This is a genomic window from Flocculibacter collagenilyticus (assembly GCF_016469335.1).
Lineage (GTDB): Bacteria > Pseudomonadota > Gammaproteobacteria > Enterobacterales > Alteromonadaceae > Flocculibacter > Flocculibacter collagenilyticus.
This window is the reverse complement of sequence record NZ_CP059888.1, coordinates 115344-576716: the sequence shown is the minus strand read 5'-3', so window position 1 is coordinate 576716 and position 461373 is coordinate 115344. Positions and strand designations below refer to the sequence as shown.

The 461373-nt window shown below is 41.1% G+C and carries 402 protein-coding genes, 2 tRNA genes, 3 rRNA genes, 1 pseudogene and 1 riboswitch (2 of these 409 running past the window's edge); of the genes and pseudogenes, 165 read left to right on the top strand and 243 right to left on the bottom strand.

What is annotated here, in order from left to right; translation table 11 throughout:
- The 9 genes in view from ftsW to mraZ are tightly spaced (at most 36 nt apart) and all read right to left on the bottom strand, a layout consistent with a single transcriptional unit that may run on beyond the window.
- Positions 1-786: the 5' portion of a cell division protein FtsW gene (ftsW, locus tag HUU81_RS02540; RefSeq protein ID WP_199610712.1), read on the bottom strand. 699 nt of this gene lie to the left of the window's left edge; only the first 786 of its 1485 coding nucleotides appear in the window; its start codon is at positions 784-786; its stop codon lies beyond the left edge, outside the window.
- Positions 783-2201 carry a UDP-N-acetylmuramoyl-L-alanine--D-glutamate ligase gene (gene murD / locus HUU81_RS02535; protein ID WP_199610711.1) on the bottom strand — a complete coding sequence of 473 codons (1419 nt, stop codon included), beginning with the start codon at positions 2199-2201 and terminating at the stop codon, positions 783-785. Before murD ends, ftsW begins: the two co-directional genes overlap by 4 nt.
- Positions 2202-2237: 36 nt before the next feature.
- Complete coding sequence (mraY, locus tag HUU81_RS02530; RefSeq protein ID WP_199610710.1) at positions 2238-3320, bottom strand: phospho-N-acetylmuramoyl-pentapeptide-transferase; 1083 nt, start codon at positions 3318-3320, stop codon at positions 2238-2240.
- Positions 3314-4708: a UDP-N-acetylmuramoyl-tripeptide--D-alanyl-D-alanine ligase gene (gene murF / locus HUU81_RS02525; protein WP_199610709.1), complete on the bottom strand. Its 1395-nt coding sequence runs from the start codon at positions 4706-4708 to the stop codon at positions 3314-3316. Before murF ends, mraY begins: the two co-directional genes overlap by 7 nt.
- Positions 4708-6204 carry a UDP-N-acetylmuramoyl-L-alanyl-D-glutamate--2,6-diaminopimelate ligase gene (murE, locus tag HUU81_RS02520; RefSeq protein ID WP_199610708.1) on the bottom strand — a complete coding sequence of 499 codons (1497 nt, stop codon included), beginning with the start codon at positions 6202-6204 and terminating at the stop codon, positions 4708-4710. Before murE ends, murF begins: the two co-directional genes overlap by 1 nt.
- On the bottom strand, positions 6194-8023 hold the full coding sequence (locus tag HUU81_RS02515) for a penicillin-binding transpeptidase domain-containing protein (protein WP_199610707.1): 1830 nt from the start codon (positions 8021-8023) through the stop codon (positions 6194-6196). Before HUU81_RS02515 ends, murE begins: the two co-directional genes overlap by 11 nt.
- Positions 8023-8343: a cell division protein FtsL gene (gene ftsL / locus HUU81_RS02510; protein ID WP_199610706.1), complete on the bottom strand. Its 321-nt coding sequence runs from the start codon at positions 8341-8343 to the stop codon at positions 8023-8025. The genes HUU81_RS02515 and ftsL overlap by 1 nt, the downstream gene beginning before the upstream one ends.
- Positions 8336-9280, bottom strand: coding sequence for a 16S rRNA (cytosine(1402)-N(4))-methyltransferase RsmH (gene rsmH / locus HUU81_RS02505; protein WP_199610705.1), 945 nt, complete (start codon positions 9278-9280; stop codon positions 8336-8338). Before rsmH ends, ftsL begins: the two co-directional genes overlap by 8 nt.
- Positions 9280-9738, bottom strand: a complete 459-nt coding sequence (gene mraZ / locus HUU81_RS02500; protein ID WP_199610704.1) for a division/cell wall cluster transcriptional repressor MraZ — start codon at positions 9736-9738, stop codon at positions 9280-9282. Before mraZ ends, rsmH begins: the two co-directional genes overlap by 1 nt.
- Before the next feature lie 341 nt (positions 9739-10079).
- On the opposite strand from mraZ, the gene HUU81_RS02495 reads away from it, so the two are divergent.
- On the top strand, positions 10080-10997 hold the full coding sequence (locus HUU81_RS02495; RefSeq protein ID WP_199610703.1) for an SDR family oxidoreductase: 918 nt from the start codon (positions 10080-10082) through the stop codon (positions 10995-10997).
- A gap of 41 nt (positions 10998-11038) precedes the next feature.
- Here the strand turns inward: HUU81_RS02495 and HUU81_RS02490 are convergent, their stop codons facing one another.
- The gene (locus tag HUU81_RS02490) at positions 11039-12421 is read right to left on the bottom strand and encodes a hypothetical protein (protein ID WP_199610702.1); all 1383 of its coding nucleotides are present in this window, start codon (positions 12419-12421) and stop codon (positions 11039-11041) included.
- 195 nt (positions 12422-12616) lie between these two features.
- Here HUU81_RS02490 and HUU81_RS02485 point away from each other — a divergent pair, with 195 nt between their 5' ends.
- Positions 12617-13201: a hypothetical protein gene (locus HUU81_RS02485; RefSeq protein WP_199610701.1), complete on the top strand. Its 585-nt coding sequence runs from the start codon at positions 12617-12619 to the stop codon at positions 13199-13201.
- Positions 13202-13338: 137 nt separating this feature from the next.
- Here the strand turns inward: HUU81_RS02485 and mdh are convergent, their stop codons facing one another.
- Positions 13339-14274 carry a malate dehydrogenase gene (gene mdh / locus HUU81_RS02480; protein WP_199610700.1) on the bottom strand — a complete coding sequence of 312 codons (936 nt, stop codon included), beginning with the start codon at positions 14272-14274 and terminating at the stop codon, positions 13339-13341.
- Positions 14275-14736: 462 nt separating this feature from the next.
- Here mdh and HUU81_RS02475 point away from each other — a divergent pair, with 462 nt between their 5' ends.
- The gene (locus tag HUU81_RS02475; protein WP_199610699.1) at positions 14737-16806 is read left to right on the top strand and encodes a trypsin-like serine protease; all 2070 of its coding nucleotides are present in this window, start codon (positions 14737-14739) and stop codon (positions 16804-16806) included.
- Between the two features lie 257 nt (positions 16807-17063).
- On the top strand, positions 17064-17531 hold the full coding sequence (gene argR, locus HUU81_RS02470; RefSeq protein WP_199610698.1) for a transcriptional regulator ArgR: 468 nt from the start codon (positions 17064-17066) through the stop codon (positions 17529-17531).
- 71 nt (positions 17532-17602) lie between these two features.
- Here argR and HUU81_RS02465 read toward each other — a convergent pair whose 3' ends face one another.
- The 16 genes from HUU81_RS02465 to HUU81_RS02390 all read right to left on the bottom strand — a co-directional run bounded on the left by HUU81_RS02465 (position 17603) and on the right by HUU81_RS02390 (position 35906).
- Positions 17603-18562, bottom strand: coding sequence for a Dyp-type peroxidase (locus HUU81_RS02465; protein WP_199610697.1), 960 nt, complete (start codon positions 18560-18562; stop codon positions 17603-17605).
- Between the two features lie 276 nt (positions 18563-18838).
- On the bottom strand, positions 18839-19873 hold the full coding sequence (locus HUU81_RS02460) for an ABC transporter ATP-binding protein (RefSeq protein WP_199610696.1): 1035 nt from the start codon (positions 19871-19873) through the stop codon (positions 18839-18841).
- A gap of 7 nt (positions 19874-19880) precedes the next feature.
- Entirely contained in the window at positions 19881-21509 is a 1629-nt protein-coding gene (locus HUU81_RS02455; RefSeq protein ID WP_199610695.1) for an ABC transporter permease, read from the bottom strand.
- A 27-nt stretch (positions 21510-21536) separates the two neighbouring features.
- Entirely contained in the window at positions 21537-22544 is a 1008-nt protein-coding gene (locus HUU81_RS02450; RefSeq protein WP_199610694.1) for an extracellular solute-binding protein, read from the bottom strand.
- Between the two features lie 194 nt (positions 22545-22738).
- On the bottom strand, positions 22739-23824 hold the full coding sequence (locus HUU81_RS02445; protein ID WP_199610693.1) for a DUF418 domain-containing protein: 1086 nt from the start codon (positions 23822-23824) through the stop codon (positions 22739-22741).
- Positions 23825-24642: 818 nt separating this feature from the next.
- A complete protein-coding gene (locus HUU81_RS02440) occupies positions 24643-26013 on the bottom strand; it encodes a phosphohexomutase domain-containing protein (protein ID WP_325071796.1) in 1371 nt (456 codons plus the stop codon).
- 49 nt (positions 26014-26062) lie between these two features.
- On the bottom strand, positions 26063-27526 hold the full coding sequence (locus HUU81_RS02435) for a mannose-1-phosphate guanylyltransferase/mannose-6-phosphate isomerase (protein ID WP_199610691.1): 1464 nt from the start codon (positions 27524-27526) through the stop codon (positions 26063-26065).
- 176 nt (positions 27527-27702) lie between these two features.
- Positions 27703-29058, bottom strand: coding sequence for a UDP-glucose dehydrogenase family protein (locus HUU81_RS02430; protein WP_199610690.1), 1356 nt, complete (start codon positions 29056-29058; stop codon positions 27703-27705).
- A 109-nt stretch (positions 29059-29167) separates the two neighbouring features.
- The gene (locus HUU81_RS02425) at positions 29168-29719 is read right to left on the bottom strand and encodes a DUF3833 domain-containing protein (RefSeq protein WP_199610689.1); all 552 of its coding nucleotides are present in this window, start codon (positions 29717-29719) and stop codon (positions 29168-29170) included.
- Between the two features lie 72 nt (positions 29720-29791).
- Complete coding sequence (locus tag HUU81_RS02420; protein WP_199610688.1) at positions 29792-30370, bottom strand: chalcone isomerase family protein; 579 nt, start codon at positions 30368-30370, stop codon at positions 29792-29794.
- Positions 30371-30374: 4 nt separating this feature from the next.
- Entirely contained in the window at positions 30375-31019 is a 645-nt protein-coding gene (locus HUU81_RS02415; RefSeq protein ID WP_199610687.1) for a DUF2878 family protein, read from the bottom strand.
- A 23-nt stretch (positions 31020-31042) separates the two neighbouring features.
- A complete protein-coding gene (locus HUU81_RS02410; RefSeq protein ID WP_199610686.1) occupies positions 31043-32323 on the bottom strand; it encodes an SAM-dependent methyltransferase in 1281 nt (426 codons plus the stop codon).
- Between the two features lie 71 nt (positions 32324-32394).
- Positions 32395-33273, bottom strand: a complete 879-nt coding sequence (locus tag HUU81_RS02405) for a DUF1365 domain-containing protein (RefSeq protein ID WP_199610685.1) — start codon at positions 33271-33273, stop codon at positions 32395-32397.
- A complete protein-coding gene (locus HUU81_RS02400; RefSeq protein ID WP_199610684.1) occupies positions 33270-34529 on the bottom strand; it encodes an NAD(P)/FAD-dependent oxidoreductase in 1260 nt (419 codons plus the stop codon). The genes HUU81_RS02405 and HUU81_RS02400 overlap by 4 nt, the downstream gene beginning before the upstream one ends.
- Positions 34526-35293, bottom strand: coding sequence for an SDR family NAD(P)-dependent oxidoreductase (locus HUU81_RS02395; RefSeq protein ID WP_199610683.1), 768 nt, complete (start codon positions 35291-35293; stop codon positions 34526-34528). The genes HUU81_RS02400 and HUU81_RS02395 overlap by 4 nt, the downstream gene beginning before the upstream one ends.
- A 91-nt stretch (positions 35294-35384) precedes the next feature.
- Complete coding sequence (locus tag HUU81_RS02390) at positions 35385-35906, bottom strand: nuclear transport factor 2 family protein (RefSeq protein ID WP_233520558.1); 522 nt, start codon at positions 35904-35906, stop codon at positions 35385-35387.
- Between the two features lie 352 nt (positions 35907-36258).
- On the opposite strand from HUU81_RS02390, the gene HUU81_RS02385 reads away from it, so the two are divergent.
- The 3 genes from HUU81_RS02385 to HUU81_RS02375 are packed head-to-tail and all read left to right on the top strand — an operon-like array spanning position 36259 to position 38287.
- Complete coding sequence (locus tag HUU81_RS02385) at positions 36259-36876, top strand: LON peptidase substrate-binding domain-containing protein (RefSeq protein WP_199610682.1); 618 nt, start codon at positions 36259-36261, stop codon at positions 36874-36876.
- A gap of 48 nt (positions 36877-36924) precedes the next feature.
- The gene (locus HUU81_RS02380; RefSeq protein ID WP_199610681.1) at positions 36925-37569 is read left to right on the top strand and encodes a sigma-70 family RNA polymerase sigma factor; all 645 of its coding nucleotides are present in this window, start codon (positions 36925-36927) and stop codon (positions 37567-37569) included.
- On the top strand, positions 37562-38287 hold the full coding sequence (locus HUU81_RS02375; RefSeq protein WP_199610680.1) for a ChrR family anti-sigma-E factor: 726 nt from the start codon (positions 37562-37564) through the stop codon (positions 38285-38287). The genes HUU81_RS02380 and HUU81_RS02375 overlap by 8 nt, the downstream gene beginning before the upstream one ends.
- A 190-nt stretch (positions 38288-38477) precedes the next feature.
- Here HUU81_RS02375 and HUU81_RS02370 read toward each other — a convergent pair whose 3' ends face one another.
- The 12 genes from HUU81_RS02370 to hutI form a co-directional block, all read right to left on the bottom strand.
- On the bottom strand, positions 38478-39302 hold the full coding sequence (locus tag HUU81_RS02370) for a hypothetical protein (protein ID WP_199610679.1): 825 nt from the start codon (positions 39300-39302) through the stop codon (positions 38478-38480).
- Positions 39303-39461: 159 nt separating this feature from the next.
- The gene (locus HUU81_RS02365; RefSeq protein WP_199610678.1) at positions 39462-40019 is read right to left on the bottom strand and encodes a hypothetical protein; all 558 of its coding nucleotides are present in this window, start codon (positions 40017-40019) and stop codon (positions 39462-39464) included.
- Positions 39998-40333 carry a hypothetical protein gene (locus HUU81_RS02360; protein ID WP_199610677.1) on the bottom strand — a complete coding sequence of 112 codons (336 nt, stop codon included), beginning with the start codon at positions 40331-40333 and terminating at the stop codon, positions 39998-40000. The genes HUU81_RS02365 and HUU81_RS02360 overlap by 22 nt, the downstream gene beginning before the upstream one ends.
- A gap of 191 nt (positions 40334-40524) precedes the next feature.
- Positions 40525-41970 (bottom strand): deoxyribodipyrimidine photo-lyase, encoded by a 1446-nt coding sequence (gene phrB, locus HUU81_RS02355; protein ID WP_199610676.1) that lies wholly within the window; start codon positions 41968-41970, stop codon positions 40525-40527.
- Positions 41971-42012: 42 nt separating this feature from the next.
- The gene (locus HUU81_RS02350) at positions 42013-43077 is read right to left on the bottom strand and encodes a YbgA family protein (protein WP_199610675.1); all 1065 of its coding nucleotides are present in this window, start codon (positions 43075-43077) and stop codon (positions 42013-42015) included.
- 346 nt (positions 43078-43423) lie between these two features.
- Complete coding sequence (locus HUU81_RS02345; RefSeq protein ID WP_199610674.1) at positions 43424-43585, bottom strand: hypothetical protein; 162 nt, start codon at positions 43583-43585, stop codon at positions 43424-43426.
- 147 nt (positions 43586-43732) lie between these two features.
- Positions 43733-44569 (bottom strand): hypothetical protein, encoded by an 837-nt coding sequence (locus tag HUU81_RS02340; protein WP_199610673.1) that lies wholly within the window; start codon positions 44567-44569, stop codon positions 43733-43735.
- A 400-nt stretch (positions 44570-44969) separates the two neighbouring features.
- Positions 44970-48239 carry a VPS10 domain-containing protein gene (locus tag HUU81_RS02335; RefSeq protein ID WP_199610672.1) on the bottom strand — a complete coding sequence of 1090 codons (3270 nt, stop codon included), beginning with the start codon at positions 48237-48239 and terminating at the stop codon, positions 44970-44972.
- A 160-nt stretch (positions 48240-48399) separates the two neighbouring features.
- A complete protein-coding gene (locus HUU81_RS02330; protein ID WP_199610671.1) occupies positions 48400-50550 on the bottom strand; it encodes a TonB-dependent receptor in 2151 nt (716 codons plus the stop codon).
- 371 nt (positions 50551-50921) lie between these two features.
- A complete protein-coding gene (locus HUU81_RS02325) occupies positions 50922-51680 on the bottom strand; it encodes a substrate-binding periplasmic protein (protein WP_199610670.1) in 759 nt (252 codons plus the stop codon).
- Between the two features lie 287 nt (positions 51681-51967).
- A complete protein-coding gene (locus HUU81_RS02320) occupies positions 51968-53881 on the bottom strand; it encodes a putative bifunctional diguanylate cyclase/phosphodiesterase (RefSeq protein ID WP_199610669.1) in 1914 nt (637 codons plus the stop codon).
- Between the two features lie 447 nt (positions 53882-54328).
- Positions 54329-55555, bottom strand: coding sequence for an imidazolonepropionase (gene hutI, locus HUU81_RS02315; RefSeq protein WP_199610668.1), 1227 nt, complete (start codon positions 55553-55555; stop codon positions 54329-54331).
- 102 nt (positions 55556-55657) lie between these two features.
- Between hutI and hutC the strand changes: the two genes are divergently transcribed.
- The 3 genes from hutC to hutH all read left to right on the top strand — a co-directional run bounded on the left by hutC (position 55658) and on the right by hutH (position 59693).
- Positions 55658-56362: a histidine utilization repressor gene (gene hutC / locus HUU81_RS02310; RefSeq protein WP_199610667.1), complete on the top strand. Its 705-nt coding sequence runs from the start codon at positions 55658-55660 to the stop codon at positions 56360-56362.
- Positions 56363-56468: 106 nt separating this feature from the next.
- The gene (hutU, locus tag HUU81_RS02305) at positions 56469-58160 is read left to right on the top strand and encodes a urocanate hydratase (RefSeq protein ID WP_199610666.1); all 1692 of its coding nucleotides are present in this window, start codon (positions 56469-56471) and stop codon (positions 58158-58160) included.
- A 3-nt stretch (positions 58161-58163) separates the two neighbouring features.
- Positions 58164-59693, top strand: a complete 1530-nt coding sequence (gene hutH, locus HUU81_RS02300; RefSeq protein WP_199610665.1) for a histidine ammonia-lyase — start codon at positions 58164-58166, stop codon at positions 59691-59693.
- A gap of 46 nt (positions 59694-59739) precedes the next feature.
- Here hutH and HUU81_RS02295 read toward each other — a convergent pair whose 3' ends face one another.
- A complete protein-coding gene (locus HUU81_RS02295) occupies positions 59740-60246 on the bottom strand; it encodes a hypothetical protein (protein ID WP_199610664.1) in 507 nt (168 codons plus the stop codon).
- 255 nt (positions 60247-60501) lie between these two features.
- Here HUU81_RS02295 and HUU81_RS02290 point away from each other — a divergent pair, with 255 nt between their 5' ends.
- Positions 60502-62526: a methyl-accepting chemotaxis protein gene (locus HUU81_RS02290; RefSeq protein ID WP_199610663.1), complete on the top strand. Its 2025-nt coding sequence runs from the start codon at positions 60502-60504 to the stop codon at positions 62524-62526.
- 262 nt (positions 62527-62788) lie between these two features.
- On the opposite strand, the gene tuf is transcribed toward HUU81_RS02290, so the two are convergent.
- From tuf to HUU81_RS02225, 13 genes are all read right to left on the bottom strand, one after another.
- A complete protein-coding gene (tuf, locus tag HUU81_RS02285; protein ID WP_199610662.1) occupies positions 62789-63973 on the bottom strand; it encodes an elongation factor Tu in 1185 nt (394 codons plus the stop codon).
- A gap of 60 nt (positions 63974-64033) precedes the next feature.
- Positions 64034-66148 carry an elongation factor G gene (gene fusA, locus HUU81_RS02280; protein WP_199610661.1) on the bottom strand — a complete coding sequence of 705 codons (2115 nt, stop codon included), beginning with the start codon at positions 66146-66148 and terminating at the stop codon, positions 64034-64036.
- Between the two features lie 48 nt (positions 66149-66196).
- Positions 66197-66667 carry a 30S ribosomal protein S7 gene (gene rpsG, locus HUU81_RS02275; RefSeq protein ID WP_199610660.1) on the bottom strand — a complete coding sequence of 157 codons (471 nt, stop codon included), beginning with the start codon at positions 66665-66667 and terminating at the stop codon, positions 66197-66199.
- Between the two features lie 82 nt (positions 66668-66749).
- Positions 66750-67124: a 30S ribosomal protein S12 gene (gene rpsL, locus HUU81_RS02270; protein WP_199610659.1), complete on the bottom strand. Its 375-nt coding sequence runs from the start codon at positions 67122-67124 to the stop codon at positions 66750-66752.
- 182 nt (positions 67125-67306) lie between these two features.
- Entirely contained in the window at positions 67307-71446 is a 4140-nt protein-coding gene (gene rpoC, locus HUU81_RS02265) for a DNA-directed RNA polymerase subunit beta' (protein ID WP_199610658.1), read from the bottom strand.
- Positions 71447-71550: 104 nt separating this feature from the next.
- On the bottom strand, positions 71551-75579 hold the full coding sequence (gene rpoB / locus HUU81_RS02260) for a DNA-directed RNA polymerase subunit beta (protein WP_199610657.1): 4029 nt from the start codon (positions 75577-75579) through the stop codon (positions 71551-71553).
- 196 nt (positions 75580-75775) lie between these two features.
- Positions 75776-76144, bottom strand: a complete 369-nt coding sequence (gene rplL, locus HUU81_RS02255) for a 50S ribosomal protein L7/L12 (RefSeq protein WP_199610656.1) — start codon at positions 76142-76144, stop codon at positions 75776-75778.
- Positions 76145-76228: 84 nt separating this feature from the next.
- Complete coding sequence (rplJ, locus tag HUU81_RS02250; RefSeq protein WP_199610655.1) at positions 76229-76723, bottom strand: 50S ribosomal protein L10; 495 nt, start codon at positions 76721-76723, stop codon at positions 76229-76231.
- Positions 76724-76998: 275 nt separating this feature from the next.
- Entirely contained in the window at positions 76999-77700 is a 702-nt protein-coding gene (gene rplA / locus HUU81_RS02245; protein WP_199610654.1) for a 50S ribosomal protein L1, read from the bottom strand.
- Between the two features lie 3 nt (positions 77701-77703).
- A complete protein-coding gene (gene rplK, locus HUU81_RS02240; RefSeq protein WP_199610653.1) occupies positions 77704-78132 on the bottom strand; it encodes a 50S ribosomal protein L11 in 429 nt (142 codons plus the stop codon).
- A 188-nt stretch (positions 78133-78320) separates the two neighbouring features.
- The gene (gene nusG / locus HUU81_RS02235; RefSeq protein WP_199610652.1) at positions 78321-78863 is read right to left on the bottom strand and encodes a transcription termination/antitermination protein NusG; all 543 of its coding nucleotides are present in this window, start codon (positions 78861-78863) and stop codon (positions 78321-78323) included.
- Between the two features lie 3 nt (positions 78864-78866).
- The gene (gene secE / locus HUU81_RS02230; RefSeq protein ID WP_199610651.1) at positions 78867-79244 is read right to left on the bottom strand and encodes a preprotein translocase subunit SecE; all 378 of its coding nucleotides are present in this window, start codon (positions 79242-79244) and stop codon (positions 78867-78869) included.
- Positions 79245-79342: 98 nt separating this feature from the next.
- A tRNA-Trp gene (locus HUU81_RS02225) sits at positions 79343-79419 on the bottom strand.
- Between the two features lie 205 nt (positions 79420-79624).
- Between HUU81_RS02225 and HUU81_RS02220 the strand changes: the two genes are divergently transcribed.
- Positions 79625-80686 carry a substrate-binding periplasmic protein gene (locus HUU81_RS02220; RefSeq protein ID WP_199610650.1) on the top strand — a complete coding sequence of 354 codons (1062 nt, stop codon included), beginning with the start codon at positions 79625-79627 and terminating at the stop codon, positions 80684-80686.
- Positions 80687-80923: 237 nt separating this feature from the next.
- On the top strand, positions 80924-83281 hold the full coding sequence (locus tag HUU81_RS02215; protein ID WP_199610649.1) for a Tex family protein: 2358 nt from the start codon (positions 80924-80926) through the stop codon (positions 83279-83281).
- 186 nt (positions 83282-83467) lie between these two features.
- On the opposite strand, the gene HUU81_RS02210 is transcribed toward HUU81_RS02215, so the two are convergent.
- From HUU81_RS02210 to bioH, 3 genes are all read right to left on the bottom strand, one after another.
- Positions 83468-84643 carry a putative metalloprotease CJM1_0395 family protein gene (locus HUU81_RS02210; RefSeq protein ID WP_233520557.1) on the bottom strand — a complete coding sequence of 392 codons (1176 nt, stop codon included), beginning with the start codon at positions 84641-84643 and terminating at the stop codon, positions 83468-83470.
- Positions 84644-84655: 12 nt separating this feature from the next.
- Positions 84656-85000: a hypothetical protein gene (locus tag HUU81_RS02205; RefSeq protein ID WP_199610648.1), complete on the bottom strand. Its 345-nt coding sequence runs from the start codon at positions 84998-85000 to the stop codon at positions 84656-84658.
- A 158-nt stretch (positions 85001-85158) separates the two neighbouring features.
- A complete protein-coding gene (bioH, locus tag HUU81_RS02200; protein ID WP_199610647.1) occupies positions 85159-85932 on the bottom strand; it encodes a pimeloyl-ACP methyl ester esterase BioH in 774 nt (257 codons plus the stop codon).
- 124 nt (positions 85933-86056) lie between these two features.
- On the opposite strand from bioH, the gene HUU81_RS02195 reads away from it, so the two are divergent.
- Complete coding sequence (locus tag HUU81_RS02195; RefSeq protein WP_199610646.1) at positions 86057-86803, top strand: ComF family protein; 747 nt, start codon at positions 86057-86059, stop codon at positions 86801-86803.
- A 13-nt stretch (positions 86804-86816) separates the two neighbouring features.
- Here HUU81_RS02195 and HUU81_RS02190 read toward each other — a convergent pair whose 3' ends face one another.
- Complete coding sequence (locus HUU81_RS02190) at positions 86817-89411, bottom strand: M14 family zinc carboxypeptidase (protein WP_199610645.1); 2595 nt, start codon at positions 89409-89411, stop codon at positions 86817-86819.
- Positions 89412-89600: 189 nt separating this feature from the next.
- Here HUU81_RS02190 and nfuA point away from each other — a divergent pair, with 189 nt between their 5' ends.
- Positions 89601-90179 carry a Fe-S biogenesis protein NfuA gene (gene nfuA, locus HUU81_RS02185; protein WP_199610644.1) on the top strand — a complete coding sequence of 193 codons (579 nt, stop codon included), beginning with the start codon at positions 89601-89603 and terminating at the stop codon, positions 90177-90179.
- A 77-nt stretch (positions 90180-90256) separates the two neighbouring features.
- Positions 90257-90514: a hypothetical protein gene (locus HUU81_RS02180; RefSeq protein WP_199610643.1), complete on the top strand. Its 258-nt coding sequence runs from the start codon at positions 90257-90259 to the stop codon at positions 90512-90514.
- 36 nt (positions 90515-90550) lie between these two features.
- Here the strand turns inward: HUU81_RS02180 and dinF are convergent, their stop codons facing one another.
- Positions 90551-91885 carry an MATE family efflux transporter DinF gene (gene dinF, locus HUU81_RS02175; RefSeq protein WP_199610642.1) on the bottom strand — a complete coding sequence of 445 codons (1335 nt, stop codon included), beginning with the start codon at positions 91883-91885 and terminating at the stop codon, positions 90551-90553.
- Between dinF and HUU81_RS02170 the strand changes: the two genes are divergently transcribed.
- Positions 91853-92935, top strand: coding sequence for a polysaccharide deacetylase family protein (locus HUU81_RS02170; protein WP_199610641.1), 1083 nt, complete (start codon positions 91853-91855; stop codon positions 92933-92935). The genes dinF and HUU81_RS02170 overlap by 33 nt on opposite strands.
- 14 nt (positions 92936-92949) lie before the next feature.
- On the opposite strand, the gene HUU81_RS02165 is transcribed toward HUU81_RS02170, so the two are convergent.
- The 13 genes from HUU81_RS02165 to HUU81_RS02105 all read right to left on the bottom strand — a co-directional run bounded on the left by HUU81_RS02165 (position 92950) and on the right by HUU81_RS02105 (position 106523).
- Positions 92950-94011, bottom strand: coding sequence for a protein-glutamate methylesterase/protein-glutamine glutaminase (locus tag HUU81_RS02165; RefSeq protein ID WP_199610640.1), 1062 nt, complete (start codon positions 94009-94011; stop codon positions 92950-92952).
- A 41-nt stretch (positions 94012-94052) separates the two neighbouring features.
- A complete protein-coding gene (gene cheD / locus HUU81_RS02160) occupies positions 94053-94691 on the bottom strand; it encodes a chemoreceptor glutamine deamidase CheD (protein WP_199610639.1) in 639 nt (212 codons plus the stop codon).
- A 37-nt stretch (positions 94692-94728) separates the two neighbouring features.
- Complete coding sequence (locus HUU81_RS02155) at positions 94729-95562, bottom strand: CheR family methyltransferase (RefSeq protein WP_199610638.1); 834 nt, start codon at positions 95560-95562, stop codon at positions 94729-94731.
- A gap of 36 nt (positions 95563-95598) precedes the next feature.
- Positions 95599-97764: a methyl-accepting chemotaxis protein gene (locus HUU81_RS02150; RefSeq protein WP_407644843.1), complete on the bottom strand. Its 2166-nt coding sequence runs from the start codon at positions 97762-97764 to the stop codon at positions 95599-95601.
- A 1062-nt stretch (positions 97765-98826) separates the two neighbouring features.
- A complete protein-coding gene (locus HUU81_RS02145; protein ID WP_199610637.1) occupies positions 98827-99330 on the bottom strand; it encodes a chemotaxis protein CheW in 504 nt (167 codons plus the stop codon).
- A 14-nt stretch (positions 99331-99344) separates the two neighbouring features.
- A complete protein-coding gene (locus tag HUU81_RS02140; RefSeq protein WP_199610636.1) occupies positions 99345-101630 on the bottom strand; it encodes a chemotaxis protein CheA in 2286 nt (761 codons plus the stop codon).
- Positions 101631-101717: 87 nt separating this feature from the next.
- The gene (locus HUU81_RS02135; protein WP_199610635.1) at positions 101718-102080 is read right to left on the bottom strand and encodes a response regulator; all 363 of its coding nucleotides are present in this window, start codon (positions 102078-102080) and stop codon (positions 101718-101720) included.
- Positions 102081-102110: 30 nt separating this feature from the next.
- On the bottom strand, positions 102111-102371 hold the full coding sequence (locus tag HUU81_RS02130; RefSeq protein WP_199610634.1) for an STAS domain-containing protein: 261 nt from the start codon (positions 102369-102371) through the stop codon (positions 102111-102113).
- 343 nt (positions 102372-102714) lie between these two features.
- Positions 102715-103350 carry an SCO family protein gene (locus HUU81_RS02125; RefSeq protein WP_199610633.1) on the bottom strand — a complete coding sequence of 212 codons (636 nt, stop codon included), beginning with the start codon at positions 103348-103350 and terminating at the stop codon, positions 102715-102717.
- Positions 103347-104258 carry a heme o synthase gene (cyoE, locus tag HUU81_RS02120; RefSeq protein ID WP_199610632.1) on the bottom strand — a complete coding sequence of 304 codons (912 nt, stop codon included), beginning with the start codon at positions 104256-104258 and terminating at the stop codon, positions 103347-103349. The genes HUU81_RS02125 and cyoE overlap by 4 nt, the downstream gene beginning before the upstream one ends.
- Before the next feature lie 9 nt (positions 104259-104267).
- Complete coding sequence (locus HUU81_RS02115; protein ID WP_199611935.1) at positions 104268-105248, bottom strand: COX15/CtaA family protein; 981 nt, start codon at positions 105246-105248, stop codon at positions 104268-104270.
- 14 nt (positions 105249-105262) lie between these two features.
- Positions 105263-105805: a hypothetical protein gene (locus HUU81_RS02110; protein WP_199610631.1), complete on the bottom strand. Its 543-nt coding sequence runs from the start codon at positions 105803-105805 to the stop codon at positions 105263-105265.
- Complete coding sequence (locus tag HUU81_RS02105) at positions 105792-106523, bottom strand: SURF1 family protein (protein WP_199610630.1); 732 nt, start codon at positions 106521-106523, stop codon at positions 105792-105794. The genes HUU81_RS02110 and HUU81_RS02105 overlap by 14 nt, the downstream gene beginning before the upstream one ends.
- A gap of 26 nt (positions 106524-106549) precedes the next feature.
- On the opposite strand from HUU81_RS02105, the gene HUU81_RS02100 reads away from it, so the two are divergent.
- Positions 106550-106759, top strand: coding sequence for a DUF2909 family protein (locus tag HUU81_RS02100; protein ID WP_199610629.1), 210 nt, complete (start codon positions 106550-106552; stop codon positions 106757-106759).
- 105 nt (positions 106760-106864) lie between these two features.
- On the opposite strand, the gene HUU81_RS02095 is transcribed toward HUU81_RS02100, so the two are convergent.
- The 7 genes from HUU81_RS02095 to HUU81_RS02065 form a co-directional block, all read right to left on the bottom strand.
- Positions 106865-107743 carry a cytochrome c oxidase subunit 3 gene (locus tag HUU81_RS02095; RefSeq protein ID WP_199610628.1) on the bottom strand — a complete coding sequence of 293 codons (879 nt, stop codon included), beginning with the start codon at positions 107741-107743 and terminating at the stop codon, positions 106865-106867.
- A 2-nt stretch (positions 107744-107745) separates the two neighbouring features.
- Positions 107746-108315 (bottom strand): cytochrome c oxidase assembly protein, encoded by a 570-nt coding sequence (locus HUU81_RS02090; RefSeq protein ID WP_199610627.1) that lies wholly within the window; start codon positions 108313-108315, stop codon positions 107746-107748.
- A 10-nt stretch (positions 108316-108325) separates the two neighbouring features.
- Positions 108326-109915: a cytochrome c oxidase subunit I gene (gene ctaD / locus HUU81_RS02085; protein WP_199610626.1), complete on the bottom strand. Its 1590-nt coding sequence runs from the start codon at positions 109913-109915 to the stop codon at positions 108326-108328.
- 4 nt (positions 109916-109919) lie between these two features.
- The gene (gene coxB / locus HUU81_RS02080) at positions 109920-111029 is read right to left on the bottom strand and encodes a cytochrome c oxidase subunit II (protein ID WP_199611934.1); all 1110 of its coding nucleotides are present in this window, start codon (positions 111027-111029) and stop codon (positions 109920-109922) included.
- A 679-nt stretch (positions 111030-111708) separates the two neighbouring features.
- Positions 111709-112326, bottom strand: a complete 618-nt coding sequence (gene lexA / locus HUU81_RS02075; RefSeq protein ID WP_199610625.1) for a transcriptional repressor LexA — start codon at positions 112324-112326, stop codon at positions 111709-111711.
- A gap of 542 nt (positions 112327-112868) precedes the next feature.
- Positions 112869-113039, bottom strand: coding sequence for a hypothetical protein (locus tag HUU81_RS02070; RefSeq protein ID WP_199610624.1), 171 nt, complete (start codon positions 113037-113039; stop codon positions 112869-112871).
- A 275-nt stretch (positions 113040-113314) separates the two neighbouring features.
- Positions 113315-114664 (bottom strand): hypothetical protein, encoded by a 1350-nt coding sequence (locus HUU81_RS02065; protein ID WP_199610623.1) that lies wholly within the window; start codon positions 114662-114664, stop codon positions 113315-113317.
- A 416-nt stretch (positions 114665-115080) separates the two neighbouring features.
- On the opposite strand from HUU81_RS02065, the gene HUU81_RS02060 reads away from it, so the two are divergent.
- From HUU81_RS02060 to HUU81_RS02045, 4 genes are all read left to right on the top strand, one after another.
- Positions 115081-117714, top strand: coding sequence for a hypothetical protein (locus tag HUU81_RS02060; protein ID WP_199610622.1), 2634 nt, complete (start codon positions 115081-115083; stop codon positions 117712-117714).
- The gene (locus HUU81_RS02055) at positions 117715-118992 is read left to right on the top strand and encodes a hypothetical protein (RefSeq protein WP_199610621.1); all 1278 of its coding nucleotides are present in this window, start codon (positions 117715-117717) and stop codon (positions 118990-118992) included.
- 87 nt (positions 118993-119079) lie between these two features.
- On the top strand, positions 119080-119883 hold the full coding sequence (locus HUU81_RS02050) for a glycoside hydrolase family 25 protein (protein WP_199610620.1): 804 nt from the start codon (positions 119080-119082) through the stop codon (positions 119881-119883).
- A complete protein-coding gene (locus HUU81_RS02045) occupies positions 119868-120833 on the top strand; it encodes a hypothetical protein (RefSeq protein WP_199610619.1) in 966 nt (321 codons plus the stop codon). The genes HUU81_RS02050 and HUU81_RS02045 overlap by 16 nt, the downstream gene beginning before the upstream one ends.
- An 83-nt stretch (positions 120834-120916) precedes the next feature.
- Here the strand turns inward: HUU81_RS02045 and HUU81_RS02040 are convergent, their stop codons facing one another.
- The 3 genes from HUU81_RS02040 to HUU81_RS02030 form a co-directional block, all read right to left on the bottom strand.
- Positions 120917-123595: a zinc-dependent metalloprotease gene (locus HUU81_RS02040; protein WP_199610618.1), complete on the bottom strand. Its 2679-nt coding sequence runs from the start codon at positions 123593-123595 to the stop codon at positions 120917-120919.
- 209 nt (positions 123596-123804) lie between these two features.
- Positions 123805-125127, bottom strand: coding sequence for a glycerophosphodiester phosphodiesterase family protein (locus HUU81_RS02035; RefSeq protein ID WP_199610617.1), 1323 nt, complete (start codon positions 125125-125127; stop codon positions 123805-123807).
- Between the two features lie 257 nt (positions 125128-125384).
- The gene (locus tag HUU81_RS02030; protein ID WP_199610616.1) at positions 125385-125942 is read right to left on the bottom strand and encodes a TFIIB-type zinc ribbon-containing protein; all 558 of its coding nucleotides are present in this window, start codon (positions 125940-125942) and stop codon (positions 125385-125387) included.
- Positions 125943-126148: 206 nt separating this feature from the next.
- Here HUU81_RS02030 and prmA point away from each other — a divergent pair, with 206 nt between their 5' ends.
- From prmA to purD, 10 genes are all read left to right on the top strand, one after another.
- Entirely contained in the window at positions 126149-127039 is an 891-nt protein-coding gene (prmA, locus tag HUU81_RS02025; RefSeq protein WP_199610615.1) for a 50S ribosomal protein L11 methyltransferase, read from the top strand.
- A gap of 403 nt (positions 127040-127442) precedes the next feature.
- Entirely contained in the window at positions 127443-128417 is a 975-nt protein-coding gene (gene dusB, locus HUU81_RS02020; RefSeq protein ID WP_199610614.1) for a tRNA dihydrouridine synthase DusB, read from the top strand.
- Between the two features lie 18 nt (positions 128418-128435).
- Positions 128436-128729, top strand: a complete 294-nt coding sequence (fis, locus tag HUU81_RS02015; protein ID WP_199610613.1) for a DNA-binding transcriptional regulator Fis — start codon at positions 128436-128438, stop codon at positions 128727-128729.
- Between the two features lie 120 nt (positions 128730-128849).
- Positions 128850-130439: a bifunctional phosphoribosylaminoimidazolecarboxamide formyltransferase/IMP cyclohydrolase gene (purH, locus tag HUU81_RS02010; RefSeq protein WP_199610612.1), complete on the top strand. Its 1590-nt coding sequence runs from the start codon at positions 128850-128852 to the stop codon at positions 130437-130439.
- A gap of 459 nt (positions 130440-130898) precedes the next feature.
- Complete coding sequence (locus HUU81_RS02005; RefSeq protein WP_199610611.1) at positions 130899-132140, top strand: adenosine deaminase family protein; 1242 nt, start codon at positions 130899-130901, stop codon at positions 132138-132140.
- A gap of 290 nt (positions 132141-132430) precedes the next feature.
- On the top strand, positions 132431-133831 hold the full coding sequence (gene egtB / locus HUU81_RS02000; protein WP_199611933.1) for an ergothioneine biosynthesis protein EgtB: 1401 nt from the start codon (positions 132431-132433) through the stop codon (positions 133829-133831).
- Positions 133828-134901 (top strand): L-histidine N(alpha)-methyltransferase, encoded by a 1074-nt coding sequence (locus HUU81_RS01995; RefSeq protein WP_199610610.1) that lies wholly within the window; start codon positions 133828-133830, stop codon positions 134899-134901. Before egtB ends, HUU81_RS01995 begins: the two co-directional genes overlap by 4 nt.
- A gap of 119 nt (positions 134902-135020) precedes the next feature.
- Entirely contained in the window at positions 135021-136424 is a 1404-nt protein-coding gene (locus HUU81_RS01990) for a Na+/H+ antiporter NhaC family protein (protein ID WP_199610609.1), read from the top strand.
- Positions 136425-136581: 157 nt separating this feature from the next.
- Positions 136582-137448: a class I SAM-dependent methyltransferase gene (locus HUU81_RS01985; RefSeq protein WP_199610608.1), complete on the top strand. Its 867-nt coding sequence runs from the start codon at positions 136582-136584 to the stop codon at positions 137446-137448.
- Positions 137449-137462: 14 nt separating this feature from the next.
- Positions 137463-138752 carry a phosphoribosylamine--glycine ligase gene (gene purD / locus HUU81_RS01980; RefSeq protein ID WP_199610607.1) on the top strand — a complete coding sequence of 430 codons (1290 nt, stop codon included), beginning with the start codon at positions 137463-137465 and terminating at the stop codon, positions 138750-138752.
- A gap of 123 nt (positions 138753-138875) precedes the next feature.
- Here purD and HUU81_RS01975 read toward each other — a convergent pair whose 3' ends face one another.
- Together HUU81_RS01975 and HUU81_RS01970 are read right to left on the bottom strand one after the other, a co-directional pair.
- Positions 138876-139259 (bottom strand): MAPEG family protein, encoded by a 384-nt coding sequence (locus HUU81_RS01975; RefSeq protein ID WP_199610606.1) that lies wholly within the window; start codon positions 139257-139259, stop codon positions 138876-138878.
- Between the two features lie 121 nt (positions 139260-139380).
- The gene (locus HUU81_RS01970) at positions 139381-140319 is read right to left on the bottom strand and encodes a TolB family protein (RefSeq protein WP_199610605.1); all 939 of its coding nucleotides are present in this window, start codon (positions 140317-140319) and stop codon (positions 139381-139383) included.
- 107 nt (positions 140320-140426) lie between these two features.
- Here HUU81_RS01970 and HUU81_RS01965 point away from each other — a divergent pair, with 107 nt between their 5' ends.
- From HUU81_RS01965 to HUU81_RS01955, 3 genes are all read left to right on the top strand, one after another.
- Positions 140427-140936, top strand: a complete 510-nt coding sequence (locus HUU81_RS01965) for a GNAT family N-acetyltransferase (protein ID WP_199610604.1) — start codon at positions 140427-140429, stop codon at positions 140934-140936.
- Between the two features lie 72 nt (positions 140937-141008).
- The gene (locus tag HUU81_RS01960; RefSeq protein ID WP_199610603.1) at positions 141009-141887 is read left to right on the top strand and encodes a phosphoribulokinase; all 879 of its coding nucleotides are present in this window, start codon (positions 141009-141011) and stop codon (positions 141885-141887) included.
- Positions 141888-141915: 28 nt separating this feature from the next.
- The gene (locus HUU81_RS01955) at positions 141916-142299 is read left to right on the top strand and encodes a DUF4124 domain-containing protein (protein WP_199610602.1); all 384 of its coding nucleotides are present in this window, start codon (positions 141916-141918) and stop codon (positions 142297-142299) included.
- 40 nt (positions 142300-142339) lie between these two features.
- On the opposite strand, the pseudogene HUU81_RS01950 reads toward HUU81_RS01955, so the two are convergent.
- The 4 genes and pseudogenes from HUU81_RS01950 to HUU81_RS01935 all read right to left on the bottom strand — a co-directional run bounded on the left by HUU81_RS01950 (position 142340) and on the right by HUU81_RS01935 (position 144805).
- Positions 142340-142964, bottom strand: a pseudogene (locus HUU81_RS01950) (glutathione S-transferase family protein).
- 30 nt (positions 142965-142994) lie between these two features.
- Positions 142995-143810, bottom strand: coding sequence for an adenosylmethionine decarboxylase (gene speD, locus HUU81_RS01945; protein WP_199610601.1), 816 nt, complete (start codon positions 143808-143810; stop codon positions 142995-142997).
- Positions 143811-143984: 174 nt separating this feature from the next.
- On the bottom strand, positions 143985-144395 hold the full coding sequence (locus tag HUU81_RS01940) for an OsmC family protein (protein ID WP_199610600.1): 411 nt from the start codon (positions 144393-144395) through the stop codon (positions 143985-143987).
- A gap of 59 nt (positions 144396-144454) precedes the next feature.
- Positions 144455-144805, bottom strand: coding sequence for a DUF3802 family protein (locus tag HUU81_RS01935; protein WP_199610599.1), 351 nt, complete (start codon positions 144803-144805; stop codon positions 144455-144457).
- Between the two features lie 287 nt (positions 144806-145092).
- Between HUU81_RS01935 and HUU81_RS01930 the strand changes: the two genes are divergently transcribed.
- Both HUU81_RS01930 and HUU81_RS01925 read left to right on the top strand, forming a co-directional pair.
- Complete coding sequence (locus HUU81_RS01930; protein WP_199610598.1) at positions 145093-146046, top strand: DMT family transporter; 954 nt, start codon at positions 145093-145095, stop codon at positions 146044-146046.
- 15 nt (positions 146047-146061) lie between these two features.
- On the top strand, positions 146062-146670 hold the full coding sequence (locus tag HUU81_RS01925; RefSeq protein ID WP_199610597.1) for a tRNA-uridine aminocarboxypropyltransferase: 609 nt from the start codon (positions 146062-146064) through the stop codon (positions 146668-146670).
- 853 nt (positions 146671-147523) lie between these two features.
- Here HUU81_RS01925 and rrf read toward each other — a convergent pair.
- From rrf to HUU81_RS01905, 4 genes are all read right to left on the bottom strand, one after another.
- A 5S ribosomal RNA gene (gene rrf / locus HUU81_RS01920) occupies positions 147524-147638 on the bottom strand.
- A 156-nt stretch (positions 147639-147794) separates the two neighbouring features.
- Positions 147795-150678: ribosomal RNA gene (locus tag HUU81_RS01915) — 23S ribosomal RNA — on the bottom strand.
- Positions 150679-150975: 297 nt separating this feature from the next.
- Positions 150976-151051, bottom strand: a tRNA-Ala gene (locus HUU81_RS01910).
- Positions 151052-151145: 94 nt separating this feature from the next.
- Positions 151146-152686, bottom strand: a 16S ribosomal RNA gene (locus HUU81_RS01905).
- Together the 16S, 23S and 5S rRNA genes with 1 tRNA gene alongside form the textbook arrangement of a ribosomal RNA operon.
- 609 nt (positions 152687-153295) lie before the next feature.
- Between HUU81_RS01905 and HUU81_RS01900 the strand changes: the two genes are divergently transcribed.
- Positions 153296-153760, top strand: coding sequence for an RNA recognition motif domain-containing protein (locus tag HUU81_RS01900; protein ID WP_199610596.1), 465 nt, complete (start codon positions 153296-153298; stop codon positions 153758-153760).
- Between the two features lie 90 nt (positions 153761-153850).
- Here the strand turns inward: HUU81_RS01900 and murI are convergent, their stop codons facing one another.
- Positions 153851-154672, bottom strand: coding sequence for a glutamate racemase (gene murI, locus HUU81_RS01895; protein WP_199610595.1), 822 nt, complete (start codon positions 154670-154672; stop codon positions 153851-153853).
- 66 nt (positions 154673-154738) lie between these two features.
- Complete coding sequence (locus HUU81_RS01890) at positions 154739-156181, bottom strand: DUF5610 domain-containing protein (RefSeq protein ID WP_199610594.1); 1443 nt, start codon at positions 156179-156181, stop codon at positions 154739-154741.
- A 247-nt stretch (positions 156182-156428) separates the two neighbouring features.
- Between HUU81_RS01890 and trmA the strand changes: the two genes are divergently transcribed.
- Entirely contained in the window at positions 156429-157526 is a 1098-nt protein-coding gene (gene trmA, locus HUU81_RS01885; RefSeq protein WP_199610593.1) for a tRNA (uridine(54)-C5)-methyltransferase TrmA, read from the top strand.
- A gap of 12 nt (positions 157527-157538) precedes the next feature.
- Here trmA and fabR read toward each other — a convergent pair whose 3' ends face one another.
- On the bottom strand, positions 157539-158141 hold the full coding sequence (gene fabR / locus HUU81_RS01880) for an HTH-type transcriptional repressor FabR (protein ID WP_199610592.1): 603 nt from the start codon (positions 158139-158141) through the stop codon (positions 157539-157541).
- A 180-nt stretch (positions 158142-158321) separates the two neighbouring features.
- Here fabR and HUU81_RS01875 point away from each other — a divergent pair, with 180 nt between their 5' ends.
- The 3 genes from HUU81_RS01875 (at position 158322) to HUU81_RS01865 (ending at position 162595) form a co-directional block, all read left to right on the top strand.
- A complete protein-coding gene (locus tag HUU81_RS01875; protein WP_199610591.1) occupies positions 158322-159458 on the top strand; it encodes a fatty acid desaturase in 1137 nt (378 codons plus the stop codon).
- Positions 159459-159578: 120 nt separating this feature from the next.
- Entirely contained in the window at positions 159579-161012 is a 1434-nt protein-coding gene (gene sthA / locus HUU81_RS01870) for a Si-specific NAD(P)(+) transhydrogenase (RefSeq protein ID WP_199610590.1), read from the top strand.
- A gap of 200 nt (positions 161013-161212) precedes the next feature.
- Positions 161213-162595: an energy transducer TonB gene (locus HUU81_RS01865; protein WP_199610589.1), complete on the top strand. Its 1383-nt coding sequence runs from the start codon at positions 161213-161215 to the stop codon at positions 162593-162595.
- 364 nt (positions 162596-162959) lie between these two features.
- Here HUU81_RS01865 and hemE read toward each other — a convergent pair whose 3' ends face one another.
- Positions 162960-164027: a uroporphyrinogen decarboxylase gene (gene hemE, locus HUU81_RS01860; RefSeq protein ID WP_199610588.1), complete on the bottom strand. Its 1068-nt coding sequence runs from the start codon at positions 164025-164027 to the stop codon at positions 162960-162962.
- Between the two features lie 478 nt (positions 164028-164505).
- Here hemE and rsd point away from each other — a divergent pair, with 478 nt between their 5' ends.
- Positions 164506-164973: a sigma D regulator gene (rsd, locus tag HUU81_RS01855; RefSeq protein ID WP_199610587.1), complete on the top strand. Its 468-nt coding sequence runs from the start codon at positions 164506-164508 to the stop codon at positions 164971-164973.
- A gap of 590 nt (positions 164974-165563) precedes the next feature.
- Here rsd and rplQ read toward each other — a convergent pair.
- The 21 genes from rplQ to HUU81_RS01750 all read right to left on the bottom strand — a co-directional run bounded on the left by rplQ (position 165564) and on the right by HUU81_RS01750 (position 180064).
- Positions 165564-165965 carry a 50S ribosomal protein L17 gene (rplQ, locus tag HUU81_RS01850; protein ID WP_199610586.1) on the bottom strand — a complete coding sequence of 134 codons (402 nt, stop codon included), beginning with the start codon at positions 165963-165965 and terminating at the stop codon, positions 165564-165566.
- A 40-nt stretch (positions 165966-166005) separates the two neighbouring features.
- Positions 166006-166995 (bottom strand): DNA-directed RNA polymerase subunit alpha, encoded by a 990-nt coding sequence (locus HUU81_RS01845; protein ID WP_199610585.1) that lies wholly within the window; start codon positions 166993-166995, stop codon positions 166006-166008.
- A gap of 25 nt (positions 166996-167020) precedes the next feature.
- Entirely contained in the window at positions 167021-167641 is a 621-nt protein-coding gene (gene rpsD / locus HUU81_RS01840; protein ID WP_199610584.1) for a 30S ribosomal protein S4, read from the bottom strand.
- Positions 167642-167659: 18 nt separating this feature from the next.
- A complete protein-coding gene (gene rpsK, locus HUU81_RS01835; protein WP_199610583.1) occupies positions 167660-168049 on the bottom strand; it encodes a 30S ribosomal protein S11 in 390 nt (129 codons plus the stop codon).
- A 14-nt stretch (positions 168050-168063) separates the two neighbouring features.
- Positions 168064-168420, bottom strand: a complete 357-nt coding sequence (gene rpsM, locus HUU81_RS01830; RefSeq protein ID WP_199610582.1) for a 30S ribosomal protein S13 — start codon at positions 168418-168420, stop codon at positions 168064-168066.
- 134 nt (positions 168421-168554) lie between these two features.
- The gene (rpmJ, locus tag HUU81_RS01825; RefSeq protein WP_083938388.1) at positions 168555-168668 is read right to left on the bottom strand and encodes a 50S ribosomal protein L36; all 114 of its coding nucleotides are present in this window, start codon (positions 168666-168668) and stop codon (positions 168555-168557) included.
- Between the two features lie 25 nt (positions 168669-168693).
- Positions 168694-170022 (bottom strand): preprotein translocase subunit SecY, encoded by a 1329-nt coding sequence (gene secY, locus HUU81_RS01820; RefSeq protein WP_199610581.1) that lies wholly within the window; start codon positions 170020-170022, stop codon positions 168694-168696.
- Positions 170023-170034: 12 nt separating this feature from the next.
- Positions 170035-170469 (bottom strand): 50S ribosomal protein L15, encoded by a 435-nt coding sequence (gene rplO, locus HUU81_RS01815; protein WP_199610580.1) that lies wholly within the window; start codon positions 170467-170469, stop codon positions 170035-170037.
- A gap of 2 nt (positions 170470-170471) precedes the next feature.
- Positions 170472-170654 (bottom strand): 50S ribosomal protein L30, encoded by a 183-nt coding sequence (gene rpmD / locus HUU81_RS01810; protein ID WP_199610579.1) that lies wholly within the window; start codon positions 170652-170654, stop codon positions 170472-170474.
- Positions 170655-170660: 6 nt separating this feature from the next.
- A complete protein-coding gene (rpsE, locus tag HUU81_RS01805) occupies positions 170661-171161 on the bottom strand; it encodes a 30S ribosomal protein S5 (RefSeq protein ID WP_199610578.1) in 501 nt (166 codons plus the stop codon).
- A gap of 9 nt (positions 171162-171170) precedes the next feature.
- A complete protein-coding gene (rplR, locus tag HUU81_RS01800) occupies positions 171171-171515 on the bottom strand; it encodes a 50S ribosomal protein L18 (protein ID WP_199610577.1) in 345 nt (114 codons plus the stop codon).
- A gap of 9 nt (positions 171516-171524) precedes the next feature.
- Positions 171525-172058, bottom strand: a complete 534-nt coding sequence (gene rplF, locus HUU81_RS01795; protein WP_199610576.1) for a 50S ribosomal protein L6 — start codon at positions 172056-172058, stop codon at positions 171525-171527.
- A 15-nt stretch (positions 172059-172073) separates the two neighbouring features.
- Positions 172074-172466: a 30S ribosomal protein S8 gene (gene rpsH / locus HUU81_RS01790; protein WP_199610575.1), complete on the bottom strand. Its 393-nt coding sequence runs from the start codon at positions 172464-172466 to the stop codon at positions 172074-172076.
- A 25-nt stretch (positions 172467-172491) separates the two neighbouring features.
- The gene (rpsN, locus tag HUU81_RS01785; RefSeq protein ID WP_199610574.1) at positions 172492-172797 is read right to left on the bottom strand and encodes a 30S ribosomal protein S14; all 306 of its coding nucleotides are present in this window, start codon (positions 172795-172797) and stop codon (positions 172492-172494) included.
- An 11-nt stretch (positions 172798-172808) separates the two neighbouring features.
- On the bottom strand, positions 172809-173348 hold the full coding sequence (gene rplE / locus HUU81_RS01780) for a 50S ribosomal protein L5 (protein WP_199610573.1): 540 nt from the start codon (positions 173346-173348) through the stop codon (positions 172809-172811).
- A gap of 16 nt (positions 173349-173364) precedes the next feature.
- Positions 173365-173679, bottom strand: a complete 315-nt coding sequence (rplX, locus tag HUU81_RS01775; RefSeq protein WP_199610572.1) for a 50S ribosomal protein L24 — start codon at positions 173677-173679, stop codon at positions 173365-173367.
- A 12-nt stretch (positions 173680-173691) separates the two neighbouring features.
- Positions 173692-174060 (bottom strand): 50S ribosomal protein L14, encoded by a 369-nt coding sequence (gene rplN, locus HUU81_RS01770; RefSeq protein ID WP_199610571.1) that lies wholly within the window; start codon positions 174058-174060, stop codon positions 173692-173694.
- A gap of 313 nt (positions 174061-174373) precedes the next feature.
- Positions 174374-177535, bottom strand: a complete 3162-nt coding sequence (locus tag HUU81_RS01765) for an efflux RND transporter permease subunit (protein ID WP_199610570.1) — start codon at positions 177533-177535, stop codon at positions 174374-174376.
- Between the two features lie 13 nt (positions 177536-177548).
- A complete protein-coding gene (locus HUU81_RS01760) occupies positions 177549-178700 on the bottom strand; it encodes an efflux RND transporter periplasmic adaptor subunit (protein WP_199610569.1) in 1152 nt (383 codons plus the stop codon).
- Positions 178701-178830: 130 nt separating this feature from the next.
- The gene (erpA, locus tag HUU81_RS01755; RefSeq protein ID WP_199610568.1) at positions 178831-179172 is read right to left on the bottom strand and encodes an iron-sulfur cluster insertion protein ErpA; all 342 of its coding nucleotides are present in this window, start codon (positions 179170-179172) and stop codon (positions 178831-178833) included.
- 166 nt (positions 179173-179338) lie between these two features.
- Positions 179339-180064: a DUF6776 family protein gene (locus tag HUU81_RS01750; protein WP_199610567.1), complete on the bottom strand. Its 726-nt coding sequence runs from the start codon at positions 180062-180064 to the stop codon at positions 179339-179341.
- Between the two features lie 137 nt (positions 180065-180201).
- On the opposite strand from HUU81_RS01750, the gene HUU81_RS01745 reads away from it, so the two are divergent.
- The 4 genes from HUU81_RS01745 (at position 180202) to hemL (ending at position 184781) form a co-directional block, all read left to right on the top strand.
- On the top strand, positions 180202-181890 hold the full coding sequence (locus HUU81_RS01745) for a chloride channel protein (RefSeq protein ID WP_199611932.1): 1689 nt from the start codon (positions 180202-180204) through the stop codon (positions 181888-181890).
- Positions 181887-182327, top strand: coding sequence for a CopD family protein (locus HUU81_RS01740; protein WP_199610566.1), 441 nt, complete (start codon positions 181887-181889; stop codon positions 182325-182327). The genes HUU81_RS01745 and HUU81_RS01740 overlap by 4 nt, the downstream gene beginning before the upstream one ends.
- An 82-nt stretch (positions 182328-182409) precedes the next feature.
- The gene (locus tag HUU81_RS01735) at positions 182410-183414 is read left to right on the top strand and encodes an aspartate carbamoyltransferase (protein WP_199610565.1); all 1005 of its coding nucleotides are present in this window, start codon (positions 182410-182412) and stop codon (positions 183412-183414) included.
- A 71-nt stretch (positions 183415-183485) separates the two neighbouring features.
- Positions 183486-184781 carry a glutamate-1-semialdehyde 2,1-aminomutase gene (gene hemL, locus HUU81_RS01730; RefSeq protein ID WP_199610564.1) on the top strand — a complete coding sequence of 432 codons (1296 nt, stop codon included), beginning with the start codon at positions 183486-183488 and terminating at the stop codon, positions 184779-184781.
- Between the two features lie 51 nt (positions 184782-184832).
- Here the strand turns inward: hemL and mrcB are convergent, their stop codons facing one another.
- The gene (gene mrcB / locus HUU81_RS01725) at positions 184833-187154 is read right to left on the bottom strand and encodes a penicillin-binding protein 1B (protein WP_199610563.1); all 2322 of its coding nucleotides are present in this window, start codon (positions 187152-187154) and stop codon (positions 184833-184835) included.
- Positions 187155-187253: 99 nt separating this feature from the next.
- Positions 187254-189803 carry an ATP-dependent helicase HrpB gene (gene hrpB, locus HUU81_RS01720; protein WP_199610562.1) on the bottom strand — a complete coding sequence of 850 codons (2550 nt, stop codon included), beginning with the start codon at positions 189801-189803 and terminating at the stop codon, positions 187254-187256.
- Positions 189804-190030: 227 nt separating this feature from the next.
- Between hrpB and HUU81_RS01715 the strand changes: the two genes are divergently transcribed.
- Together HUU81_RS01715 and thpR are read left to right on the top strand one after the other, a co-directional pair.
- A complete protein-coding gene (locus HUU81_RS01715) occupies positions 190031-191134 on the top strand; it encodes an energy transducer TonB (protein ID WP_199610561.1) in 1104 nt (367 codons plus the stop codon).
- Positions 191135-191722: an RNA 2',3'-cyclic phosphodiesterase gene (gene thpR, locus HUU81_RS01710; RefSeq protein WP_199610560.1), complete on the top strand. Its 588-nt coding sequence runs from the start codon at positions 191135-191137 to the stop codon at positions 191720-191722.
- A gap of 2 nt (positions 191723-191724) precedes the next feature.
- Here thpR and pepB read toward each other — a convergent pair whose 3' ends face one another.
- Positions 191725-193035, bottom strand: a complete 1311-nt coding sequence (gene pepB, locus HUU81_RS01705; protein ID WP_407644830.1) for an aminopeptidase PepB — start codon at positions 193033-193035, stop codon at positions 191725-191727.
- 211 nt (positions 193036-193246) lie between these two features.
- Between pepB and sfsA the strand changes: the two genes are divergently transcribed.
- From sfsA to panC, 7 genes are all read left to right on the top strand, one after another.
- Positions 193247-193954 (top strand): DNA/RNA nuclease SfsA, encoded by a 708-nt coding sequence (sfsA, locus tag HUU81_RS01700; protein ID WP_199610559.1) that lies wholly within the window; start codon positions 193247-193249, stop codon positions 193952-193954.
- Between the two features lie 211 nt (positions 193955-194165).
- Positions 194166-194606, top strand: a complete 441-nt coding sequence (dksA, locus tag HUU81_RS01695; RefSeq protein WP_199610558.1) for an RNA polymerase-binding protein DksA — start codon at positions 194166-194168, stop codon at positions 194604-194606.
- Between the two features lie 46 nt (positions 194607-194652).
- Complete coding sequence (gluQRS, locus tag HUU81_RS01690) at positions 194653-195588, top strand: tRNA glutamyl-Q(34) synthetase GluQRS (RefSeq protein WP_199610557.1); 936 nt, start codon at positions 194653-194655, stop codon at positions 195586-195588.
- A 313-nt stretch (positions 195589-195901) separates the two neighbouring features.
- Positions 195902-197254, top strand: a complete 1353-nt coding sequence (gene pcnB, locus HUU81_RS01685; protein WP_199611930.1) for a polynucleotide adenylyltransferase PcnB — start codon at positions 195902-195904, stop codon at positions 197252-197254.
- The gene (gene folK, locus HUU81_RS01680; protein WP_199610556.1) at positions 197251-197736 is read left to right on the top strand and encodes a 2-amino-4-hydroxy-6-hydroxymethyldihydropteridine diphosphokinase; all 486 of its coding nucleotides are present in this window, start codon (positions 197251-197253) and stop codon (positions 197734-197736) included. Before pcnB ends, folK begins: the two co-directional genes overlap by 4 nt.
- A 90-nt stretch (positions 197737-197826) precedes the next feature.
- Positions 197827-198621, top strand: a complete 795-nt coding sequence (gene panB, locus HUU81_RS01675) for a 3-methyl-2-oxobutanoate hydroxymethyltransferase (RefSeq protein ID WP_199610555.1) — start codon at positions 197827-197829, stop codon at positions 198619-198621.
- An 18-nt stretch (positions 198622-198639) separates the two neighbouring features.
- Positions 198640-199488: a pantoate--beta-alanine ligase gene (panC, locus tag HUU81_RS01670; protein WP_199610554.1), complete on the top strand. Its 849-nt coding sequence runs from the start codon at positions 198640-198642 to the stop codon at positions 199486-199488.
- Between the two features lie 103 nt (positions 199489-199591).
- Here the strand turns inward: panC and HUU81_RS01665 are convergent, their stop codons facing one another.
- The 6 genes from HUU81_RS01665 to HUU81_RS01640 form a co-directional block, all read right to left on the bottom strand.
- Entirely contained in the window at positions 199592-202309 is a 2718-nt protein-coding gene (locus tag HUU81_RS01665; protein WP_199610553.1) for a TonB-dependent receptor domain-containing protein, read from the bottom strand.
- A 221-nt stretch (positions 202310-202530) separates the two neighbouring features.
- Entirely contained in the window at positions 202531-205275 is a 2745-nt protein-coding gene (locus HUU81_RS01660) for a hypothetical protein (protein WP_233520555.1), read from the bottom strand.
- 319 nt (positions 205276-205594) lie between these two features.
- Positions 205595-217813, bottom strand: coding sequence for a calcium-binding protein (locus HUU81_RS17525; protein WP_199610552.1), 12219 nt, complete (start codon positions 217811-217813; stop codon positions 205595-205597).
- Positions 217814-217831: 18 nt separating this feature from the next.
- Positions 217832-218539 (bottom strand): hypothetical protein, encoded by a 708-nt coding sequence (locus tag HUU81_RS01650; RefSeq protein ID WP_199610551.1) that lies wholly within the window; start codon positions 218537-218539, stop codon positions 217832-217834.
- A 13-nt stretch (positions 218540-218552) separates the two neighbouring features.
- Complete coding sequence (locus tag HUU81_RS01645; protein ID WP_199610550.1) at positions 218553-220016, bottom strand: HlyD family type I secretion periplasmic adaptor subunit; 1464 nt, start codon at positions 220014-220016, stop codon at positions 218553-218555.
- A 1-nt stretch (position 220017) separates the two neighbouring features.
- On the bottom strand, positions 220018-222351 hold the full coding sequence (locus tag HUU81_RS01640) for a type I secretion system permease/ATPase (RefSeq protein WP_199610549.1): 2334 nt from the start codon (positions 222349-222351) through the stop codon (positions 220018-220020).
- Positions 222352-222673: 322 nt separating this feature from the next.
- Here HUU81_RS01640 and HUU81_RS01635 point away from each other — a divergent pair, with 322 nt between their 5' ends.
- Positions 222674-223102, top strand: coding sequence for a DUF1801 domain-containing protein (locus tag HUU81_RS01635; protein ID WP_233520554.1), 429 nt, complete (start codon positions 222674-222676; stop codon positions 223100-223102).
- A 12-nt stretch (positions 223103-223114) separates the two neighbouring features.
- Here the strand turns inward: HUU81_RS01635 and HUU81_RS01630 are convergent, their stop codons facing one another.
- From HUU81_RS01630 to rpe, 4 genes are all read right to left on the bottom strand, one after another.
- Positions 223115-223699 (bottom strand): anthranilate synthase component II, encoded by a 585-nt coding sequence (locus HUU81_RS01630; protein WP_199610548.1) that lies wholly within the window; start codon positions 223697-223699, stop codon positions 223115-223117.
- Entirely contained in the window at positions 223696-224556 is an 861-nt protein-coding gene (locus HUU81_RS01625; RefSeq protein WP_407644842.1) for an ion transporter, read from the bottom strand. Before HUU81_RS01625 ends, HUU81_RS01630 begins: the two co-directional genes overlap by 4 nt.
- A gap of 75 nt (positions 224557-224631) precedes the next feature.
- A complete protein-coding gene (trpS, locus tag HUU81_RS01620) occupies positions 224632-225636 on the bottom strand; it encodes a tryptophan--tRNA ligase (RefSeq protein WP_199610546.1) in 1005 nt (334 codons plus the stop codon).
- Between the two features lie 161 nt (positions 225637-225797).
- Positions 225798-226475 carry a ribulose-phosphate 3-epimerase gene (gene rpe / locus HUU81_RS01615; RefSeq protein WP_199610545.1) on the bottom strand — a complete coding sequence of 226 codons (678 nt, stop codon included), beginning with the start codon at positions 226473-226475 and terminating at the stop codon, positions 225798-225800.
- Between the two features lie 298 nt (positions 226476-226773).
- Here rpe and HUU81_RS01610 point away from each other — a divergent pair, with 298 nt between their 5' ends.
- From HUU81_RS01610 to HUU81_RS01600, 3 genes are all read left to right on the top strand, one after another.
- Positions 226774-227445, top strand: coding sequence for a TorF family putative porin (locus HUU81_RS01610; RefSeq protein ID WP_199610544.1), 672 nt, complete (start codon positions 226774-226776; stop codon positions 227443-227445).
- Positions 227446-227660: 215 nt separating this feature from the next.
- Positions 227661-227987, top strand: a complete 327-nt coding sequence (locus HUU81_RS01605; protein WP_199610543.1) for a hypothetical protein — start codon at positions 227661-227663, stop codon at positions 227985-227987.
- A gap of 13 nt (positions 227988-228000) precedes the next feature.
- Positions 228001-228204, top strand: a complete 204-nt coding sequence (locus HUU81_RS01600) for a DUF2970 domain-containing protein (RefSeq protein ID WP_199610542.1) — start codon at positions 228001-228003, stop codon at positions 228202-228204.
- Positions 228205-228256: 52 nt separating this feature from the next.
- Here HUU81_RS01600 and HUU81_RS01595 read toward each other — a convergent pair whose 3' ends face one another.
- The 9 genes from HUU81_RS01595 to HUU81_RS01555 form a co-directional block, all read right to left on the bottom strand.
- Positions 228257-229069, bottom strand: coding sequence for a Dam family site-specific DNA-(adenine-N6)-methyltransferase (locus tag HUU81_RS01595; RefSeq protein ID WP_199610541.1), 813 nt, complete (start codon positions 229067-229069; stop codon positions 228257-228259).
- Positions 229066-230715: an AAA family ATPase gene (locus HUU81_RS01590; protein WP_199610540.1), complete on the bottom strand. Its 1650-nt coding sequence runs from the start codon at positions 230713-230715 to the stop codon at positions 229066-229068. Before HUU81_RS01590 ends, HUU81_RS01595 begins: the two co-directional genes overlap by 4 nt.
- Before the next feature lie 9 nt (positions 230716-230724).
- The gene (aroB, locus tag HUU81_RS01585; RefSeq protein ID WP_199610539.1) at positions 230725-231792 is read right to left on the bottom strand and encodes a 3-dehydroquinate synthase; all 1068 of its coding nucleotides are present in this window, start codon (positions 231790-231792) and stop codon (positions 230725-230727) included.
- Positions 231793-231813: 21 nt separating this feature from the next.
- The gene (aroK, locus tag HUU81_RS01580; RefSeq protein WP_199610538.1) at positions 231814-232332 is read right to left on the bottom strand and encodes a shikimate kinase AroK; all 519 of its coding nucleotides are present in this window, start codon (positions 232330-232332) and stop codon (positions 231814-231816) included.
- A 145-nt stretch (positions 232333-232477) separates the two neighbouring features.
- The gene (locus HUU81_RS01575; protein ID WP_199610537.1) at positions 232478-234529 is read right to left on the bottom strand and encodes a type IV pilus secretin PilQ; all 2052 of its coding nucleotides are present in this window, start codon (positions 234527-234529) and stop codon (positions 232478-232480) included.
- Positions 234530-234548: 19 nt separating this feature from the next.
- Positions 234549-235085: a pilus assembly protein PilP gene (locus HUU81_RS01570; RefSeq protein WP_199610536.1), complete on the bottom strand. Its 537-nt coding sequence runs from the start codon at positions 235083-235085 to the stop codon at positions 234549-234551.
- The gene (locus HUU81_RS01565) at positions 235082-235681 is read right to left on the bottom strand and encodes a type IV pilus inner membrane component PilO (protein WP_199610535.1); all 600 of its coding nucleotides are present in this window, start codon (positions 235679-235681) and stop codon (positions 235082-235084) included. The genes HUU81_RS01570 and HUU81_RS01565 overlap by 4 nt, the downstream gene beginning before the upstream one ends.
- Positions 235671-236243 (bottom strand): PilN domain-containing protein, encoded by a 573-nt coding sequence (locus HUU81_RS01560; RefSeq protein ID WP_199610534.1) that lies wholly within the window; start codon positions 236241-236243, stop codon positions 235671-235673. Before HUU81_RS01560 ends, HUU81_RS01565 begins: the two co-directional genes overlap by 11 nt.
- Entirely contained in the window at positions 236231-237310 is a 1080-nt protein-coding gene (locus tag HUU81_RS01555) for a pilus assembly protein PilM (protein WP_199610533.1), read from the bottom strand. Before HUU81_RS01555 ends, HUU81_RS01560 begins: the two co-directional genes overlap by 13 nt.
- A gap of 140 nt (positions 237311-237450) precedes the next feature.
- Here HUU81_RS01555 and HUU81_RS01550 point away from each other — a divergent pair, with 140 nt between their 5' ends.
- Positions 237451-240027 (top strand): penicillin-binding protein 1A, encoded by a 2577-nt coding sequence (locus HUU81_RS01550; protein ID WP_199610532.1) that lies wholly within the window; start codon positions 237451-237453, stop codon positions 240025-240027.
- Here the strand turns inward: HUU81_RS01550 and HUU81_RS01545 are convergent.
- Complete coding sequence (locus tag HUU81_RS01545; RefSeq protein ID WP_199610531.1) at positions 240024-240623, bottom strand: hypothetical protein; 600 nt, start codon at positions 240621-240623, stop codon at positions 240024-240026. The two genes, HUU81_RS01550 and HUU81_RS01545, sit on opposite strands and share 4 nt — an antisense overlap.
- Before the next feature lie 2 nt (positions 240624-240625).
- A complete protein-coding gene (locus tag HUU81_RS01540) occupies positions 240626-241711 on the bottom strand; it encodes an AraC family transcriptional regulator (RefSeq protein ID WP_199610530.1) in 1086 nt (361 codons plus the stop codon).
- A 520-nt stretch (positions 241712-242231) separates the two neighbouring features.
- Here HUU81_RS01540 and HUU81_RS01535 point away from each other — a divergent pair.
- Complete coding sequence (locus HUU81_RS01535) at positions 242232-242999, top strand: class II aldolase/adducin family protein (protein ID WP_199610529.1); 768 nt, start codon at positions 242232-242234, stop codon at positions 242997-242999.
- 78 nt (positions 243000-243077) lie between these two features.
- On the top strand, positions 243078-244253 hold the full coding sequence (locus HUU81_RS01530) for a mandelate racemase/muconate lactonizing enzyme family protein (RefSeq protein ID WP_199610528.1): 1176 nt from the start codon (positions 243078-243080) through the stop codon (positions 244251-244253).
- Between the two features lie 124 nt (positions 244254-244377).
- Here the strand turns inward: HUU81_RS01530 and HUU81_RS01525 are convergent, their stop codons facing one another.
- The 7 genes from HUU81_RS01525 to HUU81_RS01495 form a co-directional block, all read right to left on the bottom strand.
- Positions 244378-245049, bottom strand: a complete 672-nt coding sequence (locus HUU81_RS01525; protein ID WP_199610527.1) for a GAD-like domain-containing protein — start codon at positions 245047-245049, stop codon at positions 244378-244380.
- Positions 245050-245065: 16 nt separating this feature from the next.
- On the bottom strand, positions 245066-245743 hold the full coding sequence (locus HUU81_RS01520) for a GAD-like domain-containing protein (RefSeq protein WP_199610526.1): 678 nt from the start codon (positions 245741-245743) through the stop codon (positions 245066-245068).
- On the bottom strand, positions 245743-249630 hold the full coding sequence (locus HUU81_RS01515; protein WP_199610525.1) for a contractile injection system protein, VgrG/Pvc8 family: 3888 nt from the start codon (positions 249628-249630) through the stop codon (positions 245743-245745). Before HUU81_RS01515 ends, HUU81_RS01520 begins: the two co-directional genes overlap by 1 nt.
- A 96-nt stretch (positions 249631-249726) precedes the next feature.
- Positions 249727-250638 carry an MlaD family protein gene (locus HUU81_RS01510; protein WP_199610524.1) on the bottom strand — a complete coding sequence of 304 codons (912 nt, stop codon included), beginning with the start codon at positions 250636-250638 and terminating at the stop codon, positions 249727-249729.
- 2 nt (positions 250639-250640) lie between these two features.
- Entirely contained in the window at positions 250641-251309 is a 669-nt protein-coding gene (locus HUU81_RS01505) for a paraquat-inducible protein A (protein WP_199610523.1), read from the bottom strand.
- Positions 251306-252493: a DUF748 domain-containing protein gene (locus HUU81_RS01500; RefSeq protein ID WP_199610522.1), complete on the bottom strand. Its 1188-nt coding sequence runs from the start codon at positions 252491-252493 to the stop codon at positions 251306-251308. The genes HUU81_RS01505 and HUU81_RS01500 overlap by 4 nt, the downstream gene beginning before the upstream one ends.
- Before the next feature lie 103 nt (positions 252494-252596).
- On the bottom strand, positions 252597-253745 hold the full coding sequence (locus HUU81_RS01495; protein WP_199610521.1) for an endonuclease/exonuclease/phosphatase family protein: 1149 nt from the start codon (positions 253743-253745) through the stop codon (positions 252597-252599).
- Positions 253746-254055: 310 nt separating this feature from the next.
- Here HUU81_RS01495 and HUU81_RS01490 point away from each other — a divergent pair, with 310 nt between their 5' ends.
- From HUU81_RS01490 to HUU81_RS01470, 5 genes are all read left to right on the top strand, one after another.
- Positions 254056-256395 (top strand): M1 family metallopeptidase, encoded by a 2340-nt coding sequence (locus HUU81_RS01490; RefSeq protein ID WP_199610520.1) that lies wholly within the window; start codon positions 254056-254058, stop codon positions 256393-256395.
- Positions 256395-256907, top strand: coding sequence for a DUF6702 family protein (locus HUU81_RS01485; protein WP_199610519.1), 513 nt, complete (start codon positions 256395-256397; stop codon positions 256905-256907). The genes HUU81_RS01490 and HUU81_RS01485 overlap by 1 nt, the downstream gene beginning before the upstream one ends.
- A gap of 169 nt (positions 256908-257076) precedes the next feature.
- Positions 257077-257541, top strand: a complete 465-nt coding sequence (locus HUU81_RS01480; protein ID WP_199610518.1) for a chemotaxis protein CheX — start codon at positions 257077-257079, stop codon at positions 257539-257541.
- 80 nt (positions 257542-257621) lie between these two features.
- Positions 257622-258044, top strand: a complete 423-nt coding sequence (locus tag HUU81_RS01475) for a secondary thiamine-phosphate synthase enzyme YjbQ (protein WP_199610517.1) — start codon at positions 257622-257624, stop codon at positions 258042-258044.
- A gap of 134 nt (positions 258045-258178) precedes the next feature.
- Positions 258179-258571 carry a flagellar basal body-associated protein FliL gene (locus HUU81_RS01470; protein ID WP_199610516.1) on the top strand — a complete coding sequence of 131 codons (393 nt, stop codon included), beginning with the start codon at positions 258179-258181 and terminating at the stop codon, positions 258569-258571.
- 72 nt (positions 258572-258643) lie between these two features.
- Here HUU81_RS01470 and glpG read toward each other — a convergent pair whose 3' ends face one another.
- The 4 genes from glpG to HUU81_RS01450 all read right to left on the bottom strand — a co-directional run bounded on the left by glpG (position 258644) and on the right by HUU81_RS01450 (position 262240).
- On the bottom strand, positions 258644-259528 hold the full coding sequence (gene glpG / locus HUU81_RS01465; RefSeq protein WP_199610515.1) for a rhomboid family intramembrane serine protease GlpG: 885 nt from the start codon (positions 259526-259528) through the stop codon (positions 258644-258646).
- A 34-nt stretch (positions 259529-259562) separates the two neighbouring features.
- Positions 259563-259886, bottom strand: a complete 324-nt coding sequence (glpE, locus tag HUU81_RS01460) for a thiosulfate sulfurtransferase GlpE (RefSeq protein WP_199610514.1) — start codon at positions 259884-259886, stop codon at positions 259563-259565.
- A gap of 94 nt (positions 259887-259980) precedes the next feature.
- Positions 259981-261006: an L-threonine 3-dehydrogenase gene (gene tdh / locus HUU81_RS01455; protein ID WP_199610513.1), complete on the bottom strand. Its 1026-nt coding sequence runs from the start codon at positions 261004-261006 to the stop codon at positions 259981-259983.
- A gap of 37 nt (positions 261007-261043) precedes the next feature.
- Positions 261044-262240, bottom strand: coding sequence for a glycine C-acetyltransferase (locus HUU81_RS01450; RefSeq protein WP_199610512.1), 1197 nt, complete (start codon positions 262238-262240; stop codon positions 261044-261046).
- Between the two features lie 227 nt (positions 262241-262467).
- Between HUU81_RS01450 and gspC the strand changes: the two genes are divergently transcribed.
- The 13 genes from gspC (at position 262468) to HUU81_RS01385 (ending at position 275145) form a co-directional block, all read left to right on the top strand.
- Entirely contained in the window at positions 262468-263439 is a 972-nt protein-coding gene (gspC, locus tag HUU81_RS01445) for a type II secretion system protein GspC (protein WP_199610511.1), read from the top strand.
- Between the two features lie 64 nt (positions 263440-263503).
- A complete protein-coding gene (gene gspD / locus HUU81_RS01440; protein ID WP_199610510.1) occupies positions 263504-265543 on the top strand; it encodes a type II secretion system secretin GspD in 2040 nt (679 codons plus the stop codon).
- Complete coding sequence (gene gspE, locus HUU81_RS01435; RefSeq protein WP_199610509.1) at positions 265544-267076, top strand: type II secretion system ATPase GspE; 1533 nt, start codon at positions 265544-265546, stop codon at positions 267074-267076. It abuts the gene before it with no gap.
- Positions 267077-267081: 5 nt separating this feature from the next.
- Positions 267082-268296, top strand: coding sequence for a type II secretion system inner membrane protein GspF (gspF, locus tag HUU81_RS01430; RefSeq protein ID WP_199610508.1), 1215 nt, complete (start codon positions 267082-267084; stop codon positions 268294-268296).
- A gap of 5 nt (positions 268297-268301) precedes the next feature.
- Positions 268302-268760 (top strand): type II secretion system major pseudopilin GspG, encoded by a 459-nt coding sequence (gene gspG / locus HUU81_RS01425; protein WP_199610507.1) that lies wholly within the window; start codon positions 268302-268304, stop codon positions 268758-268760.
- 105 nt (positions 268761-268865) lie between these two features.
- Entirely contained in the window at positions 268866-269663 is a 798-nt protein-coding gene (gspH, locus tag HUU81_RS01420) for a type II secretion system minor pseudopilin GspH (protein WP_199610506.1), read from the top strand.
- Complete coding sequence (gene gspI, locus HUU81_RS01415; protein ID WP_233520553.1) at positions 269660-270064, top strand: type II secretion system minor pseudopilin GspI; 405 nt, start codon at positions 269660-269662, stop codon at positions 270062-270064. Before gspH ends, gspI begins: the two co-directional genes overlap by 4 nt.
- Positions 270061-270669, top strand: coding sequence for a type II secretion system minor pseudopilin GspJ (gene gspJ, locus HUU81_RS01410; protein ID WP_199610505.1), 609 nt, complete (start codon positions 270061-270063; stop codon positions 270667-270669). The genes gspI and gspJ overlap by 4 nt, the downstream gene beginning before the upstream one ends.
- Positions 270669-271694 carry a type II secretion system minor pseudopilin GspK gene (gene gspK, locus HUU81_RS01405; protein WP_199610504.1) on the top strand — a complete coding sequence of 342 codons (1026 nt, stop codon included), beginning with the start codon at positions 270669-270671 and terminating at the stop codon, positions 271692-271694. Before gspJ ends, gspK begins: the two co-directional genes overlap by 1 nt.
- On the top strand, positions 271691-272956 hold the full coding sequence (gene gspL / locus HUU81_RS01400) for a type II secretion system protein GspL (protein WP_199610503.1): 1266 nt from the start codon (positions 271691-271693) through the stop codon (positions 272954-272956). The genes gspK and gspL overlap by 4 nt, the downstream gene beginning before the upstream one ends.
- Positions 272953-273423: a type II secretion system protein GspM gene (gspM, locus tag HUU81_RS01395; protein WP_199610502.1), complete on the top strand. Its 471-nt coding sequence runs from the start codon at positions 272953-272955 to the stop codon at positions 273421-273423. Before gspL ends, gspM begins: the two co-directional genes overlap by 4 nt.
- The gene (locus HUU81_RS01390; protein WP_199610501.1) at positions 273423-274307 is read left to right on the top strand and encodes a type II secretion system protein N; all 885 of its coding nucleotides are present in this window, start codon (positions 273423-273425) and stop codon (positions 274305-274307) included. The genes gspM and HUU81_RS01390 overlap by 1 nt, the downstream gene beginning before the upstream one ends.
- Before the next feature lie 127 nt (positions 274308-274434).
- The gene (locus HUU81_RS01385) at positions 274435-275145 is read left to right on the top strand and encodes a TetR/AcrR family transcriptional regulator (protein ID WP_199610500.1); all 711 of its coding nucleotides are present in this window, start codon (positions 274435-274437) and stop codon (positions 275143-275145) included.
- Between the two features lie 152 nt (positions 275146-275297).
- Here HUU81_RS01385 and HUU81_RS01380 read toward each other — a convergent pair whose 3' ends face one another.
- On the bottom strand, positions 275298-278339 hold the full coding sequence (locus tag HUU81_RS01380) for an efflux RND transporter permease subunit (RefSeq protein WP_199610499.1): 3042 nt from the start codon (positions 278337-278339) through the stop codon (positions 275298-275300).
- Positions 278340-278354: 15 nt separating this feature from the next.
- The gene (locus HUU81_RS01375; protein ID WP_199610498.1) at positions 278355-279386 is read right to left on the bottom strand and encodes an efflux RND transporter periplasmic adaptor subunit; all 1032 of its coding nucleotides are present in this window, start codon (positions 279384-279386) and stop codon (positions 278355-278357) included.
- A gap of 404 nt (positions 279387-279790) precedes the next feature.
- Here HUU81_RS01375 and HUU81_RS01370 point away from each other — a divergent pair, with 404 nt between their 5' ends.
- A complete protein-coding gene (locus tag HUU81_RS01370) occupies positions 279791-280201 on the top strand; it encodes a c-type cytochrome (protein WP_199610497.1) in 411 nt (136 codons plus the stop codon).
- A 208-nt stretch (positions 280202-280409) separates the two neighbouring features.
- Complete coding sequence (locus HUU81_RS01365; protein ID WP_199610496.1) at positions 280410-283124, top strand: sensor domain-containing phosphodiesterase; 2715 nt, start codon at positions 280410-280412, stop codon at positions 283122-283124.
- On the opposite strand, the gene rep is transcribed toward HUU81_RS01365, so the two are convergent.
- On the bottom strand, positions 283095-285113 hold the full coding sequence (rep, locus tag HUU81_RS01360) for a DNA helicase Rep (protein ID WP_199610495.1): 2019 nt from the start codon (positions 285111-285113) through the stop codon (positions 283095-283097). The genes HUU81_RS01365 and rep overlap by 30 nt on opposite strands.
- Before the next feature lie 170 nt (positions 285114-285283).
- Here rep and ubiK point away from each other — a divergent pair, with 170 nt between their 5' ends.
- The 3 genes from ubiK to HUU81_RS01345 are packed head-to-tail and all read left to right on the top strand — an operon-like array spanning position 285284 to position 286529.
- Positions 285284-285583, top strand: coding sequence for a ubiquinone biosynthesis accessory factor UbiK (gene ubiK, locus HUU81_RS01355; RefSeq protein ID WP_199610494.1), 300 nt, complete (start codon positions 285284-285286; stop codon positions 285581-285583).
- An 18-nt stretch (positions 285584-285601) separates the two neighbouring features.
- Complete coding sequence (locus tag HUU81_RS01350) at positions 285602-286153, top strand: SixA phosphatase family protein (protein ID WP_199610493.1); 552 nt, start codon at positions 285602-285604, stop codon at positions 286151-286153.
- 13 nt (positions 286154-286166) lie between these two features.
- Positions 286167-286529, top strand: coding sequence for an MGMT family protein (locus HUU81_RS01345; RefSeq protein WP_199610492.1), 363 nt, complete (start codon positions 286167-286169; stop codon positions 286527-286529).
- Between the two features lie 8 nt (positions 286530-286537).
- Here HUU81_RS01345 and HUU81_RS01340 read toward each other — a convergent pair whose 3' ends face one another.
- The 5 genes from HUU81_RS01340 to HUU81_RS01320 all read right to left on the bottom strand — a co-directional run bounded on the left by HUU81_RS01340 (position 286538) and on the right by HUU81_RS01320 (position 292754).
- Entirely contained in the window at positions 286538-287356 is an 819-nt protein-coding gene (locus HUU81_RS01340; protein ID WP_199610491.1) for an MBL fold metallo-hydrolase, read from the bottom strand.
- Between the two features lie 156 nt (positions 287357-287512).
- Positions 287513-288502, bottom strand: coding sequence for a GGDEF domain-containing protein (locus HUU81_RS01335; RefSeq protein WP_199610490.1), 990 nt, complete (start codon positions 288500-288502; stop codon positions 287513-287515).
- Positions 288503-288752: 250 nt separating this feature from the next.
- Positions 288753-289718: an FHA domain-containing protein gene (locus tag HUU81_RS01330; RefSeq protein ID WP_199610489.1), complete on the bottom strand. Its 966-nt coding sequence runs from the start codon at positions 289716-289718 to the stop codon at positions 288753-288755.
- Positions 289709-291004, bottom strand: a complete 1296-nt coding sequence (locus HUU81_RS01325; RefSeq protein ID WP_233520552.1) for a S1C family serine protease — start codon at positions 291002-291004, stop codon at positions 289709-289711. Before HUU81_RS01325 ends, HUU81_RS01330 begins: the two co-directional genes overlap by 10 nt.
- A gap of 34 nt (positions 291005-291038) precedes the next feature.
- Entirely contained in the window at positions 291039-292754 is a 1716-nt protein-coding gene (locus HUU81_RS01320) for a M28 family metallopeptidase (RefSeq protein ID WP_199610488.1), read from the bottom strand.
- 287 nt (positions 292755-293041) lie between these two features.
- On the opposite strand from HUU81_RS01320, the gene HUU81_RS01315 reads away from it, so the two are divergent.
- Both HUU81_RS01315 and HUU81_RS01310 read left to right on the top strand, forming a co-directional pair.
- The gene (locus HUU81_RS01315; RefSeq protein WP_199610487.1) at positions 293042-294259 is read left to right on the top strand and encodes a hypothetical protein; all 1218 of its coding nucleotides are present in this window, start codon (positions 293042-293044) and stop codon (positions 294257-294259) included.
- A 2-nt stretch (positions 294260-294261) separates the two neighbouring features.
- Positions 294262-294720 (top strand): hypothetical protein, encoded by a 459-nt coding sequence (locus HUU81_RS01310; RefSeq protein ID WP_199610486.1) that lies wholly within the window; start codon positions 294262-294264, stop codon positions 294718-294720.
- 130 nt (positions 294721-294850) lie between these two features.
- Here the strand turns inward: HUU81_RS01310 and HUU81_RS01305 are convergent, their stop codons facing one another.
- Together HUU81_RS01305 and HUU81_RS01300 are read right to left on the bottom strand one after the other, a co-directional pair.
- Positions 294851-296749 (bottom strand): vWA domain-containing protein, encoded by a 1899-nt coding sequence (locus HUU81_RS01305; RefSeq protein ID WP_199610485.1) that lies wholly within the window; start codon positions 296747-296749, stop codon positions 294851-294853.
- A gap of 82 nt (positions 296750-296831) precedes the next feature.
- Positions 296832-297692, bottom strand: coding sequence for an EamA family transporter (locus HUU81_RS01300; RefSeq protein ID WP_199610484.1), 861 nt, complete (start codon positions 297690-297692; stop codon positions 296832-296834).
- Between the two features lie 114 nt (positions 297693-297806).
- Between HUU81_RS01300 and HUU81_RS01295 the strand changes: the two genes are divergently transcribed.
- Entirely contained in the window at positions 297807-298043 is a 237-nt protein-coding gene (locus tag HUU81_RS01295) for a TIGR02647 family protein (protein ID WP_199610483.1), read from the top strand.
- A 156-nt stretch (positions 298044-298199) separates the two neighbouring features.
- Positions 298200-299192, top strand: coding sequence for a 23S rRNA pseudouridine(2604) synthase RluF (gene rluF, locus HUU81_RS01290; protein WP_199610482.1), 993 nt, complete (start codon positions 298200-298202; stop codon positions 299190-299192).
- A gap of 13 nt (positions 299193-299205) precedes the next feature.
- Here the strand turns inward: rluF and glsB are convergent, their stop codons facing one another.
- On the bottom strand, positions 299206-300120 hold the full coding sequence (glsB, locus tag HUU81_RS01285; protein WP_199610481.1) for a glutaminase B: 915 nt from the start codon (positions 300118-300120) through the stop codon (positions 299206-299208).
- 454 nt (positions 300121-300574) lie between these two features.
- Between glsB and HUU81_RS01280 the strand changes: the two genes are divergently transcribed.
- Positions 300575-301384 carry a putative porin gene (locus tag HUU81_RS01280; RefSeq protein ID WP_199610480.1) on the top strand — a complete coding sequence of 270 codons (810 nt, stop codon included), beginning with the start codon at positions 300575-300577 and terminating at the stop codon, positions 301382-301384.
- Positions 301385-301509: 125 nt separating this feature from the next.
- On the opposite strand, the gene HUU81_RS01275 is transcribed toward HUU81_RS01280, so the two are convergent.
- Positions 301510-302277, bottom strand: coding sequence for a hypothetical protein (locus HUU81_RS01275; protein WP_199610479.1), 768 nt, complete (start codon positions 302275-302277; stop codon positions 301510-301512).
- Positions 302278-302503: 226 nt separating this feature from the next.
- Between HUU81_RS01275 and HUU81_RS01270 the strand changes: the two genes are divergently transcribed.
- Positions 302504-303241: a lysoplasmalogenase gene (locus HUU81_RS01270; RefSeq protein ID WP_199610478.1), complete on the top strand. Its 738-nt coding sequence runs from the start codon at positions 302504-302506 to the stop codon at positions 303239-303241.
- Here the strand turns inward: HUU81_RS01270 and HUU81_RS01265 are convergent.
- From HUU81_RS01265 to HUU81_RS01250, 4 genes are all read right to left on the bottom strand, one after another.
- A complete protein-coding gene (locus tag HUU81_RS01265) occupies positions 303213-305309 on the bottom strand; it encodes a TonB-dependent receptor plug domain-containing protein (protein ID WP_199610476.1) in 2097 nt (698 codons plus the stop codon). The two genes, HUU81_RS01270 and HUU81_RS01265, sit on opposite strands and share 29 nt — an antisense overlap.
- Entirely contained in the window at positions 305299-306351 is a 1053-nt protein-coding gene (locus HUU81_RS01260; protein ID WP_199610474.1) for a M14 family metallopeptidase, read from the bottom strand. Before HUU81_RS01260 ends, HUU81_RS01265 begins: the two co-directional genes overlap by 11 nt.
- Before the next feature lie 82 nt (positions 306352-306433).
- The gene (locus HUU81_RS01255) at positions 306434-307918 is read right to left on the bottom strand and encodes a glutamate--cysteine ligase family protein (protein ID WP_199610472.1); all 1485 of its coding nucleotides are present in this window, start codon (positions 307916-307918) and stop codon (positions 306434-306436) included.
- A gap of 184 nt (positions 307919-308102) precedes the next feature.
- Positions 308103-309440 (bottom strand): hypothetical protein, encoded by a 1338-nt coding sequence (locus HUU81_RS01250; RefSeq protein WP_199610470.1) that lies wholly within the window; start codon positions 309438-309440, stop codon positions 308103-308105.
- A 190-nt stretch (positions 309441-309630) separates the two neighbouring features.
- Here HUU81_RS01250 and dgt point away from each other — a divergent pair, with 190 nt between their 5' ends.
- The 3 genes from dgt to HUU81_RS01235 all read left to right on the top strand — a co-directional run bounded on the left by dgt (position 309631) and on the right by HUU81_RS01235 (position 313623).
- Positions 309631-311058, top strand: a complete 1428-nt coding sequence (gene dgt, locus HUU81_RS01245) for a dGTP triphosphohydrolase (protein WP_199610468.1) — start codon at positions 309631-309633, stop codon at positions 311056-311058.
- Positions 311059-311067: 9 nt separating this feature from the next.
- Positions 311068-311886: a nucleotidyltransferase family protein gene (locus tag HUU81_RS01240; protein ID WP_199610467.1), complete on the top strand. Its 819-nt coding sequence runs from the start codon at positions 311068-311070 to the stop codon at positions 311884-311886.
- A 93-nt stretch (positions 311887-311979) separates the two neighbouring features.
- Positions 311980-313623, top strand: coding sequence for an alkaline phosphatase (locus HUU81_RS01235; RefSeq protein ID WP_199610465.1), 1644 nt, complete (start codon positions 311980-311982; stop codon positions 313621-313623).
- 114 nt (positions 313624-313737) lie between these two features.
- Here HUU81_RS01235 and HUU81_RS01230 read toward each other — a convergent pair whose 3' ends face one another.
- The 3 genes from HUU81_RS01230 to HUU81_RS01220 all read right to left on the bottom strand — a co-directional run bounded on the left by HUU81_RS01230 (position 313738) and on the right by HUU81_RS01220 (position 315494).
- Complete coding sequence (locus tag HUU81_RS01230) at positions 313738-314289, bottom strand: hypothetical protein (RefSeq protein WP_199610464.1); 552 nt, start codon at positions 314287-314289, stop codon at positions 313738-313740.
- Positions 314290-314554: 265 nt separating this feature from the next.
- A complete protein-coding gene (locus HUU81_RS01225; RefSeq protein ID WP_199610463.1) occupies positions 314555-314896 on the bottom strand; it encodes a 5-carboxymethyl-2-hydroxymuconate Delta-isomerase in 342 nt (113 codons plus the stop codon).
- Positions 314897-314975: 79 nt separating this feature from the next.
- Positions 314976-315494 carry a peroxiredoxin gene (locus HUU81_RS01220; protein ID WP_199610462.1) on the bottom strand — a complete coding sequence of 173 codons (519 nt, stop codon included), beginning with the start codon at positions 315492-315494 and terminating at the stop codon, positions 314976-314978.
- Positions 315495-315674: 180 nt separating this feature from the next.
- On the opposite strand from HUU81_RS01220, the gene HUU81_RS01215 reads away from it, so the two are divergent.
- Positions 315675-316562 (top strand): diacylglycerol/lipid kinase family protein, encoded by an 888-nt coding sequence (locus HUU81_RS01215; protein ID WP_199610461.1) that lies wholly within the window; start codon positions 315675-315677, stop codon positions 316560-316562.
- A 33-nt stretch (positions 316563-316595) separates the two neighbouring features.
- Here HUU81_RS01215 and HUU81_RS01210 read toward each other — a convergent pair whose 3' ends face one another.
- The 3 genes from HUU81_RS01210 to HUU81_RS01200 all read right to left on the bottom strand — a co-directional run bounded on the left by HUU81_RS01210 (position 316596) and on the right by HUU81_RS01200 (position 318096).
- Positions 316596-316916 carry a Rieske 2Fe-2S domain-containing protein gene (locus HUU81_RS01210; protein ID WP_199610460.1) on the bottom strand — a complete coding sequence of 107 codons (321 nt, stop codon included), beginning with the start codon at positions 316914-316916 and terminating at the stop codon, positions 316596-316598.
- 132 nt (positions 316917-317048) lie between these two features.
- Positions 317049-317489, bottom strand: a complete 441-nt coding sequence (locus HUU81_RS01205; RefSeq protein WP_199610459.1) for a hypothetical protein — start codon at positions 317487-317489, stop codon at positions 317049-317051.
- Positions 317482-318096: a L,D-transpeptidase family protein gene (locus HUU81_RS01200; RefSeq protein ID WP_199610457.1), complete on the bottom strand. Its 615-nt coding sequence runs from the start codon at positions 318094-318096 to the stop codon at positions 317482-317484. The genes HUU81_RS01205 and HUU81_RS01200 overlap by 8 nt, the downstream gene beginning before the upstream one ends.
- Before the next feature lie 189 nt (positions 318097-318285).
- Between HUU81_RS01200 and leuA the strand changes: the two genes are divergently transcribed.
- The 5 genes from leuA (at position 318286) to HUU81_RS01175 (ending at position 323885) form a co-directional block, all read left to right on the top strand.
- The gene (gene leuA / locus HUU81_RS01195) at positions 318286-319890 is read left to right on the top strand and encodes a 2-isopropylmalate synthase (protein WP_199610455.1); all 1605 of its coding nucleotides are present in this window, start codon (positions 318286-318288) and stop codon (positions 319888-319890) included.
- Between the two features lie 8 nt (positions 319891-319898).
- The gene (leuB, locus tag HUU81_RS01190) at positions 319899-321089 is read left to right on the top strand and encodes a 3-isopropylmalate dehydrogenase (RefSeq protein ID WP_407644841.1); all 1191 of its coding nucleotides are present in this window, start codon (positions 319899-319901) and stop codon (positions 321087-321089) included.
- Positions 321082-322533, top strand: a complete 1452-nt coding sequence (gene leuC / locus HUU81_RS01185) for a 3-isopropylmalate dehydratase large subunit (protein WP_199610449.1) — start codon at positions 321082-321084, stop codon at positions 322531-322533. The genes leuB and leuC overlap by 8 nt, the downstream gene beginning before the upstream one ends.
- The gene (leuD, locus tag HUU81_RS01180; RefSeq protein WP_199610447.1) at positions 322530-323159 is read left to right on the top strand and encodes a 3-isopropylmalate dehydratase small subunit; all 630 of its coding nucleotides are present in this window, start codon (positions 322530-322532) and stop codon (positions 323157-323159) included. The genes leuC and leuD overlap by 4 nt, the downstream gene beginning before the upstream one ends.
- 120 nt (positions 323160-323279) lie before the next feature.
- Positions 323280-323885 (top strand): trimeric intracellular cation channel family protein, encoded by a 606-nt coding sequence (locus tag HUU81_RS01175; protein ID WP_199610445.1) that lies wholly within the window; start codon positions 323280-323282, stop codon positions 323883-323885.
- A gap of 101 nt (positions 323886-323986) precedes the next feature.
- Here HUU81_RS01175 and HUU81_RS01170 read toward each other — a convergent pair whose 3' ends face one another.
- Positions 323987-324580: a hypothetical protein gene (locus tag HUU81_RS01170; RefSeq protein WP_199610444.1), complete on the bottom strand. Its 594-nt coding sequence runs from the start codon at positions 324578-324580 to the stop codon at positions 323987-323989.
- Between the two features lie 263 nt (positions 324581-324843).
- Here HUU81_RS01170 and HUU81_RS01165 point away from each other — a divergent pair, with 263 nt between their 5' ends.
- Positions 324844-325041 (top strand): TRIC cation channel family protein, encoded by a 198-nt coding sequence (locus HUU81_RS01165; RefSeq protein ID WP_199610442.1) that lies wholly within the window; start codon positions 324844-324846, stop codon positions 325039-325041.
- A gap of 67 nt (positions 325042-325108) precedes the next feature.
- Here the strand turns inward: HUU81_RS01165 and HUU81_RS01160 are convergent, their stop codons facing one another.
- Positions 325109-325678: a hypothetical protein gene (locus HUU81_RS01160; protein WP_199610440.1), complete on the bottom strand. Its 570-nt coding sequence runs from the start codon at positions 325676-325678 to the stop codon at positions 325109-325111.
- Positions 325679-325894: 216 nt separating this feature from the next.
- On the opposite strand from HUU81_RS01160, the gene HUU81_RS01155 reads away from it, so the two are divergent.
- The 3 genes from HUU81_RS01155 (at position 325895) to HUU81_RS01145 (ending at position 328279) form a co-directional block, all read left to right on the top strand.
- Positions 325895-327421, top strand: coding sequence for a YifB family Mg chelatase-like AAA ATPase (locus HUU81_RS01155; protein ID WP_199610438.1), 1527 nt, complete (start codon positions 325895-325897; stop codon positions 327419-327421).
- Positions 327422-327442: 21 nt separating this feature from the next.
- Positions 327443-327856, top strand: coding sequence for a PH domain-containing protein (locus HUU81_RS01150; RefSeq protein WP_199610436.1), 414 nt, complete (start codon positions 327443-327445; stop codon positions 327854-327856).
- A gap of 234 nt (positions 327857-328090) precedes the next feature.
- A complete protein-coding gene (locus tag HUU81_RS01145) occupies positions 328091-328279 on the top strand; it encodes a hypothetical protein (protein WP_199610434.1) in 189 nt (62 codons plus the stop codon).
- A 440-nt stretch (positions 328280-328719) separates the two neighbouring features.
- On the opposite strand, the gene HUU81_RS01140 is transcribed toward HUU81_RS01145, so the two are convergent.
- From HUU81_RS01140 to proB, 5 genes are all read right to left on the bottom strand, one after another.
- The gene (locus HUU81_RS01140; RefSeq protein ID WP_199610432.1) at positions 328720-328998 is read right to left on the bottom strand and encodes a hypothetical protein; all 279 of its coding nucleotides are present in this window, start codon (positions 328996-328998) and stop codon (positions 328720-328722) included.
- A 51-nt stretch (positions 328999-329049) separates the two neighbouring features.
- Positions 329050-329286: a hypothetical protein gene (locus HUU81_RS01135; protein ID WP_199610431.1), complete on the bottom strand. Its 237-nt coding sequence runs from the start codon at positions 329284-329286 to the stop codon at positions 329050-329052.
- A 30-nt stretch (positions 329287-329316) separates the two neighbouring features.
- Entirely contained in the window at positions 329317-329859 is a 543-nt protein-coding gene (locus HUU81_RS01130) for a hypothetical protein (protein WP_199610429.1), read from the bottom strand.
- A gap of 43 nt (positions 329860-329902) precedes the next feature.
- Complete coding sequence (locus HUU81_RS01125) at positions 329903-330652, bottom strand: AsmA family protein (RefSeq protein WP_199610427.1); 750 nt, start codon at positions 330650-330652, stop codon at positions 329903-329905.
- 168 nt (positions 330653-330820) lie between these two features.
- Positions 330821-331918 carry a glutamate 5-kinase gene (gene proB / locus HUU81_RS01120; RefSeq protein ID WP_199610426.1) on the bottom strand — a complete coding sequence of 366 codons (1098 nt, stop codon included), beginning with the start codon at positions 331916-331918 and terminating at the stop codon, positions 330821-330823.
- 320 nt (positions 331919-332238) lie between these two features.
- Between proB and HUU81_RS01115 the strand changes: the two genes are divergently transcribed.
- The 5 genes from HUU81_RS01115 (at position 332239) to HUU81_RS01095 (ending at position 338904) form a co-directional block, all read left to right on the top strand.
- Positions 332239-333249 carry a phospholipase C/P1 nuclease family protein gene (locus tag HUU81_RS01115; RefSeq protein ID WP_199610425.1) on the top strand — a complete coding sequence of 337 codons (1011 nt, stop codon included), beginning with the start codon at positions 332239-332241 and terminating at the stop codon, positions 333247-333249.
- Complete coding sequence (locus HUU81_RS01110) at positions 333249-334520, top strand: hypothetical protein (protein ID WP_199610424.1); 1272 nt, start codon at positions 333249-333251, stop codon at positions 334518-334520. Before HUU81_RS01115 ends, HUU81_RS01110 begins: the two co-directional genes overlap by 1 nt.
- A complete protein-coding gene (locus HUU81_RS01105) occupies positions 334496-335119 on the top strand; it encodes a hypothetical protein (protein ID WP_199610423.1) in 624 nt (207 codons plus the stop codon). The genes HUU81_RS01110 and HUU81_RS01105 overlap by 25 nt, the downstream gene beginning before the upstream one ends.
- 144 nt (positions 335120-335263) lie before the next feature.
- On the top strand, positions 335264-337753 hold the full coding sequence (locus HUU81_RS01100) for a winged helix-turn-helix domain-containing protein (protein ID WP_199610422.1): 2490 nt from the start codon (positions 335264-335266) through the stop codon (positions 337751-337753).
- 653 nt (positions 337754-338406) lie between these two features.
- Positions 338407-338904, top strand: coding sequence for a hypothetical protein (locus HUU81_RS01095; RefSeq protein WP_199610420.1), 498 nt, complete (start codon positions 338407-338409; stop codon positions 338902-338904).
- A gap of 55 nt (positions 338905-338959) precedes the next feature.
- On the opposite strand, the gene alr is transcribed toward HUU81_RS01095, so the two are convergent.
- Positions 338960-340051, bottom strand: a complete 1092-nt coding sequence (alr, locus tag HUU81_RS01090; RefSeq protein WP_199610419.1) for an alanine racemase — start codon at positions 340049-340051, stop codon at positions 338960-338962.
- Positions 340052-340099: 48 nt separating this feature from the next.
- Positions 340100-341482: a replicative DNA helicase gene (dnaB, locus tag HUU81_RS01085; RefSeq protein ID WP_199610417.1), complete on the bottom strand. Its 1383-nt coding sequence runs from the start codon at positions 341480-341482 to the stop codon at positions 340100-340102.
- Positions 341483-342056: 574 nt separating this feature from the next.
- Between dnaB and HUU81_RS01080 the strand changes: the two genes are divergently transcribed.
- On the top strand, positions 342057-344963 hold the full coding sequence (locus tag HUU81_RS01080) for a TonB-dependent receptor domain-containing protein (protein ID WP_199610415.1): 2907 nt from the start codon (positions 342057-342059) through the stop codon (positions 344961-344963).
- A gap of 314 nt (positions 344964-345277) precedes the next feature.
- Here the strand turns inward: HUU81_RS01080 and HUU81_RS01075 are convergent, their stop codons facing one another.
- From HUU81_RS01075 to HUU81_RS01065, 3 genes are all read right to left on the bottom strand, one after another.
- Positions 345278-346648 carry an IS4 family transposase gene (locus HUU81_RS01075; protein WP_199610413.1) on the bottom strand — a complete coding sequence of 457 codons (1371 nt, stop codon included), beginning with the start codon at positions 346646-346648 and terminating at the stop codon, positions 345278-345280.
- 142 nt (positions 346649-346790) lie between these two features.
- Positions 346791-347675, bottom strand: a complete 885-nt coding sequence (locus HUU81_RS01070; protein WP_199610025.1) for an IS982 family transposase — start codon at positions 347673-347675, stop codon at positions 346791-346793.
- A 117-nt stretch (positions 347676-347792) separates the two neighbouring features.
- Entirely contained in the window at positions 347793-349571 is a 1779-nt protein-coding gene (locus HUU81_RS01065; protein ID WP_199610412.1) for an acyl-CoA dehydrogenase C-terminal domain-containing protein, read from the bottom strand.
- 456 nt (positions 349572-350027) lie between these two features.
- Between HUU81_RS01065 and HUU81_RS01060 the strand changes: the two genes are divergently transcribed.
- Positions 350028-351026: an alpha/beta fold hydrolase gene (locus tag HUU81_RS01060; protein ID WP_199610411.1), complete on the top strand. Its 999-nt coding sequence runs from the start codon at positions 350028-350030 to the stop codon at positions 351024-351026.
- Here HUU81_RS01060 and HUU81_RS01055 read toward each other — a convergent pair.
- Entirely contained in the window at positions 351006-351893 is an 888-nt protein-coding gene (locus HUU81_RS01055; protein WP_199610410.1) for a cation diffusion facilitator family transporter, read from the bottom strand. The genes HUU81_RS01060 and HUU81_RS01055 overlap by 21 nt on opposite strands.
- A 106-nt stretch (positions 351894-351999) precedes the next feature.
- On the opposite strand from HUU81_RS01055, the gene trmL reads away from it, so the two are divergent.
- From trmL to HUU81_RS01035, 4 genes are all read left to right on the top strand, one after another.
- Positions 352000-352473 (top strand): tRNA (uridine(34)/cytosine(34)/5-carboxymethylaminomethyluridine(34)-2'-O)-methyltransferase TrmL, encoded by a 474-nt coding sequence (trmL, locus tag HUU81_RS01050; RefSeq protein ID WP_199610409.1) that lies wholly within the window; start codon positions 352000-352002, stop codon positions 352471-352473.
- Between the two features lie 391 nt (positions 352474-352864).
- Entirely contained in the window at positions 352865-354325 is a 1461-nt protein-coding gene (locus HUU81_RS01045) for a trans-sulfuration enzyme family protein (RefSeq protein WP_199610407.1), read from the top strand.
- Positions 354322-354867: an OsmC family protein gene (locus HUU81_RS01040; protein ID WP_199610406.1), complete on the top strand. Its 546-nt coding sequence runs from the start codon at positions 354322-354324 to the stop codon at positions 354865-354867. Before HUU81_RS01045 ends, HUU81_RS01040 begins: the two co-directional genes overlap by 4 nt.
- 38 nt (positions 354868-354905) lie before the next feature.
- On the top strand, positions 354906-356036 hold the full coding sequence (locus tag HUU81_RS01035) for a flavin-containing monooxygenase (protein WP_199610405.1): 1131 nt from the start codon (positions 354906-354908) through the stop codon (positions 356034-356036).
- Between the two features lie 7 nt (positions 356037-356043).
- Here HUU81_RS01035 and gpsA read toward each other — a convergent pair whose 3' ends face one another.
- From gpsA to HUU81_RS01005, 6 genes are all read right to left on the bottom strand, one after another.
- Positions 356044-357051: an NAD(P)H-dependent glycerol-3-phosphate dehydrogenase gene (gene gpsA / locus HUU81_RS01030; RefSeq protein WP_199611925.1), complete on the bottom strand. Its 1008-nt coding sequence runs from the start codon at positions 357049-357051 to the stop codon at positions 356044-356046.
- 21 nt (positions 357052-357072) lie between these two features.
- On the bottom strand, positions 357073-357576 hold the full coding sequence (gene secB, locus HUU81_RS01025; protein WP_199610404.1) for a protein-export chaperone SecB: 504 nt from the start codon (positions 357574-357576) through the stop codon (positions 357073-357075).
- 24 nt (positions 357577-357600) lie between these two features.
- Positions 357601-357858, bottom strand: a complete 258-nt coding sequence (gene grxC / locus HUU81_RS01020; RefSeq protein WP_199610403.1) for a glutaredoxin 3 — start codon at positions 357856-357858, stop codon at positions 357601-357603.
- 9 nt (positions 357859-357867) lie between these two features.
- A complete protein-coding gene (locus tag HUU81_RS01015; protein WP_199610402.1) occupies positions 357868-358299 on the bottom strand; it encodes a rhodanese-like domain-containing protein in 432 nt (143 codons plus the stop codon).
- Between the two features lie 225 nt (positions 358300-358524).
- Positions 358525-359076, bottom strand: coding sequence for a D-glycero-beta-D-manno-heptose 1,7-bisphosphate 7-phosphatase (gene gmhB / locus HUU81_RS01010; protein ID WP_199610401.1), 552 nt, complete (start codon positions 359074-359076; stop codon positions 358525-358527).
- A 43-nt stretch (positions 359077-359119) separates the two neighbouring features.
- Entirely contained in the window at positions 359120-360187 is a 1068-nt protein-coding gene (locus HUU81_RS01005) for a glycosyltransferase family 9 protein (RefSeq protein ID WP_199610399.1), read from the bottom strand.
- A gap of 239 nt (positions 360188-360426) precedes the next feature.
- On the opposite strand from HUU81_RS01005, the gene HUU81_RS01000 reads away from it, so the two are divergent.
- Complete coding sequence (locus tag HUU81_RS01000) at positions 360427-361176, top strand: 3-deoxy-D-manno-octulosonic acid kinase (protein ID WP_199610397.1); 750 nt, start codon at positions 360427-360429, stop codon at positions 361174-361176.
- A gap of 82 nt (positions 361177-361258) precedes the next feature.
- Here HUU81_RS01000 and HUU81_RS00995 read toward each other — a convergent pair whose 3' ends face one another.
- From HUU81_RS00995 to HUU81_RS00950, 10 genes are read right to left on the bottom strand one after another with little or no spacing between them, the layout of a single operon-like run.
- Positions 361259-362128, bottom strand: a complete 870-nt coding sequence (locus HUU81_RS00995; protein WP_199610395.1) for a sulfotransferase family protein — start codon at positions 362126-362128, stop codon at positions 361259-361261.
- 55 nt (positions 362129-362183) lie between these two features.
- Positions 362184-363011 (bottom strand): hydrolase 1, exosortase A system-associated, encoded by an 828-nt coding sequence (locus HUU81_RS00990; RefSeq protein ID WP_199610394.1) that lies wholly within the window; start codon positions 363009-363011, stop codon positions 362184-362186.
- On the bottom strand, positions 363012-363815 hold the full coding sequence (locus tag HUU81_RS00985; RefSeq protein ID WP_199610393.1) for an alpha/beta hydrolase family protein: 804 nt from the start codon (positions 363813-363815) through the stop codon (positions 363012-363014). It abuts the gene before it with no gap.
- Positions 363816-363832: 17 nt separating this feature from the next.
- Complete coding sequence (locus HUU81_RS00980; protein ID WP_199610392.1) at positions 363833-364822, bottom strand: right-handed parallel beta-helix repeat-containing protein; 990 nt, start codon at positions 364820-364822, stop codon at positions 363833-363835.
- Between the two features lie 18 nt (positions 364823-364840).
- Positions 364841-365527, bottom strand: a complete 687-nt coding sequence (locus HUU81_RS00975) for a tetratricopeptide repeat protein (RefSeq protein WP_199610391.1) — start codon at positions 365525-365527, stop codon at positions 364841-364843.
- A gap of 47 nt (positions 365528-365574) precedes the next feature.
- A complete protein-coding gene (locus tag HUU81_RS00970; RefSeq protein WP_199610390.1) occupies positions 365575-366654 on the bottom strand; it encodes a GNAT family N-acetyltransferase in 1080 nt (359 codons plus the stop codon).
- Between the two features lie 6 nt (positions 366655-366660).
- The gene (locus HUU81_RS00965; RefSeq protein ID WP_199610389.1) at positions 366661-367809 is read right to left on the bottom strand and encodes a carboxylate--amine ligase; all 1149 of its coding nucleotides are present in this window, start codon (positions 367807-367809) and stop codon (positions 366661-366663) included.
- A 29-nt stretch (positions 367810-367838) separates the two neighbouring features.
- Positions 367839-368792, bottom strand: coding sequence for a polysaccharide deacetylase family protein (locus tag HUU81_RS00960; RefSeq protein ID WP_199610387.1), 954 nt, complete (start codon positions 368790-368792; stop codon positions 367839-367841).
- 2 nt (positions 368793-368794) lie between these two features.
- Positions 368795-370543: an asparagine synthetase B family protein gene (locus HUU81_RS00955; RefSeq protein WP_233520551.1), complete on the bottom strand. Its 1749-nt coding sequence runs from the start codon at positions 370541-370543 to the stop codon at positions 368795-368797.
- 53 nt (positions 370544-370596) lie between these two features.
- Entirely contained in the window at positions 370597-371871 is a 1275-nt protein-coding gene (locus tag HUU81_RS00950) for a glycosyltransferase (RefSeq protein WP_199610386.1), read from the bottom strand.
- Between the two features lie 269 nt (positions 371872-372140).
- Here HUU81_RS00950 and HUU81_RS00945 point away from each other — a divergent pair, with 269 nt between their 5' ends.
- Positions 372141-376205 carry an Ig-like domain-containing protein gene (locus HUU81_RS00945; RefSeq protein WP_199610384.1) on the top strand — a complete coding sequence of 1355 codons (4065 nt, stop codon included), beginning with the start codon at positions 372141-372143 and terminating at the stop codon, positions 376203-376205.
- A gap of 2 nt (positions 376206-376207) precedes the next feature.
- Here HUU81_RS00945 and HUU81_RS00940 read toward each other — a convergent pair whose 3' ends face one another.
- The 7 genes from HUU81_RS00940 to HUU81_RS00910 form a co-directional block, all read right to left on the bottom strand.
- The gene (locus HUU81_RS00940; protein ID WP_199610382.1) at positions 376208-377692 is read right to left on the bottom strand and encodes a 3-deoxy-D-manno-octulosonic acid transferase; all 1485 of its coding nucleotides are present in this window, start codon (positions 377690-377692) and stop codon (positions 376208-376210) included.
- A gap of 30 nt (positions 377693-377722) precedes the next feature.
- Positions 377723-379168 carry a bifunctional D-glycero-beta-D-manno-heptose-7-phosphate kinase/D-glycero-beta-D-manno-heptose 1-phosphate adenylyltransferase HldE gene (hldE, locus tag HUU81_RS00935; protein WP_199610381.1) on the bottom strand — a complete coding sequence of 482 codons (1446 nt, stop codon included), beginning with the start codon at positions 379166-379168 and terminating at the stop codon, positions 377723-377725.
- A gap of 36 nt (positions 379169-379204) precedes the next feature.
- Complete coding sequence (locus tag HUU81_RS00930) at positions 379205-379777, bottom strand: D-sedoheptulose 7-phosphate isomerase (RefSeq protein ID WP_199610380.1); 573 nt, start codon at positions 379775-379777, stop codon at positions 379205-379207.
- 9 nt (positions 379778-379786) lie between these two features.
- Complete coding sequence (locus HUU81_RS00925; protein WP_199610379.1) at positions 379787-380428, bottom strand: TetR/AcrR family transcriptional regulator; 642 nt, start codon at positions 380426-380428, stop codon at positions 379787-379789.
- 83 nt (positions 380429-380511) lie between these two features.
- Positions 380512-381303, bottom strand: coding sequence for a glycosyltransferase family 2 protein (locus HUU81_RS00920; protein ID WP_199610378.1), 792 nt, complete (start codon positions 381301-381303; stop codon positions 380512-380514).
- Positions 381300-382388, bottom strand: coding sequence for a glycosyltransferase family 9 protein (locus HUU81_RS00915; protein ID WP_199610377.1), 1089 nt, complete (start codon positions 382386-382388; stop codon positions 381300-381302). Before HUU81_RS00915 ends, HUU81_RS00920 begins: the two co-directional genes overlap by 4 nt.
- Before the next feature lie 167 nt (positions 382389-382555).
- Entirely contained in the window at positions 382556-383956 is a 1401-nt protein-coding gene (locus tag HUU81_RS00910) for a capsule assembly Wzi family protein (RefSeq protein ID WP_199610375.1), read from the bottom strand.
- Positions 383957-384101: 145 nt separating this feature from the next.
- On the opposite strand from HUU81_RS00910, the gene coaD reads away from it, so the two are divergent.
- Positions 384102-384578: a pantetheine-phosphate adenylyltransferase gene (coaD, locus tag HUU81_RS00905; protein WP_199610374.1), complete on the top strand. Its 477-nt coding sequence runs from the start codon at positions 384102-384104 to the stop codon at positions 384576-384578.
- A 28-nt stretch (positions 384579-384606) separates the two neighbouring features.
- Here the strand turns inward: coaD and HUU81_RS00900 are convergent, their stop codons facing one another.
- From HUU81_RS00900 to HUU81_RS00885, 4 genes are all read right to left on the bottom strand, one after another.
- Complete coding sequence (locus HUU81_RS00900) at positions 384607-385296, bottom strand: DUF2987 domain-containing protein (RefSeq protein WP_199610373.1); 690 nt, start codon at positions 385294-385296, stop codon at positions 384607-384609.
- Positions 385297-385428: 132 nt separating this feature from the next.
- Positions 385429-387615 carry a YgiQ family radical SAM protein gene (locus tag HUU81_RS00895; protein WP_199610372.1) on the bottom strand — a complete coding sequence of 729 codons (2187 nt, stop codon included), beginning with the start codon at positions 387613-387615 and terminating at the stop codon, positions 385429-385431.
- Between the two features lie 221 nt (positions 387616-387836).
- On the bottom strand, positions 387837-388151 hold the full coding sequence (locus HUU81_RS00890) for a hypothetical protein (RefSeq protein ID WP_199610371.1): 315 nt from the start codon (positions 388149-388151) through the stop codon (positions 387837-387839).
- On the bottom strand, positions 388148-388627 hold the full coding sequence (locus HUU81_RS00885; RefSeq protein WP_199610370.1) for a type 2 periplasmic-binding domain-containing protein: 480 nt from the start codon (positions 388625-388627) through the stop codon (positions 388148-388150). The genes HUU81_RS00890 and HUU81_RS00885 overlap by 4 nt, the downstream gene beginning before the upstream one ends.
- A gap of 160 nt (positions 388628-388787) precedes the next feature.
- Between HUU81_RS00885 and HUU81_RS00880 the strand changes: the two genes are divergently transcribed.
- Entirely contained in the window at positions 388788-389378 is a 591-nt protein-coding gene (locus tag HUU81_RS00880) for a carboxymuconolactone decarboxylase family protein (RefSeq protein ID WP_199610369.1), read from the top strand.
- 21 nt (positions 389379-389399) lie between these two features.
- On the opposite strand, the gene cysQ is transcribed toward HUU81_RS00880, so the two are convergent.
- Positions 389400-390224 carry a 3'(2'),5'-bisphosphate nucleotidase CysQ gene (cysQ, locus tag HUU81_RS00875; RefSeq protein ID WP_199610368.1) on the bottom strand — a complete coding sequence of 275 codons (825 nt, stop codon included), beginning with the start codon at positions 390222-390224 and terminating at the stop codon, positions 389400-389402.
- Positions 390225-390249: 25 nt separating this feature from the next.
- Positions 390250-390870 carry an ADP compounds hydrolase NudE gene (gene nudE, locus HUU81_RS00870; RefSeq protein ID WP_199610366.1) on the bottom strand — a complete coding sequence of 207 codons (621 nt, stop codon included), beginning with the start codon at positions 390868-390870 and terminating at the stop codon, positions 390250-390252.
- 66 nt (positions 390871-390936) lie between these two features.
- On the opposite strand from nudE, the gene yrfG reads away from it, so the two are divergent.
- Complete coding sequence (gene yrfG / locus HUU81_RS00865) at positions 390937-391611, top strand: GMP/IMP nucleotidase (protein ID WP_199610364.1); 675 nt, start codon at positions 390937-390939, stop codon at positions 391609-391611.
- Positions 391612-392696: 1085 nt separating this feature from the next.
- On the opposite strand, the gene fkpA is transcribed toward yrfG, so the two are convergent.
- Positions 392697-393449, bottom strand: coding sequence for an FKBP-type peptidyl-prolyl cis-trans isomerase (fkpA, locus tag HUU81_RS00860; RefSeq protein ID WP_199610362.1), 753 nt, complete (start codon positions 393447-393449; stop codon positions 392697-392699).
- 196 nt (positions 393450-393645) lie between these two features.
- On the opposite strand from fkpA, the gene HUU81_RS00855 reads away from it, so the two are divergent.
- From HUU81_RS00855 to HUU81_RS00845, 3 genes are read left to right on the top strand one after another with little or no spacing between them, the layout of a single operon-like run.
- A complete protein-coding gene (locus HUU81_RS00855) occupies positions 393646-394653 on the top strand; it encodes a WD40 repeat domain-containing protein (protein WP_199610360.1) in 1008 nt (335 codons plus the stop codon).
- Between the two features lie 2 nt (positions 394654-394655).
- Entirely contained in the window at positions 394656-394883 is a 228-nt protein-coding gene (locus HUU81_RS00850; protein WP_233520550.1) for a SlyX family protein, read from the top strand.
- Between the two features lie 7 nt (positions 394884-394890).
- Complete coding sequence (locus tag HUU81_RS00845) at positions 394891-395880, top strand: formate/nitrite transporter family protein (protein WP_199610358.1); 990 nt, start codon at positions 394891-394893, stop codon at positions 395878-395880.
- Between the two features lie 73 nt (positions 395881-395953).
- Here the strand turns inward: HUU81_RS00845 and HUU81_RS00840 are convergent, their stop codons facing one another.
- Complete coding sequence (locus HUU81_RS00840; protein WP_199610356.1) at positions 395954-396169, bottom strand: YheV family putative zinc ribbon protein; 216 nt, start codon at positions 396167-396169, stop codon at positions 395954-395956.
- Between the two features lie 182 nt (positions 396170-396351).
- Between HUU81_RS00840 and HUU81_RS00835 the strand changes: the two genes are divergently transcribed.
- The 3 genes from HUU81_RS00835 (at position 396352) to HUU81_RS00825 (ending at position 399088) form a co-directional block, all read left to right on the top strand.
- Complete coding sequence (locus HUU81_RS00835; RefSeq protein ID WP_199610354.1) at positions 396352-398268, top strand: ABC transporter ATP-binding protein; 1917 nt, start codon at positions 396352-396354, stop codon at positions 398266-398268.
- 20 nt (positions 398269-398288) lie between these two features.
- Positions 398289-398816, top strand: a complete 528-nt coding sequence (locus HUU81_RS00830; protein WP_199610352.1) for a TIGR02444 family protein — start codon at positions 398289-398291, stop codon at positions 398814-398816.
- Between the two features lie 122 nt (positions 398817-398938).
- Positions 398939-399088: a DUF3149 domain-containing protein gene (locus HUU81_RS00825; protein ID WP_233520549.1), complete on the top strand. Its 150-nt coding sequence runs from the start codon at positions 398939-398941 to the stop codon at positions 399086-399088.
- 14 nt (positions 399089-399102) lie between these two features.
- On the opposite strand, the gene HUU81_RS00820 is transcribed toward HUU81_RS00825, so the two are convergent.
- Complete coding sequence (locus tag HUU81_RS00820; RefSeq protein ID WP_199610351.1) at positions 399103-399438, bottom strand: AzlD domain-containing protein; 336 nt, start codon at positions 399436-399438, stop codon at positions 399103-399105.
- Positions 399438-400247 (bottom strand): AzlC family ABC transporter permease, encoded by an 810-nt coding sequence (locus tag HUU81_RS00815; protein ID WP_199610350.1) that lies wholly within the window; start codon positions 400245-400247, stop codon positions 399438-399440. Before HUU81_RS00815 ends, HUU81_RS00820 begins: the two co-directional genes overlap by 1 nt.
- A gap of 100 nt (positions 400248-400347) precedes the next feature.
- On the opposite strand from HUU81_RS00815, the gene HUU81_RS00810 reads away from it, so the two are divergent.
- From HUU81_RS00810 to HUU81_RS00785, 6 genes are all read left to right on the top strand, one after another.
- Positions 400348-401247, top strand: a complete 900-nt coding sequence (locus HUU81_RS00810; protein WP_199610349.1) for a LysR family transcriptional regulator — start codon at positions 400348-400350, stop codon at positions 401245-401247.
- Positions 401248-401256: 9 nt separating this feature from the next.
- Entirely contained in the window at positions 401257-401463 is a 207-nt protein-coding gene (locus tag HUU81_RS00805; protein WP_407644829.1) for a hypothetical protein, read from the top strand.
- A 21-nt stretch (positions 401464-401484) separates the two neighbouring features.
- Positions 401485-402468 (top strand): hydrolase, encoded by a 984-nt coding sequence (locus HUU81_RS00800; protein WP_199610348.1) that lies wholly within the window; start codon positions 401485-401487, stop codon positions 402466-402468.
- An 18-nt stretch (positions 402469-402486) separates the two neighbouring features.
- Positions 402487-402741, top strand: coding sequence for a YheU family protein (locus HUU81_RS00795; protein ID WP_199610347.1), 255 nt, complete (start codon positions 402487-402489; stop codon positions 402739-402741).
- A gap of 83 nt (positions 402742-402824) precedes the next feature.
- Positions 402825-403400 (top strand): GNAT family N-acetyltransferase, encoded by a 576-nt coding sequence (locus tag HUU81_RS00790; RefSeq protein ID WP_199610345.1) that lies wholly within the window; start codon positions 402825-402827, stop codon positions 403398-403400.
- A 441-nt stretch (positions 403401-403841) separates the two neighbouring features.
- Complete coding sequence (locus HUU81_RS00785) at positions 403842-405200, top strand: SPFH domain-containing protein (RefSeq protein WP_199610344.1); 1359 nt, start codon at positions 403842-403844, stop codon at positions 405198-405200.
- Positions 405201-405467: 267 nt separating this feature from the next.
- Here the strand turns inward: HUU81_RS00785 and HUU81_RS00780 are convergent, their stop codons facing one another.
- From HUU81_RS00780 to HUU81_RS00770, 3 genes are read right to left on the bottom strand one after another with little or no spacing between them, the layout of a single operon-like run.
- Entirely contained in the window at positions 405468-406808 is a 1341-nt protein-coding gene (locus HUU81_RS00780; protein ID WP_199610342.1) for an HD-GYP domain-containing protein, read from the bottom strand.
- A gap of 58 nt (positions 406809-406866) precedes the next feature.
- Complete coding sequence (locus HUU81_RS00775; RefSeq protein ID WP_199610340.1) at positions 406867-407886, bottom strand: serine/threonine dehydratase; 1020 nt, start codon at positions 407884-407886, stop codon at positions 406867-406869.
- Between the two features lie 52 nt (positions 407887-407938).
- A complete protein-coding gene (locus HUU81_RS00770; RefSeq protein WP_199610339.1) occupies positions 407939-408805 on the bottom strand; it encodes a LysR family transcriptional regulator in 867 nt (288 codons plus the stop codon).
- A 147-nt stretch (positions 408806-408952) separates the two neighbouring features.
- Here HUU81_RS00770 and HUU81_RS00765 point away from each other — a divergent pair, with 147 nt between their 5' ends.
- The 6 genes from HUU81_RS00765 to HUU81_RS00740 all read left to right on the top strand — a co-directional run bounded on the left by HUU81_RS00765 (position 408953) and on the right by HUU81_RS00740 (position 416759).
- On the top strand, positions 408953-410149 hold the full coding sequence (locus tag HUU81_RS00765; RefSeq protein WP_199610338.1) for an acyl-CoA dehydrogenase: 1197 nt from the start codon (positions 408953-408955) through the stop codon (positions 410147-410149).
- A 110-nt stretch (positions 410150-410259) separates the two neighbouring features.
- The gene (locus HUU81_RS00760; protein WP_199610337.1) at positions 410260-412581 is read left to right on the top strand and encodes a dehydrogenase E1 component subunit alpha/beta; all 2322 of its coding nucleotides are present in this window, start codon (positions 410260-410262) and stop codon (positions 412579-412581) included.
- A 12-nt stretch (positions 412582-412593) separates the two neighbouring features.
- Positions 412594-413655 carry an ACP S-malonyltransferase gene (locus HUU81_RS00755; RefSeq protein ID WP_199610336.1) on the top strand — a complete coding sequence of 354 codons (1062 nt, stop codon included), beginning with the start codon at positions 412594-412596 and terminating at the stop codon, positions 413653-413655.
- Positions 413656-413891: 236 nt separating this feature from the next.
- Entirely contained in the window at positions 413892-414239 is a 348-nt protein-coding gene (maoP, locus tag HUU81_RS00750) for a DUF413 domain-containing protein (RefSeq protein WP_199610335.1), read from the top strand.
- Positions 414240-414483: 244 nt separating this feature from the next.
- Positions 414484-415665 (top strand): dipeptidase, encoded by a 1182-nt coding sequence (locus HUU81_RS00745; RefSeq protein ID WP_199611920.1) that lies wholly within the window; start codon positions 414484-414486, stop codon positions 415663-415665.
- Between the two features lie 11 nt (positions 415666-415676).
- On the top strand, positions 415677-416759 hold the full coding sequence (locus HUU81_RS00740) for a cysteine synthase A (protein ID WP_199610333.1): 1083 nt from the start codon (positions 415677-415679) through the stop codon (positions 416757-416759).
- A gap of 39 nt (positions 416760-416798) precedes the next feature.
- Here HUU81_RS00740 and HUU81_RS00735 read toward each other — a convergent pair whose 3' ends face one another.
- Positions 416799-417029: a hypothetical protein gene (locus HUU81_RS00735; RefSeq protein WP_199610332.1), complete on the bottom strand. Its 231-nt coding sequence runs from the start codon at positions 417027-417029 to the stop codon at positions 416799-416801.
- A gap of 188 nt (positions 417030-417217) precedes the next feature.
- Here HUU81_RS00735 and HUU81_RS00730 point away from each other — a divergent pair, with 188 nt between their 5' ends.
- Both HUU81_RS00730 and HUU81_RS00725 read left to right on the top strand, forming a co-directional pair.
- Positions 417218-417856 (top strand): CatA-like O-acetyltransferase, encoded by a 639-nt coding sequence (locus HUU81_RS00730; RefSeq protein ID WP_199610331.1) that lies wholly within the window; start codon positions 417218-417220, stop codon positions 417854-417856.
- Between the two features lie 65 nt (positions 417857-417921).
- Positions 417922-418200 carry a peptidylprolyl isomerase gene (locus HUU81_RS00725; protein WP_199610330.1) on the top strand — a complete coding sequence of 93 codons (279 nt, stop codon included), beginning with the start codon at positions 417922-417924 and terminating at the stop codon, positions 418198-418200.
- 18 nt (positions 418201-418218) lie between these two features.
- Here HUU81_RS00725 and HUU81_RS00720 read toward each other — a convergent pair whose 3' ends face one another.
- Entirely contained in the window at positions 418219-420657 is a 2439-nt protein-coding gene (locus tag HUU81_RS00720; protein WP_199610329.1) for a response regulator, read from the bottom strand.
- Positions 420658-420760: 103 nt separating this feature from the next.
- On the opposite strand from HUU81_RS00720, the gene HUU81_RS00715 reads away from it, so the two are divergent.
- Positions 420761-421642: a hypothetical protein gene (locus tag HUU81_RS00715; RefSeq protein ID WP_199610328.1), complete on the top strand. Its 882-nt coding sequence runs from the start codon at positions 420761-420763 to the stop codon at positions 421640-421642.
- A gap of 51 nt (positions 421643-421693) precedes the next feature.
- On the opposite strand, the gene HUU81_RS00710 is transcribed toward HUU81_RS00715, so the two are convergent.
- The 8 genes from HUU81_RS00710 to dusA all read right to left on the bottom strand — a co-directional run bounded on the left by HUU81_RS00710 (position 421694) and on the right by dusA (position 427793).
- Positions 421694-422458: a TIGR04219 family outer membrane beta-barrel protein gene (locus tag HUU81_RS00710; RefSeq protein WP_199610327.1), complete on the bottom strand. Its 765-nt coding sequence runs from the start codon at positions 422456-422458 to the stop codon at positions 421694-421696.
- A 3-nt stretch (positions 422459-422461) separates the two neighbouring features.
- The gene (locus tag HUU81_RS00705; protein ID WP_199610325.1) at positions 422462-423448 is read right to left on the bottom strand and encodes a DUF2333 family protein; all 987 of its coding nucleotides are present in this window, start codon (positions 423446-423448) and stop codon (positions 422462-422464) included.
- Between the two features lie 9 nt (positions 423449-423457).
- Positions 423458-424021 (bottom strand): copper chaperone PCu(A)C, encoded by a 564-nt coding sequence (locus HUU81_RS00700; RefSeq protein ID WP_199610324.1) that lies wholly within the window; start codon positions 424019-424021, stop codon positions 423458-423460.
- A 126-nt stretch (positions 424022-424147) separates the two neighbouring features.
- Complete coding sequence (locus HUU81_RS00695) at positions 424148-424486, bottom strand: hypothetical protein (protein ID WP_199610323.1); 339 nt, start codon at positions 424484-424486, stop codon at positions 424148-424150.
- Positions 424487-424588: 102 nt separating this feature from the next.
- A complete protein-coding gene (locus HUU81_RS00690; RefSeq protein ID WP_199610322.1) occupies positions 424589-424801 on the bottom strand; it encodes a PspC domain-containing protein in 213 nt (70 codons plus the stop codon).
- 66 nt (positions 424802-424867) lie between these two features.
- Complete coding sequence (gene pspA / locus HUU81_RS00685) at positions 424868-425530, bottom strand: phage shock protein PspA (protein WP_199610321.1); 663 nt, start codon at positions 425528-425530, stop codon at positions 424868-424870.
- A gap of 654 nt (positions 425531-426184) precedes the next feature.
- Complete coding sequence (locus HUU81_RS00680) at positions 426185-426463, bottom strand: hypothetical protein (protein WP_199610320.1); 279 nt, start codon at positions 426461-426463, stop codon at positions 426185-426187.
- 313 nt (positions 426464-426776) lie between these two features.
- On the bottom strand, positions 426777-427793 hold the full coding sequence (gene dusA / locus HUU81_RS00675) for a tRNA dihydrouridine(20/20a) synthase DusA (protein WP_199610319.1): 1017 nt from the start codon (positions 427791-427793) through the stop codon (positions 426777-426779).
- Positions 427794-428148: 355 nt separating this feature from the next.
- Here dusA and HUU81_RS00670 point away from each other — a divergent pair, with 355 nt between their 5' ends.
- The 3 genes from HUU81_RS00670 to plsB all read left to right on the top strand — a co-directional run bounded on the left by HUU81_RS00670 (position 428149) and on the right by plsB (position 432082).
- Entirely contained in the window at positions 428149-428478 is a 330-nt protein-coding gene (locus HUU81_RS00670) for a hypothetical protein (protein WP_199610317.1), read from the top strand.
- Between the two features lie 211 nt (positions 428479-428689).
- Complete coding sequence (locus HUU81_RS00665) at positions 428690-429472, top strand: DNA/RNA non-specific endonuclease (protein ID WP_199610316.1); 783 nt, start codon at positions 428690-428692, stop codon at positions 429470-429472.
- A gap of 183 nt (positions 429473-429655) precedes the next feature.
- Positions 429656-432082, top strand: a complete 2427-nt coding sequence (gene plsB, locus HUU81_RS00660; RefSeq protein WP_199610315.1) for a glycerol-3-phosphate 1-O-acyltransferase PlsB — start codon at positions 429656-429658, stop codon at positions 432080-432082.
- 86 nt (positions 432083-432168) lie between these two features.
- Here the strand turns inward: plsB and tesB are convergent, their stop codons facing one another.
- The gene (gene tesB, locus HUU81_RS00655) at positions 432169-433029 is read right to left on the bottom strand and encodes an acyl-CoA thioesterase II (RefSeq protein ID WP_199610314.1); all 861 of its coding nucleotides are present in this window, start codon (positions 433027-433029) and stop codon (positions 432169-432171) included.
- Between the two features lie 132 nt (positions 433030-433161).
- Here tesB and HUU81_RS00650 point away from each other — a divergent pair, with 132 nt between their 5' ends.
- Positions 433162-433623 carry an EVE domain-containing protein gene (locus tag HUU81_RS00650; RefSeq protein ID WP_199610313.1) on the top strand — a complete coding sequence of 154 codons (462 nt, stop codon included), beginning with the start codon at positions 433162-433164 and terminating at the stop codon, positions 433621-433623.
- 86 nt (positions 433624-433709) lie between these two features.
- Positions 433710-433940, top strand: a complete 231-nt coding sequence (locus tag HUU81_RS00645; RefSeq protein WP_199610307.1) for a hypothetical protein — start codon at positions 433710-433712, stop codon at positions 433938-433940.
- Between the two features lie 42 nt (positions 433941-433982).
- On the opposite strand, the gene HUU81_RS00640 is transcribed toward HUU81_RS00645, so the two are convergent.
- The 3 genes from HUU81_RS00640 to HUU81_RS00630 form a co-directional block, all read right to left on the bottom strand.
- Positions 433983-434369, bottom strand: coding sequence for a hypothetical protein (locus tag HUU81_RS00640; RefSeq protein ID WP_199610306.1), 387 nt, complete (start codon positions 434367-434369; stop codon positions 433983-433985).
- A gap of 14 nt (positions 434370-434383) precedes the next feature.
- Positions 434384-435454, bottom strand: a complete 1071-nt coding sequence (locus HUU81_RS00635) for a potassium channel family protein (protein WP_199610303.1) — start codon at positions 435452-435454, stop codon at positions 434384-434386.
- A gap of 201 nt (positions 435455-435655) precedes the next feature.
- Positions 435656-435739, top strand: a riboswitch (cyclic di-GMP riboswitch).
- A 137-nt stretch (positions 435740-435876) separates the two neighbouring features.
- Positions 435877-437730: a DUF885 domain-containing protein gene (locus HUU81_RS00630; RefSeq protein ID WP_233520548.1), complete on the bottom strand. Its 1854-nt coding sequence runs from the start codon at positions 437728-437730 to the stop codon at positions 435877-435879.
- Between the two features lie 351 nt (positions 437731-438081).
- Between HUU81_RS00630 and HUU81_RS00625 the strand changes: the two genes are divergently transcribed.
- The 6 genes from HUU81_RS00625 (at position 438082) to HUU81_RS00600 (ending at position 444245) form a co-directional block, all read left to right on the top strand.
- On the top strand, positions 438082-439098 hold the full coding sequence (locus tag HUU81_RS00625) for a GGDEF domain-containing protein (RefSeq protein ID WP_199610301.1): 1017 nt from the start codon (positions 438082-438084) through the stop codon (positions 439096-439098).
- Between the two features lie 214 nt (positions 439099-439312).
- Positions 439313-440068, top strand: coding sequence for a bifunctional demethylmenaquinone methyltransferase/2-methoxy-6-polyprenyl-1,4-benzoquinol methylase UbiE (gene ubiE, locus HUU81_RS00620; RefSeq protein ID WP_199610299.1), 756 nt, complete (start codon positions 439313-439315; stop codon positions 440066-440068).
- Positions 440068-440712, top strand: a complete 645-nt coding sequence (locus HUU81_RS00615) for a ubiquinone biosynthesis accessory factor UbiJ (protein ID WP_199610297.1) — start codon at positions 440068-440070, stop codon at positions 440710-440712. Before ubiE ends, HUU81_RS00615 begins: the two co-directional genes overlap by 1 nt.
- An 8-nt stretch (positions 440713-440720) precedes the next feature.
- A complete protein-coding gene (gene ubiB / locus HUU81_RS00610; RefSeq protein WP_199610295.1) occupies positions 440721-442277 on the top strand; it encodes a ubiquinone biosynthesis regulatory protein kinase UbiB in 1557 nt (518 codons plus the stop codon).
- Positions 442278-442293: 16 nt separating this feature from the next.
- Positions 442294-442812, top strand: coding sequence for a GNAT family N-acetyltransferase (locus HUU81_RS00605; protein WP_199610293.1), 519 nt, complete (start codon positions 442294-442296; stop codon positions 442810-442812).
- 119 nt (positions 442813-442931) lie between these two features.
- Entirely contained in the window at positions 442932-444245 is a 1314-nt protein-coding gene (locus tag HUU81_RS00600; RefSeq protein WP_199610292.1) for a tetratricopeptide repeat protein, read from the top strand.
- A 2-nt stretch (positions 444246-444247) separates the two neighbouring features.
- Here the strand turns inward: HUU81_RS00600 and HUU81_RS00595 are convergent, their stop codons facing one another.
- Positions 444248-444850 carry a nucleoside/nucleotide kinase family protein gene (locus HUU81_RS00595; RefSeq protein ID WP_199610291.1) on the bottom strand — a complete coding sequence of 201 codons (603 nt, stop codon included), beginning with the start codon at positions 444848-444850 and terminating at the stop codon, positions 444248-444250.
- A 183-nt stretch (positions 444851-445033) separates the two neighbouring features.
- Here HUU81_RS00595 and HUU81_RS00590 point away from each other — a divergent pair, with 183 nt between their 5' ends.
- Complete coding sequence (locus HUU81_RS00590; RefSeq protein WP_199610290.1) at positions 445034-446029, top strand: M20/M25/M40 family metallo-hydrolase; 996 nt, start codon at positions 445034-445036, stop codon at positions 446027-446029.
- A gap of 26 nt (positions 446030-446055) precedes the next feature.
- Here the strand turns inward: HUU81_RS00590 and HUU81_RS00585 are convergent, their stop codons facing one another.
- Positions 446056-447006, bottom strand: coding sequence for a hypothetical protein (locus tag HUU81_RS00585; protein WP_199610289.1), 951 nt, complete (start codon positions 447004-447006; stop codon positions 446056-446058).
- Between the two features lie 106 nt (positions 447007-447112).
- Between HUU81_RS00585 and tatA the strand changes: the two genes are divergently transcribed.
- The 9 genes from tatA to HUU81_RS00540 all read left to right on the top strand — a co-directional run bounded on the left by tatA (position 447113) and on the right by HUU81_RS00540 (position 455030).
- Entirely contained in the window at positions 447113-447409 is a 297-nt protein-coding gene (gene tatA, locus HUU81_RS00580; protein WP_199610288.1) for a Sec-independent protein translocase subunit TatA, read from the top strand.
- A gap of 3 nt (positions 447410-447412) precedes the next feature.
- Positions 447413-447799 carry a Sec-independent protein translocase protein TatB gene (tatB, locus tag HUU81_RS00575; protein ID WP_199610287.1) on the top strand — a complete coding sequence of 129 codons (387 nt, stop codon included), beginning with the start codon at positions 447413-447415 and terminating at the stop codon, positions 447797-447799.
- Positions 447792-448613: a twin-arginine translocase subunit TatC gene (gene tatC / locus HUU81_RS00570; RefSeq protein ID WP_199610285.1), complete on the top strand. Its 822-nt coding sequence runs from the start codon at positions 447792-447794 to the stop codon at positions 448611-448613. The genes tatB and tatC overlap by 8 nt, the downstream gene beginning before the upstream one ends.
- A 38-nt stretch (positions 448614-448651) precedes the next feature.
- Positions 448652-449194, top strand: coding sequence for a hypothetical protein (locus HUU81_RS00565; protein ID WP_199610284.1), 543 nt, complete (start codon positions 448652-448654; stop codon positions 449192-449194).
- 32 nt (positions 449195-449226) lie between these two features.
- Positions 449227-450102 carry a TatD family hydrolase gene (locus HUU81_RS00560; RefSeq protein ID WP_199610283.1) on the top strand — a complete coding sequence of 292 codons (876 nt, stop codon included), beginning with the start codon at positions 449227-449229 and terminating at the stop codon, positions 450100-450102.
- Positions 450099-451424 (top strand): GGDEF domain-containing protein, encoded by a 1326-nt coding sequence (locus tag HUU81_RS00555; protein WP_199610282.1) that lies wholly within the window; start codon positions 450099-450101, stop codon positions 451422-451424. Before HUU81_RS00560 ends, HUU81_RS00555 begins: the two co-directional genes overlap by 4 nt.
- Before the next feature lie 68 nt (positions 451425-451492).
- Positions 451493-452473, top strand: a complete 981-nt coding sequence (hemB, locus tag HUU81_RS00550) for a porphobilinogen synthase (protein WP_407644840.1) — start codon at positions 451493-451495, stop codon at positions 452471-452473.
- A gap of 239 nt (positions 452474-452712) precedes the next feature.
- Positions 452713-454110 carry an alanine/glycine:cation symporter family protein gene (locus HUU81_RS00545; RefSeq protein ID WP_199610280.1) on the top strand — a complete coding sequence of 466 codons (1398 nt, stop codon included), beginning with the start codon at positions 452713-452715 and terminating at the stop codon, positions 454108-454110.
- 68 nt (positions 454111-454178) lie between these two features.
- Entirely contained in the window at positions 454179-455030 is an 852-nt protein-coding gene (locus HUU81_RS00540; RefSeq protein WP_199610279.1) for a 23S rRNA (adenine(2030)-N(6))-methyltransferase RlmJ, read from the top strand.
- 19 nt (positions 455031-455049) lie between these two features.
- Here HUU81_RS00540 and HUU81_RS00535 read toward each other — a convergent pair whose 3' ends face one another.
- Entirely contained in the window at positions 455050-456444 is a 1395-nt protein-coding gene (locus HUU81_RS00535) for an aminotransferase-like domain-containing protein (RefSeq protein ID WP_199610277.1), read from the bottom strand.
- A gap of 103 nt (positions 456445-456547) precedes the next feature.
- On the opposite strand from HUU81_RS00535, the gene HUU81_RS00530 reads away from it, so the two are divergent.
- The gene (locus tag HUU81_RS00530; protein WP_199610275.1) at positions 456548-457156 is read left to right on the top strand and encodes a LysE family translocator; all 609 of its coding nucleotides are present in this window, start codon (positions 456548-456550) and stop codon (positions 457154-457156) included.
- Between the two features lie 22 nt (positions 457157-457178).
- Here the strand turns inward: HUU81_RS00530 and HUU81_RS00525 are convergent, their stop codons facing one another.
- Positions 457179-458168, bottom strand: a complete 990-nt coding sequence (locus HUU81_RS00525; protein WP_199610274.1) for a GGDEF domain-containing protein — start codon at positions 458166-458168, stop codon at positions 457179-457181.
- Between the two features lie 118 nt (positions 458169-458286).
- Positions 458287-458766 (bottom strand): hypothetical protein, encoded by a 480-nt coding sequence (locus tag HUU81_RS00520; protein ID WP_199610273.1) that lies wholly within the window; start codon positions 458764-458766, stop codon positions 458287-458289.
- Positions 458767-458978: 212 nt separating this feature from the next.
- Here HUU81_RS00520 and HUU81_RS00515 point away from each other — a divergent pair, with 212 nt between their 5' ends.
- Positions 458979-459539 carry a helix-turn-helix domain-containing protein gene (locus HUU81_RS00515; protein WP_199610272.1) on the top strand — a complete coding sequence of 187 codons (561 nt, stop codon included), beginning with the start codon at positions 458979-458981 and terminating at the stop codon, positions 459537-459539.
- A gap of 25 nt (positions 459540-459564) precedes the next feature.
- Here HUU81_RS00515 and HUU81_RS00510 read toward each other — a convergent pair whose 3' ends face one another.
- Positions 459565-460296: an HAD-IA family hydrolase gene (locus HUU81_RS00510; protein WP_199610271.1), complete on the bottom strand. Its 732-nt coding sequence runs from the start codon at positions 460294-460296 to the stop codon at positions 459565-459567.
- Positions 460293-461373, bottom strand: partial view of a M16 family metallopeptidase gene (locus HUU81_RS00505; protein ID WP_199610270.1) — the 3' portion only. 1772 nt of this gene lie beyond the right edge of the window; 1081 of the gene's 2853 nt are visible here — the last part of the coding sequence; its start codon lies off the right edge, out of view; it ends in the stop codon at positions 460293-460295. Before HUU81_RS00505 ends, HUU81_RS00510 begins: the two co-directional genes overlap by 4 nt.

The following is a 461373-nucleotide window of genomic DNA, read 5'->3' as shown; positions in this document are numbered from 1 at the left end:
CTGATAGCCACTACCAAATTGATCTTGCCATGGATCCCAGAATGAGATGACTCGTCTAACACGGTAAGGTTCAATAATAATTAACGTGATGACTGCAATCGTGCCGGTGATCATTAAGCCAAAAAACTGCCATAACTTCGCACCTGCTAAAAAAAGCAAACCAACTGTGGCCACCAACATCACAACTACCGTTCCCAAGTCAGGCTGAAGCAATAACAGTAATGCAAGAATGAAGAAAACAACCAAGGGCTTAATAAACCCTTTTAAATTATCAATAACTTCACCATGCCTTCTAACCATATAGCCTGCCAAGTAGCTAAAATAAAAGAGTTTTGCAGGTTCTGCTGATTGGATATTGATAGGCCCTAAAACAATCCAACGAGTACTACCATTGACATTCTTACCAATGATTAACACGGTGATTAATAACACAAGGCCAACAAGCAATAAGAATGCGTTATATTTTTTCCACCACTCCATTGGGAATTGTAGTGTCACCAGCGCGGCAACTAGGCCTAACACCATAAAGACCATGTGTTTAAACATTATCTGCATGCTATTACCAAATAAACGTTCAGCAACGGGCATTGAGGCTGAAGACACAATGACCAAGCCAATGAGCATTAACGTGAAAGCACTAAATACTAACGATCTGTCATATAGGTTAGTGTCGTTATTATCAGCCGATAACCATTGTGTAAAGGCATGCCATAACGAAGTAGCTGTAACTTTGCTTTGTGTTACGCCATCAGCAGTGGCTGAAGCTGTTTGGCTCACTGTGCTCATATGCTTCCTCCACTTGATGATTTATTGGTAGATAAATCATTAACCAATTGGACGAAATGCTCTCCGCGAGCCTCAAAGTTTTTATACATATCCAAACTGGCGCAGGCGGGAGATAACAGTACAACATCACCTTCACTTGCCAATTGCTGTGCACTAGTTACAGCGTCATTTAATGACTTTACAGGTTCAGCATTTGGTATCACTTGCATTAATAAATCTGCATCCTTTCCATACACAAATACTGTTGATACATATTGCGCTACAATTGCGCTTAGCGGTGATAAATCGGCTGCCTTGCTGTCTCCACCAGCAATTAAAATCACCTTCCCCTTACATAAAGGCGCAACGCCCTCAATAGCAGCTACCGTAGCACCTACATTGGTCGCTTTAGAGTCGTTAATCCAAGCAATACCATCTTGTGTACCAATTAATTCACAGCGGTGTGGTAACCCTTTAAACTGATTAATCAAAGGTTTTAGAGTGGCAAAGTCGATGTTAAATGGCGAGATTAGCGCTAACGCGGCCATAATATTTGAGATGTTATGTAAGCCCGTAATACCAATATCACGCATACTTAGCGTATTAAAATGCTGAGCACCCGTAGGGCTAATTAAGTTTGAGTCACCACCATATAACTTGCTATCAAAACATATTTCTTGGGTAGCATGATTAAAGAAAAACGCTGAACGGTTACTCTTAACGCTAAAATCAATACAAGCTGCGGTTTTTACTTCTGGATATGTGTATTGGTCATCACTATTGTATACACACAGCGCTGCATTGCGATAGATATGATGCTTTGCTTGAATATAATCTTTATAAGAATTGTACCTATCCATGTGATCTTCAGAAATATTAAGTACGGTTGCACTTAGCGGCCTTAGTGACTCCAATGTTTCTAATTGAAAACTCGACAGTTCCAATACAAATACATCATAATTTTCATGGCTATCTTGGAATAAGCCACCTAAGACTGCTAAACCAATATTGCCTGCGACGCATGCTGAGATTCCAGATTGATTCAGCAGCTCCCCCACTAACTGGGTCACTGTCGATTTACCATTCGAGCCAGTAATCGCTATCACTGGTTTACTGTTTATTCGGGCAAATAGCTCAACATCGCCAATCACGTCAATCCCTCGAGCACGCACTTCTGAAAGCGCAGGGTGAGACAGTGCAATACCTGGACTAACAACTATTAAATCAGATTGCTGTAATAAACACGCATCAAACTCTTGGTAGCATACTGTTACGCCAAGTTTCTGTAGCGCTTCCAAATTAGGTTGATGCGCCCTATCGTCATAAACCGTCACATGGCAATCATGAGCCTTTAAATAGCGCGCAGCTGCAAGCCCTGAAATTCCAGCGCCCAGAATAGAAATATGTTGTTGCTGCAAACCTGTTAAATAACTCATGTTCATATGTCGCCTAGGTGTAGGTCGTCTTTCCTCTTATCTAATTTTCAACGTAGCCAAGCCAATCAGTACTAACATGATTGAAATTATCCAAAATCTAACGATTACCCTCGGCTCAGGCCAGCCTTTTAGTTCATAATGATGGTGAATTGGTGCCATCCGGAATATACGTTGGCCACGTAATTTATAAGAACCCACTTGTAATATGACCGACACTGTTTCCATAACAAAAACGCCGCCCATAATAAATAAAACAAATTCTTGCCTTACTAACACAGCAATAATGCCTAACACCGCACCAAGAGCTAACGAGCCCACATCCCCCATAAACACTTGGGCTGGGTAAGTGTTAAACCATAAAAATCCTAGACCCGCGCCCACAATTGCGGTGCACACAATCACAAGTTCATCTGTCATCGGTATATAAGGAATGTGCAAATATGCAGAGAAGTTAACGTTGCCTGTTACATATGCAATAACAGCAAATGCAGCTGCAACTAATATGGTTGGCACAATAGCTAAACCGTCTAAACCGTCGGTTAAATTAACTGCATTACTCGTCCCGACGATAACAAAATAGGTAAGTAACAAGTACATCAGCCCTAACTGTGGTAATACGTTTTTGAAAAACGGCACCACTAAAGCGGTTTCAGCAGCTAGTGTTGAAGTGCTGTATAAGAAAAATGCGACCACAATAGCAACCAATGATTGCCAAAAATATTTCCATTTCGCTATCAGTCCTTTCGGATCTTTACGGATCACTTTTCGGTAATCATCTACGTAACCAATTAAGCCAAACGCAGCGACAACAAACACAGTTACCCACACGTATTTATTAGTAAGATCAGCCCATAACAAGGTGCTACATAAAATAGCACCCAAGATAAGTATTCCACCCATAGTAGGGGTGCCAGACTTTGCAAAATGAGACTCTGGGCCATCATCACGAACGGTTTGACCAATTTGCATTCGTTGTAATTTACGAATTAATTTTGGTCCAAAAAATAGTGAAATAAATAACGCAGTTAATATACTTAAAATAGAGCGCAACGTTAGATACGAAAAAACATTAAAAGCGCTATAGTATTGCGTTAAATATTCAGCTAACCAAACTAACATGAAGTATTCTCCTGATCGGTGTCCTTATTCACATCCATCAGGCCATTAACCACAAGTTCCATACGTGAGCTGCGCGATCCCTTAACAACAACAGTAACAGGTTGCGATTGCGCATTAATTAGTTGGTGTAAATGTTCTAGTAATGTTTGTCGTGAAGAAAAGTGTTTACCGTCGCCATTAAACACTTCACTCGCACTTTGGCTTAATACGCCAAGAGTAAATAAATTGTCGATAGATTTTTCTTTTGCGTATTCGCCAACCTGCTCATGATACATTCTCGCGTCATGCCCAAGTTCCGCCATATCGCCCAGTACAAAAATTTGGTAACTTTTATAGCTTGATAACAGTTCTATTGCCGCTTTTACAGATTCGACATTAGCGTTGTAGGTATCATCAATAACCGTTAACTGTTCATTGACTTCAATTAAATTCACCCGGCCTGTAATACTCTGCATCGCAGCTAAACCCAGCTTTACGTCTTCTAAGCTAGCACCTGCACTGATACTTAATGATGCTGCGGCAACTGCATTTGCGACGTTATGATTGCCAGGAATAGTAAGGTGTAACTCCGTTGTTCCTACTGGCGTATTTAAGGTAAAAGAAGCACAACCTTTTTTATCAACGTTAATATCAGACGCATAGAAATCTGCTTGCAACTCAGCACTGATCGCATAAGTGCGTACCTTCTTGTCACTTAAACGGCGCTGCCAATAATCAGCAAACTCGCTGTCTGCATTGTAAATTGCGATACCACCTTCAGGTAAACCCGTAAAAATTTCCCCTTTTGCGCGTGCTACACCGTGTATATCACCAAACCCTTCTAAATGTGCTTCAGCAACATTGCTAATTAACGCGTAGTCAGGGCTGGCTAATGACGTGGTGTATGCAATTTCACCAAGGTGATTTGCGCCTAACTCAACCACAGCAATATCATGCTCTGGCTGTAAACGTAATAACGTAAGCGGCACGCCAATTTCGTTATTAAAATTGCCTTTAGTTGAAAGTACATTTCCCCTGCGACTCATAATCGCGGTGGTCATTTCTTTGATTGTGGTTTTACCTGCACTTCCTGTGATTGCAATCACTTTTGGGTTAACTTCATCACGAATAGCTTTACCAATATGGCCTAGTGCTAACTTTGTATCGGCCACCACAAGTTGCGGAATATCGATATCTAATTGATGATCAACCACAATTGCCGCCGCTTTTTTTTCTACCGCTAAATCAGCAAAGTTATGCCCATCAAAATTAGGCCCACGTAATGCAATAAAAAGTTCATCTTGTTGTAATGTTCGAGTGTCAGTATTAACGTGCTCGATATCGCGATTTTTTCCGACTAATTTTGCGTCTAGCTTTTTAGCTAACCACGCTAATGTTACTTTTATCATTAGGCTGCTCCCCAGACTAAACTGGCAACAATTGCACGTTCGTTGAACGAAACCGTTTTTTCACCTATCACTTGATAATCCTCATGCCCTTTACCGGCAACTACTATTACATCGTCGTCATCAGCACATTGAAATGCCTGCCATATTGCTTTTTGACGATCGGGTTCTATCATCACATTTCCAGCGCTTTTCATGCCGCTTAAAATGCCATCTATAATTAATTCAGGTTGTTCTGTACGAGGGTTATCATTCGTCACTACAATAAAGTCAGCATGTTGTTGGGCAATACTGCCCATGAGAGGACGTTTACCGCTATCCCGATCTCCACCGCAACCAAATACACACCATATTTTCTTATAACTATGCTCTTTCACCGCTGACAATACTGATAGAAGTGCGTCTGGTGTATGTGCATAATCAACAATTACCGTAGCACCTTGTTCGCCTTTAAATACTTCCATACGCCCAGCTACAGAAGTCAACTCTTGGCAGTTTTCAATAACCGTTGCCATGTCAAACCCCATTGAAACAAGTGTGGCAATTGCAGCAACTAAATTAGATAAGTTGAATAAGCCAAACACTGGGCTTGTTAATTGAAAATCACCCCAAGATGTTTTCAATGTTGTGGCAATACCCGCTTGCGTAAACGATAAATCGGAATAACACACATAATATTCGGCTTCTAATTCCGGCTGCCAACAACCGAATGCAATAAGCTTTGCGTTGGGTTGTTGTTTAAACTCGTTAAACCACATTTGCCCTACCGGATCATCGATATTGACTACCTTGTTCGCCGCATTAAACTCTGTAAATAAACGCTTTTTTGCCGCTTTATATTCAGACATAGTGCTGTGGTAATCTAAATGATCGCGGCTTAGGTTTGTAAATATCACCGTATCAAACTGACACCCTGTTACTCGGTGCTGATACAAGCCATGAGAAGACACTTCCATCGCAACCACCTCACAATGCTGTTGCTGAAGTGCATGCAGTTGCTGTTGTAGCTCGATTGCACCAGGCGTGGTATTTAGCGAAGGCGCTAGATTATTTAACATGCCTTGCCCAAGCGTGCCGATCAGTCCTGCTGATTTTCCCATCGCATCAACGATGCTAGCGATATAAAATGCGGTTGTTGTTTTACCATTTGTGCCGGTAACACCTGCTAACTTCATTTTACTTGTGGGATACTGATAAAATGCAGATGCTAGCTCACCAATGATTTTTTCTAAATTATCGACTTCAATAACAGGGATGTCGCCTTGATAGTCAATATTGCAATTTGACGATGCCAAAATTGCCACAGCACCTTTCTTGACTGCTTGTGAAATAAATTGCGCACCATCTGTAGTCTCTCCAAATAGCGCTATAAAACAATCACCTTGACGAATACTACGTGAGTCAGCAGAAATATTATTAATGGCGATTTCTGGCGCTTCAATAGCAAACCCGTTCAACCAAGAACGCATCGTAACTATAGGAAGATAACTAGTTTCCACGACGACCTCCTGTGCTAGCAACGGTTGTGATCTGTTTATCATCAGGCGCAACATTCAAAATTTGTAATGCGCCTGTCATCACTTTTGAAAACAACGGTGCAGCCACTTCACCACCATAGTAGTAATCGCCGCCGGGCTCATTCACCACTACCGCAACAGCTAAACGAGGATTACTAACAGGCCCAACACCAGCAAACGACAAGTCATATTCGTTACCATACCCGCCAGCGGCAGCCTTCTTCGCAGTGCCCGTTTTACCTGCAATACGATATCCCTCTACTTTTGCTTTCGGGGCAGTACCATCTTCATCTAATACCGACACCATCATATTTAATAAGGCTTGTGCGTTCTCTTCGCTTACCACACGTTCGCAGTACGGTTCATTGGTTAACTTTAAAATAGACAGTGGACAAGAAACACCGTGGTTACCCAATATGCTATACATTCTTGCCAACTGAGCAGTACTCACTGCTATCCCATAGCCAAACGATAAGGTTGCTATTTCAAAATCTGACCAACGAGTACGATCGCCAAACAAGCCACTGCTTTCACCAAGCAGCCCTGTTCCAGTATCTGAACCAAACCCCATATGATAAAAGGCATCAAGCAAGTGCTCTTTGGGTACGCCCAGCGCCAACTTAGCAACCCCCACATTGCTGGATTTTTGTAAAATCGTTTCTAATGAAATTTTGCCGTAGTTTTTAGGTAAGTCTGACACGCGTTGTCCGCCAACTCTCAGCCAGCCTGGGTGCGTATCTACAACCCCATCAATTTCCATTAACCCAAACTCTAAGGCGCTTAACACCGCTAATGGTTTTAATGTTGAGCCGGGCTCAAAAATATCAGTTACAGCGCGGTTTCGGGTTTTATAATAAAAATGGTCGCGTTCTTTTTTGGTATTAACTTTGAATTCGTTTTGGTTGTTTGGGTTAAACGATGGGCTGTTTACCATTGCCAAAATCTCACCGGTGGTTACATCCACCACCACTGCAGATCCGGACGATGCCTTAAACGACGCTACCGCGGACTTTAGTTCGCGGTAGGCAAGTGCTTGAATTCTTTGATCAATACTTAACGCAATGTCTTCAGGAGGAATTGCTTTTTCTTCTTGCAGCACCTCCACTTCCCTGCCTTTGGCATCTTTCCTTATTTTTCGTAATCCGGATTCACCTTGTAGGTGCGCATCGTATAATTTTTCAATGCCTTCTAACCCTTTACCCTCAATATTGGTAAAGCCGACTAAGTGAGAAGAGATTTCACCAGTAGGATAGAAACGTTTTGCTTCTTGCTTTTGATAGACGCCCGTTAAATCAAGCTCATCAACATAGTTGGCAACTGCAGGTGTAACTTGACGACTTAAGTAAATAAATCGTTTGTTTTGATTTGCCACTAATTTGTCGTATAGCGTTTGCCATTTCCAGCCTAATACCTCTGCCAACGCTTGCCAACGCTTACTGTCTTTTAGTTGTTGGAGGAATTCCGTTTTAGTTTGGTGATCTATGGCAGAATCGCCCGTTACTTCATAGTCAAAGATATGCTTAGGATCTATCCAAATCGCATTCATTGGAATAGACACTGCCAATTCTCGCCCAGTGCGATCGGTGATCATGCCTCGCATTACGTCTTTTGATTTAGCACGCAAAGAACGTAAGTCCGCTTTTTTACGCAGTGTTTCTGGTTCAATTACTTGAAGGTAAGCTGCACGAGCAACTAACGCGGTAAATACCACACTGATGACCACCATGACCGTCACAAATCGCCAACCTATTACCATAGGTTGTTTGCTTTGTTTTGTTTTGGTCATCTTAGCGCTAGCCATTAGGGTAACCTTACTACAACTTCTTCATCAGCAGATGGCCAATGCATATTGAGCTTTTTTTCTGCTAAATGCATCACTCTACTATGCTCAGCTAATGCACGCTGCTCTAATAACAGCTTGCGCCACTCTAAATCTAGATTGTCTTTTTCACGTAACAAACTATCTTGCTGAATAATTTGCTGGCGACTTAAATGCGACGTTTGCACAATCGCAATTGCTACCAACACATTTAAAAATAAAAGCCCCAAGGTAAGCTTACGCTTACCTAAATCTCTCAATACTTCAATTGCTAGATGGGGTTGTCTTATTTTTTTAGGCATGTGACAACCTTTCCGCAATTCTGAGAACGGAGCTGCGCGCACGGCTATTTGTCGTTATTTCCGTTTTAGATGGTTTAATGGCTTTCCCTATCGTTTTTAACGACAAATTACGTTGAATTTGCTCTTCTGTTAAAGGCAGACCTTTAGGTATTGGATCGCCTTTGCTGTGTTTACGCATAAACTGTTTAACAATACGATCTTCCAACGAATGGAAACTAATGACGGCAAGTCTTCCACCCGGCTTTAGTACAGCCAGTGCCGCTTCCAGTGCTGTTTTGATTTGATCTAACTCGCTGTTTATATAAATTCTGATCGCTTGAAAACTACGAGTTGCAGGATGTTTTTTGTCTTCTTTAGTGGGTGATGCATCTTTAATTAGCTTTGCTAATTGTGCTGTGGTGGTAATTGGGTTTTCTTCACGAGTATCCACAATGCGGTTAGCAATACGCCACGCATAACGTTCTTCTCCAAACGTTTTCAGCACCCATGAAATATCTTCTACATCAGCATGAGCTATCCACTCGGCAGCTGTTTCACCTGAAGAAGTGTCCATGCGCATATCAAGTGGGCCATCCTTCATAAAGCTAAAACCACGATCGGCTTCATCTAATTGAGGAGAGGAAACACCTAAATCAAGCAAAATTCCATCAACTTTGCCGCAAATGTCATTATCTATCGCTACTTGTTCAAGTGCAGAAAATGCGCTGTGCGTAATTGAGAAGCGCTGGTCATTAGCAAATTGCTTTGCAGCTTCTATCGCGGTAGGGTCACGGTCGATGGCATACAAACGGCCTTCGTCACCTAAATGAGATAAAATTTCACGAGAATGACCTCCGCGACCAAAGGTTCCGTCCATGTATATGCCGTCAGGAGAAATAGCAAGAGCCTCTATCGACTCTTCGAGTAAAACAGAAATATGAGATTGTTGACTGGTCATTAGAAAGTGAAACTTTGAAGGTTGTCAGAAAGTTCGAACTCGCCATTCATCTCGGCATCAATATCTTCTTTTAATTGATCTTGCCAAGTTTGCTCGTCCCAAATTTCGAATTTATTAAGTTGCCCAACCAGCATAATTTGCTTTGATAAGTTCGCATGCTGTCTTAATGTTGCTGGTAATAATAGGCGGCCATTTTTATCCATGTCACATTCAGCTGCATTACCTAATAATACTCGTTGAATGCGTCTTTCATGGGGATTCATACTGGAAAAACGACGTAATTGCGCTTCTACGTCTTCCCATTCGGTTAGGGGGTAAAGTAATAAGCAGCTTTGATGTAAATCTACTGTGCAAATCATACTTCCATCACAGTCAGCCATTAGCAAATCACGGTACTTGGTGGGTACCGCCATTCGGCCTTTACTGTCGATTGAAAGAGAGCTTGCTCCGCGCAGCATATTTTCCTACTTATTGATTTTTATATTGATTATTTATTCATTTACTGTGGGTTGAAATTGAGATATCAGATCCACTATGATCCACTTTTTCCCACTAAGACACAGTTTAGGGACTTAGTCACTATATTGTCAAGCCAAAAGCCGCTATTTTAAAGTGTATATCCCCTTATTTTTTGCGGCTTACAACGAAGTTGCTGAAATTAGTGGTAAAAAGTGGAGAGGATTTTTTAAGATTTTATTAGACGAGTTTTTACACAAAAAACTGATAAATAAAAAACAAATCTATTTTATCCTAAACAGCTTCTACAACTCCTTAGTACTTAAAAGAAGGCAAATATGGTATGAGTGAAAACATTTTGATTGTTGGCTGTGGCGATATCGGTACTGCCTTAGGGAAAGCGTTACACTCAGACGGTTATTGTGTAACTGGGTTAAAAAGATCAACTCAGCATCCAGCTCAGTCCTTTAAGATGTTGTATGGTGATGTTACCAAAGACATAGAGCTGTTTGACTTGCTCACACAGTCTACATTTTTTGATCAAGTCGTCGTAATTCTTACCCCCACTGAACGAAGCGAGAAAGGTTATAAACAGATTTATCTTCAAGGATTAACAAATTTACTGAGCGCACTGCAGCAGAATGCAGCCAGTGTTAAGAAACATACGCCAAAGGTTTTTTTTATTTCTTCAACCAGTGTTTACTCGCAAAATGCTGGCGAGTGGGTTAATGAACAATCTGCGACCAATCCCACCAATTATCGCGGACGGATCTTATTAGAAGCCGAGCAACTTATTACAAATTTTGGCACTAGTAACACGATTAATACCATTGTTCGCTTTTCTGGCATCTATGGGCCAAACAGACATCACTTACTTAAACAAGTTGATGAAAAAAAAGCAATAACAGAGAAAGCCAATCCACATGCTTATACCAATCGCATTCACCGTAATGACTGTGTAGGCGTATTGAGGTTCTTAATCAACTCACACTCGCAACAAGCTTCCTTAGCGCCGTTATATTTAGCTAGTGACGATAACCCAGCCAAAAAGTATGATGTGGTTTCATGGTTAGCCAAACAACTTATGCATTCACATTACCCTGAGTCAACAATTCTCAACGAGCACACTGACCTAAATATGAATAAACGTTGTGATAATCGCTTAATTATTGAGGCTGGTTATCAGCTGCAGTTTCCGTCATATCAAGCTGGCTATATTAGCGAAATAGAGCGTTATTTACGTAATAAGTCAAAAGCGTAAAAATGCTTTACGCTTTTGCTCTTAAGTCGCCTCAATAGCCACTAATGCAACTTAATTTGGTTTTTTAGCTGGTCTGCAATGAAGCGTTCATATTTAACTTCATCTTGTGCAGATTTCGCTGCGTGGTAGGCACTGTTAGACATTTGCTGCTTACCTATTATTGCCCCATCATTTACTGATAATTCGCACCAGCTTTGTTCAGTAGGTATCTGTGTAACACTATTCGTGGCCGTATTTAGCTCACTTTCTAACGAAGTTAAATCAATACTAGGTAGCATGATTTGTGTTACGCGCTTAGCGCGGTCCCACACTTCCGTTTGTGCTAGACGATTCCTTTGCCCCCACTTAACTTGCACGCCTTCGCAACTAAATGTATCGAATTTAGCCACAAACGCCATATCACGCTCGGCATTAAAATGAAGCTTCATCATAACCGCTTCAAATGCCATGGCTACATCTTCTAACGGACTAGAATAACTGTAGGTATCATTTGCTATGTCTAAAGAAAAGTGATCAGCCACTTCATAAGGAGATAAAGCATTTTGTTCTGCCGTAGAGTCTGCACCTTGATATAACACATTAGCTAAGCCATACCAAACATCCGACTGCAGCGGAGATTCGTTCATTAGTATTTGATAAGTGCATTCACCAAGTGCAACACGCTGATCAAAGTTAGCTGAAAACGTTGCCGACTTATTGAGTGAACCATAAGCACTCGATTGCATACAATCATTAGCATGCGCTAACTCATGAAATAACAACCATGTTGTTTGCAGTACTGCATCGTTAAAGGAACGCTCAGTATCTTCTGTTAACGAATAAGATTGCCACGCATATTCATCAGCAATAGTGTATCGCCACAATCTATCAAACTGTAAGTTAGCACCGAATTCTGAGCGGAAATCCGGTGCGACGCTGATCGTTTTTCGTTCGTCGTCGTTTATCCAAAGTGTGGCTGGATCAAGATAAATCGCCCCGGTACTTCCACGGTAGTGAGAGGGCCTTACCTCATTCGAAATTACAATTGCGGTTACTGAGCCTAATAATTTCAGAATATCGCTCGGCATAGCTTGTAAAAACTGCTCAAAACGCTGCCCCATCCAATCATGGGAAACAACCACATGCTCCATTATCGTTGATATAGAAGGATTCGTTTCACGCTGTCCAATTAATGGTAATTGCTCTAACGTGCACTCCGTTTTTGTCACACAAGCAGCTATAGGCGCATTAAACGCCGTACTTTGTTTGTAGACCTTTAATTGGCTTGTTGTTAGCGTGAAATTATCATCTACTGTTGCTGTGTTATTAGTAGAGGAATCACTGCTACCACCGCACGATATTAACCCTATTGATAATACTGCTAGTGCTATGGGGCGTATTTTTTGTTGCACAGAATAATGATTAAACCCACTTAAAAATTTCATTCTGTTTACCATCACTTAACTCCGAAATGTGAAAATTATCTCTCTTAATAGGTTACCACAAGATAAATAACCACTTTTTATACAAATTAATTAATTTTTTAATTGATTTTTATCTATATTGTTCTAATTTAGAAAGTGATTGTTATTAAACAATTACACACTTGGATAAAAACAATAAATTACATGGAGACGTATATGAAAACTTTTACTAAAACGGCACTACTTAGCACATCTCTACTTTTCTTACCAAATGCATTTGCAGGCCTCTTTAGCGGCGATATAGATGGTCGATATATTCCTAAAGCAGGTTATGCAAAAACATTAGAAGTTGGAAGAATGCAATTGGGCGAAGCGCCTAAACAACAAGGAAAATACCAACTAGTCTTTGAGCGTGAAAATTGGAGCTCATTATCTAACAGTGATCAGCAGCGCATTCGCCGCTTTTTGATTATGTATGGTACGTTATCAGGTGAAATGGATTTATCCACCTACACGCTTGACCATATATTGGTTGCATCAGATAGAAATGGCGCTTTTTATACGGAAGATGATTTTTTAACGCCAACTGAAGGTGATCCTGTATGTGCATCAGGAACGCCATTAAAAGGTGTTGAACAAATTAACTTTGTAAGTGGTACTGGTAGTTATGCTCATCTTATAAGCGGCACTGTTTATGTAGATGGCGTAGTTAACAACTGCTATGGACAAGAGGATTTTGGCCAAAATAACTTCCAAATGATTGCAGAGCAAGGGGAACTTGTTTTCGATACTACTAACTAAAAGCCTATATAAAAGTAATTTAGTATTAATTTAATATACCCAAAAATAGGTTCTAAAAACTAAAAAAGCGCATATTACATGCGCTTTTTTCATATATACAGCTTTAATTCATTTGACGGCTTAAGACTGTAGATGCATTAACCGTTGATGAATTCTTCACCTTTAGCGATGTCGCCTTTAAGCGTATCTAGCATGTCGTTAAGCGCCTTTTCTTCAAAGTCACTTAAATCACCGTAAGGTAATACTTCCTCAACACCGTTTGCACCTAAACGCACTGGCTGAGCGAAGAATCGAGCATGTTCACCTTTACCGTCTACGTAAGCATATTCTATCACTGCTTCGCCGTTCATCGCGTTAACCAGTGATAAACAGAAACGTGCTGCTGCTTGACCCATAGAAAGTGTAGCAGAACCGCCACCGGCTTTTGCTTCAACAACTTCCGTGCCTGCATTTTGAATTCTGTGCGTTAACTTCTCAATTTCTTCGTCAGAGAACGTTACACCTTCAACTTGAGACAATAATGGTAAAATTGTTGTACCTGAGTGACCACCAATTACTGGAACTGTGATATCGGCAGGGTTTAAATCTTTTAATTCAGCAACAAATGTTTCAGCGCGAATTACATCTAGTGTTGTTACACCGAATAAACGCTGCGGATCATAAGTACCCGCCTTTTTAAATACTTCAGCTGCAATTGCTACAGTAGTATTAACTGGGTTGGTGATGATACAGGTATGTGCTTTAGGGCAATTTTCAACAATGCCTTCCGCTAATGTTTTAACAACACCTGCATTAACATTAAATAAATCTGCACGATCCATACCTGGTTTACGTGGAACACCTGCAGGGATCATTACAATGTCAGAACCTTTTAAAGCCGTTGCTAAGTCTTCTTTACCGTGACCTGTTACTTTAACATCAGTTGGGATGTGGCTAAGATCAACAGCAACACCTGGTACAACTGGTGCAACATCGTATAGTGCTAACTCTGTGCCAGCCGGAAGTTGAGTTTTTAGTAGTAGAGAGAGTGCTTGGCCAATACCACCTGCAGCACCTAGTACAGCAACTTTCATGTTGTTCCCCTTTTATAATTTATATCATCGAATTTAATGCGCGCTAACCATACTTGAAAATAGCTTAAAACTCAACGAATGACAGTTTTATCAATGCATATTGCTTAGTTGGATGTACCGAAATATGCCTACAGTTTTCATGAGTGAAATTTAATTGATAAAAACTAAACTCAAAAAGAAGCAATGACCATGTAAGTTGCACAAAGTGGGACTAATAAAAATGAATGCTAGTCATGTTTACTTTTAGCTTACTGCAAACATCAAAGTGACAGAGAGTTAACCCCTAAAACCATTAAAGAAACCATATAAAAACAATATATTGACAAGTAACTTATATATTTTAAGATTGAGGCTCAAGGAATAGTATGCCGTTTATTGAAACGTCTTTAATAAAGCCACTTTCACTTCAGCATACTAATTAAGACCAAAAAAAATTAGTCAAGTATTCAGGGAACAGCACAAATGTATAAATACTTACCTACAGCCGTTGCAATAATATTAGCAACTCAATTTGCTTCTAACTTACACGCCAAGCCATTTGCATCAGTTCCCGTTAAACCTAAAATTATAGGCGGAACCGAAGCTGAACAAGACAGTTACCCATGGATGTCAGCGCTTGTTACTACTTACCCTAGCCCGTTCACTTCTCTGATAGTCGCCAACTCAACTATTTCGACAACCCCAATGAGCAACTCTCCTGGTGGCACAGCCACAGGCAATATTGTTGATTGTGGGCTCGCAAAAGAGGTATGTCTAAATGCCGAAGGCAATATTTGTCTAATTGAAAGAGGTGAAATTGACTTCTCAGACAAGGTGCTTAACTGTGAAAATGGAGGTGGTATTGCCGCGGTTGTCTATAACAATGTTGATGGCATACTTTCAGGAACGCTAACTGGTGGCTTTAGCGGTACAATACCTGCTGTTGGTATTACACAAAGCGATGGTTTAAATCTACTTCAACAGATAAATTCATTAGCTACAGTAGAGGTTAGTGAAGACAGCCGATTGGCTCAAAGTAGTAGTTGTGGCGCAAGCCACATTGGCAATGGCTGGATATTAACTGCAGCACATTGTGTTGACTATCCGGGTGCAAACGAAAGGCATGTGAATATAGGTGAGTACAACCTTAATGACGGCGCAGAAAATGCCTCAAATATCGAAAGCATTTATATTTATCCAGACTATACGTTTAAAAGCTCTGATGACATTGCATTAATAAAAGTTAGTAATTATTCTGATGCCCCTTCTATAAAGCTTGCTGACTTTGATACCACTCAGGCCCTTTCATTGAGCAATGCCCCAGCTACCGTTATTGGTTGGGGAGGTCGTACAGGCTATGCACCAGGCGAAGGCCCAACATCAAACTTTCCAGACATACTCCATCATGTTGATGTATCACTTTTCAACGCAGAACAATGCCGTGAGATTACTGCTGAATCGCTGACACGTGATAGCGATGACGGCACTGTATATACCATTGATGACGTATATGTTTCTGACAAAGAGATATGTGCTGGACGTTTAACTGGTGGCCATGACGCATGCCAAGGTGATAGTGGCGGCCCTCTAATTGCACAAACCAATGATGGCGTAAGACAGTTAGGCATCGTTAGCGGTGGTATGGGCTGTGCTTATCAAGGCTACTTAGGTAAGTACACACTCATAGGCGCCTACACCGACTGGATAGAAGCTATCACAAATGGTGTAGCTATATCACAAGCTTATAATTTTAAAGATGTCCCTATTACAACTCAGCATAAAACAACACTCACTGTTGATAATCACTCTGGGGAGTCTGTAAATATTAGCTATGAAATTGAAGGTAGTAATGCATTTTCAGTAAACGGAAATAGCTGCCAACAACTTGGTATTGACGAGTCGTGCGATATTGAAGTGGCATTCTCCTCAACCATGTCAGGGCGCCACGAAGCGAATGTGGTTATCAAATCAAATAACCCCAACATTGCAACTAGCCAAAGTAAAATTAGAGCTGAATCACTCAGCGCGTCAAATAATTTAAAAAGCGATGCAGGAGCCAGCGGACAAGCAATTACTTTTTATTCAGGCGGAGATGAAAAATGGGAAAGTAATCCAGCTGAAACTGGGCTACGCAGTGGAGAGATCAATCACTTCGAATCAAGTATTTTAATGGCGGTAGTGAAAGGTAAAGGAACATTAACATTTGATTGGAGCGTGTCCTCGGAAGAGAACACTGACGATCCTACTTTACCTTTTGACGCTCTTTATCTGGAAGTTAATAATCAGCAAATAGAGTTTATTTCCGGTGAAGTTGATTTCACTGAATATAAAGTTTCTCTAACTGAAGACTCTAATATTATTAAGTGGGTGTATAAGAAAGACCCTAGAACCTCTGAAGGAGAAGACAGAGCTTATTTACGCAACGTTAACTATACTCAAAACCAAACAAATACCACTACTGAATCTCGCACTAGTAGTAGTGGCGGTAGCATGGCTTGGATAACGTTACTATTTTTTTACAGCATACTGATTATTAGAAAAGCAGCAAAATAGTTAGATAATTTTCCCAATTAAATTGAACGGGATTAAATTTTCTCACTGTAGGGTCAGGTTGCATTCAGTTAACCTGACTCTATTAAGCTCAAAACTTTTCATCTCATACCATACTTTTACATTTCTCTCGCCACTCATCACAATTCAAAATTAATGGCATTTACTCCAGTACGGTGTACCTAGTAACATCAAGAGACACTAGTATAAACCGATAGATTGTGTAAAATTGCATGATTAATTCAGTGAGGTAAATATATATGTCAAGTCAAGCGAAACAAGAAGCACTCGTTAAGTCTTTTAAAGCGTTGTTAAAAGAAGAAAAATTTGGCTCACAAGGTGAAATAGTTGACGCACTAAAAGCGCAAGGCTTTGACAATGTAAGCCAATCAAAAGTGTCGCGTATGTTAAGTAAGTATGGTGCGGTACGTACGCGTAATGCAAAACAAGATATGGTGTACTGCTTACCTGCAGAGCTGGGAGTGCCAACGGCAAAAAGTCCGTTACGTCAATTAGTTCTAGATATCATCCACAATGAATCTATGATCATTATTCGCACTAGTCCAGGTGCTGCGCAATTAATCGCGCGTTTATTAGATTCATTAAGTAAAGCCGAAGGCGTATTGGGTACTATCGCAGGTGACGATACCATTTTTATTGCCCCAAGCAATATTTCACAGATTGATGAAACGCTTGAGCGCGTGAGAGATTTATTCGAAAACGTCTAATCTGTAACTCACTCTCTATACTCTAAACCTTCATCAAGTATCGTGCTTACCAATAACGTAAGCACAACCAATTATTCTAAAGATTCATTACCGTAGGTTGCGCTATAGCTTTCTATAAAATTCACGGATGGAGCAAAAAAGGCTGCGCCTGTTTCAGCCTGCGTATATTCCAGTAAATTATCAACTTGATCAGCATTCTTGTTGTGTGCACTTGTACAAACCATGCTGTTTAGCATCAACTCAAAATGCTCGGGCGTATGGCAGCACGAAATAAAAAACAGCCCCTGTACTTTCATATGACCATAAGGCATGCTTTGTCTAAGTATCTCCATTTTTTGCCCATGCTCGTCTAGCATATTCACTCGACTCGTATGCGAGTAGATAGGTTTTGTGGCTGTATTCATTTCTTGGTTATCAATTTTACTGCGACCAATCACTTCCTCTTGAGCAGAGACATCAAGTGATTCCCACTTTGTCAGTTGATGTCGGTAACGCTGAACATGCAGATAAGAGCCATTTTCAAACTCTGGATCTTGTTCTTTGCTCACTAATGCAACTTCACGCTTCCGCCTTCCTTTGGGATTACCTGTACCATTAACAAAGCCTGTTAAATCTCTACCGTCTAAATACCTAAAGCCACGTATTTGTTCAACCAACTCAACTGCATTACTGAGTAATGCACACACTCTTAAGCCTGCAAGGTGGTTAACATCAGCCCGATCCGAGCGAATTTGTATCATTAAGTCGTAAGGTACAGCGGGCATGGTTATATCGCCATGCTCAATAGCAGGAAAAGATCTCAGTAATTTAGGACGAACAGCAGGGTATAACTCATTCCAATAATTAGCACCAATTGCAATAACCGTTGAAACCATAGACTCAGAGAATTGTTCTGATATTTCGTCAAATATTGACGTTAACTTAGCTAAAGACTCTCGAATATATGCTTCACGGCCATCATGGGCATTAAACATCAAAAACAAACCATGTAAGTTTGCTTCAGCGCAAATGCCAAACTGCTCTTGTGCCATTATTGAATTTCCTTGTTGGTATATAGCCGAATATTACTGACTTCTTTCAAACCTAAATAGTTGGTTTAAAATAAGTAGCAAAATCAATACGATCAGTGCTGTTATTTTAGCATCAAAAATGCGGTAACAAAGCACTTCGTTCTTCTACCTGAACCTTTTTTAAATAATTATAATAGCTTAGAGAAAATTTGCCGAAGCTTTACGATAACGTTTAATAGCAAGTAAGCTTGTCCGAACCGCAAAAACGTATTGTCAGCGTGATTTATTGTGCGGATTTTATCTAGTAAAAAAATTTATCACGTGTGGCAATAAAGTAACGTTAACTTTTGCACCAACGGTTAACGGCGTGGAGGCGTGACTTGTAGCCCAAATACGATTGCTAGCATAATCAACTTCGTATTCGTAACCTTGGCTGGTGTAACGCCTAGCTAAAATGGTGGCTTTGCCATTGGTATCAGGTAACGCTTTTACATTATTTGCACGCACAAAAATATCGCCATGCATACCCGGCGATAAATCGGTGCCATTTAAATCTGAAACATCACCTAACATACACGATATGCCAGAGTCATTCACTTGCGCAGGTAAGTATGTACCTTTGCCAAAAAATTCAGCCACAAAACGTGATTTAGGATGTTCAAATAATCGTGCTGGGGTATCAATTTGCTCTACGATACCGTTATTAATCACGGCCATGCGATCGCATAATGCAAACGCTTCTTCTTTGCTATGGGTAACAAATACGGCCGTTACATTGCGAGCTTTAATAATGTGTTTAATTTCGTCTATCAACTCGAAGCGTACTTTTGGGTCAATATTGGAGAATGCTTCATCTAGCAACAACAATTGTGGCGAATAAGCTAATGCTCGAGCAATAGCAACACGCTGTTGTTGGCCACCAGACAATTGATGTGGGTATCGTTTGCCGAAGTCTTCCATTTTTATTAATGAGAGCATTTCATCGACTATTTGCTGTCGCTCTGTGCGCTTCAGCTTGCGTAAACCAAACGCAATATTATCCGCCACGGTTAAATGTGGGAATAGTGCATAATCTTGGAACATCATGCCGATATTACGTTGTTCAGGCGGCAAAAATACAGATTCACTATTTACCATTTTGCCATTTATCGCAATGCTGCCATGGCTGATATTCAATAGACCCGCAATGGCTTTTAGGGTTGTTGTTTTACCGCACCCACTAGCACCTAACAGCCCAACAATTTCATCTTTGGCAATACTTAGGTTCAAGCCATTTAAAATGGCTTTTCCGTTATATTGATAATGTAAATCTGAAATTTCAAGCTGAGACATTCAATACCTACTGCGAGTCAATCGACTGATTAATATAAAACAACGGGATCAATCCCACTACAACAATAGTTAGTGCAGCAAATGCTGCCAACTCTAATTGCTCATCACTTGCAAACTGATAGGTATAAGTAGCTAACGTTTCAAAATCAAATGGTCTTAATAAAAGCGCCGCGGGCAGCTCTTTTAAGCACTCGATAAAAATTAATAAGCTACATGAAAATAGCGTTTTCTTTACTAAAGGAACATGCACTTTGATTAATGCTTTCGTTCCACTACAGCCCATCGTTTTGCCCACCATATCAAGTGACGGACTGATCTTTGAAAAGCTCGTTTCAAGCCCCGTGATAGCAATGGCGGCAAACCTTACTACATAAGCAAAGACAATGGCAAATACTGTGCCGCTAAATAATAGTCCAGGGAGTGGCATCCCTAATTGTTCGGCAAAATTATTTAGCTGGGTATCAAATGCAGTTAAGGGCACCAATACACCAATTGCGAGTACGGTGCCAGGTAATGCGTATCCGGTAGATGAAAAACGCATTGACAGTTTGTTGGTGGTATTACTTTGTTCACGCTTTCTAAAATTAAGCCATAAAGCAACAACTAAACTGATGCCAGAAACCACCAATGCAATAATAAAGCTATTGCTTGCATAAGTAAGCACATCTAAATTCCATGACTCATCAAAATAGTCTACTGCATAATTCAATAAAATAGCCATGGGGATGATGAATGCTGCCGCTAATACCAAACTGCACCAGATAGTCACCAGCCAACCTTTCAAGCCTGATAACTGGTATATGTGCGTCTCACTATTTGGTTGTTGCCCTTGATATATTTCACGTTTACGACGATGGTATTTTTCTAGCGCGAGTAATAAAAAGATCACGCCTAGCATAACAACTGACAATTTAGCCGCCGCCGCTAAACTGTAGTGCCCCAACCAAGTATCATAGACAGCAGTGGTTAATGTACTTACTGAAAAGTAGTGCACAGTGGCAAAGTCAGCGACCGTCTCCATCCCTATTAATGCGATGGCCGCAATAATGGTTCCACGGGCAAGCGGCAATGACACCTTCCAAAAGCTTTGCCATGGCGTACACCCCAGCACTCTACTTGCGTTTATTAAGCTGTTTGATTGTTCTATAAATGTTGCTCTGCACATAATATAAACGTATGGAAATAACACCAACGCGAGCATACACGCAGCACCACCTAAACTTCGAATTTCAAAAAACCAATAATCATCAGGTGATTGCCAACCAAACCAATTACGTAGCGCTATTTGCACAGGCCCTGCATAATCCAGTAAGTCAGTATAAGTGTAAGCAATAATATAGGCGGGCATCGCCAGAGGTAGCATGAGTGCCCATTCAAAGGTACGGCGTAAAGGAAAGTCACATACGCTCATTAACCACGCCAATGGCACACCAATAAAAAAGCTTAATACAGACACTAAGAAAACTAATAGCAATGTATTAACCACATAATCGGCTAAAACCGTACTTGCTAAATGTGAAAAAATTGCATCATCAGGAGAGAAAGCTTGAACGATAAGCGCAAAAAGCGGCAGTGACAACACAAAGGCGATCACTACCGACGAGTTTGGCTTTAAAACTGCTGCGGCTTTATTCATTCCTAGCCGCCAAGGAATTGTGCTCATTTACAGATCAAATTTTATTTTATCTATCATTTTAAGTGCAGTTGTTCGGTGTTGGGCGATATCAGCAATCGACACATTATCTTCTTTAAATGCACCCCACGACTTCACCATCTCTGATAGTGCAACGTTCTTCTTAACTGGATATTCCATATTTACTGACGCATACATTTGCTGTGCGGTATCATCAGATAAGAAGGCCATTAATTTTTCAGCATTGTTTTTATTAGGAGAGTATTTGGTGATCACAGCACCACTTACATTAATGTGTGCACCGCGGTTTTGTTGGTTAGGAAACACGATATTGACCGCGTCTGCCCATGCTTTTTGCTTTTCATCTGTTAGCATTTTACCGTAATAGTAGCTGTTACCTAATGCCACATCGCAAAGCCCTTCTTTAATTGCTTTTACTTGCGCTCTGTCATTACCCTGCGGTTTTCTAGCAAGATTTTGTTTCACACCTTTAAGCCACTTTTCAGTTTCAGCTTCACCATGGTGAGCAATCATTGACGAAATTAAGCCAAGGTTATATGGATGTTTACCAGAACGCGTACAAATCTTACCTTTAAAATCAGCATCAGCTAACGCTTCATAGGTTAAGTTATTTTTTAGCTCATCGCGTTGTTTAGCCACATAAATACTTCTAACGCGCTTGGTTAATGCAGTCCAGTGACCTTCAGGATCGCGATACTGTTGAGGAATATTATTAGTGACAGCTTCACTATTAAAAGGCTGAGTAAGGCCTTCAGATTTAAGTTGCAATAATTTACTAAAGTTAGATGTCAGCACGATATCCGCAGGACTAAAACGTCCTTCGCGCTTAAGGCGTTCAATCAATCCTTTTTTTGCAAATACTACTTTAGTTTCAATTCCAGTTTGTTGTGTAAATTTTTCCAAAATAGGATCAATTAAGAATGGTTGTCGGTAGGAATAAATATTAACCACTTCAGCAGCAGACACTGAAGTAACAAACAGCGAAACGAGTGTAAGGAACATAATGCGAATTTTCATATCTTTATTCCATAATGAGAATGATTCGCATTATTCTATAGCGACTTCTCCTACATATCCAGCTGAAATTACAAATTATGCCCTGATTTTATATTCATCAATCAAATTAATAGCCAAAGCTGTTCAAGTCATACTGATGTTACCTATTGACTGTTACTATAAAAACGTCAACTTGTTATATTAAGCATCAATGATTATGATGCGCCAACAACCTTTCTAAAACACCACTCTAGCGGACCGACTTTAAAATACTTGAGCCACAAGACACTAAAACATACGCTCATAGCACAAAAAACTAATACGCTCAGCAGTGAAAAACCGATTGACTGATTTTCTAATTTTCCAATCACGTTAAGTAATCCCATACCTACGATGACATGCGCTACGTATAATGTGAGTGAAAGCTGTCCTGTTTGATAAAACCATTTATGTAACTTGCTATCAGCAAAATATTCGGAAAAATACAAGCTACCGATAAGCACGATAACCGCAGAACTACTTGCAGAAATAATATATTGAGGTAAAGGTGGAATTATCGATGTTGAGAATAGAAAGGCAACTTCATCTACTGTCATTTCTAACGCAGCACCATCACCTATCGCGCTTCTAACAAAATAAAACATAAGCTCACACATAATTAATGTACATAGCGCTATTTTAAATAGTTTATTTTTTGTTTCTCGACTTGATAAATCTTGCCTACCTAACCACATCCCAAACACTAAAAAAGCAACCCAAGGAAATACGGGATGAAAACCATTAAACAAGATATGTCTTAACATACCATCTATAGTCCATAAATTTTCATAAGTAAGCGTTGACCAGTTCCAATTTTTTTCATAATCAAATAGCACCATTAATATCGGAAATACCAACATACAAAGCACAGAAAATCGTAACAATCCTTTATCATTTAACTTGAAGATGAACGCTGCAATAATGAAATAACACCCATAAAAGTGGAGAATATCTGCTTGCCAAATTGGCGTGTAAATCAATCCTACTACAACCAACAATACGCCCCGCTTAATAATTGATCTGCGAGCACTAGACATAGCTGTAAGATCGCCTGACGCTCTTGCTTTATTGCTCAAAAATGTAATCCCTATGCCAGCAAGTATGACAAATAAAGCGGATGCCCTTCCTTCAAAGATTGCTGAGAACCCCAATAACAACGCATTCCCTTCCATCGCATTCATTGCAATTTTAAAGTTAACAATCACCATGCCAAAAATCGCCAGCGCCCTTGCAACGTCATATCCTTGCACCCTTTGCTTCATGTTATAAACCCCTGAAAAAATTAACGTTAAAACCTTCAAATAATAGTGAAAGGTGTTTTCTAGCACTCTTGCTTCACGTCCATTATTTAAGTGGCATGGCGTTACACTTACTCTATATTTACGTTATCAAGCTCGCTTTTTTACAAGCAATCAACTACACATAAGTAAACATTAATTGCAAAGTAAAGGCGCTCGCTGCGCTAAACGATTTCCCCTTCACAATTAAACCAAAATCTGCGTGAGGTAAATGTCGATTAATTTTGTAAGCAATGTCTCACAGTAAGGTGCGAGATACATGCTATATACCGTATTAGATAACGTCTTATAAAAATAAAAAACCTTAATTTACAATTAATTACACTTTAAATTCAGCATATTTCAATCCCTACCCTCAAAGTATTTACAAGAATGACGGTAGCGTAAATCCCGCCATACTATATATTTATACGTAATCCATCAGGGAGTGATGGTCATACATCAGCAAAGAAGTGGAAACTTTTCTATCAGGACGATAGAAAACATGGACGTAACAGGACACAGTCGGAGACTGCTTCATGATTCAGCGATGAAAAATGAAATGCTAGGAAAGCAACAGGAAGTGAAATGGACGCCCACAGGATGTGGATGCGGATTCGGTAAATGACTTACCGAGGTAATGGATAACAAATGGAACATCGCGGAGCGATAGGACCACCAGGGATAAGGTTTGTCACATGGATGCCACAGGGAATAATTAAGCAGGATGCTATACCCAAATAAAAAAGGGGCACACTTAGGTGTGCCCCTTCTTTCTTTTAACGTCTCATGCTAAAGCAACACTAAGCGCTCGCCGCATCAGCGATCGCTAACACTTCCTTGACTTTCACTTGCATCAACTCAGCATCATTTTGCGTTTCTAAGTTAAGACGAATTAAAGGCTCTGTATTCGATTTTCTTAAATTAAATCGCCACTGCCCCATATCTAAACTGATACCGTCTGTATAGTCTATCGCTAACGCATCTGACTCATACTTGTCTAACACTGCTTTTATCACACTATCAGCGTCTTTTACTGAGCGGTTTATTTCACCCGGTGAAGGAAAAGCGGCCATTCTTTGATTTAGCAATTCAGATAATGGCGTGCTTTTAAGGCAAATCAGCTCAGCTACCAGTAACCAAGGGATCATCCCGCTATCGCAATAAGCAAAATCACGAAAGTAATGATGCGCGCTCATTTCGCCACCATATACTGCATTTTCTTTGCGCATACGCTCTTTAATGAAAGCGTGCCCTGTTTTACTTTGTACCGCTTCGCCACCAGCAGTTGCAACGATATCTACGGTGTTCCACGTTAACCTTGGGTCATGTATGATTTTTTCACCGGGATTTTTTTGTAAGAACGCTTCTGCTAATAACCCAACAATATAATACCCTTCAATAAAACGACCATTTTCATCAAACATAAAACAGCGGTCAAAATCACCATCCCATGCTAAACCTAAGTCTGCATTATGTTTAATAACAGCTTGTTGGGTACATGCTCTATTTTCAGGTAATAAAGGATTTGGAATACCATTAGGAAAAGTAGGATCGGGATCATGATGAACTTTAATAAACTCGACCGGCACCTGTTGCTGTTGAAACTGCTGTTCGATTTTATCAATTACATGGCCTGCCGCACCATTACCCGCATTCACCACTATCTTCATTGGCTTTAGCTGAGTAACATCAATATAGTTGAGCAAGTGTGAGATATATTCATCAAGCACTGTCTTTTTAACGTATGTGCCTCGTTCGTCTACTTGTTTAAACTCACCTTGTTCGGCAATTGCTTGAATAGCAAACAACCCACTGTCACCACTAATAGGCTGAGAGCCCTTTTTGACCAACTTCATGCCATTGTAGTCAATTGGGTTATGACTGGCCGTGACTTCAATTCCACCGTCAACACCTAAAAAGAAAGTCGCAAAATAAACTTCCTCTGTACCCGTCATACCTAGATCAATGACATTTACTCCAGCATCCATTAACCCTTCAGCTAATGCAGTTTTAAGTGCTTCTGATGTGGCACGCATATCACCGCCCAACACCACTTGTTTTGGCTGCATATAATCACCAAAAGCACGTCCTATACGATATGCAATTTGCTCATTAAGTTGCTCGCCTAACTGCCCTCGGATGTCGTACGCTTTAAAGCATGTGATTTCTATTGGAGAAAACTGCTTATTCATTACCTCTATTTCCCTTTTTCTTAGCCGATTACGCTCTGCCGTAACGATCTTCAAATCTAACGATGTCATCTTCACCAAGATAAGAGCCAGACTGTATTTCTATTAATTCAAGCGGTAACTTGCCGGGGTTTTCCAGCGCATGCACCACACCTATTGGAATATAGGTAGACTGGTTTTCGGTAAGTAAAATCTCTTTATCGCCGTTGGTCACTTTTGCCGTGCCTGACACCACAATCCAGTGTTCGGCACGATGATGATGCATTTGCACCGACAGCTTTGCCCCAGGCTTTACAGTAATGCGTTTAACTTGAAAGCGTTCACCGCAGTCCACTGAATCGTATTTACCCCAAGGACGATAAACTTCTCGATGGAACGTAGCTTCAGGGCGAGATTCGCTTTTTAATTCATTCACTATCGTTTTTACTGCTTGTGCTTTGTCTTTATGAGCAACTAACACAGCGTCTTTAGTGTTAATAATGACAAGGTTTTCCACTCCCACCGCAGCGACTAACTTATCACCTGCGTTGATTAAGGTATTGCTAGTTTCTAGCGTTTTTACATCACCTTGAATCGCATTACCATGCTCATCTTGTGGTGACACTTGCCATAACGCACTAAAACCACCAACATCATTCCAGCCAGCATCAAGGGGAACAACAACGACAGCTTGCTCGGCAGTCTGGTTACCTTTATCGCTATCTTGTTGCGAAAGCGGCTCCATGACAGCGTAATCTATTGACTCATCCGGACATGCCGCAAACGCATCGGCGTCAATACGGATAAAGTCCATATCTTGATGGCGAACTTGCATCGCTTTTTCACACGCTTCGTATATATCTGGGCGGTAATGCTTTAATTCTTCTAAATAACGGCGCGCTTTAAACATAAACATGCCGCTATTCCAATAATAATCGCCTGATGCTAAATATTGCTCTGCTACGCTTAATACTGGCTTTTCAACAAACTGACTGACAGAGAAAGCGTTATCAATTGCTTGCCCACGTTTAATATAACCATATCCCGTCTCAGGCGACTGGGGCACAATACCAAATGTCACTAAGCTATCTTGCTGTGCATGAGTTTGTGCTTGCAACACTGCGGCTTGAAATGCCTCAGTGTCTTCAATCACATGATCAGCAGCCAACACCAGTAATAAAGGCTCTTTATTGGGCTGATTATCTTCTGCCGCTTGCATAACTGCGTTAAATGCCGCCAACGCAATAGCTGGCGCAGTATTTCTGCCCACAGGCTCAAGAAAAATACCATTGTGGGGCTTATTAAGTTGACGAACCTGTTCAGCAGCAATAAAGCGGTGCTCTTCGTTACAAATCAACATAGCAGGGTCACACGGAAGACCATCAAGGCGAAGAAGGGTTTCTTGCAGCATAGTGTGCTGACTATTTAAGGCTAAGAATTGTTTCGGATAGTTGCCTCGTGAAAGAGGCCATAGGCGTGTTCCAGAACCGCCAGCCATGACTACAGGTATGATCATTTTTATCGTTATTCCCTTTGTAGATTCAACTTTATTGCTATGCAAACTGCCCAAGCAGTCACTATCATCTATCGCTAATACGTTTTCGATGACAATGCTGCTTAGTTTGTAAAGTAAAACATAGCACTTGGCTGCTATTCAGCATAAATTTAACTGCTAAAAAGCGCCAACCTGCACTAAATATTTAATGACTGACGACCAATTGCATAATAAGTGAAACCTTTACTTTCCATGCGGGCTGGATCATATAAGTTACGGCCGTCAAAAATAATAGGTAGTGAGAGTTCAGTTTTAATTAAGTCAAAATCTGGCGCTCTAAAGCTTTGCCATTCAGTACAAATCACTAACGCATCCGCACCAGTTAATGCAGCTTCTTTCGTACCCATTAATACTAAATCTGAACGATTACCATAAATGCGTTGCGTTTCTTCCATTGCTTCAGGATCGTAGGCTTGCACAGTTGCGCCAGCCTGCCAAAGGGCTTCCATTAATACACGACTTGGTGCTTCTCGCATGTCATCAGTATTTGGCTTAAATGACAATCCCCATAACGCAAACTTCTTGCCAGCTAATGGCTTATCAGAACTTGCGAAGTCGGCTTTAAAATAATGAGCAATATATTCAAAGAGTTTGTTTTTCTGGCGCTCGTTTACGCCTTCAACCGCTTTTAAAATATCGGAGCTGTAACCAATTTGGTCTGCTGTTCTGACCAAGGCCTGTACATCTTTTGGGAAACATGAACCGCCATAGCCACAACCAGGATAAATAAATTGATAGCCGATTCGTGGATCTGAACCAATCCCATGACGAACATGTTCAATATCTGCACCTACACGTTCTGCAATATTTGCCATTTCGTTCATAAAGCTAATTTTGGTTGCTAACATGCAGTTTGCAGCGTACTTGGTTAATTCTGCACTGCGAATATCCATCACGATGATCTTTTCATGATTTCGGTTAAAGGGTGCGTATAATTCACGCATTAACTCTTCTGCTGACTCAGAATCCGTACCAATAATAATACGATCAGGGCGCTGACAGTCACTCACCGCAGCCCCTTCCTTTAAGAATTCAGGGTTAGACACTACCGAAAAGTCAATATCCAATCCTCGTTCCTCAAGCACGCTACGCATTTTTGCCGATACTTTATCTGCCGTTCCTACTGGCACAGTAGATTTGTCGATAACCACTTTTGGAGACGTCATGTGTGTCGCTATCGTTTCAGCTACTTTTAGTACGTATTTAAGATCGGCAGAACCATCTTCATCTGGCGGTGTGCCTACTGCAATAAACTGTAAATCACCAAAATTCACACCTTCTTCTGCAGAAGTGGTAAAAATAAGTCGCCCCGCAGCAAGGTTATTTTCAACTAGCGGTGTTAAGCCCGGCTCATAAATGGGAATGATGCCTTTTTTTAGGTTTTCAATTTTCTCAGCATCTATGTCTACGCAGCAGACTTCATGTCCTGCCTGAGCCAACACAGCGGCTTGCACTAACCCAACATAACCAATTCCATATATTGAAACTTTCATATTTTTCCTTCATCAACACGCGCTAAATTCTAATGCTGTCTATTCTAGCGTTGAACTAAGTGCCAATGCCACCAAAAGTTAAATATGAGTAACGTCACTGTGCAGATAATTAGGGCTGTTTTTCAAAAAATATGATGACGGTTGCCACTGTAATACCAAACTTTTTAATGTCGGCTTTATTCAACAAGCGCCTTTCATCTATTTGCACCATGGTATCGTCAAACATTACGTTATAACTGGTGCCGTCAACCTCAAGCAGCATTTCATATTGCCACTGTAATACTGGGCCAGCTTGTTTACCTAGTGCAGTGCCTTTAATATCATCAGCTTCGCCAGCAAAAGTATGCTCGTCAATTTGTGTTATCCGCCATTGCCTGAACTGCTTTTCATTATCGTCATATACAAAATGTTCATCCAGCACACCTTGTTTAAGAGAAGAGTTTGGCTGATTTTGCCATGTTCCAGTAATATCTACGTTAAAACGGCGTGTTATATTGCCTTGTAAATCAACTACCATGCCCCAAGCTTTAATTTTACCTGCGAAAAATTCGTGAAGTTTAAACTCAGGCGTAAGGGTACGGTATTGACTCACGTCATGACTACAGCTTACTAAAAACAGTATGCTGCACGTTAGCAAAAAGCCTTTTATAATCTGTAACATGATCCCGCCTATTCAATTCCAAATTTATTACACCAAACTTATTACAATCATTTAGCGCTTAACGCTTCTGGATTACTGGCTATGCGTTAATTTTCTTGTAAACTTCGGGTAGCTGCTATTTGAAGAGAGCCAAATAGCTAAAAAGTGTTTGTTTATTTCACTGGCAGGCAACGATGCGTGCCTTTTCCCATTAAAAAACAGTTGTGCAGTCTCATCTTCCCCCCATTGAAAAGTCAGTTCATCACCTTCTTTAACATCAGGAAAGTTCACGTTACTTAACCACTGACTAGACTCATTTCGCCATAGCGACAACTTTTTCCATTCATCTTTGGTGGCTTCATTAAATTCTTCAGCACTAATGTCTCTTAAATATGAGAGTGACAACTTCAGAGGAGGCTGTAAGCCTTGATACTTGCCACTACTTGCATACAGCGTTGCATCGTATACGTCCCAAAACCATACTGAAAGTCTGGCCTGTCCAATTTGCTTCCACGCAACAACATGTTCTTTCGCACTGTCGTTGGCTTGTGATGTATCAGGTGAAGCTAAGGTAACTGAATGAGTGAAAAACGCAGCAACCCACACAACTATGACGATAGATATACGAGAGGCGGATTGACAAAAAGTCATGCTGTTAGCACAAGTAGCCATTAAATTACTCACTATTGCTAGAGTTTAAATGCGTACTATTTACGTTTTTGTGTAGCGCTTGATACGACGCAAATGTGTTAATCAATAGCAAACCTATCAATGGCAAACTGGCCCACCAAATAACGAATAAGCCAACAAACACAGCATCCTTCCATGCCAGCGTTGCCACTCCCCACATTTCAGCTGCACCGTAACTGGCTGCCGCAGCCACCGCAAAAATAACGCTGATTAACCATTTTGGTAGATTAAAGCTCAACAAGAATATAATCATAAATCGGCCAAACGCTAACCATAAGCCAACTAGCCAGAGTGGGATCCAATGTACGCCAAACAATGCAGATGACTGTGCTGAACTTTCAACCGAGCCTAAAATCAGATGATAATTTTCTCGAAACGCAATCCAATTTAATTGAGTAAATATTTGGTCAACAACCATGCCCATTACCGCAATAATTAATGACACAACCGTCAAGCTAAATGACATCGGTCTTATAACAAGCCACGCGACGACAGCGATGAACACTAGTGACCAAATTTGTGTGCCCACAGCCAAAAACCAAATTGCTTGAAATATTAAGCCGTCTATCCACCATTTATTCCATCGTGGATTATCTTGATCATGGCTGTTGGCATTAGGTGTGTTGAACATAAGGACCATCCATTAGCGCGATATTAAGCGCGCTGCTTTTCCGCAGTAAGATGAATCACGCTGATGGTTTTCTCTAAAAACCCGCCTTCGCAATAAGCAAAATAATAGAGCCACAGCCTAAAAAATCGCTCGTCATATCCTTCACTATTAAGTAAAGCCTTTTTCTCAAGTAAGTTAGTTCGCCAATCTGTTAATGTGGTTGCATAATCTACCCCAAAATCAAAAACATTGCGGGTGACCATGTCTGAGTATTCAGTAATGTGCTGCTGAAGAAGAGTAACACTGGGTAAGAAGCCTCCTGGAAAAATATGCTTCTGAATAAAGTCTACATTATTTGCATAGCTTTCGAGTTGTTGATCAGCGATGGTGATAGATTGTAAAGCCAACTTACCGCCCGGCTTTAACAACTTATTACATTGTTCAAAAAAGGTAGGTAGATACTTACGCCCAACCGCTTCTATCATTTCTACTGAAACAATCTTGTCATATTGCCCAGTTAACAGGCGATAGTCTTGTTTTAAAAGGGTGATTTTGTTCTGCAAGTTAGCTTTAGTAATACACGCTTCTGCATATCTGTGTTGCTCGTCAGACAAGGTCGTTGTGGTTACCGTACAGCCATACTCTGTCGCGGCTAATATGGCTAGCCCTCCCCAACCAGTGCCAATTTCTAACACGTGATCACCGGGCGAAATATCCAATTGTTCCAAAATACGGCGCATTTTATTGCGCTGAGCCTGCGCTAACGTATCACTGTCAGACTCATATAAGCCAGAAGAGTAGCACATGGTTTCATCAAGAAAATTCTCGTACAGCACATTACCCAAATCGTAATGAGCGAGGATGTTTTTTTTAGCTTGGCTAATCGAATTATTATTAAACCAGTGTTTGATTTTTTGAAATGGCAACGTCAGCCATGAAAAGCGCCCTTCAATCTTTTCAAGTGCCGTTAGATTTCTGGCAAACAACTGAATGAGATGAGTTAAATCATCGGTTTCCCACCAACCATCTACATACGTTTCACCAAACGCTATACTACCGCCAAATAACACGCGCTTGAAAAAGCCAGCATGTCGCACTTGCAGCGTTGCAATAATAGGGGCTGTACTTTTATCTTCTCTTAGCGCAGGGTTCGCGCTACCGAAAACCCGAGTTTCACCATTGGGTAATGTGACACGCAACTGGTCATGTTCAAGGTAATCTAATAATTTCAGAAATGCACGCTGCCACACATTGTTGGTGGTATCAACAACCGGAGTGTCAACAGAGGCTGACTGATTCACTGAAAATTCACGTTCTAAGGGCATAACTCACCTTGCTACTAAAATTTTTATTCATGTTGTTAAGGTTTCACTTAAGGTTAATTTTGTATGTTTAGTTAACTTGAGCGTGTTGAGCCCTTTTTCGCATGAGCATGAAAAGGAATACCTTTCATAAATAACTTTAACGCCTGCCAATAAATCTTAAGCTTAGTGCTAAACATCCAACCTGCTGTGTTAAATATTACGCGTTTGAGGGTATTTTGGTTCAATGGTTTAGGGGTCAAATGTAGTGCAGCATGGAATATTTTTTGGGTATTTTCTGAATTAGAAATCACGACTTTTATCGCGTGTGGCTGTGTTGAAATTTGCCAACTGTATGCTTGTTGCATCGACATAAACGGGGACACATGAAACATTTTTTCATTTCCATACTCGCTGAACGAGTGCCCAGCGCGTTCCTCTAAAGCAGGTGAACAGTAACGGTTCAATGGGATCACATAACTGTGCTTTTCACCCCAAGGTGTGTTACTTACTTCTGCAACTAATGTATGAAACTCACCTTGTTTACCAATAAAGTAAAAGTTCACTGGGCTAAAATAACAGCCGAAATAGCTTAGCTGTCCTAAAAACCACACTTGGTTTTCAGTATCAAATTTTGCCAGCATGGTTTTATCAATATGTTCTGAATGTTTGCTGTACTCGGCAATGGCAACGCGCCTTACATACTCAGCAAGGCTGCTATCATCCGCATTTTCTGCGCCGAAGTAGTGCTTACGCTTAAACTTGGCAACACCAATACCTTTAGAAAACCACTCTGGCCTTTCTTTTCTGGCTTGTGCTAAATCGTCTAAATTTAACCACACACAAAAATACGGATACCTGAATTTGTGCACCTTAGGCGCGGTGCGAAAATGCACCACGTTTCCCGACCAAAATCCCGTTGCTTGACATAACGCATTAGCATGAGCAGGATTAAAAACGTGCACCTCACTCATAGCGTTACCCCAAATGATTTACATACATCGAGTGCACTTTTTACACCGTCTTCATGAAAACCATTATACCAATAGGCCCCACAAAAATGTGTGTTGTTAATACCACTAATTACATTGCGCTTTGCTTGCGCATCAATCATAGCCTGATTCATCACTGGGTGATCGTAACTAAAACGCCTTAAAATTTTCTTTTCATCAATATACTTGGTGCCATTCAAGGTAACGAAAAAATCTGGCGTAGAGCCATCCTCTGGTAAGCCCTGCAAACGGTTCATGTAATAAGTTACCAATGCGGGATCATCGTGCTGTGCGTTTGTTTTAAGATAAAAGTTCCAACTCGCCCATGCCTTCTTACGCTTAGGCATCATGGTTTTATCCGTATGCAACACCACATCATTCGCTTGGTATTTCATTTTCGATAGCACCGCCACTTCTTGCTCAGTCGGTTCGGCAAGTAAGGCAAGTGCTTGGTCACTGTGGCATGCAAAAACCACATGGTCGAATTTTTCCAATCCGCGGTGCGATTCAATATGCACACATTCTGGCTGTCTTGATACCCGCTCAACAGGAGTATGTAAATGTAACCTTGTTTTGAATGACTCGATAAGTGCGGGAATATAGCTTGAAGAGCCACCTTCAATTACAAACCATTGTGGGCGGTCAGTAATATTTAGTAATCCATGATGATAAAAAAATTGCGTAAAAAATTTTAGTGGAAAATTAAGGGCATCATTTAAGCTACACGACCATATTGCTGCGACCATAGGTAACAAATAGTGACGAGTGAAATAAGGGGAATATTGTTTATATTGAATGAAATCTTGCAAGCTAACTAAGTCGTCATTATAAGACTGGTACAGTGCTTTCGCTTCTTTGTTAAACGACACAATTTCTTTGATTAATAAGTAAAATCGTAAAGAGAGCATGTTTCGACGTTGAGCAAATAAAGTATCTAGATTATGACCATTGTATTCTAAGCCGGTTTGCTGATTGCATACACTGAAGCTCATTTCCGATTGCTGATATCCCTGCTCAATGCGCTGTAATAATTTTTGAAAATTTGGATAAGTTCTATCATTGAACACAATAAAACCGGTATCAATTTGGTAGGTTTTACCAGCAACAACAACCGGCACGGTGTTGGTATGCCCACCAATGTAGCCATTGGCTTCAAACACACTCACTTCATGCTTTTCACTCAAAAGGTGTGCTGCTGTTAACCCTGAAATACCCGAGCCAATTACTGCAATTTTCATTCATTATTCCTATTTAACAATTTGTGACTAATACTTCCCGGTAACCAAGATAAAATTTTAAGGCTGGCGATTAAGCGTTTAGGAAAGCGGATTGTAGACTGACGCTCAGCTAAGCCCTTGGCAATGCGCTCTGCTGCCTCTTCAGCTGAGATGCAAAAAGGCATATCAAAATTATTGTTGTCAGTAAGGGGCGTTTTAACAAAGCCAGGCTCAATCAAACTTACTGCAATGTTTTTTTCTTCCCAGCTTAACCGCAAGGTATTGGCCAAATAACTGAGCGCTGCTTTACTTGCACCATACGCTTCTGCCTTTGCAATCGGCAACAACGTAACACTGGAACCCATAATGGCTAGTTGGCTTCCTGCAGAGAGAAAAGTGGCGAACGCTTCGATACAGTTAGTCATGGTTAACACGTTGGTCGTCATCATCTTCTCAAAAGGAGCTGACTTAAATTGCAGTGGCTCTATATATTCACAGCCGCCCGCATTAAGAATGACTTTGTCTAACTTGGCGTCATTATTACTGCTTCCCCCTAATGACTGCATCACCGATTCCGCCGCTTGGTGACAGGCTGAGAGATCAGTAGCATCGAACGCTAGCGGTATAAAATTGCTGCTGCCATTCTGAGCATGTTCTAAGGCTAACGCATTGAGTTTCTCTTCATTACGGCCGCACCCAAACACTCTGTGCCCATTAGCGATATAATTTGCGGCTAACGCTTCGCCAATACCCGAAGTCGCCCCTGTGATTAATATGTTTTGCATAATGCACTTAACTCAGTCATTAAAATCCAGTCATTAAAATCCGGCCATTAAAAACTAATCATCAAAAAATAGTTCCCTAATGCATTCACATTTACTGGCCTAACTTTTGTTTAATGTAACGAACCACACGGCCAAGTAATGGAATGTGCTCGTACAGCATGGCACCTAAATCAAAATAATCGCGATGATAAATCACCTTATTATCAGCAAATTTAAGGCAACTCGCGCCCTCAACGCAGAGCATCTGGCCTTGATTCAACTTAGTATGAGAAAGCTGCATCGTCCAGCTAATAAACGATTCATTTTCTTGGCTAACTTCTTGATGAACATGGAATTCACACGATAAAACTTCTTCATACATGCCAGCCAGATATGACTTTAAGGCATCAATACCTTTAATTTTGTGAGCCGGATCTTGAAACTGCACCTCACGGTGATAAATCTCATCCGCTGGCGCTAGGTTGGTATGGTCAAGCTGGTTAAAAGCATCTACAAACCGCTGAACATTCTCAGAGAGTTGGCATGAATGTAGTGCACCGGTGGGTGAAGCATAAAGTGTTGCATGACCATTAGGCATCTCTTCAGCTAAATTTGTACCTTTGACTCGTTCCATCTGAATACCTTTACACATCAGCTCCACACGTATGCTTCACTGAGCTAATTTTAATTGAATACCAACCACACTTAGATTCAATGCAATAAGAATGATATCTGAATACCTTTTAATACGAGTTGATTCATTGTTCGGATCATTAAGCTTTTGTTCTTATTGAAAAGAATTTTTAGCGCAAAATGATGAACTAAACATTAAAAACAACCGTATTTTTTAACACTAACATACTCGCTACCGTGCAGATCATTTCTCAATATCCGAATGGCAAACACATTTCGACGAAAGAAAGGCACCTGCCAAGCAAGTTACCGTTTTTGTCATATAATGTAGTAATTAATATGAGTGATAATTAATGTCGACACAAACAATCCCATTGTTTCCTTTGAATGCGCATATTTTTCCTGGCGGAAAACTAAAGCTCAGGATTTTTGAAGCCCGCTATTTAAGGATGGTTCGTGAAAACGCGAGCAACATCCCTGCATTCGCTATGGGAATGATGTCCAGTAAACCCAACCAAGGGCAGTTCTCTGTATTATCAACTGCTACGTTAGTGAAAATCATTGATTTTGAGCAACTATCAGACGGGTTGTTAGGCATTACCATTGAAGGGATAGAGCTAGTGTGTGTTAGCAATATTATTCAAGATGACGATGGCCTACGCCATGCTAATTACCAACCCATAGCAGGATGGAACATCCCATCATCACAGCTCCCTTATATGCTTAGTAGTGTGAATGAAGAGAAAGAAAAAGTTGCACTGCAACAAAGCTTTTCTGTATTACTTAGCGAATATCCCGACTTAGCAATGTTATACGCCAATGATAACAATATGCCGTTAGTTTGGTATGCAGCACGTTGGCTAGAAGTGTTACCCCTTGATGCAGAAGAAAAAGCCGAGCTTATTACTCATCAATCACCCGCCCCAGCAATTAACGTGATTTATTCTTTTTTAAAAAAAATGGATCCATAGCTTCTTTATTTGCGTATTAATAACTATTATTAGCAAATAGTGTTCAATATGAGTGGATTAGACAACTATACAGTGCGACAAAATCCAAAACCTGTGGTGACACCTACTTGTAACAAAGCAAGCGAAATACCTCAGGAGGTTAATCTTGCCATCATCCGAGTTGCTAATCATCGTGATAAAAAAGCACTCGCAGAATTAGCAGACTTTTTTGCTAATCGCATCTTTGCGTTCGCATTAACCAAAGTAGGCGACGAACAATCTGCCAAAGAAATTGTGCAAGACACGCTATTTGCTATCTGGAATAAAGCAGCCACTTACAACCAAGATAAAGGTAACGTTTCCACTTGGGTTTATACCATTGCCAGAAACCTATGCTTCGATCTGGGTCGTAAGCGGCTATCCCGACCTCAACTTGTTAACGCCGATGTCGTTTATCATGTTCATGAAGATGAAAATACAGACGAAATAGGTGATGTTGAGCGCAGTTTGGATCACCAAAAACTAAGTGCACTACTCGCTACCTTACCCTCAGCACAACGTGAGGTAGTTGAGCTAGTCTATTTACGGGAGTATTCACATCAAGCTGCTGCGGAACATCTTAACCTGCCTGTCGGCACTGTTAAGAGCCGACTGCGCTTAGCAATGGAAAAATTACACTCTATGGTCGATAAGAAGGTGTTTGGATATGAGTAGTTGCCACCCATCAACAAATTTAATTTCACAGTTTGCCAACGGCGAATTAGACGATGTGATGAGCATTATGCTTTCAGCTCACATAGATCACTGTGAACAGTGCCATACCCTACTTGATAACACCGAAGCCGAATTAGCTGACGAAGTATTTGCAAACTCAGCGCTTGTTGAGCCTATGTCAGGATCAGCACACTTACTGCCTTCACAAAGTGCTTTAAGCTCGCTTGACGTAATGTCAATGCTTGACGAAGTCGTTGAGCGCCCTGCGCCAAATGTGAAAGATGAACATCTAGATCCGGCAAGTTTAATCATTAACATCCACGGACGTGAAGTTAAAATACCTAAAGTTGTGTCATCATTGTCTGCACGTTCTGGCCCATGGACTCGTGTCACAGACAAATTATGGCGTAGCCCTGTTACCGTTCATGGACAACCTTATCAAATTGATTTTATTTACATGGAAGCTGGCGGCACCATTCCAAAACACACCCATCGCGGCAATGAAGTAACGCTGGTGTTAGATGGTGATTTTGCAGATGAAAATGGCACTTATGGCCCGGGCGCGATGATCACCTGCAACGATAAAGACAACCATACCCCGTATTCAAATACAGGCTGCTTATGTTTAGCCGCAATAGATGCTCCACTTCATTTTGTGTCAGGCTTCGCGCGCTTGCTTAATCCCTTCAGCAACTTGTTTTTTAAAACGGGTGGTTAAAGAACCAGTTGCTCTGCGCAATTGCTGTATACTTAAGGTGATGGGTATGCAGCTTACTGAATTAAAAGAAGTGATGGGACAGTAGCCTACAAGTAGCCATACAACATGTCGGAAGGCGCCCACGGCTTTTCCAACCTACACAACATAAACGTTAAGCGTAGGTCGGTTAAGCGAAGCGCCGCCCGACAAATTAATCCGACGTACGGTCGTCTTCGTGCTTTAATAACTCTGACATGAAATACCTAAAATGAAGCTTTCCCATTACAATAAGCAACCTTTTATTTTCTTTAGCGTATTGCATTACTTTGTTAACGCCTTTTTCATCACGCAATTGGTTTAATTCATTCTTCATACTTAAAAGCGAGCTTAACGGTTGCTCTTGAATTTTTTTGTCGAAATGCCTGAAGTCCGCGAGTTGCAATGTATTACCAAAAAGATATTGCAATAACTCCGATGCTTGCAGAACGCTATTTGGCTTAGAGTCTAATTGATAAGATCGCTGCGAATACTGCCACGCACTCTTTAGTACCTGAGCATCCGAGCCACTTTTTAAGCGAGAACTAGTATTTTTGATTTCTCGCAAATAGAAAAATAGCTCTACCACAGGAGCGGGGTAACGACTAAGTAATAGCTGGATGTCATCCTGTGCAGTCGTATCCCACGTTAGAATTTTTGCATCCTGTTGACTTGCCAAAAAGGCGGTTAATCCCATTTCACCACAGCAACTAATTGCATCACTTTTTGATTGCTTAACTTCCCAAACACCACCTTCAAGAACAACTGCGTCGGGCTTAAAGAAAGCCATTATATCTCCAATGTCTTTCACTTGAGGGTTGTTCAGTTCACCCGCCATATGGTTAGTACCCAGCAAGATAAACTCCGTGCCATTTTGTAACGTTGACTTTAAATACCAAAGCTTTGACGAGGGCTTAAACGAGCCTGCAAAAGAGCCATTAGATAATAGGAAAAAGATAAGCATTAACGCTTTAAAGGTAAGATAGGTAAACGGTTTCACTTCAATTACTACTTTTTATATACATAAATTGTGGTGCAATAGTAAAACCACAATACCTGAGGATCAACGCCAATCTGAATAAAATGGCTATTAAATTAACTTCTGTCTACTCCCTCTTAACTTTCAAGGTGCGCTAAAGCACACCTTGACCTCGATTAACTACAGCTGTTTCACTAAGTCAGATACTGACAACACATCAAAAGGGCGTTGAAGAACTTGGCAGTTTAATAATTTATCCTGCTGTGGCTCAGGTATCTTCTTAAACATTTGCTTCGCTTCGTAAGATTGAGGACTTACAATCGGTAGGGTTTTTGACCATTGGTCAAACATGTTTAAGGTTTCTGCGGAAATCCCTCTCATTTTTGTTTCACGCACTTTGTATTGATTACGCATGTTACGTTCCAAAACTAAAAGCGGTAATACTTCTTGCTGTAAAGATTTTGAACAGTTTATATATTGAACATTTTCCAGATGCAGCAACCCTTCATTTGCAGACTTACTTAAGCCACAAGCTTTGACTTGCTCAAAAGAAATGCTTTTTTTTGCTCTTTCTTCACATTGTGTAATTGCGTCACTGAGCTGTGCTAATTTCTCTGTTAGCTCTGTTACCACCATTACATAATTTGATTCATTATCCCGCTCTTGCGCTACAGGCTCTGTAGAATGACACCCAAATAATAGCGCAATAGATAAAATTAAGATTTTGTTCTGATACATTGTACAAAGCTTCTCCAAAATTTATGTTCTTCACCTGTTGTACGAAGTGCTGCCGCATTAGCTGCGGTATCAATCTGCTTTAGCGTTACTTTATCAATACCTGATAATACTTTTTTAATATTACTCCAGTCTAAAGATCCCTTCGCAGCTAGCGCTCGTTTACCACTTGAGCGACTAAAAAAAGATAACAAATTTGCAAATATAATAGTTCCCTTTCCTATTGTTGCACTTTTAACCATATCCTTTATTTTATTCAGCTGCTGCAATCCATAATCACTCATTTTAATGTCTGTCTCTAACGAACAACCTGACATACTTTTCGTCCTTAATTATTATTTATCGAAGAAATAAAAGTTAACATTCGAAAACAACAATGTAAATAATGTTAAAAACAGCTTGCCAAAAGAATGCTTATGAGAACCATAACATTGCAGTTGATTTCAACTTGAAATATAAGGCAACAAGAACTTCATCTTTTCTTTCGTACAGTAAAGACTAAGCAATATCACTTCGCCTCTTTAAACGCATCAATCGCGGCTTGGCGGGTTGCCTTCAGATCCACAATTGGTTCGGGATAATCGAGCGAGTGTGAGTGACGCTTTTTTAAGTTTTCTTTATGTAAAATACGCTTATCGACTTTGGCTAATTCTGGCACCCAACGCTTAATGTACTCTCCTTCAGGGTCAAACCGTTCTGCTTGGAGCATAGGGTTAAACACCCTAAAATACGGTGCTGCATCGGTGCCGACCGATGCTGACCACTGCCATCCACCATTATTTGATGGAAAGTCGGCATCCACTAATTGCTGCATGAAATACGCTTCGCCTTTGCGCCAATCAGCCAATAGGTTTTTACACAAGAACGAAGCCACTATCATGCGTACGCGGTTATGCATCCACCCTGTTTCATTCATCTGTCGCATACCGGCATCGACTATTGGAATGCCTGTTTTTCCTTCGCACCAGCGCTGAAAGTGGGTGTTGTTGTCTGTCCACTGCACCTTATCAGTCCAAGCTTGAAAGGGGTTATGTTTACATACCGTAGGCTGATGCCACATTACGTAGCGATAAAAATCGCGCCAGATTAATTCGTCACACCAAGTGTTAATGGCTTTCTCGCTGGTGCTTTCATTTCTTATTTGCCGCGCTTTTAGCCAACATTGCTTTACCGACAATACCCCTACCGCTAAATAAGGTGAAAGTTGTGAAGTACCAGCATCACTTGGAATGTCGCGTTGTTGTGGGTAATACTGTAATGCTCCGCCTATAAATTTGTTTAGCGCTTGTTCTGCTGCGACTTCACCCGCTGCTATTTTGCAGTCACTCTGTGAGTTAGCAGCAAGTTGATTTTGATAATGCTTTATCAATTCATCTGACTGCGTTAATAATTTATTTAATTTATTATCGTTTATCTCTGATTGCTGTTTGGGCGTTGGGTCGAGCATTAAGTCATACTCAGCCAACATGCTTATGCATGCTTTTTTAAACGGAGTGAATACTTTGTACGGCTGGCCACTTCCGTTTAATACTTTAGCGGGATGTATTAAAGACTGATCCACCAATCGGTGAACGCTAACTGATGCGCTTTTTTCTAACTGTTCACATAACAGCTTATCTCGTAATCGCTCATTAATCGGGTATTCCACATTAAAACATAGCGATTCAATGGATAATTCATCAACCATTTGAACAATGTCTTCTACCGCACCTTCAAATGTTTTTGAATCTAGAATGATTAATGGAATATTGAGATCTGCTAACTGGGCTTTTAGCACAGTTAAATTATCTAAAATAAATTTAAACCGTCTACTCCCTTCACCATGTTGTTGCATTTGCTTTTCGCAAATACAGTACACTCCAATAACGTGAGAAGACGTATCGCACGCTTTCGTTAAGCCCGGATTATCTGCAATTCGTAAATCGTTACGAAACCAATGTAGTGCTGTGCTCATAATATGTTCAATTTATACGTTGTGATTATTACTGCGTGTGGCTTACATGATGACGCGTGCCATTAATTCATCAGGATAGGGTTTTAAGTAAGACTGATTAGCCAAATAAGGCACGTCGTATTCTTTCAAGTAATGCCGAAGCAACGTAATAGGCGCCATTAACGGTTGAACGCCCGTACGGTATTTATCAATTATTTCTGTTAACTCTGCCTTGTGCTCTGCACTTAAATATTTTTTAAAATATCCCTGCATATGCATGAGTGCATTGGTATGATTTTTTCTTGAAGCTGGCTTACTAAGCGCTTCCATTAGCAATGTAATATATTCACTTGCCACCTGATCCGCAGTGTCTTTCGAGGCACTGCCGAGTAGCGGCCCAAGTTTGCGATAAATTTCTTGGCAATGTGCCAAAATAGTAAATTTATGCTTGGCGTGAAAATCCATTAACTTACTTAATGATACTTGGTTATGAGTACGGGAGGAGGCTGTTGCCGCTATGCTTGAGTCTAACGCTTCGCCTGTCATTACCGACTCATTATCAGCTTGGCTGGATACCAAAGAAGGTTCACTTAACGCAGTGTTATTAATGATGTTGTGTTTCCATTCATGGTAGATCATCACTCTTGTTAAGAAACAATCCCTAATCGGCAAATCATTTAATCTTCCCTCATCTTCAATAGGTAACAAGGGGTCTATCTTGCTCACAATATTGGCAAAAATGCCTTTTCCAGCATCAAGAGGGTTACCGGCCTCAGAATAAATTTTCACCCGAAACGGCCCACATGAAGGCGATCCTTTAGCCAAAATAAACCCTGACACCGCACGAATAATATTGGCGCAACTGTATGCGTATTCTTTCATTGGCTGTGTGTAATCTTTATCAGCGTCTTTCGTTTCAACTAAACAAATTCCTTTGTCTGCTTTTTCTACCAATCGAATTGTTGGCCGAGGGGTGCCCATGCCAATTGCCATTTCAGGGCATACTTTGGTGTAGTTAAACACCTGCGATAAGGTATCAATACAATAGCGTGACTGCTTATGCCCGCCATCAAAGCGTACCTTTTCACCCATTAAACAAGCACTTATTCCTACTGGTATTTTTTCCACGTACACCTCGCAATTCGCATATTGTTAACACCCAGCCATTTTTCTAACTGCTCTAAAAGTATAGATTCTATTTACGCCACCGCAGTAAAAATACCGCAGTAAAAATAAGGTACAGAGCATCAATAAAACGAATGAATATTATGACTACGTTATTATAATAAAAGGCCAACCCAAAGGGCTGTTGCATCAGCTTGCTGTTGCTTTAGTTTGAAGAGATTACGTATTCATTACACGTATAGATCAGTAGAGAATATTTGTGGAAATCAATATTGTTGTAGATAAAAAATCGGCGCAGGCAAACACATAGCCACCTAGTCGCTTTTAATTAACATCAGAAGAAAAGCACTCACCTATCATCAAAGTCTTCCATTAACTCTTCCACACCACCAAATGCGTCATCATCCGTTTGACCAAAAAATAATAAGATGAGTAACAACAATAACGGATTGTCGTGTTTGCTCAACCACTTTAAGCCAATTAAAAATACAGCTAACAGTATAATTTCCACGTTATTTTCCCTTTCAAATACTGCATTTTGCTTTAAAGTAATTGATGGTTTGTGTAGCCATGTGCGCTTATGGCTTAAACAAAGCAACTGCTCAATAACTTGAGTTATTATTTTATTAAAACTTACAGATCCTAATACCGTTAGACATTAAGACCGTGCCGCCAATGCCACTTTTACTGCTGGCCCTAACCTTTCAGTGACCAAACGCTTAAACCCATCTTTATTTGGGTGAATTTCATCATCCCATTCTGGCACTTCAATGCCCCATTGCTGGTGCACCAACAAGGTATTATGCGTATCTACTACATAAAACAGTTTATGGGTAACCGATACATCCAACAGCATTTGCTTAAAGTCTTGTAATAACACTGAAATAATATCGCGTTGCAATTGCTGGCTTGTTATGTGTTTACATAACATCACTGGCAGTACCCAAGGGCCTCTTACCGTGTTAAAAAACACTTCAGCCCCTTTATTTCTTGGGTAAATATATTCGTATGTATGCGCGATTATGGGCAGTTCGGGCCGAATTTTATCGCGAGTTGCCAATAACGTTAAATAGGCTTCCTTAACCGACGCTAGCATCTCTTGCCACAATGCATTATTAATGTAATTACGCGGCTCGTTTCCTTCTGCTTTTACAATAAGCTTATATAAGCTAAACGCATCGTTGGTATTGTCTAAAATATCATTACCACCAGCGCTGAATATCAGTAATGAAAAATCAAACTGCTGGCCTTTTAAAACCGACTGTAAAAAGCGTAACTGGCTACCCGACATCATTTCAGCCGCCAGGTGGCTAACTTCGCCCAGTGACAATATATTACAACGGCCATTCAAATAGCGGTTCAGTTGCACCGTCAAATTGGATACATGTGGCAGAGGATGCCCTATCCATGAGTCACCTTCCATCAAAATTTGCTTACGCTTTGGAAAGCGCTGAACTAAGCGATAAAAACTCTCACGGCTATGTGCAATGGCCATAACTTTACCTCTTTAGTCCATTAATAGTGATAATTAGTGGAATATTAGTTGATATTTCATAAATGTAAAATAAAAGTGATGTAAATCTTTAACTTATTCGATATAACACCGAAAAATTAAGTTAATATAACGAAATACTCATCATTAAAAGTAAAGGATTACCTATGACATTTAACGCGACCTTGTGGGGAGAGCTCACGCTTGTACTAATGATATTCTCAACCTGCATACTATATGCAGGTTGCTACAGAAAGGGGATTATCAGCAAACGGCATCTAGTCATTAATATCGTCGCTTATTTACTGTTGCCGATAGGGGTAATTTATACTTTTTACTTATTGGCAAAAAATAGCCGTCATACCTAAAACACGTTCACAGCAGCATTGTATGTGCCTCGAAGCTACTGTTCAGGCTCTTCAACTAACTTAGGTGGCATCATGCCCGGGATCCAGCCTACTTGACCTTGCTTAAGCCGTGTTCGCAGTTCATTTATGTCAGACACTATTTTTGTTAGCTTCTGTTGCGCTTGGTGGTAACCGTCGCTGGCACGTTGATAGCGTAATTCTTGCAATGGACTTACGGGAGATAAGCTTTCACTGCGACTCCAAATTAAATAACCAATGTAATCAGCTACTGGTGTTGCTGTTGGTTCAGCATATTTTGCAATCACAAAATTACCACTAACTAAAATATCGACCTCGCTGAGCGCCTTTTCTATCTTATCTATTTTGGTTAATAACTCAGGAGTAACTTGAAGCGTTTCGGTTATCGCTTTTCGCATTTCTTTTACCCGCGTATTTAAGGTTTCCAAATAACGTTGCATACCAACAATTGCTTTATTTAGTTGGCCTACCTTCAAATCAAACGCAACGTCTTGTTGCCTATTGTTACTCGAAAAAGTACGACTATCTATATTCGCTACCTCAAAGGTTTGCTGTTGCTCATATTCTGTAAGCTTACCTTGCTCATACTTAGCAACGGTAACTGTATAAGTGCCGGGCGCGACTAACGTACCTAATGTGCGCTGCCCTTCTTTTACTACTGGGTCAAAACTTGGATAGCGTAGATCCCAATTAATTCGGTGGAAACCTTGTTTAGCTTGAGTTGTTAATCGCCTAACTAAATTACCGTCTTTATCTGAAATGCTAAATATTAATGATGCTGGCTGTTCAAGTTCTTCAGCTTTTAACGTTTCCCAACTTGGATATTGCACATCTTTTCGTTGGTTGAGTAATTGGCGCTCTTTAAGTTTGCGCTGCTGCTTTAACGATTTAAAAGATTCATTAACATAGTAGTTAATAAGCGCACCGTATGGTGGGTTCGGTGCAGTGTAAAAGTTAGCACCTTGCATGGCTTTATCGGGTAAGCCGAGTGGGTCGTGCTCCACATATTGCAATACTCGCCTTACTGGAAATAAAGTAATCGGCTGTTTTGTTAACTCATCCGCATTTACTCGCAACGGCGAATAGTCGTCCAAAATAAAGAAACCTCTCCCGAATGAAGCCAACGCTAAATCACTTTCACGTTGCTGAATATCAATATCGCGAATAGCGATAGTAGGTATGCCGTCTCTTAATTGATGCCACTTCATCCCGCCATTTTGACTAAAGAAAATACCAAACTCGGTACCGGCAAATAGTAAGTCTTTATTTTTATGATCTTGCGCAATAGCATGAACGGTGCCTCTACTGGGTAAATTACCACTGATATCCACCCATTTTTTACCTTTGTTATCACTTCGAAATAAGTAGGGTTTAAAGTCGCCACGCTTGTGATTATCAAAACTCGCAAATACGGTACCTTCTTCAAATAAAGAGGGGTCAATGTCACTTACATAACTGTATCTGGGAACTTTGAGTGGCCACTTTGTTTTTTGCCACTGCTTTCCACCATCTTCAGTATATTGAATTAAACCGTCATCTGTGCCCGCATACAGCAACCCTTCTTTAATGGGCGATTCAGCCAGCGCGATAACAGCCCCATAAAAAGACGTCGACTTATTCTTCGCAACCGCATCAATGCTCCACACTTTATCCATAACTTTCATTTTGTTGCGATCTAAATTACGTGATAAATCGTTGCTAATCGCTTGCCAGCTATTACCTTTGTCATCGCTTTTAAATACTTGTTGCGACGCATAATAAAGCCGAGAGGGGTTATGTGGGCTAATAAGTAATGGTGAGCTCCAGTTAAAGCGCTGTGCAATATTCGGATTGGGCGATACCGGCTTAATTTGTACGCGCTCACCCGAGCGTTTGTCGTAACGTGCTAAACCTCCGTACTGATATTGCGAATAAATAATATTGGGATCGGTAGGGTCGATAACGGTTTTAAAACCATCACCAAATTGTGTATAACGCCAATCACTGTTGCGAATACCATGACTGTTGGTAGTGCGATGCGGTGCGCCTAATGAAGCGTTATCTTGGCTGCCACCAAAAATATTATAAAACGGTAGGTCGTTATCAACAGTAACGCCATAAAACTGGGTAAGCGGCATGTTGCTTTTGAATGACCAGTTTGCAGCCCTATCCCACGATTCATACACCCCGCCATCAGTGCCAATTAACAAATGATCTGTATTGTTGGGGTTAATCCATAGTGCGTGGTTATCAACATGTTTGTGTGCTTCCCCCGCTTTTTGAAAGGTTTTACCGCCGTCCTCGGTTACCATTAAATAGGTATCTAGTGAATACACTCTGTCTGGGTTATGTGGATCAGCCACTATTTCTTGATAATATTGCGGACTATTTGAGTTGTAATTGCTTTGACGCTGCCAACTACCTCCTGCATCGGTAGAGCGAAAAAAGCCACTCTGCCCTTCTGCAGCTTCAACGATGGCGTAAAGTGTGTACGGCTTTACAGGGGAAATTGTTAAGCCAATTCTGCCTAAATCAACGTTGGGTAATCCTTTCATAATTGCGCGCCAAGAACGCCCCGCATTCTCCGACTTATATATTGCAGATTCTGGCCCGCCATTGATTAATGTCCACACATGGCGACGGCGCTGATAGGTTGAAGCATAAAGTACATCAGGGTTACCAGGTTCAAAAATCACTTCGTTCACACCCGTATGTGGGCTGATACCAAGTACAATCTCCCACGTTTCACCGCCGTTAGTGGTTTTATATAACCCACGTTCACCACCTTTATTCCACAGTGGCCCTTGTGCAGCTACATACACTGTATTTGGGTTACGCGGGTCAATAATAATTTTGCCGATGTGTTCAGAGTTATGTAATCCCTTGTGATACCACGTTTTGCCGCCATCTAACGACTTATAAACCCCGTCACCATAAGAAACTGAGCGCTGCGCATTGTTCTCGCCCGTCCCCACCCAAATGATATTAGGGTTACTAGGATCCATCGCTAATGCACCAATCGAGTAACTTCCTTTTCGATCAAATACCGTTTCCCATGTAGTACCCGCGTTGGTCGTTTTCCATACGCCTCCCGATGCAGCGGCAACATAATAATGAGCAGGATTGTTAGGATTAACAGCAAAGTCACTAATGCGCCCACCTGTAATTGCAGGGCCAATATTTCGTAAAGGAAGGCTAGTATAAACACTCGCATCTACCGTGTTACTGTGTGAGTAAGGTGCAAGCGGAACCAGTAAACATAAGCATAAAAAAACCAACCCGTATTTCACGTAAGCTGTATCAACCATACCTCTCCTATACCTTAACGCCACAAGTGATACTTAAAAAGTTAAGTCATATATAACAGATGAGTATAGAACATCAGAAAACAACCCTTCACTTAATGGTTGTAAATATTTATGCGTTGCGTTAGGTGGTCGCAGCCCTCACTAGCAACCTACATCTACGCTAAAACTGATACGTTAATTTAGCCCCAATTTGCCGCCCTACTTGATAAGTTGCACTGTCATCAAAGCTACTTAGTTCGTATTGATTAGTTGCATTTTTGAGCCACACTTGAAGCTGCCAGTCAGGCTGCCATTGGTAGACAAACTGAGAGGAAAACGTAATGGCCTCAGGTAATGCCTGCTCTGAACTGGCAATATCCGTTTTTGCACCGCGATATTGCATTGTGACGGTGGCGCTAAAAACATTATCTGCATGATTTAAATGGGTTGGCTGATACGTTATTGCAAGTTGATGTTCGCTAGGATTGATATCCGCTAATGGCTGGTGCCGACGGTTACTCGTGTTGTCACTTGTCGAGTTATTATTCTCATAGCCTTGTAACCAATGTCCGCCTAATTGCCATGACCATTCAGGGTTAACCGTGTGCTGGATCTGATAAGTAATGCCGTAGATTTTACCTGAATCGAGATTCTGATATTGTCGTAGCTCATCGTTTAGAGTTACCCGCTCAATATAGTTATCAATGGTTTGTTGAAATGCGTTAATGTGATACTGAATATCCTCTAGCTGCTGTCCTGCCCCCAACTCAATATTCACACTGCGCTCGGTGTTTAAGGTACTATCGCCCAACGTTACACCGCGTGGCGTAGCGCCATTAAAATACAATTCGGTTACCGATGGAATACGAAAAGCACTCGCAAGTTGTGCTTGAACATAATAGTCGCTGGGCAATGCATAGTATAAATGAGTAAAACCACTGGTATTCCAGCCACTGGTTTTATCATGCTCTGTATCATGTTCCGTATCATGCTCCGTATCATGCTGTGCTAGCGTATTATTACGCTGATGATGATACGCCATTGCGCCACCGATGACCCAACTAAGCTGGTCATACTGACGTGCCACGGTGACTGAAGCATTGCTATTCCAGTGGCTCGCATCAAGTATTGGTTGTTGCCACCGCGGTGTTAACAACGCAGGTATTGGCGGTTCATCACTTTCTTTACTGTCAGCTGTTGCTAACCAAGTAAACTCTGTTTCATCAGCTTTTATATTGGTTCTAGCATCTACACCAACACGCCATTGTCCTTGCCAATCACGCCATTGAAATAAACCATCAAGCGCTATACCAAAGTCGAACGATTGGTTATTCACTACATTTTGTCTTTTATTTACACGGTTAACTTCCGTTTGCTGTCGTTGATCATGAAAATACACCGCCCCGTTTATATCATCCTTGTGGCTACTGGCTGAGGTTAATTGAAACGTCATTTTACCTAACACGTGCTGGCTGGTAGGGTACAACGTATATTTTTCCGAAATTAAGTCGTTATTTGCTTTACCAATATTATTACTATCACTCACTAGTAACCACGCATCGTTTAGCCAAAGCGTACGACCATCGGTTTCATTCCCCAATACAGGTGCATTCCAATGTCCACGTAATAACCCTAAATGTTGCTCATATTGATTAAAAATAAAGCCTGAATGTGCATCTGTTGTATTTTCGGCTGAGCGACTATGTAACGCAAATCCCAAAGCATATGGAGACGGTAACGATTGAGTCGACATTGCGCTTTCGCTGTTTCTTCTAGCGCTATCACTACCTGTACCACTTAACTCTGCTTCATTGATAATGGTTAACTCTCGGCCTTGATCGCGACTACTCAAGCCTACTTGTATACGTTGACTATTTGCATCTGCTGGATCAACCAATTGCACATCGACTGCACCACCTATAGCGCCTGAACCAAAATAGCTAGAAGATGCCCCCATCACCGCATTGATTGAATCAACCATTGCTGGCGCGATAAACGCAGCACTACTACCAGCACGCCGTTCAGTATGGATAGGTATTCCTTCAATTAACGTTTGTACTCGCCAACCCGAGAAGCCACGCATGTTATACATTTGCAAAAGGCCGCCTTGGCCAGACAGGCTAACCCCGGGCACGCTATCTAAAAAATCGGTGATATGAGCAGGTTGAGCTACATCACTCTGCTCAACGGTATTAATGTGTGTGCTATTTCGAAAAACTTGATAAAAATGAGGCTGTCTAGTAGTGACTCTAATGCGTTCAATGTCTTCTTCAGTATGTGTATTCTCTCTAGCCTCCAGTTGAAACACTGAAGAGGTCTCGCCGTATGCCATATTGCAAAAAAAACTCAGTAAGCCCAGCAACAACATAGCTAACAGTGAGTTTGATGAAATAGGCACAGATAAAAAGTGGTGGAAATTAATTTTCATCTAAATAAGAGATGGAAGCAGGAAAAACGAAATTGACACAACATGTTGAAGCATACATTCCTCATTTATAGGTAACACCTTAAAATATATAACTTAAATTGACTTTCAAGCAAACAGAATACAAGAAAACACATAGAAATAAATTGTACCTAGTAAAAAAAGTGACAACTCCCTACATTTCACACCTAACTCCATTCATTAAACCCTAAAAGCTACAGTTGTTTGTTAGGGTGTTCATTTTACAACCACATCAATATTCAGTATGTATAATACTTTCAGGGCGTAGCGTAGCCATAAACCTTTAAAAACTGCGAGTAAACTTTTTCATATTCACCTGATTCCTGAAACTTTTTTAAAGCTGTATTAAATTCGTCACAATATTGTTGATCATTAAAACCCATGTAGGTATATACAGGCGGAAATATCGTATGAATTTGATAGTCAGAAGGGTTGAATTTGTCTTGTGCTATTTGCTTTAACGAGTGCAGGAATAAATACTTATCACCAATACTGACATCCACTAAATCTTGCGACAATAACCTTGCTTGATCGGTCACGTTACCCACTTCTTGATATTTAGGGTTTTTCTCCATAAATGCTTTATATTTATCACCCAGCAAGTTTAACGCACGCTGATAACCCACTACCGTCTTACCACTTAATTCTTCCAAAGACATGATTTTAAATTTTTTGCTAGTGCGGGTTATGACGACATCTTCATAACGAAACACTGGATCAGTGATACAACCTTGCACCTCAGCTTGATTAAAAATATTAGCGGCGCCATCTGCCTCACCTTTATTTAACATGTTAAGTAAACGCTTAGTCGGCATCATATACAGGTACTGAACTTGGCGGTCGGGTATATGTTTATAGACACCATCAATGATACTTTTAAACAAGGCTGGTTCACCTTCTGGCGCAAACATAGGCTGAAAGTCGCCAAGCGCAATAATGACGGTATGTGCGTGCGAAGATAGAGGAACAATCAACAAAAAACTTATAAGTAGCGGCAGTAAAACGTTAGTGCGCAATGTAGTCCCTACCCGACTGCAGCAATGTTTCAAATTAGTCACTAAAGCTTGTAAATACTTTATCCATGAAAGCGTCATTCGAGCACCTAATTTATGGCTCAAATTATACTGAGATAAAATCTTTAATAAGATATGTTGTACAGCAAAACGTATTGTTACCATAACGCAAAAGACCACCCATCAGGCCGTCGCAATCATTAACGCGTGCGCAGCTTTCACATAAAAGACAGTGCCTGCTTTAAGTGTAACGTAAAATTTTACGATTGCATTATTGCCTTAACTAACCGTTATTCCGCGCTAACACCTGAGGAATGTCGCTTATTCCATTGCGTTAACCAACTCACAAACCCAGCCAATTCTATGGGTTGTGAAAAATAAAATCCCTGGCCCAATGTACACCCCATGCTTTTAAGCTTGTTCGCTATCTCTTCCGACTCAATCCCTTCTGCTAAAACGTCTAAAGACAAATTTCTCGCAATATCAATAACGGCTCCTGTTATTGCATTGCTGTGTTCAGCTTTGCTTTGCTCCCCAATAAATGAGCAGTCTATTTTCACCTCATGTAACGGAATATCACTTAAATAAGACAATGACGAATATCCTTTACCAAAATCATCTATGGACAGCCTAACGCCCCTGCCGTGCAAACGGGTTAGCACGTCTTTGGTACTTTGCGGCTTACCAAGTAGCGCACGTTCAGCAATTTCTAATCCTAACTGCGACTGATTAATTCCCGCTAGCTCGCACGCGTCTTCAATCGTTTCTGCTAAATCATCATTCAGTAATTCTTGGCAGCTAATGTTTAACGCTATTCTTGATGTTAAAGACGCTTTTTTTAATTCAGATAGCGTTGCTGTTGCTTGATGAATTAACCATTGTGTAAGCGGAAAAATGACGCCTGTTTGCTCTGCCAACTCTGCAAACTCATCAGCAGGAATCAACCCTTTAGCAGGATGATGCCAACGCACAAATAGCTCTGCACCAACAACCGCTTGATTGATTAAATTAACTTGAGGTTGAATATAAAGCTGTAGTGAGTTCTGCTCTATTGCTTCTCGTAACTCAGCCATGATTGCTAAGCGTTCTTCAGTGTGGCGCAATAATGTGGGATCAAAAATAACGGCTTGCGCTTTATCTTTCCTACCATTTTCTAGTGCGGTATGAGCAAAGCCTAATAATTGCTCGATTGAGTGACCATGTGCAGGGTATTTAGCAATGCCACCCGCAAATTCGAAATCCAAGGTACAGCTTTGCAGCACTAGTGGCTCTTGCAGTGCATGCACTAAGCGGTGATATACCTGCTCAGCTAAATGCTGCTTGTCAGCACTGTCCATCAAAATCGCAAAATCGACGTTCCCTAAACTAGCCACATTTGTATTCATATTAAGGGGGGTGTTTGCGTCGGTTGACGCTGATGCATCTTGACTGTTATTGCTAGCGTAATCCAATGTGACAACTCTGGCTTCATTCGCCAATAGCATTTTTAAACGCTCTGCCAGTTGAGTAAGTAGCAAATTACCGTTGGCATGCCCTAGCGCTAAATTTATTTTCTCAAAGTTCAGTACTTTTATGACCAGTAACGCATAGTCTGCTTGAGGTTGCTGTATGAGTTTGTCACCTACTTGCGTCAACTTTAAGCGGTTAGGCAGACCTGTGGTGGGATCGTGATAAGCATTATAAAGCTCCGCGGTTGTATTTCGTTGAATTGCTTCAATTTCGCGTCGTTCAACTTTGAGCTGGTCAAATATATTAAACAACACAAGTAAACTGAGTAATAAATTAGCGATTGTGATCAGACGGATTTCAACCATCTGCAAATACACCATACCCGCTACGGCAATAAACAACAGCACCAATAAAATACTTACTAACTTGACTGCCGCTTTTCCTTTCTTAAATAAAAAAATAATCGCTAACAATGAAGAGACATACACCACCACCGCCATGCCCAATAGCGCAGCACCTTTTAAAGGAATGGCAATTAACACCACAGAAGCAATGGAAGCAACAGATGCGAATAATGACAACTCACTGCGGTACTTAGATAGTTGTAATATTTGAATCAACGACAAGGTTGCTAGCGCACCCACCAGCAAACCGTTTAAGTGAGGAGAAAAATACAGGGTTTGTGCCATTGCTGACGGTGTGAATAGCGAACCGAATAGCATAATCAGTAGCGTAAATAGGCGATTTGACGACATAGATGAATTTGGGAGACATTGGTAGGACAAAGACTGGCGCCAAAATCCACTCTTGGGCCCACCAGTCAATCGTTTAAGTATTCCAGATCTTTTAAAGATGTTCATAAACAGCGCCAAAAACGGTTAATTGATCCACTTGCATACACATAATTGAGCGACACACTTCCACATTAAAGGTTGCCAACCTGAACATTAAGATTTGTAAGCCTTAGTTATAATCCATGTTTGCGCACAACAAAAATGAGGCATGCAAAGCCCCTCTCCTCCCAAGTATAGTGGGCAACAATAAATTTGCTTAATTTTCCTGTAGTTGAGAATAATGAGCCAAGAAGTAATGCTAAAACGAAGAAGTTACAAGATACAGGTAACTTATATTGATTTGATAAGCATTGAGCTTGTTTAGAAGTAAAACACCTCTAAACAAGTTTCATGTGTAGTATGAATATATTATTGCTTCACCACATTACCTGCAATCACCAGCTGTTGTAATGGATTACAGCCAAATTGATAAGCAAGCTGCGCGGGCTGAGCAATGTCCCATAATGCAAAGTCTGCGCGTTTTCCTACTTCTAACGTACCACGGTCGTCTAAGCCAAGTGCTTTAGCAGCATTTCGGGTAACACCTGCTAACGCTTCACTTGGGGTTAATCTAAATAATGTACATGCCATATTCATCATTAATTGAAGCGAACAAATAGGTGATGAACCCGGGTTGAAATCGGACGCTACAGCAATATCTAACTGATGTTTTCTAAACAAATCAAAGGGCGGTAACTTGGTTTCTCGTAATGTATAAAATGCGCCCGGTAACACAACTGCAACCGTGCCACTTTTCGCCATTTTTTCAATGCTAGCTTCTGAAATATATTCAATATGATCCGCAGATAAACCATTTAGATCGGCAACTAGCCCTGCTCCGCCTAAATCCGATAATTGCTCGGCATGCAGTTTTACCTTTAAACCTAGCTCTTTTGCCTTGGTTAACACTCTCTCAGTTTGTTGGTATGAAAAGCCTATCCCTTCACAGAATACATCTACTGCAACGGCTAAACCACGCTCAGCCACTTGAGGCAACATTTCATTGCAAACCACATCAATATAACCATCTGCATCGTCTTTATATTCGGCAGGTAAAGCATGTGCGCCTAGAAAAGTAGACTGAACATCCACCACATGATGTTGGTTAAGTAACTGTGCAACCTCCAGCATTTTAATTTCATTTGCAGTGTCTAAACCATAGCCTGATTTCACTTCAACAGTTGTCACACCTTCGGCCATCAGTGCATTAACATGTTTATTAGCAGCCACAAAAAGCGCCTCAGCCGAGGCTTCTCTGGTTGCTTTTACAGTGGAAAGAATACCACCGCCTTGTTTAGCAATGTCTTCATAAGATGCACCGCTAAGTCGCATTTCAAATTCGTTAGCACGATTACCACCAAAAATTAAATGAGTATGGCAATCAATCAGCCCGGGCGTAATCCAGTTTCCTTTACCATCGTAAATTGGCGTCGATAAAGCATCAAACTCTGGCAATGCATCCTTAGAACCTAACCATGCAATTGCGCCCTCTTTTATAGCAATAGCGGCATTTTCAATCGTGCCGTAAGCGCATTGAGTATTAGCAACCATCGTCGCGATATTTACATTAAGCCAAACGGCATCCCACTGTTGCATGGCGTCCTCTTTATTATTTTTTAGCGAATGAACTTGTATATACAACCAAATTATGCCACATTTTTAATAGGCATAAACCCCTAATGGTAAAGAATCAATATAATGGCGCAACCAAAATTTATCACGATAAAGCAGTACATCACCAAACAGATTGAATCTGGTGAATGGCCTGAAAATAGCCGAGTACCGTCAGAAAATGCATTATCGTCAATGTTTAACGTGAGTAGAATGACCGCAAGACGCGCTTTGCAAGAGCTCACCGAGCAAAGTATTCTCACGCGCACTCAGGGGTTAGGCACCTTTGTTGCCAATATCAAGTCACAATCTTCGTTGTTAGAGATTAGAAATATTGCTGATGAAATCCGTGAGCGTGGTCACAGCTATAGTTGCCACCAAATTAAGTTAGAAAGTACCAAAGCTGACTCTACTACAGCCATTGCGTTAGGGATTGATGAAAATACAACGGTTTTTCATTCCATTTTAATTCATCAAGAAAATAGCATTCCTATTCAAATGGAAGAACGTTTTATCAATCCAAAATTTGCGCCTGATTATTTAGCCCAAGATTACCAAGTAATAACGCCTCATGAATACCTTTGTGAAGTAGCACCACTAACAGAAGCAAATCATACCGTTGAGGCGATAAATCCAAATTCACAACAACAAGCTTGGCTAGCATTAGATGCTCCAGAGCCATGCTTGCAAGTATCCCGACGAACATGGAGCCGTGCAGGCATCGTAAGTTACGCTCGCTTGATTTCTCCCGGCACCCGCTACCGTTTGGGAACTCATTTAAAAATTCAATAATTTCAAATAATGACCATTTACGAATATACCTAAAACCATTGGCGATGCAGATAACGACTGCTGCATCCTCAAGTGCAACGGGTATAGATGATAAGAGGAAAAAATAATGTCAGATAATCGCTTAGATACTTCCCGCGTAATTCGCGCACCAAGAGGCAGCGAAATTACCGCCAAAAACTGGCTAACCGAAGCCGCAAAACGCATGTTAATGAATAACCTAGATCCTGAAGTTGCAGAACACCCGCACGGTTTAGTGGTATACGGCGGAATAGGTCGCGCAGCAAGAAATTGGGAATGCTTTGACAAAATTATCGAAACCCTTGATCGCCTTGAAAATGACGAATCGCTTCTGGTGCAATCGGGTAAGCCAGTAGGCGTATTCAAAACCCATGAAAACGCGCCCCGTGTATTAATTGCAAACTCAAATTTAGTACCACATTGGGCCAACTGGGAACACTTTAACGAGCTAGATAAAAAAGGCTTAATGATGTATGGCCAAATGACCGCAGGCTCGTGGATTTACATTGGCTCGCAAGGCATTGTACAGGGTACATACGAAACCTTTGTCGCAATGGCGAAACAACACTTTGATGGTAATGCAAAAGGCCGCTGGATTTTAACAGGTGGCCTAGGCGGCATGGGTGGCGCTCAACCACTTGCAGGCTCAATGGCTGGCTACTCAATGATTGCGTGTGAAGTAGACGAGTCACGCATCGACTTCCGCTTACGCACAGGCTACGTAGACAAAAAAGCCACCAGTGTTGATGAAGCACTAGCAATGCTAGAAGACGCGAAGCAAAACGGCCAAGCTGTCACCATTGGTTTATTAGCAAACGCAGCCGACGTCTTTGAAGAATTAGTAAGCCGTAACATTACGCCTGACGTAGTGACCGACCAAACCTCAGCACACGATCCATTAAACGGTTACCTACCACAAGACTGGACAATGGAGCATGCCGCAAAGATGCGTGAGTCAGATCCGCAAGCAGTAGTCGCAGCCGCTAAAGCGTCTATGGCGGTACAGGTAAAAGCAACTTTAACAATGCAAGAACGTGGCGCATTCGCGACTGATTATGGTAATAACATTCGCCAAATGGCGTTTGAAGTTGGCGTAGAAAATGCCTTTGATTACCCGGGATTTGTGCCAGCCTATGTGCGCCCACTATTCTGCGAAGGAATCGGTCCATTCCGCTGGGTGGCGCTGTCGGGCGATCCTGAAGACATTTATAAAACAGATGCAAAAGTAAAAGAGTTAATTCCAGACAATCCACATCTACACAATTGGTTAGATATGGCTAAAGAGCGCATTCAATTCCAAGGTTTACCTGCTCGTATTTGTTGGATTGGCTTAAAAGACCGCGCGCGTATCGCTAAAGCATTTAATGACATGGTGGCAAACGGTGAGTTAAAAGCGCCAATCGTTATAGGACGTGATCACTTAGACTCTGGCTCAGTCGCCAGCCCGAACCGTGAAACTGAAAGCATGCAAGATGGTTCTGACGCCGTGTCAGATTGGCCGCTATTAAATGCACTGTTAAATACCGCAGGTGGTGCTACATGGGTGTCATTACATCATGGTGGCGGTGTTGGCATGGGCTTTAGCCAGCATTCTGGCGTGGTTATCGTAGCAGATGGCACTAAAGAAGCTGAACAGCGCTTAGGTCGCGTACTTTGGAACGATCCGGGCACAGGTGTTATGCGTCATGCTGATGCAGGTTATGACATCGCGACAAACTGTGCAGCTGAGCAAGGTTTAGATTTACCTATGCTTGAAGCCAACAATTCAACGGAGAAGTAAAACATGATGGAATTAACATTAACGCCTGGCACGCTTAATTTAGCGCAACTTAAGCGCATTGCTCGCGAGCCAGTCAAGCTGTCACTTGCCAGTGACGCACATACTAAAATTAACCAATCTGCCAATGTTGTTAGCCAAGTTATTGCCGAAGACCGAGTAGTATACGGCATTAATACAGGTTTTGGCCTGTTAGCCAATACGCGCATAGCCAATGAAGAATTAGAGCTGTTGCAACGTTCAATTGTACTTTCGCATGCTGCAGGTACGGGTGAATTAATGAGCGAAGATACCGTGCGTTTAATGATGGTACTAAAGATTAATTCATTATCTCGCGGTTTCTCTGGTATTCGCTTATCAGTGATTGAAGCCCTAATCAGTTTAGTTAATGCTGAAGTATACCCTTGTGTGCCGAAGAAAGGATCGGTTGGTGCGTCTGGTGATTTAGCCCCACTTGCTCATATGTGCGTGCCGCTACTAGGCGAAGGCGAAATGCTCTACCAAGGTAACAAAGTGACCGCTAGTGAAGGCCTGAAAATCGCAGGTTTATCGCCGTTAACTTTAGCACCAAAAGAAGGCTTAGCATTGTTAAATGGTACGCAAGCATCAACCGCGTTTGCATTAGAAGGCTTATTTAAAGCAGAAGACTTATACGCTTCAGGCGTTGTTGTAGGTTCAATGACACTAGAAGCAGCAATGGGCTCACGCGCCCCGTTCGATGCACGTATTCATGACATTCGTGGTCAACAAGGTCAAATTGATGCCGCTGCTGCGTATCGAAATATTTTAGGCGATACATCTGAAATTGGTAATTCGCACTTAAACTGTGAAAAGGTGCAAGACCCATACTCATTACGCTGCCAACCACAAGTAATGGGCGCATGTTTAACGCAAATTCGCAATAGTGCGGATATTCTACTAGCAGAAGCCAATGGTGTAACTGACAACCCATTAGTGTTTTGTGACAACAACGATATTATTTCAGGCGGCAACTTCCATGCTGAACCCGTCGCCATGGCCGCTGATAATTTAGCGCTGGCAATCAGTGAAATTGGTGCATTATCAGAACGTAGAATGGCATTATTAATCGATGCCACACTAAGTAAACTGCCTCCGTTCTTAGTTGAAAATGGCGGTGTCAATTCGGGCTTTATGATTGCTCAAGTAACTTCAGCAGCATTAGCGTCAGAAAATAAATCGCTTGCTCACCCTGCGTCTGTAGATAGTTTACCTACCTCTGCAAACCAAGAAGATCATGTATCTATGGCAACGTTTGCTGCACGCCGCTTAACCGATATGGCTGAGAATACGGTAGGTATTCTTGCGGTAGAATACTTAGCTGCAGCACAAGGACTAGACTTTAGAACACCACTGAAGGCATCTGAAAAAGTAGAACAAGCAAAAGCAATATTGCGTGAAAAGGTAACCTATTACGACAAAGACCGTCATTTCGCGCCAGATATTACTCATGCTGAAAATATTTTAAGAAGTGCGGTATTGAACGAGTTATTACCAAACAATAGTGTATTAAGTTAATTAAATAACTACTAATCACTCTACAAGACACGTGAGGGCCTGTTTGCTAAGCCCTCTCTTTAATCCTCTCCACAAATTGTTTAAACGCGTTAGCGCTGCCTTGAATATTTAACAAGTGAATTTGCTGTTCTTCCAATAAAAATACATACCCCTGTTTTTCTTTTTTATCATAGCTGCTAAATACTTTTATATTGTTTCCAACGGTGGTGTTGCTAACTTGTTCGGCGTTTATTGCTAACGAAGCTGCGGTTTCTTCAGACAAACTGGATAACCATGGTGGGAAGCTCTTTCTTAACGCTGGATAAAATAAGCTATTAACAAAATCATGCTCTATTTCGGTTAAGTCAACTGCGCTATTGAAGCTTTTAGGGTTGATAACCTCATGGGAAAAAGACCAATCACTAAACTTAAATATAAGCATGTTCCCAGTATGCGCTACCACTTTTGGTTCTGAATATGACAAGCTAAGCTTACTTGAAAGGATTAACTCACTTGCAACACACGAGCTAGTAAGCAAAATGGACACCATCAAACTACCAATTATTTGTTTCACTTCGACTCCTAACGACATTAAGAAACAGCAATATAACACAAGTAAAACACTTTAAACCCCTAAGTAACTTCAAGTTGAAGCTGCAACTCAACGCGAATTAATAACTTCAACGAATTAACCGACAAATACTGCCTTTTTAGTGTTCAATTGGGTATTTTGCGCTAAGATGTAGCAATCTAGTCGTATCTATTTAATGTATTAAAAATCAATGCCGTTAAATGGAGTAAGAAGTAATTTTCGATTGAGCAATCCTATATGAAATTAACCATCGCGAATAAAATCATCGCTGGATTTGGTGTCATTATTCTTTTGTTAATGGTACTTAGCGTCGCCTCTTATGTGTCTTTAAAAAATATTGGTACAGCAACACACGACGTGAATGAAACAGCCATGCCTGTTTTAAATAAAAGTAATTTATTGCAAATTAACCTGCTTAAGCTAGCCAAGTTAAGTGCGTTGTCTTTTACCACTGATGCACTCCCTCAAATAAATCAAATGGAAACGGTATACCGTAATACAGCTTCTGCATTTAATGATGAAAGTACAAAATTTAAAGATATGCTAAGTGGCAATCCAGCCTATCTCAAAAAGCTCGATTCCGCATTAACCGAGTATCAAGAATATAACTCTGCCGTTACTCAAATGTTTATGTCAAAAAAGCGTACAATTGATTTAACTGCTGATCTTAATCAAGTACTTGAGGATGCTATCGCCTCGTTGGATGAAGCTGGCGCTTTATTAATGGAGCTGTCGTATATTGAAACTGATAAGCAACAACAATTAGAAATTGTTGCTGGCACCGCGGCGCGTATTGATGGTCAAATTTTTACCTTTATTAATTCTCTAAAAGAAGTTAATGCTGTCACTACCAATGAGCAATTACAAAAGCTTAAAGAAGGCATTGATTTTTCGTATGGTGATATAAGTAATAATATCGACTACCTAAAGCAAAGTGCTGAGGGACTACCAACAAACGGTTTGTTAAAGTCATTTAATGAGGAAATTGCCAAGCTAAACGAGCAAGTTAATGGTAATGATGGGTTACTGTCATTAAAAGCTGAGCATCTAAACGCTGTTCAAAGTACGAAACTCTTACTAGATCGTTCAGAACAAGCTGTTACCGCTGCTATCGAGGCGCTAGACCAACTGCTTCAAAGTGCACAAGCACAAACCGATAATTTACAGCAAACAGTTAACGGCACCATTGAAAACAGCACCTATATTACTATTGGCTTTGGCATTGGCTTACTCATTATCAGCTTATCAATCGCTGGTTTTACCATCAATGCAATGCTGACCCCATTAGCAGCAATCAACAAAGTACTAAAGCACATTGCTAATGGCGACTTAACTAAGCAGTTACAAGTTAAATCTGAAGATGAATTTGGGCAACTCTCACTGAATGTGAATAGAGTAGTGACAGACTTAAGAGGGTTAATCTCTGGTATTTCGGACAAGTCATCAAGCCTCAGTCAATCATCACAAAATACTACTAATGAACTAATCGAAATAACAGACTCCATTGTAACTCAAACCTCGCGCATAGAGAGTGCGACGCAAATTGCTAACAATATGGATGTGGTAGCAGAACAAGCAAATAGCATGGCAATAACCGCTACCACTAAAATGAAAGATGCCAACCAGCAAAGCGAGCTAATTGGTAATATTTCAAATTCAAACACAGCTCGCATTAATGATTTAGCCAATCAATTAGATACTGCAAACGATGTTATCTCACGCGTACAGGAAGAATCTAACAATATAGGTGGCATCATTAATACCATCACGAGTATTGCTGAGCAAACAAACTTATTAGCGCTAAATGCAGCGATTGAGGCAGCCAGAGCGGGCGAACAAGGTCGTGGATTTGCAGTTGTTGCCGACGAAGTACGCTCACTTGCTGGAAGAACGCAACAATCTACAACCGAAATACAGCAAATGATTGAAACGTTACAAACGGAAACCGATGCGGCTGTAACGGCCATTGAGCAAGGTAAAACTGACGCACAAAGTTGTGTGGAACACACTCATGAGCTCACTAATAATCTAGCCACAATACAACAAGCCATCAGCGAAATGTTTGAAATTGGCCATGAAATAGAGTCATCAGCGACCACGCAAAATGGCTACAGCCATGAAATAAAACAGCTATTACGAGAACTCCTCGTCGAAGCTGAACAAAACGTGAAAAAGACAGATGAGAGCCAGCATCACTGTAAAGAAGTGTCTAAACTCGCTGTACGATTACAAGAATCTATCAGCGCGTTTAAAGTGGCGTAAAATATTATAGAGCTACTCTTCAGCAGGGTAATCAATGTAGTAATGGCATCGTTAAAGACAAACGGTGCTTTCACATATATGCTCATGTTGAATGCTCTGTTCACTTGCTGCTGATAACAAGGTAGCACTGTAAGCACTTCACTAACACAACTAGAACATAGCTAGGCCAAATGTTTACTGCTCTAATAGAGCTAATAGGTGAAAAGCAGGCAATAAAAAAGGCTCCCGAAGGAGCCTTTTGCATTTAGTTATTACTAACTAATTATTCTACGATTGTTGCTACAACACCAGCACCAACAGTACGACCACCTTCACGGATTGCGAAGCGTAAACCTTCGTCCATCGCGATTGGGCAGATTAGCTCTACTGTCATCTTGATGTTGTCGCCTGGCATTACCATTTCTACGCCTTCTGGTAACTCGATGTTACCTGTTACGTCAGTTGTACGGAAGTAGAACTGTGGACGGTAGCCTTTGAAGAATGGCGTATGACGACCACCTTCATCTTTCGAAAGTACGTATACTTCTGAAGTGAATTTAGTGTGTGGTTGAATTGTACCTGGCTTCGCTAGTACTTGACCACGTTCTACGTCTTCACGCTTAGTACCACGTAGTAGTGCACCGATGTTCTCACCCGCACGACCTTCGTCTAGTAACTTACGGAACATTTCTACACCAGTACAAGTAGTTGTTGTAGTTTCTTTAATACCTACGATTTCTACTTCGTCACCTGTGTTGATGATACCGCGCTCTACACGACCTGTTACTACTGTACCACGGCCTTGGATTGAGAATACGTCTTCGATAGGCATGATGAATGGCTTATCGATGTCACGCTCTGGCTCTGGGATATAAGTATCTAAGTGCTCTGCAAGCTCAACAATCTTGTCTTCCCACTCTTTTTCGCCTTCAAGCGCTTTAAGAGCTGAACCTTGAATTACTGGTAAGTCATCACCTGGGAATTCGTATTCTGAAAGTAGTTCACGTACTTCCATTTCTACTAATTCTAGTAACTCTTCGTCATCTACCATGTCACATTTGTTCATGAATACGATGATGTAAGGTACACCAACCTGACGTGAAAGTAGGATGTGCTCACGTGTTTGTGGCATTGGGCCGTCTGTCGCCGCTACTACTAAGATAGCGCCGTCCATTTGTGCAGCACCAGTGATCATGTTTTTAACGTAGTCAGCGTGTCCTGGACAGTCAACGTGCGCGTAGTGACGTGATGGAGTGTCATATTCTACGTGTGACGTTGCGATTGTGATACCACGCTCACGCTCTTCTGGAGCGTTATCGATTGATGCGAAGTCTTTTGCTTCACCACCATATACTTTTGCAAGTACGTTAGTGATTGCTGCAGTTAAAGTAGTTTTACCGTGGTCAACGTGACCGATTGTGCCAACGTTAACGTGCGGTTTCGTACGTTCAAACTTTTCTTTTGCCATTTTTCTAATTTCCTATAGAAAGTAAAAAGGTCCGATCGCTGACCGGACCGAACCAAATAATTAATTAATTGAGCGCGCTGCAATTACAGCGTCTGCTACGTTATTTGCCGCTTCAGCGTACTTCGCAAACTGCATCGAATAAGATGCACGCCCTTGAGTGGCAGAACGTAAATCCGTTGCATAACCGAACATTTCAGATAATGGTACTAATGCCTTCACTGACTTTAATCCGCCAGGCGCTTCGTCCATACCTTCGATTATACCGCGACGACGGTTTAAATCGCCCACAACATCACCCATGTTTGCTTCTGGGGTTAGTACTTCAACATCCATCATTGGCTCTAATAACTTAGGTCCTGCTTCTAATGCACCTTTCTTGAAGGCCATAGAGGCAGCAATTTTAAATGCCATTTCTGAGGAGTCTACGTCGTGGAATGAACCGTCATAAAGTGTTGCTTTAATACCAAGTACAGGATATCCCGCTAACACACCGTTAGTCATTTGCTCTTCCACACCCTTACCAACTGCAGGGATATATTCTTTTGGAACAGCGCCACCAACGATTTCATTAACGAATTGGTAATTTTCTTCACTATCAAGTGGTAATGGCTCTAATCGCAGCCATACATGACCGTATTGGCCTCTACCGCCTGATTGACGTACAAACTTGCCTTCAATTTCAATTGGTTTAGTAATGCACTCTCGATAAGCAACTTGAGGCTTACCTACATTACATTCCACTTTGAATTCACGCTTCATACGGTCAACGATAATATCTAAGTGAAGTTCACCCATACCAGATATAATTGTTTGCCCTGATTCTTGATCAGTTTCAACACGGAAAGAAGGGTCTTCTGCTGCTAATTTACCCAGTGCTATTCCCATCTTTTCTTGATCAGGCTTAGAACGTGGCTCAACAGCTACTGAAATAACTGGCTCTGGAAATTCCATTCGCTCAAGTGTAATAACATGATCAGGATCACATAATGTATCACCTGTCGTTACGTCTTTTAAGCCAATGGCTGCTGCAATATCACCGGCACGAACTTCTTTCAGTTCTTGACGATCATTTGAATGCATTTGAACAATACGACCAAAACGCTCTTTCTTTTGCTTAACAGGGTTATAAACTGAATCACCTGTTTTAACTACGCCCGAGTATACCCGGAAGAAAGTAAGCGTCCCAACGAATGGGTCAGTCGCAATTTTAAATGCAAGAGCAGAAAACGGCGCATTGTCATCAGATGGGCGTTCACCTTCCGATTCATTCTTATCATCAAGGATACCCTTGATAGCAGGAACATCTGTTGGCGCTGGCATAAATTCAACAACAGCATCAAGCACTGCTTGAACACCTTTGTTTTTGAATGCTGAACCACATGTACAAATGATAATTTCATTATCAAGGGTACGCTGACGCAATGCTTGTTTAATTTCTTGTTCTGATAGATCACCTTCTTCAAGGTATTTATCCATCAATTCTTCAGAGGCTTCGGCTGCAGCATCTAACAGGTTTTCACGCCATTGTGCAGCCTCATCAGCCATCTCTTCAGGAATATCTTCATAATTGAAGGTCATCCCTTGATCGGCTTCATTCCAGTTAATCGCCTTCATTTTAATAAGGTCGATTACACCCTTAAAGTCATCTTCAGCACCAATTGCCAACTGAATTGGCACTGGGTTAGCTGAAAGACGATCTTTCATTTGCTCGACAACATTTAAGAAACTGGCACCCGTACGGTCCATTTTATTAACGAAAACCATACGTGGGACATGGTATTTTTCCATTTGGCGCCAAACCGTTTCAGTTTGCGGTTGAACGCCAGATGAAGCACACAGCACCAACACTGCACCATCAAGTACACGTAACGAACGCTCTACTTCAATTGTAAAGTCTACGTGTCCTGGTGTGTCTATGATATTCACACGGTGATCTTGGAACTGCGCATCCATACCACGCCAGAAGCAAGTTGTTGCTGCTGACGTAATAGTAATACCACGCTCTTGCTCTTGTTCCATCCAATCCATCGTCGCAGCACCGTCATGTACTTCACCAATCTTATGTGAAAGACCAGTGTAAAAAAGTACACGTTCAGTTGTTGTTGTTTTTCCTGCGTCTACGTGAGCGCAAATACCAATATTACGGTAGCGCTCAATAGGAGTTGTACGAGCCATTGTTTCCTCTTATATCCGGTATTTTTACCAGCTTGGTCAACCGTTGGACTACCAACGGTAATGAGCGAATGCTTTGTTAGCTTCAGCCATTTTGTGAACGTCTTCACGTTTCTTAACAGCTGAACCTTTATTGTCAGCAGCGTCAGAAATTTCGCTAGCTAGACGTAGTGCCATTGATTTTTCACCACGTTTACGAGCAGCGTCGATCAACCAGCGCATTGCTAGTGTGTTACGACGAACAGGACGTACTTCTACCGGAACTTGGTAAGTAGAACCACCAACACGACGAGATTTAACCTCGACTGATGGACGTACGTTGTCTAATGCTTTTTCAAGAATATCCAGGTGTGCTTCACCTGTTTTCTCAGCTGCTACGTCTAGTGCACCATAAATAATTTTTTCTGCTGCAGACTTCTTACCATCTAACATAATTACGTTGATGAATTTAGCAAGAAGTTCTGAATGGAACTTCGGATCAGGAAGTATTTTTCTTTGACCTACTACGCGTCTTCTAGGCATCTTAATCTCTCCGATTTCTTCAGGTATAACCCAAAACTTGTTAAAACAAAATTAGTTGTTTGGCCTTACTAACGGAGAACCGTTAAGCTTTTGGCCTTTTAGCACCGTACTTAGAACGAGCTTGCTTACGATCGTTTACACCAGCACAGTCTAAAGCGCCACGAACGGTATGGAAACGAACACCAGGTAAGTCTTTAACACGACCACCACGAATAAGAACAACACTGTGCTCTTGTAAGTTGTGACCTTCACCACCGATGTAAGAAGTTACTTCAAAACCATTAGTTAGACGAACACGACATACTTTACGTAGTGCTGAGTTCGGCTTCTTAGGAGTTGTTGTGTAAACACGTGTACATACGCCACGCTTCTGTGGACAAGCTTTAAGCGCAGCAGAGTTACTTTTGTAAACTTTGCTTGAACGCGGCTTGCGCACCAATTGGTTAATAGTTGCCATTATAGCTCCTGTTTTTTCTACTCTATAAACGTGAAAAATTCCGCACCCATATTAATGGGTCGCGGAATTTTAATGACCAAAGTTTAACCTGTCAAGTTTAGTTCGATTTTAAACGATAAAATATTAGAATTTTAATGCTTAATCGAGCATTAAGGCATTGATACCAATGCCTTATTACTTAACTACTCACTATCTGCAGATAAATCTGCATTTAGTGCGTCGGCTAAAGCTTGAGATGCTTCTTCAGCTGACACTGACACTTCTTCAACTGGCATGTCACGTTCCATACGCTTACGCTGACGTTCTTGGTGATACGAGTAACCCGTACCAGCAGGAATTAAGCGACCTACGATAACGTTTTCTTTCAAGCCACGAAGTTCATCTGTCTTACCGTTAACGGCTGCTTCTGTAAGAACACGTGTTGTTTCTTGGAATGAAGCCGCAGAAATAAATGACTCAGTTGCAAGTGATGCTTTAGTAATACCCATTAATTGGCGCTCGAAAGTCGCTGGGAATTTACCTTGTGCTTCAAGTTCACGGTTCGCCACTTTAACGCGAGCGTACTCTACTTGTTCACCTGCTAAGAAATCTGTATCGCCTGCATTCACAATGATACATTTACGTAGCATTTGACGAATGATCGTTTCAGCATGCTTATCATTAATCTTTACACCTTGCAGACGGTAAACGTCTTGCACTTCATTAACGATATAGTTAGCGACTTCATGAACACCACGTAAGCGAAGAATATCATGCGGAGACTCTGGGCCTTCAGCAATCACTTCACCTTTTTGTACTGTTTCACCTTCAAACACATTAAGCTGACGCCATTTCGGGATCATTTCTTCATAGTGATCACCTTCTGGTGGGGTAATAACTAAGCGTTTCTTACCTTTAGTCTCTTTACCAAATGAAACCACACCAGAGATTTCAGCTAAAATAGCTGGATCTTTAGGCTTACGCGCTTCAAATAAGTCAGCTACGCGTGGTAGACCACCCGTAATATCACGTGTTTTCGAGCTTTCTTGTGGAATACGTGCTAACACGTCACCAATGTTAACGCTTTGACCATCGCTAATCTCAATCGTCGCGAACGCTGGTAAACGAATTTCTTGTAAAGTTCCATCGTCAGACTCAAGAATTAACTTAGGCTCTTTCGCATTCAGCTTTGCAAGATCTTTAACAACGATACGTGTTAAACCAGTTAACTCATCCATCTGCATTTCAGTATTCGAATCATCAATATCCGAGAAACTTACTTTCGCATCACGCTCCATAATGATTGGATGTGAATGAGGGTCCCAGTTAGCCACTGTTGTATTAGCTTCAACTACCGCGTTATCTTCAACAGCTAATACCGCACCATATGGTAATTTATAACGCTCTTTCTCACGTCCTTGCTCATCTGTAACTGTAATTTCAGTTGAACGAGAAGTAATAACAATTTTGCCATCAGAGTTGATAACAAATTTAGCATTATGAAGCTTAACGGTACCATTGTTCTTAACTTGAACACTGTTCTCTGCTGATGCTCTTGATGCAGCACCACCAATGTGGAATGTACGCATCGTAAGCTGTGTGCCTGGCTCACCGATTGACTGTGCTGCAATTACACCAATTGCTTCACCTTCGTTGATAATGTGGCCACGTGCTAAGTCACGACCATAACATTTTGCACAAACACCGAAATCTGTATCACAAGTAATTACTGAACGAACGAATACTTCGTCAACTGAGTTTGCTTCAAGAACGTCACACAGGTGCTCATCAAGCATAGTGCCTGACTCTACCAACACCTCTTCAGTACCTGGAATACATACATCACCGATAACAACACGACCAAGTACACGTTCACGCAATGGCTCTACAACATCACCACCTTCAATTAAAGGCTTCATGTTGATACCTTTATCAGTACCACAGTCTTGCTCTGTTACCACTAAGTCTTGTGCAACATCAACAAGACGACGTGTTAAGTAACCTGAGTTCGCTGTTTTAAGTGCAGTATCGGCAAGACCTTTACGCGCACCGTGCGTCGAGATGAAGTACTGTAGTACGTTCAGACCTTCACGGAAGTTTGCGGTAATTGGTGTCTCGATGATTGAACCATCTGGTTTTGCCATCAGACCACGCATACCAGCTAACTGACGAATCTGTGCAGCACTACCACGAGCACCAGAGTCGGCCATCATATAGATTGAGTTGAAAGACTTTTGTTCTTCCATCTCACCATCACGATTTTCAACTTGCTCAGTAGATAAGTTATCCATCATTGCTTTTGAAACTTTTTCATTAGCAGTTGACCAAATATCGATAACTTTGTTGTACTTCTCACCTGCAGTTACAAGACCTGACTGGAATTGTTGTTGAATTTCAGAAACTTCTGCTTCTGCTTCTTCAATCAATGTGTATTTCGCATCCGGAATAACCATGTCGTCGATACCTACAGATGCACCCGCTAACATCGCGTAGTGGAAACCTGTATACATGATTTGGTCAGCAAAAATAACTGAGTCTTTTAAGCCTAACTGACGGTAACACGTGTTCAGTAACTTAGAAATTTGCTTTTTACCTAGCGCTTGGTTGATTAATGAGAAATCAAGCCCTTCAGGTAAAATTAGAGACAGAATTGCACGACCAACCGTAGTTTCTACCAGTTCGCCATTGAAACGTACTTTAACGCGAGCATGTAGCTCTGCATTACCAGTACGGTATGCTTTTTCTGCTTCTTTTTGATCTTTAAAGACTAAGCCTTCACCTTTACCATTTACGCGATCACGCGTCATATAATAAAGACCTAATACAACGTCCTGTGAAGGAACGATAATTGGGTCACCATTAGCAGGTGAAAGAATGTTATTTGTCGACATCATTAGCGCACGAGCTTCAAGTTGAGCTTCTAGCGTTAATGGTACGTGCACAGCCATTTGGTCACCATCGAAGTCAGCATTATATGCCGCACATACTAATGGGTGTAAATGAATTGCTTTACCTTCAATCAACGTTGGTTCAAACGCTTGAATACCAAGTCTGTGAAGTGTAGGTGCACGGTTAAGCATTACTGGGTGTTCACGAATTACTTCGTCTAATACATCCCAAACTTCTGGCGCTTCACGTTCTACCAATTTTTTAGCTGCTTTGATAGTCGTTGCTAAACCACGCCCTTCAAGCTTGCCGTAGATAAATGGCTTGAATAACTCTAATGCCATTTTCTTTGGAAGACCACACTGATGCAATTTAAGTGTAGGACCAACGGTAATAACAGAACGGCCTGAGTAGTCTACACGCTTACCAAGTAAGTTCTGGCGGAAACGACCTTGCTTACCTTTGATCATATCGGCAAGTGACTTAAGAGGACGTTTATTTGAACCGGTAATCGCACGACCACGACGACCATTATCCATCAATGCATCAACCGCTTCTTGTAGCATACGCTTTTCATTGCGAACAATGATATCTGGCGCAGCTAAATCTAATAAACGCTTTAAACGGTTATTACGGTTAATTACACGACGGTATAAGTCATTCAGATCCGAAGTAGCAAAACGACCACCATCTAGTGGTACTAATGGACGAAGATCAGGTGGCAGTACAGGTAATACTGTCATGATCATCCACTCAGGGTTATTCCCTGACTGATGGAATGCTTCCATTAGCTTTAAGCGCTTTGTTAACTTCTTGCGTTTTGTCTCAGAGTTAATTGTTGGTAACTCTTCACGCATTTCTTTAATTTGTTGACCAAGATCGATTTCTTTAAGCAAATCAAGGATAGCTTCTGCACCCATTTTTGCTTCAAACTCATCGCCATGCTCTTCAAGCGCATCTAAGTACTCTTCTTCAGTAAGCAGGCTGCTACGCTCTAGCGTAGTCATACCAGGCTCTGTTACAACAAAGCTCTCAAAATAAAGAATACGCTCAATGTCACGTAACGTCATATCTAGCATTAAACCAATACGCGACGGTAATGACTTTAAAAACCAGATATGTGCAACTGGGCTAGCTAGTTCAATGTGACCCATACGGTCACGACGTACTTTAGTTAATGTAACTTCTACGCCACACTTTTCACAGATAACACCACGATGCTTTAAGCGCTTGTATTTACCACAAAGACATTCATAGTCTTTAACTGGACCAAAGATACGAGCACAGAATAAGCCGTCACGCTCTGGCTTGAAGGTACGATAGTTAATCGTCTCTGGTTTTTTAACTTCACCGAATGACCATGAGCGGATCATATCTGGTGATGCAAGACCGATACGGATCATATCGAATTCTTCGGTCTTGTTTTGCTGTTTAAGAAACTTAAGTAAGTCTTTCACCTTCTATCTCCTGTCGGAGTTAAACATTGGGTGCGGCATAACCGTCTTACCCCTCCATTCTTGCCATTTAGTGGAGCGTAAAACGCTCCACTTGAAGAATCGGCTTATTCTTCATCCAACTCAATGTTGATACCCAGTGAGCGGATTTCTTTTAACAATACGTTAAATGATTCCGGCATTCCTGGTTCCATACGATGGTCACCGTCTACAATGTTCTTATACATCTTAGTACGGCCATTCACATCATCGGATTTAACAGTAAGCATTTCTTGTAATGTATATGCAGCACCATATGCTTCTAGTGCCCATACTTCCATCTCACCAAAACGCTGACCACCGAATTGTGCTTTACCACCTAATGGCTGTTGCGTAACCAAGCTATAAGAACCTGTTGAACGCGCATGCATCTTATCATCAACCAAGTGGTTCAGTTTCAGCATGTACATGTAACCAACAGTAACTTTACGCTCGAATGCATTACCTGTACGACCATCATAAAGTGTTACTTGACCGCTACGTGGAATATCACCTAGTTCAAGTAAATCTTTGATTTCGCTTTCTTTAGCGCCATCAAAAACAGGAGTCGCAATTGGTAAGCCTTTACGCAAGTTTTGAGCTAAGCGAATGATTTCGTCATCACTAAACGTGTCAATCTCAACATCTTGACGCGAGTCACCAAGCGAGTATACCTTCTTCAGGAACTCACGAGTTTCAGCAACTTCACGCTGCTCCTTGAGCATTTGGTCAATCTTGTCACCAATTCCACGCGCAGCCATGCCTAAGTGAACTTCTAGTACCTGACCGATGTTCATACGCGATGGTACGCCCAGTGGGTTCAGTACGATATCGACCGTTTCACCTTTTTCATCGTATGGCATGTCTTCAACTGGCTGGATAGTCGAGATAACACCTTTGTTACCGTGACGACCGGCCATTTTGTCACCAGGTTGAATACGACGCTTAACAGCAAGGTATACTTTAACAATTTTAAGTACGCCTGGTGCTAAGTCATCACCTTGAGTGATCTTACGACGTTTAATTTCAAACTTGTTTTCGTACTCAGCTTTTATGTCTTCAAACTGTGCAGCTAACTGCTCTAAATCCATTTGCTGTTGTTCATCAGCAAGGCTTTGAGTGAACATCTTTTCTTTAGATAAACCATTTACTAAAGACTGTTCCATACCCGAAGCTACTAATAGACTGCGAACACGAGCCAAAATACCATCTTCAAGAATCTTAAACTCTTCGTTTAAGTCTTTCTGAGCCTGACGAATTTGCATGTCTTCAATTTCAAGTGCACGCTTATCTTTCTCTACACCATCACGGGTAAATACTTGAACGTCAATAATGGTACCTGATACTGAGTTCGGTACACGTAAAGAACTATCTTTAACGTCTGATGCTTTTTCACCAAAGATTGCACGCAGTAGCTTTTCTTCAGGCGTTAGCTGAGTTTCACCTTTAGGTGTTACTTTACCAACAAGAATGTCACCGCCTTTAACCTCAGCACCTATATAAACGATACCTGACTCATCTAGTTTACCTAGCGCTGATTCACCTACATTAGGGATATCGCAGGTAACTTCCTCAGGACCTAGCTTAGTGTCACGAGCAATACAGCTTAATTCTTGAATATGAATCGTTGTTAAGCGATCTTCTTTAACAACACGCTCAGAAAGTAGGATTGAATCCTCGAAGTTGTAACCATTCCACGGCATAAATGCAACGCGAAGGTTTTGACCAAGAGCAAGTTCACCTAAATCCGTTGATGGACCATCTGCTAATACATCACCACGTTCAATTGGCTCACCAACCATTACTGTTGGCTTCTGATTGATACATGTATTCTGGTTAGAACGTGTGTATTTGGTTAAGTTATAAATATCGATGCCCGCTTCGCCTGGGATCATTTCATCTTCATGAACATTGATCACAATACGAGACGCATCTGCATAATCAACCACACCACCACGTTTAGCAACAACGGTTACACCTGAGTCTTTAGCAACAACCGCTTCCATACCTGTACCTACTAACGGCTTATCTGCACGTAGTGTTGGTACTGCTTGACGTTGCATGTTCGAGCCCATTAATGCACGGTTTGCATCATCGTGCTCTAGGAATGGGATCATTGATGCAGCAATTGATACGATTTGCTGTGGCGAAACATCCATATACTGTACTTGGTCAGAACTAGTAATAGTAGTTTCATTCTTATAACGACAAGGTACCAATTCTTCTGTTAAACGATTATTTTCGTCTAACTCTGCATTGGCCTGTGCGATTACAAACTTACCTTCTTCAATAGCTGAAAGGTAGTCAACTTCATCAGTTACCACACCTTCAATTACTTTACGGTAAGGTGTTTCCAAGAAACCAAACTCATTTGTTCGTGCATAAGACGACAATGAGTTAATTAGACCGATGTTTGGACCTTCAGGCGTTTCGATTGGACATACACGACCATAGTGAGTTGGATGTACGTCACGTACTTCGAAGCCAGCACGCTCACGTGTTAAACCACCCGGACCAAGCGCTGAAATACGACGCTTATGCGTTACTTCAGATAATGGATTGTTTTGATCCATAAATTGAGATAATTGGCTTGAACCGAAGAATTCTTTAATCGCCGCTGAAATTGGTTTAGCGTTGATTAAATCTTGTGGCATTATATTATCAAGATCGCCTAAACTTAGACGCTCTTTAACAGCACGCTCTACGCGTACTAAGCCAACACGGAATTGGTTTTCTGCCATCTCACCTACGCTACGAATGCGTCGGTTACCTAAGTGGTCAATATCATCAACATCACCCTTACCGTTACGAATATCGATAAGTAGCTTCATTACGTCAACAATATCTTGCTTTTCTAGCGTACCAGAACCTGTTAACTCACCTCTGTTTACTCGGCCGTTAAACTTCATACGACCTACTGTCGATAAGTCATAACGATCATCAGAGAAGAATAAGTTTTCGAATAATGCTTCAGCAGCTTCACGTGTTGGTGGCTCACCTGGGCGCATCATGCGATAAATTTCTACTAATGCTTCTAAGCGGTTCGTTGATGAATCTATACGCAATGTTTCAGACATGTACGGACCATTGTCTAATTCATTGGTGTATAGTGTTTCAACTTTATGGTGACCCGCTTGTGCTAACTCAGCCATTATTTCTAAAGAAAGTAATGAGTTAGCTTCTGCGATAATCTCGCCAGTGCTTTCATTAACATAGTTCTTCGCAAGAACACGGTCAATGATGTACTCATGTGGTACTTCTAACGAATTAATACCAAGCTTTTCAAGTTGCTTAATATGACGTGCAGTAATTCTGCGACCTGCTTCTGCTATAACTTGACCATCATTATCTTTGATATCAAAGTTAGCTGTATCACCACGTAAGCGAGATGGCACTAGTTCCATCATCAACTTTCCGTCTTTTATTTCAAAAGACGTTGTTTCAAAGAACATTGCTAGAATTTCTTCAGTAGTAAATTCTAGTGCACGTAAAATGATAGAAGCTGGTAATTTGCGACGACGGTCAATACGTACGAATACGTTATCTTTTGCATCAAATTCAAAGTCTAACCAAGATCCGCGATATGGAATTACACGCGCGTTGTAAAGTACTTTACCTGACGAGTGTGATTTACCTTTATCGTGATCGAAGAAAACACCTGGCGAACGGTGCAATTGAGAAACAATAACTCGCTCTGTACCATTAATAACAAACGTACCAGTATCTGTCATTAACGGAAGCTCACCCATGTAAACTTCTTGTTCTTTAATATCTTTTACGGTGCCTGGTGCTGATTCTTTATCATAAAGAACCAAACGTAGCTTCACACGAAGTGGAGCCGAATATGTTACGCCACGAATTTGACATTCTTTAACATCAAATACAGGCTCACCGATACGGTAACTCACAAATTGTAATTCTGAATTACCAGAATAACTTTTAATTGGGAATACAGAACGGAATGCTGCTTCAAGACCGTATTCGCCTTCTGGATCTGCCTCAATGAATTTTTTGAATGACTCAAGCTGGATTTGTAGTAAATATGGTACGTCCAGCACTTGAGGGCGCTTTCCAAAGTCCTTACGGATACGTTTCTTTTCAGAATAAGAGTAAGCCATGGGGTTCCTCAGCCGATTTAAGACCCTATCTACCCAAAATATTGGGTAGCGCGTTTGGCATCAATGCCAAAGAAAATTTTATCTATTTTCAATGCGATGTGGAAGAGTGTAGCCTAAAGTTTAAGCAACTTCCTACAGCGCAAAAAGGCCGGTGGTTAAAAAACCACCAGCCTTTGTTAATCTAACAGGTGTTAGATTATTTGATCTCAACAGTAGCACCAGCTTCTTCAAGATCTTTCTTAAGAGCTTCAGCTTCTTCTTTAGAGATACCTTCTTTAAGAGGAGCAGGTGCGCCATCAACAACACCTTTAGCTTCTTTAAGGCCAAGACCTGTAGCGCCACGTACTGCTTTGATAACAGCAACTTTGTTACCGCCAACGCTAGCAAGGATTACGTCAAATTCAGTTTGCTCTTCTGCAGCGTCACCGCCAGCAGCTGGACCAGCAACAACAGCAGCAGCTGCAGTTACGCCGAATTTTTCTTCCATTGCTTCTACAAGTTCAACAACTTCCATTACTGACATTTCAGCAATAGCGTCTAAGATTTGGTCTTTAGTTACAGACATTTCTATCATTCCTAATTATGTGGTATGTGTTAAAACGGTATACATACCAGATTATACTTTTAGCAAATAAAACAGCTATTAAACTTAAGCTGCTTGCTCTTCTTTCTGTTCGCGAACTGCTGCAATCGTACGAACAAGTTTGCCCGCAGATGCTTCTTTCATTGCGCTCATTAAACGTGCAACTGCTTCGTCGTAAGTTGGTAGTGTTGCTAACAACTCTACATCTACAACGTTGCCTTCATATGCTGCTGTCTTAAGCTCAAATTCTGCATTCTTTTTCGCGAAATCTTTAAAGATACGCGCTGCAGCACCTGGGTGCTCAGACGAGAACGCAATAAGCGTAGGACCAACAAATGATTCAGTAAGGCACTCAAAATCAGTACCTTCAACTGCGCGACGTGCTAAAGTGTTGCGAACAACCTTCATCCACACGCCATTTTCACGCGCTTCTTTACGAAGAGCAGTGATTGCGCCAACAGTTACACCACGAGAATCTGCAACTACTGCAGACTGAGCGCCTTTGGCAGCTTCTTGGACTTCAGCAACAATCGCTTTTTTGCCATCAAGATTTAATGCCATTTGCTTAACTCCTGGTTATTATCAGAGCAATGCTCTGGTTTACTTATACTTAAATACATAGTATCTAAGCGACTTTTTCGGTGAAAAGCCAGAAGCGTTTAGGAATTCTTCTGAGGTTATCACCATCTACGCAGGCAAATATTAAGCTTTGAGTAATAAAACACCCAATAACACCTACGGTCTTGGATGGAAGCTTACCCATTAAGAATAAGCTTCAACCCGAATACGTAAAAAAGGGGCAAGATTATAGATTAATTTTCACCCCTTGTAAACGTTTAAGCTTGAGTATTTAATGTACCCTGATCAACTGCAACGCCAGCACCCATTGTTGTAGAGATGCTAACTTTCTTAAGGTAAGTACCTTTAGCAGATGAAGGCTTAGCCTTTTTCAGTGCAGCAATTAATGCTTCAAGGTTTTCTTGAAGTTGCTCTGCACCGAAATCAACCTTACCAATAGTTGTATGGATGATACCGTTTTTATCATTACGGTAGCGAACCTGACCCGCTTTCGCGTTTTTAACAGCTTCTGCAACATTAGGTGTTACAGTACCTGTTTTAGGGTTAGGCATTAGGCCACGTGGACCTAGAATTTGACCAAGTTGGCCAACAACGCGCATTGCATCTGGAGAAGCAACTACTACGTCAAAATCCATCTCGCCAGCTTTCACTTTTTCAGCAAGATCTTCCATACCAACTAGATCAGCACCAGCTTCTTTAGCTGCGTCTGCGTTTGCACCTTGAGTGAACACAGCAACGCGAACGTCACGGCCAGTACCGTGTGGTAGTACAGTTGCACCACGAACGTTTTGGTCTGATTTACGTGCATCAATACCAAGATTGATTGCAGCATCAACACTTTCTACAAATTTAGCAGTCGCTAATTCTTTTAAAAGAGTGATAGCTTCATTGAATTCGTATTCTTTAGTCACATCAACTTTTTCACGAATTGTGCGCATACGCTTAGTAAGTTTAGCCATCAATTAGCCCTCCACATTTAGGCCCATCGCACGAGCAGAGCCGGCGATAGTACGAACAGCAGCGTCTAAGTCAGCAGCTGTTAAATCAGGTTCTTTAGTCTTAACGATCTCTTCAAGTTGAGCACGTGTTACTGTGCCTACTTTCTCAGTGTTAGGACGGCCAGAGCCAGACTTGATACCAGCAGCCTTCTTAAGAAGGTAAGATGCTGGAGGAGTCTTCATTTCGAATGTGAACGAGCGGTCACCGTATACAGAGATAATTACTGGAACTGGTGCGCCTTTTTCGATGCCATCTGTACGTGCGTTAAATGCTTTACAGAATTCCATGATATTTACACCATGTTGACCTAGTGCAGGACCAACTGGTGGACTCGGATTTGCCATACCAGCTGCAACTTGCAGCTTGATTAGCGCTTCGACTTTTTTAGCCATTGCTTTTCCTCAGTTAATGGGTCAATGTCTCGTAATCACCGAACAGAGTACGGCAGATTACTCAAACGACTTCCCGTTGAATGAACATATAAGCATGAAAAAAATACAGCTTATAGCCTTTTAAACACAAAAAGGCCGCACATTGTAAAGCAATGCACGGCCTTGTTCAAGAATTAAACGATTAAATTTTATTTATCTTTTTCGATTTGACCGAACTCTAAATCAACTGGCGTTGAACGGCCAAAGATTAAGACTGATACTTTTACGCGGCTTTTTTCGTAATCAACTTCTTCAACCACGCCATTAAAGTCAGCAAATGGACCGTCAACAACACGTACCACTTCACCCGGCTCAAACAATGTTTTAGGCTTAGGCTTATCAACACTTTCTTGTAAACGATTCAATATTGCATCTGCTTCACGCTGAGAAATAGGTGCTGGACGCTCTGCTGTACCGCCGATGAAGCCAAGTACACGTGGCACACTTTTTACTAAGTGCCAAGATTCGTCATCCATTACCATTTGTACAAGTACATAGCCTGGGAAAAACTTGCGTTCTGAACGACGTTTTTGGCCAGCGCGCATTTCTACAACTTCTTCGGTAGGTACTAAAATCTCACCGAACTTGTCTTCCATTGTATGTAGCTTAATGTACTCTTGTAGCGACGTTGCTACACGGTTTTCATAGCCAGAGAATGCTTGTACAACGTACCAACGTAACTTATCAGACATGAATTAAATCTCCAACGAAGTTAAATAGCCAACAACTTTAAATAATATCGAGTCAAGACCCCATAATAATAGAGCCATTATCGCTGTTGCTATCATAATAATAAAAGTAGTATGCATTGTTTCTTGACGCGTTGGCCAAACCACTTTGCGCACTTCGATTCTAGCTTCTTTAGAAAAAGCAAGGAACTGACGCCCTTTCTCTGTCTGACCAGCAATTAAACCCGCTACAACTATAGCCAACACAACTGCAATGGCTCTCACCAGTACTGACATGTCGTCTAACATGTAGTTACCTACTACAGCACCAGCCAATATAGTAAATACCAAAACCCATTTGATTGAGTTCATTGCGCCAGACTGGCTTTCAACATTCGCGCTCATATTCTATACCTTTTTAAAACACGATTTTTAACATGGTCTTCATGACCCTAATCTATTTTGCAAAATGCTGTATTAACGATTTTGCAAAATAGATTAAATGGCAGGGGTGGCAGGACTCGAACCCGCAACCATCGGTTTTGGAGACCGCTGTTCTACCAATTGGAACTACACCCCTAACGATTTTTATGTACACTTTCTCTGCGAATTTAGAAATTTTTGGGAAGTTATTTCAGCGTAAGCATAAGAAGTGAGTTGCGTATTATACGTTGTCATCAACAGAACACAACCACTATTTAACTTACAATATTTATGTCGCATTTGAATAATAAATAACAGCGTATACACTTAATTACAGCAAGTCTGTGCATGTAATACTAATAATGACTAATCGAATTTTTGTGCCCATTCGTAGTGGGTTGATGGTAATGGCTGTAAAAATGCTTATTTTTCAGCTGAAACGTTTATTATTCCCACTTTGGTTATTATTTGCTATTTTGCTTGCTAACCCCATTCATGCGTATTCAAACAACTTACCCCATACAAGCATTGAACAATATTCAGTTAATACTTCTATTAGCCAATTAGAAATCAGCGTGTTCTCTGATCATGATGCATTTTTATCAAACTCTGGCCCGTATTATCTTGGGTGGGCAATCCTAAACGAAGCGGCTGTTATTGCAAAAATAAAGCTTGTTCCAGCTCATAACTCTTGGACTCGGTCACTCACTCGATTAAAGTCAGGCTCATTGGCAAGCGTATATGGTGCAATTTATACTGAAGAACGTGCTAAGTGGGCAATGTTTTCTTTACCTCTGTCGTCAGACTCTATTCACATTTTCGCTCACAATACTAATGCATCAAATGTGTTGGCAGATATTGACTTAGTTAACAGTGTAGTGGGTGTTGCCAAGGACTCTGTTCAATCTCATTATGCAAAACAGCTAGGTTTTCAGAATATCTATGATACTGCAGACGCATTAACATTGTTCAAAATGCTACGTGCTCAACGCATTGATTACCTTATTTTTTCACATTCTTCAGCAATCATCTATTGTAAAAATGAGCAAAGCCCTGTTGCCAAAGTAGCATTTGCAGATGATAAACAGCCCACAATGAAACCAATCAGCCCGAGCTCACATGGCCATACGAGCTTACTAGTACACACTAAAAGTAGAGTAGATAGAGATCAGTCGTGTTTAAAAAAAGTAGGCCAACCCTTAGTCGTTAATGGCATACATGTGATCAGCCGCCGCGACAACCTTGATACGATTAAGCTCATAAAAAAGCTCGATAACGCAATACAGAAAATGCACGTTAACAAACGCATTAAATCGCTGTACAAGCAATTTGGTTATAGCGAGAATGAATATAAATCTTGGCTGTCTATTTATAATCGAGCGATGAGAAGTAACGACAATAAAAGCGCCCCACTATTGCCTTAACCTTCAATTACATGTGATCTCACTGAGTATTATTTTCATACTAGCCGTCAATAATTCAAATAACGAGCTCGCCATTTACCTGTTTATCTTTGGATAAATTAGGTGGACATCAACTGCATAACATATGAAAATCATGCTCATTATAATCTGCCAAGAATAACGACGGCAGCGTACATACAAAAGATTCGTTTGTATTCGCTACAAACTGATTAACGGATTTAAAAGGTTTTACTTATTATGTTAAATATCGCTAATACCATCGCTACTGAATTAACGGTTAATACTAATCAGGTTTCAGCAGCAATGAAGCTTCTTGATGAAGGTGCAACCGTGCCATTTATCGCTCGTTACAGAAAAGAAGTAACAGGTGGATTAGACGACACTCAACTACGTTCACTTGAATCGCGTCTTACCTATTTACGCGAACTTGAAGATAGACGCCAAGTTATTTTAAAAACAATCAGAGACCAAGACAAACTGTCATCAGAGTTAGAGCAAGATATTTTAAATGCGGAAAGTAAAACACTACTTGAAGACTTATATTTACCCTACAAACCTAAACGCAGAACCAAAGGACAAATTGCGATTGAAGCTGGCTTAGCACCACTTGCGGATGCATTATGGCAAAATAGAGAGCTCAACCCTGAAGCCACGGCACGCGAGTATGTTAGCAATGATAAAGGTATTCACTCTGAAAAAGACGCATTAGAAGGTGCTAAATATATTCTAATGGAGCGCTTCGCTGAAGATGCAAAGCTACTAGAAACTATTCGTCGTTATCTAAAAAAAGAAGCGGTACTAGAAAGCACGGTAATGAAAGGCAAAGAAAAAGAAGGTGCCAAATATCGTGATTATTTCGACTATGCTGAGAAAATTAGTAAAATACCGTCTCATCGCGCGTTAGCACTATTTCGTGGCCGTAATGAATCCGTATTGCAACTCACACTAAATGCAGATCCTAACCAAGAAAAACCCATTCAACACTCCCATTGCGAATCACTGATCACTGACTATTTTGATCTTAGACTTTCTAGTAAGCCGGCAGACAAATGGCTCAATCAAGTAATTCAATGGACTTGGAAAGTAAAAATCGCTATGCACTTAGAAAGTGAGCTACTTAGCGAGTTAAGAGAACGCGCTGAACAAGGTGCCATTAAAGTATTTGCTGAAAACTTAAAAGATTTATTGATGGCAGCACCAGCAGGCCCTAAGGCAACACTAGGTTTAGATCCTGGGCTACGAACAGGAACCAAAGTCGCGATTGTTGATGCAACAGGTAAGCTTGTCGCCACCACAACAATTTATCCACACGCGCCACAAAATCAATGGGATAAATCGGTTCGTACTATTGTTAATTTAGTAAAACAACACAAAGTAGAGCTAATAGCGATTGGTAACGGAACAGCGTCACGGGAAACTGATAAATTCGCTGCTGAAGTCATTAAAGCAAGCGAATTGGATAATATCAGTAAAATCATGGTCAGCGAAGCTGGCGCTTCAGTATATTCAGCATCAGAGCTTGCAGCGCTAGAGTTCCCTGAACTGGATGTATCGTTACGTGGTGCAGTGTCTATTGCCAGACGCCTGCAAGATCCACTGGCTGAGCTGGTAAAAATTGAGCCTAAGGCAATAGGCGTAGGCCAGTACCAACACGATGTAAGCCAAAGTGCACTAGCGAAAAGCCTTGATGCAGTTGTAGAAGACTGTGTAAATAATGTTGGTGTTGACTTAAATATGGCATCCGTACCACTGTTAACTCGGGTATCTGGCTTAAACAAAACATTAGCGCAAAATATTGTTAATTATCGAGATGAGCACGGTAGATTTAATAATCGTAAAGAACTAAAAAAAGTGACCCGCTTAGGGCCAAAAGCGTTTGAGCAGTGTGCTGGTTTCTTACGGATTGCAGGTGGTGATAACCCACTTGATGCATCTAGTGTTCATCCAGAAGCATATCCACTCGTCAACGCTATTTTAACGCGTACCCATAACGAGGTGTCTGCATTAATAGGCAATAGCGATTTACTAAACTCAGTTAATGCCAGCGACTATGTCGACGAGCAGTTCGGCTTGCCTACTATTAACGACATTTTAAGCGAGCTGGACAAGCCGGGCCGAGATCCTAGGCCTGAATTCAAAACAGCAAGTTTTAAAGAAGGTGTCGAAACCGTTTCAGATCTAACACCCGGCATGATCTTAGAAGGCGTGGTGAGCAATGTAACCAATTTCGGTGCATTTGTTGACGTGGGTGTCCACCAAGATGGTTTAGTGCACATCTCATCGTTAACCGATAAGTTTGTATCTGATCCGCGAGATGTCGTAAAAGCTGGCGATATAGTAAAAGTCAAAGTGATGGAAGTGGATGTAGAACGCAAACGCATCAGCTTTACAATGCGACTAGATGAACAACCGCAAGCAGCAAATAACAAAGACAATCAGCGTGGCACCGGTAAAAAGCAGGATGGTAAACCTGCTCACACTCAAGCCAATAAAGGAAAACAGAATAACGCTTCCGCTAAAGGTAAATCAAAGCCTGCAGCTAATGCAGCAATGAGTGATGCTTTTGCCGCTGCATTTGCAAAAACAAAAAACTAGTCCGACATGATAAACGGTGCAGTGTTGACGCAAGCGCAGGCATGGAAAACTGCGCTTGCTCACCTCTGCAGTCGACTCTTTGCAATCGATTTTTTACAATCGACTCTCTGCAATCGAATAAAGTGACCGACTCATAAGTTATTCTGACAATAAGTGAAATAGAATAAACGCGACAAGACCAGTGCGCTAGCCGACGAGTTGGCTGAACTGGTTGTTGTTAGCTGGCGACGTAGCCGCTTGATAAAAGTTTTGAATACGGGCTGCGCGTTCATTAATTTCAGCAGCACGGTCAAATTGTAACGGTGGTGGCGCGGTTGCTTGCTCAGCGATATTTAGCTGAGCCACATACCTTTGCACAATGTCTACAGGGGCTGATAACCCTAACTCTGAATGCTCTTGCAGTTCTAGTCTGTCATCATCGCTCAGCTCAATGGCGTCAGGCAGTTTTTGTAACAAGGTGCCAGCATCAACATCAAACGGAGACTCAATCGCTTGTTGAAAAAAAGCAGTATCTTCGGGCGCAACGCTTAACGTGTTATCAACCTCGTCGGTTTCATTTAATTCAGTCGCTTTTTCTTTTTGCTCACTTAACGCTTCAGCATTCTCTCGAAGCAAGTCTGCGCGGGCAGCATTGAGTTCTTGCGTCGCTTGCGCAGCCACTGAGCGATCTTGAGAAGAAGGCTCAGCTGGCGCTAATGCCGCTGCACGCACCGTTTCCATTTTTTCTATGGTTGCTCTCGCATCATCAGGTACAGGTGCCGTATCAATCGATACTTCTCCACTCACCGCATATTTTGCACCATCAGGACCAGTCTCATATTCATAGGAAGGCGCGCCTGCATAACTACCGCCAATAGCGGCATGCGCCTGCTCATGAGCTTTCACTTCCGCATCTCGTTGCTTAAGTTCTTGAACTTGCTTTAACTCAAGCTCTTGCTCGCGCCTTTCAGCGTCTGATTGAGCGTCTTCGGTACTGCCATTTGCATCTTGATTTTCACCTGACGTATCACCTGACGTGTCACCTGATTGGGAAGAATCTGAACCTGACGCGTCATTTTGAGAAGAGTCTTGGGAAGGCTCTTGCTGAGAAGAATCTTGATCTGGATTTTTTTCTCGCTCATGAATTTCATCTTTATCAGACTTGTCATTACTTGGAAATTCATAAACTGGAGATTGGACTAAGGCAGATTGAGATTTGGCACGGTCAGACTCTGCACCCACGCCCTTTTCAGCGTTACCTGCCGCCATCTCTTCTGTTTTAACAATAAGCTGACGCGCATCGCTATCCCGCTTCGCAGCCTCTGTTGCGGGATTAGCGTTACTCATTGGTATATGAGTTGGATATGGCGTCGCAATATTCATAGAATTAACACTCTATACTCTTACATCAATGATAGTACCCAGTACATCATCTGCGGTTTCAATGGTTTTTGCATTCACTTCTGCATTTCGTTGCTCAACCCGCAATTGCACTAATGAATCTGTAAAATCTGGCGCCGTTGGTGTGGTCGGTTGGTTAACAGCATCGTCTGCAACCTCAAGCGCTTGTTGATCACGTGCATTTCCAACTGATGTATCTTGTAGGTTTTGGATCTCACGCTCTTGTGCAGCTCGTCGATTAATATTTAAAGCTACATCTTTAAGCCCATCAGAGGCGCGTGAGAAACCTTGCACTCCTGAATTGAATGCTGAGTTTATACTGGCAAAGTTATCTGTCATGGCTACCTCCCGAAAGTTACAATAGCACTGTATAATTATTAACCATTCAGAAGTAAAAATAAAGCTTTTAGCGTATTTGTAATAGCGTTAGCCTCAAATAAAGCACGCGCTCTGCTTGATTTCGTAACCAAAACCAAGCTACTTAATTGAAATAATTATTAATTTTCAAACATATCAAAAAAGTGCGATAAAAACGCTTCTTTATGAGAAACAAACGGGGCATGTGAGGCTTTTTCAATAATGGCTAAGTGTGAAAAGCACGATTGCCCAGCTAATGCCTGCACACTTGCATACGGCACCAAACTGTCTAATTTGCCAAAAATCCCTTTTATCGGGATTTCAATAGACTTTAGCTGATCTCTTAAATCTGTATCTTGTAAAATATCCAAGCCTGCATATAACGCCTGTGAAGACGGCGCAGGCATAGTTGATAGCTGTGCTTTTAACTGTTTAATGTCACTACGGGCATTTTCAGCCCCCATTGCTTGAATGGCTAAAAATCGAGCTATCGTTTGTTCAATATTTTTAGCTAATTCGGCAGCAAACTGGGTAAGTACCGAGGGCTTGATACCTCGCCAATTATCTGTTTCAACAAAGCGTGGAGAGCTTGCAATCAAGCCTATGGCCTTATATCGCTTTGGCGCTAAGATTGCCATTTTCAGTGCAACCAAACCACCCAAAGACCACCCACAAACAATGGCATTATCTGGTACTTGTTCTGCAACTACGTTAGCTAGTGACTCTAAATCATACTCTGCTATTGATTGCTGAACCTGATTGCCGAAGCCGGGTAAATCAATTAAAAGTAAGTCGAATTTTTCAGCCAGCTCAGGTTCAATCGAGCTAAACACTTTATGGTTTACTCCCCAGCCATGAATCAAGGCTAGTGTAGGCTTTGCTTTACTTTGTTGCTGATATTGCGATATAACCATTACACTCACGCTTACTCAAATAAGAACAGACATCGGTTTGCACTAATTGCACTAATCGCACTAACAGTGTTAACCACAGGTATTAATTGAAGCCGTGATCATACGTTTCGCAAAAGGAATTGCAATGTTTAGTGATATTAAAAGCGCACTCAGCAACACGCTCTATAAAAAAGCACAACAAACTTTAAGCACATCATTTTCAAGCCGATGCTTTGTGTGTCAAATGCCATTGGATGAATGGAGCCATGTAAAAGGGCTTTGCCAATGTTGTTATAAAGACTTACCCAGCTACCATGAACGCACAGGCTGCTTATTAAATTACTACGATATAAGAGCAGGTTTGAATCGCCCAAATTGGCAACATCAGCTTGCGCTTGCGGAATATAAATGGCCTTTTAATCAACTGATATCTCAATTTAAATATCAAAACCATTACGCTAGTGGCACGTTACTGACCACTTTATTGAAAGAAAAGATCCAGCTTGAGTTACAGCAACAGCCCCACTTAAAACCAGATGTATTAATTCCTGTACCACTACACCCTATCAAATACCTCTGGCGAGGATTTAATCAAGCGCAGCTGATTAGTGAACAACTAAGTGCTTCATTAACAATAACGCAGGATGTCACTAGCCTAAAGCGAACACGTTTGCGCTTAGCACAAGCAGGTAAAACACGTATCGCCCGCCTTAAAAAGGACATAAATACATTTAAATTTACCCCGAAATGCGCCAACGCAAATTACCAGCATGTTGCGGTGATTGATGATGTAATCACAACAGGGGCTACCGCACAGCAAATCACCCGAGTGTTGCATCAAGCAGGCGTAAAAACCGTATCGATATGGACACTTGCAATTACGCCAGCCTAATACGCTAAATTACCTACTCTGCTTTGGTTGAATAAACCTTAGAGAAAAAGAGTGCGTTGCTAAAAATACGGCTCGTGCCGTACCAAAAGCCTCTGAAGTTAACATTATCAGTACTTGCAATCACTCTGCCTTTACCGTGGTTATGCGCAATCAAAGTTACACCTTTAGCAATTTGCTCTACATTTCTGGCAGCAGAGAATCCAGCAAGTAAAGGCTTCTCAGTATACTTAGCTACTGTCGTAAACGGTGCTTTAGCAGGCATTAGTAGCATGGTGCTATTTTTAAATACGGGTAATTCAGCATGGCTGTAACCAAATGCAAGCGGATGCGTCAAGTCTAATTCAGTTTTGTAAATGGCCCCTGCAATGCGTTGCTGCCCTTGCAGCGCTTCTCTTTCACCATAGGTTAGGTTAGCGGTTTCAAATCGGTCAGCCATCTCTTTCTTAGATAAATAGCTTGTTTTTAATAGCTTATTGTCAACTAACCACGCTGCACCTGATTTTTGGCCAAAAATGGTGCCGCCCTGCTTCACCCATGCCGTAATGTTTTCAATTGCCGACTTGGATAGCTGATCATAGTTTCCTTGTGCCATCACAATATGAGAGTAACGTGATAAATCAAGCTTTGCGATACGGTTTGCTTCAACAATAGTTGGAGCAATGGCTAAATATCTATCCATGTAGTACCACATTTCGCCAACTTCATATTGGCTTACACCTTTCCCGCCAATAATCAGTACCTTAGGCAGCGCTACTGGGTACATTGAGCGGCTACCCAAATCTGCACCTATTGGCGTTAAACCAGATTTTATCGGCAATAATGTTAATGCTGTTTGTTGTTCAATTTTGGTTAACTTTGCTCGCCAATCTGGCTGGGTTTGTACGCCTTTAGCAAATAAAATCGTGCCTCTGGCAAAACTGTGTTGCCCTTGTTGTGTAATCGCATTAAATGGCTCGCTCGATACTTTTGCAATGATGCCAGCCTGTAATGCCAAGCTTAAAAACTTTGGTGCAAGGTAGTCATCCCAAGGTAATCCATACGCATAGTAGTCAGATTGTTCATTCAACGTGGCACTTACGTTAGCTAATTTTGGCGTTTCAACTTGCCAAGCTTGCTCGCGTGTTTTTAAACCCCAGCTGCGTTTTACTGGTTTAAATTCAATGTTGTAAGCATACGGCAGTGTCCACGCCGACACGTCATAAAATGTATTATCCTGAAATTGTTTTTGTGTGCTAAAAATCGCTTTAATTAAGCGGTATTGGGGCTGTGCTAGTGGCACAAAATAACTATAGTCTTTGCCATAGTTTTGGTTATCTAAGGTCAGATCTTTTGTTAATTGGTAGGCTTCAATTTGATGGCGCTTCAGAGTTGTTAATAAGGCATTTAAGCGAAAACTGTCATGCTTTTCAGAAAGCAAATAACCGTTTAATGGGTCGTCAGAAGCTTGTTTGTCAACATTTGAGTAAAAATCTGCTTGATAATCCAGCAGTGGCTTTTTATTAATTAACGCGCCTTGAAAGGTTGAAAGTGACGCCGTTACTTGATTTTTAATTGCCTGCTCAAACGTAACCACGCCATTGATAGATTCTTGTATTTTCCCTCGACTACTGCCTTGCTCAAATAAAATACCTAATGAACCATTAATATCTGGATAAGTAGAGCCTTTTCCATAATAAAAGTCATCAAAACTTTCTTGAGTAAAATAAAGCTGACCTTGTTGATCAAAAGCTTGAGCATGAAATGCAGCTAATGATTTAGTTAATTCGGTATTTTTCACTGGCGTTAACGGGTGAGTACGTGTGGCGATGCCCGGCTGGAAAAAATAGGTGCTATCAGTTCCCATTTCATGAAAATCGGTTAACACATTGGGTTTCCATAAATGAAATTGCTCAATTCGAGCAATTGATTCAGGGTGCTGTAGTAATAGCCAGTCACGATTAAGGTCAAACCAAAAATGATTTGTTCGCCCCGTTGGCCAGTCTTGAATATGTTCACGGTGTGCCGGATCAGCACTCGCTACTGAACCTCGGTGCATGTTACTCCACATTGCGAAGCGGTCTAACCCATCGGGGTTTAAACTTGGATCCAATAACACCACGCTGTTGTTGAGTAATCGATTAACGTGCTCGCCTTGCGCCGCCGCTAAATAGTAAGCCACCGCTAATGCCGCATTGCTACCGCTCGACTCGTCACCATGAACGCTATAGCCCATCCATAACACCATAACATCTGATGCTTGCGCAGGTTGCCCCGTTGCGAGTTTTTCGATGTGTTGCTGCCTAATTGCTTCCAATTTTGGTTGCATATCAGCAGCAGAAAATTGCATTAACACCAAATCACGCAATTCATGTGTTTGACCAATTTTCTTAATGCTTACTCGGGAACTGGTATCGGCCAACGTTTGCATATAGCGTAATACTTGATCATGTCGTAAATAATGATCCCCTAGCTCAAACCCCAATACTTGTTCTGGCGTAGGAATTTTAGGATCATACTTTACTTTATCGGGTAAATAATCTTGTACAGGAGCAGCCATAACACTATTAGATAACGTTGTTAACCAACTACTTATTACCAATGCCAACACAAAGAAAACATAACCGCGCATAAAAAGCCTACTGATTTATTTGGAATTTAATTTTAGAACTGTTTAAGAGGGTGAGTTTTTCACTAACAACTGACCCTAGCTAATTATGACCTAGCTGATGAACTTTTTAAACACGATACTGGCACTTGCCTAAAACAAGGAGTATCATTAACAAATTCCCGAGTAATTTAGTCAGATATTATTTACGTTATGATTAATATTTCCGAAACTGCCCAAGCGCATTTTAAAAACCTTCTTTCTCAACAAGAAGAAGGTACCAACATTCGTGTTTTTGTTGTTAACCCTGGTACTCCGCAAGCTGAGTGTGGCGTATCTTACTGCCCTGCCGATGCTGTTGAAGAAACAGATCTAACGTTTAATTACAATGGATTTGATGCTGTTGTCGATGAAGAAAGCAGCCCGTTTCTAGCAGACGCTGAGATAGATTTCCAAACTGACCAAATGGGCTCTCAGCTCACGTTAAAAGCTCCTAACGCTAAAATGCGTAAAGTGGATGACAACGCGCCATTAATGGAGCGCGTGCAGTATGTGATTGAGTCTGAAATAAATCCGCAACTTGCTAACCATGGTGGTAATGTAAGAGTAACCGAAATTACTGACGATAAGATTGCTATTTTACAATTTGGTGGTGGTTGCAACGGTTGTAGTATGGTTGATGTAACACTTAAAGAAGGCATTGAAAAAGAATTACTTCAACGCTTTGAAAGTGAACTAAGTGGCGTGAAAGACGTAACTGAGCACCAAGCAGGTGAGCATTCTTACTATTAATTTACACACGCGCTAGATTAAATATAAAGGAGCGGTACGCTCCTTTTTTGTATCTGTTTGTTGATAATATACTGAGCATGAAAAATACCGCCGTTTTTATATTTTTATTAAAGCAACTAAACCGACTTGGACGTAACCCCAAAAAAAGCCTACGAATATTCTTAACTGGCTTAGCATTATTTTTAGTTGCGGTAGGCTTTATTGCATTAGGATATTATCAATCACACTGGTATCAGATTATTGGCTTAGTTATTTTAGGCTTCGCCATTATTGTGTGTGCGCTTGGCTATATCGGTATTTTGGCAAATCGTTTAGCAAAATTCTGGCAGCGTTAACAAAGATACGTTGACCTAATATTATTTAACTATGAGCTATTCAACTAGCTTATTATTAATCAGCATGCGATAACGCCATGCCAAGGTTACGCCACGCATCAGCATAAATGACGTCATCGCCAGCCATAAGCCGTGATTCCCCCACGATTGGCTCAACCACCATACCGCAAAAAATCCCAACAACATTGAAACAATCATGCTATTGCGCATGTCTTTGGCTCGTGTTAATCCAATAAATACTCCATCGAACAGAAAGCACCACACTGCCACCAGCGGCAGCCCTATTATCCATGCAAAATAAGCGTTTGCAGTTGTAATAATATGTGGCAAATCTGTCATTAGCCGGATGATATACACACCAAACACAGCAAAAAATACGCTAAACAATGCGCTTAACAGTACCGACCAAATTAAAGTGAGTTTAACGTTATGCTTAATCAAGGCCGTATTTCTTTCACCATAGGCTTTACCCACTAAGGCTTCTGCCGCGTAAGCAAATCCATCTAAGCCAAACGAAATAAGCATTAAAAAGTTGAGCAAAATCGCATTTGCCGCAACAATATTGTCGCCCATTCGGGCACCTGCAAACGTCATAAAAACAAAGCATATTTGCAAGCATAACGAACGAATTAAAATATCTCGATTTAATGACATAAACCGCGAATAGTTTTGCTGCATTGCCTGTTTAATATTAAACCGAGGAATAGCATAACCTGCTGCCAATAATACTTTTCTTACTAGGTATAATCCAAAACCAAGGCCAACATAATCTGCAATGAGTGACGCCGCGGCCACACCTTTCACATCCCAATTAAAACCGAATACAAACACAACATCCAACAGCATATTCAATAAATTAGTAACGATAAGCAGGATCATCGGGCCTTTTGCATTTTGCAGCCCAAGTAAAACGCCCATAATCACCAAGTTAAATGCAACAGCCGGGAAGCTCCAAATACGTACATCAAAATACTGCCCAGCATAATACGTTACTGACTCACTTGCCCCAGCCATGCTTAATGCAAACACTTTAATGGTTTGATGCAAAAGCAAAAATAGGATTGTAAGCACTACGATGATAATAATAGATTGCTGACAATGACGTTCAATATGCTGCCAATTTTTAGCACCGTGGGCTTGTGCAATTAAGCCGGTTGTGGCCATTCGCAAAAAGCCCATTAACCAGAAGATAAACGAAGTAATCATCGCGCCAACAGCAACACCCGCTAAATAATCTTCAGAATCTAAGTGCCCCATTACCGCAGTGTCTACTAATCCAAGCAAAGGCACGGTAATATTAGACACAATCATTGGTAGTGCAATTGCGAGGATTTTTTGATGTTCAGTCACGTTAAAACGAAGATATGCCATAGCGTATTTTTATTTAGCCTAATCGTTGGAGGGTTGTGGAGTAATTTTGCGAGTGCCGCAGTTATTTTACAATATCATCATGTTAGCGAAGACACACCTTTTTCTACATCGCTATCCCCCAAACAATTTGAATCACATTTAGCATTATTAAAAGCCAATAACTTTAATGTTGTGCCGTTGGCTAAGCTAATAACACAATTAAAGAATAAAGAAGTGATTGCGCCACGCACCGTTGTGATTACCTTTGATGATGGCTATCAAAATGTAGCAGATAATGCGGCGCCATTACTTAACGAGTATGGTTACGCCTATACTATTTTTGTTAATCCAGGGGCGATTGCACGCCAACACAATAGTACAATGAGTTGGGAAACCTTAAAGCAATTACAAACGCAGGGTGCCAGTATTGCAAACCACACTTTGCACCACGACTATTTAGTAGAGCGTCAACCAAACGAGTCTAAACAACAGTGGCTTGATAGATTAACCCATGACTTTACTCATGCAGAACAAATGATTGCTAAGCACACAGGGGATAATTTCCGTTACCTTGCTTACCCTTATGGCGAATTCAATAGTGAGATCCAGTCACTAGTGTCATCTTTAAATTTTATTGGTTTTGGCCAACATTCTGGTGCTGTAGGTATTCATAACGATTTAACCCGTATCCCCCGCTTTCCTGCATCTGGCCCTTACGCCGATACCAAAACACTACTTACTAAGCTAAATAGTTTGCCATTTACCTTTATTTCTAAGCAGTTTGCTGATCCCCTAACCTCATCCACAACACCATCGCTAACCTTAAAGCTGGATACACGGAATTTTAATAAAGCTCAGTTACAATGTTATGCCAGCCATGAAGGCAAAATTGAGGTGACATGGAAAGACGAATTCACGCTATCTACTCAAGCAACTAAGCCGTTACCTGAAGGGCGTTCGCGCTACAACTGCACCGCACCAGCAAAAGTGAATAACGATACTAAAGGTACTGGCCCTGCATTTTATTGGTTTTCACAACCTTGGGTATTCAATAAATCATCCGTTAATTAGGCGTTCATACCCGATTACGTTTTGCTTGATGCATAACGCATTAGGAGATCAGCAATATCCCCCAGTGGCGCTATTTTATCAGCGCCACCAATATCAATAGCCGCTTTGGGCATGCCCCACACCACTGAAGATTGCTCATCCTGCGCGATGGTAACAGCACCAGCACGTTTGATATTGACCAAGCCCTTTGCCCCGTCAGCCCCCATGCCAGTTAAAATCGCAGCGGTTACATTTCTCCCCGCATGCAACGCCACTGAATCAAACAAAACATCAACCGACGGGCGATGGCGATTAACCGGTTCAGTTTTTGTTAACACGCACTGATACCTTCCCACTGCCAGCTTTTTAATGATTAAATGATCATCACCCGGTGCGATATAAACATGCCCGGTTTCTAGCACCATGCCGTCTTCCGCTTCATGCACTGTCATGGCAGAGGCCGTATCTAACCGCTTTGCAAAAGAGGTACTAAACACGGGCGGTATATGCTGTGCAATCACAATAGGACAAAAATGAGCAGGCAAACGCACTACAACCTCTTTGATGGCTTCAGTACCACCTGTGGATGCACCAATGGCAACTATGTGCCCTGCTTTAAAGGTAAGTGCATTGGGATTAGCCACACTGACCGACGATTTAGCAGGCGGAGTTTTAGATTTTAGCGGTGTCAGCCTAGCACGTGCTGCCGCCCTTATTTTAATGTATAAATCTTCGGCATACTCAACTAACTTTTCAGTGACGTTTTGTTTAGGTTTAGCAACAAAGTCAACCGCGCCTAACGACAACGCTTGTAACGTTTGCGGTGCACCTGCTTCTGTTAAGGTTGAGATCATAATGACTGGCAAAGGGTGTAAACGCATTAGGTTTCGTAAGAAGCTTATGCCATCCATTTTCGGCATTTCAATATCAAGTGTGAGCACATCTGGTTGCAGGCGTTTAATTTTTTCACGTGCGTCGTAGGGGTCTTCAGCCGTCCCTATTACTCTAATATCAGGCGCAGCATTCAAGATCTCTGTTAATAACGAGCGAATTAATGGAGAGTCATCGATAACTAATACATTTATTTTTTTAGTCATAAGGCTGTACAAATTACCTAGCTGAAAACGAAGATGTTAATTTAAAATAGTTCAATATCGGCTGTTTGGGTTTGTTGAACAGTAATATTATTAAGATACTGGCTCTCACGGCGTTGAATGGTATCGTTATTCAATTCTTGCAGTTTTCTTATTTTTGCGCGGCCGCTATCTGGAAAAAACATTACTTTTCTTGGCCACGGCCCCCCTACATCATGCGCAATTAATGGTAAGTTTTCATTTTGTAAATACTCCATGGCAAACTGTATATTGCCCTCGCCCACATCGGTTAATGAACTCATTATTTTACCGCCACCAAAAATCTTAACTTTTAAGTTTTTTTTACTACCACCGTTCTTCAACACTTCGTTGATCAAAAACTCCATCGCCCAATTGCCATAACGGTGCAAGTAATCTGCATCTTGCCAAGTATCGTGATCACTCACCATTTCTTTTAGCGGCAACATAAAGTGATTCATGCCACCAACGCCCATCACAGAATCCCAAATACAGGCTGAGATACAAGAGCCAAGTACCGTGGTTAATACTTCTGCATGTTTAGTGACATAAATTTCACCCGGTAATAGCTTAGCAACAATGCATTTTCGCGTGGGATCCCAATACCGCTTAATATCCTCGAACCCGGGTAACGCTTTTTCTAAATTTGCTGGGCCACTATTCATCAATTCAGCAACTCCATGTAGCAGCGAGAATAAACCATCATGCTTGGCACACTTTGCGGTAAATGGTTTTACCTAACGGTTCAAATTCACTAATTGATTTCGACATCGTTTCAGAATGCCCCAAAATTAAGTATCCACCGTCCACCAACCGCTCTGCATAGCGCTTCATTAACTTGTCTTTTGTTGGTTGATCAAAATAAATCACAACATTTCGACAGAAAATCACATCAAATTTCTGACTCATCGGCCACGGGGTTAATAGATTCAACTGCTTAAAAAAAATACACTCTTTCAATTCTGCTTTGGCTTTAATCTGCTGGCTGCTTTTATCAAATAAAAAGTGCTTTCGACATAATGCTTTATCTTCTTCTTTAATGCCGTCGATGTCGTAAACGCCGTTAGACGCTTTTGCAAGTACATTGGTATCTAAGTCAGTGGCTAATATTTTAAAGTCCCATTGAGCGCCACTAAACTCACTAGCCACTTGCATCGCAATCGAGTAAGGCTCTTCACCTGTAGAGCAACCTGCTGACCAAATACGTACTCGGTGGTCGATACGGTGGCGTTTTTTAATTTCTGGGACTATCGTTTTTTTCAAAAACTCAAAGTGATGCCGCTCTCTGAAAAAAGAGGTTAGGTTGGTAGTGACAGAGTTCAAAAATTCTTCAAACTCTTGCTCTTTGTTGTTTTCAAGAAAGCTTAAGTAAGTCGCAAAATCGGTAAACTGATAATGCCTTATGCGCCTTGCAAGGCGAGAATACACCATTTCACGCTTATGCTCGCCAAGCACAATACCGCAAGCGTCGTACACCATGTCTCGTACTTTCACAAAGTCTTGCTCCCGCATTGGGAACTCTTTGTTACTTAACATCTTAAATCGCTACCGATATATTCATGACTCATCGCCTTAAAACTCTTCCCACTCTTCATCCGAATCAACAAAGCTGCCGTTCGAGCCACTTGAAAAACCTGACGAGGTACTACCAGAATCGAAACTAGAGGATGATGGTAAACGCGCCGCTGGTGCTTGTTGCATAGGTGCAGAACTAAAGCCCCCACCTCCGTTTTCAGATATAGCAAAAAAGCTTAATAGCTGGCTCATTGCTCTTGCTTGTTCAGCCATTGATTCGCCTGCTGCTGACGCTTCTTCAACTAAGGCCGCATTTTGTTGTGTCATTTCGTCCATTTGCGCAATGGCTTTATTGACTTCTAAAATGCCAGAACTTTGCTCTTGCGACGCCACGCTGATATCCGCAATCATTTTGCTAACTTTCTCTACTGCCTCAACAATTTCTTTTAACGTTTCTCCTGACTGATTGACCGCCATAGTGCCATCTTCTACTTTGGTCACACTGTCACGTATTAAGTCTTTAATTTCTTTGGCTGCCGCTGCTGAACGCTGTGCTAAGTTTCTCACTTCACCAGCTACAACTGCGAACCCGCGCCCTTGCTCCCCTGCTCTTGCTGCTTCTACTGCCGCATTCAACGCTAATAAGTTAGTTTGGAAAGCAATTTCGTCTATCACACCGATAATGTCGGCAATTTTGTTACTGGCTTCGTTAATCTCTGCCATGCCACTTACCGCACGTGCGACTATTTCGCCCCCTTGTTGTGCTCGATCTTTAGCATCACTTGCTAACTCGTTGGCTACTTTAGAATTTTCAGCATTTTGTTGCACGGTTGCGGTCATCTCTTCCATGCTTGATGCCGTTTCTTCTAATGAGGAAGCTTGCTCTTCGGTGCGTTGACTTAAGTCGGTATTGCCTTGAGCTATTTCATCTGCACCACTTGCTACCATAGTTGCAGAGCTGCTAATCCGCGCGATAACATCGGTAAGTTTGTCGGCGGTAGCATTGGCATCGCGTTTAAGCTTATCAAATACTCCTTCATAGTCGGCTTCAATACGTTTAGTTAAATTACCATGCGCTAAGGCATCAAACATTATCGCGGTTTCATCAATAACGCCTTGTGCTATACCGACCAGCTGATTCAACCCATTTGCCAATATACTAAAGAAACCTTCCTTACCCTCTTCATCAATTCTTGCGGTTAAATCGCCACTACCCGCCTGCGCTATTAAGTCTGCCACTTCTTTTTCTACCGCGACTTCCGACGTACGGTCTAACCACTCAACTACGGTACCAATACGATTACCTTCATTAGTGATTATTGGATTCGCGGTTAACTGGAAGGTACGCCCACCAATGCTAATTTCAGTTTGATACGCTTTAGTTAACTGGTTAAGCAGTGTACGCTGATGTGCAGGGTTTTTATGAAAAGTATCAATATTTTGATTTAGCAAATTATTTGCGCTGAAATTGGGTAGGTCTTTTCGCATATCTGCTTCAGCGTTTTGCATAAGATGTTGCAGAGCTTCATTAGTGTAAATGATATTGTATTGATCGTCTGCGATCATCGCCGATGTTGAGACATTATCTAGTGCTTGTCTCACTCGCATATTTTCGTCTGCAATACGCTTTTCTTCTATCGAACGCGCTAATTCCTCGGTAATTTCATCCCATTCGATGACTGTACCTAAGCGCTCATTTTCAGCAGAAAACACTGGCGTAACGGTAATATCAAAGGTTAACCCACTTATTTCCATTCTCGATTCTGCACTTTGCTTGAGCTCATTCAGTTTGACATGCTCTTGCGCTTTGTTGTCATAGAATATGGCCGCATCCATACCAATTAACTCTTGTGCGTTAAATTGAGGCACTTGCTGCCTGATCTTAGCTTCATTAGCCTGCATCATATTGATGAGTGCATCGTTATAATAAATAATTTCATGATCAGGATTAGCTAGCATGACATTAGTTTGGCATACGTCCAATGCTTGTTTAATGCGAGAGTTCACTTTATTTAACCGCTCGGACTCTTCAATTTGCTCTTTTAACCCAATACGCATTTGGTCAACAGACTCTAATGCTTTACCCAGTTCGTCAGCCGTTTTTATTTTCACTTCGGTATCAAAGTTGCCTTTTGAAATATCGGCAAAGGTTTCATTTAACATGTTTAACGATTCAATCGTTGTTTTAATCACATACACACTAAATGCGATAGCTAATACCATCAGCGTTACTGCAAAAATGGTCATAATTAATACGGTATTATTTAACTCTGCCGCACGCTCTTTTAGAATGTCGCGAAGTTGTGGTATGGCCAGCGAAGTTAATTCATATAAGGCATCAATCGCATTTGTACCCAAGCTATAATAATTTTGACTATTAATCTCTAGCAAATTCCCTTCCGCTAACAGCTGCGCTTTTTCTTGAAACGCAGACACCGCTCTGTTTACTTTTTCCTGTTGTGAAGATAACGCAGTACGTAGTGAGGGGTTTTCATCGTAGGCTGTTTTTAATCCAGCATTGATTGGTCCAATATCCAATCGAGACAGCATACTAGATAATGTTAAGCGGTTTTGAATAGAAATAGTGTCGTTAACAATGGCCGCAGAACCTTTCCCACGAAGCACCCCTAACAGTTCTGCTTGGGTGTGCGCCCGTATGGAAGTAATTTCCATTAGATAGTAAGTATCTAGATTAGGATCTAGAATAAGATTTGAATTATTAGCAATAACCATTAATAAATCGGCGGCGTCACCGACAAACTCAGTGTAACTCTCAAAGGCTTCCTCTTTGCTAAAATCGGTGCCTCGTGCGCTCAAGCTATTCCACTTTGAAATAAAACTATTCACCTCTGATGTTACATTTATCTCATCACCCGTTTCAGCGGTTAGTTGCCTAAGCTTGCTGATAGCATCGTTCGCACTTTTTTGCGCTCGTGTAAATCTACTCTTCGCATTTTCATCACCATTTAAGTAGATCAATAGCTGACCTCGCGAATCTTGCGCATACTCTATAATATCGTAGATTGGTCCTGTGTATTCAGCCCCCATGTATTCTTCAGTCGCAAATTTTGCTCGCGCTTTTAGACTGCTTGTTAATTCCCATAACAGGCCAGCGATAACGACCAAAAGAATAGTGACAACAAGGCCAATTTTCGTGCCAACAGAAAGTCTGTTAATCGGATTCTTAATATGTGATAACTGCCCGTGTTGCATAGTCGCTGCCTCCTTTAAGACGTGACATAACTTTTACACTGTTTGCTATGGCTTCATACTGCTTACCTACTACTAGCTGATTTCCAAATTTAATAGCTTAGTTAAGTTTAATAACGACACCATTTGCCCTTCAACATTAACCAATCCTTTTATGTATCTATGGTTAGCGTTGTCACCTGAGCTTGGTGCTTGGCTAATAGAAGCATCGTCGATGCTGTACACATCTGACACTGCATCGACTACGATACCCATAATTTTATTGTCGAGCTCAAATTCCACTTTAATCACCACCACCACCGTTAGCGCAGTGTATGGCTTAGTAGCTAGGCTAAATCGTGCTCGTAAATCAATTAATGGTACAATTGTGCCGCGTAAATTAATCACGCCTTTAACAAAGGCAGGGGCGTTCGGAATAACTGTGACCTCTTCCCAACCTCTGATTTCTTGCACACTTAAAATATCGACACCGTACTCTTCTTCTTCCATCATAAATGTGAGGTACTGCTGAACATTGTCATCAGCATTAATATCCGTATCGTTTATCTGATTATTAATGGTTTCTATGGTGTCACTCATCGTTATCCTTAAGCCTAAACCGCTTCATCAACAGGTCGCTCAAAGTCTAATCCTTGATGCCCTGGCTTTTTCAACCGTGCCAACTGTATAAGTCCTGCAATATCAACAATTAATGAAACTCTGCCATCACCTAAAATCGTGGCGCCTGAGATACCAGGAACTTTGCCATAATTTGCTTCTAGGCTTTTAATAACAACCTGTTGTTGCCCTAACAGGTCATCAACTAATAACCCGACCTTTTCATTATCGGCTTCAACAATCACTAACAAACCATCTTCTAATTTCTCTACAGCGCCGTCATGATGAAATAACTTATACAGTTTGATAATGGGAATGTATTCATCACGCAGTCTCAGCACTTCCAGCCCACCGCCTACTTTATTTACCTGTGATAAATCAACTTGTAGGGATTCGATAATGCTGATTAACGGAATGATGTATGTGTTAGTGCTCACTTTCACTAGCTGCCCGTCTAAAATGGCAAGGGTAAGTGGTAAACGTATAGTAAACGTTGAGCCTTTGTTGGCTTCTGACATCACCTCAATGGAGCCGTTTAAAGACTCAATATTACGACGTACTACATCCATCCCTACACCACGGCCTGAAATATCACTCACCTGATCAGCGGTAGAAAAGCCGGGCTGGAAAATAAGGAGATGAATTTCATCATCGGTTAGGTCATCACTTTGACTGATAAGGCCATTTTCAATCGCTTTACTTTTAATTTTTTCGGTATTCAGCCCTTTACCGTCGTCCTTAATCTCGATAACAATGTTACCGCCTTGATGAAAGGCATTCAGAATAACCGTTCCCGTTTCACCTTTTCCTACAGCAGCACGCTCTTCGGGTGTTTCTAATCCATGATCCAAAGAATTGCGCACTAAATGCACCATAGGATCAGAGATTTTTTCCATCACTGTTTTGTCTAGCTCGGTTTGCTCACCAATGAGCTTTAATTCCACCTTTTTACCTAGCTTATTGGCGGTATCTCTGACAACGCGTGGAAAGCGACTAAATACAAAACTTATCGGTAACATGCGTATTCGCATAACACTTTCTTGCAAGTCGCGGGTATTGTGCGCCAGCTGTGCTAGCCCTTCTTGCAACGTTAACTGCTTATGTTCGTCAAACTCACCTTCACCCACTTGCGATAACATCGCTTGCGTGATCACTAATTCGCCAACAATGTTAATCAGTGAGTCAACTTTGTCGATACCAACACGGATTGATGTGGACTCAGACGACTTCGACTCTTTTGGCTTTTTAGCCTTGCCGCCAGATGACGCTTTTGCTGGCGTTGCTTTTGCAGGAGGGCTTGAAGGTACATCACTGGTTTTCGCTTGTGCAGTTTGCACAGTCTTTGGTGCATCAGCCTCTGTCGTTGGTGACGGGGTAAGAGTAGACTCACTTTTTTGCGCTGCCGCGGCTTCTACGGGCTTATCTTCTTCATTGACCTCTGTATCTTCATCTTCAAATTCAGCAATAAGCTCTAATTTAATCTCCGCATCATCTTCTACCCATTCAAAGACCTCATTAATCTGCTCTTCAGTCACATCCCCCGTTAATGTTAATTTCCAACTCAACATACAGTCGTCAATTACATGCTCTTTTAATGGCAAAAGTTTTGAGGTATCAGCGGTAACACTTAATTCAGCTAAATCAGCTAATTCACGAAAAATAAAGAGTGGTTCATTGCCTGTTTTAAATAAATGAGGTTCAGGTATAAAACTAATTTCCCAGAATTTTGTAGTACGAACTTCCCCTTGTGGAGCGTCTTCATCTTGTTCATAGCTTTCATCAAAAAAGCCATAACCTAATTCTTCTTCATTCGTTTCTTTTTTATCTGGTTCGATTTCCGGCGGGGCTGATGGTGCAGCTTCATTCGCTGGTGCTGTCGCAGTACCAGGCTCTTCATCATTGAGCACCGCTTCTATTTTCTGTTGAACGTCCTGAGTGTTCGCCTCATCGACTTCTTGCTCATCTTGCAGCGCTGTTAATAAATCTCGAAGGCAGTCTACTGATTGCAGCAACAAGTCAATATGATATTGTGTTAACTCACGTTGTCCGTCACGTATTTGATCTAATAAAGTTTCTACACCGTGGGTAAACTCTGTGACAACATTAAACCCGAACGTCCCGCCGCCCCCTTTAATAGAGTGAGCTGCGCGAAAAATCGTGTTAATGGTTTCTGAGTCAACTTCACCGGGCGAAAGACTAAGTAACTCTGACTCCATAATATCTAAGCCTTCGAAACTTTCTTCAAAGAAAACTTGATAAAATTGACTTAGATCTATGCTCATTGTCTTTCCTAATCAGTGAAAAACTTCACACAATTTGGGCTAGTTAGGCTGAAAATCACGTAATCTTAATTCGCTAACTATTCACCATTAGCGAATCACTTTTGCGACTACTGCAAGTAATTGATCAGGATTAAAAGGTTTTACTATCCACCCAGTTGCCCCCGCCGCCTTACCTTCAGTTTTTTTATCGCCACCCGACTCTGTGGTTAACATTAAAATTGGAGTAAATTTAAACTGAGGTAGCTCTCTTAAGTGCTTTATCAGCGTAATGCCGTCCATGTTCGGCATATTCACATCAGAAATAATTGCATCAAATTCACTATTTTTCGCAATCTCTAGCGCTTCAACACCATCACTCGCTTGGGTCACGTCATAACCTGCTTTTTGCAAGGTAAAACCAACCATTTGACGCATTGAAGCTGAATCATCAACCGCTAAGACTCTTTTCATCAAGGTGATTCCTGTAATAAGTTAGTTTGACTACAGTTTAAGAAACTCTGCCACTCCTAACATTTTTGCCGCTGTAATAAGCGCATCACTTTGACCATGCCATTGAATGCTTTTACCACTTTTTACCAAATCGTTCTGTATCACACATAGCAGCTGTAAATTTGCCGTATCGCATTGCTGCACTTGCTTAGCGTCAAATTCAACTTGCTCGTTCTGGTTAAGCCATTCAGTCAAACTGGTATGTATTGACTCAATGTCATTTATAATCATTTGATTAGGTAAAACGTACATGAGACTTATTAGGAGTTTTTTGTTTATATCCAAGCTTAGATCGATAATCTAAAATTTCCATAAAATAGGAAAAATGATTTCATTTATTAGGGGGTTAGATTGGATATTATTACTACCTAAGTGAGGTATAAAAAATCCATCCAATAAAATTAAAGCTGCATAAAGGTAAATGAAGCAGGCCTCACAGCTGCAATGTAGCACACACAAAAGCTCGTTTGTTTGGATGCCTAAATCAACATAATGCGCTTGATGGAGTTATCATTGAATATTGACCGAATAATAATTGAATAATGAAATGAAAAGTATAATGCAGAGCAAACCACCGCTCTGCACTTAGTAAAGCTCAATAGTCATCGACTATATACTCAAAATCCTGCTTCAACAGCGTCGTATTAACCAGTGCCAGCTGCCCTAATTTAGATTCAGGTTTAAAAATTGCCTTTATCGTTTTATCAGGTGCAATTAATACAACCGAAGAGGCGTGATCAACCGCATAGTTTTCTTGGCTTGTGTCGTCTACCATGCTGTAAACCAAGCCTAAATTTCTTACAAACGGAAACAAGTCTTTGTGAGGGTTAGTTACCGCCATAAAGTCAGAATTGAAATAATCTACGTATTCTTTTAAACGTTCTGAAGTGTCTCGTTGTGGGTCAACTGATACAAACATAACCTGAACGGGTTCGTCAGCCAGTGGCAAAAGCTTAGGATATAAATTGGCTAACCGCGCTAGTGTGGCTGGGCACACATCAGGGCAGTATGTATAACCTAAAAAGATTAACGTCCACTTGCCAGCCAAGTTCGTCTTATTAACGGCTTGACCGTGTTGATCTGTTAACGAAAACTCAGCAAGCTGCCGCCCTTCTTCATACACTTTTGCAACCGATGTATAGCTGGCATTACCTGAATAGGTCATTACCGAAAATGCTACGCCAGCAACCATCGCCAGCGCGCCTATGCCAATTATTAATTTAGATTTCACAGATTTATTTTCCAAAAGTGATCAACAAATAACACGATAAACAACACCATTAAATGCCAAATAGAAAACTTAAACGTGTTAAATGCCGTAAATCGTTTCGCATTAAACTTAAGCTGCCAAGCATGCCATAAAAACATCATATTTAGCACAAAACTGCCTACCAAATAAATAACCCCAGTCATGCCAACTAAGAATGGTAACAAACACACTACAAGTAACAATAGTGTGTATAAGAAAATAGCGGTTTTCGTGAACTCAATACCATGAGTCACTGGCAACATGGGCATATTTACTTTGGCGTAGTCATCTTTGCGATGAATCGCCAGTGCCCAAAAATGCGGTGGCGTCCATGTAAATATAATCATTACAAGTAACAACGCATGCGGCTCTAATGCGCCCGTTACAGCTGTCCAACCTAGTAAAGGCGGCATTGCACCGGCTAGCCCGCCAATAACAATATTTTGCGGTGTCGCACGTTTTAAAAACATGGTGTACACCACCGCATAGCCAAATAAACTGGCTAAGGTTAACCATGCTGTTAACGGGTTTGCACCTAAATACAATACGGCGAAACCAATAACAGCTAAAGAAAACGCAAAGATTATAGCTTGCTTACTTTGCACTCGCCCTTGTGCCACAGGGCGATTGTGAGTACGCGCCATTTTGGCATCAATATTTTTATCCACTAAGTGATTAATAGCAGCGGCGGCAGCGGATAATAAGCCGATACCCGACATTGCAAAAATAATGGATAAAGCACTTGGTAATTCTGGCCGTGCTAATACCATGCCTATCAATGCGGTTAATACTAATAGCGCGACCACTTTTGGTTTTGTAATTTCTAAGTAGTCTTTAAAGGAAGCAGCTGAATGAATAGCTGACTTATTTGTAGCAATAACTTCTGACATGTGATCTCCTTATGCCTTACGCGACACCATGTAAATCAAGCTCACCACACTCATGAGCAAACAAGCAGCAACAAAGTTGTGTGCTACTGCAACACTAATAGGTAATTTGAATACAACATTACTGATCCCCAAACCGAATTGCAGCAATACAATTCCGCCCATAACCAATCCTAACCGCCTGATAATACTTGAAACTGACTTGCGCTGGATTTTAAACATTAGCCATAACAAGTACCCCACTGTAATAACGGCACCAATGCGATGAAGTACGTGAATGGTCATGCGCGCATCATAATTCATCACCCCAAACTCATAGTTAGTGTGATTGTCAGGTAACGTAAATGCCGACACGATATCTAAGCGAGATAACCAATCAGTTTCACAAACAGGCAGTGTGGTGCAGGTAACCGCTGCATAATTAGCCGCTGTCCACCCGCCTAAAGCAATTTGCGCAACGACTATGGCTAGTGCTAAATACAGCCATTTTAATAGTGATTTTGCATGTTTATCACCACCCGGAATACGTATTTGCTTTAGCCGTAAATAAAGCAAAAACAGTAACGAAATAACGGTAAATCCGCCTAGTAAATGCCCCATAACCACTACGGGCATTAAATTCATGGTCACTGTCCACATGCCAAGCGCAGCTTGAAATACAACCACTACTAGCAACATAAATGGATGACGCCACGGGCGATGCGGTGCACGTTTCATAAATGAAGCAAGAAAGATAAAGAGCACCAATAAACCTAGCGCTCCCGCAAAGTATCGGTGGATCATTTCATTCCAAGCTTTATGAGGTTCAACAGGACGTTCAGGGTAAGCCATATTGGCTTGAGAGACTTGCTGTTCCGTTTGCGGAACAGTTAGCTGACCATAGCAGCCGGGCCAATCAGGGCAACCTAGCCCTGCATCAGTTAAGCGCGTGTAAGCGCCTAGCATCACCACCACTGCTGCGAGTAAAATAGCGACTAAAACAAGTCGCCTCATAGATAATTTTGCCATTAACCAGTCCTTGAATATTTAAGCAATTTAGAAATATCGCTTAATATGTTTTTAGTTATTTTTATCATTTCAGGATGATTTTTAGTCAATGGATACCTTAACACGACTTTTCCGAATGGATCAGCCAAATAAAGGTAATTTTTATCTAAATAATTTGTATATGACGGCTCAAGTTCAGCCATATCAACAACTTGCTTATGCTGTAGCGGGGCAATAACTTTTTCTATCATGGCTCGGTTTTCTTGATTCGAATAATAAGGCGCAGCCAGTAACTTACCTTGCTTTTTACCCATTGCCAGAATACCTTGGCGCATTGCAGTTAACGCTTGTTTACATAATGCGTCACACTCCTCCGGCACTAAATAAACGATTTGCCATAAATCACCACGTTTAGCCGCTTTAACGCTGTATTCAGCAGGCATTAACTCGCCCTTATTGGTGGTACCTGCGTTAAACCAGCCAAACTGCAACACCGCAAAGGCAAGCACAAAAGGAATACTAAAGGTTGCGATAAAAATAAGTAACGTTTTATTGTTTTTCATAAGAAGGCCTTTTCCAACTGGCAAAAATAAAAATACATAAAGCTGCAACCGCTAGCGAAAACCACTGCACAGCGTAGGCATGATGCTTTTCCGGACGCATATTTATGATTTGATAATGGGGTTGATACGGTGTCTGCTTTCCATCCATTGCATATAACACCACAGGTAAAAGCGTGCGCTTACTTTGTTGCGCCATTTGTTCTATATCTATCGACTGAATCCGTTTCGGCCAACCAGCCTCTGCATTTAATGCAGCCAGTCGAAAGCTAGGCTCTGGATTAAATTTAATTACAGTATCAAGTTCGGTAATCGACTTAGGCAGAGAAATATGCGGTAAATGCTCTCTTGATTTTGAACCCGCTACCCAGCCAAGATTAATAATTGCAGTGTATGTTTCATTTTCTAATAACGTGACCACGTCGTAGCCCACTTTTCCTTGATGTACCACGTTATCTAATAACCAAACAGCATCATGATTAAGTTGTCCAGATAATAGTGCTGAGCCAGTTTTATAAGGGAAGACATTGATTTTTTTACTGATTTGCTCAAGTGACTGAAAGGGGCTATTTAATTGCGCTTGATGCGCATTCAGCATGTTTTGTTTTTGCTCAGCACGCTCAAGTTGCCATAATCCGAGCTTGCACAATGCACAAATAACAGCCAAAGTAATCATCAAGGCGAAGGATCTAAAATGAATGAAACGACTTAATACTTCCAATTTAACAACCTTATAAAGGGACAAATATGATTCTAAAAACGATTTTGGTGCTTTTGTTACTGCTCATATTATTTAACTTGTTTAGAGCATTATTTATTATGTTAAAAAGTGGTCCCAACCAACCAAACATGTCTAAGTTTTTAGGTCGCAGGGTGTTATTTTCTGTTTTAGTTATCGTTGTATTGTTGCTTGCTGTGGCTACCGGTGTTATTACACCCAACCCTCGGCCTTATTAAGCCAATGCAGTAATTGAAGTGCCTGTGTTTCCCCCTAGTATTCCTCCACTTCGGATGAGGAATACTAGGAAGAAAGCCCCCAGCTCGCGCTATAAGTCAGTCGACTTATAAAATATATACAAACACAAATAAACATAACCACACAACGTCAACAAAGTGCCAGTACCAACTGGTAGCTTGGAAGCCGAAGTGGTTTTGAGGTGTAAAGTGACCTTTTAACACCCTAAAAAAGATAACAATTAGCATTAACGTGCCCAGCGTCACATGCATGCCATGAAAGCCCGTTAATAAGAAAAAGGTATTACCATAAATGCCTGAATCTAAACGTAACCCCATTTCTTGATACGCGTGGACATACTCTTCTACTTGCAAGAATAAAAAGCCAATACCTAGCAAGATGGTAACGCCTAGCATAGTTTTAAGTTGGTTACGCTTATTCTCTTCTAAACCCACATGCGCAAAATGAATGGTGACAGAAGAAATTAATAAAATGATGGTGTTGTATAAAGGTAAACCTTGCCACCCCATTGCTTCAGTTTTTGTACCATCCGGTGTTTCAACCAATGGCCATACCGCATTAAATGAGTTCCACAGTAACTCGTGTGTCATTGCATTGTTACTGGCACCACCTAACCATGGCACTGAAAACATACGCGCGTAGAATAACGCACCAAAGAAGGCCATAAAAAACATAACCTCTGAAAAAATAAACCAACTCATTCCTTGTTTAAACGAACGATCCATTTGTGCGCTGTAAAGGCCACTCATCGACTCGTTAATGATGTTTCTAAACCAACCAAATAACATGTAAATAATGACGGCAATACCCGCCAATAAAATAAAGCCACCGTAACCATCTACTTCATTGGCGTGATCTCGTACAAACGCACCAGCCCCAATCGCAATTAAAAATAATCCCACTGCACCCACAATTGGCCATGGGCTTTGCTCGGGAACATAATATTTTTCGTATTCGTTTGACATGTTTACTTCCCTAAGTTTGCAAATAATTGTTCAGACTCATCTTTTTCCAAACTATCAGTAATATCGTATAAGGTATAAGACAGTGTGATGGTATGAATTGAGTCTGGTATGTCGGCGTCTATATAAAACTTAAGTGGCATTAGCGTCTCATCACCAGCCAATAAAGGCTGTTGAAAGAAACAAAAACACTCAATTTTATTAAAATAGCCCGCAGCAATGCCGGGCGAAACAGACGGAACTGCTTGCCCTACAATGTTTTTACTCGACAAATTATGTGCAAAAAAATCAACTTGTTTGATTTCACCGGGATGAACATCCACCTTATTAATTTTAGGTGAAAACTGCCAAGGTATACCCTGATGGTTTCTCGCAATAAATTGCACTTCTATTTGTCTTGATGTATTTAGCTTCGCATCAGCTGCATTAGCAGCAATAGTCGAAGTTTTCCCATTTAAACCAGTTATGTCACAAAACACGTCATACAAAGGGACTAAGGCAAAACCAAAGCCAAACATCCCAATCGTAATTAACACTAACTTTTTAACGAGCTTTGTATTTGCGTCTTGTGTCATAACCTACTCCTTACTTTATTTCAGGTGGTGTAGTGAAAGTATGATACGGTGCTGGCGATGCAACCTCCCACTCTAAACCTTCCGCACCTTCCCATGATTTAGCGGGTGACTGCTCGCCACCTTTAATGCACTTAAGCACCACAGCTAAGAAAATGAGCTGAGATAAGCCAAATGCAAAGCCGCCAATACTAATAATGGCATTGAAGTCGGCAAATTGAAGCGCGTAATCAGGTATGCGTCGCGGCATGCCAGCAAGCCCTACAAAGTGCATTGGGAAGAACAATACGTTTACTGAAATTAATGAACACCAGAAATGCCATTTAGCAAGTGACTCGTCGAACATATTTCCTGTCCACTTTGGTAGCCAATAATAGGCTCCCGCCATAATTGAGAATACCGCCCCTGTAACCAGCACGTAATGGAAGTGCGCCACCACAAAGTAGGTGTCATGATATTGGAAGTCTACCGGAGTAATTGCCAGCATTAGCCCTGATAATCCACCAATGGTAAACAACACTATGAAGGCCAAAGAAAATAGCATAGGCACTTCAAATGTCATTGCGCCGCGCCACATTGTTGCCACCCAGTTAAACACTTTTACACCTGTGGGTACCGATATCAGCATAGTGCAATACATAAAGAACAGCTCGCCAGCTAACGGCATCCCTGTTGTAAACATGTGGTGCGCCCACACGATAAAAGAGAGTAACGCAATGGATGACGTTGCATAAACCATGGATGCATACCCAAACAATTTCTTACGTGAAAAGGTTGGTACAATCGTCGAAATAATGCCAAATGCAGGCAAAATCATGATGTACACTTCAGGATGGCCAAAGAACCAGAAAATATGCTGGAACATTACCGGGTCGCCACCACCTGCGGCATCAAAGAAAGAAGTAGCAAAATACTTATCTGTTAACACCATTGTCACAGCGCCCGCCAGTACTGGCATAACGGCGATGAGTAAAAAAGCAGTAATTAACCATGTCCAAACGAACAGAGGCATTTTCATAAAGGTCATGCCCGGTGCACGCAAGTTAAATATAGTCACAATAACGTTAATTGCGCCCATAATGGATGAAATACCCATGATATGCACCGAAAAGACAAAAAATGCCGTTGAGTCATTACTATATGTAGTAGACAGAGGTGCATAGAAGGTCCAACCAAAGTTAGGGCCACCGCCTTCCATAAATAATGAAGATAACAAGATTAAAAAGGCAAACGGTAAAATCCAAAAGCTCCAGTTATTCATTCTTGGTAGTGCCATATCTGGCGCACCAATCATCATTGGGATCATCCAGTTTGCCAAACCAGTAAACGCAGGCATTACTGCTCCAAATACCATAATCAGGCCGTGTACTGTGGTCATTTGGTTAAAGAAGTCTGGCTCTACAACTTGTAAACCGGGTTGGAATAACTCAAGGCGGATCACCATCGCCATGGCGCCACCAATTAAAAACATAATAAATGAGAACCACAGGTACAGGGTTCCTATGTCTTTATGGTTAGTGGTATATAACCAACGTTTTATTCCTGTTGGTTTGTGGTGGTGGTCATCATGATCTTGATGCGCGTGTTCAGTTGCTACTGTCATGTCCTTACTCCTGTTGACCGCTTAATAGTTTATATACTTGCGCAGCTTGCACGCTGTCACCCATATCATTACCCCACGCGTTACGTTGGTAAGTAATTACTCCCGCTAACTCTTTTAAACTTAGCTGCTTACCAAATGCTTGCATTGCGGTTCCACCCTTACCATTTACAACAATGTCAATGTGCGCATCTAATTCGCCTGTAGCAATTGGGCTATTTTTAATACCTGGAAAGACTCCTGGTATACCTTGCCCATTAGGTTGGTGACATGCCGCACAGCTGGTGTTATATACTTTTTCACCCACTGCCATTAACTCATCCTGAGACATATTCATCGCCAATAATTTTTGTTCTTCTTCTTTGGCTTTTTGTTGCACTAATTTAGTTTCGTTGAGCCACTTCTCATATTCAGCAGGGGCTTTTGCAATAACGACAACTGGCATGAAGCCATGATCTTTTCCGCATAACTCAGCACATTGACCACGATAAATCCCTGGTTCATTTACCTCGGTCCACGCTTCATTAATAAACCCGGGATTTGCGTCTTTTTTCACCGCAAAGTCTGGCACCCACCAGCTATGAATAACGTCATCAGAAGTAATTAAAAAACGCACTTTTTTATTGGTAGGAATAACAAGGGGGCGGTCAACTTCAAGCAAGTAGTTTTTGCCTTTTTGCCGTTTGTTTGCAATCTCACTTTTAGGAGTAGCCATTAAGCTATAAAACTCAACACCACTATCTAAATACTTGTAGTGCCATTTCCATTGCGAGCCAGTAACCTGAATGCTGACATCAGCTTTGCTGGTATCTTCCATCGCCATTAATGTAAGTGTTGCCGGAATAGCCATACCTACCAAAATAAAAAATGGAATTGCTGTCCATACAATTTCAACTTTTGTATTTTCATGGAATTGTGCAGGCACTGCACCTTTAGATTTACGATGGTGGTAAATAGACCAAAACATCACACCAAACACGGCAAGACCAATTACACAACAAATCCAAAAAATGGTCATGTGTAATCCGTATACTTGTTCACTAATTGCGGTCACACCTTTAGTCATATTTAAAGGTAACTCTTCCGCAGTAACGTTACCTGCCAAGAACGCAAGCATGATCCACCAGCGACGACAACTCAATATGGTCACGTGACTTCTCCTCTGTCTTTTGCTAAAGCAAAAAGCAGATCGAAATGCACTGTACTACTTAACCTGTGCGACGATTCCGCTCAATTATTATTGTTATATTTCGAACAGCTCGCACTTGCTAACACCTCAGAGGCAGCAATTAAGAAGTAATTTAAATAAAAAAGAACACCATATTTGTAAACATCTCACAGTACTAACGGTGCTATTTTTATTATTTCCCGTTCTCCACGTAATGGTTTGACTTAGCGCACGCCTCAACCATCTCGTTTGCTGATTATGACTCTAAGATTTTAGATTAGTATTTTCGAAATACTTATTATTATCTTTATGTTACGTATCGATTAAACTAAGTCTCTTGATAGTTTTTTAATCGAATTGTGTATTAGAATTAAACAAATCAGACAAATAATCTACAGTTATTTGAAAAAAATTATAAAAATTTTGTGCATATCATGAGCAAACTAAGAAAGGACGTACGATGCAGGTTTAAATAAATTTTTCACTTACGACAATTTTACCACTAGCTAGCGCAAGCCTAATTTATGAAAAGGTGTGGGTAGTATAAAAATGAAAAATAGCCAACTGCATTTAGCTAGCTATTTTAATGTTGGACATTTTTTAATAGAAAATAAATCGTTAGAGAAGCTTAAAACCAGTCTGCATTTCGAATAACGCCAACAGCTAGTCCTTCAATTGCAAACGGTTGATAAGTTAAGTCTACAACAATGGTATCAAACTCATCGTTTTCAGCGTGAAGCAGCACTTTGTCGCCTTTCTTTTCAAGACGCTTAACCGTTACATCGTCTTCTACTCTTGCAACGACCACTTGCCCGTTTTCGGCCACTTCCGCTTTTTTAACCGCAAGTAAATCGCCATCCATGATACCTATGTCTTTCATACTCATACCATTAACACGTAGTAAGTAATCAGCGTTAGGCTTAAATAAATGAGGATCAACCTTATAATGCGCTTCAACATGTTCTTGCGCTAAAATAGGTGAACCCGCTGCCACTTGACCAATTAGCGGTAACCCTTCTTCTTCAAATGTATCATCTTCAACAAGGCGGATACCGCGTGATGTTCCCGGAATAATCTCAATAAAGCCTTTTTTTGCTAACGCTTTTAAATGCTCTTCCGCAGCGTTAGCGGATTTAAACCCTAGCGTTTTCGCAATTTCTGCTCGTGTTGGCGGCATGCCTGTAGCATGAATTTTATCTTTAATAAGCTGCAGTATTTCCGACTGCCTCGGCGTTAATGGGCGCATACGCTGTTATTCCATACAGTACATTGATACTGTGAGTATATACAGTTAATGATAGATGGCAAAGAGTTTATTACATTGATGCGTAATTATCTTTTCTTCGAAGTTATTCATCTTCAGGGGGATCACCCTCATCTTCTTTTTCGCAGCTCTTGTTTAGGGCGTGTTGACCTTTTTAAATACAGGAGGGGGAATAGAAAAAATTGATATAAGTGGAAAAATAGTAAGTAGTAGAAATGCGCCTTTTGGCATGCGCTTAGCCCAGCGTACTAGTCTCATCAATCCGTAAATTAACAAGGCAAATAACAAAAGCCCAAAGCAGAAAATTATATTTTCAATCGTGCTTAACTCATACATTTTCCTCATCCTATCGCCATGTTAACCATGAATAAATGGCTCTTAATTGCGATAACTCAATCGCTAAAATGTATTTTTAGCAACAGGCTGGCATCTTTGAGCCTAAGAAAACTAAATGGCTTTTTACTATGCTAGGAGAAGAGGCGCAATCAACAACGCTGCGCCTGCATGTTGAACGGCTATACAAGTTAAGTATTAGCGTTATTATGTTTCAATATAAATGCAATGCCTAATAAGATAAACATCGCTGCAATCCCAAAAAATGATAACTGCTCACTGAAGACAGCCGCTGTAGCAAAAGCGGCACCGCATGCAATAAGCAAGTACCCACCTGATTTCTGATTCTTATCTATTTTCATAAATCACACATAAACCCTAACCTTATCCAATACTTATACTGTATTAGACTAGGTTTATGAAAATAACAAGGACCCCTTTCTTATATAGTACTATGCTAAAACACTTTCCTATAGCTAAGGACTGCCTCAGCATGAAGCATGAGAGTTACCTCTTAGTTTGTTTTGATTTAAAGATTCAGCACCTTTATAAAACGGGTAACTCTCACGTTTTCAATGTTGATGTGTCAGATCTTGTCTGACCTAATACAAATCTGAACTAATACAAATAAGTGTTCTTATAATTCATCTGCGAATTTTTCTGCGAATTTACGCACTTTGGGGGTGTGCCCATTTTTAGATAAATCTTCTAAAAGTGCTTTGTATTTTATATTGCCAGAGCTCCCAAGAACGCGACAGCCCCAAGCATAAAAATCAGAGAACTTCATATATCTGTTGCGTGGAATCGTGGCTTCTATGCTAAGGATTTCGCTAATTTCATCCAGCAATCGCGTATTATTAAGGTGTTGTCTGTAGATGTTTCGTACTGCGCTGCCCCGAAGATCATCATCACTACTATTTAACATATTTAGCAGTTGATTAGTTTGCCAGTCTAAATTGGGGTACATTGTGGAAGTATCGTGTACGACTTTAGCCTGCTTAGCGCGAACCGTCATCGCCTCAAGATAATCCTCTACGTAACCTTTCAACTTATCTGACGCATTGCTTTTCATAATAGTGTTTAACGTAGACCGGTACCGCTCTAAACCTGAATAAGCCAGCGCCTTAGTAGCCCATATAACCTCTTCAATGGTGTCTGAATTTGTACTCTCATGATTATTTAACACAATGGTGTTAATTTTGTCGTAAAGTGAGTAGCTGTTGATCCATTCTTCAATGAGTTTCTTATATAAATTCAGACGTTCTTCTCTGTTTCCTTCATTCAACTGTGTTAAATACTGCTGAATACGATCTTGTGGTATGTATTGTTCTGAAGTTAACCCAGGAGGCTTAGCTTTAGTAGGTGTTTGGAGAGGTGTATATCGCCGCTTTTGCTCAATTTGTTTCTCGGTCATTCCAGCGGTCATTGCTGCGAAAGCGTTTCGGTCATACTGATTTACTTTTTTTAAGCGCTTAAATAACATGTTGGCTATAGCGTTTACCGTCGCTATTTCTAACTCTCGCTTTTCAGTGAGAAGTCCGCCGAATTTATCTTTTAGCGTCAAACCAGTAGTGATACTTTTGCGAATGGCAATATCACCTAAATAACTCGCTTCGTGCAGAGAGATTATTGGAGGCACTAATTTTTCCATAGGAAACGGGGTCGCATCACCTACAAACCGACGTTCATAGTCGATAAAAATATCCAAGTCGACAACGTTAACGTCGGTATCACTTGCTAAAAGGTTATTTTCTTTCAATAGATAAATAAATCTTTTTTTTGCAGCAGATTCAATCTGTTCTTGACTAAGATAACCATTTTTAAATTTCTCAATCGACTGCACAACATCTGCCTCAAAATGTCGAATGGCATATTTAATTTCTATATTACTGTGTGGATAGGTTGTCACCGGTTTTTTAGTTTGCGCACATGCGGTTAACATCAGTATTGAACAGGTCAGTAAAATGAACTTTATATATTGAAACATTTTTATATTATCCTCTCTTGCACCTGTAGTAAGCACGGTTGGCGTGCATCTATTTTTTCTGTGTAAATTGTTAATAATGGCTTCGCTAATGCCATTTAGGCGTAATGACTGTAAGTAATATATAGACGGCCTTTTTCAGTGTTCAAGTTGTTTGACCGTTATAATGCTAAACAATGTTACTTTTTAGAGCCAAAATTATACTTACACCTCCTACCATTTATATTCTTTCTGAATTTGTTTTAAATAATTGATATTGTTCGGATCCCCAGCCTTGACTATGATGGCACCACTCAAACATGGGGAAATGAATACGTTTAGTTTTCTGATTAACTAACATTATCTAAGCCCGTATATTGCTAATATATGAAGGCTTACTTTCAAAAATAAAAAAACTGCGTAAAGCAAAGGACAAAGTAATGGATTTAGCGTCTCTGAATTCACAGCTACAAACACTGATTAAGCAAGCGCTTGAGCAAAAAAAAGTGTCTATTGAATGTAATGTTGCACTCTTTGATAACACCAATTTGGCCGTATCGGGCACAATTCCCACAGATGGCAGTAGCGAGATTGAGCTGGTAGGTAAATTAACTGGCGATGCGTTATCTACTCGCAATCTTAGCCAATATATTGAAACACAGGTTGGTAAAACGTTTAGTTCGCAATTACCTAGCTCACTAACTAATGCTGAAATATCTTTATTAACGCTTACAGCCACTTGCAATATTGATAAAAAATCTTCATCAATAACGCTGTTAAATGTCACCTTTGCTTTGCATACTCCGCATACGTGGCAGGTATCTCAGCCAAATATCGCATTAAGCAATTTAGTGGTACAGGTACTTTGCCATAACCCTACCAGCGACAATATCGTCGCGTTAGCGGTAAGTGGCACAACTGCAATATGTGGCGCGGTATTTTCAGTGGCAGCAACCTTATCTGACGCCAGTGACAAAGCAGGCACCCAACTTAACATTACGAGTATTGAACCTGTAACATTTGACTTAAGCACACTGACTACTCAGCTTTCCGGGCACGCATTATCATTACCAAGCGGGCTACCAACCTCATTTAACCTGAATTCCGCCACCCTAACAGCCCAACCATTACTACACAGCTTTAACTTTACCGCAGATACCAGTGTTAACTGGACACTGCCATTAGGTATCACCAGTTTATCTTTAGATGTAACACACTTGGCATTAACCCATGAGCAAGACACAACCACAGGTTCATTAACCGGTAATACTACGCTTGCGGGGGCCAAGTTTGACTTTGCTTTAACCATCCCGGGAGCAGTGAATATATCTGGTACTATTCCTAAAATTAGTTTTAAATCCTTGCTCACAGAATTAGCAGGCCACAGTACTGAAATTCAAGCGTTAGTTAACGGCGGATTCAATCCAACATTAGAAAATATTCAGGTAATCATTGAGCAACAAGCGAAACAGTCTGCATTTTATCTTTGTTGTACCGTACCAACGTTTGGTACTTTATATTTAGTGATCAAGCATGACGCCAACCAATCTGATCCCAATCACGTTATTGCTATTTTTGATTTACCTAACACTTCAAACTCATTTAAGTTATCCAACTTCTCTGGTTTTCCAAATGTATTAGATGCACTTTCATTAGAACAAAATGTATTGGTTATTTCTGATGCAGACGATCCTACATTTCAGGTGGCCAATGCATTTCCAGATAACCACTCTTTTTCTATTACCAATACCAATGCCGCTAAACTGCCGGTTGGTATCCATAAAGGCATGGCCTTCTACTCACATTTAAACCCTAATCAGGGCGCATTAAGTAATGTAACGAAATTATTTAAACTATCTAACTTACCGCCATTGGCAACAGAAATTAGCGTGAGCACCTCACCGCTTGCTATGGAGTTAGCCGCTTCTTTAGATATTGATGCGTTAAATATTGATGGATTAAAGCTACATGCGCCTGCATTAAAAATGGGCTTGATAGCAGGCTCACCTTACCTTGGACTTGGTGCTATGGTCGAGTTTAAGGTTGACTCGCATACCATACAAATAGAAAGCGACTTTGATGTATCAGCTAATGGGGCTAACTTAACCGCTGAATATCTTGGCAGTTTATCTTGGCATGATGTGTTTGGCATACCGGCAACCGTAGTCATTACCGAGCCAACCATTGTGGTCGGAATTAGCTTTGAGGGACTACCTACTGTTGGGTTATCTGGTAGCTTCCAAATTGATCAAGTCTCAGGCGATTTAAACGTGCTATTTAATGCAGCTAATCCTGCCAATAGTATGCTTGCGGGTTCCCTTTCAGAGTTAACGTTAAAAGAGCTCACCCAAACCTTCTGCCACAATACAATAGCGCTACCGACTGAATTAGAGCAAACGCTGTCTGAAATTGGTTTATCTAATATTGAACTGTACATAGCACCCACCGATGTAAAAATTGGCGATAAAACCTTTAAAGCAGATTATAAATTTGCCGGTCAGTTAAATATTTTAGGTACTACCGCCACCACCGATGTTGAGCTTGATCCAACACAAGGCTTTTCATTTGATGCCAACATCAACAAGCCACTACATATCAAGAATATTGTTCGCGTTGCCAGTAATGACAATAAAACAGGACCACTTGTGCAGCTTTCAACACTGAAAAGCAATCCGCATTTCACGCTGTCTGGTTTAATTTCTATCGAAAATGTACTGCGCGCAAATGCCGATATCAGCATTAGCGATCAGCATTCACGATTTGATGTGACGACAAATATTTACAACGTGATGAAAGCCAGTATTGCAGCAAGTGTTGACTCCTCTTCATTATTAGAAAGCGACATGAAAGTGGCCATTGATATTGAAAGTGGCGAATTCGACAAAATCGCGAAAAATATTAATCACGCTTTAAAGGATGCCGCAAAAGAAGCCAATAAAGGATTAAACCAAGCCATGAAAGACGTCACCCAATGCCAAGCAGACGTTAAAAAGATTGATAACAACATCAAAGCGAATAACGCAAAAATAAAAAAACTACAAAAGCAGCTGTCACAATTGGCTAAGGGGTTATAAATGAGTTGGTTTTCAAAAGCGGTTAAAACGGTTAGTCATGCCGCCAAAAAAACAGCATCGGATGTGTCTCACACAGCAACTAGTGCAGCCAATACGGTATCACATACAGTAACCAATACCGCTAATGATGCTGCAAATACGGTAGTACACACTGCTAATGACGTTGCTAAAGTAGCATCCAACACGGCAAAAGAGGCGGCTAAAGTTGCTGAACAAGCAGCAAAAGAAGCTGAAAAAACAGCAAACACCACGATAAAAAAAGCAGCGGCAGCGGCAGAAATCGCGAAAGTTTGGTCGGAAATTGAAGCATTAAAAGCTGAAAACACCGCACTGAATATATCTAAACAAACCGCGTTAACGGGTTTGAGTATTGCCAAAGGTCAATTGTCAGCGGTTAACTCGGTCACTCAGTTAACGTTAAATGGACTGCAACAATGGATAAATCTAACCAGCAAAGTACCCGTACAAATAAAAAGTGCGCATATTGATACCCATTTAAGTGCGATGCAAGGTGCTGAATTTAATTTAAAACTGAAGCTACTCATTGCAGGGCAAAGTAAAACCTTATCATTGCATATCGATTTTAAAGACCTAGTGAAGTTTGAAAAAGTGGCTCAAAAAGCCATTGAGAAAGAGCTGCAAAATATTGCTGACTTTGCGGTCAATATTGGTGAAGGAATTGGTAAAGACGTTAATACATTAATTTCAAGCGCAGAAAAAACAGCGCAACAAACGGTACAGCCAGTGGCGATAGTAAAAGACACCAAGAGTATTAATGCCGCCCAGCACGCGTTAGCACAATACCAGCAAGCACAATTAGCGTTTAATTCCCCTGTTAACTTATATAACCTGCAACATAAAGGTTACTTGTCAGCGCGCGGCAAGGACGATCATAGCCAAGTTGGCAGTATGAGCAAAGCGGGACCATGGGAAAAATTTGTACTTGTAAACCCCAACAATATTCACGATACCAGCCCAATAAAATTTGGTGATCCCATCGCTATTTGTTCACAAGCTTGGCATAACTACATTTCTGCTCGTGGTGATAAAAATGGCGACTCTGCGCAAATGATGAACGCGCAAAAAGGTTGGGAATTATTCACCTTAGTCAATAAAGATGAACCTAATACAAAACGCGATGTGTTATTGAACGAGCCTGTTAGCTTTTTATCAAGCCAGTGGCATAACTATCTTTCAAATAGAGGTAATAACCAGTCTATTACATTGATGAAGGAGATTGGCACGTTTGAAGAGTGGCTAATCAAGAAAGCAAAGTAATGCGATATATCACAAAGATGGCACAACATAACCTCAACAAATCATGTAAAGCACACAAAAACATGTAAGGGCAAGCTGGAAAATATAATGACCGAATTTCAAAAAATTAAGCACACTTTCGCTTTCACTAATAAAAATACAAAAGCATGGGGAGTACTCGCATTATGCGTCACCTTACATGCGGGTAAGGTGGCTGCATCCCCTAACAACACAAAAATCACCATCAATAATCATGAAATTAGTAAAAATATGCTCCAAAAAGAACAGCCTATTCACTCTTCCGAGGACTATTTAAAAGGCATTGATGTATCACACTACCAAGGCAAAGTAGACTGGCATAAAGTAGCAAGTACTGGCGTACACTTTGCTTTTGTGAAGGCGACTCAAGGCATTCACACCATTGATAAGCAATATCACCACAACTGGCATCAAACGAAAAAAGCGGGTATTAAACGAGGTGTATATCATTACTTTGATCCGTCTTTAGATGCACAGCAGCAAGCCAAGCACTTTCTATCGACGACTCAGCACGACTTTGGGGAGTTACCTCCTGTTATTGATATTGAAGCATTCGAAAATGTAAGTGCTAAACAGGTAATAGATGAGCTAAAACTGTTTTTATCGCATGTCAGTGAAACAACAATGTGCAAGCCTATTATTTACACCTCTCCCGGCTTTTGGAGCCAATTAAACGATCATGAGTTTGGCGAATATGCACTTTGGCTTGCAGAATACAGTGTAAAACCTCGAATCCCGGATGGCTGGAGTTCATGGTTGTTTTGGCAGTATTCCAGTAAAGGCAAAGTTCATGGCATAAATAGCCCTGTCGATCTCAGTTACTTTTCATCGTCGACACAAGCATTGGAGGCGCTATCATGCAGCAAGCAGTAACTGAACACACTGAACATACGTCATCGGGCGACTTACCGCACCAACAGCAAAGTATTATCCAACGTATACGTTCACAGCCAACTTGGCAAAAAATAAGAGCCTTACTTGCATTGCTAATAGTTGTGCTAAGTTTCTTACATATAACCGACAATATACTTAACGCATTAGGCAGAGATTATATTACTCAACAAGCTACTCAATTTCTTAATACTTCAGAAACCGCTGCCCAAGATACGTTCTTATTAATTAGTACTGCAAAAGCGGGCTTATCTGTTGTAGAAAGTAGCCAAGGTGGCGTGTCATTTTTTATCGAAGCTGAAGTGCAATTAGGTAGAATTGTAGAGCCACTAAAAGAACTACTTGATTACGCGTGGTCGTTTTCATTGCAAAGTTTGTCGGTACTCATGATCACAAAAATAGTGGTTGGGTTAGTAGAACGGATATTTGAGAATTACCTACTTTTTCTCACAATAGTGTGGCTAGGCTATGAAACATTGCGCCTATTAAAAGCTAAATTAGCTATGCAAGTGTATAAGTTTTTACGCGCTGCTACGTTATTATTCGCGTTGTTATTTATTGCGCTACCGCTTTCGATCACACTAACTTCCATCATTTCAAATGCAATTACCCATCCTATATCGCAACAAGTGAATCACGGCTTAAATCAGCATAACGAGCTGTTTGACTATCAGCAAGCGAACAACAAAGAGCTTTCTCTTAAGAATAGTGCCGAGCACGCATTGAAGATTTTTGATGCGAATCGTCACAGTATTAATCAGCATGTTTCTACTATGCATCAAAGCATCTATAAACATATTGCAGCAGAAGTATTAGAAGTGGTTATTTTACCATTAATGATTCTGTGGCTATTCCAGTTTGGACTTGGCTCTATACTTCCCAAAAAGCAGTATAAGAAAAGAGCTCCTACCGAACATCCCTCTTACCGTTAAGATCTACTCATCGACCATTAAAAAAGCGCACTCCATATGAAGTGCGCTTTATCAAACATTAAACATTGGTTGTATTGGTATGATTAACTCGCTTTAGGATCAAGCGCCTTAGTAATCATATAGTCTAGCTGCTCTTTATGAGCAATACTCTCTGCATTATTGCGTTTAGTACGTAACATGGTCTTAATTTTCTTTAAGTTGTAACGTGCTAGTGCTTGTGCAGCGTGTTTGCCACCATCCGTTTTCTTCGCTTTAAGCATGCCAGCTAACTTTTCAACGTACATGCGCTGTAAGTTTTGGCGGAACGAGTTAACGTTAGATTTAGCATCCGCTTTAAATACACCTTCTGTTAAATCGCCCATCATGTCTGCAAGCGAGTATTCGTTACCGTATAGGCTAGAATCTTGAATACGCTTTAATACATTTGGATGTAATAAATGCGCCATCACAGCTTTTTGCGAGCTAAGTACCATATCGTGTAGCTTAGGATCTTCTGTTTTACCGAAGAAGTAGAAACCACGACGCTGCTGCTGTAAATGACTGATTAAATCTTCATTCATTTCAAATGCATCAGGTGCAAATAAATGCGCATTAAGTACATCCATTGCTTGCTTTTGCTTAGCTTTTTCAACTGGCGTAAATGGACGTTTCGCCCCTTCTTGACCAACAAAACCACGGTCTACATAAACACCACCAATATAACGAGAAACAACTTGCGCATTACGTGCATATTCACGTTGTAATGTTACGAAGGCGTTCGTTAAGGCCTGATACGATTCATTTTCATCGCTAAAGCGCGTTTTTAAATCTTTCATTAAGCTATTAACGAGGTTCAAACGATCTTCAGCGTAGCTTACTGCATCGCTAGACATATCATAAATCATTACACGCGGGTCAATACCTTTACCCGGTGAACGCATATCATCAGCATCGTTACCAAAGGTAAGTGCAGGCTCAGTAGAACGTGCTAACAACTTATCAATGCGTTGCTTTTCTGCTGTCATATCAGTTAACGCTGGCGCATAACCAAATTCAATGGCCCAATCATCGTACGCACCTGGCTTAGATGTGTAGTACGCACCTTGCTCAACACCTTTAGGCGCGAAGTTAATACTTGGGTAATCCATTACTGAACCTTGTAAGCCATGCTTGTCAGTAATGCTCTTGTCATGCACTTCTTCGTCATCAAGCAACTGAGTTGCTTTCATGTTGTGGTTTAGACCTAGTGTATGTCCCACTTCATGTAATACTAAGTAGTATAAAAACTCTTTCGTAAAACGCTCTCTGTCAGCGTCATTTGCATCCATTGCAAGCATCGCGTATTGTCCGAACAATGCAGACTCATACAGCGCACTGTGATCCATCATCATTGCATCGTCAGCGTCGTGCTCTACATGCTCAGCATCTGCTGCACTTACATCAAATGCTTTATATGCATCTAGACGGCGGGTAAAGCCAGCAAACTCGAGCATGATATCAGCCCCTAAAAGCTGACCGGTACGAGGGTTAGCAAAACTAGGACCGTAACCACTAAATACTGCACGTGGTGATGATGTCCAGCGCATTACGTTATAACGAATGTCGCCCGCATCCCACTCAGCGTCGTCTGGCTGTACTTTTACTTGTACCGCATTTTTAAACCCTGCTTTTTCAAAAGAGCTATTCCACGCTAAGGTAGCGTCTTTAATAATCTCTCTGAACTCCATTGGCGTTGTGTTTTCAATCCACCACACAATCGGTTCAACTGGCTCTGATAACGCCGCATTTGGATCTTTCTTTTCTAGGTTCCAGCGATTAATTACATCACGGTACGGTGTTGCATCATCGCTGCTCGTCATATCATGTTTAATTTGAGTAAAGTACCCGACACGTGGGTCATCAAAACGAGGCTTGAAGCTATTTTCTGGCACAGCAATAAAGCTATGGCGTACTTTTAATGCAATGCTACGGTCGTCGGTAAATGCAAAATCACCATTTGAAATGCCTCTGTTGCTAGGACGAACTGGCGCAGGGTTGTCGTACACGTATTCAATTTCTAAGTCAGTGTTTTGAGGGTAGTTATGAATACTAACGTACTTAGTTTTATCTTTACTAAGTTTACCTAATTGATGTTTTTTACCCGGCTTATCTTTCGGGTTTTTAGACGCTTTAATTTGACGTAGGCTTTCAGTTAAGAAGATTTTGTCTGCTTTGATAAGCACGTCGCCCGTTGCTTCATCTTCTGCTTCAACTTTTACGCTTGCTAAAATTGGGCGGTTAATATTTGCGTCTTTTGAGCGTGCTAAAGGACTATTTTCATCGAAATGGAAAGACGTGTTTTCAGCGCGAATTTCTACTTTGTCAAAATGACGATTGAATGAATAAATGTTAGCGCCGCGGTAACCACCACGGAAATGACGGAACTCTGCAAGACCGTCTAGGTTTTGCATAAAATGAATAAACTCTTTATCCATTTGTTCTTTCGTTACTTTCATCATTAACGAACCGTCTTTTTTACTCTGATAAACAGTAAACAGTCCGTCATGTACTATGCTGTCTTTGGTTAGATCAGCAATAGATTTTTTCTTTTTTTCTTTCTTCTTGTCGTCTTTTGCGTCTTCGTTTTCTACATCATCTTTAGCTAACTCAACTTGCTCAGTTGGCTTTTCTTCACTTTCTTGTGGTGTCGCTTTTGACGCTGCAAATGCAGGTTGAGCACCGAGTGATAAAGCTAAAGCTACTGAAGCTGCCAATAACGTTAGCGTTGGAGAATTTCCTTTCATTTTAATACCTACGATTTTCTATCTAATTATATTTTTGTAGCCTAGATCCAGGGAAGAAATTAGGCCTTATAGTTCCCGTAGCAGACATCAAAACAAAATTAACCGCAAAAGCCAAATTCTGAGGCAATTAAATCGTTTCAAAATATTAATAATCATGCTTAACTTTGTAAGCTAATGCTTAAAAATGCTTAGCTTACAATGCTTCTATCCTATTTACTTTTATCGAACCCTTTACAGCTTGCGTAATAGCTTACCGTACCTGGCCAGTCACTAAATACGCCAATGACACCCACTTCTTTTGCAAGCACGTCCAACAGTTCAAATGCGTCGCCGTCATTATCAGTAATGTCTTTTACCGATTGATAATACCAGCCGCCGCCATTTTTCAAGGTGCCTGAACGCTCCAGCGTCCATGTAATAATGTCTAAACCTGCCTCTTTTGCAGCAACTGCATATGCTGAAGGCACCATTTCGTTATCTGAACCTAGTGTTACTAGCATCCATAGTGGCGGAGCAATAATTTTTACGCCATCAGCCACCAATTCATGCATACTTGGTTGCCACGTTGCTTGGTTTTGTGGGTCAAATCCTGCTTGGTCATATCGACCGTCTAAATACACACTTTGCGCAGCAAAGTCTGGCGCATTGTTTATCCAGTACTTTACATCTTCAAGATTAAAAGACTGCGGAAACACGTCGCTAGCTGGAACTTGTGCATTCACGTATTCATCAAGCATCTTTTGCGCGTATTGCTGCTGACTAAACCCATCAAATGGCATGGTAACTGCTGGCGATTTAAGCTCAGGAGTCATTTTTACATTCAATGATTTAAATAACTCTATGCTTTGTGCGTGAGTCATTAGTGTTCCACTTGATGAATATAAGTCAGTTCGCCAATTAGGAGTACCTTGTAAATACTCTTCTACAGTTGTAGCGTTAGGGTTAGCACCGTCCATTTTCCCTTGTAGCGTTAAAAACTCTTCCACAGTAATATCGCTCGTACAACACTTTGCAGTTGCGGCTATACCGTTAACTGGATCGGCAGGAGTAAATGGCACACTACATTTAGCGGCTAATTCAGGGATAGCAAGAATATTAGTAGTTGTATGTAAATCACATTGCGAATGACGACACACTAGTTCTTTGTCTTGTGTAAAAGTAACGTCACACTCAACAATACCCGCCCCCATTCTCGCCGCAGCAATATAGGACTCTTTGGTATGCTCAGGGTATTGCATAGCAGCACCACGATGGCCAATTGAAAAGTCTGTTTTATAAAAAGGACCGTCCTTACATTCTTCCAAGCTTGTTTTTAAATCGCTATCTTGCATGTCATCTATCAAAAAGTAAGGGCGAATACCTACTTGAACATCTTGTTTATTGTCACTGGTTAACGTGCTAGCTGTGTCCGTAACGGGATTCGTATTGCTGGTTAGTGTATTCGTCGTTGTTTTATTGTCTGAATTACATCCTGACAAAATAAATAGTGTACTTAGCCCTACCATTTGTATAAAACGTATTAACTTATTCATAGCTACGCTGCTCCTAAAATTTTTTGACTACTTTAGTGAGCAAGTGAGACGCTTTTATGACGTAAGTATTACGTTAGCAAAGCAGTTTTATTTCAGATTTTTTACACTTTAGTACTGATGGGTTATAGCTCAGCACGAAAGACACCACTGCCTGAGCTTAAATTGGAGCATAAATAGATAAACTAGACGAGTGACCATACAGCCACTTCAATAGGTGACTGTACACGTCTGTCGTTACGCTATTACATTACACTAATTTATTTTTCCGCTGAATAAGGGTCTTCAGCTACTAGATAGGCTCTTAAATCCGCTTTTTGTGGCTGTTCATTTAGCCACTCTCTCATTTGCTTAATTTGTGAGTAAATTTCTTCACCAAACTTATCTTTATAGATCGCAGAAAAGTTTTCTTTTGTGCTTTCTTGCCTGATTTTATTTTGCCAATGCTGAGTCACTACGGCATTTAAACTTCCAGCTAACCCTTCGCTTTTTAGTAGCTCCCATTCCCCCTTATCTAGCCAAATACCACCAACGCTGGTACTGTAATCTATACGGTGTTCATTGGCTGCTGATATTCTAAATTTACGCATGATTGTTCTTGAAACTGGGCATATTAACGCTTTTTTACTCTCTAATATTTCCGCTTCTTCAAAGGTAATATGTTCAGCAAACTCATAGTCAGCATTTCGCTCGCGCCATGCCACATAGTCTTCAATTAAGACCCAGTTTCCCGAGCATGAGGTGCACGTATGCGCTCTAAATAGCCCTTCAATAAAGCTCGGAGCCAATATTCCATTATTGCAACTAGTACATTTCATGTCTCAAATCCTTATCATCTTAAGAGTTAATAAGTTTAACTTAAATTATTTATGAACTTTATCTAATTTTATCGATTCAATCTCATTTTATTAGGACTGCTTCATATATAGATTTCCATCTACAGGTTACCTCAGCTAAAATCGGTTTCATTCAATAAGCATTGTCTTTTGCTTATACATTTATAGTTAATACTTTGGGATAACAAATGCCTTGGATTCAAATTCGCGTTAATGCTACTGAAACTACTGCCGAGCAAATAGGTGATGCGCTTTCAGATATGGAAGCACAAGCAGTTACATTTATGGACGCTAAAGATACTCCCATCTTTGAACCGAAAATTGGCGAAGTTGTATATTGGGCTAATACGGTTGTTATTGGCTTGTTCGACGCAGAAACGAATATGCAAGCTGTGGTTGACTATCTGCAAGCACAACCCGTAATTCAACAGTTTGGCGATGACCAATTCGTTTATAAAGTAGAGCAATTAGAAGATAAAGATTGGGAACGTGAGTGGATGGATAATTTTCATCCTATAAAATTTGGCGAGCGTTTGTGGATTTGTCCAAGCTGGCGCGACATTCCTGATCCGAATGCGGTTAATGTAATGCTAGATCCCGGCTTGGCGTTTGGTACGGGCACTCATGCTACTACTGCATTATGTTTAGAATGGTTAGAACAATTAGATTTAACCGATAAAACCGTAGTGGACTTTGGTTGTGGTTCGGGAATTTTAGGTATTGCAGCATTAAAGTTAGGTGCAAAGCGAGTGATTGGTATTGATATTGATCCACAAGCGATTGAAGCCAGTAAAGAAAATGCAAAACGAAATGGGGTTGAGGGGCAAATTGAGTTATATCTACCAGCCAACCAACCTAGCTTAGAAGCCGACATTGTTGTTGCGAATATTCTGGCAGAACCACTCATTAGTTTGTCTGATGTCATAATGGCCTACTTAAAGCCGCAGGGAGAATATGTATTATCTGGTATTTTAGATAGCCAAATAAATAATATAAGAAGCGTGTATCAGCAATATGGCAGTTTAGCCGACGATAAAATAAAGGATGAATGGGCGCGCGTTTCAGGAAAAAAAGCCTAATCATCTTTTCCTTAATCACATTGGCGAATTGTTTTGCCAGTGTGATTGCTGTTACGGTAATCACAACAAACATCACCTCCTCTTATTTTGTACTTGATAAACGTCTTGCCTATTAATTTTTGAACTTTTTGTATAAATCTCACTCTGTACCTTTGCCAAGTTACACTTTTTGAATATTGCAAAGCGCTTAGAATACGGTCATACCCAAATTAAGAACAAGCCACTATTCATAGTATCATCCGAGGCGCTAAGCACATTTTTTGTTCACTTTGGGCTAGTTATAGAATGTCAATATTAAAAAGTGAAAAAAAGTTCACTTTGTTTAAATAATAACCTTGGATTTTTGCTGAAAAATCCTTAAACTTAGCGCCCTTTTTTAACGGTGATACTTTTTTAACCAGTTGTGCAGATAGGTTCATACGTTCTCGACAATAATGTAATGTGCGCGCCAATGGCGGGCATTACCGATCGTCCTTTTCGTCAAATGGCAAGACAATTAGGTGCAGGCTTAGCAGTATCTGAAATGCTGTCGTCGAATCCTAAGGTTTGGAAAACCGAAAAGTCTATGCACCGCATGAATCACTCTGGAGAAACCGGTATTCGTTCAGTTCAGATTGCAGGTAGTGATCCCGAGTTAATGGCACAAGCAGCACAACATAATGTCGATAACGGTGCGCAAATTATCGATATTAATATGGGTTGTCCGGCTAAAAAAGTAAATAAAAAGCTAGCAGGGTCTGCATTATTGCAGCATCCAGCGTTAGTTGAAGATATTGTCAAAACCGTTGTTAACGCAGTATCTGTACCAGTTACGCTTAAAATTAGGACTGGTTGGGATACTGATAATAAAAACGGTATCGAAATTGCAAAAATAGCAGAACACAATGGCATACAAAGCTTAGCCGTGCATGGCCGTACGCGTGCTTGCATGTACAAAGGGTTTGCTGAATACGACACCATTAAAGCGATTAAGCAGAATGTGTCTATTCCTGTTGTTGCAAATGGCGATATTGATTCACCTGAAAAAGCAAAATATGTGCTGGATTATACTGGTGCTGATGCGGTAATGATTGGCCGTGCCGCACAAGGTCGCCCTTGGATATTTAAAGAGATTGACCATTATTTAAAAACGGGCGAACTACTACCACCTCCAGCGCTGACTGAGGTCAAAACAATTTTGCTGACGCATGTAACTAACTTGCATCAGTTTTACGGTGACGTGATGGGTCCAAGGATTGCAAGAAAACACGTCACTTGGTATTTAAAAGAGCAAGACCCTGAGGGTCAGTTTCGCAGTACATTTAATGCCATTGAAGAAGGTGAAAACCAACTTGATGCATTAAATATGTATTTCGATTCTATAGCATTAATCAATTGATATAAGAGATAATAAACGATGTTTGATCAAAACGTGCCTTCTTCTCCTTTCATTACAAACGCTAACGTTCAGACGCAAGAAAAGCCTCAGCCGCTTCGCAACGCTGTACAAAAAGCCGTTGCAAACTACTTGCAACAACTTAACGGTCAAGACGTAGAAGATGTATATGACTTGGTACTTTCTGAATTAGAAGCACCGTTACTTGAAGAAGTAATGAAGTATACACGCGGTAATCAAACTCGCGCTTCAATATTATTAGGCATCAACCGTGGCACACTTCGCAAGAAGCTAAAAAGATACGGTATGAACTAATCATATAACACAACGAAAAAGCACCCTTGGGTGCTTTTTCGCTTTTTGTAAGTTTAAATTTGTACATTGAAAAATCTAATACCAATTTTACTCTTTTTGAACTGAGGTAATAACAATACAATGGATACACATCGCCCTATTAAACGCGCACTCATTAGCGTTTCTGACAAAACTGGAATTGTTGACTTTGCTCGCGCACTAGCAAACAAAGGTGTAGAAATTTTATCAACCGGTGGCACGGCTAAGCTACTAGCTGAAAACGGCCTTAATGTTATTGAAGTATCTAATTATACGGGTCATCCTGAAATTATGGATGGTCGAGTAAAAACACTGCACCCTAAAATTCATGGTGGGATCTTAGCCCGTCGCGGTCAAGACGAAGCGGTCATGGCTGAACATGAAATAGGCGGTATTGATTTAGTAGTCGTAAACTTATATCCATTTAAGCAAACCGTTGCAAACCCTGATTGCAGTCTTGAAGATGCGATAGAAAATATTGATATTGGCGGCCCTACGATGGTGCGCGCTGCAGCAAAAAATCATAAAGATGTAACGATTATCGTTAATGCACACGACTACGATCGTGTTTTAGCGGAATTAAACGAATATGGCTCAACAACTGGCCCAACTCGCTTTGATTTAGCCGTTGCCGCATTTGAACATACCGCACAATACGACGGTATGATTGCAAACCACTTTGGCACTATGGTAACTGATTACAGTGAAAACGCGGAAGAATTCCCTCAATCGCCGTTTCCGCGCACTATCAATATGCAATTTAAGAAAAAACAAGATATGCGTTATGGTGAAAACAGCCACCAGCAAGCCGCATTTTATGTGGAAAATGATATTGAGGAAGCCTCTGTGGCGACTGCCTCACAACTGCAAGGTAAAGCGTTATCGTTTAATAATATTGCTGATACCGATGCAGCCCTAGAGTGCGTTAAAGCGTATGAAGAACCAGCATGTGTAATTGTGAAGCATGCTAACCCATGTGGTGTTGCCACTGCTGATGACATTTTAACGGCATACGACCGCGCTTATAAAACAGATCCTACCTCAGCGTTTGGCGGCATCATTGCCTTTAACCGCACGTTAGATGCTGATACTGCAGAAGCCATTATTGCGCGCCAATTTGTTGAAGTGATTATCGCTCCAGAAATCACCCCTGCCGCGGCACAAATCGTATCTGCTAAACCTAATGTGCGACTATTAGAGTGTGGGCAGTGGCATAACCAAACTAAGCAACACGACATTAAGCGTGTTAACGGTGGGGTTTTAGTACAAGATAGAGATCAAGGCATGGTCGCTATCAATGAATTAACGGTTGTTTCAAAGCGCAAGCCTACCGAGCAAGAATTAAAAGATTTAATGTTTTGCTGGAAAGTAGCGAAGTTTGTTAAATCAAACGCGATTGTTTATGCTAAAGACGGCATGACAATTGGTGTTGGCGCAGGACAAATGAGCCGTGTATACAGCGCAAAAATTGCTGGCATTAAAGCAGCAGATGAAAACCTGCAGGTGAAAGGATCTGTCATGGCGTCTGATGCATTCTTCCCATTTAGAGATGGCATTGATGCAGCAGCAGAAGCAGGCATTACTGCGGTTATCCAGCCGGGTGGCTCAATGCGTGACGAAGAAGTGATTGCCGCCGCTGATGAAGCTGGCATGGCGATGGTATTTACTGGCATGCGCCACTTTAAACACTAATGACAATCCGTTTAGATTGAGCCAGCCCAGTGCTGGCTTTTTTGTATGCGGTGTTGCATAACGTTGTTGCATAACATTCATACACACAGTTTCTAAGTGGCTATTTAACCTGAACTTTGGATAACGAGTACTGCAACTATATGATATTAATCTAAATTCATATTTTTAGCTCAAAATAGTTAGTTTTAGTGCTTATCAAGGCAGTTTTACGCGTCAATAGCTAGCTAGTGCAAGTAAAACTAACGCAGAGAAGTGCAAAAATAACGGTTTTGAGCGGTACTGCTTATCCAGAGTTCAGGTTATTTAATACTTACGCATTAGTAAGCCAACTTATTCGTGCGTAAGTAAGAATAGTTGTTTAGAATAAATGTAGACCCAACCTCATTTTAAAGGCATGTTTAACAACGGCGGTTATTCTGTCTTATATCTGTTTATCATTAACTTATCAAAGGAGCTTTAATGTCCGCAACTACTTCCCCATCAACCTCTTTTGATTTATCGCAATTTATTAAGAAAATACCGAAAACTGATTTACACATGCACCTCGACGGTTCAATTCGTTTAGACAGTATTATTGAAATTGCGCAATCTGAAAATATTGAATTACCAAGCTACACCACTGAAGGGCTACAAGAGTTAGTCTTTAAAGATAAGTATAAAAACCTAGAAGAATATTTAAAAACCTTCGGCTATTCATGTGCCGTGTTACAAACTGCTGAAAACCTAGAGCGTGTTGCCTACGAACTAGCATTAGATAACATGTCAGAAGGCGTGCGTTACATCGAAGTACGTTTTGCGCCTCAATTGCACATGAGTAAAGATCTCAGCATGGAAGATGTATTGGTTGCTGTAAACAAAGGGCTTAATAAAGCAAAGCAGCAAATTAATAGTGCACCCGCCATTCAATCTGGCGAAGAGCCTCCTTTTAATTATGGCATTATAGTTTCAGCGTTACGGTCGTTCGGCCCTTACTCCCCTTATTATGCTGATATGATTTATTCACTTCAGTACTCAGATCCCCGTGAAATTGCAGCATTGGGTTCGTTAGAACTGGCTAAAGGTGCTGTTGCCATTCGCGATAAGCATAACTTGCCAATTGTGGCGATTGACCTTGCAGGCGCAGAACATGGTCACCCAGCTAAAGAGCACGCGTTAGCCTTCCAATATGCGCACGATCATTTTATGGCAAAAACCGTGCATGCTGGTGAAGCATATGGCCCAAGCTCTATATTCCAAGCGATTACCGATTTACATGCTGACCGCATTGGTCATGGCTATTACTTGCTAGATGCCGACAAAATTGAAGATCCGGATGTGATCGACAAAGAAAAGTACGTTGAAGATTTATGCAATTACATTGCAGAGCACCGTATTACGATAGAGGTTTGCTTAACCTCTAACATTCAAACGAACCCCGACTTAACAGACTTAAGCACGCATACATTCAGTGAAATGATGGCAAGAGACATCAGCGTGAGTTTATGTACCGACAATCGTACAGTAAGTAAAACCACGGTTTCTGATGAATACGAGCTGGCCTTAAAGCACTTTGATATTTCACCGAAAAAGCTTAAAAACTTAGTCACCTACGGCTTTAAGCGCAGCTTCTTCCCAGGCACTTACGGTGAAAAGCGTAAGTATGTGAGGCAGTGCATTAATTACTATGAGAAAATTGTTAAGGGCACACCGTTTGAAGCATAAGCATTTAGCATAAACTCCCACTTGGGTATTGCGAACTAAACGTTTGTAATACCCTGTTACACCATCATATTTTCTTCATATTTCTTTCATCGTCGTACACCACTATTAACGTTATTCTTTCATGTTATCGATAAAAAGTTGATAAAAATCAATCGTGCAAAAAGTAATTTGTCTACTAGTCTTATAGCAAGATAGATAAAAACTGTAGGGCACGCCCTATTGCATCATTTGGAAAAATAGGAAGGTGGCGCATTACTCAATTCGTAGCATCTAATCCATCAGATGACCTTATTAATGACTATAATTTTGCTCAAAAAGCTCCCCAGCAAAGTGTAAAGCAACTGTTAGCGCACTATGATACCGTACGACAAACGACCCTTTCACTTGCTAACATGCTCTCTCCTGAGCTTTGCCAAATACAATCGATGCCAGATGCTAGCCCAGTAAAATGGCACCTAGCCCACACCACTTGGTTTTTTGAGGCATTTATACTGGCCGAGTATGACAAACATTATTCAACGTTCGACAGCGCTTTCCACTATCTGTTTAATTCTTATTACAACAGCTTAGGTGCACAGTTTCCGCGTGCTAAACGCGGTATGATCACCACACCTAACCTTGCAGATGTGCTTAGCTATAGAATTTATGTCGATAAAGCGATACACCAGCTGTGCACTGCTAAAAGCAACAATAACGAGGCAAAACTCTTACAGTTGGTTGTGCTTGGTTTAAATCATGAGCAACAGCACCAAGAACTTATTTTAACTGATGTTAAACATGCACTCTGGCAACTACCTAGTCCACCAGCCATATTAGCAGCACAACAAGAGAAAACACTGTCATTAGATGAGCCAGAGCCTTTACAGTGGCGAACATTCCACAAAGCGATTGTGGAGATTGGAGCGTCTCAATATCCCACTGACGTGCTCAACACGCACAATAGCCATATACAGCATTTTTTTTACGATAATGAAACGCCTCGGCACGAGCATTTACTGCATGCTTATCAACTGGCCAGCCGTACAGTTACCAATGGCGAATATCTCGACTTTATTAACGACGGCGGCTACGAAGCAGCAGAGTTATGGCTTTCTGATGGATGGGCATGGTTGCAACAAAATCACATCAAACACCCACTGTATTGGCGGCAAATTAATAACTCATGGCAAGAATTCCATTTTATCGGTTACCAAACGCTAAATTTAGCACAACCCGTTTGTCACGTAAGTTTCTATGAGGCCATGGCCTATGCGCAATGGGCAAATGCGAGGCTTCCTACGGAGTTTGAATGGGAAGCAGCGTGTGCTTCTTGCCAGCCAACACCTAACAAACAAAGTAACTTGCTTGATAACCGCCAATTTGCAGCTACTCCCGAAATCACTCCATTTCAACACCTTTTAGGGAATTGCTGGGAATGGACGCGGTCTGACTATGCTCCCTATCCAGGCTTTACACCGTTAGCAGGAGCTGTGGGAGAATATAATGGTAAGTTTATGTGTAATCAGTACGTGCTACGTGGCGGCTCTTGCGCTACCCCTCGCTCTCATATTCGCCATACCTATCGTAATTTTTTCTACCCACATATGCGCTGGCAGTTTAGCGGTATTCGACTTGCGCGTAATGTACCAAGTAACAAGGCAAATAACCCAAATCACTCTTCAATAAAAACAACTACAGGTCGTTCACTATGAGCCAATCCGCTACCGCTATCCCTTTGCCAAGCAATGCCGTACACCTTGATTTCAGCGTGAGTCAGGAAGAATTTTATCACGATGTTATTGATGGCTTATCGCAACCGCAAAAAACATTACCCTGTAAGTATTTTTATGATGAGCTAGGTTCTGCGTTATTTGAAGATATTTGCCAGTTAGAAGAATATTACGTTACCCGAACTGAAAAAGCGTTAATGCATAAAATAACTGAGCAAGTCCCCCGCTTAATACCAAAAGGGGTCACTGTAATTGAACCAGGATCAGGTGCAGGTGAAAAAATTCATTGGCTATTGAATGCGTTACATCGCCCTGCGGGGTATATCGCGATGGATATATCGAAAGAAATCCTCATTCGCTCATGCCAAGTGATTAAGCGTGCCTTCCCATCACTTGAAGTAGCCAGTTGTGTAGCAGATTTTAATGATTTTGAAAAATTATCGGGCCTGTTAGCTACACTGCAACCTGCCCACCCTATGCTGTTCTTTCCCGGCTCAACCATTGGTAATTTAACGCCAGATCAGGCCGTTAACTTTTTAACAAATTATCGAACGGTGCTATTAGACTACGCTCAGCGCACGAACAGCAAAACAACACAAAGCAGCTGGCAGTCTCTTTCTCCTAGCCTCAACCCTAATAACGATGTTGGTTCAGTACTAATAGGCGTAGACCTAATTAAAGATAAAGCAACATTAGAAGCCGCATACGACGACAAACAAGGGGTTACAGCTGCTTTTAATACAAACCTACTAACACGTATTAACCGTGAACTGAACGCAGATTTTAATTTAAATTTATTTAAACATAAGGCGATTTTTAACGAAGCAAAAAGCCGAGTAGAGATGCATCTGGTAGCCACAGCAGATCATTTCGTCACGGTGAACGACCTTACCTTCGCATTTACCAAAGGTGAAACCATACATACCGAAAACAGCTACAAATACACGTTGCCGGATTTTTGTGATTTATTACGCCAAGCAGGATTTGAACCCAAGCAAGTGTGGATGGATGATAAAGAGTGGTTTTCCATTCATCATGCACGTATTTGTTAAAGTGTAATGCTAGAAGGTGCTACCCTTCGTAACGAACGGTCAGCCAGATTGAAATAGCTCATTTTTATTATTTAGTGATAGAATCTCAGCCAAATAATAAATATGGGTAAGCGCATTTCATGGATCATAACTGGATAAGCATTGTTCCGTCTATTCTAGCTATAGTAGTAGCAATTTATAGCCGCCAAGTTATTTTAGCATTATTGGGCGGCGTAATTTTGGGCCATATATTACTTAATGATGGAAATATTCTAGCTGGCATCGGTGCGTCTTTAGACGGCATTCTCACTACATTGCAAAGCCCCGGAAATTTAAAAGTAATTCTATTCACTTTTCTGATAGGCATGCTGATTACCACCATTGAACAAACTGGCGGTATTGCTGCCTTTGTTAAAAAACTAACCACGAGTCGCTTTACCAATACACCTCGAAAGGCCCGAGCATTACCCTTTATCACTGGCATACTGATTTTTATTGAATCAAACATTACTGTGCTCGTGTCGGGAGCAATTGCTCGCCCAATTTTTGATAAATTCAAAATATCTAGAGAAAAGCTAGCCTATATTGTCGACTCTACCTGCGCACCTATTTGCGTGCTCATTCCTTTAAATGCCTGGGGTGCATACAACGTTGGCTTAGTGCAAAATCAAGGCGTTGAAAACGCAGTGGGCGTATTTGCACAATCTATTTTATTTAACTTTTATGCCATTGCGGCCATTTTAGTTACCTTGTTTACGATTATTTTTAACTGGAATATTGGCCCGATGAAAGCCGCAGAGCAACGCACGCAAAATGGACAAGTGCATTGGCCTGACTCAACACCGATGATGGCAACTGAAAGCGATCCTAATCACATTAAACCGAGTTATGCGAGAAATATGATCCTCCCTATTCTCGCCATGTTTTTAACCATGCCAGTTGCATTGTATTTAACTGGAGATGGCAACATTACTGCAGGTTCAGGTTCTACAAGCGCATTATGGGCGGTGATCATTGCGGTGCTAGTTAGTTGGGTATTAAGCCTAATGCAAAAACAATTTAATACCGAAAAGCTAACCCAAATTGGCCTTAAAGGAGCAGGTAGTATTATGCCGATGGCAGTTATTCTGCTGTTTTCACTAGCGCTTGGCGATGTGTCTAAGTTACTACACGCGGGTGATTATATGGCAAGCTTACTGCAAACCCACTTTCATCCTGCTGCACTGTTACCACTAATGTTTGTTCTAGGTGGGTTAATTGCTTTTTCTACAGGTACTTCTTGGGGAACATTCGCATTAATGATGCCAATCGCTATTCCAACTGCAATGGCGGCCGAACTACCTGTCGCACCATTTATTGCAGCCGCTATTTCTGGTGGCATTTTTGGTGATCATGCGTCCCCCATTAGTGACACTACCATTGTCTCTTCAATGGCATCTGCCACCGATCACATTGATCATGTGCGCACTCAGCTGCCATACGCAATGCTATCGGGAGTGATCGCGTTAACGCTGTTTTCAATTACAGGTGTGCTTATCGCATAAACTAGGTATTTGATAGCGCATTAGGTTAACTTCGATAAAAAGAGTTTGTTATACTGCCGAGCGAGAGCATGTTGCCTACCACAACCAACATGCTCTAGAGCTTCAGTTTTTTGCTTCACCTTTTTGATAAATACTAACCAACAAGAAGAAAAGAAAAATGAATAAAAAGCTTCGTATACCTACATGTTTAGCGGCTGTTTTAGGCCTTGCAACACTATCTCACACTGTTTCAGCTCAATTTGTCACTCCCACTAGCCCTGTTTCACAAAGCTTAACTGCCGTATTGGCTAATGCAGCAGACGGCGACCATAGATCTGACAAACAAAAAGCGCGCAATAAATACCGCCACCCTGCAGAAACATTAGCATTTTTTGATATCAAACCAGGGCAAACCGTTGTAGAAATTAGTCCGGGCGGAGGCTGGTACACGTCAGTAATTGCACCTGCGCTAGGGAAAGAGGGCAAACTATATGCAGCCCACTTTTTAATTAATGACGATACACGACCATATTTTAAAAAGTCGCGTAAGTCTTTTGAAGATAAAGTAAACACTAAGCCAGAATACGGCAATGTAGTGATGACTGACTTTCATCCTACTAACGCACACAATATTGCACCAGCAGGTTCTGCCGATGCAGTGTTAACCTTCAGAAATGTACACAACTGGTACATGCGCCATGGTGATGAAGGCCTGTTAGCGTCGTTTAAAGCGTTTAATAAAGCGTTAAAACCTGGCGGTACTTTAGGTGTGGTGGAACACAGACTACCTGAAGATCGCTCAGTAGAAGATCAGCAAAAATCAGGCTATATGAAAGAATCTTATATCATTGATATTGCTAAAAAAGCAGGCTTCAAATTAGCGGCCAAAAGCGAAATTAATGCGAACCCTAAAGATACCGCAGATCATCCTAAAGGGGTGTGGACGTTACCTCCACGTTTAATGCTAGAAGATACTGACAAAGAAAAATATTTAGCGATAGGTGAAAGCGATCGCATGACTTTAAAATTTGTTAAAACTCAGTAGGAACCTTTGTAATCATGAATGTGTTAGTAATTGGTGGCGGTGGTCGTGAACATGCCTTAGCATGGAAAGCGGCACAATCAACTAACGTTGAAACGGTATATGTTGCACCAGGCAATGCTGGAACTGCAACTGAAGCCAAACTAGAAAATGTTGCGATAAGTGCTGAAGATGTGGACGGTTTACTCACGTTTGCTAAAACCAAGCAGATCGACCTAACCATAGTAGGCCCAGAAGCGCCTCTCGTTATGGGTGTTGTTGATAAATTTAATGCTGAAGGTTTAGCTATATTTGGTCCAACACAAGGTGCTGCACAGTTAGAAGGCTCTAAAGCGTTTGCTAAAGATTTTCTTGCGCGTCATCACATTCCTACCGCTAACTACCAGAACTTTACAGAGATTGAGCCTGCGATTGCTTATGTTCACGAGCAAGGTGCACCAATCGTTATTAAAGCTGATGGTTTAGCTGCAGGTAAAGGTGTTATCGTTGCGATGAGCATCGAAGAAGCTGAAACAGCTATCAAAGACATGCTAGCAGGCAATGCATTTGGTGAAGCTGGCTCGCGTGTTGTTATTGAAGAGTTTTTAGATGGCGAAGAAGCCAGCTTTATCGTCATGGTTGATGGAAAACATGTTGTGCCAATGGCAACCAGTCAAGATCACAAACGCGCATTAAATAATGACGAAGGCCCTAATACTGGTGGTATGGGCGCTTATTCACCCGCCCCTGTCGTCACACCTGAAATTCATCAACGTATTATGGATGAAGTCATTATGCCTACCGTAGAAGGCATGACCAAAGAAGGGCATCCATACACTGGTTTCTTATATGCTGGTTTAATGATCATGGCTGATGGTACACCAAAAGTCATCGAGTTCAATTGTCGTTTTGGCGACCCTGAAACTCAGCCAATAATGATGCGCATGCAATCTGATTTAGTGACGCTTTGCCAACAAGCCGTTGCCGGAGAGTTAGCGGATGTGAAAGCAGAGTTTGATCCACGCGCTGCTGTAGGTGTAGTGATGGCTGCTGGCGGTTACCCTGCTAATTACCCGAAAGGTGATGTTATTTCTGGCTTAGCCAATGCTGATAACGATGCCGCCAAAGTGTTTCATGCTGGCACCAAATTAGTTGACGGCAATGTGGTAACGAATGGCGGTCGTGTATTATGTGCAACCGCGTTAGGGAACTCAGTGACAGAAGCGCAACAATTAGCATATAAACAAGTTAAGCAGATTTCTTGGAATAACGTATATTTCCGAGATGATATTGCTTATCGTGCAATTGCCAGAGAGCAAGAGAAATAACTACTTGATTCATTAAGCTTTTGAATCATCTTAAATACAAAAAAGGCGCTAATGCGCCTTTTTTTATACCCGCCTATTTATAAAAAATACAGCAGACAAGATAACTAAAAATATAAAGTCACTTTAAAAGCACATCACCAATATCGCAAACGAACACAAGGTTCCAATACTCCATACAGTGGTGCGTAATGCGTGGAAATCCAAGTAGTACAAAATTAAATATACAATGCGAGCAATAATAAACCCAATTGCTAACCATTGAATAAGCATCCCCATATTATGAGTAATGATTGCAACCAAAACAGCGGGCGTAAAAATGATCAGTGCTTCAAAAGAATTTTGGTGAGCAGCCAATGCTCGTGCGCCAAACCCTTTTAGTTTAGATTGCTGCTCTCTCGGATGACTGTTGTCGTAGCCTCCTTCTTTTGCCATCGCTACCGCTAGCGGTGCTTTTGCTAAATATGGTAATAGCATCGCTATTAACAAACAGACTAGAAGTGTTGTCATACTGGGTCCTTATCGTTCTTGTTGTGGTGGGAAAAGGTGTATTCGTTTTAAGCATACTCCCTCCCCATTTATAAAAGCCTCAATCGTATTGCTAGGGTCTGCCTAGTAAGGGAACTTTCGTTTATTCAGCGCAAACAAACGCTAAGTGATTTGCCTCTTGATTGACTGCCACACGTGAAATTTCTTTTTTGCAGTATTCATCTAATTTTGCCAAGCGCTGCCACTGTTTGTCGCCACGTCGCCAATATTTAATTTCATTACCTTGAGCGGAAATTGCCGTGTTGTCGTCTAACCAAGTAAAGTAATGGCTGTCTTTAGGTAAAGGTATAAGCGGCTGCTTTTTATTCGTTTTTGGGGTGTATTCAAATAACGTATTACTTTCTTTGCCTTGCTTAATATACGTAAAGCTTTTGCTGGCTTGGTTATATCTTATTGAGCGTCCAATATTCTCGTCAATGACCACAGGTTTTGCCGACGGCTTAGCTAAATATTGCAGCGTCATTGGTTCACCTAATACAAATAACATCAGTGACTTGTCTTCTCCCCAAGCATGATAGCCAACTGGCTCAATACTAGGAATAAGCGAAGTGCTAGGCTTACCATCCAAAGAATAAGACCACAGCTTTTGCTCGCCGCTTTCTTCAACCACTACACTTGAAAACATATCTTGCCCAATTAACTTAGTGGGCGAGTATTCACTGATAGTAGGCGTATTAGTAATGTTCTGGGTCTTTTGGGTTGTAAAATCATAAAGGAACGTATCTGCTTGCCACTTTCCTGCTTCCGACTCCACTAAGCTTGTGAATAAAATACCTTGGTCGTTAGGTAAAAAATAAGGCTGATTGTCATATCCTTCGCGCTGAGAAATGTTATTAATCTCTGATAAAGTAAACTGGTCATTTTTTACTGCTATTTCTGCAACCCAAATATCAAAACCAGGAGGCTGTTCTTGAGCAAGTATTTGGCTAGAAAAAAGTAACGCAGCACTATAAATACATGCACTAATTTTAGTTTTTTTAAATTTATTTTTTTTGTTTTGAAACATGTTAATTTTTAGCATTGTTAACCACTTTCTTAAATGAAAAAATGTCTGTACCAAAAATACCGTTAAGGATATGTTAAGTCAGATAGCTATATCTTAGGCTCAAATTAAGCACAAGTACACAAATGAAAAACAATATTAAAATAAACATCTTAGAGTATCAGCCAGAATATAAAAGCGACTTTAAGTCGTTAAATACGGCTTGGCTAACAAAGCACTTTACTGTTGAAGCCATTGATAAAAAAGTGCTGAATAACCCAGAGCAATTTATTATCAATTGTGGCGGTAAAATTTGGTTTGCAGCGTTAATGTTAGATAATCGCCCATCCAAAATTATTGGTTGTATAGCGTTAAAAAAGTCCTCTTCTACTGACATGGAATTAACCAAAATGGCGGTCGATGAGCACTACCAAGGATATGGCGTTGGCAAACAGCTGTTAGCGCATGTTATTCATTATTTTAAGCAAACTGACTATTCGCGCTTATACCTAGAGTCGAATTCAAAATTACAACCTGCAATTGGTTTATATTTGAAAATGGGATTCGTGCATAAAACCGCTGATCCTCAGTCAGTTTATCAACGTGCCGATGTGTTAATGGAGTATGTTGAGCCAGTTCCGTGTAAATCCTCCTAACAACTCACTTGAAATTATGCGAATAGCATAGCAACATGGTAGCGTCTTTATTAATAATAATTGTGATAAACAATGTCCACCAAGCATCCCATCATAGCAGTAACAGGCTCGTCTGGCGCTGGCACCACCACCACCACGAGCGCCATTAAGCATATTTTTAGAAGTCTTAACGCAAATGCCGCCTATGTTGAAGGTGACAGTTTTCATCGCTATTCTCGGTTGGAAATGGATAAGGCCATTCAAAAGGCCGCTGAACAAGGTAAGCACATTAGTTACTTTGGTGCCGAAGCGAATGACTTTACTGCCCTAGAAACCCTTTTCAAAGTATATAGTGAAACTGGCACAGGCAAGGTACGTAAATACTTACACACATTTGATGAGGCTGTGCCTTTCAATCAAATGCCAGGCACATTTACACCTTGGCAACCGCTGGCAGAGAATACCGATTTATTATTTTATGAAGGGCTGCATGGCGCAGTAAACACAGAGCAAAACAATGTGGCACAGTATGTAGATTTACTCATTGGCATGGTGCCCATTGTTAATCTTGAGTGGATCCAAAAAATAGTCAGAGATACTAACGACAGAGGTCACTCGCGTGAAGCGGTTATGGCAAGCATCGTGCGCAGTATGGATGATTATATCCAGCATATGACCCCGCAATTTAGCCGTACACATATCAACTTTCAACGAGTGCCTACCGTAGACACATCTAACCCATTTAGCGCGAATGATATTCCCTCATTAGATGAAAGTTTTGTTGTAATTCGTTTTCGAAATGGTAAAGGAGTTGATTTTCCTTACTATCTCAATATGATAGATGGTTCGTTTATGTCACGGGTTAACACCATGGTGGTGCCAGGTGGCAAAATGGGTTTTGCTATTGAGCTAATATTAAAACCCTTAATAGAAGCACTCCTTGATAAAAAACGTCAAGTATTGGCCAAGTAAATTAAGAACAAAAACAATAGGTAATGATATGAAAACAAATGTTGTGTTATTTGTTTTATTGTTGATAAGCACATCTGTATTTGACGCTAACGCAAGAGTAGAAATTTATAAATGGGTAGACAGTAAAGGGGTTTTACATTACTCGGAAAAGCCACCTAAGCAAGGTGACTACGTTCACATTGAAAGGTTTACCAATAAAAACAGATTTAAAGCCGATGTCACTGTATTCAACAAAGAAAAAAAACGCAGCGACTTATGTTTAAGAGCGCAACAAAACGACCAACTACTGCGTACTCAAAATAATATTCGTAAACATAATAAGCATGGAGAACTCGTGCTGTTAAGCGAGCTAGAGCTGACGGAACAACGGGCGTTAGCTACACAACAAATTAAACGTTATTGCAAAGAGTAAAATGCGTTAACTGCTACTCGCCATCACTCAATAGCGCAACCTATTGAGTGGGGCTTTCGGTGTCGGCCTCACCTAGCGGAATATAATTCGGTAATGACTCAATTTGGCCACACCAGCGTTGTATATGTGGGTATAGTTCAAGGTTAAAGCCACCTTCATGCGCCACATGCGTGTATGCGTATAATGAAATGTCTGCAACCGTTAACCTATCCCCAACTAAAAAGCGTGTTTTAGCTAACTGCTGCTCCATTACCTGCAATGCTTTATGGCCACCTTGTTGCTTCGATTGATAATCTTCTAAACGATCCTTCGGTAAGCCTAAATATTTATTAATAAAGCGGGCAACGGCTATATACGGCTCGTGGCTATACTGCTCAAAAAATTGCCATTGTAATACTAAACTTCGCACGTAAGTATCAGTAGGAAGGTAAGCACTGTCTTCCGCAAGATAATGAAGTATTGCATTGGACTCTGACAGAGTGTGCCCGTTATCTAACACTAATAATGGAATTTTGCCGTTGGGGTTTTGATTTAAAAATTGAGGTGTTTTAGGTATCTCCAGCAAGTATGTCGACGTTTATCCATTCATAATCTTGCTGTAAAAGGGTCAACAATAATTGTATTTTGTAACAATTACCTGAATTCACATCTCCGTAAACTTTCATTTGTCGACCCTATTGTTATTGTTTGAGGGGCTATTTACCTATAACTGGAATATTTCTACCATAAAAGATTTCTTGTATCTCATGTGTTAGTGTATCAGTGATGTCTTTTTGCTCTTGCTCACTGTAGCCATCTTTACCAATACCAAATAAATACTCGTCTAATTCAAATTCTTTTCTAACCATTTTGGTGTGAAAGATGTTTTCTTGGAATACGTTTACATCAATCATTTGATAGGCATTCTGAGTATCTTCATCCATAAAGTTTTGAATAGAGTTAATTTCATGATCGATATAATGTTTTACCCCATCAATATCACGAGTAAACCCGCGAACACGGTAATCAATAGTAACGACATCAGATTCTAAGCTATGAATTAAAAAGTTTAAGGCTTTTAACGGCGAGATAATACCGCAAGTTGACACTTCAATATCTGCTCTGAACGTACAAATACCTTCATGTGGATGAATTTCAGGGTATGTATGCACACAGATATGACTTTTATCTAAATGGCTAACGATAGATTCTGGCAGTGGCCCCGGCTTCTCTTCGTTATCTATTTCGCGTTGCTCTTCAATCGGCTCTTCGCTCACTAAAATAGTTACACTAGCACCTTGAGGATCATAATCTTGACGAGCAACATTAAGTACATTTGCACCAATGATATCGCACACTTCACGCAAGATATCAGTTAAACGATCGGCGTTATATTGCTCATCGATATACTCAATATACTCTTTACGATGCTGTTCTGATTTCGCATAACAAATATCGTAAATACAAAAACTCAAGCTCTTGGTTAAGTTATTAAAACCATGCAACTTCAATTTATCAAAGGGTTTAACCAATGTCTTAGTCTCCAAGCAGAATTGCCAGTATTTTATAAAATGCTACAAGTCACATAAAACAGAGAAAGGGGAGCTGTTGAACAGAATTATAGCAGGACTATTAAAACGCGAATAATAGCCAAAAACATACATCCATTAAAGCTTTTTTATAGCTTATTTTTGACTATTCTGTGTTTAATTTTGGTCAATTATTTTATAAGAATGGCTCACTGTTGCAGCCTTATCGAGCATGAGTTTTACAGAACAATATTTTTCTGCAGACAGGTCTACCGCACGAGCAACATGCTTCTCGTTCAAGTTGGTGCCAGTAACTTCAAACTCTAGGTGTATTCGTTCAAATACTCTTGGCGGATTTTCTGCACGTTCTGAAGATAGATTCACTTTACAACCAGATACTTGCTGTTTCGACTTCTCTAAAATCATCACCACATCAATTGAAGCACAACTGCCTACAGACATGAGTACCATTTCCATAGGACTTGGCGCAGAAGAGTTGGCGCTATCGCCATCAAACACAACGGAATGTCCAGTCTCAGACTGGCCTAGATAAGTCATGTCTTTAATCCATTCAACTGTTGCTTTCATATTTCTCTCGATTTAATAACGGTAAAGGTGTGCCATGGTACAGAAAATATTTTCAAGAGTTAATCTAATAAGTCAGCAATCGCACTATCAAATAGATTTTTCACTAAACCAGAAAATTCCTCAATAAATTCTAATTGCTCTTGAGTCACTGGTTGATTAATCACACTAGAAAGAATTTCTTGTAAGTCATAAACAATACCATCTACCTCTCTAATGATAAGGCTTCGGTGATTCATTTCTAACTCATCATGTTGAGTACACAAATTGATAATGTTAGCTGCTATTTTATCCTCAATCGCACACATTACCGTTTTACCGTTTGCGATGGGCTCACCTGGCTTTTCAAATAACGCCAAATTTTCGGTAAAATATTCTATTAGGTGGTTATAACCTGCTTTATCAATGACCATAATTCAACTCACTACGTTACTCTATTGCCTAAATGGTGAACTAGCACTCTGATACTGATTTAAACAAAACCAACTAGTTAACTCAAACTATATTATAGTTTTTCTTTGATTTTGCTGCATTTTTGATACCGCCGCCTATGCTCACAATAATAAGATAATAAATAGCTATCTAATAGCAGCGCTAAACTACTTACTCAAGTAACATTATTATATTAAGATTCGTTACTTATACATCACTTATCATAGCGTACAACGCTTTCACATTGTTACAGAGCTGAGTTAGGTACATGCACGATAAAAATCAGTCTATTGCGTTAAAGTATGGTTTAGTTGCCGTCTTATTATGGTCAACCGTTGCCACTGCATTTAAATTAGCACTGAACACTATGAGCCCAACTCAATTATTGTTTATTGCCAGTGTAACAACTTCCATCGTGCTGTTTATTATTATCCTTAAACAAAATAAGTTAGGCTTAGTGGGTAGAACCCTTGCTAATACCAGCAGCTATGCAGTGCTCATTCCATCTGCTTTGCTAAACCCGGTGCTATATTACATCACTCTATTCTCAGCGTATGATTTACTACCCGCCCAACAAGCACAAAGTATTAATTATACTTGGGCAATCACTCTTAGCCTATTAGCAGCAATATTCTTAAAACAAAAATTAACTAAAATAGATATGCTCGCATTATTGCTTGCATATGTAGGCACTCTCATCATCAGCACAAAAGGTGACGTATTTTCATTGCAATTTGAAAGTCTACTTGGGGTATCTTTAGCATTAATTAGTACTTTCTTGTGGGGAATATATTGGATAATAAATGTAAAGAATACTGCCGATGCAATAGTAACGTTATTTCTTAGCTTTTTAATTAGTCTGCCTATTCTATTTATCATGTTAGTCATGGGGGGAGAACTAAACAGCCTTACCACCGAAGGCATTTGGTATGCAATTTATATTGGCTTATTTGAAATGGGTATCACATTTGTTTTATGGCTAAAAGCATTAAAGTATGCAGAAAATACAACACAAATAAGTAGCTTAATATTTATATCACCATTTATCTCCCTCATATTCATTTATTTAATTCTTCAAGAACCTATCTATTCTGCCACACTATTAGGTTTAGTATTCATTGTCACAGGATTGGTACTCCAACAAAAATGTCAAAATAAAACGCCATCGCAAGCTTCCTATAACAGCGATATTCCAGATCACAACATTAAGCAACCTAACTAATACAAGTACATAATAATGTCTAATCGAAAAATATGCACACACTGTCAATTTCCATTAAAGGTGTGTATTTGCGCAAGCATAAAGCCGATTTTCAATAAAACGCGTTTATTTATTTTGCAGCATCCAAGCGAAGTTAATGTGGCTAAAAATACAGGACGGCTTATTTTGTTATGCAGTAACAATGCTGAAATCACTGTAGGTGAGACAGAAAATGATTTTGAAGATGCTAAAAGTCTACTACTCGATCAAAAAGATGAAACCGTTTTAATATATCCTGAAAGTCACTCAACTGATATTAGTGAACTATCATACGGCGAAAGAATAAAAATAAAGAATATTATACTCGTTGATAGCACTTGGAAAAAAGCGCATAAGATCTTGCAACTGAATCCTTGGTTAACTCAATTCGCTACTATAAACCTAAACTCAGCAGAGCCAACCCAATATACGATCAGAAAAGCAAATAAAGCCTCGAGCCTTTCAACTATTGAAGCTGCTGCTTACTGTATTCACACTTTAGAAGGCATCGATACATCACCATTAACTGACTGTTTAAACGCGATGGTTAAAGGGCAATTAAGCAATATGCCCGTTGATGTGAAACAACGCTATGATAACCATTGAACATAACTAGCAAAGCAAAATCCCCCTATCTAAATAATTAGATAACGTTGAAATATGCAACCCCCTTCCAATGGACATAAATATCTAACACTTTTCACTTGGCACTTTCAGCTATCGTTGTTATTACGATGCTTAAAAATAAATGTACTTAATCGACTTAATGCTAAAAAGGTATTTCCAATTGAGTATTTGTAATGGAAGTTTTTGCTAGCTGAAGACATATACTGATAAAAGGCCTGTTAGAATCGAGTATCTGCTCACTATATTTTGCTTAGCAGGTACTTTAACTTCTTCAAGTCGATCATTATGCGGATGGATGCAAGCACTGGCTAAAATATAAAGATTAAGTAATCAGAGTGATCTTAAAAGTTAAACTGTTCATTCAAAATGATAAAGATATGAAATGTAGCAATGCTAAGGTGATACAGCTATTTATACCAACCTAAACTAATGAAAGGCCAAGATTCTGTATGATTTAAACACCGCACTATGTCGAATCACCTGCGTGTATTTGAATAAAAATAACCCCATCATTCAAGCTAGATCTGTGCTGACAGCAGTAGCAGGGCCATAGAAGTCACACCGATAGCCCGCTGACTTTCCTTAGCCGCAAAAGAGCCAACGGACTAGTCAGCGTGTTCAGCTGGCTTAAATACATACCGCTTAATACTGAGCGCTAAATACGCATTTATAAGTACTTATTTGCTAAGTACTGGCGCCTAAATACCGAGTCTCACATGTCGGATGCTGGATGCTGGATGCTAAATAGTGCATACCACATACTGATGTTAAATACCAAACCCCACATAGCAAAAAACCCGCTCACAGTGTGAACGGGTTTCTTTAATAGGGAGCCTGGCGATGTGCTACTCTCACATGGGATCTCCCACACTACCATCGCCGCTGTTGCGTTTCACTTCTGAGTTCGAAATGGAGTCAGGTGGTTCCACAACGCTATTGTCACCAGGCAAATTCTTTTATAACAATACTGGAAAAGCAAGGCCTCCATGAATGGAGGTCATACTGGAAATCGTCATAACAATTCCAGTGATAATTAAATCAGTGTCACTCAATTGATGTCTATCAATCAATCTCGTTAGCGCTTCACACAACTTTGGTGTTGTATGGTTAAGCCTCACGGGCAATTAGTACAAGTTAGCTTAACGCCTCACAGCGCTTCCACACCTTGCCTATCAACGTTGTAGTCTTCAACAACCCTTTAGAGAACTTAAAGTTCTAGGGATGACTCATCTCGAGGCTCGCTTCCCGCTTAGATGCTTTCAGCGGTTATCGATTCCGAACATAGCTACCGGGCAATGCCACTGGCGTGACAACCCGAACACCAGAGGTTCGTCCACTCCGGTCCTCTCGTACTAGGAGCAGCCCCTCTCAATCATCCAACGCCCACGGCAGATAGGGACCGAACTGTCTCACGACGTTCTAAACCCAGCTCGCGTACCACTTTAAATGGCGAACAGCCATACCCTTGGGACCGACTTCAGCCCCAGGATGTGATGAGCCGACATCGAGGTGCCAAACACCGCCGTCGATATGAACTCTTGGGCGGTATCAGCCTGTTATCCCCGGAGTACCTTTTATCCGTTGAGCGATGGCCCTTCCATTCAGAACCACCGGATCACTATGACCTACTTTCGTACCTGCTCGACGTGTCTGTCTCGCAGTTAAGCTGGCTTCTACCATTACACTAACCGTACGATGTCCGACCGTACTTAGCCAACCTTCGTGCTCCTCCGTTACTCTTTGGGAGGAGACCGCCCCAGTCAAACTACCCACCAGACACTGTCCACACTCCAGATAATGGAGCAATGTTAGAACATCAAACATACAAGGGTGGTATTTCAAGATTGGCTCCACCATATCTGGCGACATGGTTTCAAAGCCTCCCACCTATCCTACACATGTAGGCTCAATGTTCAGTGTCAAGCTGTAGTAAAGGTTCACGGGGTCTTTCCGTCTAGCCGCGGGTACACTGCATCTTCACAGCGATTTCAATTTCACTGAGTCTCGGGTGGAGACAGCGTGGCCATCATTACACCATTCGTGCAGGTCGGAACTTACCCGACAAGGAATTTCGCTACCTTAGGACCGTTATAGTTACGGCCGCCGTTTACCGGGGCTTCGATCATGAGCTTCGCTTACGCTAACCCAATCAATTAACCTTCCGGCACCGGGCAGGTGTCACACCGTATACGTCATCTTTCGATTTAGCACAGTGCTGTGTTTTTAATAAACAGTTGCAGCCACCAATTTTCTGCGACCGCCGTCAGCTTATGGAGCAAGTCCAATCACCGACAGCGGCGTACCTTCTCCCGAAGTTACGGTACCATTTTGCCTAGTTCCTTCACCCGAGTTCTCTCAAGCGCCTGAGTATTCTCTACCTGACCACCTGTGTCGGTTTGGGGTACGATTCGTTATTATCTGAAGCTTAGAAGCTTTTCCTGGAAGCAGGGCATCAATGACTTCCACTCCGTAGAGTGTCGTCTCGTGTCTCAGCCTAGTGTCAGTCCGGATTTACCTAAACCGACAGCCTACTCACTTTCACGTGGACAACCAACGCCACGCTCACCTAGCCTTCTCCGTCCCTCCGTCGCAATAATAACAAGTACAGGAATATTAACCTGTTTCCCATCGACTACGCCTCTCGGCCTCGCCTTAGGGGTCGACTCACCCTACCCTGATTAACATGGGATAGGAACCCTTGGTCTTCCGGCGTGGGGGTTTTTCACCCCCATTATCGTTACTCATGTCAGCATTCGCACTTCTGATACGTCCAGCAAGCCTTACGACTCACCTTCAACCGCTTACAGAACGCTCCCCTACCACTCACCTAAAAGGTGAATCCGCAGCTTCGGTGGCATGTTTAGCCCCGTTACATCTTCCGCGCAGACCGACTCGACCAGTGAGCTATTACGCTTTCTTTAAAGGATGGCTGCTTCTAAGCCAACCTCCTGGCTGTCTGAGCCTTTCCACATCGTTTCCCACTTAACATACACTTTGGGACCTTAGCTGGCGGTCTGGGTTGTTTCCCTCTTCACGACGGACGTTAGCACCCGCCGTGTGTCTCCCGAGTATCACTTTACGGTATTCGGAGTTTGCATGGGGTTGGTAAGTCGGGATGACCCCCTAGCCCAAACAGTGCTCTACCCCGTAAGTGTCCGCTCGAGGCACTACCTAAATAGTTTTCGGGGAGAACCAGCTATCTCCCGGTTTGATTAGCCTTTCACTCCTAGCCACAGGTCATCCCCTAACTTTTCAACGTTAGTGGGTTCGGTCCTCCAGTGCATGTTACTGCACCTTCAACCTGCCCATGGCTAGATCACCGGGTTTCGGGTCTATACCTTGCAACTCGACGCCCAGTTAAGACTCGGTTTCCCTACGGCTCCCCTAATCGGTTAACCTTGCTACAAAATATAAGTCGCTGACCCATTATACAAAAGGTACGCAGTCACCGAACAAGTCGGCTCCCACTGCTTGTACGTACACGGTTTCAGGTTCTATTTCACTCCCCTCACAGGGGTTCTTTTCGCCTTTCCCTCACGGTACTGGTTCACTATCGGTCAATTGGGAGTATTTAGCCTTGGAGGATGGTCCCCCCATATTCAGTCAAGATATCACGTGTCCCGACCTACTCGATTTCACAACAAATTCGTCTTCGTGTACGGGGCTATCACCCTGTATCGCTGTGCTTTCCAGCACATTCCACTGACTTGTAAGCTGCTTAAGGGCTAATTCGCGTTCGCTCGCCGCTACTAGCGAAATCTCGGTTGATTTCTTTTCCTCCGGGTACTTAGATGTTTCAGTTCTCCGGGTTTGCCTCTTATAGCTATGTATTCACTATAAGATACCTGCAAGCAGGTGGGTTTCCCCATTCGGAAATCGTGGTCTATAACGGTTTTTATCACCTTAACCACGCTTATCGCAGATTAACACGTCCTTCATCGCCTCCAATTGCCTAGGCATCCACCGTGTACGCTTAGTCACTTAACCATACAACCCAAAATTGTTTGACCAACTTTGTGTTAGTATGCGCTAGTTTTGTCCAAAGATGGACAATGTCGTTATGATTAATAACGACGCTCTATGAGTAATTGATTGATAATCGCAATTGCGACACCACCAAATAGAGTGACATTTACGTCATTAGCGTATGAATCAACAGTTGCCTGTTGCTCAGTTATTCATACGCTGGATTTAATTATCAGCTTTTCCACATTGTTAAAGAGCAGTTTTGAGCAGAAGCTCAAAAGTAAAGATTCTTGGTAAGAACATTTAGTTTTGAGTTATTGGTGGAGCTAAGCAGGATCGAACTGCTGACCTCCTGCGTGCAAGGCAGGCGCTCTCCCAGCTGAGCTATAGCCCCAATATACAAGCACCGTTAGGTGTGTTGTTCTTTGCTCTGACTTTGTAATCTAATCATCTGTGTGAACACTCGACAATAGCGTCGAATCTTTTGGTAAGGAGGTGATCCAGCCCCAGGTTCCCCTAGGGCTACCTTGTTACGACTTCACCCCAGTCATGAATCACTCCGTGGTGATCGCCCTCCCGAAGGTTAGGCTAACCACTTCTGGAGCAACCCACTCCCATGGTGTGACGGGCGGTGTGTACAAGGCCCGGGAACGTATTCACCGTAGCATTCTGATCTACGATTACTAGCGATTCCGACTTCATGGAGTCGAGTTGCAGACTCCAATCCGGACTACGATAGACTTTATGGGATTCGCTCCACCTCGCGGTCTTGCTGCCCTTTGTATCTACCATTGTAGCACGTGTGTAGCCCATCCCGTAAGGGCCATGATGACTTGACGTCGTCCCCACCTTCCTCCGGTTTATCACCGGCAGTCTCCTTAGAGTTCTCAGCATTACCTGCTAGCAACTAAGGATAGGGGTTGCGCTCGTTGCGGGACTTAACCCAACATCTCACAACACGAGCTGACGACAGCCATGCAGCACCTGTCTCAGAGTTCCCGAAGGCACCAAACTATCTCTAGTAAGTTCTCTGGATGTCAAGGGATGGTAAGGTTCTTCGCGTTGCATCGAATTAAACCACATGCTCCACCGCTTGTGCGGGCCCCCGTCAATTCATTTGAGTTTTAACCTTGCGGCCGTACTCCCCAGGCGGTCTACTTAATGCGTTAGCTGCGCAAAACAGTTCTTGACGAACCGAGCTGCTAGTAGACATCGTTTACGGCGTGGACTACCAGGGTATCTAATCCTGTTTGCTCCCCACGCTTTCGCACATGAGCGTCAGTATCGAGCCAGAAAGCTGCCTTCGCCATCGGTATTCCTTCAGATCTCTACGCATTTCACCGCTACACCTGAAATTCTACTTTCCTCTCTCGTACTCTAGTTAACCAGTTTCAAATGCAGTTCCCGGGTTGAGCCCGGGGCTTTCACATCTGACTTAATTAACCGCCTGCGTGCCCTTTACGCCCAGTAATTCCGATTAACGCTCGCACCCTCCGTATTACCGCGGCTGCTGGCACGGAGTTAGCCGGTGCTTCTTCTGCGAGTAACGTCACAGCTGACAGCTATTAACTGACAACCTTTCCTCCTCGCTGAAAGTGCTTTACAACCCGAAGGCCTTCTTCACACACGCGGCATGGCTGGATCAGGCTTGCGCCCATTGTCCAATATTCCCCACTGCTGCCTCCCGTAGGAGTCTGGACCGTGTCTCAGTTCCAGTGTGGCTGATCATCCTCTCAGACCAGCTAGGGATCGTTGCCTTGGTGAGCCATTACCTCACCAACAAGCTAATCCCACTTGGGCTAATCTTAAGGCGTGAGGCCCGAAGGTCCCCCACTTTGGTCCGTAGACATTATGCGGTATTAGCAGTCGTTTCCAACTGTTGTCCCCCACCTTAAGGCATATACCCAAGCATTACTCACCCGTCCGCCGCTCGTCATCTTCTAGCAAGCTAGAAATGTTACCGCTCGACTTGCATGTGTTAGGCCTGCCGCCAGCGTTCAATCTGAGCCATGATCAAACTCTTCAATTAAAAGTTTTGTTGAAACCGAAGTTTCAGCTCAATGAATTCTGTATATATTGACTGTTGAGTCACTCTACAAAACTATTGAGATTTAAATATCGTATTGAGCCGAAGCTCTTAGATTCTAATCTCTATTGTGAGTGCTCACACAGATGATTGATTACAAATTGTTAAAGAACAGTGCTTGGTGCTGGTTGGTAACTTGTTACCGTTTAGCTCGAAGCGGGATGCGCATTCTACGCTTTCCGTTTTCAAAGTCAAGCAGTTAATCTAATTTATTTTTTGAAGAGTTTTTTAAAACTTCACTCTTTCAAATTCGATTAACTGGTTAACCTTGACACCTGATTTAACGTTAAACTTAGTTCTTGTTAAACCGTTTGGTTTGGCTGATGTTGCTTGCTTCCCCGTTGGTGTGGAGGCGCATTATAGAGATCTTCTAAATATGGTCAAGCCCTTTTTTAAGTTTTTTATGATATTTATTAAATAGGCTAATAAACGTTCTATAAATTATGTTTTTAATAGAAAAACTGCGTTTTTATTAAACATTTAGTATTGGCTAGGATTATTAATGTGGTTACTATAGGACGGCAATGTATATTCTCTAAGGTATTATAACGAATGACATCATTACAATCTTCACTTCTTGTTTCCTTTGCTCTTGCAGTTTTGGGCTTTTTTGGTTTGTCAGTGACAGGCTCTTTTGGTTTGGACGCTCCAAGTTTATTTGCACTTGGTATATTAATAGGAGGTATTGTGGTTACATTACTTTCTAAAAACGGTGCTTCTACTTCTGTAGCGCAAACCAAAACACTATATGTAGGCAATTTGCCTTATCGTGCTAATGAAGCTTCTGTTAGACAGTTATTTTCAGAACACGGTCAGGTGCACTCTGTTCGATTATTAAAAGATCGTCAAACAGGTAAGCGTCGTGGTTTTGGTTTTGTTGAGATGGCTGAAGCTGACGTAGCAAAAACAATTAAAGCATTGAACGACTCTGAATTTCAACAACGTGTATTAAAGGTACGTGAAGCTAAAGAACGTCCTGAAAGTGCAGGCAGCGATGCTGAAGTAGAAAATCAATAAACCTACCTATGCATAGGTAGGTGAATAAGCGCTATTAATAGCGCTTTTTTTATATCTGATTTTCTTTATATGATATGGCGACTTAAAAGCTCAAATATGATTAAAGTGTTTAAAGCCAGCTGTATTTAATCGGATAATTTGTGTTGGCGTAAGCGCTGCTGACATATAGAAGTGATGCTTTCCTTTATACCGTTCCACCTCTTTTAACATACTTGGCTCATGTTGCTCTATATCTGTACCAATATATAGAAGCGATTTAACTCTTCTCGCGATTGCTGCACCACTATCAATAAACTTAGTTCCTTCTGGCCACATGTTAACTAATAGGGGTTTTAGCATAGGAAAATGTGTACAACCCAGCACCACCGTATCGGCTTGATAGCACTCTTGAGGAATGAGCTCTAATAATAACTGTTCATTTTTAGTATCAGCGGTGCTACTCCAAAATTGTAATTCAGCTATTTCTACTAATTTACTGGAACCAAATCGTGTAATTTTGCATTCCGAAGCAAATTCTAAAATCAAATTGTTAACGTAGTCACCATTAATGGTTGCGGGAGTTGCTAATAAGCATAAATGTTTGCTTGTTGATAATTCAGCGGCAGGCTTAATTGCAGGAACAACACCAACGAATGGCAAGGAATATTTCTCACGTAATTTATCTAGCACTTGAGTACTTGCGGTGTTGCAGGCAACAACAACTAAATCAGGAATGGTATCCTGCAGTAATACGTCTAATTTATAAAATACTCGCTCAATGAGTTTATCTGCATCGAGCTCACCATAAGGTAAGTAGCGGTTATCCATTAAATAATGAAACTCTACATCCTTAAGCGTACGATCTAACTCTTCATAAATCGTCAACCCGCCTATGCCAGAATCTAATATCGCTATTTTTTTTGTGCTATTCAAATGAGGCTCTTAATACTACAACATATTACTATAGTGAATGAGCCTCATATTCTGCCACTAACCTAACTAAGAGTCAGTGTTTTTATTCTGATATATTCCGTGAAGTAAACGGTCATTAATATCACTGAATGTAATCAAGTCTTCTTTTGCACTTTCAGGTTGTAAATACTGTAATAATTGGTTTGTAACTTGTCCAAGAAGTTCTTTTGCTTCATCTATAGATGGCAATAATGCTTCGCCTTTATCGAACGTGTTAGCAAGATTTTTTACGTAATCACTTAATGACGATATTGGATGTTGCGTATCAGTAGTTGGCTGGCCACCTATAGCTGCGTATGCTTGAGTCATTTGCACAGTTTCTACTTGTTGCAGATTTAGGGCAAAACCAGCTATCTGATCTTGATCGAAGCCAAGTTCAAGAGCTTCTTCAAAAGCATCTTCTACATTTCCAGTGAAGAATTGATTCGCCACTTTTGCCATGTCTTCAAGTAAACTATTAAGCGCCGCCTTTTCATCATCGCTTAGCTCACCTTCAACACTATATGAAAATTGTTCACTATAGCCAATCGATTCACCAAAACTGGACGAGTAAACCGAGTTTGATTCACTCGATGCACTCACCTGTGAAGCAGAGTTGCTATAGGTAAACGAGTTAGCAAAATTAACTTTAACTGTATCTCCGTCTCTAGTTTTAATTTCAATAGTAGAGCGTTGGTCAAGGCCATAATCTATATTTTGCGCATAACCCCTTAAGCGATTAACTGATTGCTCGTTATCTACTGGATTAAAAGGTTGAAACGTTTCTCTAGGCGGTTCGCTTTTTTCTGGCCTTGGCTCTACCGGTGTCGTTTCTCTGTTGTCAGGTTTAGAAATTGGTGCTTCTGGCTGTACAGGTCTACCATAAACAATATCATCTGATTTAGGATCTTCAGTAACAGGTCGCCCGATATTCACATCATCATCCACTTTATCGAAAAACTCTTGCTCAAATTTACCCAACCGCTTTTCAATTAATTCATAGCTTTTACCAATGCCCTCTTCTAACTCCTCATCCATCATGCCTAGATCTTCTAATTCAGCTCTTGCCTGTTCAAAGCCTTCATCAATACCTGCCCGCGCTTGAGCAAACATAGAGGTAAGCTTATCATCAGACGCCCCATCAGATCGTGCGGTTGTGATTACACCTTCGACAAACGACATTACATTTTTAGCCACTTCTTTAAAGTCGAATGTAAGCGATGGTTCTTTTACTTCATTAAACTTCTCCGCTAATTTTTGCGACACTTTTTCATCAATCACTCTTCCTGCAATGTGCGAGCGTTTTGAATATGAAAGTAAATTAGCTTCAATGCTTATATTGCTAGATTGTTGGTAAGTTAACATTTCACGTGGACTATCTGAGGCTTCACGCTGCGCAAGGTTGCGCCCATAGCTAGACTGTTCACCTTTTTGATCCACATTAAAAGTACGGCTGTAGTTCGTATTTTGATATTGGTTAATCGGTGTCATGCTGCTTTCCATTAAATTTAGTGAGCTTGTAGTTATTATCGGCATATAATCTAATATCCAAACCACTAATGTATATTATTTGTACATAACATTAGCTTTGGTTATTACTATTTGTTTTATTACACTATAGATGAAGATATGAACTAATAATGGTGGTACATAATTACAATATATAATCTATTACCCACCTACATTTCACTATAAATACACGGTAAACTAACACGCATAGCAGTTATCGGAGTGACACATGCCATTAAGTCATATTGACCCACAGTTCTACAAGCAACAATTAGACCAAAAAATTGAAATGATGACGCGTACATTTAAACCATATAATGTACCCGCATTAAACGTGTTCGATTCACCTGACAAGCATTACCGTTTACGTTGTGAGTTTAGAGTTTGGCATGACGGTGACGATCTTTACCACATTATGTTTGACCAAAAAACGAAACAAAAAATACGTGTAGAACAGTATTTACCAGCATCAACGCTAATTAACAGCTTAATGCTAGTCATGATGGAAAAGTTGAAAGACAATGAAATACTTAGGCGAAAGCTCTTTCAAATAGATTACCTCTCTACATTAAGTGGTGAAATCCTTATTTCACTGCTGTATCACAAACCACTTGATGAAGCATGGCAGTTAGCTATCCAGCAACTGAGTACTGAATTGAGTAAAGACTACAAAATAAAATTCATTGGTCGCGCTCGAAAGCAAAAGTTTATTCTTACGGAAGATTATGTCACTGAAACATTAACCGTAAACGGCAAAAAGTTGCACTATCAACAAATAGAGAATAGCTTTACGCAGCCCAATGGCGTCGTAAATCAAAAAATGCTGGAATGGGCGTTAAACGCCACACAAAACAGCACTGGTGACTTACTTGAGTTGTACTGTGGTAACGGTAATTTTTCGTTAGCATTAGCCCCCAACTTCAATCGAGTATTAGCAACCGAAATCTCTAAACCTTCTGTTGCGTCAGCTCAGCATAACATTGCGATTAATCAAATTAACAATGTAGATATTATTCGCATGTCGAGTGAAGAGTTCACCCAAGCGATGAACGGAGAACGTGAGTTTTCGCGGCTGAACGGCATTGATTTAAGCAGTTACGACTGTAACACTATTTTAGTGGACCCGCCCCGTGCTGGTTTAGACGACGAAACAGTAAAACTAGTGAGCAAATATGACACTATTATTTATATTTCTTGCAGTCCAGAAACACTTGAATTGAATTTACAGCAGTTAGAAAAAACTCATACTGTTGAAGAGTTTGCCGTATTTGATCAATTCCCTTATACACCGCACATTGAAAGCGGGTTAATTTTAAAGCGACGTTAATCTTTATTTTAATTAGGTCTTATTGTGATTGGCTGCACCTTTTGCAATAAGACGTAATTGCTGCATGACTCGTTCTGATAATGCGACTCTTTTTTCTTGATTTAAATCTAACGCCTCTGCTCCTGCATTAAAAACAATGGTAACCATAGCCTCTGCTTGCACATAAGCATCTTCATAAGCCAATGCATTATCTGCCATTAAATAGTCTGTCAATTCAGCAACAAAGTGATGTATTTCTCTAGCTACCGCAGAACGAAATGCTGCAGAAGTGCCTGATCGCTCTCGAAGTAATAAACGAAAAACATTAGAATTATTTTCAACAAACTCCATGAACGTATTTACTGAAATACGAATAATACTGCCACCATCAGCAATACGCTTGCGCGCTTGTCTCATCAACTGCCTTAGAGTCAATCCACCTTCATCAACTAGTGTCAGCCCTAATTCATCCATATCTTTAAAGTGTCGATAAAATGAAGTTGGCGCAATTCCCGCTTCTCTTGATACTTCACGCAAGCTCAGGCTAGAAAAGCTTCTTTCAGAGCTTAATTGATTTAGTGCTGCATCTATTAATGCCCTGCGCGTTTTTTCTTTTTGTTGCGCTCTAATGCCCACATAAACTCCTTAAACAAACCTCACCTACTTATTGCTAATCAGTATTATCCAGTTAAAACACGATATGCCAATATTTTTATTACTTAGCAGAAATTTATCAACCATTTCTACTTTTCGCCTTGCTATTTTACAAATGATCATAGAAAATCAGCTTACACTTGTAAGCCGAAATAAAAAGTCATGAAAAAACCACCACTCATTTGGACCAATATTCTTGTTTTTGCCATTACTGGTTTAATCACGCTCACAGTAATTCCTTATTATGCGATAACCGTTGGATTCGATACCTTCGAAATTGTTGCAACGATCCTGTGTTTAGGATTTTGCGGTATGTCTATCACCGCAGGCTATCATCGTTTGTGGTCACACAAAACATATGATGCGCATCCAATTTTGCAATTCATCTATGCTATTGGTGGTGCCTTTGCAATACAAAATAGCGCGCTGCATTGGAGTTCTGACCACCGGATTCATCATAAACATGTAGATAGTGATCACAGAGACCCTTACTCTGCAAGTAAAGGATTCTGGTTTAGTCACATTGGTTGGATGTTGCGAGATTATAAAACCAATCCATATGAAAATTATGCAAACGCTCGTGACTTACAAAAAAATAAAATTGTGATGTGGCAACATAAACATTACCTCACTTTAGTACTGGTGACTAACTTTGGTATTCCATTAGCTCTCGGTTTGCTTAATGGAAATGTGCTTGGCATGTTACTTAGTGCTGGCGTGTTACGATTAGTATTAAGTCATCACTTTACATTTTTTATAAATTCATTAGCCCACATTTGGGGCACTCAGCCTTATACGGATGAAAACTCTGCAAGAGACAATGGCATGCTGGCTTTTTTAACTTATGGTGAGGGTTATCATAATTTTCATCATATCTTTGAATATGATTACCGAAACGGTATTAAGTGGTGGCAATTTGATCCTACTAAGTGGTTTATTAAAAGCGCTCAATGGTTAGGACTTACCCATAATCTAAAAGTCACCCCAGAAGTGAGAATTGAACAAGCAAAAGCACAAATGGTGTTAAAACGTTCAATGGCGCACCTCGCAAAGACTCCGAATGCCCAAGTGATGTTAGAGAAGTTACAAAGCGAGTACGACGAGTTGGTAATAAAACTGAATCAATATTACGAGACGCAAAAGCAAATTCTCACTTTGAAACGTCAAAAAATGTGGAAACAGTATGAAAAATCAGAGTTAGTGCAACAGTATAATGAATTAAAGCAAACACTAATCCAGCAAAAGAAAAACTGGATGGCGCTGAATGCAAAGCTCGTCAATCTACCTGTCGTCAATTAATCAAAACGTAGGGTGGCTAGCAAATAGCTGCCCTACTTACACTTGCCAACCTTTCTGTTTCCTTTCTTTTTGCGCTATTATCTGATTTAAAAAGATTTATCCTATTTTTTAGGGGCAATAATGAATTCCAACACTTCCACTGAAGAAAACCAACAACCTTCAGATTATCAGTATGACACCATCATAATAGGAACTGGACCAGGTGGCGAAGGTGCCGCTATGAATTTAGCAAAGCATCATCAACGCGTTGCAGTAGTTGAAAGGCACGTTGCAGTAGGTGGTGGTTGCACGCACTGGGGCACAATTCCTTCCAAGGCTTTGCGACATTCCGTGAGCCGCCTTACTGAATATAATCAAAACCCACTGTTTAGTGATGAAGAAAATTTTAAAAAATTAACTTTTCCTGAAATACTCAAACACGCTGAGTCTGTGATTAGCAAACAAACACGCTTACGAGGCAGTTTTTACGATAGAAATAACGTGACTGTATATCATGGTGAAGCATCTTTTGTTGATCAACATACGCTCGCTATACAATACAATGATGGCTCACAAGAAGAGTTAACGGCTAAAAACATTATCATTGCCTCAGGTTCACGCCCATACAGACCAGAGAACATAGACTTTACCCATAACCGTATTTTCGACAGCGATACAATCTTATCGCTTAAAAATAATCCAAAACACATCATTATTTACGGTGCTGGTGTCATAGGTTGTGAATACGCCTCTATCTTTAGAGGCTTGGGGATCAGAGTAGACCTTATCAACACCCGAGAGCGCCTGCTTTCATTTATGGATGCCGAAATAGCTGATGCATTAAGCTACCACTTTTGGAATAACGGTGTAGTCATTCGTCATAATGAAGAGTTTGAGCGAGTAGAAGCCAATGACGATGGTGTCGTTGTTTATCTAAAATCTGGCAAAAAAATGAAAACAGATTGCTTTTTATATGCTAACGGTAGAACAGGTAACACTGATCGATTAAATTTAAAAGATGTAGGTTTAATTGCAGACCAAAGAGGCCAGCTAAAAGTCAATGAACGTTACCGAACCGATATCGATAATATTTATGCTGTAGGTGATGTAATTGGCTATCCGAGTCTGGCTAGTGCAGCATTTGATCAAGGTAGAATAGCAGCATTAGGCATTATTAAAGGTGATAGTAGCTTATGCTTAATACAAGACATACCTGCTGGCATCTACACTATTCCAGAAATGAGTTCGGTAGGTAAAAATGAACAAGAGCTCACCGCCGCTAAAATTCCATATGAAGTAGGTCGAGCACAATTTAAGCATTTAGCCAGAGCACAAATAACTGGCACCCTAGTTGGTAGCTTAAAGATTTTATTCCACAGAGAAACAAAAGAAATATTAGGGATACATTGCTTTGGTGAACGAGCTTCAGAAATTGTCCATATTGGTCAAGCTATCATGCAACAGGAAAATGGCGGCAATAATATCGAATACTTTGTTAATACCACATTCAATTACCCCACAATGGCCGAAGCATTTAGAGTAGCTGCGCTTAACGGATTGAACCGCCTATTTTAATTATTAATAATCATTATTGATAAATCATCAAGTTAATGACTTTCTACGCTTAAGCCCTTATTAAAAGGGCTTCATTAGTCGATGATTGAATAACAATCAAGGGAATGAACAAAATGTTAAAAAATATATTTGTTATTTTTTTTTTTGACGGTAATATAGCCAGTCCAAATTGATAAAAAATGTATTCACATGAGGTAAGTATGGGCTTAAAAAATATTTGTCTTTCTTTAAGCTTAGTAAGTGGATTGGCTATCACACCTTTCAGCGCCAATGCTGACTTTGAAGATGCTAAAAAGCTGTACACTAATAAAGCTTATGATAAAGCCTTTACAGAAATAAAATCTCTCGCTGAGATGGGGCATCTTGAAGCACAATTTATGCTTGCAGAATCTTATGAGCATGGATACGGCACCGAACAAGATGTAACTTTAGCTTATTCATGGTATTTAATTGCACGTGACAACAAGCACCCAGATGCCAAAAAGAAATACGCCTCATTAAGAAAGTCACTACCTTCACGCCGTGAAGCCAAAGAAACGTGGCGCAATTTGGATAAGAAATTTGGTGAAAACATTCTGAAAAAGGATTTGTATCCTGTTGTCCGCCCTGTTTCATTCAATCATGCTAATTATGTAAAAACCGTACATGTTGAACCTGACTATCCATCTTTTGTACAAGATGGAAAAGTAAGCGCATGGACTATCATGCAATACGACATTAACGAAAATGGTCGAGTTGACAATATTAAAGTGTTAGCTTCCTTGCCTAAAAAACAACTGTCGCCATATATTGTTGAGGCTATGGAGCAATGGCGTTTTAACCCTCCTACTGACATCTACGGCGAACCACGCCGCATTGAAGGGCTAACAATTAAATATGAAACTACTGCTACTAAACGTAAGCAGCAGCGTAAATTTAGCTCTCTACAAGAAAACTATGTAAGTCAAATGAAGCAATATCGCGACTTAGGCGATAGCTATTATCAATATAAATATGGTTTACTAGTTGAACACGGTATTGTTACTGATGACAAACCCGCATTAGATTATTACCTAGCCGCCGCCATTAACGGGTATAGTGAAGCACAGTTTAAGCTTGCGCAGTGTACGCTTGATGGCTCATGGTGTGAAAAAGATCAAACCAAGGCTATTAACTGGCTGACTCATGCAGCTAAAAATCAACATGTTAAAGCCGCATATCGCTTAGCGATGGAATTTTTAAATTACGAAAACGTTGTATATGACCCACGTAAAGCAGTTGATTTACTTAAATTAGCAACCCTGAAGGGTTATATTCCAGCAATTGCACAATATGCTTCAATTTTAGCGGTTAGTGATGATCCAGAGATCCGTAACCCTGCTGATGCAATTAAATATGCCGAGCAAGCGAGAACACTTGATCCAAATAACCCTATGCTATTATCTACTTTGGGGATTGCATACTCTGAGCTAGGAAGATACGAAAAAGGAGAGTCTTTGCTAAATGAAGCCATTCAAGAAGCATCTCGTCGTAAGTGGTCAGTTGATAATTATCTAGATTTACTTGAAGATTATAAGCCTTCGATGGTAGCGTCAGGCTTATAATATATTTTTTATCTCAGCGTCTATATTTTTAGGCGCTGAGATATTTACACAAGTCAGACAAACTAACCCAATCATTTTCATGCAGTTTTGTTAACTCTCTTCCAATCGCCTAATCTATGGCGGCAATCAATTTCAAAGTCTATTTCATAAAAGCAATAACGCTTTCTAATAATCATTCAATACAAAAAATAAAGGCGCAATAATTTGCGCCTTTATATAATTATTGGTTGATTAACTTATTCAACCTGAATTTTGGATAATGTGGATGCTGCCAACAATAATTATATCAATAATATTATATACATAAACTTCAAATCTTAGTTTTAGTGCTTATCAAGGCAGCTTTACCTATCCAAATCTCTGGTTATTTACTATGTATTGGCTTACTAAATTCATGAACAGCGTTAATAAACACACCTGCATTTTCTGGGTCAACATCTGGTGTAATACCATGGCCTAAGTTGAACACATGACCAGCACCAGTACCAAACGAGTTAAGAATGCGCTTAACTTCATTGCGAATGGTTTCAGGAGAGCCTAATAGCACACCAGGATCCATGTTACCCTGCAATGCAACACGATCACCCACACGTTGTTTAGCATTAGCAATATCAATAGTCCAATCCAAGCCAACAGCATCACAACCTGTATCCGCAATCTCTTCTATCCACATACCACCATTTTTAGTGAATAAAGTAACAGGCACTTTTCTGCCTTCATTTTCACGAGTGAGCTTAGAGACAATTTTGTTCATGTAAGCCAATGAGAACGCTTTATAATTATTTGGTGATAACACCCCACCCCAGGTATCAAAAATCATCACAGACTGAGCGCCTGCCGCGATTTGCGCGTTTAAATATAATATGACTGAATCTGCTAACTTATCAAGCAACATATGAAGCGTTTGCGGGTCTGAATACATCAACTTCTTGGTATTAGAAAATGTCTTAGTAGAGCCACCTTCTATCATATAAGTCGCAAGAGTCCACGGACTGCCAGAAAAACCAATAAGTGGCACCTTACCATTTAATGCAGTACGAATAGTTCTAACCGCATTCATTACATAACCTAATTCCTGTTCCGGATCAGGAATAGGTAACTGTTCTACATCGTTGCGACTGGTAATCACTTTCTGAAACTTTGGCCCTTCGCCTTGTGAGAAGTATAAGCCTTGTCCCATAGCGTCGGGAATGGTTAAAATATCACTGAATAAGATTGCCGCGTCTAACGGATAGCGCTCCAACGGCTGTAGCGTAACCTCACAGGCTAGCTCTGCATTCTTGCAAAGAGACATGAAGTCTCCAGCCTTTTCACGTGTTGCACGATACTCAGGTAAATAGCGTCCAGCCTGCCTCATCATCCAAACTGGAGTCATGTCTACAGGCTTTTTCTCTAACGCTCTTAAATATCTATCGTTCTTTAACTCAACCATTTCTATTCCTCAACAATTTCATGGGCGCATTCTATCATTTAGTTTTATTTACAACTACGCTATCGCTTAATTCAGACATGAATATTCTAGAAACAACTGAGTATATACTCTAAGTATTTTCGCTGTTTGGTAGTATTTTCTTTGCTTCAATAAATTAGATTTGATATAAATATGCCGCGCTAGTAAAAAATAATATAAAGAGCTTGGAATAACGAGCCCAATAGCACAAATATTTAGGCCACTCATTGAGTGGCTTTTTTATTGCTATTTTCAACACTTCATATCCTTCAGATAAGCCTACAACCCGATACTTGTAAAGAAGATTTATATTGTATTTTTTTATAAGTATTTATTACACCCAACAAAAAGAATTTAGCATTATAAGAAAAACTTGTTGACCTTTTACTCATATTTCTCTTTTATATATAAATAACAATTTGATTAGAAATATAATGCTGCGCAGTAATTGGAGGAAACAATGTTAACCCAACTAGAAAAAGCACAACAAAAGTGGGGAGGTGTCAATACAGCTATTGACGATTGGCTCGCAGAGCGCCAAGATCTTCTTGTGCATTACTGCAAGTTAGCTGGTATGAAGCCTTATGAAAGAAATGACAATGCCCTTCCTGAAAAGCAAGACATTATGCAATTTTGTCAGTTAATGATGGACTATGTTAGTGCAGGTCATTTTGAAGTGTATGATCAAATCAGTAATGCGTGCAAAGAAAATGGCAATAACAGCATAGCTTTGGCACAGTCATTATATCCTCGCATTAATCAAACCACAGATATCGCGCTAGAGTTCAACGACAAGTACGCAGAAACTAACATAGAGCAACTTTTCGAAGAGTTTGATACCGACCTATCAAAGCTTGGTCAAGCACTTGAAGAGCGTTTAGAGCTTGAAGATGAGCTAATTCATAATTTATATACAAAACATAGTTAACTCTGCTAGCGGAAGTACCTAGTAAAACCTATGCCGTTACTCGCCTCTAGATGCTACATTGAGGCGATATTTTCCCCTCTTCAGAAGCGTTCACATTTCCATTAGCCTGCACACTATATTTACAATGATCTGTTTAAAGAACCTTTTAAACAATAAACCTTTTAAACATAGTTAAATACAATCGTGAGAACATATATCACTTTGTAATATTCATGGTTAAGCTTGTGTTAACCTGCCTCCCTCCTCGTCATTGGCAATAGCATTACCAATCAAACTTGTATTAGCTTAACAAGCTTAAAGTGCTGTTTAGTAGGAAATGATTAACGCACTAAGCTATGTAAAACAAGCTTATAGATTTTCTATAAATAGCTCCATAGTTTGGTATAGACAACTAATAGGTCAGTAAAATAAAGGTGTAGGTTAAGAGTATTATATCAAAAGTGGTTAGAGTGACTAGAGAAACATAACAAGAACAAAGTACTCAAAATGCACATGATTTATTTGAAACAATCGTTCATTCCGGAACGGTACCCATTTGATACGCAAAAAAAAAGCTGGCATAAGCCAGCTTTCTTTTAAGTGCTAAGAATTTATTCTTCGCTTTGAGCTTCTGCTTCAACTACTTCTTCAGTAGCAGGGCGATCTACTAGCTCAATGTAAGCCATTGGTGCATTGTCGCCAGTACGGAAACCACATTTTAAAATGCGAGTATAACCGCCTGGACGAGCTTCGTAACGAGGGCCTAACTCGTTAAATAGCTTACCTACAACTTCTTTATCACGTGTGCGAGCAAACGCTAAACGACGGTTTGCTACACTATCAGCTTTTGCTAATGTGATAAGAGGTTCGATCACACGACGCAACTCTTTCGCTTTCGGCAAAGTTGTTTTGATGATTTCATGTTTCACCAAAGAACCAGCCATGTTGCGAAACATCGCTTGGCGATGGCTGCTGTTGCGATTCAATTGACGACCACTCTTACGATGGCGCATGACCCTATCCTTCTTACTAAATCTTAATTAAGTAACTTGATTAATTATCAGCGATACTAGCTGGCGGCCAGTTTTCTAGACGCATGCCAAGAGATAAACCACGAGATGCTAATACATCTTTTATCTCTGTTAGAGACTTCTTACCTAAGTTAGGAGTTTTAAGAAGCTCTACTTCAGTACGCTGTACCAAGTCACCAATATATTGAATTTGCTCAGCTTTCAAACAGTTTGCTGAACGAACTGTAAGCTCAAGATCATCCACAGGACGAAGAAGAATCGGATCAAACTCCGGCTTCTCTTCTTTCTGCTCTGGTTCACTCTTATCACGCAATTCTACGAATGCATCTAATTGTTCAGCCAGAATAGTAGCGGCACGACGAATACCTTCTTCAGGTTCAATTGTACCGTTAGTTTCCATGTCAATGATTAGCTTATCTAAGTCAGTACGCTGTTCAACACGAGCAGATTCAACGTTATAAGCAATACGCTCAACTGGACTAAATGAAGCGTCTACAAGTAGACGGCCAATTGGACGTTCGTCATCTTCAGAGGATACACGCGAAGATGCAGGAACATAGCCACGGCCACGCTCTACTTTAATTCGCATGCTAATTTCGCTGTTATCGCCTGTTAAATGGCAAATAACGTGCTCAGGGTTTTTGATTTCAACATCACCATCGTGTTGAATATCACTAGCCAAAACAGGCCCCGTTCCTTGCTTCGCTAGGGTAAGATTTACTTCATCTTTCCCCTCTAGGCGAACAGCTAAACCTTTTAAGTTCAGCAAGATTTCAATGATATCTTCTTGAACGCCTTCTTTAGCGCTGTACTCATGAAGTACACCATCTATTTCAACTTCCGTCACTGCACAACCTGGCATAGATGACAAAAGTATACGACGTAAAGCGTTGCCCAAAGTGTGACCAAAACCTCGTTCTAACGGCTCAAGTGTTACTTTTGCACGATTAGACGAAACTTGTTCGATGTCAACTAGCCTTGGCTTTAGGAATTCGGTTACAGAACCCTGCATTATTATCCTCTCTTAACTCTTAGCTTTACTTCGAGTAAAGCTCGACGATTAGCTGTTCGTTAATTTCAGCAGACAAGTCTGAACGCTCAGGAATACGTTTGAAAACGCCTTCCATCTTCTTGTTGTCTACTTCAACCCATGTTGGCTTTTCGCGCTGTTCCGCTAATTCCAACGCAGCTACGATACGTGCTTGCTTCTTCGATTTTTCACGGATAGTTACAACATCATCCGCAGAAACTTTGAAAGAAGGAATGTTAACTACGCCACCGTTTACCATAATTGCTTTATGGCTAACTAACTGACGTGCTTCAGCACGTGTGCTTGCAAATCCCATACGATAAACAACGTTATCTAAACGTTTTTCAAGAAGTTGCAACAAGTTTTCACCTGTGTTGCCTTTAAGGCGAGCAGCTTCTTTATAATAATTACGGAATTGCTTTTCTAATACACCGTAAATACGACGTACTTTTTGTTTTTCACGAAGTTGTAAACCGTAGTCTGATAAACGAGGTTTACGAGCGCCGTGTTGACCAGGTGCAGTATCAATCTTACACTTAGAGTCAATTGCTCTTACGCCACTTTTAAGGAACAAGTCTGTTCCTTCGCGGCGGCTAAGCTTGAGTTTTGGACCCAAATATCTTGCCATGTTCTTTCTCCACTAACCTTAAACGCGACGTTTCTTAGGTGGACGACAACCGTTGTGTGGGATCGGTGTAACGTCAGTAATGTTAGTGATTCTGTAACCACCTGCATTTAATGCACGGATTGCAGACTCACGACCTGGTCCTGGACCATTTACAAATACTTCTAAGTTCTTAACACCGTATTCCTGCGCCATTGTACCTACACGTTCTGCAGCAACCTGTGCAGCAAAAGGAGTAGACTTACGTGAACCGCGGAAACCTGAACCACCTGCAGTAGCCCAACATAGAGCATTACCTTGACGGTCAGTAATCGTTACGATTGTGTTGTTGAAAGATGCATGGATATGAGCCATACCATCTGCGATTTGCTTCTTGATCTTCTTACGAGAACGAGTTGGTGCTTTTGCCATTTCTTAACTCCTCACTATCTCTTAATAGGTTTACGAGGGCCTTTACGAGTGCGCGCATTAGTTTTAGTGCGCTGACCACGTAATGGCAAACTACGACGGTGGCGTAGGCCACGGAAGCAACCAAGGTCCATAAGACGTTTGATGTTCAACGTAACTTCACGACGTAGGTCACCTTCTACAGTGTATTTACCTACCTCTTCACGAAGTAAATCAAGCTTTTCTTCATTTAATTCACTGATCTTAGTATCTTCAGCAATACCAGTAGACGCCAAAATTGCTTTTGAGCGTGTCTTACCGATGCCGTAGATAGCAGTTAAAGCGATAACTGCATGCTTACGATCAGAAATGTTAATGCCTGCGATACGGGCCATTAACAGTCTCCTATTGTTATAAACGCTTCGTACTACTAACTAGAAAGCCCGTACTGGATACCTAGTAGTTGATACGATGCAACAAACAAGCTGGCTAAATATTGTCTATTTAACCAGCTCACCATACTTCTCAATTAGCCTTGCCTTTGCTTGTGCTTAGGCTCACTGCAGATAACTCGAACAACACCGTGGCGTTTGATTACCTTACAGTTACGGCACATTTTTTTCACGGAAGCGCGAACTTTCATTACTCAACTCCGGAACAAATAACTCTTATCGGCCATAGCCTTTAAGGTTTGCTTTTTTCAGCACAGACTCATACTGATTTGACATCAAATGAGTTTGTACTTGCGCCATGAAGTCCATAATAACCACTACAATAATTAGTAGCGATGTACCGCCGAAATAGAAATTAACATTCCATGCGATCATCATGAATTCAGGCACCAAACAGATAAAGGTGATGTATAACGCGCCTGCCAATGTCAAACGAGTCATCACTTTATCAATGTATTTGGATGTCTGCTCCCCTGGGCGAATTCCTGGTATGAAGGCACCTGATTTTTTCAGGTTATCTGCAGTTTCACGTGGGTTAAAAACCAACGCTGTATAGAAAAAGCAGAAAAATATGATTGCGGCAGCATACAACATCACATATAACGGCTGTCCTGGAGACAACGTTAATGCAAGGCTTTGTAGTGCTTCAGCTACAACCCCTTCGCCCTGACCAAACCAGCTCGCAATGGTACCAGGGAATAGAATAATACTACTAGCAAAAATTGGAGGAATTACACCTGCCATATTAACTTTTAAAGGTAAGTGCGTGCTTTGAGCAGCAAATACTCTTTGGCCTTGTTGCCTTTTCGCGTAGTTAACAACTATACGACGTTGTCCACGCTCAACAAAAACAACAAAGAAAGTTACAGCAAATACAATCACTGCAATTAATAACAATAGTAATTCGTGCAATTCACCTTGACGCGCCATTTCTGCCGTTTGGCCAATCGCCGAAGGCAGTCCTGCTACAATACCAGTGAATATCAAAATAGATATTCCATTACCTATTCCACGTTCTGTAATTTGCTCACCTAACCACATTAAAAACATGGTACCAGTAACCAAACTCACTACTGCTGTGAAATAGAAACCGAAACCAGGATTTACAACCAAACCATCCATTAAGTTAGGAAGGTTAGTTGCAATCCCAATCGATTGGAAAGTAGCAAGTACTAGTGTGCCATAACGTGTGTATTGGCTAATTTTACGTCTACCTTGCTCACCCTCTTTCTTTAGCTCAGCTAAAGTTGGATGAACAACAGTAAGCAACTGCATAATAATTGATGCAGAAATATAGGGCATAATACCCAATGCCATTACAGAAGCCCGCTCCAAGGCACCACCGCTGAACATGTTAAACATTTCAACAATGGTTCCTTTTTGCTGGTTAAATAGCTCAGCTAGCACAGCCGCGTCTATACCAGGAATTGGCACAAATGAACCTAATCGGAATACGATAATCGCACCGAGAACAAACAATATACGGCGCTTTAGCTCAGATAAACCTTGCTGTGCACTCTGTAGATCCAATCCTGGTTTAGCCATAGGGTACTATCCTTATTCTTCGATTTTGCCGCCAGCAGCTTCAATCGCTTCACGAGCACCTTTGGTAACTTTAATACCTTTAACAGTAACTGCGCGTGCAATTTCGCCTGACTTAACAACTTTCACAAACTGGATGCTCTTTCTAACAAGACCAGCAGCTTGTAATGTGCTCAATTCAACGATATCACCGTCTACTTTTGCAATTTCGCTTAGTGTTACTTCGTCAGTCACGAAAGACTTACGTGAAGTAAAACCAAACTTAGGTAGACGACGTTGAAGTGGCATTTGACCACCTTCAAAACCTGGTTTAACGCCACCGCCAGAACGAGACTTCTGACCTTTATGACCGCGACCACCAGTTTTACCTAAACCAGAACCGATACCACGACCTACGCGCTTTTTATCAGTTTTAGCACCTGGAGCAGGAGATAGAGTATTTAAACGCATAATTACCCCTCAACCTTAACCATGTAATAAACTTGGTTGATCATACCGCGCACACAAGGAGTATCTTCTAACTCAACAGTGTGGTTAATACGACGTAAACCCAAGCCACGAAGTGTAGCTTTATGCTTCGGTAAACGACCGATAGAGCTACGAATTTGTGTTACTTTAACAGTCTTCTTTGCCATGGTAGATTACCCCAAAATTTCTTCAACGCTTAATCCACGCTTAGCAGCAATCACTTCAGGAGAATTCATATTCTCAAGTGCAGCAACTGTTGCGCGAACAACGTTAATTGGGTTAGTAGAACCGTAACATTTAGATAGTACGTTTTGTACACCTGCTACTTCTAGTACTGCACGCATTGCACCACCGGCAATGATACCTGTACCTTCAGAAGCTGGCTGCATGTAAACTTGTGAACCAGCGTGACGACCTTTGATCGGGTGCTGTAAAGTGTTACCTTTTAAGTCTACATTTACCATGTTACGACGTGCTTTTTCCATTGCTTTTTGAATAGCAGCTGGAACTTCGCGCGCTTTACCATAACCAAAACCAACACGACCGTTACCATCACCAACAACAGTTAGTGCAGTGAAGCTAAAGATACGACCACCTTTAACCACTTTCGATACACGGTTAACTGCAATTAGTTTTTCAACTAATTCAGGTTGTTTTGCTTCAACGTTAGCCATGATCAACTCCTAGAACTGTAAACCGGCTTCACGTGCAGCATCTGCTAACGCTTTAACACGGCCGTGATATTTAAAACCACTACGGTCAAAAGAAACATCTTTGATGTCTTTTGCAATAGCACGTTCTGCGATCGCTTTACCTACCGCTTGAGCTGCTTCAACGTTACCAGAGTAAGATGCTGTAACATCTTTATCTAATGTTGATGCTGCTGTTACTACTACACCTTGAGGTGCAATAATTTGCGCATAGATGTGACGCGGTGTGCGGTGAATAACTAAACGATTCACACCGGCTTCAATAAATTTTCTACGTACTCGTTTAGCTCGACGTAGGCGAGAAAGTTTCTTATCCATCGTCTTACCTTACTTTTTCTTCGCTTCTTTACGACGTACATTTTCGTCAGAATAACGGATACCTTTACCTTTATAAGGTTCTGGTTCACGCCACTTACGAATGTTAGCAGCAGCTTGACCAACTACTTGCTTGTCTGCGCCTTTGATTACGACTTCAGTCTGGCTAGGAGTTTCAATCGTTAAACCTTCTGGTACTGCAAACTCAACAGGATGCGAGAAACCAAGGTTTAGATTAAGAACCTTACCTTTAGCTTGTGCACGATAACCAACACCAACTAGTTGAAGTTTCTTTTCAAAACCTTCATTTACACCAATTACCATGTTGTTGATTATTGCGCGAGCTGTACCAGCTTGAGCGTTAGAACCAGCTACGCCTTCACGAGGATTAGTAGTAATAACGTTGTCATTGATAACAACTTCAACAGCATCATTAACTGTACGAGTTAATTCGCCGTTTTTACCTTTAACTTTAATGTCTTGACCAGCTAACGTAACTTCTACGCCAGCAGGAACATTTATGGGTGCCTTAGCAACGCGTGACATGTTTCCTACCTCCGATTAAGCTACGAAACCGATAACTTCACCGCCAACGCCGTCTTTACGAGCGGCACGGTCTGTCATCAAGCCTTTAGATGTAGAGATAATCGCGATACCAAGTCCATCCATTACCTTAGGAAGATCATTACGACCTTTATAGATACGTAGACCAGGACGGCTAACACGATTGATTGATTCGATTACTGGCTTACCTTCGAAGTATTTTAATTCGATATTAAGCTCAGCTTTAACTTCACCAGCAACAGCGTAGTCAGTAATGTAACCTTCTTTTTTAAGCAAGTCAGCTAATGCTACTTTAAGCTTTGAAGAGGGCATTTTTACTGCAACTTTGCTAGATGCTTGACCGTTACGGATGCGGGTAAACATATCCGCGATAGGATCTTGCATACTCATATTTCAGTACTCCCGTGATTCTAAATTACCAACTAGCCTTTTTAAGGCCAGGAATTTCACCGCGCATCGCCGTTTCACGTACTTTAATTCGGCTCATGCCAAATTTACGTAAATAACCGTGAGGACGACCTGTTACGTTACAACGATTACGTTGACGTACAGCGCTAGAATCACGCGGTAATGTTTGTAGCTTAAGTACTGCATCCCAACGCTCTTCGTCAGAAGTAGCAGGGTTGCTGATAAGAGCTTTTAGTGCGGCACGTTTCTCAGCATACTTTGCAACTAGCTTAGTACGCTTCGCTTCACGAGCTTTCATTGAATTCTTTGCCATAACCCTACACCTTATTTTCTGAATGGGAAGTTAAAAGCAGCTAGCAGAGCCTTACCTTCCTCGTTAGTACCAGCGGAAGTAGTGATAGTAATATCCATACCGCGTACTTTATCAACTTTATCGTAGTCGATTTCAGGGAAGATAATTTGCTCACGAACACCCATGCTATAGTTACCACGGCCATCGAAAGATTTCGGGTTAAGGCCACGGAAGTCACGGATACGAGGAATTGCGATTGAAACTAAACGTTCAAAGAAATCCCACATACGCTCGCCACGTAGAGTTACTTTTGCACCAATTGGATAGCCTTCACGAATCTTGAAGCCAGCAACTGATTTACGAGCATTACAAACTAATGCTTTTTGACCAGTGATTGCAGCTAAGTCATTACAAGCGTGCTCAAGCACTTTCTTGTCGGCAACAGCTTCGCCTAGACCCATATTGATTGTGATTTTTTCTATCCGAGGGACTTGCATGACAGAAGTATATGAGAACTCTTTTTGAAGTTCTGCAACTACTTTGTCTTTGTAAAAATCATGCAGTTTCGCCATCGTTTACTCCAACTAATTAAATAGCTTGACTATTAGATTTGAAGACACGTACTTTTTTACCATCTTCAAATTTAAAACCAACACGATCAGCTTTACCCGTTGCAGGGTTGAAGATCGCAACATTTGATACGTGAATAGGTGCTTCTTTTTCGATAATTCCACCAGCTTGTTGCAACTGAGGCACAGGCTTTTGGTGTTTCTTAACGAGGTTGATACCTTCCACGATTAACTTGTCTTTACCAGTGATAACTGAAAGCACTTTGCCGCGCTTACCTTTATCTTTACCTGTTAAAACAATTACTTCGTCTTCGCGACGGATTTTAGATGCCATTGTAATGACTCCTTATAGTACTTCAGGTGCCAATGACACAATTTTCATGAACTGTTCTGTACGAAGTTCACGAGTTACTGGGCCAAAGATACGAGTACCGATTGGCTGGTTGTTAGCATTTAACAATACAGCCGCGTTGTTGTCGAAACGGATCAAAGAACCGTCAGGACGACGAACGCCTTTCTTAGTGCGCACCACTACAGCGTTCATAACATCACCTTTTTTCACTTTACCGCGAGGAATTGCTTCCTTAACGGTAACTTTGATGATATCACCAACTTCTGCGTAACGACGGTGCGAGCCACCTAAGACCTTAATACACTGAACTCTACGCGCGCCGCTGTTGTCAGCAACACCGAGATTTGATTGCATTTGGATCATTTTAGCGCTCCGCTAATTTAAAACTACTTGGCTTAATTAAAAATTAAACCGTTTGCTGCTTAACTTACTTAACTTACCCCCAGATATGAGGGCGCGTAAGTATAACAGCGTTTTTTTTGAAGTGGTAGAAAAAAATACAATTTAATTCTAGCTTGTTGTTTTTTAAGAAAACGATTCTGCGGGATATAGTAACTTTGTAGTTGAATACACACTATAGAAAGTGCATATCTTTGATTTTGCTGATAACACGCCGCAATCAAGGTGCTGGATAATAAATCATCAACACCACGATTGCAAATTTTTTGTACATTTCCTAATCAGCTAACAAACTTCCCTCATGATGGGGATTACTTTCACTTAATGATGAAGTCGCATGTTGCTGCTCGTGTTTCGCCTTACTCTTTTTAACGTCACGTAGCGCCAATAGACATGGTGTTAATACCAATGTCAACAATGTAGCAAATGCTAGCCCCCCAGCGACAGCCGTTGCTAACTGAGACCACCACTGGGTTGAAGGCCCGCCAAACTCTACATTGCGATTAAGAATATCAATGTTCATCTCCAACACCATTGGCATAAGCCCTAGTATTGTTGTTACGGTTGTCATCAATACTGGCCTTAAACGTTGTGCTCCTGTGCGTAATATCGCTTCATAGGCCGCTATGCCTTCCCTGCGCAACACGTTATAAGTGTCAATCAGTACAATATTATTGTTTACCACGATACCAGCCAACGAAATAACCCCTATGCCAGACATAACAATACCAAAAGGCTTTTGTACGACTAATAAGCCTAAAAACACGCCAACGGTAGAAAATACGACAGCACTCAAAATTAAAAAGGCTTGATAGAAACTATTAAATTGCGTCACTAAAATAATTGCCATTACAAACAATGCGACTAAAAATGCACTTTGCAAAAATGCTTGTGACTCAGCTTCTTCTTCATTCTGTCCTTTAACGGTAACCGACACCCTAGGATCAATATTTAGTTCAGGAAATTGCTGTTCAAGTAGCGGTAAATGTTGGCTCAATAGCTCGCCATCGGCCATATCAGCATTGACTGTTAATACCCGCTTGCTATCCACTCGTTTAATACTGTCTACTTTTTGTGTTGCGGTGCGCGTGACAAAATTAGATACGGGCATCATGCCATACTGGGTTTTTACTCTTAAATGATCCAGCTGTTCAATATCACGCTTATCTTCTGGAAAGCGAACTCTAATATCCAGCTCATCGTCCACATCATCAGGTCGGTAATCTCCAATCCTGAGTCCTGTTGTCACCATTTGAACGGTGCTGCCAACTGTGGAAGCGTCGGTACCAAATCGGGCCGCATTATCTCGGTCTACTTTTAATTGCCACTCTATTCCAGGCTTGGATCCAGAGTCATCCACATTAATAAATGCGGGGTTAGCTTCTAGCTCAGTTCGAATCACTGTTACTGCGTCTTCAACTAATTCTGGAAAACGGGAACTAAGCTCAATTACTAAGTCTTTACCGCCACCACCGGGTCCGTTTTCATCTTTTCTTACTTCAATTTCCACACCAGCTAACGACTCTGTCCGGCTGTACACTTCACTAATTATCTCTTTCGCTTTTCTTCGTTGCTGCCAGTCAACAAAGTTTAGGCGCATATAACCTACCCTTTCACGACCACCAGTACGACTGTATAAGGTCTTAATTTCTGGCATATCCACAATGCGAGACTCTATCTCTTGCGTGATGGCGTCTTTTTCATGAATCGATAAATCACCGTGTGAGCGCACAGTCATATTGGCTCCGTAAGGCTCAACATCAGGGAAAAACTCGATCCCGAGATTTGAAAAACCATAACTTATGAAAACCAATATCGCGATTGCAATAGAAGCGAAAAGAACTTTCCAAGGGTGTAAAATGGCGCGACTTAAAGCGTTTACATATTTACCAGTAAAACCTTTTAGATTAGTAATATCACCATGTTCAGCTTGTAACATCTGCTGTTTTACTTCTGGTGCTACTGGGCGCACTTTACCAAACAAAGTCCCCAAAGTTGGCACAAAAATCAGTGCCATTAGCAGTGAGGCCGTTAATGTGGCGATTAAAGTGATTGGAAGATATTTCATAAACTCTCCCATAATGCCCGGCCAAAAAATTAATGGCGCAAAGGCAGCAAGCGTTGTAGCCGTTGATGCAATAATTGGCCAAGCCATACGTCGTGCCGCCGCGGTATATGCTTCTTTTTTTCTCAGTCCTTCACTCATCATTCTGTCGGCAAACTCAGTGACCACAATCGCGCCATCTACTAACATGCCAACAGCCATAATTAATGCAAACAGCACAACAATATTAACGGTTAGTCCGAATACCGATAGCACTAATATCCCAGTTAAAAACGAGCCTGGTATCGCAATACCTACCAGTGCTGCTGACCGTACACCTAAAATGGCAATAATAACAATCACTACCAATATGACTGCTGATGCTACATTGTTCTGTAAATCACGCAGCATGTCTTTCACATCTTTAGATTGGTCGCCCGTATAAGCGACTTTAATATGTTGCGGCCAAACTTGTTGAAGGTCTGTAACTATTGCTTTTACTTGGTTAACCGTTTCAATGATGTTTTCACCAGGTCGTTTTTTAACTTCTAGTGACACCGCTTTGGCTGCATCTAATCGCGCGAAACTGTCTGGATCTTTATAAGATCTGCGAATTGTTGCTACATCTTGGAAAGTAATAACGCGCTGATCAACCACTTTAATCGGTTGCTCCATTACATCCTTAACCGATTCAAAGACTGATGGGACTTTTACCGCAAACCGCCCTTTCCCGGTATCTAACGTACCAGCAGCAACCAGTCGATTATTCCGCGATAATAGATTAAAAATCTCATTTTGATCTAAGCCATAGCTTTCAACAAGTAGTGGATCGACTATGATTTCTACAATGTCTTCTCGATCACCGCCGATTTCCACTTCTAAGATCTCTTTCATTCCTTCTAGGCGGTCTTTTAAATCACGCGCAATCTCTACTAAGCCACGTTCACTGACTTCGCCTGATAATATGACCGTTAATGCGGGGTTTTCATCAGCCATAGTCACTTCATGTACTGTCGGTTCTTCAGTGTCACTGGGTAATTTGGCTTTAGCGAGCGTTACTTTGTCACGAACATCTGCTAATGCATCTTTGGGGTCTAATCCGGCTAAAAATTCCATCGTGATAGAAGCATGACCTTCTCCAGCCGTTGACTTCATTTCCTTAATGCCATCAATAGAACGTAACTCATTTTCCATTGGGCGCACCAACATACGCTCGGCATCTTCAGGTGAAATACCGTCATGAATGATAGACACATAGATAAATGGGATGGTGATATCTGGGTTCGCTTCCTTCGGGATGTTGTTATAAGTTACCCAACCGGAAATCAGCAAAAGAATAAAGATCATCAACACGGTGCGGGTGCGACTTAATGCTCCATCAATAAATGATAACATTGGCTATCTGTCCTTATTCTTTATTTGACGTTAGGTCTGCGTTTTCTTCATCAGCTTCGGTAACAGCAATGACCTTATCCCCGTCGCGAACAAACCCTTGACCACGAGTGATAACCGTAACAACATCACCCAGATTAGCTAGCCACACGCCATCTGCTTCTGTTTTTACAATATCAACAGGATGAAACTCCACAATATCTTCATGGTTAACCGTTTTAATTCCAATATTGCCTTTTTCATCTAATGAAAGTAGCGCAGGAGTTACCTTAATTGCATTCGTGGTTTCTAGAGGCAAAATGAGCTCGCTACTTACTCCTGCTTTTAAGTGTTTAGTCGCCTCAATATCACTGAGCGCAACCTCTAATTTAAAAGTATTGGTGTCTTTATTTGCAAGTTGAGAGATATATCTGATAGAGCCTGCATAGGCTTTTTCTTGTTGCTTGCTAGCGATTCGAACACTTGCATCTTGCTGTAATTGAATAGACTGGATGTGATTTTCAGTTACGTCTGCTTCCACAATGAGTGGCGTTAAGTCAACAATAACAGCTAAAGGATCACCCATTGACGCATAATCCCCTTGCTCTACATGAAACTCATTGATGACACCTGAAAAAGGGGCAATTATCGTGGTTTTACTGATATCTAGCTTTAATTGGGAAATATGTGCTTCAGCACTCACTAAGTTAGCTTTAGCTTGCGCTAATAATGACTCTTGTTGATATCCTTCCGTATTTAAGCGTTTCGCACCTTTATACTCTATCTTACGTTGTTCAAGTAATGCTTCTGCTGACGCTAACTGTTGCTCTAAGTCATTAAGGGCCAGTTGCAGTATTGGTTGGCCTTTTTTTACCGTCTGTCCCTCTTGCACCAAACGGTTAACCACTTGCGCACGTACTTCCGCATTCAGTGTCGCTATCCGATCAGGCTGTGTTTTACCGTAAACAGTAAGCGTATTTTGTATCGGCTTTGCAATGTATTCAGCGACTTGTACTTTTGCCAATTTCGGGGCTTTTTTTTGCTTTGCCGCTGGGGCTTGTTGTGCGCCTAACGTGCCACTAAAAATCCAAAGCAGCAATAACACACTCAACGCAATGGCAATATAATAGGGTTTTTCGGAAAGGTGCTTGCGTAAAGATGGTTGACTTGCAGACTGTTGGCTTTCCATTGTTTTACTCTCCCAAAACGTAATTTATCTAAGAACGGTTTAGATTTGCTTCTTAGAATTGAAGTAATGCAAACAAAAAAGGTGCTATTTACAGCACCTTTCTTTAAGCATAATTTAACGCGTCTTACTCTTAAACGCTGAAGCTTGCACCACAACCGCAGGTGGTTGTGGCATTTGGGTTGTTGACGTAAAAACGTGAACCTTCCAACCCTTCAGTATAGTCTACTTCACCGCCAACTAAATATTGTAGGCTCATAGGATCTATCACCATAGTCACACCATTTTTTTCTACAATAGTGTCAACAGGATTGACGGCTTCGTCAAAGGTAAAGCCATATTGAAAACCTGAACAGCCGCCACCTGTTACATATACTCTGAGCTTTAACTCAGGATTTTCTTCTTCAGTGATTAACGTTTTTACTTTGTTTGCCGCTGCATCACTAAACTTAATTGGCATTTCAGGTGCTGACATAGTTTCCCCTTTCATCTATTCAACCCTACACAGATTAACACGCTAACATTCTGCCAACTGTAATCTACTGTAGATTTTACGCGCGGATTATCCAATACCCTAGCATATTATTCAAGTATTGTTATCTATAGCAAAGGTGACTAAATCATCGAGTGTTCAATACATCTTAAGGCGCTTCAGTCAATACGTTCTGCCACGACACGTTTTCATCTATTCGATGGTAGTTTTGCCATTTTCCTTTAGGTAAAACTACAGCCACTTGCAATTCTTCAGGTTTAAACTGTTTAGGCAGTGAAAAATCGCCTTCAAAGATCTGGAAGTATTGAAAATTAAACTTTTTATCCTTATCACTCAGTTTAGCTAACTCCGCTAAATCGTAAATAATGACTTTGTTATTTAATTTACCTTTTATGGCTAGTTTAATATGCCCTTTGGCATAACGTTTCTTCTTGTTTGCCTGCATTAATACTAATTTAAATGTAAAGCGATTGGCTTGTTCAAGTGGCATAACATGCAATGACTCAATCACCAAGTGCTCTGATATTAATTCAGGTGCCATCACTTTTTGATAAAACGTTAGCTCTTTACGTAAGTCGAATATCTTCTTTTGCAGTGCTGCTAAGTCTTTATGGCTTTGTTCACTCGCTAATTTTTCAACCTCGAGTTCTACTGCTAAAAAGTTAACTTGCTTAAGTTGCTCTTCAATGTCTTGATATAGCTTATCTAACCGCTGCGACTGTGCATCTATTTTATTTTGTTGCAATGTTGCATTTTGATTGCCAAACCACATCCCCGAAAAAAAGCAGGCTGATGTAAAGCACACAACGGCTAATCCCGTTTTAAATCGTCCGTGCTGAGTAATTAATTGGTTAAACCACGTTTTTATTTTCATTTCTGTTTATCACTTAGGGATTAATAAGCTACCCTAAACGAACCTTTGTCAGTAAAAAGACCGTGAAAGTTAGATGTCGAGCCCTTTGTTGTTATGTTACAATTCGCAAAAATTAATACATAAAAGATGGACTTATGATCTCGCTTGAGCAACTCAGGCGCACTCTCGCCACGCCAACAACATCAATACAACTAAGTCTATTAGGTCTGGTAGGCGGCACCATTGCAGCTTTGCTTATTATCCTATTTCGTTTATCAATAGAAAAGCTACAATTTTTCATTACTAATAATTTTGACGATTTTTCTCAATTAGACAATATCGAACGCTTTGCCCTGCCAGTTATTGGTGCCGTGATGATCGCAATTTTTGCAGACTTCACCGGATATAAACATTATCGTTTAGGTATTCCCTTTGTCATGCATCGTATTAAAACGCGCTACGGGCTAATGCCATTGTGGAATACAGTAAACCAATTTGTTGGTGGGGTTATCGCCTTAGTCTGTGGTTTTTCTGTTGGACGCGAAGGTCCTTCAGTGCATTTGGGCGCGGCTGGTAGTAGCTTACTGGGTAATCGATTAAAGTTACCTTATAACAGTATCCGTACGTTAGTGGGCTGTGGCATTGCGGCAGCTATTGCCGCGTCCTTTAATACTCCTTTAGCAGCCGTAATTTTTGTGATGGAAGTGGTCTTGCGTGAATATAAAATTCATATTTTTATACCCGTAATGCTTTCGGCCTTTATAGGCGCTCTGGTGACTCGTTTTGTATTTGGAGACACCTACGAGTTTAATTTACTTCACGTAGTGCCTTTGCCTGGTATTCACTACCCTTACCTTGTGTTGTGCGGTATTTTATTTGGCGCGGTTGCTTATGCGTTTAACAAGAATTTAATGATTATCATTAAAACTTTCCGTCCGCTTTCAATGTTTCCCCGCTTATTATTAGCAGGACTTATCACTGCGTTTGTTGGTTACTTTGTGCCACAAGCATTAGGCTCAGGTATGGGGGCTATTCAATTCGCTGTCTCAGAACCAGGTAATACTCAGCTGCTGCTCACCATTTTCATTGGTAAGTTACTTGCAACATTATTTGCACTTGGCTTGGGTATTCCAGGTGGGTTAATCGGTCCCATCTTTGGCTTAGGGATTGTGTTAGGCACATTATTATCCGCGCTAACACCGTATTTTTCTGCAGATGTAAATGTAGCGGGCACTTATGCCGTAATTGGTATGGCAGGTTTAATGGCTGCGGTATTGCACGCACCGCTTGCGGCCTTAGTTGCAGTGATGGAGCTAACATATAGCCCTGCCATTATCGCACCCGCTATGCTGGTAATTGTGTCGGCTTATATAACCGCCTCTCAATTTTTTAATAACCGCAGCATTTTCCTACAACAACTTGACTACCAAAAACTAAGTTATCAGGTTTCGCCTGCAATTTCGGTACTGCAAAAGTATGGCGTATTGGCTAAATTAGCAACAAATAACAAAGTTATTGATAATGCTGATGATTTAGAGGTAAGGCACTACTTGCAAACCTTAGATAGCGATCAACAATTAATTATTAGAGATACTTTTGAAATGGGTGTGGAGTATCGTTTAGCTGAATACGATGTACAACTCGGCACAACCGATGCGACTCCTGTGAAATATTGGCCTTTACAGGGGATTAATTCACAATCGACGCTTGCAGAAGCTTATGAGCTTCTACATGAAAAACGGGATGGAGCCGTCTACGTTTATCATGATAATGTCGAGAACTTCATTGGTATCATTCGTTGGGATCAAGTTCGCAGCATATTAACTCAAAGGAGCGATCTACTGTGAGTGCACTACTTATATATAAAGCGTTGCATATCTTCTTTTTAATCGCTTGGTTTGCAGGTATTTTTTATTTGCCTCGGCTATTTGTCTATCACGCCGAAACAAACAGCGAAGATGTTTCTGAGCTTTTTAAGGCAATGGAACGGCGTCTCATTTACTTTGTTTCTCCGTTTGCATTGTTCACGCTAATATTTGGCGTGTTGATGATCATGGAATACGGAATGGCATGGTTTAAGATGAGTTATTGGTTACATGCAAAGCTAGTGCTGGTGATATTATTGTATGCGCATTTCGGCTATTGCTACACCATCGTTAAACAATTTAAGCGAGATCAAAACACACGGTCGCCGCGGTTCTATCGCATTTTTAACGAAATCCCAGTTATTCTCTTAATCGGTATTATTTTTCTTGCTGTACTTAAACCTGCAATAGGCAGCTAATCATATCGAGGTGGTGGTTTTTCTGATATATTAGCCGCCACTTTTTCAGCCCTAAGCCACTTACTTTTAAGGTCGAATTACCATGCATTTTACTGGCGAACATATTCTTTCGGTAAAACAATTCAATCGTGACAGTATTGCTCACATTTTTCATACTGCTAATCAAATGGAACCCTATGCGTTGCGCACCAAACGCACTAACGTGCTAGACGGTGCAATTTTGGGCAATTTATTCTTTGAGCCCAGCACCCGCACTCGCGTTAGTTTCGGCTGTGCATTTAATTTATTGGGTGGCGAGGTAAGAGAAACAACCGGTATGCAAAGCTCGGCATTGGCAAAGGGTGAATCGCTTTATGATACTGCCAGAATCATTAGCAGTTATTCAGATGTGATTGCAATGCGACATCCTCAATCTGGCTCAGTACAAGAATTTGCGAATGGTAGCCGTGTGCCAGTCATTAATGGTGGCGACGGCGCCAATGAACATCCTACTCAGGCGTTATTAGACTTATACACTATTGAAAAAGAATTAGCTGCACATGGCCAACACATTAATGGAATGCACATCGCAATGGTTGGTGACTTAAAATATGGCAGAACGGTGCACAGCTTGTCTAAGCTGCTGTGCCTTTATAAAAACATAAGGTTCACCCTAATTTCACCTAACGAATTAGCAATGCCACAAGAAGTCGTAGATACCATTGCTAATGCAGGACATCACATTACCATTACCGACCAACTTGCCGGACACCTTGAAGCAGATATCGTTTATCAAACGCGTATTCAAGAAGAACGTTTTCCCTCACAGGATGAGGCAAATAAGTACCGCGGTAAGTTTCGCTTGAATCAAGCTATCTATACCCAATATTGCAAATCTAATACTGTTATCATGCACCCATTACCTCGCGACTCTCGCTCAGATGCTAATGAGCTGGATAACGACTTAAATCTAAATCCAAATCTGGCCATATTCAGACAAGCAGATAATGGTGTTTTAATTCGCATGGCATTGTTTGCCTTAACACTAGATGTTGCCGACAAAGTGACACAGTACGAATGCGAAGTACCTTGGCATCGCAGTCGCTAATCACTTTAAGTAGCTCATGCAACTAAACAGCCATTAGATAAATTTATTTATAACGCTTTAGAGACCTATCTATGACTCAATCACAGCAATTATTTGAACAAGCCCAGCAATCTATTCCGGGTGGTGTAAACTCGCCAGTTAGAGCATTTAACGGTGTGGGCGGCACTCCTCTATTTATTGAAAAAGCCGACGGTGCTTACCTTTTTGACGCCGACGGCAACAAATACATCGATTATATTGGCTCGTGGGGACCAATGATCTTAGGTCATAACCACCCTGTCATTCGCGAAGCAGTCATTAACGCTGTTAATAATGGCCTTAGCTATGGTGCGCCAACCGCAATTGAAGTGACGATGGCTGAGAAAATTAAAACACTTGTGCCTGCTATGGAAAAAGTACGCATGGTTAGCTCTGGCACTGAAGCCACCATGAGTGCCATTCGTTTAGCACGTGGCTACACTGGCAAAGATAAAATCTTAAAGTTTGAAGGGTGCTACCATGGTCACGCTGATTCTTTATTAGTAAAAGCGGGCTCAGGTGCATTAACGCTAGGTGTGCCAAATTCACCGGGTATTCCTGAAGACTTTGCCAAGCATACTCTTACCGTAGCATTTAATGATATTGCTTCTGTTCAAGCCATCTTTGAAGAATACGGCAACGAAATAGCTTGTATTATAGTCGAGCCCGTTGCAGGCAACATGAACTGTATTCCACCAGTGGATGGTTTTTTACAAGGCCTACGTGATATTTGTGACCAGTATGAGTCAGTGCTTATTTTTGATGAGGTAATGACTGGTTTTCGTGTTGCCTTAGGTGGTGCACAAGCTCATTATCACATTACTCCCGATTTAACTACTTTAGGCAAAATTATTGGTGGCGGAATGCCTGTCGGGGCATTTGGTGGTAAGCAAGCCATTATGGACTATATTGCGCCTGTTGGGCCTGTTTACCAAGCGGGTACACTCTCTGGCAACCCAGTTGCAATGGCAGCGGGTTTAGCCATGCTAACAGAAATGGAAAACACGCCAGACTTACATGCACAATTAACTGCCAAGTCAAAACGCTTATGCGAAGGTTTTCAACAGGCCGCGGATAAAGCAGGCATTCCGATGACAACCAATTATGTGGGCGGCATGTACGGCTTTTTCTTCACAAGCGATACACCTGTAACAAGCTATGCCCAAGCCACTGAATGTGACATGGATGCATTTAAGCAGTTTTATCACTTAATGCTTGCTGAAGGTGTCTACTTAGCCCCTTCAGCATTTGAAGCTGGCTTTGTCTCGCTTAGTCATACTGACGAAGTGATTGAACAAACCATTCGGGCGGCAGAAAAGGCAATGGCCCAATTAGCGCAATCTAACTAATCTTGTTATAGATCCCACATTGTAAATTAAGCATGATAACCAATGTCATGCTTAATTTTTCTTCTTATTACATCTTGTTGCTATCTCTTTACTGTTAGTATGAATCGGTAAAATACGCGTTCGCTTGCAATCCATGTTAGCACTGTAAGTGATACTACTTTTTGCTGCAGAGTTCACATTGGCTTTGTTAATCGGCATTAGCTGTCCGACATAAGCCATTTCAACATCAGCTGGCTTAGGCACTAAATAAGACGACTTTACTGTTTGCTTATGTAAATGAATAAACTGTTGTAATGCGCCCTTGGCTCCGGTTAAAGCGACTGATTTATTATCATCATTTCCCACCCATGTAACGGTTAATATATTTTGATCGAATCCACTAAACCAACTATCACGCTTTTGATTTGTCGTACCCGTTTTTCCCGCGAATGCCGTGCGCGGAATCGCCTGACCTAACGCTTTAGCTGTGCCTTTGGTGGTGACTCTATGCAGTGCATAATTCAATAAATACATGGTAGAAAAGTTAAACCGAGGTTGATAGCTCAATGCTTTATCCCACAACTTGCTACCACGACTGTCGGTTACCGATAGCACGGCGCTAATTTGTTGATAGGCACCATTATTCGCAATGGTATGGTACATTTGCGCTACTTCAATGGGTGACAATGAAATCGCACCCAGCATCATTGAGGGGTAATCAGGAATACGAGACGTAACACCTAACTGTTGTAAGGTATGCTTAATGGTTGCCACACCCAACTGATTACCCAACCACACCGTGGGAACATTTTGCGAAGTCACTAATGCATCAATCAGTTGAATATTTTCTACATAGCGCTTATTGGCATTTTGTGGCTGCCACATATCACCATCAGAATGCTCAACGGTAATCTTTTCATCTGCTAACACACTACCTAAATAATACTGCTCAGGCTGCGATAAAGCAGCTAAATAAATAGCAGGTTTAACTAACGAGCCGATGTTGCGCTTACTGTCGAGCACACGATTAAACCCAGAGTATTCAACATTTTTATCACCTACCAGTGCAGCAACACCTGCTTTTTCAATATCTATTGAAATCATGGCCGTTTGCAGTTCTGTTTTGCTACTTGCCGCTTGCTGTAATGCTTCAATACCTTGTGAGGCAGTGCGCTCCATTTGTTGCTGAAGTAACGGGTTTAACGCGGTAAATACCTTAATGCCATTGTCTATCACACTGTCTAACTCTGGCATGGCTCGTAGTTCGCGCTTTACTTTATCAATATAAGCCGGATGCTTAACCGTTTTAAAAGCACTCTTTTTTGTTACATTCAGCGGCATATCTACCAGCACTTTATATTCTTCAACCGAGATATAGTCAGCGTCTAGCATTTGTCTCAATACTAAATCTCGTCGCTTTCTGGCGCGTTCTGGAAAACGCCTAGGATCGTAAAAGGAAGGACCTTTGACTATCGCCACCAGCAATGCATATTCATGTGGTTGTAACTCATTTAACGGCTTGGAAAAGTAATAGCGGCTGGCTAAGCCAAAACCGTGTACCGCTTGGTTATGATATTGCCCCATGTACACTTCGTTAAAGTAAGCAGCGAGCAACTGATCTTTACTAAAACGATAATCCAGTATCAGCGCAATAAAGGCTTCATTAACTTTTCGCCACAACTTTTTTTCTCGGGTTAAGTAGAGATTTTTGGCTAGCTGTTGCGTTAAAGTACTGCCACCTTGTACTGTGCGCCCTGCTTGCAAATTGACAAATAGCGCACGCATAATCGCTAATGGTGAAACCCCGGCATGATGGTAAAAGTCTTTATCTTCAATCAACAATAGGGTGTCTTTAATAACTTCAGGAATATCCTCAAGATGTATAAGCTCGCGATCTTCTTTATTAGGTGATTGCAATCGGTCAATTAACAGAGGCTCAATACGAGCAAAACTGATATTCTCTTGTTCGCCACGCGCACTTACTCGTACAATTTTGTCGTTTTTAAATTCAATGCTGTACCGCTTTTCACCTTCAAAGCCTTCTGCAAATTGAAACGCTCTTCGTACAAACGACACATGGTGACGAGATACCGTATATTGCCCTGCTCGCGTGAGCTTTTTCACCTTACGGTACTTAAGTAGTTCTAGTTCATTAATTAATTGCTGCTTTGTTAAGGATTGCTGAGGGTACAGCGCAAGTGGGCGGGCATAAATCTGGGCGGGCAACTGCCACTTTTGCCCTTCAAATTTGGCAGTAACTTTGCCATCTAAATAAATAATGTATAGCACCATACATGCAATAAGCGCTAGCCCAATTTTACCGAACGTAATCAGTAACCGCTTACTTGCGTGTATCATTTTTGATTGAATGGTGGATAGATCAAACTTAGCCATACGTAATTACTTCTTTTATCTTAGGCGCGTATATTTTAGGCGAGTAGCATAATAACTACACTTCACCAACTTTGACAAGCAAGCCTCTTTCATCGCTTCTTACTTTCTTTTGATGGAACGTCCCGGCTTTTCTAATAGTGGTTGTTCTGGCCATCGATGTTTAGGGTATTTACCGCGCATGTCCTTAGCAACATCAAAATATGAATGCTGCCAAAAGTGCGCTAAGTCGCTGGTGGTTTGAATGGGCCTTCTGGCGGGAGAAAGCAGTTCAAACCGCAAAGGCACTGCTCCGTTTGCAAGGCAGGGTGAAGTCAGCTCACCAAACATTTCTTGTAAAATAACAGCCACCGTAGGCCCTTGTACATTATCATAACGGATGATCACTGATTTATTACTCGGTGTGATGTAATGTGTTGGCGCTTCATTGTCGAGCACTTGCTGCTGTTCCCAGCTTAAATTCGCCTGTAGCAGTGGCAATATATTGACATGCTTAAGCTGTTTAATCGTTGAAACATGTTCAATATACGGCAGTAGCCATTGCTCTATATGTTCAATCAAAGTTGATAATGAAATAGCTGGAAAAGAGGTTATTTGTTGCCCTAGCCAATGTGCTCTCGCTAGCCAACTGTCGCACTCCTTAGTCCAATTGAGCAACGATAAACCTTCTGTTTGAATAAGCGTTTTTAAGCATGTTTGGAACGCATCTCGGGGCACGTCTTGCAGTGCTTCTTCAGCCACAGTTATCGCACCATAATGTATGCGCTTACGCCCAATAATTTTTTGTTTTTTCGCGTCTAAACGGTAACTGCTATTTTCTACAAACTGATAGCCTAGTAATTGCTCAATTTGAGCATGTTCAACACTCACGGCACTGTATATTCGCCCTTCTTTATTTTGTGCGTCACAATCGTTAACTACTAACCAACGTTCACCACTTAATGCGTCAGTGTCGTCTAGTTTAACGCCCTTGCCATTTGCCAATACATAGCGAGTGTCAGCATCTCCCCTGCTTTTAGCCACGCGATCAGGAAATGCCATCAATAGCATGTTACCTGCGTGTTCTTGCATGTCAGCTAAGGTAATTAGTGGCCACTTTTTACCTTTTGCCACACCAAGCGTACCTAAAAATGAAGTTGCTAGTGCAAGCACCCGTTCTACAACACTTATATTAAACGCATACACTTGCTTCGCATCTTGTTTATTCGTGATGTAATCTTGCAGTGCCACTAAGCGATGAACAATATCAACATTGCTATGCGAACGTTGTGCTTGAAAGATATCTCGCTCAGATAATAGGGCAGCAACTATACTGCCGACATATTGCTGCTCACCCTTTTCGCACTTTAGCAACATACTGGCTAATCGTGGTGTTAGCCCCAAAGACAAAGCACGCCTGCCAAGCTCAGTAATTTTATTTTGCTTATCTATCAGCTTTAGCCCCTGCAATAACTGTGCAGCCAGCTCGTAGTGTATTTTAGGTGGTTTAGTTAGCCAGTTTGCCTCTTCATACTGAGTAATGCCCCAAGCCGATAACTCCAACACAATACTGGTAAGCTCAGCTGTGAGTATTTCTTCTTCTTGAAATGCCTTTAGTTGATGATGCTTAGCTTCACTCCACAACCTTATACAATGTCCATGCTGCAAACGCCCAGCTCGACCTTTTCGCTGTGTGGCCGACGCTTGTGAGATATACCCTGTAATTAGGCGTGTCATGCCACTGTTTGGATCAAAATTAAGTGTTTTTTCTAAGCCTGAATCAATAACTGTCGTAATGCCTTCTATCGTTAAGCTGGTTTCGGCAATATTGGTGGAGAAAATAATACGACGTGAAGAAGTAGCCGACTTCGTTAACACCCGCTCTTGCTGGATGAGCGACAAGCCGCCATACAATGGCAGGCAAATAACCTCTTTAGATAATCCGCTTTCCTCGCCTTCAGTATTTAACATGGCTTCGCACTGCGTCATGCACTTGTTAATGTCTGACTGCCCCGGCAAAAACACCAATATATCACCATCATCAAACTGCAGAGCGTGAATGACTGCCTTTTTGATGTCGTTAACTAATAAATTCGATTCACGCACTTGGTAGTGTGTTTGCACAGGAAAGACACGGCCGCCACACTGTATCACTTCAGCGTTTTGCATATACTTTGCAATCGCTTGACTATCAATCGTGGCCGACATTACTAATAACTTAAGATCATCACGCAACGCTTGCTGCACTTCTAAGGCGAGCATTAATCCTAAATCGGCATGAACAGAACGCTCATGAAATTCGTCAAAAATAATTAAGCCTACACCTGCTAGTTCTGGGTCTAACTGCAATCGGCGCGTTAGTATGCCTTCCGTTACAATTTCAAGTTGCGTTTCCGCACAGGCTTTGCGTTCATTTCGAATATGGTAACCAACCCGCTGACCAACTTTTTCTCCTAATTGGCTAGCCAAATAATGCGCTATCGACTTTGCCGCTACACGCCTTGGCTCTAACATGATGATTTTATCACCTTGCAAAAAGCTCGCCCCGAGCAAACTGAGCGGCACTCTTGTAGATTTACCAGCACCGGGCTCTGCTTGTAATATTAGATTGGGCGTTGTTGCTAGTTTATCGTGAATGTCAGAAAGTACAGTGTCGATAGGGAGCGTTGTCATTTAACTGATAGACCGGAATGAAGGTAAAAATATGCAGAAGATTATACTCAGCACACACTTGTTTGCCTTGCTTTATTTTTATATTATGCGCTCCGTTTAAAATAAGGTTACAAACGTTAAATTCTATTTAACAATTAGCTGTTCAATGTATTATTAACCGCTCGAATTGCTACCTAACCAGACTCTTATTTCACTTTTATTTCTAATTGACAACCAAGGATGACACTTTGAAACATCTCCGCATGACTCTCTTACTACTATCAGCTTTAACAACATTGTATTTTTTCTCTAATAATATGGTGTATGCGCAAGCCAGCGATACAAATTCATCACCTGTAAAAAGTGACTTATTAGATGTGAAAATTGATGAGATCAGCTATGCAAAAAGAAAAGATGACTTGTCATTAAGCTATCCATCAGTGGCTGCTAGAAATGGCCAAGAAGGTTGGGTTCAAGTGAGTTATATCATCGAGCCAGACGGAACTGTAAGCAACCCCATAATTGAAGACTCGTCAGGGTTGAAGGCATTCGAAAGTGCTGCGCTCGAGGCTATCCAAAAAGCCACGTTTACCCCCGCGATGCAAAATGGCCAAGCTATTCAGCAGTGCGACAGTACAATACAGTTTGAATTTAAGTTGAATAATCAGAAACCCGGCGCAACTAAAAAATTTGCTAGACACTATCGAAAAGTACGCAAACATTTGGAAAGTGGCGACTTGCTTAAGGCAAAAGAATTATTGGATAAGTTAGACGCAATGCCAGTGTGGAATATGTATGAAAATGCCAGACTAGCGCTATTAAAATCCTTTTACTATAAAAGCATGAACGACGAGGTTAATTTATTAAAGTATTTATACCACGCAACAAATTCTGATGGAAAATACATTAAACGCGACACCTACCACTGGGCCTTGTCCAATATTTATGGTTTAGAAATCTCTAATGGCGATTTTCATAAAGCATTAAAAACGATTAAGCGTATTCAGTCCTTAGATCCTAAATATCAACAACAGTTCGCCAATATTATTACCCATAGTAATAACCTAAAAGAGCATATTGCCAGTGAATACCCTATAGTAAAAGCGGGTGATTTGGCCACTAAAGACTTTTGGAGCCATACTCTAGTAAGAAATAGTTTTGCTATTTCTAATGTGCAAGGCAGGTTAGATAAAGTTGATATTCGCTGTAAGGGGATGCGCAATCAAATGAAAGTAATCCTCGACAGCATTATTAAAGTACCTAGCTCGTGGGGAACATGTCAGGTTTACTTATATGGTGAAGATAACACAACCTTTAACTTTGTAGAGGTTAGTCCCACAAGTAAACTTTAATTGAAGTCGAATAGATATATTAACGGGATAATGACGTTGAATAATAAACGCTTATTCTTTGCTGTTGTGTTAGCGCCAAGTACTAAACACCAAATTGAAGAGTGGCGCGAACACTCGTTGGCATATCTAAACCAGCCGATTGTTAAATCAGATAACTTACACATTACATTGGCTTTTTTAGGCCAATGTAATACTCAGCAAATAGCCGCATTGGTTGATATAGGAAATAAAGTGTCTGCTGAGCAATTTTCACTAACGTTTAATCAATTACATTTTTGGCAAAAGCCAAAGATATTGTGTTTAGCACCAAGCAAGGTTCCCAGCCAACTTACTGAGCTACAGCAGCAACTTGCCAATAGAGTTGCTGAATTAGGCTTCGAGTCACATCACTCTCAATACAAACCACACATCACGCTTGTTAGAAAGATAAAACACTTCACTGAAGCACGAACAAGCGATGTCACTTTTCAGATAAACTGCACCCAATTCGCCTTATACGAGTCACATCACGAAGAGGTGCATGGTAATCACCACAAACAAAAAAGCGGTGTTGTTTACACACCGCTTTATACATGGGATCTATTGTAAACTTATTCTTCGTGGAAACGTGTTTCTTCTAATAACGTTCGCGCAATCGTTCGTACACCTAGGGCTGTTGCACCGGCGGACCATAAACCATTACTACTATTATTAAAGGCTGACGCTAAGTCCATGTGTACCCAGCCTTGACCATCATTTGGCACAAAGCGCGCTAAAAAGCCTGCGGCATTACTCGCGCCGCCCATACCGCCGCCTTTTTGCGGTCGGCTATTCGCCGTATCAGCATACACAGAAGGGCATTGGTTCTGATGCCACTTCTCAAGCGGTAACGGCCACGCTGGTTCATTTTCTTGTTCAGAATAAGACATCACGCGTTGCTGTAACGCCTTATCTAAACCAAACAATGCATTATATTCTGCACCTACTGCAACCATTGCTGCGCCGGTTAACGTCGCTGCGTCCAAAATTAAAGACGCGCCCGTTTCTGCTGCCGCCATTAAACCGTCGGCTAATACCAATCGACCTTCCGCATCCGTATTAACAATTTCTACCGTTGTTCCATTTTTATACGTAATGATGTCGCCTAACTTATATGCATGGCCACTAATTAAGTTTTCTGCACAACACAAAAATAATTTAACACGATGCTTAAGGCCACGCTCGATGGCTAAACCAAGGCCAGCCGTAACAGTGGCTGCGCCGCCCATGTCACACTTCATGCTAGCCATTCCTTCGCTCGCTTTAATCGAGTAGCCACCACTATCAAACGTAATACCTTTACCAACTAGCGCTGCCGCCACAGGCGCATCTGGGTTACCAGTTGGATTATAATCAACAACTAATAATAGCGGTTTGCGATCACTGCCTCGGCCAACCGCGTGAATACCTTGCCAGTTGTGCTCAAGTAGTTGCTCATCAAAAATAACTTCATGGCTGATGTGGGCACTGTCAACTGACGTTAAATATTCAGCTGCCAGTTTAGCTAAGCTTTCTGGGTATATTTCGTCTGGTGTGTCGTTAATAACGGCTTTTGCCCACGAGATTGCTTTTTGTCTTGCATTTAGCTCTTCAATATCACTAACCGCATTATCAGCCCACATAACGTTATTTAGTTTTTTAGGCGATGTGAAACCTTGAAAGAAAGCCCATTGTTGCTCAGTAGCCCAGTTGTCGCCTGTTAGTTGAATCGTCGATAAACCTTGGTTATCTAACATCCGTGCTGCGCGTTGAATAGCTTGTAATGGATAATCACCATGACTGTGTACTACAACTTGTTCACCATTATTTGAAAGTACTGCACTCTCGCCCCATTGTGAAGGCGCTTTTTCAGTACTCAGTGTAACTTGCATGATTGACGTCACGTGTCACCTCTTTTTGTTTTAACTGTATGAAAGACCAATCCAGCATCAACGTGATGACACCAGATTAAATAATATTGTATTTTGGCTTGTAAAATTCTTACTATTGCAGCATAAATCCACGCTATCAGTGTTATATGGTGATGACTTAATAAAAGACAATATCGAATAACACCCCGACTTATCATTATATGCCACGGTTATATTAACAACTATGAAATTTATCCCACCGTTACAACCTGCTCAATTAGTAAAGCGCTACAAACGTTTTTTGGCAGACATTACCCTTCCCTGCGGCGAAGAACAAACTATTCATTGTGCAAATACAGGAGCAATGACAGGCTGTGCTGAAACGAATAACACTGTTTGGTACAGCGTATCAGATAACGCTAAACGTAAGTACCCACGCAGTTGGGAATTAACCCAAACATTCAGCGATCATTTTATCTGCGTTAATACACAGCGCGCTAATCAGCTTGTTGAAGAAGCACTGAATAATAATGTGATCCGCGAGCTTTCTGGATATACATCACTTAAACGGGAAGTAAAATATGGTAATGAGAATAGCCGCATCGACTTTTTATTAACTGATGAACATCAACCAAATACCTATATAGAAGTTAAGTCTGTCACATTACTAGAAGGGCAAGCACAAGGTTATTTTCCTGATGCGGTTACTGTACGTGGCCAAAAACATATTAGAGAGCTAATAGAAATGGTTGAAGCTGGCCACCGTGCTGTATTGTTTTTTGCGGTATTGCATACGGGAATACACACCGTTTCACCAGCTAAACATATCGACCCTCAATATGCCCAGTTATTAGCAGAAGCGGTGCAAAAAGGGGTTGAGGTTTTGGCGTATACAGCCGATATAACTCCAGATGAAATTGTATTAAGTAAATCAGTGCCGATTGTTATTTAATTAAATTTCACCTAGATGCTTGAAAATTACCGATTAAGCACAATATTGGTGTCTCCTTTATAAAAATTGGCACTATACTTAACAGATCTGCCTATTTTTTGTATTTTTGTTTGCGGTTAACCCAATATTTTGATATAGATAGCCGCCATTATTTTTAAGCTCCTTAAAAGACCGACAAACGGTCATTATTGGACTGTTATAGGAGAGAACTATGCCAGAACAAAAGTCTTTAGGTCTATTGGCATTAGCTGGTGTAACACCTTATCAAGAATCGCCTGGTGAAGAATACATGGGCGAGCCTCAACGTATTCATTTTAGAAAAATTCTTGAAGCATGGCGTAATCAGTTGCGTCAAGAAGTAGACCGCACCATGACGCACATGCAAGATGAAGCGGCTAATTTCCCAGATCCTGTGGATCGTGCAGCACAAGAAGAAGAATTTAGTATTGAACTTCGTACCCGTGACCGTGAACGTAAGTTAATCAAAAAAATTGAAAAAACACTTCAACTTATTGAAGATGATGAGTTTGGTTTTTGTAAAGCCTGCGGGATCGAAATTGGGATCCGTCGCCTAGAAGCAAGACCAACTGCTGATTTATGCATTGACTGTAAGACCCTTGATGAAATCAAGGAAAAGCAGCAAGGTCGTTAATCACAAAAGGAGGCAATGCCTCCTTTTTTGTTTCTAGTAACTCAAGATGAACCTACCTATTACTATCCCCTCGCCTTCTGGGTACCGAGGCCGCTTTGCTCCTTCGCCTTCTGGTCCGCTGCATTTTGGCTCACTGATCGCCGCGTTAGGCAGTTTTTTACAAGCCAAAAGCCAACAGGGTAAATGGTTAGTACGTATTGACGACATCGACCCACCTCGTGAGCAAGCCGGAGCTGCAAGCCTAATATTGTCAAGCCTAGAAGCATTTGGGCTGCATTGGGATGAGTCCGTTGTCTACCAAAGCCAACGTCACCATCAATATGATGAAGTGTTAACATGGTTAAAGCAGCAAGGGGCGATTTACCCATGTGATTGCACGCGTAAGCAAATTATGGCGAAAGGCGGTGTTTATGACGGCACCTGCAAATCTAAAACTTACGTTAGCTCGCCTCATGCATTACGGCTCAATAATAAACATCCAGTTCCCCACTTTTATGACCAGCTTCGCGGTAACATCACCATTGCTCATGAATTTGCTGCCGAGGATTTTATTATTCACCGGAAAGATGGCTTATATGCATACCAGCTGGCGGTAGTTGTAGATGATATTGAGCAAGGTATTACCGAGGTGGTGCGTGGTGCTGACTTAATAGAGCCAACGGTGCGTCAGCTCACCTTGTATCAGTTATTTAACGCACCTACGCCTAGCTATATTTATTTACCCCTTGCATCACAAAAAGTAGGGTTCAAGCTTAGTAAACAAAACCATGCTCCGGCGCTCAATAACCAACAACCGCTGCTTGAGTTAGTAAAAGCCCTGCAATTTTTTAATTTAATGGTGCCAAAAGAATTTATAGCTTTAGCGCACACAAATTACAGCGCGCCATCAAAACTTAAAAACGATATCAATGACTTACTAAATTGGGCAATCGGTCAATGGTCGCTGGACACACTGCCAAAAGATAAAGAAATAGTTGTTTAATTTTTGTCACTAAGGCAGATTATCCTCTCTAGCGATTCTTTTTTGAGTTTAGCTGGCTTATAATTCGTCTAATTTTATTTTTACCTTGTCTCTTGAGCTATTCACGATTCTGATTTAGCCAAGCTTAGGTATTGCAGTCTGGTTAAGCAGGAGTCTGGCTATTATTTCTAAAATTATTGGCATATGTCGAAAAGCCTTTAGTACTGAGGCGGATGTATCTGTCGAACATGTCGAAAATACGCAACAATCAAACTCTGAACGAGAAAACTTGGGATCATCAGCACCGCATTCAAATGTGCAATTACCATTAGTGATCCCCGCTTCAGAACATCAGTTGTCTGAAAAGCTATTTAGTCATAATGCCTTAAAAGTACTGCGTCGATTAAACGACCGTGGTTTTGACGCATATTTAGTTGGCGGATGTATTCGCGATGCGTTACTCGGGTTAAAACCAAAGGACTTTGATGTGGTGACAAATGCAACCCCAGAGCAAATTAAAGGGTTATTCAGTAATTGCCGCTTAATTGGTCGTCGTTTCCGTTTAGCCCATATCATGTTTGGCCGTGAAATTATTGAAGTCGCTACGTTTCGTGGTCATCACCAAGAAGAAAGCAGCCAACCTAATCAACAGAAAATAGCCAGCGCTAGTGAGCAAGGTCAACTCCTTCGCGATAATGTATACGGCGACATCGAGCAAGATGCACAACGCCGAGATTTTTCTATTAATGCGCTGTATTACAATAATAAAGATAAAGCCATTTATGACTATGCAAACGGCATAGATGCTATTAATCGCCGCAGTATTGAGCTTATTGGCGATCCTGAGCAACGCTATCGCGAAGACCCTGTACGTATGCTGCGTGCTGTGCGCTTTGCTACCAAATTAGATATGACTATTGCGCAACATACCAAAGCACCGATCAAGTCGCTTGCTAATTTACTGCGCAATATTCCACCAGCTCGTTTATTTGAAGAAACTCTTAAGCTTTTCATGGCAGGTAAAGCACAAGAAAACTATCAAATGATGTTAAAGCTTGGCCTGTTTCAACATATGTTCCCTGTAGTTGCGGAAACACTGAGCGGTGATGCCAACAGCAAAGAAGAACAACTGTTAAACCAAGTATTTATTAACACTGATGAACGCATTTTATCTGGCCGCAAAGTCACTCCTGCCTTCATTTACGCCACCATGTTGTGGTATCCAATTGAACGTCATTGCCAGCACTTAATGATTGAAGCTGGTTTTAATCACTTTGATGCATTTAATATTGCATTAAACGACATTCTTCATCGTCATAATCAGTCTGTTTCACTACCTAAACGCTTCGCCATGACAGCAAAAGATATTTGGCACTTGCAGTCTCGCCTCGCGAAACGTGCAGGACGACGTGCGTTTAAAACATTAGAGCACCCTAAATTTAGAGCAGGCTACGATTTCTTGTTACTCCGTTCAGAAATAGAAGGCGGCAAAGACCTCATCAGCCTTGCACAGTGGTGGACTGAATTTCAACAAGTCAGTCCGGAACAGCAAAACAATATGGTGCGTAGCTTAAATGAACGATCTGAGAAGCGCTCAGGTAAAGGGCCAAAAAAACGCAACTTTAAGCGCAAAAAGCGCGCTAGTGCTCGCCCAAATAATTCAGCAAATAAGCCAGCAGCATCGTGACCACTTGTTATATTGGCATAGGCGGAAATTTAAACAATCCGCTAGCAACAGTAAAATCGGCCATTTCGGCATTATCCGTTGAGCCACATTTTCAGCTAGTGGCGGTTTCAGCCTATTACCAAAGCCAGCCTATGGGGCCACAAGATCAACCCGATTATGTTAATGCCGCTGCCTTAATTGAAACGTCGCTTAGTGCCGAGCAAGTACTGGCAACAACTCAACGTATTGAACAGCAACATGGGCGGGTAAGAAAGGATGAACGCTGGGGTGCCCGCACACTCGATTTAGATATTCTGCTTTACGGCAACAGTGAGATAAACACAGAACATCTCACGGTTCCGCATTACGGTTTAAAGGAAAGAGAGTTTGTACTTTATCCTCTTGCCGATATTACTCCTGCGCTTATTTTACCTTGCGGAACCTCATTATCATCCTTATTAGAACGCGTTCCTTTAAACGGCTTAACGGCAATCAATGCGTAATAATCAGTTAAAGTATTTACTCTAATATGTTATTTTTCAAACAGTTTATTAAGTTACATTATTTTATAACAACCAGTGTGGTTAACTAACATGGCAAAAATTACAGTTTCTAAATTACTTAAAATGAAACAGCAATCAGAGAAAATTGCTGCAATTACTGCTTATGACGCAAGCTTTGCGCAAATTTTTGATCAAGCCGGTATGCACGTTATTTTGGTAGGTGACTCGTTGGGTATGGTACTGCAAGGACATAAAGACACGTTACCCGTCACCGTTGAGCACATTGCCTACCACACTCGCAGCGTAGCAGCGGGAGTGGAAAACACGTTTGTAATGGCTGACATGCCATTTATGAGCTACGCCACCACTGAAGATGCCTATAAAAATGCCGCCATCTTAATGCAAGCAGGTGCCAACATGGTAAAACTTGAAGGCGGTGATTGGTTATACGATACCATTGCAGGTTTAACACGTAACGGTATCCCGGTGTGCGCACATTTAGGGTTAACCCCGCAATCAGTGCATGTTTTTGGTGGTTTTAAGGTGCAAGGACGTAAAGAAGAACAAGCCAATCAAATGATTGAGCATGCCAAAAGTTTAGAAAAAGCAGGCGCACAATTGCTGGTATTAGAGTGTGTACCTGTTGCGCTAGCTAAACGTATTACTGATGGCGTGTCTATTCCTACAATTGGTATTGGTGCTGGACGCGATACAGATGGCCAAATCTTAGTCATGCATGACTTTATTGGTATTTCTACTGGCTATATCCCTAAATTCTCTAAAAACTATCTTGACATAACTGGCAATATTCCTGAAGCAACCGAGCTTTTCATTAAAGAAGTTCAAGACAGTATTTTCCCTGAAGATGAACGTAGTTTCGATTAATGACAAGTTAAGCACACCATGATAATTACCGACAAAGTTGACCAAATACGATTACAAATTAACGAGTGGAAAGCACAAGGTGAAACCATTGGCTTTGTGCCAACGATGGGCAATTTACATGCTGGACATTTAAGCTTAGTTGAAGAAGCAAAAAAGCATGCCACTAAAATTGTAGTGAGTATTTTTGTTAACCCCATGCAATTCGATCAAAGCGCTGATTTAGCGGCTTATCCGCGAACGTTACAACAAGACTGCCAACAACTAATTGCAGAAGGTGTTGACTTACTGTTTACGCCTACGCCCGATATTATGTATCCCAAAGGGTTAGCACAGCAAACCTTTGTTGAAGTGCCTCATATCTCAGAGCGTTTTTGTGGCGCAAGTCGTCCGGGGCATTTTCGTGGTGTTGCTACTGTAGTGACAAAGCTATTTAATATTGTTGCTCCGCACACAGCTTGTTTTGGTGAGAAAGACTATCAACAGTTACGCGTGATTAAGTTAATGGTTGATGACTTGTCTATGGGCATCAACATTGTTGGTGTGCCAACCATGCGCGAGCAATCTGGATTAGCAATGAGCTCACGCAATGGTTATTTAACTGAGCAAGAGTTGCAACAAGCCCCTGCGTTATACCAAACGTTGTTAGCGCTAAAACAACAAATGCTGGCTGGAAACAGCGATATTACAGCGTTAATTCACGAAGCCAACGATAGAATTGCTCAAGCAGGCTTCACGCCTGATTATTTTCATATTCAAGATGGCGACGATATGTCAGACATCACGGAACACACCAAGCACATTGTTATTATCGCTGCCGCGCATTTAGGCAAAGCAAGATTGATTGATAATATTCACTTTTATCGGTAATTAGCATTTAACTCACAGCACAAATTACATTATCAACAAGAAAGGGGCGTAAGCCCCTTTCTTGTTTCTCATACAGCACTATTACGTTGACGCTGTCTTATCGCTAAAACTCGTATTTATACGCAATACTAAAACCTATGCCTTTGGTTTGTGAGCGCAATAACGTGTTGTCGAACATAATTTCTTTATCTTCATTTAATAGGTTTTGTAATTTCAGTTTAACGGTACTATTAAAGTCAGGGTAGTAGGTATAAACCATATCTAATGAATGAAATGGTTGCTCCATTGCATCAGGGCGACCTTCGATGCCAGGAATAATGACGCGCTCTCCGAATACATTGTATACCGCAGTAACTGAGTGGTTGCCACTTGGTGCATCGTAACCCATTTGTAAGTTGACTACATATTCAGAATGTCCTGTTAAGCGTCTTGTGGTATTAGTGATGGCCGCAGATACCCCCGTTTGCTGAACAATACTTTGCGTATCAAGTGTCATTTCAGAGTCGCTCAAGGTTACATTGCCAGAAACAAACATATCGTTACCAATGCCACCTAAGCTGTCGCCTAGTAACGTTAAGTCTTTTAAGAACTCAAACTCTATACCATACACATGGCCAGACTCGGCGTTTGCAATACGAATAAGCGGGGGCCCATCTTGCGCAGGTGATTGCACTGACTCAATAGGCTGATCCATATCTTTATAAAACAGGCCAACAGATAAGTTCTCGCCTGTGTCCATGTACCACTCCCAGCGCAAGTCATAGTTATCAATCTTAGTAGTTTCTAATCCCGGTGTGCCAGCAATGGGATATTCTGTTAATGGATCAATAAAGGTTGAGTTAGAAACTTCTCTAAGATCAGGCCTAACAACAGTATCACCGTAACTCATGCGTAATTGCATTTCGGGATTAATCACGTAAGTAACCGCAAGTGACGTGTAAATATCATCTTCTTGAAAAGTAAAGTTTTGTAGGTCATTCACTGTTGCATCTGATGGTAAATCTGCTGCCCCGGTTTGTGGCACTAACGGCACAACTACTTGCTGAAAATCTTCCCAGCGTAACCCACCACTTACTCGCCATGTTTCATCAAAAAATATGTCGGCTTCAATATACGCGGCATCTATTTTTTGTGCTGAAATATAGTCATCACCCGCTATGGTTGTGTCGCGCAATAGCGCATTGTTTAATGTTGCATTCGCTATCGCGTCATTACTCAAAATACGTCCAAACGATTCACCTGATAAATCGAAATCACTACCAAGCGCACGGGTATTAATATCGAATCGGCGGCTTGATGCATTACGTGTTTTTTCAACAAAGTCCGCCCCCGATTTTAATTCTATTTCCCAACGAGCGAATGAAACTGGTAAAGAGAGGTTAAATCCGTAGTTTTCTACTTGGTCATCCAACTGCTGAAACGTGTAGCGACCTGCTGTGGTTGCATTGTAAAGTGATGACTCTTGTGGCGTTTCAAACAGACCATTTTGCTGTCCATCAAAACTACCATCTTCTAATAGAAATCGAGTTTCTACATTGCCAGGTGCATATCGGCTAGAGCGGCCGTTCGAGTATTTCCAATCTATTCCAATAAAATTGTATTCAGGAAAAGTGTGCATACCTTTTATTTGATTAACTAACAATTGGCGTTCTTCATAGGTGATATCAAACGCATGAATACGCTGACCATCCGCCAGTAAAATATTATTTGAATTGCCATATTTATCGCGCATTAGGTCACGCGTATCATTTAACGACATCATGCTAACATCTAGACGATGATTACGATCATAATCAATGCCCATACTTAACATTGCCGACCATTTTACAGCGTGCTCCGTTGACGTTATCTCATCATAACCTCGCACCATAACCCATTCAGTCGTTTGGTTATCCATCACATCTTTACGAAAATCTTCCCCTTGATATTCTTCCGCTACTTCCCATTCATTATCATAGGCAAGAGTAGCTAAAAAACCGTAACGAAAGTCACCGGTTTCATAGCTATCACCCACTGCCACATCAAACCCCACATCGGGATTAACTGTGTCATATTCAGGATCGTAATCGCGATTAATTTGCTGCGCTAACACACGGTTTTCTTCAATAGAAATATCATTTAAGAAAGTGCGCTGATCCCATAAACGTTGAATTGCTTGCGGAGCAGCACGAGTGCCATCATCGCGCCCATACCAATCATTATCACCACCTTGGTAAGTAATACCGTCGTCAAAGTTTTCGCTATTACCACCTAACTGACCACTCATATTAAAAAAGAAATCCGTTGGGATTGTTTTCACTCGAATGTCCACGTTACCGCCACCAAATGATGCAGGCATTGAGGGAGAGTAAGACTTTTGAACGGATAAACTTTCGATAATTTCAGACGGAAATAAGTCTAGTGGGATCACAGAACGGGTAGGATCTGGACTTGGTACCGCCGCGCCATTTAATTGCGTACTTGAATAACGCTCACCTAGACCACGTACATAAATAAACTTGCCGTCCACCAGCGTTAGCCCTGTTATACGACGTAACGCAGAAGCCGCATCGCCATCGCCTGCACGCGAAATTTGCTCTGCGCCCATAATATCAGCAACAAATGCTTGCTGCTTGCGCTCTTCTAGTACCGCTGTCGCGCTACCTTTTAATCGAGTGCCTGTTGCAACTACTTCTTCAATAATTTGATCCGCATCAGCTTGCTGAACATTAGCGGTTTGCGTGTCTTGCCCTGCGGTTTGTGCTAACGCCTGTGGCGTTTGAATGCCACATAAAATAGCAAAGGATAGTGTTGATAAACGAAACTTGGCATCTGTTTTCATGTTAGACCTTTTAGCATTGCGGTGCTTAATACGTTCATTTAGAGATGGCTGTTAGCACTGCTTAATTCAGAAAATAAGAGTGAATAAATGAAAGCGTGAAATAAGTTATTGATGTGCCGAAGTGACTGTATTCTTTGGCAACACCTAATCACTAAACGCCGATGGTAAAACCATTCGACGTTTAGCTAAGTCACATATTCCACGACGAGTTGCTTATAAACTTAGTGTCCTAAGCCCACTGTCCAACCAACTGTCCAGTCGTTACCTTCTTTTACCGCACCGATGAAGTCCGCGTTATCAAAGAACTTGTCACCGCCGAAGTCTTTAGGCGTTGCTGCAAATTGCGTAAAGTAACCTTTCAACACGTCCGTTTGCTTGCTTGCCACTTCATTCTTCGATTGACTAAGGAACCACGTTTCATCAATGTTTTTAAAGTTCTCACCGTTTTGACAAGCAACCACTGAGTGAGTGAATGAGATATCTAAATTTGTCGCGTTTTGCTGAGTAACTGGCGTATCTTCAATTTCAAAACACTCGCCCATACCAGCTGGGCCTGTTATCACAAAATTACTTAACTGCGCCATTGTGCCTTCTCGCAGATACACACCTTCAGAGTCATCTTTTCCATCAAAGTTATTACCAATAATCGTCATGTTGGCAATTTGCGGGTTAGATTGTGGTTGTTTATTGGGTGTCGAACCGTCATTGTCTCCTTCAATTGCACGGTTAGCGTCTGAATCATCTGCTGCATGCTTTACTAATACGTACTGCATTTTTCCGCGGTAGCCATTGTCCCAGTCAACACTGTCATCTTGGTTGCCAGTTAAAACAACGTATTTGGCGTTTACTGTGCCGCCAAAGAACTCAACCCCGTCATCCGCATTTTGGTGTACTTGAATATACTCAACGGTTGTTTTGTTACCTACACCACCAAACGTGATCCCATTTAATTCATTATCTGGGGCAATTTCATAACCGGCATGTTTAACTACCACATAGCGCAAAGTGCCTGAATTATCTTGGTCGTTCGTACCACCAAATACCGCTCCTTCTTCTACGCCTTCCACTTGCAGTGCACAATCTGAACCGTCTTGTGGGCATTTATTTGACGACGCATTACCCAGTAATACCATGCCACCCCATTGGCCAGCAGCCGTTACTTCACCAGTAATATCTTGATTTGACGTAAAGATAATGGGTGCCGTTGAGCTGCCTTGCGCATTTATTTTAGAGCCACGGCTAATCACTAAGTAGTCATTGCCGCTGCGGCCAAACACGGTAACGCCCGCGTCAATTGACAAGGTTGCACTGTCCGCGTTGTCATTACCTACAAATACAGGCCCTGATAGCGCATATAGTTTGTTGGCGGTCAATCGTAAGTCTGACGTAATACGGCCTGATATTTCACAAGTTGTGGTAACACCGTCAGCTGGTGAAATAGCAACAGTACCCGCAGGACAGCCAGCAGCTTCTGCTTGTGCGGTAACTACACCACCGCCAAAACCAAAGGCCCAATCTTTACGCCAATCTTCGGTAGCATTAAATGCACCTATGTAATCTGTGGTATCAAAAAAGCTGCCATCTACATTAGTACCCACATCCTGACCCTTTTCTAATAACGGTGAGCCTGTTAGCGGCGTGCCTTTACTGGATAATAACGGTGACGTGGTAATACTGTTACCTGACTGTGCCATGAACCATTCTTCCAAGTTTACACCTGCATCCTTGTACTTGAAGTTCTCATCATTGCTACATGCCATCATGGAGTTCTCAATAATAATACCACCATTTTGTAGGTGTGCTTGAGACACTGGATTGTCTTCAACCTCTAAACATTCACCCATTTCATTTGGGCCAGTAATGACCATGTTATAAATTTTCGCAGCAGTACCTTCGCGTAAATAAACACCTTCTGAGTCGTCCTTTCCATCAAAGTTGTTACCCATAATGGTAATGTTTGAAATAGTTGGATTAGACATTGGTTCTTTATCTGGGTTTGAACCATCGTTATCTGCCTCAATCGCGCGATTAGCATCGCCTGCATTTTGGTCGTGTTGTACAAACACATGCTGCATTTTACCGCGATAACCATTATCCCAATCTATTGAGTCGTCTTGATTTCCAGTTAACACCAAATGCTTCACATTCACCGCACCACCAAAGAACTCGACGCCATCATCAGCATTCGCATGCACTTGAATGTAGTCGACACTGGTTGCCGAGCCTACACCACCAAACGTAATACCGTTTAACTCATTATCTGGTGCAATTTCATAGCCTGCATACTTCACTACAACGTACTTAAGGGCACCTGAGTTATCTTCCCAATTGGTGCCACCAAATACTGCACCTTCTTCAACACCTTCCACTTGCAAGGCACAATCTGAACCGTCTGACGGACATTTATTTGAAGGCGCATTACCGAGTAATACCATGCCGCCCCATTGGCCTGCTGACGTTTCATCACCAACCACATCTTGTAGTGAAGTCATAATAATAGGTTTATCTTTCGATCCTACCGCATTAATTTTTGAATCACGACTTACGACTAAGTAGTCATTCCCGCTACGACCAAACACCACCACACCGGGTTCTATAGTTAGTGTTGCGCTATCAGCTTTGTCATTACCTACAAATACAGGCCCAGAAAGTGCGTACATCGCGCCTGATTTCAATACTGTATCTTGAGTAATGCGGCCTGAAATAACTTGTACCGTAGTATCGTTACCTAGCGCACTTGTTACCGCTTGGCTCAGCCCTGCATCATAAGTACCTGCATATTGCTCTGTAGGCGTTGTAGGAGCAGGATTAGTTGGTTGAGTAGGTGCAACATCGACATTTGGAGCTTGTGCATTTAATACGATATCGCCACCGCATCCAGTTAATGCAATAGCCGCCGCAAGCGCGGAGATTTTGAAAACATTCTTCAGTTCTACGCTTTTCATTTCAAGACCGTTCAGTTCCATGTTGTGCTCCAATATGTGGGAATAATTATTTCCATGAGTTCAAAGTTGAATTCATTACAAAGAAAATTAAGTGGGCACAAAATAGCGAAACTAGATGACAGTTTTGAAACAAGTAGATTGCAGTTTGGTGACAGTTTTATGGTGAGATGATGACATCAGGATAGGCGAGGTTGAATAAAGCGGGATGAGTATGATGATCACCCTGCCCTGTTTAGCGAACCTTCAAAGTAGACTATTTAAATGCCACGTGAATTTATTCACGTGGCATTTTTACAATATAGTAACTGGCTATATGGCTATAGACAGCTAAATTTGCCTCTTAAGGCTTCCAAACCTCTGCGAGTACAGGTTGAACTTGGTTAGATATATTGGTTGGCAAACTTGCCTCGGCAGCCGGATTGATATCGAATGCAGCCATTACATTAACAAGCGCACTCACGTCGCTTGCTTGTAAAGTAGCATTGTCAACTTTGAGGATATCCACCTGATTGTCACCGGACAAGAACCACCCTTCAATTAAAGTAGAATCTTGAGTTCCAACTATTTGAATTAACAGATCGTCTTCCTGCTGGCTAAACCATAGTTGATCTTGTGAGATACCATTTGCAAAATGCAATTGATCGACATCATCACCTGATGAAACATTATTGATCACATCCTGTCCGTCACCTTGTTCAAACATATAAATGTCATCACCTTCGCCACCGATCAGCGTATCATTTCCCTGCCCGCCTACTAAGGTATCATTACCACCAGCGCCAAGCAGTAATTCATCATCTGATGAGCCAAATATCCCTTGTGCATTACTATCACCCTGAATGACTTGAGCAAATGCAGCTTGGTCAGGTAAATTTACTGTTTGATCCGTTTCATCTATATTTGGCATTGCCATGCCATACGCACCAAATATCTGCGCCGCAGTAAATTGACCACCAGACTCAAATACAAACTTATCAACCGTAAAGTCACCACCTAAGAAGAAATTATGGATTGTCACTTGATTGGCACCGCTTCCTAGCACCAAGTCATTACCTGACTTCATCAATGATGATGCAATATCGTTGAAACTAATACCACTTTTAAAGAGTACGGTGTCGAGGCCACCACCTGCACTATTAATAATATCTTGTCCATCTCCAGCGGAAATGACAAAGGTATCGTCACCCTGACCACCAATTAATACATCATCCCCTTCAAGCCCTTCTATTATATCGTTACCACTTTGACCATTAATAACATCCGCACTGCCAGTGCCAGTTAGTGTATCGTCAGATAAGCTGCCAAATGTTGGCGAAGCTGGCTCTGAAGGAGACGCAGTAGGTTCAGCCATGCCATACGCACCAAATATCTGCGCAGGTGTAATATTACTGCCATCAGCTAAACGAATATCACTAAGTACAGCAGCACCATACAAGAAGAACGACTTTATAGTGACACTGTCACTACCACCAGCAATATTTAAAATAAGATCATCACCATATTTTGATAAACCTGATGCGACATCCTGCCATGCAACGCCATCGGCAAATTGCAGTACGTTAGCACCTGCACTTACTTCAATAGTGTCATTGCCATCGCCGCGCGCAAATATAAATACATCATCGCCTTGGTTGCCCATTAACAGGTCGTTACCTTTACCACCCGTTAACGTATCATTTCCTTCACCCCCAACCAGAATATCATTACCATCTGTTCCGTGAACTTGATCATCACCACCCGTACTAGGTTGAGTTGGCGGATCAATAGGCGGATCTGTCGGTGTTGTTCCTGTGCCACCATCTGGTGGTGTTGTATCACCTCCATCAGTCACTAGTTGTAGGATATCGGCAGTCGTTAACATCGCAACATTGTCAAGCTGAACACCATTAATTGCGGCATCTCCACCTACAAAATGACTCTTGATACGAATGGTTTGTGCTGATCCATCACCAACTTTGATTAATAAGTCATCTCCATCTTGAGTAAACACGAGTTCAGATTGGGCTAATCCCTGTATGAATAAGATATCCTGTCCACTATGTGTTGCATCTACTACATCGTGTCCGTGTCCTGCTGCAACTATAAAATAGTCATCCCCCAAACCGCCCACTAAGGTGTCGTTTCCTACGTTACCTTTTAGTTGGTCGTTACCATCACCACCTTCTAAAACGTCGTTGCCGGAACCTCCGTCAACATAGTCATTGCCTGAGCCCGCAGTAACTGTGTCGTTTCCTCCTTGTGCAAATATTTGATCGTCACCAGCCATGGCATCAATCACGTCATCAGACGATGTACCAACGACTTGTTCACCAGCATCAGTACCTTTAATAGTACCATCATCAACATCACCATCGATTATTTGCTGGATATCAGCAGTCGTTAAATAACCACTACCCGCAGGCTGAATAATATCAAGTGCCGACTCACCACCAACAAAATGATTTAACACACGAATTGATTGCGCTGCACCATCATCAACTAATATCACCAAGTCATTACCATCTTGCTGAAAAGTCAGTTGCGAACGGCTGATTTGTTGCAAAAATAACGTATTTTGTCCACCACCAGAAACATCGAGTTGGTCATGACCTTCGCCAGCACTAATCACATAATTATCGTTGCCAGCACCTCCGATATAAACATCATCGCCAAGTTTACCTTGCAGTTGATCGTTACCTATTCCGCCTTCAAGGCGATCATTGCCAGACCCGCCATCTAGATAATCGTCACCTGCTCCCCCAATCAAAGTGTCATTACCACCTTGTGCAAAGATTTGATCATTGCCACCTAAGCCGTCAATACGGTCATTACCTGCAGAGCCGACTAATTGTTCAGCATTGTCTGTACCAACTTGAGTTACAAGCGCTTTAATATCAGCCACCGACATTGTTTCGCCATTGCTAAATGTAAGATTGTTGATAAGGAAATGATCAGTGTAGGTTTTAAACCAGCTTTGAATGCGAATTGAGTCGTCAGCATCACCCACTTTTATAAGCAAGTCATCCCCAACACGCTCAAACGTCAAGTCATCAGCGGTAATATTATCACCAAACTGAATCGTGTCGTTTGATGCTGCAACATTACTATAGGCTTGCTCTGCAAGAGTTTCGACAATTAGGTCTTGGCCATCACCGAGCTCAAACTGATAGATATCATCAGCAAATGAGCCATAAAGGGTGTCGTTACCTTGACCACCAATTAATGTTTTTCCTTCTTCATCATCGGTTCGAGTGGAAGTGTGAATAATGTCATCACCCTCTCCTCCGTCTAGGGTGTCTGCACCAGTGCCACCTGTCAGTAAATCGTTACCTAAACCGCCGAGTAATTGATCACTCCCCCAGTCACCTGATAGCGTATCGTTACCTGCACCACCGCGTAATATGTCATTCCCATCACTACCTGAAAGAGTATCATTACCTTCTCCTCCATCTAGCGTGTCGGCATTCCATCCACCTGTAATGGTGTCGTCTCCTGCTTCACCATACACTTCGTTATTGCCACTATCATACTGCCCAGAGATTATATCGTTTCCATCTCCTCCCCAAGCTTTATCGTCACCATCTTCTAATAATATATTATCGTTACCAGCGCCACCGTATAGGTTATCGCTACCTACACCACCATTCAGCTCATCATTGCCATCACCACCAAACAAAGTGTCGTTGCCTTGGCCCCCATCAAGCTTATCTGCACCTATACCACCTGTTAAAGTATCATCACCATCTTGACCATTTAACGTATCGTTACCAGCCCCACCATCGACTGTATCGTTCCCTGCAGCAGCATTTACCGTGTCATCACCAGCTAGGGTATTAATAATGTTATCTTCTGATGTGCCTTGAATAGTGTCATTAAAAATAGAACCCGCTAAACTTTGCGATTCTAGCTGAGCCATATCCCATGATAAGCCATTCGCAAACTCTACCGTCTCAATTTGACCGTTAGACGTTTCATTATGATAAACCGAAAATTGATCGTTAAGGATTAAGGTTTCACCAGTTTGTATAATGGTAATATGTGCATCGTAATCAACTCTGCGCACAATGATATCTTCAGGGTTTAAATCAACTAGCTTAAGTGTGTCAATACCTCCACTTTCATCTAGCGAATCTGAACCGTCTCCGGCACGATATAAGAAAGTATCATTACCTGATCCACCATAAAGCTCGTCATTGCCGACTCCACCGTCAAGCGTATCATCTCCCTCGCCGCCACTTAATCTATCGTCTCCTAAGCCTCCAAAAAGCGTGTCATTACCTTCTTGTCCCGATAAATAATCATTACCCACATTGCCAGAGAGTGAGTCATTCCCGGCTTCGCCTGAAATGCTATCATCGCCTTGTAGGCCATCTATTACATTATCTTGCTCATCGCCTGTAATGTTATCTGCGCCAGTCGTAGGCTCTAACAGCTTACCTGTTAACACCTCTTCATCAACAGGCACTGCTACACCATCTTCAATGAACGATAATTGAAACGCAGGTTTATCATTACTATTGAAAAAATTATATATAGTGATTTGATCGCCATCAGCGCCCGAACTAAATTTGAGTACTAAACTTGAACCATTGCGCCGATAGATGACATCATCATTTTCAATGTCAGATAACGTTATCGTGATTTCACTACCTTCATTCCTGATTGTGTCTGCACCATCACCGCGGTTAAATACAAAATTATCATTTCCTTCACCACCGTATAACGTATCATCTCCCTTACCGCCCTCAAGCGTATCGTCACCATCACCACCTTGTAATGTATCATTACCAGCATGGCCGAATAACGTGTCACTTCCTGCTCCACCATCTAGGCGATCTTGCCCTTCGTTGCCGTAAAGAGTGTCATTACCCTGCGAGCCATTTAAGCTATCATTCCCTGCTTCTCCATATAAGACATCATTTCCTTCATCGCCTGATAAATAATCGTCACCGTCATTACCATTCAATGTGTCATCACCATCTTCACCGTAAAGGTAATCATTACCTTCACCACCTGATAAAGTGTCATTACCGGCACCACCAAGAATTTTATCTGCCCCAGCTAAACCACTATACTCATCATCACCTTGCTCACCGTAAAACTCATCGTCGCCATCAGAAGCTGTATTCATCTCTTGTTTGATGGATGCTCCAGTCCAAACTGTCCCATCAGCAAACTCAACACGACTTGTAGCATTATCATTGACAAAAAAGTGGGTTAAAGTAATCCTGTCACCTTGATTCGATGAAATGTATAGCGTTTCTCTGTCACGAGTAAGCGTTATATCGCTAGGGGTAAAGTTTTCAGTAAACTGAATAACTTCTCCTGATTCAAAGGTATTAATTGTGTCACGGCCAAATCCTGTATCAAATAAATACGTATCAGTACCATCACCACCAATTAAATTGTCATTCCCTCCCAAACCTTGGATTACATCATCACCATTACTACCGTAAATACTTTCTTGATTATTTGTCCCCGTTGTCGCAAGGGCAGCCATTTCACTCGCATTAATGGTGGTGCCATCATGTAATCGGATAGTTTCTAATTTAGCGCTTTGGTATATCCAGTTATCTAAGCGGATCTCTGTTGAACTTCCCTTAACACCAATAATTAACTGATCACCACCATTATATCTAAATGTTAAATCCCCCTTAGATATGGTTGAGTCGTCAAAGAATAAGGTGTCTTGATTAGCACCTGAGCCATCCAGTTCATGAATGCTAACAACTCTTGTTTGCCTATTTGCAATATAGGTATCGCTTCCCCCTGAATCTGCAACTGTATGCAGGCCATTTGAAAGGACGATATTGTTATCATGTTGATTTAATACTGTGCGGTTTTCGTTTACGAATTGCGCTGGCATCGCTATTAGCTCTTCTGCCGTAATAACACTGCCATTCTCAAATGTAATCTCAGAAATTAACGGCTGTGAACCCGAAAAATTACCCGCAACAAGTATGCGATTTTCAGTGCCTTTTTGCTTAATAACTAAATTATTATCTATATTTTCAACCGTAATATCATCGACGGTTAAAGCTCCCACGAACTGAATAATATTCGTGCTGCCATCGTGGCTATCGTGAATGATATTTTGCCCCCAGTCCCCCGTAAAGCGATAGGTATCTGTGCCTCCGCTACCATCAATTGAGTCGTTACCCGAACCACTATTGAAAGTATCGCTGCCTGCAGTACCTACCATATAGTCTGCTCGTTCAGTGCCATTAGAGTCATTTACAAGCTGTAACACTGCTTCTGTGTTGAGCGTATTACCATCAGAAAATGTTATAGATAATTCTTGATTAGGTCTTGCGAACCAGTTTTGAATGGTGACTTGATCTTCACTGTCAGAAAAGTTAATAAATAAGTGCTTTTCGCTCCGTGAAATCTGTAAATTACTACTGCTAATTGTGTTATCAAAAACTAGATGATTAATTCCATAAATATCGTTGATTTGATCGTGACCAAATCCTTTACTAAATATAAATGTATCATCGCCCGTAGAGCCATTAAGCACATCATTACCCGCACCACCAGTCAGAATATTAGCCTCATTCGAGCCTAACAATGATTCAGACAAATGAGTTCCATTCACGTTACCATCTTCGTCTGCTGTGCGTGTTAACCCGAGTTCAGAAGGCAAATCAACTGCGGCATCTGCGCGGCTATCAACTTCCGCTTTTTCCCAAACAATCCCATTTGAAAACTCAATTCGACCAATTGGGTAATAATTAGAGTCATACCAGTTTGGAATAATGACTCGGTCACTATTATCAGCAAACAGTAAATGTAAATCTTTGCCTGATCGATAAAAAGTTAAACTATCTGGATTTTCACCCTCAAATCGTAAAACATCAAAAGCTGAATTTCGATCATTTACTCGGGCAACGCCAAACCCAGCATCTAGTTGATATATATCGGTCTCATTAACGTCATCATCAAACACCACATCATACGCACCAATAAGCGTACTTCGTTCAGTGTCGGGGAGTTCATTTTCAATTTCTTGTTGGAACTGTCTTAGCCAAAGTTGATGAAAATTAATTACCTCTCCATCAGCAAACGAAATAAACTTCAATGCACTATCGCCCGGTCTTTGCCCCAATCCAGTAACTGTTATCGTATCATTGGTATCTTTAATCGTTATCTTGAGCGTTCCAAGCAAACTCATATTAAAGTCCAGTTGACTAGTAGTTATACCAGCGCCAAACTGAATTGTGTCGTATGAGTTATTTGAATTCATGTAAAGCTTGTCGCTGCCATCACCTAAGTTATATCGGAAAGTATTTCTACCATCACCAAGAAAGACCGTATCATTCCCTGCACCACCGGTAATATCATCATTCCCGCCCCCCATTGTCACATGGTCATCACCTGCCAATGCATCCAAGGTTATATCTTGATCTCCTGCACCAACCAAATGATCGTTACCATCTGTTGGGTTATTTGTGTAATTAATTATTTCATCCGCAGAAATTACTGAACCATCAGCCAGTTCAAATTGCTTCACATAGTAAGGCGAATAGGAGCCATATCTTGAATTTTCATACCAACCATATAGAGAAAGGGTGCTTTCTGAACCATTGGTGTCAGTTAGTGTAATGAGTAAATCAGTACCAATACGAGAAAAACCTAGCTGTTCTTTAGTTACTCCGTCTTTGAAGCGGACTATATCCGTACCGTCATACCTTGAGTGCCATATACGATCGTTACCGTCACCATGGCCAAAGAGGTATACGTCAAGGCCTCGCCCACCAACCAAATAATCATTGCCAGTGCCACCATCGATGGTGTCATCACCATAATCACCTAATAATGAATCATCACCAGCTCCACCAACTAACGTATCGTTACCATCGTCACCATTTAAGTTGTCATCACCTTCACCGCCTAGTAACTGGTCATTACCATCCTTGCCATATAGCCTATCATCTCCATGGCCACCAGTTATGGTGTCATCGCCGCCTTGGCCATACGCTGTATCGTCACCACTTAATAAGTCAACACTGTTTGCTTCGCTGTCCCCAACCCAAACATCAGACTCACTTGAGATTTGAATAGTGTTAGCAACAATCTGAGCACTATCCCATACAGTTCCGTCAGCAAATTCAATTTGTTCAATAACCGTAGCTAGGTTACCTAAACGATTGATCGTTAAGGTATCTGATGTACCTTTGATGCTCAAAACTAAGCCATTTACAGCACTTTTTAACAAAATATCTTCCGGAGAAATATCTGCGTCAAGTTTTATCTTATCTACATCTCCTTGAGTATTTTTGTATTCATCGATACGGTCAGTGCCCGCCCCTCTGCCAAATAAATATGTATCCGAGCCCTCACCACCATTTAGGGTGTCGTCACTCTTTCCTCCCGAGAGGGTGTCATTGCCTTTATAGCCTCTAATAGACTGATCAACATCGTCATGTCCCACAAGATTATCATCAAACTCCGTACCATAAATATTTGTAGGAATTTCAGATAGACCTAGCATTGCAATCACTTCCTCAGCACTTAGCACAGCATTGTCACCAAGTCTAATATTTTCAATTCCTCTTTTACTAGAGAAGAACTGTGCAATGCGAATCGTATTTTCAGTACCGTTTATTTGAATGATTAGCTCTGAGTGATTCTTCGAGAAGGTGATATCATCAGCGCTACTTACATCAGTTAAGTGGATGACACCTCGCCCAGTGTAATCTTTGATAAGATCTTGCCCAAAGTCTCCCGAAAATACATATAGCTCATCCCCTTTCGTGTCAGTAAAGGTATCATTACCTTGCCCTGCGTATACGGTATCATTACCATCACCTAATGATACTTCATCGTCCCCCGCACCACCGTGCAACGTATCGTTTCCTTCGCCAAGGTGGATACTATCGTTACCTGCTCCATCATATACAGTATCACTGCCATAACGGCCAAACACATTATCATCACCATCGCCAGCATGGATAGTGTCATTTCCCGCTCGCGCATCAATATAGTCAACGCCTTCACTGCCGTTTAGCTCACCAGCTTCACCACCATCGAGTATGTGCCTTGTTCCATCTAACAATAAAACGTTATACACCAATGGCATTTGTAGCTGCCCATATTGGGATGTTAAGAGCTCATTTTGCTGAAGTTTGGCTAACGCCGGATCTTTGGCATTTAGTGCTGTGAAATAGTTTTCAAAATATGTAGAAAAGTCATCCACTAACCACGTGTTTGTATCAATATCATAAACATCGTCAGCAAAGAACTCTCTCATGTAGCCGTAACGCTCAAACGTTTCTGTAAAATAGGTTATATACCTATCATAAGTTAATTGAATCGTATTGCTTCGCAACTCAGGAATGCTTCCACCAAAAAATTGTTCAAGAATACGATGCTGACGCGTAGTTTTATTGGTTGAATAATCAACCCCTGCCCAAGTGGCAATAATTTCATCAAGGTGTTGCGCTGTATGATGCTCAGCACCAGTGATGTAGTTTCTGACTAACTGCTCTAAGTGCCCCGTTTCATCTAGTGCCATTGCTGTGCGCAATGAAAGGACGTTACCTGTACCCGCTACTTCAGGCAAGTCAAGTAAGTGTGCTGGAATATCTATGTCGTTGTTATAAATAGTTTGCTGATTATTTGCTTGAAAGAAGATAGCTGACATTGCACGCTCTTCACCACTTCCAGTAGTGAATGTGCTGCTGTATTCGTAAACATTACCATTAACGACGCTGCCATCATCTTCATAGCTGGTATTTAAACTAACAATATCTAGAGCTGCCAAATTATAGATTTCGCTAGGGTCTGACAAGCCGTCTAAATTCGCATCTCGCCATACTTTTAGTTCACTATAGATAGCATCACTTTGATCAATCACACCATCTTGATTTTCATCATATTCCTGTAAAGCTAAAAAGCCATGAATAGCGATATTACCATTTTGTAGTACGGTTGAATCACCAAATAATTCCCTACCACTGTCGACAATACCATTCCCATTAATATCCAATGCAAGTAAGCCGTCGTCTCCTCCAGCAAAACCTGTTAATGTACGGAAACCATCTCCATTAAAATCGAAGTATCGCGATAATCCAGTGCTTTCAACTCCATCCCCATCTAAGTCTAGGACCAAAGGATCCGCCGGTTGTGGTCTTGGTCTTGTTGGTGCAGAGCTACCACCACTAGCGGTTAAGAAAATACCTAAATCACCATTACGGAAATTCTTTACAGTAATACCGCCATTAATTATCAAGTCAAGATTCGTAGTTAGGGTAAAACGAGTTCCTGTCGACTCATCTTCGTAGAAACGATTGCCTTCATCGTCGCGATCAACAAACTCGCCACCTTTGTAGCGATTACTATAATTATTTATACCATCAATAGCAGCATAAACTGAACCTGCTCCATCGCTGTCATAAATGATATCGCCACGCTGTACAAAGTATGTATCAATACCTTCACCACCAAGTAGTCTATCGGTACCTGTACCACCATATAGAATATCACTACCTATGCCACCCTCTATATAGTCATCGCCTTTACCGCCCTGTAAGATATTATTATATCGATTACCAAAAATCTGATTGTCTAACGCATTTCCTGTAGCCATAATTGGCGCAGGTAAGCCATCAACTCCTGTTTCCGCAAGTCTTAATATTTCAATATTCTGCTGCTCAGTAAGTTCATAATCGACATGAGAGACTATTTTGTCTTCAGAACCTTGACCTGCAGTTTCATTAACAACATCTTGTAATGAATCAACAATATAGGTGTCATTACCTGCACCACCTGTCATATTGTCGCCACCAGCGCCTCCATCTAAGTAATCGTCTGAAGCATCTTCGCCACCAACTAGGGTATCTGAGCCCTCATTACCATATAAGTAGTCAGCACCATCTCCACCATGAAGCTGATTATTAGCACTGTTACCTATGATCGTGTTGTCAAGGTTATTACCGGTGCCTTTGATCGCGGCCGTTTTACCTTCTTCCACTTCTAATAGCTTAAGTACCTCTACTTCTGAATTCGACGCTAATGAATAATCAAAAAATGTGTGAATTTGATCGTTTTCACCTTCATTAGCATTTTCAATGACAGTATCTGATAACGAGTCTACGATATAGGTATCACTCCCACTTCCTCCTTTCATGACGTCAGAGCCTTCACCTCCAACTAGCATGTCATTACCTGCACCACCATTTAGCGTATCGTCTCCAGCATTTCCTTCTAAGTAATCATCTCCGCCATTACCGTTGATAGTATCAATACCTTCACCACCATATAAATGATCACTACCACCAAGACCATTTATTTCATCTGCACTCTGCCCGCCAAAAATGAACTGCCTAGAAGGGTTGGCATGCGATGCAGCATCAACGTGCAATAATTCACCTGTAGTTAAATCTTGATAAGTGCTTAATTCCGGACCCCTAAGCGTTTCTTCTACAATACTGAATTGTGCTAAGTACGCTAAGTAGTTACTACGGTCTATAAGATATTGCTCCGACAGTGCACCTTCGCCAGTTTCACTGTTATATAAAGACAAATCAATATCATAACTATCCTTGACAACCACTATTGGAGACCCCATTACCAAGGCGTAACGAACTGCTTCATTGCTTTGTGCTAATTGGAAGATTTCCTCTGCATTCCTTGGCAATAGTGAAGTTTCTCTAGATTGACTTTCTGTTGAATCAAATTGCTGGAAGAACGAGGTCGCAACCGCTTCAAACTGACCTTCAGTAACAGTTGTCTGTTCACCTGTAATAGTCGTCATTAGCCAACTCAGTGTTTTTTCTAGGCCAGCTCTATGAATCATTTGCATGATTGTTGCGGCATCACCAGACATTAGCCCCGCCAAGTTGCCAGTCACATAACTCCAAACTGCTGATGGTGAGCTCCATGTGGTTTCATCACCAATTCCGTAGTCTATAAGTCCATTTAATGTATGCTCACCTAGCGACATGACTTCATTCATAGCATGGTTAAACGCATGCGCAGCAAACATTAAGTTTTTAATATCATCTAATCGATTCAATTTAGCATCCGCACTACCACCATCACCCGCTGATATTAAACGCCATGTTTGATTGCTACCCAAAGATGAAAATAGCAGTGTACCAGCCCACCCAGCATTAATGTTTCCACCAGCTGTATCGTCTGCCAAATTGCCAAATAATACAGCTCCTACAGCCGTCGCATCTTTTGCAGCAATATCTTCAATAGTTAAAAATGTCCACAATCCCGTTTCAGGATCTCTACGTGAATCATCAAAAGCCCCCTCTTTACCAAATAAATCTTCCATTGCTTGTTCAGCAACTTTATTTGAGGCCTCTTGCATCAATTCAGGTGTATACCCTACACCCCGAAGCGCCATTTGCATCTTACTGAATTCACGAATAAGCACAGCGTATGCCCCTGTGCCAGCATTTGCTTCCGCTGCTCCACGAAACCATAATCTAACCATGCTATCCGGTATTTCATCTGGTAACATTTCCACAATTCGCTCGTATATATGTGAATAATTACCTTCTGCATTTAGCCCTTCATTTCTCAGCGCTAATAACTCTTGAATTTGCTCATCAGTCAAATAATGTGGCACGTTATACCTCTACTAGATTTATTTAATAAACATGTTTGTGATAAATAAATAGATATCTCGCCAATGCATTAAGTGCTCTGTTTGCAACGTAATTTCTAGCGTGATATCTGGGTGGATCTGCTCGACCGTTGAGCAGTTTGAAAAATTTGTGTTGCGAGGGTCATCGTAACAAATGAAACGAACTTCACCTGTTTGCTTAGCTTCTTTGGTAACGCGCTCGTGCGGGGCAAGTTTGCCAGTTAGAAAGTTAGATTTTTTAGTTATTGGATTAATATAAAATTGTAGATCAAACTTTTCGTCGTACTTAACATCCGCTTGCTTGTGCCTTGCAGTCGAACGTCCATGTTTATGTTTAGAAATCCCTACAACAACATGTGTATTGTCAGGTATTTTGGGAGTGATGTCTGTTCCAATCAGAACAGCATGATGGAGTACTAAATGCACAGCAGTAGAGCAACTTTTATTGTAGTTCCCTTCTGTCTTACCCGAGATAAAAAAGTTTTTAGGTAAGTGCACCTGATACCCTGCAACATTTACAGTTTTATGCTGTCCGTCAACCCTTTCTTTGAATACGGGATTCAACTCGCCTTTACTTTTACAGTATGCTTCATCAACATAAAAATGTTGTTTGTAAGTACTTACCCATTCTACTTGAACTATATTTATGACTAAAAATATAACAAGAAGCGCAAGCAGCACTCGCTTCATCGTAATATGTTTTAACATTTTTGCTTCCTGCTTATCTTTCGCGAATACTTTCGCTCTTGTATCTTAGTAATGGCGCTAAGAAAAACTCTATTAACCTGCGCTTACCAGTTTGTACTTCTACGCTTAACGTCATACCTGGTTTTAGCTTAATCTCTTTGCCTTCCACCAACAGTGCATGCTCTTTTAACCGAACCTGCATAGCAAATATCGCTCCGCGTTTTTCGTCTTGAATTGCATCATCCGAAATATGTGTTACTTCTCCATGTACTACGCCATATTTAGTGAAAGGAAAAGTATGTAATTTAACCTCTGCTGCTTGCCCTTCTTGCACAAAGCCAATGTCTTTATTTTCCAAGAAGACTTCTGCAATTAATTGATCTTGCTCAGGTACAATTAACATCAGCTGCTGGGCAGGTGTCACTACTCCTCCTACCGTAGAAATTAAAAGTTGCTGAACAACACCATCCACTGGTGAGCGGATAGACTGCTTTGCATTCAGTTCTTGTGCTTTACTAAAATCTTGTTGATAAGTCTCATGTTGGGTTTTAAATTGGTTCAATTGACCCAAAAGCTCTGTTTTTAATCTATATGTTAATAAGTTAAGTTGCGTTTCTGCTTCAGCAATTGCAGAGTCTTGAGTATTTAATTTTGCGGTTTCAACGGCCAAGCTTTGTGCAATTTCAATGCGCTGCTGCTCTAGCTCTAAATATTGATTTTGTGCTCCCATCTGCTTTTTAGCTAATGAGGATAACGATTCAACACGCTGCGTAATTAGCGGTAGCATTGCTTGCCATTTTGCAATTACTTGCTGTGAAACTAGCTTATCTTGACGGCGACTTTGCAATGACAATTGCAATGCTTGACGCTCAGCTTGATAAGCCATCCATTGCTGGGATAACCATTGCTGATGCAACAAAGCACCTTGCTTAAAAGATACGGTGCGATTTTCACTGACACTCTGCCATGCGAGTAATGGCGTTAATACACTCCCCTCTTCTAACAGCAGTAACATCGCCTCATTGCGCATTATTTGCCCATCTAAATCCCGAATTTGCTGTTGTAAGCGAGTAACATCTGCTTTAGTTAATACCCTATCTAAACTAATTAACAAATCTCCTGCTTTTACATAGTCTCCCTCTTTAACATGGATTGCGCTTACAACACCGCGATCAAATGGTTGTATTTCTTTAATTCTTGTAGATGAAATGACTTGCCCTTCGGCAACAGCAACAATATTAACTCGACCTAAACATGCCCAAACAATTACAAAAATAAATAATGCAATAATGATATAAATGATCCATCGTGCGATCGGACGTGGAGGCGTATGCTGGATTTCTAGTGCCGCAGGCATAAATGCAGCTTCTTTACGCGGTATAGTGTTATCGCCTATTTTTCCTCGCGTTTTCCATGCTTCTACTATGTGTTTGATTGGCGAGAATTGACGACCTTGAGAAACCACGACTTCTTGCGAATTTGATAAATCCTTATTCATTCTATTTCTCCACCACTTCTGATGTTGCTATAGCACTAGAAGGCATCGCAGGCTTCCCGTTATGTTCAGAAGCTGATTCATGCGGTACTGTATTTATTACTGAAGCACCTTGTTTACTGGCTTTTTTAGTTGCAGGTATAGGTTTTGACTGCGCTAAGGGATTTAACGGTTTAATAGGCCTAATAGGAGGAACATGGTTTTGGAAACCATTTAATTTAGCGTAATATCCTTGCTGTTTTAGTAATTGCTCATGATTACCTTGTTCAACAATCACCCCTTTATCCATCACTACAATCCGATCTGTGCCACGAACAGTACTTAATCGGTGAGCAATGATGAATACCGTTCGGTTATAGCAAATTCGAGCCATGTTTTCTTGGATAATTCGCTCTGACTCATAGTCGAGAGCACTTGTCGCTTCATCAAAAATTAAAATGCGAGGGTTATTCATTAACGCTCGAGCTATAGCTAATCGTTGCCTTTGGCCACCTGACAAATTAGCGCCCTGTTCGCCAACCATGGAATCATATCCGTTTGGTAACTCTAAAATAAACTCATGTGCACCGGCAAGTTTTGCAGCTTCTACAACTTGCTCCATAGGTAACCCGGGGTTAGACAAGGCAATGTTTTCACGAACCGTGCGATTAAATAAAAAGTTTTCTTGTAACACCACCCCCACATTACGCCTAAGCCATGCTGTATCCACCATCGACAAATCAACACCATCTACTAATACTCGACCCGATTCAGGTACATGTAGGCGCTGAATTAACTTGGTGAGTGTACTTTTACCAGAGCCTGAACGACCGACTATCCCTAGCACTTCTCCTGGATTAACTTGTAATTCTAAACTGTGAAGAACTCGCTGACCTTCTGGATCATATCTAAAGTTAACGTTTTCAAATGTGACCTTTCCTTGAATACTTGGCAAAGTACTTCTGTTAGGATTAAATCCTGGTTCACATGGTGAATTTAAAATATCTCCTAATCGCTTGAGTGAAATACCTGCTTGCTGGAATTCTTGCCATAGTCCAACCAATTTAAGAATTGGCTCGTTTACACGCCCTGCTATCATATTAAAAGCAACAAGCTGACCGACTGATAAATCCCCTTTCATCACTAAATGAGCACCAATCCACACAATACCTAAAGTAGTTAACTTACTAATAAAACTCGCTATTTGATTAGATATATTTCCCAAGTTTTGAGCTCGAAATGATGCATGAACATATTTGGCTAGCTGATCTTCCCACTTGCGTTGAAACTGTGGCTCAACTGCTTGAGACTTAACCGTTTCAACTCCAGTGACAGACTCAACTAAAAAGGCTTGATTTTCAGCGCCATACTTAAACTTGTTGTTCAAGCGATGACGTAAAATAGGAGTGATAAACAGAGATAACAAGATATAAAGCGGTATAGTAGCAAGTACTACCCAAGTTAAAGTAGGGCTATACCACCACAGTACCGCAAAGAAGATAACGGTGAAAGATAAGTCTATAAGTAAAGTAAGAGCCGATCCTGTAATAAAGTTGCGAATGGTATCCAATTCTCTTACACGAGCGACATTTTGCCCAACAGCTCTAGCTTTAAAATAAGACAGTGGTAATGCAAGTAGGTGGTTATATAATTTCGCACCTAACTCAACATCCACCCGATTAGTGCTATGGCTAAAGACATAGTTACGTAACCCACCAAGCACAACATCAAATAGTGCGATAGCAAAAAAGCCGATCGCAAGTACATCTAACGTGCTATATCCTTTATGCACTAATACCTTATCCATGACGACTTGGAAAAATAATGGTGTTACAAGTGCGAACAGTTGAATAAAAAGTGAAGCCCATATCACTTCAATGAACAACTTTTTATATTTTCTCAAACTTGGAATAAACCAGCTTATATTAAACTCATCATGTTTAAGCCAACTATTACGACTTTTAGGCCTGAGCAATAGCACTTCACCAGACCATAAGCTTTGAAAATCACCTTCTTCTAACACTTCTGGTGGCGTGTGCTGCTCTGCAATACGTTGAACAAGAAAGCGGGTTGTTCCATTTTCTTCGTCTTGGTTTGTTTTTGCCAAAATAAAGTAGCTACCATCTCGAGCTTTCGCTATTGCTGGCAATATATGGTTGTCTAATTTTACAAGTTCAGGCGTTTGCTTTTCAGCTTTAAACCCTGTTGCTTTGGCCGCTCTTAAAATATCATTGTCATTAAACACATCATTTTCACGCGAAAATTGATGCTGTAATTGCGAAATTTCAATGGGAATGTTGTGAAGTTTTGCGATATTAACTAAAGCAATAAGACCAGGATCGAATAACTCTGACTGCATACATCAACTCAATTTAAAAAATGATTGCTTTGATAAAAGTAATTTATACGCAAGTCACTGCCATATTTTATATTTACCAAGCAATTAAAATAATCTTATTTAACAATCGGTTATTACCGAGTAAATACTCATAATTAGTATGGCGCCATCATACTGATAAGAAAGTATTAATCAACAAAATTAACTAAAATAAAAACAATCAACCTAAATTAGATTAACAAATGATCTAATTACTACATTTTCAATAAACTTATGTTAAATAATATGTGGGTTGCAATCTTCTAAAATACTCATACGCTTAGTTAGCTGATAAGAAGATAATATGACTATGAACCAAAACAAAACCGTTCCAACCGATGCAAGTGTAATTGATTTTATTATCAATATTGACAACCCAACGAAAAAAGCCGACGCACATACATTGTTAACTTTAATGGCTGAATTGAGCGGCGAAACAGCGACGATGTGGGGATCATCTATTATCGGTTTTGGCCAATATCATTATAAGTACGACAGCGGGCGCGAGGGTGATTTTTTGTTAACTGGATTTTCTCCACGCAAACAAAACTTTTCTCTCTATATCATGTCGGGATTTAGTCAATACGACGAATTACTTGCGCAATTAGGTAAGCATAAAACGGGGAAGTCTTGTTTGTATATCAACAAATTAGCGGATGTGGATATTGAAGTATTAAAGCAGTTAATTAGTTTATCACTCGACTATATGCGAGAAAGGTACTCAACCGTGTAGTTGCAGCAGCGTTTACGCATAGCGCTGAATAAAGTTTTGCAGTAGCTGATGCCCTTGCTCGGTAAGGATCGCTTCTGGGTGAAATTGTACGCCTTCAATTGGTAATGACTGATGTTTAATCGCCATGATTTCATCAACGCTGCCTTCGGGCGTTTCTGTCCATGCGGTCACATCAAACTGATCGGGTAAGCTTTCATTTTCGATAACTAGTGAGTGATAGCGCGTAACCGTTAACGGATTATTCAACCCTTGAAAAACGCCAGAACTATTATGTTTGATAACGGAGGTTTTGCCATGCATCACTTGTTTTGCTTTAATGACGTTAGCACCGAATACTTGGCCAATTGCTTGATGACCCAAGCAAACACCAAGTAAAGGAATACGGCCAGAAAATTGCTTGATAACATCTAACGAAATGCCCGATTCATTTGGCGAGCATGGCCCTGGTGAAATCATAATGTAGTTAGGGTTAAGCTGTTCAATCTGCTGTATTGAAACTTCATCATTACGCTTAACAACCACTCGTTCGCCCAACTCTCGTACATAATGCACAAGATTAAAGGTAAACGAGTCATAGTTATCAATCATTAAAATCATGAATTGACCAGTTGGTTGTCCGTTTTAATACTCTTCTGATCAGGTTGAAGCGATACGCTTTGCTGTTGTTGCACCAACACGGTTAACGCTGCTATTTGCTGTTGTAAATCTGCCAGCGTTGGTTCGTCATTTTCTTCTGCTGCTTCTTTTCTGGCTTTCTCGTGTTCTTGCTCCATCACATTAACAACAATACCAATCACCATGTTTAAAAACGCAAATGCAGTAAAGAAGATAAAAGTAAGGTAGAAACTCCAACTAAGTGGATATACTTCCATCGTTTCGTACATCACATCGGTCCAATCTTCAAATGTCATCACCCTAAACAACGTTAATAATGAAATGGTGATGTCGCCCCACAGATCTTCGTTAATTGAACTAAATAACGTGGCACCAATGGCTGCATATATATAGAAAATGATAAACATCAGCAACATCACATAGCCAAGCTGTGGCAATGCTTTCAGTAACGAAGCAAGTAAAATACGCAGCTCGGGAATGATCGAAATCATTCTTAATACTCTGAAGACTCTTACTAAACGAGCTATCAGCGCCATTTCAGAGTTATCAATTGGGATAAGGCTGATCACCACTATCAAAGTGTCGAAAACATTCCAGCCGTTGTGAAAAAACCGCTTTTTATTCGTATCGCCGATAAAGCGAATTGAAAGTTCGAGCACAAAAAAGATCGTAATAAAATAGTCGAGTGCTACTGTCACAGTATGCATGGTGTCAGATATAGGATATGTTTTTACACCTATCAAAAGCGCTGACGCAATAATGACACTGATAACAAAAAGTTCGAAAATCTTATTACTTTTTAATACTTGAAAGTAAGCCTGACAACGGCGAGCTGTGATCATGATGTTTCAATTTACCTAATATAATCTTACTACTAACAACGATTACAAAGCCTAAGGTGCTACTACCTATGCTTATGGTCGTGGCACAAAGCCCACTACGTCGTATACAGATTTTAAAGTGTGGGCTGCCCGCGCAGAAGCACGTTCGGCACCACTACGCATAATATTGTCTAACATTGTTTGGTCTTCACGGATTTCTTTAAAACGTGCTTGAATTGGCTCTAACATAGCCACGACTGCATCGGCTACATCGCCTTTTAAATGCCCATACATTTTATCTTCGTACTCAGGCACTAAGCTTTCAATTGACTTTCCTGTCGCACATGAAAGCAGCGTTAATAAGTTAGAAACACCCGGCTTTTCTTCAGTGTTAAAGTAAATACGAGCTTGCTCGTCTGAATCCGTTACCGCACGCTTAATCTTTTTCGCAATTTTCTTTGGTTCTTCTAGCAAACCAACAAAAGCATTTAAGTTGTCGTCAGACTTAGACATTTTCTTGGTTGGCTCTTGTAAGCTCATAATGCGTGCGCCAAACTCTGGGATATAAGGTTCAGGCACTTTAAACACATCGCCATATAAATTATTAAAGCGCGTTGCAATATCACGAGCCAACTCTAAATGCTGCTTCTGATCACTACCAACAGGCACATCGTCTGCTTGATATAACAAGATATCTGCTGCCATTAATACTGGATACGAGAATAAACCGGCGTTGATGTTATTTTCATTTTTTTGTGATTTATCTTTAAACTGCGTCATGCGACTTAATTCGCCCATCTGGGTGTAGCAGTTTAATACCCATGAAAGTTGCGTGTGCTCTGGAACATGAGACTGAATGAAAATTGTACTTTTTTCTGGGTCGATACCACACGCGGCATAAAGCGCAACGGCATCTAAACATGCTGAGCGTAGCGCTTGTGGATCTTGCCTTACTGTAATGGCATGTAAATCTACAATTGAGAATAAGCAATCATGTGTTTCTTGTAGCTTAACCCACTGACGAAGTGCACCCATGTAGTTTCCTATCGTCAAAATCCCTGAAGGCTGCACGCCGCTTAAAACAACTGGTTTAGTCATACTATTCTCTGTCTTACAATTATTGGCAAAATAGGGGCGATATTGTAATCGCAAATGGCTAGGAAACAAAGCATGAAAAGGCATTAAAAAAGCCTGTAACATTTAACAGGCTTTAACACTGAATAATTTAGCAATAAAAGGCGATTTACTTAATCTTACTGTTAACGAGGCACCTTACTTAATTCATCACGCATATGCTCTATAACCGTTTTATAATTCGGCTGATTGAAAATAGCAGAGCCTGCAACAAACATATCAGCGCCTGCTGCTGCAATTTCAGCAATATTATCAACTTTTACGCCGCCATCAATTTCCAACCGAATATCAAATCCTGATTGGTCGATTAACGCCCTCGCTTGCTTTAATTTAGTTAATGTTTGCGGAATAAACGATTGCCCACCAAATCCAGGATTGACCGACATTAATAAAATAACGTCGACTTTATCGAGTACATGTTCCACAACTGACAGCGATGTTGCCGGATTTAATACTAAGCCTGATTTACAGCCTTCACCTTTAATAAGCTGTAAAGTACGATCCACATGCTTGGATGCTTCTGGATGGAATGTAATATAGCTTGCACCCGCTTTAGCAAATTGCGGCACAATTTGATCAACAGGCTCTACCATCAAATGCACATCAATAGGTGCCGTAATTCCATAGTCACGCAGGGCTTGGCATACCATCGGCCCCATGGTTAAATTGGGAACATAATGATTATCCATTACATCAAAATGGACAACATCAGCGCCCGCTTCAAGCACCTTGGCAACGTCATCACCCAAGCGAGCAAAATCTGCTGACAGTATTGAGGGCGCAATCAAAAAGTCTTTATTCATAATAATTTACTAATAATTGAGTGTGTAGGGTAAAAAGTGGATAAATCATAGCATTATTTTATTGTTTACTTCATTAGTAGTTAACTTCACCTTGCTAAAAATAGAGGGGTATATCAAATCAGCATTGCACCAATCAAAAGCAAAAGTGCACCAATTATGTGAATGACCACTAACCCTTTCTTGATTTTTATACTATCTTATTGATTAACCTGCTAAAAAACGTTGGCATATTGTTTGATTAAATATTGGTAAAAATGGCTAATATCTTAATAATCAATAAATTAACAGGATAAATTCAATGAAACTTACAATCCTAGGTGTACTTGCTAGCTCACTACTGATGAGCTCATTTTCGGCAAATGCTGAACTCAGCGGAAATTTTGGTATCACAAGTAATTATTTATGGCGGGGTGTTTCTCAAAGTGATGATAACCCATCAGTATCAGGTGGATTAGATTACAAGCATGAAAAAGGGTTTTATGCTGGTGCTTGGTTAGGCAGCGTTAAGTTTGGCGATGACTCAGGTACTGAGATTGATACTTACCTTGGATTCAGCAAAGAAATGGGTGAAGCAAGCTATGATGTTGGCTATATCTATTATGCCTATCCGGCTGAAGCACATGACGATATAAACTTTGGCGAATTATACTTCAAGGGCGCTTACAAAGGATTAAGTTATGGTGTGGCATATACAATTAATAGTGATGCGAAAGATGATGAAACATTTGCTGAAGGTGATATGTATTATTACGTTGGCTACGAATTTGAATTAAGCCAAGGCTTTAATTTAGCGCTGACTTACGGTTATTACAATTTTGATGAGAATGAAGCAATCGCTGGCGATAATGACTATCGATATATTCAAGCCGATCTCAGTAAAGATGATTTTGTTTTTACTGTATCAAAAGCTGATGAAGAGTCCGGGGATGACGATACGAAGTTTGCTGTATCATGGTCAAAAACTTTTTAACGTATCACTTGAAAACGCAATAAAACCCTTTATTTATTATACAACTAAATAATCATGGCACTGTCGTATATGTACTTGAGCGTTAACCTTAAGTTAATGCTCTTCGATCTTTTTATCGCGCAATTTAGCTAATTGGTCGAACTTTATTAGGTAGAAGCTGTCTGACTGCCTATTATTAATGTACAATAAATCGACTGGAATCACTGGGGTTTATTATGTTTCGTTTTAAACATAAAAAAGGGATATTGTTGACGAGCTTACTCACAGCGCCACTTCTTTTTTTACTATCTGTAAATGCAAAAGTAGAAGTAGCAGTTCACGACTGTAATTGCCAAGCCAAAACAAGTTTTGATGCAAGTTTGCCAATTAGCGATCCACATAATCAATGCGCCATACCTAAAGCATCTAACGAAAGCTGGTTGTCTTGGCTGTCTGGCAAAAGCCGTTCTACACAGTTCCACTTTTTGGATTTACTAGAATTAATTAGTAGAAATAGTGCGGATAAAGTACCTGATACAACACCAAAGAACCATACATCATAATGGTGATTAATAAATGAATGCCAGCAAAGAAAAGTCTCCAACCTTTTTTCAAATAGTATTAAGTGTTATGGCGGCTTTCTTTGGTGTGCAGAGTAAACAAAACTATCAACAAGACTTTAATCAAGGTAACCCACTGCCTTACATTGTGGTCGGCATTGTGATGGTTATCCTTTTCGTACTCACGCTCGTTGCTATTGTTAGTGTAGTGATTAATTAACCCTATCTCTAATACATTACTGCCAATGATAGGCAACAAGTATGCAAGTTTATTAACGATATAGCGCAAACAACTCATCTACTTTAGTACGTGTACTTCCATTTTGACTGATGGAGCGCCCGACTTTTAATGTACTTAGCTCAGCCTTATCATAAATCTTACGTGTTAACGTTGTATCGTGATTACTAATGAGCACTGTGATGCCGCGCTGACAAGCATGCTCTGCCAATAACGCTAGATTAGCTTGATCATCTAAGTTAAACCCTTGCTTCGCATACGATGTAAAACTAGCTGTTTTACTTAATGGCACGTAAGGTGGATCGCAATAAACAACATTGCCCTTTCTTAAACGCCTAAAAACTGCTTCATAACTCTCACATATAAAGGTAGCTTTTTGTGCTTTTTCAGCAAAATATTCTAATTCAGCCTCAGGAAAATAAGGTTTCTTATAATCCCCGAATGGCACATTAAAACCACCTGAGCGATTGTATCGGCACAATCCGTTATAACCATGTCTATTTAAGTACAGAAACAACAGTGAACGTTCATACACATCAACGGAGTCGTTAAATTGCTGACGGAGCGCATAATAAGTCTCTCTGTCATTAGTTTTAGCCACAAACAATTTACGAGCATCATTAATGTACTCTGCAGCATTAAATTTAACCTCATTGTATAAGTTAATTAAATCTGCATTGATGTCATTTAATAGATAGCGCTCATAATCAGAATTGAGAAAGACTGAGCCTGCTCCCACAAATGGCTCTACAAGCTTATTGGCTTTAGGTAAATTCGCGTTAATTTTTTCAGCTAATGAGTACTTGCCGCCTGCCCATTTTAAAAAGGCCCTATGTTTTTTAATCATTCATTTTGTTCTGTTTGGTTTGCGGCTAACTCTTGATGGATTGCAGCTATTGATTTTGGCCATGGTTGAATAGCTTGAAGCTGCTGAGGCAGTTTGTTTATTGCTATTCGGGCTTGCTCAGCGCTGTTGTAAACTTGATAAATAACTACATACCAAGGCTTATTATTACGCTGTGTAGTATACACCATCGCGGTGTTCTCTAACTGATGATACCGAAGAAATTGCGCTAACGTTTGTTCGCTACTTACCCCTGTTAATTGTAACGTATAAGAGGATGGGTTTAACTTATGTACTTCCCTATTATGGTACTGATAAGTACCACTCTCGATAGCCTGCATTGCTTCGTTTGTGATTATCTCTGCTTGAGACTCAATCTGGTTAATTTCAGTACGGTTATTATTCTCATGTGTACTTACTTGACTTTCAGATGGACGATTAATATTGGCAAGATTTTCATCCACACTTTCATCCACACTTTTAACCGTACTCTTAACCGCATTTTCAACTGAGGCGTTATCAGCATCACTAGCATATATCGGTACTTGATCAATACCTTGTTCTTGTATTGCATTAGTGGTTAAAGAAGCTGAAGCAACAGCCTTTGAAGTAGCTATATCTTTAATATTATCTTGCTCTAGCTGCTGCCAGCTTAAGTCTAAGGCCAATTCGTCAGTTTTATTTGTTGTAGCATCACTACTCGGGGCAATAGTCTCAACTGGTATTGCTAATTGCGACAGTACGCGCTCTTCATTACTGCTTTGCTTGATCGAAGATTGATGTTGCTTATCAATATGCTCACTAGTTTTTGAAGATGATTGTTGCGAAAGAGCAACCGCATCTTCATACGTTGCCTCCTCACTCTTTATACTATTAACCAATGAAAAGTCACTTAACCATAACCAAGCAGCAATCCCACAAACAAAAATACCACTTGCTATCCAAGGCATCATGTTAGACTTCACACCTAGAGGCTGCTCTGCTGCTGGCTGATTAACCAGCTTGATAATCTGTTGCGGATTTCCATCCGTCAGCTTCAACTGTTCAATGTTTTCTTTTTGCTTCAGCCACGCTGAATCAGCAGTATAAATGGTAATGAGCTCTCGCGCTTCAGCGCTATTTAAATTGCTTAATTCTAAAAACACTCCATGCTGCTTTAAGCCATCCACTCGCTCTTTTGATACATTGTCATTATTTACGTCAGCGGATAGCACAACCGCAACTTCGGTATCATGTGTCTGGTTCATCGCCACTAACTGGGTTAGTTGCTGGTAGAAGTCTTCCGTTAAATATTCTGCATCATCAATAACAATAATGACTTTACCGTTATGCAGTGCAGGGTAATCAGCGAGGGTGCTTGATAACGAGTCGTTTTCATCAATTAACTGGTTACCTATCAACTGTTCACATATTCGCTGTTTAATGACATTTGGTGAAGTCGCTGCATTCGCCTTAACGTATACTTTATTAGCGTCTGGGTAACCTAATTCAAGAAAGTATTCAAGAACCGTGGTTTTACCGACACCAGAGTCACCAATCACAACAACTAATTGCTCGTTGTAATCTGTGAGAAACAGCAAGCGCTCTATAATATTTTTACGGCTAGGTAAAATGTGAGGGTAGTTGGAAAACTCAATGGTTGGCATCATAGCAACAGGTTAACCGAGTACAGTTTGCAATTCGTCTTCTGTCACATCTGTTGTTATTTCTACACTGCCAAATGTGCTAGGAATAATAAAGCGAATTTGTTTCGCCATGACTTTTTTATCTTTAGCCATATGCTTCATGTAAGTTACAAAGTTCATCTCTTGTGGCCCTTTTGTTGGCAAATTAAAAAAGGCTAATAACTCTACTACTCTGTTCAGTTCAGATTGGGTAATTCGGCCTTTAAGTAATGCAATATGACAAGCTTGAACTATGCCAACTGCAACCGCTTCACCATGTAACCAATTTCCATAACCCATTTCTGCCTCAATGGCATGGCCAAACGTATGCCCAAGATTGAGTATTGCACGTAAGCCACTTTCTTTCTCATCTTCCGCTACAATACTTGCTTTAATAGAACAGCACCTGTGTATCACTGTGCTTAGCACTTGCTTATCACGGTTTAATATTGCTTGTCGGTTAGATTCTAAGAAACGAAAAAACTCGACATCATAAATTAAACCATATTTCACAACTTCGGCTAAACCCGCAGCATACTGATGGCGAGGAAGGGTATCTAGCGTATTAGTATCAATAATCACAGCTTTAGGTTGGTAAAATGCCCCAATCATATTCTTACCGAGAGGGTGGTTCACTGCCGTTTTGCCCCCCACTGAAGAATCAACTTGAGATAACAAGGTAGTTGGCACTTGGATAAAGTCTATACCACGCTGATAAGTCGCGGCAACAAAGCCCACAATATCTCCGACTACACCACCACCTAGCGCAAGCAAAACAGCATCACGCGCTATATTATTTTCTAAAAGAAAAGTAATAATATCTTGATAAGTATTAAGGGTTTTGTATTGTTCGCCATCAGGAATGTGGTAAAAATAAAGCTCGCTATTAGCTAACTGATCGGATAGCAAATTTGCATAGAGAGGTGCAACAGTCTCGTTTGAAATAATAACAAACGGCCTAGATGAAAACTGATCAAGTAAGTGAGATGTTTGAGCAAGAAGATCTTGCCCAACCATGATTGGATAGCTACGCTCTGCTAAATCAAGTTGCAATACGTCCATGAACGTAGCTCCGCTGTAGAATTAGAAGTCTAATTTATCAATGATCTGTGCGGCAACAACCTTTGCACTTTGCTCATCGGTTTGAACTGTAAAATCAGCCACTTCAACATATAAAGGGTTACGTTCTTCAGCCAAACGAACCAACACTTCTTTTGGTTCTTCTTTAGTTTGAAGTAATGGACGACGCTTGTCCCGTTGCGTTCTTGCCACCTGTTTTTCGATTGGTGTTTCTAAGTACACCACGATTCCACGCGCAGACAGACGGTTACGCACATTTTTACTTAATACAGAGCCGCCGCCAGTCGCTAATACGATGCCTTGCTTTTCTGTTAAGTCTTCGATTACTGATTCTTCTCGTTGCCTAAAGCCATCTTCACCTTCTATATCAAAAACCCACGCGATATCTGCGCCTGTTCTTTTTTCAATTTCTTGATCAGTATCAAAAAATTCTAAGTGAAGTTCGTCTGCCAAGTGACGTCCTATTGTGCTCTTTCCAGCACCCATAGGACCAACAAGAAAAATGTTTCTTTTTTCAGCCATATTTATTAAAGGTTAATTCTTAATTTACGGTTAAACACCAATTGAGTTGAAGCCCCCAACAAATTTTAAGGGGCGCAATTATCTCAGTATTTGAATAGATATATCAAGTAAAAGATTCTATCAAAGCGTGTTTCTGAGCTTTAGACTAGAATGATTCCGAAATAATCTTTGGTGTTACAAATATAAGTAGTTCTTTTTTCTCATTAAAATCACGATCAGTGCGGAACAGTCTACCTACGTATGGAATATCCCCAAACAACGGTACTTTACTAACAGCATTGATAATTTGCTGCTGATAGATACCACCAAGCACAATAGTTTCACCATTATCTACTAACACTTGCGTTCTTATTTGTTGCGTATCAATTGCTACAGCAGGCCCAGTCGGTGTTTGTACTGTGTCACCACGCGTATCCTGAGTAATCACTAAGTCTAGTACAACTCTATCGTCTGGGGTAATTAATGGCGTAACTTCTAAGCTAAGTACCGCTTTCTTAAATGTTACTGTCGTTGCCCCACTCGATGCTGCTTGTACATAAGGTATTTCAGTACCTTGCTCAATACGCGCCAACTTTTGGTTTGCAGTCGTGATACGTGGACTAGCAATGATTTCACCTTTGTTCTCACGTTCGAGCGCTGACAATTCTAAATCTAATAATGTACCATCAGCGAGTTTCGCTACATGAAAGCCAATGCTACCAGCAGGGTTCGCTACGCCTAAATTCACATTTAAGCGGTCTGTTAACGATGGGATATTACCGCCTGAGATAGACTCAGCGCCTTCTAGTGAACCTGAAAAGCCATCACTGCCATCTTGATCACTGATCCCCCAGCGAATACCTAGCTCTTCTTCTACGTTATCACGCACTGTTACCATACGAGACTCGATCAGTACCTGCTTTACAGGGATATCCAGTGTTTCCACCATAGTACGAATACTGGCAATCGAGCGTGCTGTATCTTTTACCAAAAGTGTATTCGTGCGCGTATCAACACTTACGTTACCACGGTCAGATAAAAGTGAAGTCCCTTCAGCCTTAAGTAAGCCAGCTATTTCATCCGCTTTGGCGTAGTTAATTTGAATAAATTCAGAATATAGTGGCTCTAACTCTTCCACTTTTTTCTGAACTTCCAATTCTTTCGCCTCTCGAGCAGCTAATTCTTCAGCCGGCGCAACCATCAAGATCGCACCATCCATACGCTTATCTAAGCCTTTAACTTTCAGCACAATATCCAGCGCCTGATCCCAAGGTACACCATCTAACCTTAATGTAATATTTCCAGCTACAGAATCAGTGGTGACTAGGTTAAAGCCGTTGTAGTCAGCAATTATCTGTAAAACCGTTCTTACTGGAATATCTTGGAAGTTTAGTGAAATTGGCTTACCTTTATACTCTTTACCACCACCTAAAATGCCACGCTGTGTAGTGTCTTTTTCAAGAGCAATAGTAAAAATGTTCTCAATCTGTTGGTAGGTATATTTATAGGCACCCGTTGTATCTATTTCGATACGGCTATTAGCCCCTTCTTTAAACGTTTCAAGTGACTTTACTACCGTACCGAAGTCAAGCACATCAAGCTGATACAGTAAATCATCCAAAATATCCGTATTATGGAATTCAACAATTACTTTTCCAGTTTTTTCTGTCACATCGACCGCTGCCGTACTTTCGTTTAAGAAGATAAGGACACGGCCTTCTCCTTTTTCGCCACGCCTAAAGTCAATTGCATTCACTTTGTTAATATAGTTTGGTGTGATATCTGTTGAACGATTTGCTTCACTGTCTTGCGGCGTGTCAGAAACATGTAAATAGAATATATTCCCTTCAATGCGTGATTGGTAAATTTTTAAATAATCAAGATAGATACTGACTTTTACCCCTTCATCTAAAAACTCTGAAGTCACACGCTTAACACCTGACTTGCCAATGAGTACTTCTTCTAAGTTTTCTTCAAAGTCTGACTCATTAAAGAAAAGCTCTATTCGGGCAGGCTCATTAAATACTTGAATATTCGGTTGTGAATACACTTCTTCATCGAATACGAAAGCAATTTCTGTTTCATTTGGCATTACAGGGTTGTAACGAATATCGTAAAGTAGAGGCACAGCTAACGCATTACCCGCAAATAATGTTAATAGCGCTAAGCTTAACCAAGTTCTTGAACGCTTTATCATTGTTATTATCGTTTTTTCCATAATTTAACTCTTAAATACTCTATTCGTTTCCACTGACATCTTCAGGTTCGATCATGTCAACTACAGTGTTTCGCTCATTCCAACAACCAGCGCCATCTGGAATTAATTCAACTAAGCTTATTTTATCTTCAGACACAGACTTCACTCTACCATGGAATAACCCCAAGTAATCACCATTCGTTATTCTATGTAATGTCCCATCTGATGCTTCAATTAACGCCCACAATGTGTTGCCACCACCAAGCGTTCCTTTCATCTGAATGTTGTCTAATGCATATTTTTCTAACGGATGTTTTCTTCTTCTTGGGTCTGGGGCCAAACAATTTTGCAGTTGCTGCAATTTATCCTCAACCGCTTCAGGCTTTGGCGCAACAAACGGACTGCGTTCAACTTGAGCATTATAACTAATGTGCTCAAATTTTTTGATTTCCGGCATAGGCTCAATCCCAACCGGTGTGTTCCTTTTCACTTTGTTCATGTACTTTTGTAGATCTGTTACATCATCAAAGCAACCAGATAACAACAAAGCAAGAGAAATAATTGCAATACGCATCATGACTCTGTCTCCTTATATCTGTATGTTTTCGCTACTACGTTCAATCTTAATTTATCATTTCCTGCATCAACAATTTCGAAGTCATGTAAACTAACAATTCGTGGCAACGCAGCCACTTTACTTACGAACTCTCCGAATTCATGATATTCACCAACAACTTCAATTTTAATCGGTAATTCGGTATAAAACTCTTTTTCTACCTCAGTCATCCAATTAATTTTCACGAAACTTAAGCCGCTGGTAGTACCTACATAGGTAATATCATCCAATAAGCCTGGCGTTTCGTGCGTTGCAGGTAAGCGCTTCAATAACGTTGAAAGTTGCTTTTCCATGTCTTGCATCTGCTGTTTATATAGTTCTAAATTCGCCGATGCAGCATATTTAATTTTGTATGTTTGACGTAGCTCTTCTTCCTTGGCGAGCGCACGCTCGTAATCTTCAATTTTACCCGACACTAATAGTGAGTAACTACCAAACGCCACACCTACCGCAACGATAATACCAAAGATAACTTTTATCACTGGCGGCCACGAACCAATATTTTCTAAATCCAGTTCGCTTAAATCAATATCAGAAAAATCAACATTAAGATTCATCAGCATCACCTTGAATTTGTTCGTAACCTGTTACTTTTAACTGCATCTCAAAGTCACTCAGCAATGCTGGTTGTGCTTGGCCAGCTACAATCGAACGTAATACAGGCTCAGCAAGTAAACTAGACTCTTCTATCTTACGCATCATGTTAGCCAGTCGGTTATTCGACTCACTCTTACCAACAATTAACAGATGCTGGCCTTTTTTCTCTAGCTTAGTAAGATAAATACCAGCAGGAACAACGCTCGCTACTTCATCAAGTACTTGCGTACCTAAGTTTCGACTGCCTTGTAATTGCTCAATCAACGTCATGCGTTGCTGTAAGTCTCGTTTACGATCGTTAAGCTTTCTAATTTCTACAATTTTTTGATCAAGTACTGCAATTTCTTTGTTAATGAAGGCATTACGCTTTTCTTGACCAGATAATAATGCTCCATAGTAAAGACTAATGAAGAATATAATGACAAAAACAGTTCCCGCTATAACAGATAGAATACTTAAATATTGCTTCTGCTTCTCTTTTCGTGCTGCCTCTCGCCAAGGCAGGAGGTTTATATGTGCCATGGGGAAAAACTCCTTAATGCTAATCCTGTGGCAACCATTAGTTGAGGCGCTACTTGTTCGATTGCGTCTTTATCAACTAACGGTGAAAACTCTAGCTCTGCAAACGGTTTTGCTAACACTGTATGAATACCTAACTCATCAACAATCAGCTTATCAATACCGTTAATTAATGCAGTACCACCACTGATAATGATGTAATCAACATTTTCTTTGCCACTAGTTGTAAGATACATTTGAATAGCGCGACGGATTTGTTGAAGCAGAATAGTTTGAAACGGTGCCAACACTTCAAAGGTATAATTGGGTGGAAGGTCGTTACTGAGTTTTGCTTTTTCAGCTTCTTCGAACGTTTTATTGTAATAAGAGACGATTGAACGTGTGTATTGTTCACCACCAAAAACCTGATCGCGGGTATAAACGGTTTCACCATTTTCAATAATGCTCAACAAGCTCATGGTTGCGCCAATATCAACCGTCGCCACCACTTTTTCACTTGCATCGTCTGGTAGCTGACTAAAACATAGCTGCGCCGCACGGCTTAACGCATAGCTTTCTACATCAACAACTTTACTGTCAAAGCCGCCAATATCAATAGCACTAATACGCGCTTCAACACTTTCAGTACGTGCAGCACTGAGTAAAACATTTACTTTGCTAGGATCTGCCTCGTTGACTTCAAGTTTTTCGAAATCTAGGCTAACTTCATTCAATGGGTAAGGAATTAGGCTGTCCGCTTCGATAAGAATTTGGCTTTCCAGTTCTTCATCAGAAAGTGTTACATCCATGAAAATGACTTTAGTGATAACGGTAGAGCCTGACACTGCGGTTGCAGCGTGTTTAATATTTTTTGATATTTTTTTGCGGATTTTGGCAATGACTCTGCCTACTGCTTCAATATCTTGAATTTCCCTCTCTGCCATTGCGCCTTTTGACATGCTTTCAATAGCAAAAGCCTCAACCTTATAGTGATTATGTTGATGACTCAATAATACGGCTTTAACAGAATGCGAACCTATGTCGATTCCAAGCATCAGAGGAATTTGTTTTTGCCAAAAGCTAGTTAACATAATATCTGCTGTTATTACTTATAATTTTTATCGTTTACAGGTTATTTTTATTTCATCAAATAAAAGATTTATTCGTGAACTAATCAGGATATACTATCAGTGCTTTGAAATAAATGGCAGCTAAAATTTAGGTTGTTTCTGTGACTTTGTTAAAAAAATTCATCATATTCGGTTTAATTTGCATTTTACTAGGTAGCTTTGGGCTTCTTGGGATGTATTTTTATGTTAAAAATGAACTACCTAGCGTTGAGGTTTTAAAAGAGGTACGTTTGCAAACGCCCATGAAGGTTTATAGCAAAGATGGCCAACTTATTTCTCAATTTGGCGAAAAAAGACGCATCCCTCTTGCACTTGATGACATTCCTCAACAACTTATTAACGCCTTCCTAGCTACCGAAGATAGTAGATTTTATGAACATCCAGGCATTGATATTGTTGGCTTGATGCGCGCAGTTTTCGGTGAAGTTATTGGTCAAAATAAAGGTGGTGGTAGTACCATTACTATGCAAGTCGCGCGTAACTATTTTGACCTAACACGAGCTCGCAGTTACATCCGAAAATTAAAAGAAATCTTCATTTCATTGCATATAGAACAAATTCTAACCAAAGACGAGATTTTAACCCTTTATCTAAATAAAATTCCGCTAGGTCACCGCTCATTTGGTGTGGGTGCTGCTGCACAAGTTTATTATGGCAAAGATGTTTCTGAATTAACGTTAGCACAAATGGCCATCATCGCCGGATTACCAAAAGCACCGTCGACCCTGAATCCGATTAGCCGCCCAGAGCGTGCAAAAAATCGCAGAGCAGTAGTGCTTGGCCGCATGCTTGAAATGGGATTTATCACTAAACAAACTTATCAAGCTACGAAAGAAGCTCCGATTACAGCGAAGCGTCACGGTGCTCAAATTACCGCACCAGCGCCTTACGTTGCTGAAATGGTGCGCCGTGAAATGGTAGACCGTTTTGGCGCTGAAGAAGCATATACCGGTGGCTACCAAGTTTACACCACCATCATTGCTAAAAATCAGATCGCAGCTCAACAGGCAATTATAAATAATTTACATGACTATGATATTCGTCATGGCTACCGTGGAGTAGAAAAATATTTATGGCAAGAGCCTATTATGACTGTAGCACCTGACTCAAATACCGGTAGTCTTCAAATTAGCACTCCTGAAGAGCAAGTCGCCAATGCAGCATTAGAACCTCGCCGTGACGACTCGATGGCCTGGGATGCAGATGCCATTGCCAATGCCTTAAAATACAAAAAGTCTTATGGTGATTTGCAACCAGCAGTGGTTACTTCAATTACTGAGAAAACTGCTTACATTCAACTTAAAGATGGAAGCTATGATGTTTTAGATTGGCAAGGCATGGCTTGGGCACGCCCTTATATTAACGACTCAACACAGGGCGAAGCGCCAACACGCACTTCAGATATTATTGAGCCTGGCGCACTTATTTATGTAAAACCTAACTCAGAAGGTCGGTTACAGTTAAGTCAATTACCTAAACCAAGTAGCGCTTTGGTATCACTATCACCGCAAAATGGTGCGATAGAAGCCATCGTTGGAGGTTATAACTTTTATTTAAGCGAATATAATCGAGCCACACAAGCGAAACGTCAGGTCGGTTCGAATATAAAACCATTTTTGTATTCGGCCGCACTCGATAATGGCTATACCCTTGCCTCTGTCATTAACGATGCACCTATTAATAAGTGGGACAAACGCCAAGGCGTGGCATGGCGACCAAAAAACTCTCCACCTGTTTACGATGGCCCAACTCGAGTGCGCCGTGCACTCGCACAGTCAAAAAACGTGGTAGCCGTTAGGCTGTTACGTGGTACAGGATTAAACCAAGTCACTGATCACTTAATCAAGTTTGGCTTTGCACCAGACGATCTCCCTTTTAATGAGTCTCTCGCGCTGGGTTCAGCAGCATTAACACCACTTGAATTAGCCACTGGTATTGCAACCTTTGCCAATGGTGGTTTTTTAATTGAGCCATATTTAATTGAAAGAATTGAAGATAGTTTTAATCAACCCGTTTACCAAGCAAAACCCCTAACGGTTTGTCCTGAGTGTGAAACTTACGAAGAGCTTGACGACTCGCAATTTCCTCTCGCACCGCGAATTATTAGTGCCGAGAATGCATTTTTAATTGCACAAGCGATGGAAAGTACAATTTGGGGTGGTGGGAGCTGGAAATACAAAACAGCTTGGATGGGTACCGGTTGGCGTGCGCAAGCCCTTAAACGTAAAGACATTTCTGGTAAAACCGGCACAACAAATGACGCAAAAGATACTTGGTTTTCAGGCTTTACTCCAGGCTTGGTTACAACAGTATGGACAGGATATGACGACCCTAATCGTAGTCTTGGCCGCACGAGTAACTTTAAACACGTTATAGATGATCAAATCGTTGGCGGTGAGGCAGGTGCTACCGCAGCACTGCCAGCATGGATTGAATATATGAAAACCGCACTTGCTGATTTACCAGAAAGAACGATAGATATTCCGAAAGGTATTATGAGTGTACGCGTCGACTTAAAAACGGGCTTATTAGCAACTAAAAATGACTACACATCACGATTTGAGTTTTTTATGCAGGGCACTGAACCGACTCAATATGTAACCGACGATAGGGCCCCTATCGTATTCGATTTAGATGATGAAGCAAAAGTAGAAGAAGAGCAGGAGCTATTTTACTAGCTCGCTGCTTTTTGGTAGACCCCATCAAATACCACCTGCCATGCAGGCAAATCGTTAGATGAAGTTTCTGACGGCAGGCTTGCTTCTCCTTGAAGCTCATCGTTGCGTGCAGGTTGTTGATTTAAGTTTTTTGGCAACTTACGCTGTGCCCAAACTTGACGAACCGTCCCATCTTGGTTTGCTGTCCATGTAATTTTATGGTGCAGCACCGCGCCATCGGCAGCCACTCCTTTTCCGGTTAATTCCATTTTTTTATTTGTCGCATTGCCGCTAAGCTGTAATAACAATCCCGTATTATCAGTCCATGTTTGGTGCCATTGCTTCGTTTGTAAGTCATAAATATTTAAACTTTTGCCTTTATAGCCCTGAGCGGTGCTGTATTCTTCTAAAATGACACAGCCATTTAAAATTTTACTTATATTGTTACTCGCGGGAGGTAAAGACTTGTTACTTTGCAGAGTATTACTCACGCTCCACTTACCTAGCCAAAAATCAAACGCTTGATATTCAGGTGTTTGGCATGCTTTATTTTGCGCCGCTACATCTGAAGCCATCACCGCTACTCCTAAGCAGAGTATTTTTATATAGTGTTTCATTATTAGTCCTCAGTATTTTTATTATTTTTTGAGTGAACATTATGTTGACGCCGCTTTATATAATCAGTCGGTGTACAACTAAACCAACGTAAAAAGGCGCGACTAAAATTACTTTGGTCCGAAAAGCCTAGTCGAAATGCAATGTCGTTGAGCGTTAAATTATCGCGTTTTAAATATTCTAACGATTTTTGCTGCTTATACTGATCTAATAAACCACGGAATGTCCAACCCTGCTCTTGCAGCTTTCGACGTAATGTACGTTCAGACAAACATAATTCTGCGGCAATCGTTGCTTGATTAATATCACACGCCACTTCAAAGCCCTGAAACTCGTACAGCACCCGATTAACAAAATTGGGCGCATACATTTTTTCCATTGCCTGTTGGGCAACTTGCTCGTTAGTTTTGGCGAGTTTAGAACAACCAAACAATAGCGGCTTCGATAACGCCTCATTGCATAACCAATATTTCAATACTGGTCTGCCATATTCAATGCGCCCGTTAAAATATCTCGCATACCGCTGTGTATTAGCCGGCACACTTCTAATAAGCTCAATTTTATAAGGCGTCACTTCTCCTAAGCTAACATCACTAATCATTTTGTGAAGCACAATTAATGCAATATCAAACTCGGGTACATACTGGCTAAACGCATTTTGCGGATGAAAACATACTGCGCAGTGATGTTGCTCTTCTTGGAGTGTTACAGCTAAAGAGTCGGTCATTAACGGGTGGTATTTTACTAAGCATGATAAAAAGTCAGCCATGGTGTGGCTTGCATACAGCGCAAACCCCAGCCCTTGAATATGCTGAGGCTTAAATAGTTTCACCATATTGAAGATAAATTGATCATCTTTTGCTACCGCCATGGCTCGGCAACATAACGATTGCAGCTTCACTACACCAATTCGATCTGTTGCTGTATTAATTAACTGATCATAATCTAAGTCAATTTCGGCCAATAACGAGCTAACATCAACCTGTTCCTGCTCTAAGCCACGGATAATTAATAACAGCCAACTCACCAGTGTAGTTTGTTGAAACGCACTGTTTTGCTTAGATTTTTTGTCAATTAGTATTGGATTCACTGAATTAATTACACTCTTACTCTACTTCAAGCTGCATGTTTCTTCGCTTTATATAACTAAGTATGCACCATCAAGCAGGATTAATATATGTCCTAATTTGAATAAAACTTGTCCCCTAAAGACCATTAATACCGCGACGAGTTGATTATAGTGAAGCCCTTGTTAAGAGAGGGCAATAATAAACGAGTATGTAAGCAGTTACTCACATAACAACCTTTCTACACGCCGGTAAAATGCATTTGCAGCGTGAAATAACATTTTGTGTGCACATAGTGGGCGAGAGCGTTCATCAATATATCAACAAGAAACCCAACCAAGGTCACCTGTTGTATGAACCTCTCGTCTTTTTTATGGCATATAAAGGCGCCATCGAACAAGACCACCTACACTAATACACGTTTAGCAATATCATTTGTTATTAACTTAATTTACCTATCATGCTTTACAAACATAAAATAGCGGGTATCGTTTGCCTATAATTTAAGGGCGAATGCTCTTTACCGTATTGCTTGGAGCTATTATGTTTGATCTACCTAAACTGAATACTAAAGATGTTGTTTCAGAGCAAGAGTGGCAGCTACGCATCGACTTAGCCGCTTGTTATCGTTTAGTTGCACATTTTGGCTGGGATGACTTAATTTATACGCACATCTCGGCGCGTTTACCGAACACCGATCACTACTTGGTTAATCCTTTTGGCGTTGCCTTTGATGAAGTAACTGCATCAAACCTCGTTAAGGTAGATTTACACGGTAATATTATTGACGAAACACCGTTTCAGATTAATCCAGCGGGTTTTACCATTCACAGTGCTATTCATGAAGTTCGAGAAGATGCTCATTGCGTGTTGCATCTACACACTAATGCCACGATTGCTGTAGCCACGCAACAAGATGGCCTATTGCCTTTATCACAGTATTCTATGTTTTCATTGTCCTCATTAAGTTATCACGGTTATGAGGGACTGGCTGTAAACGATGATGAAAAACAACGCTTGCAACAAGACTTAGGGAATAACAACCATTTGTTATTACATAATCACGGTGCACTTACCTGTGGTCCCACGGTCGGGGATGCCTTGATGCGTATGTATGACCTACAACGCGCCTGTGAAATCCAACTGCTTATTCAGTCATCCGGACAACCTACCATCAAAGTACCACAACAAATTCTTGATGGCATTTATCAGCAGGCAAATGTTGTTCACTCTGGTAAAACGGGTGGACAAAAAGCATGGCCAGCTATGTTACGCAAAGCCTATAAATTAGATCCAAGCTTTGCGAGTTAACAAACCAACTGTTTTACACTAAGATCGTACATAGTTTGCGATCTCTCTACTTTTTAAATTAATCATGCGGAAAATTAAATGAAAATTACTCGCGTAGAAATTTTTGATATTCATTGCCCAAAGCGTCCTGTTTGGACACCTGTATTTGTGCGCATTCATACTGACGAAGGTATTACAGGTGTGGGTGAAGCCGGCTTAGCATACGACTTAGGACACAGCGCAGCAGCGCATATGATTAAGGAATTTGCTGAAGAAATGCTCATTGGTTGGGATCCATTCCAAACCGAACTATTGTGGTCGCGCATGCTACGTGAAAGTTTTTGGGGGTTAGGTGGCGGCCCAGTGATTTATTCTGCAATGAGCGCTATTGATACCGCACTGTGGGATATTAAAGGCAAAGCATTGAATCTACCCGTTTATCTGCTACTTGGTGGCAAACATAATGATAAGCTGCGCACCTATGCCAGCCAATTACAGTTTGACTGGGATAAGGAAGTTACCAAGTTATTCAACCCTGACGACTACGGCACTGCAACCGAAAAAGCCATTGCAGAAGGTTATGACGCGGTAAAAGTTGACCCAATTGTTTACGATAAAGACGGCAATACTCATTTTGATCGCACTAAACTATTTACGCGCGATGAAATGAATTTGTTCCGCGCTCGACTTCAAGCCATGCGCGATGCTGGCGGTGAAAATATGGATATTATTTTTGAGTGTCACAGCTTACCTGGCGCAACCACAGCCGTTCAATTAGGCGAACTGGTCGAAGAATTCAACTGCTTGTATTATGAAGAGCCGGTTAACTACCTAAACTCTAAACTACATAAAAAAGTGTCAGATCGAGTAAATGCTCCCATCGCTGGCGGTGAACGTTTGTATAATCGCTGGGGTGTTCGCCCATACTTAGAAGAACAAAGTGTGGATGTGCTGCAACCCGATATCGGTTTATGTGGTGGCTTTACTGAAACCAAAAAAGTGTGCGATTACGCTGATATATATGACGTACGTATTCAGGCGCATGTATGTGGCGGCCCTGTAGCAACAGCTGCTGCTCTTCACCTTGAAACCGCTATTCCTAACTTCCTTATCCACGAACATCATACCTACGCAACAAAAGAGTGGAATAGAGAGCTTTGTATTGAAGATTTACAGCCTGAAAATGGGTTCTTTACAGTATCCGATAAGCCTGGCTTAGGGATCGAGCTAAATGATGACGTTGTCATGAAATCAACGCGTTTAGAAGTGAAGTAAGATCTTAACAAAAGCCATCATGGCTTTATTTGGTTGATTCAAGATCCTGTAACAGACTTTGTGTAACTAGCTATCTTAAATCCTCACAGGGTTGATTGATAGCTAGCTAGTTACACAGATTTCGTTACAGTCTCTGCGGTAGTGCATTTGACATCGCGACAATGTCAGCCATTACGCGCTTTTCACCTAATGAAGCTAAAAAGGATAAATGTTCAAGCACAGGCACTTTTTTTAAGTTGTCTAATTTAGGCTCACCACCTAGTGCAAGGGCAGGCTCAAAACCATACATTTCGTCGGAGAATAACTCTCCGAGCTTTTCTACAGCACGCTCAAAAAGGGGGGTGTCATCTAGATCAAGGTTTTCAAGTGACTTTTTACGTTTGGTTGCAAAAAAGCTATCCAAAACAGAATCCTTACCCCTAGCAATGACTTTCTCAGTCATATCTGTTGGAAAAATCATTCCATAACTTGATTCAATAGTAATACTTTGACCAGAAGTTTCTCCCCAAATAAACAACTCTCCAAATGCGCCGCGAGCAATCACATAATAATTATCGTTCCCTTCAAAAGATGTCCCTTGCAGCCATTCCTGCAAAATATCTTCATAATCTTCTGGATTTACTGTCCAAAGCAATCCATCACCCCAACCGCAAAAGCCATATTCTTGCCAGTACTCTAATAGCCTGTCCGGTAACCTGCCTTTGTACTTATCTAAAATTGCTTGGCTAGGGGGGATACTTTTTATCGCAGGCCCAAAGCCTGCGAAATTATAAAAATTATCAAATGCCTTATTCATGAAAACTAATTTTTAATTAACCAAAAGCTTTATTAATTAGAGCATCTTTATCAAGTAGCTCAAGTTGCCCAAATGAAGCCAGCACAGCTAAGTGGGCAAATATATTAACTTTCTTTACATTTTCTAATTCGGGGGCTCCTCCAAGAAATAATGCTGGCTCAAAAGCATACACTTCATCGTAATTTAATTCTCCATGCGCAACTTTGCACTGTTCAGCTAATAGCTCTCCATTCGAATTTTCTATATCGATAGACTCTGGATCCTGTTTGTAAAAAAACATTTTTATAGCCTTTTCGACATTGTTATCCTCAATATCTTGTATATTTCCTTTTTTTTCTATAACCCAACCTTGGGTTGGGATTAGCTCATACTTAAACCCTGTTTTTTCTCCCCACAAATATAAGTCACCATATGCACTTCGAGCTATTACATAGTACGAGTCTTTTTCTACTATTTCTGTTTCACCTAACCAAGCTTCTAAAGAGTCTTCGTAGTGTTCAGGGTTGACTAGCCAAAACAGCCCGCTTTTAAAGCTACAGAAGCCATATTCTTTCCAATAAGCGAGTAAACGATCTGGTAATTTTCCTTTGTATTTTTTAAAGATATATTCTTCAGCATCTACATGTTTATTTGGTGTTCCAAATTCTTCTAGAAAACACTCAAAGTATTCATCAAGCTCGAATGTAATAGCCATTATTTACACCTTTCTAATTCTATATTCATCATTGCATTTGCCCCCTGAGATTTATATGCAGCCATAGCAGCTGAGTCCATACTTTCTACCCTATTATTTTTTGCCCATTGTGATCCCAGTGAAGAGTTGACATTCTTGTTTCCTAACTTACTTATTTTATCATGCCCTCCAGCAATCAAGTCTGGATCGTGCAGTGCGGCAAGTTGTGACATTTGCTCTTTAGATTTTTCTTTTGCTAGACGTTTAGCTTCCTTCAGGTTGGTGCCTTTTGCCTCTAGGCTATCGAGCATTGATGAATAGATCTCTTTTTCGAGTAGTTTTCTCGCAGACGTCTGAGCTGCACCGTTATTTGTTAATAATTTTCTAGCTTCTTTGTGTCCATACTTTTCAGTTAAGCGATTTAGTGTTTCTCGGTTTGTTAAGTACTCGGAAACCGTCATTTTATTTATTCCGTTCTGTTGGGCTTTTAACTGTTTATAAAACTCCTTTTCTAAGGCTTTCTTCCCACCTTTAAAGTTTTTTGCTAAATCAACACCCGGCGTAAAACATGGTGGCTTATACTTCTTCATTAATACTAACCTAGCCGTTTTAACTTTATCTCCTTTTGGAGGAAATATCTCATCCGTTCTTACCCTCTTCGGCTCATTCGTCTTGCCTCGATGCGGTAATTCCCCTTCATACTTCTGTATCGCTTGATTGACTTTCCCTTCAATCTGGCTGGTAGCGCGGTTAATACCTTGGTCGATTTTCGGTAACAAATTACGCAGGGCTTGTTCGGTGTGGGTAAAGTTCTCAACCACTTCTCTTGGTAATGACCAGCGGATGAAGGCGGTGTTTAAGATTTCGTTTAACGCATCGGCCACGGTGGTGATTTTTTCTTTAATCAGTTGGCTGCTTTGTTTGCCTAAGTCTTGCCAGTCTATCTTGTTGATATAGGCGATAGGGTCGCCGTAACCGAGTTTTCTAAGTACTGCGGCGGCGTTGGCAATGGCGTTGTCGATGTTTTTGACAATCACTTTGCCTACGCCTTTGACTGCGGAGCCAACAACAGGCACAAAGCCTATGCCTGTGAGAGTGAGGGCTATCCAACCGTCGGTGTCGTTGGCGTCATTATCATCGGTCAGTAGCATGGCGTTGGCACACACATCACGACAATCCATGATTTGGTCGACAACAGGTATCATTGAGATAAGGCTGCCCACCACAATTTGGCTGGTGCTGGGATGTTCGTTAAAGTCGCCTTGTAAGGTGCCCCATAACCAATCACCCGCTTGTGCACCCAGTTGGCCTGCTTGGTCGAGTAGGCTGGTATCGCCTTGCTCCACCATTTTGACCGCTTGTGTTGGGGTGATTTTACCGTATAGCGGATTGGGGATGGTGTGAGCGTCTTTTAATTGGTAGTCGCGAGTGTCTTCACCGAGCTGAATTAAGTACTGCCCTAATGGCATGTTGGGGATAGTGGCTTGCCCTTGGCCGTCTAATTGCCCACTGACTTGGGTGCCGTCACTGACGGTCAGGATATAAGGGGCGTGTTGCACTGGCTCGCCATCTTGGTATTGATAGGCTAACTGAATATCGTTCGGAGTCACATCTGCAACGGTGTCGTCATTTAGCGTTAATGGCGGTACGCGTGGAATGGTACTTGGTGACACTGTACTCGGTGCACTGGCCGTCTCTGGTCCACTAATTTGATAATCAACAGGGCCGTCTAGGGTAATCATTGCGCCGTTTAGGGTGAGCATGTCTTTACCGATGAGACTAACGTTACCTTGGCTGTCGAGCTTAATTTCTCCGCCTTGGTTGTGCAGACGCATCTCACCTTGGCCTGTGCCTTTAATGGTGATATTGCCATCCACCTGTAACACGGTGCTGCCTTGCGGTACGCTGAGGTTAATAGCGCCGTTGGGGGTGTTGATGGCAATATCGCTGTTAGCATGGGCATTCACACTGCGACCACTTAACCAGCTGATATCGGCGTTGGCAGTGTGGGTTTGGCTGCCGGTGTGCGTGTCTAACGTGGTGGCTGCTTGATAATGCATACTGTCTTTGGCGGTGGTTTGGCTAACCTTGCCAGTAACATCAATGCATTGATTGCCGTGTACCACATAACGTACATCGGCCTCTTCTGCGTGCAGGCATAAATCGGTGCCTGCATATAAATTCACGCTGCCAAACCGACTCACCCATTCCAACATGGGTTGAGTACTGCCATTTAACACAATGTGCTGCGCACTTTGCTCAGGGGTTACCCCTAAGGTGTGTAATAAAATTTGCGGGGCGGTGGGGCTGTCATCAAATAATAGTTGATGGCCTGCACTGCTGGTCAGTCGGTTATGGTGTGGCGTGGCTGAGGTCACCACGGACGGTTGTGCTTCGTTCATGCAAAACCCGACAATATAACTCTGATTCGGGTCGTTGTTCATGCAGCCAACTAGTACTTGGCTGTCGTTGACTAAAGGAAAATGCCAGCCTGTGGCGTGTGGTTGATTGGCGCAGGCATACATGGCGAGCTTTTTGAGTGGCCGCCCACCTTGGCCAACTGCACGTGCTGTATCATCAAATGCTAACCGTGTTATATAGTCACCCTGTGCGGTTAATTGGGCATACTGACTGGGTGACTCGACACGCGCCGAAAATAGCATGGGTTTATCAGTAGGACGCGGCATGGTTGATTTATACGGCGTACTACGGGGAATACAGATAACCGTACAACTGTGCTTACTTAAGCCGTCTTGGCGTGATTCATCAGCAGGTTGTTGACTGGTGTGCGACACCTTAATACATAAGTAATCGCCACTGGCATTTAAGCGTGAGCGGTCATCAAGGGTAAAGCTACATCCGGCAAAGATATCTGGCACATTACCGGTGAGTGTCAATGTGGTGGCTAAGGCTTGTTGAGCGAGGGTTTGATGGGTTGCGAATGATGCGGCGACTGATACCGTTTCAGCGACTGGCTCATAATGGGCAAGGTGCTTACCTTGGCCTGCCCGAGCAGCATTAGCACGCGCAGCCGCGGTGTCGTTATCGGGATGACTGCCATGACGCAGTGGTGGGTGCGACAATGTAGTGGTGGTCACTCGATTGGCGGTATAGCGGCATCGTTCTTCGATACTGTTAAAGCCAACAAACGGCAGGCGTGCTCGGCCCTGTGTTTGGTTACTGGTATTAGTACCAGTATTGGTATTGGTACTGGCATCCCCATGAAGCTCAGAGCTTTTATCAAGCTGTAACCCCGCACGGTCAAACCCATACGAAGAATACACCGCAATAGCCGTACGAGATAAATACGGGCTACGTAAATTGCCATCACTAATGACCAGTATTTCTTGCTGATGCTGAGTTTCAAACCAATACAATAAGCCGTATTGCGCCACAATGCGTTGAAACAACTGATAGTTTGATTCCATGGCCTGCACAAACTGCGGGCAACCAGGAAGCGATTGAGACAAGCGCCAATCAATTTGGCTAGGATGATAACCGGCTTCACTGGCTAAACAGGTTAACAAGGTAGCAACATCGGTATCAACAAACACCCGACTGTGCTCGGTGCCTTGGAGTGCTTCTAAGCGAGAGGTTAAGGTAATAGCAAAACGACGATAAGGAACAGGCACGTGATGGGTGCTGCTATTAGACAGCATAAAACCGCCACGTGCTTCCACTTCGCACACCGCGCCCGCTAACATACGGGAGTGGCCGTCTGGGGCAATAAACTCCAGCACCACGCTTTGGCCTAATATAGAAAAACAATCAACCGTTTGAGGGACTTCTATCCAAACACAATAACGAAATGCACCGTTTAACTGCTCTTCGCCTGCCACATGCATCACCGACAAACGCGAATCTAAACAATGCAACGCAATGCGCGTACGTGACAGGTCCTTTGTCATGGGGAATACCTCTAACTTGTAAAAATATATTGATAAATATGAGGCAGGAATGTTACTTAATGGTCATTAGCATATCAACAAATAAATAACACTTTTTTATAAACTCTGATCTGCGGCACTAGAGACTATATTATCTTCTTCGTGACTTTCGCCTTCTTGGGTGATGATTCTGCTTGGGAATGTAATATTCGGCTGCCAAGACTGCCACTTATCTTCTCTGTCTTCTGCCAAGATAAACTGTGTCCCCTCTTTTACAATGGCTCCTGGCTCATTCGGTGTTGCGAAACTAACGCCACCACTTAATAAGCTAACCATCGGATTCGCCGACATCGACACACCTAGCAAACTCATATCAAATTCCAATCCACTTTGCTCCCAAAACACACTATTCTCTCTTAATAACTGGTTATAAGGTTCATGCACTTGTGCATACAGAATCACGTTTTGACTGGTAAGCTGATAAGCATAGATTTTACCTACTGGTACTTGCTTATAAAAAATATCATCACCTGGTGAAATATTGTGGAGTTGATTACTAATTAATTTAATTTTGACGCCTTCTTTTTTGATTATTGGCGGTTTTTCTAAGGCGATAAACTGACGCTTAGCTTCACCCTCACCAGCTTTAAACGTAATATAAGGCCCTGACACTAGTGTTTTAATGCCTTTTAATCCACTTGCACTGATTTCAGGCCGAACCACCCAAAACTGGGTGTTGTCACGAATAAGTGGTAGCACTTTTTTATCCACTTTTAAGCTTACATTCACCTGCTTTACATCATCGCTGAGCGTAATTTCCTCTATATCGCCAATATCAACCCCCATGTAACGTACTCGGGTTTGCCCTTTTTTAATGCCATCAGCGTCATTCACTATTAATGTAATCATTTCACCTTCAGGTGGTAAATTACGCCATACAATAAAACTGGTTAGTGCTATGGCAAAAATTGGAATAAGCCACTGCCAATGATGACTGTTGGACGATTTCACTTTTGCTTTATTTGTCATAACTACACTTCTTCTTTGGATTGTTTAAGGCGGGATTCAGCACTGCTTTCGTGTGCAGAATTGGTGTCATTCTTTTTAATCTCGTTTTTTGGCCACAATAAACGACTATCAAAAATTTGTGATGCTATTAACGTAGAAATCACTACCCCAGCAAAAGCCACCACGCCTGGGCCAGGTTCAATTCGCGCTAAATCTTGTAGCTTTACCAAGGCCACTAAAATCGCCACCAAAAATACATCCAGCATCGACCAAGGCCCCAATTTATCTACCCAGTGTAATAATTTAACTTGGTTTTTCTTGCTCAACCATGACGTTCTTTTTGCCAGTAATAATAAGTACAGCAGCACTAAAATTTTTACAATTGGAATAACGATACTGACTAAAAACACCAGTACCGCCAAGCCCACCATACCATCGCCATACAAACTCATAACACCACTAAAAATCGTATTTTCAGTGCTCCGCCCCATGTAAGTCATGATCAGAATAGGATAATAGTTGGCAGGAATATAAAGAATGAGAGCAGCAATAATTAACATTAATGCTGGACGGTTATGACTCTGGGTTGCTTTAATTAAGGTATTTTCACAGCGTCCACAAATCAGATCTTCATTTTCGTTGGGAGGGTGATACTGTTGCGTTAAGCCACAGCACGGACAAACGATATTCATGGCTGTTGCTCCGTTTGTTGCTCGTTGTGCTTATTTTCAGGTTGCTTACTTTTATCGCTTTTAGTCTTATTTGGGTTGTCGTCTTCGGGCTTTTCATCATCGCTGATTAAGGACTTAAAAGAAACCGAGTTCTCTAACTTTGCTTTAATGGCCTCTACAAATGCATTTCTTAATACCCCTATAAATGCCTGCCAACTTCCCACTTCCAGCTCGTCAAATGACCCCGACAGAGGGATTTTTGTCGCAATTTGATCTTCACTTTGATTTTCGAGTAACTCTGCAATACCGCCTGAAAACATCTCTGCAAGAATAGATAACAACCCATCTTTATCTTCAATCACATCCCCTTTCCATGTAAAAACTTCTACATCTTTTAATACTGGTTTAATGTAACCGAGTAATTCACCATCATCGCTTGCCAATTCAATTGCCATATCTAAAATGCCCGCTTCTAAATCAAATGGCGCATAATGGTTAAATATATTTTCAAAATTGGATAAAGCCACACTTTCTACCACCATGTTTACATCAAAAGTAGGCTTAGGTGTATTGGGGTTTAACGACGCTTCAATGGTCAATGTGCCCGTTTCTTGCGTTTTTCCTGTTGCATTTAATGAGGCATTTAATTCTTTCGCTACTTCGCGGCTATTCACTAAGTTTAATAAGGTGGCATTGACATCCGTTAAGGCAGCGTGAATTTCAGGCTTTGCGTCTTCATTATGAAATTGAATTTTGCCTTGGTTAATTTGTAACTTATCAATGCGGAGCGGAAAGAGTTGCTGCGCTAACATTAACCAGTTTTCCGATGTGCCGGTTTGTTTATCTTCCTCTTTTTCGGCATCAACAAAGTTGATCGTGGGTTGTTCTAATAACACGGTGCCTACAACTGCACCATCAATTAATGCTGACCATAGCAATGAAAATTCAAGGTGTTTCACTTCAAAAAATGGATGTTCAATATCACCCTCTTTTTTCTTCAACACCACATTATCGATTTGATAGGCACCACGCCATAAACTTAATCCAACATTACCCACGCTGCCAGTATAATCTTCCGCCTTGTTTAGTGTGTCATTGATATACCACTTAATGGTTGGCGGAAGTGCGATACGCAAGGCAATCAATATCAAGCCTACAACTACTAACCACATGAGTAATTTTTTCGATCGTGCTAAGTCATGCATATTTTCCGTGATCCTTGCTAAATAGTGTTCAGCTTATTTATCAATCATGTAGGGGGTGAGAAGCGTTACTTAGTCATAACGTGCATCTCACCAGACCTACTCGCTAATCTCTGTGCTTATGCGCAACCCCTTCTTGTTCTACTTTTTCTTGCGCCCATTGATGATCATCAACATCAGCCTCTAATCCATTATCGCGTTGCCCTTCATTATCTGTGGCATGAAATGCCAGCTCAGTTAATAGCGGGAAATGGTCTGAACCAAACTGAGGTAAGCGCTTAATACTGGTTAGTGTGAAGTGGCTACTATGAAATAAATGGTCAAGCGGCCAGCGCATAAACCAGTGCTCAGCATGAAAGGTGTTAAACATGCCTCGTCCAACTCTGGGGTCAAGCAGTCCGCTAATTTTTCTAAATAATCTTGTTGTCGCAGACCATGCCACATCATTTAAATCGCCTGTCACAATAACTGGCACAGAGCGATTTTTAACGCTTTTGGCAATCACAATTAATTCGGCGTCACGTTCCGATGATTCATCATTCTCTGTTGGACTGGGAGGCGCAGGGTGTAAAAAATGCGCTCTGATTTTGGCGCCACAAGGTAAAGTAATAAACGTATGCATTGATGGCACATCTTCTTCCACAATGTACTCTAGCTTGCAGTCATTAAGTGGTAAGCGCGAATATACATGCATACCATATAAATTATCTAACGGGCATTTAATGGTGTACATATATTCTGGCTCAAGTGTATCTAGCTGTGACTGCCACCATTCGTCCGATTCTAATGTCACTAATACATCTGGCGCGTATTTGTGCACTAAGTCTAATAAGCCTTGCGCATTCCGGTTGGTTGTTAGCACGTTGGCTGTCAATATTCTAATTGACGACGGATCTGCTGGCGATATGGCTCCGCCCTTTTCAGGCTCATGCGATGGCTCACAATCTTGGGTACTTTTCACCTCTTTTTTAAACCATGGTGTATAAGGAAATATCCACCAAATTTGATACATCCCACATAATAATGCAGCAATCATCAACACGTATACTTCTGGCTGGGTATAATCAAGCAAAGCGGCTTCAAACAGAATGAGTAATAACGCCATCACTAAAAACTGAAATCGAGGAAAATCACAGGCACGCACCCACCAAGCTTCGTAGCGCCAAATAGGTAACAGCGTAAAAATAATTAGGGCTAATGTGAACGCCGCTAACGTTAAATAGGTAAAAGTACATATAACTTCATGTGTACACATCAAAACCTTAAAGACCTCAAATAGTTAGAACAATAGACCTCAACAGCTTAGCATAGTCTGATTTCAATAATTTGGCTAAAAAACGATTAAAATAATCTGTTTGCTAAGTAAAAAAGCCTACATAACGATTAGATATTCAAATAAATATCATATCTAGTTACAAGTTCGATTAAACGGAAAGAAGGTAAATGGATTTTTTATGACAAAAAATTTGTTAAACTGCTCGACCATTTTTTAACTTACCCCAAATGCATGAAGCAAAGCAGAAAAAATTGGGGGGCTGGGCGTGTTAGCTCGCGTAGGAAGTAATATGTTTAAAAAACTCGCCTTAATATTGGCATGTATCTCATTACATGCGGTTGCAGCAATCCCATTTGATGATAAATTTAGGCAGCTTGATGAAGTGTTGCCCACACCCAATCAATATCGTACGGCATCTGGTGCTCCTGGCCACAAGTATTGGCAACAGCGTGCTGACTATAAAATTAATGTCACGATAAATGATAACAATCAAACCCTATCTGCATCTGAAACAATTACTTACTACAATAATTCACCAGACGAATTAACTTACCTGTGGTTACAACTTGATCAAAATCGCTTTAAAAAAGATTCCGATTTTAAGCTCACAAAAACCGCACCGTCATCAAAAAAAGTTAGCTTCTCAGCATTTAGAAATACCGTTGAAAGTGATCTATGGGATGGCGGGTACAACATCACTAATGTTGTAGACAATAAAGGCGAACCGTTAAATTACATTATCAACAAAACGATGATGCGCATTGACTTAGCAAAACCACTTAAACCCGGCAAAATTATTTCTTTTAGCCTTGACTGGGACTACAAAATTCGTGAACAAAAAGTGCTAGGTGGTCGTGGGGGTTATGAATACTTCAAAGAAGATGGTAATTACCTTTATGAAATAGCACAGTGGTTCCCGCGCATGGCGGCCTATTATGATGTCTACGGTTGGCAGAATAAACAGTTTTTAGGTAGCGGTGAGTTTGCCTTAGAGTTTGGTGATTATGAAGTTGCTATCACAGTTCCTGCGGATCATATCGTTGCTTCAACCGGCGTATTACAAAACAGTAAGGATGTACTAACAGACACCCAGCTTGAACGGTTAGAACAAGCTAAGACAGCAAATAAACCTGTAATTATTGTTAGCCAAGATGAAGCGATTGACAATGAAAAAGCCAGTACCGATGAAGTTAAAACATGGCGCTTCAAAGCAGAAAATGTAAGAGACTTTGCATTTGCATCAAGCCGTAAATTTATTTGGGATGCACAGGGCTACAAAAACGGTAATACCGATGTAATGGCTATGTCGTATTATCCTAAAGAAGGTAATCCACTGTGGGAACGCTATTCAACCGAAGCTATCATTCACACCATTGAGCATTACAATAAGTACAGCTTAGATTACCCATACCCAACTTCAATTTCAGTTAACGGTCCTGTGGGCGGCATGGAATATCCGATGATCACTTTCAACGGTCCTCGCCCAGTAAAAGATAAAAAAACAGGTGAATTAACCTACTCTCGCCGCACTAAATACGGCTTAATTGGCGTGATTATTCATGAAGTTGGCCACAACTACTATCCTATGATTATTAATTCAGATGAACGTCAATGGACGTGGATGGACGAGGGACTCAACACCTTTGTACAATTCTTAGCCGAGCAAGCATGGGAAGAGAATTACCCATCACGTCGCGGCGAAGCACGTAATATTACCGATTACATGAAAAGTAGTAAGCAAGTGCCCATTATGACGAATTCAGAGTCAGTACTTCAGTTTGGTAATAACGCGTATGGTAAGCCTGCAACCGCATTAAACATATTACGCGAAACCATTATGGGCCGTGAACTATTTGATTTTGCATTTAAAGAATATGCCCGTCGTTGGCAATTTAAACGCCCAACGCCCGCCGACTTTTTTAGAACAATGGAAGATGCGTCAGGTGTTGATTTAGATTGGTTTTGGCGCGGTTGGTTTTATACCACTGATCATGTAGATATTTCATTAGATGCCGTAACCAAGGTAACGGTCGATACACAAAATCCTGATATCGAAAGTGAATGGCAGCGCGAACAGTATAAAACTGAGCCAAAATCCATTACTCAACAACGTAATGCGGGTCAAGCAGTTCGTACTCAAACTAAACCAGAATTATTAGACTTTTATAACGAGCACGATAAGTTTACCGCCACCAATGCGCAGCGCAATAAATACAACAAAGCCATTAAGGGTTATGAAGATTGGCAGCAAGCTTTACTCAAAAATGATGATATTCATTATATTATCGACTTTACCAACCATGGTGGCCTAGTGATGCCGTTAATTTTAGCCATTGATTATGTAGACGGCAGTAAAGAAGAATTGCGCATTCCTGCTGAAATTTGGCGCCGTTCACCTAAACATGTCAGCAAACAATTAACACGTAAAAAAGAAATCCAATCCATCACACTTGATCCGCATTGGGAAACAGCAGACGTAAATGTGAATAACAACCATTGGCCTGCTCGTCCAGTCGAATCTCGCTTACAGCTTTTCAAGAAAAAGAAGAAAAATATGATGAAAGACTATAACGAGAAGCTGGCTCCGTTAAACGATGAAGCTGAACGCAAAGAAGAGCCGGGTCAATAATGGCGCGTTTGTTACTCATAATCTGTTTACTTGGGCTGTCGTTAAATGCGTTAGCCCATAAGTTTTACACTGGGATCACGGATATTCAGTTTAATCCTAATACAAACAGCCTAGAAATCATTCATCGCTTTGCGACTCATGACTTTGAACGACACTTAACTACGCTAAACGATAAGCGCATTAGTGCTGACGATAAAAAAGTATTTGAAGCAGCACTTAAACAGTACTTCAATCAACACTTTTCTGTGGCTTCCGTGCACACCAAAGCGAACACCAGCAATGATGTGACCCAGTTATTACCCATTCAGTGGATTGGTGTTGAACCGGGCATACATGAAACTTATATTTATCAAGAAGTACCAGGCTACAAATTGAATGGTAAATTACTGATCAGCAACTCAGTTCTGATGGATTACGCACACCAACAAGTAAACACTGTTAATCTTCAACTAACCCAGCATAAGCTCGCTAAAGCATTTACTTTTCAATCGCATAAGCAAGCTATGCCATAAAAATTTTAGCAAAATCTGAGACTACGACTATGCTTTATGTATCAATTTGTTAGACTAGTTTAAAACTGGCGACATAAACGTATTCGTTCCATAAAATCAATAACCTGAAATAGTTTGGCGTTGCCTCTATTTTCTCATAGCTCAGGTTAATAATTAGGCTAATAACATAATGAATGTAGAATTTGTAAATCCTTTTTTGTCATCATTAGTCAATGTACTTAGTACAATGGCACAGACTGAATTAAAACCTGGCAAAGCCCGCGTTAAAACCGATGAAGTCGCCCGTGGAGATGTATCAGGCCTAATCGGCATGGTTGGCCCACAAGTGAAAGGTTCATTTTCTATCTCCTTTGATGAACAAATTGCACTGGAAGTAATGAATCGTATGTTGGGAGAAAAACCCGACAAAATTAATGAAGAAGTGACCGACATGGTCGGCGAAATTACCAACATGGTATGTGGTGGCGCGAAAAACTTACTAGGCGAAAAAGGCTACGATTTTGATATGGCAACGCCAATTGTAGTATCGGGTAAAGGCCACACCATTAAGCATAAATCAGAAGGTAAAAAAATTAGCATGCCGTTCGAGTCGGATATCGGCGTGATTAATATTGAAGTCTGTTTCGATAAATAAGCGCATAGCCAATCATTAATAAAACGAAATCAAAGCAACTTGTTTCGTGTAATTCCAATAAATAGTGTAATTTCAATAAAATGTGGCAGCAATTTACTATTCAACTTAAGCCCCGCAATCGGGGCTTTCATTTAATTACCGAAGAATTAACCTCTACAGCACAGTCGGCTTTGTCAGGCATATCTGTAGGAATGTTCCACGCGTTTATTCAGCACACCTCCGCTTCAATATCTATCAACGAAAATGCGGATCCTACCGTCAGACAGGATTTAGAAGCGCACCTCAATAAGATGATCCCAGAACTCGCTCCCTATTATCAACATACCTACGAGGGACCTGATGATATGCCAGCACACATTAAAACGGCTTTAATTGGCAACGCAATTAACATTCCGATTGCCGAAGGCCAGCTATTGTTAGGCACTTGGCAAGGAATTTATCTTGGCGAACATCGCAATCATGGTGGTAGTAGGCGTATTATTGTGACATTACATGGCGAGTAAGCAAAATAGCACCTGCACTAGGTATGGCGTTGCTTAATGCAATACGGTTAGATTTAGCATTGTCACTCCACCAACAAACAGACTACAATAATGGCTAATCTTTATTTTTCTTCATGTTGGAATTTATACGCTTTATGAAGCACTTAACTCTATCAATTGTGGCCGCCATTATATTATTTTTTACTCCACCTAGCTCTGCCCAAGACAGCTACGCCTATTATGGCTTTGAGCCAGATATCATTACGAATTATATAAGTAGTGGTAAAAAAATTGGTTATGTTCGTGTGACCGTTGAATTGATGCTTAAAGATGTGTCTTATCTGCCTATTGTTGAGCATCACGCGCCATTACTACGCGACGCGATCATTGACATTATTTCTAAAGAACCTGAGAGCAAGGCAAAGTCGTTAGTCGGGCGTGAAGAAATTCGCGCAAAAACCGCGCAGCGTTTAAAAGAAATACTCACTGAAGAAACTGGCCAAGAGTTGATTAAAGAAGTGTTATTTACCAAGTATTTATATCATTAATCAGCACGCTTTAGGTTACGCTAAAGCGGTTCACGGTGAGGTGCCGCCCTCACCGTTAGCAATTATACGGTTTTACTTTCCCAACTTATGTAAAACAGCGGCATAGCCTAGCCCGCTTAACAAACCTACTAAGTGTGCATAATTGGCCATATTGACCCAAAGCATATCGGCAAAGCCTAATATCATCCAAATAAACATAAAACCCATCATGGCATTGGGCAATACTATTCCCCAATTTGGGCGCAACAAGCCTAACAACCAAGTAAATCCAACTAAACCATATACCACACCTGACAAGCCACCAAAGTTATTTCCTGTCATAACAAATTGTGCTGTATTTGATAAAATCGCCGTGATAAAAAAGAGAATGATTAAATGACCTTTCGACAACTTAGTTTCTACTTGTCCGCCTAACTGCCACCACCAAATTAGATTAAACACCAAGTGCATTAGCGTAAAATGGATAAAGGCGGGGCTAAACCAACGCCATAGCTCATACCACTCTGTTGCTTCACGCGCATAACGATAAGTATTGCTTTGCCCGATGAAATTTAAGCTGTCAAAAAATCTGAAGTAATTCAGTAGCTCCATGCTTTGCGTTGCCACAAGCAAAAGATAAATTACAACACAACTCCATAATACACTCTGCGTAATAATACCGCCTTGAGTGATAAACGATTTAAATAAACTGCCTTGTGACGATGTATACACCAGCGGGCTTTCAGCACTATTTCTATCCCATGAAGCTTGCCAATATTTTTCATCATTAGGATTGGCAATAAAGTCAGACAATTCATGATTTGCTTGGCTAAATTTATCGGGTTCAACATAAATAGCGAGCGTTTGTGCAGAGCCATTTGGCACTTCTTGCAGTGTTGCAGCAATATTGTTTACTGCTAAGTAGTCAATAAATGCTTGCGCTAAACGCGCATTATTCATTTCGGTAAGTAATTGCACCAAACCCTCTCTTAACTAAATGATATCAAAATGATTAATCACCTGAGCGCACTACCGGAAACTGCATTGCCCACGCCGTCATCCCACCGTCCATGCTATAAACTTCTTCAAATCCTTGATGCAGTAAATACTGTGCTGCGCCTTGGCTACTATGGCCATGATAACAAGCTACCACCACTGGTTGGTCAAAATCATGTTGATTCATAAACTCTACAATAGTGCCATTATTTAAATGAAACGCGCCATCAATATGGCCATTCGCAAAGGTGGCATCGTCACGGATATCTGCAATCACAACGTCTCCGTTATCCAATTTTTGCTTCGTTTCAGTAATCGAAATATGTTTAAACTGATCCATAATCTCTCTTCAAAATAAAACCGCTGTACGATAATTGTATGACAATCATCTGCTACAGCGGTTCTTAATTATTCGCTTGCTTACGATAGGCGCGTTATTGCCAATCTAGAATCACTTTTCCAGATGCACCAGAGCGCATAATATCAAATCCTTGTTGAAATTCATCCACAGAGAATTGATGAGTAATAATTGGCGAAATATCTAAACCGGATTGAATTAAGCTGGCCATCTTGTACCAAGTTTCAAACATTTCCCGACCGTAAATGCCCTTGATTACCAATCCTTTAAAAATCACTTGATTCCAGTCAACAGCCATATCCGAAGGTGGAATACCCAACAGCGCAACTTTACCACCATGATTCATATTATTGAGCATATCCGAAAATGCTGAAGGCACTCCTGACATTTCTAATCCCACATCGAATCCCTCGGTCATGCCAAGCTCATTCATCACTGACTTTAAGTCTTGCTTAGCCACGTTAATGGCACGTGTTGCTCCCATTTTAGTGGCTAACTCTAATCGGTATTCGTTCACATCAGTTATCACAACATGACGCGCACCTACGTGCTTAGCAACTGCGGCAGCCATAATCCCAATTGGCCCAGCACCAGTGATCAACACATCTTCACCTACTAAGTCGAATGACAACGCAGTGTGAACAGCATTACCAAATGGGTCAAATATGGAAGCAAGCTCATCTGAAATATTATCTGGGATCTTAAATGCGTTAAACGCAGGAATAACCAAGTATTCTGCAAATGCCCCTTCACGATTAACACCTACACCTATGGTATTGCGACATAAGTGAACACGTCCGGCACGACAATTACGGCAATGTCCACAAGTAATGTGCCCTTCGCCCGACACACGATCACCGACTTTAAAGCCGCGCACTTCCTGCCCCATGTCGACTACTTCACCAATGTACTCGTGACCGACCACCATAGGAACGGGGATCGTATTTTGCGACCATTCATCCCAGTTATAAATGTGTACGTCAGTACCGCAAATCGCAGTTTTTCTTATTTTAATTAGCAGATCATTATGGCCAACTTCAGGTTTAGCCACATCTGTCATCCAAATGCCCTGTTCTGGCTTAAGTTTCGCAAGCGCTTTCATTATTTATTGTCCATGGTACAAATATTAATTAAGAAAGTTAGTTAATTACATTCATTTCTTTGCCAATACGAATAAAGGCGTCAATGGCACGATCTAGCTGCTTAGTGGTATGTGCAGCCGACATTTGCGTACGAATACGTGCTTGCCCTTTTGGCACCACAGGGAAAGAAAAGCCAATCACATAAATGCCTTCCTTTAATAGTCGGTTTGCCATGTCAGCTGCCACTTTAGCGTCACCAAGCATAACTGGAACAATAGCGTGATCTTTGCCGGCACAAGTAAAGCCTGCAGCTTCCATTTTTTCTCTAAAATAGCTTGCGTTATCCCATAACTTGGCACGTAATTCATGACCATCGCTCAGCATGTCTAACACTTTGATTGAAGCTGCCGCGATAGCTGGTGCTAATGAGTTTGAGAATAAGTAAGGGCGCGAGCGCTGGCGTAACCACTCTACAACTTCTTTTTTCGCTGACGTATAGCCACCCGATGCACCGCCTAGCGCTTTACCTAATGTGCCTGTAATAATGTCTACACGGCTCATTACATCACAGTATTCGTGCGTACCACGGCCATTTTCTCCAACAAAACCTACTGCGTGCGAGTCATCCACCATCACCATCGCATCGTATTTATCTGCCAAATCACAAACCGCTTTTAAATTTGCAATCACACCATCCATTGAGAATACGCCATCCGTTGCAATCATTTTAAAACGTGCGCCATCAGCGTCAGCTTGTTTTAATTGTGCTTCAAGTTCTGCCATATCGTTATTGGCATAACGGTAACGTTTAGCCTTACATAAACGCACACCATCAATAATACTGGCATGATTTAAGGCATCAGAAATAATTGCATCCTCTGCCGTTAATAGCGTTTCAAATAATCCCGCATTGGCATCAAAACATGATGAATACAAAATAGTGTCTTCCATCCCTAGAAAGTCGCTAATTTTTTGTTCAAGCGTTTTATGTACATCTTGTGTACCACATATAAAACGAACAGATGCTACCCCAAAGCCATGCTTATCCAAGCCATCTTGTGCTGCCTTTATTAAATCAGGATGATTAGCTAATCCTAAATAGTTATTTGCACAAAAATTAATGACTTTATCCTGATTCACCTCAATTTCAGCTTGCTGCTGTGAGGTAATCACACGCTCGCCTTTGTATAGGCCTTCTTGCTTAACGTGATCGATTTCGTTTTGAATATGGGTAATAAATGATGATGTACGCATTCTTTCTCCTCGCTTCGACTATAATGTAAGCTCAAAGTGTAGATTAATTTGACGATTGAACAGTTGGCGCTAATTGTAAAAGTTTACTATATCCAATGCAGTCTTTTTTTTACTGATCGGCTCTCTTCTAATACAGATTAGGTATCTTTATAGAAAAGTGATGAATTCACTTTAGAATTCAAATTAATAACGTTAAGATACTGTTTCATTTTACGGTGAAGATAGTGATGGAACAAATAAAACAGTTACAATTCGTAGAGTTAGGAAGAAAAATACCAACCAAACTTATAGCCAATCTTATTGCGTTACTGCTTTTTGCTGTCACTATCTATATAGCAGCCAAAATTACATGGTTAATTTTAGAGCCACCCGCGACGGTAGAGTCACAAATAAATTCTGAATCCAATGCAACTATTTCCACTTCTCAGCCGACTAAGTCTCAAGGTGATGTTAGCCAAATCTTGTCAGCTAGTATCTTTGGCAAGGCATCAAAAGTTGCCCCCGTTGAAAAACCAGACAATGAAGTTGTGACTGACGCACCAAAAACCCAGTTGAACATTACGCTAACTGGAGTCGTCGCGGTTAGTGAGAGCGATGCTGAAGGCGCAGCAATTATTGAAAGCCAAGGACAACAAGCCACCTATGTTTTAAATGACAAAATAATGGGAACCAATGCGGTGCTTAAACAAATTTTGCCTGACCGTGTCATTATGAAAGTAGGTGCAAATCACGAAACATTAATGCTTGATGGTTTTGATTATAGCCCTTACGTTGCGCAGGAAACGAAAAAGTCAAAATCAAAGCCGAAAAAAACAGGGCCTACACGCGAACAAAAGTTATTAGAAACACCGCCTATTCGTTTAGATAAGAGGCATGATAAAACGCTCGCGGGTGCATTACAAAAATCATTAAATGAATTTAAACAAAATCCAGATAGTTTATTTGATTTAATTCGAATTTCACCAGAACGTAGAGATGGCGACATTGTAGGCTATCGTTTACGCCCAGGTAAGAAACCAGAATTTTTTCATCGCGCAGGTTTAAAAACCAATGATTTAGCCATTGCATTAAATGGCATACCGCTAAATGATATGCAGCAATCAATGACTATTATTAAAGAGTTACGTAGCCTGTCTGAGGCAAGTATTATTGTTGAGCGTAACGGAGAACCTATCGAGGTTTTACTTTCGATAGAATAACTATGGAGCCAAGGGCTAAAGAAGTTAAGCAATTAATAACGTTAGCCATGCTAGAAAAAAGAACATGCTAAAAATACAACTAAATAAAACATTAAAGAAATTAGCCGTTGCAATTTCAACCGCCGTTATCTCTTTTCAAGTGTGCGCAGTACAATACAGTGCTAACTTTAAAGGTACCGAAATTAACGAGTTCATTAATATCGTTGGTAAAAATCTCCAAAAAACGATAATTATTGACCCTAACGTGCGCGGCAAAGTCAATGTTCGCAGTTATGAATTGCTCGACGAAAAGCAATATTATCAATTTTTCCTCAACGTATTAGAAGTGTACGGTTTTGCCATTGTAGAAATGGATAACGGTATTGCTAAAGTAGTTCGTCAAAAAGACGCAAAAACCTCTTCAATACCTGTGGTCGGCGATGAAAACCCTGGCTTTGGTGATGAGATGGTGACACGAGTTGTGCCAGTAAAAAATGTGTCTGTACGCGAACTCTCTCCCCTATTAAGACAATTCAGTAACCAAGCTCAAGGTGGCCATGTAGTTCACTATGATCCATCAAACGTGATCATGATGACAGGCCCCGCAGCCACTGTTAATCGTCTAGTTGAAATCATTAACCGTGTTGACCGTGCTGGCGATCAGAAAGTAGAAATTATTTCTCTTAAATTTGCATCAGCCGGAGAGATGGTTCGCATTGTGGAAAATATTTATAAATCCACAAATACAGGTAAAGGGGCATCGCCTTCTTTTCTCATTCCAAAAATTGTAGCTGATGAGCGTACTAACAGTGTATTAGTGAGCGGGGAACCACAAGCTCGTGAAAAAGTCAGTGATTTAGTGCGCCGTTTAGACAGCGAACTAGAGAATAACGGCAACACCAAAGTAATTTACCTGCAATATGCCAAGGCCGAAGAACTTGTAAAAGTGCTAGAAGGTGTAAGTGAATCTATTCAAAAAGAAGACGGCACGACAAGCAAGGCACGTAAAAGCAGCAAGCGCGATGTTAGCATTGATGCGCATGCCGATAGCAACGCATTAGTAATTACTGCTCAGCCAGACACCATGCGCTCATTAGAAGATGTGATTAAACGTTTGGACGTACGCCGTGCCCAAGTATTGGTTGAAGCGATTATCGTTGAAGTATTTGAAGGCGACGGCGTTAACTTAGGCGTGCAATGGATTAGCGAAGATGGCGGCATGATGCAGTTTAATAACGGCACAACTGTACCTGTATCGAGTGTTGCAGCAGCAGCCGCAGCAGCAGAAGGCGAAAAAGGAAAAACAACGGTTACTATTGTTGACGGCAATCCTGTTACCGTTACTGAACCGGATCAACGTGGCGATTACTCTATCCTTGCTCAGCTGCTGGGTTCAGTTAATGGGATTATGGCTGGTGTGGTAAAAGATGACTGGGGCGCTATCATTCAGGCGGTAAGTACAGATACTGACTCAAATATTCTCGCTACCCCAAGCATTACAACTATGGATAACGAAGAAGCGTCGTTTGTTGTCGGTCAAGAAGTACCGACTATTACCGGCTCTTCAGTTGGCAACAATAATGCAAATCCATTCCAAACCGTTGACCGCAAAGAAGTTGGTATTAAGCTAAAAGTTACCCCGCAAATTAACGAAGGCAAAACGGTACAAATGACCATTGAGCAAGAAGTCTCAGGCGTGTCTGGTACTACTGCAGTAGACATCACCATTAATAAGCGTTCTATTCAAACCACTGTCATGGCCGATGATGGCGGTACCATTGTACTAGGCGGCTTAATTGACGAAGATGTACAAGAGAGTGAATCTAAAGTGCCATTGTTAGGTGACATTCCAATTTTAGGTCACTTATTTAAATCTACTAGTACCTCGAAGAAAAAACGTAACTTACTTGTCTTTATCCGCCCTACGATTATTCGCGATCGCGCTAAGATGAATGAAATTAGCCACCGTAAATATAATTACATGCGCAACGAGCAACTGTTACAAAAAGAAGACGGTATTCAGTTAATGCCTTTATCTGATCAGCCTACTTTACCAAGCTGGGATAGCGCACTAGAGCTACCGCCTACATTTGAAGATTATTTGCAAAAACAAGAGAAACCGTAGATGCAAGAAGAACAAATTGTAGACTCAGGTATCGATATTGAAGAACTAGAGCAAGCGGTTCAACCTATTACCCGGTTACCGTTTGGTTTTGCCAAGCGGCACGGTGTTTTATTGGGTCAACATGAAGGGCAATATCGCGCTGTCATTAAACCAGATACTAATGTAAAAGTACTGCTAGAAGTAAGACGTACCCTGCAAACTGCATTTACAGTAGACACCATGAACCCGGATGAGTTTGATGCGTTGCTCGAAGCAAGCTACCAACGAGATTCATCTGAAACTCAACAAATCATGGAAGACATTGGTAACGAGGTCGACTTATTTTCTCTTGCCGATGAATTACCTAAAAATGAAGATTTATTAGAAAGCGAAGATGATGCACCAATCATTAAGCTGATTAATGCCATGCTGAGTGAAGCCATTAAAGAAGGCGCCTCAGACATCCATATAGAAACGTTTGAGAACTCATTAGTCATTCGTTTCCGCGTAGATGGTGTATTACGCGAAGTACTTAAGCCTAATCGTAAACTTGCCTCATTATTGGTGTCTCGTATTAAAGTAATGGCACAGCTTGATATTGCTGAAAAGCGCGTTCCGCAAGATGGCCGTATTTCTTTACGTATTGCAGGTCGTGCGGTTGATGTGCGCGTTTCAACCATGCCTTCTAGCCATGGTGAACGTGTCGTACTGCGACTATTAGATAAAAATAATGCGCGATTAAATCTCGAAGATTTAGGCATGACTAAATCGATCCGCGATACGATGTCTTCGCTTATCCGAAAACCACATGGCATCATATTAGTTACTGGCCCTACTGGCTCTGGTAAAAGTACCACCTTATATGCGGGCTTAACTGAAATTAACTCTAAAGACCGCAATATTCTAACGGTTGAAGATCCCATTGAATATGAACTTGTTGGAATTGGCCAAACCCAGGTTAACCCAAAAGTTGATATGACATTTGCACGTGGCTTACGGGCTATTCTTCGCCAAGACCCCGATGTTGTAATGGTTGGTGAGATCCGTGATTTAGAAACGGCGCAAATGGGCGTGCAAGCAAGTTTAACAGGCCACTTAGTGATGTCTACACTGCACACGAACACTGCCGCTGGCGCGATTACGCGTATGGAAGACATGGGCATTGAGCCATTCTTACTTTCATCAAGTTTATTAGGCGTGTTAAGCCAACGATTAGTGCGTACGCTATGTGATGATTGTAAAGAACCACATATCGCTGATGCACAAGAAGCAGAGTTGCTAGGCAAAACTGACGCAGAGCCAACCACCATTTACCGTGCCAAAGGGTGCGACCTCTGTAATCACACAGGTTACAAAGGACGTACTGGTATTCACGAATTATTACTCGTCGACGAAGAAGTCAGAGAAATGATCCATAATGGCCATGGGGAACAGGGCGTAGAAAAATACGTGCGTAAGTTTACCCCAAGCATTCGTCAGGATGGCTGCAGTAAAGTGTTGCTGGGTATCACCACCATTGAAGAAGTGATACGTGTAACACGTGAGGAAGGCTAAACAGCATGGCAGCGTTTGAATACAAAGCACTAGATGCAGCTGGTAAAACCAAAAAAGGCGTGCTTGAAGCAGATGCTGCAAAACAAGTGCGCCAACAACTTCGTGATTTAGGATTAACGCCGCTTGAGGTCAATGAAGCATCTCAAAGAGAGCGTAATCAAGCTTCATTCACCTTGTTCAAACCACGAATTTCACCTGCTGATTTAGCCCTAATTACGCGTCAAATTGCCACCTTAGTGCAATCGTCCCTGCCCATTGAGTCAGCCCTATATGCTGTTGCCGAACAGTGCGATAAGCCTCGCTTAAAAAGCATGATGATGGCTGTGCGCAGTAAAGTAGTAGAAGGTTATAGTTTAGCTGAAGGGTTAGCGGAATTTCCGCATGTTTTTGATAACCTATTCTGCGCCATGGTCGCAGCAGGTGAGAAGTCAGGCCATTTAGATGCCGTACTTGAACGCCTCGCCGATTACACTGAACAACGTCAACACATGCGTTCTGCCATGATGCAAGCATTGCTTTACCCGTTAATTTTAACGGTATTTGCAATTGGGGTGGTGTCTATTTTGCTCACCGCTGTTGTACCAAAAGTCATTGGCCAGTTCGAACACATGGGGCAAGCACTACCCGCTTCAACGCAATTTTTAATTAGCGCCAGTGATTTTTTACAAGCCTACGGACTATTTATACTCGCCTTTATTGTGATTGTAATTGTTGCGATTCAACAAGCCTTAAAAAAGCCAAAAGCTCGTTTATGGTTTGATGAAAAAATGCTGTCTATGCCAGTTATGGGTAAAGTATCAAAAGGTTTGAATACGGCGCGCTTTGCGCGCACCTTAAGCATCCTTACATCCAGTGCCGTACCGTTATTAGAAGGCATGCGAATTTCTGGTAACGTGCTAGCAAATGAGTACATTAAACAGTCGATTATGGAAGCCTCACATCGAGTACGTGAAGGCTCCGCATTAAAAACTTCTTTAGAGCAAACCAAACTTTTTCCGCCGATGATGCTACATATGATTGCCAGTGGTGAAAAAAGTGGTGAATTAGAGCAAATGTTAGCCCGTGCAGCAGACAACCAAGACAAAGAGTTTGAAACCATGGTTAACGTTGCGCTAAAAATATTTGAGCCAGTACTAGTAGCATTCATGGCTGGTATGGTGCTATTCATTGTAATGGCAATTTTACAACCCATCTTAGCGTTAAATAATCTTGTAGGTTAATGATAATGAAAATAAAAAATACAACATATTCTCCTAAAACAGTTTCTGGTTTTACCTTATTAGAAGTGATGGTGGTGTTAGTAATACTCGGTATTATTGCCAGCTTAGTAGTGCCAAATTTATTAGGTGAAACAGAAAGTGCTAAGCTTAAGAAAGCAGCAATTGACGTGCAAAATATCGAAAATGTATTAAAGATGTACAAGCTTAAAAATGGCTTTTATCCGTCAACTGAACAAGGTTTAGAAGCGTTAGTCGAAAAGTCTGAAGTTGAGCCGGTGCCACGCAATTTCCCTGCTGAAGGCTTTATTAGTCGCCTGCCAAAAGATCCTTGGAATAACGACTATCAACTACTTAGCCCTGGCGAAATGGGCGTTATTGATATCTTTTCAATGGGCGCTGACGGTCAAGCAGGTACTGATGATGATATTGGCAACTGGAACTTAGATGAAGTGCTAGGTAATTAAACACGTTCGTCGTGTTAGCCTGCTTCATTGTGGTGTAAGTTACGAAATCTATGACCAACTTCGCAGCACATTATGTGCTGCCATTCTGCTAAACAGTGAAACACTATGCGTCATCACACAAATGTTAAAGCAGTATGCAGTCATTACACACAAACAACAGCAGGCTCATTTCCCGCTGCGTTATCAAGCATGTCTAAATTATCAATGAACTCATCACTTCCCTCTAGCTCTGGTGCATTAACTTCTCGTGGCTTTACGTTGCTAGAAGTCCTACTTGTTATCCTCATTATGGGAATATTAGTATCAGCGGTCAGCTTTACTAATTTCACAACGTCAAAGCAAGAAGAGTTAGAAAAAGAAGCACTACGTTTTCAAGCATTAACCCAACTCGCCACCGAGTATGCGGTACTGAATCAATTTGAGCTTGGTTTAACTGTCGTTGATAACAGCTATCAATACCTAGTATTTGATGGCAGACGCTGGCAAGAACTAACCGAGCCCGCGCATTTTGATCTACATAAAATGCCTGAACCATTTACCGTATCACTTGAGTTGGAAGGGCTTGGCTGGGGCGAAGATAGTTTACTTGGTGGTATCAATTGGGAAGAAGAAGAGCAAGGCGGTTTATTTGGCGACGATGATGAAGAAAATGAAGACGCTAAAGATAGCGATGCTGACTCCAAAAGTAGCAATAATCAAGGCTCAGCTAATAGCGCTGTCCGAGATGAGAATAAGCCACCTCTTATCCCACAAATTTTTATTTTATCGTCGGGCGAACTAACCCCCTTTAAAGTGACCTTTGGCTATGATGAAGCAGGTGAAGAAGCTATTTACTATGAAGTATCGGCAAAATTCACCATCCCGCTTGAATTAGCAGGCCCATTAGAAAGGCCAACATCATGATAATGGCAACGAAACAAGGCGCTTTTACCATTATTCAGCGCGGTTTTACCTTATTAGAATTACTGGTTGCGTTAGCTGTTTTTGCAATTGCAGGAACCGCAGTAATGCATGCAACTAGCGGCCATCTTCAAGGCGTAACCTTAATGGAGGAGCACACACTTGCATCATGGGTTGCTGCTAATAGAATGGCTGAAGTACATATTGAAAAAAAGTGGCCGCCGCAAAACAACAAAAAAGGTAAGCTAACTATGGCGAGCCGCGAGTGGCATTGGCTGCAAAACGTGAAAAAAACTGAAGACGATAGCCTACGCCAAGTTACCGTTGTGGTGGCAGCGACCGAAAATGATCTTACCGACAACCCGATCATGAGCGTAACTTCATACTTAGGTAGGCCAAAATGAAGAACGTGAAAGGGTTTACCTTACTTGAAATGATAATGGCAACAGCCATCTTCGCCTTGCTGGGTTTAGCCTCATATTCTGTTTTAGATAGTGTGTTACAAGGTAATACGGTGTCAAAAGAGAAAATCTCTGCGTTACAAAAGGCGCAGTTTTCTTTTCAAATAATGGAAAAAGACTTTCAACAAGCCAGTATTCGCCACATTCGCATCGACGGTGAGGCCGCAGCTAAAACAGTGATGATAGGTGACGAGTTCATGTTAGAAAGTACAGCCGATGGCGTTGCGTTCACACGTGACGGCTGGCGCAACCCACTATTAATGATGCCTCGCAGTGAATTACAATCTGTCGCATACCGATTATATGAAGGTAAATTAGAGCGCCTATTTCATATTTTTGTTGATCCTGTGGCTGGCACAGAGCCGAAAATTCAACCTTTATTTGAAGACGTAGAAGCCTTTGAAGTGGAATACTTCAACCAAGGTAAATGGGCTGAAAAGTGGCAAAATGAATTTTTACCTGAAGCGGTAAAAGTGACCATTAAAACCAAAGAGTTAGGTGAAATAGTTCGTATTTTTCTGCTACCTGATCAAGTGGAGTTAGGTTAATGACACATTCTCGCCTAGCTCATAAACAATCTGGTGTTGCATTAGTATCGGTATTATTAGTGGTTGCCATTGTCATTATTATCGCAGCCGATATGAATGGTCGCCTACAATTACAAATGCAGCGACAAATCAACCTGCAAGGCCATCAGCAAGCATATTGGTATGGTATGAGTGCAGAAGCCTTTGTGAAACAAGTTATCCGTAAAACGCTAGAAGATTCAGAAGGCGAAGTTAATTTAAGCCAGCCTTGGGCAGCCAAAGACATGGCCTACCCTGTTGATAATGGCACGATTGCAGGTGAAATCACTGACCTACAAGCATGTTTAAACTTAAATGCATTAAAAGAAAAATCTGCTAACTCAAATACGAACACTCGCACCAACACAGTTAATTACGCCACTAAATCATTGCAGCGTTTGTTTGAGCTAGTCGAGCTACCTACCGATATTTATCCTGAAGACCTCGCCATGCGGGTTTATGATTGGTTAGATGACGACAGCCAACTGATTACAGGTGGCAGCGCCGAAGAAGATGACTATGCAGCATTAGAACATCCTTACCTTAGTGCCAACACCAGCATGGTCACAGAGTCCGAATTACGTTTAATTTTAGGGTTCAACCCTATCCTAATCGCCAAGCTTAAGCCTTATTTATGTGTGATCCCAAATACCGACACCCAGATCACCAATGTAAATACATTAACAGAGGAACAAGCGCCGCTATTAGCAGCTTTGTTTGAAAAAATGACTGTGGCCGAAGCGCAAAATGTATTATCAAGCCGAGGCGAGGCTGGATTTGGTAGCATCGACGATTTTTGGGATCACAGCGATGTAAAAAAACAGCCCAACTTGGATGATAAATTCAAGAAGCGCTTTGATATCAAATCCGAATTTTTTAAATTAAAAGCGATCACTACCTACGATCAGAGCCGTTTTAAATTAACGTCAATATTAACCGTCGCAGATAATAAACAGAATGCTTATCAAGTAAAAACGCTGGCACGACGTTTTGGAGATAACGAGTGAAAGAACAAGTATTTATCAGGTTAAACTCACAAGCCGATGAACCTATCCACTGGCTAGTTTGGTCTGAACAAGAGCAAGAAATTATAGCTTCAGGCGAATTAGAAAATGCCTCTGCATTAACGTCTATCAGTCATCATTGCAGCGGTAGACAAACCTATGTGCTTGTTCCTACTGCAGATGTCACTATCTGCCGCGTACGTTTACCTAGTAAATACAGCCGCAAATTGCAAACTGCACTGCCTTATATGCTTGAAGAAGATATCGCACAAGATATCGATGACGTTCACCTTGTTGTGATTAATAATGATCAAGACGATGAAGGGTATTATGCCGACGTTGCTATTGTCAGCCATCAAAACATGGAAAGCTGGCAAGAGTGGCTAGACGACGCGGATATATATACACAAATATTTGCACCAGACGCACTATGCCTGCCTGTATTTGATAACAACATGACAGTAACACGTTTAAAAAACCAGTGGCTATTCCGCCATGGCAAATATCAAGCTATGAGCATTGATGATAGTTGGGTGTCATTGTTTTTAATTCAGCAATATGCCAATCATCAGCAGGATAACGAAGAGAGTGAAACAACACTATCAGCACCAGACATCCATTGTTACGACGAAGCAGTAAAAACGCATATTGAGCATTTAGGCTTAAATATTAAAGTGGTTGATGAACCTGCAGAATTACCGCTTAAACTATGCGCTAATGCAAGTCGTGCAACGGCCTTCAATTTATTACAAGGCACATACCAACAACAAAGCAACCATTTAAAGCAGCTTAAAAAGTGGCGTATTACAGCAATAGCAGCAGGCGTCGCGTTTATTTCATTGCTGGTTTATAAAGGATTAGAAATTCATCAGCTACAGCAGCAATTAGATGCACAACAACAGCACCTCGTTACTATTTATAAAGACGCATTCCCAAAAGAGCGTGTGCGTGTCAGCCTTATTCGTAAGCAATTACGACAAAAACTCAATGCGGTCGGCTCTGATACAGGTAATCAATTAGGGTTTATTGCTCAATTAGAACAAGTATTGCCCGCCTTCACTGGCGCTGCGAATTTAACGCCAGAGTCGTTGCGATTTGACGCAACCCGACAGGAAGTGCGTTTTCAAGCCAGAGCAAACGACTTCCAAACGTTTGAACAAGTTAAGGGGGCGTTAGAAAAGCAAGGGCTTGAAGTCAATCAAGGCGCACTTAATAACGACGGTGACGCTGTGGTGGGCTCATTAATTGTGAGGAACAACAAATGATAAAAGAGCATTGGGAAAAATTAGACGACCGCGAAAAAGTGTTGGTCGGTGCGATGAGTGTGTTTGTCGTCATTGCTATTATTTATTGGGGAATTTGGCAACCTCTCGCCAATAAACAAGAAACCTTAAAGCATAATTTAACACAACAAATTGAACTGAATCAGTGGGCTCAAAATAGCATTGCTAAGATAAAAGCCGCTGGAACTACAAGCCGTAACAGCAATACTGGTTCATTAAGCCAAATTGTTAACCGCACCACCTCTGGTTATGGCTTTACCATTTCAAGAATGCAGCCACGCGAAGATAAATTGCAACTATGGATTGAAGAAGCATCGTTTGACGAATTAGTCAGCTGGTTAGCACAATTAGAAAGCCGTCATCAAGTAAAAGTAAATCAGTTTGATGTGTCTGCCGCTGATCAAGCGGGTATTGTTAAAGTTCGTCGTTTGGAGTTAATTAAAGCATAATGTCTGAAGCCGTCTCACAGCCAAGTTCAAACAATAAAGTAAGCACTAAATCTCTAATATACATTGGCGTTGTTTTTCTTTTTTTGTACTGTTTCTTTCTCATTATTAATCTGCCAGCAGCATGGGTAGTAGAGCAAGCAAAGCAACGTAATATGTTGCCACCCAACGTTAATATTTCAGCGCCGACTGGAACAATATGGCAAGGCGAGGCGCAATACATGCGTATTGCCAACATTAATCTTAATAAGGTTAAGTGGGAGCTATCAGCCACTCAATTACTATTAGGCAATATTGACGCAAACATTAAAGTAGATAATTCGCGCCAAGCGCAATCACTTTCGATGAGCGGTAATATTCATCTACCTATTGCTGCGCTATCACCAGCACAAACTAACCACGCGCCTGATTCAGGCAATCCAGCTGAAGCGTCAAAGAACATCATCACCTTGGATGATTTCAAATTGCGTGCGCCAGCAAATCAAATCGCTCATTATTTAACGCTTCCTATAGATGCTAACCTGCAAGGTCGGTTTCTGATTGATATTGCACAAGCAGAGCTCGATATTACTGCATCCAATGCGTTACGTTGTGAATTGATGCAAGGCGATATTGTTTGGCAAAACGCCAATGCAAATGTCTATGGGCAATTTATTAACCTTAATGCAATGGATGCTAGTTTAAGTTGTGCTGAGCGCAATGTAACGATGGCTTTTAACCCGAATAACAAACTGGGATTAGATGCCGTTGTGAAGTTGGTAGATAATAATCAAATCACGATAAACGGTGTGATGAAACCTGACGCTTCGCTACCAAAGTCAGTACATGATGCCATGCAATACTTAGGTAAACCTAACCAACAAGGCCAATATACGGTTGAGTGGTAGCATAAGTTTAGGTATATAATGACTAGGTATATAATAACTAGATGTATTTGCTTAAATAGCAACAGATCATACTAGTCTTTATATTAAGCATTTTTATTACTTCTACTACAAAGGCAATACATCTCACGTGAGTACTGCGACGTCCGTATCAGAAAAGAAAAATTACCATCATGGTAATTTACGCCAAGCCTTAATGAATACGGCATTGCAGCATATTAAAGCCGGTGGTGCTGAAAAACTCAGTTTACGTGCAGTTGCGCGGGATTTGTCAGTGTCTCAATCTGCCATTTACCGACACTTTTCTGATAAAAATTCGCTACTTACGGCCATCGTTAGCCAAGGCTTTGACATGCTTCGAGCCGCAATGCAACAAGCAGTGCACACACACCCTGACGATCCTGTACTGGCATTACGTTCGACTGGTCGAGCTTATATTGTATTCGCTTGTTCGCACCCTGAAACCTATCGCCTAATGTTTGGTATTCGTAATCATGAGCTTGAAACCGAAGAACTTGAAGCGTGTGCGTCTGATGGTTATTGCATTTTAACGGGCATTATTGAAGATGGTTTAACCAAGGGTATATTTAAAGATATTCCGTCTGAACAACTCGCCTTATCAGCATGGTCCATTGTGCATGGTTTTGCTTCGCTGGCAATCGATGGCCAAATAGCGCGACATGCTGAAAAGCACGGTGACACAACCACAGGGTTAATTACTGAAAAAAATATCGCTACCACAATTACCAGTACTGACGACAAGCCGGTAGATACTAACGAGGCGCTCATAAAAGGCTTATGTGACGCTTTATTATTTGGGTTGCTTAGACACGCGCCCTAACATATAACTCTCAGCCTTAGCGCTATACAGGTTGATAGGCCTCATATCTCTCTTCGTTTTTCGCGATCTCACTTTGCCAGAATAGCTCCCGATCAAAGCAAAGATTACAGACTGTATGACAAAAAGTGAAAAGAATTTAACCATACCTCAGCCTAAGTCACCTGCTTTCTCACCGTTAGCCATTGATACAATACTGGCACCACAAACAGCGTGAGTAACGTTGATACTAGCAACCCAGAAATAATTGCCCATCCCATTGGCGACCACATTGTTGACCCTTCTAAAGTGAGCGGCAATAGCCCACCAATCGTAGTCATTGTGGTTAGCAGTATTGGTGATAGGCGACTGGTTGATGCTGACAAAATGGCTTCCATTTTATCTTTACCTGATGCCAATAACTGGTTTGCCATATCAACTAGAATGATCGAGTTGTTTACTACGATCCCAATTAAAGACGTTAAACCAATAAATGCGGTGAATGAAAAGGTATAACCCGCTAAAAATAAGCCTAAAAAGGCACCACTAATGGCAAAGGGGATAGCCGCAAAAATAATCAGCGGTTGTGAGAACGACTTAAACTGCAACACAAGCACCGCGAAAATGCCCATTAAAGCAACCATAAAGGCTTGCGACATGCCACTGAAGCTTTTTTTACGGTTTTCTTGCTCGCCGCCAATCAAATAACTTACCCCTTCAGGAAAGTCATATTGATCTAGCTTCTCTATCGCTTGATTGGTCAACGCTTCAATTTGATAGCCTGCTTCAACGTCAGAGGTAACGGCCGCCATACGCTCTAAATTATGATGCCTAAAACGCGGAATAGCAGTTATCATCTCAATATCAGCAACTTGCGTAATAGGCAAAATGTCACCTTGTCGATTGGTTACCACTAATTGCTGAAGATCAGTGAGCGAAGGTTCTTGCTTAGATTGCCCTTTTACCACAATAGCAAACTCCTCCCCCCTTTGGTCACGATAAATACCTGCACGCTCACCTACCAAGCTCGCCCTAATTGCTTGGTCAATATGATGGATAGGCACGCCAAGTAACGCCGCTTTTTCACGATTTATTGTAACCTGTAAGTCGATTTTATTTTTACTGATCGGATTATCGATGCTCACCGTGCCCTCGATATCTTCCAGCATGCGTTCAACATCAATCGCGACATCACGTAATTTATCCAACTCATCACCAATAATACGGATCTCGATTGGCGCTTCCGCAGGCGGCCCTTGCATAAACTCTTTTACAGTAATATTTACGCCCGGCCACTTACTAAACTCTTTGCGCAACTGTTGTACCAGCGGTGTAACATTTTCGGCCTTGTGATCATTAAGCAACACATAAAGTTGCCCGAAATTAGCCACCTGACGGCGTGGAAATTCGTTATAGTAAATCCGTGGATTACCCTTGCCTACGTTTACTGCCACGTTATCAACCAGCTTATGATTTGATAAAACTTGCTCAACTTTGTTTGCCATTTGATACGTTTGTTCAAATGCAGTGCCTTCGGGTAACTCTATATTTACCAATAATGCGGCTTTTTCGGCTTTAGGAAATAAACTAACGCCAATAAAAGGAAACAAACTAATACTGCCGAAGAATACTAACATTGCCGCCAATAATATTTTCTTCGGGTTATGTAACGAGTAGGCTAATGCTTTGCGATAGCGCGTGCCTAACTTCTCATCAATAAATGCCAATCCTCTGGTTTTTTTCGTGCTTTTTGTTTTTAGCAACCAAGCCGCCATCAGTGGTGAAAAGGCGATGGCAACTAATAAACTTGCAAACAGTGTTAAGATCACCGTAACTGGCATGGAGCGAATAAATACGCCCGAGCCGGTGTTTAATAATAAGATGGGAAAGAAGGCTAAAATGGTGGTAAAAGTCCCACTTGCTACAGCCATCGCAACTTGAGATGCCCCTTTTTCGGCAGCTTGAAATGGGTTTTCACCTCGTCGAATATAACGACCAACATTATCCGTCACCACAATCGCGTTATCCACCAGTAAACCTAACGCGATAACTAAGCCGACTATCGACATTTGTTGCAGCCCATAGCCCGCAATATCAACCCAGCCCATGCCAATAAATACCGACATCGGAATGGCAGTCACAATCACAATCGAAGCACGAAATCCCAGTACCACAAATGTAAAAATGCCAACCAGCACCAGCCCTTGTAATAAGTTTGAGAAAAATCCATTAATTCGCTCTTCAACACTAATACTTTGATCATGTACTAAAGACAATTCGATAGTATTAGGTAAACGCTCAGCAAATAGGTCGGTTTCTTTTTTTACGGTTTCAATCACATCAAAAATGTTGCTGCCTTTACGCTGTACCACACTAATAAACAATGCGGGCTGCTTGTTATACACGCCTAAGTAACTTGGCACACCATCAGCAATTCTTACTTCTGCAACATCTTCCACATAAAGTACATATGATGATGAATGCGCAACCACTGTGCGTTTTAACTGTTCAACACTTTCAAAGTCGCCTGATGTTTTAACAGTAAAGCGGCGTGTGGCGGCATTAACATGGCCTGCTGGAATATTAGCGCTGGCGCTTTTTATGGCGTCGCTTAGCTGTGTAATCGACACGCCTAGCTCTTTCATTTTTACAATGTCAGCGTTTACTTGTAATTGCTGCTCTGGCACACCGACCACATCAACACGCTTTACGCCTGTGACTTGCTGAATTTTTTTATCTAATTTATCGGCAAAATACCTTAGTTCACTGTATGGTTCAGTGCTCGACGTTAGCGCATATTGCATGATATTCACGTCAGATGGCGACACTTTCTCAATATTTAAACTAAAAATATCACTGGGCAATTCACTACGTATTCGCGCCACTGCCCCGACGACATCGTCATATTTATCATCAGGATCAGTTTCAATTAAAAACTCAATACGCACTACCGCTAAGCCATCTTCTACTTCAGACTTGATCACTTTAATATCTTCTAGCTCGTTAATTGCCTCTTCTAAGGGATCGAGTACCATTTTTTCCATGTCGCTTGCATCCGTTCCCGGGTACACCACCGACACCATCGAGTAAGGGTAATCAAATTGCGGATCTTCACTACGTGGCATCGTTGCCAATGAAATGGCACCTAGCGCGACTAACAGTAATAAGCCAATAATGCTAAATTGATAATTATGCAGGGCAGCTCTTGCTAAATTCATGATTAACGCTTTCCCTTATTGTACATTAACAGACATATTAGGACGCAAGTATGCCGCCCCTTGCACAACCACTTGCTCACCATTCTCAACGCCGTCACTTAGCGCAACATATTGCTCATTAATAAAGGCAATGCTAACTGCTCGCGATACCGCTCGTTGATTTTCAATCACGAATATAGTGCCCTGCTCACGCTGTGCTTTTACTAATGCTTCGATGGGGATGAGTGCAACCTGCTGCGTCGAATTTACCGAAATCTTTGCGTGGCCGACAAAACCTGCAAACAAGCGCTTTGCCGTTGCCTCTAGTTGTAATTCCACTTCAAACAGTCCATTACCACGTGCTGCTGCGGCTATTTCTGTAACTGTTGCATTGAAGGTGTTAGCGGGATAAGCATCAAAGTTGATAGTGGCTGCGTCTCCCTGATTGAGCTTAATGATGTCTTTGTCGGTTAAACCTATTCGTAATACCCAGCCTTGTTTTTTATTACTCATTTCGAATACAGCTTGATTAGGGGCAACCAATTCACTTTCTTCCACCATGCGCTTAAGAATAACCCCGTCATCTTGGGCTTTTATTTGCGAGTGCTTGAGGTTGAATTCTGAGATTTGTAAATTTGACTTAGCAACATCTACTTGTGTTTGCGCACTTTGATATTGTTCTTGAGTGATCACTTTGTCGTTATACAACGTTTCAAAGCGTTTAAGATTTCGATTAGCGTTTTCATATACCGAACGCGCCTGTTCTACCTGCGCTTTAATCTCGGCTTGATCTAGCTTTGCTAACACTTGCCCACGTTTTACGGTGTCCCCTTCATCCACTAACACACGCGATGCAACGCCGCCAATTTTAAATGATAATGACGTTTGCTTTTTATTGGCTAATGTTCCCACACTTGCAATGGTTTGCTGGTAAGTTTGAAACTGCACTTCAGCAACGGTAACTGCTTTAGCAACGTCTTGCTGAGCATACACAGCTAAACTACACAAGCTAAATAAGCTAATCGTGAGTAATAGAATTAAGCTGGAAAAGAGTTGATGAAAGCGCATTATTTAAGCCTCAGAATGAGTAAGTTTCAAATGTATTCAGTGTTCACATTTATGGTAATGCCTATTCCCTCAACCGTCAACAACCACCTTTCACTGTATTAACCAGCTATTGAGTCTAAAAGTTTTTCCTCAATGTACGCTGTGCTTGTTATCAAAAAAGGCTATAGACACCTATCCCTATACTTTTATTCTTCCTGTTGAATATTACAAAACGAGGTCGCTGCTACCCGCCTCCTCATCAGAATTGAGATTATTTATAGCAAAAAAGTGTTTTTTTGTGACTTAACGCTAAATATAATGCGAAATATAACCCTTAAGACTTTAATTGCCCCCTCATCAGTGGCTATAATCTTGAATAATTAAATAAAATAGATCGTAACTCTTCGACAAGTAGGACTAACTCTATGAAAAAACTATCTGTTGCATTGGCACTGGTAATTTCAGCATCATCTGTTTTCGCAGTAGCCGCGGAAGACAAATCGAAAGATGACGCCATCAAAAAACGCATTCAACCGGTAGGACAAGTTTACGTCGAAGGTGAAACTGCAGCCGCTGCACCAGCAGCACCAACTGGCCCACGTTCTGGTGGCGATGTATTCCAAGCTAGCTGCTTTGCTTGTCATGGCACAGGCGCGATGGGCGCACCTAAAAAAGGTGATAGCGACGCTTGGGCACCACGCCTAGAAAAAGGCATGGATGTGCTAGTTGATCATGCGATTAATGGCTTTAATGCCATGCCACCAAAAGGCACGTGTATGTCTTGTTCTGATGACGAAATTAAAGCTGCTATCGACTTTATGCTAGAAGGCGCATAACTTTTATTACCACGTCAAAAATGACTTAAAAAAGACGGATCATAAGATTCGTCTTTTTAAAACACCTCATTAATGCTTGTCACAAGCTTAAAACATCTCCATTTATTTTAAAAAAAGAGCAATTACAACAAGATGCCATTTTGTTTGTGTGGTTATTCCTTTTCGATATAGACAAGCTTTTGCAACCTGATAGACTGGCTCATACTCAATGTGTTATTCAATATTAGAAGGGATCACCTCATCCATGCCCAGCAGTGTAAATGGCATTAATATTGGTAGTGAACATCCAGAGCATAGCGTCTCTTCTCAAGCTTCATACCAGCAACTAATGCATAAAAATAAGCGATTACAGCAATTGCTTACTAAATATAAACATTTACGCACTGTTCAACATGGTTTATTACAGCTTTCTGAACTGGCTAGCACTGTTACAGAAATGACACTGTTCTATCCCGCCATTCATAAAGTGGTGTCTTCACTTTTTAAAGCAGAAAACTTTTATATTGTGCTGCACAGTGAAGAAGAGCAACAGTTAGAGCTTCAATACTTCACCGACTTAGTTGACCATAACACCATCCCCTTTATCGAGCCCAGTAGCTTTTATACTGGCTTAACCGGATTGGTTTACCATTCTGGTGAACCCTTATTAGTAGATAAAGCACAGCAACAACAGTTAATTGATGAAAACAAAGTAGCGCCCATTGGCTCTTTATCGCAAAGTTGGATGGGTGTGCCAATTTGCCGTAACAACCAGGTTATTGGTGTTATGGCCGTACAATCTTATGACTCGTCAGTCTGTTATGGGGCCGTTGAAGTTGATATTTTAGCATTCATAGCAACACATCTTGTCACGGCAATTAACCGAGTGAAAAGCCGAGAGCTGCTAGAGTATGACGTGAAGCAGCGCACCATTGAACTCAGCCAAACTAATCACGCGCTAGAGCTAGAAGTTAATGAACGACAGCGAGCTGAAAAGCTGCAAGAAGCCCTATTCAAAATATCCGAATTAACCGCTGCTACACAAAGTATGGATGAGTTTTATAGCCAAACACATCATATTTTGGCTGAACTTGTGTATGCAGAAAATTACTTTATTGCGTTACTCTCACCTGATAAACAACAGCTTAGCTTTCCTTATTTTGTTGACTGTTATCAACAACACGCTAAGCCACGTAAATTAGGATGTGGCTTTACCGAGCAAGTTATCAATTCAAGAGAAGCGATACTGATTGACCGAGAAAATGCATTAGCCCTTGCAAAATCGGCTGAATATCAACGCCGTGTGGGCGACAAAACACCTGATCGCATTACTACCAGCTGGCTAGGTGCACCCCTAATAATTGATGGCGAGGTAATCGGTATTATAGCGGTTCAAGCTTATAACAATCGGTATCAATACCAGCAAAAAGACGTTGATCTCGTCAAATTTGTGTCTACCCACCTTGCCGTTACTATTCATCGTAAATTGGCGTCCGAGAAACTAAAAGCAAGCCACGAACAGTTAGAGCATAAAGTGTTAGAACGCACGCAAGAGCTCCGTCAGTCTAATTTATTTCTGCGCTTACAAATTGAAGAACGTAGAAAAATTGAAGAAAAGCTGTATTACGACGCACACCACGATGCATTAACTGGCTTACCTAATCGCACCTTATTTACTGAACGTTTAAAGCAAGCTTTATTACAGCGTAAACGCCATCATGAACATAACTTTGCCGTATTGTTTATTGACTTAGATCGCTTTAAAAAAATAAACGATACGTTAGGGCATCATGCTGGTGATCAATTCTTAATTGATGTGAGCGAGCGTATCACCGAATGTATCCGTGATAACGACACGCTAGCAAGACTCGGTGGCGACGAATTTGTCATTTTACTGAATTTAATGACATCGAAGGATGATGCCGAAGATATCGCTCAACGTATTATTAGCAAAATAGCTAAGCCATTTACCTTCGAAAATCAGCAAGTATATAGTGGTGCAAGCATTGGTATTGCCGCATGTACTGATGCGTACAACGACAGTGATGAAATTATGCGAGATGCTGATGCGGCCATGTATCAAGCAAAACATATTGGACGCGGACGTTATGTGGTATTCGACGACAGCATGCGCCAACAATTGTTGGAAGAACTTACCCTAGAAGAAGCATTACACCATGCTGTAGAACAACAAAAGTTTGAGTTCCAATTTGAACCTATCGTTAACTTGGAAACGGCTCAAACTATTGGTTTTCAGGGTAATACATATTGGCAACATCCACAGCTAGGTAAAACCCCGTTGGCTGATATTATTGATATGGCTGAATCTATTGGTGTGATGGAAGATATTGATCAACTGATCGTCGATGCTACTTGTCAGCACATGAAATCAGGTCAATTACAGGATGCCGCACTTGTTTGTCTTACCCTAACGCCTAGCTGTTTAACCCAACCGAAAATGATAGCAGCCATTATAGCGCGCATTCAACAGCACAACTTAGCGGTACAACGCTTATGTTTTCAGTTTGAGGAAACAGCACTATTAAAATTGGGTGACGCGGCTCAGCATGGTTTAAAAATGCTAAAACGGGCAGAGATTAAAACTGCGTTAACCGGCTACGGTAGCGGTACCATGTCATTAACCTGCATTAGCCAATACCCATTTGATTTTGTTAAGCTAAGTGGAAACTTTGTGAAGAGTTTATATACCAACCAAAAGCATCAAACGTTACTAAAAACGGTTATCGCATTAAGCCAAGGGTTAGGTTTTAATTTAATCGCACAAGGCATTACATCGCAAAAATTACTGTTATTAGTACAAGAGCAAGGCTGTGTGTTTGGGCAAGGCCACTATCTAGGCAACCACCTTACCCCATCCATGAGCGATGAACGCAATGCATGCGACAGCCATACATCACTCGCTACGGTTCAACATAGCGCGTAAATTAGAAATATGTGATTTGGCTTTTTCTTGGCGCTGCGATTTCGTTTCTATTTTTTTACCCAACTCCCAAATTAAATCATCTTGTGGTAATTCGTGTAAAAATCGACTGGGTTCAGGACGAATTGTTTCACCATATTGACGACGTTCTTTTGCCAATGTGAAAAACAGCTCTTTTTGTGCGCGTGTAATGCCTACGTATGCCAAGCGGCGCTCTTCATCGACATTTTCTTCGTCAATACTGGTTTGGTGTGGCAATAAGCCCTCTTCCATACCCACCATAAAGACATACGGAAACTCTAACCCTTTAGAAGCATGTAAGGTCATTAACTGTACCTGATCCGCCTCTTCTTCCTCTTCATTGCGTTCCATCATGTCACGCAAGGTAAGCTTGGTAACCGTTTCGGCAAGTGACAGCGGCTCATTTAAGTCATCGCCTTCTAGCATATTGCCAATCCAGCGGTACAGTTCGCTAACATTTTTCATGCGCATTTCTGCGGCTTTAGCACTGGCGCTAGTTTCGTATAACCAATTTTCATAATTAATTTGCTTAACCAAGCCACGAACTGCATCAATGGTGTCGCCACGCTTAGCTTGATCAGCCGTTTCCACTAGCCAACGGGAAAAAGCCTGCACTGCAGTTAATGAACGCCCTGATAAGCGCTCTGCTAATTCAGGTTCAAAACAAGCAGCAAACAAACTAATGTGCTTTTCATTTGCTAATGTGCCTATTTTCTCTAAGGTGGCTGCACCTATTTCGCGACGAGGCACATTACAAATACGTAAAAAAGCATTGTCATCATCGGCATTTACCAATAACCGTAAATAACCCATGATGTCTTTAATTTCTGCGCGCGAGAAAAATGATGTGCCACCCGAAATTTTGTAAGGAATACGGTTAACCATTAATGCTTTTTCAAAGACGCGCGATTGATGGTTACCACGATACAAAATGGCATACTCGCCATACTGTGTTTTATTAATAAAACGGTGGCTAATTAATTCAGCAACAACGCGTTCAGCTTCATGCTCTTCATCTTTAGTACCAATGATTCGTAGCGGTAAGCCATATTCCAGCTCACTGAACAGGGCTTTTTCGTATACGTGAGGGTTATTGGCGATAAGTATATTAGCTGACTTGAGTATACGACCATAAGAACGGTAGTTTTGCTCTAGTTTAATTAATTTAAGGGCAGGAAAATCTTTGCCTAATAACACTAAGTTTTGTGGTTTTGCACCACGCCAAGAGTAAATAGACTGGTCATCATCGCCTACTACGGTAAAGTGTGCCCGCTCACCAACTAACAGTTTCACAAATTCATACTGGCTAGTGTTGGTATCTTGATACTCGTCCACCAATAAATATTGAATACGGTGCTGCCAGCGCGCTCTTACTTCTTCCGAGTCGCGTAACAATAAAGTAGGAATAAGGATCAAATCATCAAAATCGAGGGCATTATATGCACGTAAATGTCGCTGATATTTCTCGTAACATGCAGCAAACTGACGCGATTGTGCAGAATCTGCCTGCGCTATGGCTTGCTCAGGCGATAGTAAATCATTTTTCCAGTTACCAATATGGCTTTGCAACATTGACAGTAAGTCTTTGTCACTTTTAAGCTCAGTTTCCGTTAATTCATCTAACAGTTTTTTTGTATCTTGATCATCATATAAAGTAAATCCAGGTTTAAAGCCCAGCGTTTTAATTTCTTTTTTGATGATCTCTAAGCCTAACGTGTGAAAGGTAGAAACAATCAACCCTCTTGCTTCTTTACGCCCAAGGGTTTGACTAACCCGCTCGCGCATTTCCCGCGCTGCTTTATTTGTAAAGGTTACCGCAGCAATATTTCGGGCAGGCATGCCACAATTTTGCACTAAGTGCGCAATTTTATTGGTGATCACGCGCGTTTTACCAGATCCTGCACCTGCTAACACCAAGCAAGGTCCTGTAACGTAATGAACGGCGTCGTGCTGGCCGGGATTTAACTTCATTTAAATTGCACTCTGTAATATTGGCGGAAATTGCAGCATTTAACGGGAGGGGGATTTTATACCAATTTAAGCGTAAGCAATACGTATCAAAATAAATTTTATTCTTCTACACTAGTCTTTATAATCAATCTTATTGATAGATAAACATATTATTTAACGGGCCAATCGTCATGATCAATCCTAAAAAGTTAGAAGAAATCGCTAAGCAAATCTCAAACTCCATGCCTGAAGGCGTAAAACAATTAGCCGAAGGAATGGAAAGCAAAACTAAGCAAGTTATTCAGCATAAATTGTCTCAGCTTGATTTTGTATCCCGTGAAGAGTTTGATATTCAGACTCAGGTTTTACAACGCACCCGAGAAAAACTCGCAGCACTTGAGCTTAAAATTGCAGAATTAGAACAAGCGCTTCAAGCTAAAACTGCACAACAAGCAACGGCTTCTAGCGACAATCAGCCCGACTCAGAATAACAAACCCAAGGAACGTTCATGTCATTCATTCGCTCAATTAGTCAATATCTGCTCTTAGTTACTATATTAGCCACAGCCTTATCTGTAAGCCTACAAGCCAGCGCTGCAGATACCGTATATATATTTCGCCATGCAGAAAAAGCAGATGATGGCACTAGCAATCCACCGTTAAATCGTAATGGCAAACTGCGTGCAAAATGGTTAACGGAATACATTTTAGCGAACACTGACGGCAAAATTACTCACGTTTACAGCACCGACTATTTCCGAACTAAACAAACCGTTCAAGCCATTGCGGATAAATCTAAACTGTTGATTACCGAATACAACCCAAGCGACTTAAAAGCGCTAGCCGATAAAATTCGTAAGCAAGACGGCACTATTATTATTGCAGGCCACAGCAATACGGTACTAGAAACCATTCGCGAATTAGGCGGAAAAGCAGAACTGGCAATTGAACATGACGAATTCGACCGCCTATATAAACTGACCTTTACAGGCCATAAAGAAAGCAGAAAAGCAAAAACTGAACGTATTCAAACCCCTAAAAAATTTCCGCTAAATGAATAGTTAGCTGAGCGGCATGAGTCACAATCCTCACTACCATAAAATTTGGCTAGTGGTAAAAGCCATTCCCAAAGGAAAAGTAGCTAGTTATGGTCAGGTAGCAGATTTAGCGGGCTTACCTGGCCGCGCTCGCTTAGTAGGAAAAGCGTTAGGAGCGTATACTGATGAAGCTCATCAGCTGCCTTGGCACAGAGTATTACGCGCTTCAGGCCAAATCGCCTTTCCTGCGGGCAGTGATACTGCAGAAGAACAAAAAGGACGATTACAAAGTGAAAATGTTGTCGTTAATGGCTACCGTGTAAAGCTTAAAGAATTTCAATGGCAGCCCGATTTATACGAGCTGCTATTTACGCTAGATTCGGCAGAGCGAGAGCATTAAACCACGCATCATTTATGCGTGGTTTCCCCCAGCGCTAAACACGCTTTTATCAGTTCTTTTTTAGAAAAATCAAAACTAGATACAATACTTAACATGTCTTCTCGGCCTAATAAACGCCGCTGAATTTCTTTGTTGGATAAGCCCTGCTGTGCCAATTCGATAACTGAATCAACAAGCTCAAGAATGAAGTCGCGCTTTTTTTGAATATCACGTTTGCCTTGTTTCATGATGCCGCGATGCGGGCAAAAAGCAGTGTCAAAGTCTAACTCTAGTACTTTATTTAGGCTGGCAAGTTGATGGGCTAAATCTTCCTCTTTATGTAAGTAACGTACCTGTGAGGCAATGTATAAATCGCCCGTAAATAACCACCCGTTTTGGTTGTCATAAAATACGCTCATATCATCGGTGTGACCAGGAGTGAGCATAACATCTAACTCTACGCCTGCGTCTGATTTAAACTTATCTGGAATTAACTTAGCCTCAACTTTATTACCTTTACCCCAGATCATCTTTCTTAATTTAGGCACTGGAAATCCGTTGCTTACCAATTGCTGGCATAATTGATTAGTGTGAATTGGCAAGCCTAATTGATGGTGTAGTGCACTGGCGTTGCCACTATGATCTTCATGGTGGTGGGTTAATAATACCTGCTTCGTATTTGATGCTGTGGCAAACTCTTTTACGAACGGCCATTGATTGCTTGGACCACAATCTATCATTACGTCTTTATAGGTATATACAATAAACGTGGTGTTAATGCCTAAATTAAATCGACCAACCCGAATGCCTTGTACTGGTCCAAAGTTTACTGCTTCAATGAGTGCCATAAATGTTTTAAATGCCTAAATTAAATACTGTGTTCAAGCCTGATACCAATTTTAAATGGTACGACCAGTTACAAAGGCAAGCTTAGCAGTTTTAATGCGTTTCTCAAGTAGTACCTGCGCGGGAAAGGTTATGATGACTTGAATATGCAGTGGCGCTTAAGCAACCACTCGATTACGGCCGCTCGATTTTGCAAAGTACAAATTAGTATCGCTGCGTTTCATCCATGTTAACCAGCTTTCATTTGACTGTAATTGTGCAACACCAATACTTACGGTTGGGGTATGTTGGGGAATAATATTCAGCGATTCAAACTGACTTCTCATGTCTTCTGCCACAAGTAACGCATTCTTAAGGTCGGTGTTGTACAAGTAAACTAAAAACTCTTCTCCGCCCAACCGGAACACTTTATCTACGCTGCGGCAGCGGCTTTTTATTAATCCTGCAAACTGCTTTAATACTTGATCGCCCACATCATGACCAAATGTATCGTTAATCTTTTTAAAGTAATCTAAATCTAATGTCATTATCGTCATAGGAATTGCTGAACGCTGATGTTGCGCAATGGCTTGCTCTAAATTGGTTTGTAGTAGTGCTCGGTTTAATACGCCCGTTAACGGATCCGTGACCGCTTTTTTACGCAATTCATATTGTTGCGCGGCTATGACGTTCATAAAAATAGCTGAAAAAATGCTAACCATACTTAGCGTAACAATGACCCTAATCGCAATCGTTTGCTCAAGCATCACCCAAGAAAAAGGCACGGCAATTACCAACAAAAGTGCATTGGCAATCCAAGCCCAGCGACTTTGCAATAAGAAATAAAATGCAATAACGGCTGGGTAACACCAAAACACGCCAATGATGCCTTGGTAATATAACGCAAAGACTAAAAAAATTAATATAAGTGGTACTAGCCCGTAAAGAATGGAGCCTGGGTAGTAAGTACGCCGCTTAGCAATACTCCAAGCGTTAATCGCAAAAATAACGAGAATAACTGTACCGGCTATTCCTAAAAATATCCGTCCTTGAATCATGTTATTAATGGTAAAAGGCGTTAATAGCAAAATGGACACGGTCGCTAGCGCTACAAATAATTTATGTAGTGACTTTGGTATATCTGCCTGCCTTTCTGTGTATAGATCCATTAGCAGCTCTTAACTCATTCAACAATAAGATTATATGCCCTAATAAGGCGTGTTGATGTACTACATAGAAAAATAATATATAAAAGCATAGTGCGCATTTGTTTAATGCAATGGCTGTTTAGTTGCTATTAAACAGCGATACTCACTAATACAAGGTATTACACACAGGTAAAAGATGCTGATTAATCAGCATCTTTTTTAACACGCGAAACTGTACTGGCTAAAAACCGTTAGTGCCAGTTACACACTGCTATTGCTCTGACTCCACAGCTTCTTCGGCTACACGTTCAAATAACCCATTGGTTTTATTTATAAACTGTGGCGTAGAGGTGGTTCCTGTAATATTCCATTCAGGAGGCAGCAAGGTGCTGTCATAGTGAGGGATCACTTCAAAGTCGTCTCGTGGACTTTTTATCATAATAAATAGCCCCATAAATACGCATACAATCCCACCCACTAACAATGAGCGGCGTTGATGGCTATGATGAAACGCTAAATAAAAATTTAGCCACAGTAAGCTGAACGCTAAAAATGCGTACCAAAAGTACGTCATTGGACCTAATACGCTAGGCGCGTTTAAGTTAAAACTCACCATATCTAATACAAAAGATGACAATAAAACGAGTAAGAATAAGACGTAACTTACCGTAAGCTGCGCAGATAATTTCACTTCATTTTTAAACAATCGAGTAAGTAGCGCGAAGAATAGTGGCCACAACGAAATAACAAAAAAGGAAGTAATTACACCAACAATCAGCTTATTCATGTCAACTTTATCGGGCGTTTCATAGTAACCAAATAAAATGAATACTCCGACAAACAATAAGCCACTCAGCACTGCCCAACCAGCATGATTTAATGGATATAAAATATCGTCTAAGCCACTAATTTTGAGGGTTTCAGAAACTGGATGATGATCAAACAATATGCGGATACTAATTTTGCCAATCGTAAAAATATATCCTGATTCCACCTCAGTATTGCCCAGTAGGCGCTGTCTTTTCTGATCGAAAATACCATTTGACGACTTTAAATCATGCATCCACCAGCGGCCTTCTCCATCTCGAATTAGCTTAGCATGATGAGGATCTACGTGCGGCTCGGTAAGGACAATATCATTATCGTAAGCACGGCCAATCGTAATTTCTGCGGCATCAATTCGCTCACGGTGCAGTACTTTGCGCGAGCGGCTGATGGTTTCAATTGTTAGCGCCATACTGCAGCCTCCATGAACTTCTTGGTAAATGCTTGTGCTAGTGATTGCTCAACACCTGACAAGGTAAAATGACTAATTAATCCCTGTTGTTCTTTATCAATAGAAGCTGCGATATATACGATATCAAATAACCCAGCGTAATCTTTATAGGCTCTGGCACAAAAAACCGACTTTATTTGCGTGTCTTTATTTGCTTGTACCAAATCATGTGTACATTGAAAGTTGGTCACATCATCCTTACTCGCCTTATTAGCGGGTGCAGCATAGGCAATGCGTTTTTCGTAAAAATTGTAAAAACGAAAACTACTGAACTTTTCCGCATTTAACCATTCATACTCCATCTCAAACATACCTGTTTCTAACGTATCAGAAATGAAAATACGCTCAGATAGGGCACAGTTTGAAAAGGTGCTTTCAACTTGTTTATCTTTTTTATCACTATTTGAATTTGCCCAACACTTAACAAACGGTGCCACTTCGCCTGCTACAGTCGCAGGACCCAATGACACTTGCTGCCATTGGCCATTAATGATTTCGTCCAACATGCGCTTTTGGTTAGAAATCAGCTGAGAGCGAATAACTGTTTTTAATGCTGCGACTTCGCTGACCGGCTCTAGCTCAGTTTGCGCAATAAGCCGACTTAATTGAACAACAGGTACTAAAAACCCAATTTGATTACCCGCCGTTGCCACATTTATGCCAATGACTTCTCCCTGCTGATTAACCGCAGGGCCGCCCGACATGCCCGGATTAATTGAGCCCGTAAAGTGTATACGCTGATAAAAGCTATTTTTCTTTAACCCATTATACGTGCCAGGCACCACAATCATGCCAAGATCATGTGGGTTACCCAACGCAAAAACTTCGTGCCCCTGCCTTGGCGCCTGTTGAGAAAGTACAAAGGGTTTTGCTGTTAATTCACTACTTTGCACAATGGCTAAATCATTAATCACGTCAACATTTAAAATGCTTAACTCGCCGCGGTCGCCGCTTTTAGTTTGATACTCTAAACGATATTTTTCAGGAGATTGCACATAACCCGACACAACATGATAGTTAGTAGCTATATCGCCTTTGTCAGAGATAATAAAGCCAGTACCAATAGAAGACTTTCCACCCGATTGTTTTTCAATTAGGCGAATTTGCACTAGTGACTGTGCATAATCATCAAATAGCTGATTAGCTTCTTTTGCCGTGCTACTAGGCACAAACCATAACTGCATCAGTAATAAACTTAGCACTAATGCAGCAGGTAGAATAATGGCATTACTCTTTGCTGAATTCACGATGGTAAAATCTCCTTATAACTCTATTATTCAACTATTTAGCGGTTTTGATACCTGAGCGCTTTCCAGATTTATCTGTTTGGGTAAAAATCTCACCAAAGAAATCGCCTTCCACCCACGTTGGTCTTTGTTTAGCATTCGCCACTTCCAGTCCAATCATCATATTTACTTTTGCAAAATCCGCAGCGGCTTCATAGCTAATTGGCAAGTCTAGTTGATCAGAAGGTTTGTGGTAATGTGTCTTTAAAAAATCGCCCCATACTTTACCGCCTTCAATTGACGGGTCTTTTGATTTCATACCTGTCATTAAAAAGACGGAAGGAATGCCTTTTTTAACAAAGTTATAATGGTCACTACGGGTAAACAACGCTTGTTCTGGCATAGGATCAGGGCTAAGAGCTAAGCCGAGTTTATTGGCAGCACGCTCTACACTTGGCCCCATGGTTGAATGGTTAGCTCCAAATGCAATCACATCAGCAAACGGGAATAAAATTAAAGGCATATCAAGGTTTACATTCGCAACCATTGCATCAATAGGTACTGTTGGATTATTGGCGTAATAACTAGAGCCTAATAACCCTTTTTCTTCACCAGTGACCACCACAAATAAAATAGAGCGCTTAGGCTTTTGTTCAAGTTGGCTAAGTAAACGCGCTGTTTCTAATAAAATAGCCACACCTGACGCATTATCAAGTGCACCGTTGTTGATGCGATCAGGTGTTGTTATGTCTTTCGCTAAGCCGATGTGATCAGAATGGGCGCTAAATACAACATACTCATTTTTTAATATTGGATCGCTGCCTTCAAGTACAGCAGCCACATTTGGGCTGGTGATGTCTTTGTGGTAAGAACGGCGCTTTAATGTAATTTTTGTATTTAACGGAAAGCCTTTAATTGCCTTATCTTGATGTTCCGCTTCGAACACTTCTGTAAGTGGCTTTTCAGCCTGACTGAATAAATGTTTTGCAGCTTCTGTATTGATATAAGCGCTACCTTTTAGCTGCTCAAAAGTGCCATGCGGTTTATTGTCGTTTAACCAAGTGACGCTTGGTGTACCTAAATACAGTAAACGACTTGCATACGAGCGTACTTTTTCACGCTTAGGTGTGTGAATACTAATAAACCCGACTGCACCACGTGCCACCGCATGCTTCTTCTTTTCATAACCCGACTGTAAATGCGCACCTTCTTCACTTGGTAGTGCTTTTGGCCTTCCAGCAAGCGCGACCACTATTTTGCCATCCACATCTAGTCCGTCGTAATCATTAATGCCAAAGCGCTCGCTTACCATTCCGTAGCCCACAAATACCGCTTCAGCCGAGACTGCTAGGTTGTCGGCAACACCACTGCCCGCCGCCAAAAACTGTTTAGGGTAATTCACTCTTACATCACCACCTGCTTGATGTACTATGAGCTCAGCCCCTTTCGGTGTTAAATACGCTTTACGTAATGGCACATTTTGGAAGTAAGTATCATTGTCTCCTGCAGGCGTTAACCCTAATTGCTGAAATTCGCTAGCAACATAGTTTGACGCAATATTATGCCCTACACTGCCAACGTCCCGCCCTTCAAGATCGTCACTGGCCAAAAATGATAAATGTGCTTTTATATTGTTTGCATTAACGTCAGGTAAGTTTTGCGTTTGCGGGGTATGCTTATGATTAGATTCGTTGCAACCTGCTAAAAAAATAATGCCAGTTATCAAAATACATAAGATTTTGATGGCGTGGTAAATGGGCTTATTTAACATATTATTATACCTAGGATTAATCTACTGCAAGAAGATGGTTTTATCATAGCAAAGTTGTACGGGTATTATCGTAAATCGACCGCCTTTTTATTATCGCACCGCAAATATTAATAAAAATGGCTCATAATGTACCCGTTTTCACAAAAAACGATAATAAAACAAGTTGTTGGCACAGGTTTAGTTAACCAATTCCATTAGATAAGGCTATAATAGCAATACCTATAAGCATTATGGGCACACAGCACAATGCCAACGACTTTCCTTCTTAATTTAAGGTGCGCCGTTCAATGAACTTTTTCCAGATTCGATCTACTTACCTATGTTGGTTAATTATTTTTACCGCCTTAGCGTTAAACATGAGCACCGCCTATGCTGATGACTTTCGCATTAGCGGCTTTGCACGCCTAATCGCGGGGAAAACGTTAGACCAGCAAGTAACCTATGAAGGATTCGACGATAGCTGGTCTTTTAACGACCAAAGTTTGATTGCCATTCAACCTGAATATCAAATTAACGACAACCTTAGCGTAACTACCCAGTTCTTGTATACCGAAAACCCTGAGGTAGGATCAGAGGTTGAGTGGGCTTATTTCACTTATCAAGCATCACCAAATTGGCAATTAAGGGCAGGTAAATTACGAACCCCTTTTCTTTCGTTAAGCGACGTAATTCATGTTGGTTACACTTACCATTGGGTTCAAGTGCCTAATGAAGTAAACGCCGAGTTTTTATTTAGCAGCTTTGAGGGTTTTGATGCGATTTATAGCGTCAATAATGAAAAATACGCGTTAGATTTACAGGGCTATTATGGCAAACATGATGATAAACTGCGCACCGACAACCGTTTCGATATTGATACTGATGTGTCTAACTTTTGGGGGCTAGTGGCTACCTTTCGGTTAGAACATTACACATTTCGCACTTCATACCATCAACTTCAGGTGAAACTTACAGGCACGCCTGCGGATCAATTACGCGACATCATGGGAGAGCTCGGCTTTAGTAAAACCCAAGAAGCACTCAATATCGACGATATTATGAATCTCTACCAAGCTAGCGTGAATTACGAACGACTTTCGCATTTTATGAAGTTAGAAACCATTTATTTCAATTCTGACGAACCATTAACCCATAGTTTATTTAGTGCTTATTTAAGTGCAGGCTACCGCTGGGACACGTTAACGATACACGCAACGGCCGCAATGCGCCGCGACTACTTAGTCGATTTCATTAATGATGAAATACCCAATGATACCCCGGCCAACATTGCACTAAGAGAATTAGTAGAAGTCGCACTAGACGATCCACCGTATTATGATGTTCGCTCGCTTGCATTAGGTTTTCGTTGGGATCTGGTCGAGAATTGGGCATTCAAAGGAGAAGTAAAGAAGCTCTTTAGCCCGTCTGATAGACTTGGTGCATATAACACCACCCCTGTTAATTTTGGCAACGAGTTTGATGGCAACAGCACCGTGCTAACATTTGCTTTGGAATGGGTGTTTTAGCGATGCATAACGTATTACTTAGTATCCGATTTATTTTGAATGCACTTATATTAACTGCACTCATCAGCCCGTGTACTTCTATTGCTAACGATAATGAAAGAATTGTGGTTATCTCTCATCAAGACACCAACTTTCAAGTACTCACACAGCAGCAAGTTAAACGCATTTTCTTAGGGAATAATAAAGGGGCAGCTTCCAAAGATAACTTAAAACCAATTAACTTGCCTTATGAACACCCTGTACGCATTTTGTTTAGTAATAAAGCAATAGGTCTCACTGAAGCGCGAATTAAGGCGTTTTGGGCACAAATGAAGTTTGCTGGAAAAGGTAATCCACCAATTGAGTTTGATAATATTGAAGCGGTTATCGAAAAAGTGGCACAATCACCTGGATATATTGGTTATGTGCCGTTAAAAGATGTAGCAGAAAATGCCCAAATAAAAATTCTCTACATGCTTTAAATAACGCAATAAATATCAAGTACGACATGCAGTGGTAACACTGGTATATAGTTCAAATGCAGTATTACCACACTGGTGTGTTGATTTGTCAAACGGTGCTTGGTTGATTATTAGAATAAACCTACAGCCCCTAATCGTACTCAACATACAATATTAGTACTGCACTGGTATCATTTGCGATATCGGTGAGATATAAATACGTAATCCCCGTACGCAACCCTAAAATTGAAACTTGTGGCCCTGCATCAGTGCTTAATATTGCCACTTCCTCATTCGCTACTTTCCAAATAAATTCGGGGGGATTGTTACCCGGACTATCTTCAATATTTATATGCAGTAATGGGGTGTCTAATGTTAACGTGTACTCCGACAAAGCAGCGGCTACATAAGAGCCAGAGATCATATGCATTAGTTTAGTGGCTGTTGGGTTGTTAGTATCAGTCACAGTCAACGAAGCATGATTAACATCCCTATTGTTACCAATATTCAAAGTGGCTTCAGCATGGCCTTGTCCAGCATGCATTGAAGATAAAGACATCTCGCCTGTATGCTGCTCTATTTGCCATTGATGATTAGCCGATTGATTTGCCCATCGGGTTAACGCCTTTAGTTGATAGGCTTTGTTGCGCACCATAGGTGATGGCACTCGCATAGCTAATGTGGGTTGCACTGCACTAAAGCCGTCCGCACTAAACGAATGCACCAACTGTTCTACGCATGCAACCGTATCTACTAAGTGTGTATTACACCCTTGATTATCATCAACTGATATTTGCACTTGGTGCGTACCACTGCGCTGTGAGGAGGCATAATATAGATAATACAGTGAACGATTTAACTGCATTAATTGATCTGCTACCGCCTCTGCACTTTTTGTCAGATTTGTTAATTCATCAACATGATAATATTGATGCTGGCCTAAATGACTTAACTCGGTATGTGCCGTTTCGTTCAGATCCAATATGTACAAGCTAGCAGCAGGCTTGTCATTCTGTATCTCCTGCAACGCATTTAACTCTTGCGCGTTAATACTGCTAACAGACTTAGTCACCAGAACATACTGGTTTAGCTCAACGGTATCTAATGTAAAAAAGTTGCTGCTTTCGCTTAATAAAGAAACTAAAGGAGTATGCAGCGACAGCGGTTGCTGTGTTTGTACAATGCCATCTATTGCCGTTAATAATGCATCCCTACTTTGTGTAAAAGGCAATACCAAGGTGTGTGTGTCAGATATCACCTGTATTGACAGATAGTGCCCTTGAGGCAAGCGCTGCTCGGTTTCAACCGCTGATACCTGCGTTGTTTGTGCATACCTGTTAATCAATGCCTTAATCGCATTCTTGGCACCAATAAACTCTGCCTCACTCATATTATTGCTGATATCTAGCAACAACGTTGTTTTATAAATTTGGGTCGCCACGTAATCAAAGTTATTTAAGTACAATTTGTTTGCTGCGATATCTTGACCGTTTTCAGTCACCATAAAGCTGTCTAAGGGTAGTGAAGTAATAGGTAGGTTGGTTTTATTATCAATCACTTGAAATATTGAGCTAACAACGGAAGGCTGCTCAACTTGCTGCTGAAAATAATGCAGGCGAACATTATGTTGATAAATGGATTGGCAGGTAATGACAATATCTTTTATGTCTGCGCCTTTAATTTGCCCCTTACCATTTTCCACACTACATATTTCACCTTCTGGCTGGGTTTGAACGATCACTTCATAGCGCGTTCCATCATCTAGTTGTGAAAACACCAGTGTATTTGCAACATCAACGGCCACTATTTCTGTTATTTCACCAATTTTTACAGCAAGTGTTAACGAATTAGATAAATCAACAACACGCGCTAATAAACTATATGTTTGTGTAGGAGTATTGGGTGAACTAGTTGACGGCGGTGGTGCAGGTGAAACAGTCGGCGTTTGCGGTGAAGAAGCGTCTGAACCGCCTCCTCCGCCACATCCTGTTAATACAAAAAATAAAACAAAAACAATAACATCGGTAACACTAAGTCTATTGTACAACATCCTACTGCCTCATCCTTCTGATTTAACATCAGTATCTGTACCTCTTAAATGAAGCCTAGTAAATCAAAGTAAAATGTCAAACTTAACGCAGTAAAATATAATCCTTTTTTCGTAGTGAAATTAAAAAGCCAATCATTATCAATAAGCTGCCAACAGTAAAACGTAACCAGTCAATGTTATGCTGCCAAAACAGCAAATTGACTAATAAACCAGCAGGAATTAATACATTATTCATCACCGCTAGTTGTCCTGTATTCACTTGTTTAGCTCCGCTGTTCCAAAGAAAATACCCCAAACCAGACGCACCAATACCTAACCAGATTACTATGCCCCATTGTAGCGACGAACTCGGTAAACGTTGCCAATTTGCGAATAACATAACAGAACAGGCGCTAATAATTGTGGCGCCGACAAAAAACCAGCCAAAGATATTATGTTGTGCTACGTGCTTAGGGATAACCAATCTTTTATAAAAAACCTGACCACACGCAAAGCATGCATTCGCTGCTTGAACCAATAAAAAGCCGACGATAAATCCATCATTCAAGGGTTGAAAGCGGATCACCCCTGCTCCAGCAACAGCAAATACAACAGGTAACAACCACTTTGTTGAGAGGCGTCCCTGCGACAATAGCTCATCTAGCATAGCCACATAAACGGGTGTAAAGATGGTAAATAACAGTACTTCTGGTACTGATAGAAACAAAAAACTGTGATAAAAGAAAAGGTACATCAACCCTAATTGAATAGCACCAATCGCACTCAGTTTTAGTCGTAAAATGTTTGATACTTGTTTAACTTTCATAAAAGGTATAAATACTATGAGTGCCAGTATCATGCGTGAAAACACAGCCAAGTAGCCATCAACTTGTCCCGCCAAGAACTCGCCGATGAGCGAAAAGCTAAAGGCCCACAATAAGGTTGTTATCCAAAGTTTGTTCATTTACTTCTTAGACTAAATCAATTCAATAATTTGCTTAGTTTAAACTTGATTGTTCATAAAAAGGAGCGCAAAGTAATCATTGCGACTTCATTCAATCCTAAAAGGAGCAACACTATGCCAATAAAACAAGATTATGTTGATGAAATGAATGTATTAATGCAGTTTAGTTTAGACAGCACACAAGCAGGCATTAAAGTGCACCACGATGCTGAACCCCATGTAGTAAACGCCACTAAACGCCTTTTTGAAAAAGGATTAGTCACCCAAGAAGATGGTGGCTATTTAACATCTTTAGGTCATGAAGTGGCCGAACACACACAAAACGCCATGATGGTATTAACCCGTAAATAACGCAGTCACTTGCTAATCACCCCGCTCTGTAGCTGCGCTTAATTATGCACAGCTACATGGTTTCTTCATGTTAATTGAAAGCGACTATGCTAAAATTGCTGCGTTTTTTCATTCTTTTCTATATCAAAAGTCCCAACGTTGTAAGGTGCCTATACTATGTCAGATCTTCAATCTACCGGAAAAAGACTGAATAAGTTTATTAGCGAGTCTGGTTTTTGCTCTCGCAGAGAAGCTGACAAACTCATTGATGCAGGCAGAGTAACCATCAATGGTACTATTCCAGAATTAGGCACTAAGGTGATGCCTGATGATCAAGTTGAAGTAGATGGCAAAGCTATAAATCAAAAACAAAAACTTATCTATATCGCTTTAAATAAGCCGGTTGGCGTAACCTGCACAACCGAGCGCCATGTGCGCGGCAACATTGTTGACTTTATTGGTCATAAACAACGTATTTTTCCCATCGGTCGACTCGATAAACCGTCACAAGGACTAATTTTTCTTACCAGTGATGGCGATATCGTGAACAAAATTTTAAGGGCAGGCAATGCCCATGAAAAAGAATATATTGTTACCGTAAATAAGCCGATTACGTCTGAGTTTGTTCGTCGTATGAGTAGCGGCGTGCCAATATTGGATACCGTTACACAACCTTGCAAAGTTGAAAAAATAGATAAATTCACGTTTAAAATTATTCTTACCCAAGGCTTAAATCGCCAAATTAGAAGAATGACGGAATATCTAGGGTTTGACGTTAAAACGCTTACCCGCACCCGCATTATGAACATTTCACTTAAAGGCCTAGCAGATGGCCAATGGCGCTATTTAACCGAACAAGAAATGGCCACACTTAACCAAGCAGTGGAAAAATCAAGTAAAACTGAAGAAGCTTCCCATTTAGCAGTACCTCAAACCATGAGTAAATCAAGCAACCCACGTCGCCCCGCCAAAAATAAATCGCATGCTCATCAACAGCGTGAAAATACCCAATCACACGCCAATAAAAAGCGTGAACATGCCGAGCAAAAAAACACTAGAAGTACTTATAAAAAATCACCTTCAAATAAGCAAGCACCTGCTAATGGCAACAATAGCAGTAAGCCAAAAAGAAGCACGAAAGGCACTTTGTCATTAGGGAAGCAAAAATAATCATTGTGCGGGGCTAAAACAACGCAATATCTAGTTTATCAGCTAGCATCTCTAGCGCATGTAACCCAGCTACAGAGTTGCCATAACTATTTAATTCAGGCGACCACACTGCTACTGTAAAGCGTCCCGGACATACCGCCACTATCGCGCCAGAAACACCCGATTTACCCGGCATGCCTACTCGGTAGGCAAAATCACCCGCCGCATCATACAAACCACTGGTAAACAGTAATGAGTTCATTTGTTGTGTTTGCTTACTGGTAAGCATTTGCGTACTGGCTTCCTGAGAGAAACCTTGTTGTGCTAAAAAGCTAAACGTGGTGGCAAGCTCGCGACAGTTTAATTCAATCGCACAAAAACTAAAGTATGCCTGCAATACTTGGTCGACATCATTTTCAAAATTACCAAACGACTTCATCAAATGCGCCATTGCTGCGTTTCGATGGCGATGTTCGTATTCAGACCGCGCAACTTGACGATCAAGCATAATATTAGCGTTACCGCTTAACGCCCGTACATTTTCTAATACTGCGTGGATGGGTGCTGATAAACGACTCACCAATGCATCCGCTACCACTAACGCCCCTGTATTGACAAAAGGGTTGCGAGGAATACCTTGCTCGAACTCTAACTGAGTTAACGAATTAAATGCCGTACCAGATGGCTCTTTACCAACACGTTTCCATAAATCATCGCCATACCTCTGTAATGCTAACGTAAGGGATAACACCTTTGACACTGATTGAATGGTAAAACGCTGGTAATCGTCTCCTGCAGAAATCGTTTCTCCGTCTACCGTATGAATAGCAATACCTAATTGATTTGGATTCATTTTAGCTAGTGCGGGAATGTAATCAGCCACTTTTCCTTCGCCGATTCTACTTTTTGACTCGTCTAATATTTCATTTAATACTGCTTGATAACTCAAGTTGTCCCCTTCTCGTTTAAAACCAATGCGTTCACAAACCACCAAAACAAGTAGTATAGCAAAGCTGTTAAACCTTTTGTTTTTGTTAAAGCTCGTACTACACTAACGTAAAACTGTAACTTTTTATATCACCTGAATTTTTTACTGAATAAACGAATAAAGTGAATAGGTGGGCTGAGCATTAATCCACCAGCTATTTATGCTAGCACAGCGCACCATTAGGTATGGGGGTTTGCAAGTCCCTTTTTTAAATACATAAATATGCACAGCTTATGAATAACAATTTTTAACAAAAAATAAACCTTATCATCTTCAACCAATATATACATATTTTGTTACATTTATAAATTTAAAAAAAATGATTAAAAAACATAGCAATGATAGTATCCGCCGCGAATTTTTAATGTGCTAGCGCAAACTAGCTATGTAATCAAAAAGTAAAAAGGATGTTTTTATGAAAAAGACTCATGCTCTATTAGTTATCGCTGCCCTTTCCGCTTCAGCAGCACAAGCAGAACAATATCGCTCATTCTCAACAGCTAGTTATCATGATAGTGACTACAACGAAACTTTCGGACTTAGCTCTCAGTACTTCTTTGGTGACAAAAAAACGTTGGGTCCATTAGACCAGTTTGGTTATATCAATGATGTATCAACTGTTTATGGTAACTATAACCATTCTAGCGATGATGGTTTTATCGATTATAATTCAAATACCTATAATGTTGGTGGTGAGTATTTCACAAACCAATTTATTCTTGGCCTTGACGTTAAGCATGCTAACACCAACGGTAATACTGGCGAGTTAGTAACAGCTACATTAGGTTATGAAATTAATGATGACTGGCAAGTTAGACTTCAGTATCTTGACGGTGAAAATGGTTTCGATGAAGTATTACTAAGCACTAACTATAACCACCAAATCAACCAAACTGACTATATTGGCTTTACATTAGTTGTTGATGACGAGTTTGATAATGCAAACTTATCAACTAAGTATTTCAGCGATCTTGGTCAAGATAAATATCTACAACTAACTGCAAGCGTTGATCACAGCGACGACTTTTCTGATTCATGGGCTGTTGGTGGCAAATACTACTTCAACAAAATGACTGGTGTTTCTTTAAATGCTGCTAAAGACGACCATTATAGCGCAGGTGTATCTCACTTCTTCACTAAAAACATTGGTGTTAGCTTCGAGTACACAACTGTTGGTCGCGTGAGTGATGACATGTTCGGGATCACAGCAACTGCACAGTTCTAATTTAAACGCTATCGCTATTAAAAAGTGACATTTAAGGCATGTACAACATGCCTTTTCGTACCGTGTTTATGTAAGACAAAAGAAATCACATTTTTATATGTGGTTTCTTTTTTTATTTTTGAATCTTAAATCTCTTTAACGTGCGCATTTAACTGAGTGATATACACCGTGGTTTTACCTTCAAAACCAGAATCAAATCCTGCAGTTAGCCACAAAACGCCTTCCGCGTCAGACATAACATCGAGCTTATCTTCCATCACCAATGTTTTTAACTCATACGCTCTGTCGTCAGAACAGTCTAAACTATTAGCAATATTACCGACCACATAACCTTCTGTGCCAGAGGTGGACTGCTGACCTAAATCAACATTTAATCGATAATTACCTGACTCAATGATATTTTCTGGTTTATGCTGAGTTGCCGCCAATTTTACATAAACAGACTCACCGGGCGCGCCGCCTATACCAGCACAATTTTGTGGCACGTTCGTTAAGATTTCAACTTCCATGCTAACCTCATGCAATGTCATACTATTAAGCTGATCAACTTTTATTGATAACGCCATTAATAAGTCATCTGAACGATTATGTCCGCTTAGTAACCACCCTTTTTGGTCACTGAATGGCTCTGGTAAAGCTTCGTGGCTAGATGCCAACTCAAAGTCTGCGGTATCTTCCGTAGGTAAATCTGAAAAAATGACTGTGGCCTCTTTGTCGGCATGATCAGACACTGAAAAATCGATCGCTAACTGCTTATCTATTTTAACTGGAGTCGGCTCTGGCTGAGTGGGTGGTTGCGGAGATGAGGAATCTGAGCCACCGCATGCGGCTAATGATAAAGCTAATACTGTGGTAGCGCCTATTTGACTTAATTGGCGACGCGATAATGGCATGTTAAACATCCTTCCTGTGAAATCTATTTTTACTGACTCTATACTCGGTCAGTTTTCTCACTCCATTGTGTTGTTTTTTTCAACAAGACTCAACCATAAATGTTATTTTCTGGTTATGACTGAATGAATATTTGATGTACTGTGGCACCTAGTATGATAATCCGCTAATTTAGACAGCCAGATTCAAGTAAAGCGGAAAACAGCGCTCGTATAGGACAACCCTTAAATGCAACTTCATGGAAAAGCCACACCCATACTTTATTGGATGACTGCAATAAGCTATTTAATCATGTTACCCATGGGTGATTATTCTTGGCATTTTTTACATAAAGCCACGCCCATTCTGTTACTCTTTTTTGTGCTGTTATCCAATACCCTTCACACACGTTCATCAGCCATTTTATTCGCCACAGCAGCACTGTTATTTTCAGCTTGTGGCGATGTGTTACTTGCTTTAACCATACCGAATAACTTTGTATTTGGCTTAGGTGCCTTTTTACTGGCTCATATATGCTATTGCGTTGTATTTTGGCAATGGCGAGTACAGCCCGCAAGTGTGTATGCTTTTGTTTTACGCACCTTTACTGATCCCAAAACAAAGTGGATAGCGTTAGCATTTAGCACGTTTACGTTGTTAATGGCAGGTTGGATTGTGCCTAAAGCAGGAGAGTTAGCGGTTCCAGTTACGGTATATATGTGTGCGATTCTATTAATGGCATTAACCGCAACAAATACGTCAACATACCATACAGAGCAACCCTATGTAGCTCAGCCAAAAATGAATTTAATTTTGCTAGGTGCAATGTTGTTTGTGATATCGGACGCGATTATTGCGATTAATATGTTTATTCTTCCTGTGCCCTATCAAGCATATTTGATTATGACAACCTACTATCTGGCGCAGTATTTGTTGTTTAAAGGTATCATGCAGCGCATTAAAACTGATATGTCACCCCTGCCATAAATTCGAGACCTCTAGCAGGATATTGGTGCACAACATTGTTATTGCTATCAATCCCCAATGGGATATATGAAGAAGTGCTATAACGCTCATCCAAGGCATTGTTGATTGTTATGTGTAAATTAGTGCGCGGATTAATGCGATAATTTACTTTGCTATTAACCAGCAATAAATCATCGTTACTTTCTAGCAGTGCAACCTCATTACGCCAGGTGCCATGCAGTGACCATGACCAGTTATTTTTTTGATATTGTAGTTGATAAGAAAAGTACTCACTTGGCGTAATATGTTCTGATTTTGGGATCCCCATGGCATCGCCTAATTCAGTATGATTTTTAAATATTCTGGTAATGCCTGTAATAAACCGCCACTGCTCATTAATATGCCAGCGCGCTTCTATTTCCATCCCTTGGCTAAAGTTTTTTGCAACGTTACCTAAGCTAATTTCGCCTGTGTCTCTTACCTCAAACCCGATGAGATTTTGATGCACATTGTCAAATACTGTCGCTGAAAAAGCGAAAGCGTCGTTAAACCAATAGTATGCCACCTCAGTACTTTTTACTTCACTTGCTTTAAGCGCTTGATTACCAATAGACAAACCACTTTCTGCATCGTACAAATCGCCTAACGAAGGAGCCCGGTATCCCTCGCCATACTTAAATTTAACGCCTTGTTGGCTATTAATTTGATAAATAGCCGAAAAACTTGGAGTAAACGCATCATCCACGTCATTAAAGTCGTCGTATCTTACACCCAATGTGAAAAACCAACGCGGTAAGGGGTGCCATTGAACCTGAGCATAGCTACCACGAATATGCCGTTGGTTATCAAGTACAATACGTTGTTCGGCTTGATTAAAGGTTTGTACTTTCCCTAAAAAGCCAAACATATCAAATACGTCATAATTGCTGCGAATAAAGCCGTTTGGCACCTCACTATTAGATGCCTGAATCCCAAAGTGCCATAACAAATCTGATGCGCTTTGGTATTCCGCATCAATGCTTAAGTTGTAGCTGCGGTATGCAATATCTTCCCCAAATAAAAAGCTATCTGCAGTAAACATTCCTATACCTTGTGGCACTAAAGCCGTTTGAGAACGACGCTCGCCACGATGATACGCGCCTGAAAGACTGACTTGCCAAGGATTGCTGGCCGAGGTCAGCAGGTACTTTGCATCTAACATCCAGTGGTTCAATTCAACAAATGTGACGCTATCACTCACGCGGCGGAATAAATAATAATTTTCTCTGGTTGAGTCTAACCAATTAAAACGTAATGCCCCCTGCTCATGTTCCGCATAAAGCTGGAGCTGCCTTACTTCACGTGGATCGGTGGTGGTGGTTTGCCGCTCGAATGGATCGTAAATATCGCTAAATGTGTCTCCTTCATCTTTATACCAGCTGCTATTTAAGCCCACTAACCAATCACTTATTGGCTCTACCACTTGCACAGACATACCTTTACTTTGGTTACTTCCCGCTTCAAGGCCAACTTGGCTGGCTTTTGAGGTGGTGATGTTAATCACACCAGCGTATGCATTCGAACCATATTGCGACGAACCCGGTCCACGGATGATTTCTACACGCTTAGCAGTGCGAATATCTAAATGCCGCATAAAGTAACTAATGCCGCCGGTATAGTCATCGTTTAAGCGTTGGCCATTTAGTTTAAATAACAATGCGCTAGCATATTTTTGTGCCATGCCACGAGTGTCTATGTGCGACTGATTTCCTTCAACGGCATTCATCATATTGTAAAAGCCGGGCACATAATTAAGTAGTTCAAATAAATTACGCACCCCTAAGCTATGAATCCGCGCTTGAGTAAACACCGTCACCGACGACGGTGTTTGCCACAGGGGTAATTCATTTCTAGAGGCTACCGTCACTTTTAAATTGAGTAACTGAGGAAGTGATAAAGCAAACAATTCATCAATCGGGTACACATAATGATCTGCCTTGGATTGCAGCTGCACCTTATTAACTGCATTATCACTGGCAAATATCGGTAGTGTTAGCCCACACAACATTAAACAAACACATTGTTTTCTTACCAACATATTACTCATCATGAGCAACCACGGCATACAATAAACAATCAGATAAGGCGATATCGGCACGTGTTGTTATCATAAATACATGTAACGCTTGGGCTGGGTAAAGTTGATTGTCGCGTAGGGTAAACAACGCAGCAAAACAATCATCACCGTCGGCATTGGTGGCCTTGAATATATCTTTTCCTCGCTTGCCAACCCAGCCTAGCCGCTGATGGGGTTCAAGTAAGCCAAAGTTATAACTGTCAATATCACGAGGAAGCGTTAAGTCTGCATTCGGACAAGGCGAGTCTGCATAGGCCAGCTTGGTATCAGCAACAAGTTCCAGTCTGATAGGATCTTCAAGCCAAATTGGCGCGTCACATTCTTGGTTTAATTCATCTAACTCGGTTTGAAAAAAGTGATGAAGACCACTAAACGCAATTTCATGAGATAGCGTGTTGTTTGCCCCACCGCATTCTATTGTCACAATAGGACAACCAAAGTCGCGTTCAAACATGGCGCCAACCTGAATAGAGGAATAAATAATATAAGGACTAAACAATTGGCCTAGCGTCGCATGTTGTTCATCTTTTTTATGCGTGACGCTAAACGCGGGATTGTCGCCAGACGTATTATGCATATCTAAAATCACCTCTGGCTGTATGCTTTCAATATAGGCCACAATGCGGTTAGCTAGCTCGGTTTGAGGATCAGTTCCAGAAAGCGTTAAAAAGCAACGGTTTAAGTCTTTATGCTCAGGCAACATACGGTAATGAAATAAAGGAGGTGTGGTTGCGGCGGTTAACGATGCCAATAAAATATAACAATCGACTATGGGCTTAACCTTGCACTCAATTAAGCGCTGCAGGGCATAAGCACCTGACGGCTCATTGCCATGCAACAAGGTAGTGATCATTCTTGGAGGCCTTGCGGGATCACGCCCTTTAAAGTAAACAACCGAAGGACGTTGCTCAAACTGCGATAAAAATGTTGCTATATCACCTTGTGTATTGACTGTATGACTTTCAAAAATAGGAAACGAGCCTGCGTCGCTTATTGTCGGATCAGATAACGCCATGCGATTAACCTATAATCGTGAAAAGTAACATCATTGTTAACCCACCTGCATTAAGGATAAATTAATCTCATATTCAGTATAGCTACTTTCTGATATTGTCCCATTGAGCAAGAGGAATATTTAATGGCTGCATCATTTTATAGTCATGCAGCATGTCATATAACGCCTCGGTGCGATTACGCTTTACTTCATATTTAGCCAACACCAAACGCTGCCAACGGGCACCATTTAGTTGCTTTTCAACTCTTTCAATAAAGATGCTTAAATAACGCTTACTCTCTTCTTTTGCCACACCTAGGCGCGTTAACCCGGCTTCCGCATCTTCAATCAGAGTATATAAAAGTGTTGTTGCATTGGCTTCACATAAGCCAAACTGAGTGAGGTGAGGCCATACTAACTCAGCATCAATGCTGTACTGAGCTGCACGGTAAAAATTATATTCTGCATATTTAAATGGCAGACGCGAGATCCAGTGCTCTATTTTATCGGCTAACCCGAACACCAACCCCGTTAGCATAGCCGCATTAGCCATCGTATCGACCATAGTTGGTCCTGCGGGCAGGCTTCTAATTTCTATTCGTAAATGACCATTATCATGGTGATCATAAATACCGCGGTTCCAGCTCCACACCGAACCCTGATGAAATTTGAGTTCATTAAGTTGGGGCACTCGCCCCGCAGCATAGGCCGCACACGCATCCTCGTCACTAAACTGAGCCATCATTGGCTCATACAGCCCCACATTTGCTTCAAATAACTCTATAATGCCTGTTCTATTCCAGCCACTGCCATACGTCACTCTGGGCGGCTCATGCCACGGCTTAATTTTTATTCGTGTATCAATACATTGTTTAAATAACGCAATTCGTGTTTCGTCCCATAATAAATGCCCTAACAAGCTTGGCGAGTTTGCACTAAATGCAAGTACGAGTGGCGTTACTAACATCACCGCATTGAACACATGAGTAAATTGTTGAGGTGTCACTTTAAGATGCAATTGAAACGAGGCACCAGCGCCTACTAATGCAATAGAGTTCGTGTCTAAACTAAGCGGGTTTTCACCGTCAATTTGAATGTGAAACTTTTCGCCGCGTCGTTTTAGTAACTGTTGGGCGAATACCTCGTAGCGTTGGCGGTTTGATATCGCATCAACGGTTAAATGTTGAGGTTTTAGGGTAGGCAAAATGCCAATTGCTAATAATTCAGCGTTTGAATGCGAGGCAAGTGCTGCCACTTTCTGGTTTAGCGCTAGCGCTTCTTTCTCTAGTGTAGAAAAAGGAAATCCCCTGCTCTTAACAGGAGTTAAATTAAACTCTAAGTCATATTGATTCAGTTCAATAGCAAGGCGAGGATCTTGCGCTTTATCGAGCAGAGTTTGATTTAAATACTGTGGTTCACCACGCGCATTAATAATATTCGTTTCTAGCTCAGCACCAATTGTCGGTTCACTTAAACCAAAAAGTGGATCGTCAAGTAAAGCCTGCAAAACGGCTAACTGTGTATGTAATATCGTATTAAATGTTTTTATATCGCTTAAGGCGACACTGCCCGATCCTTGCGCTGCCATAATGCTGCCGTAACACGGTAAGTTAATGAACACTCATTACTATTACCGCTCCTTGTCACTATACCTAATGCTAGCATCGTCGACTATTTTCGTTTACGCAATATTTTCTGATAAAAGGCAAATTCTATACTGTGCATAAGACTTGCCAGTTCACACAACAGGGACAACCCATACCAGTCGGCTTTTAATGCAGCGCTTGATACAAAGACAGAGCACTGATCCGTTGGTTAATAATAGCGACAAGCTGCTGATACTGTTCTGATTTTGTATCCCCAAACTGATCTTTAAAATGTGCGTTATCCAACCCTTCAGGCAATTGTTTGATTGATGGGAAAAAGTGACTTTCAGCTAATTCAAAACGCAAAATTGCCTGCACTTGTTGGGCTTTTTCTTCGTTTTGGGTCACTGATTGCGCAAACGCAATACCTGCCATATCAGCCGCCAAATCGGCGAAGCTAAAACCTGAGCCACCTGTATTACTATCAAGTAACTCTTTTAATTCACCAATCGCTAAGCTCAGCCCTTGTTCAGAAAGCCGTTCTATTACTGCTGAATATAAAAAGTGTAAGGCGAGGTCCTGCCTGCCCGCTAATGTTGTGGTTACCCTAGTGCGAATATAATTAATCGGCGCTAAGTTAATGTCGCCAATTAAACGTGCAAATCGAGGGTTACCAAAGCTGGCTGCTAACGCCCATAATGCGGCTTCATTTTCATGCTTCGCATTCCCTGTTTTCGCGCGCGTAGCAGCAAGATCAAAGGTGTAATTAATAAACGGCGCTAACGACACATTACCGCGTAGTTGGTGCTCGTCAACAAATCCCTTTATTTTTTGAATGTAGAAACTGACATCTTCGACATCAACAGACAAGCCGTCTAAGCCTGATAATGTGCGCATCGTATCGTAAAACAGCGCTGAGCTAACTAGCTCGCCATTTTTCTGATTAATCAATCCTTTTGGCTTCACCATGCTACTTGCAATGTAATGCTTATTAATCACCGCATTTTTATAGGCACGCGCCGTGAGTAAATAAAGTGGCTTATCTAATGTTTTCTGTGCAATATACTTAGCTAACCACTCCGTCATACTGATGGGTAACGGTAAATCACCAATAACAAATTGCGTTAGTTTTACATCCGACCCACGCTGCTCAAATTCTGCTAATACGTTAACATAATATCCGTCAAACCAAGGTGATAACGCTAACGAGCCAGCCGCTAATAGGGTATTTCCGCTAATATTAATTTTAGACTTAGCCTGCTTAACGGTATGGGATGCAACCGCACTTAACGCATCTAATTGACGTTGAGAGAAACGAAACGATAATTGCGGATGTTGCGACCGTAACTTGGCGCGGGTTAAGTTTGCCATTAATTTAACCTGTGCCACAGATTGAGCATCGGCCACAGGCACTTGAGTAACAATCGGCTGACGCTCAACGATTAGCACAAGCAACAATGCAATACCTAGTACTACGGCAAGTAATACACTAAGTAAAATGTGAACAACTGATTTTAAAGACATAAACCGTTTTAATACTCTTGTTAAACTCTTTTAGATACCGCAAGTCATCTGTGCGCTAAGTTGCACTGCTACCTGTCAGCCCTAGTATAAGCGTTACTATTTTGATTATCATGCTTTATTCACATTGATTTACACTGTTTTCATAGACACAATAACCTCATCACTGGTTCAAACAACAAGCGGAAAAAGCATGGAATTATCTTGGCAAAAGTTACTCAATGGTAAGCGTAGAAAAGACAAGTTCAGTGGTGCAAACCCTTACTCCATTGCCGCCGGAAGGGTAGAGTTAGAGCGTGATTATGACCGCATTTTATTTGCCACGCCAACTCGTAGAATGGCTGATAAAACTCAAGTATTTCCATTAGAACGGAATGACAGTGTCCGAAACCGATTAACGCACTCTCATGAAGTGTCTAATTTAGCACGCAGTATTGGTAACCGCTTAGTCTTTGAGTTTCGCGAGCAAGTGTTTAAAGGGGTGAGCGACGACTTACAAATTGAACGCTGTGTACCCTCTCTGTTAGCAGCAATCGGGTTAGCCCATGATCTTGGTAATCCTCCTTTTGGTCACCAAGGCGAGGTTGCAATGCAAGAGTGGTTTCAGCGCAATAATGCCAGCCACTTTAATAATCAATTGGGACAAGACTTTCTAAAGTTTGACGGCAACGCCCAAACCTTTCGTTTAGTAACCAAATTACAGGTGCTAAACGATAATTATGGATTGAACCTCACCTACGCCACCTTGGCGTCGATGCTCAAATACCCCGTTGCCCCCCAAACAGTTAGCAGCAGTGAGCACTGGAAAAAACACGGCTTTTTTAATTCTGAATTAACCATTGTTGAAGATATTTGGCAGGAAACAGGCTTGTCGGAACATTACCGCCACCCGTTTACTTACATTATGGAAGCGTGTGACGATATCGCGTACTCCGTGTTAGATGCAGAAGATATTGTTAAAAAGGGGCTTGCGTCGTTTTCTGATATTGTGGACTTTCTTGAGCATCAAAATGGTGACGACGCAATGACCTGCTCGGTGTTGCAGCTTGCTAAACAAAAAAATATGGAATTTAAACAGCAGTCACTCAGCCCGCGTGAGCTAAACGATGTGTCTATGCAAATTTTTAGGGTTTATGCGGTAGGCCATGCTATTTCGGCAATTGTTGATCAGTTTGTTGCTGATTGCGATGCCATCATGGCGGGTGATCTAGGGCCCGGATACCAGCTAATAGAAGCTTCAACAGCCAATCACTTTTGCAGCAATTTAAAGCAATTTGACTACCAGCACGGTTATCGCCATAAAAGCGTACTCGAATTAGAGTTGAAGGGGAATAACTACATCACTGGCATTATGGATATGCTATGGTTAGGCATTCATGGTCATATAAATAATAAGCGTAGTAAACCAAACAGTGCGCAATTTAGCCATGCAGCAAAAAGCCCTTTTGGTCGATATGCCTACGAACGCATTTCAGAAAATTACCGCCGAATATTTGAAGATCCAACCAATACCATGCCAATCGAATACAAAGAAGCGCAATTATTGGCCGATGCGGTATCAGGCATGACCGATACCTACCTAATAACAATCCATGATGAATTAAAAGCATTATTGAAGTAAACCTAAAACATGGTAAATATTGCAACGACTCCAGCTGCCTTAAAACAGCGCATAAAACGTTTTTTTAATACAACTAATCGTGGGCGACAAACGGTTGCCCAACTTATTGAGCAATTACAAACATCAGGAAAGGTATATCTATTTGGTGGTGCCATTCGAGATATTGCATTAAATGGCATTACTGCGTTTAGTTCAGACATTGATTTAGTGATCGACTGTTCTCAAGACACGCTTGATTTAGCCCTACTCACGCTCAGTAACACCTCAATCAAACAGCAAAACATTAAACAAAATAAATTTGGCGGGTATCGAATTGATACCGGTAAATGGTTAGTCGACATTTGGCCGATAACCCAAACATGGGCGTTCAAGCATACCGAAGTGGTATATGACAATGTTACTAGCCTGCTTAACACAACAGTACTTAATTGGGACGCCATTATTTATGACTTTGGCGAACAAACGTTAATTCATCAGCCCGAGTATTTTAATGCCCTTGCTCAGGGCCACTTAGATTTGGTCTTAGTTGATAATCCCAATCAAACAGGCCAAGCAGTGCGCATTTTACGTACACTTTTTGACAAACAAGTGCACACCATCAGCCCACCGTTAGCGCGTTATCTTACTCGTCTTATCCATTTATATGGTGAAGCTAAATTACGTGAGTACGAACAACACAGTTACCGTAGTCGTTTTTTACATTCTGCCAATTGGCCAATTCTTTATTTACAACTTAATCAGCCCCCTAAAAACGGGCGAGTTGAAGTCGACTTATTACAAAAAACGATGTCTTTACCACTTGAAGCGCCCATCAGCGATGAAAAGTAACCCAAATAATGCTATAACGTGCACCAATAAATAACCGATAGAATTACCTTTCACATTAAAAAGGTAAACATCCGAATTCTGAGGAATACGAGAATGAAAGCACTTGGTTTAAAGCCTCTTGTCATGTTGGTAGCCGCTGGATTAACCTTAGCTGGCTGCGCACAACATCCATCAACTTCCGCTAAAACATCTGTTGAAACGCCAAAAATTAAAAACGTGATTTTAATGATTGGTGACGGCATGGGCCCACAACAAGTTGGTTTGCTAGAAGAGTTTGCGCATCGTGCGAAACATTCTCCTTATCAAAATAAAACCACCGCGCTTTCTACCTTCGCCGCAGAGGGTGCCTTAGGGATGTCGCGGCACAGTCCCTTTAATAATTTAGTGGTCGACTCCGCCTGCTCTGCTACTCAACTTGCTACGGGCATTAGCTCTGATAGTGAAATGATTGGCCTTGATGCCAATGGCGACACGGTTATGACGGTTTTAGAACATGCTAAAAAACTAGGCAAAGCCACAGGTCTGGTGTCAGACACACGTTTAACGCATGCCACACCAGCCTCATTTGCTACCCACCAAGCGCACCGCAGTATGGAAAATGAAATCGCGGCTGAAATGATCACTAGCGACAATGTAGATGTGATGCTGTCTGGTGGACTGCGCCACTTTATTCCAAGTAACAGTGCGCAAGATGCAGCAGCAAAACAGGCGCTAACACAGTTAATTAATGAACCCGCTTTAAGATTAAAGTCGAAACGAAAAGACAACCGTAACCTGCTTGTAGAAGCTAAAGATCAAGGCTACAACCTTGCGTTTAACCGCGAGCAATTACAGCAAAGCCAAGGGAATAAACTACTTGGTTTATTTGCATATTCAGGCATGAACGACGGCATTGCTTACCATCAACAGAAAAATAGCTCAGAGCGCAACGAACCTAGCTTAAAAGAAATGACCATGAAGGCATTGGATATTTTAAGCCAAGATCCTGACGGCTTCTTCTTAATGGTTGAAGGCGGACAAATCGACTGGGCCGGTCATAACAATGATGCCGGTACTCTACTACATGAAATGCTTAAATTTGACGAAGCGGTAGCAGCCGTTCACGAATGGGTAAAAAAGCGTAACGACACGCTGGTAGTGATCACTGCAGATCATGAAACGGGCGGGTTTGGCTTCAGTTATAGCCGCAAAGATGTACCGGTTCCGTCGAAAAAGCCGGGGGCATCATTCGCGAATCATGACTTTCAGCCCAATTATAATTTTGGTGATATCGCAGTACTAGACAAATTGTACGAGCAACAAAAAAGCTATTTTGGTATTTGGGCAGAAGCCGCTGGCAAAGATGCATTTCCAACAGCACAAAGCCTAACAAACGCAGTCAAAAATAACACCGCGTTTGAATTAACATTAAATGAAGCTGAGCAAGTATTAGCACGCGAAGCTAACGATTATCATTTAGCCAGTCATAAATATTTAAAAGCGAAAGAATTTCCTAAGGTAAATGACTTCAAAGAATATTATGTTTATGGTGATGACGTGCATAAAAACTTAATTGGCCGTCAGCTAGCAAAATACCAAAACATTGTTTGGAGTACAGGTACGCATACGCATACGCCCGTTGCGGTTATTGCTTGGGGTCCGGATAACGTCAATCAGGTGTTCTCAAAAATTCAGCACCACACTGACATCGGCAAAAAGCTAATCACTGCGGTAACCACTGAAACGCTGCAACCTTAATACGTTTGGTAGCCATAAAGACAAGGACGGGGAAATCCTTTCTCCGTCCTTGCTTACTGTCTGGAATGTGTGTTCAAGCTATATTAACAACTTACTGTGTAAAGATTGTTTAAACTACTGATTAAAAGTTTGGGCTAGAAAATATGATCGCTCATCTGCACTAATCATAATCCGCTCACCTCTTAATTCACCTTCTAATATCATTAATACATTACCGTCCTCATCAGTAAACGTATCAGTATAGGTGCCTTTAAAGGCATGCCCTTTTTCACTTAATGTAACTATCTCTAGCATTGTACTGGTTGACGCTACGGATAATGCTTCAAGATTGGCCGGCTGAACAAATTTAGTCATATACCCTGCTATACTCAGGCGCTTCCATACACCCACCCCAACACCGCCAGTTCCATCTGTATTTATCGCAATACCACCTTTACTAAACACTTTATAAGTAATCAGGTGAGCGGGTTCTACTCCTTGATACAGTGCTGGGATGATCATGACTTTCCATACTCCTTCCATCGTCCGGTATTCTGGACGGTAGCTAATATCCATATTAGGCCGTTCAATTTCAGCTGCGCGTACAAATTGAAAAAAGAGATCGGCACATATAATGACAATTATTGCGGCGACTTTTTTCATTGTTGATGTTTTTAGCGTAATCATTACCCTGCTCCTTTTAGGTGTGTCTGTTCCTTATGAGTTGATTCCATCAACAGTTGCAGACTCGCTTCATTAAGTTTGAAAGCACCTTGCTTTCACTGTTAATTCTAGTGACATTGGCAGGATATACCTGATGAAAAACTCTTTTCGGTTTGAGCATTCCATCAAGTTATCGAACAGGGTATGCAGGAGGTTGAAGTATTTGAAATTAAAGATTAAATAGGTAAGTTTTTTCGTTTAAAAAAACAGATGGTCAACTAAAAAGGAGCTAACGCTGAACTTTTTGATAGCTTGCTCGATCAAGATCTGAAACAGCCACCGTTGTACTTGTTACCACCGATAATAATGGCTTAACTGCTGATAGCACTGTTTCACTGAGCAACCGCTTTTGTTGCGCGGTTCTACCAGACAAAATTCGCAAATCGATATGCACAAAATAGCCATTAGCCTGCCCTGTAATATAATGCTGAAAACCCGTCGCTCGCACTTTAATGGCATCCGCTTCAAATAGCGCTGAGTCAATTGCCGCTTGCTGAACAGTTAGCATTAACTGCTCAATGCTAATTTCATGCTCTAACGGTTGTGCATATTCAATAATACAATGCGGCATTTTAATTTTTTCTCCTAATAACAAAAAACTGATAAACAACTGATAAACAACGTGCGCTAGCCTAACGGTTACGCCTCTGTTACTCTTTAAAGCCCAACGCTTCCATATTTTTAGCCATATCTTCGGCCGATGTTTTAGGCTCAACATCGCGGTCAATTTTTGCAATTTTACCATTTTTATCAATATAAAAAGTATGACGCTTAGCAAAACCTAATAAGTGTTTTACACCATAAGCCTCTGCCGCTTCTTTGGTGGGATCACTCAATAATGGAAAATCTGCTTTCGTTTCAGCGGCAAAGCCACGGTTTTTGTCAATGGGATCCACGCTTGCCATAAAGTACTGCGCGTTAAATTTTCTGAGTAAATGCCCATTTTCCGCTAACGACTTACATTCAATGGTACAGCCATAAGTATATGCCCGAGGAAACCAGGCCAACACAACCGCTTTTTTGCCTTTAAATTGGCTTAACGTGTAAATGTTGCCATCGGTTCCCTGTAATTTAAAATCAGGTGCCATATCGCCCACTTTAAGCTCAGCGGCTATCGTTAATGGCACGATGAAGAGTGTTAATAGTATTGATAAAAATAAACGGCGCATCTTGCTTCCTTATTACATTCAATTGGATACATACTAAGTGTGCTGGCGGTACGGGATGAAATTTATTGCACACGCTTTAACATTCAATACGAATTATTCGGTATTCCAAGATCAGTTTATCCTAGTTTTAATTTCAGCTACACTGATAAGTTAATGATCGTTAAGCAGTATTAATATTCTATGACCTCAGTAAGTGCGCCCACGTCACCCAATTACTTAATAGTAATAAACCCCCTACCAAATAAGAAAAAGAAACAAGCACTTAATCGATTATTAGTAGCATTAAAAACACGTGGCTGGTCTTGGCGAATCTATGAAACCGCGCCGAATTTAACGACGAATCAAATATTCTTTAAAAAACACCTTAAGCAGTATACCGACATTGTTGCGTTAGGCGGTGATGGTACTTTACATATTATTGCAAATTGCATGGCGCACAGTCATGTACCGCTTGCTATTATTCCCTGTGGAACGGGTAATGACTTTGCCAGAGCATGGTTTAATAAAGAAGACGATCCCATCACCATTGCATTGTCGACTCACAGCAAAGCGATTGATTTAGGAAAATGCAATGACCGGTACTTTGTTAATGTGTTGGGTGTGGGTTTTGATGCTGAGTTAGTCAAACAACTAGAACGAAGTAAAATGAGTTATTGGCGTTCATGTTCATATCTGCTTAAAACCCTGATGATGCTCCCGACCTATCAAGAACCGACCGTTACCATTCAATTAGAAAACCAAACAGTAACGTTGCCAACTTTTATCGCGACATTCGCTAACAGCCAGTATTTCGGCGGAGGCATGAAAATAGCGCCCTTTGCTTCACCTCACAACCACCAACTGGATTATTGTATTATTAAAAAAGCGCCCTTTTTTAAAAAGCTGTATTATCTAAGCAAGGTGTTTAGCGGCAATCATTTGCAAGCAAACGTTGTCAGTTACGGCCAGTCTCAGCAGGCTGTAATTACAACATGCGATATACCATTAGAAGCAGATGGTGAATTTATTGGCCATAGTCCTTGTAATATTTCAATTGAAGCAAATGCATTAAGGCTTAAAACAGCGTAACGCTTAAGCGGCTACAGCATCTAATAGCAACGGTTAATCTTCAACAATATAGTATTTACCGTCAATTTCATTCACAAGATAACTGCGATTTCTCTTACCAAATACGGGGATTGCTAATGCATGTAGTGGACACCAAATAACACCGTCGCTATCCAACGGCTCATCACACAGTTCAAAACCTTGGTGCGGGCAATACGCTGAAATCGTGCGCATTTCGCCGTCACGCTCAAAAATCATTAAATCAACCGGAGCCTGCCCACCGGGTAGCTGAGCCTTGCCCAACCATACTTTATCAGCACCATCGCGCTTCGGGGCGGATCGAAAGTCATTAATCAAAATAGGATATTGCGACATTAAGCCTTCCTCGAACTTCATTTTAAAGCGCTATTCAAGCATGTGACACATGGGCTTGCAACCGCTGATGCACTATTAACGATGAAAGACGGCATAAGATAAAATTCGCTTTTAATGTATTAAGCTCGCTTGTTACATATCATAAAGCTTTTTAATTTTATTCGCTGTGATTAAATGAGAAAAGCTGCCAAGAACCTTTCTTTCGTCATCGACTAAGATAACAGCAAAGTCACTTTCATTATCTATCAGCTTTTCAAGCTCTTGCATATCAGTATGATAACCGCCATTGCACTTGTTATCTTGGCACACTGAAATATATAAAAGTTGCATATTTTCAGCATCTATTTCTTTATTCAAAATACCCATTTGTGCAATATAAGCTGGATTACTAACAGTATTAGTTTTAATAATAATGACGTTGGGTTGCAACGCTACATTAAACTCTTTAGCAAAGTCATTTTGTACTGTAGATAATAAGTATTCTTTCTTAGCTGCATCAAAAAACTTTAAATCGACTTCACACCAAGCATGAGCAGCAAATATAAAAGAGCATATAAATAGTAATTTATTCATCGAAAACCTCTAACGTTAAGTTTGCTGAAGGTGCAGTAGCAGCAATTACATCGAAAAAAGTTTTACTATTTTCTTTTATACCGATACATCCCTTTGTGCCTGCAACACCTCCATCGGGATGAATACCTAGCCTACCGCCATTTGCTCCTCTTTGTGTTGCAAATTCTGGAAAAATTGGCACAAAGAAACCTTTTCCATTACTACCTTGAAATGATTTCCCAATCGTAGATGTGTAGGGAGTGATACCTCTACGGCCAATCTTATAAATACCAACTGGTAATGCCCCTTCACCCCACGGACCGCTTACCGCTTTCCAACGCCCCTTGCCATGCCAAATAAGTACCTTTGATTTTCGGTTAAATACTATCTTTGCCACTCTTAATCCTTCATATAGCCATTGAATTAAAAACAGAAAACCTACACTAAAGATAAGAATTATCAACCCTAAATTAACAATATTAAATTTGTTATTTCCGCTACGCCCTAATTTACTACAGAAAATTACACCAATAGACTTGCAGACATCCATAAACGATGTTATTCCTAATAAAACGATTATAAAAATATAAGAACGAATTACCTTGCTAACTAATACTCTGCTTATCACATTACTTAACCTCGTGCTCCTGCTTAGGCGCGCGTGGGGTGTTTGTGAGTCAGTGTTAAGGTAAATATAAAACTGATTTAAACCAAAAACCCCGCGCCGAAAGGCCGGGGTTTTTGCGTTTCTCCCCTTTCGACGCGTTTATACATTGCTGTTAAAGCATATAAACCAAACAAGTGGAAAGGAGAGCATATGAACAACCGCGAAAAAGTCTGGATATTTGACACCACCTTGCGTGACGGCGAGCAGGCATTAAAAGCCAGTTTAAATTTACAACAAAAGTTACAATTGGCCCATGCCATTGCGCGCCTAAACGTTGACGTGATGGAAGTGGGCTTTCCCGTTTCTTCGCCGGGCGACTTTGATGCAGTACACGCCATTGCTACAAACGTAAAAGGGCCGATTATTTGTGGCTTAGCACGAACTATTGATCAAGACATCATCGCTTGTGGCGAAGCGTTAAAAGCTGCTGAGTTGCGCCGTATTCATACGTTTATAGCAACGTCTCCAATTCATCTACAACATAAACTACGCATCAACCTTGAGACTGCCATTAGCATGGCACACAATGCCATAAAGCTAGCCTCACGTTATACTAACGATATCGAATTTTCCTGTGAAGACGCTGCTCGCACGCCAATCGACGACTTATGCCGCATAGTTGAGGCAGCCATTCATGCAGGAGCTACCACCATAAATATTCCTGATACGGTTGGCTACGCAGTTCCAGCTGAGTTAAACAGCATCATTCAACAGTTACAACACAAAGTTCCTAATATTGATAAAGCCCGTTTGTCTGTGCATTGCCATAATGATTTAGGCCTTGCCGTTGCAAATAGTGTTGCCGCCGTTGAGGCGGGGGCTCGTCAGGTTGAATGTACGGTAAATGGCATTGGTGAACGAGCAGGAAACTGTGCGCTAGAAGAAATCGCGATGATTTTATCTACCCGACTAAATCAGCCTACCAAAGTAGGTACCGCCCTTTACAGCGATATTAACGCCACAGAAATCCATCGCACTAGTCGTTTAGTGAGTCAGGTTTGTCATATGCCTATTCAACCAAACAAGGCGATAGTTGGCGCCAACGCCTTTTCCCATTCTTCAGGTATTCATCAAGACGGTATGTTAAAAGCACAGAATACTTATGAAATTTTATCTCCTCAGCAAATAGGCATACCAAGCAACGAGCTACACCTAACCTCGCGCTCTGGTCGTCGAGTTATTCAACACCGCTTGACTGAGTTAGGTTACCGCGAAGGCGACTATGACATTGAAGGGTTATATAAGCGTTTTATTACGCTTGCCGATCAAAAAGGCACTGTGTATGACTACGACTTAGAAGCCATGATTTATGTTAATCAGCTACAGGCCTCCTGCAACGAGCCTGATCTTCAGCCTTACAGCCTAACATTTTTAACTACCACAACAATTTCCCATCAACTGGCTTCTGCCACAGTGTCGTTAAGTAAAGGCGACTACACCACAACGGAAGCTGCAACGGGCAATGGTCCTGTTGAAGCTGCGTATCAAGCGATTTCACGAATAACTCAACAAACAATTAATTTAATTGAATATAGCTTAACGGCAAAGGGACAAGGCGAACAGGCATTAGGTCAAGTGGATATTATTGTGGAATATCAACAGCAGCGCTTTCATGGCACAGGTTTGGCCACCGACATTGTGGCAGCCTCAGTAGATGCTTACATTCATATTCTTAATTTAATTCAGCGTGCTCAGCAAATTTCCGCCTTTAAAAATAATCCGTTAACGCCTATCGATACTAAGAGGGCCAGCTAATGACATCTATTACGAATAACTCTAAGCGTATTGCCGTGTTAGCAGGCGACGGAATTGGCCCAGAAGTGATGGCTGCCACCTTGCCTGTGCTAAACGCCGTTGAGCAAGCGTTTGATTTCAAAATGCATCTTACTTTTGCTGATGTAGGCGGCGCGGCTATTGATAGTCATGGCAGTGCTTTACCAGCCAGCACCTTAGCGGTTTGCGAAGACAGCGATGCAATCTTATTTGGTGCGGTGGGTGGTGAAAAATGGCAGCATTTACCGCCTGAACAACAACCCGAGCGTGGTGCATTACTGCCTTTACGTAAGCATTTCGACCTATTTTGCAATATCCGCCCCGCTAAGCTGCACCCAACATTAATGAATGCCTCGCCTTTACGCAGTGACATTAGTGCAGCAGGTTTTGATGTACTGATTATGCGAGAGCTAACAGGTGGCATTTACTTTGGCGATAAAGGGCGTTTTACCAAGCCTTTAATAGGTGATCGGTCCGGTGCAACTGAAGCAGCAGCATTCGATACCCAACAATATCGCGAAAGCGAAATTACCCGCATTGCGCATTTGGCATTTCAAGCCGCACAGGCACGCAGCAAAACGAGGGGTAACAATGTTCAACGGCCAGCAAAGGTCACTTCTATCGATAAAGCCAATGTGCTTGCCACCAGCCAACTATGGCGAGAAACCGTTATTTCCGTAAGCCACGCTTACCCTGATGTGCAGGTCGAGCATTTATATATCGACAACGCCGTGATGCAACTAATCAAAGCCCCAAGCCAATTTGATGTTATTTTGGCTGATAACTTATTTGGTGACATTTTGTCTGACGAGTGCGCCATGATCACTGGCTCTATGGGGTTATTACCGTCTGCCAGTATTAATGCTAATGGTTTTGGTATGTACGAACCAGCTGGTGGCAGTGCGCCTGACATTGCAGGCAAAGGGATTGCTAACCCAATGGCACAAATATTAAGTGCCGCCATGATGCTACGCCATAGCCTTCAGCACCCCGAAGCAGCAAGCGCGATAGAGTCTGCTGTGGCACTGGCAATTAGCAACGGCATCACTACGCCAGATATCGCTGCCAGCCCAACCTGCCCCACTTTTTCCTGTCAACATGTGGGTGACACTATCGCTAACTATGTATTGCAAATTGCCCCCGTTCAAGCCACACAAACAGGGAGTACTGCTCATGCCTAATAACAAAATAAAACAACCACAAACGTTATACGACAAATTATGGCAACAGCATTGTGTTGCAAACATTAACCAAGCCACTCAGCTGTTATTTATCGACCGTCATTACATTCACGAAGTAACGTCTCCACAAGCATTTACAGGATTAAGACAAGCAAACCGTACCGTTCGCTACCCCAATAAAACCTTTGCCACTATGGATCATAACGTATCCACTAAGCACCGAAGTATCTCAGCCGCTAGCCCCGTGGCACAACAGCAGCTCACGGCGTTAGCCAATAATTGCCGCGACTTCGCTATTAAGCTGTTTGATTTAAACCATCCTGATCAGGGTATTGTGCACGTGATTGGCCCAGAACTTGGCTTAACCTTGCCAGGCATGACCATAGTATGCGGCGATTCACATACCTCTACACATGGTGCATTTGGTGCACTGGCTTTTGGTATTGGTACGTCTGAAGTTGAGCATGTTCTTGCTACTCAAACGTTACAGCAAAAAAAAGCGAAAAATTTAAAAATTGAAGTAACAGGGTCGTTAGCCGCTGGCGTTTCTGCTAAAGATCTTATTTTAGCCATTATTAAAAAGATGGGAACGGCGGGCGGTACTGGTTATGTAGCAGAGTTCTGCGGCGAAGCGATCCAAAGCATGTCGATGGAGTCGCGCATGACCTTGTGCAATATGAGCATAGAAATGGGCGCCAAAGCAGGCATCATTGCGCCCGATGTAACCACGTTCAATTATTTAAAAAACAAACGATATGCTCCAAAAGGTGACCTTTGGCAACAAGCTGTCGTGTATTGGCAATCGTTGCATTCTGACGCAAATGCACAGTTCGACAACATCGTCACCATTAATGCCAGCCACATTGCTCCGCAAGTGACTTGGGGCACTAGCCCAGAGCAAACGGTTAGCATCAATCAACTTATAACACCTGCCAACAATCAACAAAGCGCATTACATTACATGGCATTGCAACATAATCAATCGCTGATTGGCGTAAAAATAGATCGTGTATTTATTGGCTCCTGTACCAATAGCCGGATTGAAGATTTACGTCTCGCTGCCGAACAAGTCATCCGCTCACAACAAACAAAAGGACAACCTACCCAAGTAGCAAAGCATGTTAAGGCGATTGTAGTACCCGGTTCAATTGCTGTTAAGCAGCAAGCCGAACAAGAAGGGCTGGCAGGTATTTTTATTCAAGCAGGATTTGAATGGCGAGAACCCGGTTGCTCAATGTGCCTTGCAATGAATGACGATAGATTACAAGCTGGCGAGCGCTGCGCCTCTACCAGTAACCGTAATTTTGAAGGACGCCAAGGCACAGGTGGCAGAACACACTTAATGAGTCCTGCAATGGCAGCCGCCGCAGCAATGTATGGTCAATTAGTTAATATCCAGCAACTTTCTTCATTTTCTACTAACCATGGAGCTATTTCAGCATGAATCAAACAACATCTTTCGTCGCAGGGATTGTCGCCCCGCTTGATATTGCAAATGTTGATACTGATCAGATCATTCCTAAGCAATTTTTAACATCAGTCTCACGCGATGGCTTTGCCGATGCATTATTTTACGATTGGCGCTATCAGCAATCACACAACGACTCCGCTTCGGTGGAAGCAATTAACCACAATTTCGTACTTAATCGTGCATGTTACCGTAACGCCACTGTGTTACTTACTCGCGAAAACTTTGGCTGTGGCTCAAGCCGCGAGCATGCCGTGTGGGCACTGCAACAATATGGCTTTAAATGCATCATCGCACCCAGCTTTGCCGATATTTTTTACAGCAACGCAATCAATAACGGCTTGCTGCTTATTACGCTATCTACAAAGCAGATTAACGCCTTATTTAAGTTATGTGACACGCAAGCACTAAGCATCAACATTAACTTGGCTGATCAACAATTAATACCTGACAAACATCAATCGATTGCATTTAATATCAATACCGAGGTAAAAGAGCGCCTTCTCCATGGCATCGACTTTATTGGGATTGCAGAACAATACCAGCCTCAAATAGAACACTTTGTTGCTCATCAAGCGCAAAATCAGCCATGGTTACTCTAGCTCAGCAATAAAAATAACAAGAAAAGCCATAACTGATTGTTTATGGCTTTGTTATTTCACATATTCAGGCTAGCATTCAGTTAGAAAGCACATAACACAAAGAGTGAGTAGAAAAAGTACATGAGCACATGGTTTTACTGGTTTGATTTAATTGGTGTAGCGGTATTTGCCATCTCTGGCACCTTAATGGCGCACGAAAAAAAGATGGATGGCTTTGGCGTCATAGTACTTGCATCGGTTACCGCCATTGGTGGTGGCACCATTCGTGATGTTATATTAGATGTTCCCGTGTTTTGGGTGCAAGATCACACCTATTTAATCGCTATATTATGTGCCGCATTTATTACCATTTTATGGTTACGTATGCGAAGTTCGTTTCCTCATTCAATATTACTCATTGCCGACGCCATGGGTTTAGCCTTCTTCATGGCAATGGGCACACAAAAAGCCCTGTCACTTGGCGTCACCCCCTTTATCGCAGTCGTTATGGGAACCATCACAGGTGTATTTGGCGGTGTAATTCGCGATGTATTAGCCCGAGAAGTGCCATTAGTACTGCGCGGTGACCTCTACGCAACAACGTGTATAGCAGGTGGTATTGTATACACCCAATGTATTGCCTTTGATACAGGCTTCCCCATTGCTATGAGCGCAGGCATGACAGTCACATTACTACTCCGCTTCGCCGCAATCCGCTGGGACTGGTCGCTTCCCGTATTTAAATAAATTTAATTCCTGCTTAACTAATCATTAGTCGCCACCCGTTAAGCCGACTAATGATTAAATTAGGAAGTTACGTTACATTGCCTAAACACTTATGAATGTGCTCAAGGTTGAGACTCATTTTGCTGAGACTTAAGCAAATATTGCTTTCTTTTCTCATCACGCAACCGAAACTTTTCAACCAATGCTGGCGTTGAGAAATTTTTATGGAACAGTCGCTCTGAATCGATTGTTATTACATTTAAGTACTCCGCATCCTTGAGCCTAAAGGCGCTATAAGCTTTAAAAAACAACTGAGTATCATTTTCAAAGCCAGACTTATAGGGTTCAAAATCTATTGTTTTACGAAATATGATCACCTCTTTTGGTGCTAATTTATACCGATGGCGAGGTCTATTTTTTGGGTAACTAGGTTCATCAATCTCTATTTTTCTGCTCAAGTTAAGCCCTAGTTGGTTAAATATAATAATATTAAACTTAGGCGGCGATAAAGTTGAAAATTCAATAACGTCATCACTAATATTTTGCAGCTTAATTAAGAATGACAGTGTTTTACTATCAAAAGTCGCAGGAGCTTCCAGCTCAAGCCAAAAACGAATATGGCTTTTAACGTTAGATGAATCAATGTGGTGCTCTGCGAACGATGAGAAAGAGCAAAAGATAAGCGCTAACACACAAAGTAATAGATTAATTTTCATATCCTAACTCCTTATCGACAAGCACTAGGCTAGTCTGACTGTACCGCACGTTTGATGTCATTAATAACACTTCTTTCCGCTACCATTGTTTGTGCGTTCTCATGCCTTCATCTAGCCATAATTCAATTACTAACAGTTGGTAAAGTTTTTGGGGTCAAGATCACACCTACTTAATCACTATATTATGTGCCGCATTTACCACCACTTTATGGTTGTGTATGCGCAGTTCGTGTCCTCACTAAATATTACTCATTGCAGACGCAATGGGTTTAGCCTTTTTCATGGCAATGGGCACACAAAAAGCCTTATCGTTTGGTCTCACACACTTTATAGCTGTTAGGATGGGAACAATCACAGGCGTAGTATTTGGCGGAGCTATTCGCGATGAACAAGCCCCGAGAAGTACCGCTAGTGCTACGCTTCGCCGCAATCCCCTGGGACTAGTCGCTAGTGGTGCTTAAATAGATTTAATTCCAGCTTAATTAATAGTAACTTGGAAACCTAAAGCGCTCAGGGTTGTGCTTCATTTTATTTGGACTTGAGCAAATATTGCTTTCTTTTCTCATCACGCAACCGAAACTTTTCAACCAATGCTGGCGTTGAAAAATTTTTATGGAACAGTCGCTCTGAATCGATCGCTACCCCACGCTCTGCCCCCTTTATCCTTAAGGCACTAAATGCTTTGAAAAACAGTTGTGTGTCATCTGAAAAGTTAGACTTATAAAGCTCAAGATTAACTGCTCTACGAAAAGTAACCATTTCTTTTGGCGCTAATTTATAAGATTGACGGGGTTTATTTCTCGGGTAATTAACCTCTTGAGTCTCTACGTTTCTACTTAGGTTAAGTCCATCTTGATTAAATACAATAACCGTAAAATTAGGAGGCGATATAGTCGAATATTCAATAACGTCATCACTAATATTTTGCAGCTTAATTAAGAATGACAGTGTTTTACTATCAAAAGTCGCAGGTGCTTCCAGCTCAAGCAAAAAACGAATATGGCTTTTAACGTTAGGTGTATTCATACGTTGTGTAGCAAACGTGGAACATACACACACTGTAAAAAAGATCATACAAACTAATCGGTTGATTTTCATATAATCTCGTACTCAATTCTCCTAATAATTTAATCAAGTACTGCTTGTAAAATTACCTATTTTTATTCATCAATTACTCCATTGAGAATATAAAATTAGTCTGTAGCTATCTTGGATGCAAGGAAATCCAATGATTATTTATAAAAACAATCTATTTACAAACTGCCTAAAAGCAGATAAAAAGAAGTAACGGAATTTTTTAAGAATAAGGATATTATGTCGCTTGCCATTGTAAATAGTCGGGCGCGGGTCGGAATTGACGCGCCAGCTGTCACTGTTGAAGTTCATTTAGCTAACGGGTTACCTAGTTTTTCCATTGTCGGATTACCAGAAGCGTCTGTAAAAGAAGCGAAAGATCGAGTGCGTAGTGCACTTATCAATGCTCATTTTGAATTTCCAGCTAAACGGATTACCGTTAACCTCGCTCCCGCAGACTTGCCTAAAGAAGGCGGGCGATTCGACCTACCCATTGCGATTGGTATTTTAGCGGCCAGCGGACAAATTCCATTGTCGGTGTTAGCGGACTATGAGTTTTATGGTGAGTTGGCTCTATCGGGTGCGGTACGACCGATTATCGGAGAAATTCCTACCACCATGGCAGCCACTCAGGCTAATCGCACCTGTGTGTTACCTGCTGAGAATGCGCAGCGTGCTGCACTTGTTTCTAAAGCCAATATTTTAGCTGTCGACCATATTCACCCGCTCTTTGCTCACCTAAGCGGACAACAAGCCTTGCCTTTTTTTGAAACCGATTGCACGCCTAAAAACCTGCTTGATTCCACTTCATTTACACACACTGATTTACAAGATGTAATTGGCCAACCTATGGCAAAGCGGGCACTGGAAATTGCCGCAGCGGGTCAACATAACCTGTTATTTATTGGTCCTCCAGGAACAGGTAAGTCTATGTTAGCGCAGCGATTAACAAGCATTATGCCGGAAATGAGTGAAACAGAAGCATTACAAAGCGCTGCAATACATTCAGTATGTGGGCAAGATACTAATTTTGATAATTGGAAACAGCGACCTTTTCGCTCGCCTCACCACACTTGTTCTGCCGTTGCTTTAGTGGGTGGAAGTAGTAACCCGAAACCAGGTGAAATTAGCTTAGCTCACAACGGGGTATTATTTTTAGATGAGTTACCTGAATTTGACCGTAAGGTGTTAGACGTATTACGTGAGCCTATGGAAACAGGCTCTGTCACTATTTCAAGAGCAGCAAGGCAGGCTGACTTTCCTGCTCAGTTCCAACTTATTGCTGCAATGAATCCAAGTCCTACTGGCCATCACGATGATGGGCGCGCCAGCCCAGATCAAGTATTGCGATATTTAAATAAACTGTCTGGCCCTTTTCTAGACCGAATTGATCTACAACTTGATGTGCCTAGATTACCCAAAGGCGCCTTAACCCAAGCCCCCGAACGCGGTGAAACAAGCGCAGTGGTGAAACAGCGTGTCAAACAGGCGCGAGAATTGCAGTTAAATAGGGCTGGCAAAGTTAACGCGTTAATGACTAATCGGGATCTTGATTGTTACTGTAAATTACAACCTAGCGATGCACAATTTTTAGAAATGGCGTTAGAAAAATTGAACTTATCGGCACGTGCCTACCACAAAATACTAAAGGTGGCGCGTACCATTGCTGATTTACAAGGTGAAATCCATATTAATCGGCAACACCTATCAGAAGCACTGGGTTATCGCGCAATGGATCGGTTATTAAACAGTTTAAAGGCCGCATAAATAGGGATTAAGAGGTGTATTATGCAAATTGTATATAAATCTAAAATAGACTTATGGCTACTCGGTATTTTTTCCATTGTATTTTGTTTTACAGCATTTTTAGCGTGGAGTATCAGTAAATCATTTGAGCTTACCCCGATTAGCTTAATCATCAGTTATGTGGGTATCGGTATAATGAGTTTACTGTTGCCTGTGTGGTCATTAGTTCGCACTTATTATGTGATAGATGGTCAAAAGTTGTCGATATACAGTGGCCCTTTTCGCTGGCATATTGATACTCACACCATTATCACCATTGAGCCGAGCAAGTCTCTTTTGTCTGGCCCTGCGTTATCACTAGATCGTCTTGCTATTCGTTACGGCAATAACAAAACAATATTGGTCTCACCAAAAGATAAAGTATCCTTTATTGCGGAATTAGATAAACGGCGCTGATTAAAATAGCGAAAAGTAGTAACAATGCTCATCAGTTGTTGAAATGAAAATACAAAAATATTACCATTTTACAACAAAATGAAAGGTTTTATAGCAATTATGGACTCGTAGGACAAATTACTCAAAAGATTAGGCTTTATTGGACAAGGCTGGACTGAAAGCAAATTTATCTACAAACAGTTTTTCGGGAATGGAAAAGAAGCCAACGAAAAGTACATTAGGCTATATCCTCTCATGAAACAAACATTACAAAGCCATGGCTGGGAAGCAAAAGACTCACAAGCAATTCTCTTAACCCTATCCGATCTGGCCCCTTTCGGTGCTAAACAAAGAAACTTTAGAAAACGCTACGTCACTCCCAAAGATGGTTGGAAAAAGCTACCTAGAGATCCTAACGATATTCCTTATGGGCATTGGTACTGATGATAAAAAAGCTAGGGTGGATTGCACTACTCGTTATACTGTGCACGCTCACACTAAGTGATATTTATAGTGGGATGAGCGAACCTGATATTTTACAGCCTACACACCCAACATTCATGTCAGTTTTTATTCTTATAGGGGATCTTTTAAATATTATTGCATGTATCACTATCGTGTTGAGAAAGTATATTTTTAACCCCCGATTCTGGCAAGTAGCTCTCGCCTGCCAAATAACATTATTTATATTGGTTCACTACTATGAATTTACAGCAGGCGGTTATTCAACTAACGATATGTTAACTCTGTCAACTATTAGCTTTTGGACTGCTTTAGTACTCTTTTTACCCTTACTTAAATGCAGTTTTGATAAGTCCATAGCTAAAAATACAACACACTTATCACAAGGCTAGTAGTACCAAGTAATAGTAATGAAATTGGCTTCAAAGTCTGCACTTTCTGAATAACTTAGCAACCACTAAAGTGGCCATCGCTACAACGCAGAACTGCCCTGTGAGTTGTAATATAAGTTTTGGCCAAAAGTCGATTTCTTCTGTGAACAGAGATAACACCAAGTTACCGGGGAATAAGAAAAATGGGTAACTGGGCAGCCCACCTCCCCAAATTGTCCAATTGATAAAAGATATTATTGCGCCTACTCCAACTGCAACTAAGCCAACATAGAACGCAATGGTAAATATGCTTAATTGATTAAAATTCATTCTATTAAGCAACTTGTTTAAGCCTATTGATAAAGGTGAAGTGATCAGCCTTTATAGCTGATCTATTTTCTTAACGTAGTACGATAGTACGCTAGCATACACAATACACACGGGTACTATTGCACCTAGTAACCAAGCGTAGGCCTGTGTTATTGAGCCAAGCTTGCCACTAAACACTAACCCCATACCAAACCCAACGATTAACAGTACGATGGGCGACAATATCATCACCAATTTAAGTGTGCTTTTTATACTGTGTGTATTACTCTGAGTTACTGCTGATATCAAAATATACTTCCTCTTGTCTACTACTTCTGATTAAGACGCTGGCTCAAAGCCATGCTTATATTTTTCATTTGCTTTAAAAGCTTCTACTTCCAGTGGTGCTTTTTCATAACCCCACTGCGCTAAGTCCATTAAGTATTGAAATGCATACTCTGAAAATGAGTTTGCACGCTCAATTTGTTGAACATGTACTAGCTCATGAGCTAATTTTGGTAACGTGAAGTCTAAATCTTTTCGCACGTAAATTGAATATCCGAACGCTTGCGCTTCGTTACGTATCCCTTCTCCGATAAAGCCTAATGATAAGCCTAGCTGTTTTAATTGCTCGTTTTCGTACGGATAAGGAACTTCATCTACATAAACAATTCTCACTTTCTCAGGAGAGGTAATGCCTATTTCTTTTGCCAGTAAGATACCTTTTTCGTCAAGTGGCTTACCAATTTTCATTCCTTTCGCATCCGTTTGTATTGCCCATGTAATATATTGAGGCAATAACTTTTCGTACACCGCGTTATCATTGGCGTTAAGCTGCAATGATACTAACACTACGCTCATTAGCGCTATTAATTTAAACATGTTACTGATACATCCTTTATTTATTATTTTTGTGGCGATTCGCTTAGCCTTTAAATAAGTCGCCTAATTTATTTTTTAGCTTTTCTTCTAATTTTTCTTGTACTTTTTTAGTTGCTTTTTCCTTTAGCTTTTCAGTTTGTTCTTTTTTCACTTGCGCCACCAATGCGTTAAATACTTTTTTACCGATGGCTTTACCTAATTCAGCGGGCGGTAGTCCATTTGGTGTTCCCACACCTTCAACGGTAATCGGCGGTAATGTTTCTTGATACTCCTTTAAACCTAATGCAGTTAAATCCATGCGTAAGTCTACGTCTTTGATTGTGATGCGTTGAACCGCAACATTCGGGATTTTTACCCCGCTTTCTGTTTGCTGCTCTTGTTTTGGTGATTGTGCAACAAATGCATCAATGTTATTTTTTATCTCCATAATATTACTGCTACCATCTGCTTTTGCTTCCACAACCAGCCTTGGCGCAATAACTTCTAAATGTTCAACAATAACCGGTTCAAGACTATTAGTCGCTAAATCAAGTGATGTGCGATTCATTTCGAACACATGGCTTGCCTTATAACCCTGTGGATTAGCAATCTTCAACTCACCAATAGTGCCTTTACCTGCAATGATATCAATGTCGACACTGCCCACATTTACACTGGTTCCCATCACCTTCGAGCCTTGTACTTCTATTTGCTCTTTAATTAAACCGTTAATATCTATTTTGGGTAATACAAATGTCCATACTGCTACTGCGGCAGCTGCAAGCACTGCCAGTATTATGACTAGTTTTTTCATTATCAATTCCTATCGCTTATCCGTATTTCTTATACGTATTTCTTATCCGTACTACTTATCCATACTTAGGGTGGGTGAAATTAACGTTATATGTTGTTTGCATAGTATGAGTGATACCCGCTAACATTCAAATACAATAAGATAACTTATTTTTAGTCAAATACTGGATTAAGTTAACACTAAATCATCGCGATGAACCACCACACCAGCGCTACAATAGCCAAGATATGTGGCAATGTCTTGCGATTGCTTTCCTAAAATTTTATTGATTTCTGATGCAGAAAATTGACTAATACCACGGCCAATATTGTTACCACTTACAATATCCACTGCATCACCTTTTTCTATATTACCTTCACAGGCAACAATACCTGAACACAGTAATGAAGCCCCTTTGTTTAACAAGGCTTTACTTGCACCATCGTCGATATGAATTTTACCGGTTGCTTTCAAGGTATGTTTTAACCAATGCTTTTTAGCGCTTTGCTTTGGTGTTTGCGCTTTAAACCATGTTCCAATCAACTTATTTTGGCTTAACTGGTCAAACACATAACCATTTTCGCCATTCACTATCATGGTATTAATGCCGTTGGTTGTTGCTTTTTCAGCGGCCTGTATTTTGGTTTTCATGCCACCGGTAGCTAGCTTGTTAGTTGTGCCACCAGCTAATTGATGAATATCAGCTGTTACTTCATTAATAACCGGAATGAGTTGAGCATTTTTATCTTGCCGAGGATCTGCGTTATAAACCCCATCAATATCGCTGCATATAAATAACGCATCCGCTTCTGATACCAAGGCCACCAGCGCAGCCAGATTATCGTTATCACCTACTTTTAGCTCTTCCGTCGCTACTGAGTCATTTTCATTCACTATTGGTAATATATTGTTTGTTAGTAGCTCGCGTAGCGTATTTTTAATATTGACGTAACGACGGCGGTCACGCAGATCACCATGAGTGATCAGTATTTGGGCACAAGGAAAATCAAAAAAACGCGTCCAGTTAGCCATCATCATGGTTTGTCCAACCGCAGCCATGGCCTGCTTAGACGTTAGTGACGGAGGATGTCCACCTGTTGCAATGTGCTGCCTGCCCGCCGCAACGCTGCCCGAAGACACTAAAATCACCTCTTTTCCCTGATCGCGACTGTCAGTAATAAAGCGTGCAATAGGTAGCAAATATTTAGCACTTACTGACTTTCCATCTGGCGCAATTAATGCGCTACCAATTTTAATTACGGCTCGTTGCCAATTGCACAGTTCCATGCTTATCACTCATTTATTTGTATCGGTTGGGGGGTGTTGACCTTGCAACGTTAACACATCCTAGCCAGCTTACTGAATCACCGCCAAGCTGTCGAGCCATGTTATAGCGACAGGGTTATTACATCATGCTAGTTAACACAATATCAGCGCCCAACCATTATCATTTTAAAAAATATTCAATATTTTCAGAGTTTTTGGCAAGGCTGACATTCCACACCTACACTTCATTTCGATTAATAATTCATCTTTTTATCACACAAATGTAACACCAAGAAGATGAAATGTGCTTGAAAAACCAACAACAATAAAACGAGGACATAATGAAAAAACTTGCTGCTTTTGCGCTTCTCGCGTTTGCTTCTTCTAATGCCAATGCGTTTTCTCAGGAAACGCATAAACGCATTGTGATCGATGCCGTTGCATACATGCAACAACACCCTAACACTACACAGTTTGCAAAGTTGGAAGCTTACGCTAACCAACTAGGCTTGTCGGTTGCGGGTCTAGGTGAGTTACTTGGCCAGTCGGCTTATGATGTTGATGACTTTGAAGATACATTCCTATGCGGAGCCATTACAGGGTCTTGCGTGCAAGCACCAGTGTGGGGCTTAGCGGAAAGTATTGTTAAGTACACAAGTTATTGGCATTTCCAAAATCACACTCAAGGTCCAGACGTACATGGCAACGACTTTGGTGGCTATAATTACGACAAACTTACCGTGTGGGGCACTGTTGATAACATTGCAGCAGGTTGGCTTAAAGGTGATTACTTAGACGACGGCAACGGCGGCGAAACAGGCTGGTTTGGTAGTGACTCATCAAAATACAATACTTACGGCGTAACGGAAGCAAAATACCGCATTGGCAGCCATTCATCTTACAACATGTACGATGATTTTGAAGAAATGCCATTTCAGCCCATCGACAACCTTGGGCAATATTGGTATCAAAGTTATTTAGATACTGGCAATCCTCAAGTGCTTGGCTTTGTATTTCATACCACTGATCTCCTTCAACCTCATCACACTTGGACTACATCTGCGCTAAACCACAGTAGTTGGGAAAGTTGGGTTAAAGACTATTACGACCAAGAGCAACTTAACAATGGCGAGCTTGTGACCGCTGCATTAGGTAGCTTCACCCCTATTGATAAAAATAGCCACGATATTAGGCCAATACTGACCGAAGGCGGCGCATTCTCGTATTCTCAAGGCGGTATCGTTCTTAATTCTAAAGACCACTATGATCGTGTAAACACTGCAAAAGCTGTGGTGCCACATGCGATAGCAATGGTTGTTCACATTCTGAATCACGCAATGGAACAGCGTTAATGATGTGGCTTAAACTTATTGTGGCAAGCATTTTATGCTTGCCTCTTTCACTGATAGCGCAAAATTTTAGTGACGCTGAAATCACATTAATAATGCAGCGCTATAAAGATAATAACCAATCGGTTCAACCACACGCGCACGGTGTTGCACATACAGGGTCACATCAACCGCATAAAATAGATAAAGAAACCGTGCGTTACCAGCTTCTCGAAAACCAATTTTTACTGGCGGAAGCCAAACGATTATCACCTAAGATACTCATCAGACAAACTTCTGTTGGCTTTACCAACGCGTACCATGTTCGCCGATACGTATTAGATCTGCTCAATGCCGCCAATATTAAAGTGACTGCTACCCCGCCAAGTGCTCAAGCTATTAACACCACTCTTGGTTTATCAACAAGTAAACAATTAACTACGCTCTTAGGTGCATATCCACATGCAGGCAGCTTGTCACATCCTATTGAAACTAAGCTTAAGCATATTGAGCTTGCTCCATTAATTACTCGCGCCCCACACGAAACAAGGCTGTCACTGTTCGACATTTACGACAGTTTATCCATGCAAAGTCGTTTTCGTTTACATCAAGGCGATCTGAGTTTATTGCAAAATGAAATTATAAAACGGCATCGTTATCAGCAAGTAACGCAAGCAGCCCAAAAGAAATTAAAAATGCTAAATATCAGCTTAACGAACTTAGAAGTGATTGCGCTTGGTGACATTTTGCGACCAACCATGCTAGGTATGCTAGGCGTAACCCATGTGATGCATGGTGAAAGCCCAATTTTGGAAACATTAGAACAGCAAGTGAGTGCCGCGCAAATTCAACAATATTATGCTCGTCATAAAGAGGAGTTTCGTTATATAGATAATATCGCCGCTCATGCCATTATTTTTGATAAACGCAGCGAAGCCGTTGAATTTCAACAGCACGCGAAAAGCACTAATATTGCTGATGCGTTTAAACATAAAACGGCTTCATCGAATTTGCACGATATGTTCGCCCCTTATAATAATCGACTAACACGTGCGCACCACCAAGACTGGGCTGCGTCAGTCGTGTTTACTTTACCTGAGCATACGTTATCGCAACCTATGCGAACTCCCAGCGGTAAATGGTTAGTGGCTTATACTGGCGACAAACAGCTGAAGTACTTTGCTGCCAATCATGAAACCGTTACCTACCAAGCCAAAAAAGAGGTCGCTAAGCACCTTGCAAAAACCCAATATAGTAACAGGTTGAATCAATGGCTAAAAAACAACCAAGCATAATGCGCAAGCGCACTAAACGTATTCAAGCCTGTGTAATCGTCGTCAGCGCTGTTGCGCTGGCTGGATATTATGCTGCTGAATCTCACATGAGTACGAGCCACACAACTACCGAGCACATTGCTTTTGAAGATACGCAGCCCAACTCAGATCAAGAACAACACATAACTAAAAACGCAGTAGCCGCTAAGCCATTACTAACACACTTAAGCACAACACAGCCTGACTGGCACATACCTCATGATCAAGTAGAGGAAGAGTTAAAACAAGAAAAGCCCCGTGCTGAACAAGCACCGCTTAAGCCCATTAAAGAACCTGACTACGTACCACCCATTGCAGAAAATCGAACAACTCAACCTCATTATACTGGCGATTTAAACGATTATGACGCATATAACGAATTTCAAACCAATCGCGAGAAAGCATTAAAACAAGCATTTGCCAAAGCGGCACATAATAAAGTGAATACATTAAACGAATGGTTGGTAAGAGGAAAGCAAGCTAACTTATCAGAAGAGCAAATCAAATTTGCTGAAGAAAAAATAGCAACACTACAAAGGCTTGCAAAGCAAATGGAAGAAGAGGCCACGCAAATAAATTAAAACGCATAAACACAGCTTCTACGTCATTGCATTTACCGACTATATTTATAGGCAGATTAAAATATTTTCCGAATTTAGGTAGATGATTAATGGCGAACACCACGTTAACGTCAATCATTCGGTGAACGAGCGAGGCACACCTCAATGCCTGAATTGCGTTCCATTGGCAACGTGCAGGTTGATCCTAGTACCAACCAAATATGGATAGAGGGAGATCCTAAACACTTACCTCCTAAACAAATGGATTTATTGCTGTTTTTTATGGATCATCCTGACCAAGTGATTAGTCACGACGAGTTGCTAGAAGCATTATGGCCGGGTAGATATGGAGCGGATGAATCTTTATTTCGTGCGATCTCTAATTTACGCAAATTACTGGGGCAATCTAAAAACAGTGGTGTACAGTATATCGAGACTATTCCAAAGCGTGGTTATCGGCTTTGTCAGCCAGTCTCAAATAGCATAATAGATTCGCCCACTCATTCCACTGATAGTATTACAACCCTGTCATCACAAGCCCACGCTGTTAATATTGATAAGCCAAATATTGACAATAATGATAAACAAACTGACGGCTATACTAAACAACTCGCGCCTGAAATAGAGGCGAGCGATCTTAATTCAGAACAAAATGATGAAAGCCATAGCACCTACCGCACTAATACGCTTCGCAACACCTTAATATTAGCCAGCATAATGGGTGTGTTTTTTATTATTTGGCTAATTCCCTTTGATATTTTGTGGAAAAGTAGTTCACATGAAACCTCAGCACCGCCTACGTCTATTGCAGTACTGCCCTTTGAAAATTTTACCAATAATGAAGAACTAGATATTTTAGGCGACGGACTTGCTGAAGAGGTATTAAATGAACTAATACGTTTCCCGCAATTAAAAGTAGCCGCACGAACATCGTCATTCTACTTTAAAGATAACCCCAATACGGTTCAGGATATTGGCGACATCCTAAACGTTCATTATGTATTAGACGGCAGCATTCGAAGTAATAGTGGCAATGTTAGCGTAGCAATTCAGCTTATCAACACTCAAACAGGCTATCATGAGTGGTCGCAATTATTTGATTTTAATATTGATAACTTACATAACATTCAACATGTTATTGCGCAACACGTTGTTGAACAGGTTGGCTATAAGCGAGATAAGAGTAAAACGAATCAATTAGCTGAACATACAACGCAACCGAGTGCAGTTGATTCAAGTAGCCCAACGCCAGACCCTCACGCCTATGCCGAGTATATTTCTGGCAAGCAAAAGTTTAATAGCTTTAATATTCGATTACTTTTCAGTGCAAGAAAGCATTTTGAAGAAGCAATAAGCATTGATAATGATTTTGTTGATGCCCATATTGCCCTTGCCAATGTACTCACCAAAATGGCAGCGTGGGGGTTAATTTCTCACGACAGTGCGTTTATTCGCGCAAAACAGCACTTGGCTATTGCCGAGCCAAATAGCCAGAACAATCCCGACTACTGGTTTGCGCATGGCTTTTTGATGAAACCAAAGTACCTTGTTAAAAAAAATACTGATGCTCCCGCTGCCATTAAATATTTTAAAAAAGCATTGAGCCTTAACCCAAACCACTACGACTCTCTCTTTTGGTACGGCGCTCTTAGCCGCGATATGCGCGATTACACTACTGCCATTCGTTTATTAAACAAAGCGGTTGAGTTTGATCCGCTATCCCATGCATTACATAGCGTACTCATCTCTACGTATGTCAGAATTGGACAATTTCAACTCGCTGAACAAACCAGTAAAAAAATTATCAAACTTGTGCCAGAAATGGCTGGCGGCTATGAAGGCTTAGCCTTAGTTAAATTTCATCAAGGTGAAATTTTAGCTGCCGATCAATTAGTACATACGTGCCTCACTAAAGATTTACAATATTTAAACTGCTGGGATCGCCTGCTCGATATTTATACCGCGGTGGAAGATATTGAAAGCATTCATCAAATACTCGATCTAATCGGTATTCTTTCACCTGCATTAGCCAAGCCTATGATTATTATGAAAGCACTTTATGCGGGTGATATAAATAGTGCTGTAATCATGCTTGAAACCATTAATGAGGACGATCTAGCGCTGCCTTTCATCAGCCCTATTTTAGTTGCAACTGTTGCGTTAGCACCGCAAAGTCGAGTAACACACCTACAACCCTTAGCTGATAATGCGCTCTCTTATATTAATGCTAATCACCGTCCACTTTTTGCTGCGCTATTTGCTGAGCAAAAAGGTAACCATCAACGTGCAACACAGCTCTTAAATCAGTTTATCCGCGATATTGATAAACAAGCTTATCAGCCACTTGCGATGAAGTTTAATAAAGCGCAAGCATTAACAATGTTAGGACAGCAGCAACAAGCCATTCAACTACTAAGTAAGCTGTACACTCACACTAAACCCATTGCATATGCTGAACCTTACGAACGTCCCATGTTTTTCACTTCACAGAGTCCTTTTTTAAATGAACTAAAAAGCCATCCTGACTACGCAGCTTTATTAGCGGTTAAAAACAAAAGTGATGCCCACACCCGCCGCTTACTGAATCAACAAAGAAAAAACCAGACGATGCCATTTAATTTGGCACCGTCTGCCAATACAATGAATGGTTTTTAAGTCTTACACTCTGGCGTCAATTTCACATTCACAGGCTCTGTTTTCGAAAAGTACGTCCACATCATACAGTCACTATAAATAACATAAGCATAATTTTGATTATTATTCACTAAATTCGCATGACCACTTGTACTTATCCCTGTACGCGTATTTAGTATCGAAACATGAAGTAATATAGTCACTATGGATAAAACTATCAGCCCGATCTTAATTTGTTCCTTGTGTGCTCCTATCCTTGAAAACACCGCTAATATATTGTGTATATAAATACGGCTAATTAACCTGTCCATTTTATTTCCCTATGCTACATACCATTACCATAATTGGTATGTTCAAGCTTAACGCTGTTACTCAATTTGCACCTGAATATTATTAGAAAACAAACTGACTAGTAGCTAATCTTGTACTGAATTTAACCTCCCTTTTTTCTCCACGGATTACATTGCATGCCGATTCAACAACTTGAGTACATTTAAGCCACAATCATTACTAAAAAAACGATCCTGATCTTACTCAATGCTCACATTAGTTAAATTTCTACTATACTTATTGCACGTAGAGTTTCATGTAGCATATAACGCGAGACGAATACTCGAAGTAGTTAGATGTATAAGGGTATGAACCGCATTGCCATTTAAGATGAGGGTAAAGCAATGGTGGATATAGCAGCTGGTGTGCCAGACCTGAGGACGTCGACATCACTCCCAAACGATACACGTATTGCAGTACGCAGGCCAAATGAAGTGGTAGGCGCTGATGAGAATAATCCTAGCCCGATTAATGCACGAATCGATCAGGAACGTTTTGCAGTAAAAGTGGCTGACAACACGACAAACGATCCCAACGCCACACCGGGGATTAATCAGGGTGATCCCGACCCAACGTTTCGGTTTGTAAGTGGTGAGGCTGATAGTAATTTAGTTAATCCCGGACTTACGCCACGAAATGTGCAAGCAGTTATCGCGGTAGAAACGGCTGAAACAGAAGGCGCTCAACGTACTTTATCTAATTTGATTGATAGGCAAGAGGCGCGACCAGTTGGAAACGAAACACTGAATACAACCAACAATGTTACGGATAGATTTATTACACAAGAATCGCTAGATAAAGATGCAGTGGTCAGCGGGCAGTTGTTTAATCAGTTAGCGTAATTTCAACAGCAACAATTTAGCGTTGTACAAGCGGGAATGCATTGCAAACTGCATATTAGTCTACATAATGTAGATTCACCCTACGGGTGATGTTACAAATCAGTTGATATGCAATCGTTCCTGCTTTTTCCGCAACAACCTCTATTGGCAATTCCGCCCCCCAGAGTAAAACTTCATCACCAATTTTGTCGTGGCTTTGCTTGCCTAAATCAACCGTGATCATATCCATCGACACTCGCCCCACTAAAGGCACTTGTCGACCGTTAACCAATACTGGTGTGCCATTGGGGGCATGGCGCGGATAGCCATCTCCATAACCTATTGCCACCACGCCAATAAAAGTTTCATCATGGCTTCGCCACGCAGAGCCATAGCCAACCGCTTCATCTTTTTTTATTTTACGCACGGCAATCAGCTTGGACTTCATCGCCATCGCTGGCTGCAAACCATATTTTTGTCCAATATGCTCTGCCACAGGCGAAATGCCATAAAGCATAATTCCCGGCCTCACCCAGTTGTGATGTGAGCTTGGATAGTTAACAACAGCAGCAGAATTTGCTAACGACAGCAATGGTGGTGCAGCACTGTGGGTTGTATCAGCCATACAGCCATCAAACACCTGCATCTGTTGCTGATTAAACGGATTGTCATGTTCATCAGCACAAGCGAAGTGGCTCATCACCACAATAGGCTTAAGAACGTTAGGGCTGTTTACCAATGTACGATAAAAGTGCTCAAACTGTTCGGGTTCAATGCCTAACCGATGCATACCCGTATCAATCTTTAGCCAGACTTTTATCGGTTTTCTTAGCTTACTATATACTATGGCATCTAATTGATGTTGGTTTTGCACCACGGTTTCAAAGCCATACTCAACTAAGTCGTAAACTTCTTCAGCCTCAAAAAAGCCTTCCATCAATACCACAGACTTAGTAATGCCCTGCTCGCGTAATCTTAACGCCTCACCAATACGCGCCACGCCAAAGGCATCTGCATTATCTAAATGCTTTGCCGTACGGCTCATACCGTGGCCATAGGCATTCGCTTTAAGTACCGCCAGTACTTGCGAATGCGGCGCGAATGCTCTAACACGAGCTAAATTATGCTGCAGTGCACTAACGCTAATTTCGGCCGTTGCAGAAATCAAACCTGTGGCACTCTTAATATTACTATCACCGCTTATTCACCTGTCACCTTATTCACCATAGTCGAATGAGTTACCCGCGTAATTATCAAAACGCGAGAACTTGCCTTGGAAAGTCAGCGGCAATTTTCCAATAGGCCCATTACGTTGCTTACCAATTATAATTTCAGCGACGTTGCGGTTTTCTTCTGTCGTATCGTGATATACCTCGTCACGATAAATAAACATAATTAAGTCGGCGTCTTGCTCGATTGAGCCTGATTCACGTAAATCCGAGTTAACCGGGCGCTTATCCGCTCGTTGCTCCAATGAACGGTTTAGCTGCGACAGCGCCACGACTGGGCATTCTAATTCTTTGGCTAAGGCTTTTAATGAACGCGAAATTTCTGCAATTTCTAATGTTCTATTTTCTGAAAACTCAGGCACTTTCATTAACTGCAAGTAGTCGACCATGATCATGCTGATACCACCATGATCTCGTGCCACTCTGCGTGCACGCGAGCGAACTTCAGTAGGTGTTAAGCCCGCCGAATCATCGATATACATTTTCGCTTTTTCTGACATAAGGCCCATGGTTGAAGACAACCTTGCCCAATCTTCATCATCCAAGGCACCGGTACGTACTTTTGTTTGGTCAATACGACCTAATGACGCCAACATACGCATCATGATTTGTTCTGACGGCATTTCTAGTGAGAAAATGAGCACTGGTTTGTCTTGCGTTAGTGCTGCGTTTTCACACAAGTTCATCGCAAACGTTGTTTTACCCATTGAAGGACGCGCGGCAACAATAACTAAATCAGATGACTGTAATCCTGCAGTCATCTTGTCTAAGTCAGTGTAACCTGTAGACACCCCTGTCACACCGTCTTGCGGTAAACGCATTAGTTCTTCTATTTTATCAACGGTTTTCTCAAGAATTTTTAAAACTGACTCAGGCCCTTCATCAGATTTAGAGCGTTGCTCAGCAATTTTAAATACCTTGCTTTCAGCAAAGTCTAGTAATTCAGTTGCAGATCGGCCTTCAGGTTGAAAACACGTATTAGAAATATCATTTACGGCCCCCAGCAGTTCACGAATAATCGCTTTATCACGAACAATCTCAGCATAGGCCCTTACATTCGCAGCACTAGGTGTATTTTTCGCTATTTCACCTAAATACCCAAAACCACCGGCCTTTTCTAGATCGTTATTTTTCTCTAACTCTTCCGTAACCGTGATCAAATCTAATGGCTGATTCGTTGCCATTAAGCGTTCCATCGCAGAAAAAGCAGTTTTGTGTGCTAAAGAATAAAAATCTTTCGCAACCACAGTACCCGCAACAATATCCCACGCTTCATTGTTCAGCATAAGACCGCCTAAGACAGACTGCTCAGCTTCCAACGAATTTGGAGGAACTTTTAAAGACTCAATGTCTCTTTCTTTTTTCGCCATGCTTTTAAACACCTAATGGACATGCGCCGTACTTTAAATAACAGCACAGTACGTTAAATTATCAAGCACAATGAATTTCTTAACCCAAAATGCATTGCTGAGCATTATCTAACTATTTAAATCACTATAAAAGAGTGAAGAAAAGAAAAAGCGTCTAGTCGCCATTTCCTATTGCGCTATAAACAACCAAAATGACTGAAAAATGAAAAATAAGCACTAAATATTAAAAAGTTCAAAATACAAATACCCGCGTCATTACCGATAAAATGTATATTTGTACACATTTTCTTACAGATATAATTATTCAGAAACCTTTTTTGTTAACATTTAAAAATCACAAACACCCAATAAAACAAGGAAAAAAGTACTATCACAGATAAAAAACAACCAAAAACTGTTTAATAAATGTAAACAAATGAGATTTAAAAGCCCACTTTTCACTGTTGAGATTTTCAAAACCAGTGATATATTGGCATTCCTTAATTTCACTGCCCAAAGATAAATTAAGACAAAATTATAATAAGTTTTAAGTAAATATATTTAGTTAAAGTTAACTCCGGGATTAGGAAAAAAAATGATCTATAAGACTAAAGTAAGTAAAGCAGTTCAATTTGCTTTACTTGCTGGCTCAATGACGTTGCCAGCGTTTTCAGCATTAGCTGCTGAAGAATCAACTGAAGGACAAGAAATCGAAAGAGTTGAAGTAACGGGTTCTCGTATTGCACGTGCAGAATTATCTCAGCCTACTCCTGTTATTTCATTAGACGAGCAAGATATTGCTAAGTTTGGTCTTACTGACCTAGGTAGCTTATTAAGTGAATTACCAGCAATCGGCGCAACTGACACTCTTGTTGGTAATAACAACAGTAATGCATTTGCTGGTATCAGTTCTCCTGATTTACGTCGCTTAGGCTCTAACCGTACCTTAGTACTAGTTAACGGTAAGCGCCATGTTGCCGGTGTACCAGGTTCTGCTCAAGTTGACTTAACGACTATTCCTACTAGCCTAATTAAACGCGTTGAAGTAATTACTGGTGGTGCATCAGCAATTTATGGTTCTGACGCTGTATCAGGTGTTGTGAATGTTATCTTAAAAGATGACTACGAAGGTTTCGAGTTAAATGTAAGCGGTACAAGTTCTACAGAAGGTGTTGGCTCACGTAACCATGGTATTACTTTCCTAGCGGGTGCTGACTTATCTAACGGTAAAGGTAATGTAACTTTCTTCGCTGGTATTGAGCGCACTAAAGAAGTGATGTCAGAAGATATTCGTCAGTTCGATGGTTGGGGCACTGTTGCTAACCCTGATAGCCAAGGTGAAGAAGATGGCATCCCTGACAGACTACGTGTACCACGTGTTTACTCTGAAATGATCAACGCCTATGGCGTATTAAACCCATTTGGTGGTGGTGCAGGTCGTTATACATTTGATAACGATGGTAATCCATTTGTTCAAGTAGAGCGCGACCAGTCAAACAGCTTCGCATTCGGTTCTTTCCCAAATGGCTGTGACTCATGTTTCAATACTGAAGATTATGAAAACTTTCTACCAGGTATCGAGCGCATCTCTGTTGGTTCAAGCTTCAACTATCAATTAACAGATAACTTAACGTTCGTCAGTGACTTTAAATACGCTCGCTCTGATATCGAACAGCAATATCAGCCGTCATTCCGTTTCGGTAATATCTCTGTAAATGTAGAAGATAACGCATTCCTTGACGACTCTTTAAGAGAAGTGCTTTTAGATGCAGGTCAGACTAACGTTACAATGGCTAAATTCTTTGATGAGCTAGGTAACCGTTCAGCTGATAACCGCCGTGAATTATTCCGTTACACAGCAGCATTAGAAGGCGATTTCACGTTAAGTGAAACTGACTTTGATTATGAAGTGTATTATGTTTATGGTGAAACTCGTAACCGCCGTAAAACGCTAAATGATTTACTACCTGGAAACTTCACAGCTGCATTAGACTCAGTGATTGATCCAGAAACAGGTGAAGCGGCTTGTCGTAGTCAAGTAGCAAGTGCACAAGGCGAAGACTATACCGACCCTGCCAGTGTAAATGGTGGTGACTGTGTTGCATATAATCCATTTGGTTTCGGTCAAGCATCTGAAGCTGCACGTGATTGGGTATCTGCTGACGTAACTCGCCAAGACAGAATTTCTCAAGAAATCATCGGTGCTTCTTTTGTTACTGACACAAGTGAGTTTTTCGACTTACAAGGTGGCCCAATTGCGATTGCTGCTGGTTTTGAGTATCGTGAAGAAGAGTCAGAAATTACAACTGATGAATTCACGAAAGCTGGATTCTTAACAAGTGCTGCTACACCTGATGAATTTGGTGCGTACGATGTAACAGAAAGCTACATTGAAATAAGCCTTCCATTATTTGCTGGTCTTACAGGTATTGAAGAACTAACACTTGATGCTGCATACCGTACAGCTGATTACTCACATGCTGGTGAAACGGATGCATGGAAAATAGGCTTAATGTATGCGCCTATTGATGACTTCAGAATTCGTGGTACATACGGCCAAGCAGTACGTGCACCAAATATTTCAGAAGCATTTAGTCCACTATCTCCAGGCTTTGCACGAGTATCAGATCCATGTGATGCAGACAACATACCTGACGATCCAGATCGCGCAGCTAACTGTAAAGCACTAGGCATGCCTGATGGCTTTGAAGCTAACGACAACGTAAGTGTTGATACATTATCTGGCGGTAACTCTGAGCTTAATCCTGAAGAGTCAACTTCTTTAACTGCTGGTATCGTATGGACACCATCGTTTATTGAAGATTTCTCTATTACACTAGATTATTACGATATTGAAATTGAAGATGCGATTATTGAAGTTGCTGCACAAGATATTGCTGATAACTGTGTAGATGCAACTGGTGGTCCTGATGCAGGATATTGTTCACAAATTGATCGTAATGCTAACTTTGATATCGAACTGGTTCGTTCTGGTTACTTAAACGCGTCAGCATATACAACACGCGGCCTTGAGCTACAAGTGTTACACACTATGCCAATGCAAGTGATGGATTATGCTGGTGAGTTTAAAGTTAATTTCTTAGCAAATAAACTACTTGAGCTAGAGCAGTTTGAATTCCAAGACCGTCCTGATGAAATTAATGTTGAAGAAGGCGAGGTTGGCGACCCTAAATTGCAACTACGTTTAAGTGCTGACTATAAGATTGACCAGTTAGCGTTTGGCTGGACAACTCGTTATATCGATCGTGTAGTAACGTACGACGTGTCTCCAGGTGGCGGTAGCCCAGAAGATCTTAATCCAGGTCACATTGGCTCAATTACTACTCATGACCTGTCTATGAACTATGAGCTGAACGACAATGCATCATTTAACATGGGTATTCGTAATGTGTTTGATAAGTTACCTCCTGGCTATGTTACAAATGCAATGTATGACCTAATGGGTCGTAAAGTATACGCAGGTGTTAAAATCTCTCTTTAATTGATAGATTTATCCCTCATCAAAAAAACCAGCCTTATGGCTGGTTTTTTATTGCCTGTAATATCACTTACCAAGTTATATAAACTGAAATGAGGCTACTTTGGCCTCAATTGATAATGCTTTGAATGCTAGCTCAGATGCTCGTAGGATGGCTACATCACCTTTTTATCTATGGCCTTAAACAGCAATGATCAGGGGGTCAATCGATTGATGAGCAATAGGTATATGGTTTGCCAAGAAGCACTCCAACACACTCCCAAAGGCTATAATGAAGACAGGCATAAAAAAACCACCCGAGATAGGCTGTCTCTTGATCACAAGTTAGACTCTAGAGACTTAGCTAGCTCATAACCTTCAAGGATGGTTTGCAATTTGAACCATCCTTGCCATAACACCTTAACTGAAGCACGGCCCGTGCGTTTGGCATCTTTCCAGCCACCTAATTTAGCCAACTCTTGATAAGCCCATGACATATTAGGTACGCTGTCTGGCAGTTGGCTTTTCATTCGCTTTAACCATAATAACTTCCACGCTGTTGGCGACAGTACTTGTTCGCAACTAGCGTGCCCTTGTTCATTGGTGAATTTGAGTTGAAGTATTCTTGTCGCAACGAAACCGTTTATGGTCACCAGTCGTTCCACATTGTCTTTACTTTGTAGCCTTAAGCTTTCGATATCTGTACCGTCACTTTTCCAAACTTTATGATATTCCTCGACTAACCAGCGGTACTCATAGTGACTGACAACTTTCAATGCATCTTCTTTACTGTGGACTGGTTCATTGGTCAACAGATGCCAATTTAATTCGCTGTCTGGGTTTTCACGCTCGCTGCACCCCACATAATAAACAGGTAATGATTTTCCTTGTTTATTGCTCGGCACCTTTAAGGTCACTGGTGTAAAGACAATATCAAGTGTTGCACATCGCGCTTTTCTGCCGCCTTTCTGCGCTATATGAACTTGCTTTTGACCTGCGCTTTGTAATTCTGAAGCGAAGGCATAGAGTTTATTTTCGCCTTCTTCAATGTGGCGACTCTGCATTGAGCGCACTATAAACCGTTGCTGAGAGTCGAGTTTGTACTCGAGGTATTCGTAAATATCAGCTTCTCTATCACAAACAGAAATAACATCCAACATCTTACTTTGTAATCTATCAGCCATGTTTCGTGAAGCGGATTCCCATTTGTATCCTTCCTTCTCCTGATACGGCGTTTGAGCATGTAAACGCCGCTTGCCTCTTGTTGTGATGTCCCTTGTCCATCTAGACTGTTCGATTAAACCGACAATCTTAGATGATTGTGGCGCAAATAGTAGAATACTATGCGCTAGCATTCCTCTGTACCGATTACCTTGGTTTACATGACCTAAATCATCTCGAACAGAACGATGGCTGTAGACTATATTGGTGGTATCTTCCAAAGCAAGCAGCAGTTCATGCTCTTGCGCTTGTTCAACCGTGGCTTGAAAGCCAGCATCGGCTATCGCATTAGGCTCAACATGGTCATTTCTAATGAAGCGGTAAGCGCCTTCCATATCGGCGGGAGATTGAGTGATATTCACTAAAGGTTTTCCTGGCTCGTTAGCTATCGTAGCTGCTAACTTTACCAAACGATTCGTTCTACGTGGGTCCCCTAGGTTCGTTTTTCCAAATTGTTTTTCTGCCCAAACAGTTGCGTTCTCAAGCATTTACTATCTCCAATTAATGTTTGAAGATCTGATCTGGCAAGTTTAATTTAGTTCAAAAAAATCCCTGCTAATTACTTAGCAGGGATTTGTGTATAAGAGACAGCCCGAGATAGGTGGTTTTTTTAACTAACCCCAGATCGGTTTAAGCCACGATCATAGAATTAAGCTCTGAGTCAGTTAAATTAAGGCTTGGCTTATTGTCTTTAAGGCAGTAAGCCACTAATCCTGCCATTAAGTTCAACATAAAACCATTCATACTGCGATGTCTGGAGTGTTCAATTTGGGAGATATTCTTTAATTGGTCATTAATAGTTTCAATAATAAATCGCTTAGATAGCATCGCTCTGTCCCATAACGACATCGCTTTGGCTTTCATATTCTTGCGAACGGTAGTAATTAATGTCACCCCTTTTTCAAACAACGAAGCTTCCAGTGCTTTGCTGAGATAACCTTTATCTCCGTACAATTTATCTGTCAAACCAGCAGCTAGCTCTTCGACTGGTTTAGTATCATGAACGTTGCCTGTGGTGACTTTGGCTGCAACGATCTCTCCCCGATAATTAACGATAAGGTGAAGTTTGAAACCATAAAACCAGCCCATCGTCGATTTCCCTCGCCTTGCTATACCATTAAATGTTTTATGTCTGGGAATTCGAATATTATGACAAACGGTTAAAGTAGTGGAGTCAATGAACTCAATGCCTGTAGGCTTACCTTTAAGTGAGGTGAAGTACGCACACATTGGCACTATTGTTCGCGGCATTAGCTCTAAAAAGCGTGTATAACTAAGCAAATGTGGAAATTCTTCTCGACAAAAGCGACTGACATGACCAGTGTAATAATTTTTAAAATCTCGGTAATGGGACATGTGGAAGCCAATAATAATTGTCATGACTTCACTCATCGTCAATCTACTTCGACGCTTACGTTTTTGTGTGCCGTCTGCAATCAATTGCTTTTCCCATTCGGGAATAAATACTTTGCAAAAATCATCGACATCACAGAAGAGTTCAACTAATTTATTCATGCCTGTTCCTTTTTGGTCACTTTCTTTTTTGGTCGAAAGATCTGATCGTGGAGCAGGCATTTAGTTCCTTAAATTTTCAAATTCTTATCCCGAGTTGGGGTTAACTAGCATGTCAGCTTAGAACTGTTCTACATCTAACTCATATAATGTGTCACTACCAGCTTCAATTTTAGCAATTAAGCCCTTCACTCTTGGTAACACTTTCGCAAAATAGTAATGTGCCGTTTTAACCTTCGCACTCATAAATGACTCATCTTCTGCCATTTTTTGTTTGGCTGTGCTTGCCATTTTCAACCACATATAACCGTACATTAGGTAGCCCAGCAAGTGAAGGTAATCGGCAGATGCCGCGCCAATTTCATCACTATTATTTGCTGCACGCGCTAAAATCCCTTTCGAAACCTCACCCACTTCTTGGGTTAAACGTAAAATTTCAGTAGCCATTGCGCTCATGCCTTCTTGAGGCATCACTTCTTGTGCGTACTCGCTGATTTCGGTTAGTAGTACCGTTAGATTCTGGCCGCGATTTGCTGCTACCTTTCTGCCCATTAAATCGAGTGCTTGGATCCCGTTAGTGCCTTCATAGATTTGCGCTATGCGAACGTCACGCACTAACTGTTCCATTCCCCACTCAGTTACGTAACCATGGCCACCTAAAATTTGTTGGCCCAATACGCAAATGTCTAATCCCATATCCGTTTCAAACGCTTTAGCAATGGGCGTTAATAACTGAGCTAACCCATCGGCTTTTAGTTTTTCAGTTTCGTCTTCTTCAAATTTAGATTTATCCAATTGAATAGCAACATAGTTACTGAATGCGCGCCCCGCTTCAATAAGCGATTTCATATTTAATAACATTCTGCGCACATCTGCGTGCACAATAATCGGGTCGGCTTGTGCATCAGATTTTTCTTTGCCTTTACCTTGTACTCGGTCTTTAGCATAAGCCAGTGCATTCTGGTACGAGCGTTCAGCACAACCTAAGCCCTGATTTCCTACCGCTAAGCGCTCGTAGTTCATCATAGTGAACATTGCAGCTAGACCTTTGTTAACTTCACCGACTAAGTAACCTTTAGCGCCATCAAAGTTCATAACGCACGTAGCTGAAGAGTGGATCCCCATTTTATGTTCTATCGAACCACAGGTTACAGGGTTACGTTCGCCAAGATTGCCTTCTGCATCTACATTGAACTTAGATACGATGAATAGTGAAATACCGCGTGAGCCTGCTGGTGCATCTGGTAGTTTTGCTAATACTAAATGCACGATGTTGTCAGATAAATCATGCTCGCCCGCTGAGATAAAGATTTTAGTACCCGTAATGCTGTAGCTACCGTCGTCATTTGGTACTGCTTGGGTGCGCATTACACCTAGGTCCGTTCCACTGTGTGGTTCCGTTAAGCACATAGAGCCGCACCATTCACCGCTGTACATTTTTGGTAAATATAACGCTTTTAATTCTTCACTGGCGTGGTGCAAAATACTAAGACAAGCACCAGCGGTCAAACCTGGGTATAAAGAAAAGCCAACATCCGCTGCACACATCATTTCGTCGGTTGCAACACCAATGGCTTTTGGCATGCCCATGCCGCCATATTCTACGTCACCATTTAATCCTATCCAGCCACCTTCAGCGTACGTATCAAATGCTTGTTTGAACCCTTTTGGCGTAGTTACTTCACCGGCATTAAATGTAACGCCTTCTTCATCAGCCGATGACTGTAGCGGAGCAATCACTTCTGAGGTAATTTTGGCGCCTTCTTCAATAATGGCTTGAGCGGTTTCTTTATCAACCGTCTCTGCCAATTGCGGATTGGATTGCCAATATTTATCTGCTTCTAAAACGTCAAATAATACAAAACTAATATCTTTAGTTGGAGCCTGATATTCACTCACGTTAGTGATCCTCTTTAAAAATTCTTGTTGCAGGTGCAGCATTCTACGCAAACAATTACAGCATGCTACTACACCCACTCAATGTACGAGTACGCATTAGCCACTCAGTTTAGTTCATACTTTAGTAACTCAAGGTAGCCCAAGTGCTGAACAACACGCCTTATTTGCCAAACGTACGAAAAAATCTATTAATTAGTTGAAATAAGTATCGTCAAATTTTGCATAAAGCGCTATTTCAAACGGTTGTTTGAATATACGTGTTATCCTCTAAAGATCAAGTAATAGTTAAAGCGTCAATTAATAAAACTTTAGTGCAAAAAGGCAAACTTTAAATGCAAACTTATTGATTTTTAATGCATATATGTATTATTTGCTTACTGGTAAATCTAACTTTAGTTAGTCAGCAAGACCGATTGTCGTTATACTGCTATGAATCATTTTTATATGTTTAAGAAGATGACAATTTCATTCGACAAAGAAGAGACTTTCGACACGTTTTTGCAAGAACACATCGTGCCTTTTTGGCAGGATACGGTTCAGCAAGACTATTTCATTGGTGAAAATAACGCAGTTATTCGCTACTGTTTTTGTTTATGTGACAACCCAGTAGGCACCATCGTCGTTTCACCGGGTCGAATTGAGGGTTATATTAAGTACCAAGAGCTCATGTATGATTTATATACTCAAAATTATAATGTGTATGTGATCGATCATCGTGGCCAAGGCTTTTCCAAGCGGCTTATTGAACATGCTGAAAAAGGCTATGTAGAAAGCTTTAATTATTATGTAAGAGACTTTGCTTTTTTTATTGAAGAGGTGATTGTGAAGCAAACAAACACCCCTTTATATATTCTGGCCCACTCAATGGGTAGCGCCATTGCAACACGTTACATGCAACGTAAAACCGCCCAGCAATTGATTAAAGCGGCCGCGCTATGTTCGCCAATGTATGGCATTTATACTGGTAAACTTCCTCTTAGTCTTGCCAAAGGGTTATTGGCACTTAGTCATAACATAAATCGTTTGTTGCACCGTCCACCTGCCTATTTTATGGGGCAAATGAATTATCATAATGTGCCATTTATGCTAAACCCTTTAACGCATAGTGAGCCTCGCTATCAATGGTTCCGGGAATTATATGAAACCTACCCTGAAGCAAAACTAGGTGGGGTTACTACTCATTGGCTAAAAGCGGCATTAACAGGTATGGAACGAATTTTCTTTCATGCTGACGATTTCAAAACGCCGGCAATTGTACTACAAGCCAGTCAAGACATTGTAGTCGACAACTCAGCACAACATGCCTTTGTAAAACGCGTTCAGCACAACCCGCACCACGCGCCTATTTCACTAACCACTTATGAACATGCTAAGCATGAAATATTGTTTGAAAAAGATAACATTAGAACGCCTGCGTTATCCTCTATATTAGCGCTATTTTCTAACCACAGATAACGGATCTTGATGGATAAGCACATCAACATTATCGAATGCCTCGTCAATGGCATCTTCCACTTTATCTGCAATACGGTGTGCTTCATACAAGGTTAAACTATCGTCCAATTCAAGGTGTAATTGCACAAACTTTATTTGCCCAGCTTGTCGGGTACGCAAATCATGTGCACCGTGCACCCCCTCTTGAGCAACTACAATGGCCATAATTTGCTGTTGCTCTGCTTCAGGTAGCTCACGATCCATTAAGTGCTGGCTGCTTTCTCGTGCAACTTCCCATGCACTGCTCATCATATAAATAGCGATCAATATCGCAAATATCGCATCTGCCTGTTGATAGCCCATGCTAGTTAAAAACAACGCTAGCATAATTGCAACGTTCATTAATAAGTCACCTTTGTAGTGTAACGAATCAGCTTTTATTGCTATAGACTGAGTTTTCCTCACAACCCAAGTTTGAAAGATAACCAGCATCGCGGTTAAGCCAATTGCCAAGCCTGTAACAACATAGCCAATATCAATATGCTGCACATTGTGCGGATTAAGAAGGCGGTCAATACTATGAAAAATAAGTAAAATTGACGAGCCACAAATAAACGCAGATTGCGCCAGCCCAGCTAATGACTCTGCTTTACCATGCCCAAAGCGATGCTCGTCATCTGCTGGCATTAAGGCATAACGGATCACAAAAAAGTTAATGGTTGAGGCAGCCACGTCAAGTAATGAGTCAGTAAGTGACGCTAACAAGCTTGCCGAACCTGTGATCGTCCATGCATATAACTTGGTCACGATTAATATTGCAGCGACCACAATGGGAGCCCAACTTGCGGCTTTTACTAGTGATGAATACTCAGCTGTGGCCTTCGGCATAAGGGTAAACCTGCTTAAATATTGAGTGATTGAATTGAGCGGCTTTATGGGCAAAGAGTACCAGATTTGCTAGAATTCTGCCTCCACAACCATGAGATAAATTTAAATGTTAGACATTGTACTGTATCAACCAGAAATCCCACCGAATACTGGAAATATTATTCGTTTATGTGCCAATACAGGTTTTCACTTACATTTAATTGAACCACTGGGCTTCGATTTAGAAGATAAAAAATTAAAACGTGCTGGTCTTGACTACCACGAGATGACGCATGTTACTCGTCATGAAAGCTATCAGGCATTTTTAGATGCGGTACAACCCAAACGCATTTTTGCATGCACTACCAAAGGTAAACGCCATCATTCTGATGTTCAATATCAATCAGGTGATGTTTTAATGTTTGGCCCTGAAACACGAGGCTTACCTGAAGATATTATTTTCGGGCTACCCGAAGAACAACGAGTGCGAATTCCAATGTTACCAAACAGTCGCAGTATGAACTTATCAAACGCAGTGTCAGTATTTGTTTACGAGTCTTGGCGTCAACTAGACTATGCTGGTGCAAACCTACCTGATTAACACTCGCTGTGTAACATAAATTTGCGAAGGTTTGTTTGACGACTAAAGACTGGCACATGATTCATCACAGCCAGCCTTTCAAACCTTCGGGTTTTACCTTCTTGTGAGATCCCTTCAGAAGGGGAATTTTCACGCCATTTCTGTATATTTTCCGACATGTTTTATTCAATTTATCACCCCCTGTCTCTTCGGCGTTCATCATATTTATCGGATTATCACTTAAAAACCGCTGCAAAATCCGGCTATCCCGCCGCACTGCTGAACGTCTAAAACGCCTACCTCCATACGTCTAAACACCCCGTTCTTACTGGGCTCGCATTATTTGAGTGAAGTATAGACAATCACAGAAAGTGCTTTTAGTATGCCTATAAATGTGTTTGGAAAAATTATTATGACGATAAAAAAAATTATAAAAGGCGATCACGCCAGTCATAGTAGCTTAACGCAAAACGGTAATAAGCCGTCTTCAACAACTGAAGCTACCAATACGATTAATACCAATGCCAGTAAATGGGCAAACGATCTCACACGCTCTCGGGTGAGTGGACCAATGTTCCCCAGAAAAAATACCGAGTCGTCTGCTCATCAAACCGATGTAGAAGCCCCCTGGCAACATTACAAAGATGCCACGCGCGCTGTGCATGCTGGCTCTTTTGATGATGTTGCCTCAGGCGCAGTGGGCACGCCAATCTATCAAAGCTCAACGTTTTTACTGGGAGAAGAACAATACCAATCTATCGATGAAGGGCATGCCCGTGATCGGTTTATCTACACCCGGTACGGCAATCCCACATTATGGGCGGTGCAAAACAAGCTTGCAGCATTAGAAAATGCAGAGTCCGCGTTGGTCTTTAGCTCAGGGATGGCGGCGATTACGGCCTCGGTTATGGCTTTAGTTGATCGTGGTGCCCATATTATTGCTTCTAACGAGCTTTATGGTGGCACCTACAATCTATTCAATTACGAATTTCCTTCTTTTGGTATGAGTGCGAGCTATGTAAATCCTCGCGATTACACAGCGATTGAAGCTGCTATCAAACCAAATACTCAACTCATGTTTTTTGAAGCGCTCACTAACCCCTTGCTAAAGTTAATTGATATTGAGCGTTTAGCGGATATCGCCAAACGTAACCGTATTCGTTTGATTATTGATGCCACGTTTGTCACACCTATCGGCTTAAAGTCCTTAGCATTAGGAGCCGATTTAGTTGTTCACTCTGCTTCAAAGTATCTAAATGGTCATAGTGATCTAATTGCGGGTTGCGTAATGGGCAGTCGTAAGCTGGTTGATATGGTGTGGCCTCGAATGCTGACGTACGGTGGCTCGATGGATCCTCATGCTGCATTTTTATTAGAGCGGGGTTTAAAAACCTTACCCATTAGAATGCAAGCCCATGAAAAAAGCGCATTTGCATTAGCACAATACTTAGAAGCTCATCCAAAAGTTAAGCGAGTCATTTATCCCAAACTGCCTAGTTACCCTGACTACTCACTGGCAAAGCGTATTTTAAAAACAGGCACAGGGATGATCACATTTGAACTCACTGGCGGTGATCAGGCCGCATTACAATTAGTAAAACATTTATCCATTCCAAAAGAAGCAACTAGCCTAGGTGGCGTTGAATCGTTAATCAGTTTGCCCTTTAATACTTCTCAAGCTGGCTTTACCGCCAACCAACGCAAAAATATGGGCATTAACCCTGGTTGTGTGCGTCTCTCTGTGGGGATTGAAGATCCAGAAGATTTGATTGCAGACTTTGCAACGGCATTGTCGTTAATTACCACGCAACAAACCAATCCAGCGACTGCGGATCATCGAGAAAATAATTTAAATGGAGTTAGTCAATCATGAGAAACAGTATTCCTCTTTCTGCATTAAGTGAATTTACAAACGAAGTCAAAGCGTTACCTGAAGAAGGCGTGGTGCAATATGGTGTTGAGTTAAATTGGGAAAGTGGTACCCGTTCTCGAGCCAAAGCACTCCCTATGGCCGTGGGCCCACATGTGGTCAGTCGAGACTTCGAATGGACCATCGACGAACCTAGGCAGTTAATGGGCAGCAATCATGCACCTAATCCGCAAGAATATTTGTTATCAGGGCTTGGCGCCTGTATCCTAGTCGGCTTTACCGTGGGTGCTTCAATTATGGAAATTCAGCTTGAGTCACTCAAGGTTACCGTTCAGGGCGAATTAAATTTAGCCGGATTTTTAGGCGTAGACAGTTGCGCATCTGTTGGTTTTAAACGCATAAATTATCAAATTGATGTATCTGGTACTGGTACTGATGAACAGTTTGAGTTACTGCGAAAGCAAGCTGTCGCGCATAGCCCAAATGCTATGTCGATGATGAATGGTGTAGAAGTCTGTGGCGAATTAACCGTTCACAAACACTAATTTATTCCAATACTGCACGTAAATTACCAGGAACAAAAATGAAGTACGACTATATTATAATCGGTGCGGGTCAAGCAGGGTTAGCGATGGCTTATCATCTTAAACAAATGAACGCTAACTTCATGATGCTAGACGCCGCTAGCGAAATAGGTGCAGCCTGGCTTAAACGCTGGGACTCATTAACGTTGTTCACTCCGACCGAGTTTAACCATTTACCTGGCATGCAATTTCCTGCGGCAGATGGTCACTATCCAGATAAGCATGATGTTGCTAAGTACTTTAAGCAATATGTAAGGCACTACGACCTTCCCATAACACTTAATACAAAGGTACATCGCCTACAAAAAGATCAAGACGGTTTCACGTTATCATGTGAAAGCTATGCAGATGCATCCTCATCAGACGAAGCCATTACCTACCAAGCCGACAGAGTCATCGTTGCAACAGGTCCATTCCACACGCCTTTTATACCGCCCTGCCATAGCAACATTGATGAAAGTGTCGTGCAATTGCACAGCAAAGATTATCGTAACCCTAACCAACTCGCTGCTGGGGATACTTTGGTTGTAGGTGCTGGCGACTCAGGTTTTCAAATTTTACATGAAATCTCTGATGCCAAACCGAATGATAACATTTACTTTTCTGGTAAAACCGACTGCCACTCTATTCCTCAACAATTTTTGGGGAAAACATTGTGGTGGTGGTTTGACAAGCTAGGCGTACTGTCTGTTACTAAATACTCATGGCTTGGTAAACAGTTAAGCAAGCGTATGCAGCCTGTTATCGGCACTAACGTAAAGGCATTATTAGCCAAGCAGAATATAACGTGTGTGGGTAAAACCCTTGACGCGAATCTATCTGAAATACAATTCGAAAAAGCGAATATTGCTGGCATAAAGAATATTGTATGGGCTACTGGTTATCGACCTGACTTTACTTGGTTGAAAGATATTGAATTAGACGGTGAAGGTTATCCTGCTAATTACCGTGGCGTAAGCACAACAGAAGGTTTGTATTTTATTGGTTTGCCATGGATGTATACACGTGGTTCTGCCACATTAGGGGGCGTACAAAAAGATGCTGATTACTTACAGCAAGTACTGTTGAATAAGCCAGCCCCTTCGCCTGCTATAAATTGTGAATTAACCGCGACGACGGTAAAAACATAAAGCGGAATTATTCCGCTTTACGATCCCTGCCTAGCAACGCCATAGCTGCTTCTTGCGGGTTTTTACCTTGATATAGCACCTGATAAATTTGATCAGTAATTGGCATTTCAACGCCTACACGGCTGGCTAAGTTAAAGACCTCTTTAGTATTGCGATAACCTTCAACCACTTGACCAATATCGGCCATTGCTGTATCTACGTCTTTACCTTGTCCTAATGCTAAGCCAAAACGACGGTTACGTGATTGGTTGTCAGTACATGTAAGTACCAAATCACCTAATCCGGCCATGCCCATAAAGCTTTCACGCTTAGCGCCCATTGCGCAGCCTAAGCGGCATAACTCAGCAAGCCCGCGAGTAATTAAGGCGGTTCGTGCATTCGCCCCAAAACCAATACCATCAGCCATACCCGCACCAATGGCAATCACATTCTTCACTGCGCCACCTAACTGCACACCAATAAAATCGTCATTGGTATACACTCTAAATGAACGCTCACAGTGAAATAAATCAGATAAGTGATTGATAAAATCTTGGTCTGTTGACGACATTGAAATAGCCGTTGGTAGCCCTATCGCCATCTCTTTTGCGAATGTAGGACCAGACAAAACCGCTAACGAGATTGAGTCGCCCAAAATATCAATGGCGACATCTTGTAATAACCGGCCTGTTTCAGGCTCTAGCCCTTTGGTTGCCCAAGCTACTTTTGCGTTTTCCCTTAAATGCGGCTTGATTTGAATGAGCATATCGTCAAACGCATGACTTGGTACGACAACAAGTACTACATCACTGGCTTTAACAGCAGTCACTAAATCAGATTCTAATCTTAGCGTTTCAGGAAAGGTAACATCAGGAAGGTATTTTTGGTTACTACGTTGCTGCGACATTGCGTCTATTTGCGATTTGTCGCGCCCCCATAAAAGGGTTTCATGTCCGTTGCGTGCCACACATAAAGCAAGGGCGGTACCATACGATCCCGCCCCTAATACTGTGACTGCAACTTTTGCAGAATTCAGCATGTATTGTTCACTTTTTAATTAAGCGTCTGCTTGCTCTTTTTGAGCTGCTTCAGCTTGTGCTTGACGCTGTTGCATAGCTTGCATGAATAATGCGTCAAAATTAACTGGTGAAAGGTTTAACTGCGGGAAAGTACCACGGTTAACTAAGTTAGATACCGTTTCACGTGCATACGGGAAAAGGATGTTAGGGCAGTAAGCGCCTAGCATATGAGCAAGTTGTTGATCTTGCATTTCAGCAATAGTGAAAATACCAGCTTGGCTTACTTCACATAAAAACGCAGTTGTGTCGCCAACTTTCGTCGTTACTGTTAATGAAAGTACTACTTCGAACACGCCATCTTCTAGCTTGCTGCTCTTAGTGTCTAAGTCCATTTTTACTTCTGGTTTCCATTCCATTTTGAACACGTCTGGAGACTTAGGTGTTTCAAAAGAAATATCTTTTGCATAGATGCGTTGAATAGCGAATTGAGGGTTTGCTTGCTCTTCTTGAGCAGCAGCGTTTGTGTTTGCTTGATCAGTCATGATACTTCCTTTAAATATGGTTAATTATGCGACCAATAATGGGTCTAATTTATTTTGATTTTCTAATGCGAGCATATCATCACAACCACCAATATGTTGGTCATTAATGAAAATCTGCGGCACGGTATACCCACCATTAGCCTTTTCAATCATTTCGGTGCGAAGCTCAGGCTGCTCGTCGATTTTAAACTCGGTATAAGTCACTCCCTTCTGATCAAGCAATGCTTTTGCACGAACACAATAAGGACAATATACTTTTGTATAAATAGTTACGTCAGCCATAAAAACCTCTTACTTCTTTTTGGCTACAGGCAAACCTGCATTTATCCAAGCGTTCATACCGCCTTGTAATAAATGCACATTAGTAAAGCCCGTTTTAAATAATGTATTTGCAGCGCCTGCTGCAGACATTCCAGCGTTGCATACGACAATGATGGGGTTAGATTTGTGGTTTTCAAGCTTAGCTAATTCATTTTGCTGAATTTTAGTTAGAGGTACGTGTTTTGCACCTGCAATATGGCCTTTTTTGAATTCATCCGCAGAGCGAATGTCTACCACAACACCATCTTCTTTGTTAACCAACAATGTCAACTGCTGTGTACTTACCGCAGAGATCTGCGAAAATTTACCTTTTATCCAGCTAAATAGCACAGAAAAAAACAGAACGACCCAAATAATACTTAAAATATAATGATTACCGATAAATTCGATAAATTGTTCCATAACGGCTACTAAACCTTTTTTGTAAATTTCCAGATACTTAACACCTAAATTCGGCTTAAGCTCAATGTAAATCAGCGATACACCGATTTAAAATTAAGCGCTAAAGTATACATATAAAGAAAAAAGATGCTAGCCCAAAGTCAAAAATGATCATAACTATAGGCTAAAAATACGACGGGGTTGAGTGAATAACGTTAAGGCTGGCTATCTCACTGCTACGCCACATTAACAGTGAGTAAATTCATTAATAAACGTCAGGCTATCTACCACTTTGTCAGCAATTTTTACCGCTGAATCACTGACTGCATGGCCACTTCTCACTAATACTTTATGGCCTATATCTGCTGCAATTGCCGCTTCGATATCTGCTTCCTTGTCGCCAAACATGATTGATTGTTGAGGATCAATATCATGCTCTTCAATAGCTTGGAGGAGCATGCCGGGCTTAGGTTTACGGCATTGGCAAATTTTCTGGTATGGCGGTAATGCATCAGTGGGATGATGAGGGCAAAAATAGACACCATCAATATCAATAAAGTTTTGCGCAAACTGTTGATTCATCCAAACTGTTAACTTTTGAAAGTCAGCCTCAGAGTAATAACCTCGACCAATACCTGATTGATTGGTCACCACAATGATTTTAAAGCCCGCTGCTTTATATTGCGCACAGACATCAAATACACCATCAATAAACTGAAAATCTGCAATTTTATACACATATTCTTTTTCGTGATTAATGACGCCATCGCGATCTAGAAATAAAGCTTTTTGCTTCATGGATTATTCCTCATCATCTTTTGAAATTTATACATCAATCAGTTTAGTCCAGAGATTCATTCGCACCTAGTTGTAGCTCATTAACCGCCCGATCAAATGTTTGAATAACCTGCTCTACGTCAATCTGTGCCATCAATTCAGCCCCTTTGATTCGCTTACCCGGCTTGTGCTGCTCTGCGGTTTTTCCTGTTAGTGTTTGCAAATTTTTAAAATACACCTCACATACATAATCACGATAATGATAAGGCCCGGTTCTGTCGGGGTTACTATGAGCGTACAAGCCAATCACTGGCGTACCTTGCGTAACCGCCATGTGCGCTGGGCCTGTGTCAGGTGCAAGCACCAGTGATGCTCTGCCAAGCAATGCCAACATTTGCTTCAGCGAGGTTTTACCTATGTAATCGGTTATGTTGCATTGTGCATGGCGTAAAATGTCATCACCAAGTGCGCGGTCTAATTTTGCTGGGCCGCCACACAATAGAACGTCAAACCCTTTGCTACTAGCGTACTCAGCAACCGCAGCATAGCGCTCTGGCAGCCAGTTGCGCTCAGCCTTGCTGGCCGCAGGTGAAATTATTAAGGTTGGTTTATGGTTAGGAATAACTTGCTGAGCAAAGCTTATATCATCATCACTTAACGGCATTTGCCAACTGGGAGCTGATTCAGGCACACCTATCGCACTGGCAAAAGCACGGAAGCCATCCAGTACATGGGGCGCAGTTTGAGCTTTTATTCGTTGATTAATGAACACACTGTGCAATTCTTTTGAACGAGCTTTGTCAAACCCTAGCTTTGTACGGGCTGGAATAAAATGAGCCGCTAAATTCGCACGAAAAGCCACTTGCATATGCAATAATACGTCAAACAGCCTTCCCTTCATGTCTTGCATTAATTGTTTATATGCTTGTTTACCTTGCTTTTTATCAAAAATAACAAATTCTACACCCGGCAAACCAGCTAACAACGCAGCTTCAACTTTACCGATTATCCATGTAATACTGGCTTCGGGATAACACCGTTGAATTGCTTGCACAGTAGACACCGCGTGACACACATCACCAATAGCAGAAAGTCTTAAAATACAAATAGATTTAGGTGATGATTCAAACAAGCTGACCTCGCACAATAAGGTTGATTAAAAGTGCCACATCTTATCTGATCAACCATGGAAAGTTAATGTATCATTACAATCTTGCAAAAAAGGGAAAATCATATTGGTCGTAAAACTATAAAAAAAATTGCCCGATTCGTTTAATTTTTGTACTATGTAACTATGGTCGATTTGATATCCTTTCAGGTATTTATTTGTAACCAACATTTCCAACGATAAACAAAACTGAGAACTTAATTGTGACACACGAAAAAATAGAAGCGGACTCTGATGTAATTGTGTACAACCCTTTGTTTTCTTACCTACCCGATGCTAAATGGTTTACATCGTGTTTTTGGCAAAAGAAAGGGGCCATTTCAGGCAAGTCAAAAGGCCGTGCCATTACTTGGTTTTTCCGCTTTAAAGAGCACGAATTTGTATTACGTCACTACTACCGTGGTGGCTTAATAGGAAAATTCAATAAAGACTTGTACATAGGCATGGATGAAGAACGCAGCCGTGCAGTTAAAGAATTTGCGATGCTGAAAGAGATGAGTAACATAGGCTTACCAGTACCTAAGCCACTTGCTGCTCGTATCGAAAAGAAGTGGTTTTGCATTTATCGCGCCGATCTCATTATTGAGCGTATTGCTAATGCGAAAGATCTTTTTCAGTATTTATCCAAATATCCACTCAACAAAAGCATGTGGCTTAAAATCGGACGAACGATCGCCGACTTCCATAATAATGGTGTTTATCATGATGACTTGAACATTCACAACATCATGTTAGATAAAGAGCATAAATGCTGGTTAATTGATTTTGATAAAGGTGAAATCAAAAAACCGAGCCACTCTTGGCAACAAGAAAACTTAAAACGTTTACTACGCTCTTTTGAAAAAGAAAAACGCCAAAACGTGGATTTACGCTGGCATCTAAAAGATTGGGACTTTTTGCTGCAAGGCTATAATGAAGTAATTAATACACCGAAGAAGCAAGCGGCCCACTAGATACTTGTGATAAGAATAGAGTTGCGGTGTTCACAACTCTATTCTGGTTATTAGCTGTATAGCCAAAAGCGTGTTTGCGGTGCTACAAATCGTTATCAGGGCTGTGCCACCACTGACTGGTACGCACGTCAACATTAAAAGATTGGTAAAACAATTCTACATCTGCAGCTAGCTTTGTTTTTGTGGCATTAGCTTCATTTTCTGTCATTTTGGGTATAGGTTCGCTCACTGCACCTTTCATCTTATTTACCACACTTGTTGGCAAAATCTTCTTAATCTGCAGCGTCATGCTCTTCAGTGTTTTTGCAGGTAATAAATTGACCACACTAAAAGGCCCTTTCCATTTAAACGAGGCATTCGATTTTTGTGCGTAAGCTTCCTCAGAGAATGAATATGGCGACATATTCAGGTGATTGATAATACTATCAATGACTTGCTTTGGGTTACGTTTAAAGTCACTGAATGCTACTACCAACAAGTTTTCTTTTGGAAAATGAGCTAAGTACTCCTGCATTCGCTGATGATATAAGCTACCTGCAATGTGTGAATTATCAGCACGATTTATCGCATTCATAAAACTATCAGACTCAAATCCGGCGCGTTTAGCATGCCAATACGACGACCACGTTCTTTCAAGTGGATCCCTTACTACATATACCATCTTAGCGTTAGGGCATGCCGCTTTAATGCGCTTTGCAATTGCTTCACTGCTGCCTTCAAAACCAGCACTGTAGCTCGTTGAGGCATCCAACCGTAGCTTATGCACCTTACCTTGAAACAGACTATCATACCAATCTTCACCTTTGTGATAATGCCTTGCAAAGTAATCACTTTCTTTTGGAAAAGATAAACATATATCAGGATGCTGCGCTAAAATATCTGAAATTGATGTGGTGCCTGTTTTGGCTGCACCAATTATAAATGCGTATTGTTTCGAATTATCTATAGCCATTAAATCTTTAACTCATCCAAATTACTTTATTAACCACTTATCCAAGGAACACGATTTAAGCTAATTGCTTAATAAAGTCTAATGTTATTTGTTCCACTTCACTTTTATATTGTCGTGTTGAAAAAGTATGATCAGCGTCAGCAATACGAAATATTTGGCAAGATGCCGCCAAATACTGCTGCCACTCTTTATTCATAGACGCATTTTGTTCAAACTCTTTCGCGGTTAAGTCATTACCGCTTAAAATTAAGCAAGTATTGCCTTTAAACGCTTTCGCGCCTTTTAGCATTCTATCTTGATAACTGCCTTGTGCTGCCTGTTCGGTTTTCATGCTTTGAGATACATGGGAAGACGCTTCACTGATGCCGCCTTTGATATTCACACCGCCTGTCATGAGCTTTTTCCAAAACGCTTTCGACATTAACCGCTGTAAATAATAATGCTTCACCATGGTTTTACCTTGTGCCGTCGTACTTTTAAGCCAAGGATTTAATAACACTTGTGCAATCACGCGGTCATCTTGACTCGCATAAATCTGAATCGCTGATGCCGCATCACATAAACCCCAAAGAATAATTTTCTTCACGTGTGGTAATTGCTGCTGCAAACTATCTATTGCTGCTTTAATGTCATCGCATACATTATCAAATTCTTTCTTATCACCTTGGCTATCGCCCATGCCACTATAGTCAAAACGCAATACGTTTATCTGATGTTGATATAAATAGCGCGCCAATTGCACAAACTGACGATGACTACCCACACGATATTGAGGACCACCCACCACTAGCACCATCGCGGTATCTGACTGTTCGTCAGCTTGATGCAAAATACCCATCAATTGCTTTTCTTCTAACGGAATACTTATGGCTAACTCAGTCATTTATACCGCCCCACTTACTGCTTGATAAGATAAAGAATAGAGTTCAGGCTCATCAAATATTTCTGGCACCTGCCAAAAAGGCCCCGTTTTTAAAGTATTAAACGTTGCGTGTTGTGTTTGCCAACTGTCTTGATAACGTGCCACTGCTGGCCCCAACTCTTCAGTGGCTAAATCCAACCAAGCTAACGGGCTACCTAACGTTAAGGTTTGGTCCACTTTTAATGCTTCTATTGAATTGAGCATATTCGCTGTAAGCTGATAGCCCGCAATTTCAACATGCTCGCCCGCTAATACCTGATTACGCCAATTAATTTTTTCGCCAGTATTATTCATCATCGCATTCGACTGCTTAATACGAATGAATTGTCCAGCAAATTGCTTACCGTTTGTAATAGGCTTCCATACAAGTTGGTGTGTAATAGGTAATATGTCGTGCAGCTTTTGCTGATGCGCAAACATGAGTAATCCGCCAAAACGAATACCCCATAATATAATCTTCTTAACATTGTGCTCTGCCATTAGCCACTGTGCGGTTTCGATAATATTATCTAGCCAAATGTCACACGTTGCCTCTTCAAACTCACCTGCACTATCCCCCGTTCCAAAGTAATCTAATATAAAACAAGGTATTTGATTAGCGGCGAAGTAATGCGCCTGTTTGGCTACTACTGCACGCGCTAAATTAAGCTCTTCTACAATTGACGGTAAGCAAAGTATTGCAGTGTCTTGATCAGCACTTATATCGCCTATTTGGGTAACGAATAAATTGCCATGAATTGAAGGAAGAAAATGGCCTTGTAACATGTTATACCGCTCTACTATTAATTATTTTTATTGTCAGTTAGTAAACTAGGAAATGCTTGAACACCAGCTTCATCACGAGACTGATAGCGAATATTGGATTCGTTATAATTATCGTCAGCTAATTTTCCAATAATGACATTATTATTTACCATTATTTTTGGTGCTTTCCCTTTTGTCGCAATGAGTTTATTACCACGTTCACGGTCAAGTAGAATAAGGTTATTGCTTAATTTAATTGAGTTTTCTTTATATTTAAGCCCTTCCATACCAAACCCAATTAGATTCCAGTTGCTGGTATTATCACCCTGCTCCAGCACGCACTTGTTCACTTCTAAAATGCCACCGTTAGAAATATCTAACAAACGGCTATCTTTACCTGTTAATGAGGCAATGGTTGAGTTATAGATCATGGTTTTTCGAGCACGAGACTTAATTTCATGCCCTTCATCTTTACCTGAAAGAAAGTGACTGTTATTGATATACAGTTCTCCACCACCTACATAAACGCCATGCGCACGGCCTGCTTTACCTAAGCGTTCAAAGCGACTGTTTTCAATATAAATACTGCCCGGTTTCGAACCTGTTAATAATCCTTGCTCACTGTCATGAAAGTACACATTATTAAGCTTAAGGTTGCGACCCGCTAAGCGAATGCAAGCACCGTTTTTGTCTGGTACGGTAACACCTGAACATTCAATATTTTCTATGGTTGTGTCGTTACCTTTAATCACTAGCGCCCCTTTCCCTTTGGCGGAAAAGTTGCGGATATGAGTGTTAGAACCGCCTGTGATGGTAACGAAGTTAGCATTTAATATGCCACCGTCACGAAAGATCCCGTTGCCCAGTTTAATCCTATCACCGTCACGCGCATTACTTAAGGCGTCTTGTAAGCTGGCTTGAGGTGTATCATTTAAATAAATAGCCCCTGATTGGAGCTGCTGCGCAAAAGAAGCGTGAACATATACCAAACTAAATAAACACATCCATACTATATAGTGCTTCTTCACGTTAAAGCGTAACACCTATTAATGCTCTTCCATTTTTTTAATTGCATTGCTCAAGCCTGTTAAGGGATAGCCTAATTCACTGGCTTTGTTCGCATGTTCTTTCGCTTTAGCTATTTCACCTGTGCCTAAATATGCCAACCCAAGGTGATAGTTAAGCTCGGCAGAAGTTTGATTGGTGTTTTTATTGCCCATATCTAAAATTCTTGCTGCCTCTTCAAGCTTTTGCTCTTTTCTGGCGATAATGGCTTTAACAATATAACCACCATCGTAATTAGGGTGCATTGAGATTGTGCGATCTAATATCTTAATTGCTTCCTCTTTTTTGCCCATTTTATACAGCAAATTCCCCGTTAATGCGCCTATTCTTGCGTACAAAGTATGATTCTCTGGCATGCGATAATAAGTAAAGTGATATTCATTTAAGGCACCTTCTAAATCACCTCGTTTCTCTTTGATTAGTCCTGCACAAAAGTGGTGAAGACCATACCATGCACCTTGACCCAACTTGCCTTTCCATCTACTTACTTCAAGTTGCGATACTTTATCTTTGAATAAGCTTTTTTTACCCGACATTGAAACCACATATCTTGCCTGACACATAGGTTCCCATGTATTCCACTCTTTTTCTGTTGGCGTAAAGTTCAACGCTTGCGCATTAAATGTGGCCACCAACATGACACTCAACAATAATAAAAATCTCATCATTATTCTCTTATCTAATCATTGCTGTTAAATACGATATTTGCACTCACTTATGTAGATACAAATTGTTTTAGCTGTGAACCTTTTTCACGTAAAAACATGCACAGCCCAAACCACGTTCTTAAATTAAAATAACACAAGTTATACAAAGGTTGCTGATTATTCATCCAATCTTGTTTGTATGCATCATTCCCTGTTAAAAAATCAATTTTTGACACACCATCATATTCAATCACATAGTTAGCTATCTCATTAGTTAATAGGGTGCCCGGCGAATATTTAGCATACTCACTATCGTAAGCTAGCTTATAAATAAAAGCATGCTCATTATCAACTAACCATATTTGTGACGCGACCGCCTTACCTTCAACATATAGCACCCCAAGTCTTATCATATCTTTAGGAACGCCGTAATTCACCAAGCCAGGAATAAAGCCGGGGTATGGCTCTAACTTTTTCCAGCTTTTTAAGTAAATTTCTTGATACTCGGATAAAAGTTTTTGTACGCTTGTACCATTTTTAACTATCTCAAAGCTATACTCTTTCTCACGTTCAAGCTTTGTCGATTTGCGACGCAGTGTATTCCTTAATTTTTTTGAGCAAGATAAGCTAAAATCTTCTTTTGTGTTAAATAACGAAAACCAATTTTGCGTTTTCACGTACTTAATGCCTTTTAGCCAAGATGTTAAAAACGCTGAACTGAAGTCTTTGGCTACTTCTGGTTCCAATAACTCTAATTGGATATAGCTAAAATGCTTAAAGTATTCTTCGCCGAGTATTAAAATAGTAGACAACACTTCTTTTCTTGAGTGCAATTTTACATTGTAAACAACGTCATAAAGTGCTGAGTAATAGTTCGTTAACGAACTGAGTGTGCGGCGGCTCTTCGACTCTTTCAAAGGCAAAATGGCCACCACATTATTTGGTGCGGTTTCCAACACTAGAAATACCGCTTGCTCACGCTCTAATCCTACAACATACGTTACGAAATTTTGATACCAGTCGTATTGTCCAAATAAATTAACTGACGCTTGAGCTAACTCAAGATTCTCGTAAGCACTTTTCACTGCCTCAAGATCATATAATATATAAAGTTTATATGTTTCCGTTAATTGGCTAACAGTCTTCATACAAGCTCATCGAAGCGTTCGCTTAACGGTTTTATAAAGACTAAATATGGATGGTTTAATGTCATGCAGAGCCATATAAGGAAAACAAGGGCGTTTATCTTCTACTTTAAAACTAGAATGCTTTAAAACATGCTTCAAATAAATTAAGGCACTTTTTTCAGTATCCAACCATACGCGTGTATTGTTCTGATGATAAACTGGCAAATCAGCACTTTTATTAATTTCGTATAAATATTCTACAAAACATAGATTTACGCCATTAGCGATAGCGCATTCCACACTATACTCTGTGCGCCCCATATTAGGCTCAATTAGCCAGTACTCGCCATCATTGTCCATTTTAAACTCTAATGATGCAGGCCCAGTGTATTTTGTTTGCTCAAAGAAACGATTACTTAATGCCAACAAATTTTCATCGGTGGTTGGCGCCATAATCATGCCCTGCCCTAAAGTAGGAGGATAAGACGCTAGCTTTCTTCCAACGAAACTACTTACCGCTTTGCCATCAATTAAGAACATGGAACAAAATACTAAACGTGTATCATCCCCTTCTATCCATTGTTGGCAAATAAAAGGCAAAGACTGTGCGTGATCTTGCACTAACTTACGCAACTCAGCTTTATCATTAACCAACGCAACTTTAAAAGATGACATTGGTACGTCAGGCTTAACAATTAGCGGATATTGGATCTGATTATCAGTATTAACAAGCTCATCTTCATGCGAAATAAGATAGGACTGTGGAAAATGAATGTTTTGCGCTTGGCAAATTCCCTCCAGCTCACTTTTAAGCTGCAATCTGCCAACGGTTTCAGTACATTCAGACCAACTTAATAAATAGTAGTCAGATAAACGCTTCCAATGCTTTGCGATGATCCCAACCATCTTATCGTTAGTAGGAAAAATAATGGGATTCTTACTGCCCGGTACTTTTCGTCTAATTGCAATTAGCTCATCAATCAAACTGTCATCATTAATTTGACTAACTTTTATAATAGTTGCCGTGTTTGTATGTGTTGCAGGTAATTTGAAGTCACGTTCAATGGCATAAACAGGCACACCTTCTTTATGCAGCGCTCTACATATTGCAAGACCGTGTGAGCAAAGACCGATAACAAGTGCTGGGTGATCGTATTTATCTTTTACGTTTTTCAAAGCGTACATCCATTTTAATTATTGGCTATTTACAGCAAACCAAGTTGGTTTCTCACCAACCTAAGATGAAACTTTAATGGCGACTTATCCCAAGGAGTGAAACGATTTAACTGAAACAAATCGCTTCCAGATTGGGATATACCACGATGAGTAGTAACCGCAGAGTGGAAATTGCAGGACTTAACACATTTAACAGTGTCTAACGAATAATCAGCGCCAAATTTTCCATTAGGATAAGCAAAATGGTTAACGGGCTTTTTTATCCATGCTTCTAATTCATGCTGGCTATGTTCAATTTGCCACTGCTGCTGCTCAATACTAAGCGACTTTAAAATAGGATGCTCCACAGTATGTGCGCCTATTTCAACCCCAAGTGCGCTCAGTTCAGCCACTTGTTCCGCACTCATCATTCTTGCTGGGTACTCCGTTTTACCATTATCTTGGTAAAGCTGATTAATAAGTTGCTTACGTTGCTCAATCGGCAAGTATTTCACCGCATTAATCACAGAGGTTGCTGTAGCGCGTCTGGCTTGCCATGAGTCTAACGCCACCACACCTTGGCGAATTGATGTTAAGTCAATTTGACTATTCGCTAGATCGCCAATTAAATCAATAATGCGATCATTAAACATGTTTTCACCTTGGCTGAAACCCGTTGCTACATATACGGTAGCAGGTATGCCAAGTTCATTTAAGATAGGTTGGGCAACAGTAAGGTTATTTTCATAGCCATCATCAAATGTCACGCAAATTGCATTGCTCGGTAGCGTGTTATTTTTAAGATGTTGAATCGCGTCAGTTAACGATAAAGGCGTGAAGTAGCGTTTTACTAGCGACATTTGCCAACGAAAAACCGCTGCATCAGGCTCGGTTGGCCTCATATTGTCAGGCTGTTCGAGTACCTGGTGGTATATCAGAATACTTAATTTGCCTTTTGCAAATAACGCTGAGCCATGCTTAAGAAGCGAGTGAAATAGCTGCATGGCTACGCATTTTCCTGTAACCAAAGTTCCAGAACCACCATAATCCAAATCAATTCACCATAATAACCAGCATGCACTTGTTCATGTGCTTTTAAGGTTTCATCAATCAAATTATCACTAACAATTTTTCTATTTTTAAACGAGGCTAGCGTTGTACGAGTGAGGTCAATTAAACGAGGATCGCTTTTTAACCACACGCCAAATGGAAGACCAAACCCATGCTTACTTTTTGTTAGCGTTCTATCGTCTAAGAATCCTTCACATGATTTTTTGTAAAAGTCTCTCAGTTTGCCGCCTGGAAGCTTAACGCTGGCAGGCACTTGGCAGCTAAAGTCCACAACGGTTTTGTCTAAGAATGGATAGTAAACATCAACCCCTGCCATATCACACATATTATTTACCTTAACTAAATCATTATCAGCTAAGGTAAATTTCCAATCCAAGTACAACATCTTATCGACAATGTTAGAGCTGGTGCAGTCATCGTAGCGGCTAGCTTGTTGTTTAATTGGCTGCAACACATCTACGCCCGTTAAAAATTCAGGGTTAAACATGCTGTCAACACCAATACGATTAACATAATTATAGCCCTCCAGCCTTGCTGGCATTGGCTCTTTTGCTTGTGCAATATAGCTAGAGACTTTGCTTAATACTGGTAATTTGGCAAGAGGCGTATTATAAAACAGTCCGCTTGATAAGCTTTGCAACGGAGTAGGTAACAGATTATAAAATTCAAACAGTTTCTGCTTAGCGTAACGCGTATTACCAGCGAAAATTTCATCGCCACCATCACCCGCTAACAGCGTATTTACACCGTTTTCTTTGGCGAATTTTGCGCAAAAATATGTCGCCATTGCTGAAGAGTTTCCGAACGGCTCATCAAAATATTGCGCAACCTTAACAAACTCTTCAATCGCCTGATCAGCTGTTAAACAATGAATATGGTGATTTGTGCCAAACTTTTCAGCGGTAATCTTTGCGTATGCCGTTTCATCGTATTCTTTTTCGTTAAATCCGATAGAAAATGTTTTAGCATCGTCAACGTTTTTAGCTAATAAGCCTGCTACGGTAGAGCTATCAAGTCCACCACTTAAAAATGCACCGCAGTCATCTGACAAGACTTTTTTTACACTGTTATTTAATACGTCTAAACAACTTTCTTGCAGTTCCTGAATACGCTGCTTTTCAGCTTTCTCTGCGAATGTTGGTTGATAAAATAGCTTAATATTAAGCTCGCTGTGTTCGTTTAACGATAAAATTTTTCCTGGCTCTAATTTGAAGACATTATCGTAAATCGTATTTGGCGAAGGAATACAATGGAAATATAAATAGTTAAAAATCGCTTGATTAGAGATTGTGGGTTTAACAGTTAAGCATGACTTCAGTGATTTTAAAGAACGATCAACAACGAGTTGATTGCCACTAACATGGTAATAACACGGTGATAAACCCATCACGTCAGTAAATATAGATACTGTCCCAATTGACGAGTCGCTAATTAATACCCAGAACTTTCCTGAAAGCGTTTTGCATAACTGCGCCAACTCGTCATTTGCATGATGATAAGCATTAAGTAATGCATTTGCATCATATTGCTGTTCATTTAAATAGCAATGACCACTGATGCAAACTTTAACCTTTTCATCAAAAGCGATGTCGAGCTCATCGTCTGCTGAGTGCAGTGATAGCCCACCAACTAATTGGTGAGCATGTACTTTGGTTTCATTTCTTTTACTTTCGTTATTTAGCATAATCCGTACAATCTTCGTTCTCTTCCGGTGAACACTTCACTAGTCAGTAATTCTTATTCAACTATTTGAGTCAGTTGTTCGTGAAATATTCCTGCATGATACTGTCTGGAATATTTATATATTTCATTGTTTTCTAAGAACTTAAATTGACTTTGTTTTACACTTATCAATAGTTCTTCTAAGCGTTGCTGAATTTTATCTGTATTTGTCAGCGGAGCTAACATCGCATGGCCTGTTTGCAGCAAAAGTTTGCCTGTGTCGCCACGCTCTGATGTTAGCCCTAAAATAGGCTTCTTCATACAAATATATTCATAGGTTTTCGCGGGAATTTGGTAGTCGCAATTATCAGCCTGCATCACTAACAACACATCCGACTCCATCATCTCAGTCAATGCACTTTGATAATCAATGGGTGATAACACCGACACCAACTCATCAACTCCTGCCTTATCTACCAAGTTTTGAATCAGCTTTTCATTGCCAGGCGCTCTTAATTTAAGTTCGAAATTGTCTTTGTCGATGAGGCTTCGCGCTCGTAAATTAGCGATTGCTTTGAATAAAAAAGAAGGGTCACGTTCATTTGGATAAATCACGCCGCTATGTAGCATTGTAATTTTTTTAGCAACATCACTTTCGCTGGTTTTTTTATCACTACTGTGCTCGTCTGCAATAACGTTAAATAATTGCATTAACTCATGATCGTAGCCGTTAGGAATTACGTTCCAGAAGTCTGATGGAACATGTGGGTACTTGTTTTCATAAAACACTTTCGCGCCGGGTGCAGTGACAAAAGCACACGAGCAGTGTTTTATAATTTTACTTTCTATCCATTGGAATATTTTTTTCTTGCGCTTATCAGTAGGGTAATTTTCTTGCGCCATGGGATCACGAAAATCAGCCACCCAAGGTATTCCTGTTAATTTATGAAGAATATAGCCAATGATCATTGCCGACGCTAAGGGATAAGTACTGACGATGACATCTGGTTTATTTTTTCGAATATGATTCAAGCCAGAAATCACACCACCTACTATCCAGCTTTGCCAGTTATCAGGTAGTGCCATCCAATAACTGTATTTACCAAAAAGGCTAAAGCTTTTCGCAGTATTTCTGCAAAAAGCACGAATCACATTAATGTCATTTGGAATAAGAGAAAACTGTTTTTCAGACCAATTGTCATATCCTTTAACCGAGGCTGTTAATACCGTTACATCCCAACCAGCATTGGCAAGGTGGCGAGTAAAAGCAAGTGTTCGATGCACTCCACTACTTACTAAAATGGGCGGATAGTGGTAGGCCACGTAAAGTACAGAACCAGGCTTCTTCATAATTAACTTACTTGTTGTTATGATTAAAGATAAGTGAGACGAACCTGCATGGTAACTAATCTATCTGCATAATGAAACGATTATCATCACTCTTCATTTACTTGTCACTTAGCATAAAATAGCTGATAGCACTTAATTGCATACCTTATTGCTACAAAATACAGTTCTTTCGCCACCACTTTTATCATTTTATCTTTTATTAGCTATAATTTAGTAATCCACATTCTTCAATGTCAGGGCTTTGCCTTGCTCATAAGCGCGAGTACATTATGAATATCCTTTTTGCTTCTTTGCTTTCAATTTCTTCTCTTACTAATCCAGGGTGGACAAAACTTGACAGTGAAAATACATTTGCTGATGTCGCTATTTCTAGAGCCGAGCATGATCAAATCATATCTGAAACCAACAGTTATGATTTCTGGGGGGGAATTGGTCCAGACGCTGTGTTTAGAGCGTGGACAACCGCAGCATATGATCCGGACAAAAATATCATGTATTTCTTTGGCGGAGGTCACTCTGATTACGGCGGGAATGAAATCTACAGTTATGATTTAAATACATTGACTTGGGCGAGAGTCACCGAGCCTGCACCACTAACCAAGCCTGAGCCTCATTCACAAGTACAAGGAAAAACGGTTTACGTTCCTGAAAGTTCACCTATTTCTTCTCATACCCATGACTGCTTTATTTGGAATCGTGATACCCAATCCATTTGGGTAGCATCCAGGCATGGTTATGGTGGCGACGGCACGCCTTCTCACACACCTGAAGACGCTGCGATGTGGGAGTTCTCTATCGAAACTAAAACCTGGAGAAAATTACCTGCATTTGCAAACCCTAATTACCCTAAATGTATCAATGTGCCTAGTATGCAAAAGGTATTTCTATTAGAGCATGCCATTAATGAGGGATTCAGAGGCTTTTTGTATGATTACAACGGTACTGTACAGTACTTAGGCAGGGTTGATGGCTTAAACGCGTCTGGCGTCGGCAGTGTATTTATGCACCCAGAAACAGGCGCCATTTATAGCGCTCACCAAAAAAGTATTTATAAAATCACTTTTGGCGGAACGGCTGAAAGCCCAACTGTTTCAGCAACAAAAGTCACTGACCACCCCTCTCTTGAAGAGCTTAATTTCGAGCTTGATTATCGCCAAGCATCATACAATTACAGACCTGTGGATGGTAAGTTTTATATTTGGAATGGTGGCCCACAAATTATCACATGGGATCCAAACACTAAGCAGTACGATGTAATTTGGAACGATGACAGCCCAGAGCGCCCATCTTTGAGTGGCCATGGTGTTGGTAAAGTATTCGAAAAATTTGTGTATGTTAAAAAGAACGATATTTTTGTTGGGCTGCAAAATGGCGGTGATGGTCAAGGCACTGATGGTATGTGGGCGTGGAAACCATCAGGCTCTACAGACAGTGCGAAAAAATTAAGACCATTGCCACTACAGAATGACGGTGTAACACAAACAGCTGCCGCCTTTTTCTTGCCTATTGAACCAAGCGATAGAAACTATAACTCAACCGTTTCTTTACGTTATAAGCGCACCGTTGATGCAAATTGGAGTGCAGGCCCTCAGTTACATAGAATGAGACCTGAATTTGTAAGGAATACTAAAAATAATAACGGAATTTCTGGTGAAGGCTTTTCCACCATCATTACTGGGCTAGAGCCCGGCACGCAATATGCGGTTGAATTAAACTTGAATGATCCTGATGGCGTAGTCGGCTATTCACAAACAACTGCATCATTTACCACTGCCAATACGCCAGAGGCGAATTTAGGAGGTGACATTGTTACTGTGTCCAGCCCGTCTGAACTTAATAGCGCACTCGGTAATGCTAAGCCAGGCCTAACAATACGGTTACTGCCTGGTATCTACCAAGGAACATTTGAAATTAAAAAAAGCGGAACCAAATCAGAGCCTATCAAAATTGTAGGTACAGGTGCTGCGGCCACCGTTATTGATGCACAAGGAAATCATTACGGTTTTCGCTTAATGGCTGATCACATTCATATATCAAGTGTTTCCGTTACTAATGCAAAGACTGCAATAAAGTTTGATGCAAACACAACTGGCGTCAGTATTTACAGCAATTATATCTTTAATAATTTGGTTGGTATAAGCGCTAAATTAGGCCAGCGAAATTTGTATATTGCGCACAACGTTTTAGAGGGAAGCAACCTATTTGGCAATGTTAGTTCTGAAACGTGGGATATGGAAGGTATCGTTGTGACTGGTAACAGTATTGAAGTGGCTCACAACACACTATCAGGCTTCGGTGATTCACTTGGCTTGCATTGGAATACCAACATTGCTAACTATGTCATCAATATGCATCACAATCTTATTAAATGGGGAGGTGATGACGGTATTGAATTCGACTTTACGCTCAGAAACGTAGCTGCACATCACAATATGATTGCTAACAGCGCAAATGCGTTAAGCTTCCAGCCTGTATGGGGCGGACCAGCGTACGCATTTAAAAATATTATCCTTAACCCTGCGAGAGGACCGTTTAAAATTAAACCGGAACAAGACGGACCAAGCGGTATGTATATAGTTAATAACACCGTTGTAAAATGGTTTTCGAACATTGAACGGGGTGGCGGTTATGCTTGGAAAAATGCATCGGGTGACATCAAACTACTTAACCTTAACAATAACTTGTTTGTCAGTGATGAAACACGAACAGACTATATTTTACTGAACTCATCCACCCACTCGCTCGTTGACTTTGATAATAATGCATGGAGTGCCGACGGCAAGTTCTCATTTAAATTAAAGACTGGTTCAGTGTTTGCCAAAAGCTTTCAAGAATGGAAAGACAACACGCCGTTAGGTAATAATGACATTAAAGTCAACGCTGAAACCGTATTCAAAAACTACCAACCGAACATTAAAACAGGGACATTTAATGAGTATCGAGATCCTCTTGCTACGCCTTTGCAAATCTCAGAAAATTCTAATTTAGTCGATAAAGGAAAGCGGGTGCCTCAAATCGCATTTAATTATAGTGGTGCGAGTCCAGATATAGGAGCGCTGGAGCTTAACGAGTCAATGCCAGAGTATGGGGCAACACTAGACACAACCCTGCCAGAAGCACCAATTGCCGTGAATGACTCAAAAGACACGGAAGTAAACATCGATATTTCAATCAATGTTCTCGAAAACGACTCAGACCTTCAGGGTGATCCATTAACGCTTATTGACTTGATTGAAATGAAAAATGGCTCGGCCACATTCTCACCTGATGGCACTGTAGACTTTTCACCTGAGTTTGAGTTTATGGGTGAAGCCAGTGTTAAATATATTATTGAAGACAATAAAGGAAATCGCTCTGAAGCGACTCTAACAGTCAACGTGCTTCCTCCAAATAAAGCACCTGTAGCGAGTCCAGATGTATTTGAAGTTTTTGAAACGTCTCCACTAGAAATTACTTTTAATCAGATCTTAGAAAATGACTACGATCCAGAAAGAAGGCAGTTAACTGTGATAGCGGTTAATAACCCAATGAGTGGCCGTATCGAAATGCAAAACGATAAGTTTATTTACACCGCACCTGAAAGCTTTATCGGTACTGATGAGATTACTTATGAGATTGAAGATAACCTGCAAGCGAAACACAGCAGCACTATCACGATTGATGTACTACCAAACGGAACAATTGTTGGCTCAGATTATCGTGATAATTATGATCTCAGACTACGAACTGAAGGGTTTACCATTTATGGTAAAGGTGGGGCCGACATCATTACCGGCTCTTCCGGGGATGACGTGATTGTTGGCGGCGAGCATGAAGATAGCATAAAAGGGGGTGAAGGCGACGATATTATCAAATATTTGGGTGATAACGATAAATATGATCACGTAGAAGGTGGCCCAGGTTTCGATCAAATTATTGGTAATAAAGAAGATAATTTTATTGGCCTCACCATTGTACAAGAAGTTGAAGCGATAGACGGTGGCGAAGGCTACGACATTATCCAAGGCCAGAATAATAAACAGGTATACGACTTTAGTAATACTCAGCTTAAAAATATAGAGCTAATTGATGGCGGTGCAGGTAGCGACGAAATTACAGGTAGTGCTAGCGATGATGTGATCATGGGCTCTGCCGGTAACGATAAAATTGATGGCGGCCCAGGCAATGACACAGCCGTGTATAAACTCAATTTCGACAAGTACTCTATTAGTATTGAAAACGGTGTCGTCACTGTCGAAGCCATCGAAGGCGACGAAGGTGTAGATACCTTAATTAATATCGAACGCTTAATGTTTAAAGACAGAGGCCAAGCAGTCGGAAAATTGAAGCCTTAAGGCTACTTCAAGTGCGCCAACACAGCATGGTAGTTGTTGGCGAGACCGCCTTTGCTGGCAGACATGATATTAATGCACGCCTGAGACGACATTCTATGTTTCTTAGGCTGCTGTAGCCATGTCATTAAAATTTGGTAAGCTTGTTCAGGGTTAGCGAATTGACGCATCGCTTTATGTTGAACTAGGTCTTTTGCAATATCTTTAATATTGTCTATATGAGGTCCCATCATCACTGGTACACCCAAGGCGGCGGGCTCAAGTGGGTTATGACCTCCCTTTTTCGCCCAACTGCCACCAACAAACGCCACGTCTGCGCAGCGCATTAACGTAAACATTTCGCCCATGGTGTCGCCCAATAAAACATTGGTGGTAATAGGAATATTTACTGGCTCGCTTTCGTTAATGCTTTGATCTGAGGGTTCCGCAAGCGGTTCATCGGTCGGTTCATCGGTGTTTGGTAATATATCATCACCATTAGTAGCCAAGTCGCTGTGTTCATCTAATAACACGCCTTCTGTAGCAGTTTGATTTTCTGATAATTCTTCTGTTACTGATTGATGACTTAACTCTGTTTCATCTATTTGCTCAGCTACTTCAGGTTGCATCGCACTGCGCTGCAAATATTTAAATCCACTTTTTTCAATATGCTGTCGTGCTACCGTAAACTGCTCTGGATGACGAGGCGTTAAAATAAGCAGGGCTTTGGGTAAAGTTTTGAGCACTTTTTTATGAATAGCGAGCGCTAGTTCGTGTTCATTTGGATGAGTGCTGGCTGCTATCCATACGGGTCTGTTTTTTAGGGTTTGTTTAATTACTTGCCCTTGGCGCATTTGCTTTGCAGGAACGCTTAAATCAAATTTGATATTGCCTGCCACTGTGACTTTATCTTGATCCGCCCCTAATGCGATATAACGTTTCGCATCTAACGGATATTGCATCATCATGCGGTCAAAGCAACGAATTACCGGCAACATTAAACGTTTATTCTTTTTATATTTATTAAAGGAATTAAGTGATAAGCGGCCATTAATTAACAACAGCTTAGCGCCATGCTGCTTTAAGGTGTGTAGCCAGTTCGGCCATAGCTCCACTTCTACCATCAAACTAATTGTTGGTTTAACTGCGTTACAAAATCGCTTGGATGCTCCAAGGGTATCAAGCGGAGCGTAAAGATGAATGATGGCGTTGCCAAGTTGCTTTTTAAGCTCAGCGGCACCGGTAGGCGTTGTTGTAGTCACCACCATTTGATAATGCGAATGAGACTTTAACAGTTGCTTGATAAGCGGTAAGGCTGCTTTTACTTCGCCTAATGATGCACAATGGCAGTGGATTACTGGCTTAGTGATGTTAAGTGGCTGGTAACGACCTAAACGTTGTGAAAAGCCTTCACGGTAATCAGGCGACTTGATCCCTCGCCATAAGAAGTAAAGAAAAATCAAAGGGAGGGAAGCGTAAAAAGTCATTGAGTACATTAAACGAGTCCACATACACAAGCCCTACCCTGTCAATTAAATGAATTATTTATTTTGCTGAATTTTTTTAATGATATTAGTGGTTGAGCAACCTTCAACAAACTCTAATACGATAACTTCACCACCGTTATGCCACACTTCTTTGGCACCAACAATGTTTTCCGCCTCGTAATCGCCACCTTTTACCAAAATATCTGGCATTACGCGTTTAATCAACTCCAGTGGTGTGTCGTCACCTTCTTCACCAAAAGGGATCACCCAATCTACCGAAGCTAATGCGGTTAATATCGTTGCGCGTTGTGCTAATGGGTTAACAGGGCGCGACTCGCCTTTTAAGCGTGAAATTGAAGCGTCATTATTTAACCCCACGACTAAGCGATGACCGAGCGCTTTAGCTTGCTCTAAATAGCGTACATGGCCAGCATGTAAAATATCAAAGCAGCCATTAGTGAATACAATCTTTTCACCGCTCATGCGTGCTAATTCAATGTGCTTAAATACGTCTTCGTAAGGTGTTTGATAATGTTCTGCAGCACCTTTAAATAAATGCTGGTTCACTTTCGCGAATAGCTCTTCAGGTTTAACAGTAGCTGCACCTAGTTTACCAACAACAATACCAGCCGCTAAATTAGCGACTTTTGCCGCATCTGCCAATGGCATACCAGCGCCCATCATAACGGCAAGCGTTGCTATAACAGTATCTCCCGCGCCAGTGACGTCTGACACTTCCAGTACTTGCGCTGGCATGTCGACTTTTTCCGTCGCACTAAGTACTGACATGCCTTGCTCTGAACGCGTTAACAAAATCGCGTCAATATTATGTGCCTGCATGATCTTACGTGCGCTGTCTGCAATTGACTGCTCGGTATCAGTATCGCCACCAGCCAACACAAACTCGTGTTTGTTTGGCGTGATCACTGTCGCACCTGCATACACGCTTAAGTCTTTCGCTTTCGGGTCAACTAACACGGTTTTACCATGCTGTCGTGCAGTTGCAATCATATTGGTTACATTTTGCAGTGAACCTTTGTTGTAATCAGAAAATATGATCACGTCATATTCATCAACAATCGCATTAAATGCAGTTTCTAATTTGTTGGCGTTATCCGCAGAGAAGCTTTGTTCAAAGTCCAATCTAACTACTTGTTGATGGCGACTAATGACACGAAGCTTCGCAATCGTCGGCTGCTGTTGCTGTTGAATTAAGCGGGCATCAATATTTTCAGTTTCGAGTAATTTAGCTAATTGCTCCCCATTTTCATCGTCACCAACAATGCCTAATAGTGTAACTTGAGAGTCTAAATGAGCGATATTTCTTGCAACGTTTGCTGCGCCACCTACTTTATCTTCTAACGCCGATATTTTAACCACTGGAACTGGCGCTTCAGGTGAAATGCGTTGCGAATCACCGTGCCAGTAACGGTCTAGCATCACATCACCAACCACGAGTATGTTATTTTTTGATAATTGTTTAAACGCTGATAACTGCATTAAGGACTCACTTGGTATATGGCTGGTTTAGATAAATTATTCGTGTAATAGATCAATAGCTTCGCACAGCCAGTGGCCAAAAAACATATGTGCTTCTTGAATGCGGGCCGTTTCGTCTGACTGGATAATAATTGATAACGCGGCAATATCTTTTACTTTGCCACCGTCTTTACCCGTAAATGCCACGCTAAAGGCGCCAAGATCATTGGCAGCTTGCAGTGCTAAATTTACATTCGGGCTTTGTCCTGATGTAGTTAAACCAATAACAACATCATTTTCACGGCATAAGGCTTCTACTTGGCGAGAAAACACGGTATCGAACGAATAGTCATTTGAGTTGGCGGTTAAAATTGAGCTGTCTGTGGTTAACGCAATTGCAGCTAAAGCATTACGCTCTTTTTTAAAGCGTACCACAAATTCTGCCGCTAAATGTTGACTATCTGCGGCACTACCACCATTGCCTAAAAATAGTAACTTACCGCCGCTATCTAACGCTTTTTTACATTGTTGAACCAATTCTAATAATTGCGCTTGATGTTGCTCAAGCTGTTCAAATACCGCTTTATGTTGAGTTAAATTGCGTTGAAAGCTGTCAGTTAATACTTGCATAGTTGTTCCTTATTTTTCAGCGGCCATAGTGCGATAATGTGCTTCAAGTTCGTCGTACGCATAACGATATTCAAGATTAAAATGAGGTTTAAATAATAATAATACGCGGGTTACGCCTTGATATAATTCTTGTTGGCCAACTTGTGGATTGTCAGACTGCGTTTTAAAGTAGCTTATCCAAAAGCTCACCGTCTGCTTTACGTTATGTGAGAAATGCGTAACATCATCATCTTCAATATTGATAATATTAGCATTTTTTAAGCCATTCACTAATGACTCTACTTTTACTAACACTTGCTCTTGGACTTTTAAGTAGTCGGTTTTTAATGCGGGGCTGCGCGCCAAAATAACGGGTAAATTATCGTAAAAAAAACTAAAACGTCCCATTAATTCAAACACGGCATCCATGTATTTTTTTAGGTTATCCAAAATATGAGCTTTGTCAGCCACCGGCTCAAACTGGGTTTCCATATGGCGTGCATACAGCTTAAAAATTGAGCGTATAATGTCGTCTTTATTACGAAAGTGATAATACAAATTGCCCGGGCTAATATTTAAATGTGCTGCAATATGGTTAGTTGTCACGTTGGGTTCACCTAATTGGTTAAACAACGTGATACTGGCTTCAATTATCTTATCTTTCGTTTTCATTATTTGACCTACAACTACAGCACATTATTTAGAAATGCGGGCGCATAAAATAGAGTTTTAATTCTAACGCAGAATAGCTAAAGTTACATCTTATCGCCGCAATTGAGCGACTTCTTTTCGCTTTGCCATAACTGATACAGCTTCGCTTCTTTCATAAATGCGTAATAAGAAGCCATCACCGCAAGAATAAACCCACGTCGACCTGAAAAGCATTGACCATGAATAAGGTATTTCTGAAGAAACGTAATAGGGAAAATCAGCAATAGCTTTAAGGTTGAATATCGTTTGCTTTTATTAAACTTCTCTTGCGCTTTTAGTGTGGAGTATTGGTTATTTTTCTGGGTAATGACTTCTACAGTGCTGTAACCGAAATGATCAAATTCTTCATTAATAAACAACTCTTTGCCATCAACAATCGCGCTTTCATGCGCTAAGTTGGTTTCGTCAAAACGGGACTTCGACTTTTTATACAGGCGATGATTATTAGGTCGTTTAGTAAAACGCGATAAACGTTGACCAATAAACCAATCATTCCGCCAAAAACGCACACTGTCACACTCATCGTTCTCTATTATTTGCTTAAACCGGGCAATAATTGAGGGGTTTAACACTTCATCGCCATCTAGATTAAGTACCCACTCATTACTACATAACGACATGGCGTACTGCTTTTGTTTCGCATACCCTTGCCATGCATGATGATAAATTTTTACGTCGTACTTTTTGGCAATCTCTAAGGTACGATCCGTACTACCCGAGTCGACAAGGATAACTTCATCCATACATTGCACGCTTTGTAACACTTTTTCGATGTGCGCCTCTTCATCTTGCGCAACAATAAATACACTAATGGGCAATTTACTGATCTGTGTCATTCTAGTTTCTCTTGAGTAGTCTCTACATAGTTCTCTAGCGGGCTGCTACCTTCATCCTGCTTATTCTGCTCAGCCAAGCCTTGCTCACTGATATTAAGTAATTGGCACGACAAGCTTAACGCATGGGCCATGTCCAAGTCGTGGCTTTGGTCTTCATTTTCTATCATATTGCCTAGCGGTAGTACTGCCAACGTAGTTGCAACCTTAGGTGCGACAACACTCCACGGACTGGTTCCATGATTAACGAGCACTAAAGAATTCACTTTTAATGCGGCAGCAATATGCATGGGTGAGGAATCAATCGTGATGAGTAAGTTTTGCGCGGCGATCAAGTCGACTAATTCTGAAACTGTCGTTTGCCCTGCTTGATTAACAACCGTTATCGCTTGATGCTGCAGTTGTTCAGCTATTTGCGCTGCATAATCTTGCTCATCCTTTGCACCAATCAATGTAAACAGCACTTTTTGTGAAAACTTGTCACACTGCTCATACAGCCCAGCAATCAAGTTAACAAGTGACGAAGTTGGAAAGCAGCGCGTCCCTTTTTGCTTGCTACCGGCATATACGGCAACTTGTATACAGTCTTGTTTAAATGTATCAGCATTGGCTTGTAGGTGAGTATCAGGTAATCGCTTAAATGGAAATTGATGGCTTGCATTGACAAGATGCGCATAATGATTGATGTAATGACGTACACGATCAATCTTTTCTTTATAATCAAGTAGCCATCCACGTCCATCGTGTTGATAACCAATAATACGAGGCACGCCTGCTAATTTTAATAGCAGTGCATCAAAAAAATTATTTCTAAATAAATAGGCGACATCAGGTGAAATTTGCTGAATTTGTTGGCGAGACTGACGCAGATGCTGTTTGCCATTTACACACTCGTCAAGCACCACTTGGTAACAAGAGTGATGGGTAAATAGCTCGTATACCGCGTTATTTCGACAAAACAAAGTAATCACCGCATTTGGATGTAACTGTTCAAGCAAGCGTAACGCGGGTGTTGCCATTATTGCATCACCAATATACTTCGGCATCACAACTAAAATAGTAGCGTATTGCTTCGTTGGCAGCGTCATACTGTTTTAATCTCTTGTAATTTCATTAAGCAAAACCAACCAAAGAGTACTAATCCAAGAATACTAATCCAAGAATCCCAGTCCAAGAATCCAAATCCAATAACACCAATAACACCAATAACACCAATAACACCAATAACACCAATAACACCAATAAAATACAGGTATTACCAATTATAGAAAGCACTGATTCGCACAAAGTTTTTGTCAAACACGGTTCTACCCATATATAACTCTGCGCCCCAAAATGAGTTATTAATAAACTGCGAGTAACGCGTTTTTATTTCATAACCAGGTACATAGTCAGCCACAAACTGTGTGTCGTTGGTAATACGTTTAAATTGAGTCGCTAATGTTTTCTCACTAGAATAACGCCAGTTCCAATCTAACTGATATACCGTAGCGCCATCAGCCTTACCAAAAACACGCTCATCGCCGCCCCAGTGACCGATAACATGGCCATCAACACTATTTCCTTCGCTATATAAGTGGTGTACATACCATTGGTCGTGCCAATCGTTTACTTCAAATCTAAGGCTGTGATCGTCGCCAACATCCGGTAAGAAAATACCCACAGACTGGGTTAAGTTTCCCAACCGATAGTTCTTATGATGAGCTGAATCTTCCCCACCATATTCACCGTAAATACTGACCGGAAAATCAAATATAGAGAAGTTATACTTCGCTGTGATGGACGCCATTTGGTCACCAAACTCGTAATTTGGATCGTCAAAGTCATCGGTGCCAGATTGTGCATTGTCTTTATTAACCGGATCAAAAAACGCTTGCCACACATCTTTAGCGCCCACACTGCGTAATCCACCACCAAACTGCATTAAGCGATTTAATCCTATTGTGAAGTTATCAGTCAGTGCAAAGCTCAGATGCATGCCAGCTAAATAAGGCTTACCAGGGGTTGATTGTTCACCTAACTTAATTGCTGCTTGTTCATCCATTTTAGAAAGGAACATTTCGTAACGAACACGAAAATCGGTAAACGGTTCGTAGTTGCTGATGGTAATTGTAGGCGTTGGTTCAGCATGAGAACTAATTAACATTGCGCCATTATTAAAAGGAGAATACCAATGCTCACGGTAGCCAATATCAACTTGCGCATAATGATAGCCAAACGACATCATAGTATTGGTTGGTATCGCATTTTCGTCATTTAAAATGCCGCCCCCCGAAAAGCGCAAGTACGGATTTACTTCATAAAACGCTTGGCCTTCTATTTGTAGCCAGTTTTCTGTGTTTTGCCCACGCTGGTTTGCTAACGTTTTTTCTCTCGACGTTAAAGAAAGCTGTACTTTAGAGTGCGTTTTGCCTGCTTTTTTCTTAAAACGCTTTAAGTATCCATTAATTTGTTGATAAAGAACGGGATCAGAGGTCTGTACTTGTGGTAATAACCGTAATATATCCACCGCTTTATACGGCTTCACCATTACATCGGCTTTATCCGTTTTCGCTAATAAACGCTCGACTAGGTGCTCGAATTCTGGCGCCATTTTTAATGGCAAGTAGGGAGAAACACCAGCCGCCATCGAAGGTGCTGTAAATAATGCCAGCACAAAACACATCCATCGTTTATACATAGTACCTAATTTATATCCTAATAAAATGCGCAAAAGCGCCGATTATAACCAAAACCATTGCGGTGTTATAGAATTACGTCATAATTCTGGGTAATTAGATAACCTACTTAAGACGTAATTTATGAATAACCGAGCAATATACCCTGGCACTTTTGATCCCATTACTAATGGTCACACCGATTTAGTTGAACGAGCCGCGACCATGTTTGACGAAGTCATCGTGGCGGTTGCCATTAATTCCAGCAAAAAACCGATGTTTACCTTAGATGAACGCGTCGCACTTGCAGAGCAAACCCTTAGCCATTTACCTAATGTGAAAGTAGTCGGCTTTTCTGGGCTATTAGCGCAGTTTGCCAAAGATCAACAAGCCAATATCTTGGTCAGGGGATTACGTGCCGTGTCTGACTTTGAGTATGAATTTCAACTGGCTAATATGAACCGCCGATTAAACCCAAATCTTGAAAGTGTATTTCTAACCCCAGCTGAAGAAAATTCGTTTATTTCTTCAACGATTGTTAAAGAGGTGGCTATTCATCACGGTGATGTTTCTCAGTTTGTTAGCGACACTGTATTAACCGCGCTAAAAGAAAAAATCTAAATTTGAACGCATAACACTTCAATTCGCCCTAATTTTCAGGACTAATTGAAGTGGGTTGTACACTGAATATCACATCGGGGTTTTCTTTCATTAAGTTGGCTTTTCTAGTGATATCAATTTGTAATTCATCATTGGTTTGATAACGGTAGGTTTTATTTTTCGTTACAATTTCAATCGTTGCAGGCTGGTCAAACGTAAATAGTAAATCATCCATACTTGGCATTAGCCACGAGGCCATGCCAGACATTTCTTTCATAAATAAATTAGTGTCGTCCAGTGCTGAAAACAGCGACTGATATTTCACGGTTGACTGTTCAGGGGCCTTAAAGCCTGCTGCAAGCCCTAGTGCTACTGCACCTTTCGGTTGATTAATACTAAGCGTAATCTGCTTCACCCGTTCTTTATCAAACAACGGCAAATCGATAGTACCATCTTTAGCGATTGGAATTTGCTGCAGTGGCTTGCCGTTCTCTAAAATCCATAGCTCGACATCAGCAAGTGTGAGTGTGTCATCTTTAATGGTGAGGCTGGCGCGCATCGTCATATACGGGGAAGTTGTTTTGTTTTTGCCAAAATCGATCAGTGTGTTGAGCTCTTCATACTCAATTTCTCTGCCATCAACACTAGCGAATAGAGGAGAAGTTGCGCTCAAACTTAATCCTAGCGTCAACGTTAAATAAAAAACAAAATCGATTAACTTACGATAACTCATCATCATTACATCACCCTGCTATTGTTATTTTTACTATGATGGATTGAGGGCAATTTGCCCGAATGCTCAATATTAAAGCTAACACTGAGAACATTCGGATAAAATTAAGTTCAATAGTAATGAAGATTAATTAGCGTATTAACGCTTAACGGATCTTTTGTTCTTACCACCTGCTACTTTTTTCAATGGATTCAACCCCGTGTGCTTCGTTAAAGCAGGCTTTAACCCTGCATTTTTACGGAAGCTATCACGTTTGCCTTTGATTTTTTCGTCACGTGTTTCTGGCGGCACTAAGTGCTGAGGGCCACGGCCAATTAATTTAGCGAGTCCCATTTTCTTCAGTGCTTCACGTATCATTGGCCAGCCAGCAGGATCATGGTAACGTAAAATTGCTTTATGCAGACGACGCTGGCGCTCACCTTTAGGTACGGCCACAGACTCATTCTTTTTATGAATATTCTTTAATGAGTTAATTTCGGTATGGTAAATAGTCGTTGCATTTGCCATTGGTGAAGGATAGAAGTTTTGTACTTGATCTAACTTAAACTTATTCTCTTTTAGCCATAGCGCCATATTAACCATATCTTGATCGGTAGTCCCCGGATGCGCAGAAATAAAATACGGAATTAAATACTGTTCTTTACCCGCTTCTTTTGAATATTGATCAAACAACTGTTTAAAGCGGTAATAGCTTCCCATACCTGGCTTCATCATTTTTGATAACGGCCCTTCTTCGGTATGTTCTGGCGCAATTTTTAAATAGCCACCAACATGATGTTTGGCAAGTTCTTTTACGTAGCGCGGATCTTCTACAGCCAAGTCATAACGCACGCCCGACGCAATTAAAACTTTTTTAACGCCGTCTACATCCCGCGCTTTACGGTATAAGTCGATGGTTGGGGTATGATCTGTATCCATTAGTTCACAGATTGTTGGATATACACAAGACGCACGACGACAACTTTCTTCTGCTTTTGGCTTAGTACAGCGCAACTTATACATATTTGCAGTAGGGCCACCTAAGTCTGAGATCACACCTGTAAAGCCCGGCACTTTGTCGCGAATTTCTTCTATTTCATTAATTATCGACTCATGACTACGACTTTGAATGATACGGCCTTCATGCTCGGTAATTGAGCAGAAAGAACAGCCACCGTAGCACCCTCGCATAATGTTGACTGAAAACTTGATCATGTCGTATGCAGGAATTTTGGCATCGCCATACTCAGGGTGAGGAATGCGCTGATAAGGTAAACCAAACACCGCATCCATTTCTGATTCATCTAACGGTGCCGCAGGTGGATTAGCCCAAACAAATCGATCCCCGTGCTTTTGCATTAATGCACGCGCACACCCCGGGTTCGTTTCTTGGTGTAAAATACGCGAAGCATGGGCGTAGTGTACTTTATCATTAGTTACTTTTTCATACGGCGGTAACATCACGTAAGTTTCGTGCCACGGGCGCTTTTTTCGGGCAGGCTGAATTTGAATTGGTTTGGCTTTTACGTCCTGTGGTCCAAATTGAACAACACCACCTTTATCCTCATCTTTTTTAACGGTTTCGTTATACTCGTATGGGTTAGTAATCGGGTCAATTTTGCCTAATTCGTCGACCATTCTGGAGTCAATACCGCTCCAGCCCGGTAATGGTTCTTTTCGAATAACCGCAGTGCCACGTATGTCATGCATTGTTTTAGCGTCTTCGCCCTGCGCAATACGGTGAGCAATTTCAACGAGTGGACGCTCAGCGTTGCCGTATACCAAAATGTCTGCTTTTGAATCAAATAATACTGAACGACGCACTTTATCAGACCAATAATCGTAATGTGCAATACGGCGTAAGCTGGCTTCTATGCCACCAATTATGGTTGGAACGTCTTTATAAGCTTCTTTACAGCGCTGTGTGTAAACCGTAACGGCACGATCCGGACGTTTTCCCCCTTCATCATTTGGTGTATACGCATCATCATGACGCAATTTCCGGTCAGAGGTATAACGGTTGATCATGGAATCCATGTTGCCGGCCGTTATCCCAAAAAATAAATTCGGTCGCCCAAGCTCCATGAATGCGTCTTTACTCGTCCAGTCGGGCTGCGCAATAATGCCTACCCGAAATCCTTGCGCCTCTAACATTCTGCCGATAACGGCCATACCAAAACTAGGATGATCAACATAAGCATCACCAGTCACAATAATAATGTCGCAACTATCCCAGCCTAACTCGTCCATTTCTTGTCGGCTCATAGGTAGAAATGGCGCAGTATCGTAGCATTCAGCCCAATATTTAGGATATGAAAAAAGATGACGTTCAGCTTGAATAGACATGAAAAACCTTAGACGTTACAGCAATGAGTTAAACGGTGAACAATTGGGCGCTTTTACACATAAATCGCAGCAAAATATCGCCCCAATATTCACAGGGGGCGGAATTATACCTATCAATGCATGGCTTGGGAACCCGTTTTGACTATTTTTTAAACAGAACTTTCCATCAACTTGAAGTTATTAAAGAGGTAACCCGTTAACTAACAAGAATAATCATGTTGCTAAAACATTGTCGTTAATCGACGTGCAATATCTAGCTTTAACACGCCATTTTCAAACACACTTTTCAGTTTTTCAATTAATGCTAAATCAGTCCCGATGCTCGCCACTAAATAAAAATCTTCATTCATTGACTCAAGTGCATAAACAAACGTAAAGTCGTTAACATCACAACCTGTTGTTTGACAATGAAAAGTAAGCAGTTGAGGATTCAGAGGAGCTAAATCTACTCGCCCTTTTTCTAGCATATTCAATGTTGTGTCGGATGACACAATTTCCACTAAGTGTTTACCGTATTCAAAGCCTTGCGATATCAAATATTCGGCAACGACATATCATCACGCTTAACCGAAATTGTGTGTTGTTGTAATGATTTAAGTTCATCGGCAACCGCTACCTTGTTTTTATAGGTGGCGAGATACGTGGTGGTAGTGAAAATTTTACCCAGCCAAATAAAATGCTTTTCTCTTGCATCCGTTTTAACAACAGAAAATAAAAGTGTATTAGGGCGTGTTTTGGCTAATTGATATGCTCTTGCCCACGGTAATACTTCAATTCGTACATTAATTCCCACTTGGCTTAACGCATTCTGTACCTTATTGGCCACGATGCCACCCACTAAGCGCTCTCGCTCCCCAACTTGATAGGGTGGTAAATGCTCTGTAATCACCCTTACAGACGGGGCTTTTTTAACACTATTTAATGACAGCTTTTGTTGAGCAACAGCCACACCACTTACAGCTGAAACTGCTAGCCCAAACAACGCAATTTTGAAAAAACCTGCAATATTCATTACGCAAATTCATTAGCTAACCAAATGAATAATATAGCTGTGTTTTTATATTTTGGTACCTTTCAGGTACAAAAAATGGCCTATAGGCGCGTTGCCTGATACTGTGGTAAAAATAGGCAGTACTACATACGTGTAATATAAAATAATAACAAGGATAATTATGCCACTTATCTCACCCCTTACAGAAAATCACTCACCCGACGTTGCCGAACTAGCTACTTTCTTTAATGAAACGCTGGGTTTCTGTCCAAATAGTGTACTTACCATGCAGCGTAGGCCTGACATTGCCACTGCATTTATTAACCTAAATAAAGCCGTGATGAAAAACGAAGGCCGCGTGACTAGTGAGCAAAAACGTTTAATTGGCTATTTAACCAGTGCGAATACAGGGTGTAATTACTGCCAAGCGCATACCATTTTGGCCGCTGAGCGATATGGGAGCTCACCAGAGCGGTTAGCAAATATCTGGGAATTTCGAACTAGCGACTTATATAGCGATGCAGAAAAAGCTGCATTCGAGTTTGCACTTGCGGCGTCTTCTGTACCAAATGCCGTTGATGAAACTGTTCAGCAAAATATGAATGCGCACTGGGATGAAGGTGAGATTGTAGAGATATTGGGTGTAATATCTTTATTTGGCTATCTAAACCGTTGGAATGATTCGATGGCGACGACTATGGAACAAGGCGCAATTGATGCTGGTAACCAGCATTTAAGTAATACACCATGGCAACGCGGTAAACATGTATAACTTAGGCTAAATGCTTTGCCATTAAATATCTCGCTCGGTTCGGTGCGGTTTAATAATGTCGCGCCAGCCGATTGACTGCTCACCCAGCACCATAAAGTCTGGATTATCAAAGGTTTCTCTTTGGTTATAACTCAGTCCGTTAAATTCGCTATCTAAGATACGCCCGCCCGCCTCTTCTACTATTACATGCGGCGCTCCGGTGTCCCACTCTCCGGTAGGCCCTACGCGTAAATAGCAATCTGCTTTCCCCTCTGCAACAAAACAGCTTTTTAGCGAGCAGCTACCTAGCTTAATAAACTCAGTGGGACGTTCACTTTTAAGGTACTGCGTTAACGTAGTGAGTTTTTGCACTCGGCTAACTGCAAAACGAATTGGCTCATCAGGTTGGCGGTGCGCAACAGCTAAACGGGTTATGCCTTTATCAGTCTGTTTATAGGCTCCATGCCCTGCAACAGCGTAATAAAAGCTGTCTTTTATTGGCCAATAAATAATGCCCATAACAGGCCAGCCGTTCTCAACTAATGCAATACACACGGCAAAGTCACCACTGCGTGAAATAAACTCTTGAGTACCATCCATTGGATCAAGCAGCCAATAGCGTTGCCAGTTTTTTCTGGCATTCAAAGACACATGAGCGGTTTCTTCTGAAATAATTGGAATATCTGGATAAAGCTCTTCAAGCTCCGTCATTAACACATCATTAGAGGCATAATCAGCCGTCGTTACTGGGCTATTATCATCTTTTGAAAATTGTTCATAATCTTTGTGCTGATAAATTTCTAATATGGCATGCCCTGCTTTTTGTGCGATTACTTTTACATCTTCTAACATTTCCAGTGCATGCATTATATGTCTATTTACCTTAATTTTATTATTTCGAGTGATGCTGCTGTAACCAGCGCTCTGCCAAAAATAACGCTGCTACACTGCGCGCTTCCGTAAAGTCTGTTCTTAATAATAATTCTGTTGTGTTATCAACTTGCCAGTTCACCACTTCCAGCGGCTCAGGTTCATCGCCTTCTAATTTGCTAGGATATAAATCCATCGCTAACAGGATATTCATTTTGGCATTAAAATAGCCGGGCGCTAGGCTTACCTCTTTGAGTGGCACTAATTTATTGGCGCCATAACCAATTTCTTCCATCAACTCTCTATTCGCTGCTTCGTAAATAGTTTCACCGGGGTCTATTAATCCTTTAGGAAAACCTAATTGATAATCATGTGTACCCGCTGAATATTCGCGGACCAACAGCATCGTTGACTCGTCAATTATCGGTACAATCAACACCGCACCTCTGCCACTGCCGCGCATACGTTCGTAAACACGCTCTGCCCCATTAGAAAAGGTGAGATCTAACTGCTCAATTTTAAATAAGCGACTTTCGGCTACCACTTTTTGTTGTTTAATTATAGGTAACTCTTTAGAAAGTGCTGGCTCAGAAGCAAAATGAGGAGATATAAAAGGCGAATTTTGCGAATCTGACTGACTCATGAAACAATACCCAACTAAACTGCTAATAATGACCTTCATCTTAAATCGAATACACAGGAAAAATCTATGCTGCAATGGGAAAAAATCCACACTGTTTTACTCGATATGGATGGCACTTTACTGGACTTACACTTCGATAACCACTTTTGGCTTACTCTGCTACCACAACGCTATGCAGAGCAAGAAAATATTACGCTTGAGCAAGCACAACAATTTTTAAAAAATGAATACCAGCAAGTCAGCGGACAAATCCAGTGGTACTGCCTAGATTATTGGACTGAAAAACTCAATTTACCGATCACTGCATTAAAACGAGAAATTGACCATTTAATTGCCATCAGACAAGACACCATCCCATTTCTAGACGCATTAAAACAAAGTGGACGCGAAGTGATTTTAGTCACAAACGCCCACCCAGACAGCTTGTCACTTAAGATAGAAAAAACCAAGCTTGATCAACATATCGACACGCTGGTTTCCACCCATCAATATGGCGTCACCAAAGAGTCTCAGCAACTATGGCAACAACTACAAGCAGAGTTTAATTTTAACAATAAACACACGTTATTTGTTGACGACAGCATAGATATTTTAAAAAGCGCCCAGCAATACGGCATTAAACACCTACTCGCCGTTGCCAACCCAGATAGCCAACAGGCAACGAAGCATATTACTGAGTTTGATGCAGTGAGTGATTATAGGGTGTTGGTGGAAGATATTTTGAACTACAAGCTCGAGTAGTTACTTGACAGTCATTACTGTCATTTTCATATGTCACACCACCGAAACTTTAAACGTTTTTATAAAGGCAATATTGCTCATTTCATAAAAGGACTTCCCTACACCACTGAGTTATACAAGGCTTTTAGAACTTATGCCTCTCGCTATGACACCGCTCTCAAGATGCTTAAATCAGCCGATTATGATGCTTATATTATTGACTCAACAGGTATCAAAGTGTGTCACAGTTTAAGCAAGCCGAAATACAAACCTTTACAAAGATGACACAACTAGGTCGAGGAGTTACCCCAAGCTCCGCAGCAACATGAAGGCTAAAACCATTTCTGCTTGAGACAGGCATTGTTATCAAGGCGATTTATTATTGATAACGGTAAATGGCCAAATACAACATATCTGCTAATTAGGGCATTCGCGACAACGAAGTTTACATAGCCTGATATTCATCGTATTCGGAGCACTCATTACTTATCGTCATAAAGAACACAAACCTTCGATTACTGTAAAAGCATTTATGTCTTAAACCGAGCTCGGGTTAATTATTATTCCCACTCTTTACATCATCATTCCTAATGATAATTTACTTTGAATCAATAGGAGCTAGTCAGGTGTTCTAGTAGTCTGGCGCGTACCTTCTTTAGTAGCGTAATGATTCTTTCATTTTCAATATTCAGCTTTACCCAGCCATCAGTACCCATCATTGAAAGGCTGTGAATTTTTAATGCAGATACATCTACTTTGGCAATGTCTTTCGCTGGTTGCCATGTACCATTAAGTTGAAAAATGCCTTGTGGGGTGTGGATACGAGAGATATTGAATGGCTGATTTCTGTCACGCGCTTCTTTCCTTGGAGTCGTTGCAGGATGTAGCGATTAATCGCTGAGCCTATTAATAAACAGGTTAAATAAAAGATAGATATCCAGCAATTATCAGCTAATTACTGCTTTAATTCGCACTTAACTTATTGTCGGCAGTTACTAATGAACACTATTTCAAGGGCTTGCATAACAAAAACGCCAGCATTCGCTGGCGTTTTTCACGTTATAGTCATTAACACTATAATTAATTGAGCTTAACAGCGCTCACTATTACTCAGAAGCACCTTCTGAGCTGTTTGCACCTTGTACTTCAAGTAATTCTACGTCAAACACTAATGTTGAGTTTGGTGTGATTTTACCCGTAGCGCGCTCGCCGTACGCTAATTCAGATGGGATGAAGAATTTATACTTAGCACCTTCCTTCATTAACTGTACGCCTTCAGTCCAGCCTTTAATAACACGATTTAAAGGGAATACTGCTGGCTCACCACGATCGTACGAGCTATCAAACACAGTACCATCTAATAATGTACCGTGATAGTGTACTTTAACGGTATCAGTCGCTGCAGGCTTAGGACCTTCACCTTCTTTTAATACTTGATACTGTAAGCCTGACTCTAGCGTTACTACGCCTTCTTTCTTGGCATTTTCAGCTAAGAAGTTTTGGCCTTTTTCAATGTTTAGTTTGCTGTCTTCTGCATCTTTAGCCGCTTTCTTTTCACGCATTGAAGCGTCTAACGCCATTAAAATTGCTTTTGCTTCGTCAGCAGTAATTTGCTCTTTACCTGCTAGAGCATCTTTCATTCCTTGAACCACTAAATCTGACTCTAGTTTAATGCCAAGGTCATTGTGTACATCTAGCTGGTTTTTAACGTAGCTACCTACAGATGCACCAATGCTATATGCTTGTTTTTGTTCTTCAGTTTCTAATTTAGCAGCTTCTGGTTCTGCTTTTTGTTGGTTACACGCTGTTAGCGCAACTAACGCAGTCGCCAACAAAGACAATTTAAAAGATGTGCGCATGAAATTTTATTCCTAATTGCTTTTATTTATTGAAATTTTTTTGTTGCTGGTCGATATAGTAATCATTCTAATCATGTAAAATCACTCTATACTTGTACGAAATCAGCGTATTTCGTGGTTTATGGTAACCTTATTAAAAGCAATGGTACACCCCCATGTTGTTACTTAGGCGGGGAGAACTTAATTAGGACGCTTAATGCATCGTTTATTCTCAACTTTTATCTACATTATTGCCCTATTCGGACTAAGCCAAACTGTTGGCTGTGCACCTATTGCCAGTGATGCCGACGCGTCCATTGAGCATGCCGTTGAAGGGTCTTATAGTGGTTATCTTTCTTACGATGGGAAATACAGTATTGTCTCTTCGATTCATCATGGCTTAGCACTTTGGGATAACCAATCTAACGCATTAAAGTATCAATGGAAACATAATGATGATGCAGAAAATTTAGTGCTTGCTTCACATATCTCTCATAATAATTCGCACGCGCTCACTGCTGATAGCGAAACCTTTGTGTTGTGGAACATTGAAACCGGTGATGCTGAAGGCTATTGGAAAGTGAAAGACTCAAAAGTGCGTGATGTGGCGGTATCTAATGACGGGAAGCATTTATTAATAGGTAAAAGTAGCGGCGTGGTGGTACACATTAATTTGGCATCGGCGCGCCGTCTTGAGTTTTTAGGCCACCAGCAAAAAATCAATTCAGTTGATATGTCACCCAATGGGCGCTACGCCCTCACCGCTTCAAATGATTACGTTGCCTACCTGTGGGACACTAAAAGCGGGCAAGTTATTTATCGCTTTAATCACCCTAGCCGTGTAACTAAAGTCGCACTTGATCCTCAAGGGCGTTATGCGTTTACCGCAGATAGCAAGAAAAAGAGTGTAATTTGGGATTTAACCAACGGTGAAGCAATCAGCCAACTACAATATATACAGCGCCAATTTATTTTTAGTGCAGTGAGGTTTAGTGAAGATGGAAAGTGGTTAGCGACAGGTTCACCTTCTCGCCACCTGACATTGTGGAATATTGAAAGTGGCGAAGCTATCGCACAGTGGTTAGTTGCACCAAGAAAAAACACTCGACCAAAAAGTTCGGTTGTATATAGCGTCAGCTTCATCAATAATAACAAGCAATTACTGACTGAAAGCTCTAGCGGTTTAGCTGAAGTGTGGTCAATCAATCAAAAAATTAAAGGCTAGCCGTGTCGGAAATTGAACAAAATAAGCTTGAGCAACGTATAGAAGAGTTAGAAAGTAAATTAGCATTTCAGGATGACACGATAAATCAACTTAATGATGAAATCGCACATCACCAAGAAAAGCTACAATTATTACAAAAGCAAATAGAGTTATTGGGTAAAAAATTTAAAGAAACACATTCATCAACCATAACCACAGCAGAGGAAGAGCCACCTCCGCCGCATTACTAGGTCAATTATGAACGAAGATAACAAGCAAAATATCACTTCGCGCCAACAGTCGGGCGAAGCCGCACCAGAAGAACCTAAAAAAATAATCACCCCTGACGGCGATGAAATCAGTTACGCTGAAGAAAAAGAAACCAAACGCGTTTTAGAGCGTAAACAAGAAGATCGCGCCTACGTACCTGTTATTGTCAAGCGCACCGACGAAACGTTTCGTCATCCTGACGATATTTTAGAAACCGCCATTCATGAAGGCTTAGAACAGCATGCCAGACCGCTGGTGTCGCTATTCTTATCAGCCATTGCTGCGGGTATGATCTTATGTTTTACCGTAATGGCCGTTGCCGTGGTTTCTCAGTTTGCCAGCGAATTTGAAAATCCTTGGCTTGAAAGGCTAACCATTGCGTTATTTTATCCACTTGGTTTTGTACTGTGTATTTTAAGTCGCACCCAATTATTCACCGAACATACCGCCACTGCGGTTTATCCTGTTTTGGATGAAAAGAGTGATTTTAAAGGGTTAATCATGCTGTGGTTAACGGTTATTGCTGGTAACTTGGTTGGCGGCTTAATTAGTGCCCAATTATTAATTTTGGCCGATCCTGTAATTCAAGCAGAAGCGGGTTACATTATGATCGCCAAACACCTAGTGCATTTTGATTCGGTACCACTTATTTTAAGTGCGGTGCTTGCAGGCTGGCTAATGGCGTTAGGCGCTTGGATAGTGTTGTCTACTCACTCTACATTAAGCCAAATTGTGTCAATCTACATTGTTACGTTTTTGATTGGTATTGGTGGTTTACATCACTCTATTGCAGGCTCAATTGAAATGATCGTTGGCTACTTAATCAGTGACGAATTCACTTTAGTGCAAGCAGTGTCATTTATTGGTCACGCTTTACTCGGCAATATGATTGGCGGTAGTTTGTTTGTGGCTGTGCTGAATTATGGTCATATTCGACATTCTCAACGTAGTGGCCGTAACACCACGAAAATGGGATAGCAACCTTAGTAGAAAGTCGTGCGTGGCTTTGTCACTTACCCAAATGACAAAGCCACACTAAAACGAGTACTTATTATTCTGGTTTAAACACACCAATAACCTGTTCAAACTGCCTAGTGGCGGCAGACACGGTATCATCAGGCTGTACCATGCTATGCCCACATGCAACACAGGTGACTTTCTCTACATTATTCTCTAAATATAGCTGCATGGTATCCATTTTTTTGCATTCTGGGCACACCGCACCAGCTATAAAACGTTTCTTTTTCAGCGTACTCTTTTCACTCATTTTCTTGCCCATTATGCTACTTAAATCGAGTGAACCATTCGCGGCTCACATTCTTACTCATTAATTTTACCTGTTCCTCCTCTTCGATAACAGCGTAATGTATCAATAGCATTCAACCATGGGCTGGGCTAAAATGCTCATCGCACAACCACTTCTAATGCAAGTAAGAGACGTAAACAAGTATGATCCAGCTTTCCAATGTTCAATTATTACGCGGTGTAAACACACTTCTTTCCGATGCCAGCGCGACCATTTATCCTGGCCATAAAGTTGGGTTAACTGGCGCAAATGGTTGTGGTAAATCCAGTTTATTTGCACTTGTTCGCGGTGAAATTAGCTTGGATCAAGGCGAGTGTAACTATCCTAATGATTGGAAAATAGCCTCGGTTAAACAAGAAACCCCCGCATTAGAAAAACCAGCCATTGAATATGTGATTGACGGCGATGTGGAATATCGCACAATTCAACAAGCACTGATTGAGGCAGAACAGGCTGACAATGGTGAGAAAATTGCTCACCTTCACCATCAGCTGGACGCCATGAATGCTTATAGCATTAACGCCCGAGCGGGTGAGTTATTACATGGTTTGGGGTTTACAACAGCACAATTAGATCAACCTGTAAAAAGTTTTAGTGGTGGTTGGCGCATGCGCCTGAATCTTGCTCAAGCCCTTATATGTCGCTCCGACTTACTCTTACTGGATGAGCCTACTAACCACTTAGATTTAGATGCCGTGTTTTGGCTAGAACGCTGGTTAAAACAATACCCGGGCACACTGATTTTAATCTCTCACGATCGCGACTTTTTAGATACCGTAGTCAATCAGATTATCCATATCGAAAATCAAACACTAAACAGCTATACCGGTAACTACACAAGCTTCGAACGCCAACGTATTGAAAAACTTGCACAACAACAGTCAATGTATGAAAAGCAAGAAAAGCAAAAAGCACATTTACAAAAGTTTGTTGATCGTTTTCGCGCCAAAGCCAGCAAAGCCAAACAAGCACAAAGTCGTTTAAAAGCATTAGAGCGCATGGAAGATTTGGCGCCTGCTCATGTGGACTCCCCGTTTCAATTTGACTTCTTCACTCCGCCACAACTGCCTAATCCATTAGTTTATATGGAGCGAATGCAAGCGGGTTATCCAACCAAGACCATTTTAGAGAATATTAAACTTAACCTAGTGCCTGGCAGCAGAATAGGATTATTAGGACGAAATGGGGCTGGTAAATCAACCTTTATTAAAACCTTAGCGGGCGAGCTAAAACCACTGGGTGGATTGTATGAAACCAGTAATGGCTTAGCAATTGGTTACTTTGCGCAGCATCAATTAGAATTTTTGCGTTCTGACGAAACACCACTGCAACACATGCAGCACTTGGCTCCCGACGTGTTAGAGCAACAATTACGCGATCATCTAGGTCGCTTTGGCTTTAGTGGTGACAATGCCACCAGCAAAGTTGCTCCTTTCTCCGGCGGCGAGAAAGCCCGTTTAGTACTAGCAATGATTGTTTATCAAAAGCCTAACCTACTCTTACTGGATGAACCTACTAACCATTTAGATTTAGAAATGCGCCATGCCCTTGCTATGGCACTACAAGCCTTTGAAGGTGCAATGGTGATTGTATCGCACGACCGTCACTTGTTAAAAACCACCACTGACGAATTTTACTTAGTGGCAGATGGCAGCGTAACGGCATTTAATGGCGATCTCGACGATTATCATCAGTGGTTAACCGAAGCTAATAAAGCAGAAGCGGCCGCCATATCAACAAAACCAAGTTCAGAGCACTCTGCGGTTAATCGCAAAGATAAAAAGCGTAAAGAAGCTGAGTTTAGACAACAAACCAAACCCTTACGACAACAAGTAGAAAAACTCGATAAGCAGTTAGAGAAGCTAAACCAAGAAAAGCATACCCTTGAATTGTCGCTTAGTGATAATGCATTGTACGACGACTCAAACAAAGATAAATTAAAACAATTACTTGAACAACAAGCTAAACTAGTTATTACATTGGAAGAAACTGAAGAATTGTGGATGGAAGCCAGCGAAGCATTAGAGCTAAAACAACAAGCATTTGATGCTGATAACTAGCTAATACCATAGGAGCAGCTATGTCACTACCCCATCGCGATCTTGCCACCGAAGAATTGTGGGTATTTTCATTACTAATTTATTCAAAAGCAAACGTCAAAGAGATTTGCTTATATTGGCAAGACAAGTTCGGCGCCAATGTGAATATTATGCTGCTGCTATTATGGTGCGATGCGCAACAAGTAACGTTAACCGAGCAACACATTAAACGGCTGCAAAAAGTGATTGCGCACTGGAATGAAAATTACACAACTAGACTAAGAGCACTTCGGATCAGTGCCGCAGCTGAAAAACTGCCTAAAGCGGCTGCTGATAAAATCAAAAAAAGTCTGCTTTCCGCAGAACTCGAATTAGAGCGGGTTGAACAAGCAATGCTAACAGCAACGCTATATCAATTAGACTCACTGACTGAAGCAAACTCAACAAAAACGGCCGCTGCACAAAAAGGTAATTTATATACCTATATTGCGCTGCTCACCCCAACGCCTTATGCGGCACATTTAAAGCAAATTCATGATCTAAATCAAATAGTAGAGCAACTAGGTTAACCAGCTAGCGCATTCTTTGATCTATGTCATAGAACATATCCAACAGACTCCTACAATTAGCGCTATCAACTTATCGCCTTTTATGGCGCTACCCTTTAAATGTACAGCGTAAGGAGTCCAACATGGATACAATGTTTGAGGTATTTTTTAGAGACTTTTTTAGCGATCCCGTTCTGCTTGTCTCGTTTGCAGGCTTGGCATTAGTCATTGGTCTTTGTGTATTTTATGCATGCTACTTTGCTTATCAAATCCATCAGGCACCAAAGTCTTAATATTGCGGCGCTTATTAAAGTAGTAGCTTAAATAGAAAATAACTGATTAACCCTAACGCAATGGTTAGCAATAAATTGCTCGTCCATTTGGCCACGGCAAAGGCCACTATGCCAGCCAATAAATAATGATTAGTTAGGGTTAAATTAAGTTGATGATTATGCGGCATTACCAGTGCGGGCACTATTAATGCAGAAAGCACAGCAACGGGTACAAACACCAAGCCATCCTGAATATTACGAGGTAAAGTAAACTTACCGGCGAATGCAATCAGCACATAACGAATGGAAAACGTAACCGCGGTCATGCCTATTACAATCAGTACAAAATCTAATAAACTGTAATCGCTCATTATCCTTTCTCCTGAACGGAAGCATATTTCGTTGGCTCACACTCGGTTTGATTTTTACTCATGCCAGCTTCGCTTTTAATTGCGGGCGACGGAATACGCATATACACATTCACTATTACGCCACATATTACCGCAACGATTACGCTCACAATCAAACCTAGTTGATGCGGTAAATGATGTAACAGCACCGCTAACGTTCCCGCCGTTACTACCGTAGCCCACATTGCCCGGTTAATTAAATAAGGCGCGACTATGCCTATAAAAGTTATAGGCATAGCCACTTCCAGCCCCCACTGGCCAATTTCTGGTACCGCTTCACCTACGGTATAACCTAATAAGGTACATATTTGCCAATTAACATACATGGCAAACATAGAACCTAAATAAAAATAATGCGCCGACGCCGACTCACTTGTTTGCTCGTAGCGTTTTATTGCCACAACATATGTCTCGTCTGTTAAACCAAAACACATCAATGCACGTATACGCTGTGGTAACTGGTGCATGTAGGGCAATAAGCTAGCCGCGTATAGCATATGCCGTAAATTAACCACAAATGTTGTCGCTATAATCAACCAAGGCGCTGCGCCAGTCGCCAATAGCCCTAGCGCAATAAATTGTGAAGACCCAGCAAAAACAAAAATTGACAACGACTGGGTAAACCAAAGCGCTAAGCCTTGCTGTTGTGCAAGTGTGCCAAAAATAATCCCAAAGGGAATCGCACCAATAACTAATGGAATGCTGTGCTTAATGCCTGCTAAAAATGCAGCGCGATACGCTATGTTTGTCGATAACTCTGCTACTTTCATCCGTGTACTGATCTTAAAATTGAATGTTTACGTTGATCCAGTGTAGTGAACAAACTACTATCAAAAAAATGAATAGAAGTTATATTGAGTTATTAACAAAATGAATATTACTCAGCTTGACTTAAATTTAATGCAGGTATTTTTACAAATTTATGAAAATAAAAGCCTGTCACTCGCTGCTGAGCACCTGAATTTAAGCCAACCTGCTATCAGTCATAGCCTAAAAAAATTACGGGACTATTTTGACGATCCCATTTTTGTGCGTTCGCGTGGCGGCATGGTGGCCACGCCTTTTTCTGATGGTATTTATCCAAATGTTAAACAAGCAATTACGTTATTGCAGACGCCTATACTGGCTCATAAAACCTTCTCGCCAGAACAGTGCAATACCGTCATAAAAGTAGCAGTAAGCGACTTTAATGGCGCGTTTTTACTGCCTAAACTTGCGGTTTACCTGTCTGAACACGCCCCAAACGTTGAGCTACAAGTGGTACACTTAGATCGCGATACCGTGCACCAACACCTAGCTTCAGGCAAATTAGATTTTGCCATTGGTAGTTTATTTGCCATTGCGGATGCCGGGTTGTATCAAACACGCTTGTTTGAAGATAACTATGTTTGTGTTGTCAGTAACAAACACAGCCATATTCAAAATACACTGTCCTTTGATGATTATATTACCGCGCAACATGTTATCTTCTCGGTAGAAGAAAAAGGCGTACGTGACAGTGACGCCTACCTTAAACAGCAGCAACAAACACGCCGAGTCGTAATGCGAGTACCTTATGCCGCCAATATTGTAAAAATTGTCGAGCAAACGGACTATATTTGTGCATTGCCCACAAAAATAGCCACTGCCTATTGTCAGGGGTTAGCTGTAAAGCAATTTCCTTTTCCCTTTTCAATACCTCACTATCAAGTCAATTTATATTGGCATCAACGCACCGACTGTTCAGCTCAACATAAATGGTTTCGCCAAACGTTAAAGTCCTTAATGTAGATAATTATCATGAAGTTAGATTTTAGTACGATTAATAAAAAAACAGCCGACTCTTTTCACCAACAAAAAGCACTGATCAAAAAAGTGCTGGCGGGGAAAAAAGTACTTTGCCCCACCTGCAAGCAAGCGTTACACTTACTGCCACCTGAAAAGCATGCACAAGCGGGTATTGCTTGCCCAAAGCAATGCACGTTAATTTTGTTAGAAATGGAATAATCTGTTTTATTTGCGCCACAAATGATAGTAAAAAGCTTATTTAAACCCGCTTGGTGGTTAAAACATTGCCACCTGCAAACCATTATGCCCCGTGTAATTAGAAAGCACTTTCACCTTAGCACTCAGCCTGAGCTGCTTGAGTTGCCTGATGGTGACTTTGTTGAGTTAGCGTGGACACAAAAAGTATCACACCAAACAACCACCCCTATTGTATTGGTATTTCATGGCCTGGAAGGGTCGGTAAATAGTGTATACGCCAAAGGCATGATGAAAGCCATTGCTGATGCAGGTTGGACCGGCGTATTAATGCACTTTCGTGGATGCGGCAGTGATATAAATAGATTGGCCAGAGCCTATCATTCTGGCGAAACAGACGATGCTAACTACTTTATCAACCACATTCGCAAACACTACCCTAACAGCCCACTTGCCGCAGTAGGTTTTTCCTTAGGCGGCAATGTTTTAGCAAAATATCTGGGGGAACAAGGCGACAAGTCTCCGTTGTCATGCGCTGCCGTCATTTGCGCACCATTTGATTTAGCATCCAGCTCGCACCGAATTACACAAGGTAGCTCTAAAATTTATCAAAAATATCTGTTGGATATGCTCAAAACCAGCACGATAAACAAGTTACAAAAAATGCAACAAGGCTTCCCTTTGTCGTATTCCCCATATGATGTAAAACGATTCAAAACACTCCGTGAATTTGATAATGCGATTACCGCCCCCATACACGGATTTATTGATGCCGAAGATTATTACCAGCGCGCAAGTGGTATGCCTTTCCTCAAGTCTATTCGCGTACCCAGTTTAATTATTCACGCCAAAGATGATCCGTTTATGTCTGATGCAGTTATTCCAAAAACGCACCAACTTTCTAGTGCAATTCGTTATGAATTAAGCGAGCATGGCGGGCACGTAGGGTTTATTGCAGGCCACAACCCACGAAAACCTATTTTTTGGCTAGAACACCGTATACCGCAATTTTTTGCTGAACACTTTTAAGCACAAGGCTACCCGTTAATGCTGATTCCACACGATCAACTTTCGCCCGACACTCTAGCTAATTTAATTAAAGAATATGTGCTGCGTGAAGGCACCGATTATGGCTTTAACGAAGTCACTTTAGAGGCCAAAATAGCACAAATAAAGCAGCAACTTGTGCTCGGTGATATTGTTATTGTTTTCTCGCAAGCGCATGAAACTGTTAATTTAATTTCTAAAGACGCATTTAATAAACTACAATATCAAGAAGCATCTGATGATTATTTTCCATAGTGAAGCCTATTAGCGAGTATCACCTTTCAATTGTGACCGTTTAGTGCCATTCTACTTATTCAATATGAATGGAGTAAAAAGTCATGACAACCAACACCTTATGCCAAAAAGTCAATGCGTTACACTTAACCACTGAACGGCTAACGGTGCGACGCCCTATCTCACAAGATCAAGAAGCACATTTAATTCATACATTAGATCCTGAAGTATGTAGGCATATTCGTGAAGTACCGAGTGTAGAAGATGCCAAACGTGCCTTTATCGACTTGCTAGACCCATGGCAGGGTGACGAACATGAATGGGCTTGTTTTATGGTTGAGCTGCAACGCGACAAAGCCGTGATTGGCAGTGTCGCATTTCGTTATACCAGCCACGAAGATAATATTGTTGAAATTGGCTATCGCTTTAATCGCGCTTATCAAGGCCATGGCTATGCCATCGAAGCCATGACAGCCTTTATTGACGCACTACAACAGCAAATACAAGTACGTAAACTAATTGCACTAGTTAGCGTTGAAAATACACCATCATTAAAACTGATTGAAAAGCTGAACATGGAACAAGAAGGCTATTTTAAACTTAACCACTTTGTGGTTGATCATTGGGTAGATGAAAAACAGTTTGCATTATTAAATCCGTATTTCAGCTACATCAACTAGGAAAAGAAAGTTTTTCGGGCTCTCAGCTAGTGCACCAACCGAGAATAATCACTAAAAACTTTAACAATACATTAAAAAATTGTATCATCGCCCCGAATATACCTCTGAGATTAAATCAAGCGCTATGGTGAAGTAGTTGTAGTTAATACCGTTAAATATGCAATGGCATTGTAAGTTCATAAAATGGATTTCAATAGGATATGACCAGCGTTTAAAGGAGCATTTATTTAGCTAATATCTCGTTAAACAACAATCACCTCTATTGATCCCCCCCTAATTAATGAACTCATACGTGTTCACTGATGAACTTAACCTCATTTTAACAATGACAAATTACACAAATAATGTAGCGTTTATCTCAACAGTATAGATTTGATTACTGTAATACACCCAAGTGTATCTGCCCTCTTAACCAAGTATTAAATAAGGATTATTTCAATAATGGATGCTGTATCAGTTATAAAGTCCAAATCATCACTCATCAAAAAGTTCATCGCTGCGGGTATTGCCATGCTCGTATTGATATATGTGCTCTCTGAGTCATTCTTTTATGCAGAGCCTGGATATATTTACCATGTCAGAACTGTTACAGGTAATGAAGCCGTGGTAACTGAAATAGGTTATAAGTTCTATCCATTTGGGCGATATAACTCATGGAAAAGAGCGATGACAGTGCAAGCTGCTAATTCTGAAATTAACGGAATCAGTTCGGAAAAGGATGCAGATAATGCGTCTGCGAATTTACCACCATTGAGTATCATGTTTCTTGATCAAGTAGACGCGCACGCTGAGGCGACAGTACGTTTTTCTATTCCTTCCGATGAAGAGTCTTTCTTAAAACTAGCACATGAATACCGCTCCCCAGAAAACTTATTACGTACCGCACTTTTACCTGCCTTCAAAGAAACATTGCAAGCTAACGCATCCCTAATGGCAGCAGAGGAATACTATGCAGGTGGCCGAACAGAGTTTAACTCAGAATTTGAAAATCAGATGAGCAACGGTATATTTTTAGTTAAGCGAGAAGAGGTAACAATTAAGTCCGGAAAAACAGGCTCTGGATCTGCGAATGCCTCGTTAGGCACAGATCAAGAGGAGTACGGTGAAGACTCTAAAACCGTTTTCTTGGTCAAAAAAGTGCTCGATGAAAATGGACAACCAAGACGTAAAACTCAACGTTTCATAGATTTTGGGATCACTGTTGTATCAGCATTAGTAACAGATATGAAACCCAATCAGAAGTTTATTGAACGTATGCAGTTAAAACAGAAAGCATCCGCAGATAGAGCAATCGCACGTGAACAACGTGTTCAGGAAGAAGAGCAGCGTTTGTTAGCAATTGCCAGAGGTGAACGTGAGGTAGCACAACGCCAAGCAAAAGCGAAAGTAGAGCAAATTCAAAAAACAACTGAAGCTGAAACAGATAAACAGTTAGCTATTACTGGCGCACAGAAGCTTAAGGCAGAAGCTGCTATTCAAAAAGAAACTGCTGAAATTAACTTTGAAAAAGCTAAAATTGAGGCGCAAACACAGCGTACATTAGCTGATGCAGAAGCCTATCAGAAGAAAGTGATCTTACAAGCGGATAATGCATTGGCACAAAAATTAGAAGCTGAAATCAAAATTCAACAGTTGTGGGCATCGGCCTTCGCGAACCGTAAAGTACCTACCAATGTATTTGGCGGAGGGGCAGGTGGCTCCGCACCAGTGGGTAGTGATTCTGAAACAAAAGCGTTTATGCAAATGCTAACTTTAGATGCTGCTAAGCGATTAAACTATGATCGAACCTTAGGAAAGTAAAAGCTATAGTATTATAAAAACTGGCCCCCAGTGAGGGCCAAATCATACGTTATAGCTTTATGTTTTTTCTATTTATAGGTTGTTAGCGACCCCATTTATTTCTACAACTTCATGTTTATAACATTGTAGGAATAAATGGCGGCTTATATAGCCGCAACTATAATGTTCGTCGGCATCAATCACTCTAGAACAATCGTTCATATTACATAACGATGAAAGCACATAGCATTGTAAAAGCATTTTTTATCCGTGGTTTTATGACCTTTATCACAACACCTCATTGCTAGATTTATTCAACAACTGCTCTAATATATTCACTTTTTGCTCTATATCATGCTCATCCAGCTTTGCAGCATCTAAGTTTGCTACTACGCCACGTACCAGTTTGGTTAACTGGTTTAAGTGCCAAGAGACCTCATTTAACATTAATGCATACTGCTCAATGTCGAGTATTTCTTCGTCTTGGCAATCTGTTGGTTCTAGCGATACTAACCAGTTTACAAATAAATCATCATTAATCCCTGAGGTGACAAACAAATCGCTGAGTTGCTCTACCATTTCAGCCGTTCGTGATAAGTCAGGATGATTAAACTCTTCAGCTAACACTTCATTAATGCTGCAGATAATTTCAAATAAATGCTTCAAGTTCACCCTACGGTCGATGATATTAGAGATCAACATGGGTATTTCTTCAGTCTTATGGCATGTCGTCATGGGTGCAACAATACGATTAATAAGGCGCAATGCAGCTTTGGCATTGACTTCGCGATTTACACTCACGTTAATCTGAATGATGGGCTCCAGCGCTCTGAGGGAGTAACCATGCTTAGCCACATACTTAAAAAATATCGCAATGACTTGGTCTGCAAATGCAACAATTTGCCCCGCATCACATAATTGACTATCTAACTTTCCTTTTGGATAACCAAAGCCATCCGTCCGCTCATGATGCTCTAATACAGCACGCGAAATCATTTTTGGCAGCTTAGGCACAAACGTTAAAAAGTGATAACCGATTGCGACATGCCCTTGCAATAATCGCCACTCTTCAGCCGTGATCGAACCTTCTTTACCTACCACCGCAGGGTCTATGTGTAATAAACCTAAATCTCTTGCCAATGCTGCCACAAAAACGATATGCGTTGCATCATCATCTAGTTCTCTTTCTTGGCAGATCATTAATGCTACAGCCGCACCCATTACGGCTTTTAGGTATAGCATGGGAAATTGCGAAGACATCACAGCTAACTTTTGAGTAATTAAGGGGTAACGACGGACTTTTTCACTTTCTTCTGCAAACTTTTTAGTTGTTAAAGGGTTAGAAAAAAAATTAACGACCTCAGGGTGCTTTGGCATGCCTTTGAAGTCTTCATAGATATTACAGCCCTGCGATAGCGTAACGCGCATTTCTAGCGGCACTGCTAGTTTATGCCGCGTGACTTTGCGCGCAGTTTCTGGATCTAGCCGAGCGCCTTTAGGCACAATCAGGACGCCTTTATCGTTGACGATATCTTCACTGGCAACCACAGCATTATCGCGATTAACTTCTGCTAAGTTATCGGCATAATAGTTTTTATTATTTTCTTCAGGCTTTTGTGTTCCCGTCATACCGACTCTTTATTTTATGCTAGGTATTTATAATAAATGAACACTCAGTATAGAACACTCAACTAAACTCTTGTGGCAAAGTTGTTAAATAATCTGTCTGCCAAATGGTTTGCATCGTTTTTTGATCAATATTCCCGCCAGAAATTATTATTAATAAATTTAGTGGTTTAGATGAAGCCTGTGCAGCATCATGCGTTTTCAACCACCGTACTGCCGCGGCCATAGACATCGCACTGGTCGGCTCGATACGTACCTTAAGTAAATGATTGAGCCATTGCGTCCAATAAGCGATAGCGCGCTCTTCCACCTCATAAAAACCATCTAATTTTTTTAAATACTCAAAAGTTAACGAGCCAACACTTAAGGTCTTTGCACCGTCTGCTAACGTGGATGGCGTATCAGATAATGTCATTATTTTATTTTCACGTAATGAACATGCGGCATCGTTTGCTATCAGCGGCTCTACACCAATCACCTTAATTTGTTTGTGCTGTTGCTCGGCAATCCCATTCGTTGCAATATAAGTGCCTGATAACAACCCACCACCACCACAAGGCGCAAATACTGCATCTATATCGGGTTGCTGTTGTAGCGCTTCCAGTGCACATGTCCCTTGTCCGCAAATAATTTGCTCGTGGTTATACGGTGGTAACCAGTAAAATCCGGTTTGCTCAGCCGCGTCGGCAACACGCTCATCGGCTTCTTGGCGGGTATTGCACAGCACTACATTAGCACCGTAGCTTTTGGTTGCTTGGGCTTTTATTTTAGACACATTTGTTGGCATAAAAATGGTGGCAGGAATTTGGAATTGCGCCGCCGCCCACGCCACAGCTTGAGCATGATTGCCCGAACTGTTAGCAACAATATGCTTCGGTAATTGCTCCTGCTCTTTTAGCCATGCTAGTGCATTGCATGCGCCTCTTGCCTTAAACGCCCCTACCTTTTGTAGCGACTCGACTTTGAAGTACACATTATGCCCTAGCCACTGGTTTAATAGATGGCTAGTTAAGACTGGTGTTTTATGCACATAAGGCGCTACTCTTTGTTGTGCTGCGTTGATATCCGCGAGTGTTAACATGGTAAATCCTTCTATAATACTTATTAGACTAATGTTATTTGCGTTATTTGCGTTATTTGCGTTGACGACTTTTACATAAACGAATTAACGTGGACATTGCATCCACACTCGTACCTATTACTGCTTTTTGCTTCGATGACGGTATTTGATAAGCTAGCCCAATATCGCGCTTTAATTTAAGTTCAGTAACTGGCCTAAACACTACATCGGGATAGCTTAATATTTGTTTTATTTTTGGCACTAAAGCGCATCCCACTTCAGCTCTAACTAATCCCATCGCATATTCAATGGTTTGAATATGTGCAGTCGGTGTTACTCGAATATTACGCTTAATTAATTCTTTCGATACCCGATCCCATGCATGGCACCCAGCGCGCTCAATAAACGCTAGGCCGTCAAAATCATTTAAATTGACCTCAGATTGTAAAGCCAACGGATGAGAGAGCGGCACCGCTAAGGCATATTCATCTTGCCACATTGGCACAAAGTGCTCGTCTTTGCTGCACATATCTCGATGAATGATTCGAGCATCGCATGGCTGCTCTGGTTCAACTAATGTAAGTTCTAGCTCTGGCACTCGTGCCGAGAACTCTTTCAACAACCTACTCATCCTATCAACACCTAACGCTCGCACTAATCCTAAACGAAATGGCTGACTATTTGATGCTTCAGTAAACAAGGCGGTAATGGCTTTAGACTGCCCCAATAAGCTGACCGCGTGCTGGTAAAGTAAGTCACCATGGCTCGTTGGCGTAACACCGCGCGCATGGCGGGTAAACAATTGGCACTGCAAACTCGACTCCAATTGTTGGATGGCTGCTGAAATGGACGGCTGAGCGATATAACAGTGTACCGCAGCAGCGCTAAAGCTTTGATTTTCATAAACAGATACAAAGTATTTAAGCGCTTTTAGATCCATTACCCTTCCTCGTTTTGAATGCTGATTACTACATTTAGCTATAGCTTTTTTCTATACTACTTAAAGATAAAGAATATTTCACCTTTAGCTTTACTGCGCTTATGCTAGCTTAAAAACCCATCAACTGAACTAAATAATGAGCGCTGTATGACTGAGCAAACATCTCCAAAAGTGACATTCGATTGGCAAGATCCTCTTAATCTAAACGCCTTACTTAATGATGAAGAACGCATGATCCGCGACACTGCACATCAGTATTGTCAAGAACGGCTAATGCCAAGAGTGTTACATGCTAATCGCCATGAACACTTTGACCGTGAAATTATGAACGAATTAGGCGAACTAGGCATGCTGGGTTGTACCTTACCAGAAAAGTATGGCTGCGCAGATGTGAATCATGCCTGCTATGGCTTAATTGCACGAGAAGTGGAACGTGTAGACAGCGGCTACCGCTCTGCAATGAGCGTACAGTCATCACTGGTTATGCACCCCATTTATGCATACGGCACAGAATCTCAGCGCGAAAAATACTTACCTAAACTCGCTACTGGCGAATGGATTGGCTGTTTTGGATTAACCGAGCCAGACGCTGGCTCAGATCCTGCCAGTATGAAAACTACCGCCAAAAAAGTTGACGGCGGCTACATGTTAAGCGGTAGCAAAATGTGGATCACAAATTCACCTATTGCTGACGTATTTGTGGTGTGGGCAAAGCTTGATGGCGTGATCAATGGCTTCATTCTAGATAAAGGCATGAAAGGGCTGTCAGCCCCTAAAATTGAAGGCAAGTTCTCGTTACGTGCCTCCATCACTGGTGAAATTGTGATGGATGAAGTGTTTGTACCAACCGAAAACCATTTGCCCAATGTAACAGGGTTGAAAGGGCCGTTCGGCTGCTTAAACAAGGCACGTTTTGGTATTGCATGGGGCGCATTAGGTGCAGCAGAGTTTTGCTGGCATGCCGCTAGGCAATATTGTTTAGACCGTACTCAGTTTGGCAAGCCATTAGCCGCAACCCAGCTAGTACAAAAGAAACTGGCTGATATGCAAACAGAAATAAGCCTAGGCTTATTAGGCTGTCTACAAGCGAGCCGTTTAATGGATCAACAAAACCTACCTGTAGAAGTGATTTCTTTATTAAAACGTAACTCTTGCGGAAAAGCGCTCGACATTGCACGTGTTGCCCGTGACATGCATGGCGGTAACGGTATCGCTGACGAATTCCATGTTATTCGTCACATGATGAATTTAGAAGCGGTTAATACTTACGAAGGCACGCACGATATCCATGCACTCATTTTGGGTCGTGCGCAAACCGGTATTCAAGCCTTTCAAAGCGTGTGATCGTCGCACGCTATATTTGTTTACTGCTTAACTGATACCAACAGCCACCAGCACGTGCGCAATAAATGATAATCAAAATAATTGCGCATCGTGTTTAAAAGGAATGCACTATGCAAGATCGTAATAAACTCATTAAAGAAAATTTTATTGCTAATGTTACCAGCGGAGATCTTCCCCCCCCTTCACGTTGGCAACCTGACGCATTGGGTTTATCGGCCAGTGAGTGTGTCGATTTATTAGAAACGCAATTAATGAGTAGACTGCTGGACTTGCATTCTCGTGTTATGCAGCGCCAAGGTGAAAGCTTTTACACTATTGGCAGTGCTGGCCATGAAGGCAATGCAGCTATCGCCAAGGCGTTTAAAGTAAACGATATGGCATTTTTACATTACCGTAGTGGCGCATTTTTTATTCAACGCAGTAAACAACTTACCGGACAAACGCCGCTATATGACATGTTGCTGTCTTTCGCGGCAGCCGCAGACGATCCTATTTCTGGTGGTCGCCATAAAGTACTTGGCAGTAAGGCATTATTTGTTCCCCCACAAACCAGCACCATTGCGTCACATGTACCTAAAGCAGTCGGCACAGCACTCAGCATTCCATTGGCAAAAAAATTACAACATCAAGGTGAATTAGCCAACGACGGCGTAGTACTATGCAGCTTCGGCGATGCGTCGGCCAATCATTCCACCGCGCAGGGCGCAATTAATGCAGCTGCATGGGCAGCCTATCAGAATATTCGTTTGCCGATTGTGTTTATTTGCGAAGATAATGGTATTGGGATCTCAACGCCAACACCGCGTGGTTGGATACACGCCAACTTTGCGAACCGAGCTGGGCTAACTTATTTAAGTTGCGATGGCTTGGACATTTTAGACACTTACCGCATGGCAAAAGAAGCTGAACGCATCGCTCGTGAAACCTATCGTCCAGTCTTTTTACATGTGCGTTTGGTTCGATTACTCGGACATGCAGGATCTGACGCCGAAGTTGCTTATCGTAAGCTCAGCGATATTGAACAAACCGAACAACAAGATCCATTATTACAAACCGCCAGCACTTTACTCGCCAATAATATCCTTAATGCGGCGCAAATTTGTGAGATGGAAAACACCCTCAGTGAACGAATCGTTCGCATCGCGAAAGAGGTTGTTAATAAGAAAAAATTAGAAAGTGCCAAAGCCGTGATGCGCTCACTAATTCCGCCACCAAGTATGTTACCAACACCTGCTAACATCAGCACTGACCAACGTAACGCACTGTTTAAGCATGAACGCCATAACGTAGGTAAGCCACAACACATGGCTAAACTGCTGAATTGGACTCTGCACGATTTGATGGCGCAATATCAACAAATTGTGATGTGCGGTGAAGACATAGGAAAAAAAGGCGGCGTTTACCATGTTACGAGTAAGCTAGTAGATAAATTTGGCCCTACCCGCGTTATTAATACACTGCTGGATGAACAGTCTATTTTGGGCTTGGCAATTGGCTTAGCACACAACAAGTTTATCCCTATACCTGAAATTCAATTTTTGGCGTACGTACATAATGCTGAAGACCAAATTCGTGGAGAAGCGGCTACCTTGCCGTTTTTCTCAAATGGCCAATTTACCAACCCAATGGTGGTACGTATTGCTGGATTAGCCTATCAAAAAGGCTTTGGCGGTCACTTTCATAACGATAACTCTTTTGCTGTATTTAGAGATATTCCTGGCCTTATTATTGCCTGTCCATCTAACGGCAAAGACGCCGTTTTAATGCTACGCGAAGCGGTAAGATTAGCGCACGAAGAAGGCCGTGTAGTGATCTTTCTTGAGCCTATTGCGCTTTATATGCAGCGCGACTTACATGAAGTAAACGACGGACAATGGGCATTTGATTACCCACTTCCCAACGAAAGCAGCCCGAACGATGCCCAAGGCATTACTGTTCATGGCAGCAGCCAACATTTAACCATTATTAGCTACGGCAACGGTTACTACTTATCGCGTAAAGCGCAAACGTTGTTATTAGCACAAGGTATTGATTGCCAAGTGATTGATTTACGCTGGTTAGCACCACTGGATGAACAAGGTATTTTAGCAGCGGTTACAGGTTGCAACAATGTACTGGTTGTTGATGAATGCCGCAAAACCGCCTCAATCAGTGAAGCCATTTTCACCTTATTTGCTGAACATAATATCCATACCAACTTAAGCAGAGTCACGGCAGATGACAGCTTTATTCCATTAGGAAAAGCGGCATATGAAGTACTGCCTAAATGCGAACAAATCGTTAATGCAGCACAAGCCCTCGTTGCGCGCTCAGCACCTCTTGAACAACCTAGTTCCATCGACTTAACCAGCTCGTCACCTAATGCAGCATCTAATGATAATGAGCCTAGTGCTGCAAATAAAAATAAGTCTTTTGCAACTTCATCATTTTAAGCAGAACCGAATATGACTAGCACCTCAAACGATACAAAAAAACAAAAAGTAGTTGTTATTTGCCCGGGCAGAGGCACCTATAACAAAGAAGAGCTTGGCTACCTGCAGCGGTTTCACAGCGATAAACAAAGTTTACTGACGACGATTGATGACTATCGCAACACCCAAGATCAAGTCAGTGTGAGCGATTTAGACAACAGTGACACCTTTAATTTACGTATTCACAGTGCAGGTGAAAATGCCTCAGCGTTAATTTATGCATGCGCAATTGCGGATTTTGCCGCTATTAACCGCGACAAATATGAGATTGTCGCCGTCACAGGCAACTCAATGGGCTGGTATATCAGCTTGGCCGCGGCTGGCGCGTTGTCACCACAAAATGCCATCCACTTAATTAATTCTATGGGTAATATGGTAAGCCAGCCATTAATTGGTGGCCAGATGATCTATCCGGTAATGACAGAAAACTGGCAACCCTGTGATGACAGCGAAACATTTTTAGCCACACAAATGAGTGATGTTCAACAGGTAGATGGTTGCCAAGTGCACTTATCAATTAAGCTGGGAGGGTATTGGGTCATCGGTGGTAACACCCAAGGACTCAACGAGTTAGCAAAACGATTGCCACAAATCGATAATCGTTATCCAATGAAGCTGTTTAACCATGCTGCTTTTCATACGCCATTATTGGAAAATGTAAGTCAACAAGCACAGCAGCTACTGCCCGTAAACTTATTCACACCGCCTCAATTACCGATGATTGATGGTGAAGGACACGTGTGGCAACCCTATCACAGTGATATTTATTCACTTCATCACTATACCCTAGCCACACAAGTAGCAACGCCGTATAACTTTACAGCTGCAATTACCACGGCATTGAAAGAGTTTGCGCCAGATAAGTTAATTATTTTAGGTCCTGGTAACACCTTAGGTGGTGCCGTTGCACAAACACTCATTAAACACCAATGGCAAAATATGACGAATAAGGAAGACTTTATTGACCGCCAAACAAGCGATCCATTTATTTTGGCTATGGGTCATCCTGAACAGCGTCAGCTGGTAACAAGCTGATTATTAATTACTTTTAATTATATTAAAGCAATATATTTAACCAATAAGTTATTAAAAAAATATTTTCAGCCCTCTTGAATTGAACTATAAATACTCATATCTATTTTCTGCTTTTAGCACCAACAATGAGGGCTTGATTTCCACCGTGCATTCCGCACGACTGTCATATATGTAGGTTAATTTAATTGGTATACAGCCACCCTTTTTATTGTGTTTAATTATTATGAGTAATAGATATGAGCAACAACAGTTTTAATGCACCTAAAAAGTTTTTCGACGCAATTAATTTCGCTGTCGGCTTTAGCCGCTCAGGCGAGTTCACTATTCGTGAAGCGCAATTATTAGAAGCGAACGGTGTAAGTTACAAAGCGTTAGCAGAAAATGAAATAACGCCCACCACTGAAGAAGAGCAACAATTCGTTAATACCATTTGTCACGGCTACCCACCGCAAAATATTCACGAAAAAGTGTGGTTAAAATACCTTGCGGCAATTAAAAAGAAAAAAACCTTTCATGCGGCCACCAGCTACAAACGAGTATCTAACACTGACAACGACTCTGTAGATTCGTCCGAGGGCATTTAACGCTCAGGTATCTTGTCATTCATACCTTAACGTATGGATGCACTTTGCTTGATTCAATGCAGCGACTGACACGGTAGTCGCTGTACCGCAGCCCCTTCCCTATAAAAGAAACTATCTGTTCCGATTACATCTAGCATTTTTTCATTCAGTACAGTAATGTGCTAGCCACAATCACCTGTATTACTTAAGGATTTCACGCATCATGAATCATTATATTGTTAGTAGTTTGAGCGCCGCTTTACTGATGGCTTCGTGCAACACGTTTGCAACGTCAACACCCAATACAACCCAGTTTGCAACCAAAAAAGCGCACCAACTCGTTCAACAACATATTTTGCTTGATAGCCATATTGATGTGCCTTACCGCCTTGAGGAAAAATGGGAAGATGTCACTAAAGCCACTGGCACTGGCGACTTCGATTATCCAAGAGCAAAGCAAGGTGGGCTGAATGCGCCATTTATGTCGATTTATATACCGGCGTCTCTTGAAAAAGCGGGTGGGGCTGTTCGTATGGCTGACCGACTTATCGATTATGTTGAAGCCATTGTCGGGCGCGCACCCGATAAATTTGCAATTGCGACCTCTGTTGCCGATGTAAAAGCACAGTTTAAACAGGGATTAATTTCTTTACCAATGGGGATGGAAAATGGTGCACCGATTGATGGCAAACTAGCAAACCTCACCCATTTTTACCAACGTGGCGTGCGCTACATTACCCTCGCTCATTCACAAAGCAACCATATTTCTGACTCCTCTTATGACTTACGTCGCCAATGGAAAGGCTTAAGTCCATTTGGCAAAACGTTAGTAACCGCAATGAACGACATTGGCATGATGATAGATATTTCTCATGTTTCCGACGATGCTTTTTACCAAGTCATCGAACTGTCTAACGCACCTGTGATTGCATCGCATAGCTCACTACGAAAGTTTACGCCGGGCTTTGAACGTAATATGGATGACGCGATGATCAAAGCGCTAGCAAAAAATGGTGGTGTCATTCAAATCAACTTTGGCTCTTCTTTTGTTAGCTCACCAGCACAAAAGTGGTATGAAAAGAAATCTAAACAAGAAAAAGCCTTAGCTAAACAATTTGGAAAAGACAGTAAAGAAGTAAGCAGCTTCGACGAGCAATATGAGAAAGAAAACCCATTTCCGTTTGCTGGACTTAATATCGTGCTAGATCATATTGATCATGTTGTGAAAATTGCAGGTATTGACCATGTTGGTATTGGTTCAGACTATGATGGTGTGGGAGATTCATTACCTGAACAACTAAAAGATGTAGCAAGTTACCCTAACCTTGTGCAAGGCCTACTGAATCGAGGCTATTCTGACGCCGATATTGTTAAAATTCTGAGTGGTAACTTCTTACGCGTTTGGCAACAAGTTGAATCGAACGCTAAACAAGCAGTTGAAAAATAGGTGTAACTATCATGACACTATCTGTAGCAAATAACATGGCTGAGCTTGTGGGTAACACTGATTTAGTAAAAATAAACTCGCTGTCAACATTAACTGGCTGCGACATTTACTTAAAGTGTGAATTTCAAAATCCAGGGGGCTCAATTAAAGATCGCGCCGCATTGCAACTGGTTAAAGATGCCGAGCAACGCGGTGACCTAAAACCAGGCATGACCATTGTAGAAGGCACCGCTGGCAATACTGGAATTGGACTTGCGATTGTAGGCAAAGCCTTAGGTTATGATGTGTTAACCGTAATGCCAAGCGGACAAGCTATTGAAAAAGAAAGAATGATTGCGTTGCATGGCGCTAAACTCAAGTTAGTTGCTCCCTGCCCGTTTGCTAATCCCAATCATTTTTACCACACAGCGCAACGCATTGCAGCCGACAACCCAAACTACTGGTGGGCTAATCAGTTTGAGAATGAATCAAATATGCGCGCTCATTACTTGCAAACGGGGCCTGAGATCTGGCAACAAACTCAAGGCAATATTGACATATTAGTTTCCGTTTGTGGCACTGGAGGCACGATTGCTGGCACTTCAAAATATTTGAAAGAGCAAAAGCCTGAGCTTGATGTATGGTTAGTTGATCCTGATGGCTCAGGTATTTACAACTATCTAAAAGAGGGTGAATATAAAGCACAAGGCAGTTCTTTTACCGAAGGGATTGGAATAATGCGCACGGTAAAAAACTTTGAGCATGCCTGTATTGATAAAGCAGTGAACTTATCTGATCAGGATCTGTTAACCATTTCTCGCTATGTTCGCGATAATGACGGTATCGTGTTAGGAAGTAGTTCGGCTCTTAATGTGGCTGGCGCTTTATTAGCCGCAATTAAATCAACCGCTTCGCAACCCAATCAAACAACGTCATCCAGAAAAACAATTGTGACTTTTGCGTGTGACTTAGGCGAGCGTTCATACTCTAAACTCTACAATGCTACTTTTTTAGCTGATCAGGGGTTACAAGAATATAATGAGAGTATTGAAGCAGTCATCTCACGCTATCAGCAACTGCCTGAGACTGCCATTGTGAATGTAAGCGAAGGCTAAACGTTTAAATCGCTAGTTGCATGAACCACCATGTTGTAACTAGCGACGCAACGCCAAATCCGGTGCCATGTCTACATCGCCACTTTCATCAATGGTGATTGCATGATCATCACGCATAGCAACAACAACTCGCTGCCCTTCTACTGCACGTGTAAACAAACCTTCGTACCCATAAAATTCAACTTCGTTAAGAGTATAATGCTGCGCTACTGATAAAGAAGGGCGTTGCAGCGCATCAACTTGATGATGATTTCTTCTATTATGTATCATTGCAGTCAATTACCAAATTTAAATATTAACAAGATTGTAAAGTGATTTTGCGCACCATTATCATTGAAAGCATCCCTTGTGCCAATATTTTACATATTGATTTTATTAATTTTTTTTTCACATTAAAAAAAATATGTAAAATAAACCGACAAACATTTCGCTATATGAATAGGACAGGTGAAATATAAATGACACACTTTATTAATCTAGATACTTGGCACCGTAAAGATCAATACGAACTCTTTTTACATTACGAGCAACCTTTTTTTAATGTGTGCGCCCATGTAGATGTCACCGAAGCAGTTAAAATGTGCAACGAGCAAAAGCGGTCATTCTTTCTTAGCACATTATTCGCAGCGATTGATACCGCGAACCATTATGAGCCCATGCGCTATCGTATTGAAAATAATAAAGTAAGAGTATATGCACAATTAGATGCCAGCTGCACAGTATTAAATAAAGATCATAGCTTTAGCTTCTGCGACTTTGGTTACTCGCCGCAGTTATCATTATTTATTGAACAAGGCCAACGCAAAATTTCGGCGCATAAAGCAGGACAAAAAAGCCTCGACCCGCAACCATCAAAAAATAATGTGGTGCATTTTTCTGTACTGCCTTGGCTGCACTTCACTAGCTTCAGTAATCCTAGCCCTATTCCCCGGCAAGACAGTATCCCCAAAATTGTAATGGGGAAATACCAAGCGTATGGTGATAAAATCTTGATGCCTGTTTCTGTTGATGTTCATCATAGTCTGATGGATGGATTACATGTAGGTGAATATTTTGCACAATTGCAAGCAACGCTTAATCGGCTAGACTCGCTTTAACCAGCGAACTCTAGATTGCTCAATAAGCGCATTCTTTTTTAACTCGATTTTATAGGAACATTATTATGCCAAAGGCTTGCGCTTATCATATTTTGGTTAAGTCCAAAGACGAAGCCCTCAAAATTAAACAACAGCTTGATAAAGGCGGCGATTTTCAAAAACTGGCCAAAAAGCATTCTACCTGCCCATCTAAAAAGCGAGGGGGGGATTTAGGCGAATTTAATAAAGGGGATATGGTCAAGCCATTTGATGATGTGGTATTTAAGCTGCCTTTATATGAAGTACATGGGCCAATAAAAACGAAATTTGGTTACCACCTAATTAAAACGGTATACAGAAGTTAATCTCTGTATACCAACACTTTAATTAACAACCAGACTAAGTTTAGGCGATTTAAAGCACCATTTTGCCAATAACTGTGCAAGCTTTTGCTCATCTAGCGGTTTCGTTAAATAGTCATCCATCCCTTGTTCTAGTAACGACTGCTTTTCTTCATTAAACGCAAAGGCGGTAAACGCCACAATAGGTGTTGTACGGTTTAGCTTGCCCAACTTAATATTACTTGCCACTTCTACCCCGCCCATTTCGGGCATCTGCACATCAGTAATGATCAAGTCAAATTGTTGCTGATCGGCTAATACGCAAGCTTGTTTACCACTGGTCACTGTTACTAATTCAATTGGATAAGTACGCATCACTAAACTCAGCAGCTGTAGGTTTGTTTCATTATCGTCAACGGCTAACACTTTAAATCGAGCAACTGGGCTAACGGATGAAACAACGTTTACAGCTGGAATACTGTTGGCCGTTGCTGCGGGTAAGGCATTAAGCTCAGCTACTGCATTAACTATTTTCTCTCGCGTTATCGGCTTTGGTAATACGGTTAATTCTGGTAGCGCGTCAATTTGCTGGTTCAATTTATCCCAAGGCGTAAATAACACGACCTTTCCAGCAAAACCAATTTCTTGACGACAAATATCAACAATATCTTTTACCGGTGGTAACACGCCTCGTTTATCAACACTTTGCGAGATAATTAAAATATCTGGATTAATATTATGCTGAAGACTTTGCCTTAACTCTTTAATGGAACGACAAATGGTTAGCGCTGTTTGCAAGCACGCGCAACTTTCAAAAAGGGCATGGGCGGCTTCAATGTTCGTTTCAAAGAACATGATTTTTTCTGGTACAGCACCCGCCGTTCGAATATATGAGATATCTTTAATGCTATTGGGTAACTGAATAATAAACTCAGCGCCTAATCCTTCAATACTCTTTAACGAAACCGAGCCACCTAATTTTTCAATAATGGTTTTACTGATTGATAAACCAAGTCCTGAGCCACCGTATTGACGAGAAGGATCGCTGCTCGCGTTACCTAACGAGGTAAATAACATCTCTTGCTGATTAGTGCTCAGCCCCATGCCCGTGTCTTTTACCACGATCTGAAGGTCGGCACTCTCATCTACAATCTTCGCTTCAATACTTAAGCTGACATACCCGTCATCTGTAAATTTAATCGCGTTATTAATTAAGTTAATCAATACCTGTTTTAAACGATACTGATCACTTTCAATCACCAAATCACTGCGACCTTCATTGATAATAAATTCAATGCCTTTTTCATGCGCAATCGGCGCAACAATGCGTGAAACACCTTCAACTAATTCGGTGAGAGCAAACTGACTGTATTTAAACTCCATTTCCCCCGCTTCAATCTTCGACATTTCCAAAATGTCAGACACCAGTGACATAAGATCTTGGCTTGATTGAAAGAGTGACTCGGCATATTTATTGTGTGGCTCTGGTAATTGGCTTTTCGCAAGCTCGCGCGAAAAGCCAACAACAGCATTAAGCGGCGTACGTATTTCATGGCTCATTGTAGCTAGAAAATCAGACTTGATATTGCTGGCTTTCATCGCTGCGTGTTTGGCTTCTTCAAGCTCTTGGTTCTTTTCTTCTAACAGCTTTAAGTTGTGCCTTAGCTCTCGGGTTGTGCTATTAACTTTTAATTCAAGTAATTCTTTAGCCTCACTAACAGTTTGCCCTGTTAGTAAAATACCTTCTTGCAAGCGCTCAAATTCAATAGGTACAGCTTGCTTTTCAATGGCTTCATCACTGTTACCTTGGCCAATTTTTTCAATTTTTTCTGTTAGCATCCGTAAGATACGATTGTTAACTTTTATTAAGCGAAGCAAAAACACGGAACTGATTAGTACCCCTGCCACTAAGCTTAAAATAATAACAATCGTTTCAAGTAGATAGCCAGAATATATGGCATCGGCGTCCAACGTGATACGTAAATACCCAAGCGGACTACGAATAAATGAGCGAGAGACCACATCATTGGCATGAGGAATTTGATAAGGAATGATTGCGCTGGTGCTGGTTAAGGTTGAGTCATTCCAATGCGCAATATTAGATTCCGTTAAAGACGATTTTTCAAGATTAAACAGCTGGTTACTATAAGAAAGTGCAAAGTATAATTTAAATTCTTTATCGTAAATCGCAATATTTTCTACTGGTAATTTGGTTTCCGTGGCACTTTTCTTTAAAAAGTCGTATAACGCCTGTTTTCGTCCTGTAATTAAAAAATATTCGGTTTTACTACTAATGGCCTCTGCAAAGTGGTGCGTTTGCTCTTTAAGCAATGCACGGAAGTCTTGGTATTTGCTGTAACTAATATACGTACCAATAATAATAGAAATTATCAATGTAGGCAGCAAAGCAACAAGAATCGCTTTACGGATAATACTTGGCTTAATGCGACTTAAAGATTTTACAGAACCTAATTTTTGCACAGAGAGGATTACCGCTTATTACACTTCACTAATACACTCAGTTTAACATTCCTGTACACAAAAGGTACAATGAGATTTAGTTAATTTTTTAAAGGAAAGTGAGTTGATTACACGCTGGTTAATGATTTTGTTGTTTGCCTTAGCGATGCCTGCATCGTATGCACAAGGATTATTCCTATATCACAAAGGGTTACAGCAACCAGAAGAAAAAGCGGCCTTACTCGCTTCGTTATTAGGGGACGAGTTCCCTATGCATTTTTATTCTAAAAACTACACGCAGCGTAAAGGTACCGTGGTGTTGATTGGTGCTAATAGCATTAATGACTTTTATCGCAAAGGATTCACTTACCCGCACATCGCACTTGATATTTCACCCGCAACATTTAACAACATCCAGCAACAGCATTGCGCTACAGCCTGCGCTGGCCTTGTTAGTGTTATTTATAACACCAGTACAGTACTACACCTGCAAACTTTACAATCATCACTTTCACCAGAATACTCTGGGCCTATTTTAGTCCCGCTAAGTTCAACGGTTATTCCACAGCCTAATATCAAACTCATTGAAAAAGTGAGTGATATTAGTTTGCATACCTCTCAACACCCTGAATTAAATAGTTTATTTTTAACCGCGGAAATGGAAGCGCTGTTCGCAAACAACCTCTATACCTTAGTGACTGATATGTACCATCAAAACGTATTATTGTTCGGTTACTCTGAAATGGCGCTTAACATGGGCACCATTGCCAGTGTTTTTCCAACCTTGGCGCAACAAGTTAATGTACTGAAAAAAGTATTACAGCAGTTAAAAGACAATCACGCGACGCAACAGCAACATTATGTGTGCGAGCAAAGCTTTGAAGTCAATCCTGCGGTTTTTTCTGCTTACGATACCCAATTACCCATAGACAAAATTAAAGCTGCACTGATTAACGCAACTCGCCGCTGTTTAGTTGAATCTCGTGCTTATCATAAAAAAGGCTAACTTACTGTTAGCCTTTTTTGCTTCATTACATTAGGTATCACGACTTACCACTTAGAAATGCGCTTCTATCCCTAAGTAAGCACCATCAAACTCTAGGTTTGAATAAATATCATCCAAATCTTCTAAATCTAAATTTGTTACGCGGTAGCCTAATTGTAATGTGATATCCAATGCCGGATTATCGATTATTTCGTAGGCTATCCCCGCTTGATAGTCGTATATAGTGTGATCATCAATCGATAAAAAGCTACCATCTGCATACAGGTTAAGCGCTGTAGCAGGAATACCTACTTTAATAGCACCATAAAACATCGGCACCCAACCATCAAACTCTTCACGGGCATTACGTGATGGGCTCGCTTGCTCTACCACTGATAACTCACCATCAAAATGCTTCGCATTAAGACCTAGATCAATACTGATCAAATCATTATCAAACACTTCATAGTAAAATATAAAGTCGGTGTGGCTTAAATCAACGTTAGTATCCAGTGCAGTATCAACACTAAATACTTCATTGTCGAACGTGAACGTGGTGGTTAATTGTGTAACACCACTGGTTTCTAACTCATTACTACGCACTTTAATATTCGGCACTAATGGAACTGGATGCTCTAATGCCAGATAAAAGCTCGCTTGGCTGTCATCTTTAAAATTAAAGCTGGCTTGCTGATCAACATTATTACCAAAGCTACCGTCAGATCCCATATCCCACATTTGCGCGCCTGCATAGATACCCAATATAGTATCAGCGGTGGCTGTTGAGCTTATTAACGCGCCAGACAATGCCAGTGCAGTAATTGTAATTTTTTTCATTATTTATCCTTGCGACAACAATTCAGTTAGATCGATCAATGCCGCATTAGCCCTAGAAATATAGTTAGCCATCACTAGCGAGTGATTTGCCACCATACCAAAACCATTACCATTCATCACCATAGGGCTCCACACCGTTTGTTGTGTTGCTTCAAGTTCGCGAATGATTTGCTGTACACTGATTAACGCATTTTTATTTCTTAGCACATCGGCAAAGTCGATTTCAATTGCCTTCAACAAGTGTAGCAAAGCCCATGCCGCTCCGCGTGATTCGTAGAACACATCATCAATGTCCCACCAGCTTGTTTTAATCATTTTTTCTTTTGGTAAATGCGTAGAGCTGTGTGCTTGTGCATCTCCCGCCAAGTCTGTGTTCAATCTAGTTTGGCCCACGCTTGCACTTAAACGCTGACTTAAACTGCCTAAACGTTTTTCTACTTCTTTTAAATAGCTGCGTAAATTATCGGCACGCGTATAAAATTGCGCCGAATTAGACTGTGAATTAGCGAGACTTGCGCGGTATTTTTTTAACTCATTAATAGCAACGCGATATTCAGACTCAGCACTGGGTAACACCCACGAACGATGGTCAATATTAAATTGCGGTTGTGCTTTTTTTAAATGAATATCTTCTACTGATTGTGACTGTGAACGACTAAAATCTTTGCGCATCGCCAGCGCCATATCACGCACTTGCTCTAACACGCCAAATTCCCATGCTGGCATGTTATCCATGAACACACTTGGAGGAAGCACGTCATTGGCCAAAAAGCCACCGCGCTTATCTAACAATGTTTCTGCCACGGTAATTAAAGCCGTAGTGGTGGTGTAACCAATAACTGGTGCTATTTGCTTACTGCTAGCATCGTCTAACACCGCTTGTTTTACATCAAAAATATCTGGCTCAGTATCGAGGTAAACACTAATCAAATAGAAAATAACAAAAACAGCGGCAAACCCGCCAAAAATATATCGATAATTTAAATGCATAATCGTCTCCTAGTGATGGCGATGCATATCGTGACTTGCTTTATTTTGTTCGAGTAGAGAAACCACTTTTCCTTCTACCACCTGAGTATGCCCATCAGAAAAATGTAAGGTCATAGTAAAATTATCATCTACTTTTAATGATTTGGGGTTAAATACCATCAAGTGTAATCCACCAGGCTGAAACTGCACGACACTGTTGGCCGCGATTGACAATTTATCCATTTTTCGCATTTTCATCACACCATTTTCATGAAGGTGCTGGTGAATTTCTATGTTGTCACTCACTTTACTTGTTACATGAGTGAGCTCAGCCTCTTTATGGTGTTGGTTATTTAACGTTAAGTAGGCTGCCGTTACGGGTGCACTCGGTGGCATAGCATTCATTCGCAGCTTTGTGGCGATGATGCTTGGGGCTTTACTTAAAGTAGCTTGCTGATTGTCGTGATGCTGAGCATGTGCGCTAACTTGAAAGCTAACTAGCGCTTGTGTAAAGGTCATTATGAATAGTGCAGCAGATGTTACTATCGCTTTTTTAGTCTTTGCGTTACAAGTTGGAAAGTTAATTAATGCCATTTCATCACCTAATAGTAAGATTTTGTTGTATTCGTGATTGCTTTGAAAACTGCTTAATTCATGATGATTGCTAATTTGATCACATGACATATATCAAAGCATGAATAATACAACAGCCTGATTTTATTAGGAATGGAAATGGCGTTTATTTTTCTTTGAGGTCATTAACCAAATGATAATAGCTATTAATACGATAGGCCACAATACGGACAGACCTGACAGTAACAACCCTACACCAGCACAAATAAATATAAACGCTAATGTACTAATAACGCCTACCACCAATAATAATGCGAATAACAGCGCGGCAAAAAACACTAAAATTGCAGTTCCAAACCCTACTACTGGTTCAATCACATCATGCCCCATAAAGAACACCAAATCGAACATACCGTGACCTAAATAAAACATCACCATTAAAATAATAAATGCAAAGATTGATGCAGTGAAAAATGCGCGAACCATGTGTGCCTCCCTGAGCTTCTTAGAATTAAGGATTCTGCAAACGTTAGCTAGGTAGAGGAGAACATCTCCTCTGTGCCTGAGCTAGTCGTCATAAATTAACACTTACGAATAAGAGTAACGTGTTGGCATTGCCACACTGGCAACAAAATAACCAACAATTGCAAGAAAAGGGGCGCTGATTAATAAAAATATAGCAGCCAGTCTAACGACCCAGCGTTCTAGGTTTAAACGCTGTGCGATCCCTGCACATACTCCTGATATCTTGCTGTTAATTCTATCTTTATACCACTTACGTTCTGCATGATAATTGTTCATAATATTTTCCTTAAAAATGTCTGCGATTAAATTAACCTAATGCTGTATCAGCACCTCAGCCAATTCTTAACCATTTGCTACTTTTTTCTTTAACTCAGCTAATTGAGCTTCAACTTTTTCATCACTCTCTAGTTTGTTGAATTCACTTTGAAGCGAGCTTGATTGACCTAATTCATAAGACTCAACCTCAGCTTCAAGTTGGTCTATTTTATTTTCATAATGTTCAAACTTTGCGACTGCTTGCTCAATATCCACATGATGAAGCTGACGCTTTGCTTTCAACCTAACCACTGCTGTATTACGGCGAAGTAAAATCGCTTTTTGACGTTGCTTAGCTTCCTCTAACTTAGTTTGTAAGCGTGTGATGTCGCCTTTCAACCCAGTCAGAGTCTGCTCAATCTGCTCAAGCTCGCCTGCTAAACTGTCTGCATTTTGTTGTAGTTTATTTCGTTCAACCAACGCAGCCTTTGCAAGATCATCACGGCCTTTAGTGATTGCAAGTTCCGCTTTTTGTGCCCAGTCTTCAGCTAGTCGCTGCGTATTAGTTAACTGGCGTTCAAGTGACTTTTTATCTGCAATGTACTGCGCAGAGTTACTTCGCACTTCAACTAAGGTTTCTTCCATTTCTTGCACAATTAGTCTTACTAACTTTTCAGGATCTTCTGCCTTATCTAGTAACGCATTAATATTGGCATTCACGATATCGCTAAACCTTGAAAATACACCCATAAGTCACCTCCGTTATTATTTTCGCTTATTGGGATAAGTTACAAACTTAAATACAAGCCGTGTGCCAACAACGAAATAAATTTTAAAGCATTGTTATATAAGGGCTTTTTCATTTCAGTATAAATAGTGAAAGTTAATGAAAAAATCACCCTTTCACTATTTGGTCATTTTCACAATAAACTTGGTCAAATTAACCAACCAAAAAATTAGCAATAGCGTTCACCAAAGAATGACGTGAACATTGCTCGTATTATTAACACCAATTTCAAAATGAAACACTAAAAGACACCTGCAAACTTAAGCTCGTTAACGCAGCGCTAAAACCAACAGATTTAGCAATCATGACAATACGGATGGAATAGAAAGTAACCAATTTAACGAATAGACAGTATGAACTGAACACTTACGAGGCGGCAGGTTTGTATAAAATGTTTTAACGCTGAATAGCGTGATTAAAGTGGGTAGTATAACGCTAGAAGAGAATGACAAAAGCCCTCTGCTATAGAAACTAGCTAGAGGGCGTACTTTGAATTAGTTTGACCAGCGCTGGCAGTACTACAATGGCTATGTAGGTACTGACCAGCCCCAGTAAAGGCAACATTAAGATGGAAAATACCGCGCTTGGATGAATCATCAGCTTTTCCCCTATATTTATTACTCAGCTTTCGCTTCAGTTGACGTGTCTTGGCTAGGTGCTTGCGCAGTAATCACCATGTATTCCATTGGCTGAAACTCGGCTTTTAGCTTTTGTAAATCTTCTTCAATATTTCTAAAAATATCACTCGTTACAGACTGAGATACCACCGATACTTGTTGAGAAATAACTGCTGATAAATATTCTTCCAGTGAACCTGTTTTAGCACTAACTGATGCAGATAAACCTAACGACATAGCCATTACTGATGCTGTTAATACTTTAGTTAATTTAGACATTTCTTTTTCCTTGTTAATCCAGTTATTTGAACTTCATTGATATAGTCGACATAACTAATCCAAAGGTTGTGCCAATCATAAATATTTTTATAAACTATTGTTTTTATTATTGTTTATTTATTTTTATGTTGAACCACATCTCACGGTAAAAAATAAACAAAATAAATTTTGAGTAAATAAATCAAAAAGTGGTCAAATTAACCAACGGACTAATGAAAATAAGAAATTGATGGATTTTTGATGCAAAAAGAAGTGATGGTAAGGCTAAAGCGGTGCATTCACCGCTTCAAAACATAATGCGATATTTTAATTATCAGTTTCTAACAAAATTAAGCGCGTCTTCAATAACCGTTACATTAGCTCCCGGCTTATTTGCGTTTTCGCTTAGATGTCTGCGCCAGCCTCTGGCACCAGGCTGCCCTTGAAACAGCCCTAACATGTGTCTGGCCACCTGCCACACTGAACCACCTTGCGAAATATGCCTTTCGATATAACCAAACATCGCTTCAGCCACTTCAACTCTAGACATGGCATTTTGCTCGCCTCCATATATTTTATGGTCAATTTGGCTAAGCAAATATGGGTTCGAATACGCTTCACGACCAATCATCACACCATCAACATGTTGAAGGTGATCCAAACTATCCTGCAAACAGGTTACACCGCCATTTAAAGAAAAAGATAAATGAGGATAATCTTTCTTAAGTTGATATACACGGTCATAGTCCAAAGGTGGGATCGTACGATTCTCTTTCGGGCTCAATCCATTAAGCCATGCTTTTCGTGCATGAATAATAAAGGTGTCACACCCAATATTTGCCGTCGACTCTATTAACGTGCACAAAAACTCGTAGCTGTCTTGCTCATCAATACCAATGCGTGTTTTTAACGTAACCGGGATCTTCACCACGCTATTCATCGCTGAAATACAATCGGCCACTAATGCAGGTTCAGCCATTAAGCACGCACCAAAACGACCATTTTGAACACGATCAGACGGGCAACCTACATTCAAATTAATTTCATCATAACCACGCTCTTGTGCTATTACTGCACACTTAGCTAATGCTTCAGGATCGCTACCACCTAACTGCAGCGCAACAGGGTGTTCCTCTTCATTAAACGCCAGATAATCGCCTTTACCAAACAAAATAGCGCCCGTTGTTACCATCTCGGTATATAACACTGCATGGCTGGTTAACACACGGTGAAAGTACCGGCAATTTTTATCAGTCCAATCCAACATAGGCGCAATAGAAATCTTTCTATCAAGCGAATTACTTGTTTTTAAAGGCGTAGCGCCTTGTTTCACTGTATCTTTGGTATTCATTAAACGTCTCTCAATCGCCCTTTATGTTCTGATAAAGTCCCCATAGGTATCCCGTATATATCCCATAGAAAAGTAGGACAATGGCATCAATTTCATTTCAAAAAAGAAAGAAAAAGGACGGCTCGGTTATTTGCCATTGCGAAAGTGTGATTAAAAATTGGGAAAGATTATACATCGTGCATTAAAAACTTTCAGCAGTACTAAGATTGCTGATTGTTGTGTAAAAATTATAAGCCGTTTATACTTTAAAAACTTGAATTATATTTTAGTGTTAGTTATCTATTGATATCTTAACAATAATTTATACTTTTGATTTATGGCATGAAGAACGCATTAAGCTTGCGCTAAGGGAACAATGAGTAATAAAAACGCACCCGCTACACGTAGTCAATTTGTTAGTTTTGAAATTATTGCCAGTGCAATTTTCGTGATAACTATTGCGATGATCTCGTGGAACTGGACAAATCGCGTTGCTGTTGTTGATAAGAAATTTGAACAGTTTGATCGCCGTTTTGAAAAAATGGACGAAAAGCTGGATAAGCTTATCTTGTCAGTGAATACCATTCAAAGCACGATGGCGACAAAAGATGACTTATTAAAGCTATCAAGTAGAGTGACTGAAGCTGAGAAAGTGATTGCACGTCAAGACTTCAGATTAGAGCACGTTGAAAAGAAGGTGCTTTAATAAGCACCTTTAATACATCACTATTTGTTTTCCCCTTTATTAAATAATCTTCTCCCTTTTCAATCTTATTACTCGCTTTAGGCTAATCTTTTAGTTCAAGCTGAATTGAGCAATTTTAATACAACTGTCATCTAGCCTTCATCAATCTGCATAGTTAACGCTCTAATTTAGTTGGCTCATTTCTACCAACTAAAATAATAAAGAGCCAAAAATGAAACGATTACTACTTGCATGCCTTACCCTTACGGCATCTCTTCCTGCGTACGCTTTATCTTCTAGCCACTGCGGCAGTTATCAATGTCCTACGGGTGCTGCAAATAATAATGATGTGGTCAATCGCAGTATTTATGTACTGAGTAATAACCGCACCACAAAGTTTGCAGATTGGGTGGCATATAAAGTGACACCACAAACCATTGACGGCCCTAGCCGTTCGAGAAGCTGGAAAGCAGATCCACTTATCGCCAGTCAATACACATTAGAACCGGATGACTACCAAGATGCGCATGCTGTTATTCATACCGATCGTGGGCATCAAGTACCATTAGCTAGCTTTAGCAACACGAACGCTTGGGCAGACACTAATTATCTATCAAATATTACACCTCAAGCCTCTAACCTAAATCAGGGACCATGGGTTAAATTAGAAAATAAAGTCCGTGACTACGTTAGAACCGGAGCGAATGTTTACGTTGTTACGGGCCCGTTATACGAGTATGCCTATGCAACTTTGCCGATGGCAGATGAAACTCACCAAATACCCAGTGCTTATTTCAAAGCTGTGTTTACCATTAGCAATGCAGGCTGGGTAAATGCATCTGGGTTTATTATGGAGCAAAGCAGTAGTCGCTATGACAGTTATTGCGGAAAAGAGGTGACGATTAATGAAATTGAGCAACGCACAGGCTTAAATATTATGCCCACTTTACCGTCATATAAAGAATATGCCGTTGAAGATCGTATCGGCGGCCTTACTAACGAGCTAGGTTGTTAGCAAGTTTTGCTATTTAGCTTTTGAATTATCATCCGCAGCGGCATCACTCACTTTTCGGTCAAAACGTACAATGGGTATGCATTGAATTGTTACAAACTGCCGCTGCTTCATATGAGCTGTTAATTGGCAGCTGTTATTACAAATGATATTATCGTCGGCTGAATTTAACTGTGACGATATCTTATGTCTGTAATTACTACCTTCTTAAATAGTGTATTAAAGTACCCTGTTAGATGGCTTATTCGCTCTAAAATCATTCCAGCGGACCCAACACAAGAGTTGGACTTGGATGCTGGCTTACCGATATTTTATATTTTGCAAACGCAATCAAGCAGCGATGTCATTGCACTTGAAAAAGCGTGTCAGAAAATAGGATTACCAAACCCCGTCAAGCCCGCAGAGCTAAATGGTAGTGTATTGCAACGTACTTTGTATTTGGCTCGTCCGCAGCCTGTGTTCGGTGATAACAGAAAGCCCACGGATGCGCTTCAACAAGGCGAAGCATTAATCCAAGCGCTACGAAAAAACCCTAGCCAAGACGCATTATTAGTGCCTGTCACTATTGTGTGGGGCCGAGCACCTGGTAAAGAACAAGCCAGCGTTCAACAAATTATTGATGATGTTGAAGCACCAAGCTGGTTCCGCAAAATGTTTACCGTGCTATTTTCAGGCAGAGATAATCTTATTCGTTTTAGTAAACCGGTTTCGCTTCGTACATTAGTTGATCAACACGGGCATAACGAGCGCACCGCTCACAAATTGCTACGCGTAGCGCGTTTTCATTTTTATCGCCAAAAACTGGCGGTCACAGGCCCACGGTTAACGCGCCGTGCAGAATTATTTAATAGTTTACTGGCTGCGCCTTCACTTAAAAAAGCCATTGAAGACGAAGCCAAAAATAAGAAAATCACCATTGCTCAAGCACGCCAAAATGCGGTGAAGTTATTAGATGAAGTAGCCGCAGATTACCGTGATTCTTATATTAGAATTGGCGATCGTTTTTTAACATGGCTATGGAACAAGCTATATCGCGGTATTATCGTTAATAATGCCGAAAAAGTAACCGAGCTAGCACAAAGTGGCCACGAAATTGTGTATGTGCCATGCCATCGCAGCCACATGGATTATATGCTTTTAACGTATGTAATCTATCAACAAGGATTAGTAGCACCGCACATTGCAGCGGGTATCAATCTAAACTTCTGGCCAGCAGGGCCTATTTTCAGAAAATCGGGCGCCTTTTTCATTCGTCGCAGCTTCCGGGGCAATAAGCTGTACTCTGCAGTCTTTAGAGAGTATCTCAGTCAGCTTTTTTCAAAAGGTTATTCAGTAAAATATTACACTGAAGGTGGACGAAGCCGTACTGGTCTTCTGCTACAACCTAAAACAGGAATGCTCGCAATGACCTTGCAATCAATGCTACGCGGCATCGAGCGACCGATCACGCTAGTGCCAGTATACCTAGGTTACGAGCATGTAATGGAAGTGAGCACTTACTTAAAAGAGCTAAAAGGCAAAACCAAGAAGAACGAATCAGTATTTGGTGTATTCAAGGCAATTAAAAATTTACGCAACTACGGGCATGGTTATGTCAACTTTGGTGAACCGATTTCTGTTAATCAGTTTTTAAATGAACAAGCCCCTGATTGGAAACAAGACATTGACCCACTAGAGCCACAAAAGCCTAGCTGGCTAACGCCAAGCATTAACGTGCTTGCTAATCAAATAATGACACGCATTAACAATGCGGCAGCGCTGAATAGTGTTAACTTAGCTGCCCTCATTTTACTATGTGCAGATAAGCATGCGCTTACTCGCAAAGAATTGACCGCACAATTACAGCTATACATTCAAATGCAGAAACAAGTACCATATTCATCACAAATTTCGGTGCCTGAAGAATCAGCCAGCGAACTAATTGATCATCTAATTGAAATGCAAAAAGTGCAACAAACCAGCGATCAATTAGGCGACATCATAAGTTTGGATGAAAAAGAACAAATCCTGATGAATTATTATCGCAATAACATCATTCATCTATTCGCCATTCCGGGCTTACTCGCCAGTATTGTCGTTGCTCATCAACAAATCGATGAAGATAAGGCTGTTAAGCTGGTTTTAAGCTTATTCCCATTGTTCAAAAAAGACTGGTTCTTAAATGATCAGTGTCCTGAAGAATACACTAAGAATATGCTTAACTTTTTAGTAGAAAGCGGCTTATGCACACGCGAGAATACATTAATTAAAGCAGCGGCTAGGCAATCTAACCAATTCTTTAATTTGCAATTGCTTGCTAACAGTGTGGAATTGATTTTACAGCGCTACGCCATTGTCTTTACAACCATTACTGAGCAGCAACCTTTATCTCGCTCAGCGTTGGAAAGCCAAAGTCATACCTTAGCGAAACGACTGTCGTCGTTGCATGGGATTAACTCACCTGAGTTTTACGATAAAAAGGTGCTGTCTACGTTAACGAGCGCACTAAAAGAACAAGCGTTAATTACCGTAAACGAGCAAGGTGATTTAGTGCCGACTACAGAGTTAATTAATATTAAAAATGATGTAGTTAGCTTATTAAGAAACGAAGTGATCCAATCACTACAACACTAACGGTTAACTATCAGTACTGGGTGTAAGCGGCAATGATATAGCAATCATGCAGCTTACACTTTATACCCATTTACAGGCTAAAAGTATTAACCTCTATTACGCATTATGCCTTCTTGTACTGTTGAGGCCACTAGCTCCCCTTTACGATTAAAGAACTGCCCTCGTACTAACCCTCTTGCGCCACTTGCACTCGGGCTATCAACCGCATAAAGCAACCAATCATCCAGTCGAAAATTACGATGAAACCACATAGAGTGATCAATGGTCGCTACTTGCATGGTTGGCTTCAAAAATGATTCACCATGAGGCTGTAATGCAGTGGGTAAAAAATTAAAATCCGAGGCATAAGCAAGCAGATATTTATGAATGCGCGGATCATCTGGCATCTCTCCGTTTGCTCTTACCCACACATAGCGCACTGGTTCGGTAACTTCTGGTTTAAACGGGTTATTAAATCCAACTGGACGCATTTCAATTGCTTTTTCACAAGTGAACTTGCTACGGATCTGCTCTGGGATCAAATCTTGATGCTCAATGTAGAAATCTAATTCCGCTTGCAATTTTTCAGGTCCCGGTACACTTGGCATCGGCGCTTGATGCTCAAACCCTTCTTCTTCGCTTTGATATGATGCTGTTAAGTAAAAAATAGGCTTACCATATTGAATAGCACTGACTCGGCGGGTACTAAAGCTTCTGCCATCACGAATATTTTCTACGTCATACACTATGGGTTTTTGCGCATCACCTGGTCTTAAAAAATATGAGTGAAATGAATGCACTTTACGATCTTCTGATACGGTATCTTTTGCTGCAGAAAGTGCTTGCCCCATAACTTGTCCACCGAAAACGGCTTTAAAGCCGAGATCTTGGCTTTGCCCCCGATATATACCCTGCTCGATGGTTTCTAACTGCATTAACGATAATAAATTCTCTAAAACTTGACTCATGCTTTAAAATTAATCCTGAATATTTATAAACTGTAAAGCCATGTTTGCACTTAAACGGCTTGCGCATGTTTCAATTGTAGCTTATTGCAATGAATAAACGCCATGTGATTCAACAAATTTTGAGGATTTACAATGCCCTATTGGCTGATGAAAACCGAACCAGACACCTTCAGTATTGACGATCTGGCAAATATGCCTGATCAGACCACTATTTGGGATGGTGTACGCAACTATCAAGCACGTAACTATATCAGGGACAAAATTAAAATTGACGATAACATATTGATTTATCACTCAAGTTGTCGAAATATAGGTATTGTTGGTTGGGCAACTGTGGTACGCGACGCATATCCAGATCCCACTCAATTTGATCCTTCTTCACGCTATTATGATCCAAAAGCAACTGAAGAAAATCCACGATGGTTTTCGGTGGACGTAAAATTTAATAACAAGTTTAATCAGCTCGTATCGCTAGCCACACTTAAAGATATTGACGGGTTAAAGGCACTGCCTTTAGTTAAGAAAGGTTCAAGACTATCGGTGATGCCCGTCAGTAATAGCGAATGGAAAATAATAAACGCGTTAGCTAATTAACTGCATAGTAACTGGATAAGTGAGCAAATTTAGTCTAAGCATTTATTAACGCAAATAATAAATTGATACTATCGGAATGCATCATTATGGAAAAGGAAAGGCGGTCTGGTAAAGCGTCCAGCTCTGAATATTGGAGTCGGTTAACGTTAGCACAAAAGTTTGCAATGAATGAGTTAAATCATTATGGCTATCAACTGGTATTCGTTCGGCAAGAAGGTGGCAACTTGCTAGCAATTGCCATGCAGGATGATCGGGCTGCGGTTATCTCGTTCGATGGCGATATTGACTTAAACCCAGCCATTGAAATAAGGAAATAATTATTGATTACAGGGATTGACTAGCTGCACTTGTGCGTAAGTCTACGTCGGTTTTTTATCGTCTGGTTGGGCTGTGTCTGCTTGACCACCTTCAACTGTAGCAATTGCGTCTTCAACTGACACTTCGCCAGCGTGCTCATCTGCAATATCAGCCACGCCAATAACACCTTCTTTTGCTTGATTTTGCTTCTCTATTTTTGCTTTTAATTTTGCATGTTTAGATTTTGCTTTGTTTATGGCCGATTTTTTACGCTCGCGTACACTGGGCACCACAAGATAGTACAGCAATAGCACCGCCCACGAAAAAAAGATGGCGCAAATTAACCATACATTTTTTTCGTTTTTTGCCGTACGTTTTGACCCTGCAATCAACCCTACAGGGATCAAATAAATACATACCAGAAATAAGTTAAATATCGGATCTGACATGTCGCTTATTCACATTAGGCATCAGTCTTAATTTGCTGCCAATCTACCTCATTGGGCAGCACCCGTGTTTCAGCTAAGTAATGCAAAATTTGCCCTTCTTTAACCACAATGTCGTTTGCTGGATTTAAATCCATACCATCACCAATTCGGTTATCTGCTAAAGCAATAATAGTTGCTGCATGGACATCTTTGAAATAATGAAACAAACTTTTAAACTGGGTATGGCCATTAACCGCAGCTGGTATCGCCAGACTAAACTGAGTATCACCGTACAATGTTGAAAGCATCTCTTCTTGTACACGACTAGCACCTGGATCTTGCATAGTACGCACTAACATCTCAGCCGTTTTAGACGTCGTACATTCGATATTACTGCAATGGTCACGTAGCATTTCCATTTTAGTTTCATCTTCAAAATACGCACTAATATGGCACTCTGCTGATACTAAACCAGAAATTCGCAAACCCGTTGTAAATGTTTGATTATCGTCTTCACCGTCAATAATTACTCGCGCAGCATGACTGATTGCGACCCTTGTTAACTCGTTTTTATCCGTCATCGATGTGAGTTTGGCAAAATCAACCTGCTCGTAGTCAGAAAATGGGTGCAGCATATCTTCTGTGACACATAATAAAATAGAACGCTGGACTCGCTTGCTATCACCTAATATATGGTCGATCATTTTCTTTGTTCTAACCGGATGCCAGCCAAAAATGATAATGTGATCTGTAAAATGTTGAAAATCTTTTTCGCCTGTCATATTTCGCCTCATAACTTTACTAACTGTTTGGCCTAATTTACCCAGCACTGCACCAAAAAGTGCTAATCCAAATGGAATCTGCAATACCGACACTACCCACTTACCCATTTCTGACTGTGGACTAAAGTCGCCATAACCAACTGTACTTGTTGTAACAATATAGTAATAGGGGTAGTTCACTAGCGATGTTAACTCGCTTTCACCTAGATAATGAAGTAACGCCCAAGTGGCGCCTGCATGAAGCAATAGCATAATTGATATTGCCATCCAACTTACGCGATCTATATGTTGCTTAATAACTTTTAAAACGTGTCTTAATATCATAAATTCTATTGTTTCGCGGGTATTGTATTGGTTAGGCTACGTATTTTTTGATGTTAACAATGTATCCATCGAAAAAACAGTACCTAGATAAAATGAAGCTTTTTTTAAAATATCTAACTATTTTTTAAAAAATATCTAATTTATTGTGCTGGTCGGATTGCAATTTATTCATAACCGTTTATGCTGAATTACGGCTTGTAAAAGCTGTAAAGGCAAACTTAGCGAAAGCTGAGGACGCAAAGTTTCTGGTCTAAGGGTTATACCTACGATTGCGGAACCGCCAGCTATTAGTGGGGGCTTGTTGTTGGATGTCCCGTTGGTCGTATCCTTGTTTCCAGTTTCATGTTTCTTTGCTTTCGCTTGCCCTTTTCTAATGTGAGAATCGGGCTTGCTGAATGCAAGCCAAATCACTTTCCTTGCAATTATCTCTTTAATTTTTCGTGCTGTTGGTTTAATTCAGTCGCTATGTACTGCTCTACCTGTTTTTCTAATGCCGACAAAGGAATTGACCCTTCGCTCAAAATCACATCATGAAATTCTCGCACATCAAATGCATTTCCTAATTTTTCTTCCGCCAAAGCTCGTAGTCGCTTAATGGTTAGTTCGCCTAATTTGTAAGACAGTGCTTGGGCGGGCCATGAAATATATCGATCAATTTCCGTTCTTACGTTATGAGCCGATAACGCCGTATTACTTTGTAAGTAATCAATGGCTTGCTGGCGTGACCAATGTTGACTATGCATCCCTGTGTCAACCACTAAGCGGCAAGCCCGCCACATTTCATAGGTAAGACGGCCAAATTGGCTGTACGGATCCTGATAAAAGCCGGCTTCCACGCCTAACCATTCAGCATATAGCCCCCAGCCTTCACCAAAAGCGGAAATATAACTATGCTGGCGGTAAGGTGGCACATTGTGCATCTCCATATTTAGCGCGATTTGCAAGTGATGCCCCGGCACGGCTTCATGAAAAGTTAATGCCTCTAATACATAAAGTGGACGACGCTCTAGAGCATAAGTATTAACCCAATAATAACCGGGCTGCGTTTCAGATTGCGGCTGAACATAGCGCCCAGTCGTATATTTGGGGGCAATTTCATCAGGTACAGGAGCAATACCATAAGGCGTGCGCGGTAGTTTTTTAAACAGGCTCGGGAGCTTTGCATCCATTTTTTTAGCGATGTACGATGCTTGTTTTAATAACTCATCTGCTGATTGCGCATAAAATTGAGAATCGCTGCGTAAAAAAGCGATAAAGTCCGCAAAATCCCCTTCAAATTCTACCAGTTCAATGATTTTTTCCATTTCTGCACGAATACGTTTTACTTCTTTTAAACCAAGTTGATGGATTTCGTAAGCAGTCATAGACAATGTGGTGTAATAAGCAACCCGGTTTTGATAAAAAGCATGGCCATTTGGCAATTGCGTTGCAGCTATGTGCTTACGGCTAGCAGGCAAGTATTGCGTTGTAAAAAACTGGTAGTACTGTTCAAAGGCTGGGTTAATCTGATTTGTAATAACCTCAACGGCTTGCTGCTTAAGCGACTCGGCTTGTTTGGCATCTATCGCGAGTTTATCCATATCATTAAAAGGCGCAAAAAATATGCTTTTTTCAGGTGTATTTGAAATGTACGCTTTGATGCTATCTTCAAAGCCTTGCAATACCGCTGCAGGTTGCGTGATACCCTCGGCAATACCTTGTTTCATCCACATAATATTTTGCGAAAAATAGGAGGCTATTTGCTGTAATCGCGCGAGGTAATCTTGATAATCTTGTAACGATTGAAAGCGCACCATACGAGGCAAAAATGCTAGTTCACTATGAAAGCCACCTTCAGCTGTTAATGGCATATAATGCGCCTTAAATTTATGCTCATCGACCGCATTTTTAATCTGTCGATAAATAATAGCGTGGTTGAGTTGATTGTCTTTACTTAACTTTGTGACATCCAATTTAGCTAATTGCGCTAAAAACTGTTGTTCACGCGCAGCCTTTTCCTCAAGCATCGTTTTAGACAAATCAGGCAACAAGTGGTTATACCGTGTATCACCTGTTGACGTGGCAAACATTGGCTGTGTTTGCAGTTGGTATTGCCAAATGGTTTCAGCTAACTGCATAAATTGTATATCCCATTTGTTTTCTTTTGTAAGTTGCGCCTGCTCTGCTAATCGAGTTTCAGCTGAGTTAGGAGGCGGAGGCGTAGCATAGGTCGTCACGGTAACTAAATAAATAATTAACGACGCGCTGATGTTGCGTAGGAGAGTATTGTTTAACATGGATACCGACTCTTTTGGCTGATTGAGTTGATTAAAATTTTTATTAACGAAAATAGTATCAAATCGCTCAGCTATTAGATAACACTGTTTAATACTTCTTCTGTATTCTCTATTACGCCCTGAACAAATAAAAAATCGTTAATAATTAATAGGCTAGAATATTTAATTTTTTGATAAAAAATCGTAGGCCTACTTTTCTATTAAATCACCGCAAGCCCTATCGATGAATAATCGACCAAACGATGTATTAACAACTATAAAATTTAAATTTTACACTAGATGTTTAGTGGTAAATTGCGCAGAATGTCGGCGCTGATAATTAACCCTGAACGCTCCCATGAGGTTGCTTCGATGAAATACCACGATAGTATGGACAAAGCCAATGACATTCTGGCAAAAGTGACGCAATTTTTAACTAAACTTGCGCTACCTGCCACGCCTGTCAATTATGCTGTTGCTTACGAACATATATCAGGAAGAAATACCCCGCTATCCCAAGCGATAAGACAACGCGAAAAAAGCACTCTGACATTAGATAGTTTCTTTTTTGAAGAGCTATACAATGAGTGGATAGCAAAGCCGCACCCTGCTACCGAAAATGTACTGGAAGGGTTCGGCGAAATGCTCACCGATATTGGCAATAGCACTCAGAAAGCGAATCAGTCGGTTAATCAATATATTGAGCAATTAGATCAGGGATTATTGGCACTTGACGAGCTAGGAAATGAAACCACGAAAGAAGTCATTGCCCAACTCATTAATGCCACGTACGAAATCAAATCGTCACAACAACAATTGCAAGATCAAATTTTAGAAGTGTCAGCACAAGCAGTAGGCTTAAAGCAAGATGTTGATGATATGAAAAGTGAGCGCCTGCTCGACAACCTAACCGGCATGCATAACCGCAAGTCAATGCATGAAAGCGTCGACATCTGGTTGACTGAAAAGCCCGAGCGTCAAATTGCAGCTATCGCAATTGATATTGATCACTTTGATCATTTTAATGAAAATTACGGCTTTATGATTGGCGATGTTGTCTTAACGAAAGTCGCTAAAAAAATACAAACCTACATCAGAGAAAGTGGTTTACCCGTGCGTACGGGAGGCGAAGAGTTCTTATTATTATTACCCGATGTCGAATTAGATATTGCCAAAGAAATTGCCGAACAAATTCGCAAAGGCATCGAAAAAATTCGGTTTGTTAGCTCTCGCTCTAAACGTACTTTGCCAAAAGTTACTATTTCTGCAGGCGTTTCAAGCTATCGCACCCATGAAGATTGGGAACAATTTATTGGCAGAGCCAACAACGGGGTTGAAAAAGCGAAGCAAACAGGACGCAATAAAGTCGTCACGGTTAAAAATCACTAACGTTGTTCAACTCCTCTTCCTCACCTAGATTATTTAGTTAGCCACGGTGCGTGGCTAATGGAACTAACCTACGGTTATTTACGTAATAATATAACGCCTTTTGTATTTAGTACGGCTCATGCAATAAAAATTATCTCTCTATATACTTAGGGGAGTTGGTTATACCTTGGGTATCAAGTAAACTATCAAGAATCACAGCTTATCGGAACGAATAATGAAACAAGGTCAGGACAACACGACCCATTTTGGTTATAAAACTGTAGATGCCAATGAAAAAGTTGGCTTAGTAGCAGATGTATTTCACTCGGTAGCCGCAAAATACGACATTATGAATGACTTAATGTCGATGGGCATTCATCGTTTATGGAAGCGTTATACCATTGATTGTAGTGCCGCACGTCGTGGCCAAAAAGTGTTAGATCTGGCAGGTGGAACCGGTGATTTAACCGCAAAATTTTCGAGACTAGTCGGTGATACTGGACAAGTTATTTTAGCTGACATTAACGATTCAATGATCAAAGTAGGCCGCGACAAGCTGCGCGATAACGGCATTGTTGGCAACGTCGAATATGTGCAAGCAAACGCTGAAGCCTTACCCTTTCCTGATAATACGTTCGACATTGTTACCATTGCATTTGGTTTAAGAAATGTGACTAATAAAGATGCGGCGTTAGCATCAATTTTTCGTGTGCTTAAGCCTGGTGGTCGTTTACTCGTGCTGGAGTTTTCCAAGCCAACACAAGATTGGCTAAGTAAAGTGTACGATACATACAGCTTTAAACTACTGCCAACAATGGGTAAATTAATCGCGAATGATAGTGAGAGCTACCAGTATTTAGCTGAATCAATACGTATGCATCCAGATCAAGACACCCTTAAAGCGATGATGGAACAAGCAGGCTTCGAACAAACGCAATATACGAACCTAACTGGCGGCATTGTGGCTTTACATAGAGGCTTCAAATTTTAGTGAATACTAACTTACTGATGCAATTTGGTAGCGGCATTATTGAAGCAACCGCCAATAAAATTTTATTGTTAGACCCTAGTTTTGAACAACGTAGCCAGCCGTTACGCGGTAAGCGATTAGTGGTTAAACTTGCCGAAATTAAACGCCCCATTTGCGTGATTGTAAGCCAAGGCGGTATTTGCATTTCAAATACCGACGAAGCGCCTGATTGCGAGATTATTACATCAATTGCAACATTAAGAGAGATGCAAGATCCATCTCAAATTACCCGCCTAATCAAACAAGAACAACTCGATATCAATGGCGACATCCACATCGCACAAGGGTTTAGTCAATTAATTAAAGACACCCACATTGATTGGGAAGAGCAACTTTCTCAGTACGTGGGTGACGCGTTAGCACACAAAATTGCGCGCATGATTAAACATTCACACACTGCTATTAATAACAAGCTAGCTGACAGCAACCAGATCGCCACCGAAGCACTGCAAGACGAGCTGCAAGTTGCACCGCATCCAATTGAAGTAAAACAGTTTAACGACGGCGTTACTCAAATTAGAAAACACACCGACGCATTAGCTGTACGCCTAGAGCGTTTACATGCGTCCTTAAATCATTTGCTTTCTTCATCTAACCAGCACTAGGAATTATTGTGCGTATTACTCGTCTGATTAAAATTACCAAAACATTCTTTCAATACGGCTTAGATGAGTTAATTCCACCGATGTGGCTGCCGTGGTACGTCACACCGCTGCGCACAATGATTTTTTGGTGGCGTAACAAGCACCCAGATAAAACACGGGGTCAACGCATTCGTTTAGCACTACAAGAGCTTGGGCCAGTATGGGTCAAGTTTGGTCAAATGTTGTCTACGCGACGAGATTTATTACCCCATGACATAGCGAATGAACTTAATTTTTTACAAGACAAAGTCGCTCCTTTTGACGGCAAGCAAGCGCAACAATTAATTGAGCATGCCCTTGAAATTAATGATATCAGTCAACGTTTCGTAGAATTTGATATTAAACCATTAGCTTCAGCGTCAATTGCTCAAGTTCATACCGCACACTTAATCGATCATGATGGCGAACATAAAGACGTGGTGATTAAAGTGATTCGCCCTGGCATAGATCGCATCATCAACGCCGATGTGGAACTGATGCAAGTTATTGCAGGATTTGTTGCACGTTATATGCCAGATGGCAAACGACTTAGGCCGCGTGAAGTCATCGAAGAGTATAAAAAAACCATTATTGATGAGTTAGACTTATTGCGCGAAGCAGCGAATGCGATTCAGCTCAGACGAAATTTCGAAAACTCCGACTCTTTGTATGTGCCTTTTGTTTATTCTGATTTTTGTCGTCATAATGTGTTGGTAATGGAACGGATCTACGGTATTCCTGTGTCAGACATTGCAGCATTAAAAGCCAACAATACCAATTTAGAAAAGCTGGCTGAACGTGGTGTAGAGGTCTTTTTCACACAAGTGTTTCGTGACTCATTTTTTCATGCTGATATGCACCCGGGTAACGTATTTGTGTCGTATGAAAACCCGCAGAGTCCGCAATATATAGGGATAGATTGTGGCATCGTTGGCACTTTGAACCGTGAGGATAAACGCTATTTAGCGGAAAACTTTATCGCATTTTTTAATCGCGATTACCGCAAAGTGGCAGAGCTTCACGTGGACTCAGGTTGGGTGCCCGCTGACACCAATTTAGAAGATTTTGAATTTGCTATCCGTACAGTGTGTGAGCCTATTTTCAACAAGCCACTAGCAGAAATATCATTTGGTCACGTATTAGTGAACCTATTCAATACTGCACGTCGTTTTAATATGGAAGTGCAACCGCAACTAGTGTTACTGCAAAAAACACTCTTGTATATTGAAGGATTAGGCCGACAACTCTATCCACAACTCGATTTATGGAAAACGGCAAAGCCGTTTCTAGAAAATTGGATGAAAGAGCAAATTGGCCCTAAGGCTGTTTATAACAATGTAAAAGCCAACTTACCATTTTGGGGCGAAAAACTGCCTGAGATCCCTGATTTAATTTATGACTACCTAAAAGCAGGCAAATATGCACATCAAATGCAGCAATTACATATGATAAAAAATCAGCAAGAAACCAACCGCCAACATAAATTAACTCGCATCACCATTTTGCTTGGCTGTGCCATTATTGCTTTAGCGATTACGTTTAAATAACTGGAACGTTACTATCATGCAGAAGATCATTGGCCATACTGCTCGCCTCACTATTCGTCACTTTACCGAGCAAGATACCGCCTTTGTGATCCAGCAATTAAATCAGCCTTCGTTTATTGAACATATTGGTGATAAATCAGTCACTGACACTGAAACAGCGTTACGCTATTTACGTAAAGGACCTCTGCACAGTTACCGTACTTTGGGATTTGGTTTAAACCTTGTTGAATTAAAGGATACTAGTACCGCAATAGGCATGTGCGGTATATTAAAACGCCCTGAACTGACCGTGCCTGACTTAGGCTATGCGTTTTTACCAGAATACTGGGGCAAAGGCTATGCAAAAGAAGCTGCTATTGCAGTGATTGAGCATGCTAAAGTTCAACACCAACTCCATCACGTTGATGCTATCACCTCAACCAATAACCATGCCTCAATTAAGTTGTTGGAAGCCCTAGGCTTTACTTTTACAGCACAAATTTCGCTTAGCCAAGACGAAGAGTTAGTTAACCAATACAGTTGGTTAGCGACTTAGAGCACCTTAGCTCTTGTTACACATACTTAGAAACAATTACCTACTGCATAATAAATAAACACCTGCTACTATTTAAGAAGATGTATTAATAAACATTTTCAGTCATGAGGTAGTTTTTTATGGGTGAAGTTTCTCGATTAGCATCTCGATTAATTGCTAATAGTGCAGTATTTACAACATTCAACACGTTAACACATTCCGATTTAACGAGAACAAGTCGGTGCCGCAATCACAATGCTCTCGCTTCAACCTCGCTCACAATTAAAGTTCCTTTAATCGCCACTATCTTGCTCTCTATGGTGCTTTTAAGCGGTTGTAAGAGCACCTTTGAAAATAAGTATATTTATGAATCTACACCCGACGCACTGATGGCTGATGAACAATTTCCGACGGCAGCAACTATTGATATTGAGTCGGAAGCAGAAGTGTTTTATTTACCTCCACAAGCAATTGAGTTAGTACAGCGCTCATTATTGCATGTAGATCACCCATTAGACCGCACCCGTAAACTGATCAAGCTAATATTCAATAATACCAATCTAAATTTAATATATAACAACACCGCCAATTACACAGCGGCGCAAACCTTCAAGCATCAGGCTGCTAACTGCCTATCACTTTCCATTATGACCTACTCAATGGCACAAGCGGCTAATCTTCATGTGCAATTTCAAGAAATAAAAATTCCCGAATTTTGGACACATGTTAAAGGGCATACGCTATTAAATGGTCATATCAACATCAATATTACTGGACAAGATGATGGCGAAACCGTTTATTCTTCTATTGCAGGTTATGAGTTAGATTTCGACCCTTTCTCTCCTAAAAAACGCTTTCCTAAAGCAGATATCGATAAAACCCGAGTGCTTGCCATGTTTTACAATAACAAAGGCGCTGACGCCTTAATCGCGCAACAACACGACATCGCTTACGCTTATTTCAAAAAAGCCGTAACAACAGATCCTAATTTTAGTTCAGCGTTTACCAACTTAGGCTTACTGTATCGCCGCAGTGATTTAAATGAAAAAGCTGAAACGGTTTATAAACATGCACTGAGCATTAAAGAGGCAAACAACACAGCATGGCATAATTTAGCCATTTTATATCGCAAGTTGGATCAACATGTAGAAGCTGACGAAATTACTCAGCGCTTGGAAAGCATTCGACTTTCTAACCCGTTTTATCATTACACACTAGGTAATGAAGCAATCAGCCAGCAACGCTATTCTGATGCGATTAAACATTTTAAACGCGCGATTAGTATGGATAAAACCGAACACGAATTTTATTTTGGGCTAGCCAAAGTCTATTACTTTCTTGATGATCTGGATAAAAGTGAGCGTTATTTAAAACTGGCTAAGCACCATTCTGATACTCATGTTATCGCTACCAACTACCAGTCCAAGTTAAATCACTTAAGGGCAACACAGTAAGATTATTGATAGTTATGTAGCCAAACGATGATCGCCGTAATAGTTTCCTGTACGGCATCATGATTAAAGTAAATATAATCACAATCCTCACGTACCTGTACAACGGTATTAGCGTAAATATCGTGAAAGTACGCTTGGTATCGATTGAGGTAGTGCGTAACCTGTTGTTGCGTTTCATACCATGTTTGCTGCTTGGCTGCGCGTTCAATATTACGCGTTAATACTCTGCTCAAACACAAAGCTAATGGCACATCCAACAGCACAACCGCGTCTATCAATGGCGCTACGGCATTACGCTTACGTCCAAAAGGCTCTTCAATAAACACAAAATGGGCATCGGGGTGTTGCTGTTTTAATAACTCTATAGATTCACAAAACATGGGAGTTGTAATGACAGAGCAGTCAGCTCCTTCGTCATGCCAGCGCTTCATGTCTGTTGGGTAGCTATTTTTATCGGTGTAGTCATCAAACAACAAAAAAGGGCAACATAACTTCTCAGCTAATGCTTTGATGATTGTGGTTTTGCCGCAACCAGAGGCTCCGCTAATTGCAATCACTTTTGGTTGCGTTAGCGCATCGACTGGTTTGTTATTTACAGTGATCATAGCTAAGCTAACGACTAACTGTGTACGTTGTAAATATTATGTGTTTTACGATTCACTGCAACACCAACTTAATTTAGACTCATGGACGTAAAAAGCTCGAATTAAAATAATGGCGTATTTACTGTGTTTTGTCGTCTTATATTCACACATTTTCTTACTTAACTTGAATTTAGTAGGTATGGTATGTCGTTATTTCTCAATAGCTTGATGATATTGTTTATCTTTTTGATAACTGCACAATCTGCTTATGCAAATTGTAAAATTCTTTCTCAGCACAGTTTAAGCGGTACCATTAACCAAACCCGACTAATGGCGGACCTTCACCTTTTATCTGACGACTGGATGCAAGGCAGAAAAACCGGTACTACAGGTAATAAACGAGCCCAGCAATTTCTCGAGTACCGATTTACGCAGTTAGGATTACGTAAATTTAATCATAGTTATAAGCAACCGTTTCGGTATCCCTCTGGTTTTTCCAGTCGAGCGGGTACAAACTTGGTGGCAATGCTTACTGGCACTCAATTCGCTGATCAGTATATTGTGATTACCGCGCACTATGATCATCTAGGAAAGCAAGGAAATCGCATTTTTAATGGCGCTGATGACAATGCCTCTGGCGTGGCGGCTATGCTTGCCCTTGCTCGTTATTTGACGGCTCATGCCCCGCGACACTCGATAATATTTGTCGCGACCGATGCTGAAGAAGTCGGGTTATATGGCGCGAAAGCATTTGTGGCAAACCCACCTGTTGATCAGAACAAGATTGTACTTAATATTAATTTAGATATGGTTGCCCAAGGCGGTAAGCGTAAGCGTTTATACATTGCAGGTACACGGCATAATAACGCACTGCGCACGATCATTGCGCCATATCTTGAAACAAGCAAGATATGTTTAAAGTTTGGTCATGACACAAAATCAAGAGGCGCACGAGGCGACGCTGTTAGTACTTTATTGGGTAAATCAAACACGATTGATTGGCGAAACGCCAGTGATCATGCAGCCTTTATTAATGCAGGCATTCCCTATTTATACTTTGGTGTGGATGAACACCCGTACTACCATACCGAACAAGACACTGCTGAGCGCATCGAACCAATATTTTACACCGCAGTGACAGAAGCCATATTAGCCATTACACAACGGGTCGATCAGCAATTATCTACTAGCACGCCTTAAATGTAAGCTACTAGTCGATATCTGTACTAGTCGATATCCAGTATTTCATAACCAAAAAAGCCTTCAACGCGTAAGGCAATACCTGCGTCGGCGTCAAAATCGTATTGTCGCTCAAAATCAATAAACGGTTCAATTTCAAAAAATAACCATTTACGTAAATAACGCTGTCGCCATCGCATACTTAACGTGTATTCTTCTTCACGATACTTAGGCTGCGCAACGCCTTTCGCAATTAAGCTCCAAATTAAGGCGTGATCTTCGTCTTGCTGCCAAATATAAAAGGCACCGTTTTTCCAATTCGGTGCGTCATAATCTTCACGATCGCGAATACTGTATACCCACTTAAATTCATTGGTAGGATTAAAATGGTAACCGGCTTCTAATTGTAATCGTGCGCCAAAGCCGTCGCCAATATAATACTCAACGGCAGGCTCAACGATAATACGCCAATTTTCGTCATAAACACGCTGCCAGCGATACAAAGAGCGGCCGTAAACCGTTCCCCCCCCTAACCCAACACGAGATGAAAAAAACGATTTATCATCAATTTTATGAATAAGGCGAATGGCTGCGCTAAAGTCACGTGAGTTAGATTTATCATCTTGGGGACGGGATGTTTCAAGGGGTAACCGGTCAAAGTCATCCAATTCGTTATCAGAGAATATTAAATCGACTTTTTCTTCAAGATTAGGCAAGCGCACTTTTAGTCTAAATTTAACTGGGAAGTCATTTAAGTCGCCCGCTTTAGGCTCCCAGCCTACTGAAATACGTCCCCATGCTTTTGCTTCAAAATTGGGTAGCTTATCGTCAGCAAAATAGTTATCCACCCATTGCGCAGTATGGTTGAGCGAATCTGATACCGAGCTATGTACCGAATCCAACCACTCAAATTCTTGGTTTTCTTCACTCGCTATAGCGCGCCCACTTAAGCTAATACATACACTTAAGACGGTGAATCGACATAAAAATTTCAACACATCTACCAGCACATTCGTTCACCTTTTATTATTGATTTCTTTAATACTAGCGTGTTGCAGCAATTCTCGTATAATAGTCAACAAATTATATTTGAGGAAGCAAATTATGGGATTTGGCGGCATTAGTATTTGGCAGTTGCTGATTGTACTAGCAATTATCGTATTATTATTCGGTACTAAAAAATTACGTAATATTGGTGGCGACTTAGGTTCTGCGGTACGCGGCTTCAAAAAGGCAGTCTCTGACGATGAGCAAAAAGCTGACGATAAAAATGCGACCTCTACGTCGACTACACACACTCAATCAACTGAGCAGTTAGAGCAATTAAAAACTCAAGATTCTGCTGATACAACTCATTCAGAAACTAACTCAACCAATCCTAAACAGTCTGATAAGGTGTAGTGAATGGGATTTTGGGAGCTAGTTGTTATTTCGGTAGTCGCCTTACTCGTATTAGGTCCTGACAAGCTGCCCACCGCTATTCGCAGCGTGACCAAGTTTGTGCGCTCGGTGAAGCAAATGAGCCAATCAATCAAGGCTGAAGTCAGTGAAGAGCTGCGCATTCATGAGTTGCACGAAAATTTACGTAAGGCAGAGTCGCAAGGTTTAGACAATATTTCCCCAGCGTTACAAAAGTCAGTTGATGAATTAAAAGCGGCGGCAAGCGCTGTACAACAACCATACCGCAAAGACGATGCACCGCAATCCACTCCACAAAATGAGATCAACCAAACATCAACCCCCACAATAAGCTCAAGCTCGACTGATAGTGCCAAGAAAAACAATGAGTAATGCGACCCCAACCACGAGCTTTGTTGCTCATTTGCTTGAAATGCGAAACCGATTACTTAAAACGGTTTTATGTGTGTTAGTGATTTTTGCAAGCTTAGCGTATTTTGCTAACGATATTTATCATTGGTTAGCCACACCGTTGATTGATGCATTACCCAGTGGCACCAGCATGATTGCTACCGATGTTGCAGCGCCCTTTTTTGTGCCATTTAAGCTCACCTTCATCGTGGCTATCTTTTTATCTATTCCGTTTATTTTGCATCAAATATGGGGATTTATTGCCCCTGGTCTATACCGTCACGAAAAAATCTTTGCTATCCCTCTACTAGTTTCCAGTATCTTGCTATTTTATGGCGGCATTGCCTTCGCGTACTATGTGGTTTTTCCACTCGCATTAAACTTTTTTACTAGCGTTGCTCCCGCAGATATCACTATTGCGACTGACATCTCGAGTTATTTAGATTTTGCCTTAAAGCTATTTTTTGCGTTTGGCATCGCCTTTGAAATCCCTGTCGCCATTATGTTAATTTGCTGGGCAGGCTTAACCACACCTGCCGCGTTAAGAGCAAAAAGGCCATACATCATTGTAGGAGCTTTTGTAATAGGCATGTTATTAACTCCGCCCGATGTTATTTCTCAAACATTGTTGGCGGTGCCAATGTGGCTGCTATTCGAGTTAGGCGTATTTTTCGCCACGTTTTATAAGAAAAAACCGTCACCGTCGATTGCTGCTGAGTCTGCAGCAGAACATGACAACAACGAACAATCAGAAACAGAGTCACATACCGAGACAGGGTCACACTCTAATAAATAGAATAAGGATCTCAATGGTCCGTTACTCATGGAGTTAAAATGAAGAAGTTTTTAGTTACAACTGCAATGCTAATACTTGGTAGCATCAATACACAGGTTAGTGCTAGCGAACCTACAGGCACCTCATTAAGTAAAGCCCTGACGCAATGCGCAGATATATCTAATAGCCTAAAACGCTTAGTGTGTTATGACCAATTAGCTTCTAAGGTTAACAATTTTTCTGATCAACCACTCACCGCGCCAACGCCAGTAGCTGCCAGCAACCATACTCAAAGTGCTAAACAAGCAAATAGTGTGAAAAAGCCAGTCGCATCTGCTGAAGATGATTTTGGTAGAGAGCATAAAACAGCAATTGAAAATGCTCAGAAAAAAATGACCAGTATTGTAGATAAGGTGACAGAAACTCTGCGAGGAAAGCTAATTATTACACTTGCAAATGGTCAAGTGTGGCAACAAGCTGACTCAACAACGTTAAGAATTAAAGCGGGGCAACAAGTTGTGTTAGAGCGCGGTATACTAAATTCATTTTTCATCTCTCGCCCAACTGCAAGTAAGCGAATGAAAGTAAAACGAATTAAGTAATAATAGATAATCAGTTTAACGATAGGTCAGCCATGTTAATCGATGTTGGTGTTAATCTTACCAGTGGTCAATTTGATAAAGATCGACAAGACGTAATCAACCGCGCTTTTCAGCAACGGGTCAGCGCGATGATTATCACTGCAACCGATATTGAAGAATGTGAAAACGCATTAGCCATGGCCCAGCAAATGCCTGATTACCTAGCCTGTACTGCAGGTGTGCACCCGCATTACGCAAAAGATGTAGATGCTGATTATCTGGCCAAATTAAAACAATATTTAACGCAACCTAATGTTGTAGCTGTTGGTGAGTGTGGGCTCGATTTTAATCGTGACTTCTCACCACGTCCCCAACAAGAACAGGTATTTATCGAGCAAATCATATTGGCAGGCGAACAATGCATGCCACTGTTTATGCACGAACGCGATGCACATCAACGCTTTTTAGCATTATATCGTGAACACGCCGTAGCTAATCAACAAGGTGTGGTTCACTGCTTTACTGGTACTGTAGACGAAGCACGTAATTATTTAGATATGGGATTGTACTTAGGGATCACAGGATGGTTATGCGACGAGCGACGAGGCCAAGATTTACGTGAAGCACTCAAATATATCCCGCTTGAACGCTTACTATTAGAAACAGATGCACCCTATTTATTACCACGCGATCTAACGCCTAAACCTAAATCACGTCGTAACGAGCCTGCGTATTTAATGCATGTGGCACGTGCCGTAGCAAGCTTAAAAAACATCGCGCTCGAAGAAGTATTACAATACGCTTGGCAAAACAATATCAAATTGTTTAACTTAACCAATACAGCATTGGCAGAGGTGCAATCCGAGCCAACAACATTCACCCAAAACTTTACAGAAATAATTAATAGCGAGCACAGCTCAACATCATGACCTCTTACGTAGCCATTAATTCAGTCTCGACTTCTTTTACGACAGATGCGACTTTGTTTGGCTTCGAACCGTATTTATTTATCGGCTTTATTTCAGCACTGGTGTTAATGACCGTCACGCAGCACTTGCGTACACCGTCCAACAACACCTCGCACCTTCTTACCATTTCGTTAAGTGCATTGTCGGCCGCTACCTTACTGCTACCGTCATTAAGCTCGATTCAACTACCCTATTTAGATAATATCAAAGGCATTTTATTTGCGCTGTGTATTGTAACTATCGTTTGCACAGCATGGTATTTTCGGCACGCTTTACAGCCCGAGCTATACGATATCCAGCTGTCATACAGTACTAATGTGTCGTTATTTGTGTGGGCTATTTTAGCCTTTAGTTTGGTGCTTTGGCCCACCGCCAGCATGCTAACCATAGCGCTATGTGGCCTTATTATCAGCGCATGTATTATGCTGTTTATTAGCTATCGACTGGTACAAATTGGCCATCAGATTGCACATTATTTTTATGGTATCTGGTTTTTGACGTTAGTTTTCGCTGTTGTTGCACTCGCTATGCAGCTCCAGCACGTTCAGCTTGGCATTATGACGCATCTGGTTTATGTATATTTAGCCATACTTAACTTTAGCTGTATTGCGATTCAGTACATGGTACAGCAAACGCAACAAGAAACGCACCAGCGTACACATCGTGAGCTGGAAGAACAGTTACAGCAGCAGAACTTTGAGCTGCAAGAAACACTTCGCGAGCTAGAATCCAAGAACCAAATTTTAGAAGAAAAAAATACTTTAGACGCACTCACAGGTATCAAAAACCGTCGCTATTTTGATCAAAAGATAATGCAGGAATATCGTCGCTGTCGTCGCGAACAAACTCAACTTTCCGTGGTCATGTTAGATATTGATCACTTTAAACGCATTAACGACAACTTTGGACATTTAGCGGGCGACGAAGTGATTAAACAAGTGGCGAACATCGCAAAAGCCACATTAAAAAGGCCGAGTGACGATGTGTGTCGCTATGGCGGCGAAGAGTTCTGTCTTATTTTACCTAGCACTGAACTTGAAGGTGCATGGCAAGTCGCTGAAGAAATTAGAAAAAATATAGAAAGCCTTGAAATATTAACCAACTCAGGAAATATTTCAGTTACTATTAGTTGCGGTGTCGCCAGCAGTAAACTTGATGCTGAATCAGAAGTGATGCTATTAATTGATAATGCTGACCACGCACTATACCAGTCTAAACAACAAGGGCGTAATCAAACAACGCTCTTCCAAAAAAGTGCGCTGTCACAACAGTCATTACGCTAAATCTATACTCAAATAATTAAGGAGTTACTGTGAGCCAACAAGGTTTTGGACTTTACCCATATAGCCGCATGCGTCGTATGCGTCGAGATGACTTTAGCCGCCGTTTAATGGCAGAACACACGCTAACAGTTAACGACCTTATCTATCCAATGTTTGTGATTGAAGGCAAAAATAGAACCGAGTCAATTCCTTCAATGCCTGGAATTAATCGCTATTCCATTGATTTACTGATTAAAGAAGCAGAAGAGTTAGTTGCGTTGGGCATTCCCATGGTGGCGTTGTTTCCAGTTATCTCGCAAGACTTAAAAACCGAAATGGCTGAAGAGTCATACAACCCTGATGGCTTAGCTCAAAAAGCGGTTAAAGCGCTAAAATCCGCCTTTCCAGATTTAGGTGTGATGACCGATGTCGCGCTAGATCCATTCACTATTCATGGTCAAGACGGCATCATAGATGATAATGGCTATGTGATGAACGATGAAACCATTGATGTGTTAATCAAACAAGCTGTGAGCCATGCTGCAGCAGGTGCCGACGTAGTTGCGCCGTCAGATATGATGGATGGACGAATTGGCGCAATTCGTGACGAATTAGAAGCACAAGGCCATATTCATACGCGCATTATGGCCTACTCCGCTAAATATGCCTCCAACTACTACGGGCCATTTCGTGATGCCGTTGGCTCAGCAAGTAATTTGAAGGGTGGTAATAAAGCGAATTATCAAATGGATCCCGCCAATAGTAATGAAGCACTGCGTGAAATTGCACTCGATCTTGAAGAAGGTGCTGACATGGTTATGGTTAAGCCAGGGATGCCATACCTAGACATCGTTCGCCGCGTGAAAGACGAATTTGGCGCACCAACATTTGCTTACCAAGTAAGTGGTGAGTACGCAATGCACATGGCAGCAATTGAAAACGGTTGGTTAGCAGAAAAGCCCTGTATTATGGAAGGCTTGCTAGCCTTTAAGCGAGCGGGCGCAGATGGCATTTTAACGTATTTTGCTAAACGCGTTGCGCAATGGTTAAAAGAAGACAACCAAGCGTAACCTTTAACTTCGTACAGTCATCACCAAACGCATCATATCAGTATCAGCAGGCGCTCACCGTTGATAACGCCTGCTGACTTTTCAGTCAGCATTAACTTTCATTCATCGTTAACCTTTCCTTCTTCGTGTCGCCTTTGTTTATGCTCGCTTGCTAGTCACGCTTGGTTATGTAACATTGGTATCAGTTTTTAGCGCCAACGATGTGCTTACCCGTCTAAATAATAATGATTAGGACAACCATGGAATCTCTAAACGCTTTTGCCGCCGCCTTTTCTAATTTTGTATGGGGCACACCTATGCTGGTGCTGTTGGTCGGGGGCGGGATCTTTTTTACCTTATACTCACGCTTCATGCCACTGCGATACTTTAAACATGCCGTTTCAATCTTAAGTGGAAAATACGACGATCAAGAGCCCACTGCAAAAGGCGAACTAACGCATGCGCAAGCACTTTCTGCTGCACTAGCGGGTACAGTGGGATTAGGTAACATTGCAGGCGTGGCTTTGGCTATCACCGCAGGCGGTCCGGGTGCCATTTTTTGGATGTGGATAACCGCCATGCTTGGCATGTTTACTAAATTCTTCACATGTAGCTTAGGCGTTATGTATCGCGCTAAAGATGAAGAAGGAAATATTCAAGGCGGCCCAATGTACATTGTGACCGAGGGGTTAGGTAAAAACTGGAAGCCATTAGCCTTATTATTTGCCTTTGCCGGCCTATTCGGCACGATACCTTCTTTCCAAGCAAACCAATTAACTGCTGCATTTCGCGAAGAGCTATTACCAGAATCATGGGTTGCCAATCCCACTGTGTTTAATGCCATTATTGGGGTGTTATTAATGGTATTCGTGGCTGCCGTGATTTTAGGTGGACTAAAGCGTGTCGCGTATGTGACCTCTCGCTTAGTGCCGTTAATGGCAATTAGCTACCTCATCATGACCTTACTGGTGCTAATGAATCACCTGACGGAATTACCCGCATTGCTCGCATCCATTTTTACTGAGGCATTTAATCCGATGTCGGTCACAGGCGGTTTATTAGGAGTGATGATTATCGGAGTATCACGGGGTGTGTTCTCTAATGAGGCGGGTATAGGCACCGAAGTCATGGCACATGGTGCAGCCAAAACCAATGAGCCTATCCGTGAAGGATTAGTGGGAATGTTAGGGCCAATGATTGATACATTGTTGATCTGTACCTGTACCGCATTAGCAATTTTAGCCTCTGGTTTGTGGCAACAAGCAGAAGGATTACAAGGCGTTGAACTAACCATGAAAGTGTATGGCCAAGAGCTTGGCTTAACTGGCCAGATACTACTGGCAATACAAATCTTATTCCTAAGTACCACAACCATGTTTACCTATTGGTATTACGGGCAAAAATGCTTCAGCTATTTAGTGGGCGCACATAATAGCCACAAGTATAAATATTTTTACCTTGCAATGATTATGGTTGGTTGTGTGGCAACACTCGACTTTGTGTTTAATTTAATGATTGGCATGTATGCTTTAATGGCAATCCCTACGATGACTGCATCATTACTGCTTGCACCAAAAGTGATGGCAGCGGCAAACATCTATTTCGCCAAACTAGACAAAGAAACAGCGGCACAACCGAAGCGGGTTAATCACGGATAATGCAGTGTCAGGTAATCAGTCATGCTAGACTATGACTGTTTACCTTTTTTCACGTTGGAGACTCTCTTTTGTTAAGCTATCGTCACGCATTTCATGCGGGTAATTTCGCTGATGTATTAAAGCACTGCGTACAAATCCAAGTACTTAATTATTTGGCAAAAAAAGATAAGGCCTATACCTATATCGACACACACTCAGGTGCTGGCATATATCAGCTTTCTGACAACATGGCACAGAAAACGGCGGAATATCGCGATGGCATTGAACGTCTCTGGCATGAATCTAATTTACCAGAACCACTGCAAAACTATCTTAGCGTCATTAAAACGATTAATGACAATCATAACAGCCGTAAAGCATTGAAAGTGTACCCAGGTTCTCCGGCCATTGCACAACACTTGGCGCGCCAGCAAGATACCTTACAGCTTTTTGAATTACACCCTACTGATAATAAATTACTAACGCAGTTAATGGGCAGAAGACGCAAAGTTCACGTTAATCAGAGTGACGGCTATGCTAGCCTTAAAGCGTTGTTGCCTACACCGTCACGCCGTGCCATGGTATTAATCGACCCACCTTACGAGTTAAAGTCGGATTACGCTGATGCTGTTGCTGCCATCATTCAAGGCTACCAGCGCCTAAACAGTGCAACGTACTTATTGTGGTATCCCGTGGTGCAGCGCCATTACATTAAACAAATGGAGCAAGACTTCGTTAAAAGTGAAGTACGTAATGTGCTAAAAATTGAATGGTGTTTAGCAGAAGACTCCGCTGAATTTGGGATGACGGGCACTGGTTTATTTGTTGTTAACCCGCCATGGACGTTAATGAAAGAGATGGAGCAAGTGCTGCCAGCGCTAACTAAGCACTTAGGCAACGAGCAGTCTAGCTATAGCTTAACGCAAATTGTTGCAGAGTAATCTACCGCAACATACCTTACTAAACCACAAAAGCATGCTGTTCAATATGCGCATAGGCTTGGGTAATTAAGCGCAAGCCGCGCTCAACATCAGTAAATCGCTGTGGTGCGCTTAAACTTAAACGTAGCGCATTAGGTAGCTCAGCTTTATTGTGCGGTTGATGAGACGCAAAGTCTGACGCAACACGCACGACAACGCCCTGCTCAGCTAAATGATTCGCTAATCTATTTGCGGATGCATGTGGCGGCAACACTACCCACAAGTTATAACCACCAAACTGTAATTGCACATCCATATTGCCTAGTACGGCTGTTGCTGCTCGTTGTCGTTTTCGCATTTCATCGGTAATACAAGACTGTATACGAGCCATGTCACCATTTTTAAGCCATTGATAACCCAGCTCAAACATAAACGGCGATACCATCCACGTATTTGCATGCAACGCTTGTTTCACCGCCAACGCATATACATTAGGCGTAACCAACATACCAATGCGCAAACCAGCCATAAACCGTTTAGAAAAGCTGCTGATATATGTTACGCGTTCTGGCGCTAAAGATTGTAGGGTAGGAAGCCGATGTTCTACCGTACAAAAATTCACTTCATCTTCAATGATGGCGACATCATATTGTTGTGCGACTGCAATAAGCTCCTGACGACGTTGAAGACTCATCGCAGCACAAGTAGGGTTTTGATTATTTGGCGTCACATACATACATTTCGGCTTTTGTTGTTTGCACAACGAAGACAGCTTATCCGGCACCATCCCTTGCTCATCCATCTCTACCGACAGTATTTTTAATCCTAGACGCTGAGCGGCTTTGACGACGCCGGGATAACATAACGCTTCACAAACAATACTATCACCCGGGCGACAAGTTGCGCTCAAGTAGGCATAGATTGCATGTTGCCCACCATAACTAAAATGCAACTCACTAGGAGCTTCCCCACTTGCAAATACAACGCCTTGTTGCTCAAGCCATAATTGATATTGATTCAGCTGATATGGAGGCGGGTTAACTTGATATTCACCAAGCTGTACTAACAAATCTGGCGACTTAGATAATTGTTCAAAGCCAATAGCCATCATGCGTGCTTGCTCTAGTTGCGGCGCGCGACAAGTTGCAAAATCTATTTTGTCAGGATCGTGATTTAGAGCATATTGCGACACGGTTTTTGACGGGCAGACATAAGTACCACTGCCCACTCGGGCTTCAACATGGCCACGCTGTTCCACCAGCGCATAAGCACGAGTTACCGTCCCCACTGTCACACCAAGCGCATCCGCTAAACGGCGCTGTGGCGGAAGCTTAACTTCAGAAGCCAACTCCCCTTTCAAAATTGCATCTGAAATTGCATCCGCTAGCGCTTTATATTTAGGCCCAGCATAACCTGCAAGATTGGGTTGCCACATTGTCACCATTACAATAAAACTCTTGATCGAAAGTAAATCAATTGTATTATCAAAATGCATATTGTCAACACAATTGAACCCATACAATTTAAGGATAAGTATTATGTTTAGTGAAACCATGATGGCACTTTTAGTGCCATTAACATTATTTGCTTTTACCGCCTCTTCCACTCCGGGCCCAAATAATATTTTACTAACAACTTCTGGAGCCAACTTTGGCTTTAGACGAACATTACCCTTTGTGATCGGCGTTCGCTGCGGCTTTACGCTAATACAAATACTCGTCATATTAGGATTAGGCGGGGTATTTTTACAGTATCCAGAAGCACATACCCTATTGAAATATTTAGGATCTGCCTATTTATTAGTACTCGCATGGAAAATAGCAAACATGCCACCACCCAATGCGAATGATGGTAAAGCAAAACCCTTAAGCATTATTGAAGGCGCACTATTTCAGTTTGTGAACCCAAAAACGTGGATTGTAATCATCTCCTCTACAACAGCTTATACCTTAGGAGGGGACGAATACTTTAGTTCTGCAATCATGCTGATTATTGTGTTTAATTTGGTAGGTATACCCGCCGCTATTATATGGATACAATTTGGTGCGGCGATCAGTAAATTGTTTAAAACAGAACAAGCATGGCGCTATTTTAATCGCACCATGGCGGTACTCACGCTGGCATCTATTTCATTACTCTTTATCTAACCAGCACGTTTTCTACCGTCATTTACACCACAAATTTATCTTCAAAGGTCACAATTTCATTGTGGCCTTTTGTTTTTGCTTCTTGTAAGGCTTCATCAGCATGACTAAACATGGCTTCTAATTCATAACCCGACAATTGCGTATCGGTTACGCCAAAATAAGCGCTCACCGAAAAGTGATAATTCACAACACTAGGATCTATCTCATTAATAGCTTGCTGGCAACGCTCGGTGATGACGCTTGCCTGCTCGGCATTACAATCTACCAATAAAAATGCAAACTCCTCACCATCTATTCGTGCAAACATGTCACCCTGACGCCCAATTGTTTGAACCTTTTTCGCTACTTGCTTCAACACCCAATCACCAACCGTATGACCATATTTATCATTTATGCGTTTAAACTTGGCTAAATCGAATAATATAAAACTCACAGTGTGCTCCACATTTTCAGCATGCTCTAACACATCAAGTGCCATCGCAAAAAATGTATTCCGATTCATAATTCCGGTTAAGGGATCACGCTCTTTAACTTTCAGAAAATGTTTCTTCAATGATTTAATTTTAAGGATCCAAAATCCCATGATTGCCAAGCCAATTAAAAAAATAATCGCAACCAAGCGTTGATTAATCACTTTTTGCTGCGTTAAAGCCATTTCCAACTCTTCGACTTTGGTAGTCAGTACCGCAGATACCGTATCTATTGGTGTTGTGTTTGTACTATTTTGATCAGTATCAGTGACATCTTGCGCAGCAATATAGGGCAACTTGAATAAGCTCACTACTACAACAGGTTCAGCACCTTTATTTTGAACACTTGAACCACGCTCAGGTGTCTTTGCAACAGCTTGAGCCGTGATTACTTCTTGCTTATATGATGTGTTTGATTCTGCAGCTTTTAAAGGCAGGCATAAAAAAGCCAAGCACACCGAAGCCAACATAATAGGAAGTACAGCGTTTACTGCACAAACTCGAAAAAAAAGCCGTGCAAAAGATAAAGAATAGGTAAACATGGCTCAACACTTTTAAACAGACTAGTCCATTAACGCTAATCACATGAAGATCGCAGTTATTACCCTCAAGCATAGACACAGCGAGGTATATTCGCCATGTCTGTAACAGAATATTCAGTTATTTTGCAGGTTCGTTAGGTTCAAAATTCTTTGTTGTAACAACAATAATTTTATTATTACCTTTAATTGACGTAGTCATAAAGAATTTTGTACCTATACTGGACCTGACCTCTGAAATTCTCTCCATGCCATTATCATTCATCATAACCTTAAGCACATAATCATTAGACTCTTGTTCAGGAATGATATGTATTCTAGTTAAACTCTTTGTGTCGCCCTGTTCATTATTTCCCACCTGAATAGCAGCGCCAGCGTCCCAATTAAATACTAATTTAGGCTTAGACTCTAATACCGCATTTTTAGTATTTTGCTCAAGCGTCTTCTTAAAATCATAATTTTCGACACTATATACCTCAACCTGCATCGCTATTAGTTTATCTTTTTGAACAGCTGCATTGTTTTGTTGTTCCGCAGCTAACGCTACATTACACACTATCAATAACATTCCCAGCAGCCAATAAATTATGCTTTTAATCATTTCTTTTCCTTATATTATTTGAAGTCATTTCGGTGTGCGACATATCAACATGAGCCAACAACAAATTCAACATAACCGATTGATATTCATGAATATTCTTTATATTCATAACTCGCTAAACTTATTCATCATCACGAATATTTTGTAGGTACTTTTCTTACTACGAAGAATTTCAGATAATACAGCTTCAACTAAGTAAGAGGTATTAAAAAATGGACTTAGCAAATAAATTAGTATTGTTAAGAAAAGAAAAGGGATGGACACAAGCGATGGCTGCAAAGAATATCTCAATTCAGCAATCTTACTTATCGAAGTTAGAGAATGGACATTATTATCCATCAGAAGACGTATTAAAAAAATTAAGCCTCGCCTATGGTGTTACTTTCACTACTAGTGCTAATAAGAGTTCATTTATCACCACAATTAAGCCTAAAATAGCAATGTTAACCTGCATAGCTGCTTTTATTTTATTAGTGGTTAGCTATTTCTCAGTTATCTTTCCACAAGTATTTTATACGTATCAAGCTGATGTGGTTTCGGCCCAATCAGTGGATGAGCGCGCCATTTCGCATTACCATCTTACTGATCAGTACCTAGGTGACAAATACGTTGAAAAACTACCTTCAGTCACCTACGAATACATCCTAATCTCTGAACGAGAAGTGTCCCGCTGGGAAAATCGCTGGCTAATGGCATTAGGTTTAATATTTGGAGCCGCGGGAGCAACAATATACTTACGCGAATATTTTAAAAAGCGACATAACGACCATTAAAAAGCGTCACTAACGTGCATTCGGATTAGCACAACTCCATCAACTCAGTAATATCATCAATATATATATGAGGCAGTGCAAGGCGCGCAGAAAGTGACTGTTCGTGATCTAACCACGCGGTTTGACAGCCGGCTCGAAGTGCTCCTAGTACATCACTATTATGACTATCTCCCACATGAAGCAACTCACTCGGCTGAATAGCTAATTGCGCTAATGCAAATTCAAACATACTAGCATGGGGCTTCATTTTAAATACTGTTGAGGCATCATTGAGGGGCGTACTGCCCGCACTCACGCTAAATTCAAAGTAGTCCGCTAAACCAAACTGATTAATGTCGGCATTGCCGTTGGTGATCGCAATCAACTTATAGTGTTGTTGCAAGGTTGATAGTAGCGCCTTAATAAATTCCGGAATCGTTATATTATTGCGTTGTGCTAAAAATACCGTAAAGGCATGCGCTGCAAGTTGCTTAGCAAAACGTGCATCATAGCCTAATTGCATTAAGCCTGTTTTGATCACTTCTTTTCTTAGCTGGCTAATATCATGGCCCAAATACGGTTGCTCGTGAATAAGCTGGTGACGAATTTCTCGCCAATACCCATGCTCAACGTACTTAACTTTCGGCGCATGTGCTATTAAATATCGTTGTTGGGCTTGCTCGGCACGCGCTATCACAGGAGCGTTATGGTAGAGCGTGTCATCTAAGTCAAAAGAGATTGCTTTAATCGGTTGTAGCTTTTTGAAAATAGTGATCAAGGCTTGGCTCCATTTTTCGGTAATAAGATAATATCACTCATATTCTTCAAATTAGTTATCTTCTTCGCTACTTTTTGAAACTGCTCTTTGGTGAAATTTTCTGCAACATCACGCTCTTCACGCAGCGTAATATAACTATTTTTAGTATCCGTTATCTGAGCCATGCGATTCAGTATCCAATGATTGTTTTTCATTATTACTTTTCGTTGTTTGAGCCAACGCTGACGCTCATTATCTAAGTAATTTTGTGTAATAGGTTCACTCGCCAGCGTTGCTAAAGTCGTGTTGGTTATATTTATTAACTCTTCGGCTCGATCTGGCTCACAAGTAAACGCTATCTCCATCGTCAATCTAGGGGCTTGTATGTTTTCCACGTAAGCGTTCAGCCTAACTCCGTATACACCAGCAAAGTCCTCTCTCAGTACTTCTCGTAATTTAACATTAGTAATACTAACGAAATGCGCTAATTCTTGCTCAAATACCTTACTTGTTTTCTCAAGCCTTTGATGCCTACGTAACTTAACGTGTGCTCTTTGCTCAGTTGCATAATGCTTAATAAAACGGTGTTTGCCACTTATTGGCATTATGTGGTGTTCCACGTTGCTAGTTATGTCTCCAGTGGCAGGTAATGAAGCAAGATAAGTGGCTACATGCTGCTTAAGCGTAGCTTTTTCCAAGTTCCCGACAAAGAAATATTCAAAATTAGTAGCATTACTAAACCACTGCTGATGTATCGTGTTTAATCGTGCGGAGGATATCTCAGTCGCATGTTCAACCCTCCAGGGCTGACTTCTGAAATGATCTTGCCAATAAAATACTCCCGCTTCGTCATTAAAACGTTCGTTATATGCATGCTTTCTGATCGCTTGGTAGTCAAGCACATTATCCTTATGTCGCTGAACAATGGCGTCGTTAAATCGTGGCGAAACAAGCCTTAAATAGTTTAATTTTAAGAATGACTCCAACTCACTAACCACACCCCCTCCATACAGATAGTGCCAATCACGACTCGCTCCGAATTCAAGAGAAATTTGATGCTCAGTTTGAAACCGTCCTAATGTATTAATATCGTACGTG

Coding starts and splice junctions, on each gene's coding strand:
- murD (WP_199610711.1), bottom strand. CDS start 2,201: ATGAGTTATTTAACAGGTTTGCAGCAACAACATATTTCTATTCTGGGC.
- mraY (WP_199610710.1), bottom strand. CDS start 3,320: ATGTTAGTTTGGTTAGCTGAATATTTAACGCAATACTATAGCGCTTTT.
- murF (WP_199610709.1), bottom strand. CDS start 4,708: ATGATAAAAGTAACATTAGCGTGGTTAGCTAAAAAGCTAGACGCAAAA.
- HUU81_RS02515 (WP_199610707.1), bottom strand. CDS start 8,023: ATGGCTAGCGCTAAGATGACCAAAACAAAACAAAGCAAACAACCTATG.
- ftsL (WP_199610706.1), bottom strand. CDS start 8,343: ATGCCTAAAAAAATAAGACAACCCCATCTAGCAATTGAAGTATTGAGA.
- rsmH (WP_199610705.1), bottom strand. CDS start 9,280: ATGACCAGTCAACAATCTCATATTTCTGTTTTACTCGAAGAGTCGATA.
- mraZ (WP_199610704.1), bottom strand. CDS start 9,738: ATGCTGCGCGGAGCAAGCTCTCTTTCAATCGACAGTAAAGGCCGAATG.
- HUU81_RS02495 (WP_199610703.1), top strand. CDS start 10,080: ATGAGTGAAAACATTTTGATTGTTGGCTGTGGCGATATCGGTACTGCC.
- HUU81_RS02490 (WP_199610702.1), bottom strand. CDS start 12,421: ATGAAATTTTTAAGTGGGTTTAATCATTATTCTGTGCAACAAAAAATA.
- HUU81_RS02485 (WP_199610701.1), top strand. CDS start 12,617: ATGAAAACTTTTACTAAAACGGCACTACTTAGCACATCTCTACTTTTC.
- mdh (WP_199610700.1), bottom strand. CDS start 14,274: ATGAAAGTTGCTGTACTAGGTGCTGCAGGTGGTATTGGCCAAGCACTC.
- HUU81_RS02475 (WP_199610699.1), top strand. CDS start 14,737: ATGTATAAATACTTACCTACAGCCGTTGCAATAATATTAGCAACTCAA.
- argR (WP_199610698.1), top strand. CDS start 17,064: ATGTCAAGTCAAGCGAAACAAGAAGCACTCGTTAAGTCTTTTAAAGCG.
- HUU81_RS02465 (WP_199610697.1), bottom strand. CDS start 18,562: ATGGCACAAGAGCAGTTTGGCATTTGCGCTGAAGCAAACTTACATGGT.
- HUU81_RS02460 (WP_199610696.1), bottom strand. CDS start 19,873: ATGTCTCAGCTTGAAATTTCAGATTTACATTATCAATATAACGGAAAA.
- HUU81_RS02455 (WP_199610695.1), bottom strand. CDS start 21,509: ATGAATAAAGCCGCAGCAGTTTTAAAGCCAAACTCGTCGGTAGTGATC.
- HUU81_RS02450 (WP_199610694.1), bottom strand. CDS start 22,544: ATGAAAATTCGCATTATGTTCCTTACACTCGTTTCGCTGTTTGTTACT.
- HUU81_RS02445 (WP_199610693.1), bottom strand. CDS start 23,824: ATGAAGCAAAGGGTGCAAGGATATGACGTTGCAAGGGCGCTGGCGATT.
- HUU81_RS02435 (WP_199610691.1), bottom strand. CDS start 27,526: ATGATCATACCTGTAGTCATGGCTGGCGGTTCTGGAACACGCCTATGG.
- HUU81_RS02430 (WP_199610690.1), bottom strand. CDS start 29,058: ATGAAAGTTTCAATATATGGAATTGGTTATGTTGGGTTAGTGCAAGCC.
- HUU81_RS02425 (WP_199610689.1), bottom strand. CDS start 29,719: ATGTTACAGATTATAAAAGGCTTTTTGCTAACGTGCAGCATACTGTTT.
- HUU81_RS02420 (WP_199610688.1), bottom strand. CDS start 30,370: ATGGCTACTTGTGCTAACAGCATGACTTTTTGTCAATCCGCCTCTCGT.
- HUU81_RS02415 (WP_199610687.1), bottom strand. CDS start 31,019: ATGTTCAACACACCTAATGCCAACAGCCATGATCAAGATAATCCACGA.
- HUU81_RS02410 (WP_199610686.1), bottom strand. CDS start 32,323: ATGCCCTTAGAACGTGAATTTTCAGTGAATCAGTCAGCCTCTGTTGAC.
- HUU81_RS02405 (WP_199610685.1), bottom strand. CDS start 33,273: ATGAGTGAGGTGCACGTTTTTAATCCTGCTCATGCTAATGCGTTATGT.
- HUU81_RS02400 (WP_199610684.1), bottom strand. CDS start 34,529: ATGAAAATTGCAGTAATTGGCTCGGGTATTTCAGGGTTAACAGCAGCA.
- HUU81_RS02395 (WP_199610683.1), bottom strand. CDS start 35,293: ATGCAAAACATATTAATCACAGGGGCGACTTCGGGTATTGGCGAAGCG.
- HUU81_RS02390 (WP_233520558.1), bottom strand. CDS start 35,906: ATGGAACGAGTCAAAGGTACAAATTTAGCTGAAGAGATGCCTAATGGT.
- HUU81_RS02385 (WP_199610682.1), top strand. CDS start 36,259: ATGTCGACACAAACAATCCCATTGTTTCCTTTGAATGCGCATATTTTT.
- HUU81_RS02380 (WP_199610681.1), top strand. CDS start 36,925: ATGAGTGGATTAGACAACTATACAGTGCGACAAAATCCAAAACCTGTG.
- HUU81_RS02375 (WP_199610680.1), top strand. CDS start 37,562: ATGAGTAGTTGCCACCCATCAACAAATTTAATTTCACAGTTTGCCAAC.
- HUU81_RS02365 (WP_199610678.1), bottom strand. CDS start 40,019: ATGTATCAGAACAAAATCTTAATTTTATCTATTGCGCTATTATTTGGG.
- HUU81_RS02360 (WP_199610677.1), bottom strand. CDS start 40,333: ATGTCAGGTTGTTCGTTAGAGACAGACATTAAAATGAGTGATTATGGA.
- phrB (WP_199610676.1), bottom strand. CDS start 41,970: ATGAGCACAGCACTACATTGGTTTCGTAACGATTTACGAATTGCAGAT.
- HUU81_RS02340 (WP_199610673.1), bottom strand. CDS start 44,569: ATGGCCATTGCACATAGCCGTGAGAGTTTTTATCGCTTAGTTCAGCGC.
- HUU81_RS02335 (WP_199610672.1), bottom strand. CDS start 48,239: ATGGTTGATACAGCTTACGTGAAATACGGGTTGGTTTTTTTATGCTTA.
- HUU81_RS02330 (WP_199610671.1), bottom strand. CDS start 50,550: ATGGCATACGGCGAGACCTCTTCAGTGTTTCAACTGGAGGCTAGAGAG.
- HUU81_RS02320 (WP_199610669.1), bottom strand. CDS start 53,881: ATGTCGTCAAATCGCCTATTTACGCTACTGATTATGCTATTCGGTTCG.
- hutI (WP_199610668.1), bottom strand. CDS start 55,555: ATGCAACAGTGGGATGCCGTTTGGCTTAATGTAAATATCGCGACGATG.
- hutC (WP_199610667.1), top strand. CDS start 55,658: ATGGCGCAACCAAAATTTATCACGATAAAGCAGTACATCACCAAACAG.
- hutU (WP_199610666.1), top strand. CDS start 56,469: ATGTCAGATAATCGCTTAGATACTTCCCGCGTAATTCGCGCACCAAGA.
- hutH (WP_199610665.1), top strand. CDS start 58,164: ATGATGGAATTAACATTAACGCCTGGCACGCTTAATTTAGCGCAACTT.
- HUU81_RS02290 (WP_199610663.1), top strand. CDS start 60,502: ATGAAATTAACCATCGCGAATAAAATCATCGCTGGATTTGGTGTCATT.
- tuf (WP_199610662.1), bottom strand. CDS start 63,973: ATGGCAAAAGAAAAGTTTGAACGTACGAAACCGCACGTTAACGTTGGC.
- fusA (WP_199610661.1), bottom strand. CDS start 66,148: ATGGCTCGTACAACTCCTATTGAGCGCTACCGTAATATTGGTATTTGC.
- rpsG (WP_199610660.1), bottom strand. CDS start 66,667: ATGCCTAGAAGACGCGTAGTAGGTCAAAGAAAAATACTTCCTGATCCG.
- rpsL (WP_199610659.1), bottom strand. CDS start 67,124: ATGGCAACTATTAACCAATTGGTGCGCAAGCCGCGTTCAAGCAAAGTT.
- rpoB (WP_199610657.1), bottom strand. CDS start 75,579: ATGGCTTACTCTTATTCTGAAAAGAAACGTATCCGTAAGGACTTTGGA.
- rplL (WP_199610656.1), bottom strand. CDS start 76,144: ATGTCTGTAACTAAAGACCAAATCTTAGACGCTATTGCTGAAATGTCA.
- rplJ (WP_199610655.1), bottom strand. CDS start 76,723: ATGGCATTAAATCTTGATGGCAAAAAAGCGATTGTTGCTGAAGTCCAA.
- rplA (WP_199610654.1), bottom strand. CDS start 77,700: ATGGCTAAACTTACTAAGCGTATGCGCACAATTCGTGAAAAAGTTGAT.
- rplK (WP_199610653.1), bottom strand. CDS start 78,132: ATGGCTAAAAAAGTCGAAGCGCTAATCAAGCTGCAAGTTGCAGCTGGT.
- nusG (WP_199610652.1), bottom strand. CDS start 78,863: ATGTCTGATAAGTTACGTTGGTACGTTGTACAAGCATTCTCTGGCTAT.
- secE (WP_199610651.1), bottom strand. CDS start 79,244: ATGAGCGCGAATGTTGAAAGCCAGTCTGGCGCAATGAACTCAATCAAA.
- HUU81_RS02220 (WP_199610650.1), top strand. CDS start 79,625: ATGACTAATCGAATTTTTGTGCCCATTCGTAGTGGGTTGATGGTAATG.
- HUU81_RS02215 (WP_199610649.1), top strand. CDS start 80,924: ATGTTAAATATCGCTAATACCATCGCTACTGAATTAACGGTTAATACT.
- HUU81_RS02210 (WP_233520557.1), bottom strand. CDS start 84,643: ATGAATATTGCGACGCCATATCCAACTCATATACCAATGAGTAACGCT.
- HUU81_RS02205 (WP_199610648.1), bottom strand. CDS start 85,000: ATGACAGATAACTTTGCCAGTATAAACTCAGCATTCAATTCAGGAGTG.
- bioH (WP_199610647.1), bottom strand. CDS start 85,932: ATGGTTATATCGCAATATCAGCAACAAAGTAAAGCAAAGCCTACACTA.
- HUU81_RS02195 (WP_199610646.1), top strand. CDS start 86,057: ATGTTTAGTGATATTAAAAGCGCACTCAGCAACACGCTCTATAAAAAA.
- HUU81_RS02190 (WP_199610645.1), bottom strand. CDS start 89,411: ATGCGCGGTTATGTTTTCTTTGTGTTGGCATTGGTAATAAGTAGTTGG.
- nfuA (WP_199610644.1), top strand. CDS start 89,601: ATGATTAATATTTCCGAAACTGCCCAAGCGCATTTTAAAAACCTTCTT.
- HUU81_RS02180 (WP_199610643.1), top strand. CDS start 90,257: ATGAAAAATACCGCCGTTTTTATATTTTTATTAAAGCAACTAAACCGA.
- HUU81_RS02170 (WP_199610641.1), top strand. CDS start 91,853: ATGTTCAGTCACGTTAAAACGAAGATATGCCATAGCGTATTTTTATTT.
- dinF (WP_199610642.1), bottom strand. CDS start 91,885: ATGGCATATCTTCGTTTTAACGTGACTGAACATCAAAAAATCCTCGCA.
- HUU81_RS02165 (WP_199610640.1), bottom strand. CDS start 94,011: ATGACTAAAAAAATAAATGTATTAGTTATCGATGACTCTCCATTAATT.
- cheD (WP_199610639.1), bottom strand. CDS start 94,691: ATGAATAGTGGCCCAGCAAATTTAGAAAAAGCGTTACCCGGGTTCGAG.
- HUU81_RS02155 (WP_199610638.1), bottom strand. CDS start 95,562: ATGTTAAGTAACAAAGAGTTCCCAATGCGGGAGCAAGACTTTGTGAAA.
- HUU81_RS02150 (WP_407644843.1), bottom strand. CDS start 97,764: ATGGTATTAGCTATCGCATTTAGTGTGTATGTGATTAAAACAACGATT.
- HUU81_RS02145 (WP_199610637.1), bottom strand. CDS start 99,330: ATGAGTGACACCATAGAAACCATTAATAATCAGATAAACGATACGGAT.
- HUU81_RS02140 (WP_199610636.1), bottom strand. CDS start 101,630: ATGAGCATAGATCTAAGTCAATTTTATCAAGTTTTCTTTGAAGAAAGT.
- HUU81_RS02135 (WP_199610635.1), bottom strand. CDS start 102,080: ATGAAAAGAGTCTTAGCGGTTGATGATTCAGCTTCAATGCGTCAAATG.
- HUU81_RS02130 (WP_199610634.1), bottom strand. CDS start 102,371: ATGTACGTTTTACCTAATCAAATGATTATAAATGACATTGAGTCAATA.
- cyoE (WP_199610632.1), bottom strand. CDS start 104,258: ATGTCAGAAGTTATTGCTACAAATAAGTCAGCTATTCATTCAGCTGCT.
- HUU81_RS02115 (WP_199611935.1), bottom strand. CDS start 105,248: ATGAGGCGACTTGTTTTAGTCGCTATTTTACTCGCAGCAGTGGTGGTG.
- HUU81_RS02110 (WP_199610631.1), bottom strand. CDS start 105,805: ATGAAAAACAATAAAACGTTACTTATTTTTATCGCAACCTTTAGTATT.
- HUU81_RS02100 (WP_199610629.1), top strand. CDS start 106,550: ATGATTCTAAAAACGATTTTGGTGCTTTTGTTACTGCTCATATTATTT.
- HUU81_RS02095 (WP_199610628.1), bottom strand. CDS start 107,743: ATGTCAAACGAATACGAAAAATATTATGTTCCCGAGCAAAGCCCATGG.
- HUU81_RS02090 (WP_199610627.1), bottom strand. CDS start 108,315: ATGACACAAGACGCAAATACAAAGCTCGTTAAAAAGTTAGTGTTAATT.
- ctaD (WP_199610626.1), bottom strand. CDS start 109,915: ATGACAGTAGCAACTGAACACGCGCATCAAGATCATGATGACCACCAC.
- coxB (WP_199611934.1), bottom strand. CDS start 111,029: ATGCTTGCGTTCTTGGCAGGTAACGTTACTGCGGAAGAGTTACCTTTA.
- lexA (WP_199610625.1), bottom strand. CDS start 112,326: ATGCGCCCATTAACGCCGAGGCAGTCGGAAATACTGCAGCTTATTAAA.
- HUU81_RS02070 (WP_199610624.1), bottom strand. CDS start 113,039: ATGAAAATAGATAAGAATCAGAAATCAGGTGGGTACTTGCTTATTGCA.
- HUU81_RS02065 (WP_199610623.1), bottom strand. CDS start 114,664: ATGTTTCAATATATAAAGTTCATTTTACTGACCTGTTCAATACTGATG.
- HUU81_RS02060 (WP_199610622.1), top strand. CDS start 115,081: ATGGATTTAGCGTCTCTGAATTCACAGCTACAAACACTGATTAAGCAA.
- HUU81_RS02055 (WP_199610621.1), top strand. CDS start 117,715: ATGAGTTGGTTTTCAAAAGCGGTTAAAACGGTTAGTCATGCCGCCAAA.
- HUU81_RS02050 (WP_199610620.1), top strand. CDS start 119,080: ATGACCGAATTTCAAAAAATTAAGCACACTTTCGCTTTCACTAATAAA.
- HUU81_RS02045 (WP_199610619.1), top strand. CDS start 119,868: ATGCAGCAAGCAGTAACTGAACACACTGAACATACGTCATCGGGCGAC.
- HUU81_RS02040 (WP_199610618.1), bottom strand. CDS start 123,595: ATGAAAGGAAATTCTCCAACGCTAACGTTATTGGCAGCTTCAGTAGCT.
- HUU81_RS02035 (WP_199610617.1), bottom strand. CDS start 125,127: ATGAATAAGTTAATACGTTTTATACAAATGGTAGGGCTAAGTACACTA.
- HUU81_RS02030 (WP_199610616.1), bottom strand. CDS start 125,942: ATGAAATGTACTAGTTGCAATAATGGAATATTGGCTCCGAGCTTTATT.
- prmA (WP_199610615.1), top strand. CDS start 126,149: ATGCCTTGGATTCAAATTCGCGTTAATGCTACTGAAACTACTGCCGAG.
- fis (WP_199610613.1), top strand. CDS start 128,436: ATGTTTGATCAAAACGTGCCTTCTTCTCCTTTCATTACAAACGCTAAC.
- purH (WP_199610612.1), top strand. CDS start 128,850: ATGGATACACATCGCCCTATTAAACGCGCACTCATTAGCGTTTCTGAC.
- HUU81_RS02005 (WP_199610611.1), top strand. CDS start 130,899: ATGTCCGCAACTACTTCCCCATCAACCTCTTTTGATTTATCGCAATTT.
- HUU81_RS01995 (WP_199610610.1), top strand. CDS start 133,828: ATGAGCCAATCCGCTACCGCTATCCCTTTGCCAAGCAATGCCGTACAC.
- HUU81_RS01990 (WP_199610609.1), top strand. CDS start 135,021: ATGGATCATAACTGGATAAGCATTGTTCCGTCTATTCTAGCTATAGTA.
- HUU81_RS01985 (WP_199610608.1), top strand. CDS start 136,582: ATGAATAAAAAGCTTCGTATACCTACATGTTTAGCGGCTGTTTTAGGC.
- purD (WP_199610607.1), top strand. CDS start 137,463: ATGAATGTGTTAGTAATTGGTGGCGGTGGTCGTGAACATGCCTTAGCA.
- HUU81_RS01975 (WP_199610606.1), bottom strand. CDS start 139,259: ATGACAACACTTCTAGTCTGTTTGTTAATAGCGATGCTATTACCATAT.
- HUU81_RS01970 (WP_199610605.1), bottom strand. CDS start 140,319: ATGCTAAAAATTAACATGTTTCAAAACAAAAAAAATAAATTTAAAAAA.
- HUU81_RS01965 (WP_199610604.1), top strand. CDS start 140,427: ATGAAAAACAATATTAAAATAAACATCTTAGAGTATCAGCCAGAATAT.
- HUU81_RS01960 (WP_199610603.1), top strand. CDS start 141,009: ATGTCCACCAAGCATCCCATCATAGCAGTAACAGGCTCGTCTGGCGCT.
- HUU81_RS01955 (WP_199610602.1), top strand. CDS start 141,916: ATGAAAACAAATGTTGTGTTATTTGTTTTATTGTTGATAAGCACATCT.
- HUU81_RS01940 (WP_199610600.1), bottom strand. CDS start 144,395: ATGAAAGCAACAGTTGAATGGATTAAAGACATGACTTATCTAGGCCAG.
- HUU81_RS01935 (WP_199610599.1), bottom strand. CDS start 144,805: ATGGTCATTGATAAAGCAGGTTATAACCACCTAATAGAATATTTTACC.
- HUU81_RS01930 (WP_199610598.1), top strand. CDS start 145,093: ATGCACGATAAAAATCAGTCTATTGCGTTAAAGTATGGTTTAGTTGCC.
- HUU81_RS01925 (WP_199610597.1), top strand. CDS start 146,062: ATGTCTAATCGAAAAATATGCACACACTGTCAATTTCCATTAAAGGTG.
- HUU81_RS01900 (WP_199610596.1), top strand. CDS start 153,296: ATGACATCATTACAATCTTCACTTCTTGTTTCCTTTGCTCTTGCAGTT.
- HUU81_RS01890 (WP_199610594.1), bottom strand. CDS start 156,181: ATGACACCGATTAACCAATATCAAAATACGAACTACAGCCGTACTTTT.
- trmA (WP_199610593.1), top strand. CDS start 156,429: ATGCCATTAAGTCATATTGACCCACAGTTCTACAAGCAACAATTAGAC.
- HUU81_RS01875 (WP_199610591.1), top strand. CDS start 158,322: ATGAAAAAACCACCACTCATTTGGACCAATATTCTTGTTTTTGCCATT.
- sthA (WP_199610590.1), top strand. CDS start 159,579: ATGAATTCCAACACTTCCACTGAAGAAAACCAACAACCTTCAGATTAT.
- HUU81_RS01865 (WP_199610589.1), top strand. CDS start 161,213: ATGGGCTTAAAAAATATTTGTCTTTCTTTAAGCTTAGTAAGTGGATTG.
- hemE (WP_199610588.1), bottom strand. CDS start 164,027: ATGGTTGAGTTAAAGAACGATAGATATTTAAGAGCGTTAGAGAAAAAG.
- rsd (WP_199610587.1), top strand. CDS start 164,506: ATGTTAACCCAACTAGAAAAAGCACAACAAAAGTGGGGAGGTGTCAAT.
- rplQ (WP_199610586.1), bottom strand. CDS start 165,965: ATGCGCCATCGTAAGAGTGGTCGTCAATTGAATCGCAACAGCAGCCAT.
- HUU81_RS01845 (WP_199610585.1), bottom strand. CDS start 166,995: ATGCAGGGTTCTGTAACCGAATTCCTAAAGCCAAGGCTAGTTGACATC.
- rpsD (WP_199610584.1), bottom strand. CDS start 167,641: ATGGCAAGATATTTGGGTCCAAAACTCAAGCTTAGCCGCCGCGAAGGA.
- rpsK (WP_199610583.1), bottom strand. CDS start 168,049: ATGGCAAAAGCACCAACTCGTTCTCGTAAGAAGATCAAGAAGCAAATC.
- rpsM (WP_199610582.1), bottom strand. CDS start 168,420: ATGGCCCGTATCGCAGGCATTAACATTTCTGATCGTAAGCATGCAGTT.
- rpmJ (WP_083938388.1), bottom strand. CDS start 168,668: ATGAAAGTTCGCGCTTCCGTGAAAAAAATGTGCCGTAACTGTAAGGTA.
- secY (WP_199610581.1), bottom strand. CDS start 170,022: ATGGCTAAACCAGGATTGGATCTACAGAGTGCACAGCAAGGTTTATCT.
- rplO (WP_199610580.1), bottom strand. CDS start 170,469: ATGCGTTTAAATACTCTATCTCCTGCTCCAGGTGCTAAAACTGATAAA.
- rpmD (WP_199610579.1), bottom strand. CDS start 170,654: ATGGCAAAGAAGACTGTTAAAGTAACACAAATTCGTAGCTCTATCGGT.
- rpsE (WP_199610578.1), bottom strand. CDS start 171,161: ATGGCTAACGTTGAAGCAAAACAACCTGAATTAGTTGAAAAACTAATT.
- rplR (WP_199610577.1), bottom strand. CDS start 171,515: ATGGATAAGAAACTTTCTCGCCTACGTCGAGCTAAACGAGTACGTAGA.
- rplF (WP_199610576.1), bottom strand. CDS start 172,058: ATGTCACGCGTTGCTAAGGCACCCATAAATGTTCCTGCTGGCGTAGAA.
- rpsH (WP_199610575.1), bottom strand. CDS start 172,466: ATGAGTATGCAAGATCCTATCGCGGATATGTTTACCCGCATCCGTAAC.
- rpsN (WP_199610574.1), bottom strand. CDS start 172,797: ATGGCAAAGAATTCAATGAAAGCTCGTGAAGCGAAGCGTACTAAGCTA.
- rplE (WP_199610573.1), bottom strand. CDS start 173,348: ATGGCGAAACTGCATGATTTTTACAAAGACAAAGTAGTTGCAGAACTT.
- rplX (WP_199610572.1), bottom strand. CDS start 173,679: ATGGCATCTAAAATCCGTCGCGAAGACGAAGTAATTGTTTTAACAGGT.
- rplN (WP_199610571.1), bottom strand. CDS start 174,060: ATGATCCAAATGCAATCAAATCTCGGTGTTGCTGACAACAGCGGCGCG.
- HUU81_RS01765 (WP_199610570.1), bottom strand. CDS start 177,535: ATGTTATCATTTATTGATGGAGCATTAAGTCGCACCCGCACCGTGTTG.
- HUU81_RS01760 (WP_199610569.1), bottom strand. CDS start 178,700: ATGGAAAGCCAACAGTCTGCAAGTCAACCATCTTTACGCAAGCACCTT.
- erpA (WP_199610568.1), bottom strand. CDS start 179,172: ATGTCAGCACCTGAAATGCCAATTAAGTTTAGTGATGCAGCGGCAAAC.
- HUU81_RS01750 (WP_199610567.1), bottom strand. CDS start 180,064: ATGAAAATAAAAACGTGGTTTAACCAATTAATTACTCAGCACGGACGA.
- HUU81_RS01735 (WP_199610565.1), top strand. CDS start 182,410: ATGCATTTTACTGGCGAACATATTCTTTCGGTAAAACAATTCAATCGT.
- hemL (WP_199610564.1), top strand. CDS start 183,486: ATGACTCAATCACAGCAATTATTTGAACAAGCCCAGCAATCTATTCCG.
- mrcB (WP_199610563.1), bottom strand. CDS start 187,154: ATGGCTAAGTTTGATCTATCCACCATTCAATCAAAAATGATACACGCA.
- hrpB (WP_199610562.1), bottom strand. CDS start 189,803: ATGACAACGCTCCCTATCGACACTGTACTTTCTGACATTCACGATAAA.
- sfsA (WP_199610559.1), top strand. CDS start 193,247: ATGAAATTTATCCCACCGTTACAACCTGCTCAATTAGTAAAGCGCTAC.
- dksA (WP_199610558.1), top strand. CDS start 194,166: ATGCCAGAACAAAAGTCTTTAGGTCTATTGGCATTAGCTGGTGTAACA.
- gluQRS (WP_199610557.1), top strand. CDS start 194,653: ATGAACCTACCTATTACTATCCCCTCGCCTTCTGGGTACCGAGGCCGC.
- panB (WP_199610555.1), top strand. CDS start 197,827: ATGGCAAAAATTACAGTTTCTAAATTACTTAAAATGAAACAGCAATCA.
- panC (WP_199610554.1), top strand. CDS start 198,640: ATGATAATTACCGACAAAGTTGACCAAATACGATTACAAATTAACGAG.
- HUU81_RS01665 (WP_199610553.1), bottom strand. CDS start 202,309: ATGAAAACAGATGCCAAGTTTCGTTTATCAACACTATCCTTTGCTATT.
- HUU81_RS01660 (WP_233520555.1), bottom strand. CDS start 205,275: ATGGAACTGAACGGTCTTGAAATGAAAAGCGTAGAACTGAAGAATGTT.
- HUU81_RS01650 (WP_199610551.1), bottom strand. CDS start 218,539: ATGTTAAAACATATTACGATGAAGCGAGTGCTGCTTGCGCTTCTTGTT.
- HUU81_RS01645 (WP_199610550.1), bottom strand. CDS start 220,016: ATGAATAAGGATTTATCAAATTCGCAAGAAGTCGTGGTTTCTCAAGGT.
- HUU81_RS01640 (WP_199610549.1), bottom strand. CDS start 222,351: ATGCAGTCAGAGTTATTCGATCCTGGTCTTATTGCTTTAGTTAATATC.
- HUU81_RS01635 (WP_233520554.1), top strand. CDS start 222,674: ATGACTATGAACCAAAACAAAACCGTTCCAACCGATGCAAGTGTAATT.
- HUU81_RS01630 (WP_199610548.1), bottom strand. CDS start 223,699: ATGATTTTAATGATTGATAACTATGACTCGTTTACCTTTAATCTTGTG.
- trpS (WP_199610546.1), bottom strand. CDS start 225,636: ATGACTAAACCAGTTGTTTTAAGCGGCGTGCAGCCTTCAGGGATTTTG.
- rpe (WP_199610545.1), bottom strand. CDS start 226,475: ATGAATAAAGACTTTTTGATTGCGCCCTCAATACTGTCAGCAGATTTT.
- HUU81_RS01610 (WP_199610544.1), top strand. CDS start 226,774: ATGAAACTTACAATCCTAGGTGTACTTGCTAGCTCACTACTGATGAGC.
- HUU81_RS01605 (WP_199610543.1), top strand. CDS start 227,661: ATGTTTCGTTTTAAACATAAAAAAGGGATATTGTTGACGAGCTTACTC.
- HUU81_RS01600 (WP_199610542.1), top strand. CDS start 228,001: ATGAATGCCAGCAAAGAAAAGTCTCCAACCTTTTTTCAAATAGTATTA.
- HUU81_RS01595 (WP_199610541.1), bottom strand. CDS start 229,069: ATGATTAAAAAACATAGGGCCTTTTTAAAATGGGCAGGCGGCAAGTAC.
- HUU81_RS01590 (WP_199610540.1), bottom strand. CDS start 230,715: ATGATGCCAACCATTGAGTTTTCCAACTACCCTCACATTTTACCTAGC.
- aroB (WP_199610539.1), bottom strand. CDS start 231,792: ATGGACGTATTGCAACTTGATTTAGCAGAGCGTAGCTATCCAATCATG.
- aroK (WP_199610538.1), bottom strand. CDS start 232,332: ATGGCTGAAAAAAGAAACATTTTTCTTGTTGGTCCTATGGGTGCTGGA.
- HUU81_RS01575 (WP_199610537.1), bottom strand. CDS start 234,529: ATGGAAAAAACGATAATAACAATGATAAAGCGTTCAAGAACTTGGTTA.
- HUU81_RS01570 (WP_199610536.1), bottom strand. CDS start 235,085: ATGATGCGTATTGCAATTATTTCTCTTGCTTTGTTGTTATCTGGTTGC.
- HUU81_RS01565 (WP_199610535.1), bottom strand. CDS start 235,681: ATGAATCTTAATGTTGATTTTTCTGATATTGATTTAAGCGAACTGGAT.
- HUU81_RS01560 (WP_199610534.1), bottom strand. CDS start 236,243: ATGGCACATATAAACCTCCTGCCTTGGCGAGAGGCAGCACGAAAAGAG.
- HUU81_RS01555 (WP_199610533.1), bottom strand. CDS start 237,310: ATGTTAACTAGCTTTTGGCAAAAACAAATTCCTCTGATGCTTGGAATC.
- HUU81_RS01545 (WP_199610531.1), bottom strand. CDS start 240,623: ATGAAACACTATATAAAAATACTCTGCTTAGGAGTAGCGGTGATGGCT.
- HUU81_RS01535 (WP_199610529.1), top strand. CDS start 242,232: ATGTTTGATCTACCTAAACTGAATACTAAAGATGTTGTTTCAGAGCAA.
- HUU81_RS01530 (WP_199610528.1), top strand. CDS start 243,078: ATGAAAATTACTCGCGTAGAAATTTTTGATATTCATTGCCCAAAGCGT.
- HUU81_RS01525 (WP_199610527.1), bottom strand. CDS start 245,049: ATGAATAAGGCATTTGATAATTTTTATAATTTCGCAGGCTTTGGGCCT.
- HUU81_RS01520 (WP_199610526.1), bottom strand. CDS start 245,743: ATGGCTATTACATTCGAGCTTGATGAATACTTTGAGTGTTTTCTAGAA.
- HUU81_RS01515 (WP_199610525.1), bottom strand. CDS start 249,630: ATGACAAAGGACCTGTCACGTACGCGCATTGCGTTGCATTGTTTAGAT.
- HUU81_RS01510 (WP_199610524.1), bottom strand. CDS start 250,638: ATGACAAATAAAGCAAAAGTGAAATCGTCCAACAGTCATCATTGGCAG.
- HUU81_RS01505 (WP_199610523.1), bottom strand. CDS start 251,309: ATGAATATCGTTTGTCCGTGCTGTGGCTTAACGCAACAGTATCACCCT.
- HUU81_RS01500 (WP_199610522.1), bottom strand. CDS start 252,493: ATGCATGACTTAGCACGATCGAAAAAATTACTCATGTGGTTAGTAGTT.
- HUU81_RS01495 (WP_199610521.1), bottom strand. CDS start 253,745: ATGTGTACACATGAAGTTATATGTACTTTTACCTATTTAACGTTAGCG.
- HUU81_RS01490 (WP_199610520.1), top strand. CDS start 254,056: ATGTTTAAAAAACTCGCCTTAATATTGGCATGTATCTCATTACATGCG.
- HUU81_RS01485 (WP_199610519.1), top strand. CDS start 256,395: ATGGCGCGTTTGTTACTCATAATCTGTTTACTTGGGCTGTCGTTAAAT.
- HUU81_RS01480 (WP_199610518.1), top strand. CDS start 257,077: ATGAATGTAGAATTTGTAAATCCTTTTTTGTCATCATTAGTCAATGTA.
- HUU81_RS01475 (WP_199610517.1), top strand. CDS start 257,622: ATGTGGCAGCAATTTACTATTCAACTTAAGCCCCGCAATCGGGGCTTT.
- HUU81_RS01470 (WP_199610516.1), top strand. CDS start 258,179: ATGAAGCACTTAACTCTATCAATTGTGGCCGCCATTATATTATTTTTT.
- glpE (WP_199610514.1), bottom strand. CDS start 259,886: ATGGATCAGTTTAAACATATTTCGATTACTGAAACGAAGCAAAAATTG.
- tdh (WP_199610513.1), bottom strand. CDS start 261,006: ATGAAAGCGCTTGCGAAACTTAAGCCAGAACAGGGCATTTGGATGACA.
- HUU81_RS01450 (WP_199610512.1), bottom strand. CDS start 262,240: ATGCGTACATCATCATTTATTACCCATATTCAAAACGAAATCGATCAC.
- gspC (WP_199610511.1), top strand. CDS start 262,468: ATGGAACAAATAAAACAGTTACAATTCGTAGAGTTAGGAAGAAAAATA.
- gspD (WP_199610510.1), top strand. CDS start 263,504: ATGCTAAAAATACAACTAAATAAAACATTAAAGAAATTAGCCGTTGCA.
- gspE (WP_199610509.1), top strand. CDS start 265,544: ATGCAAGAAGAACAAATTGTAGACTCAGGTATCGATATTGAAGAACTA.
- gspF (WP_199610508.1), top strand. CDS start 267,082: ATGGCAGCGTTTGAATACAAAGCACTAGATGCAGCTGGTAAAACCAAA.
- gspG (WP_199610507.1), top strand. CDS start 268,302: ATGAAAATAAAAAATACAACATATTCTCCTAAAACAGTTTCTGGTTTT.
- gspH (WP_199610506.1), top strand. CDS start 268,866: ATGCGTCATCACACAAATGTTAAAGCAGTATGCAGTCATTACACACAA.
- gspI (WP_233520553.1), top strand. CDS start 269,660: ATGATAATGGCAACGAAACAAGGCGCTTTTACCATTATTCAGCGCGGT.
- gspJ (WP_199610505.1), top strand. CDS start 270,061: ATGAAGAACGTGAAAGGGTTTACCTTACTTGAAATGATAATGGCAACA.
- gspK (WP_199610504.1), top strand. CDS start 270,669: ATGACACATTCTCGCCTAGCTCATAAACAATCTGGTGTTGCATTAGTA.
- gspM (WP_199610502.1), top strand. CDS start 272,953: ATGATAAAAGAGCATTGGGAAAAATTAGACGACCGCGAAAAAGTGTTG.
- HUU81_RS01390 (WP_199610501.1), top strand. CDS start 273,423: ATGTCTGAAGCCGTCTCACAGCCAAGTTCAAACAATAAAGTAAGCACT.
- HUU81_RS01380 (WP_199610499.1), bottom strand. CDS start 278,339: ATGAATTTAGCAAGAGCTGCCCTGCATAATTATCAATTTAGCATTATT.
- HUU81_RS01375 (WP_199610498.1), bottom strand. CDS start 279,386: ATGCGCTTTCATCAACTCTTTTCCAGCTTAATTCTATTACTCACGATT.
- HUU81_RS01370 (WP_199610497.1), top strand. CDS start 279,791: ATGAAAAAACTATCTGTTGCATTGGCACTGGTAATTTCAGCATCATCT.
- HUU81_RS01365 (WP_199610496.1), top strand. CDS start 280,410: ATGTGTTATTCAATATTAGAAGGGATCACCTCATCCATGCCCAGCAGT.
- rep (WP_199610495.1), bottom strand. CDS start 285,113: ATGAAGTTAAATCCCGGCCAGCACGACGCCGTTCATTACGTTACAGGA.
- ubiK (WP_199610494.1), top strand. CDS start 285,284: ATGATCAATCCTAAAAAGTTAGAAGAAATCGCTAAGCAAATCTCAAAC.
- HUU81_RS01350 (WP_199610493.1), top strand. CDS start 285,602: ATGTCATTCATTCGCTCAATTAGTCAATATCTGCTCTTAGTTACTATA.
- HUU81_RS01345 (WP_199610492.1), top strand. CDS start 286,167: ATGAGTCACAATCCTCACTACCATAAAATTTGGCTAGTGGTAAAAGCC.
- HUU81_RS01340 (WP_199610491.1), bottom strand. CDS start 287,356: ATGGCACTCATTGAAGCAGTAAACTTTGGACCAGTACAAGGCATTCGG.
- HUU81_RS01335 (WP_199610490.1), bottom strand. CDS start 288,502: ATGGATCTATACACAGAAAGGCAGGCAGATATACCAAAGTCACTACAT.
- HUU81_RS01330 (WP_199610489.1), bottom strand. CDS start 289,718: ATGGCGCTAACAATTGAAACCATCAGCCGCTCGCGCAAAGTACTGCAC.
- HUU81_RS01320 (WP_199610488.1), bottom strand. CDS start 292,754: ATGTTAAATAAGCCCATTTACCACGCCATCAAAATCTTATGTATTTTG.
- HUU81_RS01315 (WP_199610487.1), top strand. CDS start 293,042: ATGAACTTTTTCCAGATTCGATCTACTTACCTATGTTGGTTAATTATT.
- HUU81_RS01310 (WP_199610486.1), top strand. CDS start 294,262: ATGCATAACGTATTACTTAGTATCCGATTTATTTTGAATGCACTTATA.
- HUU81_RS01305 (WP_199610485.1), bottom strand. CDS start 296,749: ATGTTGTACAATAGACTTAGTGTTACCGATGTTATTGTTTTTGTTTTA.
- HUU81_RS01300 (WP_199610484.1), bottom strand. CDS start 297,692: ATGAACAAACTTTGGATAACAACCTTATTGTGGGCCTTTAGCTTTTCG.
- HUU81_RS01295 (WP_199610483.1), top strand. CDS start 297,807: ATGCCAATAAAACAAGATTATGTTGATGAAATGAATGTATTAATGCAG.
- rluF (WP_199610482.1), top strand. CDS start 298,200: ATGTCAGATCTTCAATCTACCGGAAAAAGACTGAATAAGTTTATTAGC.
- HUU81_RS01280 (WP_199610480.1), top strand. CDS start 300,575: ATGAAAAAGACTCATGCTCTATTAGTTATCGCTGCCCTTTCCGCTTCA.
- HUU81_RS01275 (WP_199610479.1), bottom strand. CDS start 302,277: ATGCCATTATCGCGTCGCCAATTAAGTCAAATAGGCGCTACCACAGTA.
- HUU81_RS01270 (WP_199610478.1), top strand. CDS start 302,504: ATGCAACTTCATGGAAAAGCCACACCCATACTTTATTGGATGACTGCA.
- HUU81_RS01265 (WP_199610476.1), bottom strand. CDS start 305,309: ATGATGAGTAATATGTTGGTAAGAAAACAATGTGTTTGTTTAATGTTG.
- HUU81_RS01260 (WP_199610474.1), bottom strand. CDS start 306,351: ATGGCGTTATCTGATCCGACAATAAGCGACGCAGGCTCGTTTCCTATT.
- HUU81_RS01255 (WP_199610472.1), bottom strand. CDS start 307,918: ATGGCAGCGCAAGGATCGGGCAGTGTCGCCTTAAGCGATATAAAAACA.
- HUU81_RS01250 (WP_199610470.1), bottom strand. CDS start 309,440: ATGTCTTTAAAATCAGTTGTTCACATTTTACTTAGTGTATTACTTGCC.
- dgt (WP_199610468.1), top strand. CDS start 309,631: ATGGAATTATCTTGGCAAAAGTTACTCAATGGTAAGCGTAGAAAAGAC.
- HUU81_RS01240 (WP_199610467.1), top strand. CDS start 311,068: ATGGTAAATATTGCAACGACTCCAGCTGCCTTAAAACAGCGCATAAAA.
- HUU81_RS01235 (WP_199610465.1), top strand. CDS start 311,980: ATGAAAGCACTTGGTTTAAAGCCTCTTGTCATGTTGGTAGCCGCTGGA.
- HUU81_RS01230 (WP_199610464.1), bottom strand. CDS start 314,289: ATGATTACGCTAAAAACATCAACAATGAAAAAAGTCGCCGCAATAATT.
- HUU81_RS01225 (WP_199610463.1), bottom strand. CDS start 314,896: ATGCCGCATTGTATTATTGAATATGCACAACCGTTAGAGCATGAAATT.
- HUU81_RS01220 (WP_199610462.1), bottom strand. CDS start 315,494: ATGCGCCGTTTATTTTTATCAATACTATTAACACTCTTCATCGTGCCA.
- HUU81_RS01215 (WP_199610461.1), top strand. CDS start 315,675: ATGACCTCAGTAAGTGCGCCCACGTCACCCAATTACTTAATAGTAATA.
- HUU81_RS01210 (WP_199610460.1), bottom strand. CDS start 316,916: ATGTCGCAATATCCTATTTTGATTAATGACTTTCGATCCGCCCCGAAG.
- HUU81_RS01205 (WP_199610459.1), bottom strand. CDS start 317,489: ATGAATAAATTACTATTTATATGCTCTTTTATATTTGCTGCTCATGCT.
- leuA (WP_199610455.1), top strand. CDS start 318,286: ATGAACAACCGCGAAAAAGTCTGGATATTTGACACCACCTTGCGTGAC.
- leuC (WP_199610449.1), top strand. CDS start 321,082: ATGCCTAATAACAAAATAAAACAACCACAAACGTTATACGACAAATTA.
- leuD (WP_199610447.1), top strand. CDS start 322,530: ATGAATCAAACAACATCTTTCGTCGCAGGGATTGTCGCCCCGCTTGAT.
- HUU81_RS01175 (WP_199610445.1), top strand. CDS start 323,280: ATGAGCACATGGTTTTACTGGTTTGATTTAATTGGTGTAGCGGTATTT.
- HUU81_RS01170 (WP_199610444.1), bottom strand. CDS start 324,580: ATGAAAATTAATCTATTACTTTGTGTGTTAGCGCTTATCTTTTGCTCT.
- HUU81_RS01165 (WP_199610442.1), top strand. CDS start 324,844: ATGGGTTTAGCCTTTTTCATGGCAATGGGCACACAAAAAGCCTTATCG.
- HUU81_RS01160 (WP_199610440.1), bottom strand. CDS start 325,678: ATGAAAATCAACCGATTAGTTTGTATGATCTTTTTTACAGTGTGTGTA.
- HUU81_RS01155 (WP_199610438.1), top strand. CDS start 325,895: ATGTCGCTTGCCATTGTAAATAGTCGGGCGCGGGTCGGAATTGACGCG.
- HUU81_RS01150 (WP_199610436.1), top strand. CDS start 327,443: ATGCAAATTGTATATAAATCTAAAATAGACTTATGGCTACTCGGTATT.
- HUU81_RS01145 (WP_199610434.1), top strand. CDS start 328,091: ATGAAACAAACATTACAAAGCCATGGCTGGGAAGCAAAAGACTCACAA.
- HUU81_RS01140 (WP_199610432.1), bottom strand. CDS start 328,998: ATGAATTTTAATCAATTAAGCATATTTACCATTGCGTTCTATGTTGGC.
- HUU81_RS01130 (WP_199610429.1), bottom strand. CDS start 329,859: ATGTTTAAATTAATAGCGCTAATGAGCGTAGTGTTAGTATCATTGCAG.
- HUU81_RS01125 (WP_199610427.1), bottom strand. CDS start 330,652: ATGAAAAAACTAGTCATAATACTGGCAGTGCTTGCAGCTGCCGCAGTA.
- proB (WP_199610426.1), bottom strand. CDS start 331,918: ATGGAACTGTGCAATTGGCAACGAGCCGTAATTAAAATTGGTAGCGCA.
- HUU81_RS01115 (WP_199610425.1), top strand. CDS start 332,239: ATGAAAAAACTTGCTGCTTTTGCGCTTCTCGCGTTTGCTTCTTCTAAT.
- HUU81_RS01110 (WP_199610424.1), top strand. CDS start 333,249: ATGATGTGGCTTAAACTTATTGTGGCAAGCATTTTATGCTTGCCTCTT.
- HUU81_RS01105 (WP_199610423.1), top strand. CDS start 334,496: ATGGCTAAAAAACAACCAAGCATAATGCGCAAGCGCACTAAACGTATT.
- HUU81_RS01100 (WP_199610422.1), top strand. CDS start 335,264: ATGCCTGAATTGCGTTCCATTGGCAACGTGCAGGTTGATCCTAGTACC.
- HUU81_RS01095 (WP_199610420.1), top strand. CDS start 338,407: ATGGTGGATATAGCAGCTGGTGTGCCAGACCTGAGGACGTCGACATCA.
- dnaB (WP_199610417.1), bottom strand. CDS start 341,482: ATGGCGAAAAAAGAAAGAGACATTGAGTCTTTAAAAGTTCCTCCAAAT.
- HUU81_RS01080 (WP_199610415.1), top strand. CDS start 342,057: ATGATCTATAAGACTAAAGTAAGTAAAGCAGTTCAATTTGCTTTACTT.
- HUU81_RS01075 (WP_199610413.1), bottom strand. CDS start 346,648: ATGCTTGAGAACGCAACTGTTTGGGCAGAAAAACAATTTGGAAAAACG.
- HUU81_RS01070 (WP_199610025.1), bottom strand. CDS start 347,675: ATGAATAAATTAGTTGAACTCTTCTGTGATGTCGATGATTTTTGCAAA.
- HUU81_RS01060 (WP_199610411.1), top strand. CDS start 350,028: ATGACAATTTCATTCGACAAAGAAGAGACTTTCGACACGTTTTTGCAA.
- HUU81_RS01055 (WP_199610410.1), bottom strand. CDS start 351,893: ATGCCGAAGGCCACAGCTGAGTATTCATCACTAGTAAAAGCCGCAAGT.
- trmL (WP_199610409.1), top strand. CDS start 352,000: ATGTTAGACATTGTACTGTATCAACCAGAAATCCCACCGAATACTGGA.
- HUU81_RS01045 (WP_199610407.1), top strand. CDS start 352,865: ATGACGATAAAAAAAATTATAAAAGGCGATCACGCCAGTCATAGTAGC.
- HUU81_RS01040 (WP_199610406.1), top strand. CDS start 354,322: ATGAGAAACAGTATTCCTCTTTCTGCATTAAGTGAATTTACAAACGAA.
- HUU81_RS01035 (WP_199610405.1), top strand. CDS start 354,906: ATGAAGTACGACTATATTATAATCGGTGCGGGTCAAGCAGGGTTAGCG.
- secB (WP_199610404.1), bottom strand. CDS start 357,576: ATGACTGATCAAGCAAACACAAACGCTGCTGCTCAAGAAGAGCAAGCA.
- grxC (WP_199610403.1), bottom strand. CDS start 357,858: ATGGCTGACGTAACTATTTATACAAAAGTATATTGTCCTTATTGTGTT.
- HUU81_RS01015 (WP_199610402.1), bottom strand. CDS start 358,299: ATGGAACAATTTATCGAATTTATCGGTAATCATTATATTTTAAGTATT.
- gmhB (WP_199610401.1), bottom strand. CDS start 359,076: ATGAAGCAAAAAGCTTTATTTCTAGATCGCGATGGCGTCATTAATCAC.
- HUU81_RS00995 (WP_199610395.1), bottom strand. CDS start 362,128: ATGGCTATAGATAATTCGAAACAATACGCATTTATAATTGGTGCAGCC.
- HUU81_RS00990 (WP_199610394.1), bottom strand. CDS start 363,011: ATGACTGAGTTAGCCATAAGTATTCCGTTAGAAGAAAAGCAATTGATG.
- HUU81_RS00985 (WP_199610393.1), bottom strand. CDS start 363,815: ATGTTACAAGGCCATTTTCTTCCTTCAATTCATGGCAATTTATTCGTT.
- HUU81_RS00975 (WP_199610391.1), bottom strand. CDS start 365,527: ATGATGAGATTTTTATTATTGTTGAGTGTCATGTTGGTGGCCACATTT.
- HUU81_RS00970 (WP_199610390.1), bottom strand. CDS start 366,654: ATGAAGACTGTTAGCCAATTAACGGAAACATATAAACTTTATATATTA.
- HUU81_RS00960 (WP_199610387.1), bottom strand. CDS start 368,792: ATGCAGCTATTTCACTCGCTTCTTAAGCATGGCTCAGCGTTATTTGCA.
- HUU81_RS00955 (WP_233520551.1), bottom strand. CDS start 370,543: ATGCTAAATAACGAAAGTAAAAGAAATGAAACCAAAGTACATGCTCAC.
- HUU81_RS00950 (WP_199610386.1), bottom strand. CDS start 371,871: ATGAAGAAGCCTGGTTCTGTACTTTACGTGGCCTACCACTATCCGCCC.
- HUU81_RS00945 (WP_199610384.1), top strand. CDS start 372,141: ATGAATATCCTTTTTGCTTCTTTGCTTTCAATTTCTTCTCTTACTAAT.
- HUU81_RS00940 (WP_199610382.1), bottom strand. CDS start 377,692: ATGTGGACTCGTTTAATGTACTCAATGACTTTTTACGCTTCCCTCCCT.
- hldE (WP_199610381.1), bottom strand. CDS start 379,168: ATGCAGTTATCAGCGTTTAAACAATTATCAAAAAATAACATACTCGTG.
- HUU81_RS00930 (WP_199610380.1), bottom strand. CDS start 379,777: ATGCAAGTATTAACTGACAGCTTTCAACGCAATTTAACTCAACATAAA.
- HUU81_RS00925 (WP_199610379.1), bottom strand. CDS start 380,428: ATGAAAACGAAAGATAAGATAATTGAAGCCAGTATCACGTTGTTTAAC.
- HUU81_RS00920 (WP_199610378.1), bottom strand. CDS start 381,303: ATGACACAGATCAGTAAATTGCCCATTAGTGTATTTATTGTTGCGCAA.
- HUU81_RS00915 (WP_199610377.1), bottom strand. CDS start 382,388: ATGACGCTGCCAACGAAGCAATACGCTACTATTTTAGTTGTGATGCCG.
- coaD (WP_199610374.1), top strand. CDS start 384,102: ATGAATAACCGAGCAATATACCCTGGCACTTTTGATCCCATTACTAAT.
- HUU81_RS00900 (WP_199610373.1), bottom strand. CDS start 385,296: ATGATGATGAGTTATCGTAAGTTAATCGATTTTGTTTTTTATTTAACG.
- HUU81_RS00895 (WP_199610372.1), bottom strand. CDS start 387,615: ATGTCTATTCAAGCTGAACGTCATCTTTTTTCATATCCTAAATATTGG.
- HUU81_RS00885 (WP_199610370.1), bottom strand. CDS start 388,627: ATGAATATTGCAGGTTTTTTCAAAATTGCGTTGTTTGGGCTAGCAGTT.
- HUU81_RS00880 (WP_199610369.1), top strand. CDS start 388,788: ATGCCACTTATCTCACCCCTTACAGAAAATCACTCACCCGACGTTGCC.
- cysQ (WP_199610368.1), bottom strand. CDS start 390,224: ATGCATGCACTGGAAATGTTAGAAGATGTAAAAGTAATCGCACAAAAA.
- nudE (WP_199610366.1), bottom strand. CDS start 390,870: ATGAGTCAGTCAGATTCGCAAAATTCGCCTTTTATATCTCCTCATTTT.
- yrfG (WP_199610364.1), top strand. CDS start 390,937: ATGCTGCAATGGGAAAAAATCCACACTGTTTTACTCGATATGGATGGC.
- fkpA (WP_199610362.1), bottom strand. CDS start 393,449: ATGCGCACATCTTTTAAATTGTCTTTGTTGGCGACTGCGTTAGTTGCG.
- HUU81_RS00855 (WP_199610360.1), top strand. CDS start 393,646: ATGCATCGTTTATTCTCAACTTTTATCTACATTATTGCCCTATTCGGA.
- HUU81_RS00845 (WP_199610358.1), top strand. CDS start 394,891: ATGAACGAAGATAACAAGCAAAATATCACTTCGCGCCAACAGTCGGGC.
- HUU81_RS00840 (WP_199610356.1), bottom strand. CDS start 396,169: ATGAGTGAAAAGAGTACGCTGAAAAAGAAACGTTTTATAGCTGGTGCG.
- HUU81_RS00835 (WP_199610354.1), top strand. CDS start 396,352: ATGATCCAGCTTTCCAATGTTCAATTATTACGCGGTGTAAACACACTT.
- HUU81_RS00830 (WP_199610352.1), top strand. CDS start 398,289: ATGTCACTACCCCATCGCGATCTTGCCACCGAAGAATTGTGGGTATTT.
- HUU81_RS00825 (WP_233520549.1), top strand. CDS start 398,939: ATGGATACAATGTTTGAGGTATTTTTTAGAGACTTTTTTAGCGATCCC.
- HUU81_RS00820 (WP_199610351.1), bottom strand. CDS start 399,438: ATGAGCGATTACAGTTTATTAGATTTTGTACTGATTGTAATAGGCATG.
- HUU81_RS00815 (WP_199610350.1), bottom strand. CDS start 400,247: ATGAAAGTAGCAGAGTTATCGACAAACATAGCGTATCGCGCTGCATTT.
- HUU81_RS00810 (WP_199610349.1), top strand. CDS start 400,348: ATGAATATTACTCAGCTTGACTTAAATTTAATGCAGGTATTTTTACAA.
- HUU81_RS00805 (WP_407644829.1), top strand. CDS start 401,257: ATGAAGTTAGATTTTAGTACGATTAATAAAAAAACAGCCGACTCTTTT.
- HUU81_RS00800 (WP_199610348.1), top strand. CDS start 401,485: ATGATAGTAAAAAGCTTATTTAAACCCGCTTGGTGGTTAAAACATTGC.
- HUU81_RS00795 (WP_199610347.1), top strand. CDS start 402,487: ATGCTGATTCCACACGATCAACTTTCGCCCGACACTCTAGCTAATTTA.
- HUU81_RS00790 (WP_199610345.1), top strand. CDS start 402,825: ATGACAACCAACACCTTATGCCAAAAAGTCAATGCGTTACACTTAACC.
- HUU81_RS00785 (WP_199610344.1), top strand. CDS start 403,842: ATGGATGCTGTATCAGTTATAAAGTCCAAATCATCACTCATCAAAAAG.
- HUU81_RS00780 (WP_199610342.1), bottom strand. CDS start 406,808: ATGACGGGAACACAAAAGCCTGAAGAAAATAATAAAAACTATTATGCC.
- HUU81_RS00775 (WP_199610340.1), bottom strand. CDS start 407,886: ATGTTAACACTCGCGGATATCAACGCAGCACAACAAAGAGTAGCGCCT.
- HUU81_RS00770 (WP_199610339.1), bottom strand. CDS start 408,805: ATGGATCTAAAAGCGCTTAAATACTTTGTATCTGTTTATGAAAATCAA.
- HUU81_RS00765 (WP_199610338.1), top strand. CDS start 408,953: ATGACTGAGCAAACATCTCCAAAAGTGACATTCGATTGGCAAGATCCT.
- HUU81_RS00760 (WP_199610337.1), top strand. CDS start 410,260: ATGCAAGATCGTAATAAACTCATTAAAGAAAATTTTATTGCTAATGTT.
- HUU81_RS00755 (WP_199610336.1), top strand. CDS start 412,594: ATGACTAGCACCTCAAACGATACAAAAAAACAAAAAGTAGTTGTTATT.
- maoP (WP_199610335.1), top strand. CDS start 413,892: ATGAGCAACAACAGTTTTAATGCACCTAAAAAGTTTTTCGACGCAATT.
- HUU81_RS00745 (WP_199611920.1), top strand. CDS start 414,484: ATGGCTTCGTGCAACACGTTTGCAACGTCAACACCCAATACAACCCAG.
- HUU81_RS00740 (WP_199610333.1), top strand. CDS start 415,677: ATGACACTATCTGTAGCAAATAACATGGCTGAGCTTGTGGGTAACACT.
- HUU81_RS00735 (WP_199610332.1), bottom strand. CDS start 417,029: ATGATACATAATAGAAGAAATCATCATCAAGTTGATGCGCTGCAACGC.
- HUU81_RS00730 (WP_199610331.1), top strand. CDS start 417,218: ATGACACACTTTATTAATCTAGATACTTGGCACCGTAAAGATCAATAC.
- HUU81_RS00725 (WP_199610330.1), top strand. CDS start 417,922: ATGCCAAAGGCTTGCGCTTATCATATTTTGGTTAAGTCCAAAGACGAA.
- HUU81_RS00710 (WP_199610327.1), bottom strand. CDS start 422,458: ATGAAAAAAATTACAATTACTGCACTGGCATTGTCTGGCGCGTTAATA.
- HUU81_RS00705 (WP_199610325.1), bottom strand. CDS start 423,448: ATGCATTTAAATTATCGATATATTTTTGGCGGGTTTGCCGCTGTTTTT.
- HUU81_RS00700 (WP_199610324.1), bottom strand. CDS start 424,021: ATGGCATTAATTAACTTTCCAACTTGTAACGCAAAGACTAAAAAAGCG.
- HUU81_RS00695 (WP_199610323.1), bottom strand. CDS start 424,486: ATGGTTCGCGCATTTTTCACTGCATCAATCTTTGCATTTATTATTTTA.
- HUU81_RS00690 (WP_199610322.1), bottom strand. CDS start 424,801: ATGAACAATTATCATGCAGAACGTAAGTGGTATAAAGATAGAATTAAC.
- pspA (WP_199610321.1), bottom strand. CDS start 425,530: ATGGGTGTATTTTCAAGGTTTAGCGATATCGTGAATGCCAATATTAAT.
- HUU81_RS00680 (WP_199610320.1), bottom strand. CDS start 426,463: ATGTCTAAATTAACTAAAGTATTAACAGCATCAGTAATGGCTATGTCG.
- dusA (WP_199610319.1), bottom strand. CDS start 427,793: ATGAATACCAAAGATACAGTGAAACAAGGCGCTACGCCTTTAAAAACA.
- HUU81_RS00670 (WP_199610317.1), top strand. CDS start 428,149: ATGAGTAATAAAAACGCACCCGCTACACGTAGTCAATTTGTTAGTTTT.
- HUU81_RS00665 (WP_199610316.1), top strand. CDS start 428,690: ATGAAACGATTACTACTTGCATGCCTTACCCTTACGGCATCTCTTCCT.
- plsB (WP_199610315.1), top strand. CDS start 429,656: ATGTCTGTAATTACTACCTTCTTAAATAGTGTATTAAAGTACCCTGTT.
- tesB (WP_199610314.1), bottom strand. CDS start 433,029: ATGAGTCAAGTTTTAGAGAATTTATTATCGTTAATGCAGTTAGAAACC.
- HUU81_RS00650 (WP_199610313.1), top strand. CDS start 433,162: ATGCCCTATTGGCTGATGAAAACCGAACCAGACACCTTCAGTATTGAC.
- HUU81_RS00645 (WP_199610307.1), top strand. CDS start 433,710: ATGGAAAAGGAAAGGCGGTCTGGTAAAGCGTCCAGCTCTGAATATTGG.
- HUU81_RS00640 (WP_199610306.1), bottom strand. CDS start 434,369: ATGTCAGATCCGATATTTAACTTATTTCTGGTATGTATTTATTTGATC.
- HUU81_RS00635 (WP_199610303.1), bottom strand. CDS start 435,454: ATGATATTAAGACACGTTTTAAAAGTTATTAAGCAACATATAGATCGC.
- HUU81_RS00630 (WP_233520548.1), bottom strand. CDS start 437,730: ATGTTAAACAATACTCTCCTACGCAACATCAGCGCGTCGTTAATTATT.
- HUU81_RS00625 (WP_199610301.1), top strand. CDS start 438,082: ATGAAATACCACGATAGTATGGACAAAGCCAATGACATTCTGGCAAAA.
- ubiE (WP_199610299.1), top strand. CDS start 439,313: ATGAAACAAGGTCAGGACAACACGACCCATTTTGGTTATAAAACTGTA.
- HUU81_RS00605 (WP_199610293.1), top strand. CDS start 442,294: ATGCAGAAGATCATTGGCCATACTGCTCGCCTCACTATTCGTCACTTT.
- HUU81_RS00600 (WP_199610292.1), top strand. CDS start 442,932: ATGGGTGAAGTTTCTCGATTAGCATCTCGATTAATTGCTAATAGTGCA.
- HUU81_RS00595 (WP_199610291.1), bottom strand. CDS start 444,850: ATGATCACTGTAAATAACAAACCAGTCGATGCGCTAACGCAACCAAAA.
- HUU81_RS00590 (WP_199610290.1), top strand. CDS start 445,034: ATGTCGTTATTTCTCAATAGCTTGATGATATTGTTTATCTTTTTGATA.
- tatA (WP_199610288.1), top strand. CDS start 447,113: ATGGGATTTGGCGGCATTAGTATTTGGCAGTTGCTGATTGTACTAGCA.
- tatB (WP_199610287.1), top strand. CDS start 447,413: ATGGGATTTTGGGAGCTAGTTGTTATTTCGGTAGTCGCCTTACTCGTA.
- tatC (WP_199610285.1), top strand. CDS start 447,792: ATGAGTAATGCGACCCCAACCACGAGCTTTGTTGCTCATTTGCTTGAA.
- HUU81_RS00565 (WP_199610284.1), top strand. CDS start 448,652: ATGAAGAAGTTTTTAGTTACAACTGCAATGCTAATACTTGGTAGCATC.
- HUU81_RS00560 (WP_199610283.1), top strand. CDS start 449,227: ATGTTAATCGATGTTGGTGTTAATCTTACCAGTGGTCAATTTGATAAA.
- HUU81_RS00555 (WP_199610282.1), top strand. CDS start 450,099: ATGACCTCTTACGTAGCCATTAATTCAGTCTCGACTTCTTTTACGACA.
- hemB (WP_407644840.1), top strand. CDS start 451,493: ATGCGTCGTATGCGTCGAGATGACTTTAGCCGCCGTTTAATGGCAGAA.
- HUU81_RS00545 (WP_199610280.1), top strand. CDS start 452,713: ATGGAATCTCTAAACGCTTTTGCCGCCGCCTTTTCTAATTTTGTATGG.
- HUU81_RS00535 (WP_199610277.1), bottom strand. CDS start 456,444: ATGTGGCAACCCAATCTTGCAGGTTATGCTGGGCCTAAATATAAAGCG.
- HUU81_RS00530 (WP_199610275.1), top strand. CDS start 456,548: ATGTTTAGTGAAACCATGATGGCACTTTTAGTGCCATTAACATTATTT.
- HUU81_RS00525 (WP_199610274.1), bottom strand. CDS start 458,168: ATGTTTACCTATTCTTTATCTTTTGCACGGCTTTTTTTTCGAGTTTGT.
- HUU81_RS00520 (WP_199610273.1), bottom strand. CDS start 458,766: ATGATTAAAAGCATAATTTATTGGCTGCTGGGAATGTTATTGATAGTG.
- HUU81_RS00515 (WP_199610272.1), top strand. CDS start 458,979: ATGGACTTAGCAAATAAATTAGTATTGTTAAGAAAAGAAAAGGGATGG.